Here is a 455,363-nt window from a genome sequence, read left to right as displayed (position 1 = left end):
AGCAGCACGAAGACCAGCCCCACCACCGAGATCACCGTTTCCATCACGGACCAGGTCTTGATGGTTTGCCCGACACTCAGCCCGAAGTACTCCTTCACCAGCCAGAACCCGGCGTCGTTGACATGCGAGAAGAACAGCGAACCCGCCCCCACCGCCAGCACCACCAGCGCCAGCTGGGCCGGCGTCAGCCCGGCAGCCAGCGGGGCCACGATGCCGGCCGCCGTCACCGTGGCCACCGTGGCCGAGCCCGTGGCCAGCCGGATCAGGACCGCCACCAGCCAGCCCAGCAGCAAGGCGCTGAGGCTCATCGCGAGCGCCAGCTTGCCGATCGCGACGGCGGCACCGCCATCCACCAGGACCTGTTTGAAGCCGCCGCCGGCACCGACGATCAGCATCACGCCCACGATCGGCAGCAGGCTGTCGCCGATCTTCTTGGCCAGCCTGGCGGGGCCGAAACCCACCGACGTCCCGAGGGTCACCATGGCCAGCAGCACGGCGATCAGCAGCGCCACCAGTGGATCGCCGATAAAGTTCAGGATCTGGTAGCCGACGCTGTCCGGAGCCAGCCAGAGGTCCGCCGCGGCGCGCAGGAGCATCAGGATCACGGGCGAGAGCACCGTGGCCAGCGTGATGCCGAACGACGGCGTGCGCTTGGCGTCCGGGTCCTGGGCTCCGCTGACGGCCGGCGCACTGCCCGGCGTGGCTCCGGTCGGGGCGGCACCGCCGCCCGACGTCGCCGTGCCGCCGCCCGGCATCGCCGTGCCGCCGCCCGGCATCGCCGTCCCGCCGGCACGGGCCGCTGTCCCGCCGCTCGGCGGTGCGCCGCCGGCCCGGTCGCCCGACGTCGTCGTGCCCGGGGCCGCCGCGCCCACGAAGGCCAGGCCCGCGCCGGCCACCCCGATCGGCACCCAGCGCGCGGCCAGCCGGCCGAAGAGCGGACCGGCGATGGCCACCGTCGGGATCGCGATCAGCAGGCCCAGCGCCAGCGTAATGCCGATGTCGGCCTTGAGGATGCCCACCGCGGCCACCGGGCCCGGATGCGGCGGGACGAAGCCGTGCAGCACGGACAGCCCGGCCAGGGCCGGAATCCCCAGCAGCATCGCCGGCCCGCGCATCCGGTAGACGGCCAGCATCACCACCGGCACCAGCAGCACCAGGCCCACTTCGAAGAACATCGGGATGCCGATGATTCCGGCAATCAGCGCCATCTTCCAGGGCAGTACGGCAGGCCGGCCGTGCAGCAAGGTATTGACGATCTTGTCGGCACCGCCCGAGTCCGCCAGCAGCTTGCCCAGCATGGCCCCCAGCGCGATCAGCACGCCAACATAGCCGAGCACCCCGCCCACCCCGGTCTGGAAGGACTTGGACACGTCGGTCAGCGGGATGCCGGAGAAAATCCCGACCAGCAGGGCACTGATGGTCAGGGCGAGGAACGCGTGCATCTTGGCCCAGACAATCAGCGCCACCACCAGGAGGATGCCCAGCAGCGCGACAACCAGCACCTGCGTGTCGTGCGGAGTCCACGGCTCGTGCATTTTGTCCGAGACCGCATCGGTGAGGACCATGGCTCCGGTCCCCAGTTGCGTCAGCGTGCCCATGAGTACCCTCCGGTCCGGCTCAGGCCTTCAGCTTGAGCGCATCGATGATTTCCCGTGCGATCTCCTTCGGCGCGGGTCCGACGTTGATGGTCAGATGCGGTTCGTCCGGCTGCGGCTCTTCCAGCGTCTCGAACTGGCTGGCCAGCAGTGCCGGAGGCATGAAATGCCCCCGGCGCACGGCCAGCCGGGCGGCGATGGTTTCCTGGCTGCCCTGGAGGTAGACGAAGACGACGCCGGTGCCGCGGCGGTTCAGGACGTCCCGGTAGGAGCGCTTGAGCGACGAGCAGGTGATGACCCCGTTCTTCCCGGCATCCAGCCGGCCCTCGATCCAGGCCGCAACCTTCTCCAGCCACGGCCAGCGGTCCTCGTCCGTCAGCGGGTGGCCCGAGGCCATCTTCTCCACGTTGGCCCGCGGATGCAGCGCATCGCCCTCCTCGAAGTCCCAGCGCAAGGCTCCGGCCAGCAGCGCGGCGACGGTGGACTTGCCGCAGCCGGTCACGCCCATCAGGACCAGGACCTGGGCCTGCGGCGCCGGCTGTTCCGAATGCTCCGGGTGTTCAAGGGATTCCGGGCTCATGGCTTCATCATGGCACCGGCCTGCCGGGACGGGAAGAACGGCCTTCGGCTCACATGGTGTTGACGATCAGACCGATGCCTGCGGTGCCGGCAACGCGTCCGGAGGAACCCTGCGGCCGGCGCCGGACGGACCTGGCCTGCCGGTAGGCTGGAGGGATGCGCCGTCGACTTGCTGCCCTGACCGTTGTCCCTCTCGTCTCCGCCGTGCTGCTGGTTTCCGGCTGCGGCCAGGTGGAGCAGGCCGCCTCGGACGCGGCGAACAAGGCCGCCTCGGACATCGCCCAGGCCGGCAAGGACGCCGTAGGCCAGGCCGCTTCGGACATCGCCAAGGCGGGCACGGATGAGCTCATGCGCCAGGCTTGCAGGCCGGTCAAGGACGGCACCATCAGCGCCAGTGACCAGGAACTGATCTCCGGACTGCTCGCCGGCGCCGAAGCCGCCGGCGTCCGCTCCGACGTCGTGGCCCAGTGGCGGGAAGTAGCCCAGGCCGGGGACAAGGTGCCCGGCAGCGTCGTCAAGTCGATGCAGGACACCTGCAGCGCAGCGGGCTGACCCTGCTGCGCCACAACGAGCGGCTGGCAGGGCAGACGGCAGGGAAAGGGTAGCGAGGTGCCGCGTGCATGAATTGACCGCGCTGGAGCAGCAGATCGTGGCCGCACTGCAGGTTGATCCGCGCGGTTCTTGGCGGAAGATCGCCGCGGTGCTCCGCGAACCTGAGCGCACCGTCGCCCGCCGTGGCAGCGAACTGCTCGAATCCGGCGTCGTCGGCGTGGTCGGCATCCGCCCGCGCCCGGCCCCGGTCCTGGTGGAAATGCGCTGCACCCCTGGTACCGCCCGGGTCGCCGCCATCGCCCTGGCCCAGCGCCCGGATACGTCCTTCGTCTATACCACCACCGGTACCGGAGACTGCCTGGCCGAGATCGTCATCGACCGGCAGCGGCTGGATTCGGTGCTGGCGGACGAGCTCCCGGGCATCGCCGGCCTGAAGCATGTGGTCACCCATCCGGTGCTTCGCTACTTCAAGACCCTGCGGGCCTGGCAGCCGGGTGCCATCTCGGAGGAACAGCGGGCTGTACTGCAGCCAGCACCGCCCGTGGATGCCGCCGTGTTTGGCGAACACCCGGCGCTAAGCAAACTGGACGAGCAGATCGTGGATGCCCTCTGCGAAGACGGCCGGATGTCGTTCGAAGCCATCGCCCGGAGGGTGGGGGTCTCCGAAGCCACCGTCCGGCGCCGTACCGAATGGCTGCTGGAGACCAACTGCGTGCACCTGCGCGCCGTCGTCGAACCGGCAGCGCTGGGACTGCCGGTCGAGGCCCTGCTCTGGATCAAGACCGCCCCGGCGAAGACCGAGGCCCTCGGCCAGCGCCTGGCCCAGCTGCCGCAGACCCGCTATGTGGCGGCGATCGCGGGGGACTACCAGATCCTCGCGGACGTCACAGTGGCCAACACCCGCGCGCTGTACGACTTCACCAGCAGCAGCTCCTGGACCGGGGACGTGTCCGAGCTGAGCATCTCCCTACTGCTGGACGCCCGCAAGCGCGGCGGCCGGCTCAAGCCCGCCGGAGCCTGAGCGCGCGACGCGCCCGGGACATGCGGGAGCGCACGGGACGTGCCCGGGACGTGCGGGGGACGCGTGCGGGACGTGTGGGGACTGCCGGCCGGACGGAATGTGACCTGCGCGACGATTCCGGCCACGGCGGCGGTTGTGGACATCCTGTTTTGACGAAATTCGGCAAAATTGTGGCTGATTCCGGCATCTATTGCCCGATCTAGGCCGAAAGGCGCAAGGTGTTTCCTAATCACCAGCCGCGCGAGCGGAGCAGCCACACCGGAGGACCGAATGCCAGCTATCGTTTCCCAAGCCGTCGCCGCCGGCGGAGGCTCGACGGACATCCTCGCCGCCGCGAACAATCCCGTGCTCTGGGCCTGCGCGGCGGGCGTCTTCGCGGTGATCATCCTGCAGTCGGTGATTTACATGAAGGCTGCACGCAAGGCCGCCCCCGCAGCCGGCATGACACCGTCGGAACTGAAGGTTTCCTTCCGCTCCGGCGCCGTTGCCGCCATCGGCCCGTCACTCGCCGTAGTGATGGTGGCCATCGCGCTGCTGGCCGTCTTCGGGACCCCCGCCGTGCTTTCCCGCATCGGACTGATCGGCTCCGCGGCCTACGACGCAGGCTCGGCCAGCATCGCCGCCAAGACCTCCGGCGCCGAACTCGGCGGACCCACCTATACCCAGAACATCTTCGCCATCGCCTTCTTTGCCATGAGCATCGGCGGCGCCATGTGGATGCTCTCCACGCTGATCTTGACCCCGCTGATGAAGCGCGGCGGCACCAAATTGGCCAAGGTCAACCCCGCAGCCATGTCGATTGTCCCCGGCGCGGCACTGCTGGGGGCCTTCATGGCCCTCGGCGCCGCAGAGGTGCCCAAGTCCTCGATCCACGTCCTCGCACTGGGCACGTCCGCAGCAGTCATGGGCGTGTGCATCTTCCTCGGCAAGCGCCCGAAGCTCTCCTGGCTGCGCGAATGGGGCCTCGGGTTCGCCATCGTTGCGGCCCTGGCAGTGGCCTTCATGGCCCACACCGCCGGCGCCCCCGCCGCCTGATCCGCCGCCCACCGGAACGCACCGAGAAGGAACGCACCATGTCGCAAACCACCATCAGCACTTCCGCCACCGCGTCCACCAGAACTTCCACCACCGCTCCGGCGGCCGGCACCGAGCAGGAACTGGCCGAGTTCGACCGCACCACCTCCCGCTGGGGCCGCCTGACGATGCTCGCCGGCTTGCTGATCTCCCTGGCCGGCCCGATCTACCTGGTCTTCTTCACCGGGCTGGAGATCAGCGCCGGACAGCTGTGGACCGCCTTCGCCGCCGTGGCCGCCGTGTTCGCGGTGATCTGGGTCGTCGAGCCTGCCACCTACTTCCCGATCCTCGGCCCGGCCGCCATGTACCAGGCCTTTATGATCGGCAACATCTCCAGCAAGCTGCTGCCCGCGGCGCTGGTTGCCCAGAACCGGATCGGCGCCAAGCCCGGTACCCGCCGCGGTGACTTCGCCGCCGTTGCCGCCATCTGCGGCGCTGCCGCCGTGCACCTGGTCTCGCTGGCGATCTTCGTCGGCTTCCTGGGTACTTGGCTGATCAGCATCATTCCGGCCGGACTCATCGACGTGGCCCGCCTCTACATCCTCCCGGCCGTGATGGGCGCCGTCATCGTGCAGTCCATTGTCACCATCAAGCAGCCGCGGGTCACGATCATCGCCGCCGCGGTGGCCGTGCTGATCCAGTTCGTGGTGCTGCCGGTGGCCCCCGGCATCGCCTTCGTGACCACCGGCATCGCGGTGGCCGCGACGATCCTGGCCTCCTGGCTGGCCCGTGACCGCAAGCCTGTGGCCGCCGCTGCGGACTAAGCACCCCAAGCAACCGATACCCGCACTGTCCGGAACCGATAGGAACTTTGATGACCAGCACTACGCCCATTGACCCCGATTCGGCCGCCACTTCAACCCGCCTGGCCCTGACCGAGGACCTGCGTGCCGACCTGCATGAGCTGTACAAGCAACTGCACAGCCACCCGGAGCTGTCCATGCAGGAGCACCACACAGCCGAGCTGATCGAACAGCGCCTGGACGGCCTGGGCATCGAGAACTTCCGGTGCGGCGGAACCGGTGTCGTGGGGGTGCTGCGCAACGGCAGCGGGCCCGTGGTCGGCTTCCGCGCCGACACTGACGGCCTGCCGATCGCCGAGGACACCGGCCTGGACTATGCCAGCACCGCGACCGGCACCCTGCCCGACGGCACCGAGGTCCCGGTCATGCACGGCTGCGGGCATGACACCCATACATCCGTGCTGCTGACGGTGGCCCGGATGTTCGCCCAGGCCCGGGACGCCTGGGCCGGCACCCTGGTGCTGATCTTCCAGCCGGGCGAGGAAACCGCCGCCGGAGCGGCCGCCATGGTGGCCGACGGGTTGTGGGACCGCGCTCCGAAGCCGGAAATCGTGTACGGCCAGCACGTCATGCCGGGCCTGGCCGGCACAGTGTCCTTGTCCGTGGGCAGCGCCATGGCGATGGCCGACTCGCTCAAGGTCACCGTGCACGGCCGGCAGTCCCACGGCTCCCAGCCGCAGGACGCCATCGACCCCGTGGTCCTGGGCGCGCACATGGTGGTCCGGCTGCAGACCATCGTCTCCCGCGAGCTGGATCCGCGGCAGGCCGCCGTCGTCACCATCGGCACCTTCCACGGCGGGCTGAAGGAGAACATCATCCCGGCTTCCGCCGAGTTCACCCTCAATATCCGCACCTTCGACGACGGCGTGCGGTCCCACGTGCTCGCCGCGGTGCGGCGCATCATCGCCGCCGAGGCTGCCGCCTCCGGCGCTCCCGAGCCGGAGATCGAGGAGCTCTACACCTTCCCGGCCTGCTACAACGAACCAGCCGAGGCCGAGGACGTGGCCGAGGTCCTGCGCAGCGCCCTGGGCGCAGACGCGGTCACCATTTCTCCGCCGCTCATGGGCAGCGAGGATTTCGGCCACCTCGCCGCGGCCATCGGCGTCCCCGCCGTCTACTGGACCTTTGGCGGCCACCCCGCGGAACTGCTCGAGGGCGGCGGACAGGTCCCGATGAACCACTCGCCGTACTTCGCCCCCGTGATGGAACCGACGCTGTCTACCGGTGTCAACGCCGCGGCGGCCGCACTGCTGGCACGGTTGGGCCGGTAGAGCATTCCGTCCGGTGCCGGCCGCCCGGGCCTTCCCTGTCCCGGGGCGGCCGGCGCACCAGGACGCCACCCTTCCGTGACACGGGCGGGCCGATCGCCAGGCAGCTGTCAGCGCACGCCGCTCATCAGGCTCTTGATTGGCCGGGCAGCCAGGAATAGCGCCGCCGCCAGGACCAAGGCCACCAGCCCGATGATCCCGAAATACGGCACCTCATTGGCCGGATTGTAGAAGCCTGCAAGCACCCCCGACATCGCCGTGCCCAGTGCCACCGAGAGGAAGTTCAAGGCCACCATCTGGGCGTGGAAGGCGTGCGGGGCGAGCTTGGTGGATAGGGACAGGCCCACCGGCGAGATCAGCAGTTCGGCCACGGTGAAGAGGAACAGGATGCCGACGATGGCCAGCAACGGACTGCTGTTCGGACCTCCGCCCGCCAGCGGAATGAAGGCCAGGACCGCCAGGCCCATCACGGCCAAGCCCAGAGCGAACTTCACCGGAGTGATCGGCTGCCGGTGGCCCAGCCGGGTCCAGAGGGCGGCGAAGACCGGAGCCAGCAGGATGATGAAGACCGGGTTGATGGACTGCACCCACTCGATCGGCATCACCCAGCCGAACAGGCTTCGGTTCAGCCGCTTGTCCGAATAGAGGGTGATGACGGTGAACTGCTGCTGGAAGATAGAGAAGAATGCCGCACTGGCGATGAACATCGGGATGAAGGACAGCACCCTTCGCCGCTCGATGTGGTCGATGTGCTTGCTGGTGAGGATCACGATGAAGTAGATCACCGCGGCGGCGATGGCCACCACGGCCACCACCGTGGCCAGGTTGGCCGCCGTGATCAGCCCGGACAGTATGGCGGCGATGATGACCGCCAGGGCAGCGGCCGCCAGAAGGCCGACCACCAGAAATTTCTGCCGAGGCAGCGGATCGGCGACGTCGTGGGCATCCTCCGGCAGGTTCTTGCGGGTCAGCGCATACTGGGTCAGGCCGATGGCCATGCCGATGGCGGCCAGTCCGAAGGCGAAGTGGAAGCCCAGTAGGTTGTGGGTCAGGCCGGTCAGCAGCGGGCCGAGCAGGGCGCCGATGTTGATGCCCATGTAGAAGATCGAGAAGCCCGCGTCGCGACGGTCGTCGTCCGGGGCATAGAGGGAACCGACCAGCGTTGTTGCGTTCGCCTTCAGACCGCCGCTGCCCAGCCCCACCAGGATCAACCCGACGGCCAAACCCACCAATCCAGGCAGCAAGGCCAGGCTGATGTGGCCCAGCATGATGATGATGGCGCTGTAGAACAGGACACGCTCCGAGCCGAGCAGCCGGTCGGCCACCCACGCGCCGAGGATCGTGAAGAGGTAGACCGATCCGCCGTAGGCGCCGATGATGCCGGCGGACACACCTTGGTCGAGGCCAAGACCGCCCTCGGAAACCTCGAAGTACATGTACAGCAGGACGACAACCTGCATGCCGTAGAAGGAAAAGCGTTCCCACAATTCGACACTGAACAGGTTGGCCAGCATCCGCGGCTGGCCGAAGAAAGTCTTCCCGCTGGGGTTCCTGCTGTCTGTGCCGACGGACGCCGGGGGGACAGGTTCCGAGGGAGTGCCCATAGCTCTTCATGCTCCCACCGGGGCCGGTGCATGTCACGGGCCAGCTCCAGGCGGAGACCCGGCTGGCTGGGACACGCAGGCTTGGCGGTAGCGGTTGCGCAGGGGCTTGCGCTCCGGGTCGGTCCAGGGCGGAGGGATGAACCAAGGGATGCCGCCGCGGGATTCGACCTGCCAGTGGCCCTGGTGGATGAGGTGGTGGTGGAAGGAGCAGAGCAGGCAGCCGTTGTCCGTGGAAGTGGTGCCGCCGTGTTCCCACCAGATGATGTGGTGTGCTTCGGTCCAGGGTGCCGGGATGGTGCAGCCGGGGAAGGCGCAGCCGCCGTCGCGGGCGACCAAGGCCCGGCGCATAGCCGGAGTGAAGAGCCGCTGGGCGCGTCCGACGTCGAGTACCTCGCCGCGGCCGCCGAGGACCACGGGGATCAGGTCCGCATCGCACGCGATCCTGCGGACCGTTCCGGCGCTGGTCAGCCCGCCGAAGACAGCCTGGCCGGTACCGCCGACCTGCTTTTTCAACTCTTCGTAGTCGATGGTGACCATTACCTGCGGACGGTGGCCTCCGGTGGCCGGGAGCTTATCCGCGGCCAAGGCCATCCGGCAGGCATCGACGAGGCCGGCGAGCAGTTTCTGGGCCCGGGTGGGTTCGGCCGGGGCAGGCTGCACCACGCCGTCGCTGTCCATGGCAGCGGCCTGGCCCGCGTCCTCGTTTCCGTCCTCCGGTGCGAAGGTCCGGCCCAAACGCGGGTTGGTGCTGGTGTTCATGACCGTGACCAGGTATTCGTACTGCTCGTCCGTGGCCGCGATTTCGATCCGGTGCAGTCCGTTTCGTCGACCTCGGATGAAGACGCCCTGGCGGGCCCGCAGGAATTCGTCGCTGGGCTCCCTGCCGTCCGGGTCCAGCCCGGCTTCCCAACATTTGATGACCTCGACGAGGATGTCCGTATCCGCCTCGGCCGCCTGCCGCGTGAGCATCTGCTCCATCGCCTGCAGGTCTTCGGCCCGGGCGGTCGGCCGGACCCGTTCCACAGCGTCGCGGATGAGGGTCGCGGCACGGCCGCTGATGTGGGATCCGGCCAGCGCCGCCCCGAGCATCGGCAGTTTCGGAGGTGCCTGCTCGCCGGTGATGAGTGTGGCCGGCTGGGTGCTTTCACCCAGCCGCAGCCGCCGACGTGCCTCGCTGCGGCTGATCTTCAGCCGCTCGCGAAGGTAGTCGGCGGTGTCCCGGAATTCGGTGCGCTTGCCCGGTTCGACGCCGTCAGGCTCCAGTGACGCCGGGTCAGCCCAGGAGAAGCGGTGGTCGCTCTCACCTGTTGTTGCCACCTTCTGCTGGTCCAGCGCATGGGCTGCGCTAATTTGGAGCTGTTCAACCGTCTTGGACAGTTCCTCCACGGCGGTCGTCGTCTCGGCGAGTTCCCGAGGGGACAGCAGTTGGCAGCCGTCGCGGAAGTGCTGCGCAAAGTCCTGCAGTGCCGATTGCACCTCATTCAGGAAGCTGGATGCTTCCTGCGTCGGTTCGTACAGTGCCACTGCCATGAAGAAATTTTATCGATCACCTATACGAGTGTCATGGGAAAAGTGCCGTTGTGTAGGAAGAGAAATTCGATATTTGTGGAGGAAGAGTTGTCGGGGGAACCTGCCGTTGCTAACAGTCGGGTGCGCAGCGGGCCGCCGTCGATAAGCCGATCGGACGCCGGGGGATTCTTGCCGGATCGGAAGGTCAGCCAAGGCAGCGGCCGACGTCGTCCAGTTTGGCGAGGTTGAACAGGATGTGGCCGTGATTGCTCGGTACCGTGAGCAGATGGAACTCCGGGCTCCAGATCCCTTCGCCGTCCGGCCCGGCGAAAACCTCCACGATGCGGGCGGTATTGTGATGCCAGTACAGCTGCGGTTCGCCCCGGACACCGAACTGAAGCAGCCCCAGTTCCGGCTCCACATGGATGCTGACCGGCAGGCGGGATTCGTCCTGCAGCCCCTTCCGGGCCTGGATCCAGTGGGTCTGGTGCCCGGGATGGTAAATGGAACAGCCAAGGGAATCTTCGCGGAGAATACGGCGATAAATGGCTCGGCCTTCGTTGCTGGGCATGCCAGCTCCCTTCGACACGGCCCGGCGCGGCGGGCCACTCTTGCCCGGACCGGCTGGCCGCGGGCCGCTTCGTCATCCGAACCACCCGTGAGTCTGGGGTTGGTGTATGGCCGTGTCGGAGCATTGCCGCCGCGGTTGGCGATGGCAGGCCACATCTCGTGAAGCTATGAGGATCCTACCAAGGGCATCGGACAGTTTCTGACCCGGGCCGTTCCCATGCCAGATCGGAGGCACCGGCGTCCTCGGACCGGAAGGCTTCGATGCCCGTCCCTGTCTGCAGTTGCTTCAAGGAACCCCACCGCAGGGCTACGGCCCGCAGCGGGCATCGGTGGGAAGGACCCTAAACCTGCGGGCTGCTGGGCGACGGCCCGCCGGCACCCGGGCCCGGCGCGGTGCTCGGCCCCGGAGCGGTGCTTGGGCCGGGCGCAGTGTCCGCACCTGGCGCAGTGCGCTGTTCGGCCTGGATCCTCCGCTTGGCGCGCTTGCGGCCGAACAGCACGTAGTCCAGCGAGAAGCGGCCGGGTCCGGCCAGCACGATCGTTAGCGCGGCGGCAGCCAGGATCAGTACCAGCTCGAACCCGCCTTCGCCCGCAAAGAAGCCGTTTGGCGCATGCACAAGGATCCAGGCGCCGAGCATCTCGACGGCCAGCAGCGCCGCAATCACACGGGAGAAGAGACCAACGATCAGCAGGAGGCCGCCGATCAGTTCCAGGAAAGTGACGACGACGGCGGCAATTTCCGCCGCTGGAACGCCCATTTGGCCGAAGCCGCTCTGGGTTGCGGGAAGGCCCATCTCGAACTTCTGCCAGCCGTGCATCACGAAGACGAAACCGAGGACAACGCGGAGGATCGCGAGGGCTGTGCTGATGAGGGGGGATGGTCGCATCGGATTGTCACCTCTTCGGGGTGAGGGGATGGGCCGCCGGATACGGCCGGCGAGTATCAATGCACGATTGAACCTGTCCTTCAAGTCTGCAGGCGATTCGGTGACGTGTCGAGGTCAGCCAAGGTTGACCTGGTACGTCTCCAACCGGCTGATCTTGTCACCGGAGAAGGTGAAGGCGTCGCTGAAGACGAAATCCAGCGTCCCGCCGTCGCGCCGGGCTGCCTGCCCGCTGCCGAGGGCGACGACCGTATCGCCCTCTTCGACCAGCCGGTCGATGGTCAGCTTCGGCCGGCCAACAAACGCGTCGTTCTGGATTTCCTGATCGAAGGCGTCCTTACCGGCCAGCGTCTTGTAGCCGTGCAGCACCCAGACGACGTCGTCGGTGAGGCAGGACAGGATCAATTCGTGATCGGTCCGCCGGAAACCATCGATATAGGACTGGACGACGTCTTTGCGAGGGGACATCACAGCTCCTTGTTCGACACCACCCGTACGGACCATTAATGTGCAATGGCCCCCGCCCAGGGAAGGGCAGGGGCCGTTGCGAGGGCCCGGTGGGGCCGTCTGGCTACTTGGTCGAGGCGGTGGTGCCGGAGCAGGAAGCCGTGGCGATATCGCCGGAACCGCTGTTCGTGGAGACGCTCTCGCCGTTAACGAAGACCTCGCAGCTGACCTTGGTGGCCCCCTCGAGGTCCCCAATGACGGTCACGGACGACAGGTCGAAACCGGTGGTCTGGACGGTCTTCTTCCAGTCCTTGGTGATTGCGACATTGGAGGACCCGTCGCCGGACCAGTAGCTGACCGATGCCGCGCCGTTGCTCTTGACCACGTACTCGATGGTGTGCTCGGCGTTCAGGCTGTCGTCAACCGCCTGCACTGCGGCAGCCACAATCGCCGTGACGATGCCCGCGATGATCAGGCTCACCACGCCGAGGATGATGCCGGTGATCGCCATGCCCTTCTTGCGGTTCTTCAGGATGACGCCGATGACGCCGAGGATCACGGCGACGGCGCCCAGGAAGAAGGCCATCATGCCCAGGATCGGAATGATGGACAGGACAATCGAGACGATGCCGACGACCATGGCCGCGACGCCGAGTCCGTTGCCGCGCTTGGCCTCGGGGGCCGGCGGGAACGGCTGGTGCGGTGCGGACGGCGCCGGTGTGTCGAACCCGGTGGTGCTATTGGACATGAATTCCCCTTGCTGCTGCTCTGGCTCGGAGCAGGTCGATAGTGCAGGTGCCTTGGCTCAAGGCACCCCATATTGGTGCGGATCTAATGACAGCGGGCGGCGCAGAAACTTACGTTCTCCCCGCCTGGCTTGGATCTCCGGGCAAGGTACCGACAAGTTTTGGCCGCCGTCAGTGCATGCTGGCAGGAGCCGGTGAACGGCGGTTCCACTGTCCTTATCGGCAGGAACACAGGCCGCGTTATGCCGGGAGGGTAAATTCCGGATGAAGACGCGGTGGCGGGCCGAGCTGCAGGGGCTTGCGCGTTCGCACGCCGAGCCGGCCCGGCATAGCAGGCCCGATGGCTACCGTCTCGGCTCGTACCGCATCGCCACCGCCCCCGAGCCGAACTCCAGCCGATCCACGAGCTTCAAGTCGACATGCTTCGACATCCCCGCGAACAACGTCGGCCCGTGCCCCGCAAGCCTGGGATGCACCACGAACTCGTACTCATCGATCAATCCCAGCTCCGTCAACGCCAGCGGGAGCTTCACGCCTCCGGTGAGCAGTCCCTTGCCCGGCTCCCGCTTGAGCTGCCGGACGGCCCTGTCCAGATCCCCGCGCACGAGTTCCGCATTCCAATCGACCCGCGCCAGGGTGCTCGACACGACGTACTTCCTGGCCGCATCGATCGTCCGGGCGAAGGGGTCCGTCCAATCAGGCGCTCCAGGCAGCGCCGGCGGCCGCCACGCTGATTCCATCATTTCGTAGGTCACCCGGCCAAGGAGAAGGGCATCGGCCTGGTTGAGGTTCTCGACCGCGTGACGATGCAGGTCTTCGTCCGCGGGTATTGCACGATGATCGCAGCATCCGTCCAAGGTGACGTTGATGGAATACCGAAGGGGCCGCATTGCGCCAGAGTACCGTCGATGGGGGACACCGGCGAGGCCTCCTACGGGAACGACAACCCGGGCCCTTCGTCTGGACCAAACCCGTGACCCACCACTACACGACGGCGAAGACCTTCCCCAGCGCTGGCAAATGGATCAGCGTCTCCAGCACCGGCCGTCCGGTTGCCGCCAAGACGGCTTCCCGGTACGCCTCCAGTTGGCCGAGGTACTTCTCCTGGATGTGCCCGGCGGGGTCGGTGCCGGGGTAGCTCTTGTGGTCGATCAGCACGTAGCCGGCCGGCGCTTCCACGAGCAGGTCGATCCAGCCTTCCATCACCTGGTTGTCCCCGTTGCGCCAGCCGATCGGTACTTCCCGGAGCGCACCGGCGCCGGGATACGTGGTGTGGAGGAACCGGGCCAGCCGTTCCCCGGAGCTCACCAGCACGTCCGCGGTGACGTGGTCGCCCACCTGCCAGCGGTCGATGATCTGTTTGGCCAGGCCCAGCCGGTCGTCGGGGGAGAGGGTCTCATAGGCGGTGCCGAGGTAGGCGTGGATGGCGGAGCCGACGGCGTCCCAGCCGGCGGCACCGTGCTCGAGGAGCCGCTCGCCGAGGCTGGCCTTCTCCAGCACGGTGGCGTCCGCGGCGCCGGAGGCCTGCTTGCTGGCCTGGATCCGGGCGGCCGGGTACTGCACGCGCGCCATGCGGGGCCTGGCATCGGTGAAGCGTACGACGGCGGGATCCCCGGCCGGGGTGCCCGGCCCGCCGGGCTCGTAGGAGTGGACCGACGCAGGCAGCGGCTCGCTGCCGGCCACATGGATGGCGCCGTCGCCACCGGAGCCGGACCAGGCAAGAAGGTCCGGGACACCCAGCAGGTTCAGCGCCGCGGGCGCCGGGGATTTGGCCGCCAGCACCGTGGTTTCCTTGGAGCGGGTCATACCCACGTACATCAGCCGGGACTGGTTGCGGCGCTCGCGCTCCTCCGCGCGGGCCTGCACGTCCGAGGTCTTGGCCCGGTCATCCAGCGGCGAGCCACCGTGGGGGAAGGGTTTGGGCCAGAACCGGATCCAGCGCCCGGCCAGCGGGTTGGCGACGTCGAAGCTGGCGGACTGTTCCACGGCGGTGCCAAACGCACCGGCACGGATGCCCTTGTCCAGGCTCTCCATCACCACCACGGGCCATTCCAGCCCCTTGGCCTTGTGGTAGGTCATCACGTGCACGACGTCGTCGCCGGAGTTCTCGGCGCCGTTCTGTTCCTCGTCGGCCAGGAAGCGCAGGAAGCCGCGCAGCGTGGCGGGCGTCTTGAGCACCTTGCAGGCTTCGTAGTAGTTGTTCAGGCAGGCCCGGAAGGCGTCCAGGTTCCGCAGCCGGGTGGCCGGCGCGGACCAGGACTTGATCAGCTCCGGCAGGCCGAGCAGGCTGACGGCCTCCTCGAACACTTCGGTGGGGGTGGCCCGGCCGGCGCGTTCGCGCAGCCCGGCCAACGCGGCAGGGACCGGGTCCAGGGCCCAGGCTTCGAGGACATCGGCCGGCGCGGCGGATCCCAGCAGCGCAGGCTGCCAATCCGCGTGGGCGCCGTGCCCGGGATGCAGGGCCACGATTTCGGCCAGCGCCACGGTGTCCCGTGCGTCGGCCACGAACGCCATGGCGGCGCGGACCAACTGGATCTCGCGGGCGGCGAAGAGCGAGTTCGGATTGAGGCTGGTGCGGATGCCCAGGTCCCCGAGCGCAGCGGCCAGCGACGCGACGTCGTCGTTGGATCGCGCCAGGACGGCGACATCGGCAGGCTTCAGTTCCGGCAGCCGGGCCAGCAGGTCCGCGACCCCGGCGGCGGTGGCGGCATGCGGGCTGGCACCCTTGGGCACGTCCTTGGTCCAGGCCTCGAGCGTGCCCTGCGGCCAGCCGGCGTGCGCGGCGGGCAGGTCCAGGTGGACCGACTCGCGAGCCATCCCGACGGCCGCGAAGACCGGCTCGAACACCGCGTTGGACAGGTTGACCACGGCCTGCTGCGAGCGCCAGGACTCGTGCAGCCGTTCGGTTTTGGCTACGTTGGCGACGACGGCCTGCATCAGGTCCGGGTCGGTGCCGCGGAACTCGTAGATCGCCTGCTTCGGATCGCCCACCCAGACACACTCGTCCACCAGGCGGCTCAGCTGCAGGAACAGCTCCAGCTGCAGCGGGCTGGTGTCCTGGAATTCGTCCACCACCAGGAACTTCACCCGCTGTCGGAAGGAGTCGCGGAAGGCCTGGTTGTGCCGGACCAGGCTGACCACCAGGGTTTCCTGGTCCACGAAGTCCATCAGCCCATGCCGGCGCTTAAAGTCCGCGTAGGTGTCCAGGCAGGCGGCGGCGCACTCGAACACCAGCCGGATGAAGCCCTCGGCGTCGTCGTGGAAGGCCGGGTTGGCCAGCAGGCCTTCCTTGACCGCATCCGTGGCGTCTTGGAAATGCTTGACGATCCACGCATTGGTGCTCGACTGGATGATCCCGCGCCACTGCTCCCAGGTGGCGTGCTCCGGCGCGCCGAGAGCGGCGATCCGGTCGCCGATGCCCGGCCACTTCCCGGCGAAGTTGGCCGCCGTGGTCTTGACCGCCTTGCCGTCGGCATCGACGCCGGTCCGGGCCGCCGAGACCAGTTCGGGCAGCAGGTCCTGGAACTGCCGCAGCCAGCGGGACCGGTCATCCGTCGCGGCCCGGTCATCCAGCAGTTCCCGGAACCCCGCCCAGGACCGCTCGGCGCAGCCGGCCAGGTCCGCTGGGGAGAGCAGGTTGTTCCGTGCCGCGTCGCAGATCCGGCGCACGGTGGCGTCCCAGCCGCCGTCGTCGTCGAGCTGGCCCAGCCGCCGGGCGATCGGCAGCAGGCGGTCCGCGTAGTCGGCGAGCACTCCGTCGGTGGCCAGCCGGAACATGGCGCCCTGTTCCTCCTCGGCGATCACCTCCAGCGCGGGGGAGAGGCCGGCGTCGATCGCGTATTCGGTCAGCAGGCGTCCGCAGACGCCGTTGACCGTGCCGATCAGGCTCACTGACAGCTGCTGCGCGGCATTGCGCAGCCGGACCGGGTCCTGGTCCGTGTCCGGAGCATCCAGCAGCTTCGCGGCAATGCGCTCGCGCAGTTCGCCGGCGGCCTTCTTGGTGAAGGTGGTGGCCATGATGCCCGACGCCGGCACGCCCGCGGCGATCTTTTCGGCGATGATCTGGGTGAGCCGGTAGGTTTTGCCGGTGCCCGCGCTGGCGGAAACCATGGTGATGTTCTCCAGCGCGTTCATGAAAAGTCCCCCTTGAGCCCGCAGAGCGTGTCGAACTTACAAAAATTGCACGGCGGCTTCGCATGGAACCGGCCGGCCTGCTCGGCCAGCTGCTCGCCGGACGGCTGGCCCGCCGCTTCGAGTTCGGCGTCGCGCCGGGGGCCGGCAGCAATCCGTCCGTTGACCACCTCGGCCACCGAGAACGACGCCGCCCGCACGGTTTTCTGCCACAGCTCGTCCGGGGTCTGGGCCGCCTCCAGCGGGTTGCCGAACGCCGCATGCGTCGAGGCGAAGGTGCCCTGCTTGAGCAGGTAGTAGGCCGTCGGCGCGTCGAGTCCGCCGCCGTCGTCCAGCGCCCACTGGTACAGCGCCAGCTGCGCCGCCCGGCCTTCGCGCACTTCCCTGATCCGGTAGCTGTCCCGGTTGCTCCACTTTAAGTCCACCACCACGCGCCGGCCGTCGGTGTCGATCCCCACGACGTCGGCCTTGCCGTTTACGGGCACGGTCATTGCGGCGCCGTCGATGTCCAGGACCAGCGGCTTGTCGAAGTCCTGCTCCATCTCCTGGATCACCACGCCGGCCCGGCTGAGCGTGCGGAAGAACTTCAGCACGGTCTCCTGTACCACGGCGCGCAGGTGCTTGAGCCGGCTCTGCGCACCGGGCAGCAGCAGTTCGGACGCCATCCGCGGCAGCAGCGCATCGATCTTCGCGTCGATTTCTCCGGGCTCCGGCACCGCCCGGTGCACTGCGGCGAGGTCGTGGTGCAGTTCCTCGACCACCTTGTGCGTGAAGGTGCCGATCATCCGGTTGCCGGTGGGCACCTCGTCCGCCTCGGCCACCCGCAGCCTGACCTTCTTCTCCAGCACCCACGCCAGCGCGCAGCCGACCAGGGTGGACAGCTGGGTGAAGGACAGCGTGTCGGGGGCCAGATCGTGGCGCGGTCCCAGCTCGAATGACGACGGCGGCGCCGCGGCCGCGCGCGCCGGGACCGGGACCAGCCGGGCCTGCCGGCCCGCCAGCGTCCAGAGATCGCCGTCGAACAGGTCCTCCGGGCACCGCTTGCGGGACTCGACCCGCTTGGCGATCGGCAGCGGAGTCGCGTCGTTGTCGCTGTCCCCGGGGCCCTCGGGCTGGTCCGCGACCAGGGCCTCGAGCAGCGGGTTGCCGTCCACACGTTCGCCGTCCTGCTGGCGGACCTGGACGATCAGCAGGTTCCGGCAGCGGCGCGCGGCGGCCAGCGTCTGCGCCACGGTGAGCGCGGCCAGGGCTTCGGCCGGGGGAAGCTCGACGCCGATACCCGCCAAGGCCCGCCGGTCGCCGTCGTCCCAGCGCCGGCCCGGGGAGATGGTGCCGGCCTGGAAGCCCCACCACAGCACGTCCGAAACGTCGTCCATCAGCTCATACAGGTGGTTCAGCCGCAGCCACGGCGCGGCCTCCGCCGCGGCCAGCGGGCTGGAGCTGCCGGCCACCACCGAGGACACCATCCGCCGCAGGTCCCGCCGCGAGACCCGGGGCAGGCCGGCGACCAGGGCCAGCAGCGTCTGCAGCTGTTCCGCCGTCGCGGACAGGGCCTCGTTGAACGGGACCAGGGCCTTTAGCCGGCCGGCCAGCCACTGGCACTTGTCCGCCAGGTGTGCGCCGGAGACGTTGCCGTCCTCCAGCAGCAGCCCGGTGGAGAACAGCCCGTCCAACTCCCCGGCCAGCTCCGGCCCGAGCTCGGCGTCCGCGGCGATCTCCGCCAGCGCCTGCTGCCACGCCGGACCGCCGGTGCCCGGTTCCTGGGCCAGCGCCTTCTGCAGCGCCCGCGCCGCCTTGGCCCGGACCGGGCCGGGGAACACCGGCAGGGAGAGGAACTCGCCCAGTAACTGCACATTCACCGGACCCCAGATGACCTCCAGGAACAGCGGAATGATCTGGTCCTGCGCCCGCCACGCGGACTTGCCCCCGACCCCCAGCCGGGGCAGGCCGCGACCGGCCAGGTACTGGTCCAGCACGCCGGTCGGCTGCGAGGCCACGACGGCGGTGCCTCCGGTGCTCGCGGTGTTCCCGGGGCTTTCGACGCCGGCGGCGAGCCAGCGGGCCGCGTGCTCGGCCGCCTCCCACTCGGTCTCGGCCTCCAGCACCGTGATCTGCGGGGCTTTCCGGAACCCGTCCTCCGGCTCCACGATCCGCACTCCGCGAGACTCGAGCTTCGCCAGGATCCGCCGCCAGATGCCCGGCAGCGCAGGGCGCGGATGCTGCAGTTCGATCACGGAGATGCCCAGCGGCAGCGGCGATTCCAGCGCCTCCGGCAGTGCCGCCACGTCGTCGGCCAGCGCCGGGTCCAGCGGCAGGTCCGATGATTCCAGCCCGGCCAGGCAGCGCACCAGTTCGGAGACCTGGCCCGCCGGCAGGGAGCCGTCCCAGCCGTTGGCCACCAGTTCGTCCCGGGCCCACAGCAGTTCCTGGGCCGTGGACCACGGATCCACCTCGAACGAGCCGTGGAACCACGCATCCGGCCGGTCCGCCGCCTCCAGCCGCGCCAGGTACTGCTGCACGCGGGTGATATGGGAGTTTGGCTGTTCGGGACGCGTGGTGCCCAGCCTGGTCTGGAGCAGCTGCGTCAGTCCCTGCCGCCCCACGCGGACCGTGTTCAGCCCGGGCGAGCGAAACGCCCACGGGGCACGGTCCAGGAACCAGCCGAATTCAACCCTCATCCGTCCCCCACATCAATGAGTCCCCGGCGGTGCTTCAGTACTGCGGAGCCGGGCGCGCTACAGGTTTGGTTCTATCACGGGCCGGTGACAGGTCAGGGGATTGCCGATGACTGTGACGCTGCCCTGGCAGGGTCGTCAAAATAGAAGGTTACGCACGAAACGCTGTTTCGTGCGCAACTTTCCGAAGTAGGCGCCCGGGCCGCCGCCAAACCAAGCCCGGTCAACCTCAACGGTCACCGCACTAGCGGCAGGTCCACTGCGACGATCTCATCGCTGCGTGTCGAACTAGCTGGGCAAGCCGTTCGGGACGGCCTCGTCAGCCAGCCAGCCCGTTTCGATCCCGGTTTCCAGGCCCAGGGAGCGGAGGTAGACCACGTGGCTGGCGGTCTCGGCGACGGCGAAGCGCAGCGAGTGCCCGTTCAGCGCCGCCCAGCCGCGGGACCAGGTCAGCCGGGCAGCCACTTCCCAGACGGTGCCGGCTTGCCCGGATTCGAGCACCCGGCGGACCTCGTCCGAGCGTGCCCGGTTGTGCTCGGCCAGGAAGGCGACCCGGTCCCGGATGCCGCGGAAACGGTATTCGTGGGCCGGACACACTTCCAGCTCGTTCCCGTACCGGGCCAGGATATCCAGCGAGTCGAAGTAATCGTCCAGCGGATTGGCCAAGCCTCCTTCTTCCAATGAAATGTGCGGCGAGATCCGCGGCAGCACGTGGTCGCCACTGAAGAGCAGCCCGTGGTCCTCGTCCACCAAGCAGATGTGGCCGGGGGTATGGCCGGGTGTCGAGACGACGCGCACACGCCGTCCGGGCAGGGGCAGTAGCGCGCCGTCGTCGAGCTCGAGGTCGGGCAACAGCAGGGACGGGACGGTCGCCGCCTTCGTGGAGAAGGACATTTCTTCCAGCCGGTCCGCGGGCACGCCCCAGTGGGCGAGCTGCGCCTTGTCTGTGGCCAGGGCCATGTCCGGATCATCTGCGTGGTCGCGCCAGCGCTCGTCCGCGCCCATAGCCACCCACGCACCGGACACCTCGCGCAGCCGGCCGGTCATCCCGTGGTGGTCCGGGTGGTAGTGCGTGATGACGATCCCGGACACCTCGCGCGGCGAGAGGTCCGCAGTGCGCAGGCCGGCGGCCAGCGCCTCCCAGCCCTCGTCGCTGTCCCAGCCCGGGTCGACGACGACGGCGCCTGCCGTGCCGGCGAGCAGATAGGCGATGGTGTAGCGCAGCGGGTTATCCGGGAAAGGCACCGGGATTGACCAGACGCTGTCACGGACCTGCTCAACCGGCGGAAATTCACAGGCGTCCCAAGCGCTCTTCTGGCGGTGGCCGGTGATCGTGATCTGGAGCGCTTCGGGCATGGGGTTCAGCCTAATGCACCCGAACACTGGCCGGCCGCAGCAGAACTTCAATTGCCCCTGGAAGGGTCGTCGCGGTACCTAAAGCGACACCTGCAGGACCATGACGGCGGCCTGGAAGTCGAGCAGGAAATGGACCACAAGCAGGTACGGCAGCAGCGCCGGCCGCCGGCGCAGCACCACGGCCAGGAGCAGCGCGAACGGCAGGAACATCAGCGCCCGCCAGGTCATGAACCCGCCGTCGAAGATCAGCGGCAGGGCAACGTGCTGCAGCGAGTGCACCAGGGCGGCCAGCCCGACGGCAACGGCCGCGGACCCGGTGAGCGCTTCGAGGCGCGGCCGGACGTAGCCGTAGTAGGTGGGGAGTTCTGCCAGCGCGGTGGTGACCGGGAAGAGCACGACGGCGGCAATCGCGGCCCAGAGCGGCAGCGGCCGGGTGAACATCTCCAGGGCCGCTTGCGGGCTGCCGAGCAGGGCGGTGGCCAGGCCCAGGTTGGGCAGCGCGGCCAGCGGTGCCGCGGCGGCGGTGGTGAGCACCGCCAGCCCGAGGTCCTTCCGCCAGCCGGTACGGCGGAACCGGTAGAAGTCGCGCAGCCGGATGCCGTTGGCGTGGCAGAAGCGGGCTAGGACGGCCAGATTGACCAGGTTGGCGGCAGTTGCGGCCAGCGGCCACCATGCCGCCGAGTCCGCCCAGGGTTCCGCTGAGCCGCCGGCGGCCAGTATGGCGGCGATCAGGGCTTGGAATGCCGCGAAGAGGGTGAGCCGCAGGCCGAGGAGGCCGGCGACGCGCAGCCCGGTGGATGTGGGTGCGGCTGACGGGGCTAGCAGGGTGCCTTGCGTGGACACGGGTGTTCTCCTTCGGGTGCGGTGATGGCGGCAGGACTCAGGCGGCCGGGACGGACTGGCGGTTCCGCCACCAGGCGACGGTGGCGGCGGCTCCCTCGGCCAGCGGCGTCGGGGTCAGGCCGAGTTCGGCCTCGCTGCGGGTGGAGTCCATGACGAATGGCTTGTCGAACTGGTAAGCGAGCTCGGCCAGCTCGCGCATGTCCCCGCTCACGGTGCCCAGTACGCGCAGCACCCACCCCGGAATGCCCGATACCTTGGGGGCGGGCAGGCCGGCGGCGCGGGCGTAGGCCTCGGCCAGCTGCCGCTGCGTCACCGCCGGGGCGGTCGGGGCGTGCAGCACCCGGTTCCACAGCTCGGGCCGCTGCGCGGCGCGGATCATCGCGGCCGCCAGGTCCGGCACGTAGGTAAATGAGTGCGGTGCGTCCGGATTGCCGACGGCGGACAGGCGCCGGCCGCCGAAGACTGCAGCGAGCATCCGCTCACCTGCGTGGGAGCCAAGCACCCACGGCCCGTAGAAATCCGAGGCCACCACGCTGACGGTGGCCGTGGCCGATGCGGCCCGCGCCTCAAGCAGGGCGGTCCGCACGCCCCGCTTGCCGCCCGTCGCAGAGCGCGGTGAGTCCTCGTGCATGGTCAGCCCCGGTTCGGAGTAGGAGTAGAGGCTTTCGGGGAAGACCACGGGAATTCCCCGCCGTCCGGCCGCAGCCAGGACGAGTTCGTTCGCCTGCGGTAGGAGTTCGCGCCAGGCCTTGGCGGTGTAGACGGTGTGGATGCAGTGGAAGACGGCCGCCGCACCGTCCATGGCGGCGTCGAGCTGGGCCGCGTCCGTGACATCGGCCCGGATCCGGCGGATGCCCGGGAGGTTTGGGCCGGAGCCGGAGCGGGTGGCCAGCGTGACGGTGTGTCCGGCGTCGGCGAGCTGGCGGGCAACGGTGGAGCCGACCGGACCGGCGCCGGTGACGAGGTAGTGCTGGGACATGGGGGTTCTCCTGCGGGGTTCGTGTGCTTGCGGGACTTTCGTAAACCAAGAGCAGTGCTCTCGAATAAGAGTGTGCACCGTCGGTCGACAAGTGTCAAGAGCGGTGCTCACAAAAGTTGACTATGCTCTCTCAGTCCTGTCTGATGGACCCATGGCAAAGACAGCAACGCCGCGCCAGCAGGCCCGGCAGCGGACCATGGCGGAAATCCTGCGCATCGGCCGGGAGCAGCTGGCCACCGAGGGGGCGGCCGCCCTGTCCCTGCGCGCCGTCGCCCGCGAACTCGGCGTCGTCTCCTCCGCCGTCTACCGCTACGTCGCCAGCCGCGACGAACTGCTGACCATGCTGCTGGTCGAGGCCTACACCGAACTGGGCGACCGGGTGGATGCCGCCGTCGACGCCGCCCCCGCTGTGCCATTCGAACGCTTCGCCGCGCTCGCCCGCGCCGTGCGCGAATGGGCCCTGGCCGAGCCGGCCCGCTACGGACTGCTGTTCGGCGCGCCCGTCCCCGGCTACCAGGCCCCGGCCGAGCAGACCACCGCTCCGGGGATCCGGGTGGTGATGCGCCTGGCCCGGATCATCCAGGACGCCTGGGCCGTCCAAGGTGCGGACTCCGCGGAGGACTGCGGAGCCGACGCAGGGGAGGGGCTGCCGCCGCGGCTGGCCGCGGACCTGGACGCCATCCGCAGCGCGTACGGTCTGACCGCCCCGGCGCAGCTGGTCGCCCGCGGGATGATGGTCTGGTCCGGGCTTTTTGGCGCCGTCAGCTTCGAGGTCTTCGGCCAGTACGGGCCGGCCACGTTTACCGACTCCGCCCAGTTCTTCGAATTCGTGATCCGCCGGCTGGCCGAGCAGGCCGGAATCCCCGAATCCTCCGGCTGAGCGCCGCCCGGACCCTTGCGGGGGCCGTCCGCCGCAGGGTAGAAGGGAACATCCGGCTCCCGGCCCGACAGGAGAACGCCATGGTCCAGACCGTCCAGTCCGCCGATGGCACCACCATCGCCTACGAGCAGGACGGCAGCGGCCCCCCGCTGATCCTCGTGGGCGGGGCCCTGAGCGCCCGCCAGGGGGCCGCGGCCCTGGTGCCGCTGCTGGCCGGGGACTTCACCGTCATCAGCTATGACCGCCGCGGACGCGGCGACAGCACCGATACGCCGCCCTACGCCGTCGAACGCGAAATTGAGGACCTCCGCGCGCTCGCCGGCGCCGCCGGCGGACCCGTGCAGCTATACGGACACTCCTCGGGCGCCATCCTGTGCCTGGAGGCCGTCGCCGCAGGGCTGCCGGTCGATAAGGTCGCCGTCTACGAGCCGCCGTACTTCACACACCGGGTCAAGGACGAGCCATGGCAGGTGTTTCTCAATGAGATCCAGGCCCTGGCCGACGCAGGCCACTGGAGCCAGGCGGTGGAGGCCTTTATCCGGCACACCGGCGCGCACTTCGACGAGGGCATCAAGCAGTCCCCGTGGTGGCCCGCGGCGGTGGCCCTGGCCCCGACACTGCCCTACGACCTCACCCTCACGGCGGACGCCGTCGTGCCCGAGGAACGGTTCGGCAGTATTGCGGTCCCGGTGCTCGCCCTCTACGGAAGTACCAGCCCGGACTGGGCAGCCGCCGCCGCGGCTGCCGTAGCGTCCTCCGTCAAGGACGGGCATCAGGGCATTGTGCCCGGCCAGGGCCATGGGGCGGACCCCAAGGTCCTCGCCCCGTTCCTGATCGGCTTCTTCCGCGACTAGCCAGCTTCCGAAGGAAGGAACGCCATGAGCCCCAAGCTGCGGGTCCACAACATCGCCGTCTCTGTCGACGGCTACATGGCCGGTCCGCGCCAGAGCACCGAAAACCCCTTGGGCGAGGGCGGGGAGCGCTTGCACGACTGGGTGTTCAGCACCGCTTTCTGGCGGCACATGATCGGCGAGGGCGGCGGCGGCAGCACCGGCGTCGACAATGACTTTCTCGAGCGCGGGGTGCAGGGGATCGGCGCCACCATCATGGGACGCAACATGTTCGGCCCCATCCGCGGTCCGTGGGACGGCAGCGACTGGAAGGGCTGGTGGGGCGATAATCCGCCATACCACCATCCGGTGTTCGTCCTGACCCACCATCCGCAGCCGCCAATCATGATGGAGGGCGGGACGGTCTTCAACTTCGTCACCGACGGCATCGAAGCCGCGCTGGAGCAGGCCTTCGCCGCGGCGGACGGGGCGGACGTGCGGCTCGGCGGGGGAGCGTCAGCCGTGCAGCAGTACCTGCGGGCCGAGCTGGTCGACGACCTGCACCTGGCCGTCGTCCCCATCCTGCTCGGCGGCGGGGAGCGGCTGTTCGAAAACCTCTACGGTGGCCCGGAGGGGCTTCAGCTGGCCGAGTTCACGCCGTCCGACGCCGTGGCGCACGTACGGTTCGTGCGGGCCGGCGGGACATGATGAACGCCTGAGTTCGGCCTGCCCGCCCCGCATGCGGCTAGGAAGTAAGTGGGTGCTGAACGAGAAACATGTTTCGGCTGTCGTCTGCTGGCCAAGCCTCAATGGCTCTTAAAAGTAGGTGCCCCCAGCACACGTAGGGCTGCGGTGGCGTTACGTATTCGCGGGACCTCTGAGCCCTTTATGTTATTCACCGGAATTTCGATCGGACATTCTCGGGGCCTCGGGCATTCCGATTTGGGCTTCCTTGAGGGCCCTCTCCCGGGCGTATCCCGTTCCCTGCGTCTCCGGCCTGCCGTGGGCTTTCGGGTGAAGATAGGTTCCGCGTTCGTCGGTAGGTTTGTCCTCCTCGACTCGCACTGGATTCATTTTCGCGAAGGCATCCCTGCGAACGCCGGTAACCTGCCACGAGACGGATATGTTTGGGCGGTCGGTCTTGATGGCGAATTGGTTGCTGTTGATTTCCTCGGCCACGATCGCCTGGGCAAACTGGCCGATCACGGTGAGTTGATATCGAAAGTCGCGGTTGAGCTCCTCGAAGTAGTCCGGTAGTTGTACTACCGCATGGCCATTGTCGTCGGTAGCTACATTGCCGCTGTATATGTTTAACATGTCGGGCGACTCGACGAATGAGTGCGTGAGATATTTGTTCTCGGGATCTAAGGGATGATCAATTCGAAAGCCGCCGCCGGACTTGGTGAGAAAACCGTTAATTCTAACCGTGCCGTCGAAGACGCCAGCAAGGCCGCTCGTGCTCTTTCCCCACACGCCCCAGGCTTTATCTCCGTTATTCGCCTCACCGATCACACCGTTTCCGCCGGGGGCATTGGCAACTCCATAAACCCCCGCGCCGGCTATATTCGTTTGAGTAACCACTCCCTTGACGCCGTTGCCGAAATCGCCTACTCCATATACGGCATCCCCGCGCGAACTCGTGCCCCAAATGCCTCTGCCCCAACCTGATCCATAGACGCCAGTTCCGTTCGGCCCGTCTCCGTTGCCCATCACCCCATAGTCTTGTGCCCTCCCACCCACGCCGTTGTAAGGGGACTCCCCGGAAATGGCGATGCCAAACCCGCGGTTCCTAACGAGCAACGTGACGTCGTTTGCTGGCGCGGACTCCAAAGTCGTCCGGTCGGTGCCAGCGTTGTTGCTGGCACCGTATTGCATAGACCCGGGCATACTAGCCTCCTCGATGTCGGACACACCTCAACTTAACGATTTTCGTTGGAATCACCGTACAGAGCGAGCGTTATGGGAGCGTTACTTTGACGCCACTAGTCAACGGCCGCAGCGCCGCCAAGTCCCGATGAAGAGGCCGGTGGGAGTGTCAAGCTGTTGAGTTTTGCTCGACTTGTCAACTTTCTATGAGCTGCGCGTCGCTAACGTCGGAAATTGCAGGCTCGTTCGTCCTTGACGGAATCGGTTGGGTCTACGCTTGAGCCTTGGAGCATAAACTGGCCGAAATTACCGGTAGAAGATCACGAGGGATAGTTGATAATCGACGCCTAAAGGGCTTGACTTCGGACCTGGACTCCAAATATTTATGAGCCGAGTACCTTTTCGTTGGAGTTCTACTTGCCGATGCTCTTGTAACGCCGTTATAACGCCTGCTCTTTACAATCACTCAAACGAGTATCGAACGGGTGTCAGGGGGATGGCATCGTGAATCGGAGGCTGTGATGGATAGCGGTGAACAGAAAACTGGGCTCGAGGAACTGATCGAATCGGCTTCCGAGTCGTATGTCAGGCGGCGCCGGGCAGAGCTTTCCGAGATGGAATCCCGCTTCTCGGCCCGATTTGCATCAGCTGCGGACCGACTCTTCGAAGATGTATCCCTCCGTGCAGGCATCGAGCGGTTGGTAACGTCGACCGCCACTGGTCTTCCAAATATGGCAGCGGTCGAGGCCCGGTACGAAGGCGCCGTCAACCAGGCGCTGGCGGACGCTGGTGTCGAGACGGCGGACGTCACCCGGGACGTGCTCTCGCTCTTTGGACGGCCCGAGGGGTCGGCCTTTAGAGGCATCCTTTTCGCGGGAAGTCTTGGCCTGCGTGAAAATCCCGACACGGATCGTCCCGACGAGAGGGGCGACTAGAAATGTTTGCCACGAGAACTTTTCTCCCGCCCTGGCCGGCCCTCGTGAGAAATACCGGCGCGTCCGTCACAGACTCCCTAGCCCTTCCGGACGGCTCTGTGGTGGCCATTGCCGGCTCGGGAGTCGCCGGAAGTGTGGTCAACTATGCCGGTGTTCTCGCCAGCTTCGATGTTCCCGCCGACTGCACGACGTTGTCAGCCGTGGCACCAGTGTCGGTCAATTGGTACGCCTGGGTGTGGGCGTGGGCAGGATATGCCTCGGCGGAATCCTTGGTGATCCTCCGACTCTATGATGGCAGCGACTTGCTGGAGGACCGATGGAGCCTCGATTACCTGTATACCGTTGTCGTTGGCGGTAAGAATACCGGCGACATGACCACGCAGATTCCGCTCTCCGTGAGCCTGACAAGGACGAGTCAGGTGCCAACGACCGGAAAGGTCGGGGTTTTCGTCGAGGCATGGTCAGGCGCCGGCGGCGTCAGTGGTGCCGGCTCAAAGTCCAGCACTGTTGTCTCCGCAATCACTGTCTCAGGCACCTGAGCTTCGCGCCGTCGAAGTCCGCCTCGGGAGCGAATAGGCCCAAGGCGGTGGCCCGTCCCGAGCAAGCAGGCCCGAGACCTCCGAACGGCCGCTTCCTTTCCAGAGCCGTGAGATATGCGAACTTGCCACCTGCCCGGGGCGTCGTCGAACCCTGGGACTGTTGCGAGATTGGCGCCGCTGGATGCTCAGTACCGAATCGATAGAGGCAGTATCGGATGCCCGTGGAGTGGCCTATATGTGTGCTGTGTCTGAAGAAACAGCGGCCTGCCTGACTTCAGGACTCCTGGGACCGTCCGGGTGAAGCCGTGGAAAGCCCTGCCGATTCCGCGGCCGCCAGCAATTCACGATCATAGGCGACCAGGACGTCTGCATGCAGCCGGATGGCAGTCGCCAAATGGATCGCATCAGCCGTCCTGAGCCCGCTGGTCAGGGCTGCGGCAAATAACAGGTCTTCCCGGGAGACATCCACCAGGTTGACGGAATTGAGGACCGAATTGATCAGGTGGGCCGGAAGCGGAGTGGCCCGGCGACGGGCGGCGCAATGCAACTCTGTGTAAAGGAGCATCGATGCGACCAGCATGTCGCCGGCCGCCGAGAACTTCGTCATTTGGCGGGCCAGCGCGCCCGATTCGGCCTCGTCGATCACCAGTTTCAGGACCGCGGAGGTATCGAGGTAGATAATCATCGGTCCCCGCGAAGGTCCCGTAGTAGATCCTCGCTGCTGATGTCGGAGCGAACGCGGTCCAGCAGGGTGAAGTCGACGGGCCCGGTGGCCGTTGACGGGCGGACGGCGCCGGAGCGGAGCAGCCGCTCGAAGGGCGACGACGACGGCGGTATCAGGGTCGCGGCGATCTCACCGTTGTTGGTCACATCGATAATTTCGCCGTTCTTGACGCGCTCCAGAATCTTGCTGCTCTCGTTGCGGAGTTGGCGATGCGGGATTGTCGTCATCGGGGCCTCCTCGGATGTGTAGCAAGTGTAGCAACCATGTGATCGGCGACGCTACCCAGACGGACGCCCGTAACCCGGCAGGAGCAGCGGCCCGCTCTACTCTTCCAGCGCGCGCTGCGCCTCCTGCTCATCGACAACGCCGACATAGACGAGCCACTCGATGGCGCGCCGGCGCATCCGCGCCTCGTGGAAGGCATACCACTGGTCCTGCAGCTCGGGGAAGTCGTACAGCGTGTCCTTGAAGTGGCGGAACGGACGGCTGCGGTTGATGGCAGCCAGCAGGGCTTCCCGGGCCCGCTGGTCCTCGAGGCCGTCGATGAAGTCTTCCATGTCCGCGCAGCCCTCGTGCGATTCGACAGGCTCCACGAAGATCGCCCCGCGCTCCTCGAGCTCCTCCTCGGACAGCGCGTCATCGACGCTGTCGCCGGCCATGTCCAGCTGACCGGTTTGCGGGTCGAGCCACCAGCGGAAGTCATAGCCGTGGTTTTCCATGGCGGTGGTCAGCATGTCCATGTCGATTTCATTCAGGCTGAGCATAAAGCCCCCAACGGTTGCAGCTGGTCCACAAGTAATTTTGGCACCAGCCTAGCCTGCAACAATGACCTCATGCCCGAAACCGAAAAGGCTCTTGACCTGCGGGTTGTCCTGGAAGGCTCGACGCCGGAAATCTGGCGGACGTTGCGCGTTCCGGCCTCTGCGCGTCTGAACGACCTGCATGAGGCGATCCAGCGCGCCTTCGGCTGGGAAAACCGGCACCTGCACCTGTTCCATCCCGAAGGTGCCTCCGGCCAGGCCCGGACGATCGCCGGCGACAGCGATTCCGCGGACGAACTGGGCCTGGAATCCGCCGTCGGCATGGCCATGACCGAGCTGCTGTCCAGCGAAGGAAGCTGGCTGGAGTATGAATACGACCTCGGGGACAGCTGGATCCATCTGGTTGAGGTGGCCGGGCATGCGCTGGCACCGGCGGGGCAGATCTGCTGCCTGGACGGGGCGAACCGCGGCCCGCTGGAAGATGCCGGCGGGATCGGCGGCTACGAGGAGAAGCGCGACATTCTGGCGGACCCAACCGGCCCGGACTACGCGGATATCGCAGACTGGTACGAGTACGTCACCGGCCTTTCGGCCAAGAACTTCGACCCCGCGGAGTTCGACCTCGAGGCGGTCAACCGGAGCCTGGCGCGGCTAAGCCTCCAGTTGGCGGAGTCCACACCAACCCCCGAGGAACGCGCCGCCGTCGTCCGTCCGGTCCGCTGGCTGCTGGAGCGCGCCCGGCCCGACGGTCTGGAACTGACCAAGGACGGCTACCTGAAGCCGGCCTTGGTGCAGGAGACGATCGTGGCTTTGGGCTGGGAGGAGCCCTGGTGCGGCAGCATGAACCGGGAAAGCCAGGCACCGGACGTGGCCCGGCTGCGCGGGCAGCTGCAGGAATGGAAACTGCTGCGCAAGTACAAGGGCAGGCTGCTGCCGGCGCCGGCGGCGCGTAAAACGTACGACGACGATTCCGCCTTATGGGACTACCTCACCGCCCGCCTGGCCAGCCCGGGCAACCTCGCGCTGGAAGTCGGCATGGGCGTGCTGGTCTGGTGGCTGCTGAATGACCGGGTCCCGACGTACATGCAGGTCGGGGAAGCCATGGCCGGGGCTCTGGTTCAGTCCGGCCTGCGTCCTGCGGACGGCGGACCCGTCACCGAAGCGGACGGCCGTGCCATCTATTACGAGCTTTGGCACCAGCTCTCCACTCTCGGAATCTTCGAGCAGCACCTGGCCGTGCTCACGCCGTCGGTGCCCACCGCGGCCGGGACGAAGTTCCTGCTCCACCTTAACCGCCAGCTCGCCTACAGCGTCACCGGCTGACAGTAGTAATGCGGCCTCGCCGCACGTGCCCGTTTGGATCTACCCTTGAAATATTCAAACGGAGGCGGCGGACATGGACTGGGACAGCTGGTTTGACGAACCCGTAGTATCCGATGACTTTATGCAGGAACGGGACCAGCCGCAGGAACAGCTCCGCGAGGACCTGTGAGGCTCCAAATCATGCTGGACACGAACCTCGTTGCTTACCCGGCCACCATGTCCGCAGCCGGGCTCGGTTCCAGATAAGGGTCCCAGGCCTCGGCACGTTCCAGTTCGGCAGCCAGACACGCCCCGCCGGCCTTCGCCAGCAGTTCCGGATCGCCGACGACAACCAGCAGGCTGCGCGCCCGGGACAGCCCGACATACAGCTGCTCCGGCGCGCGGGAGAGTTCCTTGAACCCGTTGACGCACAGCACCACCACCGACCGTTCCAGACCCTTGAAGCCCAGCACGTGCCCGTAGAACTCGGACTCGTTGGCATGGAATTCCCGCCAGTACTCGGGGATCGTCCCGCCCTCCTGATGCCGCTGATGCTCGGGATGCCGGCTGCGGGTGGTCAGCAGGGCGATCTGGTTGTTGGCCCAGCCTTCGCCGATCAGCGCGTCCACGCAGTCCCCAGCCACCTCCAGTGCGCCGTCAGTGGCGCAGCGGACGAACCGCACCGGCAGCCCGGTGTTTCCCCGCGCTTTGAAGGACTCGCCGGCGAACACACCGAAGGTTTCGGCAATGCGCCGCGTGTTGCGCAGGTTCTCGTCGATCCGGATCGGCACCAGGTCCACCGCACCCAGGGCGGCGCCCACGGCGCCCACGGCGGCCTCGTCCCAGCGCCGGTAGACGTCCTGGTGGTCGTCCATGAACGCATGGACCTCGCCGGCCGACGGGTCCTTCAGGCAGGCCAGCAGCGCCTCCCACCACAGCGGCGCGAAGTCCTGGGCCTCATCGACGACGACGGCGTCGAGCCTGTCCTGTTCGGGCAGTCCCGCGGCCATCTCCTTGAGCAGGCGGGGCATCTCCTCGTCGAAATACGCCTGGCCTTTGCCATCCGGAACGCCGAGCGAGCGGACATACTCATGGAATTCTCCGATGAACACCGGCTTGGCCTGGCGCCAGCCGGACACCTGGTTGCGCAGGTACTGGCCCAGGCCCTTGTTGTAGCAGAACAGCCCCACGCGCTTGCCCTGTCGGCACAACCGGCGGGCCTTCTCCACGGCCAGCCACGTCTTGCCGCTGCCCGCCCCGCCGGAGAACCGGATGCGGCGGATGTCCCGGGTGGCCGCCAGCAGGACCGCCTGCTGCTGGGTCAGGTGGTCCTGGAGGTCCTCCTGCTCCCGGCTGCCCAGGCGCGGGCCGTCGTCGGGATTCAGCGTGCCGACGAGCTTGGCGGCGATGCGTCCGGCGTACGACGTCGCCAGCGGGCTGGCGCCGTTGCCTTCCGTTTCGATGGCGCGACGGATGAGTTCGGCCGGATGCTGCAGGTCCTGCTCGTCCAGGACGAGCGAGCGCGGGCACCCGGCCATGACCCAGTCAGCGGGCACTGGCGTGTAGGGCAGGCACACCATGTAGGCGAAACGGCTGGACAGGGGGGTGCCGAGTTGGTCTCCGATCCACTCCTTGAAGGCGTGGGCCGAACTCTGCGACTGGGCGATCGGACTCTGGATCCGATGTTTGCCGATCTTCCCCGAGGAATGCCACTGCCCGTTTTCGATGCTGACGCGTCCGCCCTTGACCTCGATCGCGGCCAGCCCGACGCCGGGCCAGAGCACCAGCAGGTCGATCTCATGCTCGGCCCGGCCATGCCGGACCTGCACCGAGTGGGCAAGGATGACGCCGTCGGGCAGGCTCCTGCGCAGCTGCTCCCAGACAGCCTTCTCGGCCGACTGCCCCTCACCGAACTCCGGCTCCTCCGGAATGCACCGCATCTAGACCCCCCGATCCTGACGGCCGGAAGGACGGCCCGGCACATGTGCTTCCACCGTACCTGTCCGGGGATCCTGGTCCCGGCATTCCAAGGGTGGCGGTCGGTCCGAGCCTCCTGCCGCGCGGTAACCGGCAGGAGGGTTCTGCAGGGTAGGCAGAACCTTGTCCCTGGCTATCGCCCGGGACCTGCTGTTCCGGGGATAATATCCGTATCCTCTGGAACTGCCGCCGGATAGCAGGGCGGACCGGCCGTGACCACCGGGAGGTGTGGGAAATGGCAATTTTGGCAATCGCTTTCTTACTGATGGGGCTCGGCTTCGTGCTGGCCTGCGTGCTATTCAACTGCGTGCGGAGCCTTGCCAACTACCAGCCCGGGATCAGGGACCGGCCGGTTCCCCGGCGGATCGAGGAACTTCGGATCGAAGAATCGCGCGCCAGGAAATCCCCGGCGCCGTCGACCGGAGCGAAAGCCAAGAAACAGCACCGCATCGACGAACACGGGCAATGGGATGAGGATTACACGTCGGCGCTGCGGCCAAGTGACCGGCCCGACTACGTCGAGCCCTCCGTCCATGACAGGAAAGTTAGCAGCATTATCGACAGGTCACCGGACGGCAGGAGGCGCGCCAAGGTGTCCCACTACCAGCGCCCGGACGGTTGCGTTTACACGATTAGGAAGGACTACCACCCCCTCGGCTACCGGATCTACTGCGGCCGCTATACCGAGGACATCACGGACAAATGGCTCAAACTCAAGGAAGAGCGAAGGCTGGACAGAAAGAACCGCCCGTGACGGAGACGCCCGTGCGGGGAAAACTTCCCGTCAACCGCGAAGAAGTCGCCGGCATGGGCGGCACAGAGTGACATTGGACAAAGTGGCTGGTTAACCGGCCGCGGGGCCGCTGAACGGCGCAATGATCAGGCGGGCAGCCAATGCTTCGGTCAGGCGAAGCAGGGTGTCCCGAGTCGGGGATCCCAGTCCGCGCCCGATCCGGCTGATTTCTGCCTGCTGGATGTCTGCCCTCGCGGCCAGTTCCGACCGGGTGAGGCGGGCTGCGATGCGCACCGCAGCGAGCTCCCGTCCCAGGGCAACCTGCGCGATGGTCTCTGCCTCGAGTCGGGCCCCCAGACGTCGAAGATCTCCTGGGCCTGCGGGCTCCACTTGGTGCGGGCCTTCTTCGCGATGTCACTGTATGAGTGCGTGGCCATGTCCTCCCCATTGGTGTCGCAACGAAATCCTTATGCGGGCTACCACATACCTTGGTCAACAGTGCGTGCACCACTGTTTGAGTGCGGCCCGTGCCTTTTGATTTCGCGCTGCTGTTTGTTCTCTGCGGTGTCGACGTCGCCACCGGCGAGGTTGAAATCGCGCAGGCCCGCGCCTCGATCGCTCAGCGCAAGCAGGAGCACCTCCACATGGTCGGGTTCGGGCGCCCTTGATTGACTGTGGCTGGTTGGATGGCCCCGGCAGGATGGCTATTTCTGGCCCCGCTCCATGGCCCGCCGGGCATCTTTATGACGGCCCCGCTTCAACGTTGGATTTATCAGCGATAGAGACAGAGTTCACCAGCACCCATCTGGGTCATCCTCTATGCATCAGTCTGGGCCGCACATCCGTGACCTCTACCAATGCGGGGAGTTCCGTGTCGACGGAATTGCCTGACGAGATCTGCCGCTTGACCTGCTCAAGCTCAACTTTGAGCAGGTCAACGGTGGCACGGTATTTTTCGAAGTCCGCCGTGCGGCGCCTGGCCACGGCGTACCTCGTGCCGGCACTGATGCCGGCGGCGAGAACGGCCAGCGGGAACGACACCAGCAGGGCCCAGCCGGACGCGGCCAGGAAGTCCAGCGCCACGGGAAGTGCCTGCTTGAATGCCAGGAAATCGTTCACCCCACCGACTACGCCGTCCAGAGTGGAGTCCAACGGGCCCAGGAACTGCCCCACGACAGGCGTCCCCGAAAACGACGGAGCACTCAGCGGCGGTTCTCCCCTTGCAGACCAACGCGAATCACCGAAATGGCCCAGGACGTAGATCCCGGCACCCGCGTTCAGGGCCGCGAAGAGCAGGGCGGAACCGAGCGCAGTCCAATGAAGCCCGCGTGGACGCCAGACGCCGGCCACAAGCGCGAAGACGGCGGCCGCAGCCCAGGAAAAGATGCGGAGTTCGTCGCGGCCCACGCCGCCAAGTAGATCCAAGGAATTCCCCGCCCCTTAAAGTTGGAATCAATGCTTGTTCCGGTCCCAAGCGAGTCTATCCAAGTCACCCCCGGGCATGCCGCGGCAGTTACTGGCGCCGACTGCTGAAGCCGGCATGCGTCAGCGACGCTTAGATCCCGCAGGGTTGACGAGTATCAGGCCGTTGCCGGAGCGTCGGGCTGACACCTCGCAGTTGGTTCTCCGCCGCCTGAGACGATTTCACGCTTCAGGGCCGGCGGCAGCGGTCGTCCGGGACCGCGTGCATCCGTTGGGCGTGCAGCAGGGCTTGACTTCATTTCCGGCCTCCCGATGGGTGGGGGGCAAATACGGCCGTCCGAACGGGGCCAGAAATCTTGACACACTCACTTGATCGCCCGACTTGTGCCACCTTGGGCCATTTCGGTTGTTCTGGGCTGTGAATCGTTGATTTCCTGCGGGTCTTGGTGCGCGGGGGCACTATCGCACACTCTTGGTTCTAGGGAGGAGACAGACATGAAGATGACGGACACGGCAGGCGGCTCGGTGGTGGCCTGCGGATTGCGGGATGCCTGCTTGCGTAAGCTTCTCCTATGCCTTCGAACAGAGCGCTGGAGCAGCGCATTGCAGTGTTCGGCGAGAGCGGCAGCGGCAAGACCGTTATGCTCTCCTCGTTCTATGGAGCCATGCAGGAACCTCAGCTCCGGCAGAAGAGTCTGTTCCATGTCGTGGCGGACGACATGGGCCAGGGCACTCTACTGCACCGGAACTACCTAGGCATGAAAGAGTCAGCGCGGCTGCCCGCGGCCAACCATTTCTCCGCCACGTCCTACTCCTTCTCCGTCAAGCTGAAGGACGGAGCTGATGCCAAGGCCATGCCTTTCGATGCCCTGCGCCTCGTCTGGCACGACTACCCGGGGGAGTGGTTCGAGCAGGGCGTGAGCGGACCGGAGGAGGCCCAGCGCAAGGTTGACACGTTCAGGTCTTTGCTGGGTTCCGATGTCGCCCTCTTTCTGGTTGACGGTCAGCGGTTGCTGGACAACTCCGGCGAGGAGGAACGGTACCTGAAGTCGCTGCTGACCAATTTCCACAACGGACTGCTGTCGCTCAAGGACGACTTGTTGGAGGACAGCAAACCTCTTGTCGAGTTTCCGCGTATCTGGGTGATGGCACTGTCGAAGGCCGACCTGCTGCCCGACCTGGACGTGTTCGGGTTCAGGGATCTCCTCATAGAAAAGGCCGGGGATGAGATAGTCAAGCTACGCGAGGTGCTCGAAGGGTTCGTGGAAGGCCGCGATGCACTGTCAGTGGGTGAGGACTTCATGCTGCTGTCGTCAGCGAAGTTCGACGTCGAGAAGATCGAGGTAACCAAGCGCGTTGGTCTGAAGCTGATCCTGCCGCTGGCTGCCATGCTCCCGCTCGAGCGGCACACGCGATGGGCACAGGCGAAGCTACTCCCCGGGAAAGTGGCTGAGAAGCTGCTCGACGCCGGTGTCGGAGCCTTGGGCGCCGGCGCCTTGGCCGTAGCGCTTCTCGGGAACAGGGTCAGGCTGCCTGGACCCCTGGGTATTTTTTCGGGCCTCGTCGGCGCCGTTCTCTCGAGGGGAGTCATCGAAGATGCGGCCAAGCTGGCCGGGGACAGGCTCAGGGAGATCAACTCCGAAGCGCTGGCCAAACACAACTACCTGACAGCCACATTGACCGGCTTCCGGATGGACTTGGAAGAGGGCGAAAAGGAACAGGTCCTTCTTCGGAGCATTAAATGAACCTTATCTGGGCCACTCGTGGGCGGACCTGGGGCTTCCGGTTTCTCCGTGACGGGGGATTTCGAGATCCGCTCCCGGAATACGACGACGTCTTCTCGGGTGTCGCAGACGGGCGTGAAGCCTGTCACCGCGTTGGCGGGAAGGTGGCGCTGCGATTCCCGGACCCGCGGGAGCGGCAAGACCGGGCCGGCAGAGTCATCCCGCACGAATTCGTCGTCTTCGGACCTGAGGCCGATGGGATCAACTCGGTTGAGGAGGGCCGTCAGTTGGTCTGGCCCCTGGTCGCCGACGAATTCAAGCGGGTTTGGGAGCTCCCCGAGCCGCCCTCGGCTGACGCGTGACTTCAGCGGCCTGATCCACCTCGGTGGCACGCTCAGGGCTGCCAGTTGCTCCAATGCAACCGGATGCGGCGGATGTCCCGGGTGGCCGCCAGCAGGACCGCCTGCTGCTGGGTCAGGTGGTCCTGGAGGTCCTCCTGTTCCCGGCTGCCCAGGCGTGGGCCGTCGTCGGGATTCAGCGTGCCCGCGAGCTTGGCGGCGATGCGGCCGGCGTACGACGGCGCCAGCGGGCTGGCGCCGCTGCCTTCCGTTTCGATGGCGCGCCGGATGAGTTCGGCAGGATTCTGCAGGTCCTGCTCGTCCAGGACGAGCGAGCGCGGGCACCCGGCCATGATCCAGTCAGCGGGCACCGGCGTGTAGGGCAGGCACACCATGTAGGCGAAACGGCTGGACAGGGGAGTGCCGAACTGGCCGCCGATCCAGTCCTTGAAGGCGTGGGCCGAACTCTGCGACTGGGCGATCGGACTCTGGATCCGATGTTTGCCGCTCTTCCCCGAGGAATGCCACTGCCCGTTTTCGATGCTGATGCGTCCGCCCTTGACCTCGATCGCGGCCAGCCCGACGCCGGGCCAGAGCACCAGCAGGTCGATCTCGTGCTCGGCCCGGCCGTGCCGGACCTGCACCGAGTGGGCCAGGACGACGTCGTCGGGCAGGCTGCGGCGCAGCTGCTCCCAGACGGCCTTTTCCGCCGACTGCCCCCTCGCCGAACTCCGGCTACTCCGGAATGCGCCGCATTGAGACCCTCCGATCCTGACGGCCGGAAGGACGGCCCGGCACATGTGCTTCCACCGTACCTGTCCGGGGTTCCTGGTCCAGGCATTCCATGGGTGGCGGTCGGGGAGTGAGGGCGCTGTCAGCTTCCGCCAGGAGCCTTGTCATCGGGGATGATCCCGTACGGCTTCATCCAGTCGAGGTGGGCTTGTAGTTGTTCGTCGAGCGCCTCGATAGCCTCGGGAGAAACGTCCTGCGGTCGAACGTTTTGGAGATCGACCATCCGCTCGAAATGTTCGAGGAGTTGGTCCATTGCTATCTCGGCGTGTCCCAGGACAGCCCTGGCTTCGATTTCCGTCTCTTCTTCCGGCGACAAGAACGGATGGTCGCCGGGGCCATTCAGAGTGTTGTCCACTGTATTTCCCTTCCTCAGTTCTGCATTAATTGCGTTGTTGAACCTAACCGCTTCGCAATACGCGCCATTCGTAGCCGCAGTCTTCACCGGTGCAGCGCCACTCCGGGTCATCGCCCCCGACGACGCAGCCGGCCATAAAGGCCTTGGGATCGGGGTTGTCCGGATCGTGCGCCCACATGCCGAACTGCACGGGCCAGGCCTCGTGACTGCACCGGGGACAGGCCGTGGTGCCGTCTTGGGCTACTTTTGGACGGGTACTCTCCACCGCTACCCAGCCGCCGAAGGCCTTGCGGATATCCTCTTCCCGGAATCCGAAGAACGCGACAACCTGTTCCAAGGGAAAGCCTGCTTCCTTCATCTGTACCAGCAGGGGCCATTCGTGGTGCATTCGCAGATCGGTCATGCTGTTCCTTCCAAGCCGTCCCGACAGGCAGGCGGCAATTGTCTTCAACGACTGTCAGCGCTGGTTCAGGCGGCCAGGGCGACGCCGGAGCGGCGCAAGGCGTTGCGAGCATCGGCGGTCACCGATTCGCGCAGCGCAGCGGCCACTTCGGGTGGCAAATGGGCATCTTTGGTCCTGCGCGCCAGCACCGCCAGACGGTCGGCAGCAGTGTTCAGCGGATCACCGGCGTGACCCTTGACCCAGCGGAATTGCACATGGCCGTGCCGGACGAAGTCGAGGATGCGCTTCGCCTCCGAGATGCAGCGGAGGTTGGCGGAGGCCGGTTCGAATCCGGGGTGGGCCAGCATGCGGACCGCGTCTTGGTTGTCGGACCGGACGATCACTGCCGACCGCCCGTCCAAGGCACCTGCATATGTGGCCCGGGCCGCGGCCAGCGCGAGCCGGATGGCGCGGAGTTCGCCTTCGAGCACGCTTCCGCCCTCGATGGCTTTGCATCCCAGCACGGGAGCGATTGTGCCGCCGAAGTCCAGCACCCAGCCATGCCCCACCCAGCGAGTCAAATTCCCGCGCGAAGCGTCCGTGGCGATTTCCAGGTTCGTGTACAGGGATTCCAACCTGGCAGCGACAAGTTCCTCCATGGCGGCGATGGCCGGGGCCGGGGGATAGTGCCGGCTGACGGCCAAACCGAAGTCGCGGAGCCTTTGGGCTTCGTTTTCGTCGTCGCAGAAGATTTCGATAACGCCATGCCCGGAGAGTTCGAGGACTGCAGCCTGCACCTGCTGGAGGACGACATTGGGACGGGCTGTTACCTCGGCTTCGGCCAGACAGCCGCTGCGCAGGGCGACGACGGCCGGGCCCAGGTTCCGTGCCACGGCCCAGAAGTAGTGTCCGCGCCGGTGATCGATGCGGATCGAGACGCCGTTACGGCCCGCTACCTCGTCGGCGGCGCTGATGAACCGCCGGACCGGCGGTACTGGAACAGGAAAACTCACTGGCAACCCCCATTGCCTCGTAGCTGCACTTGCCCCAGCCGGTTCCTTATATGAACATTGTTCTCTATAGGATAGGCCCCGGTTCCGACAGTTTGGGCTGGATAACTACGGGCTGCGTTAGCAGTTAGGACGCCTGCGCCGGGTCGCGGAACAGTGCGGCCCAGACAGCCGATTCCGTGACACCGTACTTCTCAGCAATTTCATCCAGCCGCAGTCCCAATCGGCGAAGCTCCATCAGCGTATTACGGTCCGGCACGATGCCCATCTCGTCCTCCTCCAGTGCCTGGAGCCGGGGACGGTCCCCGGTTGTCCGGGCCGACAAGGGACGTCCGGCCCGGACAACATCAGGCATATCAAGCGGGTCCGACAGTCTTAGACTTCCGAGAGCCGGCGCAGGGTGGACCTGAACAGCGGGTTCGGATTGGCGTTAGGCAGCACAGTCTTCACTTTCTCCAGCGCCTCCAGCGGGGTCATGCCGGACACCGCTGCCCCGTACAGTGCGGCCACGGTGGGCGTGCGGCTTTCCATCCGGACGCAGTGCAGCAGCACACGCTTGCCTTCGGACCGGAACAGCCTGACGGCGTCGACGGCCTCCTGCAGTACGAACTCCAAGTGCGCGTTGGCCTCAGGCCAAGCCTCGTCCAGCAGCCAGAAGGTGGCATGGTCGCGGCCGGGGATCTCGGTTTCGGCGGTGCCGACGCGGGAAAGCGAGACGACGGCGTCGTAGTCCTTCCCAGCCAGGGCGGGCGCCCCGCCGAGCACGACGCCGGAATCCAGCGGGTGCGGGATCGTCTCCGTCCGGGTGGAGCTGATGTACGCCGAATTATCGAACTTCTCTACGTGGGGCCAGCGGCCCGGAGTGCGGCCCTCGCTGCGGGAGAGCTGCAGGCCGATGCGCTGCAGGTCCCGGGCGTTGTAGCCCGGCCAGCCGTGCAGTTCGCGGCGCCACAGGTACGGGACTGCGGTGAAGCCGTAGGCAGCGCCGAGCAGGCCACCGGCGATGGCGGCGACGGTGTCGGTGTCGTTGCCGCCGCGGACTGCGGCCTCCAGCGCGGCACGCAGGTGGGCCGGGCCGGAAGCGGTCCCCGCCGTCGTCGTGATGGCGGACCACGCGCCTTGGAACGCCTGGACCACCCAGCCATTCTTGGTGAAGTCCCGCGGCCGGCTGCGCTCGGCTTCCTCGATCCGGCAGGTCCAGACGGCGGCGCGGTCCTCGGGCAACAATACGAGGCCGGCGCGGATGTCCAGTTCGCCCGTGAGCACGGCGTGGCGGATGGCCAGGCACCAGAGGGCGCAGGCCTCGCCTGCATCCGGGTCGAAGTGCGTGAGTGCGCTCAGCTCCATCGCAGCGTCGCGCAGTTCGGCGGCGGACGCGCCCAGGTACGCCAGGGGCAGCGGAGCCGTGCGCATCAGCGAGCCATTGCCGGCGGAGCGGCCGGACGTGCGGTGCACCTGCTCGGAAGCTTTGAGCGCGTCCGCGGCGGTGACCGGACGGCCTGCCTTGGCCGCATCGCGGCGGGCGCGGTCCAACACCGAGCGGGTCTGCATACCGACGTCGTTGGCGTCCTGCGCCCAACCGACCCAGGCACGGACGGTGGCGTCCTTGGCGGGCTCGTCTAGGCGGAACGTGGGGGAGTTCAGCAGCGCATCGGCGATGGCCAGGGCCATGGATGTGTCGTCCGTCCACTCGGCCGGCTCGAAGTTGAAGGGGCCGCCGCCGATCATGGCGACCGCGGCGTCGTCGGGCATCGGCGGGTTGAATTCGTATCCGGCGCCGAGGGCGTCTCCCGCAGCAAGGGCAAGGAGCACGCCGGCGGCGCGGTCGGACTGCAGGCTGGTCAGGTTCATGGGTCCTCCAAAGGTCAAGATGCGGTGAAGTGGGGTGGAGCTTGTGGAGGGGCGGGCCGGCGGCCCGGAACCGTCAGCCGGCCATCATCGGGTGCCGGGTGTCCCAGGCGCCCAGATGGGCGACGCCGGGAAGCATCCCCAGTTTCGGCGACGCGCAGACACCGTTGACGGTGACGGGTCCGAGGTTCGCCTCGAAGTTCTCCGTCAGCTGCGGGAGGTCAAGCTCCATGACACGCACGGCCAGGTCCCGGGCGGACTGTGCCTTGGTCGGCACTGGTCGCATGCTCCCGGCATTGAGCTGGATGTCCAGCCACGCCGCCTCCACCAGCGAGCGGTAGTGGGCCGCGAAAAGGTCCGGGCGGCCGAAGAGTTCGAGCATCAGTGCCTGGCCACCGAAGGCGATGACGACGCCGCGCTGTCCATCGATCGGCCGCGGCAGTGACTTGAGGCCAACCCCCGGGCGGGTGCCCGCGTCGAGGTGGTCCACCAGCGAGCCGGTGCTCGAGCGGGTGTTCAGCCCCTCGAAGCGGCTGACCCGTTCCCACACTCGACTTTGGGTGCCGGCGCCGCGGCCGGGACGGTTCAGCTCGGCCCGCACGTTCAGCGGGGCTCGCCGGGCGGAACGGCCGTGCGACGAGGCACCGCCCCAACGGCCCTGCTCCACGCAGTACGTGTCTACATCCCGAGTCTCGCCCGCGGGCAGGATCACGTCCCGCGCGCAAACCCGGTGTTGGTGGCCGCCCTCCAGCAGTTCGCCTTCGAGCAACAGGACCGGCTTCGTGTCCTTGTTGGTCACGGTGAGTTTGTTGACCGTCGGGCCCGAGGTGAGTTCGGTGACTTCCAGGTTCGCGGCCGCGCCGGTAGCCAGTCCGACCGCGCCGCGGCGCTCGGCCCAAACCGGGAAGAGCGTAAGCGGGCCGACCTGCTTGCCGCTGCCGATGTGGAGCTGTCCAATCTTCATGATGTCCCCCAATCTTCCGCCGGCAGGCCCGTCTTCACGGGATTTTGCCAAGCGGATCCGACTTAAAGCGCGACTGCGCTAATTCGAGAATAGGTCGGTTTGTTAATTTGCGCAACCGCGCTCAAACTATAGGGGTGACGATTTGCGATAACTCCAGCAAGACATTGACTGACTATCCCCGCCCCTCAGTAGCAGTAGACACCGCGGTACTAACGGTCCGGGGCGATCAGTTGAGCGTCCTGGTGGTTGCGCACGACAAAGCGCCTGGCTTCGAGTGGGCGCTCCCCGGAACATTCCTGCACGAGGGGGAGCGACTGGCTGACGCAGTGTTGCGTTCGCTGCGAGACAAGGCCGGCATCACCGGCCGCACTCCGCAGCAGCTGTACGTCTTCGACGACCCCGCCCGCGACCCGCGGGGATGGGTGCTGTCCGTTGCCCACGTGGACATGGTGCCATTGAAGGAGTTGGAGCGGGCTTTGGAGAACGACGGCGTTAAGCTGCTTTCAGTGTCCGACGGTGTTCCTGGGCTGCCGTACGACCACACGGCGATCGTGGAGCGCGCGATGCAATGGATGCGCGATCAATATGAGGATCAGCCCGACCCTGGCCTGCTGCTGGAGGAGCCGTTCACTCTGCGGGATCTACGGATGCTGCACGATGCCGTGAAGGGCGAGGCACGGCAGCGGGATACGTTCCGCCGCCTGATGGTGGCCTCGGGGGAAATCATGGAAACGGGGGAGATGACAGGGGGCGGCAGGGGCCGGCCGTCGAGGTTGTGGGTACGGCGGTGAAGCAGAACGCGGTAGACCAAGTGCTGGATGTAAATCTAATGCCTCAAATATTTCAAGCGTCAGATCTGATTGGCTGTTGGAGCCTGACACGCCGGGTCGCCATGAACAACAATTCCCCTTCATTGCTTCCAACCGTAGCTAGGGTCGACTTATGCATATTGGGACGTGGGAATCGACAGTGTCTGGAATCGATAACGACCTGTTAGTTCTCCAATCGGCCGTGATGCTGTCCTTGACCGCGAACAAGGACCTATCGGTGATCCGGAAGGCTCGCCGTGAGTGGTCCGAGTGCTCTGAACGCTTCTACGGTAGTGAAGTCGAGAGCGTCATCGTACGGACTGGACACATTGTCAATGCCATGATTGACGCTGCCGGGCTGAGATTACCGACAGACCTGCGTAGCAGTTCCTGGCAACGGCCGGGGCAGCTATTGGCCGAATGTGCTGCCATAATCGATTCCGAAGAGCTGGGTCATGCTCCTGCTCACATCTGTATGGCACTACTGAATATGTATCAGTGGGGAATGACTTCCAGCCCTGAGCTCCATGGATCGTTCCTGCGCAACGACACGATTGGCCGGGCGTGGCAGGCAATCGAAGCAATAACGGAGAGGCTGGCCGAAACCCAGAACCGTTATCTGGGTCCAACGATGTCCCCGCCAATTGATCATAAGTGGAATGCACACGACACTGAACTGCTCGGCGACTATTCCTGGTGGGCGCGTGGAACAGGTTTCCTCTTCCAGACACTGAACGGTTGGGACTCCAGTTGGGCACTTCCGCAATGGTGTTCAGAAATTGACGGCCCGGTAGAGGACAGGGCCGGATACTGGGCACCGCTTCCCCACTTAGCCCTTGGCCCGCTCGGATGGTCAGATCCGGCACTCGGAATCGCGCGGTGGATCGTCTCCGGTATGCCGACAGGAACTCCGGAGCTTTCCCTGCTGCGCCGCCAGTGGGGGACTCGGGCCTTAGCGTATTTTTGTCACCCGCAAATGGATTGGCTTCCCTACGGACGGAGTGAAGGTCCTTACATAGATGCCCGGACTACTGGCCGGTTAGCTACCCGTTTGTACGAGCAGTCGCATTGGTCAGACATGTTCGCTGGTTGTGGCGGGCTGCACATGGTCCATCACCTGGCAGACCAGCTTCTTGGTAATTCATCCAGCTTGGGGAAAAAGTCTTTGTTCTTTGCGCAGGGGGATATCGACAATCAGCGGGTGCTGGTGCTGGAAAAGTTTCAGGGGTGGTATCGCCAGTTGGCAGACGCAGGCTCTGACCTCCCGGAAGACACTGAAGTTTTGCTTATCGCACCACCTGTTGGACTCCTAGGCAAGTACAGGCGGTCTCGGCAAACCGGGCGATGGTATTCGGGCTCACACGAAGCGCATCGACTGGGACATGAGACACCAGTACGGGTGGGTCAATCATCACCCGCACCCACAAGAAACGAGAGTGGCAGGATGCGAATCAAAACGAAGTCTTACGAGGCGCTGGCATGGAACCTTGCTACCGAGATATGCAGGCGTCATAACGAGTTTCGTGTCCTGTCAGACGACGGTTTGTCGCCAGTTAAGAGCTTCAACTTGCAGCACCGCAAGACCGGTATCGTCGAAATGGTGTTTGAGCACCCCGAGCTGACGTCAAACGGTGCTATTCGCCCTGCGAAAAATCCTGAAGGACAGCATGTCACTTATCAGAATGCTGTCGGTTCTGAATACGAGCGGACTATCCGAGTTGTTGAGGACAAGCTAGGGCTGACGCCTAGCCGCTCCAAACCGACCAGCCGGCGCATCTTGGCCTACCGTGCCATAGGTGCAGTGCTTGGACAAAAGGTGTATTCCAAGCAGCACTGGTATGTGCAGTCCTCAGTACATGCAGCCACAGGTAACTTGGAGGACCGCAGGCCGCGAAAGTTAGTGCAGACCACATGGGCTCATGACCTGCCGCAGCAATGGGAGAACGGTACAGACGGGGGAGCGTTCTGGGTGTTGTTCCGTGACGGTAAACCGCTCGCTCTAGTGACAGAGGCTGGTATTGCTTGGACCGTAGACGATCAGGAACCTGTAGATCTAATGACCATTTTCACTAAGGCCGGCAGGAGCCTTACTGCCACCGTAGGGGCTGCTTTTGGCACTATTCTTAAATGATCTTCTCCATACGACGGCAACAGTTCTAGCCGATACGTGGCGACCAATTTCCGTGATTCGTCTTTCGCTCTGGTGACTCAGGTAGCCTGGTGCTGTGAACAGCGGGGAAATAGGTCAGGCGTGGACCGATGACGAGATTGCGGCAATAGTTGAGAGCTACTTTGGCATGCTCCGACGGGAACTAGTTGGCGAGAGCTACAACAAAGCTGAAGAGAATCGACAGCTGCAAGCACTAACCGGGCGCAGCAAAGGCGCCATTGAGTTCAAGCACTGCAACATCAGTGCAGTGCTGCAGGGACTGAAATCCTTCTACATCGAGGGCTACAAGCCGCGATCCAATGTCCAGGCAGCTCTCCGGGAGGCTGTGGTTGAACACTGGGTCCGTGATTCAGCGCTACAGCAGCTTATGTTGAACGTAGTCGGCGAACCTGTCTTGCAACTACCTGAGGGCACGGTTCTAGATATGGCTCCTCCACCAAACATCGAAGTCGATGACTACGCCTTCAGCCGCCATGTCGTCAGACATGACTTCGTCAGGCTCGAAGCGGAGAAGCGCGGCCTGGGCCACGCTGGCGAACTCGCGGTCGTTGAATTCGAACAGCGCAGGCTCCATAACCTGGGCCAGAAGCGGCTCGCCGAGCGTGTCGATCATGTATCGGCAACGCAAGGTGATGGCCTAGGTTTCGATGTTTTGTCCTTTGAAACTGATGGGCAGGAACGGCTCATCGAGGTCAAGACGACGCGGCGCGTCAAGGAGTGGCCATTCCTAGTAACTCGTAATGAACTCCAACTTTCGCGTGATGAACCGGAGCGTTTTTATCTTTACAGAGTGTTCCAATTTTGTACCCCACGACCGTGCCTTTACACCATTCGCGGTGTTTTGGATGCGTCCTGTGCTCTGGCACCCACGGTTTACGAGGCGCGGCCGTCAATTGCGTAGTGAATGACGGCCTCACAGGTTCTTCGTGCATTATGTGGAACTCGGAACCCAGCTCGAGCGAACTAAGAATCAACTGAACTGGCGCCAGTTTCCTCATCCATAACGTATGGGAGGAATGGCGAACGTCTTACGTAACCAAACACGGCACGTTACTAGGAATCCCGGTATGCGAGCCGCCCTTCACCAGGAACAAGCTTCCTGCCGCACGCCACTGGCTGTTCTCAGGAAACGGGCCTCAGCAGCCTGTTGCCTGAGGACAGCCAGCTTGAGCTACGCCTTGTCAACAAATGGTGTCCACGGCTGGTCAGTCCGCAGAACAGTGTGCCGGATGATGCCATCAGGCGCGGCCCTGTATGGAAGAGCCATCGAGAAAATTGTGGCTAGGTCTCGAGGATGAACGGGGTCATCCATGTCGGGCGCTAGCAATCCCTCGGCGGTGTCAGCGGCAAAAGTAAAGAACAGCGCTCCGCGCCGGCCATTTCCCTGCTGGTGGAGGGTATTAGCCATCGAATCGAAGGTCGTGGGGTTTGGGATACCGGCTATCTGTTCAACGACGCTGCGCTGTCGAGGTGAACTGCCTGTAAATCCTGGCCGGGCCCAGACTCCGTCTTCATCACGCCGCTTGCGCTTGACAATTTGCACTCGAAACGATGATTCCCCGTCGAATCCGACAATACTTCGCAATGCGTTGGTAGCCGTATCCTTTAGGAACGGAGCGAGGACGACGAAATCCACGAGCTTATCAGTCTCAATGAGAGACCGCACGAATGACTTTTCCGGCGCATATGTATCATCATCAGCGAACTTGAACGCAGTGATCATGGCCAGAACGTCCTTCGCAGGCACGATTCCATACCTGGCGCGGAATACACCCGTGCCATCGGTTTTGAACGCGCCATGTTCAGCGGAAAGCTTCCGCAGGACCGGAACCACTGTTTTGAAATGGTGAGCATTCACCGAGCCGTCGCTGCGAACCGGGTGGAGTGCATAGTCCTGAAGTTTTCCGCCGACTCCCTTCTCGGTAATACACGAATTGTACATTTTGTTGGTTGCTGTAGGTTTGAGCCAAGGGAGACGCTGGGCTACCAATGGCGGCACGTCGATTGGCTTCACTGCCGGTTCGCCGTCCTCGTTCAGTTCCGAGTACTGACGGAGTTCCTGCCGGAAATCCTCCTCGTCTCGAGCGATCGATTCGAAGGCGTCGTAAAGGTCGACGTCGCGCCGTCCCTTTGAGATACTCGTTCCGATATACAGTCGCACGAGGTCCCGGTACCCTCTGCGGTATCCGAACCACCTTCCCATCTGCATCAGGGTGTCGGCCGCCGTAGCGACCCGTGTATACAGGGAGACCGTTAGACCCTCGACCGTGAAGCCGCGGCTAAGCTTCGCGCCACCTACGAGAATTTTCCAAACGGCCCTGCGTCCGAAGTTGATGTCCGCTTGCTGGTACTCCGATTCCTTGCTTCCGTTAACGAGCACTACGGGAGATCGCCCCGCTTCGATTAATTGAACGGCATCGGCGATACACGAGCTTAGCTCTTCGAAACTGGCGGGGGAAGGAAAACCTGGTTCCTGACGAGCCTTGCTGGTAAGTGAGAAGTCTGAATTCCAGAGATTCCGTAGTCGAGACATCGCTGCGGGCGAGCGGTAGGCATTTCCTTTCCACGCACTCTTAACGGACTCCAAGGTCAGTAGATGAGCGCCCGTCAAGTGGCTCTCGTGGATAAGCATCGTGTGGTGCCGGAACAGGCTCTCATCACCGAGAGTTTGGCGGCGATAAAGTTTCAACGCCCCGGCCAACACAAACGCGTCCAACGCCTCTGTCAACGAAGCATCCGGTACTTCCCCGTCGGACATGTCGACGGGGCGGTAGTAGGCCAATTTGTTAGATGTGCGGCGATCAGGTTCATCTGGAATAGGATCGAGATCGTGATAGGCTCGGGCGCCCATGTAGTCAGGCGAGGGCTCCAAGGCAATAATGAAGTCCTTAGGGAAAATGTCTTGGGAGTCGTTCGGATCAACGAAAACATTGGCGAAGGGCGTAGCCGTATACGCGACGTACTGGCAACGCGGCATGGCTTTAAGGATTCCGGCAATGTGTTCGTTGATCTTCGTCCTCTCCTGCTTCTCCTTCGTTGGCTTTTTCCTTGGATTCGTGGTGTTAATTGAGGCCTGATCGGCCTCATCATCGATGATTAGGGCTGGTATTTCGTTCAGGTCCGCTTTAATAAGTTGCAAATCATTGCGGAGCTTTTCCAAGCTACTCGTGTTCTTCTTGACAATGGCCAAACGCACACCAGCCTGTGCTAGGTTCTCCGCTTGCCACAATGGTTCGCTTGGCTTGGGCAGGCCATCCGTTCGGAAGTCTAAGGCCTCGAGCCCTTTTCGCAGTGCCTTATAGTCGTCGTTATATCCTGTCAGGCGGACGATTCGAGGGGCGCCTCGGTCTTCAGGGTAGCCCCCGAAACTTACGAATCGATTCGCGAGCCAGTCCTCGTCAGCTGTTGAAATATAGTCGATGGACTCCGTCAGCCGGCGTATATTTTCCTTGGCTGTATCTGCGTTAACGTCGCTGAGCGCCTGCAGCTCGAGGGCTCGAACTTTCTTTGCGACGCCGCCGAGAAGGTTTTCTTGGCCCACGAGTTCCATGTCGATGCGCTTCTGGGTTTGGCTGCGGAGCATCTCAATTGTACCGGTCAGGACGATGATCAACTTGTAGCCGGCGTCTACGGCTTTCGCGATCAGTCCAGTGAAATTGGCGGTTTTACCACTTTGAACGTGGCCGACTACCAGGCCTTTGGACTGATAGGGTTCCTTGCGCGTTGGATCCGCCAGCCGTTCGACAATCAGTCGGGTGGCAGAATCAATTGACTCGACGGCCTCCGGTGCGAAGCCTTTGCGACGTAGTGTGGATTCGTAGGAGTTCCAGTAAAACCGACCCCGGGCTGTCGTGTCCCAAGGTTGCCATTCGCCTGCTTCGATGAGTGTGGGCTTGACATGGTAAACGGGAAAGAGCTGTGCGATCACGTCCTCATGTTCCTGGAGACCGAGGGCGGCTAGCACATCCCGTCGTCGTTCGTCAGTCTGGGCAGTCGCTGCCGCAGTACCGTCCCTGAGCGTCAGCTCGTCGATGTGATCCCAGTGTGCAAGCAGCTCGTGGAAAGCGATGCGTACAGGGTCATTTGGGTTCGAGACGAGCAGGGCGCTAACCAGCGCAGATTCATCCAACAGTGGGAGGTCGTCGTCATTGAGAAGGGAGTTGGTTCGTTTGAGGAGCGCTCGGGGAGGATTATTCTTCAACGAGGCCAGCGCTTGCTGGAGGATCTGTACAGTCTCGGGTGCCAAAGCTATACCTTCCAATCGTTTAGGGCAGGGTGAGGTGTACCGGGAATGAGACCTGAGACGTCTATCCGATAATGCAAGTCAGAAATCAGTTCGAGACGAGGCACCGCGGCTGAGAGCCTGGCCGTCGTTAGTGCCGGAAATTTTTCGTCGACGACATAGGCTTTCGGATCAGACCGCCACATCCACCGATCTGGGTAGAGGTCTGAGTCACCCCTGTACCAACCGAGACCTTCGAGCTTCTGATTTACCGCCTGCGCATGCTCGTGGACAGACCTCATAACCCTTTCGACGGTCTCGGGCAGCGTCCAACCTGGCGCGCCCCCGGCGCGCGTGAGTTGAAGAGACACCAGCCATAGCTCGCGGCCAGGGTTCGGTGCGAGCTGGCCTATTCCCGAGATGACGTGTTTTCGCTTTTCTGACGTCGTAGTCTTTACCTCGACATCGATGTCTCCCAACGCAAAATCGTGCTGTTCCGTGAGGGGCCCGAGCCAAGCCGCGACTGCGTCATCAGGTCCAATCGTCGACACCAGACGATCGAGAACTAAGAGTTCTCCAACCAGGCCGACCTGTTGGTCCACAGACAGTTTGGTGTGGGATTGGATCAGTTCTTTGAATGCTTTGACGGCATGCTCTAGGGCGTCTGCGACGTTCAGTCCATTCTGAAGGCCAACCGCGACGGTGTGGAGCAGGCCGTAGGTGGCACCCGGAGCGACGTTGGACGCAGCAGTGATGATTAGCCGTGTCGGTTTGCTCGACTCTTCCAAAGTGACGTCGATGTGACGCAGCGGCGTCGCGGTCGGCCTAGATCGATCGTCCGGCATCAGGAGTGACATCTGGTGGGCCGGCGGATCTATCAACAGTTCACAGTGCGGCGAGTCGCCGACAACATGCAATGTCGGGGTGGGCAGTGATAGGAAGTGATTAAGAGTTTCTTCAGTGAAGCGTTTATTAACTTCGTGCATGGCCGTCATCGTGCCCTAGCTGTCTTATCTGCCGCTTCCTGTTCCGCATGCGCAGCAGCGACGAGCACGGCCTGAATGGCTTCGAGCCGGGCGTTTTGACGTGGTCCGAGCTTCTGTCCGCGGAAGACGTCTTCCAGAAGCAGGTGCATCATAGTGGTGACCAACGGTGCCTCACGATCGGTTAGGTTCTTGCAGCCCGTAATTGCCTCGTAGTACCGCTTGTTGAGGACAAGGACGCGCTTGCGGCGGTCGACTTCAAAGAACACGTCATCGGCAAGCATTCGCCAACGGAGGGTAACGTCCTCTGCATCCTCGTCAAAGCCGAAATGCTTCTTCATCTCCTGGCGTACTGAGGCTGGTACGCCAGCTACGGGCCGGACGACAAAGATCTTCTGTCGCTGCCGCTTGCGTGAGTTTTCATCCTCGTCTCGCGCTGCTCGAAGGAAGTCCTCGAAGGTCTGGCCGTCGTCCGTGTGAGCCTCAAGCAAAGCATGCAGCAGCTCCTCAGAGAATTCGACGCCGGCCTTCTCAGGGTTGAAGCGGAGGTGACCTTCCAGCTCTTCACTGAGTTCCATGCGCACTCGGGCGAAGCCAAGCTGTGTGTCGCCGTCGTCCGCCAACCCATTCCACCCGCCAGCCTGCAGCAGCCTGTCGTTCCGGTATACGTAGATGCCTTGGTGTTTGGCAGCGTCGCGCTGCGACGTTAGCACGAATTGCGGGTCGGTCCGTTCTGAGAAAGCGATGATCTTGCCCTCGGCTACTACCCGAATATCGCCCACAGAGGTCGTGAAATGCCATGCAGTCGGGCTCGAGACCGAGCTCAGAAGGGCAAAGGGATCGAGCGGCTCGACCGTAAATGACGACCCAGCTTCGCCGAGCGACGTGTCGAGCATGTCAAGCTGTATTACGAGCCGGCCGGATTCGATTAGCCGGTGAAAGGTAGTGCCCAGGAAACGGGAAATGCGGCGCATTCTGGCGTCGATCCATGTCTCGATCTCCCGTACAGACTTTCTCCGCGGGCGACTGAACAGGCCAGTCCACTGGACGACCGTCCCGTGAGAGACCGGAAACCGGCTTCCGTGGACAGTGAGAGCCCGTTCGGCCGCTTCCGGGTTATGGGAAGCAATCTCGGGCCTGCCCCGACGGACACTTTCCCTGGTCATGCCGGCACCGACTGCCATATACCTGTGCCGTCGAGTGAACACATCCAGCCGCTTTGCCTGGCTCAGCGAGGCTGCCTTGAGCCCGACACCGAAATGTCCCAGGTCGCCAGCATCATGTTGGTGGTCCCGCCCGTACTCCATCGCCCTGAGCAACTGCCATTCGGACATCCCTCTGCCGTCGTCGACGATGGCCAGTCCTTGGACGTCTTCAGGACCGAATAGGTGGCGAATCAGGACATTGTGTGCACCCGCATCCACTGCGTTGTCGACGATATCCGCAAGCGCACTTTCTAAATCGTGGCTTAGGCCAATCATGCCAGCGACGCGAGGGTCGGGCATGACGACATGGACGTTATTCGTGGTTGGAGTAAAAAGGAAGTCGGTCATGCTCACTCGTCGATGGCCAAATCGTTGATGCCCAGACGACGGGCGTTCTCCTTGATGACGCGTATGGCTGAGTCAGAGTACCCGCCATCCTTAGTCGCGTTCACCGTGAGAATGAGGTCAAACGAATCAGGGGCCGCGTCCAGGACGTGCTGGATAAACTTGACGAAAATTTCGTCGACGCGGTCCCGCAAGTTTCCGTGACGATGAAAGTGAACCGTCGCATAGATTTCCCTCTCACCGCCTGAATCCTCAGCGGAGCCTTCGCCCGGATCCGGCTGTTCCTCGACCGCTGGCGGCTGGTGAGCAGCTGCTACTAGCGTCTTTCGCTTTTTTTCAATTACCTCTAGCGGCTGTGTTTCGCCAAAGGCGCTGAGAAGGCCCTGCAGAATTCCTTTCCGTGCTAGGGACACATCGTAATAGAAGTATCCACTGTTCTCGTCTCGAACGCTCTTCAAATTTTCAACAACCGTTTGGTCGTCAACGTTGTTGCTTTGAATTCGCTGAATAGAGGTGCAAGGAACACAAAGCGTTGACCGCTTGATTTTGCTGACCCGATCAACGTATGGAAAGAGCTCCACTGCGAGCTGGCTGCTCGGATCCTGGGACTCAACGGACCGCAACTCAGTTTTTAGGGTCACAGACAATGGTTCGAGCCCCCACCGTTCTGTCAGCGCAGAATTTAGTTCAGCATGCCTAGTGTATATGGAGGCATGCCGCCCGCTTTCGGAGAGGTACTTGTGGCTGGCGGCGTCTGACGCGGTGTTGACATCTTTGGTACGGTAACGAGTGGTTTGCCCTGCTCTTAGAGACACGAGCAACTCTTTCGGGGCCTTCACTCCGGACGCAGCCATAAGCCCGTAGAGGATATGAATATCATCCAATTGAAGGGTTTTCTCGGCGAGAGGAAGGACAAATTCCCACTGTATATCTTGCGGTGAATCTGGCAAGGTCAGAGCCGCGGCTTCTTCGGGGCCTGGATAGGGCAGGAAGGATGACGGAAAACCTTCAGGGGCACCGGTACAGTACTTGGTTTCAATCCAGCCTAGCGGTGTCTTGAATACTCCGAAGTGTCTCACCCACCAGAGATCCGGGCTTTCAACGGGCACAGGCTGTTTGTAGGTCGATGAAAACTCAGCTCGCGCACGATATTGGACACGCGACAGCAGTTCTCGCGTGATAGTAGCCCGGGACTGAACCGACGCGTTATTGAGTTCGTGTAACCGCTCAGTGTGCGGAACCATGTTAAATCTGATTGAAGTAGCAGGAACTGGTTCGGGGCTCTGTTCCGATTCATGGGATAAACGCCGGGCCTCGGAGTTTTTCCAAGCTTCGTAAGTATCACTCTTGACTGATGTGTGTTCCGGAAGAGTCTTGCGAACCCCTAGCCGTTGCAGGAGGGCTAGGTCCCGTCCATGGAACTGTGGATCCACGACGAGTGCTGCATCCTCTGGGCGGTCATGCCTAAGTAAGGGACCAGAGAGCCAGGCGGTGCCGAGCGGTTGCCATGACCCGCTCTGTCTCCTGATGAGAATCTTCGCTGGATCTGTGTGTTTTGTCAGGGCGTCAATGACGTCCGTCGCATTGAAAGTGCGCGAAACACGCCAAAGCGATTCTGCCTTCTCCGGATCCGAATAGTCATCGGCGACTGCCCGGGCAAGTTTGTTGATTTTACCTATACCGTCGAGTACTTCCAGCCCAAGTGTACGGAGATATGAGGCACATTGACCGTAATGCAGGAGCTCGTAGGCGACGAGGGTTTCACCGGCTTCGTCGCTGTCCGTCGGCAGATCAAGTCGGCCTGCGATTGGTGCTTCGACTCTTCCATCCGCCATCAGCACAATGCGGCTTCGGCGCATCTCGGCTATATGGTCAGGCTGACGACGATCAATTTCGGCAGCGATCTGCAGCGCGTTCTCGTAGGACTGGAGGCTACCCTCCTGAACTACTTCTTCGAGCCACTCAGTGATGGAGGCCCGCTTTTTGTTTGCCTTGACCAAGAGGCGATTGAGGAGACCGTTGCGCTCCTTGGTGGAAAAAACGCTCCGGTGAACCCAGGGTCGATCCGCTCCGACGGACTCTTCCCACATAGCCTCGATTGCCGTTGCTTCGGTCAGTTCCGGCTGGATACGCATGCTGGTGATCGTCTGGAGCGTTCCCGACCGGTCCGGCAGGAACGGAACGACAGCCAGTACAGTCATTATCGGATCGTAAATGACGCCGTCCGCCCAGCTACGGGTTTCCCGATCGCGCGACGGAAGAACATCGAAATGGGCCGCTGGATCGATACTTGTGCCCAGTAGGGGCATGGCGCCGGCGACCATCCGCGGAACGGCCTGAGTCAGAATCTCCCGGTTGTAGAGAGTCTCTAGCATGCTGACCCGGTCTTCATTCATTTTGAAGGCTGCATTGATAATGCCGCGAAGCGAAGTCCTGTGCTGGGTCGGGAAATAGTTCCAGAAAGTGCCGAGTTGACGCCTAGATTTGATGTCCAGCGGTACAGCCCAGCTCACCGGAACTTCACCACGTGCGAAAATGCTGCCTGCGTCTGCGGCTGCGGCCTCTGAAACCTTGTGGACGTGCTCGAGCAGTAGCCATTCCTCGGTTGCTCCCTCGCTAGAGAGAGTGATTCGCTCGCCGGTTCGTTCGGAGGTCCATGCAGTTGATGTTTGCTTTACACGGTCCTCGAACCGCAGTTCATGAATGTCAGGGGAGAAAAGCAGGAAATGATGTGGGAATGATGCAAGTTCGTCGTGTAGCCACGAGGCGTTGCCTCGAAGGGGTAGTCGAACCACTGTCGTGGCCCATGACATGAGGGAAGCAAGCTCGCTGTCCTTCTCCGCTTCGGCGTCTGCGTCAATCGGCTTGGCGAGCCGCAGGACGGGGTAGTTAGTCAACCCTGGCAAAACCGATTCCAGCAGCTGCTGGCTTCGTTCCCTGCTCCAGGAAACTGAGCCAGAGCGGCTGAAGATCTGCGGCGTATCCGAAACCTGTAGCACTGATTTGAAGCCGAGCCCAAATCGTCCGATCTGGTCGTCGCGCTTATCGGAAGAGTGTGACAGCATCAGTGTCTGGTAACCGCTGCTAGTAAACGGCGCTCCCTCATTGGCGCAGTACAACGCGTCACTTGTGAGTACAACTGCAATGCGTCCACCCTGACCGCGCATCGCGTCTGCTGCATTCTGGATTAGTTCGTTGAGCTGCTTGCGCCCGTAACCACTTTGTGAGATCGACTGCTCGATGTTGCTGTGTTCGCGGACCAGGTCGGGCCGCACGCGGTATGCCTCCAGCGCCGACCTTGCATCAGCCCGAATGAACTCTGCGATGTCGCCTTCGACTCCAGCCCACGCCTCAAGCATTATTGTCCCCCCGACAGTTTGTACTTTTAACTACATTTATTTCGAACAGTCTTATCAGACAGATCTGACATTTTGGCTCTCAGCCATGTTGGCAGCGGTTCCTAGCCGACGTAGGGGAGCAAGCTTCGTGCAATCGCCTGTCCCAGCCAACGAGGTACGGCGTTTCCGATTTGCTTCGCAATGGCTGTCTTTGACCCCACCCAGCGGTGCTCGTCATAGAAGCCCTGCAACCGCGCTGCTTCGAGATGTGTAATTGCGCGGTTGGCCTCAGGATGCAGATAGCGGCCCTTCTCGGGTTTGAAGAATTCGGTGCGGATAGTCACAGAGGGCTTGTCCCAGTGCAGACGTCCCATAACATCTCCCGATCCGGATGTATGGCCCACCCAGCAATTAGCCTTCAAATCCTCCGGTAGATCCATACGATTTCCCCCAGGAGGAATCGCAGCAAACCGCTTCAGCGAGATCGTCTGATATTCGCGGTCCAGATGGAGTTCTGTCGTCTTGAAGGGCCCGGGCATGATGCGTGTAGCCGTCTCGGTACGGGCTTCCCCTAGTTCCCGCCGATCGGCACGGTGTGGGATCCCGTCGAAAGCTTGCCGAACCGTCACATGTTTGCGGGCATGAGTGGGCACAGGGAACTCAGGCTTGTCCATGTCACGTCGATAACCGATGAGGATGGCGCGCTTGCGTGCCTGTGGGGCTCCGTAGTCCGCTGCGTTCAGTACTTGCCAGTCGAAGTCGTAATCAGCAAGGAGTCCATTCGGTCGGGTGGCCTCGTAGAAATCGACGAGTTGTGGAGACTTCACGAAAGTGGCCACGTTCTCTACGACGAAGTACTTCGGCTGCGCCTTTCGTAGAGTCTCGGCGTATTGACGCCAGAGTTGATTTCGCAAGTCGTTCTCATCGCGTTTGCCTAGCAGGGAAAACCCCTGGCAAGGAGGGCCCCCTATGACAACATCGACTTGGGGAGTCTTCTCCTCCTGCAGCCAGTCCTGGATAGGACCTGCATACACTTTGCGTCCAAAGGTCGCCTCGAATGATGCGGCAGCAGCCGCATCGAACTCCACTGCCCGCTTGGTAACGAACCGTTTGTCAGCAGAGTAAAAGCCATTTGTGAGTCCGCCCGCCCCGGCGAATAGGTCCAACATGGTGATCGAGTTGCCCGTGACGTCGCGCGCAAAGGGGGCAGGGGATGTTTCGCTCATTTCCGTCCTACAGTACCTTCCGACAGCTCCCGGCACGCCCAATCTCGTGGCAGTGTTGCCGGATTCAAGTTGAACTGTAGTCGGTACATCCGACACCGCAGACACCCCAGAGCTCACTGCGGAAGGAAACGGCGTCACCTTAGAGGCGAGCACTATCCCTATGGGCGGATGAGACCGCTCACCCAAAGAGACGTCCATCTCCTAACCCGACAGCCAGCTGCTAGTCGTCTCGGAGCTGAGGAAAGCGAATTTCCTAAACGCGGCCAATACCTCCACCCCTCGGCTCCGAATACCGAACGTGAAGACTCTCAAGCGCATCCCGCTGCCCGCCGTTGAAGCTGCGCTGGCAGGCCTAGTCTCGGCCGGCGTACTGCTGGGTGTAGCCCAGTTGGTCGGCGCCTGGTTCCGCGCGCTGGCGTCGCCGCTGGTGGCGCTGGGCGCGGCGTTCATCGACTTCACGCCGGTCTGGCTGAAGAACTTCGCGGTGGACACGTTCGGCACGGCGGACAAGCTGGTGCTGTTCATTTCCATGGGCGTGGTGATGGCAGTGCTGGCGTGCCTGGTCGGGGTGCTGGCGTGGAAGCGCTGGGTGTGGGGCGCGTTGGCGGTGGTGCTGCTGGGGGTCGTGATGGCGGCGGCGGTGATCACGCGGGCCGGGGCCGTGCCGGCGGACCTGATCCCGACGGCGGTGGGTGTCCTGGCTGGATTGATCTCGCTGCGGCTGCTGGTGAACCGGATTCCGGCACCCGCCGTTGCGGCGGTGCCTGTGAACATGACTGCTGCGGTGCCCGCAGGCGCGGCCCCACCAAATGTCCCGGCCCAAGAGCCACCCACCGCAACGGACCCGTCCCGCCGCTCCTTCTTCGCCACCGCGGGCCTGCTGGCGGCCGCGGCCGTCCTCGCGGGAGCGGCGGGGTCGGCCCTGGCGGGTGCGCGCCGCACGGTCGAGGAAGCCCGCCGGCTAATGCGGCTCCCGGCAGCCGCGAAAAAGGCTCCGCCGCTGCCGGCTGGCGTCCAATCAACGGCACAGGGAGTAGGCCCGTACATCACGCCGAACCAGGACTTCTACCGGATCGACACGGCGCTGGCGGTGCCGATGCTGGACCCGAAGACCTGGCAGCTGCGGGTGCACGGCATGGTGGAACGGGAATTCACCATGAACTTCCAGGACCTGCTGGACGCAGAGCTCATCGAGTCCTACACGACGCTGACCTGCGTTTCCAATGTGGTGGGCGGGAGTCTGGCCGGCAATGCCAAGTGGCTTGGCTACCCGCTGAAGAACGTCCTCAGCCGGGCCCGGCCGCTGCCGGGGGCAGACATGGTGCTCTCCACCAGCAGCGACGGCTTCACGGCGTCCACGCCGCTTGAGGTGCTGCAGGACGGCCGGAATGCGCTGCTGGCCATCGGGATGAACGGCGAACCGCTGCCGCTGGAGCACGGTTTCCCGGTGCGGATGGTGGTGCCGGGCCTGTACGGCTTCGTCTCGGCAACGAAGTGGGTCACAGACCTGGAGGTCACCCGCTTCGCGGACAAGACGGCGTACTGGACGGACCGCGGCTGGTCCGCCAAGGGGCCGGTGAAGACGGCGTCGCGGATCGAGGCGCCGCGGGCGTTCGCGCAGCTGCAGCCGGGCATGGTGGCGGTGGGCGGCACGGCGTGGGCGCAGCACCGGGGGATCGACCGGGTCCAGGTCCAGGTCGACGACGGCGCGTGGCAGGACGCGGTGCTCGCCGCGGAGGCCAGTGTGGATAGCTGGCGGCAGTGGTCCTACCGCTGGCAGGCCGAGCCGGGCACCCACACGCTGCGGGTGCGCGCCTGGGACAAGGTCAACGGGCTGCAGACCGAGCAGCGCGCGGACCCGATCCCGGACGGGGCCACCGGCTGGCACAGCGTCCAGGTCACGGTCCAGGGCTGAACCGGACTGCGCAGCCAACAAATTTCCGAATCCGGCCAATCCACCCGTCGGACCGTTCCGAATACCCCATGACAGCCCGGAGGCGCCCCGGGAACAGCAGGCGGGAACTCCCGCCGCATCTCAAGGGAGCAAGGCAATGTTGAAGTACAGCAAGAGAACTTTCGGGGCTTTGGGCCTCGCAGTGGCGGGTCTGAGCCTGGCCGCCTGCGGCAGCGGCGCCGGGACCGGCACGCCCGCCGGGTCGATGGCGCCCGGGCAGTCCATGGGCAGCGAACCGATGGGCACCGGATCCATGGGCACCGGCTCCGCCGCGGCAGCGGCGATGGTGGGCCCGGGCTGCGCTGCCTACGCCAAGGCCGTGCCGAGCGGAATGGGCTCGATGGAAGGCATGGCGCAGGACCCGGTGGCAGTGGCCGCCTCGCACAACCCGATGCTGACCCAGCTCACCGCGGCGGTATCCGGGAAGCTGAACCCCAAGGTCAACCTGGTGGACACGCTGGACAGTGGCCAGTACACGGTCTTCGCCCCAGTGGACCAGGCCTTCGAGCAGGTCCCGGCGGCCACGCTGAAAACCCTGAAGGCCGATGACGCGGCACTCAACAAGGTGCTGACCTACCATGTGGTGCAGGGCCAGTTGGCGCCGGCCGATGTGCCCGGCAGTCACAAGACGGTCGAGGGCACGGCCGTGAAGGTGACCGGCAGCGGGGACAACCTGATGGTCAACGGCGCCAAGGTGGTCTGCGGCGGGGTCAAGACCGCCAACGCCACCGTCTACCTGATCGATGAAGTCCTGATGCCCCCGGCCAAGTAGGCCGGCCGCCCGCCGGGGCCGCGCCCGGCGATGAGGGGGACGACGGCGGACCGGAGCCCGCCGCCGTCGTCCCCGACCCCGGCAGCCGCACCGGAACGTGAACCGCGCGCCGACACAGCAGGGAGGAGCATTCGTGGCCGACGGGCATGAGAACCTTGATGCCATGCAATTGCCGTGGTCGCGGTCCGTGGACTCCGCCCCTGACCCGACCCCCGAGGAACTCATCCGGCGCGTGGCCCTGGGCGACGAGGCTGCCTTCGAGACGCTCTACGACGCGGTCGCGCCCACCATCTTCGGCTTGGTGCGCCGGGTGGTCCGGGATGAGGCGCAGAGCGAGGAAGTGACACAGGAGGTGTTCGTGGAAATCTGGCAGCAGGCCGCCCGGTTCGACGCCGACCGGGGCAAGGCGCTGTCCTGGATCCTGGTGATCGCCCACCGGCGGGCGGTGGACCGGGTCCGGGCCAGCCAGGCCAGCGCGGACCGGGACCTGCGCCAGGGCATCAAGGAGTACCGGGACAGCTACGACGACGTGGCCGAAACGGTCGAACTGCGGCTGGAGTCCGAGCGCGTCGCGAAGGCCCTGGAGAGCCTGACCGAGACCCAGCGCGAGGCGATCACGCTGGCCTACTACGGCGGCCACACCCACCGGGAGGTCGCCACGATGCTGGACGTGCCGGTGGGAACGGTGAAGACGCGGATCCGCGATGGCATGATCCGCCTGCGGGATAAGTTGGGAGTGGCGTGATGGACGAGCAGTTGCACCTGTTGACCGGCGCGTACGCCCTCAATGCCCTCGACGAGTCCGAACGGGCCGCCTTCGAGCGCCATGCGCTGGCCGCCGAGGATACCCGCGAGGAAGTCCGCGGGCTGAGCGAAACCGCGGCGCTGCTGGCCTACGGCACGCCCGCGGCCGTCCCGCCGCCGGAATTGAAGTCCAAGGTGATGGCCTCGATCCGCAACACCCGGCAGCTGCCGGGCGACGCCGTGGTGACGGACCTGGCCGCCCGGCATAATGCGCCCGGCCGGGGCGGCGCCGCTGCGGGGCCGGGCCGGGGCCCGTCCGACCGGGCCGGTACCGGGCCGGGCCGGGGCCGGAGCACGACGGCGGCGCGCTGGCTGGGTGCCGCGGCCGCGGTCCTGCTCGTGGCCGCCGGGGTGCTGGGCGGCTGGGCGGTCAGCCTGGCCGGCGAGCAGCAGCGGACCGAGCAGCAGATGCAGGCGCTCGCGGCCGAGCACGCCGAGGTGATGGCGCTGCTGATGGCCCCGGATTCGAAGGTCATCCCCGGGCGGATGCCGGACGGGGCCGTGGTGACCGTGGCGATGTCCGCCCGGGCCGGCAAGGGCGCCGTCATCACACAGAACCTGCCGTCGTTGGCCGAGGGCCAGGCCTACGAACTCTGGCTGATGTCGGACGGCAGCGCGAAGCCGGCCGGGATCATCCACCCGGACAAGGCCGGCCGGACCAGCATGACCATGCTCCCGGACGTGGCCGGCGCCACCCACCTGGGCATTACGATCGAGCCGGTCGGCGGTTCGCCGCAGCCCACGTCCGCCCCGGTCATGATGCAGAAGCTGTAAGGCCAGGTCTTCCCAAGTTGCGTCGCTGCTCAGTTTCCCGGCAAGCCGGCGGCTTCTTCGCGTTCGCGGTCCGCGGTCCACGACTGCTCTGCATCCTGCACCGCCGACAGAATGGATGCCGCATAGGTCCAGTCCCACCGGCGCCGGGCGCCGTAGCCATGCCAGCCCTCTTCGCAGGTCCAAGTAATGAGCTGCACGCCGCTGGGCATCTCCTCCGTTTGGAGCGGGGCGAATAGGGGCCAGCGGCCGGCGTGCTTGAGGAAGCCCCGCCAGCGGGCAGCGAGTTCATCGCGCGGCCACGGCGCCACCACCAGCATCAGGCGCGGGGTGTCGACCCCGGCGAGATAGTCGATCTCCCACTCCAAGCCGCGGCGTACCTCGGACGGAGTGGCCGCCATGACAACGGCCTGGGCGCCGCCGACCCATTCCCGTACCCGGTCCTGCCAGGCATCCCCGCTGAGCGAGAGTTTGGCCGCGCCCAGATCAGGAACCCGTTGGTCGCGCGGGGAAATGGCGATTACCGGTCCGAAGCGGCTGAGATACCGCACCAGCACCTCCTCGAAGCGCGGCCGGCCGAACGGCGTGAACGATTCGATGAAGCCCCGGCGGGTGAGCGAAGACGAAACGCGCAGCCTGTCTTCGTCGAAGCCGCGCAGGTAGAGGAAATAGGGGCGGGTGTCGGCGTCCAACACCGCGGTGAGTGAGCGCCGCCGAAGCCGGCGGCCGAGCCGGTCGAGTAGGTAGGCCGCCGTTATCGGTGCCACGAGTACCGCCAGGAACAGGAGCCCGTAGCCGCCCCTGGCGTCCAGGCGAACCGCAAGCCATTGCGTCGCTCCCATCGCTATTTGCAATGGTCCGCCTTCGAACAAACCCCGGATCACTCGTTCGTTCGTCACCGGGGTCCGGCTGCGCACCAGCAGGAGCATAAGAGTGCAGATCAGGTAGTAGAAGATGGCGAATGCGGCAATACCACGGGCCAGAGCGCGAAGTAGTGCGCCCGCGACCGAGGCCGGCGTCGGCGGCCCCGCCGGGCCGGAGGCGATTCGCAGCAGCGGCCCAGGGCGCCAGACCAGCCATAGCAGGCCACTGACCGCGATGGCCAGGACAAAGGGCCCGCAGAAGAACCATGCGAGTAGCCAGTAATTATTATACGGCGAAAGGGCGAAGAGACCTCCTAGCCAACCGCCCACGACGACAACGGTGAGTACGCCCCGCCTGGCCAGGAGGCCGCGGCGGGCGCGCCCGGCGAGGCGGTCGACGGCGGAGAAACGCGCCGTCGTCGGCCCCGTTGCGTAGCCGCTCTGGCGCCGTCGGTTCCACCACCAGCGCGGCAGGAAGAGCAACAGCAGCGTGAGCAGGGGAAGCACCACGAAGAACAGTGCCGCATCACGTACCAGATCGGAGCCCCGGGTGTCGGGCTGCACTGACCCCGGGAGCAGTGCGCGCAAGGTCTGGGCATCGAGGCGCGAGCCTTCGGTACAGGCGTCGAACGGCGGGTTGGCGCAGTAACGGTCCACGTTGATGTAGCTGGAGCCCTGTACCCAGGACCGGCTGATGCCCCGGCCGCCTGCGTACACGCCGGCCTGGTCGAGACCTGGGCCGAGTGCGCCGGACAGCTGGGGCCGCGCCGCGAAGTCGCTCGCCGCGGCCCATTTTGTGGAGTACGCCTGGAATGCCAATGTCGGGTTGGCGCATTGCATCCAGAACACGGTAGTGCGGGTAGTGTTCCGCCCCACCCACGATTCGCTGCCGCCGTTTTCGCACTCCGTGTCCACGTAGTCGGACCCCTGCAACGGCTTGGCCTCCACGAGGACCCAGTCCTCCGGCGCCCCGGCGGGCCGGAACCGGGACAGCGGGTCACCCGGCGGCGCTTTGATGACGGGCAGCCGGTTGACGGCTTCGTCGCGGAGGGCCGACAGTTCACGTACGTAGCGCTTCGTGGCCGCGGCACAATCGGTCCCGGCGCGGCATTCACGGGCCACCGACAGATAGACGGGACCCTGGCTCCAGTATCGCTCGAGGTATGCGCCTTGGTCGGTGTATGCCGCGACGTCGATCTCCGGGCCGAAGACGGGTGGCACCTCCCGGTCCGGAAACCGAAGGTAGGCAAGCATCGTATTGGGGATGAACGCCGCCGCCGATGCGGCATCCCGGCAGCGGGCCCACGACAGGCCGGCCTGATGACCGTCGGCAGCGGACCACTCAGCGTGGCCCCCGGCCTCGCAGGTCCCCAGTTGCGCCGCGGTGAACGGGGTCACCTTGGCTGGGTCCCAGTCCACCCCGTCATCGCGTGGTTGCCAACGTTCCGGAGTCCAGCCGTCGGCGGTTTGGGAGATAGGGGAGCGGGCGACAGCGGAGGAGGCGGCGCCCAAGGAAAACGCAGCCGTTACGGGCACAAGAGCCACCGCGGCCAGCAGGAAGACAACCCGCCGCAAGAGGGCCCACGTAGTAACGCTTGACATAGGAACCTCTGGAAATCCCGTCGGTTCTGCTGATGGTACCGCTGGGCGTTGGACGCGTCCACGATCAGCATGCAGCCGCCGCCGGCATCGGTCAGGAGGCGGCGGTGGGAACGGGCTGACGTCGGCGCAGCGTCCGTCCGGGCTTGAACACGCCCAGCGCCGTCGCCACGGTGAGCGCCACGACGTCGTACGCCGCCCCGGCGATCAGGGTGCCGCCGTCGAGTTGCGCGCCGCCGGCGAGGACCGGGCGCAGCACGGTCGCGCCGACCACAATCACGGACACGATCAGCAGCAGCTTGGCGATCACCCATGGGTAGCGGAACACGCCCCAGCGGGTGCCCAGGCCCAGTGCGGTGCCGGTGAGCAGCGCGAGGAAACTGAGCGGAATGCCGAAGACCAGGGCGAACATGCCGAGCAGTTCGTGTGAGGCCTCGACGACGGCCGGGTTGTCCGAGGTGGCCCGGCGGATGGCGACGGCGAGGAATCCCGCCGAGTCGCCGAGCAGTCCGACCGACACGACGATGTGGGCGGTCAGCAGGGTCAGCAGGGTGCGCCGTCCCAGCCGGCGGCGCCGCACCGGCAGCTCTTGCGTGGCGGGGGAGGTTCCGGTCACGTTGTTCATGTGGTTGCTCCTGGTGTGCCGACATTTAAACTTAGGGTGACTATAATTTTAGAGTAGCTACAGCAATGAGGGAAGGACCCAGTTGATGACCGAGGCCCCGACCACGCCGCCGGAGACCGGCCGGCGGGCGCGCAAGAAGCAGCAGACCATGGAGCGGATTGCCGAAACTGCTAGGGGGCTGTTCCTTGAGCACGGGTTCGACGGCGTGACGGTGGCCCAGATCGCCGCGGCGGCCGACGTCTCGGAGCAGACGGTATTCAACCATTTCCGGACCAAGGAGGATCTGGTCTACCGGGGGCTGGAGGTCTTCGAGGCTCAACTGCTCGCGGCCATCCGGGAGCGCGGTGCGGGGGAGAGCGCGCTCGCCGCCTTCGGCCGGTTCCTGCGCGGCGGCCGGGGGCTGCTGCATGAGGGCGGCGCCGGGGCACGCGAGCAGCTGGCCGGGATCGCCCGGCTGATCGCGGCGAGTCCGGCGCTGCAGCGGCGCGAGGAACAGGTCTTCGTCACGCACACGGCGGCGCTCGCCGGCCTGCTCGCCGAGGAAACCAGCGCCGGGGCGGACGACGCCGTCCCGTGGGTGGCCGCCAACGCGATGATGGGAGTGCACCGGATGCTGGTCGCCGCCACCCGGCGCGGCATCCTGCAGGGCACGGACCTGCAGCGTCTGGCCCAGGAGGTTGACGGCCAGGCCGAACGCGCCATCAGCCTGCTGGAAAACGGCCTCGGTGGTTATGCGGCCGAGGCGGCGCGCGGTCGCTGACCGACCTGCCGGGGAACACACAGGCACCACCGGTAGGTTTAACGGGAACCCCTTGCCTACCATCGGGAGGCCGTGCCCTTGGAGCAGCTTGCGCTCATAATCGGACTGTTGTTTGCCACCGTGCTGGCGGTGGGCCTGGGCGAACGGCTGCGGCTGCCATATCCGGTGCTGATGCTGCTGCTGGCCGCGGCCGTGACGTTCATCCCCGGGTTCCCGGCGTTGCATATCAAGCCGGAGCTGATCCTGCCTTTGTTCCTGCCGCCGCTGCTGTTCGCGACGGCGCAGCGCAGTTCCTGGTCCGTGTTCCGGATCCGCTGGCGGACCATCCTGATGTTCGCAGTCGCGCTGGTGGTGGTGACGGTGGCGTTCGTGGCGTCGGCGGCGTGGCTGCTGATCCCGGGAATCGGGCTTGCGGGGGCGATTGCGCTGGGCGCGATGGTGGCGCCGCCGGACCCGGTGGCGGTGGAGTCCGTGGCCGGGCGTGTGCACATGCCGCGCCGGCTGCTGACCACGCTGCAGAGCGAGGGCCTGTTCAACGACGCCGCGGCGATCGTGATCTTCCAGGCCGCCGCCGGGGCCACGGTCGCCGGGACCGAGATCGGGCCCGACGTACTGCTGCGCTTCCTGCTCGGCGCGGCCATCGCCGTCGTGCTCGGCTACGCGGCGGGCTGGCTGACGAAGGCGGTCACCCGCTTCATCCATTCGCTGGTGGCGCGCAGCGCCGTCACCCTGGTGGTGCCGTTCGCGGTCTACATCCTGGCCGAGGAGCTGCATGCCTCCGGCGTGATCGCCGTCGTCGTCACCGCGCTGGAGATCAAGCGCCGCGCGCGGCCGCAGGACGCCGCCGAGCGGATCACGCGCACCGCCTTCTGGGACGTGGTGGAGATGCTCGTCACCGGGCTGGCCTTCGGCCTGATGGGGCTGGAGATGCACAAGGTCATCGAAGCGGAGGGCACCGCGATCTTCGGCATGATCGGCACCGCCGTGACGGTCTGCGTGCTGGTGGTCGCCGTGCGCTTCGGCTGGATGTACCTGGCCATGTGGTTCGGCCGCCGGCGGGAAGGGTCGCTGCCGCCGACGCGCTGGAAGGACGTGCTGATCCTGTCCTGGTGCGGGATGCGCGGCCTGGCCACGCTGGCGCTGGCGCTGTCCCTGCCGGCCACACTGGCCACCGGCGAGGAGTTCCGGGCCCGGCACGAGATCATCGTGATCGCCTGCGCGGTACTGCTGGCCACGCTGGTGCTGCCCGGCCTGACGCTGCCCTGGCTGATGAAGGTGCTCAAGGCGCACACCACCGGCCAGGAGGAACGTGAGGCGGCGCTGGTGCTGGCCAGCCGGGCGCAGGACGCGGCGGTCGCGGCGCTGCAGGACGCCGACGTGGTCCAGGACCTGCCCGAGGAGAAGCTGGACCTGGTGCGGGTCCGGATGAAGCGCCTGCGCGCGGACCTGATGGGCGCCATCCCGGTGGGGGTGAAGCGCAAACAGCGCGACGAGGACCGGGAGCTGGTCATTGCGGTGCAGACCATCGCGCTGGCAGCGGCGCGCCAGGAAGTGCTGGAGGCGCGCAACGAGCCCGATACGGACCCCGAAGTGGCAGACCGGGTCCTCCGACAACTCGACCTGCGCACCATGATGATGCCCGACTAAGGATGAAGCAGGACTAACCACCCCACCCTCCCCATCCCTCCAATCGACTCGACGGATAACTCCGTTTTCAACGCCGAAAAGGTCGTCATCCGCCCGGTCGATGGCGGGGTGGGGCGGGTAGCCTTGGAGCGTGCCGATCCTGAATAAAGACATGACGCTGTGCATCTCGCTCGCTGCCCGTCCGAGCAATATCGGGACGCGCTTCCACAACTACCTCTACGGCGAGCTAGGTCTGAACTTTATCTACAAGGCCTTCACCACCACGGACCTGCCGGCGGCGATCGGCGGTATCCGGGCGCTGGGGATCCGCGGCTGCTCGGTGTCGATGCCGTTCAAGGAGGACGTCATTCCGCTGGTGGACCGGATGGATCTGTCCGCGTCCGCGATCGAGTCGGTGAACACCATCGTGAACGACGACGGCGTGCTGACCGCGTACAACACCGACTACCTGGCGGTCGCCAGCCTGCTGCAGCAGCACAGGGTGCCGGCAGCCTCCAGCGTGATGCTGCGGGGTTCCGGCGGCATGGCCAAGGCGGTGGCGGCCGCACTCCGCGACAACGGGTTCGCCGACGTCACGATTGTGGCCCGCAACGAGCAGGCCGGCCGGAGCCTGGCGGGACTGTACGGTTTTGGCTGGCGGCCGGACCCGGGGGAGGGCCGGGCCGACCTGCTCATCAATGTGACGCCGCTGGGCATGGCCGGGCCGGACGAGGACGCCTTGGCCTACAGCACGGAAGCCGTCGCCGCGGCACAGACGGTGTTCGACGTCGTCGCCTTCCCGGCCGAGACGCCGCTGATCCGGGCCGCCCGCGCGGCAGGCAAAAACGTGATCACGGGCGCGGAGGTGATCACCCTGCAGGCCGCCGAGCAGTTCGTCCTGTACACCGGTGTCCGCCCGACGCCGGAACAGGTCGCCGCGGCGGGCGAGTTTTCCCGGGCCTGAGCGCGGGAGCCGGACGGCTGCCGGCGGCCTGGCAGGCGACCCGGCGGCGGACAAGGCCGCGCACCGCATGCCGATCGACTGGCCAGATGACGCCGTTATCAAGGCTGGGAAGGGCGTTATCCGTCAGGTCGATTTCTTGGGGGGTCAGAAGGTCAGCACGATCCGGCCGCGCAAGCCGCCTGCCTCGAGCCGCCGGTGCGCCTCGGCCGCTTCCTCGGCCGGCAGGGTGACGGCGACGCGGGGGATAAGCACGCCTTCCTCGGCCAGGGCCCGGATCCGGTCCAGCTTTTCGCCGGAGTGGTACTCCAGCGCCACCCGGATCGGATGGACGGTGATACCGCGGCCGGGCTCGGCGTCGTGCCATTCCCGTACGGCGGCGATGCCGCCGTCGTCCTTCACGGCCGGGGCAGCCTTGCCGAGCAGAACGGCGGCATCGGCGAGGCCGTCGACGCCGTCCGGGAACAGTTCGCGGATCCGCTCCGCGACGTCATCGCCGCGGCGGACAATGTGGTCCGGGCCCAAACCGGCTACGAGGATCCGGTCATGCTCCGCCGCGTCGGCGACGACGGTCAGGCCGGCGTGCTTGGCCAGTTGGACCAGGTAGTTGCCCAGGGTGCCGGCAGCGCCGGTCACGGCCAGCACCTGTCCCGGACGCAGGTCAAGCCGTTCCAGGATCTGCATGGCGGTCAGGCCGTTCATCGGCAGGGTGGCGGCATGGGGAAAGTCCATGCCGGCGGGGCTGCGCGCCATGGAGTCGTCCGGGCCCACGAGGTATTCGGCGTAGGCGCCGCGGTGCTCGCCGAAGGGCAGGGCGATGGCCATGACCAGGTCGCCGACCTGCCAGCGGCTGCCCTCGCCGACCTCGTCGACGACGCCGGCGGCATCCATGCCGGGGATGTGCGGTGGCTGCTGGTCGCCGCGGCCGCGCACCCCGGTGCGGACCACGGTGTCCGTGGGGTTGACGGAGGCGGCCGCCACCCTCAGGCGCGCCTCGCCCGGGCCCGGATGGGGATCGGGCAGATCATGGACGTGCAGGGCCTCCGGCCCGCCGAACTCTGTGACTCCGATTGCCTTCATAACCGCATGCTAACCCGCGGGTCCGCGGTCGTGGCGGAGTTATGGCTTCCGGCGGTGGCCCGAGCGGGCCTGCAGCCGCAGCTGGATGATCCGGGCGGCGCCCACAATGACCCCCAGCACCCCGCCGCGGACGGCGGCAATGAACAGGGCCAGGCCGAGCGAGACCGTTCCGTCGAATGCGAAGTAGTGCAGCGGGACGGTGTGCTGGTTCTGGGCGATGAAGATGATGAGCAGTATCAGCAGCACCAGGGCGCCGATGGTCGCCGTCCAGAGCATCGCGGTCCGGGTAGTACGCCGCGAGGGGGGGGAGCTTCGGGCTCGTTGTGGTACAGGGACACTAGTCAGGGAGGGGAAGGGCCGGTGTGCCCTTCCCCTCCCAAACGCCGATGCGTTTTAGAGCTCGCGGTCCCGGCGGTCGGTGCTGCGCCGGCCGGTGCCGTCGGCCTCGATCTGCTCCTTGCGGACCTGCTCGGAGACGGTCTCTTCGTCGGTGACGGTCTCGGTACCGAGACGGACGCGCTCAACCGGGACGGTTTCCTTCTCGACCACGGGGCGTTCCTCGTGCAGGATGACCTCGTGCTCTTCCTCGCTCAGCTCCGAGCCGGACACGGCGGCACCGCGATTGGCGCCGGTAATGGGCTCGCGCTCGACGACGACCTCTTCATGGCTGACCGGGACCGTCTGGGTGACGTTCTCGGTCACGACGTACTTGCGCAGCCGGGCCCGGCCGGTTTCCCGGGTTTCCCTGCCGACGTGGAGCTGTTCCACGGAACGGGTCATCGCATCGTCGGTGGTGGGGCCGGAGGTGTCGTGGCCGGTCCCGGCGGTTCCGGATGTGGCTTCGTAGCCTTCGGTGCCGGCCATTCCGTCAGTGTCGGCGTACCCGGCGGTACCGGTGTCGCCAGTGCTGGCGGAACGGGCACCGGCCAGGCCGTAGTGCTGATACAGCCGGTCCTCGTCGGCCTCGCTGAGATGGTCGTCCGGATCCACGCGCGGGGCGTCCTTGATTTGGTCCTTGCTGTAGGGAACTCGGACGTCGTCGCCGTCGGTCATGGCGTCGTTGAGAGGGAAGAAGGTTTCGGACATACCAAACAGGCCGGTCTTAACCGTGGCCCAGTTCGGTATGTCGGTCTGGTCGTCCAGATAGAGCTGTCCGAGGGAGCCGATCTTGTTGCCTTCGGAATCGACCACGTTGGCGTTGCTGCCGACAAGACGGTCAATGTGTTCTCTTGCGATCATTGCACTTCCTTCGTTTCCGCCAGGCGCAGACGCGCCCGGCGTGGTTCCCGGCGGCGCCATGCAGGTGCCGCCGGTCGGTTCCAGGGTGGCTATGGTGCGAGGTGCTGGTGGAGCTACCGCATCAGGCGGGGGTGCCGGTGTCCTGGACGTTGGCCTTGGCCTCCTGCGCACGGTCCTTCACGTCCCTGGCGGCGGAGGTGCCCTCCTCCTTGACGTGCTGTGCCCCGTCGGTGGCGGTTTCCTTAACCGACTGCACGGCGTCCTGCGCCGGTTCCTTCAGGTCCCGGGCCACTTGCTTGACGGCGTCGGTGACTTCGGACTTCAGCGGCTCGACCTTCTCCTGCAGCGCGGCAGCCAGTTCCTTCTCTTTCTCGCTGGCCGGGACGAGCGAGGAGGCCAGCAGGCCGGCGCCGAAGGCAATTAACCCGGCAGCCAGGGGATTGCCCCGGGCCTGGTCCGCGATCCGGTGCGGGGCGTCCTGGACCGCTTCGCCCGTCTGGCGGGCCGCATCCGAGACGGTGTTCGCGGCCTTATGGACGCCGGCCTTCGCCGATCCAGCGGTGTCGTCGGCCGCGCCCATGACGCTGCTCTTGACTTTGTTCACGGTGTCGCGGACTTTCCGGCCCTGGCGCTGGGCGATACTGGAGGGACTGACCTTGTCTGCGAGGGCGTCGACGTTTGTCCCGAGCCCGGCACGGGTACGTTCGATCTCGGCCCGGATTTCTTCTGGAGTCTGTGTCATGGGGTTTCCGCACTTGGTTTCAGAGTAGGGGGGATTTCCTGGATCGTTTCCGCCGTCTGCGGCATGCCGCGCACCGCCTGCATTGCCGTTTTGCCCCTGGCAGCCAGGACGGCGGCGATGATCGCCCAGATCACGGCGACCACCACGGCCGCCAAGCCGAGGCCGATCAGGTAGGCCAGCGCCCACATCAGGGCCACGGACAGGAAAAGCAGGGTGAAATGGCCGGCGATGCCGGCGCCGGCGTACATGCCTGCGCCTTTGCCTGCTTTGCTGGCTGATTCCTTCAGCTCGGCTTTAGCCAGTTCGACTTCCTGACGCATGAGCGTGGAAACATCCCGGGTCACGTCGCCCATGATGTCGCCCAGCGACTGGGTCTCGGCTTTCAGCTCCGCTTCGGTCGGCGCGGGCTGGTAGGCGTGGGCTCCGGTGGGGTGGGGTTCGGTCATGGCTATGGAAGCCTCCTGTCAGGATCTGTGGCCTGCAGCGGGGCGCCCGGCAGGATCGTTAGCTCATCCCCCGAGGGGTCGTTGAACGGCCCGCTGCCGGTGGCGGTCGGTTGGCTGCCGACGGCGGTGGCCGGGGCTCCGAATCCGCCTGCCGTCCGTTCTTCGACTACGGGCGCCGCGGGCTGCGGTGCCCGTACCGCCGGAGCAGGCTGTCCGGCGGACTGTACACCGGCGATGCCGCGGGTGAGCCGGCCTGCCAGCAGGCCCGCACCGGCAGCGATGGCCAGGAAGGCTCCCGGCCGCCTGCGACCAAAATCCTCAACTTCTGCCAGCAGCGATCCCGGGTCCCGGGCCTCGAGCCAGTTGGCCACGTTCTCGGTGCGCCGGGCAGCCTGGTCGACCAGACTCGCCGCGGGGCCGTAGTCCTGTGAGCCCTGCGCCATGTTGCGCAGCTCGTCACTGATGGACCTCAGGCCTTCGGCGACTTTCTGTTGCTGCGCCCCGGCCTGGTCCTTCAGGTGCGTTCCGAACTGGTCCGCCAGATTTTTGGCCTGCGTTCCGGTCTCCTGGGCAATATTCCTGGCCTCTGCCGCGGCGGTGCCCGCTACGTGCTTCGTGGCGCCTGCGCCTTCCCGCGCTACGTCCTTTGCTTCATCCTTGGCGGTGGAAGCCGCCGAGGGGCTTCCGGTCAGTTCGGTTTCCTGGACCGCGAGGTTTTCAGTTCCGAGCGTTGCCGGTTCCTGCCAGTTCTGGGTGGTCATAGCCTTCTCCATTCCGGGGCATGTACTAGCTGCCTCAAGTCCTAGTGCTCGCTGTTGCCGTTCTCCTGCCGGAGAGCACGGCCGCGGTGGATATCCTCCTTTTCCTTTTCGAGTCGCTTGTCGCTCGCCTTGGTGTCCCGTGGCGGCAGCTGGATGGCGTCCTCGGCCTCGATTCCGGCCTGCAATTGGCGTCCGCGCTCCATTTCGGCGTCGAACTCGGCGCCGAACAGCAGGGAGTTGTTGGCGATCCAAAGCCAAAGCAGCAGGACGATCACACCGCCGATGGCACCATAGGTCTTGTTGTAATGGCCGAAGTTGGACACGTAGAAGAAAAAGCCCAAGGTCGCCAGGCCCAACAACACCAGCGCGATCAGCGAACCCAGGCTCATCCAGCGGAACTTGGGCTGTTTCACGTTCGGGGTCGCGTAGTACAGCACCGCAATCATCAGGACGGCGAAGGCCAGCAGGACCGGCCATTTGGCGATGTTCCACGCCGCCAGGGCAGGTCCGCCCAAGCCGATGGCGTTGCCGAGGGTTTCCGCGAGCGGGCCCGAAACGATCAGCAGGATGGCCGCGATCACTGCCAGCAGCAGCATCACCACGGTGATCAGCAGGATCACCGGACGCAGCTTCCAGAACGGCCTGCCCTCGTCGATTTCATAGATCCGGTTCATCGCCCGCCCGAAGGCGCCGACGTAGCCGGAGGCGGACCAGATGGCGCCAGCCAGACCGGCGATCAGGGCAAAGCCGGCCGACGGCGCACTGGCCAGTTGCTCGATCGGCTGCCGCAGGGCCTGGGCCACTTCGGGGCTGGCCACTCCTTGCACTACCCGCATCATCGTCTGGGTGGTCTGTTCGGCCTGGCCAACGACGCCCAACAGGGATACCAGGGCCAGGAGCGCGGGGAACAGGGACAGGACACCGAAGTACGTCAGCGCCGCCGCAAGGTCCGTGCACTGGTCCCGGGAGAATTCCCGGAAGGTGCGCTTGAGGACGTATTTCCATGCCGGTTTCTGGATGTCGGTGGGGCTGTCAGGTTTCCGCTCATCATCCGGAGCCGGGGCGTGCCGGTTGGCGGCGGAAGATTCGTCCTGCTCGGTGGCGCTGGCGCTGGTGCTGGCGTTGGGCAAAAAACTGCTACTCGGCATGGAACTCTCCGGTGGCTAGTTGAAATGGAACCGGCTCAGGCGGCGACCGTCTGCCCGGTCATCGCCGGGACATCGATGGTGAACCCGCAGGCGCAGCGGTAGGTGACGGTGCCTTGTCCGGGTGCTTGGCCTTTGCGCGGGGCTTCATCGGGAGCCAGAATCCCGATGGTGAGCGGCTGGCTCAGGGGAGGAACCTCGGCATCTTCCACCACCTGCATGGGCCGGCGGCAGTGCATCCGGGTAGCCAGCGTGGTCAGCAGCGCGTCGTCCGCTTCCGCATCGGCCGCCATATCGCGGTCTGCGCCGAGGTCTGCGGGCTGCAGCGCCGGGGGCTCATCAAGAGTAACCATCTCTTCCTCCTGCCTTTTCCGCGGACCCGCCGGGCTGGCCGGGGTCCGCTCCGAAATTCATCGGGAAAGCTTGTTTACGATGTAAGCAAAGCATGCTTAGCATCTCGGTGCAACGTTGCGTTTCGTGGGGATATGTGGTGGGCAGGTGCCGCGCGGCGGATCTGGGGTGCGGCTCGCTACCGAATCAAGGTGCCGAGGCGCTCCAGCAAATTCTCCAGGGACTCCTCGAACTCGTCCGCAGACCGGTCCTCGGACAGCAGGTCCTGCAGCTGCAGGACCTGCGGGTATTCGCTGAGGTCACCGGTTTCCTGCGCCTGCCCGTCATCAGTCTCGACCGGGCCGATTTCGGCGCCCAGGGCCGCCACTTCCAGGAGCAGGTGGCCCAACAGGAAGCTGCTGAATGCCCGGTAAGCGGCGACGGCCGCCTCGGGGCGGAAGCCGGAGGAGGTCAGTGCGCCGAGGAAGGAGTCGATCCAGCGCAGGCTCCGCAGCGGCGGGCGCACCCACGGTGCTTCTGGGGGCCGGGTGGCCACCAGGGGGAAGATCCGGGGATGTGCCAGCGCCATCCGCCGCAGGCCGTGGGCCAGCCGGAACAAATAGTCCTGCCAGCCGTTCCGCGGTTCCAGGTACACCTCGGGATCGCCGTAGAGCTGGTCCATGATCAGCTCCACAATCCCGTCCAGCAGGTTTTCCCGCGATGGTACGTGCCGGTAGAGGGACATCGCCTCGACGCCCAGGGCCGCCCCCAGCCGGCGCATGGAAAGTTCCCGCACGCCATGTTGGTCGATAAAGTCGGCGCCTGCTTCGAGGATGGTGCGCCGGTCCAGCTTGGTTTTGCCTGAAGGCTGATGGGTGTGGATTTGTGTTGCCTTACTTCCGGACTCTCGCATGAAAGTTCCCTCCGTGAGCTAACGCCCCTCAGCCTACGCACCGCCGTCGGCGGTGCCAATCGACGGTTCTGCCGGCGGGGCTTGTTCCCCGGCGTGCGTTCGGGGACAGTGGTAAGCATGCTTGGCTTTGCGGCCGGGCAGCAGGCAGCACACTTACCCGCGGTTGCCATCGCGGGCAGGATATCGGGACAAGCAAGGGAGAATCCTCATGCAGATCGACAAGCAGCAGATCATCGACATCCTCAAGTCCATGGGGCAGGGCGACAAGGCATCGCAGGCGGAATCGGAACTGCCCCAGCAGGTGGATACCGAGCGCGATTCGGGGCTGCTCTCGAACCTGGGCATCAACGTCAATGACCTGCTCGACAAGCTTCCTGGCGGCCTGGGCGAGAAACTGGGCGGCCTGGGGGACAAGCTGGGCGGGATGGGCCTCTAGCCCACCGGCCGGGATCCTGGCGGGGCGACGATGCTGGTTATTTTCGGCATCACGAGGACCCAGCGGCTCCTTTTTGCCCGGCCCGGCTCCTGTCCGCGCTGCCGGGTGGCCGGGCCGCACCAGGTGCTGGAGCAGGCCTCAAGGCTGACATTCTTCTTCATTCCGGTTCTGACCACCCGGAGGCACTACTTCTCCGAATGCCTGAACTGCGGATGCCGGACCGAACTGTCGCGGCAGCAGAAGGACCTGCTGGCGGCGCGCTAACAGCAGGAGGAACACCATGACCACCGAAGGCAACGGACAGACCGAATCCCCGGACGAACTTCTCGAGGACCAGGCGGTGCATCCCAGGGACCCCGGGAATGCCGCCGGAGCCGACGAGGAGACGGGCGAACCGCTCGAGGCCGAGGGCGGACCGGACTCGGAAAACGTCGACGGCGCGGCGCAGGCCAGGAACGCGGAGGAGAGCGGCGGCTACGGCTACTGACCGGCCTGCCGCCGGTCCGGCACAGCCGAGCCGACGACCAACGGGTTGACGGGGTTCCAGCCCGGGCCGACGCCGAACTCTTCCTGGACCGTAGCGCTGAATCCTGCTGCGGCCAGGGCCGTGAGCGTGTCCCGATTGGGATGGCAGCCCTGAACTGCGACGGACCAGAGCGGCTGGACGAAGTCCTGCAGCTTCGCGTGCCGGCCGGAGCCGCGGACGTGTTCGAGGAAGAGCAGCCGCCCGCCCGGCTTCAGTACCCGTGCGGCCTCCGCCAGTGCCGCCGCCGGGTCGGGTACGGTGCACAGCACCAGGGTGAAGACGACGGCGTCGACGCTGGCATCCGGTGCGGGCAGCGCCTCCGCGCTGGCATCGGCAACCGTGACGGTAGCCGCAGCGGTATTAAGCTTGGCGGCCAGGCGCCGTCGCATGTGCGGATCCGGCTCCACCGCGGTGACCGTACAGGCGGCCGGAAAATGCGGAAGGTTCGCCCCGGTGCCCGCACCGACGTCGAACACGCTGCCGGCCAGTCCGGACAGCAGGGCGGCCCGGCGGGGCGCCAGTTCGGTTTCCTCGGCCTGGCGCGACGACGCGTCGTACAGGGCCGCGAAGACCGCGCTGCCCAGGCTCACGGCCGCTAACCGCCCAGGGCCGCGAGCACCTTGTGGGCCACGGCCGCGCTGGACTGGGGGTTCTGGCCGCTGATCAGGTTCCCGTCCACCACCACATGGCTGGTCCAGGCCGGGCCGGTCTCGACCTCGGCGCCCTTCTCGCGGAGGGCGGATTCGACCAGCCAGGGCGTGTTTTCGCCGGTTCCACCGCCCAGTTCTTCCTCGTTCGTGAAGACGGTCAGGCGCCGTCCTGCGAAGCCGCAGTTGCCCTCGCTGTCCACTGCGCTGAGCAGTCCCGCCGGGCCGTGGCAGAACGGGGCGATGATCAGGCCGTCGTCGTCCGCGTCGAGCAGGATCCTGCCGAGGTCCGGATCCTGGTAGAGGTCCGCCATGGGGCCGTGGCCGCCGGGCAGGACGATGGCGTCGTAGTCGCCGCCGACGTCGGCCAGGACCAGCGGCGAAGCGAGGTCCGCCTCGATCTCCCGCAGGTAGGCGCCCAGTTCCTCGGCCTTGTCCCGGCCCACGGTGTCCGGGCTCAGGCTGATGGCGTCCACCGTGGGCTTGGCGCCGCCCGGCGTGGCGATGTCGATGCTGTGGCCGGCCTCACGCAGCAGGCGGTGGCTGACGGCCAGTTCCTCGGCCCAGTAGCCGGTCGGGTGCCGGGTGCCGTCCTTCATGGTCAGCGAATCCGCGGCGGAAACTACCATCAGGATCCTGGACATGTCCGTACTCCTGTCCCTTGGTGCTGGCATCGAGTCTAGCCGGTCCGCAGCTATGGCTGCAGGGTAGGTCCTTTAGCCCTGGCGGGCCTTTAGCCGCGGGTTCTTCTTGTTGATGACAAGGGTCTTGCCGCGGCGGCGGACCAGTTGGGCGCCGGGGGCCTGCTTCAACGAGCGCAGTGAGTTGCGTACCTTCATGATGCTTCCTTCCATCGGGTTGTGAATGCCCGGCGATTTCCCGGAGGGACCATTCTATATGAGAACAGTTCTCAATTACAAGGCTGTGGGCCAGGGATGTCCTTAACCAGTGCGGGGCGGTCCTGCAGCCGCCGCTGCTGCCGCTCCCGTGCCGGATTGGTGGCCGCTGCGGGCGGGTTGCCGGCGGGCGACGACGGACGGCGGGGAGGTGCCGGCGGGGGATACCGCCGGATCGGCGCCGGGCGCCCCAGCTGCGACCGCCGCCGCGGTCGCGGTTTCGCGGGCCAGGAACGCGCCGAGCTCGGTGATGGTGCTCATCAGCGGGGCGGGGAAGACCACAGTGGAGTTCTTGTCCACGCCGAGTTCGATCAGGGTCTGTAGGTTGCGCAGCTGCAGGGCCAGTGGGTGGGCCATCATGGTATCCGAGGCACGCCCCAGCCCCGCGGCTGCCTGGGCCTCGCCCTCTGCGGCGATGATCTTGGCGCGCTTCTCCCGCTCGGCCTCGGCCTGCTTGGCCATGGCGCGCTTCATGGCGTCCGGCAGTTGGATGTCCTTCAGCTCAACGAGGGTAACTTCCACGCCCCACTCGAGGGTGGTGGTGTCCAGGATCTTGCGCAGGTCCGCATTGATCACCTCCGTCTCGGCAAGGGTCTCGTCGAGAGTGTGCTGGCCGACAATCTTGCGCAGTGTGGTCTGGGCGATCTGGCCGATGGCCGTCTGGACGTTTTCGATGGCCACCACGGATTTGACCGCGTCGATGACGCGGTAATACGCGACTGCGGAGATGTCCACGCTGACGTTGTCCCGGGTGATGATGCCCTGGGACTGGATCGGCAGCGTGACGACGCGCAGCGAAATCCGCCGCAACCGCTCGATGACCGGAATGATCAACCGCAGGCCGGGATCCCGGGTGCCGATGATCCGGCCGAGCCGGAACAAGACGCCCATTTCGTACTGCATTACGACCCGGACAGACAGCAGCAGCAGGATGATCACGACAATGATGATGATGACGGCGGCGATGACCGTGGAATTCATGGCTGTTCCCTGGACCGGCGGCGACGCGTACCAACTGTCCGCGCCCCGAAGACCGCCGATACCCGCATTTTACGTCGCCTACCAGCGGTGGGCGCTAATGCGGATTGCCGGTGCTGCGGCTGTGCCTGGATCCGGCGGGTCAGTCCTCTGCCCGCTGGGACCGGACGGCGCGCTTGAGCAGCCGGGGCAACAGCCAGAGCATGACCAGCATGATCGCCAGCACGATGCCGCCAATGATGAAGGCCGGCCGGTCTCCGGCGACAACGTCCACGATGAACGCCACGCAGCCGGTGGCCATCAGCCCGATGCCCAGGACCGCGGCCTTGACGATCCGGTGGCCCTGCGCCACCGTGGAATCCTTCACATGCAGGCCGAACAGCTGGCGGTGGATGGCCACCGGCATCATGATCAGGCCGGTGAGCAGGGCCGAGAAGGCCAGCAAGGTGATGTACAGGCCCACCTGGTAGGCCTCCAGGTCATCGAACCGATTCTGGAAGGACAGCGTCATCAGGAAGGCCGTGATGATCTGGGCCCCGGTCTGCATGACCCGCAGTTCCTGCAGCAGGTCGTTCCAGTTGCGGTCCAGTTTTTCTTCGAAGGACTCGTGCCGGCCGTTCGATTCCTCGGAAACGCGGTCTTCCGTTGCCATATTGTCAATTTACCCGACCGGAACAGGCGGCATTCGCGTCCTTAAAAGCCAAACATTCCGGCACATGATGGTGGCAGGATTGGGCCATGGGTACCTCATTGACCATCGGTTACGCCGCGATGCTGGAGCAGTTCCATCCGAGCGAGGCCGTGGCGCTGTCCGAGTATGCGGAGCAGCGCGGCTTCTCGGGTGTCATGGCCGCGGACCACTTCCAGCCCTGGGTTCCGGCCCAGGGACAGTCGGCCTTTGTCTGGAACGTGCTCACCGCCATCGGCGAGCGGACCCGGGGCGATATGGGGCCCGGGGTCACCTGCCCCACCTTCCGCTGGCATCCGGCGATGGTGGCGCAGGCCTCGGCCACGCTGGCGGCGATGTATCCGGGCCGGCACTGGCTCGGACTGGGCTCGGGCGAGGCGCTGAACGAGCACATCACGGCCCAGTACTGGCCGGAGCCGCCGGAGCGGATCAACCGGCTGTTCGAGGCGATCGAGATCATCACCAAGCTGTTCTCCGCCTCCCTGGCCGGCAAGGACGTGCGGCATCACGGCACCTACTACAGGATGGAGTCCACCCGGCTGTGGACCATGCCCGAGGTGCCGCCGGAAATCCTGGTCGCCACCTCGGGGCCGGTCACGGCCAAGCGGGCGGGCCGATACGCGGACGGGCTGATCACGGTGGGGGCGCCGCTGGAGAAGGTTTCGATGCTCTTCGACCGGTTCGACGCCGGAGCACGGGAAGCGGGGAAGGATCCTTCGGCGATGCCGAAGGTGCTGCAGTTGCACCTCAGCTGGGCGCCGACCTACGAGGAAGCCCTGGCCAATGCCCTGACCGAATGGCCCAATGGCGGCATGAAGTTCCCGAAGGGCGATATCCGCTCGCCCTTCGAAATGGAGCAGATGGCCAAACTTGTCCGGCCCGAGGACTTCGAGGGCCGGCTGGTGATTTCCGAGGAACCGGATGTGCACCGGGCCTACATCCAGAAGTTCGCGGACCTGGGCTTCGATCGGATCTACCTGCACAACGTGGGGCGCAACCAGCGCGAGTGGATCGATGCCTTCGCCGCCCACGTGCTGCCGGGGCTGGTCCGGTGAGCCTGCGCGCGCTGACTGTCTTCGCCGTCGAAGGTATCGGCGAAATATCGGCTGGCGACGATCTGGCCACCATCCTCGCCGTCGCCTGCGGGGACGATCTGGCGGATGGGGACATCCTGGCCGTCACCTCGAAGATCGTCTCCAAAGCCGAAGGGCGGATGCTGCCGGCGGCAGACCGGGAGGAGGCCATCACGGCCGAAACCGTCCGTGTGGTGGCCACCCGCGAGTATCCCGGCGGGGTGACCCGGATCGTGGAGAACCGGCTGGGCATTGTGGCCGCCGCCGCCGGGGTGGATGCCAGCAATACCCCGAAGGGTACTGTCCTGCTGCTGCCGGTCGATCCGGACGCCTCGGCGCGCCGGCTCCGGGCGGAGCTGGGCCGGCGCTGCGGGGTGAATGTCGCCGTCGTCATCACCGATACGCTCGGCCGGCCCTGGCGGCGGGGCCAGACGGACGCTGCGATCGGGGTGGCGGGCATGGCGCCGCTGCTGGACCTGCGCGGCGGCATGGACAGTGCCGGCCGCCGGCTGAGCGCGACCGTGACGGCGGTCGCGGACGAGGTTGCCGCGGCGGCGGACCTGGTCAAGGGCAAGACCAGCGGCTGCCCGGTGGCGGTGCTGCGCGGGCTGGCGCGGCTGGTGGCAGCCCCGGCCGACGGCGTCCGGCCGCAGGAGGCCGGGGCCGCGGAGCTGATCCGGCCGGCCGAACAGGACATGTTCCGGCTCGGGACGGCGGAGGCGAAGGCCGCGGGCTGGCAGGAGGGATACGACGCCGGCTATGCCGCCGGCAGCGGGCTGACCGCGACCAGCGGCCTGCCGGTGGCCGGGTGCTCGAGCACCACCGCGTCGACTCCGTAGACGTTCCGGACCAGCTCCGGCGTCAGTACCGCCGCCGTGGAGCCGGACACGGCCCGCACAGTCATCCCGCCGCCCGCCAGATCGGCGAACAGGTCCATGGCGGCCCTGCGGGAAATGCGCGCGGTGGCGAATTGGCACCGGCCGGGGCCTGTCGACGCCGTCGATCAAGGGATAGAGTCAGCCGCACCACTGACCACAGGGAGGAAAGATGGCGATCGTTCGCGTTGCACTGACCCAGACCAGCTGGACCGGTGACGAGGAATCGATGATCCGCAAACACGAGGACTTCGTCCGCAAGGCAGCGGCCGAAGGCGCCCAGGTGATCTGCTTCCAGGAACTCTTCCACGGCCCGTACTTCGGGATCGTGCAGGACGCCAAGTACTACGACTTCGCGCAGAAGGTGCCCGGCCCGCTGACCGAGCGCTTCGGCAGGCTCGCCGCCGAGCACCACATGGTGATCATCCTGCCGGTCTACGAAGAGGAACAGCCGGGGATCTACTACAACACCGCGGCGGTGATCGATGCGGACGGGACCTATCTGGGCAAGTACCGCAAGAACCACCTGCCGCATGTGGAGAAGTTCTGGGAAAAGTTCTACTTCCGCCCGGGCAACCTGGGCTGGCCGGTCTTCGAGACCGCCGTGGGCACCATCGGCGTGGCCATCTGCTATGACCGGCACTTCCCGGAAGGCTGGCGGGTGCTGGGCCTGAACGGGGCGCAGATCGTGTTCAACCCCAATGCCTCCAAGCCCGGCCTGTCCAACCGGCTGTGGGAACTCGAGCAGCCCACCGCCGCCGCGGCCAACGGCTACTACGTTGTGGTGCCGAACCGGGTGGGCTCCGAGTCGAACGAATTCGGTGAAGAGGCGGTGAACTTCTACGGCACCTCCTATGTTGCGGACCCGCAGGGAAACTACGTCGGCGAGCGTGGCAGCGGGCAGGACGAGGAAATACTGATCCGGGACCTGGAAATGGACCTGGTGCGCATCGCGCGCAACAGCTGGCAGTTCTACCGGGACCGCCGGCCGGACACCTACGCGCCGATTGTTGCCCCCTAACCTGCCGGCCGGAATCCCGACCCGAGAGGAGAAGCTCTGATGCCTACGACCCTGATTACCGGCGGCACCGTGGTCAGCTCCACCGGCCGCAGCGAAGCCGATGTGCTGGTGGACGGCGGGAAGATCGCCGCGGTGCTGGCCCCCGGCTCGGTCCTGCTGGGCAGCGACCTGAAGTCCTCGGTGGACACCGTCTTGGACGCCACGGGCAAGTACGTGATCCCCGGGGGCATCGACGCCCACACCCACATGGAAATGCCGTTCGGCGGCACCATGGCCAGCGACACCTTCGAGACCGGCACCCGGGCGGCGGCCTTCGGCGGCACGACGACGATTGTGGACTTCGCCATCCAGAGATACGGCGAGCGGGTGATGGACGGCCTCGGCGCCTGGCACGAGAAAGCCGCCGGGGAGTGCGCCATCGACTACGGCTTCCACCAGATCATCGGCGACGTGAATGATGATTCGCTCAAGGCGATGGAATCCCTGGTGGACGAGGGCGTCTCCAGCTTCAAGCTGTTCATGGCGTACCCCGGCGTTTTCTACAGTGACGACGCACAGATCTACAAGGCGATGCGGGTGGGCGCCGGAACCGGCCTGCTGACCATGATGCACGCCGAGAACGGCCCGGCCATCGACGCGATGGTGGCGGAGCTGCTGGCCCAGGGCAAGACGGACCCGTACTACCACGGCGTGGCCCGGGCCTGGCAGATGGAGGAGGAGGCCACCCACCGGGCGATCATGCTGGCCAACCTGACCGGCGCCCCGCTGTACGTGGTCCATGTCTCCGCCAAGCAGGCCGTCGAGCAGGTGGCGGCGGCGCGCAACCACGGGCAGAACGTCTTCGCCGAGACCTGCCCGCATTACCTCTACCTCTCGCTGGAGGACCAGCTCGGCGCCGCAGGGTTCGAAGGGGCCAAATGGGTCTGCTCCACCCCGCTGCGCTCGAAGCAGGAGCACCACCAGGACCAGCTGTGGCAGGCGCTGCGCACCAACGATGTGCAGACGGTCGCCACCGACCACTGCCCGTTCTGCATGAAGGGCCAGAAGGACATGGGTGTGGGGGACTTCTCCAAGATCCCCAATGGCATCGGCGGGGTGGAGCACCGGCTGGACCTGATGTACCAGGGCGTGGTGGACGGCAGGATCTCGCTCGAGCGCTGGGTGGAGATCACCAGTACCACGCCGGCACGGATGTTCGGCCTGTACGGCCGCAAGGGCGTGATCGCCCCCGGCGCGGACGCCGACGTCGTGATTTATGACCCAAACGGCCACACCTCGATAGGGGTGGGCAAGACACACCACATGAACATGGACTATTCGGCCTGGGAAGGCTACGAAATCGACGGCCACGTGGACACGGTCCTCTCGCGCGGCCGCGTCATCATCGACGACAACCAGTACCTGGGCAGCAAGGGCCACGGACAATACGTCAAACGAGCCTTGAGCCAGTACTTGATCTAGGGGGCAGCCATGGAGTTTGGAGTGGTACTGCAGTGCAACCCGCCGGCGGCCCGCACGGTGGCGTTGGCGAAGCGGGCCGAGGAACACGGGTTCGACTACGTGTGGACCTTCGACTCGCACCTGCTCTGGCAGGAACCGTATGTGATCTACAGCCAGATCCTGGCTGAAACACGCACCGTCAAGGTCGGCCCGATGGTCACCAACCCGGCCACCCGGGACTGGACCGTGACGGCGTCGATCTTCGCCACGCTGAACCAGATGTACGGGAACCGGACGGTGTGCGGCATCGGCCGCGGGGACTCGGCGGTCCGGGTGACCAATGGCGCGCCGGCCACACTGAAGACGCTGCGCGAATCCATCCATGTGATCCGCGAGCTGGCCAATTCCCGCCCGGTCGACTACAAGGGCGCCACCTTGCAGTTCCCGTGGAGCCAAGGCTCCGAGCTGGAGCTGTGGGTGGCCGCTTACGGGCCGCTGGCGCTGAAGCTGGCCGGCGAGGTGGGGGACGGCTTCATCCTGCAGCTGGCGGACGTGGACATTGCCGAGTGGATGATCCAGAGCGTCCGCCAGGCTGCCGCCAACGCCGGACGGGACCCGCAGGCCCTCGAATTCTGTGTGGCCGCCCCGATGTACGTCGGCGAGGACTGGGGACACATGCGCGACCAGTGCCGCTGGTTCGGCGGCATGGTGGGCAATCACGTGGCAGACATCGTGGCGAAATACGGGGACAGCGGCGCCGTGCCGCGGGCGCTCACGGATTACATCGCCGGCCGCGAAGGCTACGACTACAACGAGCACGGCCAGGCCGGCAACATCCACACGGCCTTCGTCCCGGACGAGATCGTGGACCGGTTCTGCGTGCTCGGCAGCGCGGAGGAGCACATCGGCAAGCTCAAGCAGCTCAAGGAGCTGGGGGTGACCCAGTTCGCCGGCTACCTGCAGCACGACAACAAGGAGGAAACCCTGCGGGTCTACGGCGAGACCATCATGCCAGCGCTGCGCGAGCACGTGGTCGCCAAGGCCTGAGCGCGCCGGCGTGCCGCGGACCCGCGTGCCTTCCTGCCCACTGTTGAATCGGAGCTGCCGCATCGTCCCACGTCAGCCCGTTGCTTGACGCGTAAAGCAGGGGGCGGAGGCCCGAAAGTGGGCGCGGCGGCACGTGGCGACAGGCACGACGGCGGTGGCTTCAGATGGGCGCGGTGAAGCGGGCTGCAGCCTCCGCCGGCGTGCCGCGGGCCCGCGTGCCTTCCCGCCCACTGTTGAATCGGAGCTGCCGCATCGTCCCACGTCAGCCCTTTGCTTGACGCGTAAAGCAGGGCGCGGCGGCCCGAAAGTGGGCGCGGCGGCACACGGCGACAGACACGACGGCGGTGGCGGCGACCTAACCCGGCGAAGTTTGTTAGCATTGCTAATAAGCAGTGCTAATAAATTCGCCCGATCCGCCGGGAGGTCCAATGAACGTGCAACCCGTTTCCCTAGGCTCGGAGGATGCTCTCCGGCCCGATGTCCTGGCCGTGGATCTGCGGATCGCGGTGATGCGCACGTCCCGGCGGCTGCGCACCGAGGCCAGCGGCGATATCGTTCCGCCCGGCCAATACGCGGTCCTGGCCCATCTCACCGGCGGCCCGCGGACCCTGCGTGAGCTGGCCGAGCGGGAGCAGGTGCAGGCGCCGTCGATGACCCGGATTGTCAACGGCCTGGTGGAGCAGGGCTATGTGGCCCGCGAGCCGCACCCCGCGGACGGGCGGCAGATCCTGGTCCGCATTACCGGCTCCGGCGAGGCGGTGCTGTCCGAGGCCCGCAGCCACCGGACCGCCTGGCTGGCCCGGCGGCTGGCCGAATTCGACGACGACGACCGCCGGATCCTGAGCCGGGCGGCCCACCTGATGCAGGAGATGAGCGCCAGATGAGCAGCACCTTCCGCGCCTTGGCGGTGCGCAACTACCGGCTTTGGGTCTCCGGCGCCTTGGTGTCCAACGTGGGCACCTGGATGCAGCGGGTGGCGCAGGACTGGCTGGTGCTGACGGTGCTGACGGACCATTCCGGCACCGCCGTGGGCATCACCACCGGCCTGCAGTTCCTGCCGATCCTCTTCCTTGGCCCGTACGCCGGACTGATGGCGGACCGGCACTCCAAGCGCCGGATGCTGCTCGTCACCCAGACGGCCATGGGCCTGTGCGCCCTGGTGCTCGGGCTGCTGGTAGTCACCGGTGCCGCGCAGTTGTGGCATGTCTACGCCATCGCCCTGGCATTGGGCATCGGCAGCGCCTTCGATGCGCCGGCCCGCCAGGCCTTCGTCTCAGAGGTGGTCGGACAGGAGGACGTGCCCAACGCCGTCGCCCTCAACGCCGCGTCCTTCAACCTGGCCCGGCTCGCGGGTCCGGGTCTGGCCGGGCTGTTGATCGCCTGGCTGGGCACCGGACCGGCCTTCCTGGTCAACGCCGCCAGCTTCGCCGCCGTCATCCTGTCCCTCTGGCGGATGCGCACGGCCGAACTGTTCCCGTCGGTACGCGCCAAACGAGGTAAGCACCAAGTCGTCGAAGGCCTGCAGTATGTGCGCGGCCGGCCGGACCTGATGCTGATCTTCGTCCTGGTCGGGCTGATGGGTACCTTTGGTATGAACTTCCAGATCACCAATGCGCTGATGGCGACTTCCGTGTTCGGTAAGGGATCGGGCGAATACGGGCTGCTGGGGTCCGTGATGGCCGTGGGTACACTGGCGGCAGCGCTGCTGGCGGCCCGGCGGAAGGGTCCGCGGATGCCGTACCTGGTGGGCGGGGTGATCGCTTTCGGGATCTTCGCCATCGTCTCCTGCCTGATGCCCGGCTACTGGTTCTACATGGTGTCGCTGGTCCCCGTGGGGCTGGCCATGCTGACTGCGCTCAACAGCGCCAACACCAGCATCCAGCTCTCGGTCGAGCCGCACTTCCGGGGCCGGGTGCTGGCGCTGTACATGGCGGTGATGCAGGGCGGTACGCCGTTCGGGGCTCCGCTGATCGGCTGGATCGGCACCGAGTTCGGAGCCCGCTGGGCCGTGGCGGTCTGCGGCATCATCCCGTTGCTGGCGGGGCTGTGTGCGCTGGTCCTGCTCAGCCGGCGCAGCGGCGTGGCCCTGCGCACCCGGGTCCGCAGCCTCTCGCAGCGCCGGCTGGCCGCCCGGAGTTCCAGCCGAGGCTAGTCCGGCCGCCCGGTCCCGTCCGCAGGGCCCGGTCCCGTCCGCTACCGGGCCGCCCGGGAACTGCGGCGCAGCGAATCCGCCAGTGCCGCGGTCCCGGACTGCTCCAGCCGCACGATGACCTCCTCGGGCCACATCGGACGACCGAAGTAGAAGCCCTGGGCATTCAGGCCGTGGCAGCCGGCCAGCCACTGAACCGTCTGCGCGGTCTCGACACCCTCGATCACCACATCCACCTGCAGCGCCCGGAACATCGAGATCAGGTGGCTGACCACGATATTCCGGGCACTGCCGGCGTCCTCGCGGATCAGCGAACGGTCCACCTTGACAATGTCGAAGTCGAACTCGGTCAGGGCATTCATCGACGAATAGCCCGAGCCGAAATCGTCCACGGCGATGCGGAAGCCCTCCCGGCGCAGCCAGGCCAGTTCCAGGCGCGCCTGGTCCGAGAGGGTGTCGAGCGAGTTCTCGGTCAGCTCCACGATGACGTTCAGTTCCGGTGCCTCGGCGCGCAGTTGCTGCAGCCGCTTCAGCACCGCCGAGCCCGGTTCGAGCTGGCCGAGCTCGACGTTGAGGGAGATTGAGCGGATTGCGCTGACGGCCGTGACCGCCCGCATGGCTTCGAGCGTGCCGTCTATCACCTGGCCGGTGAGCTCGTCGAGCAGCCCGAGCCGGCGGGCCTCGGCCACCAGCCGGTCGGCCGGAATACTGCCCAGCTGCTCGTCCTCGTAGCGCACCAGCGCCTCGAAGCCGACGATCGCGTCCAGATCCAGGGCGATGACGGGCTGGAGCGCAACCCGCAGCAGACCCTGGCGGACGCCGCGTTCCACGGCGGCGGTGAGGCCCACGGCAGGTTCCGCGCCGGACAGCCCGTCCTCACGTAGCTGCTGCTGGAGCCGCTTGGTGGCGTACATTCGGGAGTCTGCGCCCTGCATCAGCTCCTCGAAATCCGCGGCGGGCCGCGCCGAGAAGGCAGTGCCGGCGCTGGCCTGCACCTGCAGCCGGCCATTGGCTATCCACATCGGGCGGGCGATCTCTTCGGCGATCCGGATGGCGGCCGCCTGCGCATCGGCCTCGGTGGCCAGATGCCGCAGGACCACAACGAACTCGTCGCCGCCGATCCGGGCGGCCACGTCCCCGGGGCGGATCGCCGCCCGGATCCGCTGCGCGGTGGTGACCAGGACCTGGTCCCCGGCGTCGTGCCCGTACCGGTCATTGACGGCCTTGAACTCGTCCAGATCCAGATAGACGACGGCAATCGCCTCGCCGGCGTCCCGGCCGGCGTTGATTTCCTCCAGCCGCTTCCACAGGGTCCGGCGGTTGCCCAGTCCGGTGAGTGCGTCCGTTTCCGCCTGGTAGGTGAGTTCGCTGATCAGTTCGCGCTGCCGGACCATGCCGTTGCCCAGATGCGCCAGCGCGTCCAGGACCTGCTCGTCCTCTTCGGCGAATTGTGCGCCGCCGGCGCGGGACGCCACCAGGTAGCCGCCGGATCCGTTCCACCGGTCCATTTCGACGCCGATTTCCCTGGCCCCGGGCCCCTCGTCCCGGAGCGCCACCTGGTCCGCCCGCACCGAGGCACTGACCGCTTCAAGCAGGATCCGCTCGGCCCCCTCATTGGTCCAGGGCAGCTGACGGGCGGCCCCGACCAGGCCGGTCAGCCTGCGGCGCAGTTCCCGGTTCCGCAGCCAGCCGGTGACCGCCAGGGCCAGCAGGCAGACCGACGTCAGGAACAGCACCTCGAGCAGTTCCGGGTCCGCGGCCGCATGCGGCAGGGCCGTGAGGTAGTAGCCGCCCAGGCAGATCAGCAGGTTCACGCCGAGGGTGCCGGCCGCGTACCTGGCGTCGACGCCGTTGCGGAACGTGGCGGGCATGCCGGCGGCGGTGGCGAGGACCCGGTCGGTGGCAACGGCGGCGGCCATGTAGGCCGCCCAGGCGGCGGTCACTGCCGCAGGCCACCACACCGGCGCGGCCAGCAGAATCTGGAACACGGCGATGAAGACGGCGGCGGAGGCCACCTTGCTCAGGAGCCAGTACAGGTCCATCGGTTTCCAGCGGCGGAAGACCAGCAGCGCTGCCAGCATGCCGCCGGCAAACACCGCCAGCGGCTGGTGCCACGGGGCCGCCGGGTGGTTGCAGACCAGGACGGCGGCGCCCAGGGCAACGGTGCTTTGCCGCTGCATGATCGGAGTATCCATGCGCAGCTGCCAGGCCAGCACCAGCACGGCCAGCGAGGCTGCCGCGGCCAGCTCCAGCTGCGGCGGCTCGGCGATGGTCCGCAGGCCTGCCAGTCCCAGCAGCACCAACCCGGCGCCGGCGATGGCGGAGGCTGCCGCGCGGCACAGCACAGTTGCCGCCCGGCCCGGCCTCGTCGCCGGCTGGCCCGGGGCTGCTGCCGGTCCCGAAGCCGTCATGGTGTTGCCGGCATACCGGCTCCGCCTTCCCCTTGGTTGTACGATTCACTTCCATCCTAGGGAGTGTCGACGTTCGGTGCCTGCGCGGCGCGGACAGCGCCCGCACATCCGGTGCCGGTCAGGAAGGGTGCAGGGCCGGAGCTAGGGGAGCACTGGGCTGCGCCGGGTGTAGCCCGGCCTCAGCCGCACGCCGTCGTCGCCGATGCCGGCTACATCCTCCCAGAGGACCAGGAAGGTCCCCCTGCTCCACCACCGCTCGAGCCTGCCGATCGGCCACGGGGCGGTCAGGCCTCGGCGCTCATAGCCCAGGTAGGAGGCTCGGTGGAACCTGGGGTTGACCAGGAAGCCGTACAACCGGGCCTGCGCGAGCGAGGCTTCGGAGGCCGGGAGGCCGTCCAGCACGAACCGCGCGTCGGTGACCTTGCCCACCTTGGCGCCGGTCCCGTCCAGCACGTCCCGGCCCAGCAGGTCACTGAGGATCATGGCTGCCTCCGGGAATCCTGCCGATGATATGCCGGTGCACCCAGCGTTCGGTCCAAAGCAGGTCCAGGTCCTCGCCGTGGATGTTCAGCCGCAGTACCGTGCCCAGTTCCGCCACATGGCGCCAGGCAATCCGCTTCAGCCGCGACGACGGCGGCCGGCCGCCGAACATGCGCGTGGCCAGTACCGCCCCGGCCACCAGGTTGGTGATCACCGGCGCCGGCGTGCCGTCGGGAAAGGGGCCCTCGGGGAGGTCCGAAAGCTCGATGTCGTCCACCGCGGTGACCGGCAGTTTGTCCACATCCAGCACCTGCCGGTCAAGGATGTGCAGCACCGCGTCGAAGGTCTTGCCGCCACCGGTCATGAGCCTGCTCCCGTCACAATCATCAGGGGAACGGCCGCCACCGCGGCGGCCAGGATGACCACCAGGAACACCGTGCCCAGGAGGTTGGTGGTCCGGCCGTTGACCCGTTCGCCCATATATTCCGGGTCGTTGGCGATGATCAGGATGGGGATGTAGGTCAGCGGCAGCGCGATGGCGGAAAAGACCACCGAGTATTCGGTCACCTGGACCGGATCCACCCCGGTCATCAGCACGGCAACGCCGATCAGCAGGCCCACGATCATGGTCAGGTGGAACCGGGCAGCCTGCACCGGACGGCGGAATTTGCCCCAGGACCAGCCGAAGTACTGCGCCAGCGTGTAGCCGCTGGAGAGCGTGGTCTCCAGCGCCGCACCGAAGGTGGCCGCCAGGATGCCCACCAGCACGAAGGCCAGGGCCAGCTTGCCGCCGGCCTGGGCCACCGGCAGCACGACCTGCGACAGCGAGGTGACGCCGATCTGCGCCGGAAGCAGCACGACGGCGGCACAGCCCGCAATGGCGATGGAGAGCAGGCCGCCGAGCGGGAAGCCGACCAGGACGTTGACCCGGGACTGGTTCAGGTCCTTCACCGTCCACTTCTCCTCCACCGCTCCCGAGGAGAAGAAGAACACCTCATACGGGGTCATCGCCGCGCCGAACAGGGCGACGGCGTAGTACCAGTAGGTGGCCGGCTCCTCGCCTTCCGGCACGGTGGGCGCGGCCGCCTGGCCGGCCAGTTGCGGCCAATCCGGATTCAGCATGAACAGGGCGACGGCGAAGACAATCAGGGTCAGGCCCAGCAGCCCGGCGACATTTTCCAGGATCTTGAACTTCACCCGCCAGACCACCAGCCAGACGGCGACGGCGGCCACCGGAACCCAGGCCAGGTAGTGCACGCTGCTGGCCAGCTGCAGGGTCAGTGCGATGCCGCCGACTTCGGCCGTAAGGGTCATCAGGTTGATCAGGAACGAGGCGGCCAGGTTCGACGCCGAGGCGCGCGGGCCGAGCCGCTCGCGGATGATTTCGAAGGTAGTGCGGCCGCTGACCGCCGCCACCCGGCCGGACATCTGCGCGAACAGGCAGATGCCCACGATGCCGAGCAACGTCACCCAGACCAGGCCCAGGCCGAAGCGGGAGCCGACGACGGCGTTGGTGACCAGGTCGCCAATGTCCACGAACCCGCCGATGGCGGTCAGGATGCCCAGTGCCAGGCCGAGCAGCTTCTTCACGGCTTCAGCTCCTTGCCCAGCCGGGACAGCTCGGCGGCCTGGTGCTCCAGGTCCAGCACGGCGGCTTCCCGCTCTGCCGCGCTCCCGCCGGCCAGCGTCAACCGGGCCGCCTGCAGGCTGTGCAGTGTGCGGTCCAAGGCCTGCAGCACCTCCTGCTGCCGGGCCAGTTCGGTGCCGTCGGAGGGTTCCTGGGAAGCGGCAGACTGGTAGGCCTTGACCGTCTCGTCCAGCATGTTTTCGGCGGTAGTCTCCGCCACTGCAGCGGTGGCCCGGCCGCTGGTCTCGAGCCGCAGCGCGAGCGCCAACGACGACGCCGCGGACGAGGCTTCGTCCGCGGACTTGCCCAGCGGGCCGGAAATCCCGCTGCTGCAGGCGGCAATCAGCAGCAGCATGGCGGCGGCGAGCACCGGCCGGGCTGCTGCCCGGCCGGTGCGGGTCCGCCGGATCCCGGTGCGGTCCACTGCCGCGCGCTTCAGGCCGCCGGCATCGCCCCGGACAGTGTGCCGGCAGCGGTTTCCCGGGCCGGCTGCGTCCGGAACTTGGGCTTGCCGCTCATCGCCCGCCTGTCGAAGCCGGGACCGCTGTCCGTCCGCCGGATTGCTGCCGGAACCGGCGGGTACCGGTCTGGTGCCGGGAGTCGACGGATTTGAGGAAACGCTTGCGCTGCGTGGACGGGACGAGCCGGATGTACGCCGGATGGGACACGATATGCTTCCTGCTTTCGTGGCAGAACGGCAGCACTGACAGGCGCCTGCGGTGCGCGTCGGTCAGCGCCTTCTGGACCAGAGCGTCCTTCAACCCTGACGACCGGGACCCGTGGTATTCGGCGTCGACCACCAGATCAAGCAGCCACATCTGGCCGTTCAGGATCCGGTAATGCAAGGACCCGGCCACCGCTCCGTCGACGTACGCGTCGAACTTGGACTCGTCAAAGTTATTGCGGATAACGGGCATGCATCTCTCCTCATCTTGTGCCCCGGCCCTTTGGAGGGTGGGGCCGGGCTCCGACATGATCAGATTGCTTACGATGTAAGAAAAGCATGCTTAGTATCTGTGTGCCAAGCTTAAATCCCCACCGGGCGTGTTGCGCGCCGGGGATTGCGTCGCCGGGCTCAGGGTGCGAGGGCTTCCAGCCGGTCCATCAGGTTTTCCAGGGATTCCTCGAACTCCTGTGCCGAGCGGTCCTCGGAGAGCAGGTCCTGCAGTTGCTGCAGCAGGGGATAGCCGTCCAAGTCCGCGCTTGCCGGAGGGTGGGGGTCGGCCTCCTCGACCGGGCCGACGTCGGCACCCAGGGCTGCGACTTCCAACAGCAGGTGGCCGAGCAGGAAGCTGCTGAAAGCCCGGTAGGTGGCCACTGCCGCGCGGTCGGAGAAGCCTGACGAGGTCAGGGCCGCCAGGAAAGATTCAACCCAGCGCAGGCTGCGCAGCGGCGGCCGCACCCACGGTGCCTCGGTGGGCCGGGTGGCCACTAACGGGAAGACCTGGGGGTGCTTCAATGCCAGGCGGCGCAGGCCGTGGGCCAGGCGCAGCAGGTAGTCCTGCCAGCCGTGGCGCGGTTCCACGTAGACTTCGGGATCACCGTAGAGCTCGTCGATGACCGTCTCGACAATGCCGTCGAGCAGGCTTTCGCGCGAGGGGACGTAGCGGTACAGCGACATCGCTTCGACGCCGAGTGCGGAGCCCAGCCGCCGCATGGTCAGTTGCCGGGCGCCGTGCTGCTCGATGAAGTCCACGCCGGCCTGGAGGATCCGCTGCCGCTCCAGCCGGGGTTTTTCGGGACCCGCGCGGTCCGGCTCCGGCCCGGGGCTTGGATTGGATTCGAGCATGTTCCGTGCCTCCCTCAGGCTTGCCGTCCAGCCTACGCCCGGTCCGGAAAAGTGGAAACGCCAGCCTCTTTACGGAGGACGCCAAGGTTGGAGGCTTACAATGTAAATACAGTGCCCGGCAGGCTCTCGGCCGTCGCACGCAGCAGATAGGAAGTGCAAGATGGAAGACCGCTTGAAGCAGGTGTGGGCGGCCTCGGCGGCAGTCGAGACACTGCAGGTCGAAATGGACCAGGCCAAGGCGCGGCTGGATGCTGCGATTGATGAAGCGGTGCAGGCTGGCGTGGCTCCGGAGGCCGTCAGCGGCGCGGCAAATCTGGCCCCGCTGGATGTCGGGCAGGACGACGCGCCGTTGAGCGAGGAGCCGGCCTAAGGCCGGCTCGGGATCCGGGGAGGCAGCCGCCGGCCGCGGATCCCCGCCTGGCTCAGCCGGCCCTGCCGAGCAGTTCCTCCAGCCGGTCGTAGCCTTCGGCCATGCCGGACTCCATGCCGCCGGCGAGGTAGCGTTCGCGGTCCTCGAGGGTGGGGAAGACGGAGTGTCCGGCGAGCCGGCAGCGGCCGCCGGCCAGGTCCTCGAACCGCGTGTACTCCAAGGTGACCACGTCCGGAAAGCCTTCGTACTCGAATGTCATCAGGATGAACTCGTTGTCGCGGACCGTGTGGAAGACACCGTGGAAGGCGTGCTCGACGCCGTCGTCCCCGTGCTGGACGAAGCGGAAGGATCCGCCGCTGCGGCAGTCCAACTGCTCGACGCGGGTGGTCAGCCCTCGCGGCCCGATCCACTGCCCGTACAGGGCAGGGTCAGCGTGGGCGCGGAAAACCGCCGCGGCGGGGAAGTCGAATTCGCGCTTGTAGTCGCTATACGGGGCGGCCTGCGGACTGGTCAGCTGCAGTGCATTGTTCACGGCGGCCTCCTTAGCGTGCCTGGGTGAGCCGGGCCAGGACTTCCTCGAGCCGTTCATAACACTCGGACAGGCCCGATTCCATGCCGGAGGCTGCCATCCCGTCGCGCGCTTCCTGGCTCGGATACACGCAGTGGCCGCGCAGCCTGCTGCGCCCGTTGCCCAGATCCTCGAAGGTGAGGAACTCGATGCTGACCACATCCGGGTAGCCGCTGAACTCGAAGGTCTGGACGGCGAAGTCGTTCTCGCGGACGGTGTGGAAGACGCCGCTGAACCCGTAGGAGATGCCGTCCGGGCCGGTGTGGTGGTAGAGATAGCTGCCGCCGGTACGGAAATCGTAGGTGTCGATGTCCACGGTCATGCCCCGGGGGCCCAGCCACTGGGCAACCAGCGCAGGGTCGGCGTGGGCGCGGAAGATGTCGCCGACGGGATAGTCGAAGTCCCGCTCGTAATCAATGAACGGGACGCCGTCGGGGACGGTCAGTTGCAGGGCGTTGCTCATGGCGTGTCCTTCGGGTCGGTGCCGCCTGCGGCGGATTGGCTGCCGAGCACGGCGTCGAGGGCGCGGAACTGCCGTTCGCGGACCAGCCGGTACTGGTCGATCCACGCGGTGAGCGCTTCCAGCCGTGCGGGATTGAGGTGGACGGGCCGGCGCTGGGCCTCGCGGGTGCGCGTGACCAGTTGTGCCTGCTCGAGGACCTGGATGTGCTTCGAGACCGCCTGGGTGGTGATCGCGAAGGGTTCCGCCAGCTCATTGACCGTGGCCGGACCGCGGCTGAGCCGGGCGATGATGCGGCGGCGGACCGGATCGGCCAAGGCCAGGAAGGCCTTGTCGAGCAGTTCGTCGTCGCCGGAGTCCATCCCTATTCAACTTCTTTCTTTATCAACCTTTCGATTGAATACAACGCTACGCCTGTCTGCCGGGCAGATCAAGGGGGAGTGCGACGGCGGCGCAGTAGTGTCGTGCAGTTGCTACGGCGAGTGGCTGGCATGGCCGCTGTTACCGCTGCCGCTGCCGGGGCTCGAGGCGTCAGTGACGCGGTACCGGACCTGCATGCCGGCGCTGATGTGGTCGTTGACGTGGCAGCGGAACAGCCAGGTGCCCACGTCGTCGGGAATCATGTCGGCCACCACCATGCTGGCCGGCAGCAGGTTTACGACCTCCATGCGCTTCCCGAGCACGGTCACGGTGTTGGCGTGCCAGTGCGTCGGAGGCAGCCCGCCTGAATCACACTCTGCGCGTCAGCATGGGCCGCACATCCGAAAGCTCGTCCTCTGCAGGAAGCGCCGTGTTGACGCAGTTCCCTGACGAGATCTGCCGTTTGACTTGCTCAAGCTCATCCTTGAGCAGGTCAACGGTGGCACGGTATTTTTCGAAGTCCGCCGTTCGGCGCCTGGCCACGGTGTAACGGATGCCGGCGGCGAGAATGGCCAGCGGGAACGACACCAGCAGGGCCCAGCCGGACGCGGCCAGGAAGTCCAGCGCCACGGGAAGTGCCTGCTTGAATGCCAGGAAATCGTTCACCCCACCGACCACTGAGTTCAGCGCGGAGTCCAGAGGACCCAGGAACCGCCCCACGACAGGCGTCCCGGAAAACGACGGAGCGCTCAGCGGCGGTTCTCCACCCGCGGACCAGCGCGAATCACCGAAATGATTCAGGACGTAGATCCCGGCACCCGCGTTCAGGGCCGCGAAGAGCAGGACCGAACCAAGCGCAGTCCAATGAAGCCCGCGCGGACGCCAGACGCCGGCCCAAGCGCGAAGGCCGCGGCCGCAATCCAACACAAGATGCGAAGTTCGTCGCGGCTCATGCCGCCCAGTAGATCCAAGGAATTCCCCGCCCCTTACCGTTGGAATCAATTCTTGATCCGGTCCGAAGCGAGCGTATCCCAGCCACCCCGGGCATCTGAACGGGGCCGGAAATGATCGACACACTCAAACGCTGGCATAGTGGCGAAGCTCGATAAATAGTTTTCGTTTCGTCTTTGATCCGGACCGTTCTCGTAGCCACTACTCAACGCTGCGGCTGCGTCCCATCCGCTAAGTCTGTTGAAGCAGCATTGCGGCGCCTGCAGGCCCGGTGGCTTTAGTAACGAACCCTAGTGCTCCGGGCCCGCCGGCAACACCGGCAGCACGGGCACCTCCGGCAGGTCGGCCGGCCCTGTCGGCCGGGGGAGGACCGGCACCTTCGGTCCGGGGTGGCCGGACTTTTCACTGCCCACTCCGGGAACGCCGGAGGGCGCCGGCAGGTCAGGGACCAGCGGCAGCTCGTTCCGCTCCTTCGCGGACTCCTTGGCTGCCTCTCCGGGCGGGGTGGAGGGTTTCCCGGTGCCAGCTGCCGGAGCCGTCGCGGTGCCTGCAGGGCTTGCGGACTGCCGGTCCGGGGCCGGGGTCTGTGTGCCGGCTTTGGTGGGGGTCGGCTGGGCCTGGTCGCCGTGGCCGGGCGTGGTGGCGTCCGGTACCGGCTGCACGGGTGTCTGGGGGCCGGCCGCCGGGGCGAAGATTCCGACGACGTGCCGGACCGCCTGGTCCGCCGCCGCGTGGAACTGGGGATTGGCGGCGGCAACGCCGGAGACGCCCAGGCCCGTCGCGGCGGCGACGGCCAGGCCGATCACCAGCCCCTTGGTGGTCCGTCGCCGGCCGCGCAGCGGCACGACGGCCGGGGCCGTGGTTGCCGGGATCATGAACGCGGCAAGTTCGGCGGACGGTGCCGGAACCGGGGCCGAGCCGGCCGCGCGCATTTCCAGCAGTGAAGCCTGAAGGGGCAGCGAGGTGCCGACACCGGATTCGTCCAGCAGCTGCCGGATGAACTGTTCGTCGTTCGGGGGAACCGCAGTCACACCAGTGCCTCCTTCCTTTCGATCAGCGACTTGAGTTTCAGCAGGCCACGCCGCTGAAGCTGTTTGATGGACCCGGTCGATTTGCCCATGATCTCCGCGACCTGCTCCAGCGACAGATCGGCCACGATCCGCAGCAGCAGGACCTCGCGCTGATCCGGGTTCAGCGCCTTCAACTGCTTTCCCACGTCGCTTGCGGCTAATGAATCCAGCACCGCCTCCTCGGCAGAGCCGGTGGTCCGGGGGTCGGCTCCGGGATCGTAGTCCGCGAAGCCGGGGTGGCGGGCACGCCGGCGGACTTCGTCGACATAGCGGGCGTGGGCCACCGAGAAGGTAAAGGTCCGCAGTCCCTGCCAGCCGCCGCGTACGGTGCCGATGCGGGAGAAGACGGTGAGGAAGACCTCCTGGACCGAAGCTTCGGTGTCCTCCATGCCTCGTGCCCTTAAATAGCCGGTGACGCCGGGGGCCAGGGTGGTGTAGATGCTGCTGAAGGCTGCGGGGTCCCCGCTTTGCGCAGCGGACAGCACGTCATCCGGGAGGGCATGGGCCAAGATGGTTTCCTTCAGGTTGCGGCCGGGTGCGGCCGCCGCCGTCGCGGCCGCCGCACCCTCGCCTCAAGAGTCTACTTTCCGGCTGCGTCCTCGGCAGACACGTCCAGGCGGGCATCGACGCGCGCCTTGGCCGCCTCGGCAGCTGCATCCAGATGCGCCTGCGCCTCGGCGCTGGTGGCCGGCACCTTCGGCAGGGCCGGCACGGCGGGTACGGCGGACTTGCCGTCCGTCGCCGGGACGGCGGGCACGGCGGGGGTCACGACGGCGCCGGTGTCGACCTTCGCCTTCACACCGGCCTCGCCGCCGTTGACAGATGCGTCGGCAGCGGCGCCGGCGGCCTTCGTGTCCGCCTCGACCCCGGCCTTCGCCTCGGCGTCGACGTCGGCCTTGCGGTCCACGGCGTCATCGGCGGCCGGAACGGCGGGAACCGCGGGAGTGGCCGGGACGGCGCTTTCGCCGTCGGCTGCCGGAACGGCGGGCACGGCCGGGGTGGCCGGGGTGGTGACGGAGCTTTCGGTATCGGCAGTGGAAGTCAGGCCCGGCGCGGCGACGGCGGCACCGGCACCTCCGACGGCGATGAGTGCGGCGAGTGCGGCGCCCTTGACGGGCAGGCTCAGTGTGCGGAAACGGTTAATCATTACTTCCCTCATGCGTAGTAGCGACGGCAGCCGCCGGCCGGATGATGGCTGTGCGGGGCCCGTACACGCAACTAATCGAAGGAGCCGGCCCGCAGGTTACGCCCGCCGGAAAACTTTTTGTCAGCCGCAGGAACCTACCCGGATCCGTGTGACGCAAACTACACTGGCTGGACCATGACCCAGCACCTGAGCCATGAGGCGCGCCCGGCGGACCCGCGCCCTGAACGCTCCATCGAGCCACCGCACAGGCAGGCCAAGACCTTGAAGTTCACGACCCGCGGCATTCCGGCGGTCAACCGCATGCAGCTTTGGGCACACCACAATGCCAAGGCCTTGATCTCCCTGGACATCCGCACCATGGACGAGCAGCCGCTGCAGGCCGCCGAGATCAACCTGCATTTTCCGTCGCTGAAGTTCGCTGAGGTCAAGGGCAGCGCGCAGGTGGTGGAGCGCAACGAACGGTACATCCGGCAGAACCCGATGGACGTGATCGCGGTGTTCTTCGCGCTCGAGGGCGAGGCGTTCTTCTACCACCAGGGCGGCCACGAGTCGCTCAAGCCCGGCCAAGCCGTGATCTACGATGCCGACCGTCCCTTCATGCGCGGGTTCAGCCGCGGCTTACGTGAGATGGTGCTGACCATCCCGCGCGGGGAGTACCTGGAGTTGGCCGGCGGCAGGCCGTTGACCCGGCCTCTGGTGTTCGACTTCAACGAGGCGGCTCCGGCCAACCGCCAGATGATGGCACTGGCCCGGCTGGTGCGCAGCACGCTGGAGCAGCCGGGGGACCCGGAACGAACCGAGGGCTCCGTGATGGAGCTGCTCAGCCTGCTGGTGGCCGGGGACCGCGGCGGCGCCGGTGCCGGCTACCTGGCCGCCGCCCGCTGCTATATCGAGGACCGGCTCTCGGACCCGGCGCTGACCGCAGGCGAGGTTGCCGCCGCGGTGGGCGTAAGCGAACGCCATCTGGCACGCATCTTCACGGAGGCGGGCGAGGCCCCGAGCGCCTTCGTGCTGAGCCGCCGGCTGGAAACGGCACGCGGCATCCTCACCGACCCGCATCAGCGGACGACGCCGGTGGGCCGGGTCGCGGCGATGTGCGGCTTTGCCTCGCAGAGCTATTTCGCCAGGGCCTTCAAGGTCAGGTTCGGCATGACGCCGCTGCAGCTGCGCAGGGACGCCCTCCTCGGCGTGATCCTCTAGCGGCGGTTTTTGCACTCAGCCGACACTTTTTGGCACGCAACGGACAGGCTGCTTGTCAGCCGCCCACTGTGATTGTGATCCACGGCACTCTGGGGTGACAGCGGCAGACGCCGCACCTCAGACCAGGAGCACACAATGTCCGAAGCACCAGCCATTGATCCGCGGGACCTGCGCCACGCGTTCGGCCGCTTTGGCACCGGCGTCACGGTTGTGACCACCCGGGCCGACGACGGCGAGGCGCACGGCGCCACCGTCAGCGCGTTCACCGCCGTCTCGTTGGACCCGCCGCTTGCGCAGGTCACCCTGATGCGCAGCTCGAAGCTGTCCCGCTATGTCGAGGGCAGGCCGTTCGCCATCAATGTCATGAGCCTGAGCCAACTGGACACCTGCCTGCATTTTGCCGGCAAGCCCATGGCGGGCAGTCCGGCCTGGGGCGCAGGTACCACCGGCGTACCGGTACTGGCCGGCAATGCTGCCACGCTCGAGTGCCGCCCGTGGAACGTCTACGACGGAGGCGACCACGCGATCGTGGTCGGCGAGGTGGTCTCGCTGGAGATCAACCCGGTCGAGCCTCTGCTGTTCTTCGGCGGCAAGTTCCACCACCTCGGCGGGCTGGTCGGTGGCTCCCCTTGGGAGCAGTGCGGGGACGGCCACGGCGGGCAATGGTTCGCCGGCGCCGAATCCCTCAGGGTGCTGGCGCCAGTCTAGCGGCCGAGGGCCCCGCCGCTAGCTTGCGAACGGGGAGGCCGGTAGGCGCTAGCGGTGGAGACCGGTAGACGCTAGCCGGCCCAGCAACTCAGCAGACCCAAGATTCCAAAACCCCGCCGTCGGCAAGGATGCCGCGGCTTCCCGGAAGGACAATTGCCATGACCGAGACCATTGAAACCCCCCTTGCAGCCGAGGTGCCGGATATGTCGGTGCGGACCACGCCGGCTGATCCGCTCAAGCCGCAGACCGGGGATGAGTACATCGAGTCCCTGCGGGACGGCCGGGAGGTGTGGATCTACGGCGAGCGGGTGAAGGATGTCACCACCCATCCGGCGTTCCGCAATTCGGTGCGGATGGCCGCCCGGCTCTATGACGGGTTCCACGCCCCGGAGACGGCCTCGAAGCTGTTGGTGCCCACCGATACCGGGTCCGGCGGGCTGACCCACCCGTTCTTCAAGGCCGCCCGGTCCGTCGAGGACCTGAAGGCCTCGCGGACCGCGATCGAGACCTGGGCGCGGATGTCCTATGGCTGGCTGGGCCGCTCCCCGGACTACAAGGGCGCGTTCCTGGGGACCCTGGGCGGGATGCCGGAGTTCTACGAACCGTATAGCGAGAACGCGCTGCGCTGGTACCGCGAGTCCCAGGAGAAGGTGCTGTACTGGAACCACGCGATCATCAACCCGCCGGTGGATCGGCACCTGCCCCCGGACCAGGTGGGGGACGTGTTCATGAAGGTGGAGAAGGAGACCGACGCGGGCCTGGTGGTCTCCGGGGCCAAGGTCGTGGCCACCGGCTCGGCGATCACCCAGTACAACTTCATCGCCCACTACGGGCTGCCGATCAAGAAGAAGGAGTTCGCGCTGATCTGCTCGGTGCCGATGGACGCGCCGGGGGTGAAGCTGATCTCGAGGGCCTCCTACTCCCACCAGGCGGCGGTGATGGGCACCCCGTTCGACTACCCGCTCTCCAGCAGGCTGGACGAGAACGATTCGGTGTTCGTCTTCGATAAGGTGCTGATCCCGTGGGAGAACGTGTTCGCCTACGGGGACGTGGAGAAGATCAACAACTTCCTGCCGCAGACCGGGTTCCTCAACCGGTTCACCTTCCAGGGCGTGATCCGCCTGGCCGTGAAGCTGGACTTCATCGCCGGGCTGCTCCTGAAGGCCCTGGAGATCACCGGCACCAAGGACTTCCGCGGCGTGCAGGCGAGGGCAGGGGAGGTGATCGGCTGGCGGAACATGTTCTACGCGCTGGCCGACGCGATGGCCCTGAACCCGGACCCCGGCCCGGGCGGGACGGTGCTGCCGAAACTCGACTACGGGCTGGCCTACCGGATGTTCATGGCCACCGGCTACCCGCGGATCAAGGAAATCATCGAGCAGGACGTCGCCTCGGGGCTGATCTACCTCAACTCTTCCGCCCATGACTTCAAGACCCCCGAGATCCGGCCCTACCTCGACAAGTACGTCCGCGGCTCCGACGGGATCCAGGCGGTGGACCGGGTGAAGCTGATGAAGCTGCTCTGGGACGCGATTGGCACCGAGTTCGGCGGCCGGCACGAACTCTACGAACGCAATTACGCGGGCAACCACGAGAACGTCAAGGCCGAAATCCTCTTCGCCGCCCAGGCCCAGGGCACCACCGGCATGATGACCGGCATGGCCGAAACCTGCATGGCCGAATATGACCTGGACGGCTGGACCGTTCCGGACCTGATCAACAACCACGACGTCAGCATCTTCGGCCGCAAATAACCGCCGGCACGATCCAGGCAAAGGAGGAGCCGGGATGGACCCCCTGTGGCAGGAGTCCGGCTGGCAGGCCGTTCCGGACGGCGCCGGACAGCAGGAAGCCGCTGTCCGGGTCGAGGACATCTCACCTTCTGCCTGGGCAGGCTGGTGGCACGAAGGATGCCCGGGCCTCTGAGCCCGGGAACGTCCGCCGCAGTCCCCGCGACCACCAGGTCGCGGGGACTGCCTTGTTTACGACGTCGTGTCCGGTATTGGTCCGGCAGCCGGCCCGCACCGGTGGCTCATTGGGCAGCAGCCTTACTATCCTAGGAAGTGCAGGCCGGGTAGGACTGGAGGCCGGCACCATTCTGAGGAGGCGCGGCAATGAGCTTGAGTGCGAACCCCGATCCGCTGGAAATCAACATCACCGGGCTGGAGCCCGGCGGTGGCGTCCCGCCGGGGGAGACGCCGCCGGCCGAGGCGCAGACCAACCTCACCCAGGGCCATGGCGAAGGTGGGCCGAAGGCCTGGGTGCCCTGGCTGTGGATCGCGATCATCCTGTTGATCGCCGCAATGATCGCCGTGATGTTCCTGGTCTATGCGGGGATCCTGATTTTCTCCTAGACCCGCGTCCTGGATCCGCGTGGCTAGGCTTCGCCGCCGGGCAGGATCGAGACCTTGACCGAGGCCCCGGTGGTGTCGGCGACGAGGTCCAGTGCCGCCTGGAAGTCCTTGAGCACGAACTGGTCGGTGCAGATCTCGTCCATCGGCAGGATGCCGGATTCGAGCATCTTGATCGCGGCCGGCCAGCAGTGCGGGCCCAGGTGGGCGCCGCGCACGTCCAGCTCCTTGTCGTCGCTGATGATGGACCAGTCCACCGTCACGTCGGAGCCGAAGACCGAATACTCCACGTACGTGCCCAGCTTGCGCAGCAGGTTCAGTCCCTGGCCGACGGCCGAGGGGTGCCCGGTGCCTTCGATGTAGACGTCGGCACCGTAGCCGTCGGTCATGTCCTTGATCAGCTGGACCGCATCTTCCCGGCCCACATTGATGGTGGCGTCGGCGCCGCACTTGCGGGCCAGCGCGAGCTTGTTGTCCGACATGTCCAGCGCCACGACCTTCAGCGGACTCTTGGCTTTTGCGCCCGCCACCATGCCCAGCCCGATCGGACCGCAGCCGGCGATCACGACGACGTCGTCGAAGGTGATGTTGGCGCGCTCGACGGCGTGCAGCGAACAGGACAGCGGTTCGGCGAAGGCTGCGTGCTGCGGGGGCAGTTCCTTGGAGATCCGGTGCGCCCGTGCCTGCTTGGGTACCACCAGGTATTCGGCCATCGCGCCGTGGAAGTTGCGGAAGCCGAACATGTCGTGCGGCCCGCACATCCAGTACTCGCCGCGCACACAGTAGCGGCAGCGTCCGCACGGGACGATCTGCTCGCAGGTGACGCGGTCCCCGACGGCCACGCCGTGGTGGGACGTGGCCTCCTCGTCGGCCTGGATGATGGTGCCGGCGAACTCATGGCCCGGCGTGATCTCCTTTTGCGCCCAGGCTGGCCGGTTCGCGTCCCCCCAGAACTTGGCCGCCCCGTGGTAGCACTTCAGGTCGCTGGCGCACACGCCGACCGCCTCGACCTTCATCAGCATCTGGCCCGGTCCGGGCACCGGAACCGGCAATTCTTCGAGCATGTAGTTTTCCGGCCCATGGCAGATCACGGCCTGCATCGTCTCGGGCAGTCCGGCGGCCGCGGCGTCTGCGGCAGGGGTGGTGGACATTGGTCCTCCTGGAGGATGTGGAAAGTTGTGTGGCTTGGGGGCGGGCCCACCTGCGCTGGCTGCCGCGGGCGGCATCCGGAAGGCCGTTTTGGGTTCGTTGACAGTGAGCAGGCTCACAGTTACATTATGTTTATAACACGAGGAAGTCACAAGATAACCCAAAAATCACAGACTTCCTTTTCCGCCGGCACCGCAAGTCGCCGGACAGCCGGCGGTTCCGACGGCGAACAACCCTGTGGATGGGAGCGTCAATCCGTATGCGAGCCATAGTTTTCGAAGCCCCCGGTGAGTTGGCGCTCCGCGACGTCGCGGACCCTGCTCCCGGCCCCCGCGAAGTGGTCATCGAGGTGGCTGCGGTGGGTATTTGCGGCACCGACACGCACGTCTTCGACGGCGAGTTCGAGGGGACGGTGTTCCCCCTGATCCCCGGCCATGAGGCCTCCGGCGTCGTCGTCGAGACGGGCAGCGAGGTGACCCGCCTTGCGGTCGGCGACCACGTTGTGGTCAACCCGAGCACCACCTGCGGCGAGTGCGAATTTTGCCTCAACGGCAAGTCCAACCTGTGCCGGAGCTGGAACGGACTCGGTGTGGTGGCCAGCGACGGGGCGGCAGCGCAGTACCTGAAGGCCCCGGTCAGCAACGTCTTCCGGCTGAAGCCCGAAACCGACCTGCACCAGGCGGCCTTGGTGGAGCCGCTGGCCTGCGCCATCCGCGGCTACGACATCCTGCCGCGGAAAATGGGCGAGCACTACCTGGTCTACGGTGCCGGGACGATGGGCCTGCTGATGGCCCAGCTGGCCCCGCGGGCCGGCGCGGCCAGCGTCACCGTCGTCGACCTCAGCGCCGGGCGCCGGGAGGCCGCCGGCGAGGTCGGCATCGAGCAGGTATACGGCAGCGCGGACGAAGCGGACCGGAGCCAGTGGGACGTGGTCATCGACTGCACCGGCGTGGTCCGGGCGATCGAGGACGGGTTGCCGCGGGTCAAGGCCGGCGGCACCTTCCAGCACTTCGGCGTCGCCCCGGCCGAAGCCAAGGCCGGCTACTCCCCGTTCCGGGTCTACCGGGACGAACTCAACATCGTCGGCACCATGGCAGTGCTGAACACCTTCGGCCGGGCGGTGGAAATGTTCGAAGCCGGCGCGATCAGGAGCGTGCCGATGATCAGCCATTCCTTCACCCTGGACGACTATTCCGACGCGCTGGACATGTTCCGCCAGGGTTCCGGACGCAAGCTGCAGATCCGTCCCAACGACACCGAATCCAAGGTCCTGCAATGAGCACAGCGACAAGTACCCCCACCTCCGAAACCCCGAAGCCGGGCACGCCCAAAAAAGCCCCCAAAAAATCATTCTTCACGCCCGGGCGGCTGATTGCCGCCGGCGTCATCCTGGTGGTGCTGATCCTGATGTTCTTCAGCACGAAGATCCTGACCGGCAAGGAAGCCACCGAAGCGGCCCCGGGCACTTTCAGTCCGCAGTCCTACGCTCAGGAGAAATTCGACTCCGAAATCGCGCCGGACATCGTCAAGCGGGCCACCGAACTCGCGGTCGTGCAGAAGGCGATTGCGGCCGATCCGGCCGCGGCGGCCAAGAAGTACGGGGTGGTCTCCGGCTCCTCGCCCGCGGTCTATTCGGTCAAGTTCACCGGCACGGCCGGCAAGCCGGAGGCCAACGGGCAGCTGCCGGTCACGGTTCCGGGCATGCCCGCGGACATCAAGGTCCTGGTGCAGACTGGCCCGGCCATCAACGGCACGGCGGTCCGCGATGCCACCGGGAAGGTGCAGTTCTCCCAGTTCAAGAACCAGATCGACTACCAGAACGTGGGAGCCGAGTTGAACAAGCAGGTCAAGGACAAGGTCCTGGCCAACGTGGATCCCGCCTCGCTGGCCGGTAAGAAGGTGGCCGCGGTAGGCGCGTTCAGCCTGATCAATCCGTCCGCCTACATCATCACGCCGGTGCAGATCGGGGAAGCCAAATGAGCGAGGTCGTGCTCCGTGCCCAGAATGTGACCAAGCGCTACGGCGGGACCCAGGCGCTCAAAGGAGTGGACTTCGAGGTCCTCGAAGGCAAGGTCACCTCGCTCTTCGGCGAGAACGGGGCCGGCAAGTCCACGCTGATGAAGATCCTCTCCGGGATCGAACAGCCGACGTCGGGCAGCCTGGAACTGCGCGGCGAACCGGTCGAGTTCGCGAACACCGTCGAAGCCCGGGACCGCGGGATTTCCATCATCCACCAGGAACTGAGCCTGAGCCCGAACCTGAGCGTGCGGGACAACATCTTCATGGGCCGGGAGATCACCGGCAAGGCCGGGATGGTCGACTATGCCGCCGAGCGACAGCTCAGCAAGGAGCTGATGGAGCGGCTCGAGGAGCCCATCGACCCGGACACCAAGGTGGCCGATCTGCGGCTGGGCCAGCAGCAGATCGTCGAAATCGCCCGGGCGCTGTCGGTCAATGCACGGATCCTGATCATGGACGAGCCGACGTCGGCGCTAAGCGCCTCCGAAGTGGAGGTCCTCTTCAAGGTGATCCGGGACCTGACCGCCTCGGGAGTGTCCATCGTCTACATTTCGCACCACCTGGAGGAGGCCATCGAAATCTCCGATCACGCCGTGGTGCTGCGGGACGGATCGATCGTGGCGCAGGCCGAAATTGCCGACGTCGATCTGGACTGGATCGTGGGCAACATGGTCGGCCGCGGCTTCGACCTGGGCAGCCCGCCCAGCCGCGAGCACTTCGGCAGGCCGGCCCTGACCATCCAGCAGGCGATGGTGGCCGACCCCACGAATCCGGAACGGCTCGCCGTCAACGGCGTCTCCATCGAGGTGCGGGCCGGCGAGATTGTCTGCATCTACGGCCTCATGGGCGCAGGCCGGACCGAGCTGCTGGAGGCTGTGGCCGGCCGCGTCCCGCTGGTGGGCGGCACGGTGCTGCTCCAGGATTTCGACGTCGAGGGGCTGACCATTGCCGAGCGCATCGAGGCCGGACTCGGCCTGGTTCCCGAGGACCGGCAGCGGGACGGCCTGGTGCAGACCATGTCCGTGGGCCGGAACCTTTCGCTCGCCAGCCTGGGCTCGTTCCTCAAAGGCCTGGTGCTCTCACGCGCCGACGAAAAGCAGCTCATCCAGCAGATGATCCGGGACGTGCGGGTCAAGACCGCCGGCCCCGGTGCCCCCATCGGATCGCTCAGCGGCGGCAACCAGCAGAAGGTGGTCATCGGGAAGATGCTGGCGACCAATCCCAAGGTCATCCTGCTCGACGAGCCGAGCCGCGGGATCGACATCGGCGCCAAATCCGAAGTCTTCGGCCTGCTCGCCGAACTGGCCGAGAAGGGCCTGGCGGTCCTCTACTCGACCTCGGAAGTCGGCGAGTGCCTCAGCATTGCCCACCGCGTCATCGTGATGAGCAAGGGCCGCATTTCCGCCGAATTCGACGCGGCCCAGACCACCAAAGAGCAGATTATGGCGGCTTCGGGCGAAGCTGCCGTCGCCCTCTAGAGGAACGGAAAAACCGGACATGAGCCAAACACAGACGGCGGCCACCCCGGCCCAGACCGGACGCCCGTCCGGCGGCCTCGACATCCCCAAGCTCCTGCTTGAAGGCCGCGCATTCTTCGCCCTGATCGTCATTATCCTGATTTTCTCCTTCCTGTCGCCGAACTATTTCAGCGTCAACAACCTGCTGACCATGTCGGCCCACGTGGCCGTCTACGCCATCCTGGCGGTCGGCATGCTGATGGTGATCCTCAACGGCGGCATCGACCTGTCGGTGGGCTCCACCGTGGGCCTCGCGGGTGTCATCGCCGGCTTCCTGATGCAGGGAGTCAAGCTGCCGGGCATGGAAGTCACGCTCTACCCGGCGGTCTGGGTCTGCGCTGTCATTGCGCTGGCGGTCGGCGCATTCGTCGGCTGGATCAACGGCATCCTGATCGCCAAGTTCGGCGTCCCTCCGTTCGTGGCCACGCTGGGCACCCTGTATGTGGTCCGCGGCACCGCGCTGCTGATCACCGGCGGCCTGACCTACCCGAACCTGCGCGGCGAGGCCGCGCTGGGCAACACCGGATTCGACGTCCTGGGCTTCAACCGGATCCTGGGCATCCCCACCGGTGTGCTGGTCATGATCGTCATTGCGTTGCTGGGCAGTTTCCTGCTCAACCGCACCGCCTTCGGCCGCTGGCTCTATGCCTCCGGCGGCAACGAGCGGGCAGCCGAGCTCTCCGGCATCCCGGTGAAGAAGGTCCAGATCCGCATCTACATGGCCTCCGGCACCTGCGCCGCGATCGCCGGCGTGATCATCGCCTCTGAACTGACCTCCGCCAATCCCACGGCGGGCACGTCCTTCGAACTGACGGCCATTGCCGCCGTCGTCATCGGCGGCGCCGCCCTCTCCGGCGGACGCGGCAACATCCGCGGCACCCTGCTCGGTGCGTTCGTGATCGGCTTCCTTTCCGACGGCCTGGTGATCATCGGTGTCTCCGAGTACTGGCAGATGGTCTTCAAGGGCGCCGTGATCGTCGTCGCCGTCATGCTCAACCGGATCGAGGGCCGTTCCCGGCGGATCAAGCACGTTGAGGCGCCGGCAGCCGCTCCGCCCGGCCCGTCGGCAGCCGGGACCGCTTCCCCGCCTGCCGGCACCCCGCCGGCCGTCGACGCTGCCGATACCGCCAATCCTGCCAAACCGTGACACTGATGAAAGGTACGTCCATGAAACGTAAGGTGATCGCAGCACTGGCTGCATGCATGACCATTGCGGCACTGTCTGGCTGCGGCGGAGGGGGAGGCGGAACCTCCACCGGTGCCGCCTCCGGTACCGCAGGCGGTGGCAGTGGCAGCAAGCTCATTTTCACCATCGTCAATGATCCGGCGAATCCGTACTGGAAGACCGAAGGGGACACCGTCAAGGCGGCTGGTGAGAAGCTCGGCTACACGGTCGACGTCACGGCACACAAGGGCGATACCAAGGCCGAAAGCGACCTGATCGACACGGCCATTACCAACAAGGCCGCGGCCATCGTGCTGGACCCGGCCAACGCCGACGGCTCGGTGGGGGCTGTGCAGAAGGCTACCGACGCCGGTATCCCGGTCTTCCTGGTCAACGCCGAGATCAACCAGCAGGGCCTGGCCAAGGCCCAGCTGGTCTCGGACAATGCCCAAGGTGCGGCTTTGGGCGCCCAGGAGTTCGTCAAGGCGATGGGTGGCAAGGGGACCTATGTCGAACTCCTCGGCGCACCCTCGGACAACAACGCGGCCACCAGGTCCAACGGCTATGCGACCGTCCTGTCGCAGTACCCGGACCTGAAGCGGGTGGAAGCCCAGGTGGCGAACTGGGACCAGAAGCAGGGCCACGACAAGATGCAGTCGATGCTCCAGGCCCATCCGGACATCCAGGGCGTGCTCTCGGGCAATGACCAGATGGCCCTAGGCGCGATCGCGGCCCTGAAGGAAGCCGGCAAGACCTCGGTCAAGGTCGGCGGCTTCGATGGTTCCCCGGATGCCGTGGACGCGGTCAAGGCCGGCTCGATGGGCTACACGGTGCTCCAGCCGGTGGCCGACTTCTCCAAGAAGGTCGTGGACGAAATCGATTCCTACCTGAAGACCGGCAAGACCGGCTCCGACAGCGAGAAGCAGGCGTTCGACTGCACGCTGATCACCAAGGAGAACGTGGACAAGGTCACCGCTCCGTTCACACTCAGCCAGTAGCAGCACCGCGGGGCGGGCCCGCCGGCCCGCCCCGCGCCCCATCACTTCAGCCCAGGAGACTGCTTTCCCATGGCTTACCTGTTTAATAATCCCGAGGATTTCACCGACGAACTGACCGAGGGATTCGTTGCCGCCTACCCGCAGTGGGTCCGGCGGGTGCCCGGCGGCGTGGTCCGCAGCACCCGGCCGGCTCCGGGCCAGGTGGCGGTCGTGATCGGCGGAGGATCCGGCCACTACCCGGCCTTCGCCGGACTCGTCGGGCCGGGACTGGCCCACGGCGCGGCGATGGGCAACATCTTCGCCTCGCCCTCGGCCCAACAGATCTATTCGGTGGCCAAGGCCGCCCAGAACGGCGGCGGCGTCCTGTTCAGCTACGGCAACTATGCCGGGGACGTCCTGAACTTCACCCAGGCGCAGGACCGGCTGATCGCCGAAGGCATTGAGGCCCGGACCGTCTCGGTGACCGACGACGTCTCCAGCGCTCCGCCGGCCGAGACCGCCAAGCGGCGCGGGGTGGCCGGCGACCTGACCGTGTTCAAGGTGGCCGGCGCCTGTGCGGACGCCGGCGGCGACCTGGACGAAGTGGTCCGGGTGGCTGCGCGGGCCAATGACCGCACGCGCTCCTTCGGCGTGGCCTTCGCCGGCTGCACCCTGCCCGGCTCGAGCGAACCGCTCTTTACCGTGCCGGCCGGAAAGATGGCCGTCGGCCTCGGGATCCACGGCGAACCCGGGATCAGCGAACGGAGCCTGCCCACCGCCGATGAGGCGGCCGAACTGTTCGTGGACACCCTGCTGGCCGACCTGCCCCCGGACATCGCTGCTGGGGATGTCCGGGGCAGCCGGGTCGGGCTGGTCCTCAACGGGCTGGGCTCGGTCAAGTCCGAGGAACTGTTCGTGGTCTTCCGCCGTGTCCGCCAGCTGCTGGACGACGCCGGAATCACCATTGTGGACCCCGAAGTGGGCGAGCTGGTCACCAGTTTCCAGATGGCTGGCGCCTCACTGACCCTGTTCTGGCTGGACGAGGAGCTGGAACGGTACTGGACGGCGCCGGCGAGTACCCCGGCGTTCCGGAAGGGCGCCGTGGCCGCCAGCGTGCAGGGCGCCGCCGAGGGCTACCAGGAGGAGGCCGCGGCGGCGGAGCTGCCGGCGGCGTCGGCCGCCTCACGGGAGGCCGCCGAAGGGGTCCAGGCCATTCTCGAAGCGATGAAGGACCTGCTGGATGAACAGGCTCCGGAACTGGGCCGGCTCGATTCGGTCGCCGGCGACGGGGACCATGGCATCGGCATGCAGCGCGGCGCCACCGCCGCCGTGGCCGCCGGACGCGACGCCCTGGCCGCCGGCGCCGGGGCCGGCTCCCTGCTGCAGTTGGCCGGCGACGCGTGGGCGGACAAGGCCGGCGGCACCTCCGGGGCGCTGTGGGGCATGGCGTTGAACACCGTCGGCGCCCGGGTGGGTAACGACGTTCCGCCCGACGCCGTCTCCGTGTCCGCGGGCATCGCCGAGGCGGGGCAGAAAATCCAGCAATTCGGCAAGGCCAGCCTCGGCGACAAGACCCTGCTGGACGTGCTGCTGCCCTTCAGCGACTCGCTCAGTGAACACGTCCGTGCCGGGTCCTCGCTGCGCGCCGCCTGGTCGGCAGCGGCCGACGTCGCCCAGCGGTCGGCGGACGCCACCGCACAGATGGTGCCGAAGATGGGCCGCGCCCGCCCGCTGGCCGAAAAAAGCGTGGGCACGCCCGATCCCGGGGCGGTGTCGATGGCCATGGTGGCCCGCACGATCGAACGCAAGCTTTTGGAAGGCGGGCCCGGAGCGAAACCGCGGGGATATAACAATCAAGGAGAAACTTATGACTAAGAAGCTTCGCCTCGTCGTCGGCAGCGACGACGCAGGCCTGGACTACAAAGAGAAGATCAAGGCGGACCTGCAGTCCAACGAGCGGGTGGAATCGGTCGTCGACGTCGGCGTCGGGGACGAGGAGAACACCGCCTACCCCAGCATTGCCATCGCCGCCGCCGAGCTGATCGCCAAGGGCGAGGCCGACCGGGCGCTGCTGGTCTGCGGCACCGGGCTGGGGGTGGCGATTGCGGCCAACAAGGTTCCGGGCATCCGCGCCGTCACCGCGCATGACAGCTACTCGGTGGAGCGCGCTGTGCTGAGCAACAACGCCCAGGTGCTGACCTTCGGCCAGCGCGTCGTCGGCATCGAGCTGGCCCGCCGGCTGGCGCAGGAATGGCTCACCTACGAATTCGACGAGTCCTCTCCGTCAGCGAAGAAGGTCCAGCTGATGACCGACTATGAAACGCAGAACATGACCGCGCCGCCGGCCGGTTCCCGGGCGCCGACGGAAGCATGAGCACTGAGCCGGCTCCCACCCTGCTGGGGGTGAGCCTGAAGATGTACTTCGGCTACCAGCAGACCGTGGACTGGTGCCGGGCCGTTGCCCGGATGGCGGCGGACCACCCGGCCCTGGGCAGCGGCAAGGTGGCGCTGTTCATCCTGCCGAGCTTCCCGGCGCTGGTCCCCGCCGGGCAGGCCTTCGCCGGCGGCCCGGTGGGGCTCGGGGCGCAGAACCTGTACTGGGAGGACAGCGGGCCGTACACGGGGGAGGTCAGCGGGCCGCAGCTGCGGGAGGCCGGCTGCCGGTATGTGGAGGTCGGCCACGCCGAACGGCGCCGGCTCTTCGCCGAGGATGACCGGACCGTGGCCGTCAAGACCGCCGCCGCGCTGCGCAACGGCCTGGCTCCCGTCATCTGCATCGGCGAAGAGCAGCGGCTGCCGGTGGAGGAAGCGGCCCGGGTCTGCACCGCCCAGCTGGCCGCGGCGGTGCGGAGCGTGCCGGGCCGGCAGGACCTGCCGGTCATCGCCGCCTACGAGCCGGTCTGGGCGATCGGTGCCAGCGAGCCGGCCTCGGCGGAGCACATCCGCGGCGTCTGCGCCCTCCTGCAGGCCTGGCTCGCCGGCCAGGACCGGTTCACCCGGCACCAGGTGATCTACGGCGGCAGCGCGGGGCCGGGCCTGCTGACCCGGCTGGGCCAGGAGGTGGACGGGCTGTTCCTGGGGCGTTTCGCGCACGACGTCGGGGCGCTGGCGGACATTGTCGATGAAGCCGCGGCCCGGTCACAATGACCCGGGCCGGGGCGGACCGACATAGGGTTGAAACGGCCGGACCACGGACCGGCCGCCGGAGGAGATGATTTTCAGGAGGAAGCATGAAGACCGAGGGGGGAAACGCGCGGGCGCGGCTGTCCCGGCAGCTGGAACGGCAGCGGACCATCTCGGAGATGGTGATGGCCGAAGGCGCGGTGCGGATCGACGAACTGGCCGAGCGGTTCGGCACCAGCCAGATGACCGTCCACCGGGACCTGGACGAACTGGAGGCCCGGGGGCTGCTGCGCAAGTCGCGCGGCGTGGCCACGGCGCTGTCCTCCAGCCTGGTCGAATCCAGCGACGTCTACCGGTCCGGCCTGCAGCGCGAAGAGAAGAGGGAAATCGCCAAGGCCGCGCTCGAATTCGTGGAACCGGGGCAGGCCATTTTCGTGGACGATTCGACGACGGTGCTGGAACTGGCCAAGATGCTTCCCTCCCGCGCCCCGCTGACGGTGCTGACCAATGTCCTGACCGTCATCAACGAGCTCAAGAGCGCCCGCGGCATCTCGCTGGTGGCCCTCGGCGGGACGTACTACAACTGGTGCAGCTCCTTCATGGGCGGGATGACCACCGAGGCCATCCGGAACCTGCGGGCGGACCTGTTTGTGATGTCCGCCGCCGCGGTCATCGACGATGTGTGTTTCCACCAGAGCCAGGAGACGGTGGACGTCAAGAAGGCCATGTTCGAGGCCTCAGCCAGGCGGCTGCTGCTGGTGGACCACACCAAGTTCGAGAAGCGCGCGCTGCACGCGCTGGCGCCGTTGTCCGGGTTCGACGCCGTTGTGGTAGATTCGCGGACCAAGCCCGACGACATCGCCCGCCTGGAATCCCGGAACATTCCGGTGGTGGTGGCTGGCAACCATGTCCGGGAGGCTGCGGCAAAGCACAGCTGAGGCACCGGTCCGGCCGGGGAAAGGAAACGCGCACATGCCCGGCACCGTAGGAGTCATCGGATCCATCAACGTCGACCTGACCCTGCTGGTGGACCGGATCCCCGGCCCCGGCGAAACGCTGCTGGGTTCCGGGGGCACCCTGTCGCCCGGCGGCAAGGGCGCCAACCAAGCCGTCGCCGCGGCCAGGCAGGGCGCCGCCGTGCTGCTGGTCGGGGCGGTGGGCAGGGACGCCAATGCCGCCGCCGCCACCGAACTGCTGCGGCAAAGCCGGGTGGACCTGGCCCTGGTGGCCGAGGCCGATGACCCCACCGGCCTGGCCGTGGTCACCGTGGACCGGCAGGCCGAAAACAGCATCGTCGTCGTGCCCGGGGCCAACCTGGCCGTGGACATCGCCCGGGTCACCGCGGCACTGCCGCGCCTGGCCGGCTGCGACGTCGTGGTGCTGCAGGGCGAAGTCCCGCCGCAGACCGTCGAGTACGCCCTGGACGCGCTCGCCGCCGCCGGTGTCCGCACCGTGCTGAACCTGGCGCCGGTGGTGCCGCTGGCGGCCGAGGCCATCCGGCGGGCAGCCGTCCTGGTGGTCAACGAACACGAGGCGGAGCAGGCCCTGCGCATCCTGACCGGCGGCCGGCTGGACCTGACCGGGGAGCCGGTGCCGGACGGGACCGCACTGGCGCGGGCACTGGCCGCCGCCGGGCTGGCCGCGGTGGTGGTGACACTGGGCGCCCGGGGCGCCGTACTGGCCGACGGCGGGGGCACCGTGCATGTGCCGGCTCCGGCGGTAGCGGCGGTCGATACCACCGGCGCCGGTGATGCCTTCGTCGGGGCCATGGCCGCAGGGCTGGCGAGCGGGCTGGCGCTGCAGCAGGCATGCGAACTGGCGGCGGAGGTAGCGGCCCGCACGGTCACCGCCCCGGGGGCGCAGCAGTCCTATCCATGGGCCGGGGAGCCGGGCCGGCCGTCCGCTGGCGGATAATAGGGGGATTGCTTGAAGGAGGAATCATTGGACAACGCCCATGGGCTGACGGATACCGACGGTGCGCTGGTGCTGATCCGGCACGGCGAGACGGATTGGAATGCGGCCGGGCGCCTGCAGGGGCGTACCGACATTCCGCTTAACGACGTCGGCCGCGGCCAGGCCCGGGATGCCGGAGCGGCGCTGGCCGGCGGCGGCTGGGACCTGCTGGTGTCCTCGCCGCTGCAGCGCGCCGTCGAAACCGCCCGGATCATCGGCGCCGCCGCGGGGCTCGAACTGGCGCTGACGCTGCCCGGACTGCTCGAGCGCGACTACGGCCGGTGCGAAGGCGAGTACCTCAACGGCCTGAGCGAACCGGAAATGACCCCGATCTTCGGGGCGGCCGAGGCCGAGGCGGAGGTGGCCGCCCGCGGCGTCGCGGCGCTGCGCGAGCTGGCCGGCCGGCATCCCGGGCGCCGGATCGTCGCCGTCGCCCACGGCACCCTCATCCGGCTGACCATGTCCGCGCTGCTGGGCCGGCCGCATCCCCGGGTGCCCAACGCGCAGGCCGTGCCGGTGGACCTGGAGCTGCTGCGCCGGTACCCCGCAGCGGAAGAGCCGGCCGCCGTCCCGGCCGCCGCCGGCTGACCGGCCCGGTCAGGCCGGACCCAGCGGCCGCACGGCGACCTGTCCCGCCGCCACCTCCCAGCGGGTGTCCAGCCGGACGTTTTCGAGCAGCCGGCGGTCGTGCGAGACCAGCAGCAGGGCGCCGTCGTAGGTTTCCAGCGCCTGTTCCAGCTGTTCGATGGCGGGCAGGTCCAGATGGTTGGTGGGCTCGTCCAGCACCAGCAGGTTCACCCCGCGCGCCTGCAGCAGCGCCAGCGCGGCGCGGGTCCGTTCGCCGGGGGAGAGGCGGTCCACGGTGCTGCCGGTCTGGTCCGCCTTCAGACCGAACTTGGCCAGCAGCGTGCGCACCTCGGAACGGTTGAGCGCGGGGACCTGGGCTTCGAAGGCCTCGGCCAGCGGCTGCTCCGGCGCCAGCAGCCGGCGAGCCTGGTCGATTTCGCCGACGGCGACGGAGGCACCCAGCGTGGCTCCGCCGCCGTCGGGCGCCTCATGGCCGAGCAGCAGGCGCAGCAGCGTGGACTTGCCCGCGCCGTTGGGGCCGGTGATGCCGATCCGCTCGCCGGCGTCCACCTGCACCGACACCGGGCCGAGGGTGAAGTCCCCGCGCCGGGCCACCGCCTGGTTCAGGGTGGCCACCACCGAACTCGACCGCGGGGCGGCGCCGATGCTGAACTGCAGCTGCCATTCCTTGCGCGGCTCCTCGACCTCGTCCAGCCGGGCGATGCGCGATTCCATCTGGCGCACCTTCTGGGCCTGCTTCTCCGAGGACTCGGTGTTGGCCCGGCGGCGGATCTTGTCATTGTCCGGACTCTTCTTCAGCGCGTTGCGCACACCCTGGGAGCTCCATTCGCGCATCGTCCGGGCCCGGCCGACGAGCTCGGCCTTCTTCCCGGCGAATTCCTCGTAGGCTTCGCGGGCGTGCCGGCGGGCCACCGTGCGCTCGGCCAGGAAGGAATCGTAGCCGCCGTCGTACACCGCCACCTGGCCCTGGGCCAGGTCCAGCTCCACCACGGTGCTGACGCAGCGGGCCAGGAATTCCCGGTCATGGGAGACCAGCACGACGCCGCCGCGCAGGCCCTGGACGAACTCCTCCAGCCGGGCCAGCCCGGCCAGGTCCAGGTCGTTGGTCGGCTCGTCCAGCAGCACGATGTCGAAGCGGCTGAGCAGCAGGGCGGCCAGTGCCACGCGCGCGGCCTGCCCGCCGGACAGCCCGGTCATCGGTGCCTCGGGCCCGGTGTCCAGGCCCAGCTCCGCCAGCATGCCGGGAATGCGCTCGTCCAGGTCCGCCGCGCCGCAGGCCAGCCAGTGCTCCAGCGCGGAGGCATAGGCGTCCTCGGCCGGCCTGCCGCCCGAGCCCAGCGCCTCCGCGGCCGCCTCCATCGCCGCGGTGGCCGCGGCCGCACCGGTGCGCCGGGCCAGGTAGGCCGCAACGCTCTCGCCGGCAATCCGCTCGTGCTCCTGCGGCAGCCAGCCGATGAAGGCATCGGCTGGCGCGGCACTGACGGTGCCGGCCAGCGGCTGGTCCACCCCGGCCAGGATCCGCAGCAGGGTGGATTTGCCGGCACCATTGGCGCCGACGACGCCGACGACGTCCCCGGGGGCCACGGTCAGGTCGAGGTGGGAAAAGAGGGTGCGGTGGGCGTGGCCGCCGGAGAGGTCCTTTGCCACGAGTGTTGCGGTCATCCCTCCAGTCTAGGGAGCCCGCCGGCGGCACCGGCACGGGTGTGCCCGGCAGGCTGGTCCGCACCGGCGGGCCGGGCTTACGCTGGAGGTCCGGGAGGACCCCGGTTGTGCAGCCGCAGACAGCGAGGTTCCGGATGCACCATCCCCGCCCTGCCAGGCCGGTCCCGTGCAGGAAGTGATCGAGGAGGAGCGCCCGCGCCGCGGCCGGGTGCTGGCGGTGGTGTCTGCCATCGGCCCGCCGATTACCCTATCCACCGCGCTGCTGATCTACTTCGGCTGGGTCCGCGCCGACGCCCAGGCCCGCGCCATGGGCCTGGACGTGACGCTGTTCGGCTACACCACCCAGGACCTGATCCTGTTCAGCCTGAGCCATTTGTTCATTCCGCTGGTTTTTGCCCTCGTCGCCGGCCTTATCTGGCTCACGCTGGACCGCTGGCTGCTGCGCCGGATCCACGATCCGGCGACACGCGGAACGGTGCACCGCTATACCTTGGTTGCCGTCGTTGCCGGTGTCCTGGTGGCGGCCGTGATGCTGTTGCTGGAACTCTCCGCGGCCGGGGACGGACCGCTCTTCGGGCCGTACGTGATGGCGGGCGGCGTGCTGCTGGCTGCCTGGGCAGTGCGGCTGCGCCGGCTGGCGCGCAGCGTCCCGGAGCAGCGGCCGCCGGTGGAACAGCGCGCGGCCGAGGCGGCGCTGGTGTTCGGGCTGGTGTCGTTGCTGATGTTCTGGGGCGCCGCGGACCATGCCCAGGCCGTGGGCCAGTCACTGGCTGCCAGCCTGGAGCAGCGCGTGGCCACCCTGCCCCACGCCGAGCTGTACAGCGTGAAACCCCTGGGCATCGGCGGTCCGGCGGTGCGGGAGGTCAGGCTCGGCAGCGCCGCCTCGCCGCTCTACCGCTACGACGGGCTGCGCCTACTGGAGGTCAGCGGCGGCCGCTTCTTTTTCCTGCACGACGGCTGGACCGTGCGCAACGGCGTGGTGGTGGTGCTGCCGGACGACAACTCGGTGCGGATCGAATTCGGCCGCTGAGGCCGCCGGACTACGGGATGTTCCTTGGACCACGGCATAATAGGCGGCAATGAAGACTTCGAAGCCGGAGCAGGTGGTCCTGCTCGACGGCGGCCTCAAGCCCATCGGGGTGGCCGACAAGGCCAGCGTGCATACCGGGGAAACCCCGCTGCACCTGGCTTTCTCCTGCCATATCTCCGATGCCCGCGGCCACGTGCTGGTGACCCGCCGGGCGTTGTCCAAGCAGGCCTGGCCGGGGGTGTGGACCAACTCCGCCTGCGGCCACCCGGGCCCGGGCGAGCGCCTCGAGGATGCCGTGCGCCGCCGGGTCCGGTACGAGCTGGGGCTGGAGCTGGAGGATCTGAAGCTGGTCCTGCCTCAGTTCCGCTACCGCGCCGTGGACGCCTCCGGGATCGTGGAGAACGAGTTCTGCCCGGTCTTCACCGCGCTGGCCGCCGGGGCCCCGGACCCGCGGCCGGACGAGGTGGCCGAATACCGCTGGGTGAATCCCTCGGACCTGCGCACCGCCGTGGCCGCCGCTCCGTGGGCATTCAGCCCGTGGCTGGTGCTGCAGCTGCCGCAGCTGGACTGACCGGCACCGCTCCCGGCGGGACAGCCTACTCGGCGTCCGGGGCCGGGAGCCGGATGGACAGCGGGTCCATCTCCTGGCCGGTACCGTACTGCTGGTTGAAGACGTCGCTGCCTTCCCGGGTCAGGCGCGTCTCGAGTCCCTGCCAGACGAGGCTGCCGCCGATCGTCTGGGGCACGGCGGCAGCGAAGCTGATCAGCGGGATCCGTTCCGCGGCCTCGCCGGGCTCGCCCAGGGCCACGGTCAGGAAGCCGCCGCCGGATCCGAGCTCGATCCACGGATTGGCGATCTGGACGAACATCATGCCGAAATGTCCCTCCAGGCGCACGTCGCCGCGGAAGCGCAGGATCCCGGTCCCCGCCGCCGGATCGAAACTGCCGCCGTCGGGCGGGAAATTGAAGAAACCCGATTCCAGCACCGAGGCGCCCTCGACGGCAGCCACCGCCCCGTCGGGCAGGCTGGTCAGGTACCTGACGAAGCTGCGTTTGACCCCCCAGGTCAGGCCCTCCGGCGGGAGGAGGTCCCGGGCCGGGGCCGCCGGGACGGTGTCGGCATGGTTGTTCACGAAGTGCTCCTGGACTCGGTCGTATTGTCTTTGAGCCTAATCGGAGCAGGCCGGTGCGTCATCCACCGCCGCCCGCTGGTTACGGACCATGTCGGGACGGTGCCGGGCGGGCGTCTGCGGGCGGCCTCCTCGGGCCGCCCGCAGCCGGGATCAGCTAAGCCGGGCCTCGACGGCCCGGGCGGCGGTGAATCCGCTCTCGATGGCGCCGTCGATGAAGCCGCCCCAGCCGTTGGCGTAGTCCGAGCCGGCCAGGAAGACCCGGTCCTCGGGCCGCTGCAGTTCGCCGAGGCTCATCGACAGGTAGCCGGTGTAGTGCATCGGCCAGGTGGACTTGGCGAATCCATCCTGGACCCAGGCATGGCCGGCGACCTCGAGGACTTCGACGCCCGGCAGGAGCCGCTCGAGGATGGCCTGCGCCGCGGCGGCGTCCTCGACGTCAACCTGGGTGCCGTCCGGGCCGAAGGCCACCAGCGTGGTCGAATCCTCGTCGAAGTACTCCGATTGGACGAAGTTCAGCGGCCAGTCCTCGGCACCGAAGGCGACCAGCCGCTCCAGCCGGCCCTTGACCTTGATCCACAGCTTGGCGCCGCGTCCGGCCTGGCCGCGGGCCGCGGCCGCCTGTTTGCCCTCGGACAGGGCCGGCGAAAACTCGACCGTGTCCAGTGCGTTCAGCGGCAGCGTGGCGACGACGGCGCGCGCGGCCCAGCTGCGCCCGTCCGCGGTGGTGACCACCACGCCGTCGCCGTCCTGCCGCACCTGCTGCACCACGGCGTTGAGCTCCAGCTGGGCGCCCGCGTCCGCGAGCATGGCCTCGGCCAGGGCCACGGTGCCGCCTTCCACCTTGTAGGTGGCGCAGGCCTCGAACATGAGCTTCCAGTCGCCGCTGGCCGCCGAGCACCAGCGCAGGGCCTGGGTGAGGGCGGCGTCCTGGATCCGGCCGTTGAAGTTCAGCGACCAGAAGGTGCGCAGCAGCTGGCGCTGCTCTTCGGGCAGGCCGAGGGCGTCGATGGACTCGGCGACGCTTTGGTGGTCCACGCCCTTGACCGCCGGGTTGGCCAGCGGCTGGTAGGGCAGCGGGATCAGCTCGCGGGCCTGGGCCAGCAGCCGCTGGTTCGGCTCGTCGAGCAGCTCCAGGACCTGTTCGGCCGGGCCTTCGCGGCGCTGTCCGTCGGCCCACCAGTAGGCCTTTTCGAATTCCGGACCGGTGACGACGCCGATGCCGTACCGGGTCAGTTCGGCCCACACATGCGGCTGGACCCAGTGGACCCAGGTGCCGCCGAGTTCCAGGTTCCGGCCGAGCCCGGGCTCCACCCAGGTGCGCCCGGCAATCCGGTCGCGCGCCTCGAGGAGGGTGACGGAGCGGCCCTTGGCGGTCAGTTCCCGGGCGGCGGTGAGGCCGGCAAAGCCGGCACCGATGACGACGACGTCGGTGGTTTGCATAGCGGTGGTTCCTTTCCCGGTCAGCTGTAGACGAAGAATTCGATGGTGGGTTCCATGACGGTCCAGCGGGTCTTGGCGCCCTTGGAGAAGGAGGCCATGGAGCCGGCCGTCAGGTCGAAGGAGTCCCCGCCGATGACTTCGATGTGCAGGTGGCCCGAGACGATGTAGACGGTCTCGTCCTCCTCGATCGGCAGGTCGAAGGTTTCCGGCGCGTCCTGCGGCGTGACGCTCCAGATGCCGGCGGCCAGGGCGTCGTTGCCGCCATCGCCGGGCCGGCGCAGCCACTGGACCTGGCCCACCTCGAAGGGTTCGGAGGCTGCGGCGTCGTGGTCGGTGTGGAAGACGGGTGCGGTCATGGTGCTGTTTCCTTTACTGGGTTGCGGCGGTGGATTGGCTGGGAAGGGTGTTCGGGGCCGGCCGTGGATCGCGGAACAGGGGTAGGTTGTCCTGGACCCGGCGGCGGATCACGAACAGGACCAGGGAGAGCAGCAGGATTCCGACGCCGATGGCCAGTTCCACGGGTCCGCCGTAGCCGGTGATTTCGGCGGACAGGGCGCCGACCAGGAGGACGACGGCGCCGTAGACGGTGAGTACGGCGGCGAGCGGGACGGCGTAGGCGCCGGCGCGGAAGGACCGCGCCAGGCCCGGGTGGTCCCGGCGCAGGACCAGGAAGCCGGCCACGGCCAGCAGGATGGCCAGCAGGTAGCCCAGGTTGGCGGCGACCAGGATCGAGATCGGGTTGGAGACCAGCACGATCAGGCCGATGTTCATCGCAACCGCCGTCCACAGGGCGCGTGCCGGGACCCCGTGCCGGTTGAGCTTCTCCAGCTGGCGCGGCACCAGGCCGTCCAGGGCCGCCCCGTACAGGGCCCGGGACGCGTCGGCCATGCCGGTGTTCACGCCCATCAGCAGGGCGCCGAGCAGGATCAGGAGCATGATGTCCGCGACCGGCCCGATCGGGATGACGGCGGCGAAGGCGTTGACGAAGATGCCGCCGACGTCGGACGCGGCGGCGTCCTGGCTGACCAGGCCGCCGACGCCGAGGGGGACCAGGGCGAACATCAGGAAGGTGTAGCCGCCGGAGGTGAACAGCGCCTTGCGGGCATCCTTGGCGGAGCGGTACTCGGGGGTGAACGCCGCGCACATCTCGGTGCCGTAGGCGGTCCAGCCGATCAGGTACAGCCAGGCGATCGCGTTCTGCCAGCCGCCCCAGGCGTCCGCCCCGGGGCCGCCCAGTCCCCAGGTGAGGTTCGCGGCGCTCCACTGCCCGCTGATGGCCGGCGCCGCGATGAAAATCAGCAGTGGAACCAGCAGCGCGGCACCGACCACCTTGTTCACCCAGGCTGCCAGCTGGGCGCCGAACAGGTTCGGAACCAGGATGGCCAGGATCAGGCCGATGCCCAGCAGCTGGCCCAGGCCCAGCTGGGCGATGCCGACGTCCAGCGCCCAGGTCTGCTCCGGGAACCAGCGGGCCTGGATCACCCCGCCGGCGGTGACGCTGACGATCGAGAGCACCGCGGCCCAGCCGAACCAGTAGCCGAAGGAGGCGATGGCCCCGGCCGGGGCGAAGCGTTCGCGCCAGGCCTCGTAGGCGTAGGTGGGTACGCCGCCGGGCTTGTCCTTGAACATGGAGGCCATCTCGGCGAACAGATTGTTCTGCAGCCAGCCGATGGCGGAGGCCAGCGCCCAGAGGGCCAGCGCCGAGAGTGCGCCGATGGCCGCCATGGTGGCGCCGAAGGAGACGAAGATGCCGCCGGAGACAGCCATCGCCAGGGCAAAGGCGTCCTGCCAGCGCAGGCTCTGGTGCAGGGTCGCTTCGGCCTCCTGCCCGCGGGCAGGCGAAGTCGGTGAGTCGGTCATCGAAGGACCTTTCGGAGGGAAGTGCCGCGAATACGCGTCGAACGAATGGTGTGAGCCGGAACACGTGCTTAAAACTATGCACTTGCTTAGTTTGATCCGTCAAGAGGGAATTCCGGCGGCCTTGGTTGGATAGACTCGCACCATGGCTACTGAGCGGGCTCACAAGTACGGTGACGGGCGCGAGGCGCTGCTGGCGGCCGTGGTCCAGGTGGTGGCGGAGAAAGGGCTGCGCGGGCTGACCTACCGGGCCGTCGCCGAGCGGGCCGGGGTGAACAACACGCTCATCTCGCATCACTTCGGCTCCCGCGACGCCCTGCTGAATGCGGCCATGGAATGGGCCGCGGCACGCTCGATCCGGATCAGCGACCTGTCCGCGACCGAGGAAATCGACGCGGACTTCGCCGCCGCGCTGGTGGACTTTGTCCAAGCCGAACCCGAACTCCAGCTGTTCCAGTACGAGATGATCCTGGAGTCCCGCCGCCGGCCGGAACTGCGGCCCGCGGCCGTGGCCTTCTACGAGGCCTACATCGGATCCATGGAAGACGCGCTGCGCAAGCACGGTTACGCGGACACCGGCCCGCTGGCCCGGGCCGTGTTCGCCGCATTGGACGGCCTTGTCCTGCAGCTGCTGACGGTGGCCGGCCCCGAGGCGGCGCGGGACGCCATGACACGGGTCGGGGCACTGCTGGCCGGCCAGCCGCTGGCCGTGCCGTCCCAGCCGGGGCAGGCCTGACGCCGTGCCGCCCCTGGATCCTGCCCTGCCGCTGGACTCGCTGCCGCAGCTGCTCGTGGACGTGGCGGCCGTCGAGCACAATATCGCGCTCAAACAGGCCTGGGCGCGGGAGCACCGCATGGTGCTGGCCCCGCACATCAAGACCACCATGACCGAGCAGATCGTCCGGCGGCAGCTGCCCGGCAGCTGGGGCGCCACGGTGGCCACCGTGGCACAGGCCGCCAAAGCCATCGAGTGGGGGGCCGCGCGGATCCTGATCGCCAACGAGGTCGTCTTCGGCCCCCAGCTGCAGCGCCTGCGCCGCTGGCTGGAAGCGGATGCCGGCCTGGAAATCTACTGCCTGGCCGATTCTGCGGCCGGGGTGCGTGCGCTGGCTGCGGCTTTCGACGGCGCGGCCCGGCCGCTGCGGGTCCTGGTCGACGTTGGCACCCCCGGCGGGCGCACCGGCATCCGGACCTTGGCTGAAGCCGGTCCGCTGGCGGCGCGGATCGCGGCGTCGCCGGGCCTGCTGCTGGCCGGGGTCAGCGCGTACGAGGGGGTGGCGCCCAACGTCCGGACGGCGGAGAACCTGGCCCGCGTGGCCGCGCACTGCGCACTGGCAAAGGAGGTCTTCGAGGCCCTGCGGCCGGAGTGCGAAGCCGGCGAACCGGTGTTCAGCATCGGCGGCTCCGCGTTCCAGGACCAGGCGGCGCGGTTCCTGCCCGACGGCGCGCTGAATGTGCTGCGTTCGGGCTGCTACGTGGTGCATGACCACGGTACCTACGCCGAGGTCTCGCCGGTGCCCGGGCTCACCGCCGCCGCGGTGGTGCGGGCGCTGGTGGTCTCCGTGCCCGAACCCGGCCTCGCGGTGCTGAACGCGGGCAAGCGGGAGCTGGCGTACGACGCCGGACTGCCGGTGATCGTGGCGGCCTACCGCGGAAGTGAGGTGCTGGCCGGGGCGGCGGGCACCGTGGCCAGGCTGTTCGACCACCACGCGGTGGTCTCCGAGGCGGCGGGACTGGCCGTCGGCGACGTCGTGGACCTGGGCATTTCCCACCCGTGTTCGGTGTTCGACCGGTGGCGCGAGGTGGTCGCCGTGGATGGCGCCAGGGCGGAAGTCTGGCACCCGGAGTTCTGAGCCGGCCCTCCGGCCGGGGCGTCAGAGCAGGACCCGCCCCGGACATTCGGGCGGGGTCGGAATGAGGTCCTCCAGGATCTCGATCACCCGGCCGGTGGCCCGGCCGGCGTTGTGCTTCGCCCAGACGACCACGGCGGCCAGGTAGGTCGGATCCCCGGCGAGTTCCCGGTAAACCAGCCCGGGGGTATTGATGTGCTGGACCGAGGAGACCGTCAGGGTGACCCCGACGCCGGCGGCGACCAGGCCCAGGATCGCGTAGGAATCCGGGGCCTCCTGAACGATCCGCGGCGAGAACCCCGCCTCGTGGGCCAGCCGCAGGCAGGCGTCGCGCACGGTCGAGCCCCGGGTGGCCGGGAAGGTGACGAACTGCTCGGTGGCCAGGTCCTTGATCTCGACGCGCTCGCCGGCGGCGAGCGGATGGTCCTCCGGCAGCGCGGCGACGATGCGCTCGTAGGTGAAGATGCGCGCATGTACGTCGTAGTTGACCACCGGCAGCCGGGAGAAGCCGATATCCAGCTGGCCCGAGGCCACCAGGGCGGGGGTGAAGCCGCCGTAGATCATGGAGCGCAGGTCCAGTTCGATGCCCGGTTCCTCGGCCCGGACCGCCCGGGCCAGGGGTGGGATGACCTCGCGGCTGCTGGCGCCGGCATAGCCGATGCGCACCTGTCCGACGACACCGGAGCGGCCCAGCAGGGCGGCCCGCTCTACCAGGCGGGCGCGGGCCAGGGTCTCCCGGGCCGGTTCGAGGATCGCCTGGCCGTGTTCGGTCAGCAGGACCGTGCGGGTGCTGCGGTCGAAGAGCGTCGCGCCCAGGTCCGTCTCCAGCCGCCGGATCCACTGGCTCAGCTGCGGCTGCGCAATCCCGAGCCGGTCGGCGGCCCGGCCGAAGTGCAGTTCTTCGGCCACCATCGTGAAGGCGGCCAGGTGTTTGAGCTCCATGCTCCCTATTTATATCCCAATCGATATTGAATTGGTTCCGATTGTTTATTGGACGCTAATCGAACTCCGGGTGCACCCTTATTGTGCTCCACGTAACGGAGGGCTGTGCCCGCAGGCACACCGTCGGAACCGTGGTGGCAGGAACCTGGCCGCGAATCCCGAAGGAGGCACCCATGCCGGCAGCGCCAGAATCGGCAGATCGTCCGGTACGGTCTGCCCGCTGGGTCAACCGCCCGGAAGGATCGAACTGGGGAGACTTCGGTCCGGACGACAATCTCGGCCGGCTGAACCTGCTGACCCCGCAGAAGGTCCTGCAGGGGATGGCCGAGGTCCGCGAGGGACGCGCCTTCGCGCTGAGCCTGCCGCTGGACTACCCGGGCGGCAGCGCGCTGAACGCCAATCGCATGCCGCCGGTGCTGCGGCCGAACCTGCGCAGCGGGCTGGTGAACTTCAATTGCCGGCTGGACGGCCTCCAGCCCGGCTCCAGCGACGTGATGAACGACGACCTGGCGGTGCTGCACCTGCAGTACTCCACCCAGTGGGACTCGCTGGCCCACGTCGGCTCGCTCTTCGACGCCGACGGCGACGGCGTGCCGGAACCGGTCTACTACAACGGCTTCCGCGCCGGCATCGAGGTGAACGGTCCGGAATCCACCGACGACGCCGGGTTCGCCACGCTGCACGGCACCAGCACCTCCTCGGCCGGCGCCTTGGGTATCAACAACATGGCCGGGAAACCGGTCCAGGGCCGCGCGGTGATGATCGACCTGCACGCCCACCTCGGCGACGCCCACACCGTCGTCGGCTTCGACACTATCGGGCACATCATGGCCGCGGACAACGTGGTGGTCGAAGAGGGCGACATCGTCTGCTTCCACACCGGCTATGCCGAAAAGGTGCTGGCCATGGGCGGCACGCCGGACCCCGAGGTGCTGCACCATTTCGGCGCGGTGCTGGACGGGCGCGACCCTGCGCTGCTGGACTGGATCACCCGGTCCGGGCTGGCTGCGATCGCCGCCGACAACTACGCCGTCGAAATGTACCCGGCGGCCCCGGCGCCCGCGCCGGCGTCGATCCTGCCGCTGCACGAACATTGCCTGTTCAAGCTCGGGATCCATCTGGGCGAGCTCTGGCGGCTGGCCCCGCTGGCCGCCCACCTGCGCGCCGCCGGCCGAAGCCGCTTCCTGCTCACGGCGCCGCCGCTGAATCTTCCGGGGGCGACAGGATCCCCGGTTACCCCCATAGGAACTGTGTAATGACTGAAACAACCACTCCGGCCCGCCGCGTCCTGGTCACCGGGGGAGCGGCCGGGATCGGCGCGGCCATCGCGCGGCGCTGCCGGGACGAGGGCATGGAAGCGGTCGTCATCGACCGGGCCGGCGACGGGATCATCGCCGACCTGAGCAATGTGGACTCCACCGCCGCCGCGCTCGAGCAGGCGCTCGCCGGCGGGCCGATCACCAGCATCGTGAACAATGTGGGCGCGGTGTTCCCCGCGGCGGCCGAAGAACAGAGCCTGGCCGAACTGGCCGCGGCCTGGGAACTGAACCTGCGCTCGGCAATGCAGTGCACCCAGGCGCTGCTGCCGTCCATGAAGGACGCCGGCTTCGGCCGCATCGTGACCATCTCCTCGCGCGCCGCGCTGGGCAAGGAGCTGCGCTCGGCCTACGCGGCGACCAAGGCCGGACTGCTCGGGCTGACGCGCGTCTGGGCGCTGGAGCTGGGCCAGTACGGGATCACCGCCAACGCCGTCGCCCCCGGCCCGATTGCCACCGAGCTCTTCGCAAAGGCCAACCCCGCGGACAGCCCGCGCACGCAGGCGATCATCGACGGCGTGCCGGTCAAGCGGATCGGCACGCCCGAGGATGTGGCCCACGCCGCCGCGTACCTGCTGGACGAGCGGTCCGGGTTCGTCACCGGCCAGACGCACTACGTGTGCGGCGGTGTGACGGTGGGGCTTTCGCGTGTCTGAGCACGCCGGCCCGGAGACCGTCGCCCTCACCGGCATGGGCAGCATCGGCGTCGCCTTCGCCGTGGTCTTCGCCCGTGCCGGCTTCACCGTCCAGGCCACGGATCCGGACGCCGGCCGGCTGGGCCTGGTCCGGGACGAGGTCAGCGTGCGGCTGGAACAGCTGGCCCGCCACGGCCTGCTGGCCGAAGAACCGGCGGAGATCCTGGCCCGGGTGCGTCCGGTGGGTTCGCTGGCCGACGCCGTGGCCGGCGCGGCGCTGGTCCAGGAGTGCGCGCCGGAACGGGTGGACCTCAAGCGCGGGATCTTCAGCCAGCTGGACGAGCTGGCGGCTCCCGGCACCGTGCTGGCCAGTTCCAGCTCGGCACTGACCGCCTCCGCGTTCGCCGCCCAGCTGCCCGGCCGGGCCCGTGTGCTGGTGGCACATCCCGGCAACCCGCCCTACCTGCTCCCGGTGATCGAACTGGTCCCGGCCCCGTTCACCGATCCTGCCGCCGTCGACGCGGCGGAACGGCTCTACACGTCCGCGGGCCTGAGCCCGGTGCGGCTGAACCAGGAAATCGAAGGATTCCTGTTCAACCGGCTGCAGGGCGCGGTGCTGCGCGAAGCCTACTGCCTGGTCCGCGACGGCATCGCCAGCGCCGCGGACGTGGACAAGGTGGTCAGCCAGGGCCTGGGACTGCGCTGGTCCTTCATGGGCCCGTTCGAGACCGTGGACCTGAACACCCGCGGCGGCATCGAGTCCCACGCCGCCAAGATGGGCCCGGCCTACGCCCTGATGGGCGCCCAGCGCGGCCAGCACGACCCCTGGACCGAGGACCTGGTCCGGGCGGTCGCCGCCGAGCGCCGGACTCAACTTCCGCTGGCCGGCTGGGAATCCCGGGTGGCCTGGCGCGATGAGCAATTAATGAAACTGATCCATTTCAAAGAGGAAACAACACCATGACCAAGACCCTGACCGAGACTCCGCCACAGACCCCGCCGGGTGCCGTCAAACGTGCCGGCGTCATGCAGAAGATCGCCGGCTTCTTCACCGAACTGATGCGGCGCTACCTGCCCGATCCCTTCGTCTTCGCGATCGTGCTGACCATCCTGACGGTCATCCTGGCCATCGTCATCGAGGGCCAGAGCTTCACCGACGTGACCGCCGCCTGGGGCGAGGGCTTCTGGTCGCTGCTGGCGTTCACCACCCAGATGGCCGTCATCCTGGCCATGGGCTACGTGCTGGCCAACGCCCCGGTGGTCGACCGGCTGCTGGACGCGATCGTCAGCCGTGTCGAGAAGCCGCGCACCGCCGTCATCGTCGCCACCCTGGTCGGCGCCATCGGCTCCTACCTGAACTGGGGCTTCGGCCTGGTCATCGGCGGCATTGTCGCCAAGAAGCTGGCGCTGCATGTGAAGGACGTGCACTACCCGCTGATCATTGCCGCGGCCTACAGCGGCTTCACCATGTACGGACTCGGCCTCTCGGCCACCATTCCGATGGTCATCTCCACTCCCGGGCACCCGATGGAAAAGCAGATGGGCATCATCCCGTTGGCCGAGACCATCTTCTCCGCGCCCATGCTGATCACCGCCGCCGCCGTGCTGGTCACCCTGCCGCTGCTGAACGCGATGCTGCACCCGAAGCCGGGCCAGCCGGTGAAGGAAATCGACCGCTCGCTGCACCTGGGCACCGCGCCCAAGGCCGCCGTCGTCGACGCCGATGCCAACACCGTGGCCTCGAAGCTGAACAACAGCCGCATCCTGGCCATGGCCATCGGCGTGCTCGGCATGGCCTACGTGGTGGTCCACTTCATCCGCGGCGGCGCCGTGGACCTGAACCTGATCAACTTCTTCATCCTGTTCCTGGGCATCCTGCTGCTGGGCACCCCCAACGCGTACCTGCGCCAGCTCAACGAGGGCATCAAGACCATCTCCGGGATCATCCTGCAGTTCCCGTTCTACGCCGGGATCATGGCGATCATGGCCGCCTCCGGCCTGGTGGTCACCATTGCCGGGGTGTTCACCAACATCTCCACGCCGGAAACGCTGCCGTTCTGGGGCCTGGTCAGCTCGTTCGTGATCAACTTCTTCGCCCCCTCCGGCGGCGGCCACTGGGTGGTCCAGGGCCCGTTCATGATCGACGCCGCGAACGCCCTGGGCGCCTCCACCGCGCAGACCTCCATGTCCGTGATGCTGGGCAATGCCTGGAACGACCTGGTCCAGCCGTTCTGGATCCTGCCGGCGCTGGCGCTGTCCAAGCTCAAGCTCAAGGACATCATGGGCTACACCGTGATCATGATGTTCTGGGTCGGCATCATCTACATCGTTGCCATCCTGTCCTGGGGTTTCCTGGGCTGATCCGCCCGGGTGTCATCGGAAGTTCCACCAGAAAGAGGGAAAACCATGCTGTTCCTGGTCCGTATGGACGTCAACATCCCCGCCGACATGCCGGAGGAAAAGGCCGCGGCGATCAAGGCCACCGAGAAGGCGTACTCGCAGAACCTGCAGCGCGAGGGCAAGTGGGTGAGCATCTGGCGCGTGGTCGGCGAGTACGCCAACTACTCGGTGTTCAACGCGGAAAGCAACGACGAGCTGCACGAGATGCTCTCGGGCCTGCCGCTCTTCCCCTACATGGACATCGAGGTCATCCCGCTGGCCAAGCACCCCTCCGACATCCACTGAGCCGGTGCCGTACCTGATCGAAACCTTCGACCGTCCCGGCGGCGGCGCCCTGCGGCTGGCCGTGCGGGACGAGCATCTGGCCTACCTGGATTCGCGGGTGGAGCTGCTGCTGGCGTGCGGGGCCAAGCTCGACGAGGACGGCGAGGCGGCCTCGGGCGGGATCTACCTGGTGGATCTCGAGACCCGGGCCGAGGCGGAGGCGTTCATCGCCGCCGATCCGTTTGCCAAGGCCGGGCTCTTCGGCGAGGTGGCCATCTGCCGGTGGCGCAAGGCCTACCTGGACGGGCGGAACATGCTCTGACCGGCACGGCGCCTGACCGTGGGCGCCGGTCCGGCGGCCGCCGCAGCACCCGGTTTCCGGGAGCTGCGGCGGCCGTTCCGTTTAATCAGTCTTAATCCGTTGCAGCGGGGGAGCGGGTCCCCAGCTCGCTGTCCAGCCGCAGCAGCCCGGGACCGTCGTTGTTGATCAGCCGGACGCGGCCGATGATTTCGTCCACGGTCGCTTCCTCTTCGAGCTGCTCGGTCACGAACCAGTTCAGCAGCGGGATGGAATCGATGTCTCCCTCCTGCTGGGCCAGCCGGTACAGATCGCGGATCGAGTCCGAGACCGTCCGTTCGTGCACCAGGGCGGCCTCGAAACCAGCCAGCACCCCGTCCACCCGGACGCCGGGGGCCTGCAGGGCGCCGAGGACCGGATGCGCGCCGCGGTCGGTCATGTGGTCGATGAACTTGTGGGCATGGACGAGTTCCTCCTCGGCCTGGGCCCGGAACCAGCCGCTGATGCCGGGCAGGTCCAGGAGGTCCATTTCGATGGCCAGCTGCCGGTAGACATGCGAGGCCTGGATCTCGAGCGTGACTTGGTTGTTGAACGCGTCGGCGAGTTTTCCTGTCAGTTCCATGGTCCAGAACCTAACCGACACCCGCGGGCGCTGCCACCAAGGTAAGGCAGCGCTTCGCCTGCTCAGGGGTGGTGGTGCAGGTGCCGCCGCGTCCAGTCGATGCCTGAGCGCACCAGGGCGCCGACGAGGGCGATCGTGCCCAACATGACCAGGACCAGCGAGTTGCCGGCCAGACCGACGAGCAGGAGCAGCACGCCGGCGGCGACCAGCAGCGCCCCGGCGCCGAGGCCGTGGCCGAAGATGGATATGCCTTTGCCGGAAAGGGTCCGGGCGAGGCGGGGATCATCCTCTTCCAATTCGTGACCCAGCTTCGCCAGCCGTTGCCTCTCGTCGTCGGACAAGGACATGGGAACCTCCTGCGGTTCGGTGTGCCGCCGGTGGCGCCCGCTGCGGTCCGGCACGGTGAACCTGTATATAAATCTACCGGTGTGTGCCGCTGCCGGGGAAGCTATCCAGCGTTATTGCAGAGGCCGGGAGGGTGCGGCCCGGCGCCGCCATGCCCGTCCGCCCGAACCGGGCCAACGCCGTTCACGACGGCGCACCGGCCGCGCACCACGCAGGCGGACTTCGCCGGGGGCCTGGCAGCTATGCGGCCGGTGCCGCCGCCTGGTCCAGGAGCTGGTCGATGACCGGCTGGATATCGACAATCCAAAGATAGGTGGAGGTGGCGGTGACGATGATGGCTATAACCAGACCGAGCACAATCCACGGACGGTTCGCCGGCGGCGCTGACAGCTGTCTCCTGGTGGACGGGCGGGCCGCGCCGGGCCGGCGGCCGGGATTAACAACCGCGGGAGGGCAGGGAAATCCCTGCCCTCCCGGGTGACCGGAACCGGCTGTACTTAGCGGGCGGTGTAGTAGCCGTCGACCGGCATCGCGTTGACCGAGTGGATCTGCGTGCCGTCGGCCGGGTTCAGCGCGCTGACCATCTGGCCGCCGCCGAGGTAGATGCCGATGTGGCTTCCACCGTTCTGCAGGACCAGGTCGCCCGGCTGCGGGTTGCCGGTCGGGGTCAGGGCAGCGGCCTGGTCGGTGGTGACGCGGGGCAGGCTGATGCCGTGCTGGGCGTAGACCCACTTGGTGAAGCCCGAGCAGTCCCAGCCCGAGGTGGAGGTGCCGCCCCAGACGTACGGGCTGCCGACCATGGACTTGGCCAGCGAGGCGATGCTGGAGCTGGAGGCGCTGACGGGCTTGATGTTGACGCTGGCGGCGCTGACGCTGAAGCTGCTGGTGTCGGACTGGGCGGCCTTGGCGGCCGGGGCAGCAGCTGCGGCACCGCCGGAGAGCTTGATGCTGTCGCCGGGGTAGATGATCGAGCTGGCATCCAGGCCGTTGGCGGCGAAGACGTCGTCCAGGCTCACGCCGTACTGGGCCGCAATGTTGGCCAGGGTGTCGCCGGGCAGCACGGTGTGGGTCTGCGCGCTGGTGGCAGCCTTGGCCGCGGCGGGGGCCACCTCGGTCTGGGACGCCGGAGCGGTGTAGGACTCGCTGTCGATGGACCCGGCGTACGCCTGGGCCGGCATGCCGGCGGTCAGCACGATGCCCGAGGCGGCGGTGAGGACGGCGGCGCTGCGGCCCACAGTGATGGCGTTGAAGTTGCTGGACTTGACGGCACGATGGCGCGCACGATTGCTCTTGAACAAAGGAATGACCTCTCCCAATGCCTGCGAGGTTAGCTGTCGGATTCGGATGGGAGCCACCCGGCCGTGCGGACCTACGGACCGTGGTCCGTCACGCGGCTTAACCCCAAGGGCTTCCGCTCAGGAAGCCCGGGAAGATGTGGTTCCCCCGCCTCTGCCATATACGAAACGGCCTCAGGATGGTGGCAGAGTTAGGCAAAGCCATCCGAGTACGCCGCTCCGTGGGGTTCGGCGCGTCAATCACAGTACATAACGATTCTGTAACCTGTCACATTCTGATAACGCCAGGGGTTGACAGATCGGCCATTCCTCGGCGGTCGGGATGTTGGGGGTCTGCGGGGTGGCTGTAGCGCTGATGAATCGTCTGACCAGTACCTTTGCCCTGCTTCCGAGTTGAAATCGTATACGACCGACGGCGGCGGTTCGGCACGGTTTTGTGATTTGCGTCTCACCCGTTGTGGAGCCGGTCGAAACGGACCTGCCGGAGCGGTTAACGAACGGCTCCGGTGTGCCGACAGTGCGAGTCGAAAGACTTTCGCGCATCGCCTGAGGCGGTGCGCGTTCCAGCGTGCGCGGATGAGGAGCAGGAATGCGCGGATCGAGGCCGTCCCGGCACCTGGTGCTGCGGCTGGTCCTGGCCGGGCTGATGATTCTGGGGCTGCCCGTTGGCACGGCCCAGGCGCAGGCGGCCGCGCCGCCGTCGTGGTCCGCGGACGGGCCGGCCCGAAACTTCGCCCGGGCCGCTGCCGATGGTGTCGCAGCCACCGGCCGGACGGCACTGGAACACAAGGCCGAGGAACTTGGCCTCGGTCCTGTCAACGATTACAGCTGTGTGCTGCCGGGCGGCGGGTGCGTTCGCAGCTACCGGCCCGCGGCGGACCCGGACCGGGTGATCGCGCTCTACTGGAGCCCGGGCACCGGTGCGCACGCGGTGGAGCTGGGCCATCCGGTCGGCCGGAAGTTCGTCGCCGCCGGCTACGAGCGCGGGGTCTACGGTTTTCCGACCTCGGACCTGGAATGCGGGATCGAGGGCTTCGGCTGCATGCAGCGCTTCGAGCACGGGCAGATCGACCAGGCTTACATCACCGCCGGCCATCAGGCGCTGGCTGCCAAGGCCGCCCGGCTGCAGGTCAGCGCAGCGGATGGCTACAACTGCACGCTGGTCTCAGACGGGTGCGTGCGCAGCTACACCACGGCCGGCGGCCGGCGGATTGCCATCTACTGGTCCGCCGCCACCGGGGCCCAGGCGGTGGACCTCAACCACGACATCGGGCGGGCCTTCGCCGCTGCCACCTACGAGCGGGGCCGGTACGGTTACCCAGTGTCCGACATGGTCTGCGCACCCGGCAGCGGGTGCCGGCAGAAGTTCCAGCACGGCACCATCACCTTCACCTTCGATGATGCCGGCGTCCGTGCCCTCGACGCTAAGGCGGCCGCGCTGAAGCTCGAGCCTGCCGGCGGCTATGAGTGCCGGCTGGCGGCCGACGGCTGCCGGCGCAGCTATGCTGCCGCCGGGGCCAAGCCCGGCCAGGCGCAGCGGGAGGTGGACATCTACTGGTCCGAAACCACCGGGGCGCACGCGGTGGATATGTCCCACGGCATCGGCCGCGAGTACGGCCGGGCGGAGTTGGAGGGCGGCCGCTACGGCTATCCCACCTCCGAAATGATGTGCAGCGAAAACGGCTGCACGCAGATGTTCCAGAAGGGCACCATCAACCTGCCGGCAGGCCGGTAGCAGCAAGGTCCGCGCGCGGGCTGCCTGCCTGGCTCGGATGTGGCCGGGCTATGGCCGCCCTGGTTCGACGTCGGAACGCCCGGCCGCGCCGCGGCCGTGACCGGCGTGCGGCTGCGGTCCGGTTTTGCGGGTCAGGGCCGGCGCGGCGGGAGCGTGGGCCCGGGATCCGGCGGCGGACCTGGCTGCGGCCGGGGCACAGGACCCGGATCCGGCGGCAGCGGAGGGGAAGGCGGCTCCGGCTCGGGACCGGGCAATGGATTTGGAAACGGGTTAGGCCGCGGCGGCTCGCCCGGTCCGGGCTCGGGCGCCGGCGGCTCGCTGGGATCCGGGTGGGGTTCCCACGGGGGCGGGGGAATGGTCACGGCAATGCACCTCGGAACTGTGCTGGGCCTGCGGGACTCCATCCCGCGGCAGGTGCGGCCAGAATACCGCCTGCCTCCGGCGGCAACAACAGCGGCAGCGCCGGCCCCGCCGGCGCCGGTGCTGTTTTGCGGCCGAGCCGTTCAGGCGCCGTCGTACGCCCGCTGCAGGGCGGCGATATCCAGCTTCTTCATCTGCAGCATGGCCTGCATGGCCCGCTGGGACTTGGCCGCGTCCCCGCTGCCGAGCAGCTCCGGCATGATGCTGGGGACCACCTGCCAGGAGAGGCCGAACCTGTCCTTGACCCAGCCGCACGGGCCTTCCTCACCGCCCTCGGAGAGCGCGCTCCAGAACCTGTCCACCTCGTCCTGGTCCGCGCACGGAATCTGGAAGGATATGGCTTCGGTAAAGGTAAACTGCGGTCCGCCGTTGAGGGCCAGGAACTCCTGGCCGTCCAGTTCGAAGCTGACCGTCATTACCCGGCCCTCCGGCCCCGGACCGGCCGGCCCGTAGCGGGTGATGTCGAGGATGCGCGAATTGCCGAACAACGAAGTGTAGAACTCCGCCGCCTCTTCGGCGTCGGTGTCGAACCACAGGCATGGCGTGATGGTTTTCATGCTGGCCGTCCTTGTGCCGGTGATGCCCGCGCCGGATGCGCCGTCGGGCCTTGCGCCGCCCACTCTACCGGTGGTGCCAGGCGGAGCCCAGCGTCCCGCGGCCCGCGGGACTTGGGCGCTATACGATGATCTGCATGCCGGTTCCCCCTGCCCACGATGTGCACAAGCGCTCGCTGCTGCGCGACGACGTCTACGCTTCCCTGCGCGACGCGATCGTGGACGGCACGCTGGCACCGGGGGAGCGGCTGCGGGATGCTGAACTGGGCAGCTGGCTGGGCGTGAGCCGGACCCCGATCCGCGAGGCCCTGCTGCGGCTGGAACGGGCGGGCCTGGTGGTGGCCCGGCCCGGACACAGCACCACCGTGGCCGAATTCGATCCGGCCTCCACGCTGAGCGCGCAGCAGGTGTCCGCGGCGATGCACGAGCTGGCGGCGCGGCTGGCGGTGCCGCTGCTTCCGGACGGAGCGCTGCACACGCTCGCGGATGCCAACCGGCGTTTCGCCGCAGCGCTGGCGGCGAACGACGTCGAGGCGGCGATGGCTGCCGACGACGCCTTCCATGGGGTGTTCGTGGCTGCCTGCGGCAATCCGCTGGTGGCCGAGGTGCTGGAGCAGACCACCCCGGTCCTGCGCCGGGTGGAGCGGCTGCGCTTTGCCTCGCTCCAGGCCCGGGGCTCGGTGGCCCAGCATGAGCGCATTATTGAGCTGGCCGGCCGCGCGGATGCCGAGGGCACGGCGTTGGCGGTGCGGGACAACTGGCTCTCGCTGCGCTTCACCGCTGCCGGACCGGATACGAGGCGCTCCACCGCCTGAGACCCGCCCGCCTGTTCCTGCCCGTCCGGTGCGTGGAGCAGCGTCGGAGAGCGCGGCGGGCGCCGGATGAATGTTGGGCAAACACCTCGGCTGCCGGCGCGGCCGGGCAAGCTGCCTGCGGGGCCGCCCGGTGAGGGTGCCGATGCCAATGCTGCCGGTCAAATAGCGCCCGCCACGCCGAGGCCGGGCGCGGCGCTGGTCCGGGATCGGAACCGGGAACGGCACCCTGCCGTGTGACGGCCCTGCGTGTCGGTTCAGCGTTGCGGCGGGGACGGGGTCGAACATGAAGGGGAGCACTAGTCGGGCATGAAGTTGAGCATGAGGACGAGGTTGACAACGAAATCAGGCAACGGGACGATCGCCGGCAGGCCGCCGGCGAGCCGGCCGAGGTATCTGGCGGACACCAGCAGGCAAGGAACCGCCACGGCGGTGATGACTGCCCAGAACCCGGGAAGGTTGTCCGGACCGGTCGCTGTCGCGCCACGCAGGGAGCAGCCCGCGCTGTCCCTGGTGCCCGGGCCGGCACAACCGCTGCGCCGCACCGCAGTACTCGTCTGGGGTGGCCGTCCAGTGGCGCCGCGCATCGACCAGGCCACGTTTGAGCGTGCCCGGACAGGAGATCCCGCATCTTTGCAGGCGCTGTACCGCGAGCTGGCGCCTGCTGTGGTGCAGTATCTGCGCGTCCGCGGGATGGATGACCCTGAACGCGGCTGCCAGGACGTCTTCCTGAATGTCATTCCGCGCATCCGGAAGGCGAAGGGCATTCAGGCGTTCAAGACACAACTCTTTGGGGTTGCCCATGCCCGGATGGTGGATCAGTTCCAGCGCAGGGCCACGTCGCCGAGGGCAGCTGGGTACCCGCCGGTGTTGGACCACCGGCCCGTCCCGCCGGCTGAAGGGGCCGCCGCCCGGACGGGCAGCTGGGTGGAGAACCTGTTGCAGGAACTGGCCGGAGACCAGCGCGAAGTCGTGCTGCTTCGGATCGTGGCCGGGCTGTCCATCGAAGAAACGGCCGCAGTGATGCAACGGACCTCCGGCGCAGTGAAGGAGCTGCAGCGCCGCGGGCTGCAGGCCCTGCGGGGCCTGCTCGAACCGGCTGAAGGGGACATGCCGTGAAGCAGGACTACAGCGTTCCGGCAGATACTGTGCGGAACCTGCTGCAGGAGACCGGCCACACAGACTCGGTCCGCTTGGAAATGGTGCTTCGGGAACTGACGAACCAGCAGTCTGCCGCACCGGAGCCGTCGCCGGAACTCGCGGTCTTGCTGGCCGGTACCGTGCCGCTCGCACCGCGCAGGCCCAACCGCCGCCGTGCGGCCATCATTGCGGCCTCCGTCGCCGGCGCCATGGCCTTGGGTGCCGGGGCCGTGGCGGCTGCGAATCCCCAGGTGCAGCATACGGTGAACACTTTCGTCTCCTCGATCGCCGTTCCCGGAGGACAGGTACCCGGTCCGCGCACCGACCCAGGTCCCGACCTTCAGCCGGCAGAATGGCGCGAGGAGCCGCAGCCGGCTGCCACCGAGTGGGCAGCATCCGAGGAAGAGGCAGCAGCAGTCCTTCCGGTGACCACCGGAAAAGACGCAGCCCGCCAAGCCACCGGCGATGGTGCCGGCCGGCACCGGCCGGGGGATGACGCTGGCACGGAACGCGAACCGGTGGAAACCGAGCCGCGCGAGGCCGGACGTTATGGCAAACGCTGGTCTGAAGACAATGCGGGATGGAAGGCGCTGCTCCGCACGGCACCCGAAGCCGACGGCCGTTCCGAGTCCGGGCGGTCCGCGGGTGCTGGCGACGGTGACCGGCGCAGCCGGGCAAGAGTATCGGACGACGACGACGGCGGCTCGAAGAAGTCCGCTGCGAAGGAGCTCCGGAAGGGCAGCGGGGATGACGACGGCGGTGGTCAGGACGACGCTGACCAGGACGGCGGTGACGACCGCGACTGGGGCAGCAGCGATGACGGAAACTGGGACGGCTGGGCGGACTGAGCCGGCCCGCCGCAGCCGCTGGGTCATCACCGGGATGTTTCCGAGACGTGTCATGTTTAAGGAAATTTAAGGCACCATTAGGGTGGTTACGGTTAAGTAGGAATTCGAAACGCCCGATTCCACACATGCAGAAGGTAATGATGGAGACGATCCAGGCCGAGCATCCGCGGCCGAACCATTTCATCCTGCACATGAGCGACACCCACCTGCTGGGCGGCCCCCAGCCACTCTACGGAGTGGTGGACAGCACGGCCCGGCTGCGGCGGATCTTCGAAGACCTGGAGGCCTCGGGCGTCCGTCCGGAGGCGATCGTGTTCACCGGCGACCTGGCCGATCTGGGTGAGGCCAAGGCTTACACCAAGCTCCGCTCCATCGTGGAGCCCGCGGCGGCCCGGCTGAATGCCCAGGTTGTCTGGGCCATGGGCAACCATGACAACCGCGAGGCGATGCGGACCCACCTGCTCGGCGAGCCGGCCGACGGTGCGCCGCTGGACCGGGTGCACGACATCAACGGTCTGCGGGTTATCGCGCTGGACTCAACGGTGCCGGGGTTCCACCACGGCGAACTCGGGGACGGTCAGCTGCGTTGGCTGGCCGAGGAACTGCGGGAGCCGGCCCCGCACGGGACCATCCTGGCGCTGCACCACCCGCCGGTGCCCAGTGTGCAGGAGCTGGCCGTCCTGGTGGAACTGCGCGGGCAGGCCCGGCTGTCCGAGGTACTGGCGGGCAGCGACGTGCGGGCCATCATCGCCGGCCACCTGCATTACTCGACGACGGCGACCTGTGCCGGGATCCCGGTGTCGGTGGCTTCGGCCACCTGCTACACCCAGGACCTGTCCGGGCCCGAGGGCGCCACCCGGGGCCGGGACGGGGCCCAAGGCTACAACATGATCCACGTCTACGACGACACCGTGGTGCATTCCGTGGTGCCGGTGGGCGGCGGCGCGGCGGTGGGTCGGCAGGTCTCGCAGGAGGAATCGCGCCGGCTGCTGGCCGCGGCCGGCGTCGTCATTCCGGAAGCTACCAACCCGGGCCGTTCCACGGTGGACGCGCGCTGAGAGGCAAACCGGCCGGAACTGGTGCCGCCGCCGCCGGACGGGAGTAATCTAGCTTCACTGAAGTTGGAGGTGGTGCTTCATGAGCGAAGCGCTGACCGGTGCCGGAGCCGAATCCGGCGAACGGCCGAATGATTATTTTCGGCAACTGCTCGAGGACAAGGCCGCCGAGGCACGCCGGCAGATCGAACGGTTGACGGCCGATATCCGGGAGGTAACCCTCGCCGGCCGGGACATCCCTGCCGACGACGAGCATGACCCGGAGGGGTCCACACTCAGCCTCGAACGCGCCCGCGAAGAAGCCATGCTGGCCAGCACCGAGGGCGAACTCGCCGAAGTGCTCGAAGCAATGCAACGGATGGAGCGCGGTACCTACGGGATCTGCGAGCGGTGCGGCAGCAGGATCCCGCGCGAGCGGCTCGAAGCCCGTCCCGAGGCACGGTTCTGCATCGTCTGTGCCAGCCTGCGGCGGCGCGAGGTCGCCTGACCCGGCTGCGTCCGGCACCCGGCGCCCGGGGTATGCCTACCCGTCCGGTTTCTCCCACGGCGCCGGGATGGGGAAGTACCGCTCCAGGAACTCCGTCACTGTCTGCTGGCGTTCCTGGGCGCCGACCTCCGGAAAGCTCCCGTCATTGAGGCAGAAGAAATCCCGGTTGCGCTTCTTCAGCAGCCGCTGCAGCTCCCGCAGGCCCGAGCGCATGGTGGTGTCCACGTACTTCACCTTGGCCCCGACCTTGGTGACCGCCCGGCCGGTGAGCAGCGCGTAGTAGTGGTACAGCGAGTTGGTCACCGAGATGTTGTCCTTGGCCCGGAACCGGCTGGCCGCGGTGGCCTTGAACTCGGCGGCGAACTCCTGCTCCATTTCCTTCAGCACGCTCTTGCGCAGCGGCGCGGCACAGTGCTCCAGATGGCGGGTGGTGATCCGGCCGAACCGTTCCCACAGCAGCCGCCGGTTGACCCGCGCGGCGTTCTCGAACCCCGAGCGGTCCAGATGGTTGTCGCCCAGGCCGATCCTCGTGGTGGCCTCGATGAACTTGGTGATGCCGCCGGGGGAGAAGAACATGTTCGGCGCCACCGGGCGGCCGAAGAACATGTCGTCGTTGGAGTAGAGGAAGTATTCGCTCAGTCCCGGGATGTGCTGGAGCTGGGCCTCCACCGCCTGGGAATTGAAGATCGGCAGCACCGAGGGATCCTGGAAGTGCTCCTCGCTGCGGACGATGCTGACCTTCGGATGCGAGGTGTCCAGCCAGTCCGGCACGGGGGAGTCCGTGGCGATGAAGATGTGCCGGATCCACGGTGCGAACATGTGCACGCTGCGCAGGGCGTACTTGAGTTCGTTGATCTGGCGGAAGCGGGCCTCGGCGTCGTCGCCCTCGCCCACGGCGACGTTCTCCATGAAGCTGGCCCGGTACGCCTGGTACTCCGGATTGTTCCCGTCCACCCAGGAGAACACGATGTCGATATCGAAATCGATGTCCGCGGCATGGTCGGCGAACATGTTCTCGATGGTCGGCCACTCCAGCCCGTAGCGGTTGACGGTGCCGCGGGTGGCTTCGCGGGCCGGGATGGTGCGCCGGGTCAGCGAGTTCTCGATCGGCAGCCGGATCAGGTCCTCGTCCCACTTCCACAATTCCAGCTGCACGCCGGCGCCGGCGCGGTATAGCAGCCCGCCTTCGGGTTCCAGCCGCGGGCGGTACAGGCGGAACATCCGCGGCCGGGTGCTTTCGGCCAGTTTGCCGTCGGCCACCAGCAGCGCGGTCTTTTTCTTGGCGTCCACGGTCATCGAATAGAACGGTTCGTCCTGGCATGCCGCCACGAGCGCGGCGACCAGTTCCTTGCGCTGCTGCCAGTCCACGGCGATGACCGGCCGTGAATCGTTCCCGCGCACCAGCAGGTAGGACAGCCCGGCGTCGTCGAGCACGCCGCGGATGAAGAGCAGGTCCTGCACCATCGCCTCGTGCGGGGTCAGCGTCCGGTTGACCAGGGCATAGCGGCCCTTGAGCCGGACCACGTCCTCGCGGTCCCTGAGCCGGGCGACGGCGGCAGGCGAGGTGACTTCGACGACATCGGTTCCGTCGATCGTTTCCGGCGCGCCGTAGTAGACATCCTGCGGGACAACGGTGTTGCTGATGGATTCCTCCTAGGCAAAGCGGCCGGCAAGCAAGCCGGCAAAAAAGGCAACGCGCGGACACGGAAAAATGTCCGGTGGGTTAACAGCATCCTAGTCGACGGCGCCTGCGTCCACGGGCTGTGGGACCGCCGGCAGCAGATCGATTTGAAACTTCCGTTAAATATTCCGCCAGACTGCCGATAGTGCCTAGTCAGAGGCACGAATGCATTTAGGGTGCAGATTAAGCCGATCACTTCACCTGGGGGAACCATGCCATTTTCGATTCTGCCCGGACCGCGCATAAGGGTCCGGGCTGCCGCTGCCGCCTTCACAGTCTTCGCCGTGCTGGCCTCGGCGCTGCCCGCGGAGGCCGGCGAGGCCGGGCCGCCGGTGGTGGAACAGCCGTCGCCGTCGGCCACGGCTGCACCGGAAGCCACGGTACCGCCCGGCCCCGTTCCCACGCCGTCGCCGTCCGCCCCTGAAGCACCGGCCGCTGCGTCCCCCTCCGCCACCGCCGCGCCCTCGCCGGTGTCCGAGGACCCGGGCGCCTTCAGCGTCTCGTCCGCCACCCCGGCTCCTACCCCGGCGGAGACCGCACCGGCACCGGCGCCGACGGAGACCGCGCCGTCGCCGTCGGCCCCCTCGGCGTCGAAGCCCGACGAGCCCGCCTACATCACCGCCGGCCGCAAGGCGATCGCCGCCAAAGCCACGGCCCTCAAACTGGTGGCCGCCGGCAACCTCAAGTGTGCCCTGCCGCAGCAGGGCTGCGCGCGCACCTACACGAGCCGCAGCAGCAGCAAAACCATGCGCATCTACTGGACCGCCGCAACCGGTGCCCACGCCGTGCACCGCAGCCACGCCGTCGGCAGGAAGTACGGGGCCGCGGACACCGTCTACGGCAAGCTGGGCTACCCGACCTCGGAGATGAAGACGGGGATCAAGGCGAACGGCGCCATCCAGAGCTTCCAGAAGGGGCAGATTGCCTACTCGCCGGCGTCGGGCGCCCAGACCCTCACCGGGCAGGTGCTGGCCGAATGGACGAAGCGCGGCGGCCGGAACGGCACGCTCGGCTACCCGCTGCAGTATGCCAAGAGCCGGGACGGCAAGACCACGCAGGTCTTCCAAGGCGGCAGCCTGATCGCGCGCAAGTCCGGTGCCGCCTACTATCCGAAGAACGAGTGCTGGGCCCTGGGCGCCGGCAAGACCCGGTACCAGCACGGCTATGCCAGCCGAGTCTCCTTCGCGATCGCGGAGAAATACGGCACCCATAAGGCGGACTTCATCAACTGCAGGCGGATCGGTTCCGTCTACGTGCAGGCCTGGGAGACGCCGACGGCGACGGTCGGGCTCAAGGGCTTCAAGAAGCCCGGCGTACCTTCCGGCCACACCGCCAACCGGTGGTCGCCGCAGGGCAGCTACAGCGTGACCGAGGCCTTCGGCGAGGGCAATCCGGGCACCGGCCTGGGCTACCGGACGCTGAACCCGCGCTCGCGCTGGAGCGGCACTCCGGGCAGTTCGTACAACAAGTACTACGACGCCGCCTCGCCGTTCTTCGAGCGCTGGCCGGACGAGAACCTGTGGAACATCATGCGCGGCGGCGACTACCGGCAGGCGGTGGTGATCAACTACAACCGCGGGCCGGGGCAGAAGATCCGCCAGGGCCAGGGCTTCGCCATCTTCCTGCACGCCAAGCCGGTCCCGACCTTCGGCTGCATTGCGCTGGATCTGAAGAACGTGACGAAGTACCTGAAGACGGCGCAGAAGGGGGACCTGGTCATCATGGGCGTCCGGAAGGACATCTTCAAAGCCTGACCCCTCCCTCCCCATCCACTTGCCGGATAATGCCCTTTTCAGGCAGGGTACTCCCGTAGCCGCGGCGGAACTCTTGGGTCCCCGGGGGATGCCGGCCTAGGCTGGGCTGGCCATGCCCCGGGTGGACACGGCGGGCCGATCGGGGCCCGCGGCCGAAGGCCGGCGGAAATCGGAGCGGACCATGGCCGACGGGCAGACCGGCCGCAACCTGCAGGGGATGGACGAGCTGGACTTCGAGGGATGGAACAAGGCCGACTGGGACGGGGTGTTCGCCCACCACCACACCGACGACGTGCTGGTGGACTGGAAGGGGCAGGTATCCACCCGCGGGGTCGGCGAGCACATCGAGGCGATGAAGGCCTTCGTCGAATCGGCTGGCGGCACCCCGCCGCAGATCACCTCGCACCCCATCGGATTCGGCTCGGGCGAGTGGGCCTGTGTGATCGGCGAGTTCGCCGACGGCAGCCGCATGGTGACGGTGGCCAAATGGAAGGACGGGGCAATCGCCGAGGAATACATCTGGTCCTAGGCACACCACGACACCGAACCCCGCCCACCTGGGGTGGGCGGGGTTCGGTGTGAAGGCGAGGACCGGCCTGCTCAGGCGGTGACGGCGAAGCCGACGGTCCGGGGGATCCTCTCGGCCGCGGCCAGGGCGATCTGCGGGAAACCGATGGCTTCGAGCCCACCGGCCCACGAGGACCCCGACGACGTCCGTCGCCTCCTCCGGGAGGGCCGGGTCACGCTCGAGGCCAGCACCGGACCGCGGGAGTACCTGGCCCGCCTGGCGACCGTGCGCGAGCAGGGCTACGCCGTGAACCACTGCGAGACCTCCGAGGACGAGGTCGGCGTGGCCGCTCCCGTGCGGGACCACCGCGGGCGGGTGGTCGCCAGCGTCCTCGTTGCCGCCCCGTTCTACTGCGTCCCCCGGAGTCCGTCGCGGCGCTGGCCGCCGAGTGCCGCGCCGCCGCCCGCCGCATCTCCACCCGTATGGGCGCCCCCGGGGCCTGAGCGCCGAGGGGGGTCAGGAGACCGTTTCCACCTCCGGAGCCGGCGCGACCGATGCGGCCGGGGCGCCGCCGAGGCGGACCGGGGTCTGGCGGGCGGCCTTCTGCACGGCCTCGCGCAGTTCGGCCTGGTTGCCGCGGTACTGCACGCGGGCGCGGGGAGCGCTGACGGTGATGCAGCCGACCACCGCGCCCCGGTAGTCGTGCACGGGCGCCGAGACGCCGTACTCCTCGAACGTCGTCTCGCCGTCGTTGACGGCAACCCCGGACTCCCGGACCGCGTCCAGGTGCCGGAACGCGGGGTCCCCGGCCCCGGCCCCGGAGGACAGCAACCGATCCACCTCGGCGGCCGGCAGTTCCTCCAGGTGCGGCAAGGCCTCGCGGCGCACGTCCAGCTCGGCCAGTTGCGGGCCGGTGATCGTGTTAATGCCCAGACCCAGCCGAGAGTGCCCCGGAGGCTCGTCACGCTGCACGTATCCGGCTTCGGACAGACCGGTGGGCATACGGGAGACCATGCCCCGGTGCAGACTCATGATCGAGGCGATCTCGATGTTGCCGAGAAGCGGACGATCAGAGGTCGAGAATGCCTCGAGCATCGTGAATCCGTTGAGGAACGATGCCGCGGCACCCTGATTCCCGGGGGGGGCGTTGCGCTCGCCTGCCAACATCGGTCCTCTTCTGGCTGAACGGGTGTGCCGGGCGCCCTGTACGGATGCCCGGTACGTCCATGTCCTCATAGATGTGCGTCAGCCCGGCACCCACTGAGGGGTGCCGGGCTGACGCCGGTTCGGCCTGAGGATGCCGGCCCGCGGGACTCCGACAGTACGGTGTGGCTCAGGCCGGATCCGCGGGGCACTCGACCTCGGGCTGGGGATCCGAGAGGGTCTTCGGGACCGTGTCCTCGAACTGCGGGAGGCCGTTCAGGTACGCCACCACCGAATCCGTGGACTCCACGTCACCGAACTTGTTGTCGATGTCGTAGAGGTTCCACTGCACGACGCCCGGGACACGGTCGCCGATGGTCTCCCTGGGGATGATCGGGCGGAAGCCCTTCGCGATCGCGTCCTCGACGGTGTGGCGCACGCACCCGGCCGCGGTCGCACCGGTCACGATCAGGGTGTCGATGCGGTTGGAGGTCAGGAAGAGCTCGAGGTTCGTCCCCGGGAACGCCGAGGCACGGTTCTTCTCGATCACGACCTCTCCGTCTGCGGGCGCGATGCGGTCGTCGATCTGCGCCCAGTAGGAATCCGCCGGAAGGGTCTCCGTGGGGATCTTCGAGTACCACAGGCCCATGTCGTTCGTGCCGGAGGTGGCGTCGCGGTTGCGGTACACGTTCGTGGTGTAGAAGACCGGGACCCCCTTGGCGCGCGCAGCCTCGTTGATCCGCTGGACGTTCGGGATGATCTCCTCCATGCCCGGGCAGCTGAACGGGTGGCCCGGACGGGTCCAGGCGTTCGCGAGGTCGATGTGGATGACGGCGGGGCGGTTGCCGTAGCCGATCCGACGCTTGAAGCCGCGCTCGTTGTAGATGCCCGTGCCGGCTTCGAACGCCTCCTCCAGCACTGCTGCAAGACGGGCTTCGATGTCGTTGGACGTATTGGACGTAACTGTCATTGCTCTCTCCACTCTCACGGTAATTTGTTGCTAACCGAGCAACTTGGTTGCTGTGTTGACTACTGTAGCGCACGGATCTGCGCAGCACCAGAGATTCGCCGAATCTGTGTCCCCTCGGACCAACTGCTCGGTCGGGGCGAGCATCGGCGGGTGCGTCACTCCGGCAGCCCAGCAAGGGAGGGGTCTTGGTAGTAACGGCATGAAATTGCGCGCTAAGTCCCAAAAAACACCCTGTGGCCGGACGGTCGGAGGCACCCGGAACACACAGGCCGGTGCCGATATTTGGGCGGAGCAAGCTGGTGACTTAGCGCGGCTAAGTCTGCTTTGTACTCGACGTGTGCCGCGGGGCGCGTGCACTCTGGAGGAGATCCCCGGGGGCGGGGTCGCTGCGCTGGCCGAGGCGGGAAGCGGAGGGCATGGACGGGAACCAGCATCCGGTGTGGCGGGGCCGGCGGCGGCGGGCGAACGTGGCCGGCGGCGGGCGGGTGCACCGGCACGAGGTGAAGGTCTCCGCGGAGGAGGAAGCCAGGCTGCTGGCTTTGGCGGAGCGGCATCAGGTGACGGTGCCGCGGCTGTTGATCGAGGCGGCGCTGAGCGCCGAGGGGCAGGTGCCGGCGCACCGGCGGGAGTTGATTGCCGAACTGGCGCGGCTGCAGCAGTTGGTCGGGACGGTGTCGAACAGCATCAACCGGTTGGCGGGGCATGCCGGGGCCACCGGACGGGTGCCGGCCGAGTCCGCGGCCTCGATCGCGCACGCGCGCGGGCTGATCATCCGGATTGACCGGCTGCTGGCCTGGCTGGCCGCGAGGCCTAAATCGGGGCGGTCGTGATCCCGAACATCACCCAGGGGGCCAGGATGGCCGGTTTGTGGGTGTACCTGGTGGGGCCGGGGCGGGCGAACGAACATGAGGATCCGCACCTGGTGGCCGGGGATGCGGCGGTGATGGCCTGGCACGACGATACCGAGCTGGACCGGGACGCGGCCCTGGCGGTCGCGGCCCACCTGGACCGGCCGCGCCGGTTCCACGGCACGGAGGTGGCCGGCGGGTACGTGTTCTACTGCTCGCTGAGCCTGCCGGCCGGGGACGGGCAGCTGGCCGACCAGCAGTGGGCCGGGATTGCCGACGACTTTGCCCGGGCGATGGGCTTCGCCGGGGACGACGGGAGGGCCCCGTGCCGCTGGGCGGCCATCCGGCACGGGGAGAGCAAGAACGGCAACGACCACATCCACCTGGTCGCCACCATGGTCCGCGAGGACGGCACGAAGTGGAATGCGTGGAAGTCCAAGTACCGTTCCCAGCAGGTCTGCCGGGCCCTCGAGGCCAGGTACGGGCTGACCGGGCTGGACCCGGCGTACGTCGGGCGCGGCTACACCCCGGCCGAGCAGGCCAAGGCCGCCCGGCAGGGCTGGGCCGACCTCGGCCGCCACTCCCTGGCGAACACGGTGCGGGCCTGTGCCGCGGCGGCCGCGGACGAGGCCGAATTCATCCGCCGAGCCCGTGCCGAGCACCTGCTGCTGCGCCCCAGGTTCGCGGCCGGGCGCACCGACGTGGTTACCGGCTACTCGGTGGCCGAACGCCCGCGGCCGGGGGAGCGGCCGGTCTGGTTCGGCGGCAATACCCTGGCCCGGGATTTGGCCCTGCCCCGGCTGCGGAAGCACTGGGCGGACACCCCGCAGGCTGCGGCCGCGGCGGTGGCTGCATGGACCGCGCCGGCGGGCTGGGGCGGCGGGGGCCGATCAGGCGGGATAGATTTCCACCGCGGTGGCCTTGACCGAAAAGTACAGGGCCATCCCCGGCGCCACGTCCAGGTCCGCGGCCGCCGCGACGGTGATGTCCGCATACAGCCCGCCGGCGTGGACCCGGAGGTGGCTGCCCTGCGGTTCTACATCGCTGACGGTGACCGCGAAGGTGTTCCGCGGGCTGCCGTGGACCGGCTCGGCGAAGACCGACACCTCCGCCGGGCGGAACACCGCGATGCCGGGCTGTCCGGTGGCGGCCGCAGGGTCCGGCGTCCCGGTCACGGTGGTGCCGGTCAGTCCGCCGGCGCCGTCGGCGGCCAGCAGGCCGTCCCCGGCAACGGTGCCGCTGACCAGGTTCAGCCCGGCCAGCCCGGCCGCGAAGCGGCTGCGCGGACGCTCCAGGATCCGGCGCACGGGGCCGTCTTCAGTGATCCGGCCGTCCTCGAGGACGACCGCCCGGTCGGCGAGCATCAGCGCGTCCAGCACGTCGTGGGTGACGATCACCGCGCGCCGGCCGGCGAGGACGCGCTTGAGCAGCCGCCGCAGCATCGGGGCGGCAGCCACGTCGAGCGCGGCCAGCGGCTCGTCCAGCAGCAGCAGCTGCGGATCCGCCGCCAGCGCCCGGGCGACGGCGACCCGCTGGGCCTGGCCGCCGGACAGTTCGGCCGGCCGGCGGCCGGCCAGCTCAAGGGCGTCGACCTCGGCGAGCCAGCGGCGGGCGGCTTCCCGGGCGCTGCGCCGGCCGGCTCCGGCGCTGCGGGGGGCGAAGGCGACGTTGTCCAGCACGCTCAGGTGCGGGAAGAGCAGCGGCTCCTGGGCCAGCAGCACGGTGCCGCGCAGGTGCGGCGCCAGCCAAGGGCCGGCCGGCAGGTCGAACAGCGTGCGGCCGTCCAGCACGGCCCGGCCGGCATCCGGACGCAGCAGCCCGGCAGCCACGGAGAGCAGCGTGGATTTGCCCGCCCCGTTGGGCCCGAGCACGGCCACGGTTTCGCCCGGCGCCAGGGCCAGCGAGACGCCGAATCCCCGCGCCGCGACCTCGGCCTCCAACTGGAAGCTCACCGTGCCGCGGCGTCCAAGGCGCCGGTAAAGGTCTTGCGGTAGGACACGGCGACGACGACGGCGGCGACGGCCACCAGCACCAGGGACAGGGCCACCGCGGCGTCCGGATCCGTCTCGCGCTGCAGGTAGATCTCCAGCGGCAGCGTCCGGGTGACGCCCTCGAGGCTGCCGGCAAAGGTGAGCGTGGCGCCGAATTCGCCCAGGGCGCGGGCGAAGGAGAGCACCGCCCCCGAGGCCAGTCCGGGCAGGATCAGCGGGAGGGTGACCCGGGTGAGCACCGTCGTCGGCCGGGCGCCCAGGGTGGCGGCCACCGCCTCGTACCGGTTCCCGGCGGTGCGCAGCGTTCCCTCAAGGCTGACCACCAGAAACGGCATGGCCACAAAGGTCTGCGCCAGCACCACCGCCGTGGTCGAAAACGCGATCTGGATACCCAGCACCTCCAGGGTCTGGCCGAGCAGTCCGCGGCGGCCGAAGGTGTAGAGCAGCGCGATGCCGCCGACTACCGGCGGCAGCACCAGCGGCAGCAGGACCAGGGCCCGCAGCAGTTGCTGCCCGGGGAACCGCGTGCGCGCCAGAACCAGCGCAGCCGGGGTGCCCAGGACCACGCACAGCAGGGTGCTGGCCGCGGCGGTGCGCAGGCTCAGGCCCAAAGCGGTAAGCGAAGCCGGGGAGGTCACCAGCGGAAGGAACTCGGACCAGTTGACCCGCGCGGCCATGGCAGCCAGCGGCAGCAGGACGGCCAGGAAGCCCAGGGCGGCAGGCAGCAGGATCCACCGCGGCAGGCCCGGGGACCCCGCGGCGGATTGCCGTCGGCGCCGGCCCGCCCGCCCGTCAGGGCCGGCCGAAGCCGGCCGCACCGAGGACCTTGCGTCCTTCTTCACCGGTGACCAGGTCAATGAACTCCGCTCCCAATTCCTTCTGTGCGCTGGTGCCGACGGCGGCGATCGGATAGGTATTCACCGCGTCCTTGGCTTCGGGGAAGGGGACCTCCTTCACCTTGCCGGCGGCGCCCTTGGCATCTGTGACGTAGACCAGGCCCGCATCAGCCTCGCCGGAGACGACCTTGCCGAGCACGTCCGTGACGGCGGATTCCTCGCTGGCCGGCTTGAGCGTGGTTCCGCTGGCAGCCTCGACCTTCTGAGCGGCGGCGCCGCAGGGTACCTGGGGAGCGCAGACCACCACGGTGACGCCTGGCTTGGCCAGATCTGCGAAGGAGGTGATGCCGGCCGGGTTATCCGGCGGGGTGGCGATGGTCAGCACATTGGTGGCAAAGTTTTCCGGCTTGCCTGCCACCAGCGAAGCGGCGGCCAGCTTGTCCATGTTCTTGGTGTCGGCGGAGGCGAAGACATCCGCAGGCGCGCCTTCGGTTATCTGCGTGGCCAGGTCCGAGGACCCGGCGAAGTTCAACGCCACCTTGGTTCCCGGATGCTGCTGTTCGAACGTTTTGGCGAGCTCGGTGAAGGTCTGCTTGAGCGAGGCGGCGGCGAAGACCGTGAGTGTGCCGTCCTCGGCACCGGAGGCCGACGACGCGGGCGCGGCATTCTGGGTGCCGGAACCGCAGGCGGCCAGCGAGGCCGCGAGCGTGCCGCCAAGCAGCAGTGATCCGACAGGTCGGAAGAGTTTCATACGGTGCCTTTTCCCTGTGGGGTTTCGACGATGACGGTGGTGGCCTTGACGACGGCGGTGGCGACCGAACCGGGTTCCAGCCCCAATTCCCTGACGGCCTCGGCGCTCATCAGCGATACCACCCGGTGCGGGCCGCATTGCAGCTCTACCTGGGCCATGACCTTGTCGATGATGATGTCCGTCACCAGGCCCACGAAGCGGTTGCGTGCCGAGCTGCCGATGCCCGTGGGATCCTCCGGCAGCACGGCCTGCTTCCGGGCGAGCTGGGCCAGTTCCAGCCCGTCGACGGCGGCGTAGCCGGAGGCGTCCTTGGAGCCGGCCAGGTTGCCGGAATCGATCCAGCGGCGGACCGTGTCGTCGCTGACCCCCAGGAAGCGCGCGGCATCCGAAATCCGTATCTGCGGCATAAAACTATTATTTCAGACGCATCTGCAAATTCCTCATTCGCCAAAGTCTTGGTCGCTATCTGTTCCGCACCGGCGGAGGGACGCATCGTCCGCATCTGCCCCCGGGCTGCGGCTTATGATGGCCATGAGAGGGGCGGGAGGTCACGCCGCGCGAAAGGATGCAGATGGCAGGCAGGCCGAGGCAGGACAACGGGCAGGTCCAGGGAGCTGCGGCCTCGCTGTTGAACGGTCTTGCCGTGCTGGAAGCCTTTTCCGTTCAAAAGCCGGTTCTCGGTGTGACCGAGATTGCCCAGCGCGTGGGCCTCCACAAGAGCACGGTGTCGCGCATTCTCGGCGGTCTGACAGAAGCCGGGTATGTCCAGCGGGATGAGGAGACGGGCCGGTACCGGCTCGGGCTGGGCCTCATTGCGCTGTCCGGGCCATTGCTAGCGGACCTGGATGTCCGCCGTGCCGCGGTTCCGTATTTGGAGCAGCTGACCGAAAGTACCCGGGAGACCAGCGCCATCTCGGTCTGGAACGGTCATGAGGCCATCGTCGTGGAGCAGGTGGCCAGCCCGTACCAGGTCAAACACACTGCCGCCATCGGAACCCGGTACAACAAGTTCGAGAGCTCCTCGGTGCGGGTTTTCCTGGCGGAGCTGGCCCCGGGCCTCGCGACCGAACTGATTGAATCCGGGCGGATACTGCGCACGGCAGGAGATGGCCTGCCGGTGGATCACACGGCCCACCTGCAGGATGTCGCCCGTCGGGCATACGCCGTCAATGACGGTTCGACAACCGGGGAGGAGTTCGGGGTCTCCGCTCCGGTCCGCGATTACCGGGGCAGGGTGGTTGGCTGCATCACCGCATCCGCTCCCCGTTCCCGCGTGCATGAGCACGCCGCCGGGGACGCTCTGGTTCAAGCCGTGCAGCATGCTGCCTTGGAAGTATCCATCCGCCTGGGCTGGTCGGCCGCGGGCCGGGACACGGGAAGGAACCAAGCCTGAGAGTCCGCCTCTGCGGCCAATCCGGCGGGTCAGGCGCAAGGACCTTCCCTGCCGGGCTGGTTCACCCGCGCTTCTTGGGCGAACGTCAGCAGCACCGTGTAACCGACGGCATTCTTTCAGATCGGGAGGAACAGGTGATATATGACATTTCCCAACTGCGCCGCAGCCCGCTGACCTGCTTGGAAAACGTATTCCGCGAGCGAGCCGTGGCCGGAGTGCCTTACCGCGCTGGAACTGACCGGTCCCTCGGCCCGCACAGTGCTGGAGAAGGGCAGCCCGGCGGACTTGCACCCCCCGCGTCTTCGGCCCCGGCAAGACCGTGGCCGAAGTCGTTCGGGCCGGTGCTGGTCCTGCTCCGGCGGACCGCCGGGGAAAGCCGCACGCAGACCTACCGGATCCTGCCCTGTCGTCGTTCGCGGATTTCACCGCACGCCGGCTGCCGGGCGCAATGGCGCGATTTGCTTCCCTAAAGGAGCCACAATGACGGTCGGCGCACTGGATTTGTTTTCCGCCGGCCGGCTGCCCAGCCGGGCCGACACGCGTTCGGCTGCCTGAAGCACCGCATCGCGCAGGATCGGCTGGCTGGCCTGGAACTGCACCCTCGACCGTGGCGCGCTGGCGGTGATGCAGCCGACGGCCGCGCCCCGGTAGCCCCGCACGGGGGCGGAGACGCCATATTCCTCGAAGGTGGTCTCGCCGTCGTTGACGGCGAATCCCAGTTCCCGGATGCCGGCCAGGTGTTCGTGGGCCGGGTCGTCGAGTCCTCGGTAGCTGTCCCGCAGGATGATCCCTGCCGACAGGAGGCGGGCGGCTTCCTCGGTCGGCAGTTCGGCGAGGAAGATGCGGACGGAGGAGCTGGCGAACCTGTTGTAGCGCGTGCCGATCGATGCGCTGTGCTTGACCTGGTGCGGGCTGGCCGTCTGTTCCACGACCACCGCGTTGATGCCGTTCCAGACGGCGATCGCGGCCGTCTCCCCGGTGGTCTGCGTCAGTTCTTCCAGATGCGGCAGTGCGGCACGGCGGACGTCCAGTTCGGCCAGCAGCGGTCCGGCCAGTCCGATCATCCCGAGTCCGAGGCGGTACCGTCCGGTGTCGTCGTCGCGCTGGACGTAGCCGGCTTCGGTCAGGCCGGTGAGCATCCGGGAGACGGTGCTCTTGTGCAGTCCGACCAGCTCGGAAATCTCCGTGACGCCCAGGAGGGAACGTTGGGCCACGGAAAAGGCCTCGAGGACCGTAAGGCCGTTAAGCAGCGATGCTGCCGCGCCCTGCGGCTTGCCGGTGGTGATGTCTGAGTCCAGCATGGGTTCTCCCTCGCCATTGCACGCCGGGCGGGGCCCCGGAGATCCGGAGCCGCGCCGTGGCGTGGGGTTCCGGTCAGGCAACGGGGGCCTTGGCGACCGGGATCGCCGGGGTCGGGACGGTGTCGGCGAAATCGGGCAGGTTGTTCAGGTACTGGATGACGTTCTCCAGCGGCTCGACGTCGACGAACTTGGAGTCCATGTCGAACAGGTTCCAGGACACCACGCCGGGGACGCGGTCGCCCACGGCCTCCTTGACGATGATCGGGCGGAAGCCCTCGGCAATCGCGTCCTCCACGGTGTGGCGGACACAGCCGGCGGCGGTGACACCGGTGATGATGACGGTGTCGATCCGGTTCACGGTCAGGAACTGCTGCAGGTTCGTGCCGGGGAAGGCGCTGGCGCGCTTCTTGGTGATCACCAGCTCGCCCGGCTGCGGGGCGATGCGGTCGTCGATCTTCACGGCATCCGAGTTGGGGTCCAGGGTCTCGACCGGGATCTTCTGGGACCACAGGCTCATGTCGGAGGGCAGGTTCATGTCGAGGACGTCGTAGGCGGTGGTCGTGAAGATCACCGGCACGCCCTTGGCGCGGGCCGCTGTGTTGAGGTCCTGGCAGGCCGGGATGATGGTCTCCATGTTCTTGCAGGAGAACAGGTGGCCCGGGCGGGTCCAGGCGTTGGCCATGTCGATGTGGATGACGGCCGGCCGGGTGCCGTAGCCGACGCGGCGCTTGAAGCCGCGCTTGTGGTACTCCTCGGTGTCGACTTCGAAGACCTTCTGCAGCAGGCTTTCGAGTTCGGCTTCCAGCTTCTGGTGGTTGTTCTCCCACATGATCGTGACTCCCTCTGCCGACGAGGCAATGTTGTCGATTGGGCAACGGGGGTCGGTAGCTCCTTGCTCCTCCTTGTTGCTGTGCCATCACTGTAGTTGCTACTTCCGCAACAAGTAACCCCCAATTTTTCCCCCGCTTCCCGCACTTCCGGCGCTCCGCGGATCCGGGAAAAAATCCCGTACCGCCCCCCGTCCGGCCGCGGATGCCTGCAGCCGAAGCCTGCCGAAATCCTGGATCCGCCGCACCGGGCCGGCAGGGGGCTTTTGCTGAAGCGGGCGGGGCTGCCCCGCCCGCCGCATCCCACCCGGCAGCAGAAGAAAAAGTCCTAAAACCATTGCGTGTTGCTTGGAAGGGAACTATATTTCTGGGTAAGCAACAAGTTGTGACCGGAGTCACAGCGTGCTGCCGGACGAGGGCCCTACTCACTGGACGGTCCGTCCGGGGCAGGGCGAACCGGCCGGGAGGCCCCCGGGTTTCCCATCACCCAGTTCCCCATCAACCCATTCCCCCATCAACGCAGTCCTGAGCCTCACTTCCGAAAGGATCCCTCATGAAGCGCATCGGAGTAGACGTCGGCGGTACCTTCACCGACCTGTATTTCTCGAACGACGAGCAGCGCATCGCCGTGGTCGAGAAGGTTCCCTCCACCCCGCACGACCCGTCCGAGGCCGTGATCAACGGCATCAAAAAGCTCTGTGAGAAGGCCGGAGTAGCACTGTCGGAGATCGACCAGCTGGTGCACGGAACCACGGTGGCCACCAACACCGCGCTGACGCACACCGGTGCGGAGGTCGGGATGATCACCACCGAGGGTTTCCGGGACATCCTGCACATCGCCCGCCACAAGAAGCCGCACAACTTCTCGCTGCAGCAGGACCTGCCGTGGCAGACCAAGCCCCTGGTCAAGCGCCGTCACCGGCTCACCGTCAAGGAGCGCATCACCGCCCCGAACGGGGACGTCCTGGTTCCCCTGGACGAGGACGAGGTCCGTGAGCGGGTGCGCGAGCTGAAGGCGGCCGGCGTCGAGGCCATCGCCGTCTGCCTGCTGCACTCCTACCTGAACCCCGCCCACGAGCAGCGGATCGGGCAGATCGTCGCCGAAGAGTTCCCCGAGGCCTACCTGTCCCTGTCCAGCGACATCGTGCCGCTGTACCGGGAGTATGAGCGGTTCTCCACCACCGCACTGAATGCCTATGTCGGGCCCCGGGTCTCGCGTTACCTGTACCGCTTGCAGGAGCAGGCCGAGGCCCTGGGCTACCAGCGCGAGATCCTGCTGATGCAGTCCTCCGGCGGCATGGTCCCGATCAAGGAGGCGGCCAAGCGGCCCGTCACCCTGATGATGTCCGGACCGGTCGGCGGCCTGATCGGCGGCATGTGGGCCGGCCGCCAGTCCGGCTTCGAGAACGTCGTCACCCTGGACATCGGCGGCACCTCGGCGGACATCGGTGTGGCCTACCAGGGTGAACTGCGCATGCGTCACCTGCTGGACACCAAGATCGGCGACCACCAGGCCATGGTCCCCATGGTGGATATCGACACCATCGGCGCCGGCGGCGGCTCCATCGCCTACGTCGACGCCGGCGGGGTCTTCCGCGTCGGCCCCCAGTCGGCCGGCGCCGACCCGGGCCCGGTCTGCTACGGCCGCGGCGGGACGGAGCCGACATCGACCGACGCCCAGATGCTGCTGGGCCGCATGCGCCCGCACCGCGTCCTGGCAGGCTCGGGTATGGATCTGGATCTCGACGGCGCCCGAAAGGCCATGGAAGGTCTCGCCGAAAAGCTCAACATGTCGGTGGACCAGGCCGCCCTCGGCGCCCTGCAGATCCAGAAGTTCGGCATGACCCAGGCGATCGAGCAGAACTCCGTGCGCCGCGGCTACGACCCGCGCGACTTCACCCTCGTCGCCGCCGGCGGTGCCGGCGCACTGTTCGCCTGCGAGATCGCCGCGGAGCTGGAGGTCCCGAAGGTGCTGATCCCGGCCCACCCCGGCATCATCGCCGCCACCGGCCTGCTGGCCACCGACGAGAAGTACGAATTCGTCGCCACCCGACGGTTCACCTTCGCCAGCGCCGACCCCGCCGCCATCCAGGGCTCCTACGAGCAGCTGGAGCGCGAGGCCAACGCCCTGCTGGATGCCGAGGACGTGCCGGCCGAACGCCGCAGGCTCGTCTGGCTGGCCGACGCGCGCTACGAGGGCCAGGGCTACGAGATCCGCTTCAATGCCCCCGAGGGGCCGGTCAACCAGGCCTGGCTGGAAAAGGCCGAGGCCGCCTTCCACGACGCCCACTTCGAGGAGTACGGCCACCGCTTCAAGAACGGCACCGTGGAAGTCATCAACATCCGCGTCGAGGCCAGCGCCGTGATGGACGAGCTGCCCACGCCGGAGGCGACGAAGTCCGGTTCCCTCGACGAAGCCCTGGTGGAGACCCGCCCGGTGACCTTCGAACAGGACGGCAAACCGGTCACCGTGGACACCGGCTTCTACGACCGCGACAGGATGGGCGTGGGCACCGCCTTCGCCGGTCCGGCGATCATCGAGCAGTACGACTCCACCGTTGTCATTCCCCCGGGCTTCTCCGGAACGGTGGACGCCGCCGGCAACCTGGTCATCGACTGCCCGGCCGCCACCCAGACCGCCGAGAAGCTGGCCACCCCGATCCTGATGCGCGTGATCGGCGGCGCCCTGAACTCCGCAGCCAAGGAGATGGCCTCGGTGCTGTTCCGCATGGCCTACTCCTCGATCATCCGCGAGTCCGAGGACCTCGGTGCGGGCCTGTTCGACAAGGACGGCAACGTGCTGGCCGAGTCCGACTCCACGCCGATGTTCATGGGCTCCATGCCCAAGATCGTCAAGGGCGTGATCTCGGTCCTTGGCGATGACATCCATGAGGGCGATGTCATCCTGCACAACGACCCGTACCTGGGGGCCACCCACTCCCCGGACGTGGCGATCATCGAACCGATCTTCCACGCCGGGGAACTCGTCGGCTTCGCCGGCGCCTCGGGCCAGCTGATCGATAACGGCGGTGCGTTCTCCGGGCTGATGGTGGACATCCAGGACATCCAGTCCGAAGGCACCATCTTCCGGGCGGTGAAGGTCTACGAGAAGGGTGTCCGCCAGGAATCGCTGATCCGGCACATCCTCAACAACACCCGGACACCAACCTCCAACGAGGGCGACTTCCAGGCGATGATCGCCGCCTGCGAGCTGGCCAAGTCCCGCTACCTGGCCCTCGTCGACCGGTACGGCATGGACGCGGTCCGCGACGCCGGCCAGAGCTGGATCGACTACTCGGAGCGGATGCTGCGCCAGGAGATCGCCAAGATCCCGGACGGCGTCTACGAGACGGAGGTCGGCTACCTGGACGACGACGGCCGCAACTACGGCAAGAAGCTGCCGATCGTCGTGAAGGTGATCGTCGAGGGGGACGAGATCACCTACGATCTCACCGGTTCGAGCCCGCAGGTGCCCACCGCGTACAACTGCGCCTTCGAGGGCACCACGGTCTCGGCGTTCACGTTCATCACCCGGATGATGTTCCTCGACGAGGTCGCGTTCCCGGTGTTCGTGCCGCAGAACGAGGGGATGCTCAAGCCGCTGAAGGTGATCGCCCCGGAGGGCACCATCTTCAACCCGAAGTACCCGGCGGCCACGTTCTCGCGGTTCTCCCAGGTGCAGCGCGCCGTGGACCTGGCCCTGCGCGCCCTCGCCCCGGTCATCCCCGACCGGGTCACCGCCGGCAACTCGGCCCACATCCACTTCATCTCCTACTCGGGATGGGACGAGAAGCAGGGCGAGTACTGGGTCTACCTGGAGGTCAACGAGGGCTCCTACGGCGCCCGCGCCACCAGCGACGGGCCGGACTCCGTGGACAACCTCATCGCCAACACCCGCAACAACCCGATCGAGGAACTCGAGTGGCGGTTCCCGATGCGCACCGACCGCTACGAGCTGCGTTCCGAGCCGGCGGCGGCCGGGGAGTTCCGCGGCGGCATCGGCATCGTGCGGGAGAACACCTTCCTGACCGACACCGCGATCACCTGCGAGGGTGAACGCCACGAGTCGGACGTGCCGTGGGGGGCCTTCGGCGGCCACGAGGGCCTCAACGGCTCGCTTGTGAAGAACCCGGGCCGCGCGGGCGAGGAGTCCTGGCCCTCCAAGGTTACCGGCCGCCAACTGCTGGCCGGTGACTCCCTCCAGATCACCGTGCCCAGCGGCGGCGGCTTCGGGGATCCGTACCGGCGGGACCCGCTGAAGGTCCTGGAGGACGTGCTGGACGGTTTTACGACCGCCGAGGCGGCCGCCCGCGACTACGGAGTGGTCCTCAAGGAGGTCGACGGCCAGCTCACGGTCGACCTGGAGGCCACCGCCGAACGCCGCGAGCATTCGGCCTCCGAGCTCAGCCCCACCAGCTGACCGGGGAACTGCAGCAGTGAGAGGGCGGCCCGGAGGCCAGTCAGCCAGACCAGCCTCCGGGCCGCCCCCTGTCGTTCCGGACTCATCATCCCGCCCCTCTCATCCCTATGACTTAGGAACCGTCATGTCCACTGCCCCAATGTCCCAATTTGTCGAGTCTGATGTCAGGCCCAAGGACGTCCGGCTGGCCACCTGGATCTGCTTCTTCGCCTGGACCTTTGCCGTCTATGACTTCGTCCTCTTCGGCAACCTCCTGCCAAAGCTGGCCGCAGACCTCGGATTGGGTCCGGCCCAGTCCACCGAGATCAACACCTGGGTGACCGCCGGCACCGCGCTCGTGGCCTTCGCGATCGGCCCGATCGTGGACCGGATCGGCCGCCGCAAGGGCATCCTGATCGCCGTCGCCGGTGCCGCCGTCGCCTCACTGCTGACCGCCACGGTCGGCTGGGTCGTCGGCATCGCCGCCGGACTCGGACTCGTGTTCCTGGTCCTGGTGCGTTCCCTGGCCGGCCTGGGCTACGCCGAGCAGGCCATCAACGCGGCCTACCTCAACGAGATGTTCGCCCACAACAGCGATCCGGCCAAGGCCCGCCGCCGCGGTCTGATCTACTCGCTCGTCCAGTCCGGCTGGCCGGTCGGTTCCGTGCTGGCTGCCGGGTCCGTCTACCTGCTCTTCCCCATCGGCGGGTGGGCGCTCTGCTTCGTCGTGGCCGCCATCCCCGCCGTCTTCATCATCATCGCCGGACGCTGGCTCAAGGAGAGCCCCCAGTTCACCCACCGTCACCAGATCGACGAGATGATCAAGGACGGCCGGGTACAGGAGGCGCAGCAGCTCGGTAACAAGTACGGAATCGACGTCTCGGAGAAGGCCGCCCCGCTCGTCTCGGTCTTCCGCGGGGAGTCGCTGCGCTCCACCCTGACGATCGGCGGGGCCTTCCTCCTGAACTGGCTGGGCGTCCTGGCCTTCGCGATCCTCGGCACGTCACTGCTGTCGGCCCCCGACGGCAAGAACATCGAGTTCACCAACGCGCTGCTGATCCTCGTCGTTTCCAATGCCACGGCCTTCGCCGGCTACCTGTTCCACGGCTGGCTGGGGGACCGGATCGGACGCCGCAACGCGATCGGGATCGGCTGGATCCTGTGTGCCGTCTCCTTCTTCATCATGCTCCAGGCGCCGAACGGGAACTTCCCGCTCATCGTCGGGCTCTACAGCGCCGGGCTGTTCTTCCTCATCGGCCCCTTCTCCGCCCTGCTGTTCTTCACCGGCGAGAGCTTCCCCGTCCACACCCGGGCCACGGGCAGTTCCATCATCAACGCCTCCGGCCAGGTCGGGGCAATCCTCGGCGGCCTGCTGATCACCGCCACCCTCGCCGCCGGCGGCGGCTGGATCAACGCCACCCTATGGTGGGGCGTCCTGCCGATCCTGGCCTCCGGCCTGCTGATCTTCGCCGCCCGGAACGTCGACCCCCGCACGGTCCGCACGGACTGACAGCCCCGGATCCCGAACCACACAGACCATCCGCCCGGCGGCAGTTCCCTGGTCCCCAGGGAACTGCCGCCGGGCGGATCACGTCACGGCGTGGCGTACCCGGCCGGGGAAGAACCTGCCTGGCGAAGGGCTCTTCAACTGCCAAGGCTGTTGAAGGCTGTCCGATTCCGGACCGGACAGCCTTCGACACCTCGATGGACAAAGGGTGGTCAGCCAGGTCTCTCGTTCGGGCAGTAAAACACCACTGTAATGCCCGGCAAGACCGTCCGTTAAGAGGTGATGCGATCGGACCAAGAAGGCCAAACCGAGCTTCGAAAATACCGCCATCCTGAATCAACAGTCACAGCCTTCCTCACTTCGCAGGAGAAGCCATGTCGCTGCACAGGACGGTCCTTTTCGGAGCTGCGCCGCATTTGCTGCAGGATCGTCTGGAGGGTGCGGGTGATGGTCTTGCCACCGGTATTGGCGGTCCACTGCCAGTATGGTTACTGGGGCCGGTGTGCGCAGGGGCTTGGATGGCGGCGGGCAGGACGATCTGGAGCGGTTCCGCGACGTCTGCCACGGCTGCCTGACCCGCCGGCCTGATAAGCAGTTCGAGCTGTGCGACGCCGTGCTGGGCACGGACGGGCCGGCGGCCGCCCCGGTGTCCCTCTGGCTGGGCGGCGGGCACCGGTGCGGGTAGGGGGCCTGGTATGACCGTCTCGGCGAAGGCCGGATCGATGGAGGCCGGCTGCGCACCGTGCTGCTGTAGCAGTCGTTGCCGCGCGATTCGGCGGGGCGGATCGCGCCGGCGGTGGTTGTGAGTGGAGGGAGCAGATAATGACCAAATTTTGCGGGTGGGGCGCAGGAAGCGGGTAACGGGGCGTCATAGGGGATCACAGGGCGTCACCGGGGCACATGGGCGGTCACGAAGCGGGGGACAGTGCGGAGGCCGCACTAGATTAACGGTCAATCTTCCCGATCCCGCATCCGCGGGCCGTCCCCTGTGAGGACCTCCCATGACCGCAAACTCCACCACGGCCGCGCCGCCGGCCGGCACCGGCGCCCCGGACCGCCGGCTCCGCGGTTCCCTCGGCGTCGCCGGCATCGTCTTCATCGTGGTCGCCGCCGCCTCGCCGCTTGGCGTGATCGGCGGACCGGTGCCGTTGGGCATCGCCTTCGGCAACGGCGCCGGCTTCCCGTTCGCCTTCGTTATCGCCACCGCGGTGCTGCTGCTGTTCTCCGTCGGCTTCACGACCATGACCCGCTTTGTGCCCACGGCCGGTGCCTTCTACTCCTACGTCGACAAGGGACTGGGCCGCAGCGCCGGGCTGGGCGCGGCCTTCGTGGCGCTGCTGGCCTACCTGGCCCTGGAAGCGGGGGTGTTCGGCCTGTTCGGCCCGGCACTTTCCTCGCTGGTGGAGTCCTACGGCGGCCCGGCCCTGCCCTGGTGGGTGTGGGCGGCGGCCGGCTTCGCCGTCGTCGTGCTGTTCGGCTACCGCAACATCGAACTCTCCGGCAAGCTGCTCGCGGTGCTGCTGTTGGCGGAAGTGGCCATCGTGCTGGCCCTCGACGCCGCGGTCGTCTTCTCCGGCGGCGGCCCGGAAGGCTTCTCCACCGGCATTGTCAGCCCGTCCGACATCCTCTCCGGCGCCCCCGGCTTCGGCATCCTGTTCGCGATCCTGAGCTTTATCGGCTTCGAAGCCACCGCGGTGTTCCGCGACGAGGCCCGGGATCCGGACCGGACCGTGCCGAAGGCCACCTACATCTCGCTGCTGGCCATCGGCGGCTTCTACACCCTCTCCAGCTGGCTGCTGATCAGCGGCGTGGGGCAGTCCGGCGTGGTGGCCGAGGCCACCGAAAACCCGGGCACCATCCTGCAGACGACGACGGAGACCTACCTGGGCGCGGTCGGCGGACACATCATCGCGCTGCTGTTCGTCACCAGCCTGTTCGCCTGCATCCTGTCCTTCCACAACATTTCCTCGCGGTACCTTTTCCAGCTCGGGGCCCGGGACGTCTTCGCCCGCCGGCTGTCCGTCCCGCACGAGCGGCACGGCTCCCCGGCATTTGCCTCGCTGGCGGCGGCCGGCGTGGTCGGCGTGCTGGTCACCGCCGCCGTGCTGCTGGGCCTGGACCCGATTGTGCAGTTCTACACCTGGCTTGGCGGGATCTCGTCGGTCGGCATCGTGCTCCTGCTGGTGCTCACCTCCGTGGCCGTCCTGGCCTTCTTCACCCGGCAGGAGCGCGGCGGCAGCCGCTGGCGGCGGCGCACCGCCCCGGCCCTGGGCCTGGCCGGCCTGCTGCTGTTCCTGGCCATCATCCTGCAGAACCTGCCCACCCTGGTCGGCGAGCCGGAGTACGGCCCGTTCTCCTTCGGCGTGCTGGCGCTGCTGGTGCTGGCCTTTGCCGCCGGACCGCTGGTGGCCCGCCGCAAGCGCACCGTGGTGCTGCATTGACCTACCGGCAGCAGCCGACTTTGGAAAGGAACGCCATGACCACCCAAACCGTTCTCCGCAGCCCCTGGGCCGGGCACGCCGACGCCGCCGAACTGGAACGCTGGACCGCCGTCGCCGAGACCGTCGCCGCCGAGCTGGCGCGCGACGCCGTCGACCGCGACCGTGCCGGCGCGGCCCCGGTGGCCGAACTGGAGCTGCTGCGCAGCTCCGGCCTGGTCAACCTCCTGATTCCGCGCAGTGCCGGTGGTGAAGGCGGGCACTGGGAAACGGCCTTCGCCGCGGTGCGCGCCGTCGCCCGGGCCGATGCCTCCATCGGGCAGATCCTCGGGTACCACTTCCTGAACTCGGCCTGCATCACGTTCTATGGCGCGCAGGCGGACCAGGAGGCCTGGTACCGGGCCAGTGCCGCCAGCCGCTGGGTCTGGGCGGACGCGTTCAACCCGGTGGACCCGGACCTGCAGCTGGTGGCGGACGGGGAGGGCTACCGGCTCTCCGGCACCAAGCACTTCGCCACCGGGGCCGCGGCCGCGGACCGCCTGATCTCCGCCGCAGTGGCCACCGGCGGCGAGCACGACGGCGAGCTGGTGGTCTTCGCGCTGGACGCCCGCGGTGCCGGCGTGGAGCATCTGGACAACTGGGACCATCTGGGCCAGCGCGCCTCGGCCTCCGGGGCAGTGCGCTTCACCGAGGTGGCCGTCGCGGCGGCGGACATCATCGGCGTCGATACCGGCGAACCGTTCTCCTCGGTGGTCACCCCCGGCGTGCAGCTGCTCTTCGGCAACATCTACCTGGCCATCGCCGAAGGCGCGCTCGCCCGGGCCCGCGGACTGACCCTGGCCCGGAAGAATTCCTGGTTCCTCTCCGGCGTCGAGACCTATGCGCAGGACCCGGTGGTGCACCGGCTCTACGGCGGGCTGGTAGCCAAAACGCAGGCGGTCCGCGCGCTCGCGGATCAGCTGAACCGCCGGTACGACGACGTCGCCGGCCTCGGTGCCGCCGTCACCGCTGCGGACCGGGCCGGCCTCGAGGTGGCTGTGGCGGGGCTGAAGGTGGTTTCCACCGAGGTGGGGCTCGAGGTCGCCTCCAGGGTGTTCGAGGCCACCGGAGCCTCGTCCACGGCGAACGCGGTGGGCCTGGACGTGTACTGGCGTAACATCCGCACCCACAGCCTGCACGATCCGGTGGACTACAAGAAGATCGAGGTCGGGGCGAATTTCCTCAACGGCACCGTGCAGCCGGTGTCGCTGTACACCTGAGGCGGGGGTGCCGGGCGGGCGCTGGCCCGCCCGGCGGGGCAGGTATAGCCTGAGAACGCATCCGGCTCCGGCCAGCGGCGATCAGGAGTTTTCAGTGATTGATCGAGTTGATCGAATTGCGGATATCTGGGGCACCCGCACCCCGTTCGCCCGGGGCGACGGCGGGACCGCGCCTTGGCCGGGCCGGCTCAGGGTGCGGATGAAGCAGGCCGCGCCGCAGGGACTGACCGCGGCCTCATGACCCGCAGACCCGGGATAGCCGTCCCCAGGACCGAGGACGCCCCGCAGCAGCGGCAGGGAGGCGGTTCCAGCACGCTGACCGTCATCATCGCCTTCGGCGCGAACCTGCTGGTCGCGGCCGCGAAGTCGGCGGCGGCGGTGGTCACCGGCTCGGCCTCGATGACCGCCGAGGCGGCGCATTCCTGGGCCGACACCGGCAACCAGGTGTTCCTGCTGGTGGCCGAGAAGAAATCGAAGAAGGGCCGGGACCAGACCCACCCGATGGGATTTGGCCGGGAAGCCTACGTGTGGTCCATGTTCGCCGCGTTCGGGCTGTTCACCGCCGGTGCGGTGTTCTCGATCATGCACGGGATCCAGCAGTTGATCGAGCCGGAACCCGCGGCGGACTTCGTTATCGCCTACATCGTGCTGGCCATCTCCTTTGTGCTCGAGGGCGTCTCCTTCCTGCAGGCCTACCGGCAGGCCCGCAGCAGCGCCGCCCGGTACCGGCGCCACACGCTGGAGCACGTGGTCAACAGCTCCAATCCCACGCTGCGTGCGGTCTTCGCCGAGGACTCCGCGGCGCTGGTCGGCATCCTCATCGCCTTCGCCGGCATCCTGCTGCATGAGCTCACCGGCTCGGCGGTGCCCGACGCCGTCGGCTCGATCCTGATCGGCGTGCTGCTGGGCGTGATCGCCGTCGTGCTGATCGACCGCAACCGCAGGTTCCTCGTCGGCCAGTCCGTGACACCCGAGATCCGCCGGCTGACCGCCAGGATGCTGCTGCAGCAGCCGCAGATCGAACGGGTGACCTACCTGCACATGGAATTCGTCGGCCCGGGCCGGCTGTACCTGGTCGCGGCGGTGGACCTGGTGGGCAACGATACCGAACGTCATGTCGCCGTCGCCCTGCGCGGCATCGAGCGCCGGCTCGAGGAGGACGAGCTGATCGAGGAGGCGGTCTTCACGCTCTCCACCCCGGACGAGCCGTCGCTGTTCGAGGACGACGAGGTCTGAATTCCTGCGGTAGTGACAGGCTACAAGGAGGCGCTATGCACGTGGAGGATGTCGACCTGCTGGTGGTCGGCGGCGGCAAGGCTGGCAAGACCCTGGCCATGGACCTGGCCCGGGAGGGCCGGAAGGTCGCGATGGTCGAGCGGGGCATGATCGGCGGGACCTGCATCAATGTAGCCTGCATCCCCACCAAGACGATCATCCACAGCGGCCGGGTGCTGGAGACTGCCCGCCGGTCGGCTGAGTTCGGCGTCGGCGGTGTGGAGCAGCCGCGGGTGGACCTCGGCCTGCTGCGCCACCGCAAGGAAGACGTGGTCGGCACCATGGTCAAGGGCCAGCTGGCGTCCTTCACCGGCTCGGGGATGGACTTCATCCTTGGCGAGGCGAAGTTCGTGGCGCCGCGCACCGTCGAAGTGACCCTGAACGACGGCGGCGTGCGCACCCTGCGCGGTGCCGACGTCGTCGTCAACCTGGGCACCGAGCCGGCGCTGCCGGCGATCGCGGGCCTGGCCGAAGCCAACGTGCTCACCAGCAACACACTGCTGCAGTTGGCGTCCCTGCCGCGCAGCATCATCATCCTCGGCGGCGGCTATGTGGGCTGCGAGTTCGCCGACCTGCTGAACACCCTCGGCGTCGAGGTGACGATCGTCCACCACGGTTCCCACCTGCTCTCGCGCGAGGATGACGACATTGCCGTCGCCGTCGAAAAGGGCTTCGACGACGCCGGGATCCAGCTGCGCACCGGCGCCACGGCCGAACGGATTTCCCGGGCCGCGGATGGAACCGTGTCGGTGGCGCTGTCCACCGGTGGGCAGGTGTCCGCGGACGAGGTCCTTGTGGCACTGGGCCGGACGCCGGTGACCGGCGGGCTGGGCCTGGAGGGGATCGGTGTCGAGCTGACCGAGCGCGGCTTCATCAAGACGGACGCGTACCTGCGCACCACCGCCGGTGGCGTCTGGGCGGCCGGGGACGCCGCCGGGTCGGCTCAGTTCACGCACGTCTCCTATGACGACTACCGGGTGCTCAAGGCGAACCTCGCGGCGCCCCGCGATGGCGCGCTACCACGGAACACCACGGACCGGCTGGTTCCGTACTGCGTGTTCACCACCCCCGAACTCGGCCGTGTCGGACTCACCGAGCGGCAGGCGCGCGAGGCCGGCCATGACGTGCGGATTGCGAAGATGCCGGTCAGCGCGATTCCCCGGGCGCGGACCGTGGGGCACCTGGAAGGCGTCTGGAAAGCGGTGCTGGACCGCCGCACGGACAAGATCCTCGGCGCGGCGATGCTCGGCCACGAGGCCAGCGAGGTCATCGCCGTCGTCCAGCTGGCCATGCTGGGCGGCTTGGAGTACCCGGCGGTCCGGGACGCGGTCATCACCCATCCGACCATGGCGGAGGGGCTGACGCTGCTCTTCACCCCCGCCTACCTCGAGGACTGAGCCGGCGCGGCCCGTGTCCTGCCCGCCACGGACAGGACACGGGCCGCCAGGTGTTACTCGGCGATGTAGAGCAGGCGCTTGTTGACGAATTCGTCCATGCCCAGCGGGCCGAGTTCGCGGCCGACGCCGGAGCGCTTGATGCCGCCGAAGGGCAGTTCGGCGGCGGACCCGCCGGGGCGGTTGACCGAGACCATGCCCGCCTCCAGCCGGTCCGCCACCCGCTGGGCGCGCTCAACGTCGGTGCTGAACACGGCCGCGCCCAGGCCGAACGCGGTGTCGTTGGCCAGCTCGACGGCCTCGTCCTCGTTGGAGACCTTGTAGACCATGGCAGCCGGTCCGAAGAGCTCCTCGCTGTAGGCACGCATGTCTTTGGTGATGCCGGTGAGCACCGTCGGCGCCACGAAGGAGCCGGGGCCGGCGACCGGGGAACCGCCGGCGTGCAGCACGGCACCCTTGTCCACGGCGTCGCGGATCTGCTCGACCAGGGTGTCGGCGGCCGGCTGGGAGGACAGCGGGGCGAAGGTGGTCTCCGGATCCGCCGGGTTGCCGGGCCGCAGCTTCTGCGCGTGGGCGGTGAGTTCGGCAACGAACTCGTCGTAGATGTCCGCCATCACGATCATGCGCTTGGGCGAGTTGCAGGCCTGCCCGGAGTTGCTCATCCGGGCCCGGAACGCGGTCTTGGCAGCGCGGGCAACATCGTCCGTGTCCAGCACGATGTAGGGATCCGACCCGCCGAGCTCCAGCACCACCTTCTTCAGGTTGCGCCCGGCGATCTCGGCCACCGCGGCGCCGGCGCGCTCGGAACCGGTCAGCGAGACGCCCTGGATCCGCGGGTCGGCGATGATGTCCGCGACCTGCTCATTGGTGGCGAAAACGTTCACGTATGCACCCGCGGGCAGTCCGGCGTCGTCGAAGATCTGCTGCATGGCCAGCGCTGAGCGCGGGCAGCTGGGGGCGTGCTTGAGGATGATCGTGTTGCCCAGCACCAGGTTGGGGGCGGCGAAGCGGGCCACCTGGTAGTAGGGGTAGTTCCACGGCATGATGCCCAGCAGCGCGCCGACCGGGCGCTTCTGGATCACGGCCTTGCCGCCGCCGATGGGCTTGATCGGCTGGTCCGCAGCCAGCTGAGGACCTTCGGCCGCGTAGTAGCCGAAGATATCCGTGACCATGCCGAGTTCGCCCTGGGCCTCGCGGGGCAGCTTGCCCATTTCCTCGGTGATGATGGCACCGAGCTCCTCGGCACGTTCGGCGAACAGTTCGCCGATCCGGGCCACCACGCGGGCGCGTTCGGCGATCGGCACCTGGCGCCAGGCCAGGTACGCCTCGTGGGCCGCGGCCAGGGCGTCCTGGATCTGCCCGTCGGTGGCGGTGGGGAATTCCTCCACCACCTCGCCGGTGGCCGGGTTCAGGACGCGGTAGAGGGTGGTATCTGCGGCGGTACGGCTAATGGTTTCAGTCACGAAAACTGTCTCCTGGATTGCTCGGCGTGCTGTGACGTTCCTCATGCCGGTGGCACGGGTGCATCCCACGGTAGCGCACCGGCCGGTCCTCAGCGCACTTTATGGATCCGCCGGAATCCAGCGACCATGTTTTGCCGGGGAGGACATGCGGCGTATACAGGGAAGTAACCCACCCGGTTCCTTGGCCGGAAAGACTGGTCTCCTGTTGAAGTCCGTACGAGGAGGCATTGTGGAGACCCTGACCGCCGTGGAAGCCGGAACCGCCCATATCGCGATGTCCTTCGGCAACGAGGGATACAAGGCCGCAGCGGCGTGGCTGAACGGGACGGACGCATTCTGCCCGAAACGCCATGTGGTGGCGCTGCAGGCCAATGGGGAGACGCTGGCCAAGCTGCAGACGATCATCGGCGGCGCCGGGACGGGCTACCGGCTGCTGCTGGCCGGACCCGAAGATGAAGTACGGGCGGCGCGCTCGCATGTGCTCGGCGCCGGGGCCGACGAGGACGCCATGGTGCTGCTGCCGACTGCTTAGGCGCCCGGAGGGAACGACGGCGGCCGGTGCCATTCATTGCGAATGGCACCGGCCGCCGTCGTCCGGCTGGGCCTCCGGCGCAATCCGGCTAGGCATGTCTCATGGGCCGGAGACAAACCTTATGTTCCTGCGCGGCGGGACAACCGATCTGGGCGTTCTTTGCCGCAGGATGGAAAACGTGGCAAGACTTCGGGAACAGATCGACGGCCTCAGCGACGGGGACGGCCATTTCGAGGTGGCGGGTTCAGGCGCGGCAACCCGTCTCCGGTACCAGTTGGACCCACCCTATGACCATGCCTTCGAGTTCATCGAGCCGTGGAGCGTGATAGAGGAACGCATCACGGTCGGCTACGTCCGGAGTGCCGCTGAGGTTGGCGTCGCCCCGCTGAGCCTTTTTGCGGTTCACGTGTGGGAGGCCGCACTGACAGCAAAAGACGGCGAATCCTTGATGAAGCTGCGTCTCGGCGGCGTTAGTACCTTCAGGCCCGGGAAGCGTGGAGGTCCAGACAAGGGCGGCACCTAGATCGTGTCCCACTGATCGTCTGATCGTCGCGGCTGGACCCGGGAGCCTTGACCTGTGTCCCGCACCGAACCCGTTACGGCTGGGCAGCAGGTCCGGAGCTGCCTACCGAAGCCGGACCCTGTGGCCGGCCGTCTGGAGAGGCCGCCGGCGCCTGGACCCGCCTTGGCCTGCCGCGCAGGTGCCGTCATCCACGCCATCACCGTCTGGCTGCACCGGTGGGGAGACGCGCTCTACGCCTCGTGTCCGGCCTCCAGATCCGCCACCGCCGAAAAGGGCAGCGCGTCCGTCCCGCCTGCCGAGCCTGCGGCCAGCGGTGCCAGGACGAAGCCCACATGGTCGCCCAAGTCGATCTGCTCCAGCACCTGGCCGGCCAGCCAGCGCGGACAGTCGGCGAGGATGGGCACCCCGGCCGGTCCGTCCCGCCACCGGACCTCCGCGAACTTGTCCAGGGCGTCGCCGGTGGTGGCGCCGAACAGCGCGGCCAGCCCCCGCTGCCGGACGCCGGGCACATGCACGCCCAGCGCCGCCGCCGTGCGCGCCACCCGGTAGGTGTGGTTCTTTTTGGAGAGGCACACCAGCAGCCGTTCCGGCTCGATGCTGCACTGGGTGGCGAAACCGACCAGGCATCCGGACCTGTCGACCTGGCCGCCGGCCCCGGCCGCAGCCGCCGTGACGATGAACATGGGATAGTCGAGCCCGTCCACGAACCCGTCGAGCATCCTGACCTCCACTGCTGCTCCGCTCCGCCGTGGGGCGCCGGCCGGTCCGGACGCCCCGGTTTCCACCGTACTCCGAACACCCGGCCAAACGCGGCCATTGAGCCGGGGCCGCTGCGGGCATATAGTCGGCAGCACGTACCATCCGCGGGGGCGAAGGCCGGGGGAGGCTATGGACGTGCCGAGCCATGATCAACTCGTCATCGAACTGTCCCGGATCGGTGCCGGGATGCTGCCGGAGGTCGGCGGCAAGTCATTGAACCTGGGCATTCTGATGGCGTCGGGGCTGCCCGTGCCCGGAGGCTTCTGCCTGACGACGGCGGCCTACCGCAGCATGGCCGAGGCCATCGGCCTGGAGGGGCCGGTCGAGGCGGTTGAGCAGTTGGACGCCGCAGACCTGCCCGGTCTGGCCGACGCGGCCGGGCACGTGCGCGAGGCCGTCCTGGCCGCCGTCCTGCCGGACCGGGTGGCCCGGGAGGTGCGCGCGGCCTATGCGGAGCTGGGCCCGGACGTGCCGGTAGCGGTCAGGTCTTCCGCGACCGCCGAAGACCTGCCCGAGGCCAGCTTCGCCGGCCAGCAGGACACCTTCCTGAATGTCTCCGGCGCCGAGGCCGTGCTGGATGCCGTACGCCGCTGCTGGGCCTCGCTGTGGACGGACCGTGCGGTGGCCTACCGTGCCGCGCACGGGATCGGCCAGCACCAGGTCAGCATCGCCGTCGTTGTGCAGGAAATGGTGCCCGCGGCCGCTGCGGGCGTGCTGTTCACCGCCAACCCGGTGACCGGCACCCGACACCAGGCCGTGGTCGACGCCGGCCCCGGGCTGGGCGATGCGGTGGTCTCCGGTGCGGTCAATCCGGACCACTACGTGGTGGATACCGCCACCGGCAGGGTGCTGCAGCGGAGGCTGGCAGACCGGGCCGGAGGAAACGGGCAGGGCTGCCTGACCGATGCGCAGCTGCGCGAGCTGACCGCATTGGGCGCCAAGGCGGAGGATGCTTTCGGCTCCCCGCAGGACCTGGAATGGGCCGTTGACGGGGACGGCACTCTCTGGCTCACCCAGTCGCGGGGTATCACCACGCTATATCCGGTGCCGGAGGGCTGGACACCGGCCAAGGGACACCGCGTCTACCTGTGTGTCAGCCTGGCCCAGGGACTCATGCGCCCCTTGACCCCGATGGGTATGGCAGCGATCGGCAATGTGCGCAATGCCAGCACCGGCTGGCGGATGGCCGAGGCCGGCCTGCGGCCGTTCGTGGACCTGACCCCGGTGGTGCGCAGCAGGAGCGGCCGGCGGACCATGCTCAGGATGTTCCGCCTCGCCGAGGCGAGGTCGGCCGCCCTGCTGCAGGGGCTTTATGCGGATCCGCGGTTTGCCACCATAGAAGGCAGCCGGTCCCCGAATATCCTCACCGGCACCGGCGCGCGGCAGATTGTGCCGATCCTGCTGCGGATCCTCGAGGCTGCCGTCAGTCCGGAGGCGGCACTGCGCCGGGTCCAGGATGTGGGACGGCAGCTGGAGCAGCGGCTGCAGCTGGCTGAACCTGCCACCCCGGCAGAGCGGTTGGACTTCGTGGCGCGGAACCTGACCGCTGCCTTCACCACCTTGGTGCCGTCGGTTCTGCCGGCACCGGCCACCGGGTTCGCCATGTTGGGCCTGGCCCGCTGGCTGCTGCGCGGGATCGCCGAACCGGGTGAGCTGCAGGTGGTGCTGCGCGGGCTGCCGCACAACGTCACCACCGAAATGGACCTGCAGCTGTGGCAGCTGTCCACCGAAGTCCGGCAGGATCCCGAGTCGGTCCGGGTCCTGGCCGCCGAATCCGCGGCGGAGCTGTCCCGCCGCTACCTGGCCGGCACACTGCCCACAGCGCTGCAGGAACGTCTGGCCTCCTTCCTGGTGCGCTACGGGCACCGGGCGGTCGCCGAGATCGACCTGGGCCTTCCGCGCTGGTTCGAGGACCCGGCCCACCTGCTCGGGGTCATCGCCAACTATCTGCGAGTGGACAGCGGCCAGCCGACCCCGGATGTCCAGTTCGCCCAGGCCGCCGCGCAGGCCGAAGACAAGGTCCGGGATTTGACCGCCCGGGCCCGGCTCCGGCGGCCGGGCGGCCGGCTGCGGGCCGCCGCCGTCGGCTTCTGCCTGCGGCGTACCCGGCAGGAGGCCGGACTGCGCGAGCAGCCCAAGTTCTACATCATCCAGGCCTTTGCCGCCCTGCGCCGCCAGCTTAACGCGGTGGGCGAGGTGCTGGCCGGGGACGGCCGGATCGGCAGCCCCGGGGATATCTACTTCCTGGCTCTGGACGAGGCCAGGGTGGGCCTGCGCGGGGTGGACCTGAAGGACCTGGTAGCGCGCCGCCGGCGCGAATATGACCGCGAACTGCAACGGCGGTATGTGCCGCGGCTGCTGCTCTCGGACGGCACCGACGTCGAGGCGGCGGCTGCTGCGGCAGCCGGTACGGCACCGGGCGCCGGGCCGGACGCCGGGGTCCTGACCGGAAGTCCGGCGTCGGCAGGCACCGTGACCGGCAAGGCCCGCGTCATCCTGGACCCGGTGGGGGCCCGCCTTGAACCGGGCGAAATCCTGGTGGCTCCGTCCACCGACCCTGGCTGGACCCCGCTGTTCATGACCGCGGGGGCCCTGGTGATGGAGATGGGCGGATCCATCTCGCACGGTGCCGTGGTGGCCCGCGAATATGGCATCCCGGCGGTGGTCGGGGTGCCGGATGCCACGCTGCGGCTGGAAACCGGCCAGACCATCACCGTGGACGGCGCCGCCGGCACCGTGGCCGTCGACGACGCCGCCGGCGGGCCTGGGCGTTGAGCGGCCGCGCCGCTACAGCCCGGTTACGGCCGGCGGTGCCGGCGGCGCCGGTGGGTAGCTGCGGTACGGTGACCGCGGGCGCGGCGGATCGGCGGCGCCCGGCAGGGCATCGACCAACCGCATGAGGGTACTGGTGTTCTCGGCCGTCCGGATGATGGCGACCAGCGCCTCCAGGCCGATGCGGGCCAACACCAGGTAGATGAGCGAAACCAGCGGGCCGAACAGGACCAGGACGAAGAGTCCGAAGGCCACGCTGTGCTGGAAACCTGCAAAGACCAGGCCGAGGTAGCCCAGGAATACCAGCACCATGACCAGAATGTAGACGAATTTTGCCATCCTCGGCGCTACGAACCGGGTGAAGGACAAATCGAAGAGCGGTTTCATGACTAGCCCCTGATAGCAGTGCTTGATGCCCTTGATCGTATCCATTCACCCGATGGCAGGGAACCGGCGTACTGGTCCGGAACGAATGCGCGTACGCTGGCGGCAGCCCGTTTCGCCGCCGATCGGAGGACCATGCCATGCAATTGATTACCGCAGTCATCCAGCCCGGGAAGCTCGAGGACGTCAAGGCGGCGCTGAAGGGGCTCGGGGTGGCGGGGATGACCATCACCACGGTCTCCGGCATCGGCCGCCAGGGCGGGCACACGGAAACCTACCGCGGGGCGGTGATCAAGGTGGAAACCGTGCCCAAGGTGCGCCTGGAGCTGCTGGCCACGGACGAGGACGTGGACTGGATCATCAACGAGATCGTCGCCGCGGCGCGGACCGGCCATATCGGCGACGGCAAGATCTGGGTGGTTCCGGCCACGCAGGTGATCCGGGTCAGCACGGGGGAAAAGGGCGTGGACGCCATCCGGCCCTAGAGTGTCAGGGGTGATGGTTTACTACCCCCTGTGGATCCGCTTCCAAGGCCGGCGGCTGGCACTGGTCTGGCAGATCGGCGACGGCGAGGGTCCGGTCGATCAGAAGGACGCGGTCGTTGTCGAACAGGGCACGGTGGCGTCGGCCGGTACTGCTGCCGAACTTCAGGCTTTGGGTCTCCGCCTCGGTATCAGCCTTGAAGACGACGACGATGATCTCTGGGAGCTGGACGGGCTCGAGGACCTGCTGGAGCTGCCGCCGTCCGAGGAAATCTGCACCCGGCTGCTCAATGCCTGGAACCTGTACGATGACGTCGCCCGCAGCGTGGACTGCTCGCTCGATGACCGCAGCGCAATCGCCCGGACCTGCTACGACAAGCTCTTCTTCGGCAACAACCTGGACAGCATCACGCCTGCGGGGACACAGTTCCGGCCGGCCTTCAACGATGCGGAAAAGGACGCTGTCAGGGAGATCCTCCACCGGGGGCGGATCATCCTCGCCGGCCAGCTGCGGCCCCGGCGAGCCTAAGATGGGGGTCATGATCACTCCGCAGCTGGACTACCTCGCAACGCTCACGGTCCTGGTCGGCACCCCGGCCGATATCGGCCCCACTCCGTCCGGCTACCGGCGGATCATCCCGATCCTGGGCGGCACCGTGGACGGGCCGGGACTGAAGGGCAAGATCCTGCCGCACGGGGCGGACTTCCAGCTGCTCAAGAGCGATACGCTGACCGAGCTGGAGGCGAAGTACGCCATCGAAACCGACGGCGGCGAGCGGATCTACGTGGAGAACTACGGCCTGCGCTCCGGGTCCGCCGAAGACATCGAGCGCCTGGTCCGGGGCGAGAGCGTGGACCCGGCGAGGATCTACTTCCGCTGCGCGCCGAAGTTCACGGCCTCGGGCAAGTGGGAATGGCTGAATTCAAAGATCCTGGTCGGCACCGGCGAGCGGCATCCGGGCAGCGTGGTGGTCAACGTTTTCGTGGTCAACTGACGCCGGTTCAGATCGCCGTATACCCGCCGTCGGCATTGATGCAGGCACCGGTGATGATCGAGGCCTTGTCGCTGGCCAGGAACACCACCACATCGGCGATTTCCTGCGCCCGGGCGAGCCTGCCGATCGGCTGCCGTGCGAGCATCTGCGCGCGGGTTTCCGCTGGCAGCTCGGCCAGCAGGGGAGTGTCCACGTAGCCGGGGGAGACGGCGTTGAAGCGGATGCCCTGCCGTGCATAGGTCAGCGCGGCGGAGCGGGTGAAGTTGACCACCCCGGCTTTGGCGGCGGAGTAGGCGGTGCTGTTGGCCTGACCCACATGGGCCAGGATCGAGGCCATGTTGATCACGGACCCGGAGCCGGCTCGGACCATGTAGGCGGCCGCGAACTTGTTGCACAGGGCCACGCCGGTCAGGTTGATATCCAGCACCCGCTGCCACCGGGCCAGGTCCAGTTCGTGCACGGGAGCCTTCACCTCGGGGATGCCTGCGTTGGCCACCAGGATGTCCAGGCTCCCGAAGCGTTCGACGGCGGTACGCATCAGGGCTTCGACGGAGGTTTCGTCGGTGACGTCGGTGCGAAGGTAGAGCGCCCGTCCGCCGCCGTCGTTAATCCGCTGCGCCACTGCGCCGGCGCGCGGGTCCACGTCGCCCATCACGACGGCGGCTCCCTCGGCCGCCATGGTGCCGGCGACTGCCTCGCCGATGCCGGATCCAGCCCCCGTGATGACGGTGACCCTGCCCTCGAGCAGCTGTCCTGCAGGCATGGTTTCCGTCCCTTCGTGTGTCTTGAATTTTTGGTTGCGGCGGCGGGCGGCCCCGGAAAGGGGCCCGCCCGCCGCCGTTGGCCTGGCGCGGTACAGTCAGGGGCGGGCCGCGGCGCGGCTGTCCGGCGCGGCAGCAGCGGTCCGCCTGCGTTCCATGGCCCGAAGGTAGGGTTCGCCAAGCTCGTCGATCGGCGTCGAGGCTGTTTCCCGCGAGGAGAACGCGGCGATGCCCGCGATGACCATGCACGCCGTGCCGAAGACGGCCACCGGCACCCAGCCGTTGGTGCCCTCGGTGAGCAGCAGGCCGCCGATCAGCGGTCCGAAGCCGGCCAGCAGCAGGCCCAGCTGGTTGCCCAGTGCCATGCCCGAGTAACGGACCGGGGCGGCGAACTGTTCGGCGAAAAAGGACGGCCAGATCCCGTTGAAGCAGGAGTACAGCAGGGTCATATTCAGGAATGCCGCCGCGAAGACCAGCCCCAGGTTCCCGCTGGACAACGTCCAGAAGTACAGGAAGATGGTGGCCGAGCAGCCTGCCGCCGCGGTGATCAGCAGCGGCCGGCGGCCGATCCGGTCCGAGAGCGCCGCGGTCAGCGGCATGACGAGCATTGACAAGCCGATGGCCACCGCGTTGACCGTGAGGATCTGCGGCCGCTCGAAGCCGGCGGTGCCGGTGGCGTAGGAGAGTCCGAAAACGGTGAAGATGGTCTGCATCACGGACATGATGGACATCCCGATCACGCGCAGGACATCGGGGGCCTGGTACTTCAGCACGTCCTTCAGCGGCAGTTGCTGGACCTCGTGGTGTTCCTGGGCCTCTTCGAAGACCGGAGTCTCATCCAGGTGCGTCCGCACCCAGTAGGCGACCGCCAGCACCGCGATCGAGCACCAGAACGGAACACGCCAGCCCCAGGTCAGCAGCTGGTCTTCGGGCAGGGCGGAGATGGGGATGAAGACCAGAGTGGCCAGCACCATGCCGGAGGCATAGCCGGTCATCACGAAGCTGGTGAAGAAGCCGCGCCGGCCCTCGGGCGAGTGCTCCAGGGTCAGCGTGGAGGCACCGGCCGACTCGCCGCCGGCCGAGAAGCCCTGGGCCAGCCGTGCCGCCACGAGCAGGACCGGTGCCCAGATGCCGATCTGTCCATAGGTGGGCAGCAGGCCGATGCCCAGCGAGGCCGCGCCCATCACTCCCAAGGTGATCAGCAGGATTTTCTTCCGGCCCAGCCTGTCGCCGAAGTGGCCCATCACCAGGCCGCCGACCGGACGGGCAATGTAGGCCACTCCGAAGGTGGCGAAGGCGCCGATCAGGCCCACCGCGTGGTTGTCGGAGGGGAAGAACAGGGCGGGGAAGACCAGGGCCGCGGCCGTGCCGTAGATGAAGAAGTCGTAGTACTCGAGGGTGCTGCCCAGGAACGAGGCCAGGGCGGCCTTGCCGGGGGTCTTGCGCACGGCAACGGCGCCGTGGGAGGTGGTTTCCATGATGATGCTCCTTTACAGCTCGAAGTCCACCGCGAGGATCTGCTCGCTGTTGGGGAACGAGTACGCCTTCAGTGGCTCGTGCAGCGGGTGGGTGTTGTAAACGGCAATGTCCTCGACCCGCTCGAAGTCGGCCACGATGGCATAGTCGAAGGAGCGTTCCTGGCCAAGCACGTCCGGGCCGTGGGTGAGGCTGGCCATGCCCGGAATGTTGCCCGCCATCCGGTCCAGGCCCTCGATCCAGGTCTGCTTGTCCGCGGGCGGGAAGTCTGGCTTGAACTTGAACAGCACGGTGTGGCGGATCATGGCTCAGGCTCCAACCAGGGTCTCGGCGGTCCCGGCAGGTTCGATCATCGTCGGTCGGTAGTCCGGATCCTGTCCGGCCAGCGTCCGGCCGGCGAGGTAGCCCATGGTCATGATCGGCCCGAGCGTGGCACCGGCACCGGGGTAGCCGGCCGCGTAGGCGTTTTCGGTGGTGTTGCCGGCGGCGAACAGGCCCGGGACCGGGATGCCGTCGACGTCCAGCACGCGGGCGGAGCCGTCCGTGGCGACGCCGCCGTTGGTGCCGAAGGCACCGTTGACCACCTCGAGGGCGTAGAACGGTCCGGTCTGCAGCGGCCCCAGGGACGGGTTGGGCCACGGGCAGTCCTCGTCCCCCCAGTATTTGTCGTACGCGCTCATCCCGCGGCCGAAGTCCGGGTCCTCGCCCTTGACGGCGTATTCGTTGAACCGGGCCACGGTGGCGGCGAGCTTGTCGGACGGAACGTTGATCTTCGCCGCCAGCTCCTCCAAGCTGTCCGCCTCGGTCAGGTAGTCCGGCGTCGGCAGCCCGGCGCGGTGGGCGAGGATGCCGTAGCGCTCCAGGTACGCGTGGTCGAACACCACATGCGCCGGGGTGTTCAGCGTCTGATTGTTCGGCGAGTCCCAGGACTGGAGGCAACGGGCTAGGTCGTTGTAGTTCTGCGATTCGTTCGCGAAGCGCTCGCCGTGGCGGTTCACCATGATCGAACCCGGTCCCTGCCGTTCGAAGCGCAGCAGCGTGCCGACGGCCTCGCCGTCGCGGGTGTCGCCGGTGATGGACATCGGGGCCCACCAGGCCTCGCGGGTGCCGCGGGTCTGCGCACCGATCCGCTGGGCCATCTTCAGCCCGTCGCCGGTGTTCGTGGGCGGGGAGCACATGGTGTAGAGCCGGGAGGCCAGCATCGAATCGGCCAGCTTCCGGTCCCACTCGAAGCCGCCGGTGGCCAGCACCACGCCGTCGCCGGCAGCGATCGCCTCGCCGGAGTCAAGCACGACGCCGGTGACGCGCCCGCCGTCGACCAGCAGGCGCTCGCCGCGCGCCTGCACGGCCAGCGCGACGCCCTCGCGGACACAGGCGGCCAGCAGCATGGAAACCAGGGCCTGGCCCTTGGCCACGAAACCGTCCGTCTGGCGCTGGTTCAGCTCATCCCACGGGAACTTGGTGAACGCGCCCCAGTTTTCGTATTCCTGCATGGTGAACGGAGCGCGGCCGTCCGAACGGACGTGCGGTTTGAGCCCGCCCAGGGCCGCGGTGCTGTTGAACAGTTGCGGTTCGACCGTGCGGCCGCCCTCGACGGCGCCGGGCAGGTCCTGGCGGTAGTCGGGGAAGTTGTCCAGGAAGATGAACTTCACCCCAAGCTCGTCCTCGGCGAACCGCAGCATCGTGTCGCCGTAGTCCAGCGCGGCGTGCAGGAGTTCGTCGCGCCCGCGGCCGCGGGCCACCGCGCGGACGTACTCGGCGGCGGCCTGCTTCGAGTCGGCCAGGCCGGCGGCCCGGGCGTGGTGGTTGTCGGCGATCCAGAGCATGCCGCCGGAGACGGCGGAGGTGCCGCCGAGCAGGGCGGACTTCTCCAGCACAATGACCGACTTCCCGGCGCGGGCGGCGGTGGCCGCAGCGGTCAGCGCGCCGGCACCGGAGCCGACGACGACGACGTCGTAGGTGTCCGAAGGGGTCCCGTTCAGGAACTGCATGGTCTTTCCTTTGCTGTCGTGGGGGACGGGCGCGGGGCGCCCGGGGCGGAAGGGGGTCAGACGGCCGTGTAGCCGCCGTCGACCACCAGTTCGGCACCGGTGGTGAAGCGTGATTCATCGGAGGCCAGGTAGAGCACCGCATAGGCGATTTCGATCGGCTCGCCCTGGCGTGGCAGCGGATTGCCGCCCACCAGTTGCTGGTAGTAGGCCGCGGCCCCGATGGGTGATTGTTCGGCCGAGCGGCGGCTCATCCGGGTATTCATCGAACCGGGATGGATGGAGTTGACCCGGATGCCGTGCCCGCCGTAGGCGGCGGCGTCGGACTTGGTGAGCAGCCGGACCGCGCCCTTGGTGGCGTGGTAGAGCGGGACGTTCTTCCCGCCGGTGATGCCGTGGATCGAGGAGAAGTTGATGATGCTGCCGGCCTGCTGCTGAAGCATGGCCGGGACCGTGTGCTTGGTCATCAGCCACACGCCCTTGACGTTGACGTTGAAGAGCAGGTCGAAGTCCTGTTCCTCAGCGGTGTGCGAGGGGCCGGCCGGGCCGATGATGCCGGCGGCGTTGACCAGGACGTCCGGGGTGCCCAAGTCGGCGCAGACGGAGGCGACGGTGCCGGCGACACTGGCTTCGCTGGTGACGTCGACGTCGTACTCGGCGACGCTGGGGTGTTCAACGGCGGCCGGGGCTCCGGCCACATCCAGGCTGGCGACTTTGGCGCCCTGCTCGGCCAGCAGGCGCACCGTCGCGCTGCCCAGATCCCCACGGCCGCCGGTGACGATGGCGGTCTTGCCGGCCATCCGGCCCGCTCCTGGGGTGGTCTGGTTCATGTCCTGCTCCTTATGCCGCGGTCATGCGGCTGGTTGGTGGTGCCAATACTCTGCGGCGCGTGCGGCAGCCTGCGGGCAGCACAAAACAGGGCCTGTCATCACGAGGGATCCGGCATGCTGCCGGCGGCCGGTGCGGTGTGCTGTCCGTCAGGGGTCCGCGCCTGCATCAAGCGTGGTGCAGGCCACACCGGAATGGGCGGGTGGTTACCGATGAACGGGAATTTTTATCGTCTGGTGCACGGTGCCGGTGAGTTCGCCGCGCCAGCCCAGGGCCCGGGAGATGCCGCGGGCCGCGGCCTTCAGGACCGGGACCGTGGCGGCGGTGTTCTCTTCGTGGGCCGGGACGATCACGTTCAGGGCGGCCACGGCTTTGTTCTCCGCGTCGAAGACCGGAACGGCGATGCCGCTGGATTCGGGCACGATGATGCCGCGCATGGCCGCGTAGCCGCGCTGCCGGATTTCCGCCAGATGCCGGCGCAGCTGGGCCGGATCCGTGATGGTGTTGTCCGTGTACTTGGTCAGAGGCGGACCGCCCAGGATCCGCTCCTGGTACCCCGCCGGCCCGTAGGCGAGCAGCACCAGCCCGGAGGAGCAGGCATGGATGGGCAGCCGGCCGGCGATCTTGGCGATATTGAGCGCGGAGGACCGGGCGCTGAGCCGTTCGATGTACAGCACCTCGTCCTGGTCCAGCACCCCCAGCGTGGTGTGGTGCTGCACCACGGAGTGCACGTCCTCGCAGAACGGGAAGGCCGCCTCGCGCAGGCCCAGCATCGTGGAACTGCGCGAGACCAGCTCCCACATCCGCACCCCGATGCGCACTTGGCCGCGGTTGTCGCGCTCGAGCAGCCCCTCGTCGAGCATTTCGTCGACGAGGCGGTAGGTGGTGGTCACCGGCAGGCCGGTGCGGCGCGCCAGGCCGGCCACCGGCATCGAGGTGTGGGCGGCGTCGAAGGCGCTGATGATTTTGATCAGCCGCCGGATGACGGACTCGCCCGAGGGGGAGTTGGCCACTGCGCCTCCGAAAACGTGCCGGTAAACTGCGGATTGCTTCAGCTTATCCCGTTCATCGGTAATAGGGCTCACGTCACATCGCCCCGTCGGGTTCTGTGGGGTGGTCACAGTTTGCAGCGTGGTATCGGCGGCCGCGGCTCCTTGAGCCGGCCGTTGGTCCACATGATGGGAGTACGGTAGATGAGCAGCAAGCCGGTTCAGTGCGATGTCCTGGTGGTCGGATCCGGGGTGGCCGGCCTGGCCGCGGCGATCAAGGCGGCGAAGCAGGGCCTGAGCGTGGTGGTGGCGGAAAAGGAGCAGTATCTCGGCGGCACCACTGCCATTTCCGCAGGCTGGGCCTGGGTGCCCGGGAACAAGCAGGGAACGGCCGCCGGCGATACCCGCCAGGAAGCGGAGGCCTACCTGGAGAACCTGGCGCCGGACACCTACAATGCGGCCGGGGTGCAGGCGTTCCTGGACACGGTGCCGGAGACGCTGGAGTTCTTCGAGGACGAGACCGAGGTGAAGTTCATCTATCCGGAGAAGGCCCCGGACTACCAGATGGATCTGCCCGGAGCGAGGATGTCCGGCCGGGCCATCATCCCGCAGGACGCGGACGCGCGGATGCTGGGGGACATGCGGCTGAAGCTGCAGCCGTACCTGAGCTCCTACACAGTCTTCGGCTATATGCCGCAGGTGGGGCCGGACATCAATGAGTTCTTCCATGTCAACCAGTCGGTGAAGTCCTTCGTCTACGTGGCGAAGAAGCTGCTGCGCACCTGGCTCGACACAGTCTTGTACAAGCGCGCGGTGCTGCGTACCAACGGCAACGCGCTGATGACCCGGATGGTCAGGAGCGCGCTGGACGCCGGGGTGCGGCTGTGGACCTCGACTCCGGTGCTGTCGCTGGCGAAGGATGGCACGGGGACAGTGACCGGGGCGGTGCTCGGCGGCGAGCACGCCGGCATGGTCCATGCCAGGCTCGGCGTGATCCTGGCCGCCGGCGGATTCTCCGGCAACATCGAGCTGCGCAAGGAGTTCTTCCCGCACGATCCGAACGGGGACAACCACTTCACCCCGACCATCGGCCACGGCGGCGACGCGGTGAACCTGGCCCGGCAGGTCGGCGGTTACGTCGATGACGGCGTGTACTCGGTGGGTTCCTGGGCGCCGGTGACCGTCTTCAAATACCTGCGCACCGGCGCCCAACGACTCTTCCCGCATCTGCGCGCCATCGGGCTGCCCGGCCTGATCGCCGTGGACCGCGGCGGCCGGCGCTTCGGCAACGAAGCGCTGAGCTACCACGATTTCGGCGGCCAAATGCTCGCCCACAACGCCGGTCAGCCGGATACCTTCGGCTGGGTGATCGCCGACGCGAAGACCATGCACAAGTACGGCATCGGCTACGCCAAGCCCTGGCCGATGCCGCGCGGCTATTTCCATAAGACCGGCTATCTGGTCAGGGGGGACTCGCTGGCGGATTTGGCCGGGAAGATCGGCGTCGACCCGGATATCCTGGCGCTGACCGTCCGGGAGTTCAACAAGGGTGCCGAAGTGGGCGAGGATCCGGCCTTCGGCCGCGGTTCGACGCTGTACAACCACTTCCGCGGCGACCTGGAGCACAAGCCCAACCCGAACCTGGCGCCGCTGGACGACGGCGCGTTCTACGCGGCGCAGATCCGGATGGGGGACTTGGGCACCTTCGCCGGCCTGGCCGTCAACGAACGCTCCGAAGTCATTACTGCGGAGGGTGCGGCGGTCCCCGGCCTGTACGCCGTCGGGGCGGCCGCGGTGTCCGTCTTCGGCGGCGGCTACCCCGGCTACGGTTCGCACATTGGCCCGGCGCTGGTCTTCGGCTACCGTGCCGGCCGCGACATCGCCCAGCACGCCGCCGAACGCGGCGTCGTCCGGATGTAGCGGTCCGCCCGCCGGCCAGGCCGGACCCGCCCGTCGACCAAGGCCCCGCCGCCGCGTGCAGACGCAGCGCCGGACAGGCTGCTCTGCAAGAAGCCTCCGTCGGCTGCAAGAATGACGGCATGCGTGAATATTTTGTCCACGAGGCCGTCCTGGCCATGGATCCCGGGGCGGACCTGCGGGCACCGGGCGGTGCCGTGACGCTGGCACTTTGCGGCGCCTGGGACCACGTACCACCGTGCCCGCTGGCCGCCCACCATTGCCGCACCCGGCTCCGCGGCCCCGTGGCCCGCACCCGCGTGGTCTTCACCGCCGAGCCGGAGCAGGAACTGCGGGTGCGGCGGCTCGTGGACGAGGCGTTGTCCGCCGGGACGCTGACGGACCCGCAGGGCGTAACCAGCACCTGGCGCCTGCGGGGGAGCAAGGCCGCCGCACCGACCGCGCGGGAGCGGGCCCGCGGCCGGCGGCTGGCGAAGGGCTAAACCGGATCCCTGCCGGAGGGAAAGCTACTGGTCCGTGTGCCGGTCCCGGATGATTTTGTCGATCTCGTTCCGCAGCGTGATGGCCTCGCGCAGGGTGAGGTTGATCGTCTCGCCGGTCTCCACCCAGCCGATGCTGAGCACCTCGTCGCCGGTGATTCCCGAAATCCCGACCGTCAGCGCCTTGCCGCGCACATGGGCGACATCGCCGACGACCAGATCCCCGGCGTCGTCCTGGGCAAATTCCATTATGCTGCTCCTGTCTGTGCCGGCTCATCGGCAGGCGTCCAGCGGTGTGGCAGGAGCCGCGCCGCCCGCCGCTGAAAAGATCGGGTCTTCCCATACATACGTCCTGACCGGCCCGCGGTCAACGGTGCCGCGGCTACCGCGGCGCCCTGCCGTAGCGATGCTCGGGCCGTCCGGTGCTGCCGTAGCGCAGTTGGATGTCGACGGCGCCGTCGTCGGCCAGGGCCGAGAGGTAGCGCTGGGCCGTGGCGCGGGAGATGCCTACCCGGCTGGCCACCTCGCTGGCGGACAGGGCCTCGCCGGGATCCAGTGCCTCGAGCACCGAGGTTTCGGTGGCCGAACGTGCCCGGCCCGGTCCGCCGCCGTCGCCCGGATGCAGGGCGTGCAGGGCGCGTTCCAGCGTGTCCTGGTCCAGCACCGGCTTCTCCGCCAGCAGCCTTCGGTAGCGGGCATAGGCGCGCAGCTTCCGTGCCAGCTGTCCGGCGTCGAACGGCTTGATCAGGTAGCCCAGGGCGCCGCGCCGCAGGGCCTTGCGGACGGAGGCCGAGTCCGCGGCCGCGGTCAGCATGATCACGTCCACGTCCAGGCTGCGCAACAGCTCCAGGCCCAGGGCGTCGGGCAGGTAGACGTCCAGCAGGACCAGATCCGGGCCGGAGCCGTGCACCACCCGCAGTGCCTGCTCGGCCGAACCTACCGGCGGGAGCGCCCGGAAGCCGGGTACGGCGTCGACGTAGCCGGCGTGCAGCCGGCCCACATGGAAGTCGTCGTCGACAATGAGCACCTGCAGTTCCCCGCTCATCGTTGGTTTTCCTCCTCTCTGGCACCGGCCGCCGGTGCCACGGTCCCGGGCAGTTTCGCACAGAACACTGCGCCGGGTCCGCCCGGGCGGCCGCAGCCGGCCACCCAGACATCCCCGCCGCGCCGCCGGGCCAGCTGCCGGCTCAGCGGCAGGCCGAAGCCCTGGCCATGGATGTCCGGCAGGGACTGCGCCGGGATTCCGGCCGACGCCAGGGACTGCGGACCGTCCGGCCGCACGGCCTGGGCTGTCGAAAAGCCTTCGGCGAACAATTGCTCGACGTCGTCGCGGCCGGTGGGGTCCCCCGCAGGACCGGGCCGGATGCCGTCGCCGGAATCGGCGACCACCAGATGCAAGGTGCCGGTTCCCGGCTCGTCCAACAGCTCGATCTCCACCCAACGGTCCGGATTGCTGCCCTGCACCGCCGCCCGCACCGCGTTGTCGATCAGGTTGCCGATCACGGTGGTGACATCCTGCGGGTCCGAGACCTGTCCGCGGACCAAGGTCTCGGGACCGATCCGCAGGCTGACCCCGCGCTCGGCTGCCTCCACCCCCTTGGCGCCGATGAAGGCCTGCAGGTACGTGTCGCTGAGCAGCTCCGCCTGTTCCACCGGGTACTTCAGCGGGCCGGCGGCCATGATCTCGCCCAGGTAGCGCCAGGCCTGTTCGTGCTCGCCCAGGCCCAGCAGCCCGGAGATGGTGTGCAGCCGATTGGCGAATTCGTGCCGCTGCGCCCGCAGCGCGGTGCTCATCGCCCCGACGGCGTCCAGTTGGCGGGTCAGCGACTGCAGTTCGGTGCGGTCGCGCAGCATCAGCACCCAGCCCAGCTCGGGGGCCGCTGCAGTGGCGGCGTCCGGACGGTAGCCGCGCCGGCCTGGGGTGCGGCTGGACTGGACGGCGCGGGCGGTGAGGATCAGCACGCGCTGGCCTGCCACCAGTTCCAGCGGCGCCGATTCCGGGGCAGCCTCGGCCAGCAGTGTTCCGGCGGCCGGCGGCAGCCCGGCCTGTTCCAACGGCAGCCCCACCAGGTCCGCGGCGATGTCCAGGCCCAGCAGCTGCTTGGCCTTGCGGTTGAAGACGGTGATCCGCCCGTCCGCGGATATACCGACCACGCCGTCGTCCACTCCGCGCAGCACGGCCTCCTGGTCCTGGACCAGGGCGGCTATCTCCTCCGGCTCCAGGTCCAGCGTCAGCCGCTTCAGCCGCCGGCCGAGGAACCACGCGGCGAGCGCACCCAGGCCCAGCGCGCCGGCCGCGGTCACCGCCACCGGCAGGATGTTCCCGCCCAGGCTTTCGAGCACGTCCTGGCTGGAGAAGCCCACGCTGACCTCGCCGGCGATCCGGCCGGGGATGCCGGGTGCGTAGACCGGCACCTTGGCCCGGGCCGAATGTCCCAGCGTGCCTTGTTCCTGCGTGGTGACTTCGCGTCCGGCCAGGGCCTCGGACGGATCGGTGCTCACCCGCTGCCCCAGCAGCGCCGGGTTGGGGTGGGCCAGGCGCAGGCCGGCGTCGTCGGTGATGACCACGAACAGCGCGCCGGTACGGGCCCGGACGTCCTCCGCCAGCGGCTGCAGCGGGCCGCCGGACAGGGCCGTGCGGGAGAGCCTGTCGGGTCCGGCGCTGGCCAAGGCGGCCACTTCGCTGCGCACATCGGAGGAGGCAGCCACGGAACGGGCCACGGCCAGCGCCCGGGCTTCGGCGCCCTCGCCGAGGCGCTGGTAGGTCAGCCAGCCGAAGACGGCGGCGCACAGCAGCACCACCAGCGACATGGCCGCCAGCTGGAGGAGCAGCATCCGCGCCGAAAATCCCAGGCGGGCCGGCCGTCGGCCGGTGGGGTCCATGGTGCTCCAGAGGATCGGGGGGTGAGCTAAATGCGCAAAAGGTGCGCAATAAGCAGTATGCACTTCAACCGGGCGAAACCGCCAGACGTGACTTGCGCCACCCTACAGTCTGTAGTGCCGGTCACAAGGCCAGCCTGGATGATTCTAGAGAAATTAAGGAGCCGTGGTGCTGGTTCTCCTCGGATTTGCGATGATCGCGGTCTTTATGGCGCTGATCATGACCAAGAAGCTCACGCCGGTGCTGGCACTGATCCTGGTGCCCACCATCTTCGGCCTGTTCGCCGGAGCCGGCCTCGGGCTGGGCGACATGGTCCTGGACTCGATGAAGTCCCTGACCTCGACCGCGGCGCTGCTGATGTTCGCGATCATCTTCTTCGGCCTGATGATCGACGTCGGCCTGTTCGACCCGCTGGTGCGCTTCATCCTGCGCACCCTGGGCAACGACCCGGCGAAGGTGGTCCTGGGCACCGCACTGCTGGCCGCCGTCGTCTCGCTGGACGGGGATGGCTCGACCACCTTCATTCTCACCACCGCGGCGATGCTGCCGATCTACCTGCGCCTGGGCCTGAGCCCGGTGGTGCTCACCTGCGTGGCCGGCCTGGCCAACGGCACCATGAACATCGTGCCGTGGGGCGGGCCCACCGCCCGCGCCGCCGCGGCTCTGAAGGTTTCGCCGTCGGATGTCTTTGTCCCGATGATCCCGTCGCTGCTGGCCGGCATGCTGGTCGTGTTGGTCTTCGCCTGGACCCTGGGCCTGCGCGAGCGCAAGCGCCTGGCCGGCGCCAAGCCGGAGTTCTGGGCCGCCGGCAGCAACGCTGTCGCGGTCGACGGCGGCACCGTCCTGGCCGGGGGCGGCAGCGTAGCAGCGGCCGGCGGCCGCCGTGCCGCGGGCAACGGCTCGACCAGCGCAGGCTCCCGCGCCGGCGGTTCCGGCTCCGTCGCAGTGTTGGATGCCCCGGCGGCAGGGGGCGATGCCGCCCCGGGTATGGCCGGTTCCGCGCTGGACCCGGACCGCCCGACCCTGCGGCCGAAGCTGTTCTGGTTCAACCTGGCCCTGACTGTCGCCGTCATGACAGTGCTGGTGCTGGACATCATTCCGCTGGCGTTCGTGTTCATGATCGGCGCGGCCCTGGCCCTGGTGGTCAACTTCCCGCACGTGAAGGACCAGGCCGCCCAGCTGGTGGCCCATGGCAAGAGCGTCGTGGCGGTGGTCTCGATGGTGATGGCCGCCGGCGTCCTCACCGGCGTGCTCAACGGCACGGGCATGGTGGACGCGATGTCCAAGTGGCTGGTCGGAATCATTCCCGAATCGTTGGGCCCGTTCATGGCGGTGATTACCGGCCTGCTGAGCATTCCGATGACCTTCTTCATGAGCAACGATGCGTTCTACTTCGGCGTCCTGCCGGTGCTGAGCGAAACCGCCGCCCACTTCGGCATCGACCCGGCGGAAATGGCCCGGGCCTCCATCACCGGCCAGCCGGTGCACATGCAGAGCCCGCTGGTGCCGGCGATCCTGCTGCTGGTCTCGCTGGCCAACGTGGAACTGGGTGACCACCACAAGAAGGTGCTGTGGCGCTCCGCCGTCGTCGCGCTGGTAATGCTCGTGGTCGGCGTCCTGCTCGGGGCGATCCCCTGGGGCTGACCCTCCGCTTGGGCTGATGAAGCCGCGTCCCTTTGGGCAGTCAAAGGGACGCGGCTTCTTCCGTGGGCGGGGCCGGCACGACCACTTCGCCGGTCGCCGTCGTATCCGGGTTCAGCATCCAGCCCACGCGCTTGAGGAATTTCACCGTGAGCGAGCTTTCGATGATCCGTGCGCGGGGGACCGCTGCGAGGAAGCGGTCCTCGATTTCCAGCACCTCCGCCGCGGTGCGCATCCACATGATGAAGGTGAAGTTGCTGGTGCCCGTGGTCGAGGCGCAGAGCCGCAGGCTCCGGAAGCCGCGCAGCACCTCGACCGCGCGGTCCCGCTCGTCCGGCGGCAGGCTGGCGAACCACTGGCAGCTGACCGGATAGCCGCTGTAGTCCTGGGCCACTTCGCAGCGGAAGGCAAGGGTGCCGCCGGCCAGCACGCGGTTCAGTTGCCGGCGGGCGGTGGCCGGATGCAGCCCCGTGGCCGCGGCGATCTCCGCCGCCGTCGCCCGTCCGTTGCGGCTCAGGGCCTGGACGATCGGCCAGTAGGACGCCGGCGGTGGCCCGGTATAGCCGGCAGGCCGCTGTCCCGCGACGCCGCGCAGCCGTGCGCGCTGCGGCGCGCTGAGCGCCTCGAGGTTCCAGCTGTCGGCTCCGGCGTGCAGGGCCGTGCACATGGCGCTCTGGTACTTGATGATGCCCGGGATCCGGGCGAACCGGGGCAGGATTCCCCGGGTCAACTCCTCCCAGCCCGGAGTCACCACGGTGAGGACCAGGTCGCGGTTCCGTGCCGATTCCTCCACCGAGACCACCTCGGGGATGGTGCACAGGGCCGCCTCCACGGCGTCCCGGCCGCGCAGTTCGCAGTCCACATCCACGAAGCTCAGGGTCATCTTCGCCGGGTCGCCAAGCAGGTGCGCGGTCACCCAGGCCACGCCGGTGGCCCGGAGCCGGTCCCAGCGGGCGGCCAGGGTGGTCGGATGCCGCTCCAGCACGTCGCCGGCATCCTGCCAGCTGATCCGCGGCGCCAACTGCAGGACGTTGACCAGCGCGCGGTCGTCGTCGGTGAGATCCATGACCATCCCTGATCGGTTTTTCGGTTTCCGATCCATTAGTTGTTTCTTTTCTGGATTTTAGTCGAATGTGAGTCAGGTCACTCAATAATTGTCTGGACCGCTTTTCCCCAGGAGCCAGCCCATGACGGTTATTGCCGATGCGCACGAACTCCAGGACGACATCGTCCGGCTGCGCCACCGGCTGCATCAGGAGCCGGAGATCGGGCTGGTGCTGCCGCGCACGCAGGAAAAGGTCCTCGAGGCGCTGGACGGGCTGCCGTACGAGATCATCCTTGGCCGGGAGACCACCTCGGTCACGGCGGTGCTGCGCGGCACCGCCGCCGGCAATGCCGCTGACAGACCGGTGGTGCTGCTGCGCGGGGACATGGACGGCCTGCCGGTCCAGGAAGCCACCGGCGTCCCCTACAGTTCCCGGATTGATGGGGCCATGCATGATGCCTGCGGCCACGACCTGCACACCGCGATGCTTGCCGGGGCCGCCACGCTGCTGGCCGAGCGCCGGCACCAGCTGGCCGGCGACGTCGTCCTGATGTTCCAGCCCGGCGAGGAGGGGTGCGACGGCGCCGGCGTGATGCTGCGCGAGGGCGTGCTGCAGGCCGCGGGCCGGCGTCCGGACGCCGCCTACGCCCTGCACGTCATGTCCGGACTGGAGCCGAACGCCCGGTTCTTCACCAAGCCGGACATCCTGATGTCCGCCTCGGACGGCCTGTTCGTCACCGTGCACGGGGCCGGCGGACACGGCTCCGCGCCGCACTCGGCCCAGGACCCGGTCACGACCGCCGCCGAAATGGTCACCGCGCTGCAGGTGATGATCACCCGCCAGTTCAACATGTTCGATCCGGTGGTGCTGACCGTGGGCCTGCTCCAGGCCGGCACCAAGCGCAACATCATCCCGGACTCTGCCCGGTTCGAGGCCACGGTGCGCACCTTCTCCGAAGCCAACCGGGACAAGATGATGCTGGCCGTGCCGCGGCTGCTCGAAGGCATCGCCGCCGCCCACGGACTGAAGGTCACGGTCGACTACCAGGCCGAGTATCCGCTGACCGTGACCGACGCGGCGGAGACGGAGAAGGCGGAACGGATCATCACCGAACTCTTTGGCGGCCACCGGTACGTCCGCATGGCCCGGCCGCTGAGCGGATCCGAGGATTTCTCCCGGATCCTTGACGCGGTGCCCGGCAGCTTTATCTGCCTTTCCGCAACGGATCCGGCGGCCGACTACCGGACCGCGCCATTCAACCACTCGCCGTTCGCCACCTTCGACGACAACGTCCTGGCCGACGGCACCGCCCTCTACACCCAGCTGGCCCTGACCCGCATCGCCGAGCTGGCCGCCGGCTGAACCTGCCGACCCCCATTCGCCCCAGGAGCTACCCGATGAAGACCAAACCCGAAGCCTCGGTCCATCCCGGACACCCGGCCAAACACGCACCGCAGGCCCCGCCGGTCAGCCAGCGCCGGACCATCATCGGCACCGGCATGGGCAACGCCGTCGAATGGTACGACTGGGCGGTCTACGCGACCTTCGCCCCGTTCTTCGCCGGCCAGCTGTTCAACAACCAGGACAAGGCGTCGGCGGTGCTGTCCACCCTGGCGATCTTCGCCGTCGGCTTCCTGGCCCGGCCCTTCGGCGGTTTCGTCTTCGGCTGGCTGGGCGACCGGATCGGCCGCAAGTATTCGATGACGCTCGCCGTCGCCCTGTCCGCGCTGGGCAGCCTGATCATCGGCATCGCCCCCACCTACGCGGCGGTGGGAGCCATCGCGTCGCTGACCTTGCTGATCGCCCGGCTGATCCAGGGCCTGGCCCACGGCGGCGAGCTGCCCTCCTCCCAGACCTACCTCTCGGAGATGGCCCCGCGCGAGAAGCGCGGTTTCTGGGCCACCCTGATCTACTTCTCGGGCACCGTCGGCATCCTGTTCGGCACGCTGCTCGGCGCGGTGCTGACGGTGGTGCTCAGCGACGAGGCGATGCTGGCCTGGGGATGGCGGATCCCGTTCCTGATCGGCGCGGTGATGGGCCTGTACGCCCTGGTCATGCGGTCGCGGCTGAAGGAGACGGACGTCTTCGAGCATGAAACGACGGTCGAGAAGCGCGAGCCGATGTGGCCCCAGATTGTCCGCCACCGCAAGCAGGCCCTGCAGGTGATTGGCCTGACCGTCGGCCTGACGGTCGTCTACTACACCTGGGGCGTGCTGGCGCCGACCTACGCCGCCACCAGCCTGGGCATCGACCGCGGGGCGGCCCTATGGGCCGGTGTCGTCGCCAACCTGGTCTTCCTGGCGGTCCTGCCGCTGTGGGGCAAGGCCTCGGACCGGTTCGGCCGCAAGCCGGTGCTGTGGATCAGCGCCCTCGGGGCTGCGGTGATGCACTTCCCGATGACCTGGCTGCTGAAGGACTCACCTTGGCAGCTGGCCGTGTCCATGTCGGTGATGCTGGTCTTCATCGCCGGCTCGGCCGCGATCGTGCCGGCCGTGTATGCGGAGCTGTTCCCAACCCACATCCGCACCATCGGCGTGGGCGTGCCCTACTCCATCTGCGTCGCGATCTTCGGCGGCACCGCTCCGTACCTGAACAGCTGGCTGACCGCCTCCGTCGGCCCGAACGCCTTCGGCCTCTACACGGTGGTCCTGCTGCTCATCAGCTTTACCTTCATCTTCACCATCCCGGAGACCAAGGCCAAGGACCTGAGCTGACCCTCCGCGCGCATCGCAGGCAGGATGGCAGTGCGGGCTGGGAGCCGGGACCGGGTCAGCGCACCTGCATGACTTCAGCGTCCGTGACGCGGCGGAGTTCGTCGAAGCCGATGGAGAACATGGACCTGTGGTCGCCCGCGCCGGCCCAGAGTACCGGATAATTCCTCAGGGACTCGTCGAGGACCGTGGGGATCGGTGCCGGATGCCCCACCGGCGCGACGCCGCCGACCTGCTGGCCGGTGTGGGCCAGGACAAATTCGGGTGCGGCCCGGCGGATGCGCCCGGTACCCAGCTGCGCGGCCACCAGCTGCGTGTCCACGCGGGCGGCGCCGCTGGCCAGGATCAGCAGCGGCGAACCGTCGACGTCGAACACCAGGCTGTTGGCAATGGCGGCCACGTCGCAGCCGAGTTCGGCGGCCGCGGCAGCGGCCGTCGGCACATCGTTGTCGAAGACCGTGACTGTGTCGCGGGCGCCGAGGCTGACGAGCGCGGACCTGACGGCCGTTACCGGATCCGGAAGCATCAGATGATTTTAGCCGGGCATTGCCGGGCGGCGCTCCGTTCTCACACCGGGCCGGGCGGCGTGCCACCGGAGCCGTAGGGCCGCGTGATGGCCTCCAAGAGGTGCCCGGCCGGGTCATGGAAGTAGACGCCGCGTCCGCCATCGTTGCGGTTGATCTGCTGCGGCACGGATTTGGCCGGGTCGGCCCAGTAGGGGAGGTGCTCTGCTTCGATCCGGCCAAGGATCCCGTCGAAATCATCTTCGCTGACCAGGAACGCGTAGTGCTGGGCGGTGATGTCCCGGCTCGAGTTCGCGAAGTCCAGCGCGACCCCGTCCGCCAGCATCACCGTCATGAAGGACCACATGGGCCTGGGCCGGGCGACCCCGAAGATCCGGGCGAAGAATTCCGCAGAAAGGACCTTGTCCTTGGCAAAGATGATCGTGTGGTTGAACGCAACGGTCATGGCGGCCTCATTCAGGCGTGGAGGGCGCGTCGCGCACGGGCTTCAGCGCGCCGGCCCAGGCAATGACCTGGTCGAACAGCGGCTCCAGGGCCTTGGCGGCATTTTCGGTGGGTCTGAACTCGCGGCCCTCGAACTGGCGGGAATACGGCAGGAAGACCTGGGCACGCACGTCGGCCATCTGCAGTTCGGCGGCGATCAGGCGCAGATGCTCGACGGCGCGGGTGCCGCCGGCACTGCCGTAGCTGACGAAGCCGCACGCCTTGTTGTTCCACTCCGCGTACAGGAAGTCGATGGCGTTCTTCAGCGCCGCGGGCACTGAGTGGTTGTATTCGGCCGTGACGAAGATGTAGCCGTCGAACGCGGCAATCTTCGCCGCCCACGCCTTGGTGTGGTCTTCGGTGTACCGGCCGGCGATCGGGGGCACCGGCTCGTCCAGCAACGGCAGGCCCTGATCGGCCAGGTCGATGAACTCGAATTCCGCGTCCGTGCGCTTGCGGGCGTGGCCATAGACCCAGTCGGCCACGCCCTTGCCCAGCCGGCCGGGCCGGGTGCTGCCCAGAATGATGGCGATCTTCGGAGCGGGCATGGGCCTCAGTCCTTCCGGCCGTTAACGCTTGGTCCTCCCATTCCATCGGCCCGGGCCGATCTGTCAAGGTTTTGCCGTGGACCGCGGACGCCGACGCGTTACCCCAGGTAGGGCAGCTGCTCCAGCGGTTCGCCGGAGGCGATCCGCTTCAACGGCTCCGGTTCCGCATCATCGGAGGCCAGCGCGCGTTCGACGACGCCGGTGGAGCCAAAACGGACCCCAAGCGACGCCTATCCTTCAGTCAATGCGGGGCGGGTTGCAGAGCGGCAGTCAGTCCGGCACCAGCTACCGCAGCGGCGTCCGGCGCGAAGACCAGTTCGTGGATGCGGCGGGCGATCTCCTCGCCGGCCAGCACGCCGCGGGCCGCGGTGACGGCCAGTTGCGGGGCGAGGAATCCTGCCGCTTCCAGCTCGCCGTGGGCGGGGCGGAGGCCGTGGTCCGCGGCCAGCAGCATGCCGCGGTCCAGCAGCGAATCGCCCGCCGCGATCAGCGGGCTGCCGCCGCTCCGGACCGCGATCTCGGCGACCGCCGCTTCCTTGGTGATGGCCTCGGGCACGCAGTACAGCTTGCGCCCCTGCAGCGAGACGGTCCAGCCGCGCTCGGCACACCACAGTTCCAGTCCGGCCAGGTCCGCGGGGGAGAGCAGGTCCCGCTCCACGATCGCATAGACGAACAGTTCCTCGGCGTCGCGCAGCCGCAGCATCCAGTGCGCATACCCGGGCCCGGCCAGTTTGGCGGCAATTTCCGCCAACGGCGAGCAGTTGCTGTCCAGCGTTTGCGCGAGGTGGTCGGACCAGACCGGGTCCGGCTCGCCGTCGACCAGGATCCGTCCGCCGTTGGTGGTGACCGCGTAGCGCGGCGGCGGCCCGGGCAGCCGGATCCGCTCGTACTGGGCCATGGTCCGCGTGGTCACCGGGACGAACGTGCAGGCGGCGGCGATTTCCGCCAGCAGCACGTCCGCGGCCCGGGTCAGGAAGGACAGCGGGCGGCCCTGGTAGACCTCGGCCACGGTCAGGGCCGGGGCCAGCCGGTCTTCGCCGTCGAGCAGCAGCGCGCCGGCCGAATAGATCAGCGTGCGGTCCAGGTCGCAGCAGACCAGCGGGGCCATCATCGGCTGCCTTCCGGCTCGGGCCTGATCAGCCCGACACAGCTGTACGGCAGGCCCGGCACTTCGACCACCGTCACCCCGCGCTGTTCGGCCAGCAGCAGCACATGGCCCAGGTCCGCGGTGGCTTCGGGGTTGACCAGCACCTGCCACGGCACCCGGCGCAGCAGCACCCGGGTGGTCTCGCCGACTCCGGGCTTGACCAGGTTGGGGCTGGGAATGCCGTACTCGGCGGCGATCCGCTCCACTGCCTTCCAGCCGCTCCAGTCCACCGTGGGAACCTCGGCCAGACGCTGGCCTGCCTCGGCCGCGGCGGCGTCCCGGACGTCGGCGAAGCGGGCGGAAACGGCGTCGAGGAACCGGGCGGACCGGTCCGAACCGGCGAGCTCGGCATAGAACTTGGCGCCGTGGAAGTCCCCGGCCCCGATGTAGTCCGCGTTGAGTACGGTGCGGGACACCAGGCCGGAGACGGTGGAGTTCAGGCACGCCGAGGGAATCAGGTAGTCGTCGCGGGTGCCGAACAGCGTGGTGCAGTGTCCCGGGTCCGCCAGCACAGCCAGCTCCGGGCTGAAGCTGGGGCCGTGCTCGGCGGCGAAGCGTTCCAGCGCCTCCTGCAGCTCGCGGCTGATGGCGCCCTTGCCGGTCCAGCCGTCCACGAAGAGGACCCGTGCCGGGTCGTGGCGGGCCGCCAGGTAGCGCAGCGCGGTTTCGTCGATCCCGCGCCCGCGGACGATGCTCATCGTGTAGTGCGGCACGTCCAGGCCGTGGAAGTCGCGCAGCCAGCGCTTCATCAGGATGCCCACCGGGGTGCCGGCGCGGGCGAGCGAGACGAGCACCGGCCGGCCGTCCCGGGCCGCCAGCGCCATTTCCGCCACGACGCCGATGGCCTGCGCCACCCGTCCGGCCGAGCGTTCCAGCGCCTGCTCGAAGAGGGCCAGGTATTCCGGGCTCGGATGGTATTCCACCGGCAGCGACTCGGCGTAGTGGGCGGTGCCGGCCTGGATGGCCCGCTCGCGCTCGGCGGTGGGGGCCTCCAGCTGCACCCGGCTGAGGTCCTTCAGCAGCCAGGCCACCTCGCCGGCGGCGTAGGACCCGAATTCCGGCCCGTACAGCGGGTCCGGGAGGGCTCCGGCCGGTGCTTCGGCATCCGCGCGGGTTGCGAGCGGGCCGGCCGTCCCGCTGCCTGCCGGGCCGGGTAGCTGGACGACGAGGACGCGGTCGCAGGCCGCGCCCAGCGCCTCGGCGAGGCTTCCGGGGCCGGTCACCGAGGCCGGATCGGTGCCGGGTTCGGGAACGACGACGACGGTGCCGCGGCGTTCGCCGGGACGGTGGACGTTGTAGGCGTAGCGCGGGCCGGGACCATCGATGGTGCCGTCGTGGCTGGCGAAGGACAGGACGGTGTTGATGGCATAGTCCGGCCGCGCCAGCGCCACGATCGGGGAGCGGGTGGTCGAGGAGAACCGGACGGGCACGCCGGCCGGAACCTCGCCGGCCAGCCAGTCGGCCAGCGCCAGCGGCAGATGGAGGTATTCCTCGGTGCCGAGCACCAGGATGCCGTCCGCGGCGGCCTGAACGTCCAGCCTGTCCAGCGCCTCCAGCACGCGGCGGCCGACGGCGGCAGCCGTCCGGGCCGCGGCGCCGAATCCGGCGGGCGCACTGCCGTAGCGGTCCAGCAGGGCCGCCGGCCCGACCGGCAGGTCGCTGGCCGCCACCGGTAGCAGCACCACGCGGCCGGTGGCCGCTGCGGTGCTGCCTGTTGCCGGGCCGCCCGCTGCCGCGCCGTCGTTCGCGGCGGGCAGCGCGGCCAGCTGCTGCCGCGCGCGGTCCAGCACATCCGGCGGCAGGGTCACAGACCCGCGGGCCAGCGCAACGGTGCGGATCACGGTGCCCAGTTCGGCGGCCAGTGCTTCGAAGCGGGCCCGGTCCGCGTCGGTGCGCAGATCGACCAGCGCGGCGACCACGTACTGTTCCTTCGGCGACCGGGCATGCAGCTCGCGGATGGTGTTGATAATGGTGGCCCCGGTGCTCAGCTCGTCGTCGACCAGCACCAGCACCCGGGCACGGTCGAGCCGGGCCGGGTCCGCGGGCAGCAGCCGGTGTGAGGTGGCGTGGGAATGCGCTTCCTCGAAGGCGCCGTACGCGGCGGTGCCGTTGCCGCTGTGCCGGGTGGAGTGGATGTAGTAGGAGCCGACGGCCCCGGCCACCAGGCGGCCCAGGCCGGTGGCTGTCTCGGCATAGCCGAGGGTGGCCGCCTCCGGATGCGAGGCACGCAGCGGGGCAAGCAGGCCGCGCGCGGCGTGCAGTAGCCGGGCGCGCTCGGCCGCCGCTTCCGGGGATTCCGGCCGTGTCTGGGCCAGCCGCAGCACCGCCGAGAGGTGGCCGGCCGCCTGCCGGACCGCTGCGGCGCCGTCCGGCAGGGTTCCGTCCAGGGCCTGGGCCGCGAGCACGCCGAGCAGTTCGCCGGCGGCGATGACCAGTCCCGGATCGCTGGGCCGGTGCTTGCCCAGGACGCGGGAGACCAGCAGATGCGCCCGCTTCGGGTTGCGCCGCAGGGCCAGCCCCACCAGCTCCCGGACGTCGAAGAGGCTGCCGGAGGTGTCCGTGCCGACGCCGATCTCCAGCACGGACTCGACGTGGCCGCCGGTCCACGGCAGCACGGCGGTCTCCGCCGGGTCCCCGGTGCTTGTTATGGTCACTGCATGCTCGCTTCCAGCAGGTCTACGAAATTGACGTCGGGGGCGGCCACGCCGAACGCGGCCGCCTTGAGCAGGGTCCGTTCGGCCCAGGCCCGGTGGGGTTTGATCTCGTTCATTTTGTTGCTGTACGGGGACGCCTTGGCCCCGCCGTTGGCCGGATCTACGATGTCCTGGGCGTCCAGGTATTCTTCATGGCTGACCACGGAGAGCGCATGGACCACCGGGACGTGGCTGGGATGGATGACCGTCTTGCCGAGCAGCCCGTTGGCGTGGTCCAGCTCGGTTTCCCGGATCAGCCCGTCCAGGTTGGAGCGCAGCAGGCGCTGGCGCAGGGCTGCCTCGTCCGCTGCCTCGAAGGGAGTGGAGCGCAGCTGCGGGCGCAGCAGCCGCTCGGTGTTGACGAAGTGCTCCCAGACCGGGCCGGTGATCACCAGGCCGTCCCCGGGCCGGCCGAGGATATTGACGATGTCGGCGATGACCGAGGCGACCACCTGCACGTCGTAGATGGTCAGGTCCCGGGACCGGCGCAGCCCGAAGGCGCTGGAGAAGTCCGTGGCCCCGATCCGCACGGCCAGGACATCCTCGCGGTGCTGCTTGATCACGTCGAAGACATGCGCCAGGGCCCGCGTGCGCGTCTCGCGGTGGATGATGGCCGGGGATTCCAGGATCGGCATGACCCACATCCGGTGACCGCCCCCGACCAGCCGGCGGACCTCCCCGAGGGCTTCGAAATACCGTTCGGCCAGCCCGGTTTCGTTCTCGAATTTGGGGATGGAGAAACCGGAAACCGCCCGCAGCGCCGGACCGCCGCGGCGGGCCAGTGCCAGCATCTGCTCCGGGCTGCGGGTCCGGATGAAGAGCATCGGCGTCTGCAGGCTGCCGGCATCGTGTGCCGCGCTGCGGTCCTGCAGCCGGCTGAGCGCGGCCAGGACATTCTCCTCCGCCGCGGCGAGCTCCTGGTCCGGTACCGAGTCCTCGAGGCAGAGGACCTGGCTGACGCAGCCGCGGGCGCCGAGCTTGACCACGTCGTCGGCCAGCCCCGGCCGCGTGCCGGGGCTGTAGAGCGTGGCGCCGAGGGCGGCGGCGAGCAGGGCCGGATCGGTTTCGAGGCTGAGCTCGGCGGGCCGGCGGTGGAAGAGCCGGGCCAGCTGCTCTTCGGCGAGGAAACTGAAATGGCGCACGGTCAGGCGGACCATCCGCCGGCCGGCAGCGCGACGGACATCCGGAAGCCGAAGGCCTGCCACAGGGCCTCGGCCGGCGCCCCTGCCGGAACCGGATCCGAGCGCAGTTCCAGCACGGAGCCGATCCGCGAGACCAGCAGGACATTGCGGTGCCCGGTTTCCGGCGGCAGCACCACGGAGGCACCGCCGTAGACCCGCACCGCCAGCGGTGCGTCGTCGGCGCCGACGAACAGCGCGCGGCGGAATTCCTTCAGGTGCCGCAGGGCGATCAGCGCCTCGCCGTCCTCGAAATCCACCAGCGGCCGGTTGCCCGCGGTGGGTACGGGCCGGCCGGTGCCTTGGCCGTCCCGGGTCAGGGCACCGGTGATGCGGGTTGAGGATTCCCAGACGGCCGAGGTGGCCCCGGCTACCCGCAGGCTGCCGACGGCGGACTGGCGCGGGTTGAGCCTGACCAGCGGCCGGGCCCGGGTCAGCTCATGCAGCTGGCTCGTGTCCGGCGCCGGAAACAGCTGCGGCAGCCTGTCACCGGAGCGGGGAGGGCCGGCCGCCGGGGTGCCGGCCGGTGCCGCGGACGGGCGGGACAGGTTCAGCGGCACCGCGGCGGGCGCCGGTGACGCCGCGGGCGGCGTCGGGCGGGACAGGCTGAGCGCGGCCGACGCGCTGGCCGGTGCTTGGACCGGAGCCTGGGCGGGCGCAGCCGGCGCCGGTGCGGGGGCCGGGGCGGCCGGGCGGCCGAGGTCCAGCCCCGCCGAAACAGCCGGTGCCGCAGGTACGGCGGGCGCCGGGGGAGCCGGTGGCGGGACCAGGGGTGCGGCTGCCGCCGGCTGCGCCGCGGCGGGAGCTGCCGCGGCCGGCTTCAGGCGGCGGCGCAGGAAGGCAAGGTCGTGGCGGATCGCGGTCCTGTTCACTGCCATGGTGCTAGAGGGCAATCCGGAAGTCGTCCGCCACGCCGCGCAGGCCCGTGGTATAGCCCTGGCCGACGGCACGGAACTTCCAGCCGCCCGAGTGCCGGTACAGTTCCCCGAACACCATCGCATTGATGTTTTGTGCCGTCCCGGACGGGATCTCGAAGCGCAACAGCTCGCGGTTCTGCGGATCCGCCAGCCGGATGTAGGCATCGCGCACCGAGGCGAACGTGCCGGGCCCGCGCAGGTCCGGGTCGATGTAGACGATGAAGGTGATCTTGGCAACCGCCTCCGGCACCCCGGGCAGGTCGACGTCGATCTGTTCCTGGTCTTCGTCGCCGAGGAACTGCACCGAACCGTCGGGGGAGGCGATCTGGTTGAAGAAGACCATGTGCTCATCCGAGACCGCGCGGCCCGAACTGTCGCAGAGGATGGCCGCGGCCACCGGCTCGGTCTGCGGCCCCCGGGAGGGGATCACCGACCAGCCAAGACCGACCACCACGGTGGCCAGCTGCGGGTTCTCCGCCGTCAGGGCGGCATTGGCGCCGGCCACCATGGAGGCCATCAGTTGCCTCCCCGGGTCAGCATGGACGGCCCGAACTTGTCATCGAGGAATCGTGCGTAGGTGGACAACTCGGTGATCGCTCCGCTTCTTACTTGGTGGTTGAGGTCCTGGGCCGTGTCGAACAGGATGGTCAGCTGCTCGGCGAACATGGCGGTGGCCCGGGTTCCCTCGTCCCGGTCCTCCTCGCGCAGGGCCAGGTAGGCGTTCAGTGGGGTGGGGATGTAGTCCACGACCATCGCTTCGAGCAGTACGCGCTGCTCGGTGGAAGCGCCCTGCGCCTGGGCGTACTCGGCCAGCGGCTGCAGCACATCGTCAATCTGGCGCAGCTGGGAGGAAATGATCCCGGGCAGGTCGCGGCCGGCGGCGCGCACCGCCGACCGCAGCCGGTCCAGCGCCGCCGCCGTGCGGGCGTCGTCGTCGGGCTCCGGGGCAGGCTCCGGCCCGGCACCGTCCTCAGGGCGCGGGGTGCCGAACAGCGAACCGAAAAACCGTGCTACCAAACCGGATCAGTCCCGCCTACTGTTCCTCGGCCTGGCGGACGCGCTCCAGGTACGGCTTGGCCTTCTGAAGCCCGGCCTCCAGCGCGTGGACGGTGCCCTCCATGTTCTTCGCGGCCTGGGACCGGAAAGTGTCGATCGCATCCATGGTCTGGAAGACGTTGTCGAAGGCCTTCTGCAGGGTCTCCACACTGACGCCGGAGCTGGCGGCCTGCTGGTGGATGCGTGCGGTCTGGTCCTTCAGCATCTCGCTGGTCTTGAGGATCATGTTGTTCGTCGTGGTGTTGATCGCGTCGATCTGGTCCAGCACCATTTTCTGGTTGGCCAGTGCCTCGGCCACAATCACGGCGGTACGTAGCGCTGCAATGGTGGTGGTGCGCGCGCGGTCCACACCCTTGACCAGTTCGGTGTTGTTCTTGCGGATCAGGTCCATCGCCAGATAGCCCTGCACCGACACGGCCAGCTGGGTCAGGATGTCCTGGTGCCGCTGGCGCACCGGGAAGAGCACATCGGACTCGAGCTTCTGGGCATCGTCGAGGCGGCCCTGGGCGCGTGATTCGTCAATCTTGGCCACGCAGGCGTTGTCGATGGCCTGGGCGAACACGGCGTATTCGCTGAGCTTCTGCATGTTGTCCCAGAGCTGGACCTTCTCGTTGGCCAGCGCGGCGTTGTCCTTGAGCAGCGCGTCCTGGCCTGCCATCAGGGACTTGATGATGGCATCGAGCTGCTGCTGGGCGCTTTCGTAGCGCTGGAAGTACTTGGCCAGCTTGTTGCCGCCGGGGAGGAAACCCAGGATCTTGCGTCCCACGCTCAAGTGCTCGTTCGTGGGGGCCAGGTCCTCGACCGTGCTGCGCAGTTCGCCCAGGGTGCTGGCCACTGCGGCCTGGGCGCTGTTGCCGTTGCGCTTGGCACCGGCCACCGAGGTGGAGGAGCGCTCCAGCATCCGGCTGGAGAACGTGCCGGACTCGAGCATCTCGTCACGGCCGAGCTTGGCGATGCCGTCCACGCGCTGCGCGAAATCGGGACTGCGCGAATCCAGCTTGGCGACGTCGGCGATGAAAGCGGCGGCCTGCTGGTTGATTTCCTGCTGGCGTTCGGCGGGAACCGGCACCATGCCGGGGGCATCGTCCGGCTGGACCAGGGCCGGGGCCTCCGGGGCCTGCAGGACCAGGGTTCCCTCGGTGACATCCGGGGGAGTCAGGGGCGATGTCATGGTGTCTTCCTTCCGGTAAAAGCTGCGGGAGTGTTGCGAAACTGGTGCTGCGGGACCGGCGGGCCGGTCCCGCAGCAGTGTGGACCGGTTCTCAGCCCAGTTGCACGCCGAAGTCGGTGGCGATGCCGGCCAGGCCGGTGGCGTAGCCCTGGCCGACGGCGCGGAACTTCCATTCGCCGCTGTGCCGGTAGATCTCCGAGAAGATCATGGCCGTTTCGGGGGCCGCGTCCTCGCTGAGGTCGAAGCGGACGATCTCCTGCTCGGTGGCCTGGTTGACCACCCGGCAGTAGGCGCCGCGGACCTGACCGAAGTTCTGCCCCCGGGCCTCGGCCTGGTCGATGGAGACCACGAAGACCACGCGCTCCACGTCCGCGGCCACCGCGGACAGGTCCACCAGGATCGTTTCGTCGTCGCCGCCGCCTTCACCGGTGCGGTTGTCGCCTTCGTGCACCACGGAGCCGTCCGCGGCGGCACGCTGGTTGTAGAAAATGAAGTCCGCCGAGGAGCGGACCTTGCCGTTGGCCCCGAGCAGCAGGGCCGAGGCGTCCAGGTCGAATGCCTCCCCGGTGGTGGTCCGGGGATCCCAACCGAGGCCGACCACGGCCTTCTGCAGTCCGGGGTCCGTCTTGGTCAGGGAGAGGTTGCTGCCCTTGTCCAGGGTGAGGCCTGCCATTGATCAATTCCTTTGCTTCTGGGGATGGATGCTGACGGTAAGCGCGTCCCGCCTTCCCACTGCGTGGAGCGCCCCACTCAGCTAGCGCCGAGGGCCCGCTGCGAGCTTGCGAGCAGAGGGAAGGCGCGACGCGCTAGCTGAGCGCGATGCCGAAGTCCGTGGCGATCCCGTACAGGCCGCTGGCGTAGCCCTGGCCGACGGCCCGGAACTTCCACTCGCCGTCGCGGCGGTAGAGCTCCGAGAAGATCATCGCGGTTTCGGACGCGGCGTCTTCGCTGAGATCGAAGCGGACGATCTCCTGCTCGGTTTCCTGGTTGAGCACGCGGCAGTAGGCGTCGCGCACCTGGCCGAAGTTCTGCCCGCGTGCGTCCGCCTGGTCGATCGAAACGGCGATCACAATGCGCTCGACGTCGGCGGCGACCAGGCCCAGGTCGATCAGGATCTGCTCGTCGTCGCCGTCGCCCTCGCCGGTCCGGTTGTCGCCCTGGTGCACGACCGAGCCGTCCGGGGTGGCGAGCTGGTTGTAGAAGATGAAGTCGTCCTGGGAACGGACCTTGCCGTTGGCCCCCAGCAGCAGGGCCGAAGCGTCCAGGTCGAACGCAGCGCCGCTGGTGGTGCGCGGGTCCCAGCCGAGCCCGACCATGGCTTGGCGCAGCCCGGGATCCGCCTTGGTCAGGGACAGGTTGGCGCCCTTGCCAAGTGTCAGTGATGCCATTTATTCATTCCCTTCGTTTAGAGCACCCGGGCTGCCGGGGCGATCAGGTCCTTGACCGTGCGGCCGGTGGCCCGCTCGCCAATGGCCTGGAAGGTCCAGCCGGCGCCCTGGCGGGAAACCTTGGCCATGATCATGGCGGTGTGGCTGCCCGAGTCGGTGAGCTGGAAGCGGGCCACCTCGGGGCTTCCCGGAGCGGAATCGTCCAGCAGCCGGGTGAACGCGTTGGCCACCTTGTCGAAGGTCTGGCCGCTGTAGCTGCTGATCACGAACACGAGGTGGGCCACCGAGGGGGAGACCGCCGGCAGGTCCACCAGGATGGTCTCGTCGTCGCCGTCGCCCTCGCCGGTGAGGTTGTCACCGGTGTGCTGCGTGGAGCCGTCCTGGCTCTTGAGCTGGTTGAAGAAGACGACATCCAGCGCCTTGCCGGCGGCGTCGAACAGGATCGCCGAGGCGTCCAGGTCCACCTCCACGCTCTTGAGGCCGCCAAAGAGGCCGCGCTTGGCGGGCGCCGCCGCATCCCAGCCCAGGCCGAGCCGGACCTTGGTCAGGGAATTACCGTCGCTCTTGGTCAGGGACAGGGACTGGCCCTTCTGCAGGCTCAATGCCATGGTTTTCCTCTTTCCTATTTGGTTGCTGCGGTGAGTGCTTCGGCATGCTCGGTCGCGGCCAGGCGCTTGTTCCGGCGGACGGAGCTGAGGAACGCGGCCAGGATGAAGACCACGCCGATCAGGCCGGTGATGACCTCGTTGACCTCGACGCTGATGGTGATCAGCAGGATCGCGGCCAGGGCGCCGATGGCCCAGTGCGCGCCGTGGTCCAGGTAGACGTACTCGTCCAGGGTGCCCTGGCGGACCAGGAACACGGTCAGCGAGCGGACGAACATCGCCCCGATCAGGCCCAGGCCCAGGGCGATGATGATCGGGTCGGCGGTGATCGCGAACGCGCCGATCACCCCGTCGAAGGAGAACGAGGCGTCGATGACCTCCAGGTAGAGGAAGAGCATGAACGCGGCCTTGCCGACCACCTTCGCGGCCGGGTTCGGGCCGGCGTCCCGGGCGGCGACCGCGGCGGTGTCCTCGGCGTCGGTATCCTCGTCCCCGTCGACGTCGAACAGGTCGCCCAGGGCGGTGACCAGGAAGTAGGTGACCAGCCCGGCGATGCCGGCGACCAGCACGGTGACGGTGTGCTCGGCGGCCAGGTTGGCGATCAGCAGCAGCGCCAGCAGGCCCACGATGAACGAGGCGCCGTTGAGCCGGCCGATCTTGGCGATCGGCTTCTCCAGCCAGTGCAGCCAGTGGATGTCCTTGTCCTCGAACATGAAGTCCAGGAACAGCATCAGCAGGAACATCCCGCCGAACGCGGCGATCTGCGGGTGGGCCTCATGCAGCAGGTAGGCGTAGGTGCCCGGGGTGTGCGGGTCGCCCTTCTCCAGGGCCAGGGTCACCGCCTCGACCGGGTTCAGCTGCGCGGTGACGCCCACGATCAGCAGCGGGAACACGATCCGCATGCCGAACACGGCGATCACGATGCCCACGGTCAAAAACATCTTCTGCCAGAACGGGCTCATCCGCTCCAGGATCCGCGCGTTCACCACGGCGTTGTCGAAGCTGAGGCTGACCTCGAGCACGCCCAGGATGGCGCACAGGATCAGCGCGGTCGGTCCCCCGTACAGGAAGGCCACAACCAAGGCAATGGCGGTGATGGCCAGGGACCAGCCGAAGGTCTTGAAAAACACGCCTAGGGTACTCCTTTGGGTGCCGTTTCCCCACGGGGCAGTTGCTCCGGGAGAAACCGGTAGTCGGTGGCGCCCAATAGGTGGTCTTCCCCCCGAGACGCTCTTAGTTAACACCCTAACGGCTGGACCGACAGGTTTGTTTCCATCCGGCGCGCCGGGACCTACGCGCTGTCGCCGGGCCAACTCCGGCGCTGCGTTTCCAGCCCGCTGATCAGGCCCTCCAGTCCCAGCCGGAAGGCCGCGTCCGCTGTCCGCGAACCGGTGCCACCCTCACCGCGCTGCCGGGCCCGCACCGCGGCAGTGAATTTCGGATTGGCGTCGGCCAGTTCCCCGGATTCAAAGATGTCCTCCGGCGCCGTGACGTCATAGGCGGAGCCGAAAATGAAGGATTCCAGCGCCACGATGGCCGGGACGATCAGCGGCTGCGGCCAGTCGGCGGCCAGGAACCCGGCGGTGAGTTCTTCATACATGGCCAGGGTGCGCGGGGCACCGGTCACCGGCAGCACGGCGATGACCGGAATCAGCGGGGTGTGGTGGCTGAAGACGTCCCGGTAGGACCAGGCCCAGCGGCGGACCGCCTCCGCCCACGGCACGGTACCGAAGCCCGAGACGTCCACACCGGACATGACATGGTCCTGGACCAGCACCAGGACGTCATGTTTGGAGGTCACATGGTTGTACAGCGCCGAGGGGGCGACGCCGAGCTTGCGGGCCAGTCCCGACATGGTCAGCGCTTCGTAGCCGCCGGCGGCGATGAGCTTGAGCGCCGCGAGGGTAATGCCCTCCTTGGACAGGATCTTCTGCGCAGGGCGTCCAGCGGGACGGTTTTTCCGGGGCGCTGCCTCGGCTGTCATCGGGTTGCTCCTCGCAATCTCCGGCGGTGGGCACTGTTTCCCTATCCTATGCACGCCGCCGGAACGGCAGTGCGTCCGGCCGCGGCGATTCGCCGCAGCCGGACGCACTGACCCGGACGCTCAGTGCCCCGGGACTGCTGGCAGCTCTGTGCCTGCCGGTTCAGTTGTCGTCGGTGTCGGGAGCGAAGACGTCGGCGTAGCCCATCCGCCGGATAATGCTCCAGACCGAGCCGGCCACAACGGCCAGGGTGGCCGCAACCGCAATGCCCGCGCCGTAGATCTTCAGCAGCGTGGCAACGGGGGAGATGAGGCCGATCTGGGGGGCATCGGCCCAGAAAATCGCGAACCAGAATCCGAAGGTCAGGCCAAGGACCCACAGCGGCAGGCGCAGGTCGGCTGCTTTGGCCCGGCGGTGCAGGCCCTGCACCGCTGTTTTAATCCGCCCGGGCAGGTCCTTGTTGCCGCGGTTGCCACCATGCGCAAGAGCTTGCGATGACATGACTGCTTTCTTCCTCCAAAACTGGTGCTGACGGTTCGTAATCCGGGTACGCCAAAGGCGCCCGTAAGGGCGGATAGGGGGTTTGGTGAACCTCAGGTTCCGGGTAGGTGCCTCGAAGGCCGGGGTTCTGAACTCCATCTTAGTTCTCGCTGAATTGGCTCCGGCACAGGAACCAGCTGCCACAATTGTGATTTTCGGCACATTCGTCCGGGTTCCTGTCCGACGGCGTCTGCCGCCGGGGTTAAAGTTCGCGGATGCGTGCCAGCGGACCGGGGACCGGAGGCGGCGCCGGCCGGCGTGAAACCGCCGCCGCGGCCAGCCACCACAGGGATTCACAGACCCACAGCAGCAGCTGTCCAACCCAGGTGGCCAGCAGCACGGGACCTAGCAGGCAGGTGGCCGCAGCCAGGACGGCGACGACGGCCCAGTCCCGCGCCCACAGGGCCGAAACGGCCGCCGCTGCGGCCAGCGCCACCGCCGCGGACAGTGGGTTTCCGGTGGTGGCCCAGAGGAGGATGCCGGCGGCCAGAGCGAGGGCGCCGGCGGCGATGCAGGCTGCCATCAGCTTGCCCCGTAGGCGCGTGTGCATCCACTGGTTCTGCGCCGACACTGCCGCCCACATCAGACGGGCCCGCAGTTGTGCCACGCCCGTATCCAGCAGGGCCAGCCGGAATTCCTCATCGAAGATCCGCCGCTGGGCCAGTGCCGCCGCGGCCGGGAGCAGGGCGGTTTCGGTCATGCGCTGGTCGTGCAGCAGGGCCGGCGCACTCTGCCGTCCATAGCTGGCCACGAGCCCCCACATGAAGGTCGGGACGGAGGCCAGATCGGATGAGTTGCCCGCCGGGCCGCGGGCGAGGTCGTGGGCGTGGACCGTCACGACGCCGGTGCCGTCCGGATGGCTGTAGTAGATCGGTTCCGCGAGCTGGAACAGCCGCCGGGTCCGCTGCACAAGGTGGATGGCGGTCAGCGGCTGAGTCGCGGCGGCGTCCTGGTGGAAGGGCATGCAGCCAGTCTGGCACCGGCTCCTGCACGGCGGGCAGGGCCGGACGGTCCCGGCATGCCTATCCACTATCTGCTGGGGCGGTGGAGCGGCATGTGGTCGCCGTCAGTCGCAATGGAAGCGGACCGCGCTGCTCACGTTCCAGTCGTCATCGCCGCTGTAGCTGACTGCCCGGTAAGTCCGGTCGCAGCGCAGGCCGTCATCGCGGATGGCGAAGTCCCCGTCATCATCGGTTCGGGCGCTGAACTCATCGACGACGCGGTTCTGCGACTCATTGATAATCCAGATCTGGACGCGGTGCGCCTCGTAGCCTTCGCCCCTGACGCGATAGTCGCCGTCGTCGAAAATGCGCAGGGTGAGATCTGCATCGCCCCAGCCCTGGCTCGCAGCCGTGCTGGCGCTGGCCGGTGGCGCGACGCCGATGGTGGCCAGAAGTCCCAGTACCGCGCCCGTGGTCATCAACCACAGGCGCCACCTCAGTGCAGGTTTCATGGCGCCAACTGCTTCTGTGATTCCAGGTGGCCTGGACGCGGAGCGCGCGTCCTCCTCATGCTCGGCGAGCGGCGTTGGCGGGCCACCGGCGTCTTGTCGCCGCTGCCGCTCATTGGTGCCGGACAAATTCCAAGGCGCCCCGGAGGATCCATGCCTCCGGCGCCTCACAACGTGCCCCTGCGGTGTGGTTTTGGAGTGGTTACAGCGTAGTGGACGCAGGCCGCTCCCGTATACCCCGGAACAGGCAGCGGCCCGGGGTGTACGGGAGCGGCCTGCGCGTGGAGCCGGCCCCAAACACTACAAGGCCCGGTAAGGCTCAGGTCCGGGCGGTCCTGCGCTTCCTGCCGCTGGAATCGAGCAGCAGCGCGAGCGCGATGCCGAGCATCCACACGTCCTTGGCCACGGGCGTGCCCTCCGGCGTGGGGCGGATGCCGTCCGGCTGGGTCATCCCGGGGGTCTTCAGGTACATCGCCAGCAGCGAACCGGAGAATCCGGCCAGCGCCAGCCCGGCGATCCTGCTGGGCACGAACGGCGCGAGCAGGAGGCTGCCCACAGTCATCTCCCCGTAGCTGAGCAGCTTGCCGAACTTCACCGGATCCAGGTCTTTGACCTGCGGGAACACCTGGCCAGCCATGGACTGCATGCCCGCCGCAGAATCCGGGTCCAGCTCCATTTTGCCGATGCCGGCGTTGAGGATGAAGGCGCCGGTGGCCAGGCGGAGGGGAACGTGACTGAGCTTCATGGGAGGTCCTTCCGGAATCGGTAGGTAGTGCCATTTAGAGCGTACGGCCGCGGCCCACCGGCGGCTACTGGTCCGGGCCCCGCTGGTCTAGGACCGCAGTGCCTTGGCCACCCTGGCCACGGCGTGCCCGCCGGCCCAGAGCACCGGCACCAGGCAGACCAGCACCGCCAGGGGATTCGGGCGGAACACGGCCCGGCACCTCCGGCCGGGGGCCAGCACGCCGACCGGAATGACGATGCCGCCGCCTCCTCCGCCGCTGCCTTCGGCGGCCTGCGGCTTGCCCTTGCGCGCGGCCCCGCCGTCGTCAGCGCCGTGCTTGTCCTCGTCGTCGGCATGCCCCTGCCCGCCGCCGAAACCGTACTGCACCAGGGCCACCGGGACCACGGTCTCGTCGCCGAGCCGCACCGGTTCCCCGAAGGACCTGGCCACGCCGAAGGATTTGAACTGCTCGGCCAGCTGCACCGGCAGGATGGGCAAATGACTCGCTGCGCCATGTTCGGTCATGGCTCCACCATAGCGGGGCAGACCCGTCGTGTCGCCGGTGTCCGGCGGCGGCCCCTCCCGGCCGGTTTTCCGGGCGGCGTAACCGTGGTCATGAACCGCCCGGCAGGACCGTACTATGGTGCTACCCGGCCGCAGAAGCCGGCGGAACCGCGGCGTCCGGACGAGATCCCGGGCTGAGCCGTGCCCTGAACGCTATGAGGAAGTGGTGTAACGCGCGTGCTAGACCAGTCGACCATTGAGAAGATTGCGGATGAGCTGGTGGAGGCCGGCCGGACCCGCACTCCCGTCCCGCGCCTGACCGCCCGCTATCCGGAGATGACGGTCGAGGACTCCTACCAGGTGCAGAACCTGTGGCGCAAGCGCAGCGAGGAGAACGGCCGCACCCTGGTCGGGCGCAAGATCGGGCTGACCTCCCGTGCCATGCAGATGGCCACCGGCATCACCGAGCCGGACTACGGGATCATTTTCGACGACATGGTGCTGGAAAACGGCTGCACGGTGAAGTGGGACCGGTACACCCACCCGCGCATCGAGGTGGAGCTGGCCTTCAAGCTCGGCAAGGACATCACCGGCCCGAACGCCACCATCTTCGACGTCCTGGACGCCACCGAGTACGTGGTGCCTGCGCTGGAGATCCTGGACTCGCGCATCGAGATGGAGGGCCGCACCATCGTGGACACCATCTCCGACAACGCGGCGATGGGCGCGATGGTCATCGGCGGCAATCCGGTGCGCCCGTCCGACGTGGACCTGCGCTGGATCGCCGCGATCCTGTACAAGAACCAGACGGTGGAGGAGACCGGCGTCGGCGCCGGCGTGCTCAACCACCCGGCCGCCGGCGTGTACTGGCTGGCCAACAAGATCTCCGCCCACGGGGACGGGCTCAAGGCCGGGGAAATCATCCTGGCCGGCTCCTTCACCCGCCCGATGTGGGTGTACGAGGGCGACACCGTGGTGGCCGACTACGGACAGCTGGGGACGGTCACATGCCGTTTCGAGTAGACCCGCCGAAGTCCTTCAAGGACCACTTCGCCGGCGCCGGGCGCACCGTCGCGGGCATGTTCGTCTGCTCCGGGGACGCCGGCGTGGCCGAAATCTGCGCCGGCGCCGGCCTGGACTACCTGCTCATCGACGCCGAGCACGGCCCGATGGGCCTGGAGTCCGTGCTCGCGCAGCTGCGCGCGGTGGCCGGCTACCCCACGACGGCGGTGGTCCGGGTGCCGTTCAACGACCCGGTGCTGATCAAGCAGTTCCTGGATTTGGGCGCGCAGTCGCTGATCGTGCCGATGGTCAACACCGCCGCGCAGGCCCGCGAGGCGGTGGCTGCCGTGCACTATCCGCCGCGCGGCATCCGCGGCGTCGGCTCGGCGCTGGCCCGTTCGGCCCGCTGGAACCGGGTGCCGGACTACCTGAACCGGGCCGGGGAGTTCATCACCCTGGTGGTCCAGATCGAGTCCGCCGAAGCGGTGGAGAACGCGGCGGAGATTGCCGCCGTCGACGGCATCGACGGCGTGTTCATCGGTCCCTCGGACCTGGCCGCCACGATGGGCCTGCTGGGCCAGCAGGAGCACCCGGACGTGGTCGACGCCGTCATCCGCACCATCAAGGCGGTCAAGGCCGCCGGCAAGTTCGCCGGGGTCAATGCCTTCGTCGAGGCCCAGGCCCGCCGCTACATCGACGCGGGTGCGGACTTCGTCAACGTCGGCGCGGACGTGGCCCTGCTGGCGCGCGGCACCGAGGCGCTGGCGGCCAAGTTCATTGCCGCCGGGCAGGACGCCAAGCCCGCGGGCACACCGGCCAGCTACTGACCGGACCCGGCGGGCCCCGCAGTGTGCCGGGGCCCGCCGGCTCAGTGCTGCCGGGCGTGTGCCTCCATATTCCGGACCCGGCGCTTGATCTCGATCGCCTTCGCGTAGTACCCCACCAGCTGTTCGCACAGCACCGGCCAGGTCCGGCCCTGCACCGCCTGGCAGGCGGCCCGGCCGAAGGCCTGGCGCTTGATATCGTCGCCGACCAGGTCCAGCACCCGCGCCCGCAGTTCGTCCAGCCGGCCCGGCCGGTAGGTCCAGCCGGTGCGCGAGGGATCCACCAGGTCCAGCGGCCCGCCGCGGCCGACGGCGACCACCGGCACTCCGGAGGCATAGGCTTCCTGGATGGTCTGGCAGAAGGTTTCGGACTCGCCGGGGTGGACGAACAGGTCCAGCGACGCCATCGTCCGGGCCAACTGCTCCCCGCCCTGGAAGCCGGCGAAGTGCGCCCCCGGCAGCTTCGCCTGCAGCATCTGCTTCAGCGGGCCGGAGCCGACGATCACCAGCTTGGTGCCCGGGATGTCCGCCAGCACGGCCAGGTCCTCCACCTGCTTCTCGGCCGCCAGCCGGCCAACATAGCCGATGATGCGCTCGCCGCGCGGTGCCACCGAAGCCCGCCACGCGCCGTCGTACTTGGCCGGGGAGAAACGCACCGTGTCCACTCCGCGCCGCCACAGGTGTACACGCTGGATCCCGCGGGAGTGCAGTTGTTCCAGCGCGAAACTGGACGGGGCCAGCGTGAGCGTGGACAGCTGGTGGATGTTCTCCACCCGCTGCCAGAGCAGCTGCTCCAGCCAGGGCAGGCCGTAGCGTGCGGCATAGGCCGGAATCTCGGTCTGGTAGATGGACACCACCGGGATGCCGAGCTGGTGGGCGGCCTGGACGGCGCGCCAGCCGAGGATGAACGGCGAAGCCACATGCACCACGTCGGGGGCGAAATCGGCCAGCAGCCGGCGGACCCGGGCCACGGTGCCGGCGGCCACACGGACGCTGGGGTAGCCGCGCAGCGGGATCGAGGGCAGCCGCAGCACCGGGTAACCCTCGACGGCGGACGGCGCCTCATCGTCGAGCCAGGACGAGGTCGGGGCAATGATCCTGACTTCGTCCCCGCGCCGGCGCAGGTGCGCAATGACCTGCAGCAGGGAATGGGTGACCCCGTTCATATGGGGCAGGAAGGACTCGGCAACCACAGCAATCCGCACCTCTTTACCGTGGCCGACGACGGCGGACACCGGGGGAGCGCACCGTGTCCCGCCGGTGAACGGCGGGCGAAGACTTGCGGCAGCCGGTGGCTCTGGCCGGGGCAAAGCCATCGCGGTAGCGTGGGGACGAACCGGCCCGCGCCCGGTGTGCGGGATGGACGTCCACGGACAGGAGACCCCGATGAAAGCACTGACCTGGCAGGGAAAGCGGCACCTGAGCGTGGAAGAGGTGCCGGATCCGCAGATCCAGGAACCCACCGACGCCATCATCCGTGTCACCTCCACCGCCATCTGTGGTTCGGACCTGCACCTGTACGAACTGCTCACCCCCTTCCTGCACAAGGGCGACATCCTCGGCCACGAACCGATGGGGATTGTCGAGGAGGTCGGCTCCGAGGTCTCCGGGATCAAGCCCGGGGACCGGATTGTGGTGCCCTTCAACGTCGCCTGCGGCAACTGCTACATGTGCGGGCTGGGCCTGCAGTCCCAGTGCGAAACCACGCAGAACCGGGACCAGGGCACAGGCGCCTCGCTGTTCGGCTACACCGAGCTCTACGGCTCCATTCCGGGCGGCCAGGCCGAATACCTCCGGGTGCCCTTCGCCGACTACGCGGCGGTCAAGGTCGCCAATCCCGACGCCGACGACGAGCGCTACCTGTTCCTTTCCGACATCCTGCCTACCGCCTGGCAGGCGGTGGACTATGCTAACGTACCCGGCGGGGGAACGCTGGCCGTGCTCGGACTGGGCCCGGTGGGCCAGTTCTGCACGCGCATCGGCAAGCACCTCGGGTTCCGGGTGATCGGCGTGGACGGCGTCCGGGAACGCCGCGAAATGGCCGAGCGGCACGGCATCGCCACGCTGGACTGGGGCGGCCAATGCGCCGAGGACATACGCAGCATGACCGGCGGCCGGGGGCCGGACGCGGTGATCGACGCCGTCGGTATGGAAGCGCACGGCTCGCCCGGTGCCGCCACCGCCCAGGCCGCCGTCGGGCTGCTGCCGCCGCCGCTGGCGAAGACTGCCATCAAGACGGCTGGCCTGGACCGGCTCTCGGCACTGCACACCGCCATCGACGCCGTCCGTCGCGGCGGGACCATTTCAGTGTCCGGCGTCTATGGCGGCCATGCCGACCCGATGCCGCTGATGACCATGTTCGACAAACAACTCCAGCTGCGGATGGGTCAGTGCAACGTCAAGCACTGGATCAGTGATCTGCTGCCCTTGGTCGAGGACGACGCGGATCCGCTGGGCATCGGCGACCTGGTCACGCACCGGGCGCCGCTGGCGGATGCGCCGGCGATGTACGAGAAGTTCCAGAAGAAGGAAGACGGCTGCATCAAGGTGGTGCTGACGCCGTAGCTCCAACAGCCCGGACCGGGACTGGCATTTATTTTTAAATCGGGTATGGTCTTTAGGACCTAAGGAATTTCATGTTGAGCTAAGGAGCTGGAATGTCCGGAAAGTCCCCGCAGAGTTCGAATGTCAAGAAACAGGGCAAATCCATCAAGGAAAAGCGCGCGGACAAGCGCGCGAAGGCAGTTGTGGAGAACGAATTGGCCCCCAAGCGCCGCAAGGATGCCCTCCGCTAGGACAGCTGCGGACCGCGAATAAAAACGCGGAACAAAAAGGCTGGCGGAAATCCGGATTGTATCCGCGATGGTATTTTCCGCGTTGATTATCCGTGTTCAATTTCCGCCTCGGGCGGCCGGTTTCTAAATAAAGGAACCGGCCGCCCTCTTTATTGTCTTGATCGGTGGCTAATTGCACCGGAGACGTCGGCGGCCGGCACGATTAACCGGCCCAGCCTGCCAGCCAGGAACGAAGCAGTCCGTTGAGGTGCGAGGGCTCGGCCAGCGGGATCCCGTGGGCTGCCCCGTCGACGGTTGCGAAGCGGGCGTCAGGCAGTTCCCTGCTCAGCTTTTCCATACACCGGACAAGTGTGCGCTGTTCCTTCGAGCCAGCCACCAGCAAGGCAGGCCGGGAGGAGTGGAGGAAGGCGGCGGGGACAACGAAGGAGAAGTTGGCGGTCAGCAGGTTCTTCAGCGTCCTGTTCGAGAGGGAGCGGGACAGCGCAAAGTACCGGTCGAAATCTTCGTCGGGAATGGATAGCTGCCTGGCCTGCGCGCGGGCGAATGCCCTATGCCGCGCCAGCGGGGCAGCCCACGCCGCTGCAGCGCCAAGCAGTGCGGCACCCCTCAGCGGTTGCACGAGCGAGCTCACCACCGCCGTTGCGGTGATGCGTTGCGGATAGGCCGCCGCGAGTTCCATGGCGACCTGGCCGCCAGCCGAAAAGCCGATGGCGGCCACGCCGCCCCTGAGGGTGTCGAGGCCGGTCTGCCGGGCGATGGACCGTGCAGCCGCGGCGTGCGTGGTGTAGGTATCGGTCCCGGACGGGTCATGACCGGGCAGGACCGGCGTATGAACCTGGAAACCGTCGGCGAAGGCCTCCAGTTGCCGTCGCCACATCCACGGTCCGACACCCCCGCCATGAATGAAGACGAGATGCGAAGGGTGGGGACGCGTTGTCGAATCGTTCACGCGGCCATTCTGTCAAGGCTCGCCGCCGTTTCGGTGCCGGGATGCTTTGGCCGCGTCGGTCAGCCGTCCCGGAGACATCGGGTGGCACCATGGAAAAGATGAAACTCAAACGGCGCCTGGGGCAGGCGGAGCTGCCCATGCCCCTGTGGCTGCAGGGCGGCTTCGAATTCTTCCAATGCGCCCTGTTGTCCGCGCTCGTGGTGGTGCTGCCGCTGGTCGGCGTCTGGTTCGCCGACGGCTTCAAGGACCGCACCTTCGAATCGCTCGGCCGCCTGGCCGGACAGGCCTGGCTGCTGATCCACGGCGTGCCGCTGCAGCTGCGCCCGTCCGACGGCAGCGGTCCGGACGGCCTCAGCGGCACACTGTCCCTGGTCCCGCTGGGCCTGACCTTGATTCCGTTCTTTCTGTCCTGGCGCGCCGGCCGCCGCCTGGCGCGGGCCTCCTATACCGACCAGCTATGGCAGGCGCTGCTGGGCGCGCTGACTGTTTATGCCCTCGTCGGCGCGGCCACGGCCTATCTGGTCCGCACCGACGAGGTGGAGGTATCGGTGCTGGCCGGGGCACTGATCCCACTGGCCGCGGCGGGCTCCGGGCTGCTGGTCGGCGCCTACCGCGAGGCCGGTTCGTGGGCACGGCTGATCGGTGTCGACGCCGCTGCCTGGGTGCGCCGGACCAGCCAGCATTCCCGCTGGGCCGGCTCCTACCTCTGGGCAGTCATCCGCGCCGGGCTGCTGGCCATCGCCGCCGCAGTCTGCCTCTCCGCCGTCCTGCTTGCCGCCACCATCGCCATCCACTGGGCCGAAATCGTGGAGATTTACGAAAAGCTCGATCCCGGCGTCGTCGGCGGATCGGTGCTGACGGTGGTGCAGTTGGGCCTGGTCCCGAACTTCGTCGGCTGGACGCTGGCCTGGGCTTCCGGGGCGGGCTTCGCCATCGGGGCGGGCAGTTCGCTGACACCGCTGGCCACCACGGTGGGACCGTTGCCCTCGGTGCCGGTCCTGGGCGCTCTGCCCACCGGGGAACTGTCCTTCGGCCTGGCCGCGCTGATGCTGCCCGTGCTGGCCGGCGTGCTGGCCGGCTGGTGGTTCGTGCGGGAGGGCGAAAACCACTTCGACGAATGGCTGGCGATCAAGGTCCGCGCGCGCTGGTTCACCGCAACGGTGTCCACGCTGTTCCTGGGCATGCTGGTCGGTTCCGTCACCGGCTGCTGCGCCGCACTGGCAGCCTGGCTGACCAACGGCTCCCTGGGCATCGGCCGGCTCGTGGATATCGGGCCGGATCCCTGGCAGGCGGCCCTGTGGGTGGCGGCCGAAGCCGCCGTCGGCGTCGTTATCGGTGCCGCCGCCGGGCCGTGGCTCGAGCGCGAACCGCGCCGCCGGCGCGGCACCAAGGCTGGATCCCGGCGTCGTACTAAGGTCTGAGGACGTTGCTCAGGTCCTGAAGATGCTGCTGGTACTCGACCATGCACCTTTCCTGGGCCGAGCGGGTCAGGGCCGACCGGACGCACTGCTCGTATTCGGCCGTCATCGGCCAGAAAGCCACCTGCGCCAGGGAAATGACCATCAGGAACAGGGACGTCACCAGGCCGACGACGAAGATTGCGCGCAGATTGCCCGACGCCTTCATCCGCAGCGCCCGGGTGAGCCCGATGATCGCCACCACGGCGGCCGCGATTCCTAGGACCGGGGAGGCGACCTTCCACGGCAGCGGCAGCGCATGGGCCAGCAGCGTGGCCAGCACCAGAAGCAGCAGCATGCGCAGATACAACCGCGTGGAACTCTGCTGTTCTGCCGTGGGCTGCGGCTGGGTCTGTTCGCGCATGGGTTTAAGCCTAACCGCCGAGGGCCCCGTCGCGAGCCCGCGGGCTAAGCGAGCAGCAGGGGTACCCGCGCGCGAAGCGTGTGGGGAGGCTGCGAACGGGGAGGCGGTTGGGCGGTAGGCGAGGCTCAGCCCTAAAGTTGAACCCATGCGCATTGTGGTTCTCGTTTCCGGTTCAGGCACCAACCTCCAGGCCGTCATCGACGCGGTCAAGGCGGGGGAGCTGGACCTGGAGATCGCCGCCGTGGGCTCCGATGTGCCCGGCTGCCTCGGCCTCAAGCGCGCCGCCGACGCCGGCATCGCCACTTTCACGGTGCCGCCCGCAGACTACCCGGACCGGTCGGAATGGAACCGTGCGCTCCAGGCCGCCGTGCTCGGGCACGCGCCGGATGCGGTGCTGCTGGCCGGCTTCATGCGCATCCTCGATGCCGAATTCGTCGCCGCATTCGAGGGCCGGATGGTCAACACCCATCCTGCGCTGCTGCCGTCCTTCCCCGGTGCCCACGGGGTCCGGGACGCGCTCCGGCACGGCGTAAAAGTCACCGGGGTGACGGTGCACCTGGTCGATTCCGGCGTGGACACCGGCCCGATCCTGGCCCAGGCGGCGGTGCCCGTGCTGGACGGGGACACCGAGGAAGAGCTGCACGAGCGGATCAAGGTGGAGGAGCGGAAACTGCTCGTCCAGACGCTGCGCGCGCTGTCGTCGTCCCGCTGAGCCGACAGTCCGGCCGCGCCGGGTGAAAGGCTCAGGCCGGCTGCCGGGCTTTGGGGTCCGGGCCGGATCGACCGTGGTGGCGAACAGGTGGGATGCGGTGGCCGGAGCGGCGCGGTGGTGCCAGCCGAGCCAATCACCGGGACTGTCGAACCCGACACACGTTGCCGGGGTTTTCTGGTGCCTCCTTCCGCAGGGCGCGGCCCATGGCCTGGGCTTCCCGGGCATGATGGCCAACTGGGTGGCCGGTACGTACGATGAAGGAGGTTCCAGAATTCGGAGCGGGCGCCTTGGTGCGGAAACTGCCGTCCTTGCCCGCCGTAGGAGTGGCCGCCATGCATATCGCTTTCATCTGTTTGCCGGCCGCGGGCCACGTGAACCCGACGCTGCCGGTCGTTTCAGAGCTGGTCCGTCGAGGCCACCGGGTCACCTATGCCACCTCCGAGAAGTATGCGAAGGCAGTTGAATCTACCGGCGCCGCCTTTGTTCCCAGCGGGGAGGATTTAGCCGCCCACTTCACCCGGCGCGTGTCTTCCCCCGAGGGCGGACCGGCGCAGTCACCCATGTCGGGGATGTTCGGCGGAATGATGTCCGGACTGCTGGAGCGGATGCTTGAGGGAGCCAGGCGGGAATTCCCCGCGCTGCTCGCCCGCCTGGCAGAGGACCCGCCGGACGCGGTGTGTTACGACGCCATGACCTTGTCGGGGAAGATGGCGGCCGCGAAGCTTGCTCTGCCCGATGTTGCGCTCCTGCCGACCTATGCCGCTAATGAACATTTCTCGATGAGGGAGCTGATGCCGGGCCAGCCGCCGGCAGGCATGCTCGCGGCCTGGCAGAAGATTAGTGAAGAGCTCAATGATTTCGCCGCCGGGCAGGGCCTGGGGCACCTCCAGTTCATGGGAGGCCCCCCTGCGTCGTTGAACATCTCCTTCATCCCGAGGGAATTCCAGCCCGCGGGAGAAACCTTCGATGCCAGGTTCCACTTCGTCGGCCCGTGCCTCGGCCCGCGGGGTGATGTGGATGCCTGGCAACCCCGGGCGACGGACACGCCGCTGGTGTTCATCTCGTTGGGCACTACCCCGTTAAATGACCAGCCGGACTTCTTCCGGATGTGCCTGGAAGGATTCGCAGGCACCCGCTGGCAGGTGGCCATGGCCATCGGAGAATACGTCGAGGCATCCGAGCTGGGGCACATCCCGAGCAATATCGACGTACGCCCCTTCTTTCCGCAGCTCGACGTCCTGCGCCACGCCGCCGTCTTTCTTTCCCACACCGGGATGAATTCGACCATGGAGGCGCTGTACTTCGCCGTACCGCTGGTCGCCTTCCCGTTGCAGCCCGAACAGGAAGCCAACGCCCGGCGGATCCAGGACCTCGGACTTGGCCGGCGCCTCGCCCGGGAAGGGCTCACCCCCGGTCTGATCCGGCAAACGGTCATCGAGGTTGGCGGCGACCAGGTGATCCGGGGGAACCTTAAGGCAATGAGCAAAAGCGTCCGCGGTTCCGGGGGAGCCCGCGCGGCTGCCGACGCCATCGAAGACTATCTGCTGAACCAGGTTCCGCAGGTCTAGGCTCCTGCCGGGCCACCGTAATGAGCGGATGTACCAAGACAGCGCAGAGGGGCTGGCGTCCTTCACCTACTACTACTTCGACGCGAAGAACTATGCGCTGCAGACCGGCGACGCCCGGCTGCTGCGCGGCATCGCCCAGGGGTGCGCATCGTGCCTGGCCGAGGCTGACGCCATCGAGACGGTTTACGACGGCGGCGGCTGGATCGTCGGCGGCCAGCCCAAGGCACTGAACGTCGTCCCGGTCGGGAAACAGGACAAGAAGGGTGTCCTCAGCGCCCTCGTGCCGTTCATGGAGGATGCTGGCACCACCATGGCCAAGGGTGGAAAGCTCGTCGACTCGGAGGAATGGGATCCGGACGGGACGGTGCTGACGGTCAAGGCCAAGTATGCGCACGGCGCGTGGCAGATGCTCTCCATCAAGGAAACCCCGGACGCGCAGCTGCCCCGGTAAGGCACGCCAACACGACGGCGTCCCGCGAAGCATGCCCAGGCATGTCGGCGGGGCGCCGCCGCCGTTCCGGGTCAGCCGGCGGTACAAGCTGCCCAGCATCTGCCCGCGATACGTGGGCACATGCAATACCTGCCCCACAGCGGAGCCGCATGAGTGGGCGGCAATGAGCAGGCACTCTAGTGCAGCACCGTTCCCTTGGTTTCCGGCGCGAAGCGGGCCATCCACAGCACCGACAGGACCACCAGCACCCCGGCGATCGCGAAGGACCAGGCCAGGCCCAGGTTCGGCCACATGAAGGAGACGAAGATCAGCGGGCCGAAGCCGGCGCCGATCCGCGAGAAGGTGGACGCCCAGCCAAAGCCGGAGCCGCGCAGCGCCGTCGGATACAGCTCGGAGACATAGGCGTACAGCACCGGGATGGCAATCTGCACCACGAACCCGTACACCAGCAGCCAGAAGACGACGGCCGCGGGCACTTCGAGCACCAGGGCGACCACAACCAGGATCAGCGCCGACAGCGGGCCGGTGATCGCCAGGATCCACTTGCGTCCGGTTTTTTCCACCAGGAACGCGGCGACGACGACGCCGAGGATTCCGACGGCGGCCATGCCCGCCGTCGTCAGGAAGGCGCGGACCGATTCGAAGCCGGCCCCGATCAGGATCCGGGGCATCCAGGTCAGCGCCAGATAGTAGACCAGCAGGATGCTGAAGAACAGGGCCCAGGCCGCCGCGGTGATCTTCCAGTTGAACTTCCAAACGTCGCTGAACTTGACGAAGATGTTGCCGAAGGAAAGCTTGGGCGCCTGCTCCGGCTCCGGCAGGCGCCATGCCTGCACGGTGCCGCCGGTGCGTTCGACCAGGCCGTCGATGACGCGCCTGGCCTCCTCGGTCCGGCCCTTGCTGACCAGGTAGAGCGGGGATTCGGGCACCGAGCGCCGGACCCAGAACACCAGCAGGGCGGGCAGCACCATGATCAGCATGGTCCAGCGCCAGTCCGCCACGGTGGCCATGACGCCGGCGGAGACGAAGCCGCACAGGGCGGCGCCCACCGGCCACCAGCCGTCCATGGCAGTGAGGACCCGGCCGCGCTGCCGGCGCGGGGTGAACTCGCCTACCAAGGCGTAGTCCACCGGCACACAGCCGCCGAGGCCGAAGCCGGCAATGAACCGGAAGACGCAGAACCACACGATGTCCGGGGCGAGGGCGCCGCAGACGGTGAAGATGGAGAAGACCAGCAGTGTGGCAGTGAAGGCCACGCGGCGTCCGATCACGTCCGCGATGGAGCCCCAGACGAAAGCGCCGACGGCCATGCCGATCAGGTTCGCGGTGCCGATCCAGGCCGCCTGCGCCGGCGCCAGGTCCCAGTGGTCGGAGAGCAGCGGGATGAGCACGCCGTTGAGGGTGACGTCCCAGGCGTCGAACATAAAGCCCAGACCGCCGATCAGGAAGATTTTGCCCTGGACCTTCCAACGCCAGGGCAGGTCCTGGACAATCTGGTCGCCCGAGGGCAGCTGCTGGGTCTCGGTCATGGCGGCCTTCCCGGCTGGAGGACAGGGGCGGGGGAGCGGGCGGCTGCGCGGCGCGCCGACGGCGCGGGCGGGCCTGCGCGGTCCCTCAGGAAAACTCTACTGCCGGTGCCCGGCTGGTCCCTCCGGCGGCCGGCGGCCGCGGGTGTTCTAAACTGATCACATCCCACCCTTTGACTCTTACGGAGATTTGCGTGAGCTTGAACCAGCTTGACCGTGTTCCCATCCGCCGGGCCCTGATCTCGGTGTACGACAAGACCGGGCTGGAGGAGCTGGCGCAGGGCCTGCACGCGGCCGGGGTCAGCATTGTCTCTACCGGGTCCACGGCCAGCAGGATTTCCGCCGCGGGCGTTCCGGTCACCGAGGTGTCCGAGATCACCGGCTTCCCGGAATGCCTGGACGGCCGTGTGAAGACCCTGCATCCGAAGGTGCACGCCGGCATCCTGGCGGACCGCCGGCTGGAGGACCACGTGCAGCAGCTCAAGGACCTCGAGGTGGAGCCCTTCGACCTGGTGGTGGTGAACCTCTACCCGTTCGTGCAGACGGTGAAGTCCGGCGCCAGCCAGGACGAGGTGGTGGAGCAGATCGACATCGGCGGGCCGTCCATGGTGCGCGCCGCGGCCAAGAACCACCCGTCCGTGGCGATCGTGGTCGACCCGGCCAAGTACGGCGAGGTTGTGGAGGCCGCCACGTCCGGCGGCTTCGACCTGAAGACCCGCCGCCGGCTGGCCTCCCTGGCCTTCGCCCACACGGCCGCCTACGACACGGCGGTGGCCAAGTGGACCGCCGCGCAGTTTGGCGACGACGCCGAAGCGGCCGAGGTGCCCGCCTTCCCGCCGTACGCGGGCCTGGCGCTGGAGCGCTCCGAGTCCCTGCGCTACGGCGAGAACCCGCACCAGGCCGCGGCGCTCTACGTGGAAGTGGGCGCGGAGCCCGGCATCGCGCAGGCCGAGCAGCTGCACGGCAAGGCGATGAGCTTCAACAACTACGTCGACGCCGATGCCGCCGTACGTGCCGCCTTCGATTTCGCCGATCCTGCCGTGGCCGTGGTCAAGCACGCCAACCCGTGCGGCATCGCCGTCGCTTCCCCGGATGCCGCGGACCCGATCGCCGATGCGCATGCCAAGGCCCACGCGACCGACCCGGTGTCCGCCTTCGGCGGCGTCATCGCCGCGAACCGCCCGGTGACCAAGGCGATGGCCGAGACCGTGAAGGGTATCTTTACCGAGGTCGTCGTTGCCCCGGCGTTCGAGCCCGAGGCCGTGGAGATCCTCTCCGCCAAGAAGAACATCCGCCTGCTCGCCCTGCCCGAGGGCTTCGCGCGGGACGCCGTGGAATACAAGCAGGTCTCCGGCGGCATGCTGCTGCAGGCCTCGGACCGGATCGATGCCGACGGCGACAGCCCGGCGAACTGGACGCTGGCCGCCGGCGAGGCCGCCGACGAGGCAACCCTGGCGGACCTGGCCTTCGCCTGGCGTGCGGTGCGGGCAGCGAAGTCCAACGCCATCCTGCTCGCCGCCAACGGCGCCGCCGTGGGCATCGGCATGGGCCAGGTCAACCGCCTGGACTCCTGCCGGCTGGCCGTGGAGCGGGCCAACACGCTGGGCGTGGCGGTCGAGTCCGGCGCCGACGCCGCAGGCGGTGCCGCCAACGTCGAAGGTTCCGCGGCTCCGGAGCGGGCCCGCGGCGCCGTCGCCGCCTCGGATGCGTTCTTCCCGTTCGCCGACGGCCTGCAGATCCTGATCGATGCAGGCGTCAAGGCCGTGGTCCAGCCCGGCGGCTCGGTTCGCGACGAGGAAGTGGTCGAGGCCGCGAAGGCGGCCGGTATCACCATGTACTTCACCGGCGCACGCCACTTCTTCCACTAGCGAGGTCCGTACGACGGCGGGTGCCCGGCTTTGTTAAGCCGGGCACCCGCCGTCGTACGCGTCCGGACGGTCTCCTCGGGTAAATTGGGAATGTTGAGATCAGACCAGATTTCCTGATACCCGTAGACCTTGCAGGGAGACGCCTCACAAATGGCCAAGATTATCTATACCCACACCGACGAAGCGCCGATGCTGGCTACCCATTCGTTCTTGCCGATCATCGAGGCCTATGCTTCGACCGCCGGTGTGGAAGTGGAAACCCGCGACATCTCGCTGGCGGGCCGGATCATTGCCGCCTTCGGTGATTTCCTCACCGCCGAGCAGCGGATCGGCGACGCCCTGGCCGAGCTGGGCGACCTCGCCAAGAAGCCGGAAGCCAACATCATCAAGCTGCCGAACATCAGCGCGTCCATTCCGCAGCTGAAGGCAGCCATCGCCGAGCTGCAGGGCCAGGGCTTTGCCCTGCCGGACTACCCTGACGATCCCTCCTCCGACAAGGACAAGGAGATCCGGGCCCGCTACGACAAGATCAAGGGCAGCGCCGTCAACCCGGTCCTGCGCGAAGGCAACTCGGACCGCCGCGCCCCGCTGTCGGTGAAGAACTACGCCCGCCAGAACCCCCACACCATGGGTGCCTGGAGTGCCGATTCGAAGACCAACGTCGCCACCATGGACGCCGATGACTTCCGCTCGAACGAGAAGTCCGTGATCATCCCGGCCGACGGCACAATCAAGATCCAGCACGTGGCCGAGGACGGCACCGTGACGGTCCTGAAGGACTCCTTCCCGGTCCTGGCCGGCGAGGTGGTGGACGGCACCGTGATGCGCGCCGCCGCCCTGGACAAGTTCCTGGCCGCCCAGGTGGCCCGCGCCAAGGAAGAGGGTGTGCTGTTCTCCGCCCACCTGAAGGCCACCATGATGAAGGTCTCCGACCCGATCATCTTCGGGCACGTGGTCAGGGCCTACTTCCCCGACCTCTTCGCCAACTACGGCGAGCAACTGGCCGCTGCGGGCCTGAGCCCGAACAACGGCCTGGCCGCCATCCTCAACGGCCTTTCCGAACTGCCGGCCGACGTGCGCGAAGGCGTCGAGGCTGCGATCAAGAAGGGCTTCGACGAGGGCCCGGCGCTGGCCATGGTGGACTCCGACAAGGGCATCACCAACCTGCACGTGCCCAGCGACATCATCGTCGACGCCTCGATGCCGGCCATGATCCGCACCTCCGGGCACATGTGGGGCCCCGACGGCAAGGAAGCGGACACCCTGGCCGTGCTGCCGGACAGCTCCTATGCCGGCATCTACCAGGTGGTCATCAACGACTGCCGCGCCAACGGCGCCTACGACCCGACCACCATGGGCACCGTGCCCAACGTGGGCCTGATGGCCCAGGCCGCCGAGGAATACGGCAGCCACGACAAGACCTTCGAGGTCGAGGCCGCCGGCACCGTGCAGGTGGTCGACGGCGACGGCAACGTGATCATCGAGCACGAGGTTGCCCCGGGCGACATCTGGCGCGCCTGCCAGGCCAAGGACGTGGCGATCCGCGACTGGGTCAAGCTCGCCGTCACCCGCGCCCGCGCTTCCAAGACGCCTGCCGTCTTCTGGCTGGACAAGACCCGTGCGCACGACGCGAACCTGATCACCAAGGTGACCGAATACCTCAAGGAACACGACACCGAGGGCCTGCAGCTCGAGATCATGGCGCCGGAGGAGGCCACCGCCTTCACCGTGGAGCGGATCCGCAAGGGCGAGGACACCATCTCGGTCAGCGGCAACGTGCTGCGCGACTACCTCACCGACCTGTTCCCGATCCTCGAACTGGGCACCAGCGCCAAGATGCTCTCCATCGTGCCGCTGCTCAACGGCGGCGGCCTGTTCGAGACCGGTGCCGGCGGCTCCGCCCCGAAGCACGTGCAGCAGTTGGTGAAGGAAAACCACCTGCGCTGGGATTCGCTCGGCGAGTTCCTGGCCCTGGCTGCCAGCTTCGAGCACCTGGCCGTCACCACGGGGAACAACCGCGCACAGGTGCTGGCGGACACGCTGGACCGCGCCACCGGTACCTTCCTGCTGGAGAACAAGTCCCCGAGCCGCAAGGTAGGGGAGATCGACAACCGCGGCAGCCACTTCTACCTGGCCCTGTACTGGGCCCAGGAGCTGGCCAAGCAGACCGATGACGTCGAGCTGGCCAAGGCCTTCGCGGCCGTGGCAGAGGCGCTGAGCGCCAACGAGCAGGCCATCAACGAGGAGCTGCTGGCGGTCCAGGGATCCGCGGTGGAACTCGGCGGCTACTACCGTCCGGATGAGGCCAAGGCCTCGGCCGTGATGCGCCCGTCGGCGAAGCTGAACGAGGTCCTTGCCACGCTCAGCTAGCGCCGAGGGACCCGCCGCGAGCTTGCGAGCGGCGGAAGGCACGACGCGCAAGTAGGCGCCGCACGGCACGGCGGCCCCGCACTTCCCTCGGGAGGTGCGGGGCCGCCGTCGTTTCGTCCGTTCGTGTCCGGTTTTGGCGGCTCCGGGCTGCTACGCCGTCGGGGAGTCGGTGACGTTCTCCTCCGCTGCCGCCTCGATCACCGGTGCCGCGGTAGCGACCTCGATCTTGCGCGGCTTGGCCCGTTCGCTGACCGGGATGGTCACGCTCAGGACGCCGTTCTCATACCGTGCCGAGATGGCATCGATGTCGATGCCCTGGCCGAGGTTGAGCTGGCGCAGGAACGAGCCGCTCTCACGCTCGCGGGTCAGCCACTTTACCCCTTCGGCGCTGCGCAGCGTGCGCTCGGCGCGGATGGTGAGCAGCTGTCCGTCGACGTCGATGTCCACCGAGCCGGGGTCGATGCCCGGCAGGTCCGCGGCCAGGATGTAGTGGTCGCCCTCGCGGTACAGGTCCATCGGCATCTGGCGCAGGCCCGGGCGGCCCTCCAGCAGGGACCCGGCGACGCGGTCCAGTTCACGGAATGGGTCAAATCGCACGGCCATTGTGTCAACTCCTTCGCAGTGTCGCCCCTCGCCGGAGCGGCTATCAAGGTGGATGTCTAGTTAGTTGAGTCATCTTTACTCAACTATTTTTAGAGGTTAGCACTCCAGTTGGGGGAGTGCCAGAGGGATTTTTCCTGCTGTGGGCGAACAGGCGCGACGGCGGTCAGGCCCAGGGATATCCGTCGGTCCTGCGTGAAGGAGCTGGGCGACATGTCGTCCCCCATACTGCTGCACCGGAAACTTGGCGGCATGCCGCGACGCATTGCGGCCGTCACCGGGGTTGATCGTGCCTACGGCAGCGGCCAGTCATGGACAGGCACGTTGCGATGCATGTTCTCCCAGTAACAGCGGGTCATCTCGGTCAGCGCGGCGCTGCGGTCCAGACCTTTGCCTTCGAACCGGCGGACGGTGGCGATCTGCCAGGCCGCCCCGTTCTGTTCCGACTGTGTCCGGGCGCGCAGCACGTCCAGGTACCTGCCGATCAGTTCCTCGTCCACCTTCAGCTGCGACAGGCCGTCGGCGGCCATTGGCAGCAGGTGGCGCAGGATCAGCTCGGTGACCGGCATGTCGCCGACGCCCGGCCAGTACACCGAGGCTTCCAGCCCGTTCCGGGCGCAGGCGAGGAAGTTGTCGGCGGCGGTCTTGAAGGCCATCCGGGTCCAGAGCGGGCGGTCCGCGGTCCGGAGCACACGGACCAGGCCGAAGAAAAAGGCCGCATTCGCAACGGTGTCCAGCACCGTGGGGCCGGCCGGCAGCAGCCGGTTTTCCAGCCGCAGGTGGGCCTGGTCCTTCCCCGGATCGTAGATCGGCCGGTTCCAGCGGTAGACCGTGCCGTTGTGCAGCAGCAGTTCGGGCAGCAGCGGGGCGCCGGCGGGAGTGCGCCGGCTGGCGCCGCGCGCGAGTTCCGGCAGCAGGGCGGGGAAGTAGCGGACGTTTTCCTCGAACAGATCGAAGATGGAGGTGATCCAGCGCTCCCCGAACCAGACGCGCGGCCGCACGCCCTGATTGCGCATCTCCGGCGGCCGCGTGTCGATCGCCTGCTTGAACAGTTCGATTCGTGTCTCGTGCCAGAGCAGGGTCTCCATGAAGATGGGGGAATTGGCTGCCAGCGCCACCTGCGGGCCGGCGATGACCTGGGCGGCGTTCCAGACCGGGGCGAATTCCTCCGGCCGGACCTGCAGGTGCAGTTGCACGCTGGTACAGGCTGCCTCCGGGGCGATGTTCTTGGCATAAAAGGACAGCGACTCGATGCCGCGAAGCTCCAGCAGTACGTCTTCGCCGCGGGCCTGAAGCACCGAGGTATTCAGGGCCGCATAGCGCTTGCCGGCACTGAGCCAGGACATGTCCTCCACCAGTTCGCGCTTGAGCGTGGGCAGGATGCCGATCATCAGGATGTCCGCATCGGCCGCGGCGGCACGCTCGTCTGCGCGGTTGAGCTGGGATCGCAGGCTGTCTTCGAGCTGCCTGAGTCCCTGGCCGCCGATGGACAGGGCCGGATGGTTCAGCTCGATGTTGAACTTGCCGATCTCGGTCTGGAACGCCGGATCGGCGATGGCCTCCAGCACCGCCGCGTTGCGCAGGGCGGGGGAGAAGTCCGCGTTGGCCAGGTTCAGCTCCAGTTCCATTCCGATGGTGCCGGTGGCGGCGAACTGCCCGGTGGCCAGGTAGCCGGCGAGGGTTTCGAGGTTCTCCAGCAGGCGCTGCCGGTACCTGGTCCGCTGCTCCCGGCTGAAGGTCTTGGACTTGACTTCTGCGCCCATGCTTGAGGGTAACCATGATGGCGGCCGCTTGCATAGCGTTCGGCGGCCGCCCCGACCCTCGCAGCGCTTCACGCCTCCCCGCTGCTCGCAAGCTCGCAGCGGGTCCCTCGGCGCTTGCTTCGGGCTGGGGACCCCTGCCGCCTCACTTTCCGGCGGCCGCCCCGACCCTCGCAGCGCTTCACGCCTCCCCGCTGCTCGCAAGCTCGCAGCGGGTCCCTCGGCGCTTGCTTCGGGCTGGGGACCCCTGCCGCCTCACTTTCCGGCAGCCGCCCCGACCCTCGCAGCGCTTCACGCCTCCCCGCTGCTCGCAAGCTCGCAGCGGGTCCCTCGGCGCTTGCTTCGGGGCGGGGACCCCTGCCGCCTCACTTTCCGGTGGCCGCCAGTCAGGTCTCGCGGGTGATTTCCTCCAGCTTCCCCTGCGAGAGCCGGAAGCGCCGGTCCGTGCGCGCGGCCAGAGACCGGTCGTGGGTGACCACCAGGATGGTGGTCTCCTGCTTCCGGGACAGGTTCCGCAGCAGCTCGATGATCAGGTCCCCGGTCTGCTCGTCCAGGTTGCCGGTGGGTTCGTCCGCGAGGATCAGCTTCGGGTGGTTGGCCAGCGCCCGGGCGATGGAAACGCGCTGCTGCATGCCGCCGGACAGCCGGTTGGCCTTGCGGTCATGGACCTCCGGGGGCAGCTCCACCGTAGTCAGCAGCTCGGCTGCCCGCGCCGCGCGTTCGGCCTTGGGAACCCCCGCGAACTCCATCGGCAGCATGACGTTCTCCTTGGCCGAGAGATTGGGCATCAGGTTGTACTGCTGGAACACGAACCCGATATCGTCCCGGCGGTAGGCGGTCAGCTTGCGGTCCGGCAGCGAGGTGATATCAACGTCGTTGACGAGCACCTGGCCGCTGTCGGCCTTGTCCAGGGCGCCGAGGATGGACAGCAGCGTGGACTTGCCGCTGCCGCTCTTGCCCACGATCGAGGCGAAGGAGCCCTGCGGCAGCGTCAGCGAGACGTCGTTGACGGGGGTGAGCAGCGTGTCGCCGCTGCGGAATTGCTTGACGATATTGCGTACCTGCAGCATGGGTCATTCACCTCGGAGTACTTCGATGGGACGGATCTTCGCGGTCAGCAGGGCCGGCACCAGCGAGCCCAGGACGGCTACCAGCAGTACGGCCAGCAGGCCGAGGGCCAGCGTGCCCGGACCCAGAGTGGCGGCCAGGTCACCGATCAGGGCCGTGCCCTGGCCAAAGCCGCCCCCGCCGCCGGGACCGCCGAACCCGCCGTCGGGGCCGCCGGGGCCGGCCGCGGCTGCGGAAGCGGTGCCGGAGGAGACCAGGGCGCCGGCAATGCCGCTGCTGCCGGCGGCCGCGACGCCGGTGCCCAGCACGGCAGCGAGGATGACGAGCACCAGGGACTCGAACACGAACTGTACGCCGATGGTCCGGTTCGGGGCGCCGATGGCCTTGAGCACGCCGATCTCGTGCCGGCGTTCGCGCACGATCATCACCATGACCAGCAGGATGATCAGTCCGGCGGTGACCAGCGAGACAATGAAACCGGTCAGGGAGATCTTCTGGACGCTGGCCAGCGAGTCCACCGCCGAATCCAGACCCCGGGAGCCGGCGCTGACGTCGGCGCCGTCGCCGAGAGCCGCGGTGAGCGACTGCTGGGCGGAGTCCATGTTGTCGATGCTGTCCACCACAGCGGTGATGGTGCTGAGCTCGCCCGTCTGGCCGGCGAGCTTCTGGACCGCGGCCAGCGGCAGGTAGACGGCGTTGTTGTCAAAGGCGGTGCCAGCGTCGAAGATGCCGGCTACGGTGAACTTTCGTTCCAACGCGGTAAACGTGTCGCCGACGGCGAGCTTGTTCTTCTCGGCCAGTCCGGTGCCGATCAGGGCCTGGGTGGAGGTGGTCTTGAAGTCGGTCAGCATGCTGCCGGAGGTGATGCTGATAGCCTGCCCGGAAGCATCGACGGCGCTGCCGATGCCGGTGGCGGTGACTGGCAGTGTGAAGGCGGGCCTGGCCGTGCCGGCCGCGCCTGCGTCCGTGCCGGAGCCGCCGGCGCCGGACTGGTTCTGCCGGTTGCCCAGCGTGCCCGGAACAACGGCGGATTCCAGACTGGTGGTGCCTGCGGTACCGCCGCCCGGACCGAAACCACCGGAGCCCTGCGCCGAGGTGCCGGCCGTGGAGTCTTCGCTGCCCAGCCGGACCGCCAGGGTCGGGATGACCGCCGAGACATGGTCGGCTGCAGCGGCGGTCTCCGCGTCCGCCGTCGTGAGCGGTTCGCCGCCGCCCTGGAAGCCGCGGGCGCCGGCCGGGTTGATGGTCAGCGCGTTGCCCGCGCTGGACTTCAACTCGGTGATCTTCCCGGCCACTGCCTGGTTTGCCACCAGCATGGACAGGGCCAGGCCGATGGCCACGGCCAGGATGATCACGACGGCGCCGCTGCGCACTTTGTTGCGGAACGCATTGCCCACACTCCGGGCCAAGACATTCATAAATCCTCCAGGTCGCTTGTGCGGCACCCCTGATGGGATGCCGCGAATGCGAGTCTGGCAAGGCAATCTGTGCGCAGCTGGTGGCAGTTGTAGCACTTAGCTGTGCGCCGGCTGGGAGCTTGCTGGGAAACTCAGTCCACTGCGGGGATGCGGTCGTTGACGTAGCTGACGCCCAGCTGGGCCCGCACACCGTCGAACAGCCGCATGGTCTTGAGGGTGTGTTCCCACGGCATGGTGGGGCTGGCAACCAGACCGGCCTGGATGCAGCGGGTGACTTCGCGGAGCTGGTAGGTGAAGCCGTTGCCGATCTGCCCGAACCGTTCGGTCCGTGACGGGCCGCGGTGTTGTTCGATGACAAGTTCGGTGGGGTTGTGCAGCGGCGAATCGGTGCGCAGCCAGCCGTGCGAGCCTGCCACGGTGGCCGTGCGTGGGGACCAGGCCAGCAGGGAAGAGGTCAGCTGGGCCTGCGCGCCGGAACTGTAGGTCAGGGTCAGCGCGTTCTGGTCGTCGATGCCGTCATCGTTCACGTGCCCTATGGCAGTGACGGTTTGCGGGTAGCCCAATGACCCCAGCGCCCAAGTCAGCGGGTAGACGGTCAGATCCAGCAGGGCGCCGCCGCCGGCCGCCGGATTCCACAACCGGGAAGTGACATCGTACGGGGCGGGGAAGCCCAGGTCCGCCTGGACCCAGTGGACGGTGCCCAGCTCGCCCGAGGCGATGATCTGCCAGGCCCGGTTGATGGCCGGCAGGAAACGGCTCCAGATGGCCTCCATCAGGAACAGCCGGCGGCTTCGGGCCAGCTCGATCAGTTCGGCAGCCTCGCGTGCATTGATGGCGAGGGACTTTTCGCACAGCACATGTTTGCCCGCTTCCAGGGCCCGCCGGGCGATCTCGTAGTGCTGCCCGTGCGGAGTGGCCACGTACACCACGTCCACCGCGGGGTCGGCGAAGAGCTGGTCGTAGCCGCGGGACCGTTCGGTGTCGAAGTAGCTGGCCGCGAAGCCGAAACGTGCGCCGAAGTCGAGCGCGTTGGTCTCGCTGCGCGAGCTGACCGCCTGCAGCACGGCGTCTTCGAGCCGGTCGATGTCCTCGGTGACCCGGCCTGCCATCCGTCCGGTGGAGACCACGCCCCAGCGCAGCGGGCGGCCGGTGGCCTCCAGCGGGCTGGGCGCCCCCGGTTCGGCGCTGGGCGGAGGCACGATGTGCGTCATGGGTCAATCATTCACGCCGGTGCCGCCGGCGTCCATGGGCCGGACCCCGGCGGGTGCGTCGCCGTCGCCGGCCCCCGGCAACCTGGGCGGGATGCCCCCTGCAACTTGGGCGGGATAGTTGCAGTTATCCGGCCGGATAACAGCATCTATCCCGCCCAAGTTTGGGGGGATTGGGGGGACGGGAGGGAGTGTGGGGACGGTCAGGCGTTGGCTTCGCGGTGCGCCTTGGCCAGCTCCACATAGTGGGAGGCATTGCGCAGCACGGACTGGTATTCCTCATCGGTCAGTTCCCGGCGCACCTTGGCAGGCACACCGGCCACCAGCGAGCGCGGCGGGACCTCGGTGCCTTCGAGCACGACGGCGCCGGCGGCCACCAGCGAGCCTGCGCCGATGACGGCGCCGTTCATGATGGTGGCGCTCATGCCTACCAGGCAGTTGTCCTGGACCGTGCAACCGTGGATGACCGCGGAGTGGCCCACGCTGACGCCGTCGCCGACGGTGCAGGGGAAGCCGGCATCGGCGTGCAGGACCACGTTGTCCTGGAGGTTGCTGCCACGGCCGACCCGGATGGGGGCGCTGTCGCCGCGGACGGAGACACCGTAGAAGGCGCTCGACTCGGCGGCGAGGACAACGTCCCCGCTGAGCGTGGCGGTGGGCGCGACGAAGGTTGACGGGTCGACGGCCGGGGTCTGCCCGGCGATGGTAATAATGTGGGCCATGGCACCAAGCCTAAGGGACGCTCAGGGTTTGGCGAGGACGAGGAACCGGTACCGGCCGGCGCCGTCGGCAAGGTCCCATGCGGTGAAGCTGCGGATATCCCCGTGCGGCTCGAAGAGGCTCTTGACCATTTCGTCGCTGCGCGGACTGTCGAACCCGCCGGTGTCTTGGCCCTGAAGCCCAGTGCGCAGACCTATCGCCAGCGGGGCACCGGGCCTGAGCACGCGCATGATCTCGGTCATCACGCCGTACATGTCGGTATTGGACACCTCCACCAGCGCATCCATGGCCCAGGCGGCGTCGAACGTTCCGCCCGCGAAGGGCAGTTCGGCCGGGGTGCCCACCACGGCCTCCAGGTGCCTGGCCCGGGCCAGGTGGATGTTCTCCTCGGAGGGGTCCAGACCCACGTAGTTGATCCCGGCGGCGACGAAGGCGAGGCCGTCCTCGCCGGTACCGCAGCCGATTTCCAGCACCTGGTGCCGGTGGGCGGCAACCAGGGCGTCGATGAAGGAGTCCCGTTCGGCCGTCAGCCTCGGGTCCGGATGATGCAGCTCCTGGTTGCCCATGCACAGACTCTACGGCACGTTCCGGGGCGGATCAGGTCCCGCCTGGCGTGGTCAGTTGAAGATGACGGTGCGGGTGCCGTCCAGCAGCACCCGGTGCTCGGCATGCCACTGCACCGCCTGGGCCAGCGTGCGCGCCTCCACGTCCCGGCCCAGGGCCACGAACTGTTCGGCGGAGCGGGCATGGTCGACCCGGATGACCTCCTGCTCGATGATCGGCCCTTCGTCCAGGTCCGGGGTGACGTAGTGGGCGGTGGCGCCGATCAGCTTCACGCCGCGTTCATGGGCCTGGTGGTACGGCCGGGCGCCCTTGAACGAGGGCAGGAAGGAATGGTGGATGTTGATGGCCTTGCCCTGCAGATCGGTGCACAGCTGGTTGCTGAGGATCTGCATGTAGCGGGCCAGCACCACAAGTTCGACGTCGTGTTCGGTCACCAGTTTGCGCAGCTGCTGTTCGGCCTGTTCCTTGGTGTCCGCGGTGACCGGGATGTGGTGGAAGGGGACGCCGTAGAATTCGGCGAGCCCGGCCAGGTCCGTGTGGTTGGAGACGATCGCCGGGATGTCGATCGGCAGCGTGCCAGAGCGCTGCAGGAAGAGCAGGTGGTTCAGGCAGTGCGCGGAGGTGGAGGCCATCAGCAAGGTGCGCATCTTCGCGCCCTCGCGGTGCAGGCCCCACTCCATGTCAAAGGATTCGGCAACCGGCCGCAGCCGCTCCTGCAGCTGGGCCTGGTCCATCCCCGTACTGACGGCCACGCGCATGAAGAATCGGCCCGAGGCCGGGTTGCCGTACTGCTGCGAATCCACGATGTTGCAGCCGGCGTCGGCCAGCACGCCGGCGACGGCGGCAACGATCCCCGGCCGGTCCGCGCAGGACAGGGTCAGGTTGTAGGCAATCTCGGTGCTGGGCCGGGGGCCGGCCGTGGGTGTTTCGCTCACGGACCCCAGCGTAGCCGCAGGGGCCCCGCCCGAGCGAAGCGAGGGTGGGGGTGTGGCGGAGCGGTAGCCGCAGGGGCCCCGCCCGAGCGAAGCGAGGGTGGGGGTGTGGCGGAGCGGTAGCGTTCGCCGCCTGCCCCAGGCCTCACAGGCTCGGCACGGCGGCCCCGGGAGGCTTTCTTGCCGGGGTCGCGCTCAGGCCCCGGCCGGGACGGAAGCCGGCGCGGCAGCCGCGCCGTCGTGCCGGTCCGCGGCCAGGAAGCGGACCGCCGCGGCCGCAGCGGCGCGCCCGGCCCTGGTAGCGCCCACCGTGGAGGCCGACGCCCCGTAGCCGACCAGGAACAGTCCCGGCCGCCGGGGCACGGTGACGCCGTCCGTGCCCATCAGGATGCCGCCGCCGGGTTCGCGCAGGTGCAGCGGAGCCAAGTGGTCCAGCGCGGCGCGGAAGCCGGTGGCCCAGAGGACGGCATCCACCGGCTCGGCCGACCCATCGGCGAAGACCACACCGTCGGCGGTAAGGCGTTCGAGCCGGCCACGGGAGACCAAGACGCCGGACTCGATCCCGGCCCGGTACATCTGGTTCAGCGGCAGCCCGGTGGCAGCCACCACGCTCAGCGGCGGCAGTCCGGCCCGGGTCCGCTCGTTGACCTTGCGCTCGACCTCGACGCCCCAGCCGGCATCGAACGGGGCGGTCGTGAATTCGGGCGGGCGGCGGGTGGACCACAGGGTGCGGGCGCCGGCGGCGTCGAGCTGGAGCAGGAACTGCAGCGCCGAGGTGCCGCCGCCGACCACCAGCACGCGCTGGCCGCGGAACTCGTCCGCGCTGCGGAAGTCGTGGGTGTGCAGCTGGCGGCCGCGGAACTGTTCGCGCCCCGGGTACCACGGCCAGTACGGGCGGTCCCAGGTTCCGGTGCCGTTGATGACCGTCCGCGCCAGCCATTCGCCGCCGGCTGTGCGCACGCGCAGCCGGCCGCTGCCGGCGTCCCCCACCGCCTCGGCGCGCTCTGGCCGGTGCACCGGCAGGCCGAAGCGGCGTTCGTAGCTGCCGTAGTAGCGTGCGACGACGGCGGAGGCCGGCTCGGCGGGGTCCGGCACCCCGAGGGGAAGTCCGGGCAGGTCATGCAGCCCGTGCGCGGCGTCGAAGGTCAGTGACGGCCAGCGGTGGCGCCAGGCGCCGCCGGGGCCGGCATTGGCGTCCAGGATGACGTAGTCCCGCTCCGCGGCCAAACCGAGCCGCTGCAGGTGCCAGGCGGCGCTCAGGCCTGCCTGTCCCGCGCCGATGACGACCACACTGCGTGTGTCCATGGACAGTGCCTCCCGCTGCAGAATTTGTTGAAGGATCAACATTCATGCCGTGTAACCGCGCGGGCCGGACCGATATTCCGCGCGCTCGGATAGGATGGGCCGTGTCGCGACTGGCGTTAGGTGGGGCACCATCAGGAAGCGGCAGCGGAGCGCGGCGGGCGGGTCCCGGCCGCGGGATGCACAGTGCAGACCACGGATCGCACGCCTGGGCCGGGGGTCAAGTCGTAACCGGATCCTGTCATCCGGCGGACACGCAATGCGCGAGCCCGTCTGCAGCCGGTAGCCTGACCTGTAGCAAAACAACCCCATCCAGGAGATCTCCGTGACGTCTTCCACCACCTCGGTCACCAACCTTCCGCTGTCCGAAGTCGACCCAGAAATTGCTGCTGTCCTCAAGGACGAGCTCGGCCGCCAGCGGGACACGCTGGAAATGATCGCTTCCGAGAACTTCGCGCCGCGTTCGGTGCTGGAGGTCCAGGGCTCGGTCCTGACCAATAAATACGCCGAGGGCTACCCGGGCCGGCGCTACTACGGCGGCTGCGAGTACGTGGATGTGGCCGAGAACCTGGCCATCGAGCGGGTGAAGGCCCTCTTCGGTGCCGAGTTCGCCAACGTCCAGCCGCATGCCGGTGCGCAGGCCAACGCCGCGGCCCTCGCGGCGCTGATCGAGCCGGGGGACAAGATCATGGGCCTGTCGCTGGCCCACGGCGGGCACCTGACCCACGGCATGAAGCTGAACTTCTCCGGCAAGCTCTACGAAGTGGCCGCCTACGGCGTGGAAGAAGACACCCACCGGATCGACATGGACCGGGTGCGCGAGCAGGCCCTGGCAGAGCGGCCGAACGTGATCATCGCCGGCTGGTCCGCCTACCCGCGCCAGCTGGACTTCGAGGCGTTCCGGTCCATCGCCGACGAGGTCGGCGCCTTCTTCTGGACCGACATGGCGCACTTCGCCGGCCTCGTGGCCGCCGGGCTGCACCCGAACCCGGTGCCGCACGCCGACGTCGTGACCTCCACGGTGCACAAGACGCTCGCCGGGCCGCGCTCCGGCGTGATCCTGGCCAAGGAGCAGTTCGGCAAGAAGATCAACTCCAACGTCTTCCCGGGCCAGCAGGGCGGCCCGCTGATGCATGTCATCGCGGCCAAGGCCGTGGCCTTCAAGATCGCCGCGTCGGAGGAGTTCCGCCAGCGCCAGGAGCGCGTGCTGGAAGGCGCCCGCATCCTCGCCGACCGTCTGGCCGCCCCCGATGTCGCCGGAGCCGGAGTCTCCGTACTCACCGGCGGCACCGACGTGCACCTAATCCTGGTGGACCTGCGCAACTCCGAACTGGACGGCAAACAGGCCGAGGACCTGCTGCATTCGGTCGGCATCACGGTCAACCGCAACGCCGTCCCGTTCGACCCGCGCCCGCCGATGGTCACCTCCGGCCTGCGCATCGGCACCCCCGCGCTGGCCACCCGCGGCTTCGGCGCCACCGAGTTCGAAGAGGTCGCGGACGTCATCGCCACCACGCTCAAGGGCGGTGCCGACGTCGAGGTGTTGCGCAAGCGTGTGGCCAAGCTGGCCCAGGACTTCCCGCTGTACCCGGGCCACGAGGAATGGTGAACATGAACATCTACACGAACCCGCAGCCGGCCCGGATCCTGGACGGCAAGGCCACGGCGGCAGCGATCAAATCCGAGCTGGCCGAGCGTGTGGCCGCGCTGCGCGCCCGCGGCATCGTCCCCGGTCTGGGCACTGTGCTGGTGGGTGCGGACCCGGGCAGCCAGTGGTATGTGGCCGGCAAGCACCGCGACTGCGCCGAGGTGGGCATCGAGTCCATCCGCCGCGACCTGCCGGAGAACATTTCGCAGGAAGAGCTCGAGGCCGTCCTGGACGAGCTGAATGCGGACCCGGCCTGCACCGGTTACATCGTGCAGCTGCCGCTGCCCAAGCACATCGACACCAACCGCATACTCGAGAAGATCGATCCGGCCAAGGACGCGGACGGGCTGCACCCGACGAACCTGGGCCGGCTGGTGCTGAACGTGAACGAGCCGCTGGATTCGCCGCTGCCGTGCACCCCGCACGGCTGCGTGGAACTGCTGCTGCGCCACGACATCGAGCTGAAGGGCAAGAAGGTCCTCGTGGTCGGCCGCGGTGTCACCGTGGGCCGCCCGCTGGGCCTGCTGCTGACCCGGCGCAGCATCAACGCCACGGTCACGCTGGCGCACACCGGTACCGAGGACCTCGCCGCAGAACTGGGCCAGGCCGACGTCGTGATCGCCGCCGCCGGGATGCCGCACATGATCCGCGCCGAGGACCTCAAGCCCGGCGTCGTGGTGCTGGACGTAGGCGTGAGCCGCGTCGAGGACGAGGACACCGGCAAGTCCCGCGTGACCGGCGACGTCGATCCGGAGGCCCGCAGCGTGGCCAGCTGGCTGTCGCCGAACCCGGGCGGCGTCGGACCGATGACCCGCGCCATGCTGCTGGCCAATGTGGTGGAGGCCGCCGAGCGCCAGGCCGGCTGACCCGCCGGGCACCCGCAACGCAGGGAAACGGTAGGAAGGCAAGGGGAGGTACTCCGGTGGGAGTGCCTCCCCTTGCCGCGTCTGCGGCGCCGGGAGGGGCTCATCCCGATCGGATGATGCGTCCGCACCCGCGGGCATGCACCATGGGTGGGTGATCGACTCGGCAGCCCGGAACCCATCCACCGACGGTACCGCCGCGACGTTCTTCGAGGACCTTGGCCGGCGTGGCAGCGAGCCACTGTTGCGCAAGGTCTCGGGGCGCATCCGGTTCGACCTGGTTGACGGCGCAGCCACCGAGTCCTGGCACCTGACCGTGGACCAGGGCGAGCTCACCGTTGCGCGCGGGTCCGCCCCGGCGGACTGCATCATCCGTGGCGAACGATCGGTCTTCCAGGAGCTGGTCGGGGGCCGCAGGAACCTGATGGCGGCGGTGCTGCGGGGTGCCGTGGTGTGCCACGGTGATCTCGAGCTGCTGCTCGCGATCCAGCGGATTTTTCCGGCCCCGCCCCCGGGCTGGGACCCGGCGGCCGGCACGAGGAGCGCGTGATGGGCGAGCAGCTGGTGAAGATCCTCAACGGCAACACCTTCGTCGTCAGCGATGAGCGGGGTGACATCGAGGCTTCCCCGTCGGACCCGACGGGGCTGTTCTCCTTCGATACACGGTTCTTGTCGAAGTGGGTGCTCACCGTGAACGGCGACCGTCTGACGTCGCTGTCGACCGACGACCTGCAGTACTACGAGTCCCGGTTCTTCCTCGTCCCCGGGGTGGGCAGCGTCTATGTGAACGCGACCCTGTCGGTAATCCGCCGGCGTTCGGTTGGCAACGGATTCCACGAGGAGATGTTGTTCCTGAACCACGACGCCGCGCCGGTCGATCTGACGGTGCGGATCGAGGCTGATTGCGATTTCGCGGATCTGTTCGAGATCAAGGACGCGCTGCAGAAGAAGGGGTCCTACAGCAGGCAGGCGGATGAAGGGTCGCTGGTCCTGACCTACCGCCGCGACACGTATGAGCGGTCGACGGCGATCTCGTCGTCACAGCCCTGCGCGTTCGACGACGGCGGGCTGACGTTTGCGGTCAGGATCGAACCGCATGAGTCCTGGACGACCGAACTGGATGTCGCCATCGATGTACCCGGACAGATAGCGGAGGGCGACACCCGGTCAATCAGGGACCAGGTGAAGCGGCCGATCACGAACATGGCAAGGAATCTCGCCCGGTGGCTCGACGGTGCGCCGCGGCTCGAGTGTGACTGGGAGACACTGTCCAGGACCTACCGGCGGAGCCTGATCGACCTGGCGGCGCTCCGTTTCTCGCCGCTGACCGCAGGGGGCCGCAGCCTTCCGGCCGCCGGTCTGCCGTGGTTCATGACGATGTTCGGGCGCGACAGTATCTTCACGAGCCTGCAGGCGCTGCCGTTCACCGCGGAGCTGGCGGCGACGACGCTGCGCGAGCTCGGATTGCGCCAGGGCACCCGAGTCGACGACTTCCGTGACGAGGACCCCGGCCGGATCCTGCATGAGATGCGCTACGGCGAGATGACCGCGTTCGAGGAGCGCCCGCACTCCCCGTATTTCGGGGCCGCCGACGCCACGCCGCTGTACGTGGTCCTGCTCGACGAGTATGAGCGGTGGACCGGCGACGCCGACCTCGTGCGCGAGCTCGAGCATGAGGCACGCGCCGCGCTGCACTGGATCGATACCTACGCCGATCTCCAGGGCAACGGTTACATCGCCTACCAGCGGCGCAATGTCCAGACCGGCCTCGAGAACCAGTGCTGGAAGGATTCCTGGGACTCGATCTCCTACCGCGACGGCACACTGCCCGGCTTTCCGCGCGCCACCTGCGAGCTGCAGGGCTACGCCTACGACGCGAAGGTCCGCGGCGCGCGGCTGGCACGCGAGGTGTGGCACGATCCCGTACTTGCCGCCCGGCTCGAAAAGCAGGCCGCCGAGCTGAAGCAGCGTTTCAACCGTGACTTCTGGGTCGCCGATGGTGGGTACTTTGCGATCGCCCTCGACGCCGACGGGCGCCAGGTCGACTCGCTTACCTCGAACAATGGCCACCTCCTGTGGAGCGGCATCGTCGATGAGTCGAAGGCCAGGGCCGTGGCCGGGCACCTGATGGGCGACCGGCTCTTCACCGGCTGGGGGATCCGGACGCTTGCCACGGGGGAGAGCCGGTACAACCCCATCGGCTACCACAACGGGACCATCTGGCCGTTCGACAACTCGTTCATCGCGTGGGGACTGCGCCGCTACGGCTTCAAGGACGAGGCCGCCGTGGTGGCAGCCGGCATCCTCGAGGCGTCCAGGTTCTTCGACGGACGGCTGCCCGAGGCGTTCGGAGGATATCCGCGGTCGATGACGAAGTACCCGGTGCAGTATCCCACCGCGTGCAGCCCCCAGGCATGGTCCACGGGGGCGCCGCTGCTGCTGCTGCGCACCATGCTCGGCCTGGAACCGGTGGGCGAGCACCTCGTGGTGGATCCGGCGCTGCCCTATACCATCGGCCGGCTTGAACTGCTTGACATTGCGGGCCGCTGGGGGAGGATCGACGCCTTTGGCCGCGGCCGTGTGGATACGTCGCGTGCGACCGGCGGCCCGGGCGGACCGGACCGCTGACCGTCAGCCCGACGGTGTACCAGGCCCGGGCGGTCCGGACAACAACGAGGGGGCGGTCCCGGACACCCGGAACCGCCCCCTCGCCGCGTTCAGGACCTTAGACGGTGGCCTTGGCCCGTTCGTTCACGGCGGGCCGGCGCTTGTCGAACACGGTGGCGCCGACTTCCTGCTCGGCCTGGTTAGTGATGGACAGGTCGATGCCGCGGCGGTCGCGCAGGGCGAGCACAGCCAGGATTGACACGACCGTCATGCCTAGCAGGTAGAGCGAAACGGCGGTGCTGGTGCCGGTGGCGTTGATCAGCGCCTGGGCAATAGTCGGGGCGAAGGCGCCGCCGAGGATCGCGCCGAGAGCGTAGGAGATCGAGACGCCGGAGAAGCGGACCGAGGCCGGGAAGATTTCCGCATACCAGGCGGCCTGCGGACCGTAGCCGAGACCGAGGCCGACGGTGAACAGGGCCAGCGCCAGGTAGAGCATGGCCAGCGAGCCGGTGTTGATCAGCCAGAACAGCGGGAAGACGGTCAGCAGCTGGGCGGTGAAGCCGATCAGGTAGGTTTTGCGGCGGCCGATCTTGTCCGCGAGGAACCCTGCCATCGCGGTCCAGAAGAACCAGCATGCGGAGGCAAAAGTGATCGCGAGCAGCACGTCGGTGCGCTCCAGGCCCACGGCCGGGCTGGTGGCGTAGCTGGGGATGAAGCCACCGGTGGCCATGTAGCCGGCGGCGTTGTTTCCGGCGAACACCAAGGCGGCGAGGATGACCAGCAGCCAGTGCTTGCGGAACAGCTCCGCGATCGGGACCTTGGTCTGCTGCTTCTTCTCGGCGATCTCCAGGAACACCGGGGACTCGTCCACGGCCCGGCGGACGAGGTAGCCGACGATGATCAGCACGAAGCTGAGGAGGAACGGCACGCGCCAGCCCCACTCGAGAAACGCTTGGCCGGGAGAGATGACGCCGGTCATCAGCGTGGTCACGCCGGAAGCCAGCAGCATGCCCAGCGGCACGCCCAGCTGGGGGAATGCGCCCGCACGGCCGCGGCGGTCCGCCGGGGAGTGCTCGACGGCCATCAGGACCGCACCGCCCCATTCGCCGCCGGCAGAGACGCCCTGCAGGATGCGCAGCAGCAGCAGCAGGACCGGGGCCATGACACCGATGTTTTCGTAGGTGGGAAGCACGCCGATCAGGGTGGTCGCTGCACCCATCAGGATCAGGGTGATGACCAGCATCCAGCGCCGGCCGATCTTGTCCCCGTAGTGGCCGGCCAGGAACGCTCCCAGCGGGCGGAAGAGGAAGCTGATGCCCACGGATGCGAATGCCAGCAGCAGGCCGATCGACTCACCGGCCGGCTCGAAGAACAGGTGGGCGAAGACCAAACCGGCGGCCGTGGCGTAGATGAAGAAGTCGTACCACTCGACGGTGGTCCCGATGATGGTCGCGAAGGCCACACGCCGCTGGTTGGCGGCCGAGGAATGGCCTTGTGACTTTGTGCTCATGTTCAGAATTCCTTGCTCGAAGACCACGCTCGGTGGCCGGCGCCGCGATTCAGAAAATATTTGAAGGTCTCAACTATTGAGTTTCCTAGGTGTCCAGTGTCACACTTCTCCTTCATTTAGTAAACTTCAGAAAACTATGGAACTTCTTCGGATGGACCGAAATATTGGCTGACTTCACCCTGCGACAGCTCGAGCTCTTTGCCGCCCTGCCGGAGCATCCCACCCTCAGCGCCGCCGCGGCCGCGCTGCACATTTCCGAGTCCGCCCTCTCCCAGGCCATCTCCGCGCTGGAACAGGCCGTCGGCGAGCAGTTGTGCGTCCGGCGCAAGGCGCGCGGTCTGCAGCTGACCCCGGCCGGGCAGTTCTTCGCGCAGGGCGCCCGCCGCCTGTTGCACGACGCCGAAGGACTGGTCAGCGACCTGGCCGGGACCTCCGGCCGGCTCAAGGGCCCGGTCAAACTCGGTGTCTTCGCCAGCTTTGCCAGCAACGTGGTGCCGGCCATCCTGGAAGGCTTCCCGGCGCGGCACCCGGAGGTCATCGTGGACGTGACGGTTGGCACCCACGATGACCTGCTGCCGGCCTTGGACGCCGGGCTGCTGGATCTGGCCATCGTGTACGACATGCTCCTGCCGCCGGGCTATGCGCAGCGGGACATCTACGCGACCGAGCTGATGGCCGTGCTGCCGCCGGACCACCGGTTCGCAGGCCTGGAAGCCATCGACCTGGCCCTGCTGGCCCCCGAGCCGCTGATCATGTACGAATCCAGCCCGAGCACGTCCAACACGCAGCGGCTTTTCGCCGAGCGCGGCCTGCGCCCCAACGTCGCCACCGCCATGCCGGAGGTGGTGCTCGTCCAGGCGCTGGTCGGCCGGGGGCTGGGCTATGCCCTGCTGATGTCCCGGCCGAACCAGCCGCCGCAGACCATCGAAGGCCGGCAGGTGGTGGTCCGGCCGCTGTCCCCGCCGGCCAGCCGCACCTCGGTGGTGGCGATCTGGCCGGACCAGACCAAACTCACCCGCCGTGCCGAAGCCCTGCTGGATTATGCGGTTGAGGTGCTGCAGTTGCCGGCAGGCTAGCGGCGGGGAGGTCGCTAGGTGCCCAGGGATGTCGGGACGCGTTTGGCGTAGGCCTTCAGGTCGAAGTCCGGGTCGGCGGCCTGTCCGGGGGTGAGCGTCCGGCCGGCGGCCAGCAGGCGCCGGGCGGCCATGTGGTCGGCCGGCTGGTTGACGGACTCGACGGCGGCCAGGGCGCCATCGCGGTAGCAGAAGACCGAGAACCTGCCGGTCCGGGGATCCCCGCGCAGCACGGTCTGGTCCCCGGGGGCGGACAGCCCGGCGATCTGCAGCTTCAGCGCCCCCTGGGTGGACCAGAACCAGGGCAGCTCGGCGTAGGGTCCGGCCGGTACGGTGCCGGTCAGGGTGCCGGCCAGGTGGCGGGCCTGGTCGGTGGCGTTCTGCACCGATTCCAGGCGCAGCCGGGCGCCGGCATGCGCCTGCGGATAGCTGGCGCAGTCCCCGAGCGCGTAGATGTCCGGGTCGCTCGTTTGCAGGGACGCATCGACCGCTATGCCGTTGTCCACCGCCAGCCCGGCGGCCTCGGCCAGCTCGGTGCGCGGGGTAACGCCGATGCCGGCCAGCACCAGGTCCGCCGGGTAGGTGTGCCCGGCGGTGGACACCGCGGCGGCCACCTGCCCCGCGCCGTCGCCGGTGAACGAGGCGATTCCCTCGCCCAGGCGCAGGGCGGTGCCCATCTGCCGGTGGGCGGCGGCGAACCACTCGCTCGTGGGACGGGACAGGGCCCGGGCCATCGGACGGTCGGCGTATTCGAGCACGGTGACCGCGATGCCGCGGGCGCGGGCGGCGGCAGCGAACTCCAGGCCGATGAACCCGGCACCGATCACGACGGCGTTGCGCACCGTGTCCAGGCGCCGGTGGACGGCCTCGGCGTCGGCCAGCGTGCGCAGTCCGTGGATGCCGGCCAGACCGGCCCCGGGCACCGCCGGTTCCCGGTTGGCCGCGCCGGTGGCCAGCACCAGCTTCGTGTAGGCCAGCACGGACCCGTCGGACAGGTTCACGGTGTGCCCGTTACGGTCGATGCCGGTCACCGCCACCCCGGTGCGGCAGTCCAGGCGCGCGTCGGCGAAGAATTTCTCCCCACGCAGCGGCAGCGGCGCCGGGGCCGCGCCGCCGTCGCGCACCGCCAGGTAGTCCTTGGACAGCGGCGGGCGCTGGTAGGGGAAGGCCGCCTCGTCGCCGACCAGGGTGATGTCCCCGGTGAAGCCCGCGGCGCGCAGCGAGTCGGCCAGTTGGACGCCGGCCTGGCCGTTGCCGGTGATGACAATGCGGTCCCGAGCCGTAGTGTCCACGGCTCAGACCTGGCTCTCGGGCAGGTCGACCTCGACCGCGTCCAGGCCCTCGCCGACCGTGACCTGGCAGCCCAGCCGCGAGCGGTCCGTGCGCTCTTCGACCGTGCAGTCGAGCATCTCGTCCTCGTCGTCGCTGATCTCCGGCAGCGCGTCGAGGTATTCCTCGCGGACGTAGACGTGGCAGGTGGCGCACATCGCCTGCCCGCCGCACTCCCCGACGATCCCGGCCACACCGTTGGTCACCGCGGCGCGCATCAGCGAGGTCCCCGGCTCCACCTCCAGCACATCCACATCGCCGCCGGCATGATTGAAAGTGATCTTTGCCATGATGGTTTCCTTTCCTACTTCCGGTCCCACAGGACGGGCAATTCGGTCATGCCGCGGAAGACCCAGCCCGCATCCACAGCGGGGTGCCCCGGATCCAGCCGCAGGCTGGGCAGTTCGGCGAAGAGCTGCGGCAGGGCGATGCCGGCCACGGAGGCCTTGGCGACCCAGGCCCCGGCGCAGTAGTGGTTGCCGCCGCCGAAGGCCAGGTGCGGCTTCTTCGGCCGGTTGATGTCGAAGACTTCCGGATCCTCGAAGACCTTCGGGTCCCGGTTGGCCGCCCCGACGACGACACCGAGCCGGGCGCCCCGGGGCAGGGCCATGCCTTCGAGCACGGTATCGCGGGTGACTTCGCGCGGGTACATGCCGATCGGAGCCACCCAGCGGACCGACTCCTCGAACACCGCAGGGAAGAGCGAGGGGTCGGCCAGCACCTGGGCCAGCTGTTCCGGGTTGGACAGCAGGGCCCAGACGGCCACGCCGAGGACGTCGCGCGGCTCGTTCAGGCCGCCGCCGATGGTCATTTTCATGTTGGCGCGGATGGCTTCCATCGGGATCGGCATGCCGGCCAGTCCCGAGAGCAGGCTGTTGTCCGGGTTCTTCAGCAGGTACGGCAGGATCTCGTCGATCGCGTCGTCGACCTCGTTGTAGGACTTTTCCGACGCCGCCCAGACCTCCGGATCGTCGGCATAGTTGCCGGTGCCGTTGATCATGGTCTGCGACCAGCGCTGCAGGTCCTCCTGCGTGGCATTGTGGAAGCCCATGATCAGGCGCAGGTTCTCGGCCGCATAGGGCGCGGCATACTCCCAGATCAGATCCGCGCCGGGGCCTGCAGCCTTGAGCCGGGCCAGGTACTTGTCGCTATTGGCCTGGAAGATCGCGTTCCAGGTTTCCTTGATCGCCTTCGGGCGCAGCACCGAGCCGTAGGACTTGCGGTCCACATCGTGCTCGGGGTCGTCCTTGCGCAGCATGGAATGGCCCATCGCGCGCTTCATCAGCGAGTTGGTCTCGTTGGCCGAGTAGATTTCCTGGTCGTTCTCGATGATGTGGCAGGCCTCGTAGCTGGTCACCATGTAGCGGTTCACGGCCGGCACCCAGTGCACCGGGGCCTCCTCGCGCATCCTGCGGTAGATCGGGAACGGGTCCCGGTGCAGGTCTTCAATGGTGACCCAGTCTGCGGTGGGAACGGGGCGGGCCTCGGCCTGGACGCTCATCCTGGACTCCTCATGTTGGCGGGCGGCTGCCCGTGTGATCTGGCTTGCCTCCGAGTGTGGCACCCGTCATATCCTCGGGTAAAGTTCATAAAAGTTGGATATATCCAAATAAAAATGATGGAAGGAGCAGTCGTGGCCCGCTACACCCTGCGCCAGCTGGCCTACTTCGTTGCCGTCGCGGAAACCGGCGCCATCTCGGCGGCTGCGGACGAGCTGCGGGTGTCCCCGACGGCGGTGGCGGCGGCGCTGGGGGAGTTGGAGCGGATTTTCGATACCCAGCTCACGGTGCGGCGCAAGGCCCATGGTGTCTCGCTCACTCCGGCCGGCTCGCATCTGCACTCCCGTGCCGCGGCCCTGCTCCGGGATGCGGAGGAGCTGGAGCTGAGCGCCGCCGCCGGGGGGACGGAACTGGCCGGCCCGCTGCTGGTCGGCTGCTACCTGACCGTGGCGCCGACCATTCTGCCGGTGCTGCTTGAAGGCTTCACTGCCGAACACCCGAAGGTGCAGCTGGACTTCGTCGAGGGCACCCAGGACGAGGTGCAGGAACGCCTCTTCGCCGGCGAGCTGGACCTGGCGGTGGTCTACGACATGGACCTGCGGCCCGGGCTGGGTTCGGTGCTGCTCTACGAGGTGGCGGCCTATGCCCTGCTGCCCGAGGACCACCCGCTGGCCCGGCGGGACAAGGTTTCCCTGGCCGAACTCGCCGCCGAGCCGATGATCCTGCTGGACGCCCCGCCGAGCAGCCACCACACCCTGTCGCTGTTCGAGGACGCCGGCGTGTCGCCGCTGATCCGCTACCGCACCACCGACTTCGAACTGACCCGGTCGCTGGTGGGCCGGGGAACCGGCTATTCGGTGCTGGTCCAGCGTCCGGCGGTGGACGCCAGCTACGAGGGCCGGCCCGTGGTGGCGAGGCCGATTGTCCCGGCCGTGAAGCCGATCGCGGTGCGAATGATCTGGCCCGAGGCGATCCGGCCGACCGACCGCGCCCGGGCCATGGTCGAATTCGCCGCCGGCGCGGTTCCGGCTGCCCTGGGTCCGCCGCGGACGCAGCTGAAGTAGCCGAAGGGGCTGCCGCACGCGGACGGTTTCCCGCCCCGCCGGGGGCGGCTAAGCTGTTCGCGTGCCTCAAACAAATCTTTCAGATTCCCCCGGCCCGGGCACCCGCGGTGGCGGCGGGATCGTGATTTCGGCCCGGAACCTGACCAAGAAGTTCGGCGACGTCGCCGCCGTCGACGGCATCTCGTTCGAGGTCCGGGCCGGCGAATCCTTCGGATTGCTCGGCCCGAATGGCGCGGGCAAGTCCACCACCATGCGCATGATCGGCGGCGTCTCCCGGCGCAGTTCGGGCGAACTGGCCATCATGGGCCTGGACCCGGACCGGTACGGTCCGGAAGTCCGCGCCCACCTCGGCGTCGTGCCGCAGCAGGACAACCTGGACGAGGAACTGCGGGTGCGGGACAACCTCATCGTCTACGGGCGCTACTTCGGCCTGCCGCACAGCTACCTGCGGCCCAAGGCGGACGAACTGCTGGAGTTTGCCCAGCTGACGGACAAGGCCAAGTCCAAGATCGATGCGCTCTCCGGCGGGATGAAGCGGCGGCTGACCATCGCCCGGTCGCTGATCAACGAACCCCGGATGCTGCTGCTGGACGAACCGACCACCGGGCTGGACCCGCAGGCGCGGCACATCCTCTGGGACCGGCTCTTCCGGCTCAAGGAGAGCGGGGTTACGCTGATCCTGACCACCCACTACATGGACGAGGCGGAGCAGCTGTGCGACCGGCTGATTGTGGTGGACAAGGGACGGATCATGGCCGAGGGATCCCCGGCGGCGCTGATCCGGGAGCATTCCACCCGCGAAGTACTCGAGCTCAGGTTCGGCTCCGAACGCAACGCGAGCGTGGCTGCCGAGCTGGCCGGCATCGGCGAGCGGCAGGAGACCCTGCCGGACCGCGTGCTGATTTATGCCGACGACGGCGAGGCGGCGCTGGAGCAGGTTTCCGCGCGGGGCCTGCGCCCGCTCACCACGCTGGTGCGCCGTTCCAGCCTGGAGGATGTCTTCCTCCGCCTGACCGGCAGGAGCCTCATTGACTAGGACCTGGCAGCCGGCGGACGCCGCTGCCGCCGGCCGGCAGCGCGCGGGCCTGCGCCCGCCGCTGGACCCCCTGCAGTCCGCGGCCCGGGCGCGCCGGTTCGGGTCCTTGTACTACCTGGAGCACTGGCTGCGGGCGATGCGCGGCTACGGCTGGACGGTGGCCCTGACCGCCGTCGGCACACCGCTGGTGTACCTGTTCGGCCTGGGCGTGGGCCTGGCCGCCCTGGTCGATGCCAATACCTCGGCCGCGGCTTCCCTGGGATCCGGCCGCCCGGTCCCGTACCTGGTCTTTGTGGCCCCGGCCCTGCTGGCCACCGCCGCCATCATGGTGGCCACGGACGAGAACACCTATCCGGTGATGTCCGGCTTCAAGTGGCGGCGGACCTACTACGGTCCCAATGCGTCCCCGCTCTCCAGCCACCAGCTGGTCAACGGCCACTGCCTGGGCGTGCTGTGCCGGCTGCTGCTGACCACCGGACTGTATTTCCTGTTCCTGCTGCCGGCCGGCGCCGTGCTCGAAGCCAGCGGCTGGATGATGATCCTGACCTCGGCGCTGGGCGGGCTGGCCTTCGGCCTGCCGGTGATGGCCTATGCCGCGCGGATCGAGGAGGACAAGGGGCAGTTCGCCCTGGTCCAGCGGTTCATCGTGATGCCGCTGTTCCTGTTCTCCGGAACCTATTTCCCGCTGGAAGCGATGCCGCTGGTGGTGCGCTGGATCGGCTGGATCTCGCCGCTGTGGCACTCGACCGAGCTGGGCAGGGTGCTCAGCTACGGCCAGGCCGAGCCGGCCTGGTTGACGGCGGTCCACCTCGGCTACCTGGCGCTGCTGGCGGTCGCCGGCTGGCTCGCTGCCCGGCGGATCTATGCCAGGAGGCTGGGCAAATGAGCCAGCGCACCATCACCGGCCCGGGCCGTGCGGCCGCCGCCCCGGTGCCGTCCCGGCGGCCGCTGGCCTCGCTGTACGCCGGCAACGTGCGCGCCGTCGTCGGCCGCGGTCTGCGGGCCACCTGGTCGAGCAACTGGGCCATCATGGCCAGCGGATTCGTGGAACCGGTGCTGTACCTGGTGGCGATGGGCATCGGCCTGGGCTCGCTGATCGGCACCGTCCAGGGGCCGGGCGGGGAGCAGATCGGCTACGCCAGCTACATCGCGCCGGCCCTGCTGGCCGTGTCCGCCATGAACGGGGCCGTCTATGACTCGACCTGGAACGTGTTCTTCAAGCTGAACTTCGCCAGGCTCTACGAGGGGATGCTCAATACCTCGCTCGGTCCGCTGGATGTGGCGCTGGGCGAGATCCTGCTGGCGCTGCTGCGCGGCGCGCTCTATGCGACCGGCTTCACCGCCGTGATGGGGGTGATGGGGTTGATCACGACGCCGTGGGCGCTGCTGATGATCCCGGCGGCGGTACTGATCGCCTTCGGCTTCGCGTCGTTCGGGATGGGTATCACCAGCTACATGAAGACCTTCCAGCAGATGGACTGGATCACCTTCCTGATGCTGCCGATGTTCCTGTTCTCCGCGACGTTCTATCCGCTGAGCGTCTACCCGGAACCGATCCAGCGGCTGATCCAGGCCCTGCCGCTCTGGCATGGCGTCGAGCTGCTGCGCCAGCTCAACGCCGGGGTTTTCAACGCGGCTACGGCCATCCACGTGCTCTACTACGTGGTGATGATCCTGCTGGGCCTGCTGCTGACCACCGGCCGGCTGCGCAAGCTCTTCCTCAGCTAGCGCAGCGAGTGGCCGGAGCGACGCGCTAGCCAACCGTCCGGGGAACGGGCCATGATGGAATGGCCCCGCGGCATCCGGACACACCGCACGCGAGCATCCTGCATGATGGCGCCCTGCACGGACAAAGGAGTTGGCGATGATCGGCAAGTGGCAGGCACTGGTAATCGACTGCGCGGATCCGGACAAGCTGGCCACGTTCTACGAACAGCTGCTGGGCATGATCCGGCTCCAGCAGGACGACGGCTGGGTGAGCATCGGGGATGCGCCGGACCGCCCGGCCATCGCCTTCCAGCAGGTGGCGAACTACGAGCCACCGCAGTGGCCGGGCCAGGAGCATCCGCAGCAGATGCACGTGGATGTGAAGGTCCGGGACCTGGACATCGCCGAGGAGCTGGTCCTGCAGCTCGGGGCCGAAAGCATGGACGCCGGCACCGGGACGTTCCGGGTCTACGTCGATCCCCAGGGGCACCCCTTCTGCCTGGTCCGGTGGTAGCCGCTGTACGCTGGTGGCGTGACTACTGACACGTCAACAAACCGTCCGCCGGCGGGACGGCGCCTGGAACTGGGCTTCCTCAGCTTTGTCCACAACACCGGCCGGCGCACCAGTCCGGTGGATGCGGCCCGGGCACTGCAGGACGGCATCGGCCTGTTCCGCCGGGCGGAGGAACTCGGCTATGACACCGGCTGGGTGCGGAACCGCCACTTCGAGCCGTTCCTGTCCTCGCCGCTGGTGTTCCTGGCCGCGGTTTCCCAGCGCACCAGCCGGCTGCGGCTGGGCACCGCCGTCGTGCCGGTCCGCTACGAGGATCCGATCCGGCTGGCCGAAGACGCGGCCAACCTGGACCTGCTCAGCGGCGGCCGGCTCGAACTGGGCCTGAGCAGTGGCTACCCGGCGGCGGTGCTCGAGGAGCTCTTCGAGTCGGGGCCGCCGAACGGCGTGGCGGATTTCCGCGGCGAGGTGCAGCGCCGGCTGGGCCGGCTGCTCGCGGCGCTGCGCGGGGAGGTCCTGGCGGTCCTGGACGAGCCGTTCTCCACCCTGCCCGCCGGCGACGAGCTGACCCTGACCCCGCCGGCGCCCGGCCTGGCGGACCGGCTGTGGTACGGCGCCGGCAGCCTGGCTTCGGCCGAACGCGCCGCGCGGCAGGGATTCGACCTGCAGGTATCCACGCTGAATACCGAAGAGACCGGGGACCCGTTCGAGGTCCGCCAGGCCGAGCAGGTCCGGGCCTACAAGAAGCTGCTGGCCGAGCTCGAGCCGGACCGCGGCCCCCGGGTCAGCGTGTCGCGGATCATGCTGCCGTACCTGAAGGACGAGGACGGCGCGGAACTGCAGGACTGGCTGAAGTTCTATGCCGGGCGCATGGACGAGCAGGGCAGGCCCCGCACGGGCGCCTCGATGCGCTTCAGCCCGGCTTACCATGGGGACCCGGAGGCCATCCTGGACGCGCTGATGGCCGACGACGCGCTGCAGGAGGCCACCCAGCTGGTCGTGACGCTGCCCTCGCTGGCCTCGCCGGAACTGCACCGGCGGACCCTGCAGCTGGTCACCGAACACATCGCCCCGCAGCTGGGTTGGAGTCCGGCCCGCTGACGACGGCGCGGGGCGTTTCGCTTCAGGTGGAAGGCGCCGCAGCCGGTGCGCGGATTTGAGAGAATATACCCATGCGATCGCTCGGCAACAACCCCGTCCAGTCCTCCTCGTCCACCTCCGCCAACCCCACGCCCCGCGGCTGGCCTTTCAAGGCAGGAAGCATCGGCATGGCCGTGATGGTGCTGGTGTTCCTGTTCGCCGTGGTCTTCGCCGCGAACCAGAACGACGTGATCGGCTGGATCATCGCGATCATCGCGCTGGGCTGGCTGCTGCTGGCCGTGTTTGTGGTGTTCGGCGTCCGCGGGGCCACCCGGAAGGCCCAGGAGAAGTTCGCCACCATCCAGGCGGACCTCGCCAGCCGGGCCGCAGGCGGACCTGCCGGACCGAACGGCGGCACCGAGCTGGTCGAGGAGGAAGTCACCCGGGTCAACGCCGTCCGGGACCAGAAGCTGGACCACAGCTTCAAGATCGTCCAGGTCCAGGTCCGCGTCATCCGCGACTACCTCGGCAAGGACACCGGCATGGTCGAGCGCGCCCTCGAAACCATTGAAATCACCGCCCACAACGGCCGGGGCATGATCAAGAACGACGACGGCGGCGAGCCGGTTACCGGCACGGTTGTCAACTGATCATCCGGCGCGGGTAAGGTAGTCGAGTGAGTTTGGCAACCGAAGCAAGCGTGCAGGCGACAGCAGCGGCCGGAACCCGGCTGCGGATCGCATCCGTGAACGTCAACGGCATCCGCGCCGCCTACAAGCGGGGCATGGATGCGTGGCTGGCCGACCGCGGGGTGGACATCCTGTGCCTGCAGGAGGTCCGCGCCCCCGATGCGGTGGTGCGCGAACTGCTCGGCGACGGCTGGCACATCCTGCACGCCGAGGCAGAGGCCAAGGGCCGCGCCGGCGTCGCTATCGCCTCCCGCGAGGCGCCGGTGGCCACACGCGAACACATCGGCCACGACTATTTCGCCACCGCCGGCCGCTGGGTCGAGGCGGACTTCCAGGTCCCCGGCGCGGCGGGCACCAGCGTGCTGACGGTGGTCAGCGCCTATGTCCACTCCGGCGAAGTGGACACGCCCAAGCAGGTGGACAAGTACCGTTTCCTGGACGTCATGGTGGAGCGGCTGCCCGCGCTGAAGGCCAGCCGCGACCACGTGCTGGTGGTCGGGGACCTGAACGTGGGCCACACCACCCTGGATATCAAGAACTGGAAGGGCAATGTGAAGCGGGCCGGTTTCCTGCCCGAGGAACGCGCCTATTTCGACCGGTTCTTCGGCGAGGAGATCGGCTACCTGGACGTACACCGTTCGCTCGCCGGCGAGGTGGACGGCCCGTACACCTGGTGGTCTTGGCGCGGGCAGGCCTTCGACAACGACACCGGCTGGCGCATCGACTACCACATGGCCACCCCGGAACTCGCCGCGCTCGCGGCGGACGCTGTGGTGGACCGCGCCGCGTCCTACGATGCCCGCTTCTCCGACCACGCCCCCCTGGTTATCGACTACCAGTTCTAGAAGGTTTCCATATTCCATGACTGCCAGCACCACTGAATCCACCGGCTCCACGGACGGCGCAGCCCCCGCGGAGGGCACTGCCACCGCTCCAGAGGGCGCCGCGCCGTCGCCGCAGGCCGCGGGCAGGCGCCAGCGCCTGCTTTCCGGCATGCAGCCCTCGGCCGATTCCCTGCACCTGGGCAACTACCTGGGCGCCTTGGTGAACTGGGTCAGGATGCAGGACGAGTACGAGGCGATCTACTTCGTCCCGGACATGCATGCCATCACGGTGGATTACGATCCGGCCGAGCTGGCCACCCGCACCCGCGTCACCGCAGCCCAGTACATCGCCGGCGGCATCGACGTGGATAAGTGCACGCTCTTCGTGCAGTCGCACGTGCCCGAGCACGCCGAGCTGGCCTGGGTGCTGAACTGCATTACGGGCTTCGGCGAGGCCTCGCGGATGACCCAGTTCAAGGACAAAACGCAGAAGCACGGGTCCGACGTCGCCAGTGTGGGCCTGTTCGCCTATCCGGTGCTGATGGCCGCGGACATCCTGCTCTACCGCCCGAACGGCGTCCCGGTGGGCGAGGACCAGCGCCAGCACCTGGAGCTGGCCCGCAACCTGGCGCAGCGCTTCAACTACCGTTTCGGCGAAACCTTCGTGGTGCCGGAGCCGGTGATCCAGAAGGAGGGGGCGAAGATCTATGATCTGCAGCTGCCCACCGCGAAGATGTCCAAGTCCGCCGAATCCCCGGCCGGCCTGATCAACATCCTGGACAACCCCAAGCAGGCGGCCAAGAAGATCAAGTCGGCGGTGACCGATGCCGGCACCGAGATCCGCTTCGACCGCGAGACCAAGCCGGGCATCTCCAACCTGCTGACCATCTACGCGAGCCTGAGCGGCAAGAGCGTGGAGCAGCTCGTTGCCGAGTACGAGGGCAGGATGTACGGGCATCTAAAGGTGGACCTGGCCGAGCTGGTGGTCGAGACGCTGACGCCGATCCAGCAGCGCGCGCACGGGCTGCTGGACGATCCGGCCGAGCTGGACCGCCTGCTTGCCCGCGGGGCCGAGAAGGCCCGGGGCATCGCCGCGGCGACCCTCGCCGACGTCTATGACAAGGTCGGCTTCCTGCGTCCCGGGAGCCTGCGCTAGCAATGACCGCGCAGTCCCCGGACAGCAGCATCGCCGTCGAAAACCCGGACGATGGCGGGTCGGGCGCGGACGGGCAGATGGGCCAGGTGGGCGTGGTGATCGGCGTTCCGGAGCCGATGGCCAGCGAGCTGGAGCAGTGGCGGGCCTCCTTCGGGGACCCGCTGGCCGCCGTCATTCCGCCGCACATCACCCTGGTGACGACGACCCCGGTCACGGACTGGGCGGCGGCCACCGAGCACGTGCGCGCGGTTGCCCGCGGGCAGGAGCCGTTCACCGTCACGATCCGCGGGACCGGCACCTTCCGGCCGGTATCCCCGGTGGTCTACGTCAACGTCTCCGAGGGCTTTGCCTCCTGCGTCCAGCTGCACCGCAAACTGCAGTCGGGCCCGCTGGCCCGGGAGCTCGAATTCGACTTCCATCCGCATGTCACCGTGGCCCACGGGGTGAGCCTGGCCAGCATGGATGCTGCCGAAGCGAAGCTGGCCGACTATGCCGCGACTTTTACCGTCAGTAGCATGGGCTTGTACGAGCACGACCAGTCGGGCGTATGGATCCTACGGGAAGAGCTGAGCTTTGACGCGGAGCCGGACCACGGTGACCGCGCCGGAGGCGGCCGGGACTGACTCCGGCGAGCCGCTTCCGCTGCGGCACGGGCAGCTGCGCGCGCAGGTGGTCCGGCGGCGGCGCGAAGTCAGCCAGGCCCGGCGCGAAGCGGGAATCATTGGGCGCCTGGTGGCCTGGAGCAATTACCTGTTCGCCAGGTTCAACGCAACCCGGCCACTGCGGGTCTGGAACCTTTACCTCATGCGCCACGGGCCGCTGATGGCAGCCGGCAGCGCCTACAACATGTTCTTTTCCGTGGCGGCCATGCTGGTCGCCGGGTTTGCCGTGTTCGGCCTGGTCGCTTCCAACACGCCGCGGCTGCAGGTGGCCATCATCGCGATCCTCAGCCATTCCGTCCCGGGCCTGATCGATACCGGCAGCGGCGGGTTCGTCACCCCCGAGCAGCTCTTCTCCCACGGCACCACCTTCAGCCTGACCCTGGTGGTTTCGATGATCACCCTGCTGCTGGCTTCGCTGGGCTGGATCGCCGGCCTGCGCGAGGGCCTGCGGGGCATCTTCGGGGTGCCGCGGCTGACCGGGAACTTCTTCCTGATCAAGCTCAAGGACGTGGGCATCCTGCTGCTGCTGGCCGTGGCACTGGTGCTCACCTCGATACTGGCCATCCTCGCCGGCACCTTGCTGGAGCTGGCGGCCGGCTGGCTGGAGTTCGTCGGCGCGCTGGCCTACCCGCTGGCCATCGGGCTGGGCCTGTTGGTGATGCTGCTGTTGGACATGGCCGTGGCGGTGGTGCTGTTCCGGCTGGCTGCGAGGCTGCCGATGAGCCGGCCGATGCTGTGGCAGGCTTCGCTGATGGTGGCCGCAGGCAGCGCCCTGCTGCGGTTCTTCGCCTCAGCGCTGCTCGACGGCGTGGCGCAGAATCCGCTGCTGGCGCCGTTCGCCGTGGTCCTGGGCCTGTTCGTCTGGTTCTTTTTCCTCAGCCAGCTGTACCTGCTCGCTGCGGCCTGGGGCGCGGTGGGCATGGCCGACGCCCGCACGCCGGCCCGCACCAAGGATGTGCGGCGGCGGGCCAGGTCCGTCCGGCAGCAGTCCCGGCGCCTCCGCGGCCAGCAGGGCACCCGGCCGCGGCACCGGCGGGCCACTCCGGCCGGTGCCTGATCCGGTTCAGCCGGGCGGAAGGAACCCATCGGCCCAGACCGCGACCAGCCCGGCGATCCGTTCGGCCTGCCACCGCTCGGTCAGCAGGTGGTCGCAGCCATCGAGCGAGATGAAGGACTTGGGCTGTGCCGCGGCGGCGAAGATCCGTTCAGCGTTCGCCACCTCCACGGTGGCGTCGGTGGGGGAGTGCAGCACCAGCAGGCGCCGGCCCAGCGAGGCGATCGGGCCGGACAGGTCCGTGCCGAGCAGGTCCGCCACCAGTTCCCGGCGGATCCGGAAGGATTCCCGGCCGAGGATGACCGCTGCCGAACCGTCGAGCTGGACCTCGTCCAGCACATGCTCGAACAGATGCACCACGTGCCGCGGCTCGAACGGGGAGCCGATGGTCACCACTGCGGCAGCCTCCGGCACGGAGGCCGCAGCGGCCAGCACCGCGGCACCGCCGAGCGAGTGCCCGATCAGCAGCCGGGCCGGCCGTCCCTGCCGGTGCATGAAGCGGGCCGCGCAGACCACGTCGGCGATCTTGGTGCCGAAGGTTCCCTCGTGCCAGACGCCCGAGGAGCCGCCGAGGCCGGCCGCGTCATAGCGCAGCACGCCGATGCCGCGGGCAGCCAGGGCCTTGGCCACGCGCGAGGCCGCGGCACTGTTCTTGCCCAGCGTGAAACCATGGCAGAACACCGCCCACGCCCGCACGGTGCCGTCGGGCAGGTCCAGGACCCCGGCCAGGGTGGTGCCGTCCACGCCGGGAAACTTCACCGGTTCAAAGCGCGGCATGCCTGCTCCTCGGCCGGCCCGGCTGCCGGGCAGCCGGCGCCGGAAAGCGGAACGGCACTGCTTCCGCCCGGCCGGGCGGAAGCAGTGCCGTTCCAAAGGTGCGAGTACGCAAACGGTCCTAGATCTTGCGGTTCAGGACGGCCTGCTTGACCTCGGCGATCGCCTTGGTCACCTGGATGCCGCGGGGGCACGCCTCGGTGCAGTTGAAGGTGGTGCGGCAGCGCCACACGCCTTCCTTGTCGTTGAGGATCTCCAGGCGCATGTCGCCGGCGTCGTCACGCGAATCGAAAATGAAGCGGTGCGCGTTGACGATGGCGGCCGGTCCGAAGTACTGCCCGTCGGTCCAGAAGACCGGGCAGGAGGAGGTGCAGGCGGCGCAGAGGATGCACTTGGTGGTGTCGTCGAACCGCTCGCGGTCCTCCGCGGACTGCAGCCGCTCGCGGGTGGGCTCGTGGCCGCTGCTGATCAGGAAGGGCATGATCTCGCGGTAGGACTGGAAGAACGGTTCCATGTCCACGATCAGGTCCTTCTCCACCGGCAGGCCCTTGATCGCCTCGACGGTGATCGGCTTGGACGTGTCCAGGTCCTTCAGCAGCGTCTTGCAGGCCAGCCGGTTGCGGCCGTTGATGCGCATGGCATCGGAGCCGCAGACGCCGTGCGCGCAGGAACGGCGGAAGGACAGCGAGCCGTCATGCTCCCACTTGGCCTTGTGCAGGGCGTCCAGCACCCGGTCCGTGCCGTACATGGTCAGCTTGAACTCGTCCCAGTGGCCCTCGTCGGACACTTCCGGGTTGTACCGGCGGACCCGCAGGGTGACGTCGTAACTGGGGATCTCGCCGCCGCCGCCGATGCCGGGAGCCAGTTCGACCTTCGAGGCGGGCTCGACGGGTTCGGTATTTTGCGCGGTCATTAGTACTTCCTCACCATCGGTTCGTAGCGCGTGAAGACAACCGGCTTGGTTTCCAGCCGGATGCCGGCGACGTGTTCGGTCTCTGCCGTCTCGTCCAGGTAGGCCATCGAGTGCTTCATGAAGTTGACGTCGTCGCGGTCCGGGAAGTCTTCCCGGAAGTGGCCGCCGCGGGATTCCTGGCGGTGCAGCGCGGCAACGGTCATGACCTGGGCCATATCCAGCAGGAAGCCGAGTTCGACCGCCTCCAGCAGGTCCAGGTTGAAGCGCTTGCCCTTGTCCTGGACGCTGATGTTCTTGTACCGCTCGCGCAGCGAGGCGATCACGTTCAGGGTCTCGGTCAGGGACTGCTCGGTACGGAACACCTGGACGTTGGCATCCATGGTGTCCTGCAGTTCCTTGCGCAGCTGGGCGACGCGCTCGGTACCGTTGGCGTTGCGCACGGTCTCGACCAGCCGGATGGTGTCGGCGTCGGCGTCCTCCGGGACCTCCACCCAGTCCGCGGTCTTGGCGTACTCGGCGGCATTGATGCCCGAGCGCTTGCCGAAGACGTTGATGTCCAGCAGCGAGTTGGTGCCCAGGCGGTTGGATCCATGCACGGAGACGCAGGCTACCTCGCCCGCGGCGTACAGGCCCGGGATGATCGTGTCATTGTCCTGCAGCACCTCGCCCTTGATGTTGGTGGGGATGCCGCCCATGGCGTAGTGCGCCGTCGGGAACACCGGCACCGGCTCGGTGTACGGCTCCACGCCCAGGTAGGTGCGGGCGAATTCGGTGATGTCCGGGAGCTTGGCGTCGATGTGCGCTGGTTCCAGGTGGGTCAGGTCCAGCAGGACGTAGTCCTTGTTCGGGCCGCAGCCGCGGCCTTCGCGCACCTCGAGGGCCATGGAACGGGCCACGATGTCGCGCGGGGCCAGGTCCTTGATGGTGGGGGCGTAGCGCTCCATGAAGCGTTCGCCCTCGGAGTTGCGCAGGATGGCGCCTTCGCCGCGGGCGGCCTCGGAGAGCAGGATGCCCAGGCCGGCCAGGCCGGTCGGGTGGAACTGGACGAACTCCATGTCCTCCAGCGGGATACCGCGGCGGAAGGCGATGCCCATGCCGTCGCCGGTCAGCGTGTGGGCGTTGGAGGTGGTCTTGAAGACCTTGCCCACGCCACCGGAGGCGAAGACCACGGACTTGGCCTGGAACACATGGATCTCGCCGCTGGCCAGGTCGTAGCTGACGACGCCGGCCACGCGCTTCTGCTTGAAGGGGGTGCCGTCCGCGCGGACGGCGTCCTCTTCGAGCACCAGCAGGTCCAGCACGTAGTACTCGTTGTAGAACTCGACATTGTGCTTGACGCAGTTTTGGTACAGCGTCTGCAGGATCATGTGGCCGGTACGGTCCGCGGCGTAGCAGGCCCGGCGCACCGGGGACTTGCCGTGGTCGCGGGTGTGGCCGCCGAAGCGGCGCTGGTCGATCTTGCCTTCGGGCGTGCGGTTGAACGGCAGGCCCATCTTCTCCAGGTCAAGTACGGCGTCGATGGCTTCCTTGGCCATGACCTCGGCGGCGTCCTGGTCAACCAGGTAGTCGCCGCCCTTGATCGTGTCGAAGGTGTGCCATTCCCAGTTGTCTTCCTCGACGTTGGCCAGCGCGGCGCACATGCCGCCCTGGGCCGCCCCGGTGTGCGAACGCGTGGGGTACAGCTTGGTCAGTACTGCGGTTCGTGCGCGCTGGCCGGATTCGATCGCGGCGCGCATACCGGCGCCGCCGGCACCGACAATGACGACGTCGTACTTATGGACCTGCATGCTGGATGCTCTTTCTGTTGGAACTAAAGGTAGGGGAGGGCGTGCTTCAGCCGGGCTGTTGCCGTGTGCTGCCGGGCGCCGGTCAGGCGCGGCAGAAGGACGGCAGCAGGTCCGCGGCGGCGCCGGCAGGGCACGGATCGAAGGTGAAGATCACCAGCGTGCCCAGGACGATGACGACGGCGGAGGCGAGGTAGAGGACGGTCTTCAGCGTCATGCGCGTGCCATCCTTCTCCGCGTAGTCGTTGATGATGGTGCGCACGCCGTTGGTGCCGTGCAGCATGGCCAGCCACAGCATGGCCAGGTCCCAGACCTGCCAGAACGGATCCGCCCACTTGCCGCCGACGAAGCCGAAGTCGATGGCGTGCACGCCCTCGCCGACCATCAGGTTGACGAAGAGATGGCCGAAGATCAGCACCACCAGCACAACGCCGGAGAGGCGCATGAAGAGCCAGGCAAACATTTCGAAGTTGCCCTTGGAGCGGCCATGCCGCTTGTATTCCGGCGCGATGCGCCCGCTGCGGGGCGCCTGGATTTCAGTGGAAACAGCCATGATTTAGTGACCCCCGGTGAAGGCAAGCGTGAGGTGGCGGATGAGGAACGGGACCATGACAACAACCCACAGTCCGACGACGCCCCAGAGCATCTTGGCCTGGTTCTTCGGGCCCTTCTTCCAGAAGTCGATCAGAATCACGCGCAGGCCGTTGAAGGCGTGGAAGACGATCGCCGCCACGAGTCCGGCTTCCAGCAGGGCCATGAACGGATTCTTGTACGTTGCGATGACTGCGTTGTAGGCATCGGGGGATACACGCACCAGCGCGGTGTCCAGTACGTGTACCAAAAGAAAGAAAAATATCGCGACGCCGGTTACACGGTGTCCAACCCAGGACCACATGCCTTCACGGCCGCGGTAGAGGGTACCTGCTGGTGTCTTCGACACTGAATTGACCTCCCTGCATCGCACGGGCGTTAGCGTGGCTTCCACGCAAGTGATGACGCCGTTGCGAGCGCACTGTTAAACAACACTAATCTAGGCTTCGCTTAGAGCTTATTCAATTTCGCGTCGGGGGGTTGTGAGCTACTTAACAGCGGGTTTCACGGCGATTCCGGGCGGCCGGTAAATCTGCGTATTTACGCAACAATTTCCTGTCCTAAATAGGGCGTGGCCGCACGCCTCCGGCCTGCCTCCGGCCTGCCGCCGCCGGTGCGGCCGGGTCGCGGGGAACGCCGGGGGGATTGCGTGCCGCGATATTCTAGTAGCGATGAGTACCCTCGGACCAGACAAAAATGACGATGTGCTGCGGCGTTTTTACGGAGTGATTCCGGCCGGCGGGGCGGGGTCGCGGCTGTGGCCGCTCTCGCGCGCGGCGGCGCCGAAGTTCCTGCATGATTTGACCGGGTCGGGGTCCACGCTGATCCGGGCGACCTGGGCGCGGCTGGAGCCGCTGTGTGCCGGGCGCACGCTGGTGGTGACCGGCCGGGCGCATGCCGGCGCGGTGCGCGCGCAGCTGCCGGAGCTGCGGGAAGCGGACCTGGTGCTGGAGCCGGAGCCGAAGGACTCGGCCGCGGCGATCGGGCTGGCCGCGGCGATCCTCTACCACCGGGACCCGGCGACCATCATGGGTTCGTTCGCCGCGGACCAGGTGATCACCCCGGTGGAGCCGTTCCAGGCCGCGGTGACCGAGGCGGTGCACACCGCGGCGGAGGGCTTCATCGTGACGATCGGGATCACCCCGACGCATCCGTCGACCGGGTTCGGCTACATCCGTTCGGCCGGGGCGCTTGCGGTGCCCGGGGCCCCGCACGCGTGTGCGGTGGCCCAGTTCGTGGAGAAGCCGGACGAGGCCACGGCCGCCTCCTACCTGGAGCAGGGCGGCTACCACTGGAACGCGGGCATGTTCGTGGCGCCGGTGGACCTGCTGCTCAAGCACCTGGAGGCCTCCGAGCCGGTGCTGTATGCGGGGCTGATGGAGATCGGGGCGGCCTGGGACACCCCGGGCCGGGCCGAGGTGATGCACCGGATCTGGGGCTCGCTGCCGAAGACCGCGATCGACTATGCGGTGGCCGAGCCGGCGGCCGCGGCCGGGGATGTGGCGATGATCCCCGGCGCGTTCGGCTGGGACGACGTGGGGGACTTCGCCGCGATCGGGCGGCTGAATGCCGCCGCCGAGGTCTCGAACCTGACCGTGCTGGGCGAGGGGGCCCGGGTGTACTCGGAGAACGCCTCGGGGATCGTGGTCACCGACACCAAGCGGGTGATCGCGCTGATCGGCATCGACGACGTGGTGGTGGTCGACACCCCGGACGCGCTGCTGGTGACCACCAAGGCCCACGCCCAGCGGGTCAAGTCCGCCGTCGAACACCTCAAGGCCAGCGGCGACACCGACGTCCTCTAAGCGGTCAGCGGCCGCCCCACCCCGGCCCGGCGGCCGACGGCGGGACTATCGGGTGTCTACTCGCTACAGTTTTGATGTGCAGAAGATTTCAGAAAGCTCGGTCAAGATCCCGAATATCGGCGTGTGGGCAGCCCCGCTGCTGGATGACCTAAAAAGGTTCCGCCGCGATCTGCACCAGCATCCGGAGCTTTCGCACAAGGAATTCCGCACCACCGCGCGGCTGGTGGAGCGGCTGCGCACCGCGGGTCTGGAACCGAAGGAGCTGGAAGGAACCGGGCTGTTCGTGGATATCGGCGAGGGCCCGATCATCATCGGTTTTCGCGCGGACATCGATGCGCTGCCCATCCTCGAAGACACCGGCCTCGACTATGAATCCACGCAGCGCGGCGTCAGCCACGCCTGCGGCCATGACATCCACACCACGGTGATGCTGGGTGTCGCCCTGGTCCTGCGCGAACTCGAGATCGAGGGCGAGCTCAACGGCCGGGTGCGGGTGATCTTCCAGCCGGCCGAGGAGACGATGCCCGGCGGTGCCCTGGCCGTCATCGAACAGGGCGTGCTCGAGGAGGTTCCGCGCATCCTGGCACTGCACTGCGACCCGCGCATCGACGCCGGGACGGTGGGCACGCGCATCGGCGCCATCACCTCGGCGTCGGACACGATCCGGATCGAACTCAACGGGCGCGGCGGGCACACCTCCCGGCCGCACCTGACCGAGGACCTGGTCTTCGCGCTGGCCCAGATCGCCGTCAACGTGCCTGCGGTCATCGGCCGGCGGATCGACGTGCGCAGCGCCGTGTCGATCGTCTGGGGCCAGATCCAGGCCGGCGTCGCGCCCAACGCGATTCCGGCGCGCGGAGTCATGGCCGGCACCATGCGCTGCCTCGATGGCGAAGCCTGGCAGGCGGCCGGGGAACTCGTGGACGAGGTGGTCCAGCAGGTCGCCGCCCCCTACGGGGTCGACGTCAAGCTCGAACATATCCGCGGCGTTCCCCCGGTGATCAATACCGAGCGGGAAACGGGGCTGATCGAAGCCGCCGCGCGGCTGGAGCTCGGCGCCGAGGCGGTGACGCTGACCCCGCAGTCCATGGGCGGGGAGGATTTCGCCTGGATGACCCAGATCGTGCCGGGCGCCATGATGCGGCTGGGGACCCGGACCCCGGGCGGGGAAACGTTCGATCTGCACCGGGGCGACTACGCCCCCGATGAACAGGCCATCGGCGTGGGCGTGCGGGTGATGGCGGCGGCAGCCATGCTGGCCGTGCGGGCCGCGGCCGGACTGGTCTCACCGGTTCCTCCCCGCGCCCAATAGCCTGGGCCGTGCTGCCAACTTGCCCGCGGGACCCTGCGCGGGCTGCGGATGCCGCTCAGGTGTGATGTTCTACTCATTGGTAACAACTATTCAACAATGTTTGAACATTCCGGCGGGCTGCGGCGGGCGCGGCGGCTGCCGGGGCTAGTCTATGAATTCGATGCGCCCCTGAATCCCCGGGCCACACTCGTTTCTGGAGGAACCTTGAAGAATTCCCTGCGCAACCTGAATCCCCTCAGGCGCGGTGCCGGCATTTCCACCGCGGTGCTCGGCGCTTCCGCCCTGGTGCTGGCCGGCTGCGGTGCCCCGCCGGCCGAGAATACGCCCAGCGGGTCGGCCGCAGCCGGTGCCTCGGACTACCTGGGCTGCATTGTCTCGGACCAGGGCGGCTTTGATGACCGCTCGTTCAACCAGTCCAGCCATGAGGGCCTGATGAAGGCCAAGCAGGATCTGGGTATCAAGACCAAGGAAGCCGAGTCCAAGGCCGAAACCGACTTCGTGCCGAACCTGGACAGCATGATCCAGGCCGGCTGCGACCTGACCCTGACCGTCGGCTTCCTGCTCGGCGATGCGACGAAGGACGCGGCCAAGAAGAATCCGGACAGCCACTTCGCCATCGTGGACTATTCGGACCCGGAATTCACCGACAACGTCAAGCCGATTGTCTACGACACCGCGCAGGCCGCGTTCCTGGCCGGCTACCTGGCTGCCGGCACCAGCAAGACCGGCAAGGTCGCCACCTACGGCGGCGCCGAGATTCCCACCGTCACGATCTTCATGGATGGTTTTGCCGACGGTGTGAAGTACTACAACGAAAAGCACAACAAGAAGGTCGAACTGCTCGGCTGGGACAAGGACGCGCAGAACGGTACCTTCGTGGGCAACTTCGAAGACCAGGGCAAGGGCAAGACCAACACCCAGAACTTCATCAATGAAGGTGCCGACGTGATTATGCCGGTCGCCGGACCCGTAGGCCTGGGCACCCTGGACGCCGTGACGGAGGCCAACACCGGCGGCAAGAAGGACGTCAAGGTTGTCTGGGTCGACTCGGACGGCTTCGAGACCGCCGGCAAGGCCGAGGAATACATCCTGACTTCCGTGATGAAGCTGATGGGCCAGGCGGTCGAGGATGTTGTCAAGACGGACCTGGCAGGCAAGTTCGACAGCACCCCGTACGTCGGGACCCTGGAGAACGGCGGGGTGGCCCTGGCCCCGTTCCACGACCAGGCCAAGAACGTTCCGGCCGAGCTGAAGAGTGACCTGGACACGATCAAGGCGGACATTATCTCCGGCAAGATCAAGGTCGAGTCCGCGGCCAGCCCCAAGTAGGCCCGGACCAGGGCGGAACCGCCGCCTCCCGGACGGTCATTGCGCAGCGGAGGCGGCGGTTCGTTCCGTCAGGGCATCGGGCTAGGCTGTAGCCAGATCCGGATCGGACTGCCGTCACGGCCAGCCTCGCACTTGGCCCGGGCGGCCGTGGCATGTTCAGGATAGGTGGGTTGGAGTTGTGAAGCTCGAACTAAAGGGAATCACCAAGAAATTCGGCACTTTGGTCGCCAACGACCACATTGACCTGATGGTCGAGCCGGGCAAAGTCCACACCCTCCTGGGTGAGAACGGGGCCGGCAAATCCACACTCATGAATGTGCTCTACGGGCTGTACCAGCCGACGGAAGGCCAGATCCTGGTCGACGGCAAACCGGTTTCGTTCGGTGGTCCCGGGGACGCGATGGCGGCCGGGATCGGGATGGTGCACCAGCATTTCATGCTGGTTCCGGTTTTTACCGTCGCCGAGAATATCGCCTTGGGCAACGAGGCGACGAAGGCCGGCGGCCTGCTGAACCTGGACGAAACCCGGGCGAAGATCCGCAGGATCTCGGACGAGTACGGGTTCGACGTGGACCCGGACGCACTCGTCGAGGACCTGCCGGTCGGCGTCCAGCAGCGGGCAGAGATCATCAAGGCGCTGGTCCGGGACGCCGAGGTGCTGATTCTGGACGAGCCGACGGCGGTGCTGACGCCGAAGGAGACGGACGAACTGCTGGCAATCATGCGCCAGCTGAAGGCAGACGGCAAGGCCATTGTGTTCATCTCGCACAAGCTGCGCGAGGTAAAGGCCGTGTCCGACATCATCACGGTGATCCGACGCGGCAAGGTGGTCGGCGATGCTGATCCGGATGCGCCGGCGGCCGAGCTGGCCTCCCTGATGGTCGGCCGCTCGGTGAGCCTGGCCCTGGAGAAGGCCCCCGCACAGCCCGGCGAGGTCACCTTCCGGATCAAGGACCTGACCGTCACCGCCGCCAACGGCCAGCGTGCAGTGGACGGTGTCTCGCTGCAGATCGCCCGGGGCGAGATCCTCGCCGTCGCCGGCGTGCAAGGCAACGGCCAGACCGAACTGACCGAAGCCATCCTTGGGCTGCAGGATCACGTGGCCGGCTCCATTACGCTCGACGGCGAAGAACTGGTGGGCCGGAAGGTCAAGGACATCATCAACTCCGGGGTGGGCTTCGTGCCCGAGGACCGCAGCGTCGAGGGCCTCGTGGGCGCGTTCTCGGTCGCCGAGAACCTGGTCCTGAACCGCTACGACCAAGCCCCCTTCGCCAAGGGCCTGGCCATGAATCCGGCCCGGGTGGCGGAGAACGCCGCACAACGCATTGCCGAATTCGATGTGCGCACCCAGTCCGCGGCCGCGGCGGCAGGCACCCTGTCCGGCGGCAACCAGCAAAAAGTCGTCATGGCCCGCGAACTGTCCCGGCCGCTGAAGCTGTTCATTGCCTCCCAGCCCACCCGCGGGGTGGACGTCGGTTCCATCGAGTTCCTGCACCGGCGGATCGTGGCCGAGCGGGACCACGGCACGCCGGTGATGATCGTCTCCACCGAACTGGACGAGGTGCTGGATCTGGCGGACCGCATCGCGGTCCTGTACCGCGGCCGGCTGATGGGCATTGTGCCCGGAAACACCTCGCGGGACACGCTGGGCCTGATGATGGCGGGCATGTCTGCCGAGGACGCAGAGACGACCCAGACCGACGCGGCCCAGCCGGATGCGGCCGGGACGGACAGCGCGGGAGGAGACAAATGAGCATTCACAGGCCGGACGACGGCAGATCGGCAGGATCTGAGGCCAGGATCGAGGCGAAGGCGGAAGAACAGCGCCTTGAGGCCGCGGTGGAGACCGACGACGGCCGGATGGCGCCGCCGGCCGTGCCGCCGTCGGCGCAGAGCGGCCAGCTGTATCCGGAAGAGGCCGGAACCCAGCCGCTGCTGCACCGGATCATGGCCAGCGAGACCATGGTCGCCGTCCTGGCCGTCCTGCTTTCGCTCATCGTCGGCGGCTTGCTGGTCGCCCTGACGAATGAGCAGGTAGCTGCCGCCTCGTCATACTTTTTTGCCCGGCCGGGGGACCTGCTCGGGGCGGCCTGGACCGCCGCGTCGGAGGCGTATGCCGCGCTGTTCCAAGGTGCCGTCTTCAATTTCGAAGGCCAGACATTCGCCCGGATGATCTATCCGCTCACCCAGACGCTGACCGTGGCCACCCCCCTGATCTGCGCGGGCCTGGGCGTGACGCTGGCCTTCCGTGCCGGTCTGTTCAACATCGGTGCCCAGGGCCAGATCATCATCGGTGCCATGCTGGCCGCGTGGGTCGGTTTCACCTGGCAGCTGCCTGTGGGACTGCACCTGCTGCTGGTGATCCTGGCCGGGCTGGCCGGCGGTGCCCTGTGGGGCAGCCTGGTGGGCCTGCTCAAGGCCAGGACGGGCGCACATGAGGTGATCGTGACGATCATGCTCAACTACATCGCGATCTACCTGGTGGGATTCCTGCTCACGACCCCGGGCTTCCAGCGGCCGGGCTCGTCCAACCCGATCAGTCCCCAGCTCGGTGGCACGGCGCTGTACCCGCCGCTGTTCGGCGACACCTTCCGGCTGCACTGGGGCTTCGTGGTGGCGGTGCTGGCCACGGTCTTCGCCTGGTGGCTGCTCAACCGGTCCACCATTGGTTTCGAACTGCGCGCCGTCGGAGCGAATCCGATGGCGGCGCGGACCGCAGGCATCGGCGTCACGAAGAGCTATGTGGTGGTCATGGTGATCGCCGGCGCGCTGGCCGGGCTCGCCGGAGTGGCGCAGGTCGCCGGCACCGAACGCGTGCTGACCGCCGGGGTGGCCGCCAGCTTCGGTTTCGACGCGATCACCGTCGCGCTGCTGGGTCGTTCGACGCCGTGGGGCACCTTCATCGCGGCTCTGCTGTTTGGCGCCTTCCGGGCCGGCGGTGTCACCATGCAGACCAATACCGGCACCAGCATCGACATCGTCCTGGTGGTGCAGTCGCTGATCGTCCTGTTCATTGCCGCCCCTCCGCTGGTCAGGGCCTTGTTCCACCTGCCGGAGCCGGGCGCGGTGAGCCCGGCCAAGACCGGAAAGAGTAAGTCTCCCGCTGCGACCGGAGGTGCAGCATGAGCACGATGACAGCGACCGTTCCGGACCAGGCCGGCAGCATGGGCACCGTACGCAACTGGAAGACGCCCATCATCCTCTCCGTGCTGGCCGTCTTCGCCCTGGTGGTCTTCGCCCTGGGCGCCCCGGCCAACTCGGTGACCTTCCGGCTGTCCGATCCCTCGGACGCCGTGGTGCTGACCGACCTGGTGCTGTCCGCGCCGGTGACCGGCTGGATTTGCGCGGTGCTGATGCTGGCCGCCGCCGTGCTGTCCATCCTGGAAGTCCGTGCCGGCCGGCGGGTGCCCGGCTGGCTCGTGGCGGTCTTTTCGGTGCTCTTCGTGGTGGGCTTTCTGACCTGGGTGGTCGGCAGCGCCCGGACTCCGAATGTGGCCCTGTACGGGCTGCTGGCCGGTTCCGTCACGCTGGCGGTGCCGCTGATTTTCGGCTCGCTTTCCGGCGTGCTGTGCGAACGCTCCGGGGTGGTGAACATTGCGATCGAAGGACAGCTGCTGTTCGGCGCGTTCGCGGCGGCCGTGGCCGGCTCGCTCTCCGGCAGCGCCTTGGTGGGCCTGCTGGCCGCCGCCGTGGCCGGGGTGCTGGTCTCGCTGGTGCTGGCCGTGTTCAGCATCAAATACATCGTCAACCAGGTGATCGTCGGCGTGGTCCTGAACGTGCTGGTCTCGGGCCTGACCGGCTTCCTGTTCTCCACGGTGCTCAGTGCCGATGCGGACACCTGGAACTCGCCGCCGCGGCTGCCGGTGCTGCCGATCCCGTTCCTGTCCGAGATTCCGGTCATCGGCCCGATCCTGTTCCGCCAGACCATCGTCGGCTACCTGATGTATGTCGCCGTGGCCGTGATCTACGTGGGCCTGTTCTACACCAAATGGGGCCTGCGCACCCGCGCCGTGGGCGAGCATCCCAAGGCGGCGGACACGCTCGGGGTCCAGGTCAACCGGATGCGCTTCACCAACGTGCTGCTGGCCGGTGTGGTGGCGGGCATCGGCGGGTCCTTCTTCACCCTGGTCTCGGTCTCGGGCTTCGGCCGCGATATGACCGCGGGCCAAGGGTACATTGCCCTTGCCGCGCTGATTTTCGGCCGCTGGAATCCGATCGGCGCGTTCTTCGCGGCGCTGCTGTTCGGCTTCGCCACCAACCTGCAGTATGTGCTCAGCTTCCTGGGCACCCCGGTGCCGAACGAATTCCTGGCGATGCTGCCGTACCTGGTGACGATCTTTGCCGTGGCCGGGCTGGTGGGCAAATCCCGGGCGCCGGCCGCCAGCGGCATCCCGTACATCAAGGGCTGAGCGGATCGGCCGTAACCATCAAGGAGCGCAGTGAACCTTAGCTTCAAGGACGAGGGCATCGACTGGGATGCCCTGCGGGAGGCGGCCACCAAGGCCATGCAGCGGGCCTACGCGCCGTACTCGAAGTACCCGGTGGGCGCGGCGGCGCTGACCGAGGACGGGCGGATCGTCTCCGGCTGCAACGTGGAGAACGCCTCCTACGGACTGACCCTGTGCGCCGAATGCTCACTCGTCAGCCAGCTGCAGATGACCGGGGGCGGCCGGCTGGTCGCCTTCAGCTGCGTGGACGGACAGGGGAACACCCTGATGCCGTGCGGGCGCTGCCGGCAGCTGCTCTACGAATTCCGTGCCCCGGACATGCAGCTGATGACCAGTGCCGGCATCCGGAGCATGGCCGAGGTGCTCCCGGACGCGTTCGGTCCGGAACACCTTGCCTGATCCTGTGGACAACCGACCCGGAGGGGACCATGACCGAAGCCTTTGACGCCGTCGATATCATCCGGACCAAGAGGGACAGGGGCACGCTCAGCCCGGAGCAGATCGACTGGACCATCGACGCCTATACCCGCGGCGTGATCGCCGACGAGCAGATGTCGGCGCTGAACATGGCCATCCTGCTCAACGGCATGAGCCGGGCCGAGATTTCCCGCTGGACCGCGGCGATGATCGCCTCCGGCGAGCGGATGGACTTTTCGTCGCTGGGCAAGCCCACCGCGGACAAGCACTCGACCGGAGGTGTGGGGGACAAGATCACCCTGCCGCTGGCACCGCTGGTGGCGGTGTTCGGGGTGGCGGTGCCCCAGCTCTCCGGCCGCGGACTGGGCCACACCGGCGGCACGCTGGACAAGCTCGAATCCATCCCGGGCTGGCGGGCGGAGCTGGGCAACGAGGAGCTGATGCGGCAGTTGGGCAGCGTCGGCGCGGTGATCTGCGCGGCTGGGGCCGGCCTGGCACCGGCGGACAAGAAGCTGTACGCGCTGCGGGATGTCACCGGCACGGTGGAAGCCATCCCGCTGATCGCTTCCTCGATCATGAGCAAGAAGATCGCCGAAGGGACCGACTCGCTGGTGCTGGATGTGAAGGTCGGCTCCGGTGCCTTTATGAAGGACGAGGCCTCGGCGCGCGAACTGGCCGAAACCATGGTGGCGCTGGGCACCGATGCCGGGGTGGAGACCGTGGCGCTGCTGACCAACATGGACACCCCGCTCGGGCTGGCCGCAGGCAACGCCATCGAGGTCGAAGAAGCGGTGGAGGTACTCGCCGGCGGCGGCCCGGACGACGTCGTCGAACTGACGGTCCGGCTGGCCGAGGAGATGCTGCAGGCGGCCGGGGTCGCGGATGCGGACCCGGCGGCGGCGCTGAAGGACGGCCGCGCCATGGACGTCTGGAACCGGATGATCCGGGCCCAGGGCGGGGATCCGCGGGCCGAACTGCCGACGGCGCGGCATGCCGAGGTGGTCTACGCGCCGGCCGACGGCGTGCTGCTGCGCCTGGACGCGCTGTCCGTAGGCACGGCAGCCTGGCGGCTCGGCGCCGGCCGGGCGCGCAAGGAACATCCGGTACAGGCAGGCGCCGGCGTGCGCCTGCACGCCAAGCCGGGGGCGCTGGTGCGCGCCGGCGAACCGCTGATGACGCTGCTGACCGACACGCCGGAGCGGATCGAGCGGGCCAAGGAAGCCCTGGCGGACGCCGTCGTCATCGGCCCGGAAGGGGACCGGCCGGACCAGCGCCTGATCATCGACCGGATCGCCGGCTGACCCGGACTGTCCACACCCACCTTCCGTCCTTCCCTCCCGCCTCGAAATGGGAACCTGCTGCGCTGCGCCGGGGCAGGGATATCCCGTTTCGCGGGGTGAACCTGGCTGAGCGGCATTGCGGCCGGCCCGGGCCGGCTGCGGGTTGTTCCGGGGTGATGCCTGATACCGGCACTTTTGGGCATATGTCATCGTTGGAACAGGCAACCGGCGGACAGGACAACACACGTGCACGAACTCATGGACGCGATCAACGTCTTCATCGTCGATGCGGCGGGACAGTGGTGGGTCTATCCGCTGCTGTTCATCCTGTGCACGGTTGATGGCTTCTTCCCGCCGCTGCCGAGCGAATCGGTGGTGGTAGCGCTGGCCGCCGTGTCCGTCTCCGCGGGCGTGCCCAATATCTGGCTGGTGGTGCTGGTGGCCGCAGTGGGGGCCATCGTGGGGGACAACATCGCTTATGCGATCGGTCGGCGCATCGGCACCCGGCGCTTCCACTGGATGCGCCGGCCGCGCCCGGCCGCAGCGTTCGCCTGGGCCCGGCGCGGGCTCGATCACCGCGGCGCCGCACTGATCCTCAGCGCCCGCTATATTCCGGTAGGCCGGGTGGCCGTGAACATGATGGCCGGGGCCACCGGCTACAGCCGCCGGCGCTTTGTCCCCTTCACCATCCTGGCCGGTATCTCCTGGGCCCTGTATTCGGCCGGCATCGGCACCCTGGCCGGTCGCTGGGTCAGCGACAACCATCTGCTGGCCGTGGTGGTATCCGTGGCCGTCGCCATGCTGATGGGGCTGCTGCTGGACTATGCCTTGAAACTGGGCGGCCGGCTGCGGCTGGCCAGGCTGCGGCGGATGGCGCGGACCCGGGCCGCGGCGGCCCGGACCGCCGGTGGCCCCGTTCCTGCCGCGGAGCGGGAATTCTCCGAGGCCGGTTCTGCCTCCGCCGGCGGCACGGCAGCACGCGGGGGCCGGCCGGGTCCGGACCGCTCCGACGGCGCGGGTTCCGCCCCCGCAGCCTGAGCCCAAACGGAACCTGACCCGCTGCGGTGCGGGCCCGGCGGCCCTGCCGTAAGGTGGTGGCTGTGACTGAGCCTAATTTCCCTGCCGACCAGGCAACCGACGCTGACATCGATTTCCGCAGCCTGCCAAAGGTCTCCCTGCACGACCATCTCGACGGCGGCCTGCGGCCGGCGACCATCATCGAACTGGCCGCGGAAGCCGGCCACGAACTGCCCTCCACCGATCCGGCGGCCCTGGGCCAGTGGTTCCGCGAATCGGCGGACTCGGGCTCCCTGGTCCGCTACCTGGAAACGTTCGATCACACCGTGGCGGTCATGCAGACCCGCGACGCGCTGTTCCGGGTGGCCAAGGAGTTCGTTCAGGACCTGGCCGAGGACGGCGTGGTCTATGGCGAGGTGCGCTGGGCGCCGGAGCAGCACCTGCGCGGCGGCCTGACGCTCGATGAGGCCGTCGAGGCGGTCCAGGCCGGTCTGGACGCCGGGGTCGAGGAGGCCGCGGCCGACGGGCGGCCGATCCAGGTAGGCCAGCTGATCACCGCGATGCGTCACGCCGACCGCGGCCAGGAGATTGCCGAGCTGGCCCTGCGCCACCGGGACAAGGGCGCCGTCGGATTCGATATCGCCGGCGCCGAGGACGGTTTCCCGCCGTCCCGGTTCAAGGACGCCTTCACCTACCTGGCTGAGAACCAGTTCCCGGTCACCATTCATGCCGGCGAGGCTGCCGGCGTGGACAGCATCGCGGACGCGCTGGTGAGCGGCCGCGCGCTGCGGCTGGGCCACGGGGTGCGCATCGCCGAGGACATCCAGGTCGACTTTTCCCCGGAGGCCCCCGATGCCCAGCCGGGCGCCGGACAGGAGGAGTCCGGCGTCGCCATGGTCACGCTCGGCCGGGTGGCGGCCTGGGTCCGGGACCGGGGCATCGCGCTGGAATGCAGCCCCTCGTCGAACCTGCAGACCGGGGCCATAGCGCCGTTCGGCGAGGGCATCGAGAGCCACCCGTTCGACCTGCTCTACCAGACGGGGTTCAAGGTCACCATCAATGTGGACAACCGCCTGATGAGCGGGGTCAACCTCTCCGACGAGTACGAGTTGCTGGTGGAGACCTTCGACTACGATCTGGACGACCTGCTGGAGATCACGCTGAACGCTGCCGAGGCCGCCTTCCTGCCGCTTGAGGAGCGCGAGGCGCTGGTCGAGTACATCACCGAGGGCTTCCAGGCCCACGCGGGCTGAGATGCCCGCCGCCGACGGAACGGCGGTGCCGCGCCTGCTGGAGGTGGTGGCCCAGCTGCGCGAGCACTGCCTGTGGACCCGCGCGCTGACGCATGAATCCCTGGTCGAGTACCTGATCGAGGAGGCGCACGAGCTCGCGGACGCGATCGCGGCCGGCCATACCGGTACCGCGGATGCGGCCGAGCTGAAGGGCGAGCTGGCGGACGTGCTCTACCAAGTGGTCCTGCACGCGCGGCTGCAGGAAGAGCAGGGCAGGTTTTCGTTCGAGGACGTGGCCGCGCACCTGACCGGAAAGCTGGTCCGGCGCAACCGGCATGTTTTCCGCGCCGACGGGACGCTGCGGGAGAGCTTTCCGGAAACCCTCGAGGAAATCGAGCGCAGCTATGACGCGGTCAAGGCGGCCGAGCAGCCGGGACGGCGCGGACCCTTCGAGGGCATTCCGGCCTCCCTGCCGGCGCTGACGCTGGCTGCCAAGTCGCTGGATCGGGCCCGGCGCGCCGGCGCCGTGCCGGGACGCAGCCGCGCGGCGGCCCCGGCGTCGTCGGAAGACGAGTTGGGGGACCTGCTCCTGGACCTCGTCCGCACCGCCGCCGCGCAGGGTCTGGATCCGGAACTGGCGCTGCGCAAGGCGGTCGGCCGGTTCCAAGCCGGCGTAATGCACGAGCAGGGCCGCGGGGATCTCGATTAGGCTGGGGTCCGACAGTGCTCTCACGCGGCTTGTCGTGAAGTGAATGCAAAGACGTTCCAATGAACAGGAGCTACTCCATGGCGCTTATTGATGCCATCCACGCGCGCGAAATCCTCGATTCCCGCGGCAACCCCACGGTTGAGGTCGAGGTGCTGCTCTCCGACGGTTCGATGGGCCGCGCCGCGGTTCCCTCCGGCGCGTCGACCGGCGCCTTCGAAGCCGTGGAACGCCGCGACGGCGAGAAGAACCGCTACCAGGGCAAGGGCGTCTCCCAGGCCGTCGAGGCTGTCATCGACACCATCCAGCCCGCGCTGCTGAGCCTGGATGCCACCGACCAGCGCCTGATCGACCAGACGATGATCGACCTGGACGGCACCTCGAACAAGTCCAACCTCGGTGCCAACGCCATCCTGGGCGTCTCCCTGGCCGTGGCCAGCGCCGCCGCCGAGTCGGCCAACCTGCCGCTGTATAAGTACCTGGGCGGACCGAACGCGCACGTGCTGCCGGTGCCGCTGATGAACATCCTCAACGGCGGCTCGCACGCCGATTCGGACGTGGACATCCAGGAGTTCATGGTGGTTCCGCTGGGTGCGGCCACCTTCTCCGAGGGCCTGCGCTGGGGCGTGGAGGTCTACCACAGCCTCAAGTCCGTGCTCAATGAGAAGGGCCTGTCCACCGGCCTGGGCGACGAGGGCGGCTTCGCCCCGAACCTGCCGAGCAACCGTGCGGCACTGGACCTGATCTCCGAGGCCATCACCCGCGCCGGCTACACCCCGGGCAAGGACATTGCGCTGGCCCTGGACGTGGCGTCCTCGGAGTTTTACAAGGACGGCGCGTACCAGTTCGAGGGCAAGGCCCTGTCGGCCGCCGAGATGGGCGCCTATTACGCACAGCTGGTGGCCGACTACCCGTTGGTCTCCATCGAGGACCCGCTGGACGAGTCCGACTGGGACGGCTGGGCACAGCTGACCGCCGAGCTGGGGGACAAGGTCCAGCTGGTCGGCGATGACCTGTTCGTGACCAACCCCGAGCGCCTGCAGCAGGGCATCGATTCGCGCACCGCCAACTCGCTGCTGGTCAAGGTCAACCAGATCGGTTCCCTGACCGAGACCCTGGAGGCGGTGTCCCTGGCCCAGCGCAGCGGCTACACCACGATCACCTCGCACCGCTCCGGCGAGACCGAGGACACCACCATCGCGGACATCGCCGTGGCCACCAACGCCGGCCAGATCAAGACCGGTGCACCGGCCCGTTCCGAGCGGGTGGCCAAGTACAACCAACTGCTGCGCATCGAGGAGGAGCTCGACGACGCCGCCCGCTATGCGGGTACGTCGGCTTTCCCGCGTTTCAAAGCCTGATCCCCGGGCAGCTGGGTTATTGTCTTATGCAGGGAAGCTTGCGCTTCCCTGCATAAGACGTTTTAAGTCCAGCGGTTCATGACCTGAGCCGTTCGAGGAGCTCAATGACCACCCGACGTCCCAGAGTGCCGCGGGCAGCACGCCCGGACGGCAGCGGAACCGCGGAAACCTCCGCCGCGCGGGCCGCCTCTGCGGACGGGACCGGAAGCACTGCGGCGGACCGGGACCGGCCGGCGGCGCGGGTCATCCGTCCCGAGTTCAGCCGCCGGCGGACCCCGGACGCCAGGCCCACGCCGGCCCAGGCCCGCGCGGCCGAGCGTAGTGAACTGGCCGGCGCCATCCGCCGGCCGCAGGGACAGGCACGGCCGGTGCGTCCGGCGCCCGGCGGCCGGCAGGTGGCCGGACACGCCGTCGAGCCCGTCCCGGCGAAGGCCTTCTCCGGCCGGATGCTGGCCCTGGCCGTCGTCCTGATCACCATCACCGTCCTGCTGGCCCCGTCGATGCGGGTATTCATCGAGCAGCGCTCGGCGATCTCCAAGCTGCGGGCCGATATCGAACAGGAGCAGGCGGCCCAGGCCCAGCTGAAGAAGGAGATCGCCCGCTGGGACGATCCGGAGTACATCAAGCAGCAGGCGCGGGATCGCATATTCTATGTAATGCCGGGTGAAACGCGGTACATGGTCACCGGTACCGAGGGACTGAGCGAATCCAAGGAACATGCCTCCAAGTCCGCGCCGTCGGACCTGCCCTGGGTGGATGCGCTGTGGGACTCCGTCAAACGCTCGGCAACCGACTCGCCGGCGGCCAGGTAACCTGCCGTCCCGGCGCCACCTGCGCCCGTGGCCGGACCACCGGCGCACCCCTGGCCGGATCCGCCGGCCGCACAGCTAGGAAGGACCGCGCCATGGACATCGCCCAGCGCACACCCACGCCCCAGGACCTGGAGACCCTCAGCCGCCAGCTCGGCCGGCCGGTCAGGGACGTGGTGGAAATCGGCGCCCGCTGTGTCTGCGGCAATCCGCTGGTGGCCACGACCGCACCCCGGCTGGGCAACGGAATCCCGTTCCCCACCACGTACTACCTGACCCACCCGGTGATCACTGCGGCGGTCTCCCGGCTCGAGGCGGCCGGGGTCATGACCGAGATGACCGAGCGGCTCGCCCGGGACCCGGAGCTGGCCGGCGCCTACCGCGGCGCCCACGAAGCCTACCTGCAGGCGCGCCACGAAATCGGTGCGCGCAGCGGCGTCGGCGACGTGCCGGAGATCGCCGGTGTCTCGGCCGGCGGGATGCCGGAGCGGGTCAAGTGCCTGCATGTGCTCGTGGGGCACTCCCTCGCCGCCGGGCCGGGAGTGAACCCGCTGGGTGACGAGGCGCTGGAGCGCATCGCCGAGTGGTGGACCCGGGACCGCTGCTATTGCGACGGCGCCTGGGACGTCCAGGGCCAGCCGCCGTCGCGGGACCTGAGCCGGCACACCAAGACCCAGGGCCTGGCCCCGGAAGAACTGGAGGCCAAGCGCGCCGCGCGCCAGGCACGTCCAGAGTCGGCCGCCGCCGAACCGGCCGGAGACCGCCCGGACCCGACGAACGAAAAGGACGCCCAGTGACCCGTGTAGGTGCCATCGACTGCGGGACGAACTCGATCCGCCTGCTCATTGCCGACACTAACGGCGCCGGCCTCACCGACGTCGTGCGCCTGATGAAGGTGGTCCGGCTCGGCCAGGGCGTGGACGCGACGGGCATGCTTGCCGAGGACGCGCTGGCGCGCACCTTCGCGGCCGCGGAGGAATATGCGCAGCTGCTGCGCAGCCACGGTGCCGAGCGCCTGCGGTTCGTCGCGACGTCGGCCACCCGCGACGCCGCCAACCGGCAGGTTTTCGTGGACGGCATCCGGGACCGGCTGGGGGTGGAGCCGGAGGTCATTAGCGGCGGCGAGGAGGCGGCGCTGTCCTTCGCCGGCGCGGCCAGCGTGCTAACCCCGCAGCCGGGGCAGCGGATCCTGGTGGTGGATCTGGGCGGCGGCAGCACCGAGTTCGTCCTGGGCACGGCCGACGGCGTCCAGGCCGCGCGAAGCGTGGACATGGGCTGCGTCCGCTTTACCGAACGACACCTGAAGCAGGATCCGCCGTCGGCCGCGGAGATCGCTGCCGCCGAGGCGGACATCAACGCGTACCTGGACGAGGTCCTGGCCGAGGTGCCGCTCGGCTCCACCGACCGGCTGGTCGGTGTGGCCGGTTCGGTCACCACGGTCACCGCCCATGCCCTGGGCCTGGAGGAATACCGGCCCGATGTCATCCACGGTACCGAGCTGGACGGGGCCCGTACCGCCGCCGCCTGCACCTCGCTGATCAACATGACCCGCAGCCAGCGGGCGGCGCTGCCCTACATGCATCCGGGCCGCGTGGACGTGATTGGGGCAGGGGCCCTGATCTGGCGCACGATCAACGCCCGGGTCGCGGAACTGACCGGCGGCCGCGTGGACGGGTGCACCACCAGCGAGCACGATATTCTGGATGGAATCGCCCTGAGTGCGGTACCGACTGCTGGCCGCTGAAGCATGGCCGGCGGCAGACGCGCCCCCTCCGGGCGGACGAGGAGAGAGACGATGCCCAGCAGCCGAAGCCGAGCAGAGCGTTATCGCGCGGTACGCGCGGCGGCACTGGCCTGCGGCGTGATCCTGTCCCTGGTCTCGGGTCTGGTCCTGGCCCCGGCCGCCGCCGCGGACGAGGTGCAGGATAAGGAGTACTGGCTGGATGCCTACGGCATCCGCGAGGCCTGGAAGACCACCAAAGGCGAGGGCGTCAAGGTCGCCGTCATCGACAGCGGCGTGGATGGCAGCCATCCGGACCTGAAGGGCGTGGTGGTCGGCGGGGCGGACATGTCCGGCGCCGGAAAGCCGAACGGCCAGGAAGGCATCGGGGCGACGCCGGAGCACGGCACCCTGGTGGCGACCCTGCTGGCCGGGCGCGGCCACACTCCGGAACCGGACAAGGACGGGGCCAAGACCGACGGCGTCCTCGGTGTGGCCCCCGGGGCCGAACTGCTGGCCGTGTCCACCTGGCTGGGGTCGGAGAACCCGGCGGGCGTGGGCGTGGACGAACAGATTCCGGCGGCGGTGCGCTGGGCCGTGGACCACGGCGCCAAGGTGATCAACATGTCGCTGACCAGTTCCACCACCTCGTGGCCGCAGAGCTGGGACAGCGCCTTCCTTTACGCCGAGCAGAAGGACGTGGTGATCGTCGCCGCCGCGGGCAACCGCGCCGGGGGCACCTTCCAGTCCGGTGCACCGGCCACCATTCCGGGCGTGCTCACCGTCGCCGGCCTGGACCGGCAGGGGAATGCCAGCCGGGACGCCTCGTCGCAGAGCATCGTGATCGGCGTCGCGGCGCCGGCCGAGGACCTGGTCGGCGGGCTGCCTGGCGGCCTGTACGCGGAGTGGTCCGGCACCTCCGGGGCCGCGCCGCTGGTGTCCGGCGTCGCCGCGCTGATCCGCGCCAAGTACCCGCAAATGAGCGCCGCACAGGTGATCAACCGCATCATTTCCACCTCCCGGGACGCCGGGGCGGCCGGCCACGACCCGATCTACGGCTTCGGCATCCTGGACGCGGCCGCGGCGCTGAATGCGGATGTGCCCGAGACTACCGGGAACCCGCTGGGGTCCATCGCCCAGTGGATTACCGTGCACCGGCGGGGGCAGCCCGCCCCGGCCGAGCCCAGTGCCCCCGCCACGCATTCGACCCGGCCCCCGATCCCGGAACCGACCACGCCGGTCGCCGTCGCGCCGCGGCTGGAAGGCGGGGTGCTGCCCGCCGTCGTCGTGGTGGGCTTCGGCGCGCTGATCCTGCTGGTCGCCGGGCTCGGCGTGCAGCAGACACTGCGGGCGCGCCGGCAGGCTGCCGCGAAAGCGGGGACCGGGACGGCCGGCGGGACGCAACGGGAAAAGCCCTGACATCACGCGGAGACCGCCGCTGGCAGCACCCGCCGTCCGGGGTCCGGTTGCCCGCCGGACCAGCTCGTGAAAATTTTCACAAAAGCGTCTATACTGGCGTGCATGGCACCTACCCCTGCGCTCTCGGACCGTCCCCGCACCCTGGTGGTCGGCGGCGGTTATGTCGGCCTTTATGTGGCCCTGAAACTCCAGAAGAAGGTCAAGTCCCACGGCGGGATCGTCACCCTGGTGGACCCGCTGCCCTACATGACCTACCAGCCGTTCCTGCCCGAGGTGGCGGCCGGCTCGATCGAATCCCGGCACGCGGTGGTCTCGCACCGGATGCACCTGAAGCAGACCGAGGTCATCACCGGCTCGGTCACCGCCCTTGACCACGAGGCGCGCACCGCAACCATCGAGTCCGCCGACGGCGTGTCCTTCGAACTGCCCTACCAGGACGTGGTGGTGGCCGCCGGCGCGGTGACCCGGACCTTCCCGATCCCGGGCTTGGCCGAGAACGGCATCGGCCTGAAGACCATCGAGGAGGCGCTCGAGCTGCGCAACACCGTGCTGGGCCGGATTGAGGCCGGCTCCGTGCTGCCCGAGGGCAGCCCCGAGCGCGCCCGCGCCCTGACCTTCGTGGGGGTCGGCGGCGGCTTCGCCGGGATCGAGGCGATGACCGAGATCGAGGACATGGCCCGCAAGGCCGTGGAGCACAACCCGCGGCTGAAGCGTTCGGACCTGCGCTTCGTGCTGGTCGAGGCGATGGGCCGGATCATGCCCGAGGTCACCGAGGAACAGGCCGTATGGGTGGTCGAGCACATGCGCTCCCGCGGCATCGAGGTGCTGCTGAACACCTCCCTGGCCTCGGCCGTGGACGGGAAAATGGACCTGATCAACATGCCGGACAAGTCCCCGGCGCAGTCCTTCGAGGCCGACACCCTGCTGTGGACCGCCGGCGTGCAGGCCAACCCGGTGGTGCGCCACTTCGGCTTCAACCTGGATCCGCGCGGCCGGGTCACCGCCAACGCCGAGCTGCGCATCATCGATGCCGAGGGCCGGCCGGTCGAGGGCGCCTGGACCGCCGGCGACGTCGCGGCGGTGCCGGACCTGACCGGCGGCGGGGTGGGCGGGTACTGCGTGCCCAACGCCCAGCACGCGGTGCGCCAGGCCAAGCACCTGGCCAAGAACATCCTGGCCGAACGCTGGGGCGTGGGCCAGGTGACCGAGTACAAGCACCAGAACCTCGGCGCGGTGGCCGGCTTCGGCCTGAACAAGGGCGTGGCCAAGGTCATGGGCATCAAGCTCAAGGGCCCGCTGGCCTGGCTGGCCCACCGCGGCTACCACGGCTTCGCCATGCCCACCTGGGAGCGCAAGATCCGCGTCATGGCCGACTGGGCCCTCAACGGCGTCCTCGGCCGCGACACCACCGAGATCAGCGACATCGAAACCCCGTACCGCGCCTTCCGCACCGCCGCCACCCCGGCACCCAAGCCCGCCGAGGGCAAGGACACCGGAAAGGCCAAGGCCGGGAGCAAGTAGCGCGCTCCCGTCCGGACCCAGTCCGCCGTGACGGCGGGGACCGGTGCCGCAGCAGCGGCGCCCGTCCCCGCCGTCGTTGCATTCCGGGCCGGCAGCGGCTGTACTTCAACGGTGGAACTCAGAAGCGAACGCCCCGGCGACCGGGCAGCCATCCTGCGGCTCGCCGGCCGGGCCTTCGGCACCCAGGACGGCGCGGCCCCGCCCGAGCCGGCGCTGCTGGCCGCGTTGTTTGCCGCCGAAGAGTACATTCCTGAACTGTCCATCGTCGCCGAGCAGGCCCACGCGGTCGTCGGGCATTGCATCACCACCCGCGGCTGGATCGGCCGCGAGCCGGCACTCGGACTCGGGCCCCTGGCCGTGCTCCCCGAATGGCAGCGGCGTGGGATCGGGGCGGCCCTTTTGGCCGAGACCAGCCGGCGTGCAGCGGAGCTGGGGGAGCGGGTGATTGTCCTGCTCGGACACGCTGGCTATTACCCGCGGTTCGGCTACCGCCCGGCCGCCGAACTGGGCATCCTGGCCCCGGATCCGGCCTGGGGCGGGCATTTTATGGCGCTGCCGCTGGCTGCGGATGTCCCGGCCGGCCTCTTCCGCTACGCGGCTCCGTTCAACGACCTGTAGGGCGCATCGAGTACGCTTGTCACTGACCTTGCGGTCCGGCCCCAGTAGCCCAATGGCAGAGGCAGGAGACTTAAAATCTTCACAGTCAGGGTTCGAGTCCCTGCTGGGGCACAACACCGTCCCGCGGAGCCCCGGTGAGCGGGCAACGCGACCTTTCGGGACGGGAAGCGGCATCCCTCGACGACGTTCCGGCCGTAATGCGTGCAGCGGTTCATAATGCAGCGTGTCTCCTGCATTCGAACCGCTGCCCGGAGTGGAATCCGGGTGGCCCGACGGCGGCTTCAGCCGGTCAGCCGGGTTCTTTCCACGCCGCATGAGGGCGCCGCTGCGTCAACGGTTAACTCGCGGTGGACCTGCGCAAATGGACCGGTGGCGAGCGTTACAAGGATGTGACCCAAACGCCTTATTTTTCGCCGGATTATGCACTAGGTTCATTTTTACGGTATGCGGCTCAGCCCGAGGGCCGGAGCCAAGTGTTGGCCGACTTTTGGATCGAGGAGAACGCTATATGACTGCGACACGCATGGCAGTGCCCTCCGGCGGCAGCAATTCCGCCCGGGCCGGCAGGTTCGCTGCACTGGGACTCGGGATAGCGCTCTTCGCATCCGCGTGCGGAGGCGGGACGTCCGCTCCCACCAACGGCAGCACTTCGGGCGCGGCGGCCGGCCTCACCTGCCCGTCCAGCGGCCCGGGGGCCCAGTCCACCGAACATCCCACCGGCAACCCGGACCAGGTGCCGGCGTCGAAAGGCTCCACGGACACCCCGCTGAAGTTCGGTACGCTGCTGCCGACCACCGGAACGCTGGCCTACCTCGGCCCGCCGGAAATCGCCGCTGTCAACCTGGCCATCAAGGACATCAACGCCGCCGGCGGCGTCCTGGGCAAGGACGTGTCGGTGGTCCACCGCGATTCCGGCGACACCACCACGGACATCGCCACCCAGTCCGTGACGAACCTGCTCAGCCAGGGGGTCAACGCGATTGTCGGCGCCGCCTCCTCGAGTGTGTCGATGAACGTCATCGACCAGATCACCAAGGCCGGCGTCGTCCAGATCTCCGCGGCGAACACCTCGCCGGCATTCTCCACCTACGACGACAACGGGCTGTACTTCCGCACCGCGCCTTCCGATGTGCTGCAGGGCCGCACCCTCGGCAGCTACATGATCTCCTGCGGCGCCCAGACGCTGGGCATGATTGTGCTCAATGACCCGTACGGCACCGGCCTGCAGAAGAACGTCAAGGAGGCCTTCACCCAGGCCGGCGGCCAGGTGGTGGCCGAAGAGATGTTCAACACCGGCGACTCCCAGTTCGGCTCCCAGGTGGACGCCATTGTGGCGGCCAAGCCGGACGCCGTCGCCCTGATCACCTTCGAGGAAATCAAGAGCATCGCACCGCTGCTGCTGGCCAAGGGCATCAAGGCGGACCAGCTCTTCCTGGTGGACGGCAATACCGCGGACATGAGCAAGGACCTGGACAAGGGCACCATGGAGGGGGCCCAGGGCACCATCCCGGGCACCTTCGCCAAGGACGAGTTCCGCAAGCGGCTGGCCACCGTCGATTCCAAGCTGACCGACTACGCGTACGCCGGCGAGGCCTACGATGCAACCACTATCGTGGCGCTGGCTTCTGAAGCCGCCGGCAGCACCGACGGCAAGGCGATCGCCAAGCAGATGCAGGCAGTCACTGAGGACGGGGAGAAGTGCTACGACTTCGCCGCCTGCGTGACGCTGCTCCGCGAAGGCAAGGACATCGACTACGACGGCATCTCCGGTCCTGTCACCTTCGACAAGAACGGTGACCCGACCGAGGCGTACATCGGCATCTACAAGTACGACGCCAACAACGTGCCGAAGCCCATCCGCGAAGAGTTCGGCAAGCTCTAAACAATCTTTCCTCCCGTCACTCGCACTGACCCAGCAGGCCTCCGCCACCAGCGGGGGCCTGCTGCGTTAAGCCGAGGAATAGCTGCTCTCACCACGCAACTTGGGCGGGATAGGTGCTGTTCTGCGCCTCGAAAACAGCAACTATCCCGCCCAAGTTGGCGGGGAGAGGGGCGGGACGAGCTTAGGCGGAGTCTGCCAGGGTCCCGAGGTACAGCGCGATCACCTTCGGGTCCTTCAGCAGCTGGCGCCCGGTGCCGGTGTAGGCGTCCCGGCCCTGGTCGAGCACATAGCCGCGGTCACAGATCTGCAGGCAGCGGCGGGCGTTCTGCTCGACCATGATCACCGAGACCCCGGCCCGGTTGATCTCGTGGACCCGCAGGAAGGTTTCGTCCTGCCGCACGGGGGACAGGCCCGCGGAGGGCTCGTCCAGCAGCAGCACGGCCGGTTCCATCATCAGCGCCCGGCCCATGGCCACCATCTGGCGTTCGCCGCCGGAGAGCGAACCGGCCCGCTGCAGCCGGCGCCTGCCCAGCTCCGGGAACAGTCCGGTGACGAAGTCATAGCGTTCCTTGAAATCCTTCGGCCGCTGGAACATGCCCATCTGCAGGTTCTCTTCGATGGTCAGCGTCGAGAAGACATTGTTGGTCTGCGGCACGAACCCGAGGCCGCGGCTGACCAGCTTGTTGGCCTTGAGCCCGGTCAGATCCTGGCCGCGGACCACCACGGAACCGGAATGGACTTTCACCAGGCCGAACATGGCCTTCAGCAGCGTGGACTTGCCGGCCCCGTTGGGGCCGATGATACCGATCAGCTCGCCCTGGCGCGCCTCGATGCTGCAGCCGTTGAGGATGTTGACCCCGGGCAGGTAGCCGGCCACCAGGTCCGTCACCTTGACGACGGACTCGGTTCCCGCCTCCGCCGCTGCGGGTCCGGTCGCTGCTGTGCTCATCCCTCGTCCTTTCCGCTGTCCTCTGCGCGGCCGTCCTGCTCGGTGAGGTGCTGGCCGATGATTCCTTCGTCTTCGGTGCCGACCACCGATTCGTCGTCCCGGGCCAGTTCCGCTTCGAGTGCCTGCACGCCTTCGGTCTCGCCGAGGTCGACGTCGTGGTGGGCGCCCAGGTAAGCGTCGATGACGGCCTGGTCCTTCATGACTTCCGCCGGCGGGCCCTCGGCCACGACCTTGCCCTCGGCCATCACCACCACCCAGTCGGCGATGTAGCGGACCATCTGCATGTCGTGCTCGACGAAGAGCACCGACATGCCTTCGGCCTTGAGGTTCTTGATGTGTTCCAGCAGCGACTGGGTCAGTGCCGGGTTGACGCCCGCCATCGGCTCGTCCAGCATGACCAGCTTGGGCCGGGCCATCAAGGACCGGGCCATCTCCAGCAGCTTGCGCTGGCCGCCGGACAGCGAGGCCGCATAGTCGTCCCGCTTCGTGTCCAGCTTGAACTTCTGCAGCAGGACATTGGCCTGCTCGGTGATCTCCCGTTCCCGTCCGCCCCAGAGGTTCCTGAACAGGGCCTTGAACAGCCTTTCGCCGGGCTGGTCGGCGGCGCCCAGACGCATATTCTCCAGGACCGTGAGCTTGCCCATCACCTTGGTGAGCTGGAAGGTGCGGATCATGCCCATGCGTGCCACCTTGTAGGAGGAGACCCCGGAGAGCGGGTGGCCGTCGAAGGTCCATTCCCCGCTGTTGGGCTGGTCGAATCCGGTGAGCAGGTTGAAGAAGGTGGTCTTGCCGGCGCCGTTGGGGCCGATCAGGGCGGTGATCTTGTGCCGGGGGATCTCCAGATAGTCCACGTCTACGGCATTGATGCCGCCGAAGCGGCGGGTCACCTGCTTGGCCACCACGATCGGGTCCCGCTTCCGGCAGCCGGGCCCGGCCTCGCCTTGGGCGATGGGGCGGGTGTCCGTCATGTAGTCGCCCGTCTCCGGGGCGCCGGTGCCGTCGCTCATGTGAACGCCATCTCCTTTTTGTTGCCCAAGACGCCTTGCGGCCGGAAGATCATCAGCAACATGAGCGCGACGCCGACCATGATGAAGCGCAGCTGCCCGGCCTGGGTGGTGGTGATGAAGGTGATGTACCCCGCCTCGATGGCGCCGAAGAGCAGGCCCTGGGTGAGCGACAGGACCACCCAGAACATCATGGCGCCCAGCACGGGCCCGAGGACTGTGGCAGCTCCGCCGAGCAGCAGGCAGGTCCACAGGAAGAAGGTCAGCTCCGTGCCGTAGTTGGCTGGCTGGACCGAACTGCGCGGCAGGGTGAACAGGATGCCGGCGAGGGCACCGAACATGCCGCCGATGACGAGCGACTGCATCTTGTAGGAGTAGACGTTCTTGCCGAGGGACCGCACGGCGTTCTCGTCTTCGCGGATCCCTTTGAGCACGCGACCCCACGGGCTGCGCATCAGCAGCCAGACCAGGACACAGCACAATGCAACCAGCGCCCAGGCCGCGACCCGCACCCAGAGATCACGGTAGCTCAGCGTCACGAAGAGCAGGTTGTACCTGCCTTCGGGGAACGGGTTCAGGGCGTAGAAGCCGTTCGTGAAGCCGTTGAGGCCGCCGGCTGAGCCGGTGATGTCGGTTAGCCGGTTGGTGGTCACCACGTACCTGATGATCTCGGCGGCGGCGATCGTCACGATGGCCAGATAGTCCGCCCGCAGCCGCAGTGTGGGGATGCCGAGCAGGAAGGCGAAAAGGACCGACAAGACCAGGCCGACCAGCACACCTACCCAGAACGGAGCGTTGAAGGTGAGGGTGGAGATGGCCAGCCCATAGGCGCCCATGGCCATAAAGCCGGCCTGGCCGAAGTTCAGCAGGCCCGTGTAGCCGAAGTGCACGGCCAAGCCCAGGGCCCCCAGCGCGTAGGCGGCGGTGGTCGGGCTGATGATCTCGCCCAGGGCCCCGCTGAGAATGTTCAGAAAGTCCATGTACCTTCCTTCCTAACCCACGCGCTCTTTACGGCCCAGGATGCCCTGGGGCCGGAACAGCAGGACGATGATCATGATCAACAGCGCTCCGACGAACTTCAGGTCGGCCTCCAGCCACAGCGTCGAGATCTCGACCAGGATGCCCACGATCACGGAGCCGACCAGTGCACCGAACACGGTGCCGAGCCCGCCCAGGGTCACGCCGGCGAACATCAGCAGCAGGACCTGCTGGCCCATGTTGAAGGAGACCCCCGGCCGGTAGTAGGCCCAGAGGATGCCGCCCAGGGCCGCCAGCAGGCCGCCGACGGTCCAGACGATGCGGATGACGCGGTCGACGTCGATGCCGGAGGCCGAGGCCAATGCGGGATTGTCCGCGACGGCGCGGGTGGCCTTGCCGAGCCTGGTGCGCAGCAGCAGGAAGCCCAGCAGCCCGATCACCACCGCACTGATGACCAGGGACAGCAAGGTGGTCTGCGCGATGGACACCGGGCCCAGTGTGATCTGGGGGCCCTGCGCCCCCGGCAGCTGCTGGGTGCCGCCGCCGAAGAACAGCTGGATGGTGTACCGCGCGGCCAGGGCCAGGCCGATGCTCACGATCATCATGGGGACCAGCCCGGTGCCGCGCCGGCGCAGCGGACGCCACAGTCCGGCATCCTGCACATAGCCGGAAACGCCGCCGCCGATGACTGCCAGCACGGCAGCAAGCCAGGCCGGCAGGCCCAGGCCGGCCAGGAAGAACATCAGCACCGCGCCAAGGGTCACCATCTCGCCGTGCGCAAAGTTCGTCAGTCCGGTGGTGCCGAAGATCAGCGACAGCCCGACGGCGGCCAGCGCCAGCAGCAGACCGAAGCTCAGCCCCGCTACCAAGCGCTCGATGAGCTGCTCGCCGAAGTTCGCCCCCTGCACCTTGATGCCCTCGCCCAGCGGGAAGATGGCGCCGGCGTTGGAGGTGTTGGCGAACGTCACGGTGCGGGGATTCTGCGCTCCCGGGGCCAATGCCACGCCTTGGGGCAGCGTGCTCTCGATCAGTTCCACCTGGTACGTTCCCTGGACCGGAACCCCGATGGTCCAGGCACCCGAGGCGGAGGTCACGGTCTCGCCGCTGAACCCCTCGCCGGTGGCCCGGATGGTGACGCCGGGAACCGGTTGGCCATTATTGCGCAGCACGCCATTGATGGTGTTCGGGTACGCCTCAGGCGAGCTGGTCGACGGGCTGGGGGAGGATGTGGCCGGTGCCAGGGCAAGTGCACCCGGCGCGGACAGAAGTAGAACTGCAAAAAGCGTGACGAGCGCTGCGAACAAGCGGGGTAACGGGGCTAGCTTCGGCCTTGATCTCAAGTTCTGAACCTCCACCGCGTGAGGTGTCTGCCGGATTTCGGCAGATGCTGACGTGCCTGTGACCCTTGTCACCGGTGCGGATCATGTTACCCGCGGTTTGTGTTCGCCATGTTGCGGAACAGCCGCTTTAGATCGCGATTGGATAACAACTAGGGAACAATTTCCAGGCCCCGCCGGCGGCCGCAAGCGCAGCGGCGCTCAGAGGTAGAGACCAGTGCCGCTCTCGGTGGTTTCGGGCTGGGCCACCGCGTGCACGTCGCGTTCGCGCAGCAGGATGTACTCCTTGGAGTTGACCTCCACCTCGGCGCGGTCCTCCGGGTCGTACAACACGCGGTCGCCCACGCCTACCTGACGCACGTTCGGACCCGCAGCGACGACGTCGGCCCACGACAGCCGCTTGCCGATCACCGCTGTGGCCGGAATGACGATGCCCGAGGCCGAGCGGCGCTCGCTGGCGTCCTTGTCCGGCGAGACCAGGATGCGGTCGTGGAGCATCCGCAGGGGCAGCTTCCGGGTGGCGGAATCACGGCTGGAGGAGGGGGAATGGCTCTCGGTCACGCCTGTATTCTAGCCACTGGCGGCAAGCCCGCTGTGCCGGCGCCGGCCGCGGCCGGTGCGGCCGCCGGATTAAGGAACGGCAACGATTGGAGCCAAGGCGGCCGCACGGGGATAGTTTCGGTGTCCCGGATCGTTGCAATTGGTAGGGTCTGAACCAGGCCCTTTCCCAGATCATCCCAAGATGCCCCCCAGATGGAGGACAACAATAATGGCACTCGGTGGAAACCCGGTCTTCAACAATCCCAACGCGTTCCGCAAGGAGCCGCGGGGAGCGGCGGCGGGTTCGGCGGTGCTGGCCGGGCAGTCGCAGATCAGCAGCGAACAGCTGCAGGATCTGTACAACCGTCCCTCCGCCGGTCCGGCCCAGACCGGCCGGATGACCTACGACGACGTGATCATGAAGACGCTGGCCTGCCTGGCTCTGGTCCTCGTCGGTGCCGTCGTCGGCTGGATGGTTCCGGCCCTGATGGTGCCCGGCATGATCATCGGCCTGGTCCTCGGGTTGGTCAATTCCTTCAAGCGGCAGCCGTCCAAGGGCCTGATCCTGGCCTATGCGGCGGCGGAGGGCGTCTTCGTCGGTGCGCTGTCCATGGTGATCGACGCGCGGTACCCGGGCGTCGCGCCGCAGGCCGTCATTGGTACCTTCTGCGTGTTCGGGGTCACGCTGCTGCTGTTCAAGAGCGGCAAGGTCCGGGCCACGCCCAAGGCCATGAAGTTCTTTATGATCGCCATGCTCGGTTACCTGGTCTTCTCCCTGGTCAACTTCGCCCTGGTCATGTTCGGTGTGCTCGACAGCCAGTGGGGCGCGTATGGCGCCAGCATTTCGATCATGGGCATCAACGTTCCGATCGGTGTGCTGATCGGCCTGGTGGCGGTCGGGCTGGCCGCCTTCTCGCTGATCATGGACTTCACCGCGATCGAGGAGGGCGTCAGGGCCGGCGTGGACGCCCGGTTCGCCTGGACCGCCGCCTTCGGCCTGACGGTCACGCTCATCTGGCTGTACGTGGAAATCCTGCGGATCCTCGCCATCCTGCGCGGCCAGGACTGACACCCGCCCGTTGCACATGCGCCCCGGTCCGCTGGACCGGGGCGCACGCCGTTTAACGGGGCCCTCGGCAAGAGAGCTGCCCGGGGTCCCCGTGCGCGAAGCGTGCGGGGGAGGCAGTGAACGATAGCGCCAATCCGCCTCCCACCCCTCGCTGCGCTCGGGGCAGGGCCCTCGGCAAGAGAGCTGCCCGGGGTCCCCGTGCGCGAAGCGTGCGGGGGAGGCAGTGAACGATAGGCTGGGAGCCATGAGCCTTCAGCTACCGCAGCCGGCCACCGGCGAGCAGTTCGAGATTTCCCGCGCCGGCGCCCGTGCCGTGGTGACCGAACTGGCCGGCTGCCTGCGCCTGTTCGAACGTGACGGTGTGCAGCTGACCGAAACTTTTGGCGATGAAGAGATTCCGCCCGGCGCGACGGGAATCCTGCTGGCTCCATGGCCCAACCGGGTAGCAGGCGGGCAGTGGCTGCTGCACGGGCGCCGGCAGCAACTAGACATCACCGAGCCCTCGCTCGGCAATGCCAGCCACGGCCTGCTGCGCAATACCGGCTACCGCCCTGTGTCCCGGACGGCTGCCTCGATCCTGTTGCGCGCGGAAATCTTCCCGCAGCACGGCTACCCCTTCCGGCTCACGCATGAGGCCAGCTACAGCATCGACGGCGACGGCGGGCTGACCGTCACCCAGAGCCTGATCAACCTTTCGCCGGAGCCTGCGCCGGCGGCCTTCGGTGCGCATCCGTACCTGAGGCTGGGCGCCGTCGACACCGGCGAGCTGACGCTGACCGTTCCCGGCGCCTCCTGGCTGAGCTCGGACGAGAAGCTGATCCCGACGGGTAAGGTGGCCGCCGAGGGTCCGATGGACCTGCGGGCCGGGATCCAGGTGGCCGGGCGGTCCATCAATGCTGCGTTTACCGACCTCGCCCGCGGCAGCGACGGCCGGGCGCGCAGCACGTTGACCGCCCCGGACGGCCACAGCGTCTGCCTCTGGCAGGATGAAATATTCCCATACGTGCATGTTTTCGTCACGGACAACTTCCCCGGCCGTCCGGTGGCCGTGGCGCTGGAGCCCATGACCGCCCCTGCCAACGCCCTCAACAGCGGGGACGGGCTACGCTGGCTGGAGCCCGGCGCCAGCCTGTCCGGAAGCTGGGGGATTGCGGCAGCGCCGGCGCCCGAAAGGGCCTGATCCAGCCACTTCCGGCGGCCGGGACGACGCAATACATAACCGTCGGCGCATGACGGGCCGGATGTGAAACTATTGGACGTATGAGCCGGCCTTCGCCCGAAATCCGTCCCGCCCCCGGCCGCCTTCCCGGGGCCGTTCCCCACCATGCCCGGGAGGACGTCCCCTACGCGTTGCGGATTTCCGCGGCCTGGGCCTGGCGGGTGGGCCTGGTCGTCGTCGTTGCCGGCCTGCTGATCTGGCTGCTCAGCTACGTCTCCCTGCTGATCATTCCCCTGATGGTCGCGGCACTGCTGTCCGCGCTGCTCAGCCCGGTGGTCCGGTTCCTGAGCAAGGCCAAGGTGCCCCGCGGCCTGGCGGTCGCCATCACCATCATCGGCTTCCTCGGTCTCATCGGCGGAGCCCTTTCGCTGGTCGGCCGCCAACTGGTGGTCGGTTTCGGCGCGCTGTGGGACCAGGTGCTTGAAGGCCTGGTGCAGATCCAGACCTGGCTGACCGAGGGCCCGCTGCACCTGACAACCGCACAGCTGAACGACTACCTCACCGAAGGCCTGCGCCAGCTGCAGAACAACAGCAGCGCCATCTTTTCCAGCGCCCTGACCGTCGGTTCCACCGCCAGCCATCTGCTGGCCGGGATGCTGCTGACCATCTTCACCCTGATCTTCTTCCTGTTCGACGGCGGCCGGATCTGGTCCTTCCTGGTCCGGCTGCTGCCCCGGAAGGCGCGCACGCCGGCGGATGGCGCCGGCCGGCGCGGCTGGACGTCCATGGTGCAGTACATCCGGGTCCAGATGTTCGTGGCCTTCATCGACGCGCTCGGCATTGGTATCGGCGCGGCCATCATCGGGGTCCCTCTGGCCCTGCCGCTGGGCGTCCTGGTCTTCCTTGGGTCCTTCATTCCCATTGTGGGCGCGCTGGTCACCGGCTTCATTGCCGTGGTGCTGGCGCTGGTGGCCAACGGGTGGGTCAACGCCTTGATCATGCTGGCCATCGTGCTCGGGGTGCAGCAGCTCGAAGGGCACGTCCTGCAGCCGCTGATCATGGGCAAGGCCGTGTCGCTGCATCCGCTGGCAGTGGTGCTGGCCGTGGCCGGCGGCTCGATGGTCGCAGGCATCCCGGGGGCCCTGTTCTCCGTGCCGGTGCTGGCCATGGTCAATGCCGCGGTCCGCTACATCGCGGCCCGCGCCTGGGAGACGGATCCGGTGCTGCTGCAGCCGCCCGACGCCGCGGCCAGGGCCCGCGAACGGGATCAGGCAGCAGCCGCCGCGGCAGCCGGACCGGCTGCCGGACCCCAACCGGCAACAAGCCCCGAAACGGCCCCTGCGACCCGGCCGGCCGATACTGACGACGCCGCCGATGCGCAGCAGAGAAGAGGAACCCACTGATGACAGCTTTGACCCAATTGCCGGTCACCCTTGAGGACGTAGTCCAGGCCCGCCACCTGCTTGAGGGTGTGATTGAAGAGACTCCCGTCGAGCAGTCCCGGGCGCTGGGCCGGATGGTCGGGGCCGAGGTGTTCCTCAAGTGCGAGAACCTTCAGCGCGCAGGATCCTTCAAGGTCCGGGGCGCCTACGTGCGCATGGCCAAACTGACGGCCGAGGAACGTGCCCGCGGGGTGGTGGCGGCCTCGGCCGGCAACCACGCCCAGGGCGTCGCCGTGGCCGCTGCCCGGCTGGGCATCAAGGCCCGGATCTACATGCCGCTGGGCGTGGCCCTGCCGAAGCTGGCCGCCACCCGCGGCCACGGCGCCGAGGTGGTGCTGCACGGACACAACGTGGATGAGGCACTGGCCGAGGCGCAGCGCTACGCGGAGGAATCCGGGGCGGTCTTCGTCCATCCCTTCGACAACGCGGACATCATCGCCGGCCAAGGCACCCTCGGGCTGGAGATCCTGGAGCAGATCCCCAACGTGGACACCGTCCTGATGGGCGTCGGCGGCGGCGGCCTGCTGGCCGGTGTGGCCACCGCGGTCAAGGCCAAGGCCAGGGAGCTAGGCCGGGAGATCAAGGTCATCGGGGTGCAGGCCGAGAACGCGGCCGCCTATCCGCCGTCCCTGGCTGCGGACGCGCTGGTGCCGCTGAAGAAGGTCTCGACGATGGCCGACGGCATCGCGGTCGGCCGGCCCGGCCAGCTGCCGTTTGCCATCATCCGGGAACTGGTCGACGACGTGGTCACCGTCAGCGAGGATGCCCTGGCCCGGGCGCTGATCTTCCTGCTCGAACGCTCCAAGCTCGTGGTGGAGCCCGCCGGCGCCGTCGGCGTCGCCGCGCTGATGGAGGGCGTCATCGAGAACCCCGGCACCACCGCGGTCATCCTGTCGGGCGGAAACATCGATCCGATGCTGATGCTCAAGGTGATCCAGCGCGGTCTGTTCGCCTCCGGCCGGTTCATGTCGGTGCGCATGATGCTCGATGACCGTCCCGGTTCGCTGGCGCAGATCTCGCGGATCATCGCCGAGTCGGACGCCAACGTCACCCGGGTGGACCACACCCGGATCGGCGGCTCGATCAGCATGGGGGACGTGGCGATCACCATCGATATCGAGACCAAGGGGCACGAGCACTGCGAGCAGGTGCTGCGGAACCTGCGGGCCGAAGGCTTCCAGCCCATCGTGGTGCACTGATGCCGCGCGCAGTGTTGGCCAAGGAACCGTCGCGGGCCGCCCAGGCCCGCCGCGGCTTGCTGACGCTGGTCGCCTTCACCGCTGTCCTGTGGGCCATCCTGCTGGTCGACCTGGCCACCGGCGGGGTCATGAACTACCTGCTGGGTAATATTCCGCGCCGGCTGGACGGGCTGGACGGGGTGCTGTTCGGGCCGCTGCTGCATGCGGACGTCACCCACCTGGCCGGCAACAGCCTGCCGCTGATCGTGCTGGGCTTCCTGGTTTTCCTGGAGGGGGTCCGCCGGTTCGTTGCCGTGGTCGCCTCCAGCTGGCTGGTCTCCGGGCTGGGGGTCTGGCTCACCGGCTACGGGCTGACCGTGGGGATTTCCGGCGTCGTCTTCGGCCTGTTGGCGTACCTGCTGGTGCGCGGATTTTACAACCGCAGTTGGAAGCAGATCCTGCTGGCCCTGGTGGTCTTCGCCTTCTACGGCTCGGTGCTGTGGGGCGTGCTCCCGACGGCGGGGACCGGGGTATCCTGGCAGGCCCACCTCTTCGGCGCCGCCGGGGGAGTGCTGGCCGCCGTCCTGCTGCGCCGGGACCGGGATGGGAACCGGGCATAGCAAAGAGGGCGGGCCCGGCCGGGCGCGCCCTCTTTGCTATCCCTGCCGGCGTCAGCCGGCGTAGGGCTTGGCGGAAATGATCTCCACCGCGATCTGCTTGCCGTTGGGTGCGGTGTAGGTGGTGGAATCGCCGGCCTTCAACCCATGGATGGCGGCGCCCAGCGGGGACTTTTCGCTGTAGACATCGATGGCAGCATCGCCGGCCACCTCGCGGCTGCCCAGCAGGAAGGTCTCCAGATCGCCGGCGATCTTCGCTTCGATGACCATGCCGGGTTCGACGACGCCGTCGTCCGCCGGGGCTTCGCCGACATGGGCGTTGCGCAGCAGTTCGGTGAGCTGGCGGATCCGTGCCTCAGCCTTGCCCTGCTCCTCCTTGGCGGCGTGGTAGCCCCCGTTCTCCTTGAGGTCGCCCTCGGAGCGGGCCTGCTCGATGCGGGCAACGATCTCCGCACGGCCGGGGCCGGAAAGGTGATCCAGTTCAGCCTTCAGGCGGTCGTAGGACTCCTGAGTGAGCCAGGCGACGGGTGCGCTGGATGTGGACACGTACTTCTCCTTAGTTAATGCCGGGCCATCCCCTGGCCCGGCATGGTGACTCTCCGCCGGCAGCGGCCGCTTGACTGGCGGCCGCTACATGCAAAGACCCCGCCGTCCGGTGGATCATTCTCCTGGGAAATCCGTATGGTTCCCGGTGTCACCGGATGGGGCGGGGCGGAATGTATTGGTTAAGTGTAGTCAGGACCGGCTGGTTTTCCCAATGCCCGCAGCCGGCGAGGTGATGCCGGTGGAGCGGAAATCGGCGTCCAGGGGTGCGTCAGTGCTTGATAATCCAGCATGAGTTCACGCCGCCGGAGACACCATTGGATTCGAGCCGCAGCTGGACCCGGTGGGCGGTGGTCCGGCCGCCGTCGGCTCCTTCCTCCACGGCGTTGGGGCCGATCGTGACGGATTTCCAGCCGACGACGGCGTACTGCTCGTTCAGGACCTGGACGGCGCACTCGGCCGTGGCGGCGGGGTCCTTGGTAACCTCGAAGTCCACCATGGCCTGCAGCGGCTCCGACAGATGGAAACCGACATCCTTGGCCGATACCGGCGGGTTGCCGGAGATGGCCGCGACAACTGCGGCCGCTGCTACAGCCAGGCCCAGGGCCACGCCGGCGAGCACCTTGGGCGTCTTGCCTCCGGGGCGCCGCTTTTGGGTGCCGTAACGATTGGCTACGCTTGTTCCGGAAGAAGTCTCGGCAGCGGTGGGTCCGGTGGTGCTCACAATGCCTACTTTATCGTGTCAGGAAATCCCCCAGGACCTCAGGAGAGCCCGTTGAGCATCCCCGAACCCTTCTCCGCGGACCCCGCGGCAGTGAACGCGCCGGAGGGCCTGCGCCTGCTGGCCGTCCATGCGCACCCGGATGACGAATCCAGCAAGGGTGCGGCGACGATGGCCAGCTATGCGGCCTCGGGCGTCGAGGTCATGGTGGCTACCTGCACGGGCGGGGAACGCGGGGACATCCTCAACTCCGAGGTGGCCGGCGAGGCGCACGCTGACCGGGACCTGGCCGGCCTGCGGCGGCTGGAGATGGCCAATGCCGCCAAGGAACTGGGGATCACGCACCGCTGGCTGGGCTTCGTGGACTCGGGGCTGCCGGAAGGCGATCCGCTGCCGCCGCTGCCGTTCGGCAGTTTTGCCACCGTGCCCCTGGAGCGCGCGGCCGAGCCGCTGGTGCGGTTGGTCCGGCAGTTCAAGCCGCAGGTTATGGTCAGCTACGACGAGAACGGCGGCTATCCGCATCCGGACCACATCATGGCCCACAGGATCGCCGTCGAGGCGTACCACGCCGCCGGGGACGGGGCGAGGTATCCCGGGGCCGGCGAGCCCTGGACGCCGTCGAAGCTCTACTACGACCGCGCCTTCAATCCGGAGCGGTTCCGGGCGCTGCACTACGCGCTGGAGGAAGCCGGGCTCAAGTCGCCCTATGCCGCCCGGATCGCGGCCTGGCTCGAAGCGGACGCGGAGGGGCACCAGCCGCCGATGCCGCAGCATCCGACCACAACGCAGATCGACTGCGGGGACTTCTTCGAGCACCGCGAGCGGGCGCTGCTGGCGCACCGGACCCAGATCGAGCCCGGCGGATTCTTCTTCGCGGTCTCCGCGGACCTGCAGCGCAAGGTCTGGCCGTGGGAGGACTACTCGCTGATCGATTCCCGCGTGCCGGCCACCCCGCCGGAGACGGACTTCTTCGCTGGCCTACGATAGATACGGGTTAACCACCGCCTCCGGCCGGAGCACCGCCGGGACAGCCAGAAAGAGACTGACTTTTGCACCTGCTGCATGTACTTGCCACCGTAGCGCCGAACCCGGAGCCCACCCTGCGGCCCGGCCTGGACCCTAACCAGGTCACTCCCGGTCCCTGGGGCTTCTTCATCACGTTCGGGGTGGCGGTGGTGCTGTTCCTGCTGATCCGCGACATGACCAAGCGGATCCGCCGGGTGCGCTACCGGGAACAGATCGGCCAGATCCAGCCCCGCACGGGCGACGTGCCGGACGAATCCGGTGCGGAGCCTGGGGACGGCCCGGCCAGCTCCGGCAGCGAACCGCCGGCCGGTCCCGGTGCGGATCGTCCGGGCAAGTACGGGCCGGGGAACTGACCATGGCCGGCCGCCTGCGCGACGAGGCTTCGGCCTATCTGCGCCAGCATGCCGGCAATCCGGTGGACTGGTGGCCCTTCGGCGACCAGGCTTTTGAACAGGCACGTCTGCGAGACGTGCCTGTTTTCATTTCGGTTGGTTACGCGGCCTGCCACTGGTGCCACGTGATGGCTGCCGAATCCTTCGAGGACGAGGCCACCGCGGGCTACCTGAACGAACACTTTGTGAGCATCAAGGTGGACCGCGAGGAACGCCCCGATGTGGACGATGTCTACATGTCCGCCACCCAGGCCCTGACCGGGCAGGGCGGCTGGCCGATGAGCGTGTTCGCCCTGCCCGACGGCAGGGCCTTCTACGCGGGTACCTACTTTCCGCCGCGGCCCGCGCCGGGGCGCCCGTCGTTCCGGCAGGTGCTCGAAGCGGTCGCCGACGCCTGGCGCAACCGGCGGGCGGGGATCGAGGCCAACGCCGCCACCCTGTCCGCGGCCCTCGGCGAGGCCGCCGAGGCGAACCGGGCGCTGCTCGGTTCCCTGCCGGGAGCCGGCGACGGCGCGGCCTCCGCCGTGCGGCTGGAGCAGGGTGCGCCGTTCGAGGCGGAACTGGCAGTTCTCCTGCCCGCGGCGGTACGCGCGCTGGCCCTGCAGGAGGACCAGCGGTTCGGCGGGTTCGGGGATGCACCCAAGTTCCCGCCGTCGTCGGTGCTGCAGTTCCTGCTGCGGCATGCCGCCGCGGGCCCGACCGGCGGTGCGGACGAGGACACGTCCGGCCTCGCCGCCGGACTGGCCGCCCGCACGCTCGAGGCCATGGCGTGTTCGGCTCTCTACGACCAGTTGGAGGGCGGCTTCGCACGGTACTCGGTGGACCGGCGGTGGTCCGTGCCGCACTTCGAAAAGATGCTTTACGACAACGTCCAGCTGCTGCGCGCCTACGCCCAGTGGGCGGCGCAAAGCCCGGATCCGGCGCAGCGGGACCTGGCCCTCGGCGTGGCGGGCTCGACGGCGGACTGGCTGGTGGACAGCCTCGGCCTGCCTGGCGGGGGCCTGGCCTCCTCGCTCGACGCGGACACCGTGGTGGATGGCGAACACGTCGAGGGCGGCACCTACCTGTGGTCCGTCGTCGAGCTGCATCGTGTGCTGGGGCCGGAGGCCGGGGACGCCGATTGGGTGGCCTCGGTGATGGGCGTCGGACCTCAGGGGACGGTCACCGCTGACGGGTCCCCGCTGCATCCGGGCAGGCCGCTGCACGCTGCCGAAACCGAGCGCTGGAACCGGCTCAAGCCGGTGCTGCGGCAGGCGCGGCGGCAGCGGCCGCAGCCCGGCCGCGACGACAAGGTGGTGGCGGGATGGAACGGACTGGCTGTCGCGGCGCTGGCCGAAGCAGCCGACGTCCTGGGCCGCCCCGAGCTGCTGGCGGCGGCCGAGGCCGCCGCCGGCTATCTGCTCCGGGTGCATGTGGACCCGTCCGGCCGGCTGGCCCGGGTTTCGCACGACGGCGCGGCGCGCGGCATCGAGGGGCTGCTGGAGGACTACGCCGGGGTGGCCGAAGGCCTGTTCACCCTGTACGGCGCTACCGGGGACGAACACTGGTATGCGGCCGCCGAGGCACTGCTGCTGCGGGCCGAGGAGCGGTTCCTGGCCGGAGGGACACTGCTCGACGAGGCCGAACAGCCGCAGCAGCTCTCCAAGGCCCGGGGCGAGCGGCGCGCCGCGGACCCGCTGGAGAATGCCACCCCCAGCGGGGCCAGCCTCCTGGCCGGGGTGCTGGTGACCTATGCGGCCTACCACGGTTCGGACCGGCACCGCCGACTGGCCGAACGGCTGCTGGGCTATCTCGAACGCGTGGCCCCGCGGCTGCCGCAGGTGGCCGGCTGGGGCATGGCGGTGGCCCAGGCCATGCTGAGCGGCCCGGTGGAACTGGCCGTCGTCGGGGAGGACACCGCCGCGGCCGGGCTGGTCAGGGTGGCGCGGCGAACCGGCAGCCCCGGGATGGTCATCGCCCGCCGTCCGGCCGGTGTCCAGGCGGACACCGCCGTCCCGCTGCTGCGGGACCGGCCCGTACCGGACCACGGGGCGCTGGCCTATGTCTGCCGCGGCATGGTCTGCCAGCGTCCGGTGGCTGACGAAGCGGCGCTGCGGGCAGCCCTGGCACCGGCTCCGCCGCAGCGCTGACGCAGCAGACGGTGCCTCCGGCGGACCGCCCGGTCCGGCCCCGCGGCCGCCCGGAACCGGCTGCCGGCCCCGCCGCCCGTCCATTCCGCCCCCTAGCAGTGGCGTAGAATTCCATGTGCGGCGACGACTCGAAAGGCAGGTGCATCCTTGAGGCTTCCGGACGTCGCCTACCATCTGTATGAACGCCGTCTCGAACGCTCGCTGGCGTCCCAGCGGATGCCGCGCCATATCGGCGTCGTGGTGGACGGCAACCGCCGCTGGGCCAAGCTGGCCGGTGCGCCGACCCGCGAAGGGCATCAGGCCGGGGCGGACAAGATCCTTGAATTCCTCGGCTGGTGCGACGAACTGGGCATCAAGGTCGTTACCCTGTACATGCTCTCCACCGACAACATGAACCGTTCCGGCGAGGAACTCGAGCAGCTCATGGGCATCATTGCCAATACCCTGGACCGGCTGGGCGAGGCCCGGAACATGCAGGTCCGGCCCGTCGGCGCGCTCGAGACGCTGCCGGAGTACCTGGCGCAGAAGCTGGAAACGCTGGCCGGCCGGACGGCCGGGGCGCCGGGGGTGCACGTCAATGTCGCCGTCGGCTACGGCGGCCGGCAGGAGATCGTGGACGCGGTCAAAGAGCTGCTCCTGGATGCCGCCGGCACCGGCGGGAACCTGCGCAGCGTCGCCGAGTCGCTGGGCATCGAGGACATCTCCCGCTATCTGTATACTCGCGGCCTGCCGGACCCTGACCTGGTCATCCGCACCTCCGGGGAGCAGCGGCTCTCCGGCTTCCTGATGTGGCAGAGCGCGTACAGCGAGTTCTACTTCTGTGAGGCCCTGTGGCCGGATTTCCGCCGGCTGGACTTCCTGCGTGCCCTGCGCGACTACGGCCGGCGCCAGCGCCGCTTCGGTGCATAGCGTCGCTGCCGCCTGTTTACCGGAAATTTACGCGACTGCCCAAAATAGCTGTTGTTCCGGAAATTACACCGGCGTAATTTGGAGGTATCAGCAGGCGATCCTCGCCAGCTGACCGGGAGGCCGAATTGCCGCAGTTCTTAGGGCAGCAAGGGAGGCCGGTACGGGCCTCGCGGCCGTACCGGAATTCCTATCCGTACCGTAAACGGAGCGCCATCGCTCAGGACGGGGGCTAACGTGGCCAATACTGACACCGCAAGCACCAATGCTGCAGGGTCTGCCATGGGGGAGCAGAGGGCGGCCGGCATGCCGGACCACTCGTTTGTGCTGGACACTTCGGTGCTGCTGTCCGATCCGCGGGCACTGATGCACTTCGCGGAGCATGAAGTCATCCTGCCGATCGTGGTCATCAAAGAACTCGAGGGCAAGCGCCATGATCCGGAACTGGGCTACTTCGCCCGCAAGGCCCTGCGGCTGCTGGATGACCTGCGGGTGGAACACGGCGGGCTCAACCGGCCGATTCCGCTCGGCGGCGAGGGCGGCACGCTGCGGGTGGAACTGAACCATATTTCGCCCGACGTGCTGCCGGAGGGCTTCCGCGGCGGGGACAACGACAGCCGCATCCTGGCCGTGGCCAAGAACCTGTCCAATGAAGGCCGCAACGTGACGGTGGTGTCCAAGGACCTGCCGATGCGCGTGAAGGCCTCCGCCATGGGCCTGCAGGCGGATGAGTACCGCAACGACCTGGTCAAGGACTCGGGGTGGACGGGCCTGGCCGAGCTGGAGGTCATGACCGAGGAACTGAACCAGCTCTACGACAATGAGCCGGTCTTCCTGCCGGCAGCGGGCGAACTGCCTGCCAATACCGGCCTGATCCTGCTGTCCAACCGCGGCTCCGCGCTGGGCCGGGTGGGCGCGGACAAGCAGGTGCGGTTGGTGAAGGGGGACCGGGATGTGTTCGGCGTGCATGGACGCAGCGCCGAACAGCGCCTGGCCATCGACCTGCTGCTCGATCCCGAGGTCGGCATCGTCTCGCTCGGCGGACGGGCCGGCACCGGCAAGTCCGCGCTGGCCCTCTGCGCCGGGCTGGAAGCGGTGCTGGAGCGGCGCGAGCACCGCAAGGTGGTGGTGTTCCGGCCGCTGTACGCCGTCGGCGGCCAGGAACTGGGCTACCTGCCGGGGTCGGAATCCGAGAAGATGAACCCGTGGGCGCAGGCGGTCTTCGACACCCTCGGGGCACTGGTCTCCGCCGAAGTGGTGGAGGAGGTCATCGACCGCGGCATGCTGGAAGTGCTGCCGCTGACCCACATCCGCGGCCGCTCGCTGCATGACTCGTTCGTGATCGTGGACGAGGCCCAGTCCCTGGAGAAGAACGTGCTGCTGACTGTGATGAGCAGGATCGGGCAGAACTCCAAGATCGTGCTTACCCACGATGTGGCGCAGCGGGACAACCTGCGGGTGGGACGGCACGACGGTATCGCCGCCGTCGTCGAAACGCTCAAGGGGCACCCGCTCTTCGGGCACATGACGCTGACCCGCTCGGAGCGCTCGCCGATCGCGGCCCTGGTAACGGAGCTGCTCGAGGGCGCCGAGATCTAGGATTGGGTTCCTGCCGGCCGGGCTAACCGGCTGCGGCCGGCAGGACCGCCTCCACCTTCGTGCCGCTGTCCGCTGCCGAGGTGATCAGCAGCGAGCCGCCGGCTTCGGCGACGGTGTCATGCAGGATCGCCAGCCCGAGGTGTCCTTCCGGGACGGCATCCGCCACGTCGAACCCGCGGCCGTCGTCGGCCACCGTGAGCTTCGTGGCCACCGGATCCGCGGCGAGCGCCACCGAGATCCGCCCGGCGTCGGCATGCTTGAGCGCATTGGCGATGGCTTCCCGGGCCACCCGGTAGAGCAGGACCTGCGTGGTGGGCTCGGCCGTGGGTGCGCCGCGGACCTGCAGGTCGAAGTCCACCCCGCGAGACCGGGCGGGATCCCCGAGCCGGGCCAGTGCGCCGGACAGGCCCAGTTCGGCCAGATCCGGCGGATAGAGGTCTGTCGCGATGCCGCGCAGGGCACCGATATTCTCCTGCAGCACTGCATTGGCCCGGGCGAAGAACGACGGCGACGGGTCCGTACCGCCCAGTTCGTAGGACTCCAGCGTATAGGCCAGGCCGGCCAGGCCTTGGATCACCTCGTCGTGCAGGTGCCGTGCCAGGCGCTGCCGTTCCAGGTCCGAGGCGCTGATGGCCTGCTCCAGCAGCCGCTGCTGGGTGTCCGCGTTGCGCTGCAGCCGCTTGGCCATCCGCAGGCCCGGAATCAGCAGCAGCGCCTGCAGCAGCAGCAGCGAGGCGAACACGCCCGGCAGGATGCCCAGGACCATGCTCCGCTGGTCGTCGCGGACAATTTCGGCCGGGTAGTAGGCCTCTACGATGATCCGTTCCCCATCCGATGCGGTGGCACCCACATACACTTCCACTAGCTCTCCCTGGCTGGCTTCCAGGACGCTCTCGGCATCGGTCTGGGCCTCGAATTCGGCTCGCCCGGCGCCCCCGGCCAGCAGCGGGCCGGCCCAGTCCGGGCGGGGGAACTGGCGGCCGATCAGCTCCCGCCGGTCCGAGTAGAGGATGATTCCGGCTGAATTCCACACCTTGAACCGGTACAGGGAGACGTGGCGGAAGCTCGGCGTCAGCCGGCGGTCCAGCCGGTCCAGCCGGACGGGATCCTCGATCGGCAAAGCGGAATCGATGAAGGGGGCCACCTCGAAGTCCGCCATGTGCTGGGTGCTCTCCATCGCATGCCGGAGGGCCTGGTCCTTGGCAAAGGCCCTCGCGCCGAAGATCACCGGCACCAGGACGATCAGCAAGGTGGCGACACCTGTGAGGGCATAACGCCGAAGGGCCTTGCGTGCTTCCGGGTGCAGCCGCGAACGGTTCGTGTCCCGATTCGGTCCGCCGTCAATCCCGTCCGCGTGGGTGGCGGCCTTCCTACGCATCCGGTTGCTCCGGCAGCAGGCGGCGGGTCCGGGCGATGGCCACCGCTTCGAGCTGGGTGTGGGCACCGAGTTTGCCCAGGATGGCCTTCACATAGCCCCGGCAGGTGTTCTCCGAAATGCCCAGCAGCCGGGCGTTGGCACGCACATCATGGCCGGCCGCCATCAGGGCCAGGACCTGGCGCTCGCGGGCCGTCAGCACGCCGTTGCCGGGCTGCGGGACGGGGGGCGCGCCCTGCTGCGCGGCCAGCAGGGACGGGTGGACCACCATGCTGCCAGGCCGGGCAAAGCGTACGGCATCCAGCAGGGTCCGCAGCGAGCCGTCCTTGGGCAGGAATCCACAGATGCCGGAGCCGGCTGCCCGGCCGAGGATCTCCGGCGTCGGGTTGCCGGTCAGGACGATAATCCGGGTTTGTGGGGCGTCCTGCAGGATGGCGCCGGCGGCGTCCAACCCGTTGCCGTCCGGCAGGTGGTAGTCCATCACGACGACGTCCGGCCTGGCCTCGCGGCACAGCTCGATGGCGGCCCCGGCGCTGCCGGCATTGCCCACGTGCACCAGGTCCGTTTCCCGGTTCAATGCTTGTGCCAGCAACTCCGCAAAGGTGGTGTGGTCATCCACCACCACCACCCGTGCCTGCGCCGGCGAGTCTTCCGACGCCGCTTCCGACTTCATGGCCCATCCCCAACCCAAGTCCCCCGACATGGTCCTATAGGGAGTATGCCTGCGCGGGGCACGGATGTATAGCAGCGGCCGGAGAACCGCGCCGGATGTCGCGCAGGTCAGGCCGAGGCCAGGGCTCGGCGCAGGAAGGAGTCCACTACCTGGCCGGCCGCCTCCACGTGCTTGCCCGGCCGGCGCAGGCGGGCCGGCACCTCGGAATCATGCCGGTCTCCCCGGAGGCTGTCGCTGAGCAGCAACAGCGCGCTCAGGACTTCGGACAGGTCGCTGTCGTCGGCGGCCGTGGCCTTCAGCAGCCTGGCATGCGCGGCACGCAGGGCGGGGCCGGGCGTGCAGCCCATCTCGCGGTCCAGGAGCCGGCGGCACTTGTCATAGCTGCGGATACCTTCGGCATAGCGCCCGGCCTGTTCCAACCCGGTCACGAGGGCGGACCACGCCCGTTCGTTCAGCGGTTCCATGTCGATTGCCTGCTCGGCCCAGCGCACGGCGTCGTCCGGATTGGAGAGCATGGTGGCCGCCTCGGCGGCGAGCACCCGCGCCTGGGCCACCCTGGCGGTGTGCCGGTCCCGGGCCTCCGCCGCCCACTCCGGCGTCAACTCGTCGCCGAGCAGCGGTTCCGCGGCCAGGTCCAGAGCCTCCGTCAGCTTCGGGTAGGCCGCGGCCGGCGCGGCCAGCTCGGCATCGCGCAGCAGCCCGTCGAAGCGGTCCAGGTCCAGATCCACCAGGTCCCGCTCCAGCAGATAGCCGGAGTTGGCCGTCCGCAGCGGGCCCGACTTGGCGTGGCCGGGCTGCAGGTGGCGGCGCAGTACGCTGACGTAGCTTTCCAAGGTGCCCAGCGCCTCGCCGGGTGCCTTCCCGCCCCAGAGCAGCTCCACCAGCTGATCCTTCGAAACCGCCGTGCCCAGCCGCAGCAGCAGGATTTCCAGGATCTGGCGTGGCTTCGGGCCGCCGAGGCTCGACGCCGTGAGGACGGTATCTCCCCGGCTGATCCGCAGATGGCCGATCACCTGAACGGAAATGGACAGGCACTGTCCATGCATTTGCTCCATGTCGTCCCCCTCGATGGATGCACCCCCAATGAATGCTCTCTCATCCTTGCCGAGCGCGGCATGGCTTCGACAGCCCGGATCGGGGCACCCTGCACCCCCAAATTTGGGGAGTGACTTCCGTCACGCAATGAAGGCTGCGGCGCCGGTGTCCCGGACGACCTGCCTAAGGTTTTTCCCAAGCAGGCAGCGGCAAAGTGGGTCCTGCCGGGTTTTCGCCGGGGCCCGGGGTCTGCCCGGGAGGGGAAGTTCTCCACCGGCGGCCGCACGGCGGCGGTCCCCGGTGGAAGCATGTTGTAGCTTGGGGCCATGATTGCGCAACTGGAACGGCTGTGGCCGGCGGACCCGCTGCCGTTCTGGGCGCTGCTGGCGGCCTGCCTGTACCTGCTGGCGGTGGGGGCCCGGCTCAGCTGGATCGACGTGCGCACGCATACGCTGCCGGACCGGATCGTCTTTCCCGCCTACGGGGTCGCCGCGGCACTGCTGGCGGCGGCCGCGCTGGCCGGCGGCGATGCGGCGCGCCTGTGGGGCCTGCTGGCCGGGGGAGCCGGACTGTGGGCCTTCTACTTCACGGTCCGCTTCATCCATCCGGCCGGGATGGGCTTCGGCGACGTCAAGCTGGCCGGCGTCCTCGGTATGTACCTGGGCTACCTCGACGCCGGCCGGCTGTTCTGGGGGACCATGGCTGCCTTTGCGCTGGGCGGGCTGTACGGCCTGACGCTGGTGCTCCTGCGGCGTGGAAACCTCAAGTCCGCCATGCCGTTCGGTCCGTTCATGCTGCTCGGCACCGTGGCTGCCTTGCTGCCGGCCAGCTAGCCGTTCGCCGCCTGCCCCGAACGCTTCGCGCACGGGGACCCCGGGCGGCTCTCTGAGGGGCCCGCCGCGAGCTCGCGAGCGGTGGGAAAGCGCGACGCGCCAGCCGTTCGCCGCGAACGGGGAAGGCGTGACGCGGTAGGCATGGTGTTCTTCCCTGACGTCTGCGGTCCGGGACCGGTTGGCTGCCGCCGCCGGCAACGGCATAGCGTAGGGATATGCCTACTCCTGACTTCATCCTGCAGCTGCGCGCTAAAATCGGCCACGATCTGCTCTGGCTGCCCGGGGTGACGGCCGTGGTGCTCGATGACGCCGGGCGCGTCCTGCTCGGCCAGCGCGCCGACAACAGGCGCTGGACGCTGATCACCGGGATCCTGGAACCGGGGGAGCACCCGGCCCAGGGCGTGGTGCGCGAGGTGCTGGAGGAAACGGCCGTGGTCGCAGAGGTGGAGCACCTGGCCGAGGTCTATGCGGGTGCGCCGATGGAATTCGTCAACGGGGACCAGGCCCAGTTCCTGACCCTGACCTTCCGCTGCCGGTACGTCTCGGGCAGCGCCCGGGTGAACGATGACGAATCCGCCCAGGTGGGCTGGTTCGGCCTGAATGAGCTGCCCGAGCTCACGGACTACCACCGGGACCGGCTGCGGGCGGCCCTGCGGGCCACCGGCGTGCCGGAATTTGTCCGTTAGGACCGGTAAATCGCACCGGCCAGCTATTCCGTGCGGGCAGTCAGGGGGCCATACTCAAAAACGTACAGGGCATCCGCACGGCGGTCCCGCCCCTGGAGCAGGTTCCGGCGGCAGATGCAGGCGCGAACATCGGAGTCCGGTATGTCCACCTCGAGCGATTCCCGATCCATCCTCAGGCGCAAGCCGATACGGGAGATGGAGGAGGAAAGCGGAGAAAGCCATCTGTTCAAGAGCCTTGGTCTGTGGCAGCTGACCGCGATCGGCGTAGGCGGCATCATCGGCGTCGGCATCTTCACCCTGGCCGGCCTGGTCGCGGCCGGGAGCGAAGGCAATCCGCCGGTCGGCCCCGCAGTGCTGATCTCCTTCCTGATCGCCGGCCTGGCCAGTGCTGCGGCGGCACTTTCCTATGCGGAGTTTGCGGGCATGATTCCGTATGCCGGCTCCGCCTACACCTACGGCTACGTGGCCCTGGGGGAAATCATCGGCTGGTTCATCGGCTGGGACCTGCTGCTCGAATACACGGCGATCGTAGCCGTCGTCGCCATCGGCATCTCGGGCTATTTCAGCGCGTTCATGGAAGGCCTGGGCATCCAGGTCCCGGCGTGGATGCAGGGCACCCCGGATACCGTCGAGGGCGGGCTGGTGAACATCCCCGCGATCGTCGTCTGCCTGCTGATCGCCTGGATCCTCAGCCGCGGGTCGCGGACCTTCGGCCGATTCGAACTCGTGGCGGTCGGGCTGAAGATCCTGCTGATCATCTTCATCATCGTGCTCGGCTTCTTCTTCATCAATACGGACAACTACACGCCGTTCATGCCCTCGGGCTTTGGTCCGGTGCTGGCCGGGGCCGCCACCGTCTTCTTCGCGGTCTTTGGCTATGACGCCATGAGCACGGCGGCCGAGGAGTCCACCGACGGCAAGAAGCACATGCCCAAGGCCATCCTGCTGTCGCTGGCGATCGCCATGGTCCTCTATGTGCTGGCCACCCTGGTGCTGACCGGCATGCAGAACTACCAGGACATCAACCCGGCGGCGGGGTTCGCCTCCGCCTTCCAGGCAGTGGGGCTGCCGGCGGTGGCCACCATCATCTCGGGATTCGCGGTCATCTCCATCCTGACGGTCATGCTGACCTTCCTGCTGGGCGTGACGCGGGTGTGGTTCGCGATGAGCCGGGACGGGCTGCTGCCGGCCTGGTTCTCGGGTACAGACCGGCGCGGCACGCCGCAGCGGGTGACCTGGATCGCCGGCGGCGCCTCAGCGCTGCTGGCCGGGGTGGTTCCGATCCGCGCGGTGGCGGACCTGACCAACATCGGCATCCTGGCCGCCTTCGTGGTGGTCAGCGTCGCGGTGATCGTGCTGCGGCGAACGCGGCCGGACGTGCCGCGTTCCTTCCGGCTGCCGCTGATGCCGGTGGTGCCGGCCTTCGGCGTCGTCGCCTCCTTTTTCCTGATGCTCCAACTGCATTGGGAAACCTGGCTGCGCTTCGTGGTGTGGCTGATCATCGGCCTGCTGATCTACACCTTCTATGGCCGCAAACACTCGCTGATGAACCCGGACAGCCCGCGCCACCGGATGGTGCCCTGAGTACCGCCCGGCGGCGCCTGCCCTCAGCCTCCGTGAGGGCCGGCGCTGCCGTTGTCCCTGGGGGCGCCGGCGATGCCGTGCCCGGCCGTAGCGGGACCGACGGTGTGATGTCCGGCGCGGGCTGCCTCGAGCCGCTCGGCCTCCTCGCCGCCGATGGCCTCGCCGCGCGCCACCATGCCGGCGACGTCGGAGAGCGGGATCTGCTTCAGCGTCAGGGACAGCACCAGCGCGATGACCAGGAAGGGGACCAGGTACCAGAACACCGGGGCCAGCGATTCCGCGTAGGCATTGATGATGCCTTCCCGGACCGCCTCGGGCAGCTGGCCCATCGTCTGCGGATCCAGCGTCGCCGTAGCGGCCTGGGCGTCCTGCGCCGAGGCACCGGACCGGCCGAAGACGTCCAGCAGCGACTCGGACAGGCGCGAGGTGAACATCGCGCCGAAGATGGCCACGCCCAGGGACGCGCCGACCTCGCGGAAGTAGTTGTTCGTGCTGGTGGCGGTGCCGATCTGGTCCGCCGGCACCGAGTTCTGCACCACCAGCACCACGACCTGCATGATCAGGCCCAGGCCGGCGCCGAAGACGAACAGTTGCAGGCAGATGATCCAGATCGGGGTGGACGCGGCCAGCGTGGTCAGCCAGAGCATCGCCGCGATCACGATGGCCGAGCCGGCGATCGGGAACGCCTTGTACCTCCCGGACTTGCTGATCGCGATGCCTGACCAGATCGAGGTGCCCATCAGGCCGACCATCATCGGCAGCAAAAGCAGGCCGGATACGGCTGCCGACGTCCCCGAGGCCATCTGCAGGAAGGTCGGCACGAACGCCAGCGCCGCGAACATGCCCATGCCGAGGGTGAAGCCGATCGCCGTGCTGTTGACGAAGATCGGGTTCCGGAACAGGCTCAGCGGGATGATCGGGTCTTCGGCCCGGCGCTCGACCAGGACGAACGCGCAGGCCGCCGCCAGCAGCCCGGCGCCGAAGAGCCAGGTGGCCGCCGAGTCCCAGCCGTAATCCTGCCGTCCGCCGAAGTCGGTAAAGAAGATCAGGCAGGCGGTGGCGGCCGAGAGCAGCACGACGCCGGGGATGTCGATCCGCTTGGCCGCCTTCTTGTTCGGCAGCGTGAGGGTGAAGTACGCGATCAGAAACGCCGCGATGCCGATCGGGATGTTGATGTAGAAGGCCCAGTGCCAGCTCAGATGGTCGACGAAGTAGCCGCCGAGCAGCGGGCCGGCAACCGCGGAGAGACCGAAGATGCCGCCCAGCGGGCCCATGTACTTGCCCCGTTCGTTGGCCGGGACGATGTCGGCGATGATGGCCTGGGAAAGGATCATCAGGCCGCCGCCGCCCAGGCCCTGGATGGCGCGGAACACCACGAAGGTCCAGAAATCCGGGGCGAAGGCGCAGCCGATGGAGGCGAGCGTGAACAGGCCGATGGCGAACAGGAACAGGTTGCGCCGGCCCAGCACGTCGCCGAACTTGCCGTAGATCGGCATCACGATCGTGGTGGCCAGCAGGTAGGCGGTGGTGATCCAGGTCTGGTGCTCGACGCCGCCGAGGTTGCCCACGATGGTGGGCATGGCGGTGGACACGATGGTCTGGTCCAGGCTGGAGAGCAGCATGCCCGCGATCAGGGCCGAGAAGATGATCCAGATGCGTCTCTGGGTCAGCAGCAGCGGCTCGTCGGGCCGTGCCAGGGCGGTGGTCATGAGCGGTCCTCACGGGGTTGGAGTGGATGAGGCAGGACGACGGTGCGCAGATCGGCCACGGCCGCGGTCAGGATCTCCCGGTAGCTTCTGGTGTTCTCCGGGGCGAAAAAGGTTTCCCCGGCGCGCTTGCCCACGGCTTCCATGACGGCCACGGCCATCAGGATCCTGGGATCCTCCGGAGGCAGCGACTCCCGGCGCGCCAGCAGGTCCCGGAAGACCTTTTTGATGTCGGCGGAACCATGGATGGTCTTCTCCAGCAGGCGGGGCTCGGCCATGACCGCCTGCCTCAGGGCCATGATTTCGCTGCGCGTCAGGGCCATCCGGTCCATCATGCCCACGGCCAGTTCGATGAAGTCCTCCCAGAGGTCCGCCGAGAGCGCGCCGGTGCCGCCCTCGGCAGCGGCCCCGGTGGCGCCGTCGGCGAAGGCCCGGGCCAGCTCCTCCGGGAGCTGGTCCGCGGCGTTGCCGAGGATGGCGTCTTCCTTGGTGGGAAAGTAGTTGAAGAAGGTCCGCCGCGAGATGCCGGCGCGCTCGCAGACTTCCTCCACCGTGAAGCCGTTGACCCCGCGGCGTGCGGTCAGCAGCCGGGCAGCCTCGGTGATGGCCAGCCGGGTTGCGGCACGTTTGCGTCCGCGCAGGCCTCCCGCGGCAGTTTTTGCACTATTTTCCACGGAGTGAATCATTGCACTCTCGCTTCCTAAGTGCAAAAATTGTCTTGTTGGGTACGCAGAAGGCGCCCCGGTCCGTCAGGACCGTGGGCGCCTTCTGTGGGCTTGCGGGTGCTGCTAGCGCTTAATGTCCTCCCCGCCTGGAACACGTTTCAGGCGGGACCCCTCGGACATTAGGCCTGCGGGGCCTTGGTCATCGACAGCACGTCCAGGGCGCTGTCCAGCTGCTCCTCGGTCAGCTCGCCGCGCTCAAGGTAGCCCAGGGCCACCACGGCCTCGCGGATGGTCAGGCCTTCCTTGACCGCATGCTTGGCGATCTTGGCTGCGTTCTCATAGCCGATGTACTTGTTCAGCGGGGTGACGATCGAGGGGGAGGCCTCGGCCAGGAAGCGGGCGCGCTCCACGTTGGCCTCGATGCCGTCGATCATCTTGTCCGCCATCACCCGGGAGGTGTTGGCCAGCAGGCGGATGGATTCGAGCAGGTTCGCGGCCATCACCGGGATGCCCACGTTCAGCTCGAACGCGCCGTTGGTGGAGGACAGTGCGATGGTGGTGTCGTTGCCGACGACCTGGGCGGCCACCATGATGGCAGCCTCGCAGATGACCGGGTTGACCTTGCCCGGCATGATCGAGGAGCCCGGCTGCAGGTCGGGGATCGCGATCTCGCCCAGGCCGGTGTTCGGACCGGAGCCCAGCCAGCGCAGGTCGTTGTTGATCTTCATGAACGAGTAGGCGATGTTGCGCAGCTGGCCGGAGGCCTCGACCAGGCCGTCGCGGTTGGCCTGGGCCTCGAAGTGGTTGCGTGCCTCCGTCAGCGGCAGGCCGGTGTCCTGGGCCAGCAGCGCGATCACACGCTGCGGGAAGCCGGCCGGGGTGTTGATGCCGGTGCCGACGGCGGTGCCGCCGAGGGGAACCTCGGCCACGCGCGGCAGCGAGGACTGGATGCGCTCGATGCCGTAGCGCACCTGCGCGGCGTAGCCGCCGAACTCCTGGCCCAGGGTCACCGGGGTGGCGTCCATCAGGTGGGTGCGGCCGGACTTGACCACGTCCTTGAACTCCTCGGCCTTGCGCTCCAGCGAGGCGGCCAGGTACTCCAGCGCGGGGATCAGGTTGTTGATCAGCGCGGACGTCGCGGCCACGTGCACGGAGGTCGGGAAGACGTCATTGGAGGACTGCGAGGCGTTGACGTGGTCGTTCGGGTGGACCGTCTTGTCGCTGCCGGCTTCCTTGAGGGCGCGGGAGGCGAGCTCGGCGATGACCTCGTTGGTGTTCATGTTCGAGGAGGTGCCCGAGCCGGTCTGGAAGACATCGATCGGGAAGTCGCCGTCGTACAGGCCGGAGGCGACCTGGTCGGCGGCGCCGCCGATCGCCCGGGCGATCTCGCCGTCGAGCACTCCGAGTTCGGCATTGGCGGTCGCGGCCGCCTTCTTGATCCGGGCCAGCGCCTCGATGTGGGCACGCTCGAGGGTCTTGCCGGAGATCGGGAAGTTCTCCACGGCGCGCTGGGTCTGGGCCCGGTACAGGGCGTTTACCGGGACGCGGACCTCGCCCATGGTGTCGTGTTCAATGCGGAATTCAGCAGAATCAACAGTGGATGTCATGGGTCCAAGGTTAGTCGGCCAAGCCTCCCCGTCCGAAACTTGTTGCGCGCGGGGAGGCCGCCGGTGGCTACCGCCCGAGGGTATCCGCGCCGGAAACGACTTCCGCGCGCCCCTCGGCCAGCCGGTAGGCGACGCCGAGCACGGCGGTGCGGCCGTCGGCGACCGCGGCCGAAATGGACCGGGAGCTGTCCAGCAGGCGTTCGGCCGTCTGCTTCGTATGCTCGACGACCATGTCGTTGATGTCTTCGAACCCGGCCCGCCGGGCGGCCAGGACGGACGGGGTGATCCTTTCCACCAGGTCACGCAGGAACCCCTTGGGCATTTCGCCGGTGTCCACAGTGTCCTTCGCCGCAGTGACGGCCCCGCAGCTGTCATGGCCGAGGATGACGATCAGCGGTACCTTCAGCACGTCCACGCCGTATTCGAGCGAGCCGAGCACGGCGTCGTCGATGACCTGGCCGGCGGTGCGCACCACGAAGGCGTCGCCGAGGCCCAGGTCGAAGATGATCTCGGCGGCCAGACGGGAGTCCGCGCAGCCGAAGATGATGGCAAACGGGTTCTGCTGGTTGACCAGGGAACTGCGCCGCGGGGCATCCTGGTTGGGGTGGTTGGAAGTTCCCTCGACGAAGCGCTGATTGCCCTCGAGCAGCTTCTGCCATGCCTGGGCCGGTGTCATTGTGGTAGCCATTCTGCCTACATTACTCCCGGCCGCAGGCTCCGGCGGGAGCCGGGGCTAGCGGCCGTCCAGCACGCCGGCGACGGCGGTGCCCAGTGCGTCGAATTCGTCCAGGTCCGCGCCACCGGCGAGCACAATCGTGTAGCCGGACTCCTCGAGCACCAGGGACTTGCTGCCGGAACCGCTGTCCCGCAACTGCCAGTCGGCACCGCCGATCCGACGCTGGCCGGTGACGGGAGCCTGGCCGGTGGCATCGGCCAACCACGTGGGGTTCGCCTTGTCGGTCTGGGTCAGCGCAATATGGTGCCCGCCGGGGGTCAGATAGCCGGCCTCCCACGCCGCCACCTGAGCGCTGCCGCCGGTGGTCCAGCGGGCATAGTTCGCCGACCAGCCCTCGGGCATGGCCGGGACCACCGGCAGGTAACCGGCGGCCGCCTTGGCCTCCAGTGCGACCGCGGGCACGTCGATGTTGCGGTGGTAGGTCTCGGGTTTGCTGCCCGGGTTGAGCAGGACGACCGGAATAACCACGGCCACCGTCAGCAGGACGGAGATGACCATGCCCTTGATCGTCTGGTTCGCCCGCTTGGCCTGCTTGGCGGTCAGGACGGGCTTGAACGGCAGCCCGTCCGGCGCTGGCGCCGGCTGGTGGCCTGACGTGGAGGCCGGGGGCACTGCAGGTATTTCGGGGCGCACTTCACTCACCGTTCCATTGTCCCTTAATCCCGGCCGGCCTCCGGCACCGGCGGACGGCGGCCCCGCCGGCGTAATGGTGCGTTGTTTCACAAGCCAGCCGGCGCGGCGTCGGACTATGATCAAAACTGATGGAACATCCAGAGGAAATCCAGGAATCAGACGCAGTTCCGGAGCCGGAACTGCCCCAACAGCAACTCGAAGATGAGGTTCTCGTGGCCAAAGCTGCATCGGATGCCCAGTATTCAACCCTGTCCCCGTCACTGGCGGTTGGGATCAACGAGCCGGACCGCAACCTCGCACTGGAACTGGTCCGGGTGACCGAAGCTGCCGCCATCGCCGGCGGCCACTGGGTGGGCTATGGAGACAAGAACGCGGCCGACGGCGCCGCCGTGGACGCCATGCGCTCCTTCCTCTCCACGGTGAACTTCAACGGCGTCGTGGTGATCGGCGAGGGTGAGAAGGACGAGGCGCCGATGCTGTTCAACGGCGAGCGGGTCGGCAACGGCTCGGGCGCCGAGTGCGACGTGGCCGTGGACCCGATCGACGGCACCCGGCTGACCGCGCTGGGCATCAACAACGCGCTGTCCGTGCTGGCCGTCTCCGAGCGCGGGACGATGTTCGATCCCTCCGCCGTGTTCTACATGGAGAAGCTGGTGACCGGCCCCGAGGCGGCGGACCTGGTGGACCTGCGCCTGCCGGTCAAGCAGAACCTGCACCTGATCGCCAAGGCCAAGGGCAAGAAGGTCAACCAGGTCAACGTGGTCATCCTGGACCGTGACCGGCACAAGCCGCTGGTGGAGGAGATCCGCGCCGCCGGAGCCCGCACCAGGTTCATCATGGACGGCGACGTGGCCGGCGCCATCGCCGCGGCCCGCGAAGGCACCGGCATCGATGTGCTGATGGGCATCGGCGGCACCCCGGAGGGGATCGTGGCGGCCTGTGCCATTAAGTCCCTGGGCGGCGTGATCCAGGGCCGGCTGTGGCCCACCAGCGACGAGGAGAAGCAGAAGGCGCTCGACGCCGGCCACGACCTGGACCGGGTGCTGACCACCGACGACCTGGTCACCAGCGACAACTGCTACTTCGTGGCCACCGGCATTACCGACGGCGACCTGCTGCGCGGGGTGCGCTACAAGAGCAACAAGGTGCTGACCCAGTCGATCGTGATGCGGTCCAAGTCCGGCACCATCCGCTTCGTCGAGGGCGAGCACCGGGCCGACAAGTGGGAAGGCTGGGAGCGCAAGCACTGACCCTGCCTCCCGCCCCACCCTTTCATCGACTCGGCGGATAATGCCCTTTCCAGCCCGGAAACGGTCATTATCCGCCGAGTCGATGGTGTTTGGGGCCCCGGCGGGGAAGGGGCGGCGGATCAGCGGCGGAGTTTGCCCTTGAGCGTCTCAAGGGCGGGAACGACGGCGTCCTTCGCCTTGCGTGCGGCCGGTGCCGCCCTGCGCAGTCCATTGCGCAGTCCGCGCGCCGCGGTATAGGCCGCGTGCATGACCGTGTTCACGGGCAGATCCCAGGTACCGGGGTATTCGACCTCGAAGCCCCCGAAGGAGCGCTTGAAGCGGGAGAAGCCGGCCCACGGGTGGTCCGGTTCGTCCTCGGGGGAGACGCCCCACATGTCGAACAGTTCCTGGCCCGATTCCTTGGCATCCAGCATCATGGTGACCAGCAGCGGGATGCCCGCGTTGAGCTTGCGGTACCTGTCGTCGGCCGCCGCGTGCGCGTAGACCCGGGTGGTCGGGGTGTCGTAGGACAGTGCCGCGGCGATCGGGTCCCCGTCCAGCCGGGCGATGAACAGCTTCGCCGCGCCGGCGGGCATCAGCGTCCGTGCCGCCTGGGCCAGGTAGTCGTCGGACTGGGCCTTGAATTCGGCCCGTTCGGAGACATCGTGCAGGAAGCCGAGCAGGATCCCGATGTCGGCCGGGTCGGTGGAAACATCGAAGGTGACGCCCTTCTTGTGGATGTTCCGGTACAGGTTGCGGCTGGTGCTTCGCATCCCCGCGAGGATCTTCTCCTCCGGCTGGGTCAGGTCCAGCATCCAGGTCAGATGCGGCTGGACGTCGGCCGGGGCGCGGCGCAGCCGGTGGCCGGTGAGCACCGCCGCCGCGTTGTCGCCGAGGCCTGCGGCCACTGGCTCCACCCGGACGTAGTGCGTGCCTTCGGCCTTGGCCAGGGAACGCAGCGCTTCCAGGGCCCGGGCGAAGGCTGCCGGGTTTTGGGCCACGGGCCCGTAGGGGGTGTACAGGAAGGAACCCAGCGGGGTCTTTTCGCGGATGGCCAGGAAGTTCCAGCCTTCGCCGCTTCGTTCGAAGACCTGTTTTCCCAGCCTGCGCTGGAATTCGGCCCACGGGGCGGACTGCAGGATGGAGGCGGACATGTACTCTCTTCCGTTGGTGTTCAGTTGCTGCCGGCGTGGCCGGACGTGGTGACGGCGAACAGCACGGCGGTGTCCTGGCTGCCCGGGACCGGGTGGGCCAGCACCGGCTGTTCGGAGTCCGGGATGAAGGCCGAGTCCCCGGGCCGCAGGGCCAGGTCCGCGCGCGGGGAATCCAGCCGGGCGCTGCCGGCGACAGCCAGGACTACTGCGGGACCGTGCTGGTCCAAGGGTACCGGTTCGTCCCCGTCCCGCAGTTCGATGCGCTGCAGTTGGAATTCGGCGAAGGGCGGGCAGTACAGTTCCTGGCCGGCTTCGGTGCCCGTGGCTTCGACGAGCGGTGGCCCGAGCGGGGAGAAGTCGCAGATCCTGACCAGCTCGGCGATGTCGACATGCTTGGGGGTCAGCCCGCAGCGCAGCACGTTGTCCGAGGAAGCCATCACCTCCACGCCGAGCCCGCGCAGGTAGGCGTGGATCTGGCCGGCCGGCAGGCACAGCGCCTGGCCCGGTTCGAGGGTGACCCGGTTGAGCAGCAGCGAGATCAGGGTGCCCGGATCCTGCGGGTAGAGTTCGGCCAGCCACGCCACGGTGGTGAAATCCGGCCCCAGCCGGCCCGGGGCCATGCCGGCGAGCAGCTCGGCCGTGGCGTCCACCAGCGCGGCCGACTCGGCGCCGCCTTCGAGCAGGGCCACGAAGGCCGTGCGCAGCCCGGCGCTGCCGTCCGGCTGCTGCAGCGCGGCGACCACCCGGTCCAGCAATGCGGTGTCGGCGCCGGCGGCGGCGAGCTTGCCGCGCAGGCCGGTGAACAGCCGCGCGGCATCCCGGGGCTGGCGGAAACCGCACAGGGCCTCGAAGCTGGTCAGCGCGTAGATCATCTCCGGCTTGTGGTTTTCGTCCTTGTAGCTGCGCGCCGGATCGCTGACCGGAATCTGCGCCGCGTTTTCGGCGGCGTAGCCGGCCCGGGCCTGTTCCTGGCTGGGGTGCACCTGCAGGGACAGTGCGGAGTCGGCCGCGAGCACCTTGGCCAGGAAGGGCAGCCGGGCGCCGAAGCGCCGAATCGATTCGCCGCCGAGGGCGAAGTCCGGCTGGTCGGCGATGAAGGCGTCCAGCGGCTGTGCCGTGCCGCCGGGCAGCAGCACCGACGACGGCGAATCGGGGTGGGCGCCGATCCACAGTTCGGCTTCCGGGCCGCCGGACGGCTGGCGCCCGAACAGCTCCGCCATCGCCGTTGCCGAGCCCCAGGCATAGGGGCGCAGGACATTCTTCAACCGGTACATAGTCCGCCTTGTCTATCGTGTGGTCGTCCGGAGCCGACACTGCGGGAGCGCCCCAACCGTCAGGGCACCGAGCACTTGCCGTTGTCGGCCAGCAGCGCGCCGAGCGTGTCGACGTCGCCGGCTTCGGCCAGCTGCTGCAGGTATTCCTTGGTGATCGGCGGTTCCTGGCGGACCATGGCCGGCCGCACCGCAGATGCCCTCGAGAAGGCCCCGCCGGCAAGCCCGGAACGGTCCTCGGGCGCGGCCCCGGACGGGGATTCCGTGCCAGTCTTCCCTGCCGAGGTGAACATTGCCTGAACCCGCTGGTGGATCCGGTCAAAGTCCGGGTAGGTGACGAAATTGTCCGCCGCGGTGCCGAAGTCCGGCGGTCCGATGGTCAGCCGGTCCACCTCCTGGCCCTTGGCCTTGGCAGCGAGCGAGACGAAGCTGCCGAGCTGGCCGGCGGGGATGTCGGACTCCACCACCTGCTCGCCGGCCTCGGCCAGGGCCTGGAAACGGGTCAGCACGGTACCCGGATCCAACTGCTTGATCATGGCCTTCTGCACGCACTGCTGGCGCTGGATCCGGTCATAGTCGGTGGCGAATTCGCGGGAGCGTCCGTACCAGAGGGCATGGTAGCCGTCCAGTTTCTGCACGCCCGGGGCAATCCAGTCCTTGGGCGGGTAATGCAGGTTGGTGCCCGGGATGGACCGGTTGGAGATGGGTACCCAGTTGCCGGCCTTGATCGTGATCCCGCCCATCGCGTCGATGAGCTTCTCGAACCCGCCCATGTCCACCAGGGCGTATGCCTGGATGTCGATGCCGAGGGTGCCGCTGACGGCGTCCTTCATGGCCTCGGCGCCGGGATCCTTGGCATCGGGGTACAGGTCCGCGTGGTTGTTGGTCACGTCCATGTACAGCGCGTTGATGATGCACTCGTCGCCGCAGTTGAAGCCCTGCGGGTAGACCTGCTTCATCGGCGAGTCGTCCGGGAACTGGGCGTTCTGGAAGTTGCGCGGGATGCTGAAGGTGACCGTGTGCCCGGTCTTGGCGTCCACGCTGAGGACCGAGATACTGTCCGGGCGCAGGCCGATGCGTCCGGCACCGGCGTCGCCGCCCATGAGCAGGAAGTTGTAGCGGCCGTCCGCCGGGGCGAAGGCGGGGCCGGAGGCGAAGATGCTGCCCAGCGCGTTGCGCCCGACATTGAGCAGGTAGGCCCCGTAGCCCAGGCTGCCGGAGGTGGCCAGCATCAGGGCCGCCAGACTGACGCCCAGGATCGGCCGCATGCCCGGGGCCAGCAGCCGGGGCCGGATGAGGCGCAGCGTGTTCAGGAACAGGAACGCCCAGAACAGGGCCAGCGCCACCATGGCGGCCATCAGCAGCAGCGAACCCCACGGGTTCGTGGCGATGCTGACCAGTGCCGGACCGTCCACCAGGGCCACCACGATGGCCAGCAGGACCACCGCCCAGAGCACGAAGGTCACGCGCAGGGCCTTACGCCCGAGCCTGCGGTCGCCCGCCACCAGCTGCGCGCTGCCCGGGATGACCAGGGTCAGCAGCAGCAGCAGGAACGCCCGCTTGGTCCGCACCGGGGCCGGCGCGCTCTGCGGATTGCGGACCGGGTCCACCATCCCGGGATACCCGGAAGACCCGCCGCGGCTGCGCTCCCGCAGGTGCCCGGCCATCGATCAGGACCCGCCGGCGCGGCTGCGCAGGGCGGCGCCCTTGTCGTAGGCACTTTGCCGCAGCGCGCCGGCGAACTCGAGCAGCTGAGGCTGCAGGCGTCCGGCCAGTTCGTCGGTGCCGGCCGCCAGCATCCGTACCGCCAGCAGCCCGGCATTCCGGGCCCCGCCGATCGAGACGGTAGCCACCGGCACGCCGGCAGGCATCTGCACGATGGAGAGCAGGGAATCCATCCCGTCCAGGGTCTTCAGCGGCACCGGGACGCCGATCACCGGCAGCGGCGTGACGGCGGCCAGCATGCCCGGCAGGTGCGCGGCACCGCCGGCGCCGGCGATGATGGCCCGCAGCCCGCGGGTATGGGCTTCCTTGCCGTAGCGGATCATGTCCTCGGGCATGCGGTGGGCCGAAACGACATCGGCCTCGTAGGGGATGCCGAATTCGGCCAGGGCCTGTGCCGCGGCCTCCATGACGGGCCAGTCCGAATCCGAACCCATCACGACGCCGACAAGTGGCTGGCTGCTCATTGCTGGTCTCCTTCAGCAGGATTGACGTCAACCGGGTCGACGCCGTCGCGGATGATCGAGGCCACCCGGCCGGCCCGCCGGCGCAGGTCCGGGATGTCGGCCGCGGCCCCCACCACGTTCACGTGGCCGATCTTACGGCCCGGCCGCACCGATTTGCCGTAACCATGCAGCTTGACGCCGGGGTCGGCCGCCAGCGCCTGCGGATAGGCGCCGAACAGGTCCGTGTTCTCCCCGCCCAGATAGTTCTTCATGACGACGGCGCCGCCGAGCACCGAGGTATCGCCCAGCGGCAGGTCCAGCACGGCACGCAGGTGCTGCTCGAACTGGCTGGTCACGGATCCGTCCATGGTCCAGTGTCCGGTGTTGTGCGGGCGCATGGCCAGTTCGTTGACCACGAAACCCTCGCCGGTGCCGGGGGTCTCGAACAGTTCGGCGGCCATGACGCCGGTGACGCCCAGCTCCTCGGCCAGGCGCAGGGCGGCCTGCTGGGCCGCTGCAGCCACCTGCTCCGGCAGTTCCTGGGCCGGGGCGATGACCTCGTCGCAGACGCCCCGGACCTGGATGGTGTGCACCACCGGCCAGGCCTTGGCTTCGCCGGACGGGCGGCGGGCCACCAGGGCGGAGAGCTCGCGGCTGAACTCCACCTTGTCTTCGGCCAGCAGCGGGGTGCCGGTGAACCAGTCGGCGGACGCTGCGGCCGCCGCGGCGTCGTCGATCATGCGCACGCCCTTGCCGTCGTAGCCCCCGCGGGGGGTCTTGAGCACCACGGGCCAGCCGATCTTGTCCCCGAAGGCCACCAGTTCGTCGACGGTGGACACCGCCGCCCAGGCGGGATTGGGCAGGCCGAGCCGTTCGACGGCCTCGCGCATCCGGAGCTTGTCCTGGGCGAAGACCAGGGCGCCCGGGTGCGGCTGCACGTTGATGCCCTCGTCGATCAGGGTGTGCAGGTGCTTGGTCGGGACGTGCTCATGGTCGAAGGTCATGACGTCCAGGCCCTCGGCGAACGCGCGGAGGGTGGACAAATCACGGTAGTCGCCCACCGGTGCCCGGGACACGGCCTTGACCGCGGAGACGTCGGATGACTCCGCCAGGACGCGGAGTTCGAAACCAAGGGCGACGGCGCTGGGCGCCATCATGCGGGCGAGCTGGCCGCCGCCGACAACGCCGATTACTGGGAAAGTCACACAATCAAGGTTACCGAACGTGCCGGCGGCCATGTGCAGGCGCACTCTGCGGCCGGGCGGAGGCGGCACCGTCCGAGGAAACTCACAGCTAGGACATCTAGAATGGGCTGTTGACCCGGCGAACTATTGGTCCGCGGCCAGCCGTTGAGCGGACACACGGAGCGGAAACGGCAGGGTCATCCGGCTGAGAAAGGGAACCACCGGTATATGAGCACAACGATCACCAAGCGCGTCCAGGGGCTCGTCTCCCTGTTCTGGCGGGAGGTGGCGAAGTTCGGGACCGTGGGCGGCCTCGCCTTCATCATCGACAACGGCCTGTACTGGTGGCTGATCAACGGTCCGATGACCGAAAGCGTGGTCAAGGGCCGGTTCGTCTCCGCCGCGGTAGCCACCATCTTCTCCTGGGTCGCCAACCGGTACTGGACCTTCAGGCACCGCCGCCAGCCCAATCCGGTACGCGAACTTGTGATGTTTATCCTGATCAACGTGGTCGGCATGGTTATCTCCGCCGGCTGCGTCTGGGTCGCCCGGTATCCGCTGGAGGTCAGCAGCCCGGCCCTGCTGCTGTTTGCCGGCATTTTCGGCACGGTCCTGGCCACCGTGGTGCGCTTTTTCGCGTACCGTTTCTGGGTCTTCAACTCCGAGCTCGACGCCGAGCCGGAGTTCGCCCAGGACCATGACATCTTCGAGCCCGCCGGGGACGCTGCGGCGCAACCGGCTGTTCCCGAGCGCGCGAAGCCCTGATACCCGCCGCCCCGGCCGGTACGCGGCGACGGGGGAGTCCTTACCTGGCGGCCAGGACCGGCTACAGCTGTGTGTCGATCCGTTCGCTCTCGAGCAGCCGCGCGGTCACTTCCACCTCGGGGTGGACCAGGACCACCGTCCCGGAGGCGAGCCAGGTGGCCAGTGTTTCGGCCAGGACTGTGGTCCACCCGGCGGCAGCCGGCAGCAGCAGATGCCTCGGGCCGGAGGTTCCGCCGGTTTCAGCCGGCGGCAGCAGTTCGCCGAAGCTGATGGTGCCGCCGGGATGTTCCAGTGCGGCGGCCGCCGGATCCAGGGCCGCCGGGTCGGCAAAATAGTCGGCAAACGCCCTGACTTCCGCGGCGTAGTCCATGACGCCGTCGGGCAGTTCGCCGTCCCAGCGCAGCTGCAGGGCGCCCGGTGCCACGGCCACCAGCTGGGCCCGTGCCGGCCAGGCGTCCTCGGCCGGGTGCAGCGGGTCGGTGGTGGCGACGATGTCGGCCGGGGTGCTGCCGCCGATGCTGAGGCAGGCGCCGACCTGCCAGGTGGCCAGCGCCCAGACGATGCTGCGCCAGTGCGGCGGCATTTCCAGCCGCACCACGGTGCCTGGCCCGGCATCGAATTCCTCGGTGAGCAGATTGGCGGTCTTGGCCACCCAGTTGTCCACGACCCGGCCGGACAATTCCACCCGTTCCCCGCCCGGGCCGTACCAGACGAGGCTGGGGGAGCTGTCCGGCCGCAGCGCAGTCAACAGCTGGTCGATGTTCCTCGGTGTTCCCAGCGTTCCCATGGATGCTCCTTCGTTCTGCGATCCGTTCCAGTTCCGGCCCGGGCGTGGCGCGCCGCGGACCGGCCCGCGGCCGGGTAGGATGACCGGCCCGCTTGACTTCCACGGTATTACAACCATGTAATTAGGATTATCGGACGCGTGACTGCGGGTACCGCTGGTTATTCCTATAACCAGCCTTGGCCGCTGCGGCTACTGAATAACAACTGCGGATGGAAAGTCAACAATTGTTAGTCGGCAGCCGGCAGCTGCCCGGGAGGCCCCGCAGTCAATTACCGCAGAAGATGCGCCGCGGCCGTGTACCGGCCACGGCTATGGTTCCGGCGCCCGGCCGGGACATCGAAACGGGGAGGGCTTAGTCATGGGGCAGACAGGGCGCAATTTTGCCCGGGTTCAAGATGGACCAGAAAATGCAGGGCAGGCGCAGGCGCCTGCGGGATACGGCTCGCGCGGTGTCCCGGCAGACTGGTATGTGGATCCGGCGGACCCCGCGGCGGCCGAGCGCTACCGCGAGACCAGCAAGCCGTCCCTGGAGGACCAGGCCACTGCCTTCCTCGCCGCGCACGAAGCCCTGACCGGTGTCCCCGGGCCGGAAGAAGAGCCGGTCCAGGCCGAGCCGGCGGCCGGCACCCGCTGGGAGCCGGCCGTGTGGATCGGCCTGCCCGGGCTGGACGATGACGGCGAACTCAGCTGGCAGGCCGATGCCCTGTGCGCCCAGACCGATCCGGAGGCGTTCTTCCCCGAAAAGGGCGGATCGACCCGCGACGCCAAGAAGGTCTGCGGAGCCTGCACGGTCCGGGCCCAGTGCCTGGAATATGCCCTGGCCAACGACGAACGCTTCGGTATCTGGGGCGGCCTGTCGGAGCGCGAGCGCCGGCGGCTGCGGAAGCGAGCGCTCTAATTCACCAGCAAGTCCGCGTCACCGCCGTCGTGGTTGCCCATGACGGCTCGTTATATCTGCCCGCAACCTTGGCTGCCCTCAGTGCCCAGACCCGTCCCGCAGATGTCTGCATCGGGGTGGACACCGGCTCCACCGACAGTTCGGCGTCCCTGCTGCGCCGCGGCCTGCCCGCGGAGAGCACCGTCGTGGCCGCCCCGGCCCGCACCGGATTCGGTGCGGCCGTCCGGCTGGCCCTGGCGGACACGGCCCACGACGCCGGCGGGGCGCCTCAGGGGGACGGCCCAGGCGGCGTCCAGGACTGGATCTGGTTGCTGCACGACGATTCGGCGCCGAAACACGATGCGCTGGAGGAACTGCTGCTGGCCGTGGAGACGGCGCCGTCGGTGACTATTGCCGGCTGCAAGCAGTTGGATTGGGACAACCCGCGCAAACTGGTGGATGTCGGGCTGACGGTCAGCCGCGGCGCCGAGCGCCTGACGCTCATCGACCTCGACGAACTGGACCAGGGCCAGTATGACGGGCGCAGCGACTTCTTCGCGGTGAATTCGGCCGGCATGCTTATCCGGCGCGATGCCTTCGACCAGCTCGCCGGCTTCGACCCGGCGTTCCCGGGCATCGGCGACGACGTGGATCTGTGCTGGCGCAACCGCCTTGCCGGACACCGCGTGGTGGTAGTTCCCACTGCTGCCGTCCGGCACGCCACCGCCCAGCGGGCCGGACGGTCCTCCGCCGCGGCGGCCCGCAAGGCCCAGGTGCACCTGCGGCTCAAGCACGCGCCGTGGTGGAAACTTCCGCTGGTCTGGACCGGCACCCTGCTCGGCGGCCTGCTTGGCCTGCTGCTCAGCATCGTTGCCAAAGACCCCGCCCACGGCCTGCGCCAGCTGGCCGCGACCGTGGCCGCGCTGGTGCGGGCCCGGGAGCTGCGTGCCTCCCGCCGGCAGGCGGCCAGGACCCGCAGGACATCGCGCCGGATCGTACGGACCCTGATGGTCCGGCCGCAGGAGGTCCTGGCCTACCGCCGGTCGCTGCTCGAATCCCTCAGTCCGGAGCATGCCCGGCCGCTGGTCGGGGATGGCACCGGCACCGACGCCCGCGGCGGCCACCAGCCCACCGGCGACTCGGACGCCTTCGCGGCGCTGGCCGCGCCGGCCCGCGGCTGGGTGGGCACCGGAGCCGTGACGGCCGCGGTGGTCCTGGCCCTGCTCGCCGTCGTCGGCATGTTCGGCTTCCTCGGTGCCGAGGCACTGGCCGGCGGCGCGCTGCTGCCGGTGTCGGCCACGCTCGGCGAGGTCTGGCACAATGCCTCGGCCTGGTGGCAGAGCATCGGCTCGGGCTATCCGGGGCACAGCGACCCCTTCGGCAATGTCCTGGCCCTGCTGTCCGTACTGGGGCTGGGCAACGGCTCCGCCGCCGTGGTGGTGCTGGTCGTGCTGTCGATGCCGCTGGCTTCCTTCGGCGCCTGGCTGGCCGCCGGCGCGGTGACCCAGCGGCGCGGACTGCGGTTCTGGGCGGCATTCTTCTGGGCGGCGCTGCCGCCCCTGCAGGTCGCCCTCGGCCAGGGCCGCCTGGGTGCCCTGGTTGTGCACCTGATGATCCCGTGGGCCGTGCTCGGCCTGCTGCGGGCCACCGGCTCGGCCAGGCAGCGGATCAACCCGGAGGCCGTCGGCGACCGGGGCGAGAAGATCCACAAGCCCGGGATCAATGGGATCCCGTCCTGGACCGCCGCGGCGGCCGCCGGCCTGTGCCTGGCCGTGGTCACTGCCGCGGCCCCGGCCCTGCTGCCGGTCATCGTCCTGTTCGTGGGGGTCATCGCCGCCGGCCTGCGCCGCCGGGCCAGGACCGTCTGGTGGGCATTGCTGCCGCCGGTGGTGCTGGCGCTGCCCATGGTGGTCTCGGCTTGGGGCAATCCACGCGTGCTGCTGGCCGATCCCGGGGTGCCGCTGGCCTTCGAGGCGGCCCCGCCGTGGCAGCAGCTCATGGGCTTCCCGCTGGCCTTCGATACCGCTGGCGGGCTGGGCGCCTTCGGCCTGCTCGAATCCCTCGGCCATGGGCCGTGGGCCCTGCTCTTCGCCCTGCTGACGGCGATCCCCGTACTGCTGCTGGCGGCTGCGGCGCTGTTCCTGCCCGGCCGTGGTGCTGCGCTCGCCCGGACCTCCTGGCTGGGCGCACTGATCGCGCTGGCCGCCGGCTGGGCGGCAGGCCTGGTGGCCACCGCCGCCGCTCCGGGAGCGGTGGTCACCCCGTTCCCCGGCCCGTTCGTCTCGCTGGCCCTGTTCCTGCTGGCCGTGGCCGCCCTGGTGGCGGCCGACCGCGGGCTGCCCCGACTGGCAGCGCTGGGCCGGAAGCGGCCGCGGGCCGCCCGTGCCGCGGCCGCCACCATCGTCGTCGTGCTGGCCGCCGGACCGGTGGCCAACCTCGCACAGTGGCTGCTGCCACAGTTCGCCGGCTACGCCCAGGCCGAGGACGGCGGGCAGCGGCAGCTGGAGGACTTCGGTACCCGGATGCTGGTGGGCCCCAGCGGGGTGCGGACACTGCCGGCGACGGCGGCCGACCGCGGCACCGGGCCGGAGCAGACCCGGTCGCTGGTGCTGGGCGCCGGGCAAGCCGGCAGCGTGACCGCCTCGGTGATGCATGCCGGGGGCACCACGCTGGACCAGCTCTCCGCCGTGTATTCGGCGCGCACGCTGGCCGGTCCGCTGCTGGACGCCCAGTTGGCCGACGACGACGGCGCGGCCGCCGCGGTGCGCGACTCGGTGGCGGTGATCGTGGCCGGCACCGGCGTCGACCCGCGGCCGGAACTGACCCGGCTCGGCGTGGGCTTCGTCGTGGTGCGCGGCACCGACACCGCCGCCGAACTGCTGGCCAACCGGATCGATGCCGTTCCCGGGCTGGCGCCGGTAGGCCGGACCGACAGCGGCTGGCTCTGGCGGGTGGTGCCGGAGCAGTCTGCCGGCGACTCCGCGGCCGGGCCGGTCAACGGCCGGGTCAACCTGCTCGACCACCAGGGCAATGTGCTCGAAACCCTGCCCTCGCAGAGCCTGTCCGCCGGCGGGCACATCCCGGCCGGCAATGACGGCCGGGTCCTGGTCCTGGCCGACCGGGCGGCTCCGGGCTGGCAGGCCACACTGGACGGCCGGCGGCTGGAAGCGGTGGAAGACGGCTGGTTCCAAGCCTTCAAGGTGCCTGCAGCCGGCGGGGAACTGCACGTCAGCTATGCCAGTCCGTGGGCTGTATGGCTGGGGCTCGTGCAGGCCGCCACAATTGTCCTGACGGTACTGCTGGCTATCCCGATCCCGTCCCGCCGCCGCTTCACCCCCCGCCGGCTGGACCGGATCCGGACCACCGGCACGGACAGCAGCGCCAGCGAACTGCAGCTGGCGGCGCACGAAATCGACAAGGAGGACGCGCTCCGGAAGGACGGCGGACCCTTCGGCGCACCCGAGCCGGTACCGGCCGGAAAGGATGCACAGCCATGACGGACAAGCCAGCCCAACCGCAGCCGGAGTCCGGTGCCGCCGGCCGGGCCGCCGCGGCCCCGGGAATCGGCGGGTCCGGCGCCGCGCCGGCGTCGGAAGGTGCCGGCAGCGGTGCCGCCGGGCACGGTCCGGCAGCGGTGAGTGGCCGCCGGGCCCACCGCAAGGACAGCGGCCGGTCCGGCCTGCGTTGGCGCAAGGCCAGGCCTGCGGCCCAGCCCCCGGCAGACACGGGGAGCGTTACGCCGGCACCGGCTGCCTCGCCGGGCGCGGCGGCCGGCGAACCAACCGGCGCCCGGCCTTCGAACGTAGACGAGGCGGAGGCATCCGCCGGCAGTTCCTCTGCTGCCGCCAAGCCCTCCACCACTGGCGAGCCCTCCACCACAGCGGCATCCGGTAGGACCGAAGGCACTGCTCCGGTACCGCTGGCGACGCCGTCCGGATCCACGGCCGCGGGATCGCAGCCGGCCGCCTCCGGCGCCGGCTCCGCGAAACCGGGCCACCACGGCGGGACAGCCCCGGCATCGGCAGACACTGCTGCCGGCAAACCCGCTGCCCGCAAACCCACTGCGCGGAAACCGAAGGAGCGGAAGCCCGCGGCGCGGAACCCGGACGGATCGAAGCCTGCGGTACGGCCGGCGGACGGCCGGCGCAGCGCCTGGGGGATCGCAGCCGGCGTCGGGCTGCTGGCCGTGGCCGGTGCCGCCGCGGCGGCCGGAAGCGTCTGGGACATTGAGGGCGCCGCCGCCGAAGTGCCGGCGGTTTCGGCGGCTGTGGCTGCCGGGAACTTCACCGGGGTCTGTCCGGAACCGCTGCGGCTGCTGGACAGCACCGCGGACGAAACGGATCCGCAGTTCAGCCCGGTCTCCGAGTCCGCCCGCAGCCGCGCCCGCGCGGTGGTCTTCAGCGACCTGGGCGGCGTGCTGCCCGGCAGCCGGCTGGCCGAACTCGGTGCCCGGAACCCGCTGGTGACCATCGCCAAGTCCTCGGGGGATTCCAGCACCGCAGTCCGCGGCAGCAGTGACGACGGGCAGACCAAACTGCTCGCCGGCGTCGTATCCGGCCAGGCCCTGACCGAGCCCACCGTGCTCAGCGTCGAACCGATCGGCGGCCAGCAGGCGCTGGCCGGTGCCGCGATGACCTACCAGGCCGGGGACGGGGACCTGCGCGGGCTCGCCGCCGCCAACTGCACGGCGCCTGCCAACGATTTCTGGCTGCTTGGGGCCGCGACGACAGTGGGGGCCACCGCCGTGCTGGACCTGCACAACCCGACCCAGACCCCATCCACGATCAACCTCGAGCTGGTCGGAGCCGGGGGACGGATCCAGGCCGCCGGCACCCGCGGCCTGCTGCTGGCGCCGGGCGAGAGCCGCGCTATTGTGCTCGGCGGCCTGGCCGCGAAGCAGGAATCCCTGGCGGTGCACGTGCGCACCTCCGGCGGCCCCGTGTCCGGCACCATCCAGCAAAGTTTCCTGCGCGGCCTGGCCCCGGGCGGGGTGGAACTGCTGACCCCCACTGCCGACGCCGCGGTGGAACAGGTCGTCACCGGGGTGCAAATCCAGGGCGGAAAGCCGGCCGGGTCGCGTGCGCAAACCGGCGGCGGGTCCGCGAAGCCGGCCCTGGCCGTGGCAGTCCCGGGACGGCAGGACGCCAGGCTCCAGATTCAGGTCTTCGGCAAGGACGGCGAGGCCCGGCTGCCCGGCGGCGGCGCGCTCACCGCCGCAGCCGGCACCGTGACGGAAGTCCCGCTGGATGCGCTGCCTGCCGGAACCTACTCGATCCGGATCGCCTCCGACGTCTCGGTGGTGGCCGCGGCCCGCGTCAGCCGGACGGCGGGCAAGGACACGCCGCCGGACTTCGCCTGGTCTCCGGCAGCCGGCCGGCTGGGCAGCGAGCATCTGGCCGTCGTGCCCGGGGGCACAGCGTCCCGGCTGGTCTTCGGGGCGCCCGCCGGCGACGCCACGGTCAAGCTGGTTCCGGTGGACCGGGACGGCAAGCCGGGCAAGGAACAGGTGATCCATGTACCGGGCGGGAGCACTGTTGCGGTTGATCCCAAGGCCGGCGGGGCCGATCCGGCGGCGGTAGTGGTCAGCGCGTCGGGGGAACCGGTGTACGGCGCCCAGGTGCTGACCGGCGCGGACCGGGCGGACGTTTCGGTGCTGCCGGTGCCCCCGGGCGTCCAGGGCAGGCAAAGCGTGCCGGTGTACCTGGGCTATTAATCGTTCGCAGCGGTCCCGCAGGCTCCGCGCGCCGACCCCTCGCCGCCCGCGTGGGTGACGCCTAGACTGCAGGCATGGTTTCGTCGCACAGCGGGGAACGGCCCCGCGGGGAAGCAGATGCCGCCGCGGACCGCACCACCTGCGTGGTGGTCGGCGGCGGACCGGCCGGAATGATGTTGGGGCTGCTGCTGGCCCGGGCCGGGATCGCCGTCACCGTGCTGGAGAAGCACGGGGACTTCCTGCGGGACTTCCGCGGCGATACCGTCCACCCTTCCACGATTCGGGTGCTGGACGAGTTGGGCCTGGGCGAGCAGTTCCGCGGGCTGCCGCAGAGCCAATTGGACAGTTTCGGCATCCCCGGCCCTAACGGCAGCGTGGTCCGGATCGGGGACTTCGGCCGGCTGCCCCCGCCCTACAACTACGTGGCCATGATCCCGCAGTGGGACTTCCTGAATTTCCTGGCCGAGGCGGCCGGCCGGGAGCCGTCCTTCAGCCTGCGGATGAATACCGAGGCCACCGGGCTGCTCTTCGACAACGGGCGGGTGGCCGGAGTCAGTTACCGCAGTACCGGGCCGGACGGGGGAACCGGGGAACTGCGCGCGCACCTGACCGTGGCCTGCGACGGCAGGCATTCGGTGCTGCGGTCGGTGGCCGGGCTGCGCTCGCGCGAATATCCCGTGCCGTTCGACGTCTGGTGGTTCAGGCTGCCGCGGCATCCGGAGGAGCCGGGGCCGCTGGCAGGCATCGTGCCGGCATTCCGGGGCCGGGAGGCCCTGGTCACGCTGTTCCGCAAGGATTTCTTCCAGATCGCCTATTTGACCGACAAGGGCTCGGACGCCCGGCTGAGGGCGGAAGGGGTGGAAAGCTTCAGGCGGCGCGTGGCCGCGGTGCGTCCGGACTTCGCCGACCGCACGGATGCCATCCGGAGCATGGATGATGTCCACGTGCTGGACGTGCGGCTGGACCGGCTGCGCCGGTGGTACCGGGACGGGCTGTTGTGCATCGGGGACGCGGCACACGCCATGTCCCCGGCCGGCGGGGTCGGAATCAACCTGGCCATCCAGGACGCGGTGGCGGCGGCGGCCATCCTGGCCGGACCGCTGCGGACCGGCCCGGTGCCGGTACGGAAACTGGCCAAGGTCCAGTGGCGGCGGACCATGCCGACCGTGCTGATCCAGGCCTTCCAGCGCTTGTTCCAGGGGGCGGCCTTCGGCAGCCGCAGCCGCGGACCGGGCAGGATGGTCCGGACCGTCGCCTTCGCCGTGCGGCGGGTGCCGGCGCTGCGGATGCTGCCAGCGCGGATGATCGGCTTCGGTCCGCTGCCCGAGCACGCCCCGCAGTTTGCCCGCCGCTAACCCCGGCCCCTTCCCACCTCAAAACTTGGGCGGGATAGTTGCTGTTTTCGAGCCGGAAAACAGCAACTATCCCGCCCAAGTTTCAATAGGGTGGGGGTCAGGGGCGGGTGCGGCCGTAGGTCGGGTCCACCGCTTCCGGGGCCATGCCCAGCAGCTCCGCCGCCTGCTCCACCACAACGTCGTGCACCACTTCCGGCAGTTCGGCCTTGATCCGGGCCTCGGCCTCCACCGGCTTGCGGTAGATGGTAACGACGGCGGGCGTCCTGGCGCCGCCGCGCACCACGCTGCCCAGCGGCGCGGGGGAGCGGGTCGCCGCCAGCTGCTCGAGCCCGGGCGGAATCTCCGCGACGAGGAATTCCACAGCGTCGATGCGTTCGCCCCACAGGTACTGCAGGCGTTCCACCGAATCCAGGACCAGATCCTCGAACCGTTCGGCGCGGGTGCGGTTGCCGGGCAGATGGGCCGGCAGCAGTTCGCCGCGCAGCCCGCGTCCGTGACGGTTCCGCCGCCGCCTGCCGAACGGCCGACCGGCCGTCGAGGAACCGGCCGCGCCGGCCCCGTCGGCGATCCTGATGCTCAATGATGGACCGTTTCCCATATACCGACTCTAAGCCTGCGCGGTGCGAAAAGGCAGTCCGGTTGCACCGGCTGCCGCGCCGGTTTCGGGCGACCATGCCGCCTGAATCCGGCGCGTCCGCCGTGCCGGGCGCGAAATGCCGGGAGTTCGCCGGCAGCAGAGTAAACTTTGTGGTCGTGGGATCTATTCGTCAATGTTCACGCTCGGCCTGTACACGTTCGGCCATAGCTACTTTGACGTACGTCTATGCCGATTCCACCGCCGTGCTGGGGCCGTTGGCCACGTACGCCGAACCGCACTGCTACGACCTGTGCGCCGAGCACGCGGCCCGGCTGACGGTTCCGCGCGGCTGGGAAGTGCTCCGCCTGGCCCTGCCGGAGCACACCCCCGAGCCCAATACCGATGACCTGCTGGCGCTCGCGGACGCGGTGCGCGAGGCCGGCAGCGTGCCGGAGCCCGCGGACGAGGCGCCGGTGCAGCGCGGGGCACGCGAACCGCTGGAGCCTCCGGCCGGGGCGGACACTGTCCGCCGCGGGCATCTGCGCATTCTGCGCGGCCAGTCCTAGGACGGTAACCTTGAACCGTTGCCCGGTCCGCTGCGGGCCTGGCGGCCTGTGGGCTGCCCGCCGCCGATCCACCCGCCGCCGCGCGGCGGCCCCTTGAGGAAATGGAACACCAATGGCCAAACTTCCGCCCGAACTGATCAACGTGCTGCGCTGCCCGGTCACCGGATCCTCGCTGGTCCAGGAAGGCGACGAACTGGTCGCCACCGGCAAGGACGCTGCCGGCCGGCAGCCGCGCTACCGCATCGACGACGGCATCCCGGTCCTGCTCCCGCCGGCACCCGGCGGGACGGACACCGCAGCAACCCCCGCCCCCGAGAAAGCCTAGGACCGACTCCGTGACGTTTGATTACAAGGTAAAAGACCTTTCCCTGGCCGAAGCCGGCCGGCACCAGATCCGCCTGGCCGAACATGAAATGCCCGGCCTGATGGCCCTGCGCGCCGAATTCGGCGAGGCCCAGCCGCTGAAGGGCGCCCGCATTGCCGGGTCGCTGCACATGACCGTGCAGACCGCGGTGCTGATCGAAACCCTGACCGCGCTCGGCGCCCAGGTCCGCTGGGCTTCCTGCAACATCTTTTCCACCCAGGACGAGGCCGCTGCCGCCGTCGTCGTCGGCAACGGCACCCCGGAGGACCCGCAGGGCGTCCCGGTCTTCGCCTGGAAGGGCGAAAGCCTCGAAGAGTACTGGTGGACTGCCGAGCAGATCCTGACCTGGCCCGGCGCCGACACCAACCCGGAACTGGGACCAAACATGATCCTGGACGACGGCGGGGACGCCACGCTGCTGGTGCACAAGGGCGTGGAGTTCGAGGCCGCCGGTGCCGTGCCCGAGGCCACCGAGGAGGACCCGGAGGAATACCGGCTCATCCTCGAGACGCTGCGCAAGTCGCTGGCGGCCAATCCGCGCAAGTGGACCGCCGTTGCCGACGGCCTCCTCGGCGTCACCGAGGAAACCACCACGGGCGTGCACCGGCTCTACCAGCTGGCCGAGCAGGGCAAGCTGCTCTTCCCGGCGATCAACGTCAACGACGCGGTGACCAAGTCCAAGTTCGACAACAAATACGGCATCCGGCACTCGCTGCCGGACGGGATCAACCGCGCTACCGACGTGCTGATGGGCGGCAAGACCGCCGTCGTCTGCGGGTACGGCGACGTCGGCAAGGGCGCCGCCGAGGCGCTGCGCGGGCAGGGCGCGCGCGTGGTCGTGACCGAGATCGACCCGATCTGCGCGCTGCAGGCGGCCATGGACGGCTACCAGGTCACCACCTTGGACAAGGTGGTGGGCGAGGGCCACATCTTTATCACCACCACCGGCAACAAGGACGTCATCATGGCCTCCGACATGGTGAAGATGCGCGACAAGGCGATCGTGGGCAACATCGGCCACTTCGACAACGAGATCGACATGGCCGGCCTGGCCAGGGTCGAGGGCGTGCAGAAGGTGGAGATCAAGCCGCAGGTGCATGAGTGGGTCTTCGCCGCAGACCCGGCCGCAGGCACCCAGCAGCGCTCGATCATCGTGCTCTCCGAAGGCCGCCTGCTGAACCTGGGCAACGCCACCGGACACCCGTCCTTCGTGATGAGCAACTCCTTCGCGAACCAGACCATCGCGCAGATCGAGCTGTTCACCAAGGCCGGCACCGGCGAGTACGCCAAGCAGGTCTACGTGCTGCCCAAGGTGCTGGACGAGAAGGTCGCCCGCCTGCACCTGGCCGCCCTGGACGTGGAGTTGACCGAGCTGACCAAGGAGCAGGCCGAGTACCTGGACGTGGACGTGGCCGGCCCGTACAAGCCGGACCACTACCGCTACTGACCGGAGCCCCGCGGTCCCGTTCCTGACGACGGCGGCCGGCACCTTCCGCCCGGAAGGTGCCGGCCGCCGTCGTTTTTTTCCGGCCCGCCCCGGCCCGCCGGGAGACCGGCGCGGCGCACGGTTCCGTACGCTTGGCTGTGAGGCCGATGACGCCCGATGTCCTGCTGCACAACCGGAGGAACCACCCATGACGCACCATGCCGCCCAGATCATCCCCACCCGCCAGCTGTTCGGGCCGGGCCCGTGCAACCCCTATCCGGAGGCCACCGCGGCGCTCGGACTGCCGCTGATCGGACACCTGGATCCGGCGTTCATTGCGCGGATGGACCGGACCTGTGAGGGCCTGCGCACGCTGTGGGGCACCCGCAACGCCCGGACCCTGCCGCTGAGCGCCACCGGCTCGGCGGGCATGGAAGCCGCCTTCGTCAACACGGTGCAGGCCGGGGACGTGGCCGTCATCGCCGTGAACGGCCTGTTCGGCGAGCGGATGTGCGAAGTCGCCGCCCGCGCCGGTGCAGAGGTGGTCCGGGTGGACCACGAATGGGGCACCCCCGTGGATGCCGGGCGCGTCGCCGAGGCGCACCCGAACCCCACCGTCATCGCCGCAGTGCATGCCGAGACCAGCACCGGCGTCGTCTCCGATATCGCGGCGCTCGGTGCCGTCAAGGGCGATGCCCTGCTGATCACCGATGCGGTGACCTCGATCGGCGGCATGCCGGTGCTGGCCGACGACTGGGGGATCGACGTCGGCTATGCGGGGACGCAGAAGTGCATCGGTGTGGCGCCCGGGCTGGCCCCGTTCACCATCTCGGACCGTGCCTTCGAGCGCCGCGTGCCCAAACCGCAGTCCTGGTACCTGGACCTGGGCCTGCTGGGCGGCTACACCAACGGCGCTCCCGGCGGCCAGCGGACCTACCACCACACCGCGCCGGTGGCCATGGTCGCCAGCCTGGAGGCCGGCATCGACCGGATCCTGGCCGAAGGGCTGGAAGCGGTGACCGAACGGCACCGGGCCGCGGGCCGGGGGCTGCAGGACGGGCTGCAGGAGATGGGCCTGGAACTGTTCGCCGCCGAGGGGCACCGGCTGCCGCAGCTGACCACCGTGAAGGTCCCCGACGGGGTAGACTCCGCGGCCGTGCGCGCCTACCTGCTGGAGAACTTCAACATCGAGATCGGTTCCGGGGCAGGCCAGTACGCGGCGACGGTGTGGCGGATCGGCCTGATGGGCCCGAATGCCAACCCGGCCTCGGTGACGCTGCTGCTTGGTGCGCTGAAGGAAGCGCTCGCCAAGGCTTAGCGGCAGGCCGGCCCGGATGCACCGGACTCCGGAGGCATCCGGGCGGCTACTGGCCGAACGGCAGGGTGTGCAGCCGCCGGCTGCGCTCCTGCGCGCTGGCATGCTGCCGGCTCAGCCGGGTGAAATCACGCTCGCGGCGTTCGGCCATCACGGCCATCAGGTACAGCTCCGGGGACGTCCCGGGCGGCGGCGGAGGCGCGACGAAACCGGCCACCTCGTCGGCCAGTGCCACGGCCAGCTGGTACCGGGAGGCGGGGATCATCTTGGGGGCCTGGGCCAGGAAGCCCGAGACCCGGCGGGCCAGGGACTCGGGCAGCCGGCCCAGGTCGGCCAGCCGGACCCAGGGCTGCAGCTGCGCGGGGACCTGCGGCAGCTGCCGCGGCAGCACACCCACCCGCTCGCGCATGCTGTAGGTGCCGGCCAGCATGTCGCCCACGCGCTTGGACTGGTCGTTGAACAGCGCTGCCACGAAGGCCACCGAGCCGACCATCAGGTACAGCTCGAAAACCCCCAGGAGCCCGCGCACGAGCGCATGCCGGAAGCGGATGGAGCCGCCGTCGTCGCGCACGATCCGCAGCCCCATGATCAGCCGGCCCAGCGACTTGCCGCGGGTCAGTGCCTCCACGCCGATCGGCAGCACCGCCAGGAAGAAGGCCACGGTGGCGACCGCCAGTGCCTGGGCCGCCGCGGCGTCGAAACCGGTGCCCAGCGTGTCGGCCAGCAGCACCAGGGTCAGCACCATCAGCCCTACGTAGACCGCGGCGTCAATTATCGAGCTCAGCGACCGCACACCGAAGGAGGCCGGCCGCAGTTCCAGCACTACGGCCTCGCCCGTGACCACGTGGCTCATGGCACCCCTTTCCGGCAGCCCTCCGGGCCGTTCGACCCGTTTCCACCACTCTAGCCGCGGCCCGGGGTGCCCGCGTCGCTCGGAGCGGGGCCCTCGGCAAGAGAGCTGCCCGGGGTCCCCGGGCTGAGCTTGCGAAGCCGGGGCTGGCGGCGAACGCTAGCGCCGAGCCGCCTCCCACTCCTCGCATCGCTCGGAGCGGGGCCCTCGGCGGCTAGGCTGGGGATGTGGATATCGATGCCTTCACCGCGGTGCACCGGGACGAGTGGGCGCGCCTGGACGCACTCAGCGCCAAGCGCCGGCTGTCCGGTGACGAAGCGGACGAACTGCTGGTGCTCTACCAGCGGATCTCCACGCACCTGTCCATGATCCGGTCGGTCGCACCCGAGGGCCAGTTGTCCGCCGCGCTGTCGGCCCGGCTCTCGCGCGCCCGGACCCGGTTCACCGGCGCGAAGTCCAGCTTTGCCGAGGACGTCGCCGGGTTCTTCGTCCGCTCCCTGCCGGCGGCGTTCTACCGGCTGCGCTGGCTCACCGTCGCCGTGGGCGCGGCCTTCATCCTGATCGCCTGGCTCTACGGGGCCTGGGTGGCCGGGAACCCGGAGGTCATCAAGGCGCTGGGCTCCGACGCCGATTTGCGCCGGTACGTCGAAGAGGACTTCGTCAACTACTACACCGAGAACCCCCACGCCTCCTTCGCCGGCATGGTGTGGACCAACAACGCCTGGATCGCGGCCCAGTGCGTGGCCTTCGGAGTCACCGGCCTCTGGGTGCCCTATACCGTGTACCTGAATGCGCAGGGGGTGGGGATCGCCGGCGGCATGATGGCCGCCTACGACCGGCTCGACACCTTCTTCCTGTACATCCTCCCGCACGGGCTGATGGAGCTGACTGCCATCTTCATCGCCGCAGCGGCGGGCCTGCGGATCTTCTGGTCCTGGGTCTCGCCCGGGCCGCGGACCCGGCTCGCCTCGATGGCCGTCGAGGGGCGGTCGCTGGTCACGGTGGCCCTGGGCCTGGTCCTGGTGCTCTTCCTCTCCGGTCTGGTCGAGGGGTTCGTCACGCCCAGCGGGCTGCCGCACTGGCTGCGGATCAGCCTCGGCGCGTTGCTGCTGGCCGCCTACTGGGTCTACACGCTGGTGCTGGGCAAACGGGCGTTCGACGCCGGTGCCCGCGGGGATCTGGACCGGTTCGACGCCGGTGCCGAGGCCAGGACGGCGTAGGCCGCCGCCGGCGGCCAGCGTCCGCCAGCCCGCGGCGGAATCCGCGCCGGGCCGGCCAGAAAGCCGCGCAAAGCCATGGAAATTACTACCGATTACCGAGGAACCGGGTTGCCCGGGCGACTGTAGCGAAAGAGGAGAACATGTCCGATCAGGAGAAGCCTGCCGGCCCCGCGCGACCCCGCCGGATGGATGACGCGCTCATGATGCCAGTGCGCCAGCCGAGCCGGCTTCCGGACCTGGGCGCCTATGGCGGTCCGGAGCCGCAGGCATCGGCCGTCCCCGAGGCCGGGACTCCTGCCGCGGCCGGCGCGGCGCCCGCCACCCAGCCGGTCCCGGCGGCCCAGCCGGTCCCTGCCGTCCCTGCGCGGCCGGACGCCACCGGACCGCGAAGCGCCAACCGACGCGCGGCCGCCCGTGAGGACGCGGTCAATGCCAAGCCCCGCGGCGGTCTGCTCTGCCAGATCCTGCTGGCCGTGACCTTCCCGTTCGTGCTGCTGATCGGCGCGATCCGGCTGGTCTGCACGCCGCTGTTCCTCTGGGTGGAGTACCACCGTCCCGGTTTTCCGGCGGACAGCTTCGGCTTTAGCACCGAGGACCGGATGACCAACGGTTCTTACGCCATGGACTACCTGCTCAACTGGGCCGGCCCGCGCTATCTGGGGGATCTGCGGGCGCCTTCGGGGCAGCCGCTGTTCCTCGCCGGCGAAGTCAGCCACATGGCGGACGTGAAGACGGTCATCACCGTCACCTTCCTGGCCGGGACGGTGCTGCTGCTGGCCGCGGTGGCCTGCATGCTGTACCTGCGGCGCAACTGCCCGGGTGGTATCCGCCGCGGGCTGTTCGCCGGGTCGGCGGCCACCCTGCTGCTGGTCATCGCCCTGGGCGTGCTGGGCGCGCTGAACTGGCAGGGGTTCTTCACCGAGTTCCACCGCATCTTCTTCGCCGACGGCACCTGGACCTTCTACACGGACGACACGCTGATCAGGCTGTTCCCGGGCCAGTTCTGGATGGACGCCGGCCTGGTGATCGGGCTGGGGGTGCTGCTGGTCTCCAGCCTGGTGCTGGCGCTCACCTGGCCGACCAGAAGCCGGCGGGACCGCAGCGCGGAGCGGCTCGCGGCAGCACGGGCCCGGCTGCAGTCGGACGGCTGACCGGCGCGCACTGGCTATTCGTCCGTTGCGGGCGCGGCTGCCGGAGCCGGCGTTGAGGCAGCGGCGGACCTGCCGAGGATCTCGACGACGCCGTTCGCCCCGTCCACGCGCAGCCGGTCCCCTGACCGGATGTGCAGGGTGGCGTTGCCGCAGCCGACTACCGCGGGGATCCCCAGTTCGCGTGCCACGATCGCCGCATGCGAGAGCGGCGCGCCGATGTCCGTGACCACGGCGGCGGCCCGCGGGAACACCGGCGTCCAGCCCACGTTCGTCAGCGTGGTGACGAGGATTTCGCCCGGCCCCAGGGTGCCTGCCTCATCCGGGCTGGCCAGCACCCGGGCAACTCCTTCGGCCAGCCCGCCGGAGCCGGGGAAGCCGGAGATGGTCAGCGACGGCGCCTGCCGGTCCCCGGAGCCGGGGAAGCCGGCGCGGTAGAAGTCGGTGCGACGGCCCGGGTCCCTGGCCCAGGCATCCGGGTCGAAGCGGCCCAGGATGACGGTGGGATAGGCAGGCAGCGCCGCATAGTGGGCATGCAGCGCCCGGCGGTGCGCGATGGCCGCCCGGTCCGCGGGCTGCCCTTCCAGGCAGCCGAGGATCTCCTCGTCGGACAGGAAGAACACGCCGTCGCCCAGGCCGGTCAGTTCGGCCGCCCGCAGGCAGTAGGCGCGCAGCACCCAGAACATCCGCGTCACCTCGGACCGGACCAGTTCCCGCCCGCGGGCGGCCGTGGCCCAGCGCCGCACCCGGCGGCGCCAGACGCGCACCCTGCGCGGGTGCCTGTTTGCGAACCGCCGCCACGCGGCGTCGGACTCCTCGCGGCGCCGGGCCAGCAGGGCCGACGGCGCGGGAGCCCCGCGGAGCAGCTCGAGCTGGCGGGGGAGCCACTGGGGATCCTCGCGCGGGCGGGGGATGGAGACTTCGAATTCGTGCGGGCTGCGGTGTCCGTAGCGGCGCAGGTAGTCCGCGGCGGCCAGGCTGCCGGCGGCGACCTGGCCGATGCCCGTCAGCGGTCCGAGGCTGGCCAGCCCGGCGCCGTCGTCCGGTCCCGCGCCCTCGTCCGGCGCACCGGACCCGTCCGGCCGGCCGGACAGCCCGCTGAGCATCAGCTCCGCGTCCACGCCGCCGGCCAGCTTCCGCAGCCGCTTCGGCACGGTGACCAGCACGGCCCCGCCCTGCCGTCCGGCCACGGAAAGCATGGCGCCGTACTCACGCAGCATCGGCTCCAGCTCGGCGCGCCAGAGCGCGGCCAGCCCGGCCGCGGTGGCGGTGCCGGCGATGCGGTCCCGGGCGGTCTCGCAGCGTTCGGCCGCGCTGGCCAGGAACCGTGGCAGCAGCCTGCCGGCCCGGCCGGCCTCGGCCATCACGTGCAGCCCCGCGGGCAGGAGCATGCGCAGCACCTGCCAGCGCGGCAGCTCGACGGCGGGGATCCGGACGTCGGGCGGGATCCGACCGTAGACGTCCTCGGTGAGCGACCGGAAGCGCGGCTCGCTGATCCCGACCAGGCCGGCCATGGACATGGCCAGCGACATGTTCATATACGGCCGTCCGCCGATCCGGCCGATGGCGCGGAAGCCGGGGAGGGAGGAGGACGCCATCGCCGTGGACATGAAGATTTCCAGGAAGGACCAGGTGGCCGGCGTCATCACATCCGGCGCGGCTTCGGCGAAGTTGCCGTTGGACCACAGGTAGTTCCCGGCCAGCGAATCGTTCCATTCCCCGGCCGGATCGAAGGCAGCGGCGGAGGCCGGCCCGGCCGGAAGCCCGGTGGCGGGCCGGGCCTGCAGAATGTGGAACAGTCCGTCCCGCAGCGCCCACTCGATGTCTACCGGGCCCTCATACAGCCGGCCGACGGCGGCGCCGGCACGGGCCAGTTCGGCGGCCTGGGCATCGGTGAGCACCGGCGCGCGGCGCAGCCGGTCCGGCACCGGCTGCAGCCCGGTTCCGTCGGGCGCGCTCATCACGGTCTTGTCGGCGGTGCTGCGCCGGAGGACGCCGCCACCGGGGGAGAGCACCAGGGTGTCCGGGGTGGCCTGTCCGGCGACCAGGGATTCGCCCAGGCCCCAGACCGCGTTAATCACCAGTTCGTCCCGCGCGCCGGTGAGCGGATTCACCGTGAACAGCACGCCGGCGGCGTCCGCCGGGACCATCAGCTGGACCACCACCGCGATGGCGGCGTGTTCCGGGTCGATGCCGTGCCGGCGCCGGTAGGCGATCGCCCGCTCCGTCCACAACGACGCCCAGCAGCGCCTGACCGCGGCCAGCACGTCCTCCGCGCCGCTGACGCCGAGGAAGGTATCCTGCTGGCCCGCCGCCGACAGCCCGGGCAGGTCCTCGGTGGTGGCCGAGGAGCGCACGGCCACCGGAGCCCCGCCATTCGGTCCGCCGGCCGGCCCGCTGAGCCCGGCATAGGCCTGCCGGATGGCGGCGGCCGTTTCCGACGGCAGCGGGCGGGCCGCGAACAACCGCCCGATCGCGGCGGATGCCGCGGCGTCGTCCTGCTTCAGGGCCTGGAGCAGGGCCGGCTGCAGCCGGTGGGTCCGCAGGAAGGCCCGGTAGGCGCCGGTGGTGACCAGGAAACCGGCCGGCACGTGCAGTCCCGCACAGGCCAGCCGGGCGAGCGAGGCGCCCTTGCCGCCGGCGGCGGCCAGGTCCGCCCGCGCGTCGGTCAGCGCCAGGACCGGGGGACCGGCGGGCAGGGGCGGGGCAGGCTGCATGCCCCGATTCTGCGCCTCAGCGGGGTCTCAGGGATAGAGACCGTCCACCTCCCGGGCGAAGTCCTCGACCACCTGGCCGCGTTTGAGCTTCAGCGAGGGGGTCAGATGGCCGGACTGCTCGCTCAGCTCCGTATGCAGCACGGAAAACCTGCGGATCTGCTCGGCCCGGGAGACCAGCCGGTTGGCGCCGTCCACTGCGTGCTGCAGTTCGTCCAGCACCGCCGGGTCGGTGGCGGCGGCCTGCAGGTCCAGCGGGTCCCGGCCGGCGCCGGCCAGCCAGCCCGCCAGGCCCTCCGGGTCCAGGCCCAGCAGTGCGGCGACGTAGGGCCGGCCCTCGCCGACGACCACGGCCTGGGCCACCAGTTGGTGCTCGCGCAGCGCGTCCTCCAGCGGCCCCGGCGCCACGTTCTTGCCGCCGGCCGTGACCAGCAGATCCTTCTTGCGGCCGGTGATGGTCAGGTAGCCGTCCTCGTCCAGCGTGCCCAGGTCCCCGGTGCGGAGGAAACCCTCGGTGAAGGCTTCCACGTTGGCCTCGTCATTGTGGTAGTAGCCCGGGGTGATGCCGATGCCCTTGATCAGCACCTCGCCGTCGTCGGCAATCTTGATGATGGTGCCCGGCAGCGGAAGCCCCACGGTGCCGATCCGGTTCGCCCCCGGCGGGTTCACCGCCGCCGGGGCGGTGGACTCGGTCAGGCCGTAGCCTTCGAGCACCGGCACGCCGATGCCGTTGAAGAAGTGGGACAGCCGGGGGTTCAGCGCGCTGGCGCCGGAGACCGTATAGCATACCTCGCCGCCGAAGGCCGCCCGCAGCCGGCGGTAGACCAGCCGGTCGAACACGGCGCGGCGGGCCTTCAGCAGCAGGCCGGGACCGGCACCGGCGCCCCGGTTGCAGGCGTCGCAGGCCCGGGAATAGGCCACCGCCGTCGCCGCCGCGGCGTCGAAAATCCTGCCCTTGCCGCCGGCACGGGCCTTCTGCTGCGCGGTGGCGTAGACCTTCTCGAAGACGCGGGGGACCACCAGCAGGAACGTGGGCCGGTAGCTGCCCAGATCCTCGATCAGCTCAGCCATGTTCGCGGTGTGGCCCATCTTCACCCCGGCCGCCAGGCAGATGACCTGGACGGCCCGGGCCAGCACATGCGCCAGCGGCAGGAACATCAGCGACCTGGCTCCCGGCGCCTTCAGGATCTCGGGCAGGAACTCGGTGGTGTTCAGCGCCAGCTGGGCGAAGTTGCCGTGCGTGATGATGCAGCCCTTGGGCCTGCCGGTGGTGCCCGAGGTGTAGACCAGCGACGCCGGATCCGCCAGCGTGGCCAGGGAACGGACCCGTTCCAACTCCTCATCGGTGACCGCCGCGCCCGCTTCGCGCAGGGCGTCCAGGCCGGATTCCGGCCCGCTCATCCGGTAGATCCGCGGCTGGCGGGGCAGCCCGGCCATCGCCTGCCGCACCACCTCCTCCTTGGCCTCATCCTCGGCGAAGACCGCGGCCGCCTCGGAATCCTGCAGGATCCACTGCACCTGGTGCGCCGAGGAGGTTTCGTAGATAGGCACGACGACGGCGCCGGCGAACCAGCCGGCCAGATCCACCAGGGTCCATTCGTAGCGGGTCTTGGAGATGACCGCGATGCGTTCGCCGGGCCGCAGCCCTCCGGCAACCAGGCCCTTGGCCAGAGCCGATACCTGTCCGAGCAGCTCCGCCGTGGACACATCCGTCCAGACTCCGTCCTGCTTGCGCGCATAGAGGGCGGCAGCCGGGTCCTGCCGGTGCCGGGCCAGCAGGATGTCGGTGACGTTGGATCCGGCCGGCATTTCTGCCAGCAGTTCGGTCGCAGCTTCCCGCACGGTGCGTTCTCGCTTTCCGGCCAGGGCCGTTGGTTCGTCGGTCATATCCAGCTCGGCATCCACATGCGCCAGCGCCAGTGTTCGTAGGGAATCTGTTCGGCCGTCCAAACCGGCAGGAAGAAGGCCGCCGCGCCCAGCGCCAGGGCCAGGAACAGGCCGGCGGCCAGGATACCGCGGTGCCGGCGCCAGGGCGGTGCGGAGGGCGGACCGATCATCAGTCCCAGTGTGTAGGTCAGGGCCAGGATGAGGAACGGCTCGAACACGATGGCGTAGAAATAGAACATCGTGCGGTCCGGATACAGGAACCAGGGCAGGTAGCCGGCGGCCACGCCGGACAGCACGGCGCCGGCGCGCCAGTCCCGCCGTCCGATCCAGTAGAAGACCAGCACCAGCAGGGCCAGCGCGGCGGCCCACCAGATGATGGGGTTGCCCAGCACCGTCACGGCGGCCGAGCAGCCGCCCGGAACGGTGCAGCCGTGCTGGCCCGCGTCGTCCCCCTGGTAGTAGAAGGACGTGGGCCGGCCCAGCAGCAGCCAGCTCCATGGACTGGATTCGTAGGGGTGCTCCGTATTGAGCCCGTTGTGGAAGGCGTAGGCGCTGCGGTGGTATTCGGCCAGGGACCGCAGCGGGCCGGGCAGCCAGTCCCAGATCCCGCCCCGATGGGTGGCGGCCCACTGCCTGTCATAGGCGTCCGTGGACAGGAACCAGCCGGTCCAGGTGGCCAGGTAGGTTGCCGCGGCCACCGGGATCAGGGTGAAGAAGGCGGGCACGCCGTCGCGCAGCACACCGGCGGAGAACCAGCCGCGGACCCCGGCCACCCGCCGGGCGTTGATGTCCCAGAGCACGGTCAGCAGCCCGAAAACGGCCACGAAGGCCAGCGCGGACCACTTGGTGCCTACCGCCAGGCCGAGGCAGACGCCGGCCGCCAGCCGCCACGGCCGCCACAGCACGAGCGGGCCGGCGAGCAGGCTGCCGGCTGCCGGGACGCCGGACGGGCCGGTGCGGGCAGCCACCTTGCCGGCCAGGCGCCGCCGGCCGTCGTCCCGGTCCAGCAGCAGCGCGCCGAAGGCCGCCAGCACCCAGAACATCAGGAAGATGTCCAGCAGCGAGGTGCGCGACTGCACCAGATGGTGTCCGTCCACGGCGGTGAGCAGGCCCGCGATCCCGCCCAGGGCGGCGGACCGGAACAGTTTCCGGGCGATCAGCGCGATCAGCAGGATGGAGATGGTGCCGGTGGCGGCGGCGGCGAAACGCCAGCCGAAGGCGTTGTCGGGACCGAAGAGCCACATGCCGAAGGCGATCATCCACTTGCCCACCGGCGGATGGACCACATATTCGGGGGTCCCGAGCAGGACATCCGGGTTGCCGGCGTTGAACGAGGTGTTGGCGTCCTCGGGCCACTCGCGCTCGTAGCCGGAGACCAGATAGGAGAAGGCGTCCTTGACGTAGTAGGTCTCGTCGAAGACCAGGGACCCGGGCTGGCCCAGCCGGTAGAAACGCAGCACCCCGCCGAGGAGCGCCGCCAGCAGCGGCAGCAGCCAGTCCCAGAGACCCCACGGCAGCGGGGGGCCGGCCAGCCGCCGCCGGAGCACGGCGGCGCTGAAGGCCCGCTGCGGCGGCTCCAGCCACGTGGCCGCCGGTGTGGGCGGTCGCTGGTGGTCTGTCTGGGTCACATACCGACTTTATCCGACCCCCTCCCTGAACTTGGGCGGGATAGATGCTGCCAACGGGCTTGATAACGACAACTATCCCGCCCAAGTTCGGGGAAGGGGGCGGCTGGGACGGGCGGTAGGCTGGAGCCTGTGAGTGAGCAGACAGGCCGGACCGGACAGATCGTGCTGGCGGGGACGCCGATCGGCAATATCGGGGATGCCTCGCCGCGCCTCATCGAGCTGCTGCAGAGCGCCGACGTGGTGGCCGCCGAGGACACCCGCCGGCTGCACAAGCTGCTGCAGGCGCTGGGCATCAGGACCGCCGGCCGCATCATCAGCTACCACGAGCACAACGAGGACGCCCGCACGGCCGAGCTGCTGGAGCTGGTGCGCGGCGGGGCGACGCTGGTGATGGTGACCGACGCCGGCATGCCGGCGGTTTCGGACCCCGGCTTCCGGCTGGTGGAGGCGGCCGTCCGCGAGGACCTGCTGGTGACCGCGGTGCCCGGGCCCTCGGCCGTACTGACCGCCCTGGCCCTGTCCGGGCTGCCAACGGACCGGTTCACCTTCGAAGGGTTCCTGCCGCGCAAGGCGGGGGAGCGCCGCGCCCGGCTGGACGAACTGGCCACGGAGCGGCGGACCATGGTGTTCTTCGAGGCACCGCACCGGCTGGAGGCCATGCTGCGGGCGGTCGACGCCGGCTTTGGGTCCGGGCGTCCGGCGGCGGTCTGCCGCGAGCTGACCAAGCTGCACGAGGAGGTGCTCCGCGGTCCGGTGCGCCAGCTGCTGGAGTGGGCCGAGGCCAACGAGGTGCGCGGGGAGATTGCCGTCGTCGTCGCCGGCGCGCCGGACGCCGCCCCGGAACGGGCCGAGGACCACGTGGCGGCCGTCAACGAACTGGTGGCGCAAGGCTCCCGGGTCAAGGATGCCGTGGCGGCGGTCGCCGCCGATGCCCGGGTGAGCAAGCGCGAACTCTACGCCGCCGTGCTGGCCGCCCGCGGCTGAGCCCGGTCCTGTTCAACTGCACAGCACCTTCTGCTTAACGTAGTGCAGTTATGAATTTACTTTCCGGAGCCACAGCGCTTAACGTGAAAGCAGTTGGGCACCTCGCCCGTCCACTCAACGCAAGCTGAGATTGCTTACATATTGGAGGCACCGCTATGGCTGATACCGCAGCCCGCGAAGCAGAACTGCTCGCCAAAGTCCCCACCGGCCTGCTGATCAACGGCGAATGGCGCGATGCCTCCGACGGCGGGACGTTCGACGTCATCGACCCGGCCACCGGCAAGGTCCTGGCCACCCTCGCCTCCGCCACCAGCGAGGACGCGCTGGCCGCCCTCGACGCCGCGGACAAGGTGCAGGCCGACTGGGCCCGCACCGCTCCGCGCGAGCGCGCCGAGATCCTGCGCCGGGCCTTCGACCTGGTCACCGAGCGCGCCGAGGACTTCGCGCTGCTGATGACCCTGGAAATGGGCAAGCCGCTGGGCGAGGCCCGCGGCGAGGTCACCTACGGCGCCGAGTTCCTGCGCTGGTTCTCCGAGGAAGCGGTGCGCGACTACGGCCGCTACCTGACCACCCCGGAGGGCAAGAACAAAATCCTGGTCCAGCGCAAGCCGGTGGGCCCCTGCCTGCTGATCACCCCGTGGAACTTCCCGCTGGCCATGGCCACCCGCAAGGTCGGCCCGGCCATCGCCGCCGGCTGCACCATGGTGCTCAAGCCCGCCAAGTTCACCCCGCTGACCTCCCAGCTCTTCGCGGCGACCCTGATGGAAGCCGGCCTGCCGGCCGGCGTGCTGAACGTGGTCTCCTCCAACAGCGCCTCGGCGGTCTCCGGGCCGATCATGCAGGACTCCCGCCTGCGCAAGGTCTCCTTCACCGGCTCGACCCCGGTGGGCAAGCGCCTGATGAAGGACGCGGCGGACAACGTGCTGCGCACCTCGATGGAGCTGGGCGGCAACGCCCCGTTCATCGTGTTCGAGGACGCCGACCTGGACAAGGCCGTCGAGGGCGCGATGGCCGCCAAGATGCGCAACATGGGCGAGGCCTGCACCGCCGCCAACCGCTTCCTGGTCCAGGAAACCGTGGCCGAGGCGTTCACCGCCAAGTTCGCCGCCGCGATGGGCGCGCTGAAGACCGGCCGCGGCACCGAGGCGTCCACCAACGTCGGCCCGCTGATCGACGAGGGCGCCCGCGAGGACGTCCACGGCCTGGTCACCGCTGCCGTCGAGGCCGGCGCCCAGGTGGTCACCGGCGGTGCGCCGGTGGACGGCCCGGGCTACTTCTACCAGCCGACCGTGCTGGGCAACGTCCCGAACGACGCCGAGATCCTGCGCAACGAGATCTTCGGCCCGGTGGCCCCGGTCACCACCTTCGCGACCGAGGAGGATGCCATCGCCCTGGCCAACGCCAGCGAGTACGGCCTGGCGTCCTACCTCTACACCAGCGACTATGCCCGGATGTTCCGGGTGGCCGAGCAGATCGAGTTCGGCATGGTCGGGTTCAACGCCGGCGTTATCTCCAACGCCGCTGCCCCGTTCGGCGGCGTGAAGCAGTCGGGCCTGGGCCGCGAGGGCGGCGCCGAAGGCCTGGACGAGTACACCACCGTCCAGTACATCGGCATCGCCGACCCGTACGCCAAGTAGGCTCCGGCGGCGATACCGCAGTACCAGCGGCAGCCCCGCCGGCCCCGCCGGCGGGGCTGCCGTGCTTCGGGGACGGCTATGCCTCCGGCCGGCTGCGGGCCAGCGAGCGCGGCAGCAGCCGGGCCGTCAGCCGCTGCCGCCAGCCGGCCGCGGCGTGCAGGCCGGCCCGGACCTGTTCGACCTCGGCCAGCAGTGCCGTGCCGGCAGCCGGCGGCTGGAGCTGCGCCCCGGGCCCGGCATAGGCGGCCCGTTCGTACCGGGTGCGCAGCCGGCCGAGCGCTGCCGGGCCCGTCCCGGCCAGGGCTCCGGAGCGGCCCAGGCGTGCCTCGAACTCGCGCGCGGACTCGGCGTCCCCGGCCGGCTGCCCGTAGTCGGCGGCGGCATCGAGGACCTCGCGCCAGGCCAGCAGCGCGGACTGCTGCGCGGGCGTCCCGGGGTCAAGCAGCCGCGCCCGCCGCCGCCGGAGCCGGGCGGTGCGGGCGAGCAGCGGCGACAACAGGGCCAGCAGCACGACGGCGGCCATGGCAACGGCCCAGACCGGCTGCTCGGGGGCGGGCCGGGCCTGCGGTGCGGCCTCGGGGACGGCCTGAGTGGTTTCCCCGCGGGCCGGGGCGCCGCGGCCGGGGTCCAGCGTGTCCTCCGGGGCCTGGCCCGGCGCCCGGCCCGAGTTGGAGGCCTGGGCATAGTCGGGGACCACCCCGCGGCCCGGGGTGGGCTCGAAGGCCACCCATCCGACATTGTCGAAATACAACTCCGGCCAGGCATGGGCATCCCGTGAGTCAACCTCGTACTGGTCGAGTTCGACGCCGTCCCGGACCACCGTATGGCCGGTCTTGCGTCCGGGCGCATAGCCGACGGCGATCCGGCTGGGGATGCCCGCCTCCCGGGCCATGATGGCCATGGCGGCGGAGAAATGGACACAGTAGCCGGCCTTGGCTTGGAGGAAGGCGCCGACGACGCCGAAGCCGCTCTGGTCGTAGCCGCCGTCGACCGGCGCCTGTTCCGAGTAAACGAAGCCGGGGCCCCGCAGGTACCGCTGGATGGCCATCGCCTGCTCGAACGGCCGGTCCAGGTCGCCGACCACCTCGGCGGTGGTGTCCCGGATGATTTGCGGCATGTCCGCAGGCAGTTCCGAGAAGGCCGGATCAACCTCCGGCCGGCCATCGTAGGGCTCGATGGAAGCGAGCAGGCTGCGGGTCAGCCGCGGCGCCACACTGGTGACCGTGTAGTCCTGGTCGGCGGTAGTGGTACCGGCCTCGCCGCGGATGCTCAGCGTGCGCGGGTCCCAGGTCCAGGTTCCGGCCAGCCCCTCGATCCGCGCCGGCGCGTAGGGGGCCAGCAGCCACGGGCTGGTGTACGAGGCGGTGCTGATCTCCGTGGTCGTGACGGTGCCCTGGGCCAGCAGGGTGCGCAGTTGCGGCAGCGGGATGTCCTCGACGACTGGGCGCTCCCTGCCGCGGGTATCGCTGGGCCGCCAGCGGGCCCCGGAGAGCTTCTCCAGCGTCACGGACCTGAGGTACAGGCCGGTGCCGGCATCCGTTGCGTAGGTCATCCGCCCGACCGCGCCGGGGCGGCGCAGGTTGTCGCCCAGGCTGACGATCGGATTCAGTCCCGTGGGCAGGCCCAGCCAGTTCAGCCGCGAGCCCTCGGGGAACAGCCCGTCGTTGAAGCCGGGGACGGCCAGCGGCAGGACCAGCGCCGTCAGGACCGAGGCGGTCCCGATCACCGCGCCCCGGCCGAAGCGGCCCGGACCGGGCCGCTGTTTCCGGCCCGGGCCGGGCGCTGCTGCGCCGGAGGCGCCGGGGGAGGCCGGCTCCGCGAGGTACCACTGTGTGCAGCCCAGCACCAGCAGGAAACCGGCGGCTGCGGCGGCAAAGCCCCATGGGCCGATGCTGCCGGGTTTGATGACGGCCGGGACGGTGGCCACCGCCAGCAGGATGGCACCGGCGGCGGCCGGCATCTGCAGCGGCACGGCGATCGTGTCCAGCAGCAGCGCGGCCAGGCCGATGCCCACGCAGGCGGCCAGCACGATCCCGGGGTTCACCAGCACGGGGGCCACCTGGGACACCACCGTGTCCTCGGCCTGGGCCAGCAGCGGCTGCAGGGCCCGGGTGAAGCCGGGCCCTGGAATAAAGCCGAACAGGCTCGCCGGCGCCAGGAACATCGCCGTCGTGGCGGCGACCAAGCCGGCCAGGCCCAACAGGAACCCGGCGAGCCCGGGCCAGCGCAGGACCCGGCCCAGCGTGGTCCCCAGCTCCACGGCCAGGACCGCGGTCATGATGCTGGGGAGCCAGTCCCAGCCCTCCAGCACACCGTGCAGGCTGGCCGCGGCCAGGCATACCGCCAAGGCCAGGGCGCCACCCATCAGCCAGGCGCGTGCGTCGGGCCTCCGCCGCCGCGGTAGTTGCTGGCCGGGGACCGCAGCCCCCGCTTCCGGCGGGCGTTCCAGCATCGCGGTCACAGCTGAACCTCCGGGACGGGCCCGACCTCCGCGCGCGCTGCGGTCCCGGCGGTCAACCCGTCGAACCAGGACCAGGCCGCAGGCAGCGAGGCGCCGGCATTGACGGCCACGGCGCGCCAGCCGCCGGCGCGCAGCTTCTCCATGGCCGCGGTGGCCTGCCGGGGGTGCTCGGTGATGATCATGGCGAAGGCCTGCGAGCCGAATTCGGCCGCGGGCGCCAGCCGGGCCGCCTCGGCCGGCGACAGTTCGCCCAGCAGGGCCAGCAGCGGCCCCTTGAGCCGGTGCGCGGCGAGCTTGTCCAGCAGTTGGTCCCCGAAGGCGGCGGTATCGGACCGGTCCGCCTTGCGGCGCGGTTCGCCGGCCAACGGCAGGGCCGCCAGACCCTCGGCGAACGACTGGTAGCCGGCCGGGCCGCTGTACTCGTCGTCCTCGGGCCAGGCTGCGGATGGCGAGTCCCGCAGGCCGGGAGCACCATGGGCATCCAGCAGCCGCACGTTGAAGCCGCGCAGGATGAAGTCGTTGGCCGCCGAGACGGCGGCGGTCACCGCCCATTCGAAACGGGGGGAGGTCCGCAGCAGGTCCCCGGCCTGTCCGGCCGGCGGGAGTAAGCCGGCGAAGGCCGGCTCGCGCCGGTCCAGCAGGATGGTGGCCTGCGGGGTCGTGACGGACTCCTCCTGCCGGACCATCAGCTCCCCGTGCCGGGCCGTGGCCGCCCAGTGCACCCGGCGCATCGGGTCGCCGTGACGGTATTCGCGGGTCATTACGTCGTCGTCGCTGGGACTGGCCTGGCGTCGGGTGCTGGCGCTGCCGTCCGGCCCGCGCGCCCCGGTCAGGGAGGTGGCGGGCAGGTCTACCGGTGCCGGGGTCACTACCAGCCGGGAGGCTTCACCGAGGCTGTGCCGCTGCCGGGCCAGGCCGAACGGGTCGCCGAACTCGGCGGTGACCGGACCGATGCCGTACAGCCCGCGCTTGGCCGAGCGCAGCCGGTATTCGTACACGCTGGCTCCGGAACGGGACGGATGGCGCGCCGGGAAACGGAAAATCGGGGCCCTGCCGAAGCGGGCCGGCAGGTGCTCCGACATAAAGACCGTTCCGCCGGCCGAACCCGAGCCTTGAATGGAAAGCCGGACGTTGGCAACCATTCCGGTTTCGACCACCGCGGGCCGGAACCGGCGTTCGACGGCGAAGCGGGGCTTGAGCAGCAGCATCGCCAGCGCGGCCAGCAGCGGCAGGCAGAGCAGGAAGACGGCCAGCCCGAGCAGGTCCCGACGGCCCAGCAGTTGTGCCAGCAGCAGCGCCAGCACCCCGGTACCGAGCAGGCCCCAGCCGCGGGGGGTGAGGTAGCGGGTGGGCAGTTTGCCCAGCCATGATCCGGAAGGCATCGGCGGCCTAGTCCGGCAGGCGGCGGGTGGCGGCCGGGACCGGAACCGCGGCCAGGATCGAGGCGACCACGCTGGAGGCGGTCTCGCCCGCGGTGACCGCGCGGCGGTCCAGCATCAGCCGGTGGGCGAGCACGGGGTCCGCGACGCCGGCGACGTCGTCCGGCAGCACGAAGTTCCGCCCGTCCAGGGCGGCGGCCGCCTTGGCCGCCCGCAGCAGCTGCAGCAGTGCCCGGGGGCTGGCGCCCAGGCGCAGGTGCGGGTGCTCGCGCGTGGCCCGGCCGATGCCGACCGTGTACTCCTTGACCGCCTGCGAGACGTAGACGCCGCGCACCTCGGCGATCATCGCGCGGACCTCGTCGACGCCGGCCACCGGCCGGATCCCGGACAGCGGCGAAACCGACTGATGGGTCTCGAGCATGTCCATCTCCGCCCGTGCGTCCGGGTAGCCCATGGAAATCCTGGCCATGAAGCGGTCCCGCTGGGCCTCGGGCAGCGGGTAGGTGCCCTCCATCTCGATCGGGTTCTGGGTGGCCACCACCATGAAGGGATCGGCCAGGATGTAGGACTGTCCGTCGACGGTGACCTGGTGCTCTTCCATGCATTCGAGCAGGGCGGACTGGGTCTTTGCCGAGGCGCGGTTGATCTCGTCGCCGATCACGATATTGGCGAAGACCGGGCCGGCCCGGAATTCGAACGTGTGCTTGTCCTGGTTGTAGATGGACACGCCGGTGACGTCGGAGGGCAGCAGGTCGGGCGTGAACTGGATGCGGCGCACGCTGCAGTCGATGGTGCGCGCCAGCGTCTTGGCCAGCATCGTCTTGCCGACGCCGGGGACATCCTCCAGCAGCAGATGGCCCTGTGCCAGCAGCACGGTCAGGGCCAGCCGGGCGGCGTCCGCCTTTCCGTCGATGACGGTGTTGATGGCACCCAGGATCCGCCCGCAGGTCTCGTGGAAGTCCGGGAGTCCGTCGTTGCCGCTGGCCGCACCCGGGCCGGGGCGGGCCGGCTCCCCGGCGCCGGCGAGTACGGATCCTTGCGGCCTGTCAGACCAAACGGTGTGCTGCTGGCTATCCATGGGAACCTTCCGCAGAGCTAATCCGAGACGGCTGGGACAGATATAACAACGCAGATGAGACCACACTACTGGCTGGTATTGGGCCACGGTAGCGCCAACCCGCCTGCCACCGCCCTCCCGCTACGCTGGAAGGCATGCGTGAAGTCCTGACAGTCATCCCCGGAGAAACCCCTGCCGCCTACCGGGCGGCGGCGGAAGCAGCGGAAGCGGAGGAAGGTGCCGCGGCCCGCAGCGCGGTCGAGGAGAAGACCGGCCGCCGCCGCAACTTGGCCTACCCGCCGGCACCGGAGCCGCTGCCGGTGCCGGTGATGGATAACCACACACACCTGGATTTCCGCGACGGCCTGGTCGAGGTCGGCGTCGCCGCAGCGTTGGACGCCGCCGAGGCCGTGGGTGTGCGCGGGGCGGTCCAGGTCGGCTGCGACCTGGCCTCCTCGCGGTTCACCATTGCGGCTCTGGAGGCGGAGCCGCGGCTGTTGGGCGCCGTCGCCATTCATCCCAACGACGCCCCGCCGCTGGCTGCCGGCGGCAGCCTGGAGGCGGCCCTGGCCGAGATCGAGGAACTGGCCGCGCATCCGCGGGTCCGGGCCGTCGGTGAGACCGGGCTGGACTACTTCCGTACCCAGGGCGAGGCACTGAAGGACCAGGAGTATTCCTTCCGCCGGCACATCGACCTGGCCAAGCGGCTGGATCTGGCCCTGCAGATCCATGACCGTGATGCCCACGACGACGTGGTGCGCATCCTGGCGGCCGAAGGCGCGCCGGACCGGGTGGTCTTCCACTGCTTCTCCGGCGGACCGGAGCTGGCCCGGATCTGCAACGACCGCGGCTGGTACATGTCCTTCGCCGGCACCACCTCGTTCAAGAATTCGGCCCAGCTGCGCGAGGCCCTGCAGCTGGCCGATCCGGGTCTGGTCCTGGTGGAGACGGATGCGCCGTTCCTCACACCGCACCCCTACCGGGGCCGGCCGAACGCCAGTTACATGGTGCCCTATACGGTGCGCGCGATGGCCGCCATTCTGGGCAAGGACCTGGCCCGGCTGTGCTCGGAAGTGGCTTTTAACACGGAGTCCGTCTATGGGCAATGGTAAGTGACCATCCGCACATCAGTTTGTGGACACATCACGTTTCGATTACGGTAGGGAAAAGTAGCCGGGGTCGGGGAAGGCATCCGGGTATCACCTGATTGTGCTGGAGCACCCGGACGTTCCGTTCAGACGCCCGGATGCCCCGACCGGTCCTGCCTGCACACAGCAGCGTGCCGTGCGATTCGGCGCGCTATGCGGTGGTGTTTTGTCCCCGTGCCCGGGAAGACGTAACAATGGGGGAACCGTGGGACGATTTCTGAGGCACCGCTGGGCAAAGATTGCTGCACAGGTAGTGGTGCTGACCGCCCTCGTGCTGGGCGTGGTGGCATTCGTGGGAAACAACAAGAGCGTCACGCTGACCGTGGACGGCCGGGCAAGCAGCATTTCGACCTTCGGCAAGACGGTCCAGGATGTGCTGGACGAGGCCGAGGTCAGCGTGGACCCGCTGGACAAGCTCACCCCCGCCGCCGCCGAGCCGGTCAAGGACGGCACCAGCATCGAGGTCGTCACGGCCAAGCCCGTGACCGTCAGTGTTGACGGTGACAAGACCACCGTGCAGTCCACCTCGGCCACCGTCAGCGATCTGCTTGACGAACTCGGCGTCGCCAAAGATTCTGCCCTGTCAGTGCCGCTGTCCGCCGAGCTCGCCTCGGTCAGCAACGTGACCATTACGACGCCGAAGACCGTCACCATCACGGCCGATGGCCGGACGAAGAAGAAGATTTCCACCGCGGCCACCGTGGGGCAGCTGCTCCAGGAGCAGCACATCAAGCTCGGCAAGGATGACAAGCTCTCCAAGCCGCAGGCGAAAGAGGTCACCGACGGCCTCAAGGTCACCATCGTCCGCGTGGACAAGAGCCAGACGGTCAAGGTCGTCGAGGCCATCCCGTTCAGCACCAAGACCACCGAGGACTCCTCGATGTACGCGGACCAGGAGAAGGTCAGCCAGGCGGGCGAGGCCGGCTCGCGCACCAAGGTGTACGCGATCGTGCTCGAGGACGGCACCGAGACCGAGCGCGAGCTGGTCAGCGACAAAGTGACCCGGGAACCGGTGGCCCGCAAGGTGGTCGTGGGTACCAAGGAGCGCCCGAAGCCCGCGGCCGATACGTCCAATGTCGGTGGCACCTGGCAGGCCCTGGCCCAGTGCGAGTCCGGCGGCAACTGGTCCATCAACACCGGCAACGGCTATTACGGTGGCCTGCAGTTCAGCCAGAGCTCCTGGCTCGGCGCCGGCGGCGGCCAGTATGCCCCGTACCCGCACATGGCCAGCGCCTCGGAGCAGATCGCCGTCGCCGAGACCCTGCGCAGCAGCGGCGGCTGGGGCCACTGGCCGGCCTGCGCGGCCAAGCTGGGCCTGCTCTAGCCCCCACCTCTCGACCCTCTTCTCGAACTTGGGCGGGATAGTTGCTGTTATCCATGGCTATAACAGCAACTATCCCGCCCAAGTTCGTCACGGGGCCGGGCCGGATACGATTGCACAGTGACAGATGCGAATCCCTCTTCCGGCCAGCCGGCCACCGCACCCCTGCTTAGCGCCGCGGATATCCGCCGCCTGGCCGGCGAGCTGGACGTACGCCCGACCAAGACGCTGGGCCAGAACTTCGTCATCGACGGCAACACCATCCGCCGGATCGTCGCCGCCGCGGCGGTGGATCCGGCCGAGACCGTGCTGGAGGTCGGTCCGGGCCTGGGCTCGCTGACGCTGGGCCTGCTGGACGCCGCCCGGCGGGTGGTTGCCGTCGAAATCGACCCGAAGCTGGCCGCCCGGCTGCCGCAGACCGCCGCCGCCTGGCGGCCGGACGCCGCCGGCCGGCTCGACGTCGTCCTCTCCGACGCGATGAAGGTGACCGAGTTGCCGCATCAGCCCGACGCCCTGGTGGCCAACCTGCCGTACAACGTGGCCGTGCCGGTGGTGCTGCACCTGCTGGAGCATTTCCCGTCGCTGCGGCACGGGCTGGTCATGGTCCAGGACGAGGTGGCGGACCGGCTCGCGGCGGTACCGGGCTCCAAGATCTACGGCGTGCCCAGCGTGAAGGCCGCCTGGTACAGCCAGATGCGCAAGGCCGGCGTGGTGGGGATGAATGTCTTCTGGCCCGCCCCCAAGATCGCCTCCGGCCTGGTGGCCTTCACCCGGCACGAGCCGCCGGTCACCCGGGCCAGCCGCCGGGAGGTGTTCGCCGTGATCGACGCCGCCTTCGCCCAGCGCCGCAAGACCCTGCGCGCCGCGCTGGCCGGCTGGGCCGGCAGTCCGGCCTTGGCCGAGGAGGCGCTGCGCGCCGCCGGCGTCGACCCCGGCGCCCGCGGCGAGGTGCTGGACGTGGCCGCCTTCGCCCGGATCGCCGAACACAAGCCTGCCGGTTGAGCCGGATGCCCGGAACTCGCCCGACGAACCACAGGAAGGTCCAAGCATGACGATTGCGCGACCGGTCCGCGCCATGGCCCCGGGAAAGATCAATGTGTCCTTCCGGGTCGGCCCGCCGCGCCCGGACGGCTACCATTCGGTGGCCAGCGTCTACCTGGCGGTCTCGCTTTACGAGGAGGTCCTGGCCAGCCCGCGCGAGGATGGCCGGGTCACGGTCGAGGTCCGCAGCGGCTCGGAGCTGGACTTCGACCTGGACGAGATTCCGCTGGACGAATCCAACCTGGCCGTCAAGGCCGCCCTGCTGCTGCGCGACCTCACCGGCCATGGCAGCGGAGTGCACCTGGAGATCACCAAGCGGGTGCCGGTGGCCGGCGGCATGGGCGGCGGATCCGCCGACGCCGCCGCCGCGCTGGTGGCCTGCAGTGCGCTGTGGGACACCGGCCTCTCCCGCGAGGAGCTGGTGCGGATCTCGTCGGTGCTCGGCGCCGACGTGCCGTTCGCCCTGCACGGCGGGGTCGCCGTCGGCCTCGGTGTGGGAGACGAACTGACCCCGGCGCTGGCCCGCAAGGACCTGCACTGGGTGCTGGTACCCGCCTCCTTCGGCCTGTCCACGCCCAAGGTGTACGCGCTGGCCGACAAGCTGCGCGAACGCGCCGGAACCGTGGCCGAGGAACCCGAGGAGGTGGATCCGGCGGTGCTGCAGGCGATGAACTCCGGGGACGTGGCGGCCCTGGCCCGGGTGGTCTCCAACGACCTGCAGGCGGCGGCAATTGAGCAGGCGCCGGAACTGGCCGATATTCTGGACCTCGGCGTGGGCGAAGGCGCGCTCGCCGGGCTGGTCTCCGGCTCCGGGCCCACGGTGGCGTTCCTGACCGCCGGCCGGCGGGACGCCGAGGAGCTCGCGCAGCGGCTCTCGGACGTGGCTGGCGTGGTGGCGCTGCCGGTCCACGGCCCTGTCCACGGCGCGCGCATCATGGCCTGAACCGGCCCCCCGATCCATCCAGCAACAGAAAGCAGCACCCTTGGCCCACCTGCTCGGCGCAGAAAACCTCAGCATCTCCTTCGGCACCCGCACCGTCCTGGACTCGGTGTCCCTGGGCCTGAACGAGGGGGACCGGATCGGCATGGTCGGACGCAACGGGGACGGCAAGTCCACGCTGATGCGCCTGCTGGCCCAGCGCAGCTCCCCGGACGAGGGCCGCGTGACCATGCGCAGCGGCCTGAACGTGGGCTTCCTGGACCAGCAGGACGTGCTCGACGGCGACCTGCCGGTGGGCGTGGCGATCGTCGGCGAGGCGGCGGACCACGAATGGGCCGCCAACCCGCGCATCCGCGAAATCATGGCCGGCCTGGTCGAGGACGTGGACTGGCATGCGCAGGTGTCCTCGCTCTCCGGCGGCCAGCGCCGGCGGGTGGCCCTGGCCAAACTGCTGATCGAGCCGCACGACGTGATCATGCTCGACGAGCCCACCAACCATCTGGACGTCGAGGGCGTGGCCTGGCTGGCCGAGCACCTGAAGCAGCGCTGGCGGCCCAGCGACGGCGCGTTCCTGGTGGTCACGCACGACCGCTGGTTCCTGGACGAGGTGTGCACCCGGACCTGGGAAGTGCACGACGGCGTGGTGGATCCGTTCGACGGCGGCTATGCCGCCTACGTGCTCGCCCGGGCCGAACGCGACCGGACGGCCGCCGTCGTCGAAGGCAAGCGCCAGCAGCTGGTCAAGAAGGAGCTGGCCTGGCTGCGCCGCGGCGCGCCGGCGCGCACCTCGAAGCCGAAGTTCCGGATCGAGGCCGCCAACGAACTGATCGCCGACGTGCCGGCCCCGCGCGACACCCTGGCACTGGCGAAGATGGCGACGGCCCGGCTGGGCAAGGACGTCATCGACCTCGAGCACGTCAGCTACACCCCGCCGGCCCGCGAGCACACGGCGCAGGCGCCGGCACCCCTCTTCGACAACATCACGCTGCGCCTGGCGCCGGGCGAGCGGGTCGGCATCGTGGGGGTGAACGGAGCCGGTAAGTCCACCCTGATGCACATGCTTAATGGGGACATCCAGCCCACCACCGGCCGGATCAAGCGCGGCAAGACGGTCAAGACCGCCATGCTCACGCAGGAAGTGCGCGAACTGGACGACGTGATGGACCTGCGGGTCATCGAGGTCATCCAGCGTGAGCGCCAGGTGTTCAACGTCGGCGGCCGCGAGCTTTCCGCCGGCCAGCTGGTGGAACAGCTGGGCTTCACCAACCAGAAGCAGTGGACCCCGGTGCGGGACCTCTCCGGCGGCGAGCGGCGCCGCCTGCAGCTGCTGCGGCTGCTGGTCGGGGAGCCGAACGTGCTGATGCTGGACGAACCGACCAACGATCTGGACACGGATACCCTCGCGGCCGTCGAAGACGTGCTGGACGGCTGGCCCGGGACCTTGGTGGTGGTCTCGCACGACCGCTACCTGCTGGAGCGGGTGACGGACCACCAGCTCGCGCTGCTCGGCGACGGGAAGCTGCGCGGCCTGCCCGGGGGAGTGGACCAGTACCTGCAGCTGCGCCAGGCGGCGCTGGCCGCCGGCGCCGCGGCATCGGCCGGGGCGCCGGATGCCGCCGCGGCCGCCGAAGCCGGGGATGACGCGGGAACGGCGGGGGCCAGCGAGGGACAGAGGCGGCAGGCGCGCAAGGACCTGAACCGGATTGAGCGTCAGCTGGGCAAGCTCGGGCAGCAGAAGGACAAGCTCCAGGAGCAGATGACCGCGGCCGGATCCGCGGCCGAGGTGGATTTCGAGCTGCTGGCCGAACTGAACCGGAAGCTGCAGGAGCTCGCGGAGGAGGAGGAGTCGCTCGAACTCGAATGGCTCGAAGCCTCCGAAATCCTGGAGTAGCCTGCCCGGCAGCCCTTCCGCTGCCGGGCAGGCCGGGGGGGGCTTTGCCTAGTCGACCTTGCCGCGCTCCCACCAGCCGGCCTCGCGCAGGGCGTGCTGGATCTTCGTGGTGGCCGCGAGCAGGGCGTCCTGCTCGGCGGGGGTGAGCGGGTCGAAGACATTCTCCCGGACGAAGCTGACGTGGCCGGGGGCGGCCTGCTCGATGGCTGCCTGGCCCGCGGCCGTCATCGAGATATTGAAGCCGCGCGCGTCATCCGGGCATTCGTTCCGGTCCACCAGGCCGCGGGCCGCCATGCGCTTGAGCAGATGGGAGAGCCGGCTGCGTTCCCAGTCCAGGGTGTGGGCAATGTCCCGCGCCCGCATGGTGCCGCCCTCGGCTTCCGAGAGCGCGGCCAGGACCGAGTATTCGACACCCGAAAGCTCGGAGTCCCGGATCAGCTGACGGTCCAAGGCGGATTCGAATCCCCAGATGAGCTCGCGCAGCCCCCGCCAGATCTCCTGCTCGTGCTCATTGAGCCACCGTGTATCGGAGTTCACGGCTCCGGCCCCCTAACTTTGATTGACATTTCAAGTTTCACTGGTCATCATTGACGTGTCAACAAGTTTTATGACGCGTCAACAGAGTTTGAAAGGGTTTACCCATGACCAAGATCGCCATCATCACCGGCAGCACCCGCCCCGGCCGTGTCAACAAGCAGGTCGCGGACTGGGTCCTGGCAAACGCTTCGGCCCGCATCGACGCGGAGTTCGAAGTTGTCGACATTGCTGACTTCAACCTCCCGCTGCTGGACGAAGCCTACCCGGCGGCGTACCAGAACTACCAGAATGACCACACTAAGGCATGGTCCGCCAAGATCAGCGAATTCGACGGTTTCGTGTTCGTGACCGGCGAGTACAACCACACCGTCATGCCGGCCCTGGCCAACGCTCTGTCCTACCTGAACGTTGAGTTCAACAACAAGGCTGCCGGGATTGTTTCCTACGGCTCGATGGGTGGCGCCCGCGCCGCCGAGCACCTGCGCAACGTGCTCTCCGAGCTGCAGATCGCCCACGTGCGCAACCAGGTGATGTTCAGCCTCTTCACCGACTTCGAGAACTTCTCCGAATTCAAGCCGACCGAGCAGAATGCCGGCACCCTGGCCCCGATGCTGGACCAGCTCGTGGTGTGGACCCGGGCCATGGAGTCCGTCCGCGCCGAGCTGTCCGCGGCCGCCAAGTAACAACGAAGCCCCGGCGCAGCCCTGTGCTGCGCGGACCCTTGGTTCCGGACCGTTCACCGGAACCAAGGGTCCGCCCCGTTTAACCGCCGGTACCTGAACTAGCCTGACTCCGGTTCCTGCAATGCCGCCAGGACGTGCAGGTGCTCCCGGTTGGAAGGGTAGAGCTGCCCGTAGGTGGCATACAGCTGCGCATAGACCGCGGCGGTGCCGGGCTCCGGTTTCACGATGGCAGCCGTCCTGGCCCACTCGGTGGCCGCGGATACGGCACCGGTGCCGATCGCTGCCATCAGGGCATCCCCGTAGCTGGCGCCGATGGTCTGCTCGGGCACGATCTGTTCGCGCCCGGTGATGTCGCTGACGATTTCCGTCCACAGCCGCGCCTTCGTACCGCCCCCGACGGCGACGACCCGCCGGATCGGTTCACCGGCGTTTTCGAGGTACTCCAGGATCTGGCGGATGCCGAAGCCGATGCCCTCATAGGCGGCCCGGAACAGGTGCCCGCGTCCATGCCGCAGCGACAGTCCGGCGATCAGCCCGCGGGCGTCCGGGTCGAAGACCGGCGTGCGTTCCCCGGCAAAGTAGGGCAGCAGCAGCAGCCCGTCCGAACCCGGCCGCACCGCTGCCGCCTCCGCCACCAGCGTTTCGAAGGGCGTATCGCCGAACAACCGCTGCAGCCAGGTGGTCAGGCTGCCCGACGTCGACATGCCGGCCGCGAGCGTGAGCGAGCCCGGATCGACCCCTGCGGTGGTCCACAGCCTGGGTTCGGCGCGGAACTGTCCGAGCACCTGGACAAAGAACATGGTGGAGCCGTACATCAGCATCAGGTCCCCGGGATGCCTGACGCCGGCACTGAACGCCTCGGCCCAGGCGTCCACCGTCCCGGCGCAGACCGGCACGCCGGCGGGCAGCCCGGTTGCCTGGGCCGCACCGGCGTTCACCGTGCCGGATACTTCGGCCGGCCAGGCGAGCCGGGGCTGGGGCAGGTGGCCGGCGACGGCGGCGTAGCGGCCGGGGTGCCACTGGTTGTGCCGCAGATCGTAGAGCGGGTCGCACTGGCTGGCAGTGTGGTGGTCCAGCACGAACTCGCCGGTCAGCTTGGCCAGGATGTAGGAGCTGAGGCTGTGCCACCGCCGGGCCCGGGCAAACAGCTCGGGCTCGTGGTTGCGCAGCCAGCGGATCTTGGGGCCGACCGCCTGCGAGGACAGCGCCTTGCCGGAGTCCGCGAAGATCGCTTCCGCGCCGAATTCCTCGGTCAGCTGGGCAATCTCCGCGCCGGCCCGCGAATCGATGCCGTAGAGGATGGCCGGGCGGAGCGGGACCAGGTCCTCGTCCGTGACCACCAGGCTCGGGCCCATGGCACTGACGCAGACCCCGGCGACGGCTCCGGCGTCGTGCCGGTCGAAGAGCGCGCGGCACAGCCGCGCCACCTCGGTCCAGCCGGTGCCCTCGGCGTCGAACTCGGCCCAGCCCGGCCGCGGGTAGGAGACCTCGTGCGCCACCACCTCGCTGTCCAGGAGGTGCCCGTCCGCGTCCGCGAGCACCGCCTTGCTGCTGCCGGTGCCGATATCGATGCCCAGGAACATCGATCAGGCGCGGCCGTGCGACGTACGCGACTTGCGCGAGACGGCGTCCAGGATCACGGCCAGCAGCAGCACCAGGCCGGTGATCATGTAGCGGAACGAGGATTCCAGGTTCAGCAGCGTCAGGCCGCTGGTGATGGACTGGATGACGAGGATGCCCAGCAGCGCCGAGAACGCCGATCCGCGTCCGCCGAACAGGCTGGTGCCGCCGATCACGGCCGCGGCGATGGCGTTCAGGTTCACGTCGCCCGTGCCGCTGCTCTGCGCGGCGGCGGCCAGGCGCCCGGCGGCGAGGATGCCGCCGATGGCGGCGAAACTGGAGCAGAGCACGAAAATGGAGGTGTAAATGCCGGTGACGCCGATACCGGCCCGGCGGGCCGCTTCCCGGTTGCCACCGACAGCGTAGACCGACCGGCCCCACCTGGTCCGGGTAAAGGCGTAGTGCATGATCAGGACCAGCACGGCGAAGAAGACGAACATCCAGCCGACCCCGCGGGCCCGGTTCAGGTACCAGAACGAGAAGAACAGGACCACGGCCAGTATCACGGTCTGGCCGATCACCAGCCCCATTGGACGTCCGGACAGGCCCGCCTTGACCCGCTGCCGGGAGAGTGAGAGTTGGCTCAGGAAGAAACCTGCCACACCCAGGGCCGCCAGCACGTAGGAAAGCCAGGCCGGCACGAAGGCCTGCTGGCCGAACCAGACCAGGAAGGCATCGAACGGCAGGTTGATGGTGCCCTCGACGCCGAGGACCCACAGCTGCAGGCCCAGGAAACCCAGCAGGCCGGCCAGGGTGATCACGAAGGACGGGACGCCGAACTTGTTGTAGACAAAGGAATAGATCAGGCCGATGACGGCCGCCACGGCGATCGCGGCCAGGATGGCCAGTGCGATCGGCCAGCCCTGCTTGACGAAGGTGACGCCGACGATCGCTGCGGACAGGCCGCTGACCGAACCGACGGACAGGTCGATTTCGCCTACCAGCAGGACACAGACGATGCCGAGCGAAATGACTCCCACCGCCGCGCTTTCCAGCAGCAGGTTGACCAGGTTCGCGCTGGAGAGGAAGAACGGGTTGAGCAGCTGGAAGATAGTCCAGATGATCAGCAGTCCGACCACGATCGGCAGCACACCCAGATCACCGCCGCGGACCCGGTTGATACCGACCTTCACCGCGCCGCGGAACCCTTCGGTCCGGATCAGGCGCTCATCCTGCAGGTCGGTGGCGACCGGCACGTCGGTGCTGGCTGGATTCACTGTCATTGCTCGCTCCCTTCATCCGTGCCGGCCGCAGGTTGCCGGTCCTCCGCGGGTGCCTCGGGGGGCACGCCCGGTTTGCCGCCTGCGCCTGCCGCCCCGGTTTGGGCCGCGCGCTGCGTGACCACGTTGTCCGTGGCCCCGGTGATCGCGGCGATCAGATCATCGGTGCTGACATCCTTCATGCGGAAGGTGCCGTTGTTCCGGCCCAGCCGCAGCACCGCGACGCGGTCCGAGACCGCCTGCACATCCTGCATGTTGTGGCTGATCATGATCACGGCCAGGCCGTTCTCTCGCAGCCGCTCCACCAGATTGAGCACCTCTGCGGTCTGCTCCACGCCCAGGGCGGCGGTGGGCTCGTCCAGGATGATCAGCTTGGGACTGCCCAGCAGCGACCGGGCAATGGCTACCGTCTGCCGCTGGCCGCCGGAGAGGGAGGCGACGGCGATCCGGACCGAGGGGATCTTGGCCGAGAGCTGGCGCAGCAGTTTCCAGGACTGGACCTCCATCTCCACCTCGTTCAGCCGCCACGGTGCCAGTTCCCGGCCCAGGAACAGGTTGTCCACGACGGTGAGGTTGTCGCACAAGGCCAGGTCCTGGAACACCGTGGCGATGCCCAGGTTGATCGCATCCACCGGACTGTGGATGGTCACGTCCTTGCCGTCGAAGGTCACTGTTCCGGCGTCCTGCGGGTGCACTCCGGAGAGGATCTTGACCAGCGTGGATTTGCCTGCACCGTTGTCGCCCACCAAGGCGACCACCTCGCCGGCATGGACGTCCAGTTCGATATCCGTCAGGGCTGCGACTGCCCCGAAGTGCTTGCTGACCCCGCGCATGGAGAGCACCGGAGCGGAGGATTCCAGCCGTTCCGCTGGCAGAGTGGACATTGCCTTCCCCTTCCCTTACGACGGCGGAGCCGCCGCGGTTGCCGCGGCACCGGTCCGGACACCCTGCCGCGCCTGGTCCGGATCCGCCGGATCCGGACCAGGCCGCCGGCCGCGACCGGCGCCGGATGCGCTACTTGATACCCAGCTCGTCGCAACCTGCCTTGTACTCGCCGGTGCAGACCTCCGAGGCCTTGTAGATGCCGGAGTCGAAGATCACTTCTTTGACGTTGGCCTTGGTGACCACGGTCGGGACGAACAAAGCGGCCGGGGTCTCGAACAGGGTGGCATCCGGCGATGGCGTCCGGTTGTTGAGCAGGTCCACCGACACCTCCGCGGCCTTTTCGGCCACGATCTTGATCGGCTTGGAAATGGTGTTGTATTGGGAATCGCCAATGATGCGCTGGACGGCCGCAATCTCGGCGTCATTGCCGGTCACCGGCGGTATCGGTGTGATTCCGGCGGCCTTCAGCGCGGCAATGGAGCCGCCGGCCGTGCCGTCGTTGGCGGCCACGATGCCGGTGATCTTGTCCCCGAACTGGGTGATCTGGCCGGACACCCAGTCCTGGGCCTTGGCCGGCTGCCATTCGGGGGTGTCATAGGAAGCCAGCACCGGGTGCTTGCTGGCCTTCACGGATTCGGTGGCGCCTTCCTTGATCAGTTGCGCGGCCCGGTCCGTGGGCGAACCGTTGACCATCAGCAGGCCGCCGGTGGTGTCTCCCTTGGAATCCAGGTGCTTGATCAGGTCCCCGGCGATCAGCGAACCGATCTTCTTGTTGTCGAACGAGACATAGAAGTCTGCCGGCGTATCCGGGACCGGCCGGTCGTAGGTGACCACCTTGATGCCCTGGCTCTTGGCGGTGCTGACCAGCGACGCCGCTGCGGTGCTGTCCACCGCATCCAGCACCATGACCTTCACGCCCTGGGTGATCATGGCATTGGCCTGCTGCTGCTGCTTGTTGGCGTCGCCGTCGGCGTTTTGGTAGAGCACCTCGCAGTCGGGGCAGAGTTCCTTGACCTTGGCCTTGAACAGCGGGCTGTCCTGCTGCTCGTAGCGCGTGGAGGCCCGGTCCGGCATCAGGAACGCGATCTTGCCTGCGGTCGAGCCGCCGGAGGCACCCCCTGAGGCGCCGCCACCGCCGCCGCCATTCCCGCAGGCCGCCAGGCTGACGGCCAGGACCATGGCGGCGGAGAGCGCCGTCGTCCGTCTGGTGATTTTTTTCATCGGAACTCCTCTGTGTGCCGGTGTGGGGCCGGGCAGTGTGTCCGGTGCAGGTGCGTCCGGATCAGGTCCGCTGGGGATAGATCATCGCTTTCAGTGATTCCGGTTCGGTGGAGGTGTTGTCCAGGGCCGCTGCCGTCTGCGCCAAGGAAAATTCGTGGGTGACCAGTCCGGCCAGGTTGATCCGACCGGAGGAAACCAGGTCGATGCCCAGCGGCCAGGTGTTGTTGTAACGGTTCACCATCGAGATGCTGATCTCCTTCCAGTTCAGCATGGACAATGGCAGCGGCACGGCTTCGGCTTTGCTCAGGCCGATGACGGCCGCACGGCCGGCCTCGTGCAGCCGTGCCAGCGCGGCAGCAAGGACGCCGTTCGCGCCCGAACACTCCAGCAGCACATCGAAGGTCCGGTCCGTGGGGGAGCCGCTGTGCTCGGTGGTGAAACCGTGGGAGGCGGCCACACCCAGACGGTATTCGGAGAGGTCCGTCAGGGTGACGCTGCCGGCGCCCAGTGCGCGGGCGCTCTCTGCAGCCAGCAGCCCCACGGGGCCCGCGCCGGTGACCAGCACGTCGTCGCCCGGGCGCAGCGAGGCGCGCTGGCAGCCCCACAGCCCCACGGACAGCGGCTCGATCAGCGCGCCGTCCTCGTAGCTCATGGAATCGGGAATCGGGAAATAGCAGCGGGCGTCCATCAGCAGGTACTGCAGCAGCGCGCCGTCGTACGGCGGGGTGGCCAGGAACTCCAGGTTCGGGCAGAGATGGTACCGTCCGGCACGGCACTGGTCACACGTTCTATCCGGCGTCCCGGGTTCCACGGCTACCCGGTCCCCGGCCCGGACATTGGTGACGCCGTCGCCCACGGCAACGATTTGGCCGGAAACCTCGTGGCCGAGGATGAAGTCGCCCTGGACCACAAACGGGCCGATTTTCCCGTAACGGTAATAGGCCACGTCCGAGCCGCAGACACCTACCGCCTCGACCCGGACCACCGCCTGGCCGGGGCCGGGCTCGGGCATTGGCCGATCCTGGAGCTCGATCGAATTCAGGCCGGTCATGACGGCTGCGGTATTGGCCATTTCAGCACCCCCTGATGGGTTGGAACGGGCCGCTGACCTTCGTGCGTGGATGTGGTCCATCACACACGCACATGCTACACACCGGTGTGTGTAGCCGCCATATGTATACCGGATTGTAGTTTTCGCCCGGCAGAACTCTGCGGACACCGGGAACGTCCGCAGTCGGGGCTTCCTAACGCCGGGGAGTTGCCGGCAAGAGAGCCCGCCCGGGGTCCCCATGCGTGGAGCGCGCGGGGCAGCGCGTCGTGCCTTCCCGCTGTTCGCAAGGGTGGGGCAGCCGGGTCCCGGCGTGGCGCGCCAGCGACACGACAGGGCCTGCCCCGCCCGCTCGCAGCGGGACCCTCGGCACTAGCGGCGAACGCTAGGCGGGCAGTTCCGATTCGGCGACGCCGAGCAGATAGGACGCGATCGCCTCGCGGAACACCGAGAGTCGGCGCGAGCTGGGCATCAGCGCCCCGGCCCCGTGCTCCACCAGGCTGCGGAAGGCCAGCCCCTCCAGCAAGGCAAGGAATCCCGCTGCCAGCGTCTGCGGGTCCGAGGATCCGAGCGAGGTGAACAGCTCCACGGCCTGGGCACGGGACACCAGAGCGTCGGAAATGGAGTCGGAGAACTCCTCGCGCCCGGACAACTCCAAGGCCAGGGCATACCGTGCCTTAATGTGGTGCGGCCGGGCGGTGATGATGCTTTCCAGATAGTCGGCGAGCAGCGCGGCCATACCTTCAAGGTCCGTGCCCTGGGAGCTCAGCGGCACGGCAAGTTCCGCGGCCTGGATGTGGCGGACGGGGTAGGCCCGCAGATGTCCCAAAGTGGCAGCCAGCAGCTCGTCCCGGGTCCGGAAGTAATAGCTGGCTGAGCCTGCCGGCAGGCCCAGTCGGGCGTCCAGGGCCCGGTGCGTCAGGGCGCGCATGCCATCCTGGGCAATCAACTCCGTGGCGGCCTCGGCGATGAGGTCGCGGCGGTCGGTCGGGTCGGCTGCCTGCTGTCCGGGGTTTTCGGAGGGCATGGAAGGTGACTGCAAGGTCTGCACGGGTGGTGCTCCTGATGGTGCGTGTGAACGGCTCTACATCTGTAGAGTACCGTCTGCATTCATGGCCGCCGGACCGGGACACGATGGCAATGTGTGACGTCCGGCACATTCCACTGGCCGGTGCGGAGCTGTCAGCGCAGGTCCACCGCGGGCAGGCTTTCGGCCTCGCGGGCTTCCAGCCACTGCGCGTAGGTGATTTTTCCCACGGCATTCTTCCGGGTGAGGTTTCCTCCGTTCCGGAAATACTTACCGAGCGCCCCCGGCAGCGGAACCGGGACCACGGGTCCTCTCACGCCGGTGAACTGCCGGTAGATCCGGGCCATGGCATCCATGCCCAGGACCTCCGGACCGCCGATATTGCGGATGCGGTCCGGTTCGTGGTCCGACAGTGCAGTTTCCGCGAGTGCCTTGGCCACGTCCGCTACGGCGATGGTCTGGAACTTCGCGCCCCGGAAGCGGGGCGTGATCCGCAATCGGCGGCCGGAGTCGAACACGGCGGTCACGAATTCGTGGAACTGCGTGGCCCGGACAATGGCGGCCGGCACGCGCGACTCCCGGTAGATGGTTTCCTGCGCCGTCTTGGCCTGGTAGTAGCCGAACTCCACCTCGTCGACGTTGACGATCGACAGTACTACCAGGCGCCGAACCCCAGCGGCCGCGGCTGCTGCGGCAAGGTTTTTGGCCCCATCTGCCAGCGTCCGGCGCGCGCTGCTCAATCCACCGTTGAGGACGTCGACGACGACGTCCACGTCTGCCAGGGCGGCGTTCAGTCCGTCCGCCTCCGCGACATCGGCCTGCAGGTACTGGGCCTGGAGCTGGCGGCGCGGAGAGTCCGGGGTCAGGGTATGGCGGCTGATCACCCGCACGTCGGCGGCGCGGGCCAGGCATTCGGCTACGACGGCACTTCCCACCAAACCGGTGCCGCCGGCCACAAGGACGCGGGTCATGCCCCCAGCCTACGCCGGGCCGCCCGCCCTGTGAACGGCCCTGCGGGGGCGCCGGATCCTTCACCTGGCCAGCCAAACAGGAGGAAGCGGCCTGGATTAAATCGTGTGGCGTCAGGGGGGGCGGCGGGTTCGACGACGGCGGCGGCCGCCGCGGCGGCCAGTCTCCGGGAAGGTGTCGATGGGTCGGATGATCAGCCCTGCACCACCGGCAGGACCGGGCAGGCGGCGGCGCCGCGTCCAATACCGTGCCCGCAGCGGGGCCCCTGTTAGTGTCAGTTCAGAACTAGTGGCGCCGGGCAGTATCCCGTGCCGCTTCCTGCACGGGAGGAGACATGGTGGAGAGCGATACTGCGGCACTGCCAGCGGTCGGGCGGAAGACCGCCCTCATCGCGGATGGCGATCCGCAGGTCCGCGAGCTTGCGGCAGCCGCCCTGACCGATGCCGGCCTGACGGTGCATGCGGTTGCGGACGGACCTGCTGCGCTGGAAGCGCTATACAGCCAGGCGCCCGATGTCGCACTGCTGGATGCGGACCTGCCGGGGATCCCGGGGTTGGAAGTGTTGCGCCGGATCCGTGACGAGGGCGATACCGGCTGCCCGGTGATCCTGCTGGCCGGAGGACCGGCCGGGGACCTGGTTGAAGGTGCATTCGATCTTGGTATCAATGATTACGTGCTGAAACCTTTTACCGATGAGCAGCTCGCCCACCGGACGCTGGTCACCTTGGCGCGCTCCGCCCGCAAGCAGCATGAACGCCGGACCATGGGCGCCTTGCGTGCCAGCACCCGCCGGATTTCCGCAGCGATCCGGGAGACCAATGACCCTTACCTGATGGTGGAGCTGGCGGTCAGCGGTCTGGGCAGGGCCTTCGGCGCCTGCAGCGTATGGCTCTACACCTTTGATGACGAACGGGCACCGCTGGTGGACACCACTTGGGCTCCCGACGGCGCGGCGGATTTCCAGCATCCGCCCGAGGATAAGTCCAGGGAACTGGCCCAGGCCCTGTGGAACAAAGGCACTGTATTGACCGGCGGGCGCGACGCCGAGGAAGACCATGATGGCCACCCCAGCCTGTCGGAGTGGGCCACGGTACCGAAGGTGCATGCCGTGGCCGTTGCTCCGCTCGGCCACGGCGGCGGCGCCTTTGGCTTGGTCTGGATGGTAAAGGAAGGCGCGGCAGCGGTCTGGTCCCAGGCCGAGACGTCCCTCCTGCAGCATGTGGCCGGCAACCTGGCCCATGGGCTGATCCAGGGGCATCTGATTACCGCCCAGCAGCAGGTTGTTGAACGGCTCCAAGAACTCGACACGGCCAAGAACAATTTCGTGGCCACGGTGAATCATGAGCTGCGTACCCCTATTACGTCCATCGCTGGCTATCTGGACCTGGTGCTGGAAGGTGCGGGCGGTGAGGTTCCGGAGGGGGCGGTGCGCATGCTGGAGGTTGTGGTGCGCAACGCGAGCCGGTTGCGGGAGCTGATCGAGGACCTGCTCATGCTGTCCCGGATGGACTTCGACGACGCGGTCAGCCGGTCCGAGCCGGTGCGGATCGGCCAACTGCTGGATGCCGTGGCCACCGCCCTGGTGCCGGTGGCCACGGCCAAGGATGTCAGCCTGGTCTGCAACAATGGCATGGACCTGGTAGTCGATGGCGATGCGAAGAAGCTGGAACAGGTCCTGACCAACGTCGTGTCCAATGCCGTGAAGTTCACTCCGGCAAATGGCCAGGTCCACATGGATATCGAGCAGGAAACGCACGAGGACGGCTCGGACTGGGCCGTCATCCGTGTTTCCGATACCGGTATCGGGATTCCGGCCGAGGACCTGCCCAATCTGTTCCACCGCTTCTTCCGTGCCTCCAACGCTCTGACCATCCAAGGCACCGGCCTGGGGCTGGCGATTGCCAAAGGGGTGGTCCAGCAGCATGGCGGCGACCTGACGGTGGAGTCCGCCGTGGGCAAGGGTACGACGTTCTCCGTCCAGCTGCCGCTGACCCGTGTGTCCGATGCATCCCCGCGGTCCCTGCATCCGGAGAAACGCTCGGCTGGTTAACGCACAAGTGGCCATGGAGGGCTTGCGCCGTCCATGGCCACTGTCAGGGTCCGGGCCGAAGCCCGGGTAAACCCGATTGTCGGTTTAGTACGGCCAAATACCGGTGCCGTTGGTGGTGCTGGTGCCGGTGCCTGTCTTGGTGACGGTGATGCCGTTATCGGCCGCGGAGGCCGGAGCAGCAACCCCGGCGACGGCGAGGACAGCGGCAATGAGTACGGAGGTGGAAATCTTCTTGATCATCTTGCTCCTCAATCGTTAGCTATTCGTAGATCCGAAAATCCATGCGGGTGACGCGGACTGGGCCAGTCTACCGATGAAACGTTGCATGAGAAATAGCTGGTCAGGGCAACTTTTCATTAATGGCGAAAATCCTCGCATATGCTCAATGCGTAATAAACAAGTGGTGGTGCATTGCGAGCGGTCGTGCCAGTGACCGGCCGCGCGGTGCTGGTGGATGGATAGGAGGATCGTGGCAGCACAGCAACAGTCAGGAACCGACATATTGTTGGAACTCCGCGCGCGCGAAGCATTCATGCGGCGCCGCTATGACCAGGCCTTAGCTTTGGCTCGGGAAGCGGCCGACCTCGCATCCGCGAGGGAGGATACTGCGGCGTGGTGGCAGATGACTTTCCTCCAAGGCGAATGCTTGCGTGAGCAGGGGCTCTGTGAGGAGTGCGGCACCGTTGCCAACGAACTGTACAACCATCCTTTCACCGCTACTTCACCGGCGCTCACCGCCAGAGTGCTGACGATGCTTTCGGTTGTGTCACAGATCCTCGGCGCGCTGCCTAAAGCAATCGAACTTGCCCGCGAGGCGCTCCGGCTCAGCGACTTGGTCGAACAGTCGTCCGGACTGCGTATTGAGGCACAATTGGCGCTCATCGCGGCACTTACCGAAAGTGAGCAACTCGAACAAGCATGGTGTGAGTGCGTAGTTTTGGTAGCGCTGCTTGATGGCGGAGATGATTCCCAGACGGCCGGAAAGGCGTATTGGGTAGTAGGCAACGTTGCGTTCCTTCGTAAGGACACAGACGAGGGAGTCAAGTACCACCGGCTTGCTGCCGAACATCTCTCCCCAACTAACGATCTTGCACTCTGGGCGTGGTTCAATCGGGCCTCGGCAACTGTGAGGTTGTCGTCTGAACTGGTGGATGAAGAGACTTATGAATGCATCCAGCGTGCGGAGTTGGCGACTTCTATCGCCGGCGCCAATGACCGTGACCGGCTATTGATGGACTTCATCAAGGGGCATTGGCATTACCTTAACGGCGATCTACCTGAAGCAGTCGATATTCTCGCGAGGGTGTGCAGCCGGGCTACCGATCTGCCAACTCACATGGCGGGGGATGCGCTGATGCTATTGGGGAAGGGGTTGCTGGCTAGAGGGGATTCGGTTGGTGCCTTGGAATATCTGCAGCAAAGCGAGGAGTTCTTCCGGCAGGCTGAGGCCGCTGACCGGGCCGTGCAGGTCGCCGGAATGATTTCCGAAATGCAAGCTTCACAATAGTACTTGCGGCGTTTCTGCCGCTAAAAATGGCAGTTATTCGTTTATGCTGTGCACGTGGAGCTGACTGTGCCGCTGCGGCACACGCCGGCCCTGCTGGAGCTGACAGGGGGAGGGGCGTGCCCCTCCGTGGACCGTTGGGGAGCGAATCGATATGCGCGGTACCAAGCACATCCGGACGTCGGACCCGCAATCCAGCCACCCCGTGAAGGGCTAAGCGGCCATGTCCGAGGTTGTTTTGCAGGAAACGGATGCGGTACTGAGTGACGGAGATGACGCCGTCAGGATCGATCTGCCCCGCGGCGTGCCCATCACCGGAGCAATGGCAGAGGCTGCCGCAGCGCGGCTCACACAGCTTGTTTCCGAGGGACCCCGCCCCGTCATCCTGACGGTTACCGGCGTCACTGCGATCACCCGTGAAGCCCGGGCGGTCCTGGCCCAGGTGACCGGCGTCTCGGCCATCGCCGTGCTGGGGGAGTCCCCGGTGGACCGGGTGATTGCCAACTTTGTCCTCGGGACCATGCCCCTGCCGTGCCCGGGCGGCTTCTTCACCTCCGAGACCCATGCCCTGGCATGGCTGGAGGAAGTCTGTGCCCACTAAGGATGGCGACCACCGGCTGTCCCAGCTGGTGGAAGGCATTGTCCGCCTCGCTTCAGGGGACCTGAACACCCGGTTTGAGCTGTCGCCGGAACGGGATGACATCGATGCGGTGAGCATGGGCATCAATCTGCTCGCCGAAGAGCTCGAACTGATGTACAAGCAGTTGGAACAGCGGGTGGAAGAGCGCACCGCGATGCTGCGCGAGGCGCACCAGGCCATGAGCCGAATGGCGATGACCGACGCGCTGACCGGGCTGGCCAACCGTATGGCCCTAGCGGCACGGCTGGATGAGGCGCTGGGATCCACGGTGGAAGGCCGGCCTACTCCGGCCCTGCTCCTGCTGGACCTGAATTCCTTCAAGCAGATCAATGACAGCTTCGGCCACGAGGCGGGCGACCGGGTGCTGGCCGCAGTCGGCAAACGGCTGCGCGGCGCGGTGCGCGAAGGGGATATGGTGGCCCGGCTGGGCGGTGACGAGTTCGCCGTGCTGATTCCCGAGGCCACTCTGGAACAGGCCATGGCCACGGCCAACCGCATCGTCGAGGTGCTTGGCCGCAGCATCCAGTTGGACGAGATGAACGTCTGGCCCCAGGCCAGCATCGGCCTGCGCGTGGCCGAGCCGGGGGAGACGGCCCAGCGGCTGCTCCTGGAAGCGGACACCGCCATGTACGAAGCCAAGAAGACCCGCCGCGGCGGTGTGAAAGTATTCCAGGAGCGTATGCTCTATTCCCGCCAGCTGCACAACCAGATGGCAACAGAGCTGCGGGACGCCATTGCTGCCGGTGAATTCACGCTGTACTACCAGCCGGTGGTGGATTTGGCGAGCGGCGAGATCCGGGGCGCCGAGGTACTGGTGCGCTGGAACCATCCGCAGCGTGGGCTGGTCATGCCGGACGAATTCATACCGCTGGCAGAGGAGACCGGGCTCATCATTGACCTGGGCCGCTGGATCCTGTGCGAAGCTGTCATGACCTTCGCCCGGTGGCGCGAGACCGTCCCCCTGTCGAGCGATTTCCGGCTGCGCGTGAACGTTTCCGTGGCGGAGCTGCAGCGGATCGACTTGGTCGACTACGTGCGCGAGGTGCTGCGGGATTCCCTGATCGATCCGGCGTTCCTGGTCCTGGAAATTACCGAGACCGCCTTGGTCACCGGCGGTGATGTGGAAACGTACTCGCTGCTGAGCCTGAAGAGCCTGGGGATCGGCATCGAGATCGACGATTTCGGTACCGGCTACTCCTCGATCAGCTACCTGCGCAACCTGCCGGTGAGCATGGTCAAGGTGGACCGGTCCATCCTCTCGCAGAGCAGCGGGAACATCAGCCAGAACGAGTTCATTGCGGCCGTGATCCAGCTGATCCGGGCTGCCGGCCTGGACGCCGTGTTCGAAGGCATCGAGACCAAGGTGCAGGTTGAGCGCCTGCTGGAAATGGGCTGCGTGAGCGGACAAGGCTACTATTTCAGCCGCCCGGTCCCGGAAGCCGCCATGCTGGAACTACTCAGGAACTCGGTCCGGCTGCCCGCCGGCGTCTAAACAAACGGTCTCTTCCTAGCTGCTATCGTCCGCCGGCCGGCGCCTACCAGCACGCCCGACGCCACGCCTGTTCCACCGTGCCCCATGGTTGGTGGCACAGCGTTGCCTGTTGCCGCGGTAGGTAGGTGCCGGTGTTTTTCGGGTAGGCCGTACTCGTGCCCGAACTTCCGATCATTCCTAGCCTGTGCGGTACAAGCTCTTATTTGCTGGGGAATTAGGGGTCGGTCAGTGCCAATTGAATATCTGCCGGCGCGCTCGGGCGCCGGATATCCTGATGCCCGATCCGGGCAGCCACGCAATGCCATGCTGCCGGCCGGCCGCCGAGGCACGGCCTGGCGGTGGGGCCTGGCCGGTGTCCTAGCCCTGTCGTTGGGCGGCTGCGGTGCCGCAGGGCCGGAGGCTTCCGCCCCGGCCGCCTGGCCGGCGGCCGGGGCCGTTGCGTCCGCGGACAGCCTGCCGACGCCGGATCCCACCGAAACGCCGGCCCCGTCCGGGGGGCCGGCCTTCGAGGCGGCGACCCGGGGTGCCCCGGCGGTCAAGCGCCCCGGGGCGCTGCCGCCGGCGCAGCGGGCCGCCGCGCCGAAGACCGGGTTTGGCAAAACGGCGGCGTTTGACGACGGCGTGAGCGTCTCCACCTCGGGGTTTAAGCGCGGGGTGGTCGACGATACGGGCGCCGGCGTGGTCAAGGGCGCCGGCTACCTGACGGTGGACATCACCGTGGGGAACGGGACGAGGAAGGTGCTGGACGCCTCCGCCGTCGTGGTCACCCTGCTATATGGCGGCGGCAGGACCGCCGCGGCCCCGCTGTATGGCAGCGTCAGGGCCCAGGACCTCACCGGGACAATCAAACCCGGCGGTGAGCAGACGGCCACCTACGCCTTCGCACTGCCCGCCGATACCGGCGAGGCCAGCCTGTACGTGGACATCGACGGGGCCCACACCCCCGCAATCATCACCGGAGAGCTACCGTGAAAGCCAGGCTCGCGGGTTTCCTCCGCGGCGCGGGAGGCGCCATCGGGTCGCAGGCCAGCCAGGCTCTGGCCAGCTTCCTGCTGATGGCCGTGGCAGCCAGGGTGCTGGGCATCGACAGCTTGGGAAAGCTTTCAGTCCTGTACGGCGTGATGGTGCTGTGCACGGCGGTCACCAGCGGATTCATTGGCGACAGCCTGACGGTCCTGGACCGGCACCAGCCCTCGATCCGCTCGGCGTTGCAGTGGTCCCTGATGGTGCTGGCCCTGGCCGCGGGTACTGCTATGGCAGCTGTTTCTGCCGGGACTGGCTTCACCACGCCTGCCGAGGCCATGGCCCTGGCTGCGGCCCTGGTCTGCTTCCTGCTGAACGACATCATGCGCCGGCTGCTGATGGCCAACCTGTCCTTCCTGCGCCTGATTGTCGTGGACCTCGTGGGACTGGCGGTGGCTATGGCCGTCCTGTGGCTGTGGTCGCTGTCTGCCGGCCAGGAGCTCGTCGCGTTCCTGGTGGCAATCGCCATCGGACAGTTTGCGGCTTCCGTGGCGGCGATGTTGCTGCTGCCGGGTGAGGAGCGCTATCTCAGCCTGTCGGCACCGGCCAGCTGGAAGAGCGTTGCCCGCTACGGATTCTGGCGGGCGGCGCAACAGGCGCTGCGGCCGTCGCTGCTGACCGCCCTCCGGCTTGCCGTCGTCGCCATCATCGGCCTGGCGGCTGCCGGGGAACTGGAACTCGCACGGCTCTACGCGGCCCCGGCCATGCTGTTCGTCTCCGGCATCTCCTCGTATCTGTTCGCATCGTTTGCCCGCAAACGCGAACTTCCAGTGGCCGACCTCCTCAAGCAGTCGGACCGCGGCGTCGCCATTCTCCTGACCGCCACCGCGGCCATTGCCGCGGTGGGGCTGCCGCTGTTGCCGGTGGCCGGTCCATTGATGACCGGCGGTACACCCGGCCTGCTGGCCACGGCAGGATGGCTCGCGTACGCGGCCTCCATCGCCGCGGTCACGCCATACGGGGCACTGGCCGCCGTGCGAGGGCAGGCGCACCGGATCTTCATCATCCGGTTGACGGACTCCGCACTGTCGTTGCTGGCCGCCGGGGGGATCGTGGCGGCTACCGGCAACGCAGCCTACGCGCCGCTGCTGGCCGCCGTCGGGTCGGCCCTGGGCGGGTGGGGCATCCGGCGGATCCTGTTGGTTCCACTTGTCCGAATTTCTTATCAGCCAGCCGAACAACCACTACGCGGAATGGGGTCCAGCACGCATGTCTAAAGCCAATTCACTCGCATCGCAACCAGGCAGGTGGTCCAGACCTCTGCTACGGCTAGGGGCAGTCGCTGCCTCGTCAGCAATGATGCTGACTTCGCTGTCCCCGGGGGTGGCCAGCGCAGCCGGGGAAAGTCAGGTTCCGCCTCCGGAAACGGTCAGTGCGGACGTTTTGCCCACGCCGCAAATCAACGGGGTGGTCTGGAGCACTGCGGTGCACGGCAACATTGCTTACGCTGTCGGAGCATTTACCAGGGCCCGGCCTTCAGGCGTGGCCGCAGGCGGGGCCGGGGAGGTGATACGCAACAACGCCATGGCCTTCGATATCACCACGGGCTCCATCCTGCCGTGGAATCCCAACTTCAACGCCCAGGCCAACGTGGTGGAAATCAGCCCGGATGGCAGCCAGATCTACGTCGGCGGCGACTTCGCTACGGCCGGCGGCACGCCGCGAAGCAAGCTCGCGGTCTTCAACCGGGCCACCGGCGCCCTGGGTGCCGCAGTGGGCGGCAGCATCGGCGGACAGGTTAACAGCATCTCCATTACGCCGAGCACGGTGTACGTCGGCGGCTCCTTCAACAGCGTCGGGAGCCAGGCCCGGGGCAACTTGGCGGCCTTCAGCCGCAGCAACGGCGTTCTGCTGCCTTGGGCGCCGACAGCGGATTCCATCGTCCATGGAGTGGTGGCGGCCCAGGATGGGAGCCGGGTGGTCGTCGGGGGACGCTTCCAGAACCTGAACGGAGTTCGGCAGATCGGGATCGGAGCCGTTGACGGGACCACGGGCGCCTCCCAAGCCTGGTCCAGTACCCCCATCCCGGAAAGGCGGGGTACCGAGAGGTCCTGGGTCACAAACATGATCGAAAAGGACGGGGTCGTCTACGCTTCCGCGAACGGGGAGGGCTGGCACTGGTTCGACGGGCGGTTCGCGGCCGACTTCAAGACCGGCGACCTGAAATGGCTGGACAACTGCTACGGCGCCAGCACGGACATCGCCGTCATGGACCAGGTCATGTACAGCGTCTCGCACGCCCATGACTGCTCCAGCCTCGGAGAATTCCCCGAGGCGAACCCGACGGTCTGGAAGCGTGCGCTGGCCGAGACGATCTACCCGGTCGGCACGGACCAGGCACCGCCGTCGAACAACAGCATGTACAGTGGCCAGCCGGTTCCGGAACTGCTGCACTGGTACCCGGCGCTGAACACCGGCTTCTACACCGGCCAATACCAGGGCGGCTGGGCGCTGGCGAACAACGATACCTATCTGGTCGCCGGCGGCGAGTTCACCACTGTGAACGGCCAGGCGCAGCAGGGTCTGGCGGTCTTTGCCAAGCGCTCGGCCGCCCCGAACAAGATCCGGCCCGAGTACACGACGGCGCTCAAGCCGGCCGTGATGTCGAATTCGTCGGGCACTGTCCGCGTCGCCTGGCCCACCACGTGGGACTACGACGACGAAAACCTTACCTACGAACTCCTGCGGGACAACAGCCTCACTCCGGTTGCCACGCTGCAGGAAAAATCCATCTGGTGGAATCAGAAGACTCTGGGATTCATCGACTCCGGCCGGACGCCGGGGGCAACCCACACCTATCGCGTCAGGGTGAAGGACCCCTGGGGCAATGAATATATCGGTCCGCGCTCGGATCAGGTCAGGGTGTCGGATGCAGCCGTGAATCCGTATACGGAAACTATCAGGGAGGCCGGCGCGTCTGCCTATTACCCGCTGGACGAACCGTCCGGCACACTCGTCTATGACCACGTAGGATTCGGCGATGCTGATCTCGCCGGCGAAGTGACCCGTGGAGTTGAAGGCGCCATCACCGGCAATGCTGCCACGGGCTTCGCCGGCACCGCAGGTTTCTCCACCCGGTCCGTGGCCCCGGCGCCCAACACCTTCACCGTCCAGGCATGGTTCAAGACCACCTCCACTACAGGCGGCAAGATAATTGGCTACGGCGATGCACGCTCCGGCAACTCCGGCAGCTACGACCGCCATGTCTGGATGGACAACTCGGGAAGGCTGTGGTTCGGAACCTGGCTGGGCAGCGCCGCCACCGTGACCAGTTCCAAGACCTACAACGACGGCCAGTGGCACCAGGTCACCGCCTCGCTCGGGGCCGGGGGCATGACCTTGTACGTCGACGGCGTCCGCGCCGCTGAACGCGCCGACGTTACCTCCGGACAGGACTACAGCGGATATTGGCGGATCGGCGGAGACAACATGAACGGCTGGCCCGCCCAGCCGTCCTCCACCGGCTTCAACGGAAGCATCGATGAGGTGGCCATCTACCCGGAAGTGCTGGCGCCGCAGAAGGTGCTGAGCCTGTACGAAGCCAGCGGACGCGCTGCCGACATCCCGCCGGTCCCCACGGACGAGTATGGCAAGGCGGTCTACGCGGACGACCCGCAGCTGTACTGGCGGCTGAATGAAACCGACGGCACTACCGCGGCGGACGTCGGCATGTTCGCGAACAATGGCCTGATTCGCGGCAGCGCCCGGCTCGATCAGGACGGCGTCATCACCACCGGCGGCGGCAAGGCGATGTCCTTTGGCAGCGACGGAGCCTTCGTGGCGGCCGGACAAGCTGCGGCCAATCCAAAGGTCTACTCGCTGGAAGCCTGGTTCAAGACCAGTACCACCTCCGGCGGCAAGATCATCGGCTTCGGCAATTCGAACACCGGCCTCTCCGGCAGCTACGACCGCCACGTGTTCATGCGGGACAACGGGACCTTGACCTTCGGCACCTGGACGGGCGCTATGAACGTCATAGACTCGCCTAAGCCCTACAACGACGGCGCTTGGCACCACGTGGTGGCTACCCAGTCCGGCAACGGTATGAAGCTGTATGTGGACGGTGACCTTGTGGGCACCAACCCGCAGACGGCTGCCGAGTCCTACACCGGCTACTGGCGGATCGGCGGCGACCGGACCTGGGATTCCAGCAGCCCATGGTTCAACGGAACCATCGACGAGGTGGCGGTCTACGGCAAGGAACTGGGCCCGGAGCGGGTCAAGGCCCACTACGGCTTCGCCGGGACACCCAACCAGGTGCCGGTGGCGGACTTCAGCGCCGCCGTCGAGGGCCTGAATGCCATCTTCGATGGCCGCGGCTCGACCGATGCCGACGGCAGGATCGCCACCTACGCCTGGGACTTCGGCGACGGAACCACCGGCGAAGGCACGGGCATCCAGCACCTTTACGAGAAGGCGGGAACCTATACTGTTACCCTGACCGTCACCGACGACCGCGGAGCCAGCGCTACCAAGACGTCCGAGGTGACCACGGTGCGGCCCAACGCAGCTCCCGTGGCCGCGCTGACCAGCAATGCTACCGGGATGCAGGTTGCTTTCGACGGCACGGGATCCTCGGATCCGGACGGCACGATCGACAGCTACGCCTGGGACTTCGGCGACGGTGGAACCGGCACCGGGCCCAGCCCCACGCACCGGTACGGGGCGGACGGCGAATACCTGGTCACCCTGACCGTCACCGACAACGACGGCGCTTCCGCCGCCACCACGGTTCCGGTCACTGTTGCCAACGCGGTCCCGGCCGCCGCCTTCAGCTTCAGCACCGACGAGTTGCAAGCCACCTTCGACGCGGGGGCGTCCGCGGATGCGGACGGCAGCATCGCCGACTACGCCTGGGACTTCGGCGACGGCAGCAACGGCAGCGGGAGGACCGTCTCCCACCGCTATGGGAAGGCCGGCACCTACGAGGCCGTGCTGACGGTGACCGACGCCTTGGGCGCCAAGAGCACCCTTGCCCAAAGCGTGACGGTGAGCGGACCGGCGGGGCCGGGGGCCGTTTTCAGCAAGGAGGTCACCGGCCGCAGCATCCGGCTCGATGCATCCGGCTCCAGTTCTCCGACCGGCACGGTGACCGGCTATGCATGGGACTTCGGCGACGGCAGGACCGCCGAGGGCCGCACTGCCAGCCACACCTTCGCCGCCGACGGCACCTATACGGTGACCTTGGTGGTGACGGACAGCAACGGCGGGACCGGACGCTTCACCGAGCAGATCACCGTGGCCAATGCGGCCCCGTCGGCCGTGTTCGGTTCGCTCGTCGATGGGCTGCAGACCAGCTTCGATGCTTCCGAATCGTCCGATCCGGACGGCACCGTGGAAGCCTATGAGTGGGACTTCGGCGACGGAAACCAGGCAACGGGGACCGCGGTGGAGCACCGCTACGCGGCAGCGGGCGACTATGAGGTGAAGCTGATTGTCACTGACAACGCCGGTACGAAGGCCACGTCAACCCAGACCGTTTCGGTTGCTGCCAAGGAATTGCCGGCGTATGCGCTGGACACTTTCGGCCGCAGTCTGACCGGCGGCTGGGGACAGGCCGACCAGGGCGGAACCTGGCAGCGCTCCGGGTCGGCTGCCAACCTGAGCGTGGCCGACGGCCAGGGTAAGCTCCGGATGGGCAGCCCCGGTGCCGGGCCATCGGCCACTTTGGATGGGGTCGACGCCAGCAACACGGAAATCGCCGTCCAGTTGGGCAACGACAAGGCGGCCACCGGCGGCGGCGTCTACAACCACATCATTGCTCGTAGTGTGCCGGGTGTGGGCAAGTACGAGGCCGCAGTCCGGTTCCGCTCCAATGGGCAGGTAGCCGTCGGTCTGTACCGCACGGTGGACGGCATCGAAACGACCATCGCCAGCGAGACGGTCATTTCGGGACTCACGGTCAAGCCGGGAGAGTTGGTCAATGCAAGGGTGCAGGCTACCGGGATCTCGCCAACGACAATCCGATTCAAGGTCTGGGCCCAGGGTTCCCCGGAGCCTGGTCAGTGGCAGCTGACGGCCTCGGATTCCACCGCCAGCCTGCAGACCTCGGGAAGGGCGGGGCTCGGGGCCTACCTGTCGGGCTCGGCGACGAACGCGCCGGTCTACTCCCTATGGGACAACCTCTGGGTGGGACCAACGCGGGCGGAGTGATACTGCCGCGATGAATGCCGCCGGCCGGTCGGGTGCATCCCGGCCGGCCGGCGGCATAACGTCGGCGTAACGGAGCCGGAGCGCCCGCTATCGCCGATGCGCCGGGGTGCTATGTTGTGTACACCTCCGGTTTGGGGCACTGGAAAGGTTGGATCAATGGATTTGCGTGACTACGCCCGGGCCTTTGCGAGCCGCTGGGCGATCATCCTTGTCCTCGCGTTGGTCGGGGTCGGTGGCGCCTTGGCTGTCAGCAAGGCCATGCCGCAAGTGTATGAGGCACACGCCACCTTGTTCGTGAAGGTCGAAACGGGCTCGGGGTCGGCCTATGAGAGATCCCAGTTCAGCCTGCAGCGGGTCAAATCGTATCCAAGCCTGGTCAAGAGCCCGGAGGTGCTGGAGCCGGTCATCCGGGAACTGGACCTTGGACTGGGCCTCGGCGAGCTGAGGGGCAGCGTTGCGGCGGACAATCCTCTGGATACAGTTTTCCTCAACGTCACTGCCCAGTCGGGGGAGCCGCAGGCCGCCTCCGATATAGCGAACGCTGTGGCGGAGCATTTGGGCAGGCAAATCCGGCGATTGGAGAACACCTCCGGCGGCAGCGGTGTGACCGTGAGTCCGGAATTAACAGTGCCCGCCTCAGTGCCGGCCGCTCCGTCGTCGCCGCGGACCTCACTCAATGTGGCATTGGGCGGATTGATCGGACTATCCGCCGGACTGCTCTTCGCCATTGCGGCCTTCCGCCTGGATTCCAGGCTGCGGACGAGCAGGGACGTCGAGGCGGCAGTGGGTGTAGTCGTTGTGGGCCAGCTACCCCGGCACACGGCCCGGGCCGGGAAACCGGCGGAGTGGGGACGGAATTCCAAACATTGGCTGGCGCACCGCGAACTGCTTACCAACATCCTCCTAGCCGGACGGGGGACCTTGCCGCCGCTGCTGTTGCTGGTGCCCGCTTCCCAGACGGCTGCCGGAGGATTCCAGCGAGGGAATTTTGCCCTGATGGCTGCGGAGCTGGGCAAGCACGTCTGCGTGCTGGAAGCGGATGCGGCGTTGTCGCCGGCTTTCGGAGGGGATCCCGGTCCGGGTCTGACCCAGGCACTGGCCGGCGGGAAGAACCTGGCCTCCGTCATCAGGACCGCCGGGTCCGGTCCGGTCTCGTACATTCCGGCAGGTGGCCTGGACGAGACCGAACGCGGTTTTGAGATTGCGCGACAGGCAGCGCCGGTGCTGGACGAGCTCAAGGCGCGCTTCGACATGACGCTGGTCGAAAGTTCGGGCACCTCGCGGCCCTTGAACGTAAACCAGCTGGCTCCCTATGCCGACTACACACTGGTCATCTGCCGGTACGGCAAGACCAAGCGGGACGAGCTGCGCCGGATGTTCGCGGAACTGGCTGCGACGGGCCATGCGCCGCAGGCAGTAGTCATGGTCGGGGTTCCGGCACACAGGCGGCCGTCGGCAGTGCTGGCAGTCCAGCCGATGGAGACCGCGGCCGGACGGCACGTGCTGGCCCAGAGCATCGACGTTAATGGCTAAGGCGTTCGGCCGCCGGCCGGACGCCCCAGCCGTCCCCTTCATCGTCTGGCTGCTCGCCGTCACCAGCCTGGTGGCCTGGCGGCAGGGGGTGATCTACGAAGGTGGTGCCGACCCGGTAGTGGTCGCCAAGGCGCTGATTCAGTGCGTGGCCTTGCTGATCGCCGCCGTCATGCTTGTCCGCACCCCGATACGGCAGCCGCTGGGCGGCCGGACACTGGGCCTGCTGCTGTTCATCGTCACGGTGTCGGTGGTCGGCGCCTACGCCCAGGGGAACACGGTGGCGTCCGTGGTGCTGGCGGTCCGCATCCTGCTGTTGACCGCTACGGTCGTGATGGTGCTGCGGGCATGCCCGCCCAAGGTGGTGCTGAAGACACTTTTGGCGGCCATGGCAGTGGTGGGGGCGGTCAGCGCGGTCACCGGTATGGGGGAGATGCTGTCCGGGGGACGGCTGGGCGGAGGCATACCGCCGCTGACGCCGAACGACATCGCGCTGCTCTGCGGCCTGCCTGCGTTGGGGATCCTGCACGAGGCGGTCCACGGCCGCTCGGGGGTCAGGCTGCTGGCCGTTTCCGCGGGACTCGCGGGCCTAGTGCTAGCCACCGGTTCCAGGACCGCGATCTTCGCACTGGCTGCAGCCATCGTGATGGTCCTGCTGCACATGCGCCGACCGCCCGTGCAGGTCGCCGCGGCGGTTCTCGTTGCCGTGCCAGTGATATTCGCGGTGGCGGCCTACACGACTACGCTGAGCAACATCCTGAACCGGGCGGACAGCGCTTCGCTGGTCACGCTGAACTCGCGGACCATCAGCTGGGAAGCGGTGCTGGCCATTCCCTTCGACACCCTGCAACGATGGCTGGGTGCCGGGCTTTCGGTCAAGCAGATCGCAGTGGTCGGACAGTACTGGGACAAGCAGGTTTTTGATTCCAGCTGGATCTCCACCCTGGCCCAGGCCGGTGTGGTCGGGCTGGTGCTGCTGGCGGTGTGGACCGCGCGGACTGTCTGGGACAGCCTGCGCACGCCCCGCCTGGGCCGTTTTACCAACGCAGCCTTGCTGTTCATCCTGATCCGCAGCGTGACCGAGAACGGCCTGGTGGATGCCAGCGTGGATTTCGTGGTCTTCTTCACCTTGTCCGTGCTGCTGGAAAGGGCCAGCACATCACCCGGGCCTTTCCCGGCTGCGGCCTACGGACCGTCCGGTTCCGCGGCGAAGGCGCCGAGCGAGCGCGTGCCGGCCGGCTGACCGGCCAGCTGCGCCAGATAAGCCGGCAGAGGCTGGGCGACGGCGTCCGCGCTGCCGCCGATGACGGCCGCCGGACGGTAGCCGTCGAGCAGCGGATCCGCTCCGCGGAGGGCCAGGTGCTGCCTTTCCTGGCCTGTTTCCGCGGCAAAATCGTCGGGGGTGGCAAACAGGACAGGCCGGCCGGAGGCCTGGGCCCAGATGACGGCCGGTTGGTCTGCCACCGTCTGATGGTAGACATTGCCCAAGGCCGTGATCTTCAGTTCTTCGGCGCTGTAGGTTCCGGAGTAGTCCTCTACGCACAGCAGGCAGTCGGCGCCCGCCCGTGGGTTGGCGATGACGTTGTTGCGGACGGTGACCGGACCGTTGATCCACGACATCGTGGGATCGGGAAAAGGCTGGCGCGGGTCGTGCCCCGGGGTGCCCCGGTCGCTGGCCCGCCTGCTGTCCTGGAGGATGTTGATGGCCCGGCCGTTGCCGCTGAACGTGTTGTTCCAGATCTGCACCTGGCTGGTGTTGTTGACCTTCAAGCCATGGCCTGCGTTGCCCGCAATGATGTTATTGACGACCACGGCCTTCGCCGAGAGTTCGAGGGACAGGCCGTGCCTGCTGTTGCCCAGCATCCGGCTGCCGCGGACGACGACGTCATAGACGGACTCGTCGGCCCACAGACCGGGGCCGTCATTGCCGCTGAACACCGAACTGTCGATGGCGACCCCGCGTGTCCTGTCCACTTTCATCCCGCCGGAGACCGGCGCGGTGTTGAAATGCTCGGTGTTGTTGTGCTGCGCCAGCAGCCTGCCGATCCGCAGGCCGTCCGCATAGGTCGCGGCCGCACCCAGCATGCCGTTGCGGGATGCGTCTACGTTCCGCAGCGTGGCGGTGGTGGCGCCGACGAACAGTCCTGTGGTCGCGTTGTCGGTGATGGCCACATCCTTGAGGAGGACCCCCGGCGCTTCCACAGTGACGGTGCCCATCTGCGGCACCGAGGTCGCGTAGCGGCGGATGCCAATGCCGGCTACTTCCGAATCGGCGGCCAGGATGCTCAGGGCCTTGTCCAAGGCACTGGCGCGCACGGATCGGCCCTCCGGGTTGGACCCGAGGAAGAGGCGGTCGCCGGCGTAGTCCACGTAGAAGGTGCCCGCCTTGACTTCCGACAGGCTGCCGACCTGCTGCTGGGGCTCACCGTCGATCCAGACCTGGTCTGGGTGGGCGGCCATGGGGTGCTCTTCGTTGACGAACTGCCAACCGGGAGATGTTCCATCGGGGGCCCCCTTGGTATAGGTCGGGCTCGCATCGAATTCCGCCGTCCAGCCTTCGGCCACGTAGGTGGATCCCTGGCTGGCAAAATCCGTGACCGGCACGCTTCCATCGAACCAGGCTTTTTCCCCGGGGTAGGAGCGGATGCTGAGCTGTTTGCCTGGCGGAATGGTCACGGATTCGTGGTAGCTTCCGGCCCGAAGCAGGATGGTCTGGCCGGAAACGGCCCGGTCCACGGCGGCGCCGACGGTCTTCAGCGGGGCCGCAGCGGACCCGGCGGCGTCGTCGGATCCCCCTGGTGCGACCACCAGTGCCTCGGCCGCAACGGCGGCGGGAGTGGAAACAGCAGCCGGCGCTTCCCGGTCAGCCGCTGCCAGCGCGAACGGCACTCCCAGCAGGACCATGGCCAAGGCCGCAGCAGCTGCTACCTGCCTGGCTGGCCGTCGGCGTGCGGTGGAACCATCCGTCATCACAAACCTCCCATGCTCCGTGCGGTTTCCGGCCGACAGGCTGGCCTGTGCGGGCCGGGAAGGCTGAGTGGAGGACCCGCTGTGAATCATCCCACACCTTGCGGCCGTCGACGTGGAACCTGGCACGTTCAGCCTGCCATCGCTGCCCCCGCCCCACCGGTGATCAGCGGAATCACATGGTCGGTCAGCAGCGGGGCCAGGTCGTCCCGGCCTCCGGCGTCCTCAAGGCTGAGCCACAGGATTTCCTCGATTTCAGCTGCCGGCACTGGGTCCTGGCCGATACTGCAGGCGAACAGCCCGGCGTCAATGTAGGTCGCGGCCTCGTTGGCGGCAGGCCCGTACCAGCGGCCCAGATCCAGCAGTTCCGATTCGTGGACCCGGATCCCCAGTTCCTCTTCCAGCTCCCGGACGGCCGCAGCCGCGAAGCTCTCGCCCGGCTCCAGCTTGCCGCCGGGCTGCATGAATTTGCTGGTGCCCCGTTTGCGCACCAGCAGCAGCCGGTTGCTGTCGTCGCGGATCACCAGGGCGGAGAGGGTCAGGACATCAGGCACCCTCCGAGGCTATCAAGTGCACCTCTGCGGACACGGCGTTCGCCGTCGGTCAGGCGCCGGTGTCGCACAGCAGTTCCAGAACGTGGCAAAATAGAGGCTTGTGCCCTCCGGTCACCCTCAGGGGCGGGCCGGCGGCACTCTCCGCCCTGGTGTAATGGCAGCACCCAGGCCTTTGGAGCCTCGGAGTCTAGGTTCGAATCCTAGGGGCGGAACGGCGGTCGCCGGCCAACCGTTCAGGCCAGCGGAGGCGGTGTTCCGCGGACAATAACATTGCGTGAGCCATGCTTTCGCTCGAAACGGATCCAGTCCGGGTAGAGGAGTGCCACTTAGTGAGCCCCGACGACGTCAGTCCAAGCAGCACGGCACCGGCCGCGGTCATCGTCCTGGCCGCCGGAGCCGGGACCAGGATGAAGTCCGAGAAGCCCAAAATCCTGCACACCATCGGCGGCATCTCCATGGTCGGCCATTCACTGGCAGCGGCCCGGGGGCTGGAGCCGCAGGTGCTTGCCGCCGTCGTCCGTCATGAACGGGAGAGGGTAGCGGCCCATATTGCCGAGCTGGATCCGCAGGCCGTGATCGTGGACCAGGACGAGGTTCCGGGCACCGGCCGCGCCGTGGAAGCAGCGCTCGAGGCGTTGGACGCCGACGGCGAACGCGCGGGCGCCGGACGGGTGGACGGGACAGTAGTGGTCACCTACGGCGACGTGCCGCTGTTGACCACGGACCTGCTGCGCGAGCTGGTGGCTGAGCACACGGCCGGCGGCAACGCGGTGACCGTGCTGACGGCCGTGCTGGAGGACGCGTCCGGCTACGGCCGGATCGTGCGCGCCGCGGACGGCAGCGTGCGCGGCATCGTCGAGCACAAGGACGCCACCGAGGAGCAGCGGGCCATCCGCGAAATCAACTCCGGCATCTATGCCTTCGATGCCGCAGTGCTGCGCGATGCGCTCAAGCAGATCACCACCGACAACGCCCAGGGCGAGAAATACCTCACCGATGTGCTGGCGATCGCGAACGACGGCGGCGGCCGGGTGGCCGCGGTTGCCACCGCGGACCGCTGGCAGGTCGAAGGCGCGAACGACCGTGTGCAGCTGGCGGCGCTGGGCGCCGAGCACAACCGCCGCATCCTCGACGCCGTGATGCGCGCCGGCGTGACCATCGTGGATCCGGCCACCACCTGGATCGATTCGACCGTCAGCTTCGGTACGGACGTCACCATCCTGCCCGGCACCCAGCTGCACGGCGCCACCCAGGTGGGCACCGGCGCCGTCGTCGGCCCGGACACCACGCTCACCGATGTGGTTGTCGGTGAGGGAGCCAGCGTCGTCCGGACCCATGGTTCCGAATCCGTGATCGGCCCGGGTGCCACCGTGGGCCCGTTCACCTACCTGCGGCCCGGGACGGTGCTGGGCGACCGGGGCAAGATCGGCGCCTTCGTGGAAACCAAGAACGCCACTATCGGCAACGGTTCCAAGGTCCCGCACCTGTCGTATGTGGGGGATGCCGAGGTCGGCGAGGACTCCAACATCGGCTGCGGCAACATCACCGCCAACTACGACGGCGTGAACAAGCACCGCACCGTCATCGGCTCGAACGTGCGCACCGGTTCGAACACCGTCTTCGTCGCGCCGGTGACGGTGGGGGACGGCGTGTATTCCGGTGCCGGTACCGTCATCCGCAAGGACGTGCCCGCCGGGGCGCTCGCCCTCAACATCGCGCCCCAGCGCAACATCGACGGTTGGGTACTGGCCAACCGCGCCGGTACCGCCGCTGCCCGGGCCGCGGCTGCGGCCTCGCTGGCCGGCCCGGTCGAGCGCGGACCCGTGGAGACCGGACCCGCCACGCCGGTGGAATCTCCCGATCCTGACGTCGAGACCCCGCAGACTTCCCGACCCACCCCCACCACAGAAGAAAGTGATCATTCATGAGCACAATCACGGCCCAAGGCGAAAAAACCCTGGTTCTGGCCTCCGGGCGGGCCCACCCGGAACTGGCCAAGGAAATCGCCAAGGAGCTGGATATCGAGCTGCTGCCGACCTCCGCCTACGATTTCGCCAACGGCGAGATCTACGTGCGCTTTGAGGAAAGCGTGCGTGGCACCGATGCCTTCGTGATCCAGGCCCATCCGGCACCGATCAACGAGTGGCTCATGGAACACCTGATCATGATCGACACGATGAAGCGTGCCTCGGCCAAGCGCATCACCGTGGTGGCACCGTTCTACCCGTATGCGCGCCAGGACAAGAAGCACCGCGGCCGCGAGCCGATCTCCGCCCGCCTGGTGGCCGACCTGTACAAGACCGCGGGTGCCGACCGGCTGATCTCCGTGGACCTGCACACCGCGCAGATCCAAGGCTTCTTCGACGGCCCGGTGGACCACCTGATGGCCATCCCGCTGCTGGCGGACTACGTCCGCACCCGGGTGGACCTGGACAACGTCACGGTGGTGTCCCCGGATACGGGCCGGGTGCGGGTGGCCGAGCAGTGGGCCGAGCGTCTCGGCGGCGCCCCGCTGGCATTCGTGCACAAGTCCCGGGACGTGAACGTGCCCAACCAGGCGGTGGCCAAGCAGGTGGTCGGCCAGATCGAGGGCCGCGACTGCGTGCTGATCGACGACATGATCGACACCGGCGGGACCATTGCCGGGGCCGTCAAGGTGCTCAAGAACGCCGGTGCCAAGGATGTCATTATTGCGTCCACCCACGCCGTGTTCTCGGATCCGGCGGCCCGCCGGCTGGCCGAGAGCGGCGCGCGCGAGGTGGTGGTGACCAACACCCTGCCGATCCCGCCGGAGAAGCAGTTCCCGCAGCTGACCGTGCTGTCCATTGCCCCGCTGATTGCCCGCGCGATCCGCGAAGTGTTTGAGGACGGCTCGGTGACGAGCCTCTTCGACGGCCGCAGCTAAGGTCGAGGTTTCCGCCGCGAGCGAAGCGAGCGGTGGGAAGGCACGACGCCATGCCCCACGTTTCGCAGGCTCAACGCGGGGATCCCTGGGTGCTCCCTTCCGGGGTCCCGCCTTACCGCACCCGGGTCCGGACGTTTCGTCCGGGCCCGGGGCGTTTAACCAGCCGCACCCTCAGAGATAATTCCGGTCCCGGGACTGTCGCTATGGTCATGGATGCCGGTAGTTGATAGGTTTGAAAATGCTCTGCAGTGGAGCAGCTTCTCTGCGGTAGAGCACATTGTTGAACTCGCACGAGGTGCCCGGGGGTGCACCTGCTGGCGTGCAGCGCTGCAGCTGCACCACTTTCACCGGTTGTCAAGCCAAGCCAAGGTGAACCCGAGGCAGCCGCCGAGGTTGGGGGCCTCCATCATGAATATTCCCGACGTGCCGCGTCGGCGCCGCTGGACCCGGTTCAGCTTGGCGCTGGCGGCTGCGGCTATCATCGCCGCCGGAACTCCCGGCGTGGCGTCGGCCCAACAGCTGCCCGGACCGACGGTATCGGCACCGTCCGTGGTGGATCAGACCACGTCCACCGAGTCCGGTGTTACACCGGCGGTGCCCCTGCCCACTCCGAACGTGCCGACCGTGCCACAGCCGGCGGGGCCGGGCACGGTACCTGCGGAAGGGCCCGTCCCCGAGCCCACCGTGCCTGCGGATCCGCCGGCCGGCCATGGCTCCGATCCGGTTCCATCTTCCGAGTCGCCCAAACCCGGCACCAGCCCGACGCTGCCGCAGCAGACTGATGCCGAGACCGCGCCGTCGGACAACGGCCAAACGGGCCGTCCGCAGCCGGCTGCACCCGGGCCCGCGGGGCCCGGCACGGACCGGCCGGATGCCGGCCAGGACGGGGACAATGCAAGCGATCCTGCGGACGGGCGGCCGGATCCGGCGGACAACAGCCAGCCGGCACAGCTTCGCATGGTCCAGAAGTTCAACGTCCCGAAGGCAGACTTCGGCCGGTACTGGACCCTGTCGGCGCGGCAGGACGGCAGGACCGTGCTCGGCGGCCCCGGGCCGAAGGCACCGGCCCAGGGCTACGGCAGCGTTCCGGCCGGCAAGGCCACTGTCCTGTCCGCCCGGGTAGACCCGGACTGGTCCCGCGCCCGCGACCTGGCCGGAGCCACGGTCTGGACCTGCCGGGATGAAGACAGCGGCGTCGTCCTGTCCCTGCGCGGCGGGCACACGCTGGAGCCGATGGCAGCGGGCCAGCAGGTGGTGTGTACCGCCTCCGAGGAACTGCGCGACGGCCCGCTCAGCGTCGTCAAGTCCAGTCCGGTGCTCAAGCAGGATGCAGCCGGCCGCTGGACCCTCAGTTACGACATCCGGGTCAGCAATACGTCCCGGGCGGTGGACGCACACTACGGGCTGACGGAGACCTTGGATTTCGGCCCCGGCATCGGCATTGTGTCGGCGGGCTGGACCCGGCTGGGGGAGCAGCCCCAGCCTGCGGGCCGCTGGCCGGACCCACAGGGGACACGCAGCCTGGTGCTCGCCGCCGCCGGCACGGACATCGGCCACAGCGCCGGCGCGTATACGGTCCACACCTACCGGATCACCGCCGTCGTAACGGTCCAGGCCTCCACCCCGGAAGCCGCGCTGACCTGCCGGGATGACGGGGACCCCTCCGGCGGATTGGCTAGTACCGCCCTGCTCAACGGCCGGATCCAGGCGACGGAGTGCCGGACGGTGCCGGTCCGGCTCTGGGTGGACAAGGTCTGGGACATCAACGGTACGGAATACCGGCACGGCAGCAGGCCGGCGGGCTTTGACGCCGCGCTCCGGCTCTCGGCCCTCGGCATTGTCGAACCTGCCGGCGGAACGGCACCGGAACGGCTGCAGCCGCCCTGGGATGCGGAAGCCGGAAGCTACCGGCCGGGAACCAGCCTGACCGTTGCCGAGAAGGTCGACCTGCCGCCCGGCTGCGCCGTCACCGGGACCGGAGGTACCGGCACCCGCCGGCTGACGACGGCGATCACCCGCGTGACCGTGCGCACCAGCATTGAGTGCGTCCAGCGGCTCACGCTGATCAACCGGCTCGCCCCGGCGGAGATGGTCCAGCGGGTTTCCGGCAAGTGGCTGCTGACGGCCACCGCCGAAGGCACCGGCCGGCCGGCCCTCTCGGGCACCAGCGGAACGTCCCGCGAAGTCAAGGCCGGTACCCACTACCGGCTGGGCGATGTGCCCGCCTTCGCCGGGGCAGCGGAATTCACCGGCCAGCCATGGAGCTGCCAGCTGGACTCGGGCAGCGGGGAGCTGATCGAGCAGGATGGCGGTGTCGTCCCGGGTTATGGCCAGCACATCACCTGCACCGTCACCGAGACCTGGAAAGGGCCGCAGCTGGAGGTCAGCAAGAACGCCGGCGCGCCGGTTCCGGTCCCCGGCACGGCGGGGAGCCAGTGGGAGGTGGTCTACGGAATCAGCGTCAAGAACGCCTCGATGGTCGCCCCGGGCCGCTACAGCCTGGTCGACTGGCTGGCGTTCGGCAAGGGCGTGGAGATTGTCTCCGCGCGCTGGATGCTGCCGGTGTCGAATCTCTCCGGCAGCTGGACCGAGCCGGGCAGCTTCCCGCTGGCCTGGCTGGCCTCCGGGCGGGCCATCGACGTGATGGACAGCCACGACTACCTCGTTGCCGTCCGAGTCCGCGTCGCGGCGGGGACCGATCCCCGGGAACTGGACTGCCTGCCTGATGCCGGCGGGGAGACCGGCCTGATGAACATGGTGGCCCTGAACCAGGACACAGTAGTGGAGGCGTGTGCGGCCCTGGACCATGTGGTCGGAAACGGACACCGCGCCGACGGCGGGATCCTGGCTCCACCGGCGGAGGGACCCGCTGCGGGCAGCGGACGGGCGCCGGCGGAGCCCCCGTCGGAACAGGCCGACGGCGGGATGGAACTGATCCGGCTGAGCCCGGTGCTGACGGTGTCGTCGATCGACAAGGTGGGAGCAGCGACGGCCACCGGCATGCTGATGCTCGTGGCCGTCCTGGTCCTGTTCCTGTCTAGGCTCCGGCGGCGCTGAGGGGCCGCTCGGCACGCCGTCCGCAGCCGCGGGCACCGTTGTTACTGCGCCGGATTCGGCCCGGCACTACCGGCCTGCTAGACTTGACGGCGATGCCTAGGCGAGGGATCGCCGCACGTGCGCGGCGGGTCCGTTATCGACGGTGGCTAGAAGATTTGTTTTCTCTAGACATTTTCCTTGACTTGGCGCTGCCGATCCGCTGAAAAGCCATGCACAAGGAGAATGACATGTCCGAGCAGAAGCTCGCCGCCGAAGTACGCACCGAATTCGGCAAGGGTGCCGCCCGCCGCGCCCGCCGCAACGAACAGATCCCCGCCGTCATCTACGGCCACGGTGCGGACCCGATCCACATCCTGCTGCCCAAGCGCGCCACCACGCTGGCCCTGCGTGCCGCCAACGCCCTGCTGACCCTGGACGTGGAGGGCGAAGAGCACCTGGCCCTGGCCAAGGACATCCAGCGCGACCCGGTCCTGCAGATCGTCGAGCACCTCGACCTGCTGACCGTCAAGCGCGGCGAGAAGGTCACCGTCGACGTCAACATCCACGTCGAGGGCGAGATTGCCGCCGGGACCGTCTTCAACCTGGAGCACCCCACGGTCTCCGTCGAGGCCGATGCCACCAACCTGCCCGACGCGCTGACCATCAACGTCGAGGGCCGCGAGGCCGGCGCCCACGTCCACGCCTCCGACATCGTGCTGCCGCAGGGCGTCACCCTGCTGGTCGATGCCGATACCGTCATCGCCACCGTTTCCGCCGAGGCCGCCGAAGCCCCGGCCGAGGCTGCCGAGGGCGAGGCTGCCGCGGCCGAAGCCGCCGCCGAGTAACGACGGCGGTATCCACCTTCGTGAGCAGCGAAACCTGGCTGGTAGTCGGGCTCGGCAACCCCGGGCCCGACTACAGTCATAACCGGCACAATGTGGGACAGATGGTGCTCGATGAACTGGCCGCCCGGATCGGCGGTTCCTTCAAGAGCCACAAGGCGCGTGCCCAGGTCCTCGAAGGCCGCCTCGGCATTGGCGGGCCGCGGGTAGTGCTGGCCAAGCCGCTGTCCTTCATGAACGTTTCCGGCGGCCCCACCTCGGCGCTGGCCAGGTTTTTCGATATCGCCCCTGACCACGTGGTCGCCGTCCACGACGAGATCGACATCCCGTTTGGCGCGATTAAGCTGAAGATCGGTGGCGGCGAGGGCGGCCACAACGGGCTTCGCGACATTTCCAAGGCGCTTGGCACCAAGGACTATTACCGGGTCCGCGTGGGTGTGGGCCGGCCGCCGGGCCGGATGGACACCGCGGATTATGTGCTGCGGGACTTTTCCGGGACGGAAAAGAAGGAGTTGCCGTTCCTGATCGGCGACGCCGCCGATGCGGTCTCGGCCCTGGCCGAAGACGGACTGGTCACCGCACAACAGAAGTTCCATTCGGCAGGCAAATAGCCTGCCTGTGCCGGGTGCTGCGTCGGCGCGCCACCTTGGCGAAAGCCTCCGCATAAGCCTATTATTTCTTGTAGCCACTTGTGGCTCCCTAAGCGGGGGCCGACGATGGGCGGCCTCTGAGACTGGGCCACCCCCATCCCATCGTCGGCCCCTTTTTCATGCCCAGCCGAGTGTTTGGCGGCGTCCTGTGCCGCGGTAGCCGCCCCGGAATCTACTTTGATAGCCGGCCGACCCCGGCCAAGTCATCATTGCCGCCCTGAGTGGCCCTTGTCCGCGCTGAGTACTGATCCCGGCCGTTTCGCGTACCCCCTACTCATGTGCGCCCTAGCGTTTCTTCTTAGGCTTTCTGCAGTGCGGTAACGGAGCGGTAAACGTCTCGTGAACGTGATCCGTGCCGCGCAGGGTCTGACCAATGGATGGTAGGGGGAAGCTGGGTGGCTTCTCCGTCATGGGGGACCGGGGCACAGCTGGAATTGGGGACCTTCCACTTCCTGGGCGGTGGCATCAAACCTCTGCCCGATGACGCGGGAATAGGAACGTTTCGGTGCACCGGTGGATAGAGGGGACCGGAAGTGAGCAATTTTGGGGGAGCTGTATCGGTAGACGCGCCACTGCGGGCATCCGCAGGGGCGGGCACCACGGCTGTTGCTGCCAGCCTGCCCTCCAGCGCTGGGGCCTGGTCGCGCAGATACCGTAACAAGTTGTGGGTCACCGATGCGTTGGTGGTGGGGGCAGCCATCAGCTGGCTGGAAGTCCACCGCAGCGGCAATGCCTGGTCCCAGATTGCGACGGCTGTCTGCATCGGTCTGGCCTGGATCACAGCCTTAACGGTATTCCGGACCAGGAACACCAAACTGATTGGTGTCGGTGCAGCTGAATACAAGGCCGTCATCATTGCCAGTGCGGCGGTGTTCGGATCGCTGGCCTTCGTATTCCTGGCGTTTGGCAGGCATGATGTCCAAGGATATTTCCTGTGGGCTTTCCCGTCAGGAACACTGGCCCTGCTGGCAGGACGTTGCGCTTGGCGCCAATGGTTGAGCCAGCAGCGTAAGTACGGTCATTATCTCTCCCGAGTGCTGGTACTGGGGCAGCGCAAGGACGTTGAATACGTTTCCGCGCAGATCCACAAGTGCTCCGGCGCCGCTTACGAGGTAGTCGGTGCCGTATTGGACCCCTCCCAGGGCGACCACGCGCTTACGGTGTGCGGCCGGGCGATCCCTGTGGTCGCGAACCCGGAAAATGTCGTCTCAGCGGCTGCCCGGGTAGGTGCCGACGCAGTCATCGTGACAGGACGGCACTCGGGCGACGGCCAGTACCTGCGGGAACTGGGCTGGCAGCTGGAGGCCACGTCCACCGAGTTGGTGATGGCCTCATCGCTGACAAACGTCGCCGGCCCCCGGATTCAAGTCCGCCCGGTGGAGGGCCTGCCGCTGATCCACGTCCAGCAGCCGAGCTTCGCGGGCAGAAAGCACCTGGTCAAGCGGGTCATGGATGTTGCCTGTTCCTCGCTCGGTCTGCTGGTGCTCGCGCCGCTGCTGGCGGCGCTGGCGGTCCTGATCAAACTGGACAGCAGCGGTCCGGTGCTGTTCCGCCAGCAGCGCGTGGGCAAGGACGGCCGGAACTTCAGCATGTATAAGTTCCGCTCCATGGTGGTCGATGCCGAGGACCAGTTGGCGGCTATAAAGGATCTGAACGAAGGCAACGGAGTCCTGTTCAAGATCCGCAATGATCCCCGGGTCACCAAGGTGGGCCGGTGGCTCCGCAAGTACTCGCTGGACGAACTTCCACAGCTGCTGAACGTGGTCAAGGGGGACATGTCGCTGGTGGGGCCGCGGCCGCCGCTGTCTTCCGAGGTTGAAGCGTATGAGGGCTTCACGCACCGGCGCCTGCTGGCCAAGCCCGGCTGCACAGGCCTGTGGCAGATCAACGGACGGTCGGACCTGGACTGGGATGACAGCGTGCGGCTGGACCTCTATTACGTGGAGAACTGGTCCATCACATGGGATCTGGTCATCATGTGGCGCACGGTCAAGGTCATGCTTCGTCCTGTCGGCGCCTACTGAGCGGCCGACGCTGAGTCTGCGGGCCGGAAAAGCACCATACAAATCGCCTTGGGGGAACCATGACTGTAGTTGGCTATGCCGCCGGAGCGTTCGACCTGTTCCATGTTGGGCATCTGAACATTTTGCGCCAGGCGCGCTCGCGTTGTGATTATCTGGTCGCCGGCGTTGTCTCGGACGAAATTTGCTACGCGACCAAGGGCCGCTATCCCGTGGTTCCGTTGCAGGAACGTCTGGAAATCGTCCGGCACATCAGTTATGTGGATGAGGCTGTGGCCGAAGTTTCGCCGGACCGGCTGCAGACCTGGACCGAGGTCGGCTTCGACGTCTTTTTCAAAGGCGACGATTGGAAGAACACCGAGAAGGGCCGCAGGCTCGAACGTGATTTCGCATCCGTAGGAGTCTCCGTTGTCTATTTTCCGTACACGATGCACACCTCAAGCACGGCCTTGCGCAAAGCCCTGGCCGCCCTCAACGGATCCGTGCCGGACCGGAGCAATTCCGCCTCGGCGGTGAATGAGTAGCAGGCCGGGCCATCGGTGGCCCGGCCGCACAAAACCCTACAAAGACGAAAACCATGCTGGGGATGGGAATATGTCAACACCATTTGAAAAACGGCGTCCGCTGCGCATTGCCTTGATGGGAACGCGGGGAGTCCCTGCTCGCTACGGTGGCTTTGAGACGTGCGTGGACGAGGTGGGCCGGCGGCTGGCCGCCCGCGGCTATGAAGTGGTGGTCTATTGCCGGAACACCACCGGTGCGGACACCAGCCTACGAGAGTACGCTGGGATGCGGCTGGTGCACTTGCCGGCAATGCGTCGGCGCAGCCTGGAGACGCTTAGCCATTCCGGCTTGTCCGCAGCCCATCTGGCGGCGCACAGAGTGGATGCGGCGGTAGTATTCAATGCCGCGAATGCCCCGTGGCTGCCGCTGTTGCGAGCAGCGCGGATCCCCGTGGCCACGCACGTGGACGGGCTGGAGTGGAAGCGGGCCAAATGGGGGCCGGGCGGCAAGAAGTACTACCGGCTGGCTGAGTCCATGGCGGTGCGCTGGTCCGATGCCCTGATTGCGGACGCGGCAGGAATCCAAGACTACTACGCCGAGCAGTTCGGCGCGGACACCCGGCTGATCTCCTATGGGGCGCCAATCATCGAGCGCCGGCATGGCCGGCTGGCCGAGCTCGGCTTGGAGCCGGGCCGGTACCACCTGGTGGTGGCCCGCTTCGAACCGGAGAACCACGTCCACCTGATCGTGGAAGGCTATGTGGCCAGCGGGGCGCAGCTGCCGCTGATCGTGGTCGGCGGCAGTCCCTACGGGGACGAGTACACCCGGCAGGTCCGGGACCGGGCGGACGGGCGCGTCAGGTTCCTCGGCGGAGTGTGGGACCAGGAGCTGCTCGACCAGCTCTACGCCAATGCCCTGGTCTACTGGCATGGCCATTCGGTAGGCGGGACCAACCCGTCCCTGCTGCGGGCCATCGGTGCCGCGGCACCCACCAACGCCTTCGACGTCACTTTCAACCGGGAAGTGCTCGCCGAGGCCGGCCGCTATTTCTCCACCTCTGCGCAGGTCGCCGAGCTTGCGGTCGACGCCGAGGAACTCCCGGGCGAGACCATGGCCCGGGGCAGGATGGGGCAGCAGCGTGCCGTCCGGTATGACTGGGACATAGTGACGGACGGCTATGAGACCCTCTGCCGCGACCTGGCCGAGCGTGCCGTCCGGTCGAGCGGAGGCCGGCGCCGTCCAGTCGCAGCTGCAGCGGACCGGGACCCGGCAGGTGTGAAATGACCGGGCAGATGCTCGGACGATCCGAGGTCCGACCGGGCTACCGCGAGACCGTCCGGGCCCTCGCCGGCGCCCAGAAGGCGGCGACCCCGGGGACCCCTGCCTACTCGGTCCTGGTCAACCGGCGGGCCGGGCGGCTGCTTGCAGCCGGGGCATACCGGGCCGGCCTGACCCCGAACATGGTCAGCACCATAAGCGCCGCCTTTACATTCTCCGCCATCACGCTGCTGGCCGCGGCGCCGGCCGGGGACAGCGGACCGGCTGGCTGGACCGGACCCGTAGTTTGGGCAGGCCTGGCCATCGGATACGCCTTCGATTCCGCGGACGGGCAGGTGGCCCGGCTGCGCGGCGGCGGCTCCCTCTGCGGCGAGTGGCTGGACCACGTACTGGACAGCATCAAGGCTTCCGCTCTGCATTTGGCGGTGCTGGTATGTGCCTACCGTACCTTCGGGCTGGACGATCCGGTCTGGCTGCTCGTGCCGGTCGCGTACTGCCTCGTGGACGCCGTCGCCTTCCTGGCCATGATCCTCACCGAACAACTGCGGAAGAACCATTTCCTCAAGGCAGGTGCTGCCATCCCACGCCGGATCGGGTCCCGGTTGAAGTCACTGGCCCTGCTGCCCACGGACTACGGTTTCCTCTGTTTCGTCTTCCTCTTCATCGGCGCACCGCTGGTGTTCATGGGACTGTACACGCTGTTCTTTGCCGCGAACCTGGCGTACCTGGTGCTGGCCTGCGTGAAGTGGTTCCGGGAAATGCGGCGCCTGGATCCAGCGGCTGCTGCTGCGTCGGAAGGAGGACGCCATGCATAACGGCAGCGAGGGACCGCTGGACGAGGCGGACCTGCCCGACGACGGCATTATGGGCCCCCGGCAGCCCCGGCAGCCCCGGCAGCCCCGGCGGCGCGGTATCGCCGCGTTGTTGATCGGCGCGGCAGCGGCGACTGCGGCAGTGGCTGTGGTCTGGTCGTCCGGCGCCGGACCGGAACCGGCGGCGGCGCCGTCGCCAGCCGGCACCCAGGCTTCTGCTGCGGCACCGGAGCAGACTGGCAAGGCCGGCGGCAGTGCCAAGGGCACTGCCGATAAACCAGTCTCCAAGACGAATTCCGGCGAAGCCAAAACGAAAACCGGCACGGCGACAAAGGACAGCGGGGAAAAGCCGGCCAAGGAGCCGGTGGGTTCGCTCGCGGTGGCCAAAGACGCGGAACTGGCGGCCAAGTCGAAGCCCATCGCCCCGGCCGTCCAGCTGGAACAGGCCGCCCAGATCGACGGCGGAACCGTCAGCGTTTCCAAGATCGAGGCGATCGAGGCGAAAGCCGACGGCATCGGCGAAATCGCCGGCCCGGCCATCCGCTTCTCGCTGGAAGTGCGGAACACATCGGCCAAGGCGCTGAAGTTGGACGCTGCCGACGTCACGGTAGAGGCAGGTGCACAAAAGCTGCCTGCCATCGAACTCAACGGTTCCGGCGCCAGCGGCTTCCCGAAAGCGGTTGCGGCAGGCAAGAGCGCCTCCGGCACCTTCGTTTTCCAAGTCCCCGAGGACCAGCGGGAACAGGTGCGCATTCACCTGAACTTCTCTGTGTCCGAGACTGTGGTTGCGTTCGAAGGCGCAGCCCCGAGAAAGGCAGGATAGCTATGCACATTCCCTGGCGCAGGAGCGCCATCCTTCTATCCTCCGCCGCACTGGCCGCTTCCATGGCCGTCGCCGGTATACCGTCCGCGAACGCGGACACTGTTCCCACAAATCCTGCGGATCCGCTCACCCCGGCCACCGTCAGCGCAGACCGGCTGCCCACCGTGCAGATCAACGGCGTTGTCTGGTCGCAGGTGATCATCGGCAATACCGTCTACGTCGGCGGGAATTTCAGCTCTGCCCGCCCGGCCGGTTCACCGGCCGGGACCAACGAGGTGGCCAGGGCGAACATCCTGGCCTACAACCTCACCACCGGCGAGCTGATCGGTTCCTTCGCCCCGAGGTTCAATGCCCAGGTGCTTTCGCTCGCGGCCTCGCCGGACGGTTCGCGGCTGTACGTGGGCGGTGAATTCACGCAATACAACGGAACCACGGCGGTGTCGCGCCTGGTGGCGCTGAACCCGTCCACCGGCGCGCTGGTCCAGAGCTTCCGGCCCCAGCCCTCCGCATCCGTCCGCGCCATTGCGGCTACGAACAGCACCGTGTATTTCGGCGGCGAGTTCAACTTCGTGGGCGGCGTGACGCGTACGCGGCTGGCAGCCGTGCGGGCGTCCGATGCCGCGCTGCTGAACTGGGCCCCGGTGGCGGCGAACGGCCAGGTCAACGGGCTGGCCCTGTCCCCGGACGCCTCCAAGATTGCCGTCGGCGGTGCGTTCACCTCGCTGAACGGTTCGGATCATCCCGGGTACGGGCTTGGCGTGCTGGATGCGGTGACCGGAACCCAATTCCCGCTCCCAGCCAACGAGTACGTCCGCAACGGCGATACCAACGGTGCCATCACCAGCCTGACGTCGGACGGGACGAACTTCTATGCCAGCGGCTACACGTTCGGCCGGATCAGCACACTGGAAGGCGTGGTCTCCATCAAATGGTCCGATCTGGAAACCGAATGGCTTGAGGACTGCCATGGTGACTCCTATTCGGTCTATGCGGGCAGCCGCGATCTGGTCTACCTGGCCGGGCATCCGCACAATTGTGCGAACGTGGACGGTTTCCCGCAGGAGATCGACTGGCAGTACAACCGCGGCCTAGCCTTCAGCAAGGCGGTGGGCGGCACCATCAAGCGGGAACTGTACGACTACACCAACTTCGAAGGCCTGCCGCGGCCGCAGTTGCAGAACTGGTTCCCGAACATGAACACCGGCACCTTCACCGGCCAGTTCCAGGGACCCTGGTCGGTCACCGGCAATGACCAGTACGTGGTGATGGGCGGCGAGTTCACGCGGGTCAACGGTGTGGCGCAGCAGGGCCTGGTCCGCTACACGGTGCGCCAGGGCGCGCCCAACCAGCGCGGACCGGAAGCCAGCGGAGCGCAGTTCACGCCCACCCTCACCTCGCCGAAGGCCGGCACGGTGCGCGTGCGCTGGCAGGCGAACTGGGACATGGACAACAAGAAGATCACCTACAAGGTGATCCGGGACGGCAATGCGGCCAACCCGGTCTACACCACCAGCCTGGAATCGACCTTCTGGGACCGGCCGGGCATGAGCTTCCTGGACACTGGGCTGGTCCCGGGCCGGCAGTACAGCTACCGCATCTTCGCCACTGACCCCACCGGCGTCGAGGTCCGCGGCAATACGGTCGCTGTCACGGCGGCGGCGGAAGATCCGGCGGTCAGTACCTACGCCGACACGATCAAGGCGGACGAACCAGCCAACTACTGGCGGCTCGGCGAATCCGGCGGAACCGTGGGAATCGACATGGCCGGCAATGACGATGTGACGCTGAACGCCGGGGCTGTGCTGGGCACCGCGGGTGCGGTAGCAGGTGATGGCAACACCGCTGCCACCTTCTCGGGCGCCACGGGGGGCTCTGCCTCCACCACCTCTCGGGTGCAGCCGCCGAACAAGTTCAGCACGGAGCTGTGGTTCCGCACCACGACCATCCGCGGCGGCAAGCTGATCGGCTACGCCAACTCCACCACCGTCAACTCGGACCTGATGGACCGGCACCTGTACATGGCTAATACCGGCCAGCTGTACTTCGGGGTGATGCAGAACGGCGTGCGGCTGAGCATCAACAGCACCGCCGCCTACAATGACGGCCAGTGGCACCATGCCGCAACGACGCTTGGCGACAACGGCATGCAGCTCTTCGTCGACGGACAGCTGGTGGCCCAACGGGCCGATGTGGCCAAGGGCCAGAACGTGATGGGGTACTGGCGGATTGGCGGAGACAGCCTGAGCCGTTGGAGCCCGCGCCCGACCAGCGCCTACTTCGCCGGTGACATCGACGAGGTGGCGGTCTACCCGAAGGTGCTCAGCGCCGCCCAGGTGCAGAACCACTACACCGCCGGCAGCACCGGGACACCGGCCAACGTCGCTCCCACCGTGTCCTTCAGCGCGGCGGCCAACGAGCTGGCACTGGCCGTGGATGCCTCGGCCTCGACCGATCCGGACGGCACCATTGCCGGCTACGCTTGGGACTTCGGCGACGGCGCAACCGGCAGCGGCGTGACCGCGTCGCACACCTACACTGCGGCGGGCACCTACACCGTGAAGCTGACCGTGACCGACGATGACGGCGCCGAGCGCAGCACGACGCAGGACATCACTGTGGAGGCCGGTCCGCCGCCCGCGGTCAACGTGGCCGCGGACGCCTTTGGACGCGCCCTGACATCGGGCTGGGGTAGTGCCGACACGGGCGGCGCCTGGACTCTGCGTGGATCCGCCACGAACTTCAACGTGGTCGACGGTATCGGGAAGATCCGGATGAATTCCGCCGGACACGGCCCCGGTGCCTCCCTGAACACGGTCTCCGCTGCGGGCACGGATGCCAGCGTGAAGTTCGCGCTGGACAAGCCGACCACCGGCGGCGGCACCTACGTGGAGATGACGGGACGCCAGGTGGGCACTACCGGCCAGTACCTGGCAGCCGCCAGGGTGACCTCGACCGGATCGGTGGTGCTGCAGGCCCAGCGTGTGGTCGGTTCCACGGAAACCGTCCTGCGGCAGGCCACGATCCCCGGACTGACCTACGTGGCCGGGCAGCAGCTGCAGCTGCGCCTGCAGGTCACGGGGGCCTCGCCCACCACGGTCCAGGCCAAGGTCTGGCCGGTGGGGACGGAGGAGCCGGCCGACTGGCAGGTGACCGCCACTGACTCGACTGCGGAGCTGCAGGCTCCGGGAGCGGTCGGACTGAGTGTCTACGCCTCCGCTTCCTCGACCAACACGCCGATTGTCGCCTCGTTCGATGACCTGGTGGTGAAGGCCACGGGCTGACGCCGCGGGAGCAAGGGCGGGGTGGGACCAACAGGCCCCGCCCCGCCTTGTTTGTGCTCTGCCGGGTCAGCCGCGCGGACCGGCCGCTTCGGCAACGGCCGCGGCGATGCTGTGCCGGTACCGCCGCGGTGCGTGGCGTTCGACGGCGGCGGCGGCATCGAGGGCCGCGGCGGCACGGTAACGGTCCCAGTCCGTGACGATTCGTTCCAGGGCGTCGGCCATCCCGGCGGCGTCCCCGGGGGCGGCGAACTGGGCGCTGGCATACCCCTCGGCCGCCTCGCGGAGCCCGGGAACCGAGCTGGCCACCAGCGGACGGGAAGCCAGCACGGCCTCCACGGCGGTGTTGCCGAAGGACTCGTCCAGCCGCGAGGGCACCACCGCGGCGTCGGCTCCGGCGAGGATGTCCCACGGGTACGGCTGGAACCCGTGGAAGACCACGTCCTGCCCGAGCCCCAGCTTCTGCACCCGGTGGCGCAGCAGCTGTTCGTAGTCTTCGTAGCCGGGGACCGCGGCGCCGACGATGTCCAGGGATGCGTCTACCCCGCGCCGGCGCAGCTGCGCCACGGCGTCGAGCGCTACGTCCACTCCCTTCCGGTGCGACAGCCTGCCGACATAGGCCACGCGCAGGCGGCCGTCGAGCGCGGGCCGGGCGGGCGGCGGCGACGCCGGTCCCGGTACGCCGTTGTAGACGACGCGGGCCCGTCCGCGCAGGGCCGGCAGGACATGCCCCAAAGTGTCGGCAGTGAAGCGGCTGTTGGCTACGATGCTGTTGGCCAGCAGCAAGGGCAGGGCCAAGGCAAGCTGCTGCTTGCGGGAGGTGTGGCGCTCGGCCTCGTGGACGTGGGTCACGGTGGGCACGCGGGCCAGCCGACCCAGTAGCGGCCACAGCGGAACAGTCACGGTGTTCACGTACAGGGCATCCGGACGGTAGCGGCGCAGCACCTGCAGTCCGGCGCGGAAGCCGCGCAGGCTTTCACCGGACAGGCGCAGCAGGCCGGCCGGCGAGAGCAGCGACCGGCGCAGCACCGGGGTCGGGCAGTACTCCACCAGGGCGCCGCGCCCCTGCAGTTCGGCCACCAGCGGCCCCGGCCCGGGCAGGGCCACCGCGACCCGATCCCCGCGCTCCAGCAGGGCCTGGACGGTTTCGAGAAGCACCCGGTCCGAACCGTAGAGGTCCGCGGACGGATGGGCCACAAGAACACGCAGCGGATCATTGATTGACGTCATGGCATTCCCCCCAGAATGCGCCCCAGGCGCGTGGCATCGACTGTGATGTGCCCAGCATACACACGGCGGCACGGGGACGGGCCGGCCAAGGGCAGGGTGCGCAGCCGGCAGCGCAGACACCGGCGGGCCTCGTTCCGCCGCGGGTACCCCGGCCGACCGGCGACGGCCGCTCGTCGCATGGCCACCGGCCGTGCGGCCGGAAACGCCGGCCGGCGATGAAGGGGACGACGGCGCCGTCGATCCCTACCGCCGCAGCGCGGAAGTCTATGATCAAATGCCTAAAGACATGATGCCGGTGACCAGGGCGCTGGTTGCCTTTGGACAGGCCTTTCTCAAGCGGGGGAAACGAAGAACCATGACGGCGGAATCACCATACCTGACCAGGAGGCGGCTGCTTGTTGCTGCCTCGTCGCTGGCACTGCTGTCCGGCTGCACGCCGGACAAGCCGAGCGGAGCTGTCCCGGGCCAGGCGGCCTACACGATTGCGGAACTGCTGGACCGCAGACCGTATTACATTGCCCACCGCGGTTCCGGGGACAACTGGCCGGAGCATACCGGACTGGCTTACGCCCAGGCGGTCGCGGCGGGGTCCATGGCGATCGAAGTTTCCGTCAACGCCACCAGCGACGGCGTCCTGGTCTGCCATCATGACAGTGACACCGCCCGGCTGACCGGCAGCAATCTGGTCATTGCCGACACTCCGTACAGCGTCTTGGCAGGCTTGCGCAACGATGCCCGCGCATGGCTCGGCCCCGCCAGTCCCCGGGAGCCGATCGCGTTGTTGAAGGACGTACTGGACGCCTATGCCGCCTCCCACGTGATCTTCATCGAGGACAAACAGGGCAGCAACGCCCGTGCGTTGTTGGATCTGATGGACAGCTACCCCGACTCACGCAGCCACTTCGTCTGGAAGCAGGAAGCCACGGCCGGCCGGGTGGCCATGGCATCCGGCAGAGGCTACAGGACCTGGGGCTACTTCGGCGATGATCTCTACGACCGGATCGATGAACTGGAACCGCGCTTTGATTATCTCGGGGTGCACCACACAGCTTCGGACGAGGTCATCCGGACGATGGTTTCCACAGGCAAGCCAGTGATCTGCTGGGCGGTGCATACCCGCTCCATGCGGGACCGGCTCCTGCGCCTGGGCGTCTCGGGCATGATGTGCTCCAACATTCCGTACGTGGCCTCTGCGGACGCACGCTACCAGTCGGACCAGTTCGGCACCGGCCTGCGGGCCGCAGGCGACCTGCCATGGGAGGTGGACGGCAGTTGGAGCCGGCAGCCGCTGATCCAGCCGGGGCCGGCCAGTCTTGCCTTGGCCGGCCCCGGAAGCTCGAGTTATTGCATGGGCTCGATGTGCCCGCTGCCGAAGAATATCTACGGCATCCAGTTCCAGATGCGTTGGCCGGAAAACCTTCCGGGGGACCGCGAGCACGCCGGGCTGGCTTTTGGCCAGGCTGGCGACCAGCCGTACCGGGTGTTTCAACTGAGCGAGGTCGGCGGCTACCATCTGGTGATTCGTGCCTCCGGGGAACTGGAACTCTTCAGCCGCGATCCGGGGCAGGTGAACGGCAAGCGGCTGGGCACCATGCAGACGGACAAGCCCCGCCCGGGTGAATGGATGAGCTTCCGGGTCGATGTGACGCCCATCAATATCGGGTACGGCCGAACCGACGGAACCAGATGGCGGGACACTGTGCGCAACGATGCTTTCCGCGGCGGTTACTTTTCCTTAACCAAGAACTACGACGGCGAAGTGCCCGTCGAATTCCGGAAAATCAGCACGGTCTGACCGGCCAGGCTACGGATGCGGTTGCCTGTCGCCGCTACATCGGCCATCGGCAGGTCCGTCCTGGCCCGACAGTCCTCTCCGGAACCGGCGTCCCTGGCTGAGCCGCGGCGCGTGCGGGCGGGAACTTAGGTTCCGCTCACATGACGCGCCCCGGAGAGCGTGGGATTATTAGAGCAGACTTGTCTTGCGTAATGGGAGGCAAGTGCAGCAGCCAATGAAGGAGGCCCCATGGCGCCCCTGGTGTCAACACCCCTTACGCTCAAGCACGCTGTCACGGCACTGGACAATGCCGAGGTGCTGCGCATCCGCAACGACTTCCCGATCCTGGGCCTGCAGGTCAACGGGCATCCGCTGGTCTACCTGGATTCGGGGGCTACCTCGCAGAATCCGGTCAGTGTCCTGGAAGCTGAGCAGGAATTCTACGAACAGCGCAACGCCGCGGTGCACCGCGGCGCGCACTCCCTGGCAGTGGAGGCCACCGAGGTCTTCGAGGCCGCCCGGGAGTCCGTGGCCCGCTTCGTCGGTGCGCGGAGCAACGAGATCGTGTGGACCTCCAACGCCACCGAGGCCCTTAACCTGATCACCTATGCCTTCTCCAATGCCGGCGCCGGCCGCGGGCGGGCGGCAGCCGAGCGTTTCCGGCTGGGCCCGGGGGACGAGATCGTGGCCACCGAGATGGAACACCACGCCAACCTCATCCCGTGGCAGGAGCTTGCATTCCGCACCGGTGCGACCTTCCGCTACATCCCGGTGGACGACGACGGCGCGTTGCGGCTGGAAGAGGCCGCGAAGGTGATCGGCCCGCGCACCAAAATCCTGGCTTTCACGCACGCCTCCAACGTGCTCGGCACCATCAACCCTGTCGAAACCCTGGTCGGTATGGCACGGGAGCATGGCGCCTTCGTGGTGCTGGACGCCTGCCAGTCCGTGCCTCACCTGCCGGTGGATGTGAAGGCCCTGGACGTGGACTTCGCCGCCTTCTCGGGGCACAAGATGCTCGGCCCCACCGGCATCGGCGCGCTTTACGGCAAGGCGGAACTGCTCAATTCCCTGCCGCCGTTCCTGACCGGAGGTTCCATGATCACCACGGTGACTATGGAGCAGGCGGAATACCTGCCGGCCCCGCAGCGCTTCGAGGCCGGCACGCAGAAAATCTCCCAGGCCGTGGCCCTGGCCGCCGCGGTGAATTACCTGAGCGAGACGGGGATGGACCGGATCCATGCGTGGGAGGCACACCTCGGCCAGCGGCTGGTCGCCGGTCTCGAAGCCATCGAGGGTATCCGTGTGGTGGGGCCGAAGACCGGACTTGAACGGATCGGACTGGCCGCCTTCGACGTAGACGGGGTGCATTCGCACGATGTCGGCCAGTTCTTGGACGACAAGGGAATCGCGGTGCGCGTGGGACACCACTGCGCGCAGCCGCTGCACCGACGGCTGGGGCTGGTCTCCACCACCCGCGCCAGTACCTACCTGTACAACACCACTGACGATGTGGATGTGTTCCTGGAGGCCGTGGCCGGCGTGCGGAAGTTCTTTGGTGCAGCTAAGTGAAGTGTGAGGTAACCAGTAAATGAGTTCCGACCTGCAGCAGCTCTACCAGCAGATCATCTTGGACCATGCCAAGTCCCGGCATGGCGCGGGGCTGGCGGAGGCACCGGCCGGGGACCGGGTGGGGGAGTCCCACATGCTCAACCCCACCTGCGGCGACGAAATCACCCTGCGCGCCTCGGTGCATACCTCCGAGGGGGCCCACACCGTTTCGGGGCTTAGCTGGGAAGGGCAGGGCTGTTCCATTTCGATGGCTTCCGCCTCCGTACTTCACGACCTGGCCAAAGGCATGGACCGGGACGAACTGCTGAAGCTGGTGGACAATTTCCGCGAGGTAATGCGTTCGCGAGGTACCGTCGAAGCGGACGAGGAGATCCTGGGCGATGCGGCGGCCTTTGCCGGCGTCGCCCGCTACCCGGCACGGGTCAAGTGCGCGATGCTCGCGTGGGTTGCCCTGGAAGAATCGCTACTCGGCGCGAGCTGAGAACCGGGTCAGGACGCTGCGAAATATGTTTCCGGTACCACCGGAATGCTGCCCTCCGGGAACAACGCGTCTGCCTGGGTGACGTATCCACGGATCCACCGTTCCTTGTCCGTGAGCCCGTCGTCCCAAAGCCACGGATCCAGCCGATGCTCGGCAACGAACGCCGGATCCGGCCCCGAAGACTGGTTGTACGGGAAATCTGAATAGTAGACGACCCGCTCGGGGAAAGCCGCGCCAAGGGCTCGGGTGACCAGGTGGTCTACGTGCCTGCCAACCCCGAGCGGGCAGAAGATAAGCTCTGCCTTCGTCTGTTCCATCAGTTCGGCGATCCTGCCGCCCAGCGTGGCCATGAGGCTCCGATCCCCGCGCGAAATGCGACCGCCGACGATGTTCAACCGGTAGGTCGGGTATCGGTGCACCAGTTCTGGCAGGAGGTGACCCAGTGGCTTGACGCCGATGCGGGGCTGGCGCCGTCGCCGGTAAATGGCATCGGTGGCGCCGAGGTGCAGGTCCTTCGCGCCCAGGTCCCGCAGCACCGCACGGTCTTCTGCACGGCGGGCTTCGAATAACTCTGCGGCATCCTCGACCGAGGCTAGCCGCATGAACGCACGTGCGGACCGGGTGTGGGGAGGCTGCTCGGATTCGGTAAATACCGTCGCGACCGTCAGCTCGCGGCGCCCGGACTGAGCTTCAAGGAGCGCCCCGCAGGAGAGCACCGCGTCATCGAGATGGGGCGATAGGAAGAGCCAAGGATTGTTTGTGGACATCGAGTTTTCTATGCGTGACGGAACTGCGCGTGCCACTGGTCTCCCCTCTGGAACAGTCCGCAAATCGATGTGTCCATCGGTGATCTCAGATTCCGACAGCATCATGATTACGCCGAGCATAGCTGAACCCGCACCGCCTGCGGGCGAATAGTCGTAACGCCGTCCGGAAGCTTAGGAAAACTTGAGCTGCTGCTGGCTGGGCCACTGCCGCGAGGTGCTGCGCTTTGCGGCGGCGCAGGGGGAGCAAGAGTAAATCCCGGTAGATGTCGGGAAAACTCTGTCACGGAGCAACACTACTTGTTCCATAGGTCGTATTTACTTGTAAGACACCGGCGGCTACTCGAGCTTCCGGACGCTGCTACCGGATCTTGCGGTGATTCGTTGCTGCCCCGCCTGCCGGGTGCATAGCCTTCCTGTAACTGGTCGTCAGGCAGGGGGAACGACGTGCGGGGAATAATCTTGGCTGGGGGAACGGGGTCCCGGCTGCATCCGATCACCCAGGGCGTAAGCAAGCAGCTGATGCCGGTCTATGACAAGCCGATGATCTACTATCCGCTGTCCACGCTGATCCTGGCCGGTATCCGGGACATCCTGGTCATCACCACCCCGCACGATGCGGAGCACTTCAGGCACCTGCTCGGCGACGGTTCACGCTTCGGGATCTCACTCTCGTACGCGGTACAGCCGCGGCCGGAGGGTCTGGCACAGGCGTTCCTGCTGGGCCAGGACCATATCGGCTCCGGGCCGGTGGCCCTGGTGCTGGGCGACAATATCTTCTACGGCCAGGGGCTGGGTGCGCAGCTGCAGCGCTTCTCGACGATTGACGGCGCGGCGGTCTTCGGCTACCGGGTGGCCGATCCCACCGCCTACGGCGTCGTGGAGTTCGACGAGTTCGGCACCGCCTTGAGCCTGGAGGAGAAGCCGGCGGTCCCGAAGAGCAACTTTGCGGTACCCGGGCTGTACTTCTATGACAACGACGTGGTGGAAATTGCCAGGAGCCTGCGGCCGTCCACGCGCGGGGAACTGGAGATCACCGATGTGAACCGGGTCTACCTGGACCGGGGCAAACTGTCCGTCCAGGTCCTGCCGCGCGGCACCGCGTGGCTGGACACCGGCACGTTCGAGTCCCTGTACGAGGCTTCCGGCTTCATCCGTACGCTCGAGCACCGGCAGGGACTTAAAGTAGGCGCGCCGGAGGAGGTCGCTTGGCGCCAGGGGTTCCTCTCCGACGAGGAGCTGCGCGAGCGCGCCGAGCCGCTGCTTAAGAGCGGGTATGGCACCTATCTGCTTGAGCTGCTGCGCCAGCCCGTGCTGCAGCACTGACATCCGGGACGCCGGCGGCGGGCCACGGGACCTGGGGTCCGGTGGCCCGCCGCCGTTTCGGCTGCCGTCAGCGGGCCAGGTAGGCGGCCAGCCGTTCGGCGGCCGGAGCGAGGACGAATCCTGCTTCCGTGATTTTGGACAGGTCGAAGCTGCTGCTGGCAGGCCTTGGGGCGGCGTCCTTGTCCGCGAAGTATTCGGCGGTGGAGACGCCGGCGATATCGGCCGCGTCCCGGCCGGCCAGCAAATAGATCTTCCGGGCGATGGCCGCCCAGGAGAGCGGGTCCCCGGTGTTCGACAGGTTATAGGTGCCGAAGGGCGCGCCGGTGTCGAGCAGGTGCCGGATGCCGGCGGCCAGGTCCTCGGTGAAGGTGAGCCGGCCGACCTGGTCTTCCACCACGGCCGGTGCGATGCCGCGCCCGGCCAGGGACGCCATGGTCCGCACGAAGTTGGCCCCGTCGCCAATCACCCAGCTGGTACGCAGGATGTAGTGCCGCGGCACGACGGCGACCACGGCGTCGGCCGCCGCCTTGGTCGCCCCGTAGACGCCCAGCGGGCTGGGCGGCTCATCCTCGGCGTGGACTTCGGCGCTGCCGTCGAAGACGTAGTCGCTGGAGACGTGGACCAGGGTGATGCCGTGGGCCGCGGCGATCCTGGCCAGGGCCGACACGGCGGTGACGTTGACCGCCCAGGCCTCGCGGCGGCCCTGATCGGTTTCGGCCTTGTCGACGGCGGTGTACGCGGCGGCATTGATGATGGCCGAGTAACCGCGCCAGTGGGGCGCAGGCCAGGTTCCGGGGTGGGCCAGGTCGAAGTCGGCCCGGGTGGCGAATTCCACGTGTGCCTGCCCTGCATAGGCGGTGCGCAGGGCCCGGCCCAGCTGCCCGTCGGCACCCAGGACCAGGATCTTCTTCGCGGGCATCGGCGTCACCTGGTCCAGCCGGGGATGGGCCCTGTCCTTGTCGGAGAGCTCGGCCCGCTGAAGCGGGATGGGCCAGTCGATGGCGGCGGTCTCGTCAGCCAGGTTCAGGAACGTGTACTGTTCCTGCGCGGCCGCGCTCCAATGGTCGTTGACCAGGTAGGTGTAGGCGGTGTTGTCCTCGAGGGTCTGGAAGGCGTTGCCCACGCCGCGGGGCACGAACACGGCGGTGGCGGCATTGAGTTCGGCGGTGAAGACGGTGCCGAAGGACGGCCCCTCGCGCAGGTCCACCCAGGCGCCGAAGATCCGCCCCGTCGCCACGGAAACGAACTTGTCCCATGGCTCGGCGTGGATGCCCCGGGTGGTGCCGGCCTTCTCGTTGAAGGAGATGTTGTTCTGTACCGGGCCGAAGTCCGGCAGCCCGGCGGCCAGCATCTTCTCCCGCTGCCAGTTTTCCTTGAACCAGCCGCGGTTGTCCCCGTGGACCGGAAGGTCGAACAGCAGCAGTCCGGGAATGGGCGTGGGCGCCGCCTGCAGCGGCTTGGCGAACTCCAGTTCCACGGCTACCGCCCCTGGTCCCGGTACCGGGCTTCCGCAGCGGCCTTTTGCGGGCGCCACCACGCCTCGTTGTCCAGATACCACTTGATGGTGTTGGCCAGGCCCGCCTCGAAGTTGGAATAGCGGGGCGTCCAGCCCAGCTCGGTGCGCAGCTTGGTGGAATCAATGCCGTAGCGCAGGTCGTGGCCGGGCCGGTCCGCGACCTGCTCGTAGGCGTCCCGGGGCCGGCCCATGGCTTCGAGGATGAGTTCGATGACGTCGCGGTTGTTCTTCTCCCCGCCGGCGCCAATCAGGTAGGTCTCGCCGATGCGGCCCTGCTCCAGGATGGTGAGCACGGCCGAGGAGTGGTCATCGGCATGGATCCAGTCCCTCACGTTTGCCCCGGCCCCGTACAGTTTCGGCCGCACGCCGTCGATCACGTTGGTGATCTGCCGCGGAATGAACTTTTCCACGTGCTGGTACGGGCCGTAGTTGTTCGAGCAGTTGCTGATCGTCGCCTGCACCCCGAAGGAACGCACCCAGGCCCGCACCAGCAGGTCCGAGCCGGCCTTGGTCGAGGAGTAGGGGCTGGAGGGGTTGTAGGGGGTGGCCTCGGTGAACCGTGCCGGATCCTCCAGGGCCAGGTCCCCGTAGACCTCGTCGGTGGAAATGTGGTGGAACCGGGTGCCGTGGCGGCGCACCGCCTCCAGCAGCGTGTACGTGCCGATCACGTTGGTTTCCAGGAACGGGGCCGGATCGTGCAGCGAATTGTCGTTATGCGATTCCGCCGCGTAGTGGACCACGGCATCGGCGGCGGCCACCAGCGGATCAACCACCGCGGCGTCGGCAATATCCCCGCGCACCAGCCGGCACCGGTCGGCCGGCAGTCCCGCCAGCGATGCCTTGTTGCCCGCGTAGGTCAGCTTGTCCAGCACCGTGACGGTGTGACCGGTGTTTTCCAGCACATAGTGGACAAAGTTCGAACCGATAAACCCGGCACCGCCGGTGACAAGAAGTTCCCCCATGGCGCCCAGCCTACCGGCAGGCACCGCCAGTCAGGTCACAGTTTGGTAACGGGTGGCCGTTCAAACGGCGTGCCTATTGGGAGGTTCCGGCCGGGTGCCCAGCCGGGTGCGCGCAATGTGTTCGGCGATGGCCAGGGCAGAGGTAGCCGCGGGCGAGGGCGCATTGCGCAGGAGAGTCACGGGGCCGATCTGGTCGATGGCGAAGTCGTCCAGCAGCGAGCCGTCGCGGCCCAGGCCTGTGCCCGCACTCCGGTGGCTGCCTTGGCTGCCAGGTCGCCAAGTTCCAGCTCCGGGATGAAGCGGCGGGCCTGCCGGTAATACAGCGGCTTGATGACCGAAGCAGCTACTTCCTTCACTCCCATCCGCCAATGCGCCTTGGCCAGCGGCCCTGCACCGGGCCAGGCCAGCGAAGACCAGACATCCCGCGGTGAAATGTTGCGCCAGCGGTACCCCTCCCGTGCCAGTGCCGGCACCGCGTTGGGTCCTACATGAACGTCCCCGTAGATCCCACGGGTGAAATGCACGCCCAGGAATGGGAACCGCGGATCCGGAACGGGATAGATCATCCCGCGGACCAGATGCTGGTGGCCGCCGACAGCGTCCAGTACTCGCCCCGGAAGGGCAGGATCTTCGGTGACTTCGGTGCCCCGATGAAGCCGGCCACGACGTCGGACTGCAGGCCCGCGCAGACGACCAGCCGGTCGAAGGCGAACTCGGCGCCGCCGGCAGTGACGCGCACCCCGCCGCCGTCGCGCCGGATGGCGGTCACCTCGTGGCCCGGCAGGACGGCGCCGCCGGCCTGCCGGACGTCCCCCGCCATGGCTTCGGTGATGGCCGCATAGTCGACGACGGCGGTGTGCGGCGAATGCAGGGCGGCGATTCCCGCCGCGTGGGGTTCGATGTCGCGCAGCTCCTCGCTGCCCAACCGGCGCAGGCCGGGAACGTCATTGGCCCGGGAGCGTTGTTCGAGGACATCCAGGGCGGCCAGTTCGGAGTCGTCCACGGCCACCACCAGCTTGCCGGCTTCCCGGTAGGGCAGCTGTTTGTCCTGGCAGTATTCCTTGACCATCGCCCGTCCGCGCACGCACAGCTGCGCCTTCAGGGAACCTGGCGCATAGTAGATGCCGGCGTGGACCACGCCGGAATTATGCCCGGTCTGGTGCAGCGCGACCCGGTCTTCCTTCTCCAGGACGGTCACCTGCCCGTGGCCTTGCAGTGCCAGGGCACGGGCAATCGCGATGCCCACGATGCCGCCGCCGACCACTCCGATAGTCCCGCTGCTGCCGTCCATCCGGCACCTGCCCTCCTTGCCGCTGATCAATGTCGAGGCCAGCATAACGGCCGCGGGAGCATGCCCGGGTGCGCCGGGTGCATGGGCCTGGCACCGTTGCCGACCGCGGGGTTCGGCAGGGGCGGTGCGTGTCCGGTGGCCAGTGCCGGATGCGGATGGATGGGCCGGAACACGCCGCTTGAGGAAATCTTGGCCTTGTTCTGGGTTTTTCTTGAACCTATTCCACGGCCACGCTACGTATATGTATCAGTAGTCACAAGGATCCAGGTGGACCTGCCGGCGGCTTGCCGGCATGCGGGACCCGGTCCGGTATCGCCAATTCGGGGGCCGGGTACGCCAAGCCTGGGATGCCTTGTGGCGGCAGCCGTTCTATTGGGGGAGTGGTATGGCTAATATCGCATTGTCGTTGCCTGAGCGTGGCCGGTCCAAGGGGGACGTCCGGCGCAGCGCCGAATCCACGTTGCGGGTGGTGCCGTCCTGGCGCCCGTTCATCGGCCGGGAGGACCTGGTTGAAGGCGCCCGCCAGGCGCTGGTCTCGTCCGCGGGGGCGGGAATCCTGCTGGTGGGGGGCGCCGGTGTCGGGAAGACCACCTTGGCGCAGCATCTGGTGGAACAGTATTTTGGCCAGGCGTGTGTCGTCCAGGTGCGCGGCAGCGCCGCCACCGCCCAGCTGCCCTTCGGGGCCTTGGGCTTCCTGCTGGCCGAGGCGCCCGCCGATGCGCTGGACCATCCCGTGGTAGGCCTGCAGGAGGCATCCCGCCTGCTGTTGGACCGGGCCGCCGGCCGCAAGCTGCTGATCATGGTGGAAAACGCCGGCGAACTGGACGCGTTGAGCGCTGCGGTGCTGATCCAGCTGGCGCGGGCCCGGCTCGCCAAGCTCATTGTCAGCGTTACCGGGTTTCCGGAAGGGGGCGATCCATTCGCCCGGCTGTGGTCCGGCGGCGAACTGCTGCGGCTGGACCTGGAGAATTTCACCTTGGACGAGTCCGGGCGGTTCGTGGAGTCACTGCTGGGCGGGCCCATCTCGCGGGCTGCGGTGCGGGCCTTATGGGGGCTCACCGCAGGCAACCCGCTGTTCCTGCGCCTGCTGGCCCTGGAACAGCGCAGCGCCGGCGTCCTGGTGCAACGCGAGGGCCTGTGGGTGCTGGCCGGCCGGATGGTCCACTTGGGTGAGATTGCCCAGGTTGTGCGTTCGTGGCTGGAGACCTTCACTCCCCGGCAGCGGGGTGTCCTGGAGCTGCTCGCTTTCGCGGCCGAGCTGCCGCTGGCGCTGCTGCACCGCCGGGGGGACGAGGACATCGTGGACGAACTCCAGGAACTGGGCGTCCTCGACGTCTCGCCGGCCGGTCCGGCTACCGTCCGGCTGAAGCAGCCCTTGGTGGCGGCCGTCCTGCGCCAGACCGTGCAGCCGGGCAGGAGCCTGGAACTGTGGCAGTCCATCGCGGCCGGCGGCCGGCCGGAGAACCTGAATCCCTCGGCCGTGGTGAGGTTCGCCGAATGGAGCCTGGACTGCGGGCAGCCGCTGGACCGGCCGACTGCCCTGGAGGCAGCCGGCCTGGCGAACCGGCTCCAGGACCGGACGGCCGCCCTGCGCCTGGCCCGGTGCGTTGCGGACAGCAGCCGGGATCCGGAACTCGTGCTGGAGGAGGCCCGGGCCCTGTCTGCGTTGGGCGACCCGCTGGCAGCTGTCCAGGCCGTCGACCGCGTGCCGCTTCCGGCCGTTGGCAGTCTGGTCCGGACCCGGCTGCTGCTGGAGCGCCATCGCGCACTGCGGAGCCTGCCGGAATCCGCTGCGGCGTCCGACGGCGTCCTGCCAGGCCTGCGCCGGTCCGCCGAGCGCGCTGAGCCGGGGACCGTTGCCGGAGACAAGCACGCCGTGGACCGGGAACTGACGCTGGCCGAGGCCGAGCAGGCCGTCTATTGCGGCCGCCTGGCGCAACTGCCGGCCGCGCTCGGCCAGGTCTTCGATGATCGGAGCCTGGCACTTCACGAACGGCTCGGGGCCGGCGTACTGCTTGGGGCGGCCCGTTCGCTGACCGGCCGGGCCACCGAGGCAGTCGGGATTGCCGAACAGCTGGAGGCCGCCTTGGGGGCACCCCAGCTCATGCCGGCCGAGCAGGCGCAGGTCCGCGGCGGCATCTTCATGATCTACCTGGCAGCCGGCCTGTGGACCCGCTGCGCACAGCTGCTCGAAGAGGACCTGATCCTGGGCGGCACCGGCCGCGGTATGGGCGGGGAGTTGGCCGCCGGCCTGCTGCACACCCTCTGCGGCCGGGCCGAAAAGGGGCGCGAAGCGCTTGAGGGTGTCATTGCGCAGCTTGAGGTGGCCGACCCCGCCGGAGTGCTTCCACTGGCTCTTGCGGCCGCGGCGTATGCCTGCGCCCTGGGCGCTGACCAGGCGCGGGCGCGGCGGTACCTTCAGGCTTGTGCCCAGGCCGGACAGCCCGGACCGTGGGCGCTGCGGGCCGGGTCGGACTATTTCCGGATTTTGACCCAGGCCCGGTTGGGCCGCCGCGATGAGGCTGTCGCGGAGCTGAACGATTGCGCCGACCAGGCTGCCGCCGGCGGCTTGCATACCCAGATGGCCATCTGCCTGGGCGCGGCGGCGCGGCTCGGGGACCTGGCGTCGGCCCGGCGCCTGGCCGGCTCCACCGCAACGGGAGACGGCCCGCTGGCGCAGATGCTTCACTTGTCGGCTGCAGGACAGATCCGCAACGAGGCCGGCCTGCTGCTGCGGGCGGGCGAGCTGGCACGGAACGAAGGCAACGACCTGCTGGCCTATGAACTGGCCGAAACCGTTGCCCGGATGGCACCGGACGAAGCAGGCAGGCGCCAGGCGCGGCTGCTGCAGCGCCAGACATTCCGCAAACTGGACCGTTTCCGAAACACACGGCGCCGCATCCAGGAACTGAATGATTTCGAACGCGACCTTGCGGTCGCCGCCGGGCAGGGGCGCAGCAGCACCTCGCTGGCCAAGGAGCTGCACCTCTCGCCCCGGACGGTGGACTGGCACCTGGGCAAGATCTACAGCCGGCTGCAGGTGTCCGGCCGTGCCGAGCTGCGCGAAATCCTGGCCTAGGGGCCGGCCGTGATCGGGGAATTCGGGGCGGTCCCGCTGGTGGGACGCCGGGAGGTCCTGGCCGGGATCCAGGCCAGCATACTCGGGCCGGGCGGCGGCGCGCTGGTGGTCGCCGAACCGGGCACGGGCAAGTCCGCCGTGGCCAGGGCCGCGGTAGCTGCGCTGGGGGACCGGGTGCATCCGATGTCCATCTACGCCGGCCCGGAGCTGGCTGGCGTCCCGTTCGGGGCGCTGGCGCCCCAGCTGGGGCCGATGACCGCGGCCGAATCCGGATCGGTGCTGGCCGCCATGCGTTCCCTGCTGGCGCGCATGCGCAGCGCCGGCACGGACGGCAAGCCCGTGCTGATGATTATCGATGACGTCCAGGAACTGGACGAGGGCAGCGCCGTGCTGGTGGCCCAGCTGGTGTCCTCCGGTGCGGCCAAACTGCTGGCCCTGGGCACGGTCCGGCCGCCGGTGTCCCAGGAACTGCTGTCGCTGGCCGCGGACCGGCTGCTGACCAGGCATGACCTGGGTCCGCTGACCCAGGCCGAAACCGGCCAATTGTGCCGGGAGGTCCTGGGCGGGCAGGTACTGGACAGCAGCAGCGCTTCGCTGCAGGCGGCGGCCGGGGGCATCCCGGGTTTCATCCTGGCGCTGCTGGCCCAGGCCCGGCGCAGCGGCACCCTGGTGGAGCGCAACGGTGTCTGGATGCTTACCGGCGAACCGGGGCCGCCGGATGCCCGAGTGATCGATCTGGTCAAGGCCCGGCTGGGCAATCGTTCCGCAGCGGCCCGGGAGGCTTTGGAGACCATTGCCCTGGCAGAGCCGCTGTCGCTGCAGGTCCTGCTCAGGTCCGCGGCCGGCGCGCACTTGGACGACCTGGCCGCCGATGGAGCGATCACGGTAGATCCGGACCGGCTCGTGCGTATCGCCCATCCGTTGCACGCGGAGGTGATCCGCAAGCTGGTTCCCGCCAATCGGAACCGGCGCCTGCGCCAGCAGGTCCTTGCGGCCATGGACAGCGGGCCCGATGCGTACTGGAGCCTGCTGCGGTCGGTGGACTGGTCGCTTGACTGCGGGCTCCAGGTGCCTGACGGACAGCTGCTGCGTGCGGCCAGGCTGGCCAACGACGCCGGTGACAGCGCGCTGGCCCTCAAGGCCGCCACCGCGGTGGCCTCGGTGCGGCTCCAGCCGGCGGCACACGTGCAGGCCGGTAGGGCGTACGCCGCCGAGGGCGACTACCGCAAGGCCGCTGCTTCGGGGGACGAGGCGCTCGACGAGGCCCATGACCTGGTGACAGCGGCCGGCGCTGCGCTTCTCGGCGCCCGGGCCTGGGCTTCGGGGACCGCGCCGGCGCGCCTCGAAGACGTGGCCGGCCGCTGGGCGCAGGCGGTGGAGCGGATTACCGCGGCGGACAGTGGGTGCGAAAGACTGGCCGAATGGTCGCGGACGGGTATCCGGTTGCTGCGGCTCGGGGCCAGGGTCGCCGCCGGAGACTACTCAGGAACCGAAGCCGAACTCGGCGAAATCATCGACCAGCCGGAAGACTTCGCCGAAACGGCGCTGATGGCCAGGGTGCTGACGGGGGAAGTGCTCATCGCCACGGGCCGCGCCGAGGCCGGGATTCTGCTGACGGCGCAGGCCCTGGCGATGCTGCGGCTGGACGGAGCCCGGCTGCAGCCTTTCCGCGATATCGCCGTGTCCACCCACGTGCTTGGCCTCATCCGGCTGGGCAGCCCGGACCGCATCCCCGAGGTGCTGGCGGAGTTCCCGGAATCTGCGCATCCAGGACGTGACCGGCCCGGCGGGGCCGCCGGCCTGGCGGCCGCTGTGGCGGCCATGGACGGTGTTGCACCGGACAGCGGGTTGGCGCTGTTCAAGCCGGCAGTCGAGGCCTTGGAAATATCGGACTCGCAGCAGCTGCTTCCGGTGGCCTTGGCTGCCGGGGCCTATCTGGCGGCACTGGCCGGGGACGAGGCGGCGGCAGGGGGATACCTGGCCAGGATTTCCGTACTCGGAACCTGGGCACGCCCCCAGCTGCAGTTGCTCGGCGACGGCTATGCGGCGGCGGCGGGATTCCTGCAAGGCGGCGGGGAAGACCTGCTGGACGCACTGCGGAACGCCGCGGATGAAGCATCGCGGCGGGGCTGGATCAGCGACGAAATCGAACTGCGGACCGCGCTCCTGCAGGTGGGCGATCTGGGCGTGCTGGACCAGTTGGCCAAGGCAACCGAGAACGCCGAGGGGCCGCTGGCCGCAGCGCTGAACTCGATGGCACGGGCCGTGATGGTGGCGGACGTCGAGAGTCTGGAAGCCTTGGCGGATCACGCACACGGTCCAGCCGTCCTGGCCATTGCCTTGGCAGCGCTCAGGCGGGCGGAAACAGTGGCCGGGCCGGCGTCCGCCGACACGGTCCTGGCCCGGAAGGTCCTGCCGGCGCTGGAAAAGTTCGGTTTCCGTCAGCAGGCCGACCACAGGCCTGCCGCGGACGGCACCCCGGGAGCCGGCAAGCCCGCCGCCGTCAAGCTGACCGGCCGCGAGCGCGCGATTGCCGAGCTGGTGGCCCAAGGACTGAAGAATGCGCAGATCGCCGGGGAGCTGTGCCTGTCCGTGCGCACCGTCGAGGGTCATATCTACCGTACCTTCGCCAAGCTGGGCATTAGCCGCCGCGAAGAGCTGACGGTGGACCTGCTGGCAGCCGAGTAGCTGGGACGGCCGCTACTTAAGCTAAGCACCCGTAGGTATTACGCAAGACAGCCCGGACAGCCATCCTTAGGCTTTTTCCAAGCTCAATACCTTGGAAGCCATGGTTGGGGGAACTGCCAATGACGAGTACCGTCGAAGCGACGCGGCCGGGGGAAAGGGATCCGGCGACCGGACTGGTCCCGGCCGCCCGGCACCGGCTGGCGGTTGACATAGCGGCCTCGTTGTCCAGCCAGGGCGCCCTGATCCTGGGCGGGCCCGGCACCGGCAAGACCACCCTGGCCCGCCACGTGCTGCAGCTGCTGGACGGCAACACCCATGTGGAGCGGGTCCGGGGCGGGGCCATGGTCGCCGCGATTCCCTACGGCGCCATCCACTACCTGCTCAGCGAGGTCGAGCTGCAGGTACTGGAGCACCCTATCCACGTGGTCGCGGCCGTTGCCCGGTTGCTGCGGCAGCGGGCGCAGGGCCGCAGGACCGTTATCTTTATCGACAACGCGGAACTGCTCGATGAACAGGCAGCAGCGACCCTGGCGCAGCTTGCCGCGGATGCCACGGTGGCACTGCTGGTGTGTGCCGAGGACACCGCACGGATTCCGGCAAGCTTCGCCGGGTTGAGGCGGAACGGGCTGCTGGCACGATTCGATCTGTCGGCCTTCGGCTTCGCTGAGGCCTGTGAATGGCTTGATGCCGCGCTCGCCGGCAAGGTCGGCGGGTACCCGGCGCACGAACTCTGGACGGAAAGCGGAGGCAACCCTCTGCTGCTGGGAATCCTGGCCGGCGAATGGACCCGGACGGGTCTGCTCTACCGGCGGGAAGGCAGCTGGTGCCTCCGCGAGGAAGCCGGCCGGCCGGCTCCGGGCCTCGACGGCGTCCGGCCCGCCCGGCTGGAGGGCCTGGCGCCCGGTGAGCGGGAGCTGGCGGAAATTCTGGCCCTGGCCGGCAGCCTGCCGATGGCGCTGGTCCGCCGGATCGGCAGCGATGCAGACCTGGACGAACTGCACAGCCGGGGCATCGTGGCGCTGGGCAGCGGCCCGACCGCGGTGGCGGGCATACCGGACCGGCTTCTCGTCGAGCTGCTCCGCAGCGGGATGCCGCCGGAGCGTTCGCGCCAACTGCTGGCGGCGGTGCTCGGCGCCGGCGGCTGGGAGGTCCTCGACACTGAGGGGGACCGGGCCGGTACGGCAACGCTGTCCCTGGCCCGGTGGGCGCTGGAGGCCGGCGCGGAACTGGGAGCCAATCGTGCGTTGTCCGCGGCCCGGGCGGCGCTGGATGCCGGGGATGCCGGGTTGGCCCTGCGGCTGGCCGGGCAGGCGGCCGGCGGGCATCCGGCGTCGGCAGCGCTGCTGGCCGAGGCCCATCTGGCGCTGCACGATGCGCCGGCAGCGGCGGCCGCCTTGGCGGCAGCGGGCGGAGCCATCCCGCAGCAGGGCGGATACGCCGCAGCGTGTGCCCCCGGTCTGCCGCGGCCCGGTCCGGCACCGCTTTGCGGCCGGGGCGCCGGGTCCGAACCGGCAGACGGCTGCACCGCGCTGCTGGCCGCAGGTCTGAGCCGCGCCGGGGCCGGCGGTCCGTTGGATCCGGACCTGGCGGCGGCCGAGCTGGACCTGCACCTTGGGCGGTTCCGCGATATCCCGGTCGACCGGCTCCAGGCCCTCCTGCACGCTCCGGAACCAGGGGTGCGGCACCGTGCGGCCGTGCTGCTCACCCAGGTCTATGGAGGTACCGGACAGGGGGCTGAAGCCGAGCGGCTGGCCGGCGAGCTGGCGGATCGGTCCGGACCTCCCGGCAGCCAGGACAGCTTTGCCATGGAGTTTGCCGTGGAGGCTGCCGACGGACTTCGGGAGCGTTTCCGCAGGCAAGGCCTGTGGGAGGGGTATGCGCGCCTACTCGGCCGGCAGCACAGCAGGTCGGCTCTGCGTGATGCGACCCTGTGGGCGTATGCCGATCTTGCTGAGGGGCTGCGCCTGGCCGACGCCGGGGAGCCCCGCAGCGCCCTGGCCGTCCTATTGCGGGCCAGGGGCCAGCTGAAGTCTCCGGGCGGCAGCCGGCTGCTGCCGCTGGCCGTGGCCGCCTGCGCCTACGCTTCGGCGCTGCTTCGGGATCCGGACGGCGTCCGGGCCCATCTGGCGGCTGCCGACGACCAGGAAGTATGCGTTCCGTGGCCGCTGCGGGCGGCGGCCCGTTACTACGCCGGCATGGCACGGGCCACGCTGGGATCCTATGCGGCGGCCGCAGCCCAGTTGCAGGCCGAAGCCGCCGCGGCCGAAGCCAACGGCGCCCTCGCTGCCGCATTGCGTTTCCTTTTCGGCGCGGCGCGGCTGGGGGCGTCCGAAGCCCTTCCGCAGCTGGCCGGGCTGGCCGGCCGCGTGCAGGGACCATTCGCCCAGGCCTGCGGTTCCTTCGGCGCAGGACTGCAGGCGGGGGATCCGGCCGAGCTCTTGTCCGCAGCCCATGTGGCAGCCGACGACGGCCATGCTGTCTTCGCCCGCGAAGCAGCCCGGCTGGCCCTGGCCCTGGCCAGCGGCTGCGGGGAGACGGCGATGATGCGGACGGCGCAGAAATATATCTATCTGGACAGCGCCGGCTTCGATTTCTGCATCGGCCGGCTGGGCGGCGGCCAGGCGCTGACGGTACGCGAGCAGGAGGTGGCCGGGCTCGTCGCCGTCGGCCGGTCCAACCTGGACATCGCCCAGCATTTCGGGGTCTCGGTCCGGACCATCGAAGGACACCTGTACAAGCTCTACGCAAAGCTTCAACCCAAGCACGATCCGATCCTCGGCGGCTTGGCCTTGGAAGGATAAAGGGACATGGATGAACTGCAGCCACACACCACACTGATCGGCCGGCAGGAACAGTTCCGCACCATCGTCGACGCCCTGGGCGATCCGCGGCACTGCGGAGCCATCGTCGCGGCGCCGGCGGGGATGGGCAAGACTGCGCTGCTGGGCGCCGTCATGGCTGCGGAGGCGGCCAGGTTCCGTTTCATACCGGTGGCCGCCGGAGCCGCTGCGGGCATGGATGTTCCCTACGCTGCGCTGACCCCCATGCTGGCCCGGTTGCCGCTGGGCGGCGAACCGCTGGCCCTCGACGTGCTGCGGACAGTGCTTGAGTTCGCCGACGCCGACGCCGGGCGGCGGCCGGTGATCGTGGTGGACGACGCCGATGAACTTGATGACGGCAGTGCCTCGGTCATTGCCCAGCTCGCAGCCAGTGGAAAGGTCCGAACCCTGGCGTCGGTCCGCCCCGGCCACAGCCGGGGCGGGGAGCTGGCCGCCATGGCCCGGGAAGGCATCCTGCGGCGGGTGGAGCTCAAGCCGCTCACACCGGAAGAACAGGACGAATTCTGCCGCGGGGCGTTGGAGTCCCCGGTGCTGCCGGCCGGCATCCGGCTCCTCGGCCAGGCCTCGGGTGGCAGCCCGCAGCGCCTGGCCCTGCTGCTCCAGGAGGCCCGGCGCGCCCGGTGCCTGGTGCAGCGGAACGGTGCCTGGGTGCTGCTCGGCGAACCGCCGGAGGACAGCCAAGCCCTGCAGGACGCCGCCAGGCTGGAGCTGTCACCCTTGGACGAGGCCGCGCGGTCCGCCCTGCTGGCACTGGCGCTGATGGGCCCGGCCCGGCGCGACGTGGTCGAACAGTTCTTGGCGCCGGACGTCATCGACGCCCTGGCCGCGGCAGGATACCTAGACCCCGGCCCGGCCGACGCAGGGGAACCCCTGCTCCAGCTGGCGCCCTCGCTGCATCCGGAGTCGCTGCGCCGGCTGGCTCCGGTCGCCCTCAAACGGCGGATGCACCAGTGGTTCACCACCCGTGCCGCCGCGGCAGGGCTGCCTCAGCGGCAGCGGCTGCTGGCGGTGCGGTGGGCGCTGGAATGCGGCAATCCGGTAGCGCCGGAACAGCTGCTGGCGGCCGCGGAGGAGGCCAACGCCTGTTTCCGGCCCGGTGCCGCGCTGCTGGCAGCCTCTGCCCCGGGCAGCGCGCAGGCAGGCCCCGCGGCCGCGGTGGAGCTGGCCCGCGCCGGCATGTACCAGGGACGGTTCCTTGCGGCCCGGGCCTCGGTCCTGCCGGTGCTGGACACTGCCGACGCTCCCGAAACGGTGGCCGCGGCTGCCGAAATCGCCGTCCAGCTGGCACTCCTCCAAGGCCAGGGGCGGGCTGCACTGGAGGAGCTGGCGGACCGCTGGCAGGCGGCCTTGTCCCGGCTGCGCGGACAGGCTCCGGCCGGAACAGCAGTGGACGGCACGGGACCGGAACTGCTCCGGCTGCAGGCACGCAGCGCCGGCGGCCGTCCGGCCGATACGCTTGCCGAACTGGAACAGCTGGTGCGCGGCTGCACCGACCTCAGGCTGCAGCTGCAGGCGCTGGTCCTGCTCGCCGAAATCCAGTCGGCCGCCGGCCTCGGCGCGCAGTGCACCGCGACGGCGGCCCGGGCCTTGGACCTGCTCGAGGGCGGCTCCGGGCCGGCGCCCCAGGCACAGCTGCGGATCCGGCTGGCACGGCAGCTGCTCCGCACCGGGGAACTGGACGCCGCCGAACGGCAGCTGGGAGTGCTTGAGTCCACCATGCCCGAGGCCATGCTGGTTTTCGGCGGCACCGTGGACTTCCTTCGGGCCTGGCTGGCCCTGAAGCAGGGCCACGTCCACCGGGCACTGGAGCAGCTGGCAGTGGCCGTGGAGGGCCTGCGCCAGTACGATCCCGAACAGCTGCTGCCTTATGCACTCGGCTGGGCTGCATCGGCCGCTGCCTTGGCCGAAGACCGGCACGCTTCCGGCCGGTACTTGGAAGAATTTGCCGGCCTGCCGCACCAGGGGCCACCGGAGACCTCGCTGCTGGCCCAGGCCTACATCGAAAGTGCCTCGGCACTGTTCGAAAGTGCCTCCGCGGCCGTGGACCGGCTGGCAGACATTGCCCGGATGCTGGCCGCTGCCGGCAGGCCTGCGGCGGAGCTGGAAGTGAGGATGCTGATGGTCCGGCTGGGGGACAAGGCCGGGCTCGATGAGATGATCCGCTGTGCCGGCACCATGGAGGGACCCGAGGCCAAGATCTACGCAGACTTTGCCCGGGCTGCGCGCGCCAGGTGCGGGAAACAGTCGCTGGCTGCGGCGGCCCGGGCCGCGGACGCCGGCTACCTGATGCTGGCGGCCGAAGCAGCCGCCCAAAGTGTCCGCCAATTTGCGGCCGACGCCAACCACAAGCTGGCAAGGGAAGCCGGAAAATTCCTGCAGAACCTGCGTCGGCAGTGGCCCGGGACCGACGGCCTGCGCCTGGTGGACGCTCCCGCCGGGCGGCAGTTGACCCACCGGGAACGTGACGTTGCCGTGATGGCCGCCAGCGGCACCCGGGCCCGGGAGATTGCCGAGCGGCTGGGCGTGTCCGTGCGGACCGTGGAGGGGCACATCTACCGTATCTACGAAAAGCTGGACATCCGCAGCCGCGAGGAACTGGCCGCCAGCTTTGGGCAGGACACCGCGGCCGAACGGCACCAAGTAGCCCCTAGGTAGTCTGCCGAAACGGCCCCCAGTATCCGGTGCCGAAGTCGAGTGTCCGCTACTCATGCCCCGTCCCCGGCAGCTGCCTAGGCTGGGTGCATGAGAGGCAGGGGCGCAGGCGAGCGCCCGGCCCTCAAACCGGGCCTGCCGCGGAGGCAGGTTCGGTTTCCCCTATACGGGGCCGGCGGTGAGAAATCTTCCGAGACCGAGATTTCGCCCCCCAGCAGCCGCCGGCCCCTTATGCGGGGAGACGTCTTTCGTTCCCTTTCCTGTTTCCGGCCCCGTGTCCGGGGTTGCTTCCCGGTGCCGCGGTGGCGGTAGGCTTGTACCCGCACCCCGGAGTTCGCCAGAACTTCGGGTATTTGTGCTGCACTGCTGTTTCCACGGAGCTTTTGCCGTGGCCGGACGAAGGAAAGACCATGAGCCTGAACGGACTGCGCACCGCCCTCGGCCAGGATGAATCCTTCGCCCGGCTCCGCTCCCACGCTGCCAAACCTGCCGGCGCGCGCAGCGAGGACCTGCAGATCGGCGCCCCGGTCGGGCTGCGTGCGGCGCTGATCGCCGAAATGGCGGACGGGCTCCAGTCCGGGATCGTGCTGGCCGTCACCGCCACCGGCCGCGAGGCCGAGGACCTGGCCGCGGCGCTGCGCTGCTATCTGCCGCCGGCTTCGGTGGACGAGTTCCCTAGCTGGGAAACCCTGCCGCATGAGCGTCTTTCGCCGCGTTCGGACACCGTGGGCCGCCGACTGTCCGTGCTGCGCCGGCTGGCGCAGGCCCGCGAAGCGGACACCGGGGCGGCCGACGGCGCCGGGCCGCTGCGGGTGGTCACCGCACCGGTGCGGGCGGTGCTTCAGCCGCTGGTCAAGGGGCTGGGGCAGCTGCAGCCGGTATCGCTGAAGGTCGGCGACGAGGTGCCCTTCGATACCGTGGTCCGGCAGCTGGCCGACGCCGCCTATGCGCGGGTGGACATGGTCACCCGCCGCGGCGAGTTCGCCGTGCGCGGCGGCATCCTGGACGTCTTCCCGCCCACCGAGGACCATCCGGTGCGGATCGAATTCTTCGGCGACGAGGTGGACCAGATGCGCTGGTTCGCCGTGGCGGACCAGCGGTCGCTCGGCGCCGAAGGGGTCAAGCACCCGACCCGGCTGTACGCCCCGCCGTGCCGTGAGCTGCTGATCACCCCGGAGGTGATGAGCCGGGCCGCGAAACTGAAGTCCCAGATGCCGGCCGCCGCGGACATGCTCGAGAAGATCGCGGGAGGAATCGCCGTCGAAGGCATGGAATCGCTGGCTCCGGTGCTGGTGGACGCGATGGTGCCGCTGGCCGGGGAACTGCCGGCCGGGTCGATCGCCGTCGTCGTCGAACCGGAGAAGGTCCGTGCCCGGGCCCACGACCTGGAGGCGACCAACGCCGAGTTCCTCGCCGCAGCCTGGGCCACCGCCTCCGACGGCGGTTCGGCGCCGCTGGATCTGGCACTGCAGGGGGACCTGGAGTCCGCCGGCTTCCGCTCCCTGGCCGAGACCCGTGCCACCGCCCTGGCACATTCGGTCTCCTGGTGGTCCCTGACCTCCTTTAATCCGGATGATGAGACGGTGCTGGACATCGACACGCTCACCATCGCCGCCCGCGAGCCGCGCGGCTACCAGGGCGATGTGGCCGAAATGATGGAGTTTATCGGCTCCCGGATCCGGGACTCCTGGCGGGTCGTGATCGCCACCGAAGGCACCGGCCCGGCCCAGCGCCTGGCCGAGCTCTTCCACGATGCCGGGATTCCGGCCACTCGGGTCGAATCCCTCGACGACCAGCCGCAGCCCGGGATTATCGAGATCACCCGGGCCAGCGCGGGCAAGGGCTTCGTCTTCGACGGACTGAAACTCGGCCTGCTGACCGAGGCGGACCTGCTCGGCCGGGCCTCGGCGGCCTCCACCCGGGACATGCGCAAGATGCCCTCGAAACGGCGCAACGCCGTCGACCCCCTGCAGCTGACCGAGGGCGACTTTGTGGTCCACGAACAGCACGGCGTGGCCAGGTTCGTGGAACTGCTCCAGCGCTCCACGGGGGCCGGACCGACCAAGACCATGCGCGAATACCTGGTGCTCGAATACGCACCGGCCAAGCGCGGCGCACCGGGGGACCGGCTGTTCGTGCCGACGGATCAGCTGGACCAGGTGACCCGCTATGTCGGCGGGGACACACCGGCATTGTCCAAGATGGGCGGCTCGGACTGGGCCAAGACCAAAAACCAGGCCCGCAAGGCGGTCAAGGAGATCGCCGGCGAGCTGATCCGGCTGTATTCGGCGCGGATGGCCTCGCGCGGCCACGCCTTCAGCCCGGATACCCCGTGGCAGCGCGAGCTGGAGGAAGCGTTCCCGTATGTGGAGACTCCCGACCAGCTGACCACCATTAACGAGGTCAAGGCAGACATGGAGCGCGAGGTGCCGATGGACCGGCTGGTCTCCGGCGACGTGGGCTACGGCAAGACCGAGATCGCGGTGCGCGCCGCCTTCAAGGCGGTACAGGACGGCAAGCAGGTGGCCGTGCTGGTGCCCACGACGCTGCTCTCGCAGCAGCACTTCGAAACCTTCTCCGAACGTTTCTCCGGCTTCCCGGTGCGGGTCAAGCCGCTCTCGCGCTTCCAGGCCGCCAAGGAAGCCAAGGACACGATGGAAGGGATCAAAAACGGCAGCGTCGACGTCGTCATCGGCACGCACCGGCTGCTGTCCCAGGGGATGCAGTTCAAGGACCTCGGCCTGGTGATCGTGGACGAGGAGCAGCGTTTCGGCGTCGAACACAAGGAAGCGCTGAAGAAGATGCGCACCAACGTGGACGTGCTGGCGATGTCGGCGACGCCCATCCCGCGCACCTTGGAAATGTCGCTGACCGGGATCCGCGAAACCTCCACCCTGGCCACGCCGCCGGAGGAACGCCACCCGGTGCTCACCTATGTGGGCGCCTACACGGACAAGCAGGTCACTGCGGCCATCCGGCGCGAGCTGATGCGCGAGGGCCAGGTGTTCTTCGTACACAACCGCGTCTCCTCGATCGACCGCCAGGCCGCGCACCTCCGCGAGCTGGTGCCGGAGGCCCGGGTGGAGGTGGCGCACGGGCAGATGTCCGAGGCCCGGCTGGAGCAGATCATCGTGGACTTCTGGGAGAAGCGCTTCGATGTGCTGGTCTGCACCACCATCATCGAAACCGGCCTGGACATTTCCAATGCCAACACGCTGATCGTGGACCGGGCGGATTCCTACGGGCTGTCCCAGCTGCACCAGCTGCGCGGCCGGGTGGGCCGCGGACGCGAGCGGGCCTACGCCTACTTCCTGTACCCGGCGGAGAAGCCGTTGGGCGAAGTGGCGCTGGAGCGGCTGAAGGCCGTGGCCGCCCACAACGAACTGGGCGCCGGCATGCAGCTGGCCATGAAGGACCTGGAGATCCGCGGCGCCGGCAACCTGCTCGGCGGCGAACAGTCCGGCCATATCCAGGGCGTAGGCTTCGACCTCTACATCCGCCTGGTCGGCGAGGCCGTGGCCGAGTACCGCGGCGAGGCGGCGGAGAAGGCCGCCGAAATGAAGATCGAGCTGCCGGTCAACGCCCACCTGCCGCACGATTACGTGCCGGGGGAGCGGCTGCGGCTGGAGGCCTACCGCAAGCTGGCCGCCGCGCTGACCGATGCGGCGATCGACGAGGTGGCCGCGGAGCTGAAGGACCGTTACGGCGAGCCGCCGGCGCCGGTGCTGAACCTGATCGCGGTGGCACGGTTCCGGGTCCGCGCCCGGGCCGCCGGCCTGACGGACGTGGCGCTGCAGGGCAACTTCATCAAGTTCGCTCCGGCCACCCTGCCCGAGTCCAAGGTGATGCGGCTGAACCGGATGTACCCGGGCTCGCAGGTCAAGCCGGCGCTGGACTTCATCCTGGTCCCGAAGCCGAAGACTGCCCGGGTCGGCGGCCGCGACCTGGCCGACGCCGAAATCCTCGAATGGGCGCAGCAAGTCATCGACGCAATCTTCACCCCCTCCTGAAACTTGGGCGGGATAGTTGTCCTTTTGAGTCGTCAAAACAGCATCTATCCCGCCCAAGTTTGCTGGGGGAGGTGGATGGCGAGGCGGGCTGTGGATAAGTTCGACGCCGGGCGGCGGGATCCGGGCAGAATGTCCGCATGCGCAAGCCCGCACCGCTTCCCCCTCAGCTGTCCCGGTCCGGCTTCACCGTGCGCGAGGGCCGGGAGGCCGGGCTGTCTGCCGGGCAGCTGCGCGGCAAGGGGATGGAACGCCTGGGCCGCGGCCTGCGCGCGCCCACCGCCCGGGCGCTCGAGCTGGCCGAACGTGTGGGGCCGTACACGCGGTTCAGTCCCGACTGTGCGGCCAGCCACGAGACGGCCGCAGTGCTGTGGTACTTTCCCGCGCCCGCCGGGGGCTGGGACATGGGCGTCCTGCACATTTCGCGCCCGCGGGGACTTGCCGCCGTCGAACGTCCGCACGTCGTCGGGCACCATATCCAGCTGCCCGCGGACGAGGTGACCAGCCTGGGCGGTCTCTATCTGACCACCCGGCCACGGACCTGGCTGGATCTGGCCGCCTCGGTCGGCATCGGGCACCTGGTGGTGCTGGCCGACCATCTGGTCCGGATCCCGCGCCCGGAATTCGAAGGCCGGACGGAGCCGTTCGCCACAGTCCAGGAGCTGCAAATGATGATTGTGCGGCACCGGGGTAAGCACGGCATCAGGGCAGCCCGCGCCGCCGTTGAGCTGTGCCGCGTCGGCTCCGATTCGCCACAGGAAACCCGGCTGCGCCTGGCCATGCTCGATGCAGGCCTGCCCGAGCCACAGCTCAACCGGCCGATCCGCGACGCGGCCGGCCAGCTGATCCACACACCCGATCTGTCCTATCCGGAGCTGAAAGTCTCGATTGATTACGAGGGCGGCGGGCACGGCGCCCCGGATCAGGTGGACCGGGACATTGCACGGTCCGAACGGCTCGCGGCCGCAGGTTGGACGGAAGTCAGGATCTCCAAGCGCCACATGGCCGGCGGTGCCGAGGCAGCAATCCGGAAGATCGCGGCGGCACTGCGGAACGCCGGCTGGCCGGCTTGACCGCAGCCCCTCCCCGAACTTCCCGCACCTCCGCATGCTCTCAAACTTGGGCGGGATAGTTGTCCTTTTGGGCCGTCAAAACAGCATCTATCCCGCCCAAGTTTGGAGGGGGCGGGTTTGGAGGGGGCGGAGCGGGGTCAGATGCCGGGCTCCTTCCGCGGGTCCGTGTTCGTGGCCGGTCCGCCGGGAGTTGCGCCGCCTTCGTCCGACCAGTCACTGCCGAGCGTGTCTCGGTGGGCCGGGTCCGACTGTACGTCCGGTTCGGTCTTCGGGACAGCGCTGCTGCTGCCGGCGGCCGCCCCCTCAGCCTTGTGTCCGGCCACGTGCAGGCGCTCCTTGACCTCCGGCACCAGATCCTTGACCGACTCCTTCGCCCCGGCGATCTTCTCCTGGGTGCGCGGGTCCTGCCAGACCTTCCCGACTTGCTGCTTCAGCTGCTCATAGCGCTGCCGCCCGGCCTTCGTGCCCAAGACGTAGCCGACGGCCGCGCCGGCGCCGAAGATGAGTGCTCGCATCATGGCTGTGCTCCTGTTCCACTCGGTGGTACCTTCCAGCGCCCAATCTAGTGCCCGGACGGACGCCTGTCACCGGGACGGGAGGCAAGGGTGCCTCAGGAATACTGCAGCCAGACCAGAACCAGGGCAACCACGACGACGGCGGCGGGCGCCGTCCACAGCCACCTGCGGGATCGGCGTGCCCGGCGGCCAGGCTGGCGCGCCGGCGCGGGGTCCGGTGCGGCTTTGCGGGCGCCAGCTGGTTGTGCGGCCGGCGGCACGCGCTGGATCATGCCGGTGCGCAGTTCCCGGCGCGTGGGCAGCGGATCGCCGGCCGGCGTCTCGACCAGCGGGACGATCGGGATCATGCCGGTCGGCGGGACAGGGTCCGCGGATCCGGTTCGGATGTCGCGGCGGCGCGGGTACTGCACCATGTCGGCCGGATGGGTCATGACCTCAGCTTTCGTCGGGCAGTCGGAAACCACTGGCACGGGCCGTGTCGGACGGGGTCCTGGCAGCTTGCATGCTGTGGGATGCCGTACCGGTACGAAACGGAACGGCATCTGCCATCGTATTCCGGCAGCCGGGCCGTGCTGCCGCAGACGGCGCCGCTGGCGGGAGACTGTGGGCGAATCGTTATCGGACCGTAAGTCGGGAAGCGTAACCCTGCCGAAACAGCTTGGAAATTCTCCAGCAGTAGAAATCAAATGTCGTGCACGGAAAGTCAAAGGCGCCACGCCTGGCGCTGGCTACGCTGAGCCTCAAGTCCTCCCGGGGTTCCCGGGAATTTACGCAGATCACAGACAAAAAGGAGAGCACATGGCTTCGGAACACGCAGAACTGCTGCTCGTCAACGGCACTATCGACACTCTCGACCCCGGCCTGCCCAGCACTCACGCGATCGCCGTCGCGGGAGGGAAGATCCAGGCGCTCGGCGCCGAAGCCGAGGCGCTGCGCGGCCCGGGCACCGCCGTTGTGGACCTCGGCGGCGCCTACGTCATGCCCGGGCTGCTGGACGTGCACAACCACCACATGATTGCCGGCCAGATGGACCTCTTCGAGCTGGACGCCCCGCCGACGCTGGACCTGGACGGCCTGCTGGCCGCCGTCGAAGACTACGCCGCCGGGCTCGGCCCGGAAGAATGGGTGGTCGGCGGCAGCTGGGGCTCGGGGCTGATGAACCAGTTGAACACTGCCGAGGCGCTGGCCCGGCTGGATGCGGCTACCGGCGGGCGGCCCGCCCTGCTGAAGGATGATTCCAAGCACAACCGCTGGGCCAACTCGAAGGCGCTGGAACTGGCCGGCATCAACGACGGCACCCAGGACCCCGACGGCGGGCAGATCCTGCGCGACGGCGCCGGCCGCGCCACTGGCGTGCTGATCGAGGCCGGCGGGGTCCTGGCGGAAAAGACCCTGGCGCGGCTGCGGCCGACCAGCACCGAGGACCTGGCCCGCGCGGCCGCCCGCGGCATCGAGATCCTGCACTCCTACGGGATCACCGGCTTCCAGGATGCGGCGGCCTCGCTCCCGCTGATGCGCGCGCTGAAGGACCTGGACGAGCGCGGGCAGCTGCACGCCTGGGTCGTGACGTCGATGCAGGCCAACGACTTCATCTTCGGCACCGATCCGCTGGGCGAGGGCATCATCGCCCACCGGGACGAAACTCGCTCCCGGCACCACCGGCCGGACTTCATCAAGATCTTCCTCGACGGCGTCCCGCCGGCCGGCACCGCCGCGTTCCTCGAGCCCTACCTGCCCGAGGCCGGCTTCCCCGAGTGCCACTGCGGCGGCACCACCATGGACCCGGCCGAGCTCGAAGCCTGGCTGCTGGGCACGGCGGCCCGGGGAATCTCGGCGAAGGTCCACTGCACCGGCGACGCCGCCGTGCGCCTGGTCCTGGACACCGTGGCCAAGGTCCGCGCTGCCGGCTACACCGAGCCGAAGTACCACATCGCCCACGGCCAGTTCGTGCAGCCGGACGACATCGCCCGGTTCGCCGAACTGGACGTCACCGCGGACATCTCGCCGTCGCTGTGGTTCCCCGGCGTCATTTCCGAGGCCATCGCCACGGTGCTGCCGGCCGAGCGGGCCTCGAAGATGCAGCCGAACCGGGCGCTGCTCGACGCCGGCGCCCGGGTGGCCGGCGGCTCGGACTGGCCGGTGAGCGTTTCGCCCAACGCCTGGGAGGGCATCTACGGGCTGGTCACCAGGCAGGATCCTACCGGCCAGTTCCCGGGCGCGCTCTGGCCGGAACAGGCCATCACGCTGGCGGAAGCCATCCGCGTCTACACCACCGCCTGCGCCGAGGCGATGGGCGTGGACGACGTCACCGGTTCGCTGGCACCGGGCAAGTCCGCCGACTTCATCGTGCTGTCCGCGAACCCCTACGAGATCGAGATCGACGCCGTCCGGCACATTAGCGCCCGGCAGACCTGGTTCGCCGGATCCAAGGTGTACGACGCCGAGGCAGCCGCGGCTTCCGCCGCTGCGGGGCTGGCCGGAGCCTCGGCCTAACGCATTTCCCCGCCGCCAAACCTTCACCGCCTGACTTCACCGCCTGAAAGGGGCATTCATGTCCACACTCCTTGCTCCCGTGCGCCCTCGCGCCGGGACCGACCGCGGGATCTACACCTATATCGCGGTCTTCAGCGCCGTCCTCTACATGGTCCTGCTCATCGCCCCGGTCATCGCCGGCAAGCTGGTCCAGCAGTTCGGCCTGACGCCGGGCCAGGTCGGCATGCTGTTCTCCTTCGAGCTGGGCGCCTTCAGCCTGGCCACGGTGCCCGCCTACCTGTGGCTGCGGCGGATGAACCTGAACACGGCCACCTACCTGTTCACCGCCGTCGCCATTGCCGGCAACATTGTCTCCGGCTTCCTGGACAGCTTCGCGCTGCTGGTGGCGGCCCGCGTCGTTACCTCGCTGGCGGCCGGTTCCATCACCGTCATCATCCTCACGCTGAGCGGCAAGACCTCGAACCCCAGCCGGGCCTTCGGCATCTTCGTGGTCTTCCAGCTGCTGATGGGCGCGGTCATCCTGGCGGTGTTTCCGGCGCTGTTCGCCAACGCCGGCGTGGCAGCCATCTACTGGACGATGGCGGCCCTGGCCGCCTGCTGCCTGCCGGTGGTTCGGAAGATCGACGGCGACATCCTGCGCCGGGAGCCCGTGGCCGGCGTCGCCGGTGCGGCCGGCACGGTGCCTGTCGGCAAGTTCGTTGCGGGGCTGGCCGCCGTCCTGCTCTTCTATGTGGGCTTGAGCGGCGTCTGGTCATTCATGGCGCAGATCGCCGGCGGTGCCGGGGTTGACCTGTCCACGGTGAGCATGGTCCTGGCCATTGCGACCGTGCCCGGGATCATTTCGTCGCTGCTGGCCACGGTGCTGGGAGACAGCCCGAAGCGCCGGATGTTCCTGCTGGCCGGCTATGTCGGCCTGGCTGCCGCCGTCGCCCTGCTGTTCGGGGTCTCCGGGGTGCTGCAGTTCGCCGCCGCGGCGATGATCTTCAAGTTCGCCTGGACCTTCATCCTGCCCTACCTGCTCTCCTCGCTGGCAGACTTGGGCGGCAGCGGGCACGTCATGAACACCACCAACCTGATGATCGGCACCGGGTTCGCCATCGGTCCGGCCCTGAGCGGCGTGCTGATCGAAACCAGCGGCGGGTTCGGCAGCATGCTGGCCGTTGCCCTGGCCTGCACCCTGGCTTCCCTGGGCTGCGCCATGACGCTCCAGCGGAAGCGGGCCGCGGTCCCGGCCTGATCAGGCCGGCATCGAGTACGGCGGGTGGCCGGGAGTGATCCCGGCCACCCGCCGTTTTGCTGCCGTGCCTTCCGGCGACCACCGCGCGGCGGTACCGTCGTTGACGGGGGAGTGCGACGCCCCCGACCCGGGGTGGCCCTGCAGACGGAACGCGCGATCTACGGAGGACCGATCATGGTACCAAAACCCGGCAACCCGAGACTTACGGCCGCCGCCGCGGCAGCGATCCTGCTGGCGCTGGCCGGGTGCGGCGAAACGCCCACCGGTTCCGGCCAGCAGTCGGCTGTCGCCCCGTCCAGCCCGATGAACACGGGTACCTATGCCGAGGGGCAGCCGGTCACTTCCAAGTTCAGCGAGTTCGAGGACGCCACCGCGATCACCTACCACCAACCGGAAGTCCCGAAAGGGGCCAACGCCGTCACCGTGGTCAAGGCCGCAGGCAACGGCACCGCCGTGAGCCTGAAGGTCGAGGGGCTCGCGCCCAACCGGGAATTCGGTGCCCACGTGCATGTCAACGTCTGCGGCAAGTCGGGCCACCTGGCCGGACCGCACTACCAGAACAAGAAGGACCCCGTGCAGCCGTCGGTCGATCCGGCCTACGCAAATCCGAAGAACGAGGTCTGGCTGGACTTCAAGACCGATCAGGACGGCAACGCCCAGGTGGACAGCACGGTGGACTGGAAGTTCCGTGCGGGCGAAGGCCGTTCGATCGTAATCCACGCGATGCCCACCATGACCGAGAAGGGCAAGGCCGGCACCGCCGGCGAGCGGCTCGCCTGCCTCAACATCCGCTGACCGCCCGGGCCGGACGCCGAGTTGGCGCACGGAAAACTCAGGCCGCCAGTGCCGCGTACCGGCCCCGGCGCTCCAGCAGGCTCTGGTGCGTCCCGTGTTCGACGACGCGGCCGGCGTCGAGCACGGCGATCTGGTCCGCGTTGCGCACGGTGGAGAGCCGGTGGGCGATGGTGATCGTGGTGCGGCCCGCGGCCAGCCGGTCGAACGCCTCCTGCACCGCGCGTTCGGTGCGGGTGTCCAGCGCACTGGTCGCCTCATCGAGTATGAGCACCTTCGGGTTGCGCAGCAGGGTGCGGGCAATGGCGATGCGCTGCTTCTCTCCGCCGGAAAAGCGGTGGCCCCGGGAGCCGACCATGGTTTCGTAGCCCTCCGGCAGCGCCAGGATGGCCTTGTGTATCTGCGCATCGCTGGCCGCCTGCTCGATCTCCGTATCGGTGGCGCCGGGCTTGGCGTACCGCAGGTTCTCGCGCACGGTGGTGTGCAGTAGGTAGGTCTCCTGGCTGACCATGCCCACCACGGAGGCCAGATCGGTCAGCGCCATGGTGCGGATGTCGACGTCGTCGATGGTGATCCGCCCGGCGTCCGGATCGTGCAGCCGGGCCATCAGGGCGGCCAGTGTGCTCTTGCCGGAGCCAGTCTGTCCGACCAAGGCCAGGGAGGTCCCGGCCGGAATCTCCAGGTCGACGCCGTCGACCGCCGGCAGCGGGCTGCCCGGATGGGTGAAGCTGACGTGTTCGAAGCGCACATGCCCGGCCAGCCGCGCCGGGTCGATGTCGGCCGGTATGGCCGGATCGGCGATCTCCACCGGCAGGTCCAAATACTCGAAGATACGCGCGAAGAGGGCTAGCGAACTGGTCAGGCTGATGCCCACGCTCATCAAACCGAGCAGCGGCCGGAACAGGCCGGTCTGCAGCGCGGTGAAGGCGACCACGGTGCCGATGCTGATTTTCCCTGCGGTGGCAGGCAGTCCGGCGGCCAGGTAGATGACTGCCGGCACGGCGGCGAACACCACACTCATCATCGCCATCCGCCAGCGCCCGGCCAGCTCCGAGCGCAGTTCCAGTTCGGTCACCCGCTTGGACGAGGCGGCGAAGCGTTCGGCCAGGAACGGTCCGGTGCCCAGGGTCTTGCTCAGCTGGATGCCGCTGATGGAGAGCGACTCCTCGATGGCGACGTTCATATCGGCAAGCTCCTGCTGGCGGCGCGCGGTCAGTTCGCGCCGCATGGAAGCCACCTTGCGGGTCAGCAGCACCGCCGGAGGCATCACCAGCAGCGAGATCAGCGACAGCTGCCAGGACAGTGCCACCATGGCCGCCACCGTGGCCACGGCAGTGGTCAGGTTCGTCGCGATGCTGGTGGCCGTGGAGGTGACCACTGCCTGCATGCCGCCGATGTCGTTGGTGATGCGGGACTGGATTTCACCGCTGCGGGTCCGGGTGAAGAACCCGACGGACTGGCGCTGCAAGTGGGTGAAGACATCCGAGCGCAGCCGGTGCATGACCTGCTGTCCGATGCGGGTGCTGATCCAGGTCTGGATGATGCCGAACACCGCGGTCGTTACGGCGACGGCCAGCATTCCGGCGGTCAGCAGGACCAGCAGGCGCAGGTCGTCCTGGGGCAGTGCGGTGTCGATGACGGCGCGCAGCAGGAAGGGGGAGGCCATCGCGACGGCGGAGGAGGCAACGATGATCGCTGTGACCAGGAGCAGCTGCCAGCGGTAGGTGGTGAAGAGTGCGGCGATGCGGCGCAGGGAGACGTGGCTGGCCTGTTCCCGTTCCGCGGCCGTGGGGCGCGGGGCGTGGCGGCCGAAGGTCATGCTGGCGGGGTCCGTGGGAACCACCCCTTTCTGCCGGGCCGGAGCGGCGGCGCCGCTTCGTATGCGAAGTGATGAGGCAACCTCAATATGAGGCTACAACCATATTTGCTGCTAAGCTATTCCCGTGGCCGATGAGAACCTGCTTGACTCCTTCTGGGCCGTGGCCCGGCAGCTGCGGCGCCGCTCCCGCGAGGCACTTGCGCCCTGGGACGTTTCGCCCTCGCAGTCGCGGGCGCTCGGCATGCTGCTGCGGAACGGGCAGTTGCGCCTGGGCGAGCTGTCCGAACGGCTGCATATCGTGCCGCGCTCGGCCACCGAGGTGGTGGACGGGCTGCAGGAGCGCGGCTGGTGCCTGCGCGAACCGGACCCGGCCGACCGCCGCGCCACGGTGGTCTCGCTGACCGACGCCGGCCGCAACCTGGCCCTGGCCATCCGTGCCGCCCAGCAGGACCAGGCGCGGGGATACTTCGCCGTGCTGGACGGCGACGAGCGCGCCCGGCTGGCAGCGATCCTCGACCGGCTCACCGGCACCGCTTCGGGCCCGGCGGACGGCTGATCCGGCCAGCCGTCCGCGGCGGGCCCGGCCTGCCCGCACCGCTGTTACCCGAACGACTCCTGCAGTTCCAACACGCCGGAATCCATGGCCTGGCTGCACTGTTGTTCGTTGGGGCACACCGACAGGGTAGCCCTGGCCACCGAGTCGCCGCTGCGGAAGGCGTAGAAGCCGCCGGTTGCCATCAGCAGCAGGTCCTCGGTCTGGGCAGCGCCGGTGCAGGTGCCCGGACCGGCGAATCCGACGCCCGATGCGGTGCGGCCGTCCAGGACGGCCTGCGACAGTTCCACGAACATGTTGTAGGACTGCCCGGCCTCGCATTGGAAGGTGACCGTGACCGAGACGCCCGCGCCGTCGGCGAGCACTTTTCCGCGGTCCGGCAGGTGGACAGTAATGCCGGCCGCGACGGGCGTGGCCGCGGCTGCGGGGGCGAGGCCGGACAGCAGGCAAAGGACGGTGGCACATCCGGCCAGGCCGGACGAGGAGGTGGTTCTCATACTGATCATCGACAATCGGGTTGAGCGGATAAGCAGCAGGATGCCCGGAAAGGCTTGGTCCGCAGGAGCGGAACAGCGCGGCTGAAGAGCCTGTGCCTTCATTGTAGGGGCGGCTGCGCTGCCGGGCACCTCAGCGCAGGAGTAACGGCGAGGCCTGACCGACGGCACCGGGAATCGGGCCGGATAACGCTCGGTGGGTACTCTGTGCCAAGGACTGGAGGGATGCCTTGTGTGCGACGCCGATCCGGAACATCATCCCGTATATCGAGGTCTGTCCCGGCCTGCCCATTCCGGCGGACAATACATAAACCAGCTGCCCCAGCAGGAACCGGAGTCGGGATGATCATCGTGTATGCCGGTGTCCAGGCGGACGAACCGGCGCGGGCGCAACCCCGGTTGCCGCCGGCCGCCGAGGCACGGCTGGCGGCGCGGGTTCGCGGACTGCTGCAGTCCCTCCGCCCCAGCGTTGTGGTCGGTGCCGCGGCTTCGGGCAGCGACATCATCATCGCCGAGGCTGCGCTGCTGGAAGGTGCCGAAGTCCGTTTCGTGCTGCCGTTCGACGTCGGGACTTTCCAAGAAACGAGCGTCGGGAACCGGGGGGAGCGTTGGACGGCCCGGTACCGGCGGCTGCTCGAGACCGTTGGATCGAACCGGATCAAGGAAGGATCCCTGGACCCGGAGGATAAGAATTCCTACCCGCGCCACAACGCGCATCTCATCAGGTACGCGCAGGCCCTCGCCGGGGAGACAGGCGAGCGCGTTTGGGCGCTGGTCATCCGCCCGCATCCGGACGACGACGCCGGAAGCGTTTCCGATGATTTTGCGCGGCGCGCGGAAGCCCAAGGCATCCTGACCTTGGACCTGGCCCCCTTGGCCAAACGGCCCCGGGGTTTTGTTGCCATGCCCTATGGCCGGCGTTTCGATCCGGTGGTCCGGCGCAGGTATGACTGCGACCCGGTATTCCACCGCGTCTACCGCCCGCTGCTCGAGGACCTGGACGTGGCCTGGGCTCGGGCGGACCTGGAAACGGACAGCGGCATCATCCATGCGGGCATGATCGAAGACCTGGCCAACAGCGATCTGGTGATCGTCGATCTGGCCACCGCAAACTTCAATGTCGCCTACGAGCTTGGGCTGCGGCACGTGTTCGCCCGTGCTTCGACGGTCCTGGTATACCCGCAGCTGCAGGGAACCCCTGCCGGCGCGGTGCCGTTCGATATCAACCTGATCCGCATCCAACGCTTCGAACGGGGCGCCGAGCTGACCGACGAACAGAGCGAGGACGCCATCCGCCGGCTGCGCCCCGTCCTGGCCGAGGTTTTGGCATCGCGCAGCGGCGACAGCCCCGTCCATGAGTGGTTCGAGCTGGATGCGGTCCGGGGGCCCTTCCGCCGCAGGGCAGGGCAGGACGGCCTGGTCCAGACCGATTTGCGGCTGCGGAAAGCTGTCCAGTCGGCGCTGCGGAGCGCGTCGGCGGACAGCATGCAGGCGGCAGCGTCGGAGATAGCCGGGGCGTCCGACCTCGCCGAGGCTTCGCGGACCGGCCTGCGGATCCAGTTGGGCAACGGGCTGATGCGCGAGGGCGATTATGAAGCTGCCGCAGTGCTGCTGGAGCAGGCCGAGCCGCCGGCGGACAGCCCGCTGCGGCGGACCTGGCTGCAGAAACTGGCCATGGCCTACCGGCGGATCGGCGAATCCGGCCGCTGCGATCCGGGCACCGCGGCAACCTGCCGGGAGAAGGCGCAGCGGCTGCTGTCCACGGCCATCCAGGAAGGGTTCGGGGACTCGGAGACCTACGGTATCCTCGCCGGGCTGATCAAGCGGGGACTGGATGATCCGGAATCCGGCATGGGCAGCGCGGGAGTCGCTGGCCGGTTTGCTCTGATGCAGGAGTACTACTGCAAAGGCTTCGAAGTCGAACCGACGTTTTACACCGGTGTCAATCTGGTGATGGCTCTTCGCCTCGGCATCCGGCATGGTGTCCTGGCCGACGAGCCCGAGGCCGAAGGCCAGTTGCAGGAGGCACTGACAGTGACAAAGTTCCTGGCCCGCCGTGCGGCCGAATCCGATCCTGCGGATTTCTGGGCCGCCATCACGCAGGCAGAGCTGCTGCTCCACGAGTGCCTGATGGGCCGCGCACCGGCCGCCGGCGCCGTCGCCGCCTATGGAAAGGCGGCCGCCCTGGCCCGGCCGGACCAGCTCCGGTCCGCGCTCTACCAGCTTGACTTCCTCCAGCGGTGGGGGGACCCCGAAGATGTCATCGGTCCGATCCGGACGTTGCTCGGCCCGGTCCCTGCCGGGTAGGTGCCGGAACGACCAGGAGCGGTATGGCAGACCTATCCGCAGCGGGAGTCTTCATCAGCTACCGCCGTGACGAGACGGGGCACGTGGCAGGACGGTTGGCCGACTATCTGCGCGGGAAGTTTGGCAGTGCCCGGGTCTTCATCGACATCGAATCCATCGGCCCCGGCCGCGATTTCGTGGCGGAAATCGACCGGGCGCTCGCGGATTGCGGCGTGCTCCTGGTACTGATCGGGCGGCAGTGGACCACGATCGTCGATGACCAGGGACAGCGCCGCCTGGATGACCCGGATGACTACGTCGTGCTGGAAATCCGTACCGCCATGGAGCGGAAGGTGCGCATAATCCCCGTGTTGGTCGATGGCGTCGAGGTCCCGGAGGAGGAAGAACTGCCGGCAGTGCTTAGACCCCTTTCCCGCCGCAATGCCGTGCGGCTGGACTTTGAGACCTTTCGTTCCGATGCCGATGGTTTGGTCCGGCAGCTGGGGTTGTCCACGCAGGCGGACATCGGCCGCCGGGCGGTGCTGAAATGGGGCGGCGGTGCCGCGGCGCTGGCGCTGCTGGGTGCGGGCATTTTGACCGCCACCCGCTGGGCCCGGGACCGCCCGCCCAAACCGGTGTGGGCCTACCAGACCGGGGACGAGGTCTATTCGTCACCGGCAGTCGACCGGGGCATGGTCTACGTGGGCAGTGTCGACCAGCATCTCTATGCCCTCGATGCCGCTGACGGCCAACTGCGCTGGCGGTACCGTGCCGAGGGGTCCGTGACGTCCTCCCCGGCAGTCGCGGACGGAACGGTGTATGTCGGTTCGAATGACGGCCACCTGCATGCGGTCGACCAGGCCAGCGGGGCCAGCCGCTGGAAATTCCCGGCGGGGGAGGTGATTCATTCCTCGCCGGCGGTCAGCTCGGGCACCGTCTACGTAGGCTGCCGCGACAACAACCTGTACGCGGTGGATGCCGCGACGGGCAAGCAGCGCTGGCGGTTTCCACGCGGTGGCTGGTTCAATTCCTCGCCGACCGTGGCCGGGGATGTGGTCTACGTGGGCTGCCGGGACCACAACGTGTATGCGTTGAAAGCGGCGTCGGGCAAAATCCTTTGGGCCTTCACCACGCAGCTGACGGTCGATTCCTCGCCGGCGGTGGCGAAGGGGATCGTCTACATCGGCGGCGACGATCATCTGGTCTATGCCCTGAATGCTTCCGACGGCGGCCTGATCTGGAGCTTTGTGGCCGGCGGCGGTGTCGTCTCCTCACCCTGGGTGGCCGGCAGAGTCGTCTACATCGGCAGTGACGACGGGAACCTGTACGCGCTCGATGCCGATACCGGACGTGAGCGCTGGCGGTTCGACACCGGTAACGGCATCCGCTCCTCGCCGGCGGAACAGGGCGGCCTGGTCTATGTGGGCAGCCGGGATTTCAACCTTTATGCCCTGGATGCGGCCAACGGCAAACTGGTGTGGCAATTCGCTACCGGAGGACCGATTGACGATTCCTCACCCGCGGTGGCGGACGGGATGGTCTACGTTGGAAGCCTCGACGGCCGGGTGTACGCGCTGCCCCTGAGTTAGGCGTCCTTGGGGGCTGAAGGCAGCAAGAGGTCAAACCGGCTTGGTGATGACGGTGAAGCGGGGTTCGCCGCTGGCCGCGAACCGCCACACACCTCGGGCGATCCCCACCATCTCCCAGAGGGAAAACAGCGGAGTCAGCAACAACAGGCATACGGGTTCCCACCACAGCCGCGATGCCCGGGCCGATGCGAGCGCGTTGAGCTTCAGGCCTTCCCAATAAAGCCAGATGCAGAATGCGACATTCAATCCCCACAGCGGAACCAAGGCCGGCACGATAGGTGCTGTTTGGTAGTCCTGCAGGAGCGCACAGAGCATCAGTACGAAGACCGGATGGCCCAGCGGGGCGCAGGACCACACCACCGTGTTATGCAGCATGAGCAGCCGATGACGCCGGCACGCGGCCTGTCGGACGCCGGTCCGGCCGGCCATGAGTTCGAGCAGTCCCCAGACCCAGCGTTCCCGCTGGCGCATGAAGTCCGAGGCGGTCGCCGGTGAGGCACCGTACGAGAGACCGGGAATCCAGCCGCTGCGTCCCGGGTAGCGCTCGCAAAAGTGCAGGGCAAACTGGGCGTCCTCCACGAGGGTCCGCGGGCCGAAGTCCCATCCGATGGCTGCCTCGACCGATGCCCGGACCAAAAGCAGTTCCCCGTGCAGTCCGGCGCGGGGCGAGCCGCGTCCCGTCGTGGCCGCAAAGAGCCCGAGGTCGCAGCCGGGCCGGATCGCGTCGGCGAGCCAGATCAGCCGGTTGGCGGCCAGTTCGCGTGGATAGGACAGCACGCCTTGGCAAAGATCCAGGGCGTCGTCGCCTGCCTGCCGCTGCGCCAGGATGAACCTGGCCAGTTCCCGGGCGGTGTCGCTGCCGACGCCGGTATCGTCATCCATGTGCAGGACCCAGACATCCTCGCGCGCCTCACCCTCGGCCGCACGGAGCCGGTTGGCGTATTCGTTGGCCCTGGCCTTGAACCGGGTGCCGTGGGGCGTGCGGAAGCCGCGGGGCACCACCACCACCCGCAGTCCGGCCGTGCCCTCCGCCAGGGCCTCGATCCTGCGCCGGGCAGGGCATTCTTCCTCGATCACGACGTCGATGCGCAGCTTCGTGAAGCAGGCGGGGAGGAACACCCGCATCGACTCGATCACCCGCTCCACGGCAGGCAGTGTGTCGTCCCGTCCAATGGTGGGCATGACCACCAGAAGCTGATCGGTGCCGACGACGGGCAGGGACGTAGGTTCCTGCCGCCGTCGTTCGCTCCGCATGCGGCGGGCGGTGCAGTAGCCGCCGTATAACCCCAGGACCGAGGTGAAGGTCGGCAGGGTCCAGGCGATCGCGATGTAGGCGTTGATGCTGCTGGCCCGGGAGAACTGCGTCCAGGTCCACCAGCCCAGCAGCAGGAAGAGCAGGTAGGGCGTGAGCACCGAGGCAAACCCCGGCCGCCAGGAGGGTTGGCCGCACCGCCCGGACGGTACGAACGGTCGATGCGTGGTTTCCCGTCTGAGCTTCATGGGAGATCTACTGGTGGTCCAGGAATCCCTCGAAATGGGCGGCCTCCACATCGCGGGCCAAGGACATGCCGATCCGCTGGAGATCGCCGATGTGCTCCACGGAGTCCATCCGCTGCGCCGACTGCGGATCGACGTCGGGCAGTCCGAGCTCATCGAGCCCGGCCCGGGACAGGTCGGCGTTGTAGCGCACGTAACTGAAGAGCCGCCGGTCCATCAGTCCGCGGTCATGCCGGAGGTCGCCGATCTCACGGTCGACGGCGGCACCGTGGCGGCAGCGGCCGAAGATCCTGCACAAGAGGTCCTGCTCGGTTGCGGCCGCATACATCAGCGCCCCCGGCACGGAGGAAGCGTTGTAGAGCAGGTTCATGTCTCCGGGAGCCAGGTAGGCGTTTGCGTGGGGCGCGGCACCGGTGCCCACCGAGACCAGCAGCAGCTTCCCTTCGCCGGTTTCCCATCCGAGACCGTAGGCATCCAAGGTGGCCATGAGGAACAGCTGGAAGGCAGGGTTGTTGTACATGGTCAGCCCGCCATCGACGAAGACGAACTCCTGGTCTCCCACGGTCACGATCTCGGGCGGGAAATACACCGGTGCCGCCGTGCTGGCCCGGACCAGCTGCCACAGCGGCAGGTCCAGGTTGTTGTCGGAGCGTTGGGGCGTGTTGAATTTGGCCCTCGGGTTGTTGCTCAGCGGCCACGGCGAGTCGGTGGTGGCGTTGCGCAGCACCATCATCAGCAGGGTCTGCAGCTGATCTCCGCCCAAGGTGGTGGCAGCACCGAATTCGCGCTGCAGCATGGCGGCCAGCCGGCTGCTGTCGTACTTGTACCGGTAGCGGCGCAGCAGCAGTGCCTTGTCGAACATTTCCTCGCCGTTCAGGGCGTATAGCCTGCGCAATCGTTCCACCGGCCAGCCCAAGGACAGCCCGGCGGCAATGATCGCCCCGGTGCTGGTGCCGGCGATGTAATCGAAGTAGTCGGCGAGCACGAAGTCCTCACCGCGGTCTTCCCCGTGGCGAAGTTCGGCGCGCAGGGTCCGCTCGATCTGGGCGAGGACTTCGAGCGAAAGGACGCCCCGGATACCGCCGCCGTCCAGCGCCAGCAGTTTCTTGGGGCCGGGGGAGCCGGCCCGTTCGCGGTAGGACACGACACCGTCCTTTCGGATTATCTACCTAGGTGAATGGGGCGAAGGTAGCGGACGGCCGTTACTGGGCTGTTACCGGAAACCTGGACGGGACACCTGCAGCCGTTGCGGGGTCTTACGGCAGCCGCCAGCCGCCGTAGCCCGGGCCCGGTTCCGGGACCGGCGTGCCGCAGGACGCTTCGAATTCCCGTTCGTCGGTGAGCACGATCTCTAGCACCAGCGGGGCGGCGGGCCGGCGGATGCACAGCTGCAGCCGGCTGCAGGCCGGGGCCTCCGCCGCGGCGGTCCGCGCCAGCGCCCACCAGCCGCCGTCGGGCCGGTGGATGCCCTCCAGCTGCCGCCGTGGCGGTACCTGGAACCAGGTATCCGGTGCGCCCGGTGCGGCCGCCCGTCCGGAGACGGCATCGATCCCGTCCCCGGAACCGGTGACGGCAAGGAGGCCGACGGCGGCCGGCGCCGCCCCGGCAGCCGGCAGGAACCCGATCCAGAATGCCTCGCCGGCCGGGCAGGGGAGCAGGATCCTGCCGGGTGCGGTGGAGCAGACCGGCAGCGCCCCCAGGCTGGTGGGCAGTGCGTTCAGCCGGCCGGTCTCGGGATAGGGATAGCGCTGGAAGGAGACGGCCAGTTCCCCGGCGACCGGATACTCGAAGAACGTCCCGGATGCAGTCATGGGACGGGCAGGATGCCGGGCCGGTCCTGCCACAGCTCCTCCAGCGCGGCTGCCGGAATGAGTTGGACCAGCGCGGCGGACCGGGCCTCGTCCGAGAGCTGTCCACCGGCGGCCCGCCGGGCACCGGCCAGCCATTGCAGCAGCTGGCGGCCGTGGCTCTCCATGGATGCCTGGTCGGCGGACCAGGCGAAGTACGCGCCGAAGCAGGCGCCGGCGTGTACCTGTTGCCAGAGCTGGATCGGGACCAGGGCCGGATTGGCATAGCTGGCTTCGATGAGCAGCTTCCAGCCAGCTTCGAAGACCGGCGGTGCCGCGATCGGATCCACCCGGCGCAGCGACGCGTCGGCGCAGCGCAGGGACAGGGCTTCCACGTCCGGATGGCCATGCCCCAGCGTCGTGCGGAGCCGGGCCACGGCCGCGTCCAGCAGCTGCGCCTCCTCCGGCCGGAGGCCGGAGGAGGAGTCGGCGGCACGCAGCAGCAGGTGGCAGCCGAGGATGCCGGCAACCGGGTCCTCGTACTCCTGGAGCAGCAGCCGCTGCAGTTCGGTGCCCCGGCCCAGTGCCAGCGGGTTGCGGCCTTGGGCGAGCCCGATCCGGGCACCCTCAATGACTTTGTCCTCCTTCCACGGCCTCGATTCCCCTCCCGCCGGGCGGATGAAGATGGCGGCGTCGTCGATCGGCGAAGGGCCGGTCCCGTCCCCGGGGCCGGCAGGCGAGCGCTGCAGGGCCAGTTGGGTGACCCAGCCGGGACTGGCGATCACGGTGCCGTCGATCAGGCGGCCGCCGGCGAGGTTGGCGCGCAGGAAGTAGACGCCGGGCGGGACCTCCTGCTCCCAGACGGCCTGCGGGTCCGTAGAACCCGCGCCCTCAAGGCTGCTGCCCTCGACCAGCGTGGCGATGGTCCCGCCCGAACCGTCCAGCAGTTCGAGTCCGGCCAGCGGATGCTCCGGAGTATCCGCCGCGGGAACGATGTCTGCCTGCCGGTAACGGGCCAGCACCGATATGGCGGCATTGCCGGCGACCGGCTCCTTGAACGTGCCTTGGCGCCGGGCCGCATCCAGGAACGGGCCGACGTGGACGTCGCGGGAGAAGGCGCTGCCGGGGATCGGGGCCGGAGATGCCAGCCGGGGCGCGGCCGTCGCGGGATTGGACATGTCGCGGTCAAGCAGCACGACCTGCTCCCGCACGGCGTTGATATCGCGGCCAAACTCGACCCGGATCTTGTAGACCCCGGGCATGTCCAGTTCCTTCAACGTGCCGGTGTCGGACAAGACCGGGCTCAGCGTGTAATCGGTGACCAGGATGGCCGCGGCCGGATTTTCGGCGATGACCTCGATCCGGTACAGCGCCGCCGGGTCAGGGGGCCGGACCTGCGGGCCGCCGGACGTAATGTCCGCGCGCACGTCCCCGGCACCGGAAACCTGGAAGCCCTGGCGCAGCCCGAGTCCGGGGACCTCCGCGACGTAGAGACCGCGCACCAGCGTCCCGGCCCAGCGGTCGGAGGCCAGGGTTTCGGATACGACGGCGGCATGCGGCCGGCCGGTCCAGATCTTGAGTTCCTTGCCCGCGGCGCCGGCCGGGAAGCTGAGCGCGGTATTGAACGTGGGACGTTGGGACAGCTTTTTGAACAAGATGCCGTCATCCGTCCGGATGAACGGGTACAGGTCCACGGCCGACGCCGCCTTTGCGCTGTCCGGCAGGAATTCCGGCATGGCGCCGTGCAGGAAGGACTTGAGGCTTTCGCCGGTGATCCGGCCACGGTCGTTGGCGGCTGCCCCCCGAAGGCCTTTCAGCAGGGTCCAGCTGAACACCCCGTGCACGTTGCCGTCGTCCATGGTGTATTCCAAGGCGCTCTTGGTCTGTGCCGCGATGCCCACGAACACTGGTCCGGGCACACCGGTGCCGGTCACCGGGCGGCGCTCCACTTTGTTGACTGGAACGGTCCGCTGGAAGTTCATGCAGCAGTCCATCCAGAGGACATACTCGCGGAACTCCAGGGCCTGCCGGAACCAGCGGAGCCAATCATAGGCGTAGACGTGGTGCGGCCAGTCCAGGTCCGCCTCCGCGGTGAAAATCGCCCCTTCCTCCAGCACGGGGGCAAAGCCATGGCCGGAAAAGTACAGGTACAGCCGGTCTCCCATCGTGTTGCGGGTCTGGTCTGCCACCCAGTTCAAAGCGGATTGGACCCGGGCCTCCGTCGGTTCCACGCTGTCCCCGGGCGCCGGCGGTCCGAAGTCCGCTTGGCGGACGAACCGCACGTTCTCCCGCGGCACGCTTCCGCCGTCGGGATCCACCAGCCAGTCATAGATGCCCTGGGCATCGCGGTCCGGGGCCTGCAGGTCGTCCAGGGACAGCTGGGGATAGTGGGAGATGCCCACCACCACCGCGTAGTCGGCCATGATTGCCCTGCCGTCAGCTCACCACGGATAGGCGGTCCGGATGAATTCCTTGTCCGTGTCGGACAGATTGCTGTTCAGACCGGCGGAGAAACCATCGGTGGTCCAGGACGCAGGGATCGGATACATCATGATGGACTGGCTGTCGGTGTCCGTGCTGGTCAGCGCGGCCGGATCGTATTTCTCGAAGATGTTGTGCTCGATCGTCTCCGGCGACCAGTTGTTCGGCGGTCCGGAGAGGTCGGCGATGACCGCTGCGCGGTTCCACTGGATCGGCCGCTGCGGATTCTGGTGTTCGTGGATGAGTCCGATGGCGTGCCCGAACTCGTGCAGCACCACGCGCCGCAGTTCGTCGTCGTCCGAATCCGGGGTGAGCCAGCCAAAGTTGATCGTCGGCTCGGACACCGGAATCTGCTGGGCATGGGTCCCCAAATAGGACCAGGATCCATTGCCCTGCTCGAAGGCAACCCGCAGGTCGGCGTCGGTGTCGCTGGCCGAGGCAAATTCCAGGTTGGCCATGTCCGGCCCGGTCCATTCCTGTGCCACTGCCAGGACGCGCCGGCGCAGGTCCGGATCACCTTCGAGGAACCCGATCTTGATCCGGGAAACGTCCCACCGGGACTCGTTGAGCAGTGCCGCTTTGGTATTGCCCTCGGTCGGTGCGGCAGTCCTGATCGTGCAGAAGTGGTTCTGGTTGTTTTCGCTCACCGTTGTCTCCTTGGGTCTGTCCGGGTTCCACCAGCGGTACATCGTGCCGCATGGCCGGTATAGCCGCCTGCCGTTACAACGCCGTTACTTGGGCGGCGGCCGGCCGCCGTAACGCGCCGATAACGCGCCGTGCCTACAGTGGCAGAGGCAGCCGGGCACGCCGCCTGCAGACTTGTCGTCCTGGCCCCGGAACACTGTGGAGGAAAACATGTCCAAGCACCACGGCCCTGCCCGGGAACCGGATCCCACGGAGGCTTTTGGCGGCACCGCCCCGCTGGAAGTGGATCAGCGCATGGGCCGCGAGGCGGAGCACGCCGAGCACCGGCCGGAGGAAACCTACGGCGCAGGCTCCGCGGCCCTGCCGCCGCGCAGCCTGGAGGACATCCCGACGATGACGGTGGCCGAACTGGTCCGTATCGAGCCGGAACCGGGGCGGTGAGCGGCAGTGGAGGTCCGGTTCCGGAACAATACGTCCAGCAGCGTGAACGTGGCGGTGATGTTCTACGCCCCGGATGCCTGCGCCCAGGACGGTCAGTGGGGTACCCGCGGCTGGTGGGTCATCGGACCCGGCAGTACGGCCCACGTGCTCAACACCGGGAACCGGTACTTCTGTTTCTACGCCGAAAGCGCTGACGGCGTCTGGGCCGGCGAATTCGGGCCGGTCCACATCTACCGGGACAGCTTCGACTCCTGCCTGCTGATTGGTTCCACCGCGTCCATCGGGAAAGTGGGCATGCGCCGGATCGACACCCGCGGCAATGACATCATCGTCAATCTGAACCGGTGAACGGCGGGACGGCCGGGCCAGCTGCCCCGGCCCCTATTTCTTCCCATGGCCTGCGGGTATTCTGGCCGTACGACCGACTCGTCGGCCATGCGTTTCCGGGATTAAAGGAGAGTCAGCATGATGCGGGGATACTGGTTTGAAATGGGCTGGGCCTGGATATTCGGCTTGCTGCTGGTGGCCATCATTGCGCTGCTGGCTACGCTGGTGGTGCGCGCCTTCACCGGCAGCCGGTCTGTACAGGGCCCGGAGTGGGCCGTGGCGGGTCCGGCCGGGCACAAGGTGCTCCCGCCGCCGCGCAGCCCGGCCCGGCAGATCCTGGACCAGCGGTTTGCCCGCGGCGAGCTCTCCATCGACGAGTACAACGAGCATCTGAGGGTGCTGGGCGAGCCGCAATTTCCGGCCGGCCAGGAACCACCCCGGGCCTGACCGGCCGGCGCCGGCGGTCTACAGCACGCCGGGCTTGCCTGCGGTGGACAGCCAGATACTGAACAGCTTGGACAGGTCTTTCCCGGAAGCTCGCTCCGCCAGCTGGATGAAGTCCGCGGTGGAGGCATTGCCCCCGCTGTGTTCCTTCATCCAGCGGCGCATGATTGAAAAGAACACGTCGTCGCCCACGGTGGTGCGCAGTTGCTGCAGCACCATGGCACCGCGTGTCTGCAGGCTTGGGTCAAAGACGTTGTCGGGACCGGGATCTGCCACCTTGAGGTCCCAGAACTGGTCCTTGGCCGGAATATCGGCGTAGAACTCCAGGGTTTGCTGTGCCGTGCCCAGGCCGCGGTCCTCGTTCCACAGCCACTGCGCGTAAGTGGCGAAGCCATCGGCGAGCCAGGCATCCTTCCAGCTGTCGAGGGAAACCGCTCCGCCGAACCACTGGTGGGCGAGCTGGTGGACCATCAGCGAGTCCGCCCCGGCGGCGTCGTAGAAGAAATCCTTGGAGTACAGCGGCCGGGACTGGCTTTCCATCGCGAACCCCAGCCCCTCCGCCGAGGTGACCACGCCGCCGGCTTCCTTGAAGGGGTACGTGCCGAAGAGCTTGGACAGGAAGTGGATGATGCGGGGTTGGCGGGAGAGGGCTTCCTTGACCTTCGACCCGATCGAGCGTGGCGCGGAGACTCCGGCCGTCCAGTCGTTGCCGTTCTCCGGGCTGCCCTTCGGCGCGCCGGTGGCTTTCCAGCCGTTGAGCCGGTCCCGCTGACGGTCCGGTTCGAAGGACGTGGAACCCTCGCCGGTGGAGACCTTGATGTCTTCGAGCAGCACGCCGTCGTGCTGGCCGGAGATGTCGCTGGCATAGGTGATGGCCAGCTCCACGTCCTTGCCGGCGAAGCGGCCCAGATCAACCCGCCACTGTTCCCAGCCGTCGCTGGAGCCGCTGGCCGCCCACCATGCGCCCGTGCTGCCGCTGGGCTTGCAGCCGCCCTTGCCGCCGGCGCTCTGGTAATGCTTCAGGAACGGATGCACCGCGTGCCAGGCGGGGCAGGACAGCCCGGTGTCCTGGCTTGCATGGCCGGTGCTGTCCTGCAACGTGGTCCACTTGTCCGTGCCCGCCACCCGGGCCTCCACAAACGCGAAATCCCAGCCAGGTTCGGTGTCCCGCTCCATCCAGAAACCCAGCTCTGCGCCGTCCTTGGGCACGCTGATGGTCCGCGACAGCCGCTTGTACGAGGCATCTGCGGTCTGGGACCACGCCAGTCCGTTTCCGTTGCGCGGCAGCACCAGTTTCCCCAGTGCCGGGTCCATGGCGTCCCAGTAGTGGACGCCCGCGCGGGTGTAGTCGCGGAAGTCGAAGCGGCCGACACTAATCGAGGCGAGGTAGGGCGCGATCGGCTCATCCGCCGCCCAGTTGAACGTGGTGCGCCCGGCCTGGCGGGACATCTTGCGCAGCGCACCGTTGGCTACTACTTCCCAGTTGTCCGGGACCGTGATCCGGTAGCTGAAGCTGGCCTTGTCCCGCGGCGTGTTGTTGACCGGGAACCAGGTCGGCGCGCTGAGCGGGTGTCCGGTGACCACCGCACCGTCGGCGGTGTGGATGAAGCCTGCCTGCCCGGGTTTCGTGATCGGCTTCGGGACTCCGCCGTATTCGACGACCGTCGTGAACCGCTGCCCGCGCCGGATGCCCTGCGGCAGCATGATGGTCAGTTCCCCGTCCGGCGTATGGGTCCAGGCGGCCGTGACCCCGTCCACCTGCACCGCATGGACCGTCAGCGACCGCAGGTCCAGATTGAACGAGGACAGATCCTGCGTGGCCCGGGCAGTGATCGTGGCGTGGCCGTTGAGTTCATCGGTGGGCGGGTTGTAGTCCAGGTCCAGCTGGTAGTGCCCGACGTCGTAGCCACCGTTGCCGGCGAGCGGGAAGTAGGGGTCCCCGGCTCCCGGCGAGCCCTGTTCGAATTCGGCGATCAGCGGGTTGGGCGCGGCATTGGCCGTGCCAGGCAGGGCAGCCAAAACGACGGCGAGGCTCAGCGCCGTGCCGGGGCGCCAGCGGCGTCGGGCACACATGCCGCGCCGCTGCGCCGAGGCGGGCATCGGTGCTGCCGTGTTCCAGGACCTGAAGAATGCGCTCATGTCTCCCCAACCAGACCGGCGAACCTTATCCGCCGCAGCCCACCACCCACTCTGGCGTGCTTCCAGCGGGTATCCACCACCCTGCTATTGCAGGTTGGCGCTGTCAACGAAAGATTGCCGCTTAACGCCGGAGGCCTGTGCAGCGGGTGCTGCACAGGCCTCATCCTGCTGGAAGCAGGTTGGGAAAACGCTGGGGGCATCAGCGCCCCCCATCGTCGTCAGGAAACCAGGCTCCGGACCCCGATCACCAAGGTGGCGATGCCGAAGATCATGGACGTGGTGGCGAGCATGAAATTCACCATCAGGTACCGGGTGGCACCGCCGCGTTCGTCGCGGGCCCGCGGGTCCTTCCAGACGCGCAGGAGCATGGGCGGCCAGACACACAGGCTCCAGACACCGGCCAGGATCAGGATCCAGGCCAGGGCCGCGGGCAGCTGCACTGCGGCGTGTCCGCTCAGGCCTGGCTGGCGATCCAGGCCTCGGCCTGGGTTGCCTGCAGGTTGAGCGCCTTGGCCAGCACCGGCTCGGCGGCGGAGGCGATCTTGCCGCCCAGGAACGGAATCCCGGAGCTGACTTCGCCCTGCAGCTCCACGCGGGTGGAGCTGCCGTCCGCCACCAGCTGCTGCACTGCCTTGGCATCCACGGGGGCACCGGCGACCTTGACCTCGAGGTCGGCGATGCGGCTGCCGTCGGCGGCCGGCGCCTGCCAGCGTTCGGTCTGGGTCACGGTCAGGGACTCGCCGACGACCTTGCGTGCAATTTCCGGCAGCCGGGTGGTGGGCAGCTTGCGTACCACGGTCAGGTTGAACGCGCCGTCCACGGAACCGTCCAGGTCCGCGGAAACCAGGGTCCCGCCCACGAGTTCGCTGATATGGCGGAGGAATGCCTCGCTGGTGAACGTATCGGTCACCTGGGCGACGGAGTAGGGCAGGGTGGTGGAGGCGTTGAGGGCCATGGTGTATCTCCCGTAGTGCATAGAGTCAGGGCGGAACCGCTGCGCGTTAGCCAAGCTGCGGGCAGCGCCGCCGAGGTCAGGAAAAACTCTATCCCGTGGGCCGGAGCGTGCCCAACTCGGGCCGATGCTACGGGCGTCCGATGCCCTTGTAGTTCCACCCGGCGGCCCGCCAGGCCGCCGGGTCCAGCACGTTGCGGCCGTCGAGGATGTTCTTTTCGGCCACCTGCGCGCCGACGGCGGCCGCGTCCAGGTTCCGGTACTGCTTCCACTCGGTCAGCAGCAGCAACGCGTAGGCGCCGTCCAAGGCATTGTCCAGCACCGGCTCATAGTGCAGTTCGGGGAAACGCGCCTTGGCGTTCTGCAGCGCTTCCGGGTCCGTGACGGTGACGGTGGCGCCCTGCAGCTGCAGCTGGGCGGCCACCGAGAGGGCCGGGGAATCGCGTACGTCGTCGGAATCGGGCTTGAACGCAGCACCGAGGACGGTCACCCGCCGGCCCAGCAGGGAGCCGCCGCACAGCTCGCGGGTCATTTCCACCACACGGGTGCGCCGGCGCATATTGATCGCGTCCACCTCGCGCAGGAAGGTCAGGGCCTGGTCCGCGCCAAGCTCGCCGGCGCGGGCCATGAACGCACGGATGTCCTTGGGCAGGCAGCCGCCGCCGAAACCAATGCCGGCGTTGAGGAACTTGCGCCCGATCCGATTGTCCATGCCGATCGCGTCGGCGAGTTTGGTCACATCTGCGCCGGCGGCGGAGCAAAGCTCGGCCATCGCGTTGATGAAGGAGATCTTGGTGGCCAGGAATGAGTTGGCAGCGGTCTTGACCAGTTCGGCAGTGGCGTAGTCCACCACCAGCCGCGGGGTGCCCTCGGCCAGCGGCGCGCTGTAGACCTCGTCCAGGGCCGCGGTTGCGGCCTCTCCGGGCGCGCCGTCCGGCACACCGTAGACGAAGCGGTCCGGGGTCAGGGTGTCGGCCACGGCATGCCCCTCGCGCAGGAACTCCGGATTCCAGGCCAGCACGGCTCCGGGCGCCTTGGCGGCCACCGCCTCGGCCAGCCGGGCGGCGGTGCCCACCGGCACCGTGGACTTGCCCACCACGATGTCGCCGTCGTGCAGGTAGCCGGCCAGCTCGGCGAAGGCCGAGTCCACGAAGGTCAGATCCGCCGCGTACTCGCCCTTGCGCTGCGGGGTGCCGACACAGACGAAGTGCACCTGGGACCCTGCGGCGTCGGCCACCGACGTGCTGAACCTCAGCCTTCCGGTGGCCTGGACCTCGGCGAGCAGCTCGGGCAGCCCGGGTTCGAAGAACGGGGCGCGGCCGGCCTGCAGCTCCGCGACCTTGCGCTCGTCCAGGTCGACCCCGACGACCTCATGGCCCAGCTTGGCCATGGCTGCGGCATGGACCGCGCCCAGATAGCCGCAACCGATAACTGAAATTCGCATTGACACGTCCCTCACCGCTCCGCGCGCCAACCGCCTTGGCGCTACGGTTCCAGATTAAGCGACGATCGGCGGCCGCCGCGGCCGACGTGACCGGCGGCACTTCAGCCGTCGTTGGCCGGGCCGCGGCCGAACAGCCACACCGGCCTGGGCAGGAAGCTGGCGGCGGCGCCGAGGGCCGCACCCAGGGTGTTGGCCAGCACGTCCTGGACCGTGCCGAAGCGTTCAGGCAGGAGGCTGGACTGCGCCAGCTCGATTCCTGCGGACAGCAGCACGGCGCCGGCGAGGACGAGCCAGCGCCGGCGCCGCGGCAGGAGCAGACCGGCGAACAGGCCGAACGGCACGAAGAGCAGGACATTGGCCGCCGATTCCACCGTGCCGTAATTGATCCAGGCCGGTACGCCATGCCGGTGCAAGGCGTCGAGCACGTCCTGCAGGGCCCCGGTGGCCGGCCGGTCCACGGGCACCGGCCACAGCACGATCAACGCCAGCAGCCCGAGGTACAGTCCGAAGGCCGTCCACACGACCGGGCGGGCGGCGGACGTCCTGCTGCTGGGTGCGGGCATGTCGCGGCCGTTTCCTTTCCCCGGAACGGTGTTCCCCACGGCGGGCACGGGGCACGGCCGGGATGGGCCCCAGTATAGACAGCACCGCTACCGGCAAAGCCATAGGGTAAAGACGGTTCGGCCGCTGCGTCTTCCGACCCCGGCCGGCGGCAGGGAGGCGGCGGCACGGGCCACCGGTGTCCGATCCTGTCCGGCCTTCGGGCCGGTGCGACGGCGTGCCGGCACCGTTGCGGGACGGCAGCCGGCCAATGCCGGACACGGCGGCACAGCGGCCGCAGCCGCGGGCATCGGGCCCACGCCTGCAGGCGGCTTCCGCAATATCCTGCCGCCCCGGCGCGCCCTTTTGACAGGCAGGTATACTGCAGCTCAAGAACACTATTGGGGCAGCCTAAGTTTTAGTTCAGGCACGAAGTCGGGGGGCAACGTGGACAACCAACGTGTGGCGGTCATTATCGAGGATGACGGGGATATCCGCAGCGTTCTCGAAACGGTGCTGCAACAATCAGGATTCGAAACCTACGCCGCCGCCACCGGTGCCGACGGCGTCGAATCGGTGCGGCTCCATCAGCCGGACATCATCACGCTGGATCTGGGCCTGCCGGATTTCGACGGGTTCGAGGTGGTGCGGCAGGTACGTCAGTTCAGCGACGGCTATATCGTGATGCTCTCCGCGCGCGCCGAGGAAACGGACACCCTGCTGGCGCTGGAAGCCGGCGCGGACGACTATCTGACCAAGCCGTTCCGTCCGCGCGAGCTGCGGGCCAGGGTCTCGGCCATGCTGCGCCGGCCGCGCCATGCCGGGTCGGACCACCCCGGGCCCGCGGAGCCGGGGACGGCGGCAAACGGGGCCACGGCGGAACCGGAATCGGGGGCACTGGTGCACAACGGCCTGCTGGTCGACCATTCGACCCGCACCGCGCAGCTTGGCGGCCGGGACGTGGAACTGACCCGGACCGAGTTCGACCTGCTGCATGCACTGATGGAGAGCGGCCGGGTGGTCCGGACCAAGCCGGACCTGGTCCGCCGGCTGCGGTACGAGCACTACGACACCGGAGCCTTTGTCAGCGAGGCGGACGAGCGTGCCGTCGAGGTGCACATCGGCAACCTCCGCCGCAAGCTCGGCGACGACCCGCGGTCCCCGCGCTGGCTGGAGACCGTCCGCGGTGTCGGCTACCGGCTGGCCCCGCAACTGCAGGACTGACCGGCGGCCCACCAGGACCCGCCGGGAAAGCCGACGGCCCGCCCTCCCGCCAAGCGGGGAGGACGGGCCGTCGGCACGGCAGAAGCCGTCAGCGGACTTCGTGTGAATCCGAGCGGCCCAGGATCTGCTGCGGGATGAAGAAGGCCAGTGCGAACAGGACCAGGCCCAGCGTGAAGGCCGGGACGTAGCCGATTTCCGGCGACATGGCGAAGGCGACGAAGGACGCCAGCAAGAGCACCATCACGATGATGAAGGCGATGACGTTGCCGGCCAAGCGGCCTTCGCCGGCATGCTGGCGCTGGGTGGTGCGGGCCATGGGAATCTCCTCGGTAGTGCGGGTGGGTGAGGGCGGGAAGCCGGCCTTAGTAGGCGGCCGCACCCTGCTCACCGTTAACAATAGCGACAGATGAGCTGGCACCAATTCGTGTCGCGCCTGCCTGGATCATGGCGCGCGCGTCCTCGATGCTGCGCACCCCGCCGGAAGCCTTCACCCCGATCCTGGGTCCAACGCTCCGGCGCATCAGTTCGATGTCCTCCATGGTCGCGCCGCCGCCGCTGAACCCGGTGGAAGTCTTGACGAAATCGGCGCCGGCCTCGGCCGCTGCCTCGCAGACCATGACCTTTTGATCATCGGTGAGGAGATGGGTTTCCAGGATGACCTTCAGGATGGCCCCGCCGGCGTGGACGGCATCCGCCACGGCGGCAATATCCATGTACAGGGAGCTGCGGTCATTGGCCCGTGCTGCGGCAATATTGATCACCATGTCGATCTCGTCGGCGCCGTCCAGGTTGGCGCCGCGTGCCTCGTAGACCTTCACGTCCGTCGGCGTAGCGCCGAACGGAAAGCCGACCACGCTGCAGGTCTTCACACCCGAGCCCTTCAGCTTGTTGTGTACCAGCGCCGTCCAGATCGGGTTCACGCAGACGGAGGCGAAACCGTACTTCACCGCTTCCTCGCAGACTCGGAGGATGTCCTCGCGGGACGCCTCGGGCTTGAGCAGCGTGTGGTCGATGTACGAGGCGATATCGGACATGGTGTTCCCTTTGCTGGATGGTCCCGGCCCGCGCTGCGGCGGGTCCCTGTCTGGACTCCCATCTTTGCATAAAACGGCACTTCGGAAGCCGGGAACCAGGGCTGCTTCGCCGCTTACCAGCCTTGCCCGTTAACGCCGGTCACAACTGCCATTCTCACCTGACCTTGGGAAGGCCTCGAATGGCTTTTCCATGACTTCATTGACCGGTACGATCAGAGAAGGTATATCTCTGGCGGGTCCGCGCTTCGCGAATCCTCGAATCCGAACCGAACGCCATGATGATGGGAACCGTAGAAGTCTCTCGGATCGCTCGACGTCGTCGAAGCGTATGGCGAGGCGGGATTGCGCTATGGATCACCGGACTGTCCTTCACACTGCTGCTCGGTGACGAATTATGGGCAGGCTCTGCGCAGTCCCTCGCATTTGTGGTCTGGCTTCCCGCGGTCGCCGTTGCGTTCGCCCTCGTCCGCCCGCTGCGCACGGGGAACCTCCTCGCCGCCCGGGGAGTCGCCCTCTTGACGGTCATCCTGGGGATCCTGGAACTGCTGCTGGCAGCGCGGTTCGTTGGTCTGGCTGGCCCTGTGACACCCTTCACGGCTCCACTGGCTGCCATCTCTGCTTGGAGTATCCGCGTGCTGGCCGAATCCGCGCGCGCCGGTCTAGGTTCACGAGCGTCGTGGCAGGACACGGCTCTGCTGCGGGTGCTCTCGACTGCCATCGCGGCCGGTGCGCTGGCCCTCATCACCGGCGCGGCGATTGCACAGTCCAACATTCTCCTGCGGGTCGCATCGGAGCCGGCGATTGTCCAGTGGGCGGTGCTTTCACTTTTGCTGGCCGGCTACCTCAATGTGCGCATCATTGTCGACGCGCTGTTTCGGCGACCGGAGCCTCGCGGGTCGAAGCGCGCCGAAGAGTTGGCCGAGGAGCTGGTCGGCACTTGGGAGTCACCCAGCAGGCGCGTGCGCTTCATGTACGGCACGGCTATAGGCGCAGTGGCCGGGGTCTTCTTTGTTACATGGGAGGGCCTCTGGCTGCTCGTGGCTGCGGGGGCCGGACCGATCATCCTGCCGCTGCTAATCGTGCAGGTCCGGCTGGTGTGGCGGTTCGCTGCCGCCTGGATCAGGATGCTCGGGCGATTCCAGCTTGCTGTTCGCAAGTCGAGGTCCGGCGGCTCCGCTGGCGCGCGACCGGACGTGCTTTACCTGCGCTCATTCCCAACTGACCGATGGCGCGTGCGAGCAGAGGCCATCCGATATCCGGCGGGAAAATTTGGGAGGCCGCCGCTCGAAGAAGTACTGCTGAGGCGGCTCTGGGCTGAAGGAACGGTCCTCGCCGCGGAGAACCCCGGCGCCTTCGCTGCCATCACGGGTCCTATCGGAGCCGCGAAATCGAGCTTGCCCGCTGAGAGCTGGCACATCACTTTGGTCCAGTGGATGCGCGATGCCTCGCTCATCGTCGCGGTAGGCGGAACCACTGGTGGTCTGCTCTGGGAGCTCGGGCAGCTCGAACGGCTGGGCCTTCAAGACAGACTGTTCTTCGTGATCCCTCCGGTGCAGCGTAAAATCTGGTGGCGGCCGCGAAGCCGCGGTGATGTGCCAGAAATCACCCAGCACTGGAACGCCGTCTGCCGGATGGTTGACGAGGTCGGCGGAATGACAGTCCCTGCGACGATCGATGTGCGCCGTACACGCGCTGTCGTGCCCGGCGTGGGTGAACACAGCGCATACCTGATCCTCTCGGAGGGAAATCGGGACTTCGACTACGAGGCGGCTGTCGAGGTGGCAGCCTCGATTACCCTTGGCAGACTGCGTCGCCAGGATTCGCACCGGAGCGTCGGTGGCCATGAGCCGGCACCGCCGTCGCCGAGACCATGCGCCGACGACCGGGAATGGCCGGATCTCCCGAAAAAGGTCCGGAAGGCCATGTCGGATGCCCGCCCGGTAACCCGCCACAGGAGCGTCCAGAGCCTGTACCAATTGACGTTTGCTGCAAACCCCGCGGTCAGGATGGCTGCCGTCCGGGGGCTTGAGCGACTCGCGGGCGATCAAAGTGGGCTCGTCTTGATCGCGGCCAGCAAGGCGCTCGCAGCGCTCGGGTCCTCGCCACAGCCGCCTCCGCCGGCACAGGCCAATCCTCCGCCAGCCTTACAAGGCGGACCGCCACGCCGGCCCCTCCGGCAATCCCAGCTGTGGTTGTGGGTCGCCGGCGCAGCGGTCATGGGATCCACTGCTGCCCTTATACTCGCTTTACAGTCCATGAACCGGCCAGTCGAGGACGACCTGCTGCACATTCCCGTCCCTGGGCAGGCTGAGGTCATTATCGACTCCACGGGCAGCTACACCTTGTACTTCGAAGGTCCGGGAGCTACCGACGAGGCTGTAGAACTCCCACCCTTCAGCGTGTCCCTAACATCTAGCGACGGCGGTCAGGACGTTCCGTTCCGTCCCTTCGAAGGCTTCTCGGCCTATTCCATCGGAGGGCATTCCGCACGAGCGATCGGAACCATCGAGATCGACAAGCCGGGGAAGTTTCTCATCCGCGTTTCTGGCGATCCCCAGGCTCCCGGAGGCGACATCACCATCGGACCACATCGAGCGGGTGCCGCCGGCTTGCTTGCGGCATTGACTGCGATGTTTATGCTGCTGGTGTTCATCTGCGGGGTTTGCCTTGCCATTGTTGTCTTGGCGATACGACTGCGGGCTGACCAGATGAAGCCATCCGCTGCCAGACCGCCCGAACCGTGGAAACCTGGGGGGCTGCCGGGGTGGTACACGGATCCAGACGGACGCTACGAGCTGCGGTACTGGGACGGCCAAGCGTGGACCGTCCATATCTTCCAGCGCGGCATCCAAACGGTGGAGCCCGGCCCTGGCTGGCGTGCTCAAGGCTCAACCGGTGAGAAGCCCGCAGAACCTGAGGGCTAGTGGTCATTTTCGTTAATTCGCCGGGGGTTATGCGGGCAGTTGTTCGTGTCGGGCCAGGCGTTTGAGGTAGTTGTTGAGGTCCGCTTTGGTGTATTTCCAGCCGAAGGGTTTGGCAGTGGTGTTGTAGCGGTCCTGGAAGGTGAAGATGCGTTGGGTGAGCTGGTCCAGGCCGGCGAAGTCGGCACCGGTGAGGGCCTTGCGCTGGAGGATGGAGAAGTAGATTTCGACCTGGTTCAGCCAGGAGGCGTGCACGGGCAGGTGGACCAGGACCGCGTTCGGCCAGGCCGCGGCCATGCGCTCAACGGAGGCCTGCCCCTGGTGGGAGGCACCGTTGTCCACTACCCAGAACACCCGGTGCGCGGAGGTATAGGGTCCGGTGGTCATGACCTTCTCCACCAGTTCCGCGAAGGGAGCGATGCCAGTGGTATCGGCAGTCGTGCCGGTGACCTTCGCCCGGTGGACGTCGTAGGCGGCGAAATAGGCCAGCGTTCCGCCGCGGCGGTATCCGAACTCCACCCGCCGGGGGCGGCCCGGGCCCGGCGGGGTGGCGGGATGGATCCGGTGCAGGGCCTGCAGTTGGGACTTCTCGTCGGCGCTGATCACGTACTCGTCCGGGCCCAGGGGTTCTCCGTCCCAGGTCCGGGCGTAGAGGTCCAGCACCCGGGCGGCCTTGGGCCCGAAATCCGGGTCGCGGGGATGAATCCAGCAGCTGTGCTGCCAGGGTTTGATCGCGTCCTCGGCCAGGAACCGGGCCACCGTGGCGGCGCTGATGGACCCCACCACATGCCGGTCGACGGCCTCGTGCGCCAGTTCGGTGACCGACCAGCGCGAGAGGGCCAGCTCCTCCGGCGGCGGGGTGCAGGCCAGGGCCTTGACCAGGGCGACCTGGACCGGGGTGAAGGTGCGCGGGCGCCCGGACCGGGGCAGGTCGGCCAGCCCGTCCGGCCCGCCGGAGGCGAAGCGTTTGCGCCATTTGCGCACCGTGTCCGGGTGCACGCCCAGGTCCCTGGCGATCACCGCGTTCGGGTCCCCGCGGGCCGCGGCCAGCACGATCCTGGCCCGCAGAACGTCCCGCTGCCGGGTGCGCCCCGCGGCTACCAGTACCCTCAGCTCCTCTTCCCGGGCATCGGTCAGGACAATCACAAACGGACTGGAAACCCTCACGCCTTCCGTTATCCGCCCGGCCGGTGCGACAGGGCAAGACCCCTGCCGCACCGGCGGGCACCGGGGCACAATGGTCCCCATGGCCAGGATCCCGGACTCTACCAAGACCTCCCTGCACCAACGGCTTACCGCCCGCGCCAGGGAGCGCTGGCCGCAGATCGACCGGATCCAGACCCGCTTCCGGGGCGGGTTCGCCTACGTCGACGCGGCCCTGCCCGGCGGGGAAACGCTCAGGCTCTGCCGGCTGCGCTACACCGGCTACGCCAACGACTGGGGCTTCGCCATCTGGCGGGCCAGCCACGACGACTACGAAGACTCCTGGCTGCCCGACGGAATGCCGTCCGGCACCGCCGAACAGGCCCTCGACACCGCCTGCGGCCTCTACCTGGCCGACCCCACCGCCTGGACCTGAACCCCCGACGAACTAACGAAAATACCCACTAGCGCTGCGTACTTTAAGCAGATCAACAAAGCGGCGGCACAGTGTCCGGGTCGGCGGCGCGGCCGGGCGCACGCCGGGTCTTCGGCCTGAGAACAGCCTCCCGGAATCCAAGCCGGCCTTCCGCGAATCTAAGCCTCCAAAGCGGAACGAGCAGCACTACACGTTCAGCCGGTAGCCGCGCTTGACCACCGTCGTGACCAGGCGCGGGTCCGGCAGGGACTGGCGCAGCCGGCTGACCGCCATGTCCAGGGCGTTCTCCGCCGTCGCGTCCGGCAGGCAGCCGGCCATCGCGTCGCGGGTCAGCACGGCTCCACCGGCCGCGGCCAGCTCGCGGAACAGGACCATCGGCGCGGGGGAGAGGTCCGCCCGCGCGCCGTCCAGCAGGACGGACCGGCCGCGGATCTGCACCTCGCCGAGGGCAGTGGCATAGCGGGCCACCAGGTGTGCGGAAATGTGCTCGACCACCAGCCGGATCAGGGCACCCATGCGGTGCCGCTCCGGCATGATCGGCCGGATGCCGGCGTCGATCAGCGGCTGGGCGGTGACCGGACCCACGGCCGCGGCCACCACGCCGCCGCGGAAGGCCTCGACGAGTTCTCCATGCAGGCCCATCTCGTGGGCGGTGCTGCACAGGGCGTCCACCGCCGGGGCGCTGGTGAAGGTGACCACGTCCAGCCGGCGGCCGCAGACTGCCTCGATCAGCCGCGGCACCTTGTCCTCGGCACCTTCCGGCTTCACCCACCGGTAGGGTGTCACTGTCAGCACCCTGGCACCGGCGCCGCGCAGCCGTTCGAGCTGGCAGGCGTCCGAATAGCCATGCTGCTGGACCGCGATGGTGGTGCCGCGCACGCCCTCGTCCAAGAGCAGGTCCACCACCGAGGCGGTGCGCTCGTCGTGGCTGATGCCCGCGTCGTCCAGCCCGGCCGCGCGGACCGCGCCGCGGGCCTTGGGGCCGCGGACATAGATCCGGGACCGGTCGAGCACCTCCGTTAATTCCTCGCCGACGCCGGCCGCGTCCGCTGCCTCAAACCAGCGCCGCATCCCGTACGCAGTGGTGATCACGCTGATATCCGGGCCGGCGGCCAGCACCTCTGCGGTGTCCTCAAGCAGTTGGCGGTCCTGTTCCACCGGGGCGATCTTCAAGGCCGGGGCGTGCATCACGGTGGCTCCGCGGCGTTCCAGCGCCTCGATCAGGTCCGATGACCGCCGGTCGGAGGTGACCCCGATCCGGAAGCCGGTCAGCGATCCGGTGTCCGGCGCCGCCAGCGGTACTGCCGTCGGCGTGTTCATACTGCCTCCAGCCGGCCGGCGAGTCCGGCCAGCTGCGCGGCCTGCTCGCGGCAGCTGCCTGCCTGGCGCACCACCTCGCCGATGACCAGCACGGCAGGGGACTTGCAGCGCGCCGTGGCCGCAGCGGTCACGATGTCGGCCAGATCCGAGACTGTGGTGCGCTGGGAATCGCTGTAGCCGCGTTCAACGACGGCCACCGGCATGTCCGCGCGCATGCCGGCCCGGCGCAGGCCGGCGGCCAGCTGCGGCAGCGTCCCCACTCCCATCAGCACCACGATGGTGCCGCCGAGTCCGGCCAGGTGGGTGTGTTCCTCCTCGGTCAGCGGTGCGTGCCCGGACACAACGGTGAACATCCGGCTGACCTCGCGGTGCGTGACCGGGATGCCGGCCGCCGCCGGAACCGCGATGGCGCTGGTGACCCCGGAGACCACGCTGACCGGCACGCCGGCCTCGGCGCAGCTGGCCACTTCCTCGCCGCCGCGGCCGAAGACGAAGGGGTCACCGCCCTTAAGCCGGACCACATTGTTGCCTGCCCGGGCGGACTCGATCATCAGCCGCTCGATCTCGGACTGCCCCACCGGATGGTGGCCCGGGCGCTTCCCGACGTCCACCAGTTCGGCGCCGGGGGCCAGTCGGTCCAGGCTCCGGTGCGGGGCCAGCCGGTCGTAGAAAACGACGTCGGCCTCGCGCAGCGCCGCCAGGGCCCCGGCCGTGAGCAGGTCCTCGGTGCCTGGACCGCCGCCCACCAGCGTCACCTGCCCGCCGGGCACAGCGGCCGGCTCGCGCACCAGCAGCACGCCGTGCCGCCGGCAGGCCGCCGGCAGCGCAGCCCAGCCGCCGTCGCCGTCGTCGATGGCGGCCACCAGCACGACGCCGTCGAGCAGGCCGGGACTGAAGTCCGCCGGGGAGGTGAGCGTGCGCACGGTGGCACCGCTGGTGCGGAAGCGGCGGACCGCGCGGCGGGCGGCCGCGGCGTTG

Annotated in this window: 417 protein-coding genes, 2 tRNA genes, 2 pseudogenes and 2 riboswitches (2 of these 423 running past the window's edge); of the genes and pseudogenes, 216 read left to right on the top strand and 205 right to left on the bottom strand. The window is 68.2% G+C overall.

Annotation, left to right across the window (positions count from 1 at the left end; all coding sequences use genetic code 11):
- Positions 1-1,598, bottom strand: the 5' portion of a protein-coding gene (locus LVY72_RS03130; protein WP_237817986.1) for a GntT/GntP/DsdX family permease. Its footprint begins 19 nt before the window's first position; only the first 1,598 of its 1,617 coding nucleotides appear in the window; its start codon is at positions 1,596-1,598; its stop codon lies off the left edge, out of view.
- Positions 1,599-1,617: 19 nt separating this feature from the next.
- Positions 1,618-2,175 (bottom strand): gluconokinase, encoded by a 558-nt coding sequence (locus tag LVY72_RS03125; RefSeq protein WP_237817985.1) that lies wholly within the window; start codon positions 2,173-2,175, stop codon positions 1,618-1,620.
- 155 nt (positions 2,176-2,330) lie between these two features.
- Between LVY72_RS03125 and LVY72_RS03120 the strand changes: the two genes are divergently transcribed.
- The 5 genes from LVY72_RS03120 to LVY72_RS03100 all read left to right on the top strand — a co-directional run bounded on the left by LVY72_RS03120 (position 2,331) and on the right by LVY72_RS03100 (position 6,895).
- Complete coding sequence (locus LVY72_RS03120) at positions 2,331-2,726, top strand: hypothetical protein (protein WP_237817984.1); 396 nt, start codon at positions 2,331-2,333, stop codon at positions 2,724-2,726.
- Positions 2,727-2,790: 64 nt separating this feature from the next.
- Positions 2,791-3,747, top strand: a complete 957-nt coding sequence (locus LVY72_RS03115) for an Lrp/AsnC family transcriptional regulator (protein ID WP_237817983.1) — start codon at positions 2,791-2,793, stop codon at positions 3,745-3,747.
- Between the two features lie 270 nt (positions 3,748-4,017).
- Complete coding sequence (locus LVY72_RS03110) at positions 4,018-4,782, top strand: DUF5058 family protein (RefSeq protein ID WP_237817982.1); 765 nt, start codon at positions 4,018-4,020, stop codon at positions 4,780-4,782.
- A gap of 38 nt (positions 4,783-4,820) precedes the next feature.
- On the top strand, positions 4,821-5,585 hold the full coding sequence (locus LVY72_RS03105; protein ID WP_237817981.1) for a hypothetical protein: 765 nt from the start codon (positions 4,821-4,823) through the stop codon (positions 5,583-5,585).
- 50 nt (positions 5,586-5,635) lie between these two features.
- A complete protein-coding gene (locus tag LVY72_RS03100) occupies positions 5,636-6,895 on the top strand; it encodes an amidohydrolase (protein ID WP_237817980.1) in 1,260 nt (419 codons plus the stop codon).
- A 107-nt stretch (positions 6,896-7,002) separates the two neighbouring features.
- On the opposite strand, the gene LVY72_RS03095 is transcribed toward LVY72_RS03100, so the two are convergent.
- From LVY72_RS03095 to LVY72_RS03040, 12 genes are all read right to left on the bottom strand, one after another.
- Positions 7,003-8,496, bottom strand: a complete 1,494-nt coding sequence (locus LVY72_RS03095; protein WP_237817979.1) for a peptide MFS transporter — start codon at positions 8,494-8,496, stop codon at positions 7,003-7,005.
- A 33-nt stretch (positions 8,497-8,529) separates the two neighbouring features.
- The gene (locus tag LVY72_RS03090) at positions 8,530-10,026 is read right to left on the bottom strand and encodes an HNH endonuclease signature motif containing protein (protein WP_237817978.1); all 1,497 of its coding nucleotides are present in this window, start codon (positions 10,024-10,026) and stop codon (positions 8,530-8,532) included.
- Between the two features lie 184 nt (positions 10,027-10,210).
- Positions 10,211-10,576 carry a hypothetical protein gene (locus LVY72_RS03085; RefSeq protein ID WP_237817977.1) on the bottom strand — a complete coding sequence of 122 codons (366 nt, stop codon included), beginning with the start codon at positions 10,574-10,576 and terminating at the stop codon, positions 10,211-10,213.
- 31 nt (positions 10,577-10,607) lie between these two features.
- Positions 10,608-10,740: riboswitch (SAM riboswitch) on the bottom strand.
- Positions 10,741-10,916: 176 nt separating this feature from the next.
- Positions 10,917-11,462 (bottom strand): DoxX family protein, encoded by a 546-nt coding sequence (locus tag LVY72_RS03080; protein WP_308190669.1) that lies wholly within the window; start codon positions 11,460-11,462, stop codon positions 10,917-10,919.
- A 114-nt stretch (positions 11,463-11,576) separates the two neighbouring features.
- Positions 11,577-11,927, bottom strand: coding sequence for a nuclear transport factor 2 family protein (locus LVY72_RS03075; protein WP_237817976.1), 351 nt, complete (start codon positions 11,925-11,927; stop codon positions 11,577-11,579).
- A gap of 103 nt (positions 11,928-12,030) precedes the next feature.
- A complete protein-coding gene (locus LVY72_RS03070; protein ID WP_237817975.1) occupies positions 12,031-12,654 on the bottom strand; it encodes a DUF4190 domain-containing protein in 624 nt (207 codons plus the stop codon).
- 342 nt (positions 12,655-12,996) lie between these two features.
- Positions 12,997-13,542 (bottom strand): dihydrofolate reductase family protein, encoded by a 546-nt coding sequence (locus LVY72_RS03065; RefSeq protein WP_237817974.1) that lies wholly within the window; start codon positions 13,540-13,542, stop codon positions 12,997-12,999.
- A 94-nt stretch (positions 13,543-13,636) separates the two neighbouring features.
- The gene (locus LVY72_RS03060) at positions 13,637-16,786 is read right to left on the bottom strand and encodes a UvrD-helicase domain-containing protein (protein ID WP_237817973.1); all 3,150 of its coding nucleotides are present in this window, start codon (positions 16,784-16,786) and stop codon (positions 13,637-13,639) included.
- Complete coding sequence (locus LVY72_RS03055) at positions 16,783-19,461, bottom strand: PD-(D/E)XK nuclease family protein (RefSeq protein ID WP_237817972.1); 2,679 nt, start codon at positions 19,459-19,461, stop codon at positions 16,783-16,785. The genes LVY72_RS03060 and LVY72_RS03055 overlap by 4 nt, the downstream gene beginning before the upstream one ends.
- Positions 19,462-19,746: 285 nt before the next feature.
- A complete protein-coding gene (locus LVY72_RS03050) occupies positions 19,747-20,814 on the bottom strand; it encodes an MBL fold metallo-hydrolase (RefSeq protein ID WP_237817971.1) in 1,068 nt (355 codons plus the stop codon).
- 78 nt (positions 20,815-20,892) lie between these two features.
- Complete coding sequence (locus LVY72_RS03045; RefSeq protein ID WP_237817970.1) at positions 20,893-21,657, bottom strand: hypothetical protein; 765 nt, start codon at positions 21,655-21,657, stop codon at positions 20,893-20,895.
- A gap of 37 nt (positions 21,658-21,694) precedes the next feature.
- A complete protein-coding gene (locus LVY72_RS03040) occupies positions 21,695-22,636 on the bottom strand; it encodes an NAD-dependent epimerase/dehydratase family protein (protein WP_237817969.1) in 942 nt (313 codons plus the stop codon).
- Between the two features lie 151 nt (positions 22,637-22,787).
- On the opposite strand from LVY72_RS03040, the gene LVY72_RS03035 reads away from it, so the two are divergent.
- The 3 genes from LVY72_RS03035 (at position 22,788) to LVY72_RS03025 (ending at position 25,054) form a co-directional block, all read left to right on the top strand.
- Positions 22,788-23,516 (top strand): TetR/AcrR family transcriptional regulator, encoded by a 729-nt coding sequence (locus LVY72_RS03035; RefSeq protein WP_237817968.1) that lies wholly within the window; start codon positions 22,788-22,790, stop codon positions 23,514-23,516.
- An 80-nt stretch (positions 23,517-23,596) separates the two neighbouring features.
- Positions 23,597-24,370 carry an alpha/beta fold hydrolase gene (locus tag LVY72_RS03030; RefSeq protein WP_237817967.1) on the top strand — a complete coding sequence of 258 codons (774 nt, stop codon included), beginning with the start codon at positions 23,597-23,599 and terminating at the stop codon, positions 24,368-24,370.
- Positions 24,371-24,394: 24 nt separating this feature from the next.
- The gene (locus LVY72_RS03025) at positions 24,395-25,054 is read left to right on the top strand and encodes a dihydrofolate reductase family protein (protein ID WP_237817966.1); all 660 of its coding nucleotides are present in this window, start codon (positions 24,395-24,397) and stop codon (positions 25,052-25,054) included.
- Positions 25,055-25,237: 183 nt separating this feature from the next.
- Here LVY72_RS03025 and LVY72_RS03020 read toward each other — a convergent pair whose 3' ends face one another.
- Positions 25,238-26,257 (bottom strand): hypothetical protein, encoded by a 1,020-nt coding sequence (locus LVY72_RS03020; RefSeq protein ID WP_237817965.1) that lies wholly within the window; start codon positions 26,255-26,257, stop codon positions 25,238-25,240.
- A gap of 476 nt (positions 26,258-26,733) precedes the next feature.
- On the opposite strand from LVY72_RS03020, the gene LVY72_RS03015 reads away from it, so the two are divergent.
- On the top strand, positions 26,734-27,147 hold the full coding sequence (locus tag LVY72_RS03015; protein ID WP_237817964.1) for a hypothetical protein: 414 nt from the start codon (positions 26,734-26,736) through the stop codon (positions 27,145-27,147).
- A gap of 98 nt (positions 27,148-27,245) precedes the next feature.
- Positions 27,246-27,686 carry a hypothetical protein gene (locus LVY72_RS03010; protein WP_237817963.1) on the top strand — a complete coding sequence of 147 codons (441 nt, stop codon included), beginning with the start codon at positions 27,246-27,248 and terminating at the stop codon, positions 27,684-27,686.
- 274 nt (positions 27,687-27,960) lie between these two features.
- On the opposite strand, the gene LVY72_RS03005 is transcribed toward LVY72_RS03010, so the two are convergent.
- From LVY72_RS03005 to LVY72_RS02995, 3 genes are all read right to left on the bottom strand, one after another.
- A complete protein-coding gene (locus LVY72_RS03005; RefSeq protein ID WP_237817962.1) occupies positions 27,961-28,371 on the bottom strand; it encodes a type II toxin-antitoxin system VapC family toxin in 411 nt (136 codons plus the stop codon).
- Positions 28,368-28,637: a type II toxin-antitoxin system Phd/YefM family antitoxin gene (locus tag LVY72_RS03000; protein WP_237817961.1), complete on the bottom strand. Its 270-nt coding sequence runs from the start codon at positions 28,635-28,637 to the stop codon at positions 28,368-28,370. Before LVY72_RS03000 ends, LVY72_RS03005 begins: the two co-directional genes overlap by 4 nt.
- 96 nt (positions 28,638-28,733) lie before the next feature.
- Positions 28,734-29,174, bottom strand: a complete 441-nt coding sequence (locus LVY72_RS02995; protein ID WP_237817960.1) for a UPF0158 family protein — start codon at positions 29,172-29,174, stop codon at positions 28,734-28,736.
- A 69-nt stretch (positions 29,175-29,243) separates the two neighbouring features.
- On the opposite strand from LVY72_RS02995, the gene LVY72_RS02990 reads away from it, so the two are divergent.
- Together LVY72_RS02990 and LVY72_RS25020 are read left to right on the top strand one after the other, a co-directional pair.
- Positions 29,244-30,494 carry a plasmid pRiA4b ORF-3 family protein gene (locus LVY72_RS02990; RefSeq protein WP_237817959.1) on the top strand — a complete coding sequence of 417 codons (1,251 nt, stop codon included), beginning with the start codon at positions 29,244-29,246 and terminating at the stop codon, positions 30,492-30,494.
- Positions 30,495-30,567: 73 nt separating this feature from the next.
- The gene (locus LVY72_RS25020) at positions 30,568-30,663 is read left to right on the top strand and encodes an AbrB/MazE/SpoVT family DNA-binding domain-containing protein (RefSeq protein ID WP_504862892.1); all 96 of its coding nucleotides are present in this window, start codon (positions 30,568-30,570) and stop codon (positions 30,661-30,663) included.
- 34 nt (positions 30,664-30,697) lie between these two features.
- On the opposite strand, the gene LVY72_RS02985 is transcribed toward LVY72_RS25020, so the two are convergent.
- Positions 30,698-32,413, bottom strand: coding sequence for a nuclease-related domain-containing DEAD/DEAH box helicase (locus tag LVY72_RS02985; protein ID WP_237817958.1), 1,716 nt, complete (start codon positions 32,411-32,413; stop codon positions 30,698-30,700).
- A 272-nt stretch (positions 32,414-32,685) separates the two neighbouring features.
- Between LVY72_RS02985 and LVY72_RS02980 the strand changes: the two genes are divergently transcribed.
- The gene (locus tag LVY72_RS02980) at positions 32,686-33,204 is read left to right on the top strand and encodes a hypothetical protein (protein WP_237817957.1); all 519 of its coding nucleotides are present in this window, start codon (positions 32,686-32,688) and stop codon (positions 33,202-33,204) included.
- Between the two features lie 90 nt (positions 33,205-33,294).
- Here LVY72_RS02980 and LVY72_RS02975 read toward each other — a convergent pair whose 3' ends face one another.
- On the bottom strand, positions 33,295-33,573 hold the full coding sequence (locus LVY72_RS02975) for a helix-turn-helix domain-containing protein (protein WP_237817956.1): 279 nt from the start codon (positions 33,571-33,573) through the stop codon (positions 33,295-33,297).
- Between the two features lie 137 nt (positions 33,574-33,710).
- On the opposite strand from LVY72_RS02975, the gene LVY72_RS02970 reads away from it, so the two are divergent.
- Positions 33,711-33,851 (top strand): hypothetical protein, encoded by a 141-nt coding sequence (locus tag LVY72_RS02970; protein WP_237817955.1) that lies wholly within the window; start codon positions 33,711-33,713, stop codon positions 33,849-33,851.
- A gap of 142 nt (positions 33,852-33,993) precedes the next feature.
- Here LVY72_RS02970 and LVY72_RS02965 read toward each other — a convergent pair whose 3' ends face one another.
- Positions 33,994-34,608 (bottom strand): hypothetical protein, encoded by a 615-nt coding sequence (locus LVY72_RS02965; protein WP_237817954.1) that lies wholly within the window; start codon positions 34,606-34,608, stop codon positions 33,994-33,996.
- Between the two features lie 569 nt (positions 34,609-35,177).
- Between LVY72_RS02965 and LVY72_RS02960 the strand changes: the two genes are divergently transcribed.
- The gene (locus LVY72_RS02960) at positions 35,178-36,350 is read left to right on the top strand and encodes a TRAFAC clade GTPase domain-containing protein (RefSeq protein ID WP_237817953.1); all 1,173 of its coding nucleotides are present in this window, start codon (positions 35,178-35,180) and stop codon (positions 36,348-36,350) included.
- Positions 36,351-36,493: 143 nt separating this feature from the next.
- Positions 36,494-36,691 carry a hypothetical protein gene (locus LVY72_RS02955; protein WP_237817952.1) on the top strand — a complete coding sequence of 66 codons (198 nt, stop codon included), beginning with the start codon at positions 36,494-36,496 and terminating at the stop codon, positions 36,689-36,691.
- A 32-nt stretch (positions 36,692-36,723) separates the two neighbouring features.
- Here LVY72_RS02955 and LVY72_RS02950 read toward each other — a convergent pair whose 3' ends face one another.
- From LVY72_RS02950 to LVY72_RS02920, 7 genes are all read right to left on the bottom strand, one after another.
- Positions 36,724-37,467: a nuclease-related domain-containing protein gene (locus tag LVY72_RS02950; protein ID WP_237817951.1), complete on the bottom strand. Its 744-nt coding sequence runs from the start codon at positions 37,465-37,467 to the stop codon at positions 36,724-36,726.
- A gap of 74 nt (positions 37,468-37,541) precedes the next feature.
- Positions 37,542-37,814 (bottom strand): hypothetical protein, encoded by a 273-nt coding sequence (locus LVY72_RS02945; protein ID WP_237817950.1) that lies wholly within the window; start codon positions 37,812-37,814, stop codon positions 37,542-37,544.
- Between the two features lie 43 nt (positions 37,815-37,857).
- Positions 37,858-38,217, bottom strand: coding sequence for a hypothetical protein (locus tag LVY72_RS02940; protein WP_237817949.1), 360 nt, complete (start codon positions 38,215-38,217; stop codon positions 37,858-37,860).
- A gap of 65 nt (positions 38,218-38,282) precedes the next feature.
- Positions 38,283-39,209 (bottom strand): RNase H family protein, encoded by a 927-nt coding sequence (locus LVY72_RS24545; protein ID WP_237817948.1) that lies wholly within the window; start codon positions 39,207-39,209, stop codon positions 38,283-38,285.
- Between the two features lie 124 nt (positions 39,210-39,333).
- On the bottom strand, positions 39,334-39,474 hold the full coding sequence (locus LVY72_RS02930; RefSeq protein ID WP_237817947.1) for a hypothetical protein: 141 nt from the start codon (positions 39,472-39,474) through the stop codon (positions 39,334-39,336).
- Positions 39,475-39,581: 107 nt separating this feature from the next.
- Entirely contained in the window at positions 39,582-41,057 is a 1,476-nt protein-coding gene (locus tag LVY72_RS02925) for an ADP-ribosylglycohydrolase family protein (protein ID WP_237817946.1), read from the bottom strand.
- 73 nt (positions 41,058-41,130) lie between these two features.
- Positions 41,131-42,018 (bottom strand): ARPP-1 family domain-containing protein, encoded by an 888-nt coding sequence (locus LVY72_RS02920; RefSeq protein ID WP_237817945.1) that lies wholly within the window; start codon positions 42,016-42,018, stop codon positions 41,131-41,133.
- A gap of 134 nt (positions 42,019-42,152) precedes the next feature.
- Here LVY72_RS02920 and LVY72_RS02915 point away from each other — a divergent pair, with 134 nt between their 5' ends.
- The 3 genes from LVY72_RS02915 to LVY72_RS24540 all read left to right on the top strand — a co-directional run bounded on the left by LVY72_RS02915 (position 42,153) and on the right by LVY72_RS24540 (position 45,898).
- The gene (locus LVY72_RS02915; protein WP_237817944.1) at positions 42,153-42,809 is read left to right on the top strand and encodes an NUDIX hydrolase; all 657 of its coding nucleotides are present in this window, start codon (positions 42,153-42,155) and stop codon (positions 42,807-42,809) included.
- Positions 42,810-42,987: 178 nt separating this feature from the next.
- Positions 42,988-44,958: a TY-Chap2 family putative peptide chaperone gene (locus tag LVY72_RS02910; protein WP_237817943.1), complete on the top strand. Its 1,971-nt coding sequence runs from the start codon at positions 42,988-42,990 to the stop codon at positions 44,956-44,958.
- Between the two features lie 94 nt (positions 44,959-45,052).
- On the top strand, positions 45,053-45,898 hold the full coding sequence (locus LVY72_RS24540) for a protein NO VEIN domain-containing protein (protein WP_237817942.1): 846 nt from the start codon (positions 45,053-45,055) through the stop codon (positions 45,896-45,898).
- 270 nt (positions 45,899-46,168) lie between these two features.
- Here the strand turns inward: LVY72_RS24540 and LVY72_RS02900 are convergent, their stop codons facing one another.
- The 5 genes from LVY72_RS02900 to LVY72_RS02880 form a co-directional block, all read right to left on the bottom strand.
- Positions 46,169-49,243 carry a Z1 domain-containing protein gene (locus tag LVY72_RS02900; RefSeq protein WP_237817941.1) on the bottom strand — a complete coding sequence of 1,025 codons (3,075 nt, stop codon included), beginning with the start codon at positions 49,241-49,243 and terminating at the stop codon, positions 46,169-46,171.
- Positions 49,244-49,245: 2 nt separating this feature from the next.
- Positions 49,246-50,205 carry a PD-(D/E)XK motif protein gene (locus LVY72_RS02895; protein ID WP_237817940.1) on the bottom strand — a complete coding sequence of 320 codons (960 nt, stop codon included), beginning with the start codon at positions 50,203-50,205 and terminating at the stop codon, positions 49,246-49,248.
- A gap of 5 nt (positions 50,206-50,210) precedes the next feature.
- On the bottom strand, positions 50,211-51,755 hold the full coding sequence (locus LVY72_RS02890) for an ATP-binding protein (protein ID WP_237818168.1): 1,545 nt from the start codon (positions 51,753-51,755) through the stop codon (positions 50,211-50,213).
- A 2-nt stretch (positions 51,756-51,757) separates the two neighbouring features.
- Positions 51,758-55,111 carry a sacsin N-terminal ATP-binding-like domain-containing protein gene (locus LVY72_RS02885; RefSeq protein ID WP_237817939.1) on the bottom strand — a complete coding sequence of 1,118 codons (3,354 nt, stop codon included), beginning with the start codon at positions 55,109-55,111 and terminating at the stop codon, positions 51,758-51,760.
- A gap of 101 nt (positions 55,112-55,212) precedes the next feature.
- Complete coding sequence (locus tag LVY72_RS02880; protein ID WP_237817938.1) at positions 55,213-56,316, bottom strand: DNA cytosine methyltransferase; 1,104 nt, start codon at positions 56,314-56,316, stop codon at positions 55,213-55,215.
- Between the two features lie 298 nt (positions 56,317-56,614).
- On the opposite strand from LVY72_RS02880, the gene LVY72_RS02875 reads away from it, so the two are divergent.
- The 4 genes from LVY72_RS02875 (at position 56,615) to LVY72_RS02860 (ending at position 60,620) form a co-directional block, all read left to right on the top strand.
- Positions 56,615-58,231 (top strand): molybdopterin-dependent oxidoreductase, encoded by a 1,617-nt coding sequence (locus LVY72_RS02875; protein ID WP_237817937.1) that lies wholly within the window; start codon positions 56,615-56,617, stop codon positions 58,229-58,231.
- A gap of 136 nt (positions 58,232-58,367) precedes the next feature.
- The gene (locus LVY72_RS02870) at positions 58,368-59,042 is read left to right on the top strand and encodes a fasciclin domain-containing protein (RefSeq protein WP_237817936.1); all 675 of its coding nucleotides are present in this window, start codon (positions 58,368-58,370) and stop codon (positions 59,040-59,042) included.
- A 163-nt stretch (positions 59,043-59,205) separates the two neighbouring features.
- On the top strand, positions 59,206-59,787 hold the full coding sequence (gene sigK / locus LVY72_RS02865; RefSeq protein ID WP_237818167.1) for an ECF RNA polymerase sigma factor SigK: 582 nt from the start codon (positions 59,206-59,208) through the stop codon (positions 59,785-59,787).
- Complete coding sequence (locus LVY72_RS02860) at positions 59,787-60,620, top strand: anti-sigma factor (RefSeq protein ID WP_237817935.1); 834 nt, start codon at positions 59,787-59,789, stop codon at positions 60,618-60,620. The genes sigK and LVY72_RS02860 overlap by 1 nt, the downstream gene beginning before the upstream one ends.
- A 29-nt stretch (positions 60,621-60,649) precedes the next feature.
- Here LVY72_RS02860 and LVY72_RS02855 read toward each other — a convergent pair whose 3' ends face one another.
- Positions 60,650-62,899 (bottom strand): hypothetical protein, encoded by a 2,250-nt coding sequence (locus LVY72_RS02855; RefSeq protein ID WP_237817934.1) that lies wholly within the window; start codon positions 62,897-62,899, stop codon positions 60,650-60,652.
- Between the two features lie 274 nt (positions 62,900-63,173).
- Positions 63,174-63,704 (bottom strand): hypothetical protein, encoded by a 531-nt coding sequence (locus LVY72_RS02850; protein WP_237817933.1) that lies wholly within the window; start codon positions 63,702-63,704, stop codon positions 63,174-63,176.
- A gap of 85 nt (positions 63,705-63,789) precedes the next feature.
- On the opposite strand from LVY72_RS02850, the gene LVY72_RS02845 reads away from it, so the two are divergent.
- From LVY72_RS02845 to LVY72_RS02835, 3 genes are all read left to right on the top strand, one after another.
- Positions 63,790-64,464: a TetR/AcrR family transcriptional regulator gene (locus LVY72_RS02845; RefSeq protein WP_237817932.1), complete on the top strand. Its 675-nt coding sequence runs from the start codon at positions 63,790-63,792 to the stop codon at positions 64,462-64,464.
- 78 nt (positions 64,465-64,542) lie between these two features.
- Positions 64,543-66,111 carry a Na+/H+ antiporter gene (locus LVY72_RS02840; protein ID WP_237818166.1) on the top strand — a complete coding sequence of 523 codons (1,569 nt, stop codon included), beginning with the start codon at positions 64,543-64,545 and terminating at the stop codon, positions 66,109-66,111.
- A 130-nt stretch (positions 66,112-66,241) separates the two neighbouring features.
- On the top strand, positions 66,242-67,054 hold the full coding sequence (locus LVY72_RS02835) for a shikimate 5-dehydrogenase (protein ID WP_237817931.1): 813 nt from the start codon (positions 66,242-66,244) through the stop codon (positions 67,052-67,054).
- 144 nt (positions 67,055-67,198) lie between these two features.
- On the opposite strand, the gene LVY72_RS02830 is transcribed toward LVY72_RS02835, so the two are convergent.
- The 9 genes from LVY72_RS02830 to LVY72_RS02790 all read right to left on the bottom strand — a co-directional run bounded on the left by LVY72_RS02830 (position 67,199) and on the right by LVY72_RS02790 (position 73,707).
- Positions 67,199-68,131 carry an NADP-dependent oxidoreductase gene (locus tag LVY72_RS02830; protein WP_237817930.1) on the bottom strand — a complete coding sequence of 311 codons (933 nt, stop codon included), beginning with the start codon at positions 68,129-68,131 and terminating at the stop codon, positions 67,199-67,201.
- Positions 68,132-68,170: 39 nt separating this feature from the next.
- Positions 68,171-68,407 carry a lipopolysaccharide assembly protein LapA domain-containing protein gene (locus LVY72_RS02825; protein WP_237817929.1) on the bottom strand — a complete coding sequence of 79 codons (237 nt, stop codon included), beginning with the start codon at positions 68,405-68,407 and terminating at the stop codon, positions 68,171-68,173.
- A gap of 117 nt (positions 68,408-68,524) precedes the next feature.
- Positions 68,525-69,370, bottom strand: a complete 846-nt coding sequence (locus LVY72_RS02820; protein ID WP_237817928.1) for a YsnF/AvaK domain-containing protein — start codon at positions 69,368-69,370, stop codon at positions 68,525-68,527.
- Positions 69,371-69,491: 121 nt separating this feature from the next.
- Complete coding sequence (locus LVY72_RS02815; protein ID WP_237817927.1) at positions 69,492-70,112, bottom strand: DUF3618 domain-containing protein; 621 nt, start codon at positions 70,110-70,112, stop codon at positions 69,492-69,494.
- Positions 70,109-70,558, bottom strand: coding sequence for a phage holin family protein (locus LVY72_RS02810; RefSeq protein ID WP_237817926.1), 450 nt, complete (start codon positions 70,556-70,558; stop codon positions 70,109-70,111). Before LVY72_RS02810 ends, LVY72_RS02815 begins: the two co-directional genes overlap by 4 nt.
- A 2-nt stretch (positions 70,559-70,560) precedes the next feature.
- Positions 70,561-71,319, bottom strand: a complete 759-nt coding sequence (locus tag LVY72_RS02805) for a hypothetical protein (protein ID WP_237817925.1) — start codon at positions 71,317-71,319, stop codon at positions 70,561-70,563.
- Between the two features lie 41 nt (positions 71,320-71,360).
- Positions 71,361-72,467 (bottom strand): YihY/virulence factor BrkB family protein, encoded by a 1,107-nt coding sequence (locus tag LVY72_RS02800; RefSeq protein ID WP_237817924.1) that lies wholly within the window; start codon positions 72,465-72,467, stop codon positions 71,361-71,363.
- A 35-nt stretch (positions 72,468-72,502) separates the two neighbouring features.
- Positions 72,503-72,817: a hypothetical protein gene (locus LVY72_RS02795; RefSeq protein WP_237817923.1), complete on the bottom strand. Its 315-nt coding sequence runs from the start codon at positions 72,815-72,817 to the stop codon at positions 72,503-72,505.
- Positions 72,818-72,993: 176 nt separating this feature from the next.
- Positions 72,994-73,707 carry a TetR/AcrR family transcriptional regulator gene (locus LVY72_RS02790; protein WP_237817922.1) on the bottom strand — a complete coding sequence of 238 codons (714 nt, stop codon included), beginning with the start codon at positions 73,705-73,707 and terminating at the stop codon, positions 72,994-72,996.
- 208 nt (positions 73,708-73,915) lie between these two features.
- Between LVY72_RS02790 and LVY72_RS02785 the strand changes: the two genes are divergently transcribed.
- From LVY72_RS02785 to LVY72_RS02775, 3 genes are read left to right on the top strand one after another with little or no spacing between them, the layout of a single operon-like run.
- Entirely contained in the window at positions 73,916-74,143 is a 228-nt protein-coding gene (locus LVY72_RS02785) for a hypothetical protein (RefSeq protein WP_237817921.1), read from the top strand.
- A 30-nt stretch (positions 74,144-74,173) separates the two neighbouring features.
- Entirely contained in the window at positions 74,174-74,407 is a 234-nt protein-coding gene (locus tag LVY72_RS02780; protein ID WP_237817920.1) for a zinc-ribbon domain-containing protein, read from the top strand.
- Between the two features lie 16 nt (positions 74,408-74,423).
- Positions 74,424-74,630, top strand: coding sequence for a hypothetical protein (locus tag LVY72_RS02775; protein ID WP_237817919.1), 207 nt, complete (start codon positions 74,424-74,426; stop codon positions 74,628-74,630).
- Here the strand turns inward: LVY72_RS02775 and LVY72_RS02770 are convergent.
- From LVY72_RS02770 to LVY72_RS02750, 5 genes are all read right to left on the bottom strand, one after another.
- Positions 74,624-75,259 carry a class I SAM-dependent methyltransferase gene (locus LVY72_RS02770; protein ID WP_237817918.1) on the bottom strand — a complete coding sequence of 212 codons (636 nt, stop codon included), beginning with the start codon at positions 75,257-75,259 and terminating at the stop codon, positions 74,624-74,626. The genes LVY72_RS02775 and LVY72_RS02770 overlap by 7 nt on opposite strands.
- Before the next feature lie 5 nt (positions 75,260-75,264).
- Positions 75,265-75,960, bottom strand: coding sequence for a type 1 glutamine amidotransferase domain-containing protein (locus tag LVY72_RS02765; protein WP_237817917.1), 696 nt, complete (start codon positions 75,958-75,960; stop codon positions 75,265-75,267).
- Between the two features lie 72 nt (positions 75,961-76,032).
- A complete protein-coding gene (gene ykgO, locus LVY72_RS02760) occupies positions 76,033-76,155 on the bottom strand; it encodes a type B 50S ribosomal protein L36 (protein WP_237817916.1) in 123 nt (40 codons plus the stop codon).
- A gap of 102 nt (positions 76,156-76,257) precedes the next feature.
- A complete protein-coding gene (locus LVY72_RS02755; RefSeq protein ID WP_237817915.1) occupies positions 76,258-77,193 on the bottom strand; it encodes a slipin family protein in 936 nt (311 codons plus the stop codon).
- Positions 77,194-77,332: 139 nt separating this feature from the next.
- Positions 77,333-77,842: a DUF6328 family protein gene (locus tag LVY72_RS02750; protein WP_237817914.1), complete on the bottom strand. Its 510-nt coding sequence runs from the start codon at positions 77,840-77,842 to the stop codon at positions 77,333-77,335.
- An 86-nt stretch (positions 77,843-77,928) separates the two neighbouring features.
- On the opposite strand from LVY72_RS02750, the gene LVY72_RS02745 reads away from it, so the two are divergent.
- From LVY72_RS02745 to LVY72_RS02715, 7 genes are all read left to right on the top strand, one after another.
- A complete protein-coding gene (locus tag LVY72_RS02745; RefSeq protein ID WP_237817913.1) occupies positions 77,929-78,933 on the top strand; it encodes a TIGR03557 family F420-dependent LLM class oxidoreductase in 1,005 nt (334 codons plus the stop codon).
- Positions 78,930-79,790, top strand: coding sequence for a coenzyme F420-0:L-glutamate ligase (locus LVY72_RS02740; protein WP_237817912.1), 861 nt, complete (start codon positions 78,930-78,932; stop codon positions 79,788-79,790). The genes LVY72_RS02745 and LVY72_RS02740 overlap by 4 nt, the downstream gene beginning before the upstream one ends.
- A gap of 208 nt (positions 79,791-79,998) precedes the next feature.
- Positions 79,999-80,847: a nitrilase-related carbon-nitrogen hydrolase gene (locus LVY72_RS02735; RefSeq protein ID WP_237817911.1), complete on the top strand. Its 849-nt coding sequence runs from the start codon at positions 79,999-80,001 to the stop codon at positions 80,845-80,847.
- Between the two features lie 39 nt (positions 80,848-80,886).
- A complete protein-coding gene (gene hydA / locus LVY72_RS02730) occupies positions 80,887-82,308 on the top strand; it encodes a dihydropyrimidinase (RefSeq protein ID WP_237817910.1) in 1,422 nt (473 codons plus the stop codon).
- Positions 82,309-82,317: 9 nt separating this feature from the next.
- On the top strand, positions 82,318-83,334 hold the full coding sequence (locus LVY72_RS02725; protein WP_237817909.1) for a TIGR03842 family LLM class F420-dependent oxidoreductase: 1,017 nt from the start codon (positions 82,318-82,320) through the stop codon (positions 83,332-83,334).
- Between the two features lie 428 nt (positions 83,335-83,762).
- Positions 83,763-84,218: a MarR family winged helix-turn-helix transcriptional regulator gene (locus LVY72_RS02720; protein ID WP_237817908.1), complete on the top strand. Its 456-nt coding sequence runs from the start codon at positions 83,763-83,765 to the stop codon at positions 84,216-84,218.
- A complete protein-coding gene (locus LVY72_RS02715; protein ID WP_237817907.1) occupies positions 84,215-85,486 on the top strand; it encodes an MFS transporter in 1,272 nt (423 codons plus the stop codon). The genes LVY72_RS02720 and LVY72_RS02715 overlap by 4 nt, the downstream gene beginning before the upstream one ends.
- Before the next feature lie 41 nt (positions 85,487-85,527).
- Here LVY72_RS02715 and LVY72_RS02710 read toward each other — a convergent pair whose 3' ends face one another.
- From LVY72_RS02710 to LVY72_RS02680, 7 genes are all read right to left on the bottom strand, one after another.
- Complete coding sequence (locus LVY72_RS02710; protein ID WP_237817906.1) at positions 85,528-87,894, bottom strand: putative bifunctional diguanylate cyclase/phosphodiesterase; 2,367 nt, start codon at positions 87,892-87,894, stop codon at positions 85,528-85,530.
- A 141-nt stretch (positions 87,895-88,035) separates the two neighbouring features.
- The gene (locus LVY72_RS02705) at positions 88,036-88,377 is read right to left on the bottom strand and encodes a PRC-barrel domain-containing protein (RefSeq protein ID WP_237817905.1); all 342 of its coding nucleotides are present in this window, start codon (positions 88,375-88,377) and stop codon (positions 88,036-88,038) included.
- A complete protein-coding gene (locus tag LVY72_RS02700) occupies positions 88,364-88,738 on the bottom strand; it encodes a hypothetical protein (protein WP_237817904.1) in 375 nt (124 codons plus the stop codon). Before LVY72_RS02700 ends, LVY72_RS02705 begins: the two co-directional genes overlap by 14 nt.
- On the bottom strand, positions 88,735-89,964 hold the full coding sequence (locus LVY72_RS02695; RefSeq protein WP_237817903.1) for an Nramp family divalent metal transporter: 1,230 nt from the start codon (positions 89,962-89,964) through the stop codon (positions 88,735-88,737). Before LVY72_RS02695 ends, LVY72_RS02700 begins: the two co-directional genes overlap by 4 nt.
- Positions 89,961-90,425 (bottom strand): hypothetical protein, encoded by a 465-nt coding sequence (locus LVY72_RS02690; protein ID WP_237817902.1) that lies wholly within the window; start codon positions 90,423-90,425, stop codon positions 89,961-89,963. Before LVY72_RS02690 ends, LVY72_RS02695 begins: the two co-directional genes overlap by 4 nt.
- Positions 90,426-90,516: 91 nt before the next feature.
- Positions 90,517-90,918, bottom strand: coding sequence for a GNAT family N-acetyltransferase (locus LVY72_RS02685; protein WP_237817901.1), 402 nt, complete (start codon positions 90,916-90,918; stop codon positions 90,517-90,519).
- 158 nt (positions 90,919-91,076) lie between these two features.
- Positions 91,077-91,790, bottom strand: coding sequence for a TetR/AcrR family transcriptional regulator (locus tag LVY72_RS02680; RefSeq protein WP_237817900.1), 714 nt, complete (start codon positions 91,788-91,790; stop codon positions 91,077-91,079).
- Between the two features lie 160 nt (positions 91,791-91,950).
- Here LVY72_RS02680 and LVY72_RS02675 point away from each other — a divergent pair, with 160 nt between their 5' ends.
- On the top strand, positions 91,951-92,160 hold the full coding sequence (locus tag LVY72_RS02675) for a hypothetical protein (protein WP_237817899.1): 210 nt from the start codon (positions 91,951-91,953) through the stop codon (positions 92,158-92,160).
- 52 nt (positions 92,161-92,212) lie between these two features.
- Here the strand turns inward: LVY72_RS02675 and LVY72_RS02670 are convergent, their stop codons facing one another.
- From LVY72_RS02670 to LVY72_RS02635, 8 genes are all read right to left on the bottom strand, one after another.
- Complete coding sequence (locus LVY72_RS02670) at positions 92,213-92,692, bottom strand: SRPBCC family protein (protein WP_237817898.1); 480 nt, start codon at positions 92,690-92,692, stop codon at positions 92,213-92,215.
- A 10-nt stretch (positions 92,693-92,702) separates the two neighbouring features.
- Positions 92,703-93,191, bottom strand: coding sequence for an SRPBCC family protein (locus tag LVY72_RS02665; protein WP_237817897.1), 489 nt, complete (start codon positions 93,189-93,191; stop codon positions 92,703-92,705).
- Positions 93,188-93,550 carry an ArsR/SmtB family transcription factor gene (locus LVY72_RS02660; RefSeq protein ID WP_237817896.1) on the bottom strand — a complete coding sequence of 121 codons (363 nt, stop codon included), beginning with the start codon at positions 93,548-93,550 and terminating at the stop codon, positions 93,188-93,190. Before LVY72_RS02660 ends, LVY72_RS02665 begins: the two co-directional genes overlap by 4 nt.
- A gap of 111 nt (positions 93,551-93,661) precedes the next feature.
- Positions 93,662-93,856, bottom strand: a complete 195-nt coding sequence (locus tag LVY72_RS02655; RefSeq protein WP_237817895.1) for a multicopper oxidase domain-containing protein — start codon at positions 93,854-93,856, stop codon at positions 93,662-93,664.
- A 61-nt stretch (positions 93,857-93,917) separates the two neighbouring features.
- Positions 93,918-94,178: a hypothetical protein gene (locus tag LVY72_RS02650; protein WP_237817894.1), complete on the bottom strand. Its 261-nt coding sequence runs from the start codon at positions 94,176-94,178 to the stop codon at positions 93,918-93,920.
- 611 nt (positions 94,179-94,789) lie between these two features.
- Complete coding sequence (locus LVY72_RS02645) at positions 94,790-95,530, bottom strand: hypothetical protein (protein ID WP_237817893.1); 741 nt, start codon at positions 95,528-95,530, stop codon at positions 94,790-94,792.
- Entirely contained in the window at positions 95,527-96,078 is a 552-nt protein-coding gene (locus LVY72_RS02640) for an RNA polymerase sigma factor (RefSeq protein ID WP_237817892.1), read from the bottom strand. The genes LVY72_RS02645 and LVY72_RS02640 overlap by 4 nt, the downstream gene beginning before the upstream one ends.
- A 71-nt stretch (positions 96,079-96,149) precedes the next feature.
- On the bottom strand, positions 96,150-96,716 hold the full coding sequence (locus LVY72_RS02635) for a hypothetical protein (protein ID WP_237817891.1): 567 nt from the start codon (positions 96,714-96,716) through the stop codon (positions 96,150-96,152).
- Positions 96,717-96,890: 174 nt separating this feature from the next.
- Here LVY72_RS02635 and LVY72_RS02630 point away from each other — a divergent pair, with 174 nt between their 5' ends.
- From LVY72_RS02630 to LVY72_RS02610, 5 genes are all read left to right on the top strand, one after another.
- Complete coding sequence (locus tag LVY72_RS02630) at positions 96,891-97,916, top strand: helix-turn-helix transcriptional regulator (protein WP_237817890.1); 1,026 nt, start codon at positions 96,891-96,893, stop codon at positions 97,914-97,916.
- A gap of 135 nt (positions 97,917-98,051) precedes the next feature.
- On the top strand, positions 98,052-98,624 hold the full coding sequence (locus LVY72_RS02625) for a flavin reductase family protein (RefSeq protein WP_237817889.1): 573 nt from the start codon (positions 98,052-98,054) through the stop codon (positions 98,622-98,624).
- A gap of 158 nt (positions 98,625-98,782) precedes the next feature.
- Positions 98,783-100,378 carry a 4-hydroxyphenylacetate 3-hydroxylase family protein gene (locus tag LVY72_RS02620; RefSeq protein WP_237817888.1) on the top strand — a complete coding sequence of 532 codons (1,596 nt, stop codon included), beginning with the start codon at positions 98,783-98,785 and terminating at the stop codon, positions 100,376-100,378.
- A gap of 34 nt (positions 100,379-100,412) precedes the next feature.
- Positions 100,413-100,550 carry a hypothetical protein gene (locus LVY72_RS02615; protein ID WP_237817887.1) on the top strand — a complete coding sequence of 46 codons (138 nt, stop codon included), beginning with the start codon at positions 100,413-100,415 and terminating at the stop codon, positions 100,548-100,550.
- Between the two features lie 188 nt (positions 100,551-100,738).
- Positions 100,739-100,978, top strand: coding sequence for a DUF6480 family protein (locus LVY72_RS02610; protein ID WP_237817886.1), 240 nt, complete (start codon positions 100,739-100,741; stop codon positions 100,976-100,978).
- Positions 100,979-101,001: 23 nt separating this feature from the next.
- Here LVY72_RS02610 and LVY72_RS02605 read toward each other — a convergent pair whose 3' ends face one another.
- Positions 101,002-102,126, bottom strand: a complete 1,125-nt coding sequence (locus LVY72_RS02605; RefSeq protein ID WP_237817885.1) for an alcohol dehydrogenase catalytic domain-containing protein — start codon at positions 102,124-102,126, stop codon at positions 101,002-101,004.
- Between the two features lie 257 nt (positions 102,127-102,383).
- On the opposite strand from LVY72_RS02605, the gene LVY72_RS02600 reads away from it, so the two are divergent.
- The 11 genes from LVY72_RS02600 (at position 102,384) to LVY72_RS02550 (ending at position 113,466) form a co-directional block, all read left to right on the top strand.
- Positions 102,384-103,403, top strand: coding sequence for a zinc-dependent alcohol dehydrogenase family protein (locus LVY72_RS02600; protein ID WP_237817884.1), 1,020 nt, complete (start codon positions 102,384-102,386; stop codon positions 103,401-103,403).
- Positions 103,400-104,104, top strand: coding sequence for a DUF2291 family protein (locus tag LVY72_RS02595; RefSeq protein ID WP_237817883.1), 705 nt, complete (start codon positions 103,400-103,402; stop codon positions 104,102-104,104). The genes LVY72_RS02600 and LVY72_RS02595 overlap by 4 nt, the downstream gene beginning before the upstream one ends.
- Complete coding sequence (locus LVY72_RS02590; protein WP_237817882.1) at positions 104,101-105,621, top strand: sugar ABC transporter ATP-binding protein; 1,521 nt, start codon at positions 104,101-104,103, stop codon at positions 105,619-105,621. The genes LVY72_RS02595 and LVY72_RS02590 overlap by 4 nt, the downstream gene beginning before the upstream one ends.
- A 19-nt stretch (positions 105,622-105,640) precedes the next feature.
- The gene (locus tag LVY72_RS02585; protein WP_237817881.1) at positions 105,641-106,807 is read left to right on the top strand and encodes an ABC transporter permease; all 1,167 of its coding nucleotides are present in this window, start codon (positions 105,641-105,643) and stop codon (positions 106,805-106,807) included.
- 20 nt (positions 106,808-106,827) lie between these two features.
- A complete protein-coding gene (locus LVY72_RS02580; RefSeq protein ID WP_237817880.1) occupies positions 106,828-107,823 on the top strand; it encodes a D-ribose ABC transporter substrate-binding protein in 996 nt (331 codons plus the stop codon).
- 69 nt (positions 107,824-107,892) lie between these two features.
- On the top strand, positions 107,893-109,677 hold the full coding sequence (locus tag LVY72_RS02575; RefSeq protein WP_237817879.1) for a dihydroxyacetone kinase family protein: 1,785 nt from the start codon (positions 107,893-107,895) through the stop codon (positions 109,675-109,677).
- Positions 109,670-110,176, top strand: coding sequence for a ribose-5-phosphate isomerase (locus tag LVY72_RS02570; protein ID WP_237817878.1), 507 nt, complete (start codon positions 109,670-109,672; stop codon positions 110,174-110,176). The genes LVY72_RS02575 and LVY72_RS02570 overlap by 8 nt, the downstream gene beginning before the upstream one ends.
- Positions 110,173-110,949 carry a triose-phosphate isomerase family protein gene (locus LVY72_RS02565; RefSeq protein WP_237817877.1) on the top strand — a complete coding sequence of 259 codons (777 nt, stop codon included), beginning with the start codon at positions 110,173-110,175 and terminating at the stop codon, positions 110,947-110,949. Before LVY72_RS02570 ends, LVY72_RS02565 begins: the two co-directional genes overlap by 4 nt.
- A gap of 83 nt (positions 110,950-111,032) precedes the next feature.
- The gene (locus LVY72_RS02560) at positions 111,033-111,863 is read left to right on the top strand and encodes a DeoR/GlpR family DNA-binding transcription regulator (RefSeq protein WP_237817876.1); all 831 of its coding nucleotides are present in this window, start codon (positions 111,033-111,035) and stop codon (positions 111,861-111,863) included.
- A 34-nt stretch (positions 111,864-111,897) separates the two neighbouring features.
- Positions 111,898-112,839, top strand: a complete 942-nt coding sequence (locus LVY72_RS02555; RefSeq protein WP_237817875.1) for a ribokinase — start codon at positions 111,898-111,900, stop codon at positions 112,837-112,839.
- Positions 112,840-112,866: 27 nt separating this feature from the next.
- Positions 112,867-113,466 carry a histidine phosphatase family protein gene (locus LVY72_RS02550; protein WP_237817874.1) on the top strand — a complete coding sequence of 200 codons (600 nt, stop codon included), beginning with the start codon at positions 112,867-112,869 and terminating at the stop codon, positions 113,464-113,466.
- Positions 113,467-113,475: 9 nt separating this feature from the next.
- Here LVY72_RS02550 and LVY72_RS02545 read toward each other — a convergent pair whose 3' ends face one another.
- Complete coding sequence (locus LVY72_RS02545) at positions 113,476-115,128, bottom strand: ABC-F family ATP-binding cassette domain-containing protein (RefSeq protein ID WP_237817873.1); 1,653 nt, start codon at positions 115,126-115,128, stop codon at positions 113,476-113,478.
- Between the two features lie 166 nt (positions 115,129-115,294).
- On the opposite strand from LVY72_RS02545, the gene LVY72_RS02540 reads away from it, so the two are divergent.
- Complete coding sequence (locus tag LVY72_RS02540) at positions 115,295-116,158, top strand: hypothetical protein (RefSeq protein WP_237817872.1); 864 nt, start codon at positions 115,295-115,297, stop codon at positions 116,156-116,158.
- A gap of 49 nt (positions 116,159-116,207) precedes the next feature.
- Positions 116,208-116,729: an isopentenyl-diphosphate Delta-isomerase gene (gene idi / locus LVY72_RS02535; protein WP_237817871.1), complete on the top strand. Its 522-nt coding sequence runs from the start codon at positions 116,208-116,210 to the stop codon at positions 116,727-116,729.
- A gap of 25 nt (positions 116,730-116,754) precedes the next feature.
- On the opposite strand, the gene LVY72_RS02530 is transcribed toward idi, so the two are convergent.
- The 4 genes from LVY72_RS02530 to LVY72_RS02515 form a co-directional block, all read right to left on the bottom strand.
- Positions 116,755-117,291 carry an HtaA domain-containing protein gene (locus tag LVY72_RS02530; RefSeq protein ID WP_237817870.1) on the bottom strand — a complete coding sequence of 179 codons (537 nt, stop codon included), beginning with the start codon at positions 117,289-117,291 and terminating at the stop codon, positions 116,755-116,757.
- A gap of 150 nt (positions 117,292-117,441) precedes the next feature.
- Positions 117,442-118,731, bottom strand: coding sequence for a flavin monoamine oxidase family protein (locus LVY72_RS02525; RefSeq protein ID WP_237817869.1), 1,290 nt, complete (start codon positions 118,729-118,731; stop codon positions 117,442-117,444).
- Positions 118,732-118,751: 20 nt separating this feature from the next.
- Positions 118,752-119,087 (bottom strand): cupin domain-containing protein, encoded by a 336-nt coding sequence (locus LVY72_RS02520; RefSeq protein ID WP_237817868.1) that lies wholly within the window; start codon positions 119,085-119,087, stop codon positions 118,752-118,754.
- A 13-nt stretch (positions 119,088-119,100) separates the two neighbouring features.
- Positions 119,101-120,591 (bottom strand): APC family permease, encoded by a 1,491-nt coding sequence (locus LVY72_RS02515; protein ID WP_237817867.1) that lies wholly within the window; start codon positions 120,589-120,591, stop codon positions 119,101-119,103.
- Positions 120,592-120,733: 142 nt separating this feature from the next.
- On the opposite strand from LVY72_RS02515, the gene LVY72_RS02510 reads away from it, so the two are divergent.
- Both LVY72_RS02510 and LVY72_RS02505 read left to right on the top strand, forming a co-directional pair.
- On the top strand, positions 120,734-121,324 hold the full coding sequence (locus LVY72_RS02510) for a TetR/AcrR family transcriptional regulator (RefSeq protein ID WP_237817866.1): 591 nt from the start codon (positions 120,734-120,736) through the stop codon (positions 121,322-121,324).
- A gap of 4 nt (positions 121,325-121,328) precedes the next feature.
- On the top strand, positions 121,329-122,441 hold the full coding sequence (locus LVY72_RS02505; protein WP_237817865.1) for an alanine racemase: 1,113 nt from the start codon (positions 121,329-121,331) through the stop codon (positions 122,439-122,441).
- 21 nt (positions 122,442-122,462) lie between these two features.
- On the opposite strand, the gene LVY72_RS02500 is transcribed toward LVY72_RS02505, so the two are convergent.
- The gene (locus tag LVY72_RS02500) at positions 122,463-123,380 is read right to left on the bottom strand and encodes a LysR family transcriptional regulator (protein WP_237817864.1); all 918 of its coding nucleotides are present in this window, start codon (positions 123,378-123,380) and stop codon (positions 122,463-122,465) included.
- Between the two features lie 173 nt (positions 123,381-123,553).
- Here LVY72_RS02500 and LVY72_RS02495 point away from each other — a divergent pair, with 173 nt between their 5' ends.
- From LVY72_RS02495 to LVY72_RS02470, 6 genes are read left to right on the top strand one after another with little or no spacing between them, the layout of a single operon-like run.
- Positions 123,554-124,636 (top strand): cyclase family protein, encoded by a 1,083-nt coding sequence (locus tag LVY72_RS02495; RefSeq protein ID WP_237817863.1) that lies wholly within the window; start codon positions 123,554-123,556, stop codon positions 124,634-124,636.
- On the top strand, positions 124,636-125,352 hold the full coding sequence (locus tag LVY72_RS02490) for an SDR family oxidoreductase (RefSeq protein ID WP_237817862.1): 717 nt from the start codon (positions 124,636-124,638) through the stop codon (positions 125,350-125,352). Before LVY72_RS02495 ends, LVY72_RS02490 begins: the two co-directional genes overlap by 1 nt.
- Positions 125,345-126,295 (top strand): 3-hydroxyacyl-CoA dehydrogenase, encoded by a 951-nt coding sequence (locus tag LVY72_RS02485; RefSeq protein WP_237817861.1) that lies wholly within the window; start codon positions 125,345-125,347, stop codon positions 126,293-126,295. The genes LVY72_RS02490 and LVY72_RS02485 overlap by 8 nt, the downstream gene beginning before the upstream one ends.
- On the top strand, positions 126,292-127,692 hold the full coding sequence (locus LVY72_RS02480) for a short-chain fatty acid transporter (RefSeq protein ID WP_237817860.1): 1,401 nt from the start codon (positions 126,292-126,294) through the stop codon (positions 127,690-127,692). The genes LVY72_RS02485 and LVY72_RS02480 overlap by 4 nt, the downstream gene beginning before the upstream one ends.
- Before the next feature lie 45 nt (positions 127,693-127,737).
- Complete coding sequence (catC, locus tag LVY72_RS02475; RefSeq protein WP_237817859.1) at positions 127,738-128,016, top strand: muconolactone Delta-isomerase; 279 nt, start codon at positions 127,738-127,740, stop codon at positions 128,014-128,016.
- Between the two features lie 4 nt (positions 128,017-128,020).
- Positions 128,021-128,317, top strand: a complete 297-nt coding sequence (locus LVY72_RS02470) for a YciI family protein (protein WP_237817858.1) — start codon at positions 128,021-128,023, stop codon at positions 128,315-128,317.
- A gap of 91 nt (positions 128,318-128,408) precedes the next feature.
- Here the strand turns inward: LVY72_RS02470 and LVY72_RS02465 are convergent, their stop codons facing one another.
- The 3 genes from LVY72_RS02465 to LVY72_RS02455 form a co-directional block, all read right to left on the bottom strand.
- Positions 128,409-128,915, bottom strand: a complete 507-nt coding sequence (locus LVY72_RS02465; protein ID WP_237817857.1) for a ferritin — start codon at positions 128,913-128,915, stop codon at positions 128,409-128,411.
- Between the two features lie 62 nt (positions 128,916-128,977).
- A complete protein-coding gene (locus LVY72_RS02460; RefSeq protein WP_237817856.1) occupies positions 128,978-129,262 on the bottom strand; it encodes a DUF3040 domain-containing protein in 285 nt (94 codons plus the stop codon).
- A gap of 495 nt (positions 129,263-129,757) precedes the next feature.
- Positions 129,758-130,558, bottom strand: coding sequence for a C40 family peptidase (locus LVY72_RS02455; RefSeq protein WP_237817855.1), 801 nt, complete (start codon positions 130,556-130,558; stop codon positions 129,758-129,760).
- A gap of 4 nt (positions 130,559-130,562) precedes the next feature.
- Positions 130,563-130,739: riboswitch (cyclic di-AMP (ydaO/yuaA leader) on the bottom strand.
- A 405-nt stretch (positions 130,740-131,144) separates the two neighbouring features.
- Here LVY72_RS02455 and LVY72_RS02450 point away from each other — a divergent pair.
- Positions 131,145-132,290 carry an LGFP repeat-containing protein gene (locus LVY72_RS02450; RefSeq protein WP_237817854.1) on the top strand — a complete coding sequence of 382 codons (1,146 nt, stop codon included), beginning with the start codon at positions 131,145-131,147 and terminating at the stop codon, positions 132,288-132,290.
- Between the two features lie 503 nt (positions 132,291-132,793).
- Here LVY72_RS02450 and LVY72_RS02445 read toward each other — a convergent pair.
- Complete coding sequence (locus LVY72_RS02445; protein WP_237817853.1) at positions 132,794-133,267, bottom strand: VOC family protein; 474 nt, start codon at positions 133,265-133,267, stop codon at positions 132,794-132,796.
- A 134-nt stretch (positions 133,268-133,401) separates the two neighbouring features.
- Between LVY72_RS02445 and LVY72_RS02440 the strand changes: the two genes are divergently transcribed.
- Positions 133,402-134,079, top strand: a complete 678-nt coding sequence (locus LVY72_RS02440; RefSeq protein WP_237817852.1) for a GntR family transcriptional regulator — start codon at positions 133,402-133,404, stop codon at positions 134,077-134,079.
- Positions 134,080-134,375: 296 nt separating this feature from the next.
- Here the strand turns inward: LVY72_RS02440 and LVY72_RS24175 are convergent, their stop codons facing one another.
- Positions 134,376-134,504 (bottom strand): hypothetical protein, encoded by a 129-nt coding sequence (locus LVY72_RS24175; protein WP_269092062.1) that lies wholly within the window; start codon positions 134,502-134,504, stop codon positions 134,376-134,378.
- Between the two features lie 7 nt (positions 134,505-134,511).
- Between LVY72_RS24175 and LVY72_RS02435 the strand changes: the two genes are divergently transcribed.
- From LVY72_RS02435 to LVY72_RS02420, 4 genes are all read left to right on the top strand, one after another.
- Positions 134,512-135,195: an RNA polymerase sigma factor gene (locus LVY72_RS02435; RefSeq protein ID WP_237817851.1), complete on the top strand. Its 684-nt coding sequence runs from the start codon at positions 134,512-134,514 to the stop codon at positions 135,193-135,195.
- Positions 135,192-136,064 carry a hypothetical protein gene (locus tag LVY72_RS02430; RefSeq protein ID WP_237817850.1) on the top strand — a complete coding sequence of 291 codons (873 nt, stop codon included), beginning with the start codon at positions 135,192-135,194 and terminating at the stop codon, positions 136,062-136,064. The genes LVY72_RS02435 and LVY72_RS02430 overlap by 4 nt, the downstream gene beginning before the upstream one ends.
- Before the next feature lie 140 nt (positions 136,065-136,204).
- Positions 136,205-137,122, top strand: a complete 918-nt coding sequence (locus tag LVY72_RS02425) for a phosphodiesterase (protein ID WP_237818165.1) — start codon at positions 136,205-136,207, stop codon at positions 137,120-137,122.
- A gap of 79 nt (positions 137,123-137,201) precedes the next feature.
- Positions 137,202-137,606 carry a TraR/DksA family transcriptional regulator gene (locus tag LVY72_RS02420; protein WP_237817849.1) on the top strand — a complete coding sequence of 135 codons (405 nt, stop codon included), beginning with the start codon at positions 137,202-137,204 and terminating at the stop codon, positions 137,604-137,606.
- A gap of 36 nt (positions 137,607-137,642) precedes the next feature.
- Here the strand turns inward: LVY72_RS02420 and LVY72_RS02415 are convergent, their stop codons facing one another.
- A complete protein-coding gene (locus tag LVY72_RS02415) occupies positions 137,643-139,199 on the bottom strand; it encodes a stealth family protein (RefSeq protein ID WP_237818164.1) in 1,557 nt (518 codons plus the stop codon).
- Positions 139,200-139,499: 300 nt separating this feature from the next.
- Between LVY72_RS02415 and LVY72_RS02410 the strand changes: the two genes are divergently transcribed.
- The 3 genes and pseudogenes from LVY72_RS02410 to LVY72_RS24840 form a co-directional block, all read left to right on the top strand.
- On the top strand, positions 139,500-141,041 hold the full coding sequence (locus LVY72_RS02410) for a hypothetical protein (protein WP_237817848.1): 1,542 nt from the start codon (positions 139,500-139,502) through the stop codon (positions 141,039-141,041).
- Positions 141,042-141,222: 181 nt separating this feature from the next.
- Complete coding sequence (locus LVY72_RS02405; protein WP_237817847.1) at positions 141,223-141,570, top strand: hypothetical protein; 348 nt, start codon at positions 141,223-141,225, stop codon at positions 141,568-141,570.
- Positions 141,571-141,714: 144 nt separating this feature from the next.
- Positions 141,715-141,948 (top strand): annotated as a pseudogene (locus LVY72_RS24840) (IclR family transcriptional regulator domain-containing protein); the annotation flags it as partial.
- Positions 141,949-142,065: 117 nt separating this feature from the next.
- On the opposite strand, the gene LVY72_RS02400 reads toward LVY72_RS24840, so the two are convergent.
- Both LVY72_RS02400 and LVY72_RS02395 read right to left on the bottom strand, forming a co-directional pair.
- Positions 142,066-142,644, bottom strand: coding sequence for an IclR family transcriptional regulator domain-containing protein (locus LVY72_RS02400; RefSeq protein WP_237817846.1), 579 nt, complete (start codon positions 142,642-142,644; stop codon positions 142,066-142,068).
- A 238-nt stretch (positions 142,645-142,882) separates the two neighbouring features.
- Positions 142,883-143,662, bottom strand: coding sequence for an N-carbamoylsarcosine amidohydrolase (locus LVY72_RS02395; protein ID WP_237817845.1), 780 nt, complete (start codon positions 143,660-143,662; stop codon positions 142,883-142,885).
- 416 nt (positions 143,663-144,078) lie between these two features.
- On the opposite strand from LVY72_RS02395, the gene LVY72_RS02390 reads away from it, so the two are divergent.
- Both LVY72_RS02390 and LVY72_RS24835 read left to right on the top strand, forming a co-directional pair.
- The gene (locus tag LVY72_RS02390) at positions 144,079-144,492 is read left to right on the top strand and encodes a plasmid mobilization relaxosome protein MobC (protein ID WP_237817844.1); all 414 of its coding nucleotides are present in this window, start codon (positions 144,079-144,081) and stop codon (positions 144,490-144,492) included.
- Between the two features lie 26 nt (positions 144,493-144,518).
- Positions 144,519-144,986 (top strand): annotated as a pseudogene (locus tag LVY72_RS24835) (relaxase/mobilization nuclease domain-containing protein); the annotation flags it as partial.
- 414 nt (positions 144,987-145,400) lie between these two features.
- On the opposite strand, the gene LVY72_RS02385 reads toward LVY72_RS24835, so the two are convergent.
- From LVY72_RS02385 to LVY72_RS02370, 4 genes are read right to left on the bottom strand one after another with little or no spacing between them, the layout of a single operon-like run.
- Entirely contained in the window at positions 145,401-146,462 is a 1,062-nt protein-coding gene (locus tag LVY72_RS02385) for a sulfate/molybdate ABC transporter ATP-binding protein (RefSeq protein ID WP_237817843.1), read from the bottom strand.
- Positions 146,459-147,244: an ABC transporter permease gene (locus tag LVY72_RS02380; protein WP_237818163.1), complete on the bottom strand. Its 786-nt coding sequence runs from the start codon at positions 147,242-147,244 to the stop codon at positions 146,459-146,461. The genes LVY72_RS02385 and LVY72_RS02380 overlap by 4 nt, the downstream gene beginning before the upstream one ends.
- A 49-nt stretch (positions 147,245-147,293) precedes the next feature.
- Entirely contained in the window at positions 147,294-148,088 is a 795-nt protein-coding gene (modA, locus tag LVY72_RS02375) for a molybdate ABC transporter substrate-binding protein (RefSeq protein WP_237817842.1), read from the bottom strand.
- Positions 148,085-148,495, bottom strand: coding sequence for a TOBE domain-containing protein (locus tag LVY72_RS02370; RefSeq protein WP_237817841.1), 411 nt, complete (start codon positions 148,493-148,495; stop codon positions 148,085-148,087). The genes modA and LVY72_RS02370 overlap by 4 nt, the downstream gene beginning before the upstream one ends.
- 164 nt (positions 148,496-148,659) lie before the next feature.
- Here LVY72_RS02370 and LVY72_RS02365 point away from each other — a divergent pair, with 164 nt between their 5' ends.
- Positions 148,660-149,481: an IclR family transcriptional regulator gene (locus tag LVY72_RS02365; RefSeq protein ID WP_237817840.1), complete on the top strand. Its 822-nt coding sequence runs from the start codon at positions 148,660-148,662 to the stop codon at positions 149,479-149,481.
- A gap of 422 nt (positions 149,482-149,903) precedes the next feature.
- Here LVY72_RS02365 and LVY72_RS02360 read toward each other — a convergent pair whose 3' ends face one another.
- Both LVY72_RS02360 and LVY72_RS02355 read right to left on the bottom strand, forming a co-directional pair.
- Positions 149,904-150,782 (bottom strand): IclR family transcriptional regulator, encoded by an 879-nt coding sequence (locus LVY72_RS02360; RefSeq protein WP_237817839.1) that lies wholly within the window; start codon positions 150,780-150,782, stop codon positions 149,904-149,906.
- 73 nt (positions 150,783-150,855) lie between these two features.
- A complete protein-coding gene (locus LVY72_RS02355) occupies positions 150,856-151,611 on the bottom strand; it encodes an isochorismatase family protein (RefSeq protein ID WP_237817838.1) in 756 nt (251 codons plus the stop codon).
- A 551-nt stretch (positions 151,612-152,162) separates the two neighbouring features.
- Between LVY72_RS02355 and LVY72_RS02350 the strand changes: the two genes are divergently transcribed.
- The 8 genes from LVY72_RS02350 to LVY72_RS02315 all read left to right on the top strand — a co-directional run bounded on the left by LVY72_RS02350 (position 152,163) and on the right by LVY72_RS02315 (position 163,884).
- Entirely contained in the window at positions 152,163-156,029 is a 3,867-nt protein-coding gene (locus LVY72_RS02350; RefSeq protein ID WP_237817837.1) for a hydantoinase B/oxoprolinase family protein, read from the top strand.
- Between the two features lie 124 nt (positions 156,030-156,153).
- On the top strand, positions 156,154-157,518 hold the full coding sequence (locus tag LVY72_RS02345) for an MFS transporter (RefSeq protein WP_237817836.1): 1,365 nt from the start codon (positions 156,154-156,156) through the stop codon (positions 157,516-157,518).
- 481 nt (positions 157,519-157,999) lie between these two features.
- Complete coding sequence (locus LVY72_RS02340) at positions 158,000-158,200, top strand: hypothetical protein (RefSeq protein WP_237817835.1); 201 nt, start codon at positions 158,000-158,002, stop codon at positions 158,198-158,200.
- Positions 158,201-158,516: 316 nt separating this feature from the next.
- The gene (locus LVY72_RS02335) at positions 158,517-159,956 is read left to right on the top strand and encodes an APC family permease (protein WP_237817834.1); all 1,440 of its coding nucleotides are present in this window, start codon (positions 158,517-158,519) and stop codon (positions 159,954-159,956) included.
- A gap of 35 nt (positions 159,957-159,991) precedes the next feature.
- Positions 159,992-161,212 carry an acyl-CoA dehydrogenase family protein gene (locus LVY72_RS02330; RefSeq protein ID WP_237817833.1) on the top strand — a complete coding sequence of 407 codons (1,221 nt, stop codon included), beginning with the start codon at positions 159,992-159,994 and terminating at the stop codon, positions 161,210-161,212.
- Positions 161,213-161,306: 94 nt separating this feature from the next.
- Positions 161,307-161,453: a hypothetical protein gene (locus LVY72_RS02325; RefSeq protein ID WP_237817832.1), complete on the top strand. Its 147-nt coding sequence runs from the start codon at positions 161,307-161,309 to the stop codon at positions 161,451-161,453.
- Positions 161,450-162,448 (top strand): cation diffusion facilitator family transporter, encoded by a 999-nt coding sequence (locus LVY72_RS02320; protein ID WP_237817831.1) that lies wholly within the window; start codon positions 161,450-161,452, stop codon positions 162,446-162,448. Before LVY72_RS02325 ends, LVY72_RS02320 begins: the two co-directional genes overlap by 4 nt.
- Positions 162,449-162,483: 35 nt before the next feature.
- The gene (locus LVY72_RS02315) at positions 162,484-163,884 is read left to right on the top strand and encodes a dihydrolipoyl dehydrogenase family protein (RefSeq protein ID WP_237817830.1); all 1,401 of its coding nucleotides are present in this window, start codon (positions 162,484-162,486) and stop codon (positions 163,882-163,884) included.
- A 53-nt stretch (positions 163,885-163,937) separates the two neighbouring features.
- Here LVY72_RS02315 and LVY72_RS02310 read toward each other — a convergent pair whose 3' ends face one another.
- Entirely contained in the window at positions 163,938-165,344 is a 1,407-nt protein-coding gene (locus tag LVY72_RS02310) for an NAD-dependent succinate-semialdehyde dehydrogenase (RefSeq protein ID WP_237817829.1), read from the bottom strand.
- Positions 165,345-165,573: 229 nt separating this feature from the next.
- Here LVY72_RS02310 and LVY72_RS02305 point away from each other — a divergent pair, with 229 nt between their 5' ends.
- Positions 165,574-165,876 (top strand): hypothetical protein, encoded by a 303-nt coding sequence (locus tag LVY72_RS02305; RefSeq protein WP_237817828.1) that lies wholly within the window; start codon positions 165,574-165,576, stop codon positions 165,874-165,876.
- Positions 165,877-165,997: 121 nt separating this feature from the next.
- On the top strand, positions 165,998-166,399 hold the full coding sequence (locus tag LVY72_RS02300; protein ID WP_237817827.1) for a hypothetical protein: 402 nt from the start codon (positions 165,998-166,000) through the stop codon (positions 166,397-166,399).
- Between the two features lie 230 nt (positions 166,400-166,629).
- Here the strand turns inward: LVY72_RS02300 and LVY72_RS02295 are convergent, their stop codons facing one another.
- On the bottom strand, positions 166,630-167,130 hold the full coding sequence (locus LVY72_RS02295; RefSeq protein ID WP_237817826.1) for a flavin reductase family protein: 501 nt from the start codon (positions 167,128-167,130) through the stop codon (positions 166,630-166,632).
- 157 nt (positions 167,131-167,287) lie between these two features.
- Here LVY72_RS02295 and LVY72_RS02290 point away from each other — a divergent pair, with 157 nt between their 5' ends.
- Positions 167,288-169,933, top strand: a complete 2,646-nt coding sequence (locus tag LVY72_RS02290) for a PEP/pyruvate-binding domain-containing protein (protein ID WP_237817825.1) — start codon at positions 167,288-167,290, stop codon at positions 169,931-169,933.
- A gap of 12 nt (positions 169,934-169,945) precedes the next feature.
- On the opposite strand, the gene LVY72_RS02285 is transcribed toward LVY72_RS02290, so the two are convergent.
- Positions 169,946-170,362, bottom strand: coding sequence for a DUF4282 domain-containing protein (locus LVY72_RS02285; protein ID WP_237817824.1), 417 nt, complete (start codon positions 170,360-170,362; stop codon positions 169,946-169,948).
- A gap of 92 nt (positions 170,363-170,454) precedes the next feature.
- Between LVY72_RS02285 and LVY72_RS02280 the strand changes: the two genes are divergently transcribed.
- From LVY72_RS02280 to LVY72_RS02270, 3 genes are read left to right on the top strand one after another with little or no spacing between them, the layout of a single operon-like run.
- Positions 170,455-170,799, top strand: a complete 345-nt coding sequence (locus tag LVY72_RS02280) for a P-II family nitrogen regulator (protein WP_237817823.1) — start codon at positions 170,455-170,457, stop codon at positions 170,797-170,799.
- Positions 170,800-170,812: 13 nt separating this feature from the next.
- Entirely contained in the window at positions 170,813-171,325 is a 513-nt protein-coding gene (locus tag LVY72_RS02275; protein ID WP_237817822.1) for a hypothetical protein, read from the top strand.
- Between the two features lie 10 nt (positions 171,326-171,335).
- Positions 171,336-171,791: a DUF3237 domain-containing protein gene (locus LVY72_RS02270; protein WP_237817821.1), complete on the top strand. Its 456-nt coding sequence runs from the start codon at positions 171,336-171,338 to the stop codon at positions 171,789-171,791.
- 7 nt (positions 171,792-171,798) lie between these two features.
- Here the strand turns inward: LVY72_RS02270 and chcB2 are convergent, their stop codons facing one another.
- The 6 genes from chcB2 to LVY72_RS02240 form a co-directional block, all read right to left on the bottom strand.
- On the bottom strand, positions 171,799-172,554 hold the full coding sequence (chcB2, locus tag LVY72_RS02265; protein ID WP_237817820.1) for a cis-4-hydroxycyclohexanecarboxylate dehydrogenase: 756 nt from the start codon (positions 172,552-172,554) through the stop codon (positions 171,799-171,801).
- 96 nt (positions 172,555-172,650) lie between these two features.
- Positions 172,651-174,030, bottom strand: a complete 1,380-nt coding sequence (locus LVY72_RS02260) for an MFS transporter (protein ID WP_237817819.1) — start codon at positions 174,028-174,030, stop codon at positions 172,651-172,653.
- A gap of 12 nt (positions 174,031-174,042) precedes the next feature.
- Positions 174,043-174,333, bottom strand: a complete 291-nt coding sequence (locus LVY72_RS02255) for a Dabb family protein (protein ID WP_237817818.1) — start codon at positions 174,331-174,333, stop codon at positions 174,043-174,045.
- Between the two features lie 3 nt (positions 174,334-174,336).
- Complete coding sequence (gene chcC1, locus LVY72_RS02250; protein WP_237817817.1) at positions 174,337-176,019, bottom strand: 4-oxocyclohexanecarboxylate 2-dehydrogenase; 1,683 nt, start codon at positions 176,017-176,019, stop codon at positions 174,337-174,339.
- Between the two features lie 56 nt (positions 176,020-176,075).
- On the bottom strand, positions 176,076-176,846 hold the full coding sequence (locus LVY72_RS02245; RefSeq protein ID WP_237817816.1) for an SDR family NAD(P)-dependent oxidoreductase: 771 nt from the start codon (positions 176,844-176,846) through the stop codon (positions 176,076-176,078).
- Between the two features lie 204 nt (positions 176,847-177,050).
- On the bottom strand, positions 177,051-177,857 hold the full coding sequence (locus LVY72_RS02240; RefSeq protein WP_237817815.1) for an IclR family transcriptional regulator: 807 nt from the start codon (positions 177,855-177,857) through the stop codon (positions 177,051-177,053).
- Positions 177,858-178,037: 180 nt separating this feature from the next.
- On the opposite strand from LVY72_RS02240, the gene chcC2 reads away from it, so the two are divergent.
- On the top strand, positions 178,038-179,753 hold the full coding sequence (gene chcC2 / locus LVY72_RS02235) for a 4-oxocyclohex-2-ene-1-carboxylate 5-dehydrogenase (protein ID WP_237817814.1): 1,716 nt from the start codon (positions 178,038-178,040) through the stop codon (positions 179,751-179,753).
- A 119-nt stretch (positions 179,754-179,872) separates the two neighbouring features.
- Complete coding sequence (locus tag LVY72_RS02230) at positions 179,873-180,232, top strand: hypothetical protein (protein ID WP_237817813.1); 360 nt, start codon at positions 179,873-179,875, stop codon at positions 180,230-180,232.
- A 24-nt stretch (positions 180,233-180,256) separates the two neighbouring features.
- Here LVY72_RS02230 and LVY72_RS02225 read toward each other — a convergent pair whose 3' ends face one another.
- The 3 genes from LVY72_RS02225 to LVY72_RS02215 all read right to left on the bottom strand — a co-directional run bounded on the left by LVY72_RS02225 (position 180,257) and on the right by LVY72_RS02215 (position 183,112).
- Positions 180,257-180,478, bottom strand: coding sequence for a hypothetical protein (locus LVY72_RS02225; protein WP_237817812.1), 222 nt, complete (start codon positions 180,476-180,478; stop codon positions 180,257-180,259).
- Positions 180,479-180,611: 133 nt separating this feature from the next.
- Positions 180,612-181,274 carry a response regulator gene (locus LVY72_RS02220; RefSeq protein WP_237817811.1) on the bottom strand — a complete coding sequence of 221 codons (663 nt, stop codon included), beginning with the start codon at positions 181,272-181,274 and terminating at the stop codon, positions 180,612-180,614.
- On the bottom strand, positions 181,271-183,112 hold the full coding sequence (locus LVY72_RS02215) for a sensor histidine kinase (protein ID WP_237817810.1): 1,842 nt from the start codon (positions 183,110-183,112) through the stop codon (positions 181,271-181,273). Before LVY72_RS02215 ends, LVY72_RS02220 begins: the two co-directional genes overlap by 4 nt.
- A gap of 166 nt (positions 183,113-183,278) precedes the next feature.
- Between LVY72_RS02215 and LVY72_RS02210 the strand changes: the two genes are divergently transcribed.
- Positions 183,279-184,754 (top strand): CitMHS family transporter, encoded by a 1,476-nt coding sequence (locus LVY72_RS02210; protein WP_237817809.1) that lies wholly within the window; start codon positions 183,279-183,281, stop codon positions 184,752-184,754.
- Positions 184,755-184,794: 40 nt separating this feature from the next.
- Here the strand turns inward: LVY72_RS02210 and LVY72_RS02205 are convergent, their stop codons facing one another.
- Positions 184,795-185,817: an Lrp/AsnC family transcriptional regulator gene (locus tag LVY72_RS02205; protein ID WP_237817808.1), complete on the bottom strand. Its 1,023-nt coding sequence runs from the start codon at positions 185,815-185,817 to the stop codon at positions 184,795-184,797.
- Between the two features lie 121 nt (positions 185,818-185,938).
- Between LVY72_RS02205 and LVY72_RS02200 the strand changes: the two genes are divergently transcribed.
- Both LVY72_RS02200 and LVY72_RS02195 read left to right on the top strand, forming a co-directional pair.
- The gene (locus LVY72_RS02200) at positions 185,939-187,159 is read left to right on the top strand and encodes a M20 metallopeptidase family protein (protein WP_237817807.1); all 1,221 of its coding nucleotides are present in this window, start codon (positions 185,939-185,941) and stop codon (positions 187,157-187,159) included.
- A gap of 35 nt (positions 187,160-187,194) precedes the next feature.
- The gene (locus LVY72_RS02195; protein WP_372463666.1) at positions 187,195-188,511 is read left to right on the top strand and encodes an MFS transporter; all 1,317 of its coding nucleotides are present in this window, start codon (positions 187,195-187,197) and stop codon (positions 188,509-188,511) included.
- Positions 188,512-188,566: 55 nt separating this feature from the next.
- On the opposite strand, the gene LVY72_RS02190 is transcribed toward LVY72_RS02195, so the two are convergent.
- The 20 genes from LVY72_RS02190 to LVY72_RS02095 all read right to left on the bottom strand — a co-directional run bounded on the left by LVY72_RS02190 (position 188,567) and on the right by LVY72_RS02095 (position 205,439).
- Positions 188,567-189,034: a YbaK/EbsC family protein gene (locus LVY72_RS02190; RefSeq protein WP_237817806.1), complete on the bottom strand. Its 468-nt coding sequence runs from the start codon at positions 189,032-189,034 to the stop codon at positions 188,567-188,569.
- A 41-nt stretch (positions 189,035-189,075) separates the two neighbouring features.
- On the bottom strand, positions 189,076-189,477 hold the full coding sequence (locus tag LVY72_RS02185; protein ID WP_237817805.1) for a VOC family protein: 402 nt from the start codon (positions 189,475-189,477) through the stop codon (positions 189,076-189,078).
- A 7-nt stretch (positions 189,478-189,484) separates the two neighbouring features.
- On the bottom strand, positions 189,485-190,063 hold the full coding sequence (locus LVY72_RS02180) for an NADPH-dependent FMN reductase (RefSeq protein ID WP_237817804.1): 579 nt from the start codon (positions 190,061-190,063) through the stop codon (positions 189,485-189,487).
- A gap of 241 nt (positions 190,064-190,304) precedes the next feature.
- Positions 190,305-191,174: an HAD family hydrolase gene (locus LVY72_RS02175; protein WP_237817803.1), complete on the bottom strand. Its 870-nt coding sequence runs from the start codon at positions 191,172-191,174 to the stop codon at positions 190,305-190,307.
- A complete protein-coding gene (locus tag LVY72_RS02170; protein WP_237817802.1) occupies positions 191,171-193,864 on the bottom strand; it encodes a phosphoribosyltransferase domain-containing protein in 2,694 nt (897 codons plus the stop codon). The genes LVY72_RS02175 and LVY72_RS02170 overlap by 4 nt, the downstream gene beginning before the upstream one ends.
- Positions 193,861-195,045: an HpcH/HpaI aldolase/citrate lyase family protein gene (locus LVY72_RS02165; RefSeq protein WP_237817801.1), complete on the bottom strand. Its 1,185-nt coding sequence runs from the start codon at positions 195,043-195,045 to the stop codon at positions 193,861-193,863. Before LVY72_RS02165 ends, LVY72_RS02170 begins: the two co-directional genes overlap by 4 nt.
- A 2-nt stretch (positions 195,046-195,047) precedes the next feature.
- The gene (locus LVY72_RS02160) at positions 195,048-195,959 is read right to left on the bottom strand and encodes a hypothetical protein (RefSeq protein WP_237817800.1); all 912 of its coding nucleotides are present in this window, start codon (positions 195,957-195,959) and stop codon (positions 195,048-195,050) included.
- A 4-nt stretch (positions 195,960-195,963) separates the two neighbouring features.
- Positions 195,964-196,515, bottom strand: a complete 552-nt coding sequence (locus LVY72_RS02155) for a TerD family protein (protein ID WP_237817799.1) — start codon at positions 196,513-196,515, stop codon at positions 195,964-195,966.
- Positions 196,515-197,015 (bottom strand): hypothetical protein, encoded by a 501-nt coding sequence (locus LVY72_RS02150; RefSeq protein ID WP_237817798.1) that lies wholly within the window; start codon positions 197,013-197,015, stop codon positions 196,515-196,517. Before LVY72_RS02150 ends, LVY72_RS02155 begins: the two co-directional genes overlap by 1 nt.
- Before the next feature lie 16 nt (positions 197,016-197,031).
- Positions 197,032-198,225 (bottom strand): toxic anion resistance protein, encoded by a 1,194-nt coding sequence (locus tag LVY72_RS02145; RefSeq protein WP_237817797.1) that lies wholly within the window; start codon positions 198,223-198,225, stop codon positions 197,032-197,034.
- Positions 198,226-198,316: 91 nt separating this feature from the next.
- A complete protein-coding gene (locus LVY72_RS02140; protein WP_237817796.1) occupies positions 198,317-198,898 on the bottom strand; it encodes a TerD family protein in 582 nt (193 codons plus the stop codon).
- A gap of 133 nt (positions 198,899-199,031) precedes the next feature.
- Positions 199,032-199,613, bottom strand: coding sequence for a TerD family protein (locus LVY72_RS02135; RefSeq protein ID WP_237817795.1), 582 nt, complete (start codon positions 199,611-199,613; stop codon positions 199,032-199,034).
- Between the two features lie 17 nt (positions 199,614-199,630).
- Entirely contained in the window at positions 199,631-200,221 is a 591-nt protein-coding gene (locus LVY72_RS02130; RefSeq protein WP_237817794.1) for a TerD family protein, read from the bottom strand.
- A gap of 14 nt (positions 200,222-200,235) precedes the next feature.
- A complete protein-coding gene (locus tag LVY72_RS02125; RefSeq protein WP_237817793.1) occupies positions 200,236-201,348 on the bottom strand; it encodes a DUF475 domain-containing protein in 1,113 nt (370 codons plus the stop codon).
- 161 nt (positions 201,349-201,509) lie between these two features.
- Entirely contained in the window at positions 201,510-202,202 is a 693-nt protein-coding gene (locus tag LVY72_RS02120; RefSeq protein ID WP_237817792.1) for a TetR/AcrR family transcriptional regulator, read from the bottom strand.
- A 160-nt stretch (positions 202,203-202,362) separates the two neighbouring features.
- Positions 202,363-202,701 (bottom strand): hypothetical protein, encoded by a 339-nt coding sequence (locus LVY72_RS02115; protein WP_237817791.1) that lies wholly within the window; start codon positions 202,699-202,701, stop codon positions 202,363-202,365.
- Between the two features lie 241 nt (positions 202,702-202,942).
- Positions 202,943-203,704, bottom strand: a complete 762-nt coding sequence (locus LVY72_RS02110) for a DUF1353 domain-containing protein (protein ID WP_237817790.1) — start codon at positions 203,702-203,704, stop codon at positions 202,943-202,945.
- Between the two features lie 102 nt (positions 203,705-203,806).
- Positions 203,807-204,193: a hypothetical protein gene (locus LVY72_RS02105; protein WP_237817789.1), complete on the bottom strand. Its 387-nt coding sequence runs from the start codon at positions 204,191-204,193 to the stop codon at positions 203,807-203,809.
- A 316-nt stretch (positions 204,194-204,509) separates the two neighbouring features.
- A complete protein-coding gene (locus LVY72_RS02100) occupies positions 204,510-204,935 on the bottom strand; it encodes a hypothetical protein (protein ID WP_237817788.1) in 426 nt (141 codons plus the stop codon).
- 87 nt (positions 204,936-205,022) lie between these two features.
- Entirely contained in the window at positions 205,023-205,439 is a 417-nt protein-coding gene (locus LVY72_RS02095) for a GerW family sporulation protein (protein ID WP_237817787.1), read from the bottom strand.
- A gap of 216 nt (positions 205,440-205,655) precedes the next feature.
- Here LVY72_RS02095 and hpaH point away from each other — a divergent pair, with 216 nt between their 5' ends.
- Positions 205,656-206,441, top strand: a complete 786-nt coding sequence (gene hpaH / locus LVY72_RS02090; RefSeq protein WP_237817786.1) for a 2-oxo-hept-4-ene-1,7-dioate hydratase — start codon at positions 205,656-205,658, stop codon at positions 206,439-206,441.
- Positions 206,426-207,247 (top strand): HpcH/HpaI aldolase family protein, encoded by an 822-nt coding sequence (locus tag LVY72_RS02085; RefSeq protein ID WP_237817785.1) that lies wholly within the window; start codon positions 206,426-206,428, stop codon positions 207,245-207,247. Before hpaH ends, LVY72_RS02085 begins: the two co-directional genes overlap by 16 nt.
- A 41-nt stretch (positions 207,248-207,288) precedes the next feature.
- Here the strand turns inward: LVY72_RS02085 and LVY72_RS02080 are convergent, their stop codons facing one another.
- Entirely contained in the window at positions 207,289-208,449 is a 1,161-nt protein-coding gene (locus tag LVY72_RS02080) for a glycosyltransferase family 4 protein (RefSeq protein ID WP_237818161.1), read from the bottom strand.
- A 181-nt stretch (positions 208,450-208,630) separates the two neighbouring features.
- On the opposite strand from LVY72_RS02080, the gene LVY72_RS02075 reads away from it, so the two are divergent.
- A complete protein-coding gene (locus tag LVY72_RS02075) occupies positions 208,631-209,809 on the top strand; it encodes a zinc-dependent alcohol dehydrogenase (RefSeq protein WP_237817784.1) in 1,179 nt (392 codons plus the stop codon).
- A gap of 92 nt (positions 209,810-209,901) precedes the next feature.
- On the top strand, positions 209,902-210,039 hold the full coding sequence (locus LVY72_RS02070) for a hypothetical protein (RefSeq protein ID WP_237817783.1): 138 nt from the start codon (positions 209,902-209,904) through the stop codon (positions 210,037-210,039).
- Between the two features lie 202 nt (positions 210,040-210,241).
- On the opposite strand, the gene LVY72_RS02065 is transcribed toward LVY72_RS02070, so the two are convergent.
- A complete protein-coding gene (locus LVY72_RS02065; RefSeq protein ID WP_237817782.1) occupies positions 210,242-210,988 on the bottom strand; it encodes an alpha/beta fold hydrolase in 747 nt (248 codons plus the stop codon).
- Between the two features lie 98 nt (positions 210,989-211,086).
- On the opposite strand from LVY72_RS02065, the gene LVY72_RS02060 reads away from it, so the two are divergent.
- On the top strand, positions 211,087-212,409 hold the full coding sequence (locus tag LVY72_RS02060; RefSeq protein ID WP_237818160.1) for a cell division protein PerM: 1,323 nt from the start codon (positions 211,087-211,089) through the stop codon (positions 212,407-212,409).
- Here LVY72_RS02060 and LVY72_RS02055 read toward each other — a convergent pair.
- Positions 212,399-212,809 (bottom strand): hypothetical protein, encoded by a 411-nt coding sequence (locus LVY72_RS02055; protein ID WP_237817781.1) that lies wholly within the window; start codon positions 212,807-212,809, stop codon positions 212,399-212,401. The two genes, LVY72_RS02060 and LVY72_RS02055, sit on opposite strands and share 11 nt — an antisense overlap.
- A 145-nt stretch (positions 212,810-212,954) precedes the next feature.
- Between LVY72_RS02055 and purN the strand changes: the two genes are divergently transcribed.
- From purN to LVY72_RS02040, 3 genes are all read left to right on the top strand, one after another.
- On the top strand, positions 212,955-213,521 hold the full coding sequence (gene purN, locus LVY72_RS02050; RefSeq protein WP_237817780.1) for a phosphoribosylglycinamide formyltransferase: 567 nt from the start codon (positions 212,955-212,957) through the stop codon (positions 213,519-213,521).
- A 332-nt stretch (positions 213,522-213,853) separates the two neighbouring features.
- Positions 213,854-215,089, top strand: coding sequence for a macrolide family glycosyltransferase (locus tag LVY72_RS02045; RefSeq protein WP_237817779.1), 1,236 nt, complete (start codon positions 213,854-213,856; stop codon positions 215,087-215,089).
- A gap of 28 nt (positions 215,090-215,117) precedes the next feature.
- Positions 215,118-215,540 carry a DUF6318 family protein gene (locus LVY72_RS02040; protein ID WP_237817778.1) on the top strand — a complete coding sequence of 141 codons (423 nt, stop codon included), beginning with the start codon at positions 215,118-215,120 and terminating at the stop codon, positions 215,538-215,540.
- Positions 215,541-215,716: 176 nt separating this feature from the next.
- Here LVY72_RS02040 and LVY72_RS02035 read toward each other — a convergent pair whose 3' ends face one another.
- Positions 215,717-217,069: an MFS transporter gene (locus tag LVY72_RS02035; protein WP_237817777.1), complete on the bottom strand. Its 1,353-nt coding sequence runs from the start codon at positions 217,067-217,069 to the stop codon at positions 215,717-215,719.
- Between the two features lie 191 nt (positions 217,070-217,260).
- On the opposite strand from LVY72_RS02035, the gene purH reads away from it, so the two are divergent.
- Together purH and LVY72_RS02025 are read left to right on the top strand one after the other, a co-directional pair.
- Positions 217,261-218,934: a bifunctional phosphoribosylaminoimidazolecarboxamide formyltransferase/IMP cyclohydrolase gene (gene purH / locus LVY72_RS02030; protein ID WP_237817776.1), complete on the top strand. Its 1,674-nt coding sequence runs from the start codon at positions 217,261-217,263 to the stop codon at positions 218,932-218,934.
- Positions 218,935-219,084: 150 nt separating this feature from the next.
- Positions 219,085-221,304 carry an NADP-dependent isocitrate dehydrogenase gene (locus LVY72_RS02025; RefSeq protein WP_237817775.1) on the top strand — a complete coding sequence of 740 codons (2,220 nt, stop codon included), beginning with the start codon at positions 219,085-219,087 and terminating at the stop codon, positions 221,302-221,304.
- 150 nt (positions 221,305-221,454) lie between these two features.
- Here LVY72_RS02025 and LVY72_RS02020 read toward each other — a convergent pair whose 3' ends face one another.
- The 9 genes from LVY72_RS02020 to LVY72_RS01980 all read right to left on the bottom strand — a co-directional run bounded on the left by LVY72_RS02020 (position 221,455) and on the right by LVY72_RS01980 (position 230,879).
- Positions 221,455-221,907, bottom strand: coding sequence for an Hsp20/alpha crystallin family protein (locus LVY72_RS02020; protein ID WP_237817774.1), 453 nt, complete (start codon positions 221,905-221,907; stop codon positions 221,455-221,457).
- 290 nt (positions 221,908-222,197) lie between these two features.
- Positions 222,198-223,667 (bottom strand): glutamate-cysteine ligase family protein, encoded by a 1,470-nt coding sequence (locus LVY72_RS02015; RefSeq protein ID WP_237817773.1) that lies wholly within the window; start codon positions 223,665-223,667, stop codon positions 222,198-222,200.
- Between the two features lie 383 nt (positions 223,668-224,050).
- Positions 224,051-224,734, bottom strand: coding sequence for an ABC transporter ATP-binding protein (locus tag LVY72_RS02010; protein ID WP_237817772.1), 684 nt, complete (start codon positions 224,732-224,734; stop codon positions 224,051-224,053).
- 3 nt (positions 224,735-224,737) lie between these two features.
- Entirely contained in the window at positions 224,738-226,150 is a 1,413-nt protein-coding gene (locus LVY72_RS02005) for an ABC transporter permease (RefSeq protein WP_237817771.1), read from the bottom strand.
- 131 nt (positions 226,151-226,281) lie between these two features.
- Positions 226,282-227,361 (bottom strand): Gfo/Idh/MocA family protein, encoded by a 1,080-nt coding sequence (locus LVY72_RS02000; protein ID WP_237817770.1) that lies wholly within the window; start codon positions 227,359-227,361, stop codon positions 226,282-226,284.
- A 200-nt stretch (positions 227,362-227,561) separates the two neighbouring features.
- Positions 227,562-228,080, bottom strand: coding sequence for a gamma carbonic anhydrase family protein (locus LVY72_RS01995; RefSeq protein WP_237817769.1), 519 nt, complete (start codon positions 228,078-228,080; stop codon positions 227,562-227,564).
- Between the two features lie 21 nt (positions 228,081-228,101).
- A complete protein-coding gene (locus tag LVY72_RS01990; RefSeq protein ID WP_237817768.1) occupies positions 228,102-228,644 on the bottom strand; it encodes a class I SAM-dependent methyltransferase in 543 nt (180 codons plus the stop codon).
- A gap of 51 nt (positions 228,645-228,695) precedes the next feature.
- Positions 228,696-229,577, bottom strand: a complete 882-nt coding sequence (gene purU / locus LVY72_RS01985; RefSeq protein ID WP_237817767.1) for a formyltetrahydrofolate deformylase — start codon at positions 229,575-229,577, stop codon at positions 228,696-228,698.
- Between the two features lie 192 nt (positions 229,578-229,769).
- The gene (locus LVY72_RS01980) at positions 229,770-230,879 is read right to left on the bottom strand and encodes an NAD(P)-binding domain-containing protein (protein ID WP_237817766.1); all 1,110 of its coding nucleotides are present in this window, start codon (positions 230,877-230,879) and stop codon (positions 229,770-229,772) included.
- A 316-nt stretch (positions 230,880-231,195) separates the two neighbouring features.
- Between LVY72_RS01980 and glyA the strand changes: the two genes are divergently transcribed.
- The 4 genes from glyA (at position 231,196) to LVY72_RS01960 (ending at position 236,015) form a co-directional block, all read left to right on the top strand.
- The gene (gene glyA / locus LVY72_RS01975; RefSeq protein WP_237818159.1) at positions 231,196-232,485 is read left to right on the top strand and encodes a serine hydroxymethyltransferase; all 1,290 of its coding nucleotides are present in this window, start codon (positions 231,196-231,198) and stop codon (positions 232,483-232,485) included.
- 2 nt (positions 232,486-232,487) lie between these two features.
- Positions 232,488-233,390, top strand: coding sequence for a bifunctional methylenetetrahydrofolate dehydrogenase/methenyltetrahydrofolate cyclohydrolase (locus LVY72_RS01970; protein ID WP_237817765.1), 903 nt, complete (start codon positions 232,488-232,490; stop codon positions 233,388-233,390).
- A gap of 151 nt (positions 233,391-233,541) precedes the next feature.
- Positions 233,542-233,937 (top strand): SCP2 sterol-binding domain-containing protein, encoded by a 396-nt coding sequence (locus tag LVY72_RS01965; RefSeq protein WP_237817764.1) that lies wholly within the window; start codon positions 233,542-233,544, stop codon positions 233,935-233,937.
- Entirely contained in the window at positions 233,937-236,015 is a 2,079-nt protein-coding gene (locus LVY72_RS01960) for an amylo-alpha-1,6-glucosidase (RefSeq protein WP_237817763.1), read from the top strand. The genes LVY72_RS01965 and LVY72_RS01960 overlap by 1 nt, the downstream gene beginning before the upstream one ends.
- Before the next feature lie 97 nt (positions 236,016-236,112).
- On the opposite strand, the gene LVY72_RS01955 is transcribed toward LVY72_RS01960, so the two are convergent.
- A complete protein-coding gene (locus LVY72_RS01955) occupies positions 236,113-237,504 on the bottom strand; it encodes an MFS transporter (RefSeq protein ID WP_237817762.1) in 1,392 nt (463 codons plus the stop codon).
- 164 nt (positions 237,505-237,668) lie between these two features.
- Between LVY72_RS01955 and LVY72_RS01950 the strand changes: the two genes are divergently transcribed.
- Positions 237,669-238,580, top strand: a complete 912-nt coding sequence (locus tag LVY72_RS01950; protein ID WP_237817761.1) for a LysR family transcriptional regulator — start codon at positions 237,669-237,671, stop codon at positions 238,578-238,580.
- A 14-nt stretch (positions 238,581-238,594) separates the two neighbouring features.
- On the opposite strand, the gene LVY72_RS01945 is transcribed toward LVY72_RS01950, so the two are convergent.
- The 3 genes from LVY72_RS01945 to LVY72_RS01935 are packed head-to-tail and all read right to left on the bottom strand — an operon-like array spanning position 238,595 to position 241,407.
- A complete protein-coding gene (locus tag LVY72_RS01945; RefSeq protein ID WP_237817760.1) occupies positions 238,595-239,869 on the bottom strand; it encodes an NAD(P)/FAD-dependent oxidoreductase in 1,275 nt (424 codons plus the stop codon).
- A gap of 3 nt (positions 239,870-239,872) precedes the next feature.
- The gene (locus LVY72_RS01940; RefSeq protein ID WP_237817759.1) at positions 239,873-240,196 is read right to left on the bottom strand and encodes a 2Fe-2S iron-sulfur cluster-binding protein; all 324 of its coding nucleotides are present in this window, start codon (positions 240,194-240,196) and stop codon (positions 239,873-239,875) included.
- 14 nt (positions 240,197-240,210) lie between these two features.
- Positions 240,211-241,407, bottom strand: a complete 1,197-nt coding sequence (locus LVY72_RS01935; RefSeq protein WP_237817758.1) for a cytochrome P450 — start codon at positions 241,405-241,407, stop codon at positions 240,211-240,213.
- A 114-nt stretch (positions 241,408-241,521) separates the two neighbouring features.
- On the opposite strand from LVY72_RS01935, the gene LVY72_RS01930 reads away from it, so the two are divergent.
- The 11 genes from LVY72_RS01930 (at position 241,522) to LVY72_RS01880 (ending at position 251,191) form a co-directional block, all read left to right on the top strand.
- Entirely contained in the window at positions 241,522-242,469 is a 948-nt protein-coding gene (locus LVY72_RS01930) for a LysR substrate-binding domain-containing protein (protein ID WP_237817757.1), read from the top strand.
- Between the two features lie 61 nt (positions 242,470-242,530).
- On the top strand, positions 242,531-243,505 hold the full coding sequence (locus LVY72_RS01925; RefSeq protein ID WP_237817756.1) for an ABC transporter ATP-binding protein: 975 nt from the start codon (positions 242,531-242,533) through the stop codon (positions 243,503-243,505).
- The gene (locus tag LVY72_RS01920; protein ID WP_237817755.1) at positions 243,498-244,391 is read left to right on the top strand and encodes an ABC transporter permease; all 894 of its coding nucleotides are present in this window, start codon (positions 243,498-243,500) and stop codon (positions 244,389-244,391) included. Before LVY72_RS01925 ends, LVY72_RS01920 begins: the two co-directional genes overlap by 8 nt.
- On the top strand, positions 244,388-245,233 hold the full coding sequence (locus LVY72_RS01915; protein ID WP_237817754.1) for an ABC transporter permease: 846 nt from the start codon (positions 244,388-244,390) through the stop codon (positions 245,231-245,233). Before LVY72_RS01920 ends, LVY72_RS01915 begins: the two co-directional genes overlap by 4 nt.
- A 136-nt stretch (positions 245,234-245,369) precedes the next feature.
- Positions 245,370-245,726, top strand: a complete 357-nt coding sequence (locus LVY72_RS01910) for a VOC family protein (protein WP_237817753.1) — start codon at positions 245,370-245,372, stop codon at positions 245,724-245,726.
- Between the two features lie 18 nt (positions 245,727-245,744).
- Complete coding sequence (locus LVY72_RS01905) at positions 245,745-246,824, top strand: LLM class flavin-dependent oxidoreductase (RefSeq protein ID WP_237817752.1); 1,080 nt, start codon at positions 245,745-245,747, stop codon at positions 246,822-246,824.
- A gap of 71 nt (positions 246,825-246,895) precedes the next feature.
- On the top strand, positions 246,896-247,453 hold the full coding sequence (locus LVY72_RS01900; RefSeq protein WP_237817751.1) for a hypothetical protein: 558 nt from the start codon (positions 246,896-246,898) through the stop codon (positions 247,451-247,453).
- Between the two features lie 26 nt (positions 247,454-247,479).
- Entirely contained in the window at positions 247,480-248,337 is an 858-nt protein-coding gene (locus LVY72_RS01895; RefSeq protein WP_237817750.1) for an exodeoxyribonuclease III, read from the top strand.
- Between the two features lie 16 nt (positions 248,338-248,353).
- Entirely contained in the window at positions 248,354-249,472 is a 1,119-nt protein-coding gene (gene trpS / locus LVY72_RS01890) for a tryptophan--tRNA ligase (protein WP_237817749.1), read from the top strand.
- Between the two features lie 2 nt (positions 249,473-249,474).
- Positions 249,475-250,095: a 2'-5' RNA ligase family protein gene (locus LVY72_RS01885; protein WP_372463665.1), complete on the top strand. Its 621-nt coding sequence runs from the start codon at positions 249,475-249,477 to the stop codon at positions 250,093-250,095.
- Positions 250,067-251,191, top strand: coding sequence for a YihY/virulence factor BrkB family protein (locus tag LVY72_RS01880; RefSeq protein ID WP_237817748.1), 1,125 nt, complete (start codon positions 250,067-250,069; stop codon positions 251,189-251,191). Before LVY72_RS01885 ends, LVY72_RS01880 begins: the two co-directional genes overlap by 29 nt.
- Positions 251,192-251,197: 6 nt before the next feature.
- Here the strand turns inward: LVY72_RS01880 and LVY72_RS01875 are convergent, their stop codons facing one another.
- The 5 genes from LVY72_RS01875 to sdhC form a co-directional block, all read right to left on the bottom strand.
- Positions 251,198-251,965, bottom strand: coding sequence for an alpha/beta hydrolase family protein (locus LVY72_RS01875; protein WP_237817747.1), 768 nt, complete (start codon positions 251,963-251,965; stop codon positions 251,198-251,200).
- Positions 251,966-252,083: 118 nt separating this feature from the next.
- Positions 252,084-252,875: a succinate dehydrogenase iron-sulfur subunit gene (locus LVY72_RS01870; RefSeq protein WP_237817746.1), complete on the bottom strand. Its 792-nt coding sequence runs from the start codon at positions 252,873-252,875 to the stop codon at positions 252,084-252,086.
- Entirely contained in the window at positions 252,875-254,662 is a 1,788-nt protein-coding gene (gene sdhA / locus LVY72_RS01865) for a succinate dehydrogenase flavoprotein subunit (RefSeq protein ID WP_237817745.1), read from the bottom strand. Before sdhA ends, LVY72_RS01870 begins: the two co-directional genes overlap by 1 nt.
- A gap of 82 nt (positions 254,663-254,744) precedes the next feature.
- Positions 254,745-255,212, bottom strand: coding sequence for a succinate dehydrogenase hydrophobic membrane anchor subunit (locus tag LVY72_RS01860; protein ID WP_237817744.1), 468 nt, complete (start codon positions 255,210-255,212; stop codon positions 254,745-254,747).
- Positions 255,213-255,215: 3 nt separating this feature from the next.
- Complete coding sequence (gene sdhC / locus LVY72_RS01855; RefSeq protein ID WP_237817743.1) at positions 255,216-255,599, bottom strand: succinate dehydrogenase, cytochrome b556 subunit; 384 nt, start codon at positions 255,597-255,599, stop codon at positions 255,216-255,218.
- 322 nt (positions 255,600-255,921) lie between these two features.
- Between sdhC and LVY72_RS01850 the strand changes: the two genes are divergently transcribed.
- The 20 genes from LVY72_RS01850 (at position 255,922) to LVY72_RS01755 (ending at position 278,126) form a co-directional block, all read left to right on the top strand.
- Positions 255,922-257,055, top strand: a complete 1,134-nt coding sequence (locus LVY72_RS01850; RefSeq protein WP_237817742.1) for a mannose-1-phosphate guanylyltransferase — start codon at positions 255,922-255,924, stop codon at positions 257,053-257,055.
- 76 nt (positions 257,056-257,131) lie between these two features.
- The gene (locus LVY72_RS01845; protein ID WP_237817741.1) at positions 257,132-258,367 is read left to right on the top strand and encodes an amidohydrolase; all 1,236 of its coding nucleotides are present in this window, start codon (positions 257,132-257,134) and stop codon (positions 258,365-258,367) included.
- Between the two features lie 204 nt (positions 258,368-258,571).
- Positions 258,572-259,696, top strand: a complete 1,125-nt coding sequence (locus LVY72_RS01840; RefSeq protein WP_237817740.1) for a BMP family lipoprotein — start codon at positions 258,572-258,574, stop codon at positions 259,694-259,696.
- A 178-nt stretch (positions 259,697-259,874) separates the two neighbouring features.
- A complete protein-coding gene (locus LVY72_RS01835) occupies positions 259,875-261,449 on the top strand; it encodes an ABC transporter ATP-binding protein (protein WP_237817739.1) in 1,575 nt (524 codons plus the stop codon).
- Positions 261,446-262,822 carry an ABC transporter permease gene (locus LVY72_RS01830; protein ID WP_372463664.1) on the top strand — a complete coding sequence of 459 codons (1,377 nt, stop codon included), beginning with the start codon at positions 261,446-261,448 and terminating at the stop codon, positions 262,820-262,822. Before LVY72_RS01835 ends, LVY72_RS01830 begins: the two co-directional genes overlap by 4 nt.
- Entirely contained in the window at positions 262,819-264,105 is a 1,287-nt protein-coding gene (locus LVY72_RS01825; protein ID WP_237817738.1) for an ABC transporter permease, read from the top strand. The genes LVY72_RS01830 and LVY72_RS01825 overlap by 4 nt, the downstream gene beginning before the upstream one ends.
- A gap of 30 nt (positions 264,106-264,135) precedes the next feature.
- The gene (locus LVY72_RS01820) at positions 264,136-264,543 is read left to right on the top strand and encodes a cytidine deaminase (RefSeq protein WP_308190666.1); all 408 of its coding nucleotides are present in this window, start codon (positions 264,136-264,138) and stop codon (positions 264,541-264,543) included.
- Positions 264,544-264,572: 29 nt separating this feature from the next.
- The gene (locus LVY72_RS01815) at positions 264,573-265,862 is read left to right on the top strand and encodes a thymidine phosphorylase (RefSeq protein WP_237817737.1); all 1,290 of its coding nucleotides are present in this window, start codon (positions 264,573-264,575) and stop codon (positions 265,860-265,862) included.
- A gap of 225 nt (positions 265,863-266,087) precedes the next feature.
- The gene (locus tag LVY72_RS01810) at positions 266,088-266,879 is read left to right on the top strand and encodes a DedA family protein (RefSeq protein ID WP_237817736.1); all 792 of its coding nucleotides are present in this window, start codon (positions 266,088-266,090) and stop codon (positions 266,877-266,879) included.
- A 62-nt stretch (positions 266,880-266,941) separates the two neighbouring features.
- Positions 266,942-268,111 carry an adenosine deaminase gene (locus LVY72_RS01805; protein WP_237817735.1) on the top strand — a complete coding sequence of 390 codons (1,170 nt, stop codon included), beginning with the start codon at positions 266,942-266,944 and terminating at the stop codon, positions 268,109-268,111.
- Between the two features lies 1 nt (position 268,112).
- Positions 268,113-268,799 (top strand): MazG nucleotide pyrophosphohydrolase domain-containing protein, encoded by a 687-nt coding sequence (locus LVY72_RS01800; RefSeq protein ID WP_237817734.1) that lies wholly within the window; start codon positions 268,113-268,115, stop codon positions 268,797-268,799.
- 77 nt (positions 268,800-268,876) lie between these two features.
- The gene (gene eno / locus LVY72_RS01795; protein ID WP_237817733.1) at positions 268,877-270,157 is read left to right on the top strand and encodes a phosphopyruvate hydratase; all 1,281 of its coding nucleotides are present in this window, start codon (positions 268,877-268,879) and stop codon (positions 270,155-270,157) included.
- Positions 270,158-270,261: 104 nt separating this feature from the next.
- A complete protein-coding gene (locus LVY72_RS01790; RefSeq protein ID WP_237817732.1) occupies positions 270,262-270,969 on the top strand; it encodes an FtsB family cell division protein in 708 nt (235 codons plus the stop codon).
- A gap of 92 nt (positions 270,970-271,061) precedes the next feature.
- Complete coding sequence (locus tag LVY72_RS01785) at positions 271,062-271,763, top strand: DUF501 domain-containing protein (RefSeq protein ID WP_237817731.1); 702 nt, start codon at positions 271,062-271,064, stop codon at positions 271,761-271,763.
- The gene (locus LVY72_RS01780) at positions 271,760-272,710 is read left to right on the top strand and encodes a Ppx/GppA phosphatase family protein (RefSeq protein WP_237817730.1); all 951 of its coding nucleotides are present in this window, start codon (positions 271,760-271,762) and stop codon (positions 272,708-272,710) included. The genes LVY72_RS01785 and LVY72_RS01780 overlap by 4 nt, the downstream gene beginning before the upstream one ends.
- 51 nt (positions 272,711-272,761) lie before the next feature.
- Entirely contained in the window at positions 272,762-274,105 is a 1,344-nt protein-coding gene (locus LVY72_RS01775) for a S8 family serine peptidase (protein WP_237817729.1), read from the top strand.
- Between the two features lie 102 nt (positions 274,106-274,207).
- Entirely contained in the window at positions 274,208-275,626 is a 1,419-nt protein-coding gene (locus LVY72_RS01770; RefSeq protein WP_237817728.1) for an NAD(P)/FAD-dependent oxidoreductase, read from the top strand.
- Between the two features lie 111 nt (positions 275,627-275,737).
- The gene (locus LVY72_RS01765; protein ID WP_237817727.1) at positions 275,738-276,244 is read left to right on the top strand and encodes a GNAT family N-acetyltransferase; all 507 of its coding nucleotides are present in this window, start codon (positions 275,738-275,740) and stop codon (positions 276,242-276,244) included.
- A gap of 38 nt (positions 276,245-276,282) precedes the next feature.
- Positions 276,283-276,355 (top strand) — tRNA-Leu (locus LVY72_RS01760).
- Between the two features lie 397 nt (positions 276,356-276,752).
- Positions 276,753-278,126 (top strand): ABC transporter substrate-binding protein, encoded by a 1,374-nt coding sequence (locus tag LVY72_RS01755; protein WP_237817726.1) that lies wholly within the window; start codon positions 276,753-276,755, stop codon positions 278,124-278,126.
- A 181-nt stretch (positions 278,127-278,307) separates the two neighbouring features.
- Here the strand turns inward: LVY72_RS01755 and LVY72_RS01750 are convergent, their stop codons facing one another.
- From LVY72_RS01750 to LVY72_RS01730, 5 genes are all read right to left on the bottom strand, one after another.
- The gene (locus LVY72_RS01750) at positions 278,308-279,075 is read right to left on the bottom strand and encodes an ABC transporter ATP-binding protein (protein ID WP_237817725.1); all 768 of its coding nucleotides are present in this window, start codon (positions 279,073-279,075) and stop codon (positions 278,308-278,310) included.
- Positions 279,072-280,082 (bottom strand): ABC transporter ATP-binding protein, encoded by a 1,011-nt coding sequence (locus tag LVY72_RS01745; RefSeq protein WP_237817724.1) that lies wholly within the window; start codon positions 280,080-280,082, stop codon positions 279,072-279,074. Before LVY72_RS01745 ends, LVY72_RS01750 begins: the two co-directional genes overlap by 4 nt.
- Positions 280,079-281,059, bottom strand: a complete 981-nt coding sequence (locus tag LVY72_RS01740) for a branched-chain amino acid ABC transporter permease (RefSeq protein WP_237817723.1) — start codon at positions 281,057-281,059, stop codon at positions 280,079-280,081. The genes LVY72_RS01745 and LVY72_RS01740 overlap by 4 nt, the downstream gene beginning before the upstream one ends.
- Positions 281,060-281,071: 12 nt before the next feature.
- Positions 281,072-282,397, bottom strand: coding sequence for a branched-chain amino acid ABC transporter permease (locus LVY72_RS01735; protein ID WP_237817722.1), 1,326 nt, complete (start codon positions 282,395-282,397; stop codon positions 281,072-281,074).
- A 198-nt stretch (positions 282,398-282,595) separates the two neighbouring features.
- Positions 282,596-282,892, bottom strand: a complete 297-nt coding sequence (locus LVY72_RS01730; protein ID WP_237818155.1) for a GroES family chaperonin — start codon at positions 282,890-282,892, stop codon at positions 282,596-282,598.
- Positions 282,893-283,163: 271 nt separating this feature from the next.
- Here LVY72_RS01730 and LVY72_RS01725 point away from each other — a divergent pair, with 271 nt between their 5' ends.
- From LVY72_RS01725 to LVY72_RS01705, 5 genes are all read left to right on the top strand, one after another.
- Positions 283,164-284,003, top strand: coding sequence for a Bax inhibitor-1/YccA family protein (locus LVY72_RS01725; protein ID WP_237817721.1), 840 nt, complete (start codon positions 283,164-283,166; stop codon positions 284,001-284,003).
- A 244-nt stretch (positions 284,004-284,247) separates the two neighbouring features.
- Positions 284,248-285,183: an aldose 1-epimerase family protein gene (locus LVY72_RS01720; protein ID WP_237817720.1), complete on the top strand. Its 936-nt coding sequence runs from the start codon at positions 284,248-284,250 to the stop codon at positions 285,181-285,183.
- An 80-nt stretch (positions 285,184-285,263) separates the two neighbouring features.
- Positions 285,264-286,565: an AI-2E family transporter gene (locus LVY72_RS01715; RefSeq protein ID WP_237817719.1), complete on the top strand. Its 1,302-nt coding sequence runs from the start codon at positions 285,264-285,266 to the stop codon at positions 286,563-286,565.
- Entirely contained in the window at positions 286,565-287,803 is a 1,239-nt protein-coding gene (gene ilvA / locus LVY72_RS01710; RefSeq protein ID WP_237817718.1) for a threonine ammonia-lyase, read from the top strand. Before LVY72_RS01715 ends, ilvA begins: the two co-directional genes overlap by 1 nt.
- A complete protein-coding gene (locus LVY72_RS01705) occupies positions 287,803-288,402 on the top strand; it encodes a rhomboid family intramembrane serine protease (protein ID WP_237817717.1) in 600 nt (199 codons plus the stop codon). The genes ilvA and LVY72_RS01705 overlap by 1 nt, the downstream gene beginning before the upstream one ends.
- 51 nt (positions 288,403-288,453) lie before the next feature.
- Here the strand turns inward: LVY72_RS01705 and greA are convergent, their stop codons facing one another.
- Both greA and LVY72_RS01695 read right to left on the bottom strand, forming a co-directional pair.
- Complete coding sequence (greA, locus tag LVY72_RS01700) at positions 288,454-288,945, bottom strand: transcription elongation factor GreA (protein ID WP_237817716.1); 492 nt, start codon at positions 288,943-288,945, stop codon at positions 288,454-288,456.
- A gap of 268 nt (positions 288,946-289,213) precedes the next feature.
- Entirely contained in the window at positions 289,214-289,666 is a 453-nt protein-coding gene (locus LVY72_RS01695) for a DUF4307 domain-containing protein (RefSeq protein WP_237817715.1), read from the bottom strand.
- 57 nt (positions 289,667-289,723) lie between these two features.
- Between LVY72_RS01695 and mca the strand changes: the two genes are divergently transcribed.
- The 5 genes from mca (at position 289,724) to phoH2 (ending at position 295,715) form a co-directional block, all read left to right on the top strand.
- A complete protein-coding gene (mca, locus tag LVY72_RS01690) occupies positions 289,724-290,650 on the top strand; it encodes a mycothiol conjugate amidase Mca (protein WP_237818154.1) in 927 nt (308 codons plus the stop codon).
- A 62-nt stretch (positions 290,651-290,712) separates the two neighbouring features.
- Complete coding sequence (locus tag LVY72_RS01685; protein ID WP_237817714.1) at positions 290,713-291,042, top strand: hypothetical protein; 330 nt, start codon at positions 290,713-290,715, stop codon at positions 291,040-291,042.
- Between the two features lie 2 nt (positions 291,043-291,044).
- Positions 291,045-293,210: a thioredoxin domain-containing protein gene (locus LVY72_RS01680; protein ID WP_237817713.1), complete on the top strand. Its 2,166-nt coding sequence runs from the start codon at positions 291,045-291,047 to the stop codon at positions 293,208-293,210.
- Between the two features lie 147 nt (positions 293,211-293,357).
- Entirely contained in the window at positions 293,358-294,119 is a 762-nt protein-coding gene (locus LVY72_RS01675) for an isoprenyl transferase (RefSeq protein WP_237817712.1), read from the top strand.
- A gap of 279 nt (positions 294,120-294,398) precedes the next feature.
- Positions 294,399-295,715, top strand: a complete 1,317-nt coding sequence (gene phoH2, locus LVY72_RS01670; protein ID WP_237817711.1) for an RNA 5'-3' helicase PhoH2 — start codon at positions 294,399-294,401, stop codon at positions 295,713-295,715.
- 22 nt (positions 295,716-295,737) lie between these two features.
- On the opposite strand, the gene LVY72_RS01665 is transcribed toward phoH2, so the two are convergent.
- From LVY72_RS01665 to LVY72_RS01655, 3 genes are all read right to left on the bottom strand, one after another.
- Entirely contained in the window at positions 295,738-297,093 is a 1,356-nt protein-coding gene (locus LVY72_RS01665) for a sensor histidine kinase (protein ID WP_237817710.1), read from the bottom strand.
- On the bottom strand, positions 297,086-297,763 hold the full coding sequence (locus tag LVY72_RS01660) for a response regulator transcription factor (protein WP_237817709.1): 678 nt from the start codon (positions 297,761-297,763) through the stop codon (positions 297,086-297,088). Before LVY72_RS01660 ends, LVY72_RS01665 begins: the two co-directional genes overlap by 8 nt.
- Positions 297,764-297,870: 107 nt before the next feature.
- Complete coding sequence (locus tag LVY72_RS01655; protein ID WP_237817708.1) at positions 297,871-298,818, bottom strand: AfsR/SARP family transcriptional regulator; 948 nt, start codon at positions 298,816-298,818, stop codon at positions 297,871-297,873.
- Between the two features lie 306 nt (positions 298,819-299,124).
- Between LVY72_RS01655 and LVY72_RS01650 the strand changes: the two genes are divergently transcribed.
- From LVY72_RS01650 to LVY72_RS01640, 3 genes are all read left to right on the top strand, one after another.
- Positions 299,125-299,631, top strand: coding sequence for a prepilin peptidase (locus LVY72_RS01650; RefSeq protein ID WP_237817707.1), 507 nt, complete (start codon positions 299,125-299,127; stop codon positions 299,629-299,631).
- A 215-nt stretch (positions 299,632-299,846) separates the two neighbouring features.
- Complete coding sequence (locus LVY72_RS01645) at positions 299,847-300,317, top strand: NUDIX hydrolase (protein WP_237817706.1); 471 nt, start codon at positions 299,847-299,849, stop codon at positions 300,315-300,317.
- A 141-nt stretch (positions 300,318-300,458) separates the two neighbouring features.
- Positions 300,459-301,901, top strand: coding sequence for an amino acid permease (locus LVY72_RS01640; protein ID WP_237817705.1), 1,443 nt, complete (start codon positions 300,459-300,461; stop codon positions 301,899-301,901).
- A 23-nt stretch (positions 301,902-301,924) separates the two neighbouring features.
- Here LVY72_RS01640 and LVY72_RS01635 read toward each other — a convergent pair whose 3' ends face one another.
- From LVY72_RS01635 to LVY72_RS01615, 5 genes are all read right to left on the bottom strand, one after another.
- On the bottom strand, positions 301,925-303,610 hold the full coding sequence (locus LVY72_RS01635; protein WP_237817704.1) for an MDR family MFS transporter: 1,686 nt from the start codon (positions 303,608-303,610) through the stop codon (positions 301,925-301,927).
- A complete protein-coding gene (locus tag LVY72_RS01630; protein WP_237817703.1) occupies positions 303,607-304,281 on the bottom strand; it encodes a TetR/AcrR family transcriptional regulator in 675 nt (224 codons plus the stop codon). Before LVY72_RS01630 ends, LVY72_RS01635 begins: the two co-directional genes overlap by 4 nt.
- Before the next feature lie 170 nt (positions 304,282-304,451).
- Positions 304,452-305,879, bottom strand: a complete 1,428-nt coding sequence (locus LVY72_RS01625) for a class II fumarate hydratase (protein ID WP_237817702.1) — start codon at positions 305,877-305,879, stop codon at positions 304,452-304,454.
- Positions 305,880-305,946: 67 nt separating this feature from the next.
- Positions 305,947-306,567 carry a carbonic anhydrase gene (locus tag LVY72_RS01620; protein WP_237817701.1) on the bottom strand — a complete coding sequence of 207 codons (621 nt, stop codon included), beginning with the start codon at positions 306,565-306,567 and terminating at the stop codon, positions 305,947-305,949.
- 45 nt (positions 306,568-306,612) lie between these two features.
- Positions 306,613-307,257: a DUF4245 domain-containing protein gene (locus LVY72_RS01615; RefSeq protein WP_237817700.1), complete on the bottom strand. Its 645-nt coding sequence runs from the start codon at positions 307,255-307,257 to the stop codon at positions 306,613-306,615.
- Positions 307,258-307,376: 119 nt separating this feature from the next.
- Between LVY72_RS01615 and glpX the strand changes: the two genes are divergently transcribed.
- Positions 307,377-308,498, top strand: coding sequence for a class II fructose-bisphosphatase (gene glpX, locus LVY72_RS01610; protein WP_237817699.1), 1,122 nt, complete (start codon positions 307,377-307,379; stop codon positions 308,496-308,498).
- A gap of 119 nt (positions 308,499-308,617) precedes the next feature.
- Here glpX and LVY72_RS01605 read toward each other — a convergent pair whose 3' ends face one another.
- From LVY72_RS01605 to LVY72_RS01585, 5 genes are read right to left on the bottom strand one after another with little or no spacing between them, the layout of a single operon-like run.
- Positions 308,618-309,631, bottom strand: coding sequence for a lipid II:glycine glycyltransferase FemX (locus LVY72_RS01605; RefSeq protein ID WP_237817698.1), 1,014 nt, complete (start codon positions 309,629-309,631; stop codon positions 308,618-308,620).
- A 20-nt stretch (positions 309,632-309,651) separates the two neighbouring features.
- Positions 309,652-310,905, bottom strand: a complete 1,254-nt coding sequence (manA, locus tag LVY72_RS01600) for a mannose-6-phosphate isomerase, class I (protein WP_237817697.1) — start codon at positions 310,903-310,905, stop codon at positions 309,652-309,654.
- A 59-nt stretch (positions 310,906-310,964) separates the two neighbouring features.
- The gene (locus LVY72_RS01595) at positions 310,965-312,515 is read right to left on the bottom strand and encodes an LCP family glycopolymer transferase (RefSeq protein WP_237817696.1); all 1,551 of its coding nucleotides are present in this window, start codon (positions 312,513-312,515) and stop codon (positions 310,965-310,967) included.
- A gap of 57 nt (positions 312,516-312,572) precedes the next feature.
- Positions 312,573-313,091 (bottom strand): 5-(carboxyamino)imidazole ribonucleotide mutase, encoded by a 519-nt coding sequence (purE, locus tag LVY72_RS01590; RefSeq protein ID WP_237817695.1) that lies wholly within the window; start codon positions 313,089-313,091, stop codon positions 312,573-312,575.
- Complete coding sequence (locus LVY72_RS01585; protein WP_237817694.1) at positions 313,088-314,275, bottom strand: 5-(carboxyamino)imidazole ribonucleotide synthase; 1,188 nt, start codon at positions 314,273-314,275, stop codon at positions 313,088-313,090. The genes purE and LVY72_RS01585 overlap by 4 nt, the downstream gene beginning before the upstream one ends.
- A 207-nt stretch (positions 314,276-314,482) precedes the next feature.
- On the opposite strand from LVY72_RS01585, the gene LVY72_RS01580 reads away from it, so the two are divergent.
- Positions 314,483-315,019, top strand: coding sequence for a GtrA family protein (locus tag LVY72_RS01580; protein WP_237817693.1), 537 nt, complete (start codon positions 314,483-314,485; stop codon positions 315,017-315,019).
- Positions 315,020-315,080: 61 nt separating this feature from the next.
- On the opposite strand, the gene LVY72_RS01575 is transcribed toward LVY72_RS01580, so the two are convergent.
- Positions 315,081-315,806 (bottom strand): TIGR03089 family protein, encoded by a 726-nt coding sequence (locus tag LVY72_RS01575; protein WP_237817692.1) that lies wholly within the window; start codon positions 315,804-315,806, stop codon positions 315,081-315,083.
- A 358-nt stretch (positions 315,807-316,164) separates the two neighbouring features.
- On the opposite strand from LVY72_RS01575, the gene LVY72_RS01570 reads away from it, so the two are divergent.
- The 4 genes from LVY72_RS01570 (at position 316,165) to LVY72_RS01555 (ending at position 323,751) form a co-directional block, all read left to right on the top strand.
- Positions 316,165-316,704, top strand: a complete 540-nt coding sequence (locus tag LVY72_RS01570) for a WhiB family transcriptional regulator (protein ID WP_237817691.1) — start codon at positions 316,165-316,167, stop codon at positions 316,702-316,704.
- Complete coding sequence (locus LVY72_RS01565; protein WP_308190664.1) at positions 316,608-320,180, top strand: glycosyltransferase; 3,573 nt, start codon at positions 316,608-316,610, stop codon at positions 320,178-320,180. The genes LVY72_RS01570 and LVY72_RS01565 overlap by 97 nt, the downstream gene beginning before the upstream one ends.
- Entirely contained in the window at positions 320,177-322,396 is a 2,220-nt protein-coding gene (locus tag LVY72_RS01560) for a DUF5719 family protein (RefSeq protein WP_237817689.1), read from the top strand. The genes LVY72_RS01565 and LVY72_RS01560 overlap by 4 nt, the downstream gene beginning before the upstream one ends.
- Positions 322,397-322,470: 74 nt before the next feature.
- Entirely contained in the window at positions 322,471-323,751 is a 1,281-nt protein-coding gene (locus LVY72_RS01555; RefSeq protein WP_237817688.1) for an FAD-dependent oxidoreductase, read from the top strand.
- Between the two features lie 97 nt (positions 323,752-323,848).
- Here LVY72_RS01555 and LVY72_RS01550 read toward each other — a convergent pair whose 3' ends face one another.
- Entirely contained in the window at positions 323,849-324,349 is a 501-nt protein-coding gene (locus tag LVY72_RS01550; protein ID WP_237817687.1) for a metallopeptidase family protein, read from the bottom strand.
- 155 nt (positions 324,350-324,504) lie between these two features.
- Here LVY72_RS01550 and LVY72_RS01545 point away from each other — a divergent pair, with 155 nt between their 5' ends.
- The 4 genes from LVY72_RS01545 (at position 324,505) to LVY72_RS01530 (ending at position 328,002) form a co-directional block, all read left to right on the top strand.
- Positions 324,505-324,894 carry a DUF3499 domain-containing protein gene (locus tag LVY72_RS01545; RefSeq protein ID WP_237817686.1) on the top strand — a complete coding sequence of 130 codons (390 nt, stop codon included), beginning with the start codon at positions 324,505-324,507 and terminating at the stop codon, positions 324,892-324,894.
- Between the two features lie 112 nt (positions 324,895-325,006).
- Positions 325,007-325,219, top strand: a complete 213-nt coding sequence (locus LVY72_RS01540; RefSeq protein WP_237817685.1) for a Trm112 family protein — start codon at positions 325,007-325,009, stop codon at positions 325,217-325,219.
- Between the two features lie 10 nt (positions 325,220-325,229).
- Positions 325,230-326,705 carry an adenosylhomocysteinase gene (gene ahcY / locus LVY72_RS01535; RefSeq protein ID WP_237817684.1) on the top strand — a complete coding sequence of 492 codons (1,476 nt, stop codon included), beginning with the start codon at positions 325,230-325,232 and terminating at the stop codon, positions 326,703-326,705.
- Positions 326,706-326,892: 187 nt separating this feature from the next.
- A complete protein-coding gene (locus LVY72_RS01530; protein WP_237817683.1) occupies positions 326,893-328,002 on the top strand; it encodes a pyridoxal-phosphate-dependent aminotransferase family protein in 1,110 nt (369 codons plus the stop codon).
- A 46-nt stretch (positions 328,003-328,048) separates the two neighbouring features.
- Here the strand turns inward: LVY72_RS01530 and LVY72_RS01525 are convergent, their stop codons facing one another.
- Entirely contained in the window at positions 328,049-328,852 is an 804-nt protein-coding gene (locus LVY72_RS01525; RefSeq protein WP_237817682.1) for an RDD family protein, read from the bottom strand.
- 224 nt (positions 328,853-329,076) lie between these two features.
- On the opposite strand from LVY72_RS01525, the gene LVY72_RS01520 reads away from it, so the two are divergent.
- Complete coding sequence (locus LVY72_RS01520) at positions 329,077-330,069, top strand: stage II sporulation protein M (protein WP_237817681.1); 993 nt, start codon at positions 329,077-329,079, stop codon at positions 330,067-330,069.
- 140 nt (positions 330,070-330,209) lie between these two features.
- Positions 330,210-331,220, top strand: coding sequence for a TIGR01906 family membrane protein (locus LVY72_RS01515; protein ID WP_237817680.1), 1,011 nt, complete (start codon positions 330,210-330,212; stop codon positions 331,218-331,220).
- 14 nt (positions 331,221-331,234) lie between these two features.
- Here LVY72_RS01515 and LVY72_RS01510 read toward each other — a convergent pair whose 3' ends face one another.
- From LVY72_RS01510 to LVY72_RS01500, 3 genes are read right to left on the bottom strand one after another with little or no spacing between them, the layout of a single operon-like run.
- The gene (locus LVY72_RS01510; RefSeq protein ID WP_237817679.1) at positions 331,235-333,934 is read right to left on the bottom strand and encodes a PEP/pyruvate-binding domain-containing protein; all 2,700 of its coding nucleotides are present in this window, start codon (positions 333,932-333,934) and stop codon (positions 331,235-331,237) included.
- Between the two features lie 27 nt (positions 333,935-333,961).
- Positions 333,962-335,773 carry an AMP-dependent synthetase/ligase gene (locus LVY72_RS01505; protein ID WP_237818153.1) on the bottom strand — a complete coding sequence of 604 codons (1,812 nt, stop codon included), beginning with the start codon at positions 335,771-335,773 and terminating at the stop codon, positions 333,962-333,964.
- 41 nt (positions 335,774-335,814) lie between these two features.
- Complete coding sequence (locus tag LVY72_RS01500; RefSeq protein WP_237817678.1) at positions 335,815-337,446, bottom strand: dolichyl-phosphate-mannose--protein mannosyltransferase; 1,632 nt, start codon at positions 337,444-337,446, stop codon at positions 335,815-335,817.
- A 129-nt stretch (positions 337,447-337,575) separates the two neighbouring features.
- Here LVY72_RS01500 and rsmI point away from each other — a divergent pair, with 129 nt between their 5' ends.
- The gene (gene rsmI / locus LVY72_RS01495; RefSeq protein WP_308190663.1) at positions 337,576-338,430 is read left to right on the top strand and encodes a 16S rRNA (cytidine(1402)-2'-O)-methyltransferase; all 855 of its coding nucleotides are present in this window, start codon (positions 337,576-337,578) and stop codon (positions 338,428-338,430) included.
- A 155-nt stretch (positions 338,431-338,585) separates the two neighbouring features.
- A complete protein-coding gene (locus tag LVY72_RS01490) occupies positions 338,586-340,067 on the top strand; it encodes an NAD-dependent succinate-semialdehyde dehydrogenase (RefSeq protein WP_237817677.1) in 1,482 nt (493 codons plus the stop codon).
- A 76-nt stretch (positions 340,068-340,143) separates the two neighbouring features.
- On the opposite strand, the gene LVY72_RS01485 is transcribed toward LVY72_RS01490, so the two are convergent.
- Genes LVY72_RS01485 through LVY72_RS01475 form a run of 3 tightly spaced genes read right to left on the bottom strand, consistent with a single transcriptional unit; the run spans position 340,144 to position 344,985 of the window.
- Positions 340,144-342,519, bottom strand: coding sequence for a transglutaminase TgpA family protein (locus LVY72_RS01485; RefSeq protein ID WP_237818151.1), 2,376 nt, complete (start codon positions 342,517-342,519; stop codon positions 340,144-340,146).
- A gap of 5 nt (positions 342,520-342,524) precedes the next feature.
- Positions 342,525-343,910, bottom strand: coding sequence for a DUF58 domain-containing protein (locus tag LVY72_RS01480; protein ID WP_237817676.1), 1,386 nt, complete (start codon positions 343,908-343,910; stop codon positions 342,525-342,527).
- A 7-nt stretch (positions 343,911-343,917) separates the two neighbouring features.
- Positions 343,918-344,985 (bottom strand): AAA family ATPase, encoded by a 1,068-nt coding sequence (locus tag LVY72_RS01475; RefSeq protein WP_237817675.1) that lies wholly within the window; start codon positions 344,983-344,985, stop codon positions 343,918-343,920.
- 134 nt (positions 344,986-345,119) lie between these two features.
- On the opposite strand from LVY72_RS01475, the gene LVY72_RS01470 reads away from it, so the two are divergent.
- The 5 genes from LVY72_RS01470 to LVY72_RS01445 all read left to right on the top strand — a co-directional run bounded on the left by LVY72_RS01470 (position 345,120) and on the right by LVY72_RS01445 (position 351,305).
- Positions 345,120-346,076, top strand: a complete 957-nt coding sequence (locus LVY72_RS01470) for a TatD family hydrolase (RefSeq protein ID WP_237817674.1) — start codon at positions 345,120-345,122, stop codon at positions 346,074-346,076.
- A gap of 241 nt (positions 346,077-346,317) precedes the next feature.
- Complete coding sequence (locus LVY72_RS24165; protein ID WP_308190662.1) at positions 346,318-347,436, top strand: resuscitation-promoting factor; 1,119 nt, start codon at positions 346,318-346,320, stop codon at positions 347,434-347,436.
- A 117-nt stretch (positions 347,437-347,553) separates the two neighbouring features.
- Positions 347,554-348,435: a 16S rRNA (adenine(1518)-N(6)/adenine(1519)-N(6))-dimethyltransferase RsmA gene (rsmA, locus tag LVY72_RS01455; protein ID WP_237817673.1), complete on the top strand. Its 882-nt coding sequence runs from the start codon at positions 347,554-347,556 to the stop codon at positions 348,433-348,435.
- A 46-nt stretch (positions 348,436-348,481) separates the two neighbouring features.
- Positions 348,482-349,417: a 4-(cytidine 5'-diphospho)-2-C-methyl-D-erythritol kinase gene (locus LVY72_RS01450; RefSeq protein WP_237817672.1), complete on the top strand. Its 936-nt coding sequence runs from the start codon at positions 348,482-348,484 to the stop codon at positions 349,415-349,417.
- A 40-nt stretch (positions 349,418-349,457) separates the two neighbouring features.
- Positions 349,458-351,305 carry an ABC-F family ATP-binding cassette domain-containing protein gene (locus LVY72_RS01445; protein ID WP_237817671.1) on the top strand — a complete coding sequence of 616 codons (1,848 nt, stop codon included), beginning with the start codon at positions 349,458-349,460 and terminating at the stop codon, positions 351,303-351,305.
- Positions 351,306-351,353: 48 nt separating this feature from the next.
- On the opposite strand, the gene LVY72_RS01440 is transcribed toward LVY72_RS01445, so the two are convergent.
- The gene (locus LVY72_RS01440; protein WP_237817670.1) at positions 351,354-351,842 is read right to left on the bottom strand and encodes a MarR family winged helix-turn-helix transcriptional regulator; all 489 of its coding nucleotides are present in this window, start codon (positions 351,840-351,842) and stop codon (positions 351,354-351,356) included.
- 104 nt (positions 351,843-351,946) lie between these two features.
- On the opposite strand from LVY72_RS01440, the gene LVY72_RS01435 reads away from it, so the two are divergent.
- Entirely contained in the window at positions 351,947-352,525 is a 579-nt protein-coding gene (locus tag LVY72_RS01435) for an NADPH-dependent FMN reductase (protein WP_237817669.1), read from the top strand.
- A 98-nt stretch (positions 352,526-352,623) separates the two neighbouring features.
- Here the strand turns inward: LVY72_RS01435 and LVY72_RS01430 are convergent, their stop codons facing one another.
- The 7 genes from LVY72_RS01430 to LVY72_RS01400 form a co-directional block, all read right to left on the bottom strand.
- On the bottom strand, positions 352,624-354,108 hold the full coding sequence (locus LVY72_RS01430; protein ID WP_237817668.1) for an FGGY-family carbohydrate kinase: 1,485 nt from the start codon (positions 354,106-354,108) through the stop codon (positions 352,624-352,626).
- Positions 354,109-354,111: 3 nt separating this feature from the next.
- Complete coding sequence (locus LVY72_RS01425) at positions 354,112-355,368, bottom strand: sugar ABC transporter permease (RefSeq protein WP_237817667.1); 1,257 nt, start codon at positions 355,366-355,368, stop codon at positions 354,112-354,114.
- On the bottom strand, positions 355,365-356,249 hold the full coding sequence (locus tag LVY72_RS01420) for an ATP-binding cassette domain-containing protein (RefSeq protein WP_237817666.1): 885 nt from the start codon (positions 356,247-356,249) through the stop codon (positions 355,365-355,367). The genes LVY72_RS01425 and LVY72_RS01420 overlap by 4 nt, the downstream gene beginning before the upstream one ends.
- 130 nt (positions 356,250-356,379) lie before the next feature.
- Positions 356,380-357,471, bottom strand: coding sequence for an ABC transporter substrate-binding protein (locus tag LVY72_RS01415; protein ID WP_237817665.1), 1,092 nt, complete (start codon positions 357,469-357,471; stop codon positions 356,380-356,382).
- 61 nt (positions 357,472-357,532) lie between these two features.
- On the bottom strand, positions 357,533-358,543 hold the full coding sequence (locus tag LVY72_RS01410) for an NAD(P)-dependent alcohol dehydrogenase (RefSeq protein WP_237817664.1): 1,011 nt from the start codon (positions 358,541-358,543) through the stop codon (positions 357,533-357,535).
- A 361-nt stretch (positions 358,544-358,904) separates the two neighbouring features.
- Positions 358,905-359,546 carry a TetR/AcrR family transcriptional regulator gene (locus tag LVY72_RS01405; protein ID WP_237817663.1) on the bottom strand — a complete coding sequence of 214 codons (642 nt, stop codon included), beginning with the start codon at positions 359,544-359,546 and terminating at the stop codon, positions 358,905-358,907.
- 155 nt (positions 359,547-359,701) lie between these two features.
- Positions 359,702-360,517 carry an SDR family oxidoreductase gene (locus tag LVY72_RS01400; protein WP_237817662.1) on the bottom strand — a complete coding sequence of 272 codons (816 nt, stop codon included), beginning with the start codon at positions 360,515-360,517 and terminating at the stop codon, positions 359,702-359,704.
- A gap of 332 nt (positions 360,518-360,849) precedes the next feature.
- Here LVY72_RS01400 and LVY72_RS01395 point away from each other — a divergent pair, with 332 nt between their 5' ends.
- Complete coding sequence (locus LVY72_RS01395; protein WP_237817661.1) at positions 360,850-362,565, top strand: ATP-binding protein; 1,716 nt, start codon at positions 360,850-360,852, stop codon at positions 362,563-362,565.
- Between the two features lie 84 nt (positions 362,566-362,649).
- On the opposite strand, the gene LVY72_RS01390 is transcribed toward LVY72_RS01395, so the two are convergent.
- Entirely contained in the window at positions 362,650-362,805 is a 156-nt protein-coding gene (locus LVY72_RS01390) for a hypothetical protein (protein ID WP_237817660.1), read from the bottom strand.
- A gap of 229 nt (positions 362,806-363,034) precedes the next feature.
- Between LVY72_RS01390 and LVY72_RS01385 the strand changes: the two genes are divergently transcribed.
- From LVY72_RS01385 to LVY72_RS01350, 8 genes are all read left to right on the top strand, one after another.
- Positions 363,035-364,072, top strand: a complete 1,038-nt coding sequence (locus LVY72_RS01385) for a hypothetical protein (protein ID WP_237817659.1) — start codon at positions 363,035-363,037, stop codon at positions 364,070-364,072.
- 220 nt (positions 364,073-364,292) lie between these two features.
- A complete protein-coding gene (locus LVY72_RS01380; RefSeq protein WP_237817658.1) occupies positions 364,293-364,670 on the top strand; it encodes a DUF7793 family protein in 378 nt (125 codons plus the stop codon).
- Positions 364,660-366,201, top strand: a complete 1,542-nt coding sequence (locus LVY72_RS01375; RefSeq protein ID WP_237817657.1) for a putative bifunctional diguanylate cyclase/phosphodiesterase — start codon at positions 364,660-364,662, stop codon at positions 366,199-366,201. The genes LVY72_RS01380 and LVY72_RS01375 overlap by 11 nt, the downstream gene beginning before the upstream one ends.
- A gap of 228 nt (positions 366,202-366,429) precedes the next feature.
- Entirely contained in the window at positions 366,430-367,173 is a 744-nt protein-coding gene (locus LVY72_RS01370) for a hypothetical protein (RefSeq protein WP_237817656.1), read from the top strand.
- Positions 367,170-368,441, top strand: coding sequence for an MATE family efflux transporter (locus LVY72_RS01365; RefSeq protein ID WP_237817655.1), 1,272 nt, complete (start codon positions 367,170-367,172; stop codon positions 368,439-368,441). Before LVY72_RS01370 ends, LVY72_RS01365 begins: the two co-directional genes overlap by 4 nt.
- 265 nt (positions 368,442-368,706) lie before the next feature.
- Positions 368,707-373,377 (top strand): PKD domain-containing protein, encoded by a 4,671-nt coding sequence (locus LVY72_RS01360; protein ID WP_237817654.1) that lies wholly within the window; start codon positions 368,707-368,709, stop codon positions 373,375-373,377.
- A gap of 156 nt (positions 373,378-373,533) precedes the next feature.
- The gene (locus LVY72_RS01355) at positions 373,534-374,910 is read left to right on the top strand and encodes a Wzz/FepE/Etk N-terminal domain-containing protein (RefSeq protein ID WP_237817653.1); all 1,377 of its coding nucleotides are present in this window, start codon (positions 373,534-373,536) and stop codon (positions 374,908-374,910) included.
- Positions 374,903-376,150 (top strand): O-antigen ligase family protein, encoded by a 1,248-nt coding sequence (locus tag LVY72_RS01350; protein ID WP_237817652.1) that lies wholly within the window; start codon positions 374,903-374,905, stop codon positions 376,148-376,150. Before LVY72_RS01355 ends, LVY72_RS01350 begins: the two co-directional genes overlap by 8 nt.
- Here the strand turns inward: LVY72_RS01350 and LVY72_RS01345 are convergent.
- Positions 376,093-377,877, bottom strand: a complete 1,785-nt coding sequence (locus tag LVY72_RS01345) for a right-handed parallel beta-helix repeat-containing protein (RefSeq protein ID WP_237817651.1) — start codon at positions 377,875-377,877, stop codon at positions 376,093-376,095. The genes LVY72_RS01350 and LVY72_RS01345 overlap by 58 nt on opposite strands.
- Before the next feature lie 128 nt (positions 377,878-378,005).
- Positions 378,006-378,428 (bottom strand): NUDIX hydrolase, encoded by a 423-nt coding sequence (locus LVY72_RS01340; RefSeq protein ID WP_237817650.1) that lies wholly within the window; start codon positions 378,426-378,428, stop codon positions 378,006-378,008.
- A gap of 140 nt (positions 378,429-378,568) precedes the next feature.
- Here LVY72_RS01340 and LVY72_RS01335 point away from each other — a divergent pair.
- The 12 genes from LVY72_RS01335 (at position 378,569) to LVY72_RS01280 (ending at position 394,580) form a co-directional block, all read left to right on the top strand.
- Positions 378,569-378,640 (top strand) — tRNA-Gln (locus LVY72_RS01335).
- Positions 378,641-378,835: 195 nt separating this feature from the next.
- On the top strand, positions 378,836-380,356 hold the full coding sequence (gene glmU / locus LVY72_RS01330) for a bifunctional UDP-N-acetylglucosamine diphosphorylase/glucosamine-1-phosphate N-acetyltransferase GlmU (protein ID WP_237818150.1): 1,521 nt from the start codon (positions 378,836-378,838) through the stop codon (positions 380,354-380,356).
- Positions 380,353-381,333: a ribose-phosphate diphosphokinase gene (locus LVY72_RS01325; RefSeq protein ID WP_237817649.1), complete on the top strand. Its 981-nt coding sequence runs from the start codon at positions 380,353-380,355 to the stop codon at positions 381,331-381,333. The genes glmU and LVY72_RS01325 overlap by 4 nt, the downstream gene beginning before the upstream one ends.
- A gap of 408 nt (positions 381,334-381,741) precedes the next feature.
- Entirely contained in the window at positions 381,742-384,390 is a 2,649-nt protein-coding gene (locus tag LVY72_RS01320; RefSeq protein ID WP_237817648.1) for a hypothetical protein, read from the top strand.
- A 227-nt stretch (positions 384,391-384,617) separates the two neighbouring features.
- Positions 384,618-385,214: a 50S ribosomal protein L25/general stress protein Ctc gene (locus LVY72_RS01315; RefSeq protein ID WP_237817647.1), complete on the top strand. Its 597-nt coding sequence runs from the start codon at positions 384,618-384,620 to the stop codon at positions 385,212-385,214.
- Between the two features lie 20 nt (positions 385,215-385,234).
- Entirely contained in the window at positions 385,235-385,822 is a 588-nt protein-coding gene (gene pth, locus LVY72_RS01310; protein WP_237817646.1) for an aminoacyl-tRNA hydrolase, read from the top strand.
- A gap of 701 nt (positions 385,823-386,523) precedes the next feature.
- Positions 386,524-387,885 (top strand): sugar transferase, encoded by a 1,362-nt coding sequence (locus LVY72_RS01305; RefSeq protein WP_237817645.1) that lies wholly within the window; start codon positions 386,524-386,526, stop codon positions 387,883-387,885.
- Positions 387,886-387,944: 59 nt separating this feature from the next.
- Positions 387,945-388,406, top strand: a complete 462-nt coding sequence (locus LVY72_RS01300) for an FAD synthase family protein (RefSeq protein WP_237817644.1) — start codon at positions 387,945-387,947, stop codon at positions 388,404-388,406.
- A 70-nt stretch (positions 388,407-388,476) separates the two neighbouring features.
- On the top strand, positions 388,477-389,670 hold the full coding sequence (locus LVY72_RS01295) for a DUF1972 domain-containing protein (RefSeq protein ID WP_237817643.1): 1,194 nt from the start codon (positions 388,477-388,479) through the stop codon (positions 389,668-389,670).
- An 8-nt stretch (positions 389,671-389,678) separates the two neighbouring features.
- Positions 389,679-390,479 carry a CDP-alcohol phosphatidyltransferase family protein gene (locus LVY72_RS01290; RefSeq protein ID WP_237817642.1) on the top strand — a complete coding sequence of 267 codons (801 nt, stop codon included), beginning with the start codon at positions 389,679-389,681 and terminating at the stop codon, positions 390,477-390,479.
- Positions 390,472-391,299, top strand: a complete 828-nt coding sequence (locus tag LVY72_RS01285) for a hypothetical protein (RefSeq protein ID WP_237817641.1) — start codon at positions 390,472-390,474, stop codon at positions 391,297-391,299. The genes LVY72_RS01290 and LVY72_RS01285 overlap by 8 nt, the downstream gene beginning before the upstream one ends.
- A 2-nt stretch (positions 391,300-391,301) precedes the next feature.
- Positions 391,302-394,580, top strand: coding sequence for a PKD domain-containing protein (locus LVY72_RS01280; protein ID WP_237817640.1), 3,279 nt, complete (start codon positions 391,302-391,304; stop codon positions 394,578-394,580).
- Positions 394,581-394,646: 66 nt separating this feature from the next.
- Here the strand turns inward: LVY72_RS01280 and LVY72_RS01275 are convergent, their stop codons facing one another.
- Entirely contained in the window at positions 394,647-395,807 is a 1,161-nt protein-coding gene (locus LVY72_RS01275; RefSeq protein WP_237817639.1) for a glycosyltransferase, read from the bottom strand.
- Between the two features lie 355 nt (positions 395,808-396,162).
- Between LVY72_RS01275 and LVY72_RS01270 the strand changes: the two genes are divergently transcribed.
- The 3 genes from LVY72_RS01270 (at position 396,163) to sufU (ending at position 399,634) form a co-directional block, all read left to right on the top strand.
- On the top strand, positions 396,163-397,602 hold the full coding sequence (locus LVY72_RS01270) for a glycerophosphodiester phosphodiesterase (RefSeq protein WP_237817638.1): 1,440 nt from the start codon (positions 396,163-396,165) through the stop codon (positions 397,600-397,602).
- A gap of 228 nt (positions 397,603-397,830) precedes the next feature.
- Entirely contained in the window at positions 397,831-399,153 is a 1,323-nt protein-coding gene (locus LVY72_RS01265; RefSeq protein ID WP_237817637.1) for an aminotransferase class V-fold PLP-dependent enzyme, read from the top strand.
- A 19-nt stretch (positions 399,154-399,172) separates the two neighbouring features.
- Positions 399,173-399,634 (top strand): Fe-S cluster assembly sulfur transfer protein SufU, encoded by a 462-nt coding sequence (sufU, locus tag LVY72_RS01260; protein ID WP_237817636.1) that lies wholly within the window; start codon positions 399,173-399,175, stop codon positions 399,632-399,634.
- An 8-nt stretch (positions 399,635-399,642) separates the two neighbouring features.
- Here sufU and LVY72_RS01255 read toward each other — a convergent pair whose 3' ends face one another.
- A complete protein-coding gene (locus tag LVY72_RS01255; protein ID WP_237817635.1) occupies positions 399,643-400,401 on the bottom strand; it encodes a PIG-L deacetylase family protein in 759 nt (252 codons plus the stop codon).
- Positions 400,402-400,845: 444 nt separating this feature from the next.
- Between LVY72_RS01255 and rfbA the strand changes: the two genes are divergently transcribed.
- Positions 400,846-401,724 carry a glucose-1-phosphate thymidylyltransferase RfbA gene (rfbA, locus tag LVY72_RS01250; RefSeq protein ID WP_237817634.1) on the top strand — a complete coding sequence of 293 codons (879 nt, stop codon included), beginning with the start codon at positions 400,846-400,848 and terminating at the stop codon, positions 401,722-401,724.
- Between the two features lie 67 nt (positions 401,725-401,791).
- Here the strand turns inward: rfbA and LVY72_RS01245 are convergent, their stop codons facing one another.
- The 4 genes from LVY72_RS01245 to LVY72_RS24530 form a co-directional block, all read right to left on the bottom strand.
- Positions 401,792-403,201 (bottom strand): sugar nucleotide-binding protein, encoded by a 1,410-nt coding sequence (locus LVY72_RS01245; RefSeq protein WP_237817633.1) that lies wholly within the window; start codon positions 403,199-403,201, stop codon positions 401,792-401,794.
- Between the two features lie 2 nt (positions 403,202-403,203).
- Positions 403,204-404,202: a dTDP-glucose 4,6-dehydratase gene (gene rfbB, locus LVY72_RS01240; RefSeq protein ID WP_237817632.1), complete on the bottom strand. Its 999-nt coding sequence runs from the start codon at positions 404,200-404,202 to the stop codon at positions 403,204-403,206.
- A gap of 176 nt (positions 404,203-404,378) precedes the next feature.
- On the bottom strand, positions 404,379-404,768 hold the full coding sequence (locus LVY72_RS24535) for an FAD dependent oxidoreductase family protein (RefSeq protein ID WP_308190659.1): 390 nt from the start codon (positions 404,766-404,768) through the stop codon (positions 404,379-404,381).
- Positions 404,765-405,493 (bottom strand): FAD-dependent oxidoreductase, encoded by a 729-nt coding sequence (locus LVY72_RS24530; RefSeq protein ID WP_308190658.1) that lies wholly within the window; start codon positions 405,491-405,493, stop codon positions 404,765-404,767. The genes LVY72_RS24535 and LVY72_RS24530 overlap by 4 nt, the downstream gene beginning before the upstream one ends.
- Before the next feature lie 385 nt (positions 405,494-405,878).
- Between LVY72_RS24530 and LVY72_RS01230 the strand changes: the two genes are divergently transcribed.
- From LVY72_RS01230 to LVY72_RS01205, 6 genes are all read left to right on the top strand, one after another.
- A complete protein-coding gene (locus tag LVY72_RS01230; RefSeq protein ID WP_237817631.1) occupies positions 405,879-408,572 on the top strand; it encodes a LuxR C-terminal-related transcriptional regulator in 2,694 nt (897 codons plus the stop codon).
- A 9-nt stretch (positions 408,573-408,581) separates the two neighbouring features.
- A complete protein-coding gene (locus LVY72_RS24525; protein WP_237817630.1) occupies positions 408,582-411,260 on the top strand; it encodes a helix-turn-helix transcriptional regulator in 2,679 nt (892 codons plus the stop codon).
- A gap of 119 nt (positions 411,261-411,379) precedes the next feature.
- Positions 411,380-414,061 carry an AAA family ATPase gene (locus tag LVY72_RS01220; RefSeq protein ID WP_237817629.1) on the top strand — a complete coding sequence of 894 codons (2,682 nt, stop codon included), beginning with the start codon at positions 411,380-411,382 and terminating at the stop codon, positions 414,059-414,061.
- Between the two features lie 6 nt (positions 414,062-414,067).
- Positions 414,068-416,755, top strand: coding sequence for a LuxR family transcriptional regulator (locus tag LVY72_RS01215; protein WP_237817628.1), 2,688 nt, complete (start codon positions 414,068-414,070; stop codon positions 416,753-416,755).
- Positions 416,756-417,162: 407 nt separating this feature from the next.
- Positions 417,163-420,762, top strand: coding sequence for a transcription-repair coupling factor (mfd, locus tag LVY72_RS01210; RefSeq protein ID WP_237817627.1), 3,600 nt, complete (start codon positions 417,163-417,165; stop codon positions 420,760-420,762).
- 137 nt (positions 420,763-420,899) lie between these two features.
- Positions 420,900-421,832, top strand: coding sequence for an endonuclease domain-containing protein (locus LVY72_RS01205; protein ID WP_237817626.1), 933 nt, complete (start codon positions 420,900-420,902; stop codon positions 421,830-421,832).
- Positions 421,833-421,969: 137 nt separating this feature from the next.
- On the opposite strand, the gene LVY72_RS01200 is transcribed toward LVY72_RS01205, so the two are convergent.
- The gene (locus LVY72_RS01200) at positions 421,970-422,350 is read right to left on the bottom strand and encodes a YtxH domain-containing protein (RefSeq protein ID WP_237817625.1); all 381 of its coding nucleotides are present in this window, start codon (positions 422,348-422,350) and stop codon (positions 421,970-421,972) included.
- A 92-nt stretch (positions 422,351-422,442) separates the two neighbouring features.
- Positions 422,443-422,778 (bottom strand): hypothetical protein, encoded by a 336-nt coding sequence (locus LVY72_RS01195; RefSeq protein ID WP_237817624.1) that lies wholly within the window; start codon positions 422,776-422,778, stop codon positions 422,443-422,445.
- A gap of 367 nt (positions 422,779-423,145) precedes the next feature.
- On the opposite strand from LVY72_RS01195, the gene LVY72_RS01190 reads away from it, so the two are divergent.
- The 3 genes from LVY72_RS01190 (at position 423,146) to LVY72_RS01180 (ending at position 426,872) form a co-directional block, all read left to right on the top strand.
- Positions 423,146-424,840: an amidohydrolase gene (locus LVY72_RS01190; RefSeq protein WP_237817623.1), complete on the top strand. Its 1,695-nt coding sequence runs from the start codon at positions 423,146-423,148 to the stop codon at positions 424,838-424,840.
- Between the two features lie 58 nt (positions 424,841-424,898).
- Positions 424,899-426,077 carry an MFS transporter gene (locus LVY72_RS01185; RefSeq protein ID WP_237817622.1) on the top strand — a complete coding sequence of 393 codons (1,179 nt, stop codon included), beginning with the start codon at positions 424,899-424,901 and terminating at the stop codon, positions 426,075-426,077.
- Positions 426,078-426,251: 174 nt separating this feature from the next.
- Positions 426,252-426,872 carry a superoxide dismutase family protein gene (locus tag LVY72_RS01180; RefSeq protein WP_237817621.1) on the top strand — a complete coding sequence of 207 codons (621 nt, stop codon included), beginning with the start codon at positions 426,252-426,254 and terminating at the stop codon, positions 426,870-426,872.
- A gap of 37 nt (positions 426,873-426,909) precedes the next feature.
- On the opposite strand, the gene LVY72_RS01175 is transcribed toward LVY72_RS01180, so the two are convergent.
- Entirely contained in the window at positions 426,910-428,688 is a 1,779-nt protein-coding gene (locus tag LVY72_RS01175; RefSeq protein ID WP_237817620.1) for an ABC transporter ATP-binding protein, read from the bottom strand.
- Between the two features lie 124 nt (positions 428,689-428,812).
- Here LVY72_RS01175 and LVY72_RS01170 point away from each other — a divergent pair, with 124 nt between their 5' ends.
- Positions 428,813-429,244, top strand: coding sequence for a MarR family winged helix-turn-helix transcriptional regulator (locus tag LVY72_RS01170; RefSeq protein WP_237817619.1), 432 nt, complete (start codon positions 428,813-428,815; stop codon positions 429,242-429,244).
- Positions 429,245-429,288: 44 nt separating this feature from the next.
- Here the strand turns inward: LVY72_RS01170 and LVY72_RS01165 are convergent, their stop codons facing one another.
- Positions 429,289-429,738 carry a hypothetical protein gene (locus tag LVY72_RS01165; RefSeq protein WP_237817618.1) on the bottom strand — a complete coding sequence of 150 codons (450 nt, stop codon included), beginning with the start codon at positions 429,736-429,738 and terminating at the stop codon, positions 429,289-429,291.
- Positions 429,739-430,077: 339 nt separating this feature from the next.
- Between LVY72_RS01165 and LVY72_RS01160 the strand changes: the two genes are divergently transcribed.
- Together LVY72_RS01160 and LVY72_RS01155 are read left to right on the top strand one after the other, a co-directional pair.
- Entirely contained in the window at positions 430,078-432,042 is a 1,965-nt protein-coding gene (locus LVY72_RS01160; RefSeq protein WP_237817617.1) for a tetratricopeptide repeat-containing protein, read from the top strand.
- 23 nt (positions 432,043-432,065) lie between these two features.
- Positions 432,066-433,610 (top strand): toll/interleukin-1 receptor domain-containing protein, encoded by a 1,545-nt coding sequence (locus LVY72_RS01155; RefSeq protein WP_237817616.1) that lies wholly within the window; start codon positions 432,066-432,068, stop codon positions 433,608-433,610.
- Between the two features lie 30 nt (positions 433,611-433,640).
- Here LVY72_RS01155 and LVY72_RS01150 read toward each other — a convergent pair whose 3' ends face one another.
- The 5 genes from LVY72_RS01150 to LVY72_RS01130 form a co-directional block, all read right to left on the bottom strand.
- Positions 433,641-435,110, bottom strand: a complete 1,470-nt coding sequence (locus LVY72_RS01150) for a glycosyltransferase family 2 protein (protein ID WP_237817615.1) — start codon at positions 435,108-435,110, stop codon at positions 433,641-433,643.
- A gap of 7 nt (positions 435,111-435,117) precedes the next feature.
- A complete protein-coding gene (locus tag LVY72_RS01145; RefSeq protein ID WP_237817614.1) occupies positions 435,118-436,251 on the bottom strand; it encodes a patatin-like phospholipase family protein in 1,134 nt (377 codons plus the stop codon).
- 112 nt (positions 436,252-436,363) lie between these two features.
- Positions 436,364-436,918 (bottom strand): hypothetical protein, encoded by a 555-nt coding sequence (locus LVY72_RS01140; RefSeq protein WP_237817613.1) that lies wholly within the window; start codon positions 436,916-436,918, stop codon positions 436,364-436,366.
- Positions 436,915-439,317 (bottom strand): caspase family protein, encoded by a 2,403-nt coding sequence (locus LVY72_RS01135; protein ID WP_237817612.1) that lies wholly within the window; start codon positions 439,315-439,317, stop codon positions 436,915-436,917. The genes LVY72_RS01140 and LVY72_RS01135 overlap by 4 nt, the downstream gene beginning before the upstream one ends.
- 18 nt (positions 439,318-439,335) lie before the next feature.
- Complete coding sequence (locus LVY72_RS01130; protein ID WP_237817611.1) at positions 439,336-440,022, bottom strand: M12 family metallopeptidase; 687 nt, start codon at positions 440,020-440,022, stop codon at positions 439,336-439,338.
- Positions 440,023-440,230: 208 nt separating this feature from the next.
- On the opposite strand from LVY72_RS01130, the gene LVY72_RS01125 reads away from it, so the two are divergent.
- The 3 genes from LVY72_RS01125 to LVY72_RS01115 all read left to right on the top strand — a co-directional run bounded on the left by LVY72_RS01125 (position 440,231) and on the right by LVY72_RS01115 (position 441,235).
- Positions 440,231-440,461 (top strand): hypothetical protein, encoded by a 231-nt coding sequence (locus LVY72_RS01125; protein ID WP_237817610.1) that lies wholly within the window; start codon positions 440,231-440,233, stop codon positions 440,459-440,461.
- A 6-nt stretch (positions 440,462-440,467) separates the two neighbouring features.
- On the top strand, positions 440,468-440,809 hold the full coding sequence (locus LVY72_RS01120) for a DUF1036 domain-containing protein (RefSeq protein ID WP_308190657.1): 342 nt from the start codon (positions 440,468-440,470) through the stop codon (positions 440,807-440,809).
- 117 nt (positions 440,810-440,926) lie between these two features.
- Positions 440,927-441,235 (top strand): SHOCT domain-containing protein, encoded by a 309-nt coding sequence (locus tag LVY72_RS01115; protein WP_237817608.1) that lies wholly within the window; start codon positions 440,927-440,929, stop codon positions 441,233-441,235.
- Positions 441,236-441,253: 18 nt separating this feature from the next.
- Here LVY72_RS01115 and LVY72_RS01110 read toward each other — a convergent pair whose 3' ends face one another.
- From LVY72_RS01110 to LVY72_RS01090, 5 genes are all read right to left on the bottom strand, one after another.
- Complete coding sequence (locus LVY72_RS01110; RefSeq protein WP_237817607.1) at positions 441,254-443,371, bottom strand: M1 family metallopeptidase; 2,118 nt, start codon at positions 443,369-443,371, stop codon at positions 441,254-441,256.
- Between the two features lie 218 nt (positions 443,372-443,589).
- A complete protein-coding gene (locus tag LVY72_RS01105) occupies positions 443,590-443,811 on the bottom strand; it encodes an SCO4848 family membrane protein (protein ID WP_237817606.1) in 222 nt (73 codons plus the stop codon).
- Between the two features lie 14 nt (positions 443,812-443,825).
- Positions 443,826-444,326, bottom strand: a complete 501-nt coding sequence (locus tag LVY72_RS01100) for a DUF2505 domain-containing protein (RefSeq protein ID WP_237817605.1) — start codon at positions 444,324-444,326, stop codon at positions 443,826-443,828.
- A gap of 127 nt (positions 444,327-444,453) precedes the next feature.
- Entirely contained in the window at positions 444,454-445,767 is a 1,314-nt protein-coding gene (locus LVY72_RS01095) for a UDP-glucose dehydrogenase family protein (RefSeq protein ID WP_237817604.1), read from the bottom strand.
- Between the two features lie 101 nt (positions 445,768-445,868).
- Entirely contained in the window at positions 445,869-446,330 is a 462-nt protein-coding gene (locus LVY72_RS01090) for a VanZ family protein (RefSeq protein WP_237817603.1), read from the bottom strand.
- Between the two features lie 424 nt (positions 446,331-446,754).
- Between LVY72_RS01090 and LVY72_RS01085 the strand changes: the two genes are divergently transcribed.
- A complete protein-coding gene (locus LVY72_RS01085; protein WP_237817602.1) occupies positions 446,755-447,531 on the top strand; it encodes a response regulator transcription factor in 777 nt (258 codons plus the stop codon).
- A gap of 88 nt (positions 447,532-447,619) precedes the next feature.
- On the opposite strand, the gene LVY72_RS01080 is transcribed toward LVY72_RS01085, so the two are convergent.
- Positions 447,620-447,847, bottom strand: a complete 228-nt coding sequence (locus LVY72_RS01080; RefSeq protein WP_237817601.1) for a DUF3309 family protein — start codon at positions 447,845-447,847, stop codon at positions 447,620-447,622.
- Positions 447,848-447,893: 46 nt separating this feature from the next.
- Positions 447,894-448,565 carry a deoxyribose-phosphate aldolase gene (gene deoC / locus LVY72_RS01075; RefSeq protein ID WP_237817600.1) on the bottom strand — a complete coding sequence of 224 codons (672 nt, stop codon included), beginning with the start codon at positions 448,563-448,565 and terminating at the stop codon, positions 447,894-447,896.
- Positions 448,566-449,080: 515 nt separating this feature from the next.
- On the opposite strand from deoC, the gene LVY72_RS01070 reads away from it, so the two are divergent.
- The gene (locus LVY72_RS01070; RefSeq protein WP_237817599.1) at positions 449,081-451,489 is read left to right on the top strand and encodes a DUF2510 domain-containing protein; all 2,409 of its coding nucleotides are present in this window, start codon (positions 449,081-449,083) and stop codon (positions 451,487-451,489) included.
- Positions 451,490-451,516: 27 nt separating this feature from the next.
- On the opposite strand, the gene LVY72_RS01065 is transcribed toward LVY72_RS01070, so the two are convergent.
- The gene (locus LVY72_RS01065; protein ID WP_237817598.1) at positions 451,517-452,632 is read right to left on the bottom strand and encodes an IS630 family transposase; all 1,116 of its coding nucleotides are present in this window, start codon (positions 452,630-452,632) and stop codon (positions 451,517-451,519) included.
- A gap of 100 nt (positions 452,633-452,732) precedes the next feature.
- Here LVY72_RS01065 and LVY72_RS01060 point away from each other — a divergent pair, with 100 nt between their 5' ends.
- Positions 452,733-453,065: a hypothetical protein gene (locus LVY72_RS01060; protein WP_237817597.1), complete on the top strand. Its 333-nt coding sequence runs from the start codon at positions 452,733-452,735 to the stop codon at positions 453,063-453,065.
- Between the two features lie 186 nt (positions 453,066-453,251).
- Here the strand turns inward: LVY72_RS01060 and LVY72_RS01055 are convergent, their stop codons facing one another.
- Together LVY72_RS01055 and cobA are read right to left on the bottom strand one after the other, a co-directional pair.
- On the bottom strand, positions 453,252-454,385 hold the full coding sequence (locus LVY72_RS01055; protein ID WP_237817596.1) for a uroporphyrinogen-III synthase: 1,134 nt from the start codon (positions 454,383-454,385) through the stop codon (positions 453,252-453,254).
- Positions 454,382-455,363, bottom strand: partial view of a uroporphyrinogen-III C-methyltransferase gene (gene cobA / locus LVY72_RS01050; RefSeq protein ID WP_237817595.1) — the 3' portion only. 47 nt of this gene lie beyond the right edge of the window; only the last 982 of its 1,029 coding nucleotides appear in the window; its start codon lies beyond the right edge, outside the window; it ends in the stop codon at positions 454,382-454,384. The genes LVY72_RS01055 and cobA overlap by 4 nt, the downstream gene beginning before the upstream one ends.

The sequence above is a fragment of the Arthrobacter hankyongi genome, from assembly GCF_022012395.1.
Lineage (GTDB): Bacteria > Actinomycetota > Actinomycetes > Actinomycetales > Micrococcaceae > Crystallibacter > Crystallibacter hankyongi.
Note: the sequence above shows the minus strand (reverse complement) of the source record. Positions and strands in the feature narration are given on the sequence as shown.

Excerpts from the sequence above, each read along its gene's own strand:
- LVY72_RS03125 (WP_237817985.1), bottom strand. The coding sequence starts at position 2,175 with ATGAGCCCGGAATCCCTTGAACACCCGGAGCATTCGGAACAGCCGGCG.
- LVY72_RS03120 (WP_237817984.1), top strand. The coding sequence starts at position 2,331 with ATGCGCCGTCGACTTGCTGCCCTGACCGTTGTCCCTCTCGTCTCCGCC.
- LVY72_RS03110 (WP_237817982.1), top strand. The coding sequence starts at position 4,018 with ATGCCAGCTATCGTTTCCCAAGCCGTCGCCGCCGGCGGAGGCTCGACG.
- LVY72_RS03105 (WP_237817981.1), top strand. The coding sequence starts at position 4,821 with ATGTCGCAAACCACCATCAGCACTTCCGCCACCGCGTCCACCAGAACT.
- LVY72_RS03100 (WP_237817980.1), top strand. The coding sequence starts at position 5,636 with ATGACCAGCACTACGCCCATTGACCCCGATTCGGCCGCCACTTCAACC.
- LVY72_RS03095 (WP_237817979.1), bottom strand. The coding sequence starts at position 8,496 with ATGGGCACTCCCTCGGAACCTGTCCCCCCGGCGTCCGTCGGCACAGAC.
- LVY72_RS03090 (WP_237817978.1), bottom strand. The coding sequence starts at position 10,026 with ATGGCAGTGGCACTGTACGAACCGACGCAGGAAGCATCCAGCTTCCTG.
- LVY72_RS03085 (WP_237817977.1), bottom strand. The coding sequence starts at position 10,576 with ATGCCCAGCAACGAAGGCCGAGCCATTTATCGCCGTATTCTCCGCGAA.
- LVY72_RS03080 (WP_308190669.1), bottom strand. The coding sequence starts at position 11,462 with ATGCGACCATCCCCCCTCATCAGCACAGCCCTCGCGATCCTCCGCGTT.
- LVY72_RS03075 (WP_237817976.1), bottom strand. The coding sequence starts at position 11,927 with ATGTCCCCTCGCAAAGACGTCGTCCAGTCCTATATCGATGGTTTCCGG.
- LVY72_RS03070 (WP_237817975.1), bottom strand. The coding sequence starts at position 12,654 with ATGTCCAATAGCACCACCGGGTTCGACACACCGGCGCCGTCCGCACCG.
- LVY72_RS03065 (WP_237817974.1), bottom strand. The coding sequence starts at position 13,542 with ATGCGGCCCCTTCGGTATTCCATCAACGTCACCTTGGACGGATGCTGC.
- LVY72_RS03060 (WP_237817973.1), bottom strand. The coding sequence starts at position 16,786 with ATGAACGCGCTGGAGAACATCACCATGGTTTCCGCCAGCGCGGGCACC.
- LVY72_RS03055 (WP_237817972.1), bottom strand. The coding sequence starts at position 19,461 with ATGAGGGTTGAATTCGGCTGGTTCCTGGACCGTGCCCCGTGGGCGTTT.
- LVY72_RS03050 (WP_237817971.1), bottom strand. The coding sequence starts at position 20,814 with ATGCCCGAAGCGCTCCAGATCACGATCACCGGCCACCGCCAGAAGAGC.
- LVY72_RS03040 (WP_237817969.1), bottom strand. The coding sequence starts at position 22,636 with ATGTCCCAGCACTACCTCGTCACCGGCGCCGGTCCGGTCGGCTCCACC.
- LVY72_RS03035 (WP_237817968.1), top strand. The coding sequence starts at position 22,788 with ATGGCAAAGACAGCAACGCCGCGCCAGCAGGCCCGGCAGCGGACCATG.
- LVY72_RS03030 (WP_237817967.1), top strand. The coding sequence starts at position 23,597 with ATGGTCCAGACCGTCCAGTCCGCCGATGGCACCACCATCGCCTACGAG.
- LVY72_RS03025 (WP_237817966.1), top strand. The coding sequence starts at position 24,395 with ATGAGCCCCAAGCTGCGGGTCCACAACATCGCCGTCTCTGTCGACGGC.
- LVY72_RS03015 (WP_237817964.1), top strand. The coding sequence starts at position 26,734 with ATGGATAGCGGTGAACAGAAAACTGGGCTCGAGGAACTGATCGAATCG.
- LVY72_RS03005 (WP_237817962.1), bottom strand. The coding sequence starts at position 28,371 with ATGATTATCTACCTCGATACCTCCGCGGTCCTGAAACTGGTGATCGAC.
- LVY72_RS03000 (WP_237817961.1), bottom strand. The coding sequence starts at position 28,637 with ATGACGACAATCCCGCATCGCCAACTCCGCAACGAGAGCAGCAAGATT.
- LVY72_RS02995 (WP_237817960.1), bottom strand. The coding sequence starts at position 29,174 with ATGCTCAGCCTGAATGAAATCGACATGGACATGCTGACCACCGCCATG.
- LVY72_RS02990 (WP_237817959.1), top strand. The coding sequence starts at position 29,244 with ATGCCCGAAACCGAAAAGGCTCTTGACCTGCGGGTTGTCCTGGAAGGC.
- LVY72_RS25020 (WP_504862892.1), top strand. The coding sequence starts at position 30,568 with ATGGACTGGGACAGCTGGTTTGACGAACCCGTAGTATCCGATGACTTT.
- LVY72_RS02985 (WP_237817958.1), bottom strand. The coding sequence starts at position 32,413 with ATGCGGTGCATTCCGGAGGAGCCGGAGTTCGGTGAGGGGCAGTCGGCC.
- LVY72_RS02980 (WP_237817957.1), top strand. The coding sequence starts at position 32,686 with ATGGCAATTTTGGCAATCGCTTTCTTACTGATGGGGCTCGGCTTCGTG.
- LVY72_RS02960 (WP_237817953.1), top strand. The coding sequence starts at position 35,178 with ATGCCTTCGAACAGAGCGCTGGAGCAGCGCATTGCAGTGTTCGGCGAG.
- LVY72_RS02950 (WP_237817951.1), bottom strand. The coding sequence starts at position 37,467 with ATGTGCCGGGCCGTCCTTCCGGCCGTCAGGATCGGAGGGTCTCAATGC.
- LVY72_RS02940 (WP_237817949.1), bottom strand. The coding sequence starts at position 38,217 with ATGACCGATCTGCGAATGCACCACGAATGGCCCCTGCTGGTACAGATG.
- LVY72_RS02930 (WP_237817947.1), bottom strand. The coding sequence starts at position 39,474 with ATGGGCATCGTGCCGGACCGTAATACGCTGATGGAGCTTCGCCGATTG.
- LVY72_RS02925 (WP_237817946.1), bottom strand. The coding sequence starts at position 41,057 with ATGAACCTGACCAGCCTGCAGTCCGACCGCGCCGCCGGCGTGCTCCTT.
- LVY72_RS02920 (WP_237817945.1), bottom strand. The coding sequence starts at position 42,018 with ATGAAGATTGGACAGCTCCACATCGGCAGCGGCAAGCAGGTCGGCCCG.
- LVY72_RS02895 (WP_237817940.1), bottom strand. The coding sequence starts at position 50,205 with ATGCACGAAGTTAATAAACGCTTCACTGAAGAAACTCTTAATCACTTC.
- LVY72_RS02890 (WP_237818168.1), bottom strand. The coding sequence starts at position 51,755 with ATGACCGACTTCCTTTTTACTCCAACCACGAATAACGTCCATGTCGTC.
- LVY72_RS02885 (WP_237817939.1), bottom strand. The coding sequence starts at position 55,111 with ATGCTTGAGGCGTGGGCTGGAGTCGAAGGCGACATCGCAGAGTTCATT.
- LVY72_RS02880 (WP_237817938.1), bottom strand. The coding sequence starts at position 56,316 with ATGAGCGAAACATCCCCTGCCCCCTTTGCGCGCGACGTCACGGGCAAC.
- LVY72_RS02870 (WP_237817936.1), top strand. The coding sequence starts at position 58,368 with ATGTTGAAGTACAGCAAGAGAACTTTCGGGGCTTTGGGCCTCGCAGTG.
- sigK (WP_237818167.1), top strand. The coding sequence starts at position 59,206 with ATGCAATTGCCGTGGTCGCGGTCCGTGGACTCCGCCCCTGACCCGACC.
- LVY72_RS02860 (WP_237817935.1), top strand. The coding sequence starts at position 59,787 with ATGGACGAGCAGTTGCACCTGTTGACCGGCGCGTACGCCCTCAATGCC.
- LVY72_RS02850 (WP_237817933.1), bottom strand. The coding sequence starts at position 63,704 with ATGAACAACGTGACCGGAACCTCCCCCGCCACGCAAGAGCTGCCGGTG.
- LVY72_RS02845 (WP_237817932.1), top strand. The coding sequence starts at position 63,790 with ATGACCGAGGCCCCGACCACGCCGCCGGAGACCGGCCGGCGGGCGCGC.
- LVY72_RS02830 (WP_237817930.1), bottom strand. The coding sequence starts at position 68,131 with ATGAAGGCAATCGGAGTCACAGAGTTCGGCGGGCCGGAGGCCCTGCAC.
- LVY72_RS02825 (WP_237817929.1), bottom strand. The coding sequence starts at position 68,407 with ATGCTCTGGACGGCGACCATCGGCGCCCTGGTGCTGCTGATACTGCTC.
- LVY72_RS02820 (WP_237817928.1), bottom strand. The coding sequence starts at position 69,370 with ATGATCGCAAGAGAACACATTGACCGTCTTGTCGGCAGCAACGCCAAC.
- LVY72_RS02815 (WP_237817927.1), bottom strand. The coding sequence starts at position 70,112 with ATGACACAGACTCCAGAAGAAATCCGGGCCGAGATCGAACGTACCCGT.
- LVY72_RS02810 (WP_237817926.1), bottom strand. The coding sequence starts at position 70,558 with ATGACCGAACCCCACCCCACCGGAGCCCACGCCTACCAGCCCGCGCCG.
- LVY72_RS02805 (WP_237817925.1), bottom strand. The coding sequence starts at position 71,319 with ATGACCACCCAGAACTGGCAGGAACCGGCAACGCTCGGAACTGAAAAC.
- LVY72_RS02800 (WP_237817924.1), bottom strand. The coding sequence starts at position 72,467 with ATGCCGAGTAGCAGTTTTTTGCCCAACGCCAGCACCAGCGCCAGCGCC.
- LVY72_RS02795 (WP_237817923.1), bottom strand. The coding sequence starts at position 72,817 with ATGGTTACTCTTGATGAGCCCCCGGCGCTGCAGCCCGCAGACCTCGGC.
- LVY72_RS02790 (WP_237817922.1), bottom strand. The coding sequence starts at position 73,707 with ATGCGAGAGTCCGGAAGTAAGGCAACACAAATCCACACCCATCAGCCT.
- LVY72_RS02785 (WP_237817921.1), top strand. The coding sequence starts at position 73,916 with ATGCAGATCGACAAGCAGCAGATCATCGACATCCTCAAGTCCATGGGG.
- LVY72_RS02780 (WP_237817920.1), top strand. The coding sequence starts at position 74,174 with ATGCTGGTTATTTTCGGCATCACGAGGACCCAGCGGCTCCTTTTTGCC.
- LVY72_RS02775 (WP_237817919.1), top strand. The coding sequence starts at position 74,424 with ATGACCACCGAAGGCAACGGACAGACCGAATCCCCGGACGAACTTCTC.
- LVY72_RS02765 (WP_237817917.1), bottom strand. The coding sequence starts at position 75,960 with ATGTCCAGGATCCTGATGGTAGTTTCCGCCGCGGATTCGCTGACCATG.
- ykgO (WP_237817916.1), bottom strand. The coding sequence starts at position 76,155 with ATGAAGGTACGCAACTCACTGCGCTCGTTGAAGCAGGCCCCCGGCGCC.
- LVY72_RS02755 (WP_237817915.1), bottom strand. The coding sequence starts at position 77,193 with ATGAATTCCACGGTCATCGCCGCCGTCATCATCATCATTGTCGTGATC.
- LVY72_RS02750 (WP_237817914.1), bottom strand. The coding sequence starts at position 77,842 with ATGGCAACGGAAGACCGCGTTTCCGAGGAATCGAACGGCCGGCACGAG.
- LVY72_RS02745 (WP_237817913.1), top strand. The coding sequence starts at position 77,929 with ATGGGTACCTCATTGACCATCGGTTACGCCGCGATGCTGGAGCAGTTC.
- LVY72_RS02735 (WP_237817911.1), top strand. The coding sequence starts at position 79,999 with ATGGCGATCGTTCGCGTTGCACTGACCCAGACCAGCTGGACCGGTGAC.
- hydA (WP_237817910.1), top strand. The coding sequence starts at position 80,887 with ATGCCTACGACCCTGATTACCGGCGGCACCGTGGTCAGCTCCACCGGC.
- LVY72_RS02725 (WP_237817909.1), top strand. The coding sequence starts at position 82,318 with ATGGAGTTTGGAGTGGTACTGCAGTGCAACCCGCCGGCGGCCCGCACG.
- LVY72_RS02720 (WP_237817908.1), top strand. The coding sequence starts at position 83,763 with ATGAACGTGCAACCCGTTTCCCTAGGCTCGGAGGATGCTCTCCGGCCC.
- LVY72_RS02715 (WP_237817907.1), top strand. The coding sequence starts at position 84,215 with ATGAGCAGCACCTTCCGCGCCTTGGCGGTGCGCAACTACCGGCTTTGG.
- LVY72_RS02710 (WP_237817906.1), bottom strand. The coding sequence starts at position 87,894 with ATGACGGCTTCGGGACCGGCAGCAGCCCCGGGCCAGCCGGCGACGAGG.
- LVY72_RS02705 (WP_237817905.1), bottom strand. The coding sequence starts at position 88,377 with ATGATCCTCAGTGACCTGCTGGGCCGGGACGTGCTGGACGGGACCGGC.
- LVY72_RS02700 (WP_237817904.1), bottom strand. The coding sequence starts at position 88,738 with ATGACCGGTGGCGGCAAGACCTTCGACGCGGTGCTGCACATCCTTGAC.
- LVY72_RS02685 (WP_237817901.1), bottom strand. The coding sequence starts at position 90,918 with ATGCCCGTTATCCGCAATAACTTTGACGAGTCCAAGTTCGACGCGTAC.
- LVY72_RS02680 (WP_237817900.1), bottom strand. The coding sequence starts at position 91,790 with ATGCTCGAATCCAATCCAAGCCCCGGGCCGGAGCCGGACCGCGCGGGT.
- LVY72_RS02675 (WP_237817899.1), top strand. The coding sequence starts at position 91,951 with ATGGAAGACCGCTTGAAGCAGGTGTGGGCGGCCTCGGCGGCAGTCGAG.
- LVY72_RS02665 (WP_237817897.1), bottom strand. The coding sequence starts at position 93,191 with ATGAGCAACGCCCTGCAACTGACCGTCCCCGACGGCGTCCCGTTCATT.
- LVY72_RS02660 (WP_237817896.1), bottom strand. The coding sequence starts at position 93,550 with ATGGACTCCGGCGACGACGAACTGCTCGACAAGGCCTTCCTGGCCTTG.
- LVY72_RS02655 (WP_237817895.1), bottom strand. The coding sequence starts at position 93,856 with ATGGAGGTCGTAAACCTGCTGCCGGCCAGCATGGTGGTGGCCGACATG.
- LVY72_RS02635 (WP_237817891.1), bottom strand. The coding sequence starts at position 96,716 with ATGATTAACCGTTTCCGCACACTGAGCCTGCCCGTCAAGGGCGCCGCA.
- LVY72_RS02630 (WP_237817890.1), top strand. The coding sequence starts at position 96,891 with ATGACCCAGCACCTGAGCCATGAGGCGCGCCCGGCGGACCCGCGCCCT.
- LVY72_RS02625 (WP_237817889.1), top strand. The coding sequence starts at position 98,052 with ATGTCCGAAGCACCAGCCATTGATCCGCGGGACCTGCGCCACGCGTTC.
- LVY72_RS02620 (WP_237817888.1), top strand. The coding sequence starts at position 98,783 with ATGACCGAGACCATTGAAACCCCCCTTGCAGCCGAGGTGCCGGATATG.
- LVY72_RS02615 (WP_237817887.1), top strand. The coding sequence starts at position 100,413 with ATGGACCCCCTGTGGCAGGAGTCCGGCTGGCAGGCCGTTCCGGACGGC.
- LVY72_RS02610 (WP_237817886.1), top strand. The coding sequence starts at position 100,739 with ATGAGCTTGAGTGCGAACCCCGATCCGCTGGAAATCAACATCACCGGG.
- LVY72_RS02605 (WP_237817885.1), bottom strand. The coding sequence starts at position 102,126 with ATGTCCACCACCCCTGCCGCAGACGCCGCGGCCGCCGGACTGCCCGAG.
- LVY72_RS02600 (WP_237817884.1), top strand. The coding sequence starts at position 102,384 with ATGCGAGCCATAGTTTTCGAAGCCCCCGGTGAGTTGGCGCTCCGCGAC.
- LVY72_RS02595 (WP_237817883.1), top strand. The coding sequence starts at position 103,400 with ATGAGCACAGCGACAAGTACCCCCACCTCCGAAACCCCGAAGCCGGGC.
- LVY72_RS02590 (WP_237817882.1), top strand. The coding sequence starts at position 104,101 with ATGAGCGAGGTCGTGCTCCGTGCCCAGAATGTGACCAAGCGCTACGGC.
- LVY72_RS02585 (WP_237817881.1), top strand. The coding sequence starts at position 105,641 with ATGAGCCAAACACAGACGGCGGCCACCCCGGCCCAGACCGGACGCCCG.
- LVY72_RS02580 (WP_237817880.1), top strand. The coding sequence starts at position 106,828 with ATGAAACGTAAGGTGATCGCAGCACTGGCTGCATGCATGACCATTGCG.
- LVY72_RS02575 (WP_237817879.1), top strand. The coding sequence starts at position 107,893 with ATGGCTTACCTGTTTAATAATCCCGAGGATTTCACCGACGAACTGACC.
- LVY72_RS02570 (WP_237817878.1), top strand. The coding sequence starts at position 109,670 with ATGACTAAGAAGCTTCGCCTCGTCGTCGGCAGCGACGACGCAGGCCTG.
- LVY72_RS02565 (WP_237817877.1), top strand. The coding sequence starts at position 110,173 with ATGAGCACTGAGCCGGCTCCCACCCTGCTGGGGGTGAGCCTGAAGATG.
- LVY72_RS02560 (WP_237817876.1), top strand. The coding sequence starts at position 111,033 with ATGAAGACCGAGGGGGGAAACGCGCGGGCGCGGCTGTCCCGGCAGCTG.
- LVY72_RS02555 (WP_237817875.1), top strand. The coding sequence starts at position 111,898 with ATGCCCGGCACCGTAGGAGTCATCGGATCCATCAACGTCGACCTGACC.
- LVY72_RS02545 (WP_237817873.1), bottom strand. The coding sequence starts at position 115,128 with ATGACCGCAACACTCGTGGCAAAGGACCTCTCCGGCGGCCACGCCCAC.
- idi (WP_237817871.1), top strand. The coding sequence starts at position 116,208 with ATGAAGACTTCGAAGCCGGAGCAGGTGGTCCTGCTCGACGGCGGCCTC.
- LVY72_RS02525 (WP_237817869.1), bottom strand. The coding sequence starts at position 118,731 with ATGCAAACCACCGACGTCGTCGTCATCGGTGCCGGCTTTGCCGGCCTC.
- LVY72_RS02520 (WP_237817868.1), bottom strand. The coding sequence starts at position 119,087 with ATGACCGCACCCGTCTTCCACACCGACCACGACGCCGCAGCCTCCGAA.
- LVY72_RS02515 (WP_237817867.1), bottom strand. The coding sequence starts at position 120,591 with ATGACCGACTCACCGACTTCGCCTGCCCGCGGGCAGGAGGCCGAAGCG.
- LVY72_RS02510 (WP_237817866.1), top strand. The coding sequence starts at position 120,734 with ATGGCTACTGAGCGGGCTCACAAGTACGGTGACGGGCGCGAGGCGCTG.
- LVY72_RS02500 (WP_237817864.1), bottom strand. The coding sequence starts at position 123,380 with ATGGAGCTCAAACACCTGGCCGCCTTCACGATGGTGGCCGAAGAACTG.
- LVY72_RS02495 (WP_237817863.1), top strand. The coding sequence starts at position 123,554 with ATGCCGGCAGCGCCAGAATCGGCAGATCGTCCGGTACGGTCTGCCCGC.
- LVY72_RS02490 (WP_237817862.1), top strand. The coding sequence starts at position 124,636 with ATGACTGAAACAACCACTCCGGCCCGCCGCGTCCTGGTCACCGGGGGA.
- LVY72_RS02480 (WP_237817860.1), top strand. The coding sequence starts at position 126,292 with ATGACCAAGACCCTGACCGAGACTCCGCCACAGACCCCGCCGGGTGCC.
- catC (WP_237817859.1), top strand. The coding sequence starts at position 127,738 with ATGCTGTTCCTGGTCCGTATGGACGTCAACATCCCCGCCGACATGCCG.
- LVY72_RS02465 (WP_237817857.1), bottom strand. The coding sequence starts at position 128,915 with ATGGAACTGACAGGAAAACTCGCCGACGCGTTCAACAACCAAGTCACG.
- LVY72_RS02460 (WP_237817856.1), bottom strand. The coding sequence starts at position 129,262 with ATGTCCTTGTCCGACGACGAGAGGCAACGGCTGGCGAAGCTGGGTCAC.
- LVY72_RS02450 (WP_237817854.1), top strand. The coding sequence starts at position 131,145 with ATGCGCGGATCGAGGCCGTCCCGGCACCTGGTGCTGCGGCTGGTCCTG.
- LVY72_RS02445 (WP_237817853.1), bottom strand. The coding sequence starts at position 133,267 with ATGAAAACCATCACGCCATGCCTGTGGTTCGACACCGACGCCGAAGAG.
- LVY72_RS02440 (WP_237817852.1), top strand. The coding sequence starts at position 133,402 with ATGCCGGTTCCCCCTGCCCACGATGTGCACAAGCGCTCGCTGCTGCGC.
- LVY72_RS02435 (WP_237817851.1), top strand. The coding sequence starts at position 134,512 with ATGACTGCCCAGAACCCGGGAAGGTTGTCCGGACCGGTCGCTGTCGCG.
- LVY72_RS02425 (WP_237818165.1), top strand. The coding sequence starts at position 136,205 with ATGGAGACGATCCAGGCCGAGCATCCGCGGCCGAACCATTTCATCCTG.
- LVY72_RS02420 (WP_237817849.1), top strand. The coding sequence starts at position 137,202 with ATGAGCGAAGCGCTGACCGGTGCCGGAGCCGAATCCGGCGAACGGCCG.
- LVY72_RS02410 (WP_237817848.1), top strand. The coding sequence starts at position 139,500 with ATGCCATTTTCGATTCTGCCCGGACCGCGCATAAGGGTCCGGGCTGCC.
- LVY72_RS02405 (WP_237817847.1), top strand. The coding sequence starts at position 141,223 with ATGGCCGACGGGCAGACCGGCCGCAACCTGCAGGGGATGGACGAGCTG.
- LVY72_RS02400 (WP_237817846.1), bottom strand. The coding sequence starts at position 142,644 with ATGCTCGAGGCATTCTCGACCTCTGATCGTCCGCTTCTCGGCAACATC.
- LVY72_RS02395 (WP_237817845.1), bottom strand. The coding sequence starts at position 143,662 with ATGACAGTTACGTCCAATACGTCCAACGACATCGAAGCCCGTCTTGCA.
- LVY72_RS02390 (WP_237817844.1), top strand. The coding sequence starts at position 144,079 with ATGGACGGGAACCAGCATCCGGTGTGGCGGGGCCGGCGGCGGCGGGCG.
- modA (WP_237817842.1), bottom strand. The coding sequence starts at position 148,088 with ATGAAACTCTTCCGACCTGTCGGATCACTGCTGCTTGGCGGCACGCTC.
- LVY72_RS02370 (WP_237817841.1), bottom strand. The coding sequence starts at position 148,495 with ATGCCGCAGATACGGATTTCGGATGCCGCGCGCTTCCTGGGGGTCAGC.
- LVY72_RS02365 (WP_237817840.1), top strand. The coding sequence starts at position 148,660 with ATGGCAGGCAGGCCGAGGCAGGACAACGGGCAGGTCCAGGGAGCTGCG.
- LVY72_RS02360 (WP_237817839.1), bottom strand. The coding sequence starts at position 150,782 with ATGCTGGACTCAGACATCACCACCGGCAAGCCGCAGGGCGCGGCAGCA.
- LVY72_RS02355 (WP_237817838.1), bottom strand. The coding sequence starts at position 151,611 with ATGTGGGAGAACAACCACCAGAAGCTGGAAGCCGAACTCGAAAGCCTG.
- LVY72_RS02350 (WP_237817837.1), top strand. The coding sequence starts at position 152,163 with ATGAAGCGCATCGGAGTAGACGTCGGCGGTACCTTCACCGACCTGTAT.
- LVY72_RS02345 (WP_237817836.1), top strand. The coding sequence starts at position 156,154 with ATGTCCACTGCCCCAATGTCCCAATTTGTCGAGTCTGATGTCAGGCCC.
- LVY72_RS02340 (WP_237817835.1), top strand. The coding sequence starts at position 158,000 with ATGGTTACTGGGGCCGGTGTGCGCAGGGGCTTGGATGGCGGCGGGCAG.
- LVY72_RS02335 (WP_237817834.1), top strand. The coding sequence starts at position 158,517 with ATGACCGCAAACTCCACCACGGCCGCGCCGCCGGCCGGCACCGGCGCC.
- LVY72_RS02330 (WP_237817833.1), top strand. The coding sequence starts at position 159,992 with ATGACCACCCAAACCGTTCTCCGCAGCCCCTGGGCCGGGCACGCCGAC.
- LVY72_RS02320 (WP_237817831.1), top strand. The coding sequence starts at position 161,450 with ATGACCCGCAGACCCGGGATAGCCGTCCCCAGGACCGAGGACGCCCCG.
- LVY72_RS02315 (WP_237817830.1), top strand. The coding sequence starts at position 162,484 with ATGCACGTGGAGGATGTCGACCTGCTGGTGGTCGGCGGCGGCAAGGCT.
- LVY72_RS02300 (WP_237817827.1), top strand. The coding sequence starts at position 165,998 with ATGTTCCTGCGCGGCGGGACAACCGATCTGGGCGTTCTTTGCCGCAGG.
- LVY72_RS02290 (WP_237817825.1), top strand. The coding sequence starts at position 167,288 with ATGGACGTGCCGAGCCATGATCAACTCGTCATCGAACTGTCCCGGATC.
- LVY72_RS02285 (WP_237817824.1), bottom strand. The coding sequence starts at position 170,362 with ATGGATACGATCAAGGGCATCAAGCACTGCTATCAGGGGCTAGTCATG.
- LVY72_RS02280 (WP_237817823.1), top strand. The coding sequence starts at position 170,455 with ATGCAATTGATTACCGCAGTCATCCAGCCCGGGAAGCTCGAGGACGTC.
- LVY72_RS02275 (WP_237817822.1), top strand. The coding sequence starts at position 170,813 with ATGGTTTACTACCCCCTGTGGATCCGCTTCCAAGGCCGGCGGCTGGCA.
- LVY72_RS02270 (WP_237817821.1), top strand. The coding sequence starts at position 171,336 with ATGATCACTCCGCAGCTGGACTACCTCGCAACGCTCACGGTCCTGGTC.
- chcB2 (WP_237817820.1), bottom strand. The coding sequence starts at position 172,554 with ATGCCTGCAGGACAGCTGCTCGAGGGCAGGGTCACCGTCATCACGGGG.
- LVY72_RS02260 (WP_237817819.1), bottom strand. The coding sequence starts at position 174,030 with ATGGAAACCACCTCCCACGGCGCCGTTGCCGTGCGCAAGACCCCCGGC.
- LVY72_RS02255 (WP_237817818.1), bottom strand. The coding sequence starts at position 174,333 with ATGATCCGCCACACCGTGCTGTTCAAGTTCAAGCCAGACTTCCCGCCC.
- chcC1 (WP_237817817.1), bottom strand. The coding sequence starts at position 176,019 with ATGCAGTTCCTGAACGGGACCCCTTCGGACACCTACGACGTCGTCGTC.
- LVY72_RS02245 (WP_237817816.1), bottom strand. The coding sequence starts at position 176,846 with ATGAACCAGACCACCCCAGGAGCGGGCCGGATGGCCGGCAAGACCGCC.
- chcC2 (WP_237817814.1), top strand. The coding sequence starts at position 178,038 with ATGAGCAGCAAGCCGGTTCAGTGCGATGTCCTGGTGGTCGGATCCGGG.
- LVY72_RS02230 (WP_237817813.1), top strand. The coding sequence starts at position 179,873 with ATGCGTGAATATTTTGTCCACGAGGCCGTCCTGGCCATGGATCCCGGG.
- LVY72_RS02225 (WP_237817812.1), bottom strand. The coding sequence starts at position 180,478 with ATGGAATTTGCCCAGGACGACGCCGGGGATCTGGTCGTCGGCGATGTC.
- LVY72_RS02220 (WP_237817811.1), bottom strand. The coding sequence starts at position 181,274 with ATGAGCGGGGAACTGCAGGTGCTCATTGTCGACGACGACTTCCATGTG.
- LVY72_RS02215 (WP_237817810.1), bottom strand. The coding sequence starts at position 183,112 with ATGGACCCCACCGGCCGACGGCCGGCCCGCCTGGGATTTTCGGCGCGG.
- LVY72_RS02205 (WP_237817808.1), bottom strand. The coding sequence starts at position 185,817 with ATGGATCTCACCGACGACGACCGCGCGCTGGTCAACGTCCTGCAGTTG.
- LVY72_RS02200 (WP_237817807.1), top strand. The coding sequence starts at position 185,939 with ATGACGGTTATTGCCGATGCGCACGAACTCCAGGACGACATCGTCCGG.
- LVY72_RS02195 (WP_372463666.1), top strand. The coding sequence starts at position 187,195 with ATGAAGACCAAACCCGAAGCCTCGGTCCATCCCGGACACCCGGCCAAA.
- LVY72_RS02190 (WP_237817806.1), bottom strand. The coding sequence starts at position 189,034 with ATGCTTCCGGATCCGGTAACGGCCGTCAGGTCCGCGCTCGTCAGCCTC.
- LVY72_RS02185 (WP_237817805.1), bottom strand. The coding sequence starts at position 189,477 with ATGACCGTTGCGTTCAACCACACGATCATCTTTGCCAAGGACAAGGTC.
- LVY72_RS02180 (WP_237817804.1), bottom strand. The coding sequence starts at position 190,063 with ATGCCCGCTCCGAAGATCGCCATCATTCTGGGCAGCACCCGGCCCGGC.
- LVY72_RS02175 (WP_237817803.1), bottom strand. The coding sequence starts at position 191,174 with ATGATGGCCCCGCTGGTCTGCTGCGACCTGGACCGCACGCTGATCTAT.
- LVY72_RS02160 (WP_237817800.1), bottom strand. The coding sequence starts at position 195,959 with ATGGCAGTGAACAGGACCGCGATCCGCCACGACCTTGCCTTCCTGCGC.
- LVY72_RS02155 (WP_237817799.1), bottom strand. The coding sequence starts at position 196,515 with ATGGCCTCCATGGTGGCCGGCGCCAATGCCGCCCTGACGGCGGAGAAC.
- LVY72_RS02145 (WP_237817797.1), bottom strand. The coding sequence starts at position 198,225 with ATGACATCGCCCCTGACTCCCCCGGATGTCACCGAGGGAACCCTGGTC.
- LVY72_RS02140 (WP_237817796.1), bottom strand. The coding sequence starts at position 198,898 with ATGGCAGGCCTCACCCTGGACAAGGGCAGCAACCTCTCCCTGACCAAG.
- LVY72_RS02135 (WP_237817795.1), bottom strand. The coding sequence starts at position 199,613 with ATGGCATCACTGACACTTGGCAAGGGCGCCAACCTGTCCCTGACCAAG.
- LVY72_RS02130 (WP_237817794.1), bottom strand. The coding sequence starts at position 200,221 with ATGGCATTGAGCCTGCAGAAGGGCCAGTCCCTGTCCCTGACCAAGAGC.
- LVY72_RS02120 (WP_237817792.1), bottom strand. The coding sequence starts at position 202,202 with ATGACAGCCGAGGCAGCGCCCCGGAAAAACCGTCCCGCTGGACGCCCT.
- LVY72_RS02115 (WP_237817791.1), bottom strand. The coding sequence starts at position 202,701 with ATGTCATCGCAAGCTCTTGCGCATGGTGGCAACCGCGGCAACAAGGAC.
- LVY72_RS02110 (WP_237817790.1), bottom strand. The coding sequence starts at position 203,704 with ATGCCCTTCCACCAGGACGCCGCCGCGACTCAGCCGCTGACCGCCATC.
- LVY72_RS02105 (WP_237817789.1), bottom strand. The coding sequence starts at position 204,193 with ATGAAACCTGCACTGAGGTGGCGCCTGTGGTTGATGACCACGGGCGCG.
- LVY72_RS02100 (WP_237817788.1), bottom strand. The coding sequence starts at position 204,935 with ATGAAGCTCAGTCACGTTCCCCTCCGCCTGGCCACCGGCGCCTTCATC.
- LVY72_RS02095 (WP_237817787.1), bottom strand. The coding sequence starts at position 205,439 with ATGACCGAACATGGCGCAGCGAGTCATTTGCCCATCCTGCCGGTGCAG.
- LVY72_RS02085 (WP_237817785.1), top strand. The coding sequence starts at position 206,426 with ATGCCGTTTCGAGTAGACCCGCCGAAGTCCTTCAAGGACCACTTCGCC.
- LVY72_RS02075 (WP_237817784.1), top strand. The coding sequence starts at position 208,631 with ATGAAAGCACTGACCTGGCAGGGAAAGCGGCACCTGAGCGTGGAAGAG.
- LVY72_RS02070 (WP_237817783.1), top strand. The coding sequence starts at position 209,902 with ATGTCCGGAAAGTCCCCGCAGAGTTCGAATGTCAAGAAACAGGGCAAA.
- LVY72_RS02060 (WP_237818160.1), top strand. The coding sequence starts at position 211,087 with ATGAAACTCAAACGGCGCCTGGGGCAGGCGGAGCTGCCCATGCCCCTG.
- LVY72_RS02055 (WP_237817781.1), bottom strand. The coding sequence starts at position 212,809 with ATGCGCGAACAGACCCAGCCGCAGCCCACGGCAGAACAGCAGAGTTCC.
- purN (WP_237817780.1), top strand. The coding sequence starts at position 212,955 with ATGCGCATTGTGGTTCTCGTTTCCGGTTCAGGCACCAACCTCCAGGCC.
- LVY72_RS02045 (WP_237817779.1), top strand. The coding sequence starts at position 213,854 with ATGCATATCGCTTTCATCTGTTTGCCGGCCGCGGGCCACGTGAACCCG.
- LVY72_RS02040 (WP_237817778.1), top strand. The coding sequence starts at position 215,118 with ATGTACCAAGACAGCGCAGAGGGGCTGGCGTCCTTCACCTACTACTAC.
- LVY72_RS02035 (WP_237817777.1), bottom strand. The coding sequence starts at position 217,069 with ATGACCGAGACCCAGCAGCTGCCCTCGGGCGACCAGATTGTCCAGGAC.
- LVY72_RS02025 (WP_237817775.1), top strand. The coding sequence starts at position 219,085 with ATGGCCAAGATTATCTATACCCACACCGACGAAGCGCCGATGCTGGCT.
- LVY72_RS02020 (WP_237817774.1), bottom strand. The coding sequence starts at position 221,907 with ATGGCCGTGCGATTTGACCCATTCCGTGAACTGGACCGCGTCGCCGGG.
- LVY72_RS02015 (WP_237817773.1), bottom strand. The coding sequence starts at position 223,667 with ATGGGCGCAGAAGTCAAGTCCAAGACCTTCAGCCGGGAGCAGCGGACC.
- LVY72_RS02010 (WP_237817772.1), bottom strand. The coding sequence starts at position 224,734 with ATGCTGCAGGTACGCAATATCGTCAAGCAATTCCGCAGCGGCGACACG.
- LVY72_RS02005 (WP_237817771.1), bottom strand. The coding sequence starts at position 226,150 with ATGAATGTCTTGGCCCGGAGTGTGGGCAATGCGTTCCGCAACAAAGTG.
- LVY72_RS02000 (WP_237817770.1), bottom strand. The coding sequence starts at position 227,361 with ATGACGCACATCGTGCCTCCGCCCAGCGCCGAACCGGGGGCGCCCAGC.
- LVY72_RS01995 (WP_237817769.1), bottom strand. The coding sequence starts at position 228,080 with ATGGCCCACATTATTACCATCGCCGGGCAGACCCCGGCCGTCGACCCG.
- LVY72_RS01990 (WP_237817768.1), bottom strand. The coding sequence starts at position 228,644 with ATGGGCAACCAGGAGCTGCATCATCCGGACCCGAGGCTGACGGCCGAA.
- LVY72_RS01980 (WP_237817766.1), bottom strand. The coding sequence starts at position 230,879 with ATGGACACACGCAGTGTGGTCGTCATCGGCGCGGGACAGGCAGGCCTG.
- LVY72_RS01970 (WP_237817765.1), top strand. The coding sequence starts at position 232,488 with ATGAACATCTACACGAACCCGCAGCCGGCCCGGATCCTGGACGGCAAG.
- LVY72_RS01960 (WP_237817763.1), top strand. The coding sequence starts at position 233,937 with ATGGGCGAGCAGCTGGTGAAGATCCTCAACGGCAACACCTTCGTCGTC.
- LVY72_RS01955 (WP_237817762.1), bottom strand. The coding sequence starts at position 237,504 with ATGAGCACAAAGTCACAAGGCCATTCCTCGGCCGCCAACCAGCGGCGT.
- LVY72_RS01940 (WP_237817759.1), bottom strand. The coding sequence starts at position 240,196 with ATGGCAAAGATCACTTTCAATCATGCCGGCGGCGATGTGGATGTGCTG.
- LVY72_RS01935 (WP_237817758.1), bottom strand. The coding sequence starts at position 241,407 with ATGAGCGTCCAGGCCGAGGCCCGCCCCGTTCCCACCGCAGACTGGGTC.
- LVY72_RS01930 (WP_237817757.1), top strand. The coding sequence starts at position 241,522 with ATGATGGAAGGAGCAGTCGTGGCCCGCTACACCCTGCGCCAGCTGGCC.
- LVY72_RS01915 (WP_237817754.1), top strand. The coding sequence starts at position 244,388 with ATGAGCCAGCGCACCATCACCGGCCCGGGCCGTGCGGCCGCCGCCCCG.
- LVY72_RS01910 (WP_237817753.1), top strand. The coding sequence starts at position 245,370 with ATGATCGGCAAGTGGCAGGCACTGGTAATCGACTGCGCGGATCCGGAC.
- LVY72_RS01900 (WP_237817751.1), top strand. The coding sequence starts at position 246,896 with ATGCGATCGCTCGGCAACAACCCCGTCCAGTCCTCCTCGTCCACCTCC.
- trpS (WP_237817749.1), top strand. The coding sequence starts at position 248,354 with ATGACTGCCAGCACCACTGAATCCACCGGCTCCACGGACGGCGCAGCC.
- LVY72_RS01885 (WP_372463665.1), top strand. The coding sequence starts at position 249,475 with ATGACCGCGCAGTCCCCGGACAGCAGCATCGCCGTCGAAAACCCGGAC.
- LVY72_RS01875 (WP_237817747.1), bottom strand. The coding sequence starts at position 251,965 with ATGCCGCGCTTTGAACCGGTGAAGTTTCCCGGCGTGGACGGCACCACC.
- LVY72_RS01870 (WP_237817746.1), bottom strand. The coding sequence starts at position 252,875 with ATGACCGCGCAAAATACCGAACCCGTCGAGCCCGCCTCGAAGGTCGAA.
- sdhA (WP_237817745.1), bottom strand. The coding sequence starts at position 254,662 with ATGCAGGTCCATAAGTACGACGTCGTCATTGTCGGTGCCGGCGGCGCC.
- LVY72_RS01860 (WP_237817744.1), bottom strand. The coding sequence starts at position 255,212 with ATGGCTGTTTCCACTGAAATCCAGGCGCCCCGCAGCGGGCGCATCGCG.
- LVY72_RS01850 (WP_237817742.1), top strand. The coding sequence starts at position 255,922 with ATGAGTACCCTCGGACCAGACAAAAATGACGATGTGCTGCGGCGTTTT.
- LVY72_RS01830 (WP_372463664.1), top strand. The coding sequence starts at position 261,446 with ATGAGCATTCACAGGCCGGACGACGGCAGATCGGCAGGATCTGAGGCC.
- LVY72_RS01825 (WP_237817738.1), top strand. The coding sequence starts at position 262,819 with ATGAGCACGATGACAGCGACCGTTCCGGACCAGGCCGGCAGCATGGGC.
- LVY72_RS01815 (WP_237817737.1), top strand. The coding sequence starts at position 264,573 with ATGACCGAAGCCTTTGACGCCGTCGATATCATCCGGACCAAGAGGGAC.
- LVY72_RS01800 (WP_237817734.1), top strand. The coding sequence starts at position 268,113 with ATGCCCGCCGCCGACGGAACGGCGGTGCCGCGCCTGCTGGAGGTGGTG.
- eno (WP_237817733.1), top strand. The coding sequence starts at position 268,877 with ATGGCGCTTATTGATGCCATCCACGCGCGCGAAATCCTCGATTCCCGC.
- LVY72_RS01790 (WP_237817732.1), top strand. The coding sequence starts at position 270,262 with ATGACCACCCGACGTCCCAGAGTGCCGCGGGCAGCACGCCCGGACGGC.
- LVY72_RS01785 (WP_237817731.1), top strand. The coding sequence starts at position 271,062 with ATGGACATCGCCCAGCGCACACCCACGCCCCAGGACCTGGAGACCCTC.
- LVY72_RS01775 (WP_237817729.1), top strand. The coding sequence starts at position 272,762 with ATGCCCAGCAGCCGAAGCCGAGCAGAGCGTTATCGCGCGGTACGCGCG.
- LVY72_RS01770 (WP_237817728.1), top strand. The coding sequence starts at position 274,208 with ATGGCACCTACCCCTGCGCTCTCGGACCGTCCCCGCACCCTGGTGGTC.
- LVY72_RS01755 (WP_237817726.1), top strand. The coding sequence starts at position 276,753 with ATGACTGCGACACGCATGGCAGTGCCCTCCGGCGGCAGCAATTCCGCC.
- LVY72_RS01750 (WP_237817725.1), bottom strand. The coding sequence starts at position 279,075 with ATGAGCACAGCAGCGACCGGACCCGCAGCGGCGGAGGCGGGAACCGAG.
- LVY72_RS01745 (WP_237817724.1), bottom strand. The coding sequence starts at position 280,082 with ATGAGCGACGGCACCGGCGCCCCGGAGACGGGCGACTACATGACGGAC.
- LVY72_RS01740 (WP_237817723.1), bottom strand. The coding sequence starts at position 281,059 with ATGGACTTTCTGAACATTCTCAGCGGGGCCCTGGGCGAGATCATCAGC.
- LVY72_RS01730 (WP_237818155.1), bottom strand. The coding sequence starts at position 282,892 with ATGCTCCACGACCGCATCCTGGTCTCGCCGGACAAGGACGCCAGCGAG.
- LVY72_RS01725 (WP_237817721.1), top strand. The coding sequence starts at position 283,164 with ATGGCACTCGGTGGAAACCCGGTCTTCAACAATCCCAACGCGTTCCGC.
- LVY72_RS01720 (WP_237817720.1), top strand. The coding sequence starts at position 284,248 with ATGAGCCTTCAGCTACCGCAGCCGGCCACCGGCGAGCAGTTCGAGATT.
- LVY72_RS01715 (WP_237817719.1), top strand. The coding sequence starts at position 285,264 with ATGAGCCGGCCTTCGCCCGAAATCCGTCCCGCCCCCGGCCGCCTTCCC.
- ilvA (WP_237817718.1), top strand. The coding sequence starts at position 286,565 with ATGACAGCTTTGACCCAATTGCCGGTCACCCTTGAGGACGTAGTCCAG.
- LVY72_RS01705 (WP_237817717.1), top strand. The coding sequence starts at position 287,803 with ATGCCGCGCGCAGTGTTGGCCAAGGAACCGTCGCGGGCCGCCCAGGCC.
- LVY72_RS01680 (WP_237817713.1), top strand. The coding sequence starts at position 291,045 with ATGGCCGGCCGCCTGCGCGACGAGGCTTCGGCCTATCTGCGCCAGCAT.
- phoH2 (WP_237817711.1), top strand. The coding sequence starts at position 294,399 with ATGGGGGAGCAGAGGGCGGCCGGCATGCCGGACCACTCGTTTGTGCTG.
- LVY72_RS01665 (WP_237817710.1), bottom strand. The coding sequence starts at position 297,093 with ATGCGTAGGAAGGCCGCCACCCACGCGGACGGGATTGACGGCGGACCG.
- LVY72_RS01660 (WP_237817709.1), bottom strand. The coding sequence starts at position 297,763 with ATGAAGTCGGAAGCGGCGTCGGAAGACTCGCCGGCGCAGGCACGGGTG.
- LVY72_RS01655 (WP_237817708.1), bottom strand. The coding sequence starts at position 298,818 with ATGGAGCAAATGCATGGACAGTGCCTGTCCATTTCCGTTCAGGTGATC.
- LVY72_RS01650 (WP_237817707.1), top strand. The coding sequence starts at position 299,125 with ATGATTGCGCAACTGGAACGGCTGTGGCCGGCGGACCCGCTGCCGTTC.
- LVY72_RS01645 (WP_237817706.1), top strand. The coding sequence starts at position 299,847 with ATGCCTACTCCTGACTTCATCCTGCAGCTGCGCGCTAAAATCGGCCAC.
- LVY72_RS01640 (WP_237817705.1), top strand. The coding sequence starts at position 300,459 with ATGTCCACCTCGAGCGATTCCCGATCCATCCTCAGGCGCAAGCCGATA.
- LVY72_RS01635 (WP_237817704.1), bottom strand. The coding sequence starts at position 303,610 with ATGACCACCGCCCTGGCACGGCCCGACGAGCCGCTGCTGCTGACCCAG.
- LVY72_RS01625 (WP_237817702.1), bottom strand. The coding sequence starts at position 305,879 with ATGACATCCACTGTTGATTCTGCTGAATTCCGCATTGAACACGACACC.
- LVY72_RS01620 (WP_237817701.1), bottom strand. The coding sequence starts at position 306,567 with ATGGCTACCACAATGACACCGGCCCAGGCATGGCAGAAGCTGCTCGAG.
- glpX (WP_237817699.1), top strand. The coding sequence starts at position 307,377 with ATGGAACATCCAGAGGAAATCCAGGAATCAGACGCAGTTCCGGAGCCG.
- LVY72_RS01605 (WP_237817698.1), bottom strand. The coding sequence starts at position 309,631 with ATGTCCGCCTCCATCCTGCAGTCCGCCCCGTGGGCCGAATTCCAGCGC.
- manA (WP_237817697.1), bottom strand. The coding sequence starts at position 310,905 with ATGTACCGGTTGAAGAATGTCCTGCGCCCCTATGCCTGGGGCTCGGCA.
- LVY72_RS01595 (WP_237817696.1), bottom strand. The coding sequence starts at position 312,515 with ATGGTGGACCCGGTCCGCAATCCGCAGAGCGCGCCGGCCCCGGTGCGG.
- purE (WP_237817695.1), bottom strand. The coding sequence starts at position 313,091 with ATGAGCAGCCAGCCACTTGTCGGCGTCGTGATGGGTTCGGATTCGGAC.
- LVY72_RS01580 (WP_237817693.1), top strand. The coding sequence starts at position 314,483 with ATGAGCACAACGATCACCAAGCGCGTCCAGGGGCTCGTCTCCCTGTTC.
- LVY72_RS01575 (WP_237817692.1), bottom strand. The coding sequence starts at position 315,806 with ATGGGAACGCTGGGAACACCGAGGAACATCGACCAGCTGTTGACTGCG.
- LVY72_RS01570 (WP_237817691.1), top strand. The coding sequence starts at position 316,165 with ATGGGGCAGACAGGGCGCAATTTTGCCCGGGTTCAAGATGGACCAGAA.
- LVY72_RS01560 (WP_237817689.1), top strand. The coding sequence starts at position 320,177 with ATGACGGACAAGCCAGCCCAACCGCAGCCGGAGTCCGGTGCCGCCGGC.
- LVY72_RS01555 (WP_237817688.1), top strand. The coding sequence starts at position 322,471 with ATGGTTTCGTCGCACAGCGGGGAACGGCCCCGCGGGGAAGCAGATGCC.
- LVY72_RS01550 (WP_237817687.1), bottom strand. The coding sequence starts at position 324,349 with ATGGGAAACGGTCCATCATTGAGCATCAGGATCGCCGACGGGGCCGGC.
- LVY72_RS01540 (WP_237817685.1), top strand. The coding sequence starts at position 325,007 with ATGGCCAAACTTCCGCCCGAACTGATCAACGTGCTGCGCTGCCCGGTC.
- LVY72_RS01530 (WP_237817683.1), top strand. The coding sequence starts at position 326,893 with ATGACGCACCATGCCGCCCAGATCATCCCCACCCGCCAGCTGTTCGGG.
- LVY72_RS01525 (WP_237817682.1), bottom strand. The coding sequence starts at position 328,852 with ATGAGCCACGTGGTCACGGGCGAGGCCGTAGTGCTGGAACTGCGGCCG.
- LVY72_RS01515 (WP_237817680.1), top strand. The coding sequence starts at position 330,210 with ATGTCCGATCAGGAGAAGCCTGCCGGCCCCGCGCGACCCCGCCGGATG.
- LVY72_RS01510 (WP_237817679.1), bottom strand. The coding sequence starts at position 333,934 with ATGCAGCCTGCCCCGCCCCTGCCCGCCGGTCCCCCGGTCCTGGCGCTG.
- LVY72_RS01490 (WP_237817677.1), top strand. The coding sequence starts at position 338,586 with ATGGCTGATACCGCAGCCCGCGAAGCAGAACTGCTCGCCAAAGTCCCC.
- LVY72_RS01485 (WP_237818151.1), bottom strand. The coding sequence starts at position 342,519 with ATGCTGGAACGCCCGCCGGAAGCGGGGGCTGCGGTCCCCGGCCAGCAA.
- LVY72_RS01480 (WP_237817676.1), bottom strand. The coding sequence starts at position 343,910 with ATGCCTTCCGGATCATGGCTGGGCAAACTGCCCACCCGCTACCTCACC.
- LVY72_RS01475 (WP_237817675.1), bottom strand. The coding sequence starts at position 344,985 with ATGGATAGCCAGCAGCACACCGTTTGGTCTGACAGGCCGCAAGGATCC.
- LVY72_RS01470 (WP_237817674.1), top strand. The coding sequence starts at position 345,120 with ATGCGTGAAGTCCTGACAGTCATCCCCGGAGAAACCCCTGCCGCCTAC.
- LVY72_RS01450 (WP_237817672.1), top strand. The coding sequence starts at position 348,482 with ATGACGATTGCGCGACCGGTCCGCGCCATGGCCCCGGGAAAGATCAAT.
- LVY72_RS01435 (WP_237817669.1), top strand. The coding sequence starts at position 351,947 with ATGACCAAGATCGCCATCATCACCGGCAGCACCCGCCCCGGCCGTGTC.
- LVY72_RS01430 (WP_237817668.1), bottom strand. The coding sequence starts at position 354,108 with ATGTTCCTGGGCATCGATATCGGCACCGGCAGCAGCAAGGCGGTGCTC.
- LVY72_RS01425 (WP_237817667.1), bottom strand. The coding sequence starts at position 355,368 with ATGACAGTGAATCCAGCCAGCACCGACGTGCCGGTCGCCACCGACCTG.
- LVY72_RS01420 (WP_237817666.1), bottom strand. The coding sequence starts at position 356,249 with ATGTCCACTCTGCCAGCGGAACGGCTGGAATCCTCCGCTCCGGTGCTC.
- LVY72_RS01415 (WP_237817665.1), bottom strand. The coding sequence starts at position 357,471 with ATGAAAAAAATCACCAGACGGACGACGGCGCTCTCCGCCGCCATGGTC.
- LVY72_RS01410 (WP_237817664.1), bottom strand. The coding sequence starts at position 358,543 with ATGGCCAATACCGCAGCCGTCATGACCGGCCTGAATTCGATCGAGCTC.
- LVY72_RS01405 (WP_237817663.1), bottom strand. The coding sequence starts at position 359,546 with ATGCCCTCCGAAAACCCCGGACAGCAGGCAGCCGACCCGACCGACCGC.
- LVY72_RS01400 (WP_237817662.1), bottom strand. The coding sequence starts at position 360,517 with ATGACCCGCGTCCTTGTGGCCGGCGGCACCGGTTTGGTGGGAAGTGCC.
- LVY72_RS01395 (WP_237817661.1), top strand. The coding sequence starts at position 360,850 with ATGGTGGAGAGCGATACTGCGGCACTGCCAGCGGTCGGGCGGAAGACC.
- LVY72_RS01390 (WP_237817660.1), bottom strand. The coding sequence starts at position 362,805 with ATGATCAAGAAGATTTCCACCTCCGTACTCATTGCCGCTGTCCTCGCC.
- LVY72_RS01380 (WP_237817658.1), top strand. The coding sequence starts at position 364,293 with ATGTCCGAGGTTGTTTTGCAGGAAACGGATGCGGTACTGAGTGACGGA.
- LVY72_RS01355 (WP_237817653.1), top strand. The coding sequence starts at position 373,534 with ATGGATTTGCGTGACTACGCCCGGGCCTTTGCGAGCCGCTGGGCGATC.
- LVY72_RS01350 (WP_237817652.1), top strand. The coding sequence starts at position 374,903 with ATGGCTAAGGCGTTCGGCCGCCGGCCGGACGCCCCAGCCGTCCCCTTC.
- LVY72_RS01345 (WP_237817651.1), bottom strand. The coding sequence starts at position 377,877 with ATGACGGATGGTTCCACCGCACGCCGACGGCCAGCCAGGCAGGTAGCA.
- glmU (WP_237818150.1), top strand. The coding sequence starts at position 378,836 with ATGAAGTCCGAGAAGCCCAAAATCCTGCACACCATCGGCGGCATCTCC.
- LVY72_RS01325 (WP_237817649.1), top strand. The coding sequence starts at position 380,353 with ATGAGCACAATCACGGCCCAAGGCGAAAAAACCCTGGTTCTGGCCTCC.
- LVY72_RS01320 (WP_237817648.1), top strand. The coding sequence starts at position 381,742 with ATGAATATTCCCGACGTGCCGCGTCGGCGCCGCTGGACCCGGTTCAGC.
- LVY72_RS01315 (WP_237817647.1), top strand. The coding sequence starts at position 384,618 with ATGTCCGAGCAGAAGCTCGCCGCCGAAGTACGCACCGAATTCGGCAAG.
- LVY72_RS01300 (WP_237817644.1), top strand. The coding sequence starts at position 387,945 with ATGACTGTAGTTGGCTATGCCGCCGGAGCGTTCGACCTGTTCCATGTT.
- LVY72_RS01295 (WP_237817643.1), top strand. The coding sequence starts at position 388,477 with ATGTCAACACCATTTGAAAAACGGCGTCCGCTGCGCATTGCCTTGATG.
- LVY72_RS01290 (WP_237817642.1), top strand. The coding sequence starts at position 389,679 with ATGCTCGGACGATCCGAGGTCCGACCGGGCTACCGCGAGACCGTCCGG.
- LVY72_RS01285 (WP_237817641.1), top strand. The coding sequence starts at position 390,472 with ATGCATAACGGCAGCGAGGGACCGCTGGACGAGGCGGACCTGCCCGAC.
- LVY72_RS01280 (WP_237817640.1), top strand. The coding sequence starts at position 391,302 with ATGCACATTCCCTGGCGCAGGAGCGCCATCCTTCTATCCTCCGCCGCA.
- LVY72_RS01275 (WP_237817639.1), bottom strand. The coding sequence starts at position 395,807 with ATGACGTCAATCAATGATCCGCTGCGTGTTCTTGTGGCCCATCCGTCC.
- LVY72_RS01270 (WP_237817638.1), top strand. The coding sequence starts at position 396,163 with ATGACGGCGGAATCACCATACCTGACCAGGAGGCGGCTGCTTGTTGCT.
- LVY72_RS01265 (WP_237817637.1), top strand. The coding sequence starts at position 397,831 with ATGGCGCCCCTGGTGTCAACACCCCTTACGCTCAAGCACGCTGTCACG.
- sufU (WP_237817636.1), top strand. The coding sequence starts at position 399,173 with ATGAGTTCCGACCTGCAGCAGCTCTACCAGCAGATCATCTTGGACCAT.
- LVY72_RS01255 (WP_237817635.1), bottom strand. The coding sequence starts at position 400,401 with ATGTCCACAAACAATCCTTGGCTCTTCCTATCGCCCCATCTCGATGAC.
- rfbB (WP_237817632.1), bottom strand. The coding sequence starts at position 404,202 with ATGGGGGAACTTCTTGTCACCGGCGGTGCCGGGTTTATCGGTTCGAAC.
- LVY72_RS24535 (WP_308190659.1), bottom strand. The coding sequence starts at position 404,768 with ATGATCTATCCCGTTCCGGATCCGCGGTTCCCATTCCTGGGCGTGCAT.
- LVY72_RS24530 (WP_308190658.1), bottom strand. The coding sequence starts at position 405,493 with ATGGACGGCAGCAGCGGGACTATCGGAGTGGTCGGCGGCGGCATCGTG.
- LVY72_RS01230 (WP_237817631.1), top strand. The coding sequence starts at position 405,879 with ATGGCTAATATCGCATTGTCGTTGCCTGAGCGTGGCCGGTCCAAGGGG.
- LVY72_RS01220 (WP_237817629.1), top strand. The coding sequence starts at position 411,380 with ATGACGAGTACCGTCGAAGCGACGCGGCCGGGGGAAAGGGATCCGGCG.
- LVY72_RS01215 (WP_237817628.1), top strand. The coding sequence starts at position 414,068 with ATGGATGAACTGCAGCCACACACCACACTGATCGGCCGGCAGGAACAG.
- mfd (WP_237817627.1), top strand. The coding sequence starts at position 417,163 with ATGAGCCTGAACGGACTGCGCACCGCCCTCGGCCAGGATGAATCCTTC.
- LVY72_RS01205 (WP_237817626.1), top strand. The coding sequence starts at position 420,900 with ATGCGCAAGCCCGCACCGCTTCCCCCTCAGCTGTCCCGGTCCGGCTTC.
- LVY72_RS01200 (WP_237817625.1), bottom strand. The coding sequence starts at position 422,350 with ATGATGCGAGCACTCATCTTCGGCGCCGGCGCGGCCGTCGGCTACGTC.
- LVY72_RS01195 (WP_237817624.1), bottom strand. The coding sequence starts at position 422,778 with ATGACCCATCCGGCCGACATGGTGCAGTACCCGCGCCGCCGCGACATC.
- LVY72_RS01190 (WP_237817623.1), top strand. The coding sequence starts at position 423,146 with ATGGCTTCGGAACACGCAGAACTGCTGCTCGTCAACGGCACTATCGAC.
- LVY72_RS01185 (WP_237817622.1), top strand. The coding sequence starts at position 424,899 with ATGTCCACACTCCTTGCTCCCGTGCGCCCTCGCGCCGGGACCGACCGC.
- LVY72_RS01180 (WP_237817621.1), top strand. The coding sequence starts at position 426,252 with ATGGTACCAAAACCCGGCAACCCGAGACTTACGGCCGCCGCCGCGGCA.
- LVY72_RS01175 (WP_237817620.1), bottom strand. The coding sequence starts at position 428,688 with ATGACCTTCGGCCGCCACGCCCCGCGCCCCACGGCCGCGGAACGGGAA.
- LVY72_RS01165 (WP_237817618.1), bottom strand. The coding sequence starts at position 429,738 with ATGAGAACCACCTCCTCGTCCGGCCTGGCCGGATGTGCCACCGTCCTT.
- LVY72_RS01160 (WP_237817617.1), top strand. The coding sequence starts at position 430,078 with ATGATCATCGTGTATGCCGGTGTCCAGGCGGACGAACCGGCGCGGGCG.
- LVY72_RS01155 (WP_237817616.1), top strand. The coding sequence starts at position 432,066 with ATGGCAGACCTATCCGCAGCGGGAGTCTTCATCAGCTACCGCCGTGAC.
- LVY72_RS01150 (WP_237817615.1), bottom strand. The coding sequence starts at position 435,110 with ATGAAGCTCAGACGGGAAACCACGCATCGACCGTTCGTACCGTCCGGG.
- LVY72_RS01140 (WP_237817613.1), bottom strand. The coding sequence starts at position 436,918 with ATGACTGCATCCGGGACGTTCTTCGAGTATCCGGTCGCCGGGGAACTG.
- LVY72_RS01135 (WP_237817612.1), bottom strand. The coding sequence starts at position 439,317 with ATGGCCGACTACGCGGTGGTGGTGGGCATCTCCCACTATCCCCAGCTG.
- LVY72_RS01125 (WP_237817610.1), top strand. The coding sequence starts at position 440,231 with ATGTCCAAGCACCACGGCCCTGCCCGGGAACCGGATCCCACGGAGGCT.
- LVY72_RS01115 (WP_237817608.1), top strand. The coding sequence starts at position 440,927 with ATGATGCGGGGATACTGGTTTGAAATGGGCTGGGCCTGGATATTCGGC.
- LVY72_RS01110 (WP_237817607.1), bottom strand. The coding sequence starts at position 443,371 with ATGAGCGCATTCTTCAGGTCCTGGAACACGGCAGCACCGATGCCCGCC.
- LVY72_RS01100 (WP_237817605.1), bottom strand. The coding sequence starts at position 444,326 with ATGGCCCTCAACGCCTCCACCACCCTGCCCTACTCCGTCGCCCAGGTG.
- LVY72_RS01095 (WP_237817604.1), bottom strand. The coding sequence starts at position 445,767 with ATGCGAATTTCAGTTATCGGTTGCGGCTATCTGGGCGCGGTCCATGCC.
- LVY72_RS01090 (WP_237817603.1), bottom strand. The coding sequence starts at position 446,330 with ATGCCCGCACCCAGCAGCAGGACGTCCGCCGCCCGCCCGGTCGTGTGG.
- LVY72_RS01080 (WP_237817601.1), bottom strand. The coding sequence starts at position 447,847 with ATGGCCCGCACCACCCAGCGCCAGCATGCCGGCGAAGGCCGCTTGGCC.
- deoC (WP_237817600.1), bottom strand. The coding sequence starts at position 448,565 with ATGTCCGATATCGCCTCGTACATCGACCACACGCTGCTCAAGCCCGAG.
- LVY72_RS01060 (WP_237817597.1), top strand. The coding sequence starts at position 452,733 with ATGGCCAGGATCCCGGACTCTACCAAGACCTCCCTGCACCAACGGCTT.
- LVY72_RS01055 (WP_237817596.1), bottom strand. The coding sequence starts at position 454,385 with ATGAACACGCCGACGGCAGTACCGCTGGCGGCGCCGGACACCGGATCG.